A 445,726-nucleotide genomic window follows, 5' to 3' on the forward strand; every position below is an offset into this window, starting at 1 on the left:
TCCCTGATAGCTCAGTCGGTAGAGCGACGGACTGTTAATCCGCAGGTCCCTGGTTCGAGTCCAGGTCGGGGAGCCAGAATTCAAAAAACGGCCTTGTGAGCAATCACCAGGCCGTTTTTCTTTTTACATCGGAAAGAGCCGCCCACATGGAAAACCACGACCAACGCTACCTGGTTCAGCAAAACAAAATCAGCGACGGCGACAAGAAACCGCCCGTCTTTGCCAAGGTCATGCGCAGCAAAGAGGGCGTGTTTGAAGGCGTTTCCTTCATCAAGAACAAGGAAAAAGCCACGATCATGACCATCGCGCAAGCGGAAGAGGCGATTGCCTGGGCCAAGAAAAAGAAAGCCGGCGCCAACGAATACGAAACCAGGATCATCTGCGTCGGCCAGTAAATCACCCAAACGCATAGTCCCCCGCCATTTTTCCATCCAGCAATTGCGGCGTCCGGCCGCTGTCCCGGCTGGTGCGGCTTGCGCGGGCCGGGGCTGCAACGGGGGCATTCTGTGGCGCACGCTGCTGCAGATCCTCTTCGGTCCGGAATACGCTGACCATCCGCACCAGGTGTTCGGCCTGGTCTTGCAGTGAACCGGCCGCCGTCGCGGCTTCTTCGACCAGCGCCGCGTTTTGCTGGGTCACCTGGTCCATTTGCACCACCGCCTGGTTGATCTGGTCGATGCCGGCGGTTTGCTCTTTGTTGGCGGCACTGATTTCACCCATGATGTCGGTCACGCTGTTGATGCTGGCCACGATGGCTTGCATGGTCGTGCCGGCTTCGTCCACCAGCCTGGCACCGTCTTCCACTTTGGCCATGGAGTCGCCGATCAAGCCTTTGATTTCCTTGGCGGCGGCGGCGCTGCGCTGCGCCAGGGTGCGCACTTCAGTCGACACCACGGCAAAGCCGCGCCCCTGTTCACCGGCGCGGGCCGCTTCCACTGCCGCGTTCAGGGCCAGGATATTGGTCTGGAAGGCGATGCCATCGATCACGCCGATGATTTCCGCCACTTTGCGCGACGACACGTTGATCGATTCCATGGTGGTGACGACTTGCGCCACCACGGCGCCGCCCTTGCGCGCCACCTCGGACGCCGAGATTGCCAGCTGGTTGGCTTGCCGTGCGTTGTCGGCGTTTTGCCGCACCACCGACGTCATTTCCTCCATCGACGACGCGGTTTCTTCCAGCGAACCGGCCTGCTGCTCGGTGCGGGCGGACAAATCCAGGTTGCCGGCCGCGATCTGGCTGGTCGCGCTGGCAATGCTGGTGGCGCCGCCGCGTACCTGGCTGACAATGCCGGCCAGGCTGTCGCGCATTTCTTTCATGAAGAACAGCAGGCTCTGGCTGTCTTTGGCCCGGGTGGCGATCGGCACGGTCAGGTCGCCTTCGGCAATGCGGCGCACGATTTGCGCGGCGTAGGCCGGGTCGCCGCCCAGCTGTGCCAGCACGATGCGCATCAGGACCGCGACGATGGCCACGCTCAGCACCACCATGCCGCACAGGGCCATGATGATCCACTGACGTGAGTGGGCATACAGTTCGTTCCCGAGATCGCCCGCCAGCTTGCCGCCGTCAATGTTCATCTGCACCAGGCGCTGCAAGTCATTGCTGCTCTTATTGAACAAGACAGAGGCTTCGCCGCGGATCAGCGCCTTGGCTTCGTCGTGGGCGTCCTTGTGCGACAGGTCCAGCACTTTGCGGTACATGCCCAGGTAATCGCGCCAGTTGCCTAGGAACGAATCATAGATTTCCCGTTCCTGTGGCGAGCTGATCAGTGCAGCGTAATCGTTACGGTCTTTTTCGATGCGCGCCAGGATCGCCGCTTGCTGGCCTTCAAATTGCGCGCGTTCCTGGTCGGTGCGGGACAGCACGTGCTGCAGCGCGGTGATGCGCAGGTCGGAAAGGCTGGTGCGGATGGCCGACGTCAGGCGCACGCTGGGCATCCAGTTTTGTTCCAGCTCGGTGGCGGTGGCGTTAACGCGCGCCAGTTGCACGATGGAGAATCCGCCCAGCAGCACGCCCAGCAGCAGCACGGAGAGGAACGAAACGATGAGTTTCGTCGACAGTTGCAAGTTAGTGAACCATTTCATTTTCTCATCCCCTGATCGTTATCGTTGAGGACCTTGTGCTTTGCAAGCCGCCGTCCTTGGATAAAGAGTAGGAGAGGGGAGATGAAGCGGAAGTCAGGAAATCCTGATATTGCTGTCAGGATAGACTCCGCCCGCGAGGGGCGGTGCGGCTAGCGGTTCTTGTACGTGCCCAGCATTTCCACCACCTTGAACTGTTCGCACACGAGTTTCATGGCCGACGTAAACCCGCCATTGCGGGCAAAGTGGCGCGAGTGCGAGATGCGCCAGGCGTCGAGCGACGGTTCACCCTCGGCGCGGGCAAATTCTTCCGTCACTTCATCGAAGCGGCAGGTGGTGACCGCCACGGTTTCCACGGTGCAGGCCGGCACGCCGTCGCCGTCGAGCACCACGTCGCGCTTGCCGGGTTCGGGGATGGGGGTCCCGGCCGCCGTCAATTTCGCCAGCGGCATACAGGTTGCGGTTTTTTTGCCGGCCAGGACTTGCAGCAGCAGGTCTTCAGCCAGCATGGCCGCGGCGCGGTCAGACGAGGTATTCGGCATGGTGAAACCTCTTTTAGGGGGATGTTCTATTGTAGCGTTACTTAAGTAAAAGGCAATCTTTTAACAGTGCTCAATATGGGGAGCCTGGCATTGTGGCAGGCCCATGACCAGATGGTATGCGCAATTTCAACTAATTGCTATAGGGAAATTTAAATTTCCATGTGGAAATTTAGATGCTATTATGGCGATAGTTAGATCAGATTATCATCAAAATCCGCCGAGGTCGCCACAATGTCCGCCCTGAATGCACTCCCAGTCAACAAACATTACCTTGGCAAGGTAATGGACGTGGCCGAGACCATGGCGGTGGAAGTCATCGTCGACATCCTCGACGTGCGCGGCATGAAACTGGTGGCCAAGGGTGTCCGCGTCACGCGCGCGTTGCAGGAAAAACTGATCATGCACAAGCTCAAGCGCCCGTTTGAAAGCTGCGTGCGAGTCCGCGATGGCGTGGACGCCAATACCATCGTGGCGATTGCCGCGCGCCTGATTGAAACCAGCCCGCCGGTCGCCCATATCCTGCGCGCCACCAGCACTGGCGGCTCGTCCGCGCTGGCGCATTTGTCGCGCATGGAATTCGGCAATGCCCTGTCGCTGATGCTGACGGTGTCGCAGCGCAATGGCGCCAATGCGCTGGAACATGCGGTGCTGGTCAGCCTGCTGTCGATTTGCATGGCAAAAAAACTGGGCCTCAGCGAAGGCGATGTCACCATCGCCGGCCTGGCCGGCCTGCTGCACGACATCGGCGAACTGTATATCGACCCGGCTTACCTGGCGCGCGGCAAGCGCCTGTTGCCGCACGAGTGGTCGCACATTGTCGTGCATCCGCGCATCGGCCAGATGCTGATCGATGAACTGGGCGATTATCCCGCCGCGGTGGGCCGCGCGGTGGCGGAGCACCATGAACGATTTGACGGCACCGGTTATCCGCGCCAGATTTCCGGCAACCAGATCAGCGCCCCGGGACAGGCGGTCTCGGTGGCGGAAATGATCGCCGGTGTGCTGCTGAAAGACCATCCGCTGCAGCGCGCCGAGCTGGCGCTGAAAATCATTCCGGGTGAACACTCGCACGAATTGCTGTCGGCGATTTCCGGTGCGCTGCGCATTGCAGGCCCGGAGCAGGGCGGCGATGTGCGCGCCCAGGGCGGAGAGAGCGTGGAACGCCTGTTCTGGCGCATTTCAACCATCCTGGAAATCGGCAAGAACTTGCTGGACGGCCCGGCCGCGAAATCCCCCACCACGCGCCAGTTGCTCGATACCACGGTAACTCGCGTACGGCACATCCAGCGCGCCTTTATCAGTACCGGGCTCGACGTGTATGTGCGCCAGCAGCCGGGCTTCAACGGCGGCTGCGACGAATTGCAGTTCGAGCGTGAAGTGGCGTGCCGCGAATTGCAATGGCGGCTGCGCGACATCGCGCGCGACGTGGCGCTGCACACGTCCACGCCGGACGAAAAAGTCGTGCTGGCGCCGCTGGTGCGTATGCTCGACGATGACCGCTCGATGGCGGCGCTGGCGCCGGCCGCCCCTGCACAGACCAAATTGTTTGTGCCACCGGCCGCCGTCGCCAGCGTGCGCCGCTACGGCACCTGAAGCGGCCTGGCGTTCCGCCCGCATCCGGCGCACGCCGGCGCCGGGTGGCGCACTTTCACGGCGCCGAAGGCCACCTTCGCTCCGCCGTGCAACGGTTTCGTCGCATTCGGGTTGCCTTCGCGCCAACGGCACGCGAGAATGCGGCATCCTTCCCTCCGTGCGCCGTCATGACTGCCCTGAAGTTCTCCACGTTCCCGTTCCGCCGCATGGCGCGCGATTTTTGCTACACCATGGTGTTCAATGTCGCCTGTGCGCTGGTGGTGACCTTTGTCTTGCGCGGGTCCGGCAGTTTTATTTCCAGCCTGATCATTTCCACCTGCATCGGCACCACGGCGTTCCTGTTGATCGATGGCATCCGCCTGGCGGTCTGGGGCGAGGACGGACGTCCGACATGGCTGGTGTTCACACTGCTGGTCTTTGCCTGCGCGCCATTCGCGCAAATGGGCGGCGGCTGGCTGGCCGGGAAAATCCTCGGCTATGAATTAAAAGGCTTGTTTACCTTCACCAGTCCCAGCGCCATCAGCAGCCTGGTCCTCACTTTGATTGCCGCCGGCTGCGCCACGGTATTTTTTGCCCACCGCGAAAAAGTGGTACGCGCGGAAGCCGAACTGGCGCAGGAAAAAGCCCGCACGGAAACCGTGGCGCGCCAGGCGCTGCAAGCGCAATTGCAATCGCTGCAGGCGCAGATCGAACCGCATATGCTGTTCAACACGCTGGCGAACCTGCAAGGCTTGATCGCCATCGATCCGCCACGCGCGCAGCAAATGCTGGATTTGCTGATCCAGTACCTGCGCGCCACCCTGACCTCGTCGCGCGCCGGCAGCAATACCCTGGAACAGGAATTCGCGCAAATGGAAGCGTATCTCGGCCTGATGCAAATCCGCATGGGCGAGCGCCTCAGTTATTCCTTTGACTTGCCGCCCGCGCTGCGGGCCCACGAAGTGCCGCCGATGCTGTTGCAGCCGCTGGTGGAAAACGCGATTGCCCATGGACTGGAACCGAAGATCGAAGGCGGCCATGTCACCGTTGGCGCCGCGCTGCACGAGGGCGCGCTGGCCTTGACCGTGCAGGACACCGGCCTTGGACCGGCCGCCGGTCCCGGCAAGAAAGGCACCAATGTCGGCCTGGCCAATACGCGCGAACGCTTGCGCGCGCTGTATGGCGATAACGCCAGCCTGACCCTGGAACCGGCGCAGCCTGAAGGCGCGCTGGCCCGCATCACCTTACCCGCTTGATTTCCGCTTCACGCCACCTGTAAACATCATGACCCTGCAAGCCATTATTGCCGAAGACGAACCGATCCTCGCCGCCACCCTGGCCCATGCGTTGAAGCGCCTGTGGCCGGAACTGGCGATTGCCGCCACCTGCCCGAATGGCGTGGCGGCGCTGGAACAGACGCTGGCGCTGCGCCCCGATGTCCTGTTCCTCGATATCAAAATGCCCGGCAAAACCGGGCTGGAAGCAGCCGAAGAATTGGCGGAGGCGTGGGAAGGGGATAAACCGTTTCCGCAAATCGTATTCGTCACGGCATACGATGAATATGCGGTCGATGCCTTTGAGCGCGAAGCGGCGGACTATGTGCTGAAACCCGTCACGGATGCGCGCCTGGCGCGCACGGTGGAGCGGTTGAAATCGCGCCTGGCCGCGAAAGCGCCCGGTGGCGGCCTGGAAGACTTGCTGGGCCAGATGCGGGCGTTGATGCCGACGCTGGCGGGAACGGCTGCCGTGGCGCCGATGCCGGAACGCCTGACGGTGGTGCGCGCCGCGGTCGGCAACCAGGTGAAAATGATTCCGATTGGCGACGTGGTGTATTTCGAAGCGCTCGATAAATATGTCAACGTGGTGACGCAGGACGGCGAAGCACTGATCCGCACCAGCCTGAAGGAACTGCTGCCGCAACTGGACGACAAGGTGTTCTGGCAGGTGCACCGGGGCACCATCGTCAACGCCACCTGTGTGCTGTCGGCGCTGAAGGATGAGGGCGGGAAGCTGACCTTGTCGCTGCGGGGCCGCAGCGACAAGGTGCGGGTCAGCCCGTTATACGCGCACCTGTTCCGCCAGATGTAATGCGCAAGGCCGGACACTTATTTGCATCCGCAACGTAAAATCGGTAGGGCGGTTTCCGCGTAGCGGAAGCCGCCATTGCATGCGCCGCGTTGACGCACGCACGGCGGGTTTGTAAAACCCGCCCTACTAAAACGCATACTGCACCGTCGCGACAGCGACATTGCGCGCAGCCACTGTCGCCGCGCCACTGAAATGCCGCAAGCTGGCGCTCACCAGCCACGGCGACGCCTTCCAGCTCGCCGCCAGCGACGCGATGCGGCTGCCAGGAACAATCCCCTGTCCCACCTGCCACAACACATCACCCGCCATTTCCCAATCCCCCTCGGTCTGCGATGCCCGCAACAGCACATTGCGCTGCCGTCCCGCAGCCGCCGTGCGGTCCAGCCACGCCTCGCCCAGCACGGAAAATTTGCTTTCCGTGGTCCAGGTGAATCCCGCCAGCGCCTTGCCGCCGCCTTCGCGCTGCTGCCACCGTGGCGGCATCCGAGGGCCGTACAGCCACGCATCATGCCGCTGTTGCAGTAGCACGGAGCCGTGCAATTCCAGCGCTTCGCTGGCCACATGGGAAAACGATACGCCGCCCTCCAGCCCATTGCGGGCCGAGGCGCGCAGCACCGCATACTGGTCGGTGGAACCCTGCTGGCGGTACAGCCGCACGGCCAGTGCGCCGTCGTCTTGCGGCTGGCCGCGCTTGCCATGGCCCGGGTTGGTCCAGACCACGGTGATGGCGCGGCTTTCGTCAAACGCTTCCCACGCCAGCATCGGGACGCCTTCCAGTGTCACGGGATTCAAGGCGCGGCGGTCTTCCTGCTGCACCACGTCCAGCGGCCGGAACGCGTAGCCGACATCCCAGCTCATGACTTTCTTGCCGACCGTGGCAAAGCCGCCGGCCAGCGGCCGTTCCAGCGACAGTTCATTGATACGCAGCACAGCGCCATCGCGGCTGTCCTGCCGCGCGGTGACGACGCCGCGCAGCATGTCCTTCTGCCAGCGCAGCTCCCCGAAGGCGAAGCTGCGGCTGGACTGCCCGGTCGCGGTCTCCACCGATTCGGTCTGCGCCCGCAGGGTCAGCGCCGCGCTGTCATCGGCCAGCGCGGCGTTGCAGCAGGCCAGCAGCGCACAGGTCATCAAATGTTTCATTGCACGTTGTTTTCGTTACGGCTCAAGTACATCGGATTGAACAATTCATCACCGAACTGGCGTGGCTTGCGGCTCACGGTTTCCACCAGGGTCACGCGGTTCGCTTGCACTTCATCGACCAGTTTCATCACGGTGACCGCCTGGCGGCCGTCGCGCGCCTCGACCTTGAAGTGCGCCTGTTTCAGCTTGCGGTCGGACGCCGCATACAAATCCGCATGCACCGGGCGGTAATCGCTTTTCGCCACTTGCAGCACGATGCGCTGGTAGCTGAGCGACTTGCGCAGCGCGGCCAGGTCCAGTTCCAGGCAAGGCACGCCGTCGACGTCCACTTCACGCACCACCGTCCCCTGGTAATCGCCCGCCCACGTCATGTTGGCGATATCGCCGGTGGACGCTTCTCCGAGCAGCTTTTGCATCGGCGTGATGCGCATTGGCCGGGCGCTGCCGGGCGCCAGCAGCCAGAAGTCATCGCCCGACATCAGCACCTTCAATCCCACTTCGCCCGGCGTGCGCGCCAGCACCAGCGACTTGCCGCCCGGTTTCACCAGCACCTGGTAGCGTTTTTCCTTGTCCGGCTTGTCGCCTTTGAAGGTGCGCACCACGGTTTCCACTTGCGACGACGCGTCGGGCAAGCGGTACATATCGGCTTTCTTCAGGATGGTTTCCGCATCCGGCGCGGCGGCGAAGGCAAACGGCGCCGCCAATACCAGGGCGGCCAGGGTCGATAACTTAAACATGGGACAGTGCCTCCACGACGGATTGATGGGCAGCCCGGCGGCTGATGAACCACGATGCGCACGCGGACAGCAGCGTGACGACGAATACCGCGCCCACATACATGGGCACTGAAACCGCGACGGCCAGCGGATAGCCATCGGTGCGGCCCGGCGGCGGCGGCATTTGCACGCCCGCCACCAGCAGGAACAGCGCAACGCCACCGGCCAGCGCCATGCCGGCCAGCGCACCACCGCTGCCCAACGCCATCCCTTCCAAGGTAAAGACGCGCATGACTTCGCCCGGCGTGGCGCCCATGGCGCGCAGGGTGCCGATTTCACGGGTGCGTTCCAGCACCGCCATTGCCAGTGTATTGGTCACCGAGAACAGCACGATCACCAGCACGATCACGCCGAGGAAACCAAAGATGCGGTCATACAGGCTTTTCACGCTCTTGTAGAAAACCGCCTGTTCCAGCCAGGTGCGCACTTCCAGCCGGGCGCCGTGCTGCGCGCGCAGTTGCGCCGCCGTGCCATCGGCCAGTTCAAGGTCTTTCAGGTAGACGCTGAGGGTGCTGACCTTTTTGGTTTGCAGCAGCGTTTGCGCGGTGCTCAAGTCCACCATGGCCAGGCGCTTGTCGATATCGGCAATGCCGGTGCTGACCACGCCCGTCACCGTCACGTCGGCTGCGGTCAGTGCGCCATTGACGGTGGTCGACATCAGGGTCAGTGCGCTGCCCGGCTGGACATTGAGGATTTTCGCCAGGCCCTTGCCGATGACGATGCCGGGCGCGGTTTTGGTATCGCCGGGCGTCTGCGCATCCAGCAATTCGCCCGCTTCGCGCTTCATGAATGGTCCTTTGACGACGAATTCCTGGGTCGCATCGACACCGGTGCCAAGAAAGATTTCACTCTTGTCGCCATTGCTGATCAAGCCGGAAAACTGCAGCCGTGGCAGCACGCGCTTGACATCGGGGCGCGCCAGCAATTGCCGCGCCACCGCTTCCGGCTGTTCCAGTCCATGTTCCAGCGGCAGGTTGTCGATGCCGTCAAACTGGCCCGGCGCCGCCACCACCAGGTGGCCGGTATCGCGCGCACTGGCCTGGGCCAGCGATTGATAGGTGTACAGCGCAAAGCCGCCGCCCAGCAGCGCGGCGGCGGTGCCGGTGGCGGTGATGGCCACGGTCACCAGCGAGCGCCGGCGGTTGCGCATGGCGTTTTTCAGCGCCATCGACAGCCATTTGAATTTAGTGAACATGGCATTCTCCTTCTTCCAACACACCGTCAGCCAGGCGCAGCGCGCGGTCGCAATGGCGCATCATGCGCTCGTCATGGGTCGCGACCAAGAACGTGGTGCCATGTTCATGCGCCAGTTCGCGCATCAGGCTCACGATCTGGGCCGCCGTGACGGCGTCGAGATTGGCGGTGGGTTCGTCGGCAATCACCAGTTGCGGGTGCTTGACGATGGCGCGGGCAATCGCCACGCGCTGGCGCTGGCCGCCCGACAACTGGTCGGGCCGGTGCCGGTCCTTGCCCTCCAGGCCGACCCGCCGCAGCGCGTCGTGCACCCTGCGGCGCCGTTCCGCCGCATCGACACCGAGCAGGTACAGCGGGAATTCCACGTTGTCATAGGCATTCATGACGGGCACCAGGTTAAAGCTCTGGAACACGAAGCCGATGGTCTGGCGCCGCAATTGCGTGCGGCGCACGTCGTCGGCAGCGGGCAGCGGCTCGCCGCCATACAGCAATTCGCCCTGGTCGGCGGTATCGAGCAGGCCGCACAGGTTGAGCAAGGTGCTTTTGCCGCTGCCGGAGGGCCCGGTCACGGCGGCGATTTCACCGCGCACCACGGCCAGTTCCACATTGCGCAGGGCGTGGATGGTGTTGTCGCCGAGCGTGAAGGACTTGCTGACGCCGCGCAGCGACATCAGTGGGGGGGCGGCGCGGTTCACAGGCCCAGCTCCTTCAGGCGGTTGGCCGCGCGTTGGCCTTCCGGTCCCTGCGGCGCCAGTTGCACCAGCTGTTTCAGGTAAGCCGCTTCGTCGGGCGTGCGCTTGTCGGCGGCGGCGGTCCGGGCGGCCAACACATACAGGCGGGCGCGCACCGGCGCCGGCGCCTGCTCGAACACGGGCGACTTCAGCGCGGCGTCGAGCGCGCGCTTGCCGGCTGCGCGGCGGTTCATGAAGTCCGGCAGCGCGAGCAGGGTGGAGGCCGCTACCATGCGGGTTTCCACGCTTTCCGGCGAGCCCTGGAACAGCGCTTCATCGTGCGCCGGCGTCAACTGCGCCAGCGCTTTTTCAATCGCATCGGCGCCGTCTTCCGAATACTTCATCTTATTCCAGGGCATCATCGCATCGCGTCCGGCCAGCGACGTCGCGGACCCGGCATACGCGGCCAGCAGTGGATGGCCGGGATGGGCGGCGGCCAGTTGCGTAAAGGTCGTGATGGCGGCGTCGCGTGCCTTGCCGTCACCGGCCACGCCGGCCAGGAATTGCTGGCGCGCTTCGAGGTAGCCTTGCGGCGCGACTTCCTGCGGCGCGGCAGTGGCCAGCGCGCAGGCGAAAGCGGCGGCGCTGCCGAAGATCAGGGCGAGGATGGTTGGTTTCATTGCGGTCTCCATGGTTGGTTGATGGAGACAGCTTAGGGAGGGGCGGGCAGGGCGGCCACCGGCGTGCGACGAAACCGGGTTTCTCTGGAACGAAACCGGGATGGCATGGATCGGGAAAAAAATCGGCCCGGCTCTTGTGCGAATCCAAAACGGGCCGCTATAATGCGGCCTCAATTCCCTGATAGCTCAGTCGGTAGAGCGACGGACTGTTAATCCGCAGGTCCCTGGTTCGAGTCCAGGTCGGGGAGCCAAGATATAGAAAAGCCCAGCCTTCACCGGTTGGGCTTTTTGCATGGTGCGCAAAGTTATACGACCACGGGGAGTCCATTGGGGACACGGACTTGGCTCGTCGAAAATAATCTAGAGGCGGAACGCGTTGAAAGTTGGATCAAATTTGAATCCGGCCACGGCATCGCCACGGCGTCCGTTTAGCACTGCGTTAAAAAACTCTTTAGCTATCGGATTCTTGACTTCCCCCCAAAGCTGATGCTTATTCCCAACTCCTTTACCCGCTGTGAAATCAAAATACTGGGCTGACTTGGATGTCAGGTTCGCCAGCGTCTTCCCAAGTCTCGGCGGGTTTTGTGTTTCGGACCAGCTCAGAATCTTGTCGTTCTCGTTGATCGTTGCGTACACACGCTGCCCAACGGCGATCTGATCAACCCACTTGATGTGGTTGATGCTGTTGACGTCAGCTTGACTCAGCACGACATTGGTGAAGAGCCGCGTTTCTGCTTGGTATGCTTGGCTCAGGACATAGTGCTCCAAAAGATAATTTCCAAGGCTGTGCGCCATTATATTGTTCGTGCTTTTGCAAGCGAGCAGGGCGGCTTCATCCATCGGTGAGAGCCATTCCTTCAGAAACTTTGCATATTTCTCAAGTAGGGAGTCCAAAGCGCCAAATGAGGCTTGCGCAATGCGACGAGCATGTCGATATTCGATTGGCGGCAGTCCTCCCGTGTTGGAGGGCCATGAGAAGAGTGCGACTTCCACTTCATAACGTTCCTGTATCAGCCATGCTTGCTGCAGCGTCTCCGCAAACGGCTTGTTATATCCATGGATATAGACGACGCAGCTCTTTTTCCCTGCGACACATCGCTTGGCCAAGCGCTCAAATTGCTGGCGTGATGGAAGATTATTGGCATCCAGTGGCGGTGGCGGCTCGTCCACCAGCTCGACGCGCCATTTATTGTTCTTGAATGCCGCATTCGCAAACCTTAATTCAGAAGGGCCTTTTTCGCTGACTTCCTCTCCGAAACTGTGTTCGTCGCCGACTTTGTTCGAGTCAAGGTTGTCCCAGTTTATATTTCTGTTCGTTGCGACCAGCATGGCTCTCTCCTGACGATGTTTAGTTTGCGGAAATTAACTTACTGCCGGGGTAAATAGTAGGATAGATCCTAATGTGCGTAGGAAACTAACCAATTGTCACGGTGCCGAAAATGGCAACAGTACTGATTTGCAAGGTTGGGAGTATGGCTCCGCTCCAGCACAGCGGTGCTGTATATAATTGCAGCCGCAAGTCCCTGAAAGTTCGGTCGAGAGTGCGATTGTTCATTTGCGGCGCCGGTTTCGAATCAGGTCGGGTAGCCCGAACTAGAGATCAAACGCAAGCCCAGTCATCACAACAGGTTGGACTTTTTGTTTTGGACATTCGAGATCCCAGGAGATATCGATGGAACGTTATGGCTTGTCAATTTCCGGCATATTGGCGCCAACAGCCGGGCGAAATCACGAGCGGGGGCGATCAATCTACCTTGGATGCCAACTTTTACATTGATGGTTGATGCCGAAGGCTGGGCGGTCGGAGGTAACCAAAGCCGGTTTGGTGGATAAACTGAAATCTGCGTAAGCCACCTTGGAGAAGTCCTTAGCCATCGAGTTAATCCAAAATGAGTATCCGTATAGATCCGCCAAGCCTTGCGGTCAATTGGACTGCCTCCACACTGCGCGTTCTGGCAGTCAGTTATCTTGGGAATTAGGTGCCCCGATGCATGCTCTCGGGATAATCATCGCAGTCGTTGGCGCGCTACTGCTGGTCGCGCTGAACATTTCGAACGCTCGCCATTATGGGCCATTTGGGTATGCAGATTATTTCTCTAGTCGGAGGTATGCCGACCTTGCCGACCCTGAGCTTTCGAAGCTCGGGGATCAAATGCTCGGAAAGCGCAAGCTGATGTACATTTTTCTCTTTATTTTTGTCGCAGGCATCAGTATTGCCACTGGAGATTTCGTGTGATCTCGACGGGCTTATTACTGCCGAAAAAGATTTCGCCCAACATCACGCTCCAGCGGACGCGCTACATCGGACGTTGCCCGCGTCTGCACGCCGCTGAGCAAGCACGGTGGCGGCATGAATCGACCTAAACTCAAAAAACTTGCAAACGTCTTGCTTGCAACGGCCGTGGTAGCAGCGTTTGCGGCCATGGGAATCTGGGTGGCAAATTTCATCGCCATCGATCGCTGCCTCGACAACGGTGGCCGCTGGAGCTATGAAACTGGCACATGCGAGAAATGACTACTTCGCGCCGGGGCCAATGGCTATTCATCGGCTTTTTGCATCCCCGGGCCATTCTCAGCCAGGAAAGGGACAGCCGGGCAAGCGCCGGCTGCGAGCCTGAGCCTACAGGCCTTTCACCTGCAGGGTTTGATCCGGCGTTTTAATGGCGAACAGGCGGTCAATGTTGGGGTGCTTCCCTGGATTGGCGCGGGCATCCTGTGTGTGTTCGGCATAAATCTTCAGGCCAAGTTCCGCCGCTTCCGGGGTAATCGCGCCCAGCGTCTCGGCAAGCCAGCAATACACTCGCAGCGATCCCGCCTGGCCTGGTTTATTTTCGATTTTTGCCACCGGAGCGCCTGACTGGTCGATCAGTTCGATGACGGCAACCGTATCCATGACGGGAAGCAGGGACAAGTTGGCTGAGAATTGATCGCTAAAGTTGGGTAGTTGCATAGGTACTCTTACTCGGTTCATTGGGTTAAAACGGCATTTTGTCACATGTGGCGTTTTGTCGGCGGTGGCGGTGGCGGATGTGGACTGCGGAATGGGATATAAGAAGCCGCAGACTGGGGACGTGGCCGACCAGCCCCAGGCGAAGTACTCTATCAAGGCGCTTGACCTGCCGGTGGCGAGCGCGCCCAAGCTGGGCGCGGAAGTGGACGTGCCGGGCCAGTTGATGGCCGCCGTGGGCGAAGTGATCTACGCGGTGGACCAGCGCGCAGCGCCCCCTTGGCCCGCACCGGGGCCATCCGCCTGCCGCCGCAATCAAAGGGCGTCGATTTAAAAATCCTTACTGGTGCCCGTGGTGATTGTGAAATAGATTGCGCGACTGGTTTTTTGGGCAGAGCTGCGTCCTCTCCTCAGCGGGTAAACGGCGTGTTATTGATCCCCGTTTCCGGTTTGTCGAAGCTGGGCGCCTGCCCCTGCAGATAGTGACGCGCCTTTTCAATCCCGGCGCCGCGGATGACTGCCTGCATCACGCTGTCGCTGGCGATCGTCCATTCCCTGAACGTGGCGCCGTGCGCCGGCAGGCGGCGCAATTCGGCCAGCAGTTCGTCGCCGTCGACCCCTGCCACCAGGCGCGCCTGCCATTCGGTGGCCCAGGCGGCCATGGCGGGATCGCGCCGGTTGTGGGCCAGCACGCTGAGGGCCAGGCGCGACTTGGCGCTGTTGCCGGCGTAAGCGTGCATGAGGGCGGCGGCGCGGGTGTAGTCGTTGACTTCGCGCCCATTGTTCCAGGCCAGTTGCGCGGCCGTCATGGCTGTTTCAGTCAGCGCCTCGCCGGAATCGAGCTCGGTGCGGAGCAGGGCGTAAGCCGCTTCGGCCGATGCCGGGTCGGCATTGGCGGCGCCGGCCAGATGGCGGCGGGCCGCTTCCAGTGAGGCGGCTCTGGCGGCGCCCTGCTGCTGGCCGGCGGTACGCAAGTGCGCGAGGCCCAGCAGATACTGGGCTTCGGCATTGCCTTTGCCGCCGCCAACGAGCGTGCTCAAATAGGGGATGGCGTCCTGCGGATTGCCCCAGTCGATCTGGGCACGGCTGAGGGCGGCGCGCGCCAGCGGGTGGTTGGGGATGCCGCCGGGATTGGTGCTCATCTTGCGCAGCAGGGCTTCGCCGGTGGCGCGGCCGGGGCAGGATTTCAGCTTGGCGTCCATCAGCACATAGTCGGTCACCGCTTTGGGCAGGCCGGTAAATGCAATCTGGGCGGCGGGCAGGGTGGGCACTTCCACCTGCATCACCTTGACGGAGGTACGGCGATAGCGCCACAGCAGCTCGCCCAGCTGGTCCGTCTTGATGCCGTAAGCGGTTTCGAAGGCCCGGGCGGCGGATGTCTCGCGGTTGGCCAGGGCGAGATAGCGCGCCAGCTTGCCGCGGTTCTCTTCCGTGGACAGCATGAAGTGGGTCAGCAGCCACGAACGGGCCGCGAATTCCAGTTTGATGCCCGCTTCGCCGGCGTAATTCTCGCCCTTGCTGTCGTTATCGTCGAGCACATCGGCATAGGTCAGGCTGTAGCGGTGGCCATCTTCAACAAAGTTCAGGTAGCGCGCGACGTTGAGGGGCGTTTTGCCGACCACCAGTTGATTGTCGGAGAAGCGCACATCGGCAAAATACTGCGCGAAGCCCTCGATGAACGAGAGCGGCGCGCGGACGTCCGTGTGGCGATACAGGAAGTGGCGGGCATAGCCTTCGAACAGGAAGGACAGGGTTTCGTTGGTGGGGGCGGTGGTCAACCGCGCATTCTCGATCGGGATAATCGGGTCCAGCTTCACCCCGGCGGCCTGCACGCCCGCGCTGCAACTGGTGTACAGGCCGATGGCGTCGGCCGGCGCCTTGCCCGTGTCCCCGGCCAGGGCGCCGGCCTTGTCGTGGTAATACAGGGTGAGCTTGGACTCGTGCGGCCGGGCTTTGAAGTAGGGCTTGGTGTACACGCGCAGCAGGAAGTCCAGGCGCTCCATGTTGTGCAAGAGGTCTGTGACGCCCTGCCGGGAAGCGTCAGAGTAGACCACGAAGTGCTGGCTCTCCGCCTTGAACCACGCGGACGGGTTTTTCTGGCCCTGGATCGTGATGCTTTGCTCCGCTGGCGCGGCGCCGGCCTGCTGGGCGCTGGCGGCGGGTGCGTACAACAGGATCAGCGCGGCCAGCGCGCAGCCGGCAAGGGGCGATGCGATGGCGCGGCCGCGCAAGGCGTCGGTCACGTCACATCGGGCGGGCGCGGTATGGGTCTTCATTGGCGACGGTTTTTCCTTCCCGGAGCATCCGGATTGAACCCGCCGATGCTAAACGACAGGCGCGCGGCGGCAAAGCCCGGTACGACGGCGTGCAAAAAAATATAACCGGTGATGGCGGTTTTCGTTACGGCGAAGGACTGCCCCAGGGAGGGAAATGCGGCCACGCTTGCAACCTTGAATCATTGCGCTCATGGCCGGATTACCGGCATCGGTGCCGTTCGCGGGGAATATAACGACGAAAAACTTTGATTTTCTGGCAATGACAAGATATCATGTTGCCCCTCGGAAAATCAGTTGTTATTACTTATGAAAAAAATCGTATTTGCCGCAGCCATCGCCGCTGCTTCCATCGGCGCCGCGCAGGCGCAAGTTGCCGCGCCGGTGAAACCGCTGCGTTGGGTGGCCGGCATCGGCATCACCGCCGGCGGCGCCAAGCTGGCAACGGCGGATTACACCAACGGCACCAGCGCCAACATCAAGGCCGGTTCCGGTCTGGCGCTGCTGGCCGGCGCGGAATACCGCGTGAGTCCTGAATTCTCGGTGCAAGGCACTGTGGGTTACCACATTCACTTCACGCCGGAAGCCAGCAACGGCGACGCCAGTTTCTCGCGGGTGCCGGCCGAACTGCTGGCGTACTTCCACCCGAACCAGCAATGGCGCGTGGGCGGCGGCCTGCGTCGCACCATGGCGGTCAAGCTGAACGGCAAGGGCGCAGCCTGGTATATGGACCGTGACTATGAAGGCGCGACCGGGGCCGTGGTGGAAGTGGAATACTTCACCAGCCCGAACCTGGGTATCAAGGCGCGCGTGGTCAATGAAAAGTTCAAGCAGCAATACAGCAGCCGCGAAGTCAGCGGCAACCACTTCGGGCTGCTGCTGAACGCATATTTCTGAAGTACTGCTGAACGCATATTTCTGAAGTACTGCTGAGCAGCGCTGGTCAAATGCCAAGGGGCTGTACATAACTGCGGCCCCATTCCCGGATAGCTCAGTCGGTAGAACGACGGACTGTTAATCCGCAGGTCCCTGGTTCGAGTTTTGGTCGGGGAGCCAGAATACGCAGCAAACCTAAAACCCAGCCCTTACCCGGTTGGGTTTTTTGCTTTCCAGGGTCTGATTATTGGGCCGCTGGGAGGCCGTTGGGGCAGTTGCATCCCCGAGGGCATGGCAGGGCGTCTGCGTGGCACCTTGGGTCACTATGCTTGCCGTGCTCAAATAGGAGGCAGTTGCTCAGGTGAAATTGTTGGCGTTCGCACCTGACGATTGGCCGCTTCCGAAACGCGCCCATCTTATCCTGCTGGAGTGTACTGAAGATGACCGGCGATCAAGGGACCAGCATCGGTGGGTCTATCTGAGGGATGACTACCGCCTTCATTTACCGGAACTATTTCAAAGTCAAAAGGACTAAGGCCAGTTAAGCATGCAACATTGACTCCGTACTGATTTGGATTGGAGCGGCGTTGATGATGTGTATAGATGCCGCACTTTGAACAGAAATAATGCTTCGCCTGCATGGTGTTGAATTGATACAGTGCCAAGGCATCCTGACCGGCGGTGAGATGAATGTCAGAGAGGTTCGCTGAAACCGCAACTGCCCCTCGCATACTGCAATATGAACAATTACAGCGCCTAGCGGTGTTCAACCCGTCCGTGAGCCTCACATGAAACTTCACTGTGCCGCAATGGCATGCGCCATCAATTTCTTTGATATTTTCATCCATATATCTCGATTGGTTGAGCGTCTGCTGTTGGCAGTTGCGTACAAGATTACATTACGTGAATGTCGTCGAGCAAGATTGTCAAACCATGCTCATCGGTACGGATGTCGAAAGTAGCAGTTAAATCTGTGACGACGTGGTCAATGTTAAGATCATAGGAGACATACCCAATACAGCCTAAGCTATTTTCGGCATGCCGGTAAATCTCTTTTCGCTGCTGGATATCAGTCTCACATCCTTCCAGAGTTACACGTTGCGTTAAACAGCATTCGTTGTAGGATTTTACGATCTGCCGCATTGTCACCGGCGTCCAACCCATATGCGGTGATTGCGCCGTGTAGGCATGGGCAGCTATATAGTCTTCCGCCTCCATCAGACGAACCCATTGATCGATGAAATGGATTATCTCGGTGTCGGTAGCATCGTGATGCAAGTGGGCCATCGAATTCGATATAGATTGGGAAAATTCGAATATAGCATGAGCGTCAGCTGTTGGCCGATTGGAGAACAGCCCAGATTTTAATGGAACTGTTGCCGATATGCTCGCACATGCGCTGGGAACAGTGCTTCATAAAGCGCAGCTTCGACACCAATCAAATTTACCTGTATTTCTGGGTCGTCTACCATCGTTGTGTAGTCAAGCACACTTACGCCGATGGCAGGAATTGTATCCCCCGCTTCAGTTGCGACTGAAAGCTGTAGCTCACTTTGGTCACTGTGGTTTTGCTGACATAAGTTCCTTACACGGGCGTATCCGTCCGAAGGGATAAATAGGCCGAATGCCACACCCATAGGTGCATCGCCACCTTCCAAAGCTGTATGTCCGATTAAATCCAAACCGGCGTAGACGCTGTACATTCATTCCTCATTTCTATCGAGCCTCGCAATACGGCAACGACTGCTCCTGGCCGCTTCCGATCGATTACCAAGAACGGCGCCAATCTGCCGGGACCGAAAAGTACAAATCATAATGCTGCCTTGCTATTGAACCGAGGCTGTCTCTAAAGCGAGCAGCGTTCATGCAAATTTCTTCACCTTTCCCCATACGCCAATACATATCTGACACTTCGATATCGGGAGCATGAACCCAAGGCGGTGCAACAAAACTTGAATCCGTGTCGGACAACTCGGCTCGAACCTGCTGCAACAAAATCCCCAACATATTCTTACCTGTTCCGTCTCCGCCATCGCCCCAATATCGGTCATTCTTGGTGTGCTCCACCAGAATTGCTCCTTGAGTGGATATCAATACCTCGCGTAGCTCCGCGTGCTGATTGAATTTTGCGCGGAGCGCACTCAGCATGATGCTGTCACGAACATCATTCCAATCCGCTCGGAACGAGCGCTGGCGTTCGCGACCAATCTGCGCAGCCACGAAAGGCGTAGCCGCTTCATGCACAGCTCTTGCGTCAGCCTGCTCTGAGAATTTCTGAGCCTGGAAGTAGTGCTCTGACGTCGGCCAAGTGATGCCATCAATGCTTATAGCGTGACGAGAGAAATTTGAAAAACAGCCATATGCTTTGTCTGTCTCGTAAAAAAATATTTTTATCATTTCCGTTAATAATTCAACCTTGAGCTTCCGGCGGCCACTCATGGCCGAAGACTGCCAACAACTTGGTTACCGAAGCATCTTCAACAGGGCCGTCAATCGCCCATGGCGAAGATCAGCTTATTGGTGGATTGAGCTTCAGCGATCACTACCAATAATTGTGAAATCATTTGAGCAAGCTCTTCCAATTTAACTGTTTTCCAATCTTCGGACTCCAATGAGCGTTTTTCGTCCAGCCAGCCTGTGAGTATACGAACCTCGCCGCTCCTCCCGGAAAGGTCAAGCTTAGCTATTTCAAGTTCTGTTTTAAGGCGGTGCAGTTGATAGCCTTGTATTTCGGTGTCTTCGTATAGGTTTAGAAAATAATAATCACCAGGGCTCAAATCTGCTTGCATGAAGTATCTGTGTAGAAACCAGTAAGCTTCACCTCCTAGAGAAAACCGCGGTTTTAATTTATCTTTAGCTATGTCCTGAACGCTATTTACTATGTAGAAGTCGAGCATTTGGAATCAGGTATGTTTTGGTGATTCTGAGTGATACTGACATTTTCGTTAGTAATGTCATGAGTTCTAAGGCGATTCACTACGAGAAAATGTGACTCTACCTCCCAAAAGTGTTAGCAGCACTGTCTGCTCATGGCCGATACCGGCAATGCTCACTTCCCAAGAAGATAGGTAAAGCGGTCAGCCAACATTTTCCATTGGTTCTGATTGCCATCAGCAGATTGCGAATTGATTATGCAACGATCTACTAAATCCCGACAGCGATTTTTTGACAATGTAATGTTGCCAGTTGCCATGAAAACATCCATCCCGCACTTGGTACGCATCAAGATACTCAATGCCACCTCGCTCAAGTAACTCCTGAGCAAGGCTGGAGACAATCCTGTTGACTCCCCAAGCTTCTTTCGCAAAAAGGGTTTCAGCTTTGTAAAGCGCTGCAATCAGGGGCAATGAGAACCCGTCTTTCTTATCCTCAAAATAGCTGCATACGGCTTGGCGAAATTGCATGTTCGAATCGATGAACTCATTTGCATATTTCCCGTTCCAGGCGAAAGCAATCTGTGACTCAGCGTGATGCGTGTAAGTTCGGATAAAATCCTTCACTGCGTCCATAGATTTATCATTTCAAGTTGTTTATTGCTGACCAGGGGCTACTGACCGGTTTTAGAATAGATATCGGTGAGGAGCAGGTAGCCTTGTTTGATAGCCTGGTTTTAAAATATTTCCGTCAAATCGAACGTGCCAATCCACGTCAAATTCTCTATTAGCAAAAATTTGAAGCCCATCCTTGACATAGGCCACCGTTATCGGAAGAAGTCCATGGCTTTTTCTTGCCAAAAGTTCGATAGCTTGGCCCGGCGATAAAAATATTTCTTCGCAGGTCATTTCCAAGAAGATGCGCATGTCGGCAGTTGTGTCGTTAGAAAAATTTCCTACAACGACGTAATCATCAAGATTCATATTATGTTTCTTGCCACTCATTGAGAGGCTGCTGTTGGCCGATCACAGCCCTTGAGAGAATAGCATGTTGCTCAAACGAAAAAATCACAAATTGTCACACGCGCGTGTCTAAAGCAGGGAGGGCGGCTGGGCGTTGCCGTGAGCATGCCGCGCTCCAGGATGGGACGGCGGCTACCGTCGGTTCATTGGGTCGCTGCGAGGACGCTGGGGACTTGCTAATCCATGAAATCGGGTCCCACTGCACTGTTCCTGGGTCACCGAACTGTTAATCCGCAGGTCCCTGGTTCGAGTCCAGGTGGGGGAGCCAGAATACAAGCGGCGCCGCGAGCAATCGCGGGGCCGTTTTTGTTTGTGGATGTGTTGATCATGATCGAAAAGGCATTCAGAAAAGTTGTGAGAAAGTAACGGCTCAGGTAACTGATATTGCAGTTCGTCGCAAGATGCGGAGAGTGTATTCGGGTCGCCGGTAGACTTCTTTCCATTGGCATAAGCCCAACTTAATGGAGAGAACATGCGATTTCGTTTATTCACTGCCGCTGCGGCGCTGATCCTGAGCACCGCGATCCCCGCCAGTGCCGCGGAAAAGCTCGATGCCGTCCTGGCCAGTGCCATGGCCGGCTCCAAGGTTCCCGCCGCCGGCGTGCTGGTGATGCGCAACGGGCAAGTCGAAGACCGGGCAGTCGCTGGCGTGCGCCGCAATGATGGCAAGGATGCCGTCACGCAGGATGACGTGTGGGTGATCGGTTCTACTGGCAAAGTGATGACGGTGGCCATGATAGCGCGGCTGGTCGAACGGGGCGTCCTGTCTTGGGATGCATCACTGGAGCAAATGCTGCCCGATGTGGCCAAGGCCATGCGCCCTGAATATCGCGAGGTCACATTGATCGATCTGTTGTCGCACCAGGCAGGTCTGCCGCGTGATCTGCGCAATACCAAGGCTCTCAACACCTACTTTGGCGACACCCGCGCGCAGACGCAGCAGCGGTTGGCCTACATCACTTCCGCACTCAAGGAAAAACCAGCCGGGAAACCGCGTTCGGCCTTTAGTTACAGCAATACGGGATTCCTGATCGCGGCAGCCATTGCCGAACGCGCCACAGGAAAAACGTACGATGAGCTGATGCAGGCTGAAGTCTTCGGCCCGCTTGGCATGGCCACAGCCGGTAGCGGTGCGACCCATGATGGCCAAATCCGTGGCCACAGCAAAGGCAAGCCGAAACTGGTTGTCAAACGAGAAGCCGATGGCGTGCCGGCCGTGTATGCGCCAGCCGGATTCTTGCATATGAGCCTCGCTGACTGGGCACGTTTCAATCTCGATCAATTGGCTGGCGCCAAAGGAAACGGCAAGCTGTTGCTGCCCGTCAGTTACAAGCTGATGCAAACGGCCCAGCCGGGTAGTGGTGCCGGTCTCGACTGGGGCGTGCAAGGGGCGATCGCCGGGCGCAAGGGGCCGGTATTGGTGCATCAGGGTTCGGATGGCAACTGGCTGGCGGTGGTCGTGTTATTCCCCGAGCAGGACAGCGGCGTACTCGCGGTGGCCAATGCATTCGAAGACATGGGGGCCGATGCGGTCATTACCGGGATGCTGGGCGCCTTGTTTCCGACGCTGGCACCGGCTAAATAAACCTGTGGGGTGATTCCTGATTTGCAGCAAGCCAGCACTGGATCATTAAACATTCTCCGGACGTGCGACGCTGGTAGCAGGAATCCCCTCTCTTTAGGGAAGGAACTCAAGAGAGGAGTTCCCCATGGCGGGACAGGCCGTTCGATTTGGAATTCAAGGCTTTTGGCCATACTGAAAAAGCATGCTGCCGAATTCCTGTTCATTGTCGGGCAATTCCTCGCACTCGGTTCCGCCACGCTTCACCTTGCCGTCGTCGCTCAGTAATTGCAAGGTGTTGCCATCGGCATCAAACAATGCCTCGGGATTCATGTGTGAAAGGTCCGGTGTTGACACCGCCCGGGGGCGCTCTTTGGCCTTGCCGCTCCATTCATAGACCGAGAAGGAGCCGGTTTTGCCGACGGGACCCGCCACGATATAGAACTTGCCGCCAACCCGCTCGATGCTGCGTATGCCCCTGTCGTCCAGATCGAGCTGAATTGGCGCGCCGAATTGCGCTTCCTCTCCATCGATCACTTCATTCGGATTCATCATGGGAACGATCAGTGCTTTTTTATTGATAAGCGGACTACGAAAGCCAATTAATAAGGTGCCTGCCTTGGTTGCAGCCAAGCCTTCGATATTCAAACCGCCTTTTTTTGCCTCGATTTCGGATGCCGCTTCCAAGCCGAGGGCTGTCAGCGAAGATTTCTTAAGCATCGCTTTCAGTAATGTTTCATAGGGTGGCCGAACCAATTCAAGTGTTGGAACAGTACCTTTTCCCTGGCTCTTGATGTCGGTAGCGAAGAATTTTCTCCGGGCAGGATCAACGTCTCCGTCCGAGTTGGTCCCATGCGAAGTTATCCAGAAAATCCTGTTTTTAATTCTGGCGGCGCCTTCGATATCCAGCTCCTTTTGTTCTCCTGGCTTTTTCTTTTTCGCTGGTATCGACATGTGATCTTTCAAGTCCATGCGACCCACAGCGTTGGGGCTATCCTGCCTGTAGACGCGAAGAACGTTGGTTTCGTCATCGGCCACGACAAAATGCTGCTTGTCCAATGCCACGGCTGCGGAGGCGTTGCATGGTCCTCGATAGGAGGAAAGCGGGGCGGCCATGGCGGACGATGTCGCAATGGTAGTTGCAAGTAGTGCAATATTTTTGTAGTACATGTGTTCCTCCACTGTGTCAGAACTTGATCTCTGCCCGGGCGCCAGCCGGATTATCTTCCGAGTGCAGGCTCACGCTGACGCTTTCCCCCACGGTCAACATCCCAAAATTGAGCTCGGCGCCACCCAGGCCACGCCGTGCGGCGCCGGACGCGGTGACTTCGAAGATGTTCTTGCTGTGCTTCACCGGCAGCACGATCTTATGGATGTCGCCGCTCAGGACGATCAATTTGCCCACTTTTTGCTTGAGCAGCCAGGCATAGTCGAGATACTGGTCCCAGCTTTCGCCAGAGCCCGACATGACACTGCCGGAACAGACGATATTCATGCCGTCCCATTCCGCCAGCAGCCGGCTCAGCCACTCGCGCTGCTCATAACCCAACATGGTGGCGTCGGGCGTGATGTTCGGGTCTTCGCGGAAGCTTCGTCCATCAAGCATGATGAAACGTACCTTATCTTGGTCGAAGGTGGATTGAATGCCGCGCTCGGCCTGCTTCAGGAGCACTGCCACACCGGGCATGGCGGGGTACTCCGAGGCAAGAGGGAGTGTACATGCGGCCCTGAACTGTTCAAACATACCTTGGGCGATCAGCCGCTTATCTCTCGGCACGGCAAAACGCTTTTCAGTGCCCGCACCGCGTGCATTGTTCCAAGCGAAATCATGGTCGTCCCAGACCATGCCCAGTTTGACGCCCGATTGCAGTAATTTTTGGAATGATTGCACTTCCCATTGCCTGCGGTAGCGGTCGTACATCGCGTTGGCAAACACCTCGTTGGAGACCTTGCGTGGCCAGCCGAGCGGCCTGTCACTGCCCAATATCGCCAGGCCATAATCCATGTAGGCCACGTCGCCAAGCAGCAGCAATATATCCGGTTGCAAGTCTTGAATACGCTGCCAGACCGGCTGTGCAGGATCGCTGATTGCATCGATACAGGAAGTAAAGGCAATTTTCATGGTTCCTCCGAATGCGTACGGTTGACTGTCTTCACGGTGCTGCCAAGGTTATCCAAGTGACGCGGTTCTCAGAGACCGGCGCGGTTTTTTAAGAGGCAGATAATATTCTGGCCCGGCTTGAGAAAACCAGCGTCGTCAAGGTGGTACTCGTTCAAATCGCCACTGAGGGTAACCGTATCTGAAACATTCCCGCCAATGACCCTGGCCACGTCCTGTGTCACCTCGACCACCACATCGGAGTGGCTGGCATAACGCGCATGATTTTCCGCGTACGAATAAGACAAGTTTTGGCCACTCCGGTTTTTTTGGATAATGTCGCCCAATTCGGGACGCTCTTCTGTAATCCTGTATCCCCAGAAAGGTTTATTCAGCTGGTTGACCACCCTGGCGTGAATTGCGTCATTCACGAATTCAGAATGCCGCGAGGCGAACTTGAAGTTGGCGTAGGCGGGGCCAGCTTTGCGTACTACCCAGGAGATGAAAGCTGCAGACCAGGGAATATCCTCGCCATGCTGGTCGCGGCTCCTGCCATCGTAAGGTTCGCCAATGACCGCCCACATTTCCCGTATGTACCTATAATATGGATCGGATTTTTCGTTGGCTTGTCCTTTTTCAAACCGTAACCACTCATCTATTGTCATGCGAAGCAATTGTTCGATTTCTGCGCGTTTTGGAGACCGCAAGTATTTGGAGAAGACGTAACCTTCCTGCGTCGTCGTCATTATTTTGCTCCACCCGTTTTGATCTGGTTGCTCAGAAGCAATGACAGGGTCGCCGATCGTCAGTTCGCGAATGATGGGTCCGCCAGGGGATTGCCTTAGACGCAGGCCTTCAGTAGTAACAATTTTATTGGCACCAAGTAAGGTATTGGAAAGCCCGACCTGCGGGCCGCTTCCAATGGTTCCGTCTTTTTCCTCATCCCAAGCTGAAAATCCATTGCCCGCCGCATCAATCTGGAATGCGCCCAATTGCTCAAGAGGGATGGCAATGATATTTTTGTCAAAGCCAATATTGGATTCAGGGTGGATTGATCCGGGTGGGAGTTGGCGCAGAGCCCATAGTTTCTTGTAAAAGAAATTCTCGGTTCCTTTGAATAGCCTGGACATGGACAGCCAGGGAATGGAGATAAGGCCCTCAGCCAGCAATTTCGATAACGTGGCGCCGCTGCCATATGCGCCGATTTTGAAAGATCCGTGCAGCGCATCGTTGATCGCTTTGAAATATTGAACGATATTGTTATCAATTATCCCGGTTGACAGATCCTGATCCACGGCGAATATAATCGTACTGCCCTCCGGCTGGTGCAGCAGCTTTGCGAACTCCATGGCGCTGGCAGCATTTTCTTTTCCTTTATCATAGCTGAAGTCCTCTTCTTTGCGGTTCCTGTCCTGAAATACTGGAAGAATGGAGAAGCCCTCTGCTGAAAGGAGTTTTGCTTCCTCCACGGTAATTGTTTTTGGGCGCTGAGAACTTGCATAATAGCGAATTATCGTGCCAACGCCCTGAGTGCGCAGATACGATAGGAATCGTTTTCCGGCTGATGTATTCAATCGAACACTGACATCGACAGCTGACCAGCCATCGTCGCGTGAAAAATCTTCCTTGTATCCCATGGCATGGCCTTTCAATGATTGATTGACGATTAACCAGTGCGCGGATTGCCAGTGATTGGCTGGACGTTCATCAGACTTTCTGACTTGCATGGAAAGTTGAAGATTGCGGAAATGCGTCCACAAGCCACTCTTCAAGTGCCGTGAATTAATTCGCGCTTTTGAGGAATTAAAAGATCGCACGAATTTTGATCTTGGTCAAAGGAATTGTTTTATGTGAAAAAGTGGCAACACTACTTAATTGGTAGTAAATGGGGATGTGAATTTGTTTCCAATGCTGGCGGCGCGCGGTGCCGGCCGAACTGCTGGCGTACTTCCATCCGAACCAGCAGTGGCGCGTGGGCGGCGGCCTGCGCCGCACCATGGTGGTCAAGCTGAACGGCGAGGGCGCTGCCTGGTCAATGAAAAGTTCAAGCAGCAATACAGCAGCCGCGAAGTCGGCGGCAACCACTTCGGTGCAGAACGCGTATTTTCGAAGCACTGCCGAGCAGCTCTGGTAAAATGCAGGGAGGCTGTATATAATTGCGGCCTCAATTCCCTGATAGCTCAGTCGGTAGAGCGACGGACTGTTAATCCGCAGGTCCCTGGTTCGAGTCCAGGTCGGGGAGCCAGAATACAAGCGGCCCCGCGAGCAATCGCGGGGCCGCTTTCGTTTGATTCCTGCTCTAAGACTCCCCACTCGGGGAATATTGCACGGGCAGGTGAGTTCCCATTGGTGGAAACACGGTCTTTTGCCCGGCTGCCGTCTCCGCCTGTCTGATCGCGTCCTTCGATATGGTCATCCTCGGCCGCCGCCCACGCCGGTCAAGGTGGGGCGCAAACTGTACAGATTTTAGACAATTGAACGACAGATTCAGGCAACGTTTTTCTCGATAATAAGGGAGCCATGATAGCTCGACCGTGAGCGCTTGCTTCGTCATGACAAAAACCTATAAGGAAGATGCCATGAAACGCTTGTCTCACTGGTTATCAAGGCCCCTGCAATACAGCCTTGCCGTTTGTCTCGGCCTGGCGCTGACCGCCTGTGGCGGTGGTTCGAGCGGCCCGATTGCCCAGCCGGAGCAGCCGCTGAGCGGCCGTACCAGCTTTGTGTCCGCCGACGGCATGGGCGCGCTGTCGACCGAAGGAATGGCCAAGACCGGAAATTTCTACACGACCGCGACCACGGCCGTCACGCCGGCCAATGTTGATACTTCCCAGCCGCGTTCGGTGCAGGAAGGCGACATCTACCGCGTCCTCGAGAGCGGCAAGTCGATCCTGAACCTGAACCTGTACCGCGGCCTGCAGATCATCGATATCAGCAACCCCGCCAGTCCGAAAATCGTCGGGCGCGCGGCAATCAGCGGCGACCCGGTCGAAATGTACCATTCGGGCGACAAGGTCTACATTTTGCTCAATAACTGGTCGGAGTTCCGCCGCACCAGCAAGGGTGGCAAGGAGTCGGTCGAGCAATTCCATGGCGGCGCCGTCATCACGGTCGATGTCGCCAACCGCGCCGCGCCCGTTGTCGTCGGTTCGACCCGTGTGCCCGGCTACATCCAGACCTCGCGCCTGACCAGCGGCGCCGGCAAGAACGCCTTGTTTGTGACATCGAGTGAATTCGCCATGGCCACGCCGGTGGCCATCACCGCGACCGATTTCGTGTCCGTCTATGCCGGCCAAACCAATGTGCTGAGCTACGCCATCAATGCGCAAGGGATGCTTGAAAGTAAATCGACATTGGCGCTGGGCGGCTATGTGCAGGCGATGCAGGCCACCGGCAACCGCTTGATGGTGGCGCGCGCCGTCGAGGGCGGCGGCAAGCATGGCTCGCGCGTTTCCGTGGTCGACATTTCAAGCCCGGACGGCGCGATGGTGCAAGGCGCCGATGTGCTTATTCGCGGGGTGGTACAAAAGAAAACCAATATGCACATCCATGGCGACGTGCTGCGTGTGGTTTCCGGCAATTGGTGGAATACCGGCTCGAACGTGAACCACGTCGAAACGTTCAATATCGCCGACATCGCCAATCCGAAGGCGATTGACCACGACACCTTCGGTGAAGGCCAGCAATTGTTCGGCACGTCTTTCTCCGCTGACAAAGCGTTCTTCGTCACCTACCTGCGCAAGGATCCGTTCCACGCCTTCTCGATCACCCCGGAAGGAACCATGAAGGAAGAGAACGAGTTTATCGTGTCCGGCTGGAATGATTTCTTCGTGCCGGTGCACGACGAGACACGCTTGATCGGGGTCGGCCACAATGACGAAAACAACCGGCGCAGCCTGGCGATCAGCCTGTACGACACCAGCAACCTGAAAAACACCCGTCCGCTGCTGATGCGCGCGGAAGTCGATTTGTCGAACAGCTGGTCGGAAGCGAACTGGGACGACCGCGCTTTCTCCGTGCTGGAAAACGCGACCAGGGCGATAGCCGCCGATGGCAAGACGGTGGAAACGGGTTTGGTGCTGCTGCCGTTCTCCGGCTATGACAGCGCCACCGGGCAAGGTGTCGGCGGCGTGCAGATCTTCACGTTCTCGGCCACGACGCTGACCCGGCGCGGCACCATGAAGCAGGACATGGCCGTGCGCCGCAGCTTCATGGGCGACGCCGCCAACAGCATCGCGGCCAACTTGTCCGACAGCGGTTTGTCCTTGTTCAGCATCCTGAATCCGGATGCGCCGCAGGAAAAGGGCAACGTGCGGCTGGCGCCGAACTACAGCCAGTTCATCGCGTTCAAGCAGGTCGGCGCGCGCTATCACAGCATCGATCAGGCGTGGGGCGCGAGCGGCACGGCGCGCCGCATGGACCAGGTCGAGCTGGTGCCGCTGGCGGAAGCCGATGGCCCAACCATCCTGTCGCATGTCGAAGTGCCGGCCGGATCGAAAATCTACAACGTGGGCGAAAAGCTGGTCGTCGTGTCGAGCGACGCGACCTCAACCGGCGTCAATACGACGATCGCCACGTATGACGTGAGCGTTAGCGCCAAGCCGTTAAAAATGGGTTCCCTGACAACCGATGCGCTGGTCCAGAGTGGTGGCGGTATCTACTACGCTGACGATAAGCGCATCTGTGCGTTGTCCGGGCGACCATGTCCGGACGGCTTTTTCGCGCCAGAGCCGACCGTGGTGGGCAATGCGCTGGTCTTTGCCGGGCAAACGAACCATGCGTCGACCGGCGGCGCGCTGATGGACCGTTACTGGTCCAGCTATACCTTGCAGGTGCTCGACCTGAGCAATCCGGCAAAACCGGCGCTGCTGGCGAAAATCAGCATGCCGGAAGGCGAGGAGTCGGTTGGCCTGATCAAGGACGGCGCCACCTTGTGGATCAACTATAAGAAGCCGCAGCCCGCGGTCGTGGCCGGCCAGCCCCAGGCGAAGTACTACATCAAGGCGCTCGACCTGTCGGTGGCGAGCACGCCCAAGCTGGGCGCGGAAGTGAATGTGCCGGGCCAGTTGATGGCCGCTGTGGGCGAAGCGATCTATACGGTGGACCACGACTGGAAAGAAAAGTCGACCAGCGCCTCGCTGAATATGCTGATCGTGCGCGACAATCTGGCCTACCTGCAGGCAACACATCCAATGCCGGCCCAGGTGCTGACTGGCCTGCTGGTCGATGGCAAGAACGTGATCGTCTCGCATTACGACAACAGCAGCTATCAGCAAGCGCTGTCGCACTTGGAGATCGGCGCCAGGCAGTTCACGGCCAAATCGGAAACCGTGCTGCCGTATAACCCGACGCTGCGCGCGGCGCGCGGCGGCAAGGTGCTGGTGCAGGCGGGATATGGTTTCCTGCTGTACGACTTTAGCCAGGCACAGGGGCCGTTTGCCCAGGCGTATTTCCCGGCGATCACATGGGGCGGCAATGTCACGATCGTGGGCGATGCGGTGTATGTGCCGTCGAGTTACTACGGCATCCACCAGTTCACACTCGATACGGTCAATTTGCAAAAGCCTTAAGCTCACAAAGGGTTGAAGTAAGCATCGAACTTGATGGCCACGCCGATCAGCCCGGCGGCCGCTTCCACGTGTTCGCTGCTTTCCGCAAACAGGCGCAACAATTCCGCAGGTTTGATGTGCTGCTGGTCCAGGGTGTCAACCCAGTAAGCATAGCCGGCGTCATCCGGCGCCCGATGCAGGACGGATTGGTATAACTGCTTGACGAACGCGGCATTGCCGCCGCTTGGGTTGTACACGCTGTTGAATTCAGCGGTTTGCGTAAATTGCTGCGCGATGTCATCGATACTGAGGCCCTTGTCGGCCCGTTCCAGCCAATACGCAAAACCGGCATCGTCCGGTTTGCGGTTGTACGCGGCCAGATACAGCCGATACAGCTGCCCCGCATTTCCATCAAGGTCGAAGGCCAGTGTCTGCATCCCCTCGATGCTCATTAACACCAGCCGCTCCACGCCGTGCAGGAGATTGACTCCGGGGCGTCCTTGCACATCTTCCACGCGGTACTGGCCATCGGCGTAGGTCACACGGGTTTGACTATAGGCCATGTCCAGGAACGCATAATCAAGGCCATTGCCGCCAATGAACACGTTGTCGCTGGCGCCATCGAACACCGGAGACTTACTGGAGCCGGAGCCGCCGAACAACATATCGTTGCCGGCGCCGCCGCTCAGAAAGTCGTTGCCAAGGCCGCCTTCCAGCATGTCGTTACCGTCGCCGCCTTCCAGCACATCATTGCCGGTATCACCTTGCAGGAGGTCCGCGTCGGCGCCCCCGTCCAGGAAATCGTTGCCAGACCCTCCCAGCAGGATGTCATAGCCAGCATCGCCATTCAGCCGGTCCGCACCGCCGCCGCCGGCCATGAAGTCATGGCCGGCGGCGCCATCCATCTGGTCGTTGTTCATGGAGCCGGAAAAACTGTCGCGGCCGTCGCCGCCTTGCAGGCGCAAGCCCGCCGTATTGCCGTCCGGCGACATCGACAGGAAATCCGCCGCGCCCAGGCTGGTCAGCGCCACGTTCTTGAGCAGGATGAACGGCTGCCATCCGGCCTGTTTCCCTTCCGCGCCATCTTCATCCTGCAGTATCAGCGTGTCGCTGCCTTGCTGTTCCGCCCGCAGGTAGCCTGCCGGGCCAAAAGGATTGCTGTCCGGATTGGCGAACGCTGCATAGCTGAGCTCAATCGTATCGATGCCCGGCTGGAAGTCAGCAATGACGTGCGGCGCATCTGGCGTGCCGCCTCGGAACTCATAGGTGTTGGTCCCCGATCCTCCGTCGAGCATCACGTGAACGCCACGGTACGTCCCCATGTCGACGATCAGCTTGTCATCGCCGGCGCCGCCGGACAGGGTGACGATGCCATTGCCGGCGTGAGCGCCGATATTGGCCAAAAGGTAGTCGTTATCGTTGCCACCTATTAAGGTATTGTTCGGGCCATTGCTTTCAAGGTAATCAAGGCCGTCATCGCCATAGGCTGTCGACTTGCCAGTGCCGTTGCCCGCGTATAGCGTCAGGTTGTCGCCGCCCTCCGCGCCATGCAATACATTATTGCCATTGTCGTCGGACAGGTGGTCGTTGCCGAGGCCGCCGTCGAGGCTGTCGTCGCCATCGCCGCCGTCCAGGACGTCGTCACCGACACCACCCTGGAGCACATCATTGCCGCCAAATCCCTGGATACGGTCGTTGCCGCCATCACCGGCGATCACATCATTGCTGTTACTGCCGAGAAGCCTGTCCTGCTCAGGCGTGCCCGTCAGGTTGCGCGGTCCAGCAGGTGGTTCGGTCTGGAAGGTGGACTGTTCAGGATTTTTCAGCGTGGACCCGTCGACGCCGTAAATCAGTCCGGGCGGGATGAAGACCTGGTATGTAAAGCCCAGCTGGAAATCGGCTGGCAGGTCCAAGGTCAGGGTGTTGCCACTGATCTTGACCTGGCTGCTGTTGATGTCAACGAGCAAATAACGGGAGGAACCGTTATTGGAAATGCTGATTTCACCGCTGCCCGCCAGGATCATCGTATTGAAAGTCAGCACGATGTTGCTGCCAACGGGAACATTGCGGGCGCCGTCGGCAGGTGTGGTCGAAGTCAGTGTCAGGTCAGCCATGAGCCAGTCCCAGGTTGTTATGGCATCAAGTCTAACGACGATGCAATGACCTTGCTCAAATCCCATGAAAGCCTGATGCCAGCAGGGTTGGTGGCGTAGCGTCACGCAAGCAACCGCAGGCGCTCAGCTGCGATTGGAGGGCTGTGCTACAGCAGGCATTCGCGCACCGCCCCGCAGCACAAGTCCGCCAGTTGCTCCTGGCGCGCGATGGACAAGTCATGGCCGTGATCGAGCTGAACACTCCATGCCGTGGCGGAGCGTGCCACGTCGAGCAGGCGCAAGTGGGTGCGGACGATGATGCCGTCCGTGCGCACGCTCCCTTCGAGCATGAACTGAGGTGAAACGTTCGATTGCCAGGCGCCGCGCTGCGCCACGTGCAGCAAGCCGCTGCCGAACTGCAGGTAGAGCCGGTGCCGCAGTTCGTCGTTCAGCCCGTCCGTAAAAGCATTCAAATGCGCGGCCTCTCCATGGGCTACGGGCACCAGCGCCAGCGCCACCGGTTGCGCCACTGTCCTGCGCTCGGCCTTGGGAGTATAGGAACCCAAAGGGATGGAGATATGAACTGGATCGGACCGCCCGCTATCAGCATAGTAGGCGTCGAGCCGGGTGCGCAGCCGGCCCATTTCGACGCGGACGATCGGGTCTTCCCCGGTGCTGTAGTCGGCGGCATTGCGCTGGAATACCTCCATGCCGATCGCATATTCATTGAGCCGGCGTATCGACGTTGACTCCGCTTCGCCAGCCAGGTAACGCAGCAGCGCGCTGCTGCGTTTGGCCTTTGCGAAGAAACTGCTGCTCAAAATACGCTGTACTTGCGCCTGCAATTCGGCCGGCGGCACGTTGCCGCTGGCCGCCGGCGCGGCGTTTCCGTGGCCGACGGGGAGGATCCTATCTGTTGGCAATAAATTCATGTTAGTCTCCGGTCCATACTAAAAACAACATCTTTCGCAATTGACAATTCAGTCTACGAAAGGTGCGCCAATGCCGCCTTCCCAAAACCTTACGGATTCCTAACTTTTTGATTTTTAAAGAAAAAATATGAGGGGTGTTGGGCTGCGGGGCAATGCGCCCGGTTTCCATTTCGGCGATTGGCGGATCGAGCCAGCCAGCAATTCCATCCATCGTGATGGCTTGCGCAGGCAGCTGGAGCCACTGGCAATGGATGTGCTCAGTTTCCTGTGCGCCCATCCGCTCCAGGTGCAGAGTGCAGAATCCATCCTGGAAGCTTGCTGGGGCAGCACCTTGCTTGGGGATAATCCCTTGCACAAGACACTGGCCCAGTTGCGCCGCGCGCTCGATGATTCAGCGGCCGCGCCGCGCTACATTGAAACGATCCGCAAGCGCGGCTACCGCGCGATTGCCGAGGTGCGCCATGATCCGCCGGCCGGCCAGGGCGTGTGGCTGGCCGGTTCGCCATTTCGCGGACTGGAAGCCTTCCAGTATGCGCACGCGGCGATTTTCTTTGGGCGGGATCGTGCAACCGGGCATCTGTTGCGTACGACGCGGGACCAGATCAGCTTGGGTTGCGCCATGGTCCTGGTGCTTGGCCCGTCCGGTTCGGGCAAGAGTTCGCTGGTGCAGGCAGGCCTGCTGCCGCGCCTGACGGATGGCGCGGCGCCGGTCTGCATGGCCGGCGCGGTGACCCTCGATTGCGCCGATGTCGGTGGCGCCGGCCTGTTCAGCGCCCTGGGCAGCGTACTGCTCGACAGCGAATTCGACGGCAGGCCGGTGTTCGAGGGCGACAGTGCGATGACGCTCGGCCAGCGCCTGGAACGCGCGTTGCCGGAGGTGCTCGATCGGCTGGAATCCGTCCCGGGGACGGCGCGCCTGTTCCTGTTTATCGATCGGATCGAGGCCATCTTTCGGCTTGCAAACCTGAACCAGGCGATGCGCGATGCCTTCCTGCTCGCCCTGGAGCAGCTGGCCAGTTCGGGACGGGTACTGGTGGTGCTGGCTTGCCGGAATGACTTTTATCCGCATGTGATGGAAAACCCCACGCTGGAAGCATTGAAATTGCGCGGCGGTCACTTTGACCTTGGCGCCCCCGACGCCGCTGAAATTGCGCAAATCGTCCGCTTGCCCGCCGCTGCGGCGAACCTGCGTTTCGAGGCCGATCCGCTCGGGGGCGCGCGGCTCGATGACGTCCTGTGCGCGGCTGCCAGGGCCAGCGCCGAAGTATTGCCGCTTCTTCAATACTGCCTGCATGAGCTTTACCGCCGCCGTGGCGAAGATGGCTTGCTCAGTTTTGCTGTTTTCCATGAGTTGGGCGGGATCGAGGGCGCCATTGGCGCACGCGCCGAGCAAGCCATCACGGCGCTCGGACCCGGCGAGATCGCCGCGTTGCCGCGTCTGTTATCGCGCCTGGTCAATGTGGCCGACGGCGAAGTGGCCGTCACGTCGCGCCACGTGCCGTGGGCCACGCTGGCGCCGGGGCCCGAACTGGAGCTGGCCCGGGCCCTGGTGGAGGCGCGCCTGTTCGTCAGTGACCTGGTGGGGGGCGTGGCAGCCTTTGGCATTGCCCATGAAGCGCTGTTGCGGCGCTGGACACGCGCGGCCGCCTGGATCGACAGCCATCGCCAGGCGCTGCAATTGCTGGCCAGGGTCAGTGCGCAAGCCATACGCTGGCACGACGGCGGCCGCCGCGCCGATTTGTTGCTGCCAGCAGGCATACAGGTCCGCCACGCCGGCGCCTTGCTGGAGATCGCCGAGTTTTCATTACAGGAGACCGAACGCGACTTTATTCTTGCTTCGCTGCGCAAGGCCCGGCGCGGTGAGCGGCAGCGGCTGATGGTGGTGGGCCTGTTGCTGCTGCTGGTACTGCTGGCTGGCGGCCTGGGACTGGCAACCCATGCGGAAAAACAGCGCGCCGACCTGCATCGCGGCGAAGCCGAGGGCCTGATGGCGTTCATGCTTGGCGAGTTCATCGACAAGCTGCGCCCGCTGGGCCGGCTCGATCTGCTCGACCGTGTCAGTGCGCGCGCGCTCGGCTACCTGGCCGACACGGCGCGCCCGGCCAGCGGAGCGACCGAACGGATTCAGCGTGCCAAAGCCCTGCAATTGATTGCGGAAGTGAAGATCGCGCGCGGCGATCCGGCCGCGGCCGGGCAGGCGCTGAGCGCGGCGCGCGCGCTGCTGGGCGGCGACCAGCCTACCCAGCCGGACGACCGGGCGGTATTGGAAAACCTGGGTGTCAGCGCATTTTGGCTGGGCCAGATGCATTTCGATCAAAACGACTGGCAGCGGGCCGAAACCTATTTTGGCGAGTACCTGCGCTACAGCGACCGGGTGGCCGCGCTCGCGCCGAACGACCCGGATGCCTGGCGCGAACAATCCTATGCACATAACAGCCTGGGCAGTCTGGCGCAAAAGCGCGGAGCGCTCGCGGTGGCGGCGCGCGAGTTCGCCATCTCGGTGGCGCTGAAGCGGCAAGTGCTGGCGCGCCGGCCCGGCGACGAGACGGTGCTGGCGGACCTGGCCGACAGCTTGTCTTGGCTGGCGGGCGTCAGGGAACAACTTGGCGAGCTCGATGCCGCCAGGCAGCTGTATGAGAGCGAGAGTGCGCTGCTATTGCCGTTGCACCGAGCCCGGCCGGCTGACGGCTTGTGGAGTTACCGCTATGCTTTTGCGCTGTGGCATCAGGCGGAGTTGCTGCAGGCGCTGGGCCGCAATGGCGAGGCCGTCGCAGCGCTGACGCAGGCGGCCGGGCTGCTGAATGCCCTGACCAGGCAAGATCCGAGTAACCGCGACTGGCAAATGGATGCCGCCAATGCCCAGCTCAAGCTGATCGAGCTTGATCCTGGCGCCGGGCCCGAACTGTTGGCGCGGCTCGATCTGCTGGCGCGGGAATTCGCTGCCCTGAGTGCCCTGGAACCCAAGAAGGTCGGCCTGCGCCGCTTGGCCGCATCGACCGGTGTCAGCCGCGCCACCGTCTATTTGCGGCGTGGCCAGGCGCAGCAGGCTGGCGTCACGCTGGCGCCGGCACTGGATGCACTCGCAAACCTGCATGCCAGCACCGCCACCGATCCGAAACTGCGCGACGCGCTGGTCATGGCGCTGCTGTTGCAAGGCCGGATCGATCAGGCCAGCGGCGCGGGCGCCGGCCCCGCTTGCCGCCGCGTGGTGGAACTGCTTGGCCCGCATATCGCCGGCAGTGCGGATCATCACCTGCTGGCGCCGTGGGTCCAGGCCCAGCATTGCCTCGGCGCCCCATCCGTGGCGCTGCCGCAGCAGCAATTGCTGGAAAAAATTGGCTACCGCAGGCTCATTTTGGCGCAAACGAATTCACTTTTCCCCCAACAGAAAGGCAGCAAACCATGAATGCTATTCCAACTCGCACGATCCAATTCGTGCCGGTGAACGTGACCGTGACGTATGACCCGAAAAATAATTCCTTGCAAATCACGTGTGACAAGCCGACGGTGACCATCAGCAGTGACACCGTGATCCTCTATCAGCTGGTGTCGGCGCCGGATGGTGTGCTGTTCTGGGGCCTGGACATTTCACCCAGCCAGCAGAACCAGTTCCCCCCACCGGTTGTGGGGGCGGGCGGGCTGCTCATGACGCTGCAAGACTTCGATTCCACGGCCTCGACGGAATATTTCGAGATCACCTTGCTCGTCACCAACCCGTTCGGCGCCACGGTTGAATTTGACCCGCAAGTGATCAACCGTCCTGGCGCCTGACACGCTGAAAGTTCAATTACTTGACGTTGATCGCGGTAATGGCGCCGCCCCGGGAGATGTACAGGATCCCGTTGGCTGACAGCGCCAGCAGCCCGCTTTGCTGAACGCGCCATACTTCCCGCTGGCTGCGCAAGTCGATCGCGTGGGTTGCCATATTGGTTGAGACGAACACCAGGTTCTCGGTCAACAAGACATCGCTGACGAAGGCGCTTCCCTGCGCCAGCGGGGGATGCCAGCGCCAGCGCAGGCTGCCGTCCGCCTCGTCCCGCGCCTCCAGCGCTGGAGGAGCTTGTGCCAGGGCGTACACGGTGCCGTGCGCATTGGCGGGATTGCCCGCATAGCGGCCGTCAATGGCCCATGCCACCCTGCCAGCCGCCAGGGAAAAGTTAAACAACGTGTTGTTGTCGCGGCCTGCATTGAGGGCGAACACGGAACCGTTCGCCCCCAGCACCGGCGCGCTATGCATGGCCGTGTCGGTGGTCTTGAAGGGGGCGCCGGCGATCGATTGCACTTCGCGGCCGCTGTCCGCCGCGGCCACTTGCAGGGCGCCGGTAAAGCTGTAGACCATACCCTTGGCGGCGGCCGGCGTCCACGCCGCCGTCTGCGGCCGCTGGGCAAACCACCGTACGCTGCCACTGATGGCGTCGAAGGCATACAAGCCGCCGTAGATGCCGCCGTTGGTGTAGACCATGGCGTCGTCCACTGTCGGCGCCAGGTAGTGTTCCCACTGCGAATGCATGGGTGTTTTAAATACGACAGCGCCGGTTGCCGCGTTCAAACCAAACATGAAGGTTGAGCTGGACTGGCCCGCGACGATGTAGACCATGCCGTAGGCGGTCGCCGGGGGATTGGTGGACGGATGGGGCAAATCGCCGAAGTCATGGTCCCACACGGCCTCGCCATCGGATTCGCGGCGCGCGTAGAGCCGGTTGCCGATGGCTGCATAGACCAGGCCGTCGGCGATCGCCAGCGTGCCCGGCTCGGCCGCGTTGGCCGCCGATGGCGGCGCGGTCCTGCGCCAGCGCAAGCTGAACCGGGTCGGATCGAGTGTCACCGGCACATAGCCGGTATGGGCCGCGTTGCCCTGGTAACCCTGCCAGTCGCCGATGTCCGCCCAGCGCACCAGCGGCGGGCGGGTGCCGGTGTGGCTCATATCCAGTTCGGACGGCAGGGCAACGGGCGTACCCGGCAGCCCGGCGGCGCAGCCGCCATCGCGGCACAGGGCAGGCGGCTGTGCCGGCACGCCGCTTGGTGCGGAGCCGCCGCCGCATCCGGCCAGCAGGCAAAGCGCGATCCACAGACAGATTTTCATGATGAATTTCACCGGTATGCCGGCGTGCGCCCGCGGCACCGTTCGCGCGGGCGCGGCGGCCAGGCTATTGGACAAGCACCACCGGGTTGGTGGCCCCTTGCATTGCCGTGCACGCGGCCCAGAAGCAGCGCAGGGTTTTACCTGGCTGTACGAAAGGCTGTGCCCTGGCCCATAAATCCTGCAGCGGCGTGTCGCTCTCGACGCCGAGGACGTGCGGGCCGCCCGGTTTGATGACGATACCGCGTGGCGCTTGCAGCACATAGTTCGGTGCCGCCTGGCCGGCGCGGTAGACAATCAGCTGGTTGTTCACCAGGACGTCGCTGTTGGGGTTCTTGATGCCAACCATGGTCACGGTGGCCATGTTTTCCAGCGCTTGTCCGCTGCTGTCGGCGATGGCGGCGCCTGGCGGCGCCAGCACCCACAGTTCCATGCCCGCCGGGACGGTGGTGTTACCCGTGCCGGCAACCTTGCCGTGTCCGCTGAAGATGACATCGCTGCCGGTCGTGGTCAGCGGCGTTGCCAGTTTTGTCACCTTGCTCCAGTCTAAAGCCATGATGTTTCCTTTCACAGTGGGACGGGAATGCCGGTGGCGCAAGTGCGCACCGGCATGGGGCCGGACTCAGGAGTACTGCACCGAGTAAGAGCCATCGGCGGCTTGCACCACGGTCGCCGTGGTATGCGATTTCCCGGTGAAGTCAATGGTTGCCGGCGTGGTGGAGAAGGCTTTGACGTCGATGATTTCACCTGCGGTGTAGCTGCCGTCGGCCAGGTAAAACTTCACGACCGGAATCACTTCAAACGTATCGTTTGGCATCGCCAGGAAAGTCGCGACCGGCGACGGGATGGGCGTGTCGGTCGGTTTGGCGAGGCCGAACACATAATCGTCGTCGGCGGTGAAATCCGAATGCGCCGTGATCTGGAAGGCGCCGGTGTTGGCCACGCCGGACTGGACATTGCCGAATCCGACCGCGCCGCTGGCGTTCGAGAAAGTGACGCCGTCGCTGTTGGAGGTGACGACCCCGGCGAAGCCGCCTTGTTTCACCATGACCGAGGGCGACAGTTGCGACGGAATGGTGCCCCAGTAGGCATCGGTGATTTCGTTGACGCTGATCTGGTCAAAACCATTATTGGCGATGCCGCTGAAGGTGACCCATGCGTTGGTGAAAACCGTTACCGCGCCGCCGGAAGAGTTGACGGCTGGCGGTTCGGAAAACACCACGTAATTTTTGTTGAAGCCGGATTGGTTCAGTACCTGGATGGTGTAAGTGGTCATGATCGTTTCCTTTTAAAAGTATTGAATGTCGAGGAAAGGCGTTCGCGCTGTGGCGAGGCCTGGCCTGTTGCCTGTGTGGGCCGGACGCTTTGGCGTTGGCTTCATCACGGAATTCAGGATGGCAGAGGCGTCGCGATGGGATAAGTAGCGTTACCGTAACAAGGCGCTTGTTACGGCTGTTCTGCGACGCGCAGTTGGGCGCCGGCCTTTACAGGTAAAAAGATAAAATCAAATTGCTCAATTGCAATATTTCGAGAGGCCGGGGTATGATGGGGTTTTTGCTTTTATGCAAGTATTTGCCCCATGCCTATCGTCAGTGATACCAAGTTATCCGGGGATGCCCGTATTGATGGGCTGCTAAGCGGCTATGGCCAATGGGCGGGCGGCCCCATCACGTATAGCGTCGCGACAGCGCAGTCGGTCTGGAATGACTATCCGGCCAGCAATAGCTTCCCAACCAGGCCAGAGTACGCTGTGCCGGACGCGAGGCAGGCGGAAAACATCCGTGCCGCGGTTGCCTCATGGGCGGCCGTGATGGCCACGCCAATGGAGGAAGTGGCCGATAACGCAGCCATGTCAGGACAGATACGCGTTGCTTTCAGCCTGGATCCGTTGCGCCCCACGGCCAGCCTTGGTACCTATCCAGGCGCCGGCGCCGGCGGGGATGTCTGGCTGGGCAATAATCCCGTGTTCGAGAAGTCCAGCTATGACAGCGGCAGCGGCTACTACTCCGCGCTGCTGCATGAGATCGGGCATGCATTGGGACTCAAGCATTCATTCGAACATACGCCAGCCAACGACAGCGTGGTCGATGTTCGCCATGGCACCAAACTGTATACCGTGATGGCCTATGAAAATGTGGTCGGGAAACCGCTTTACAGCACGACGCTGTTCCCGACGTCACCGATGGTGCTCGATGTGCTGGCGATCCAATATTTGTACGGGAAGAGTACGACCCTGAACGCGAACGACACCACGTATCGCTTTTCGGAGTCGGGGACCTATTACCAGACTATTTACGATGCCGGCGGCATTGATACGTTCTCCTATGCCGGCACACAGCCGGCCAGTATCGACCTGAATGCCGGGGAGGGCAGCTTTATAGGGCGGGAAAACTGGATTCAGGATAACGCGACCGGGCAAAAGATACAGCGCATTCCCAACGTCTGGATCGCCTATGACACGCTGATCCGCAACGCGATCGGAGGGGGCGGCGCGGATACCCTGAAAGGGAATGGCGCCGGCAATTTCCTCGATGGCGGCGCCGGCAACGATATCCTGACCGGCGGCGCCGGCGATGACCGCCTGGATGGCGGCATGGGGATGGACACCGGCGTTTACCTGGGCAAGTTTGCCGATCATGCAGTCAGCATTGGCGCTGCCGGGGTCATGGTCAGCGGGACGGCGGCAGGCAGCGGCAACGACATGTTGGCCAACGTCGAGCGGCTGCGATTTGATGATACAGCCGTGGCGCTGGACCTGGCTGGCAATGGCGGACAAGCCTACCGCATTTACCAGGCGGCGTTCAACCGCGCACCGGATAGTGCCGGCTTGGGCTACTGGATCGCGGCCATGGACCAAGGCGCCTCGCTGCGCGAGGTGGCGCAGGGGTTTGTCGCCTCGGACGAATTTACCGCGCAATATGGCGCCAACCCGGCGAATGCGGATTTACTGAGTCGATACTATTTCAATGTGCTGCACCGCCAGCCGGATCCGGCAGGCTTTGCCTACTGGCTCGACATCCTCGAGCGCAAAGCAGCCACGTCTGCGGAAGTGCTGGCCAGTTTCAGCGAAAGTACGGAAAACCAGGCCGCGCTGGTCGGCGTGATGTCCCACGGCGTGGTTTACACGCCCTATGGCTGAGGAGCGGCGCCAGGGCGCACTGCACCAATCAACTTTCCTCGGCGCCCCGCCAGGTCGCCAAACTGGGCCAGCCCTCGCGGATCCGGGCGGGCGAGCAAAAGGCCGGCGGTTTTGAGGGGTTTGACATGACGGTCATGGTGAGTAAGGCAGACTAGATAGCTTGTCGTAAACAATAAGCGTTTCCCGCATTGCGGGAATGAAGGCTGGCGCATACGATCTTTACACGGGGCAATTCGCTCATCGATAATTGCATTTTTGAGATTACTTATGCGCACGCGGGTTTGCATTACGATTGACATGGAGTTCAGCATCGGAGGGGCATTCCGGGATGCCGCTTTCGAGCCGGTCTCTGAACCTGCGGTGTGGTGCAATTCCGGCGGACGCTCGGAAGGCCTGGGCTATATGCTCGACACGTTCCGCAAATACAACATCCCCACCACGTTTTTTGCGGAAACGCTCCAGCGCACCTATTTCAAGCACGACCCCATGCGCGAGATCGTACGTCGTGTACATGGCGACGGCCATGAAGTGCAATTGCATACCCATCCGTGCTGGACGGTTTTCCGCGACGGCAACTGGCGCAGCCGGATCCCGATTCCCGATGGCTGCGATGATTTCAACGGCATGGCGGTGGACGAGTCGGCCAGCCTGCTGGAACAGGGCCTGGAAGCGTTCAGCGACTGGAATCTTCCCCGCCCGACCGCTTTCCGCAGCGGCAATCTGCAACATGATGACAACCTGTACCAGGCGCTGGCCCGGGTCGGGATACCGTACGCCTCCAATGTGGGCCTGGCCATTTATGACTCCGGCAATCCCAACTACAAGCTATACAGCGGTCGCCATGAACGGCATGGCGTACAGGAATACCCCGTCCTGACATTTTCTGACTGGAATATGGGCGGCTTGCAGCACTTGAAATCGCTGACCATTGCCGGCACCAGTTTTCAGGAAACAGCCACGCTGCTGGACGAGGCAAACCGGATGCAAATCCCGCTGGTGGTGATCCTGACCCACCCGTTTGAATTCGTGCACAAGCGCGACCTGGGCTTCAAGCACCTGAGCCGGCACCACCTGACCCAGCGCCGCCTGTTGCAGCTATGTCAATTCCTGGCGTTACACAACGACCGCTTCGAAGCTTCCGGTTTTGCCGCCGCGGCGGAAGCATGCCAAGACATGCCATCGCATAATGTATTACTAGAAAGTAACTTCGGGCAAAGTTTGATGCGCATGGTGTCACAAGTCACCCACGATAATCTGGGCCGCCTGCGGTTGATGGCGGCCTGATCAGTCAGGACGTTCCTGTTTCGGCGCGCCGTGCAGGGACCTGACAGTGCACGTTCCGGGGCGCAATCAGGCTTGCTTTACTCCAGCACGCGCTGCGCATCCACGATATCCACCCCCTGGGTCAACCCCAGCACCCGCTCCAGCCACGGTTTATGGGTGGCCCCGACAATCACCAGCACCCGTGCCCCTGGCCGTTCGCGGAAGGAGGCCAGGATGTTGGCCGCCATGCGCAGGTTGCGGGTTTCCCAGCCCATCACGTACATGCGCCCATATTGTTGCGGCGAGTTGTCTTTCAGTGCCGCGCCGAAGTCGACGCTGCTGTAGACCTGCTGGACGTCGTGGCGGTTGATGTGGCGATACAGGGGCAGGAAGTCGGCACCGGCCAGCAATCCATCTTCCTGCTTGCGGAACGGCTCGGCCTGCGGGGCGGCGGCGTGCCACGCCTGTTCGACCGCCTTGCCGAACGCTTTTTCATCGGCCACGTCAACGTCATCGCCGGTGTGATCATCCATCGCCACCACGCGCGCCAGGCCGAGGCGGGCGGCCAGCGCCGCACCGATGACGAAGTCTTCATTGTGTTTGACGGCCAGTTGCTGCAGCATCGCGGCCAGGGGCGGGGCCAATTCTTCCGCGGCGCGGCGTTCACCTTGCGGCAGTTGCAGCCATTGCGTCACGGCGGACGCGCGTTCGTTGGCGGCCAGGAAAACCGCGGCGAGGCGGCGGCGCTGCGCCGGCGACGGTTGCGCGGGCAAGGAGGCCAGCAGCTTGTTCATTTCCGCGATGGCGGCCGGGACGTCCAGGCCGGTGGCGTCGCGCGCGGCGGCGGTATCGCGGCAATAGCCGGTGACGGAGTCCGCGTAAATTGACGGGTGGCGCAAGCCGAGGTCGCAGCCTTCGCCGGAAATCGCTTCGATCGCGATGATCTCCGGCTTGAACGCGGCCAGCTTGTCGAGCAGCGGCGCCAGCGCTTCGCGTTTGAGCTCCTTTGGGCGCTGCGACAGGTGGACGGTGCCCAGCACCAGGACCTGGCTGCGCTGGCCGGGCATGTCCCTGGCGAATCGGGTGAAATCGACCTGGGCCAGTGCCGGGGCGGACAGCAAGGTTGCGAGTAACAGCCAGCTCTTGTGCATGTGTACCTCCTCGTAGTTGGGGCATCCATTTTAGGAAGGGCGGAGGCGTCCCGCGCCCGTCATGCGACAGGCTGCGCGATCGGATGACTGGATTGTAAAAATGACAGCATGGCGCCGGGTGGCGAGAGTGACGAACCGGGCCGCCACAGGGGCGAATGCCGGCGGCGCGCGGCGAGGGCGCTGCTATACTGCGCCGCCATGAAGCCCTCGATTTCCATCCCGGCCTGGCTGCGCGCGCTGGCCGTCAACTTCGCACTGTGGGCCGTGCTGTGCGCACTGGCCGGCATCACCACCTATGGCGACGCCCAGCAGCATGGCGATACGCGCAGCTACTGGCAAATGTCGCTGGGCTGGTGGCGCGGCTATGTGGTGATGATGGTGCAAAGCTATGCGCTGTACATGGTGTGCCGCCGCTATCCCGCGCTGCTGGCCACGCCGCGCCGCATGGCGGCCAGCTACCTCGCCTATGTGGTGCTGGGCTGGCCGGCCGCCATGCTGGGGCTGGGCGCGTGGCGCACCGTGAAACTGCACCACGCGCTCACGCTCGAGAACGCCTGGGGCTACGTGGCGTCCATGTACAAGTTTGAATGGTTCGTCGGCTTTGTCCTGTTGACGATGGCGTTTGGCGCGGTGGCGGCGCTGCTGCTGTGGCGCCAGCGCCGCCAGCAAGACCATGAACTGGCGCAGGCGCGGCTGTCGCTGGAGCGCCAGCGGCTGGCGGCGCTGCGGGGCCAGCTGGAGCCGCACTTCATGTTCAATACCCTGTCCGCCATCAGCGCGCTGGTGCGCGTCGGGGACAAGCCGCTGGCGCTCGATGGCCTGGCGCGCCTGGGCGACTTGCTGCAATACGCGTTGACCACCAGCGAGCAGGACTGGATCACGCTGGAGCAGGAACTGCGATTCGTGCAGGATTACCTGGACTTGCAGCGGCTGCGCTTCGGCCCGCGCCTGCGGGTGCGCATCGATGGCGCCCAGGTGCTCGATGGCGCCATGGAGTGCCCGCCGATGCTGCTGCAGCCGCTGGTGGAAAACGCGCTGCGGCATGACCTCGAATGCCATGACGGCGACAGCGATATCGTGGTGGCGTTCGCGCTGGAGGGGCAACGGCTGCTGGTGCGGGTCAGTAATCCGGTGCCGGAGGTTGCGCGCGGGCCGGACTGGCGCGGTTCGCCGCCCCGTGCACCCGGGGCGGGCCTCGGCATCGGCTTGCGCGGCACGCGCGCCCGCTTGCAGCTGGCGTATGGCGATGCCGCGTCGCTCGAGACGCGCCACGCCGAAGGCCGCTTCGTGGCCGAGTTGCGCATTCCACGGATGGCGGCATGAGTACCGCGTTGAATGTCTTGATCGTCGACGACGAAGCCCATGCGCGCACCAATTTGCGATTGATGCTGCGGGAATTGCCAGGCTGGCAGGTGGCCGGCGAGTGCGCCGGCGCGGCGGCGGCGCGCCAGCGGCTGGCGCAGGGGGGCGTCGATGTCGTGCTGCTGGACGTGCAAATGCCACAGGAAGACGGGCTGCAACTGGCGCGCGAATGGAGCCGGCATGAGACGCCGCCGCTGGTGGTGTTTGTCACGGCGCACCGTGGCCACGCGCTGGAAGCGTTTGATGTCCATGCGCTCGACTACCTCGTCAAACCCGTCGATGAACGCCGCCTGCGGCAGGCGCTGGAGCGGGCGGCCGCCTTGCTGGACCAGCGCGCCGCGTACACGCGGGCGCTGCGCCAGTTTGCCGATCCCGCCCCGGGCTACTGGCAGGAACTGGCGGTGCGTTCGGTGGGACGCATCGACCGGGTGGCGCTGGCCGATGTGTTGTGGCTGGACAGTGCGGGCAATTACGTGGAACTGCACCTGCCAGGGCGCTCGCTGTTGCACCGCAGTCCCCTGACGGAACTGGAGCGCTACCTGGATCCGGCGGTGTTCCTGCGGATTCACCGGCGCACGCTGGTGCGGCGTGCGCAAATGCAATCCTTGCGGCAGATGCCGGAGGGCGGCTATGTCTTGGGGTTGTGCTGCGGAGCAGAGCTGTCGGTCAGCGAGCGATACGTCCCGGACGTGAAGGCGGCGCTGAATGCGCCACCCTGCAAGTTTGGCTCCGCCTAATCGTCCAGGCCCTTGCCTTCCATGATCTTCGGTATGCATTTCTCCACCCGCGACTCCCGCGTTTTCGCCTGCTTCGCGCTGGAAAAATGCAGCAGGTAGCCGCGCTGGCGGCCTGGCGTCAGCGCTTCGAACGCGGTTTTCAATTCCGGCAGCTCATCGAGCTGGACCTGGAATTCCAGCGGCATGGAAAACTCTTCGGTCTTCTTGAATTCCACTTCCTGGCCGGATTTTTCCACTTCGATGGCATCGGTCACGTACGCCTTCAGCACATGCCGCAATTCTTCCACCTGTGCCGCGCTGGTAAAGCGGATTTGCCGCCCCGATTGCACGTTGGCGGTCTGCTGCACCAGGATGGCATTGAAGTCCTTCATCAGCACCCCCTTGAAGAACAGCAGCGCGCAGTACTCCTTGAAGCCGTGGATCAGCACCACGTTCTGGCCATCCAATGTGTAGCAAGGCACGCCCCATTTCAGTTCTTCCGTCAAATCACAGTCCAGCAAGACCGTTCGCAACTTGCCATAGGCTTGCTGCCATTGCGTATCTTTGTTGAAAAACCAGTCGACTTCAGGATTCTGTCCTGTCATGGCGCACCTTTCAGGGTTGGAGTGTTAGTCGTGCGGCTTGCGTCCCGGCTTCGTTTTTGCCAGTGTCTTGGCCACCCACGTCGTCAGCGCCGCATCATCGGCCATGTTGCCCCGGTAGGCAAGGTCCGGTACGAATGGTTCGCGCGTCGCCTGCGGGGAAGCGTACAGCGCCGACGCGATATACAGCGCGCCGTTGCCGCTGGGGAGGTCGAAGCCGGCGATTTCACCATAGGGCGAATAGCCCCACGTCGGCTCGCCCAGCACCACGGTGTCGCCTATCGCGCGTACTTGCTGCAGGAAGGCCATGCACGAACTGAAGCAGTTGCGGTCGATAACGGCGGCCAGGCGCGGGCCGCCCGGGCGCTGGCGCACCTTGGCGCCCAACGCCAGGTTGTCCGCTTCGGTGGAGTCTTGCACCACGGCCAGCCGTTCGCCTTGTTGCACGGCCGTTTCCAGGCGGTGCGCGGTTTTCAAATATCTGTCGCGGGAGGCGGCATTTTCCGGCGCATCGGCAAATTGGCGGAACAGCGCGATCGAGGCCGGGGCGGCGACCAGGCGCTTGCCATACGCGGGCATCTCGCTTAGCTGCTCGCCGTAGGCGTCGCCATACAAGGCCTGCAGCGCGCGCGTGCCCCAGGTTGAATTGCCGCCGCCATTGCCCCGCAAGTCAAACACGATCCACTGTGCGGCGCGCAGTTTGGCCAGGTCCGCGTACACCTTTTCGTATGCGGCGCCGGATTTGGCGCCATCGAAATTCGGCATGCCGACCAGGTGCATGCCCTTGGCCAGCGGGTACAGCCCGGGCGCGCGGGCCTGGGCCTGGTATGTCTTGCGCACGGCGCGGATGCGCTCCATGCCGATCTCCGCCACCGGACGCAATGGCAAATCATAGCTGCGCGCACTGCCGTCGGGCAGCGTGAAGGTGCAGCGCTTTGGCGTGTGGCCCAGGCCCTGTTCGAACATCATCGATTGCGCGTGGGTGCTGGCCGCCGCGGCATACTCGGTGCTGAATTTTGAATACGGCGCGACGCTGGTTTTGATATAGGTGCCGGTCCAGACGCCGTCGCAGCTTTGCGCCACGGCGTTCACCGGCGGCAGCGCGTGCGGCCAGTCCGGTTCCGACCAGATCACGCGGTACTGGCCATCGCGCTGGTCCAGCACCACGCCGGTCCAGGCCTCGATTTTCAGGTTCAGGTTGATGCCGGTATGCGGATCGCCGAACGAGGCGATGAAGCGCATCATGGCGCGCCGGTAGTCGCGCTCCGTTTGCACCTGTTCCGCTTCGATCATGGCGCTGCGCGCGCCGATGTCCAGTGGCGCTGACGCATCGAGCTTGCCGCCGGCAACCCCGGCATGGCTGTTGCGCAAGGTGTCGATGGCGAATTGCATGTCCTGGCGGGCGGCGGCGTTCCAGCTGGTGGCGGGCGCGTTGGACGGGGTGGCGGCATGGCTGGCGGTGGCGGCCACGGATAACAGCAGGCACGGTAGTGCCGACAGGCGGACTGGCATGGTATGCAGGCTCCTCGGTTGATGGGCGGACGCGGTAGTGTTGTTGATATGCTATCGCGGCCCGCCATTGTCACCGAAGAATGTCTTATTGGCAATTATTTGCGTGCCAGCCCGATCCGCTCCGCGAAGGCCAGGATGCTGCCGGCAATCGCATCATTGTCTTCTTCCAGCGCGAAGTGGCCGGTGTCGAGCAACTGGATTTCCGCGTGGGGCAAATCGCGCTGGAAGGCCTGCGCGCCCGCTGGCGTGAACAGCGGATCGTTTTTACCCCACACCACCAGCGCTGGCGGCTGTGCCGTGCGGAAGTAGTGCTGCCATGCGCCGTATTGCGCGACATTGCTGTGGTAATCCACCAGCAAGCCTTTTTGCACGGCCTTGGCCGAAGGCTGGCCCAGCACGGCGCTGTCCAGTGTCCACGTGCCCGCATCCAGGCGTTCCGGCTGGCGCGTGCCGTGGCGGTACATGAATTGCACGCTGCCCGGGCTCAGGATTTTTTCCAGCGCCGCATCGGTCTCGGGATTAAGGCCGGCTTTCAGGGTGCGGATATTGGTGGCCAGTTTGTCCGACAAGCCTTCGTCATAGGCGTTGGCGTTCTGGATCACCAGGGCGCTGACCCGTTCCGGGTGGCGCGCCGCGATGCGGAAGCCGACCGGGCCGCCGAAGTCCTGCAGGTACAAGGCGTAGCGCTGCACGCCTTTCCTGGCCAGGAAGTGTTCCATCACGACGCTCAGCTGTTCAAAGGTGGGCGTATAGCCTGCCGGCGCCACGCTGTCGCCGCTGCCGGGATAATCCGGCGCGAGCACATGGAAGCGCTGCGCCAGTTGCGGGATCAGGTTGCGGTACATGTGCGACGACGACGGGAAACCGTGCAGCAGCACGATGGTGGGCAGCGACGGGTCGCCCGCTTCGCGGTAGGCGATCGGCAGGCCGTCCACTTCGATCATGTGGCGGCCGGCTTGCACGGTGGTTGCGGTTTGCGCGGGGGTGGCGTGGGGGGCGGTCGGCTGCGCCGCATTGACAGCGCCGGTTGCGTGGGCGGAACCAGCCAGCAGGGCGGTTGCGGCGGCGATGGCGGCGATGGCGGAAGCAAGACGGGTGGGTTTCATGCTGGGCTCCTTGTCAGGTTCAGTTCAGGTTTCGTGCTGCGATGGAGACAAGATACGCCCTGGCATTATGTTTGATAAGATAGATAATCTTATAAACACTGTGCGTCAGGAGTGGACAATGGAAGCGCTGGCCGATTTCAACCTGAACCGGTTGCTGATTTTCGTCACGGTGGTCGATGCCGGTTCGCTGACGGCGGCCGCCGCGCGGCTGGGCCTGACGAAAACCGTGGTCAGTGCGCATATCCGCAAACTGGAACAGGAAACCAGGGCGTCGCTGCTATTGCGCACCACGCGCAGCCTGAGCCTGACCGATGCGGGAGAAGTGTTTTATGAAGCCAGCAAACGCATCGTGCACGACGCGGCGCAAGCGGTGGCGCAGGCGGGACAGGCCAGCGTGGAGCCGCGCGGTTTGCTGCGCGTGACGGCGCCGATCGATTATTGCGGTCCCGTGGTGGCGGTGGCGGCGCAATTGCGGCAGCGCTATCCGGCGCTGGAAATTGAATTGCTGTCGGGCGATGGGCAGTCGGACCTGGTCAAGGAGGGGATCGACGTGGCGGTGCGCATTGGCCGCTTGCGCGATTCAGCGCTGCAGGCGGCCCGGCTGGCCGATTTCGAGGAATGGGTGGTGGCGGCGCCGTCGTTGGCGTCGTCATTGGTGCAGGGATGGCCGCGGCAGCCGGGGGAATTGGAGGCGCTGCCGTTCATCGGCCTGTCCGTGCTGCCGAAACCGTGGTCATGGACGTTTACGCGCGAAGGCGCGCACGAGCCGGTGCGGCTGCGGCAGGGCTTTACGTGCAATACCGCGCTGGCGGTGCTGGGCGCTGTGCTGCATGGCGCGGGATTTGCCATCCTGCCGCACCACGCGGTGCAAGCCCACGTGCAGGCCGGTGTGCTGGTGCGGTTGCTGCCGGATTGGACCTTGCCGGGCGGCGGCGTGCACGCGGTGTTTCCCGCCACCCGCTACCGCCCGCAAAAGACGCGCGTGTTTGTCGATGCGCTGCGCGAACTGCTCAGGTAGCCAATCAGGCCGCCAGCAAGTCATTCAAAATGACTTTTCCTTGCGCGCTCAAGTGCCCATAGGCCGTGCGGATATTGACCGGGTCGAGGCGCTGCTGGACATCGTCGAGCCAGAACACGGTCCGCACCATGCCGCCGCCGACTTGCGTGGCTTGCACTTCCACGGTTTTCACGTCCCGGTACAGGCTGTTCTGGGCATCGTAGGGCGCGGCGTCCGGCGCCAGCACGATATGAATGCGGGGGAATTCCGAGCTGGGGTAATAAAAGACCCCGTTGCGTGCGGCTTCCCAGCCGCGCTGCACCAGCACGCGGGACACCGACGGTGCGGGTTCCACTTCGGGCACCACCGGGGCATTGACGGCTGGTGGCAGGGCGGCGGGGTTGACGACGGGGGCATTGGCTGCGCCTGGGGCTGCTGGCATGGGGAACTCCTGGTTGGTGTTGGCTTGTCCCCGAAGATAGGATATTAATGTGGAGCAATTATGGAGCGGCGCCCTCCGGCGTCCAGCGCGCATAGCGCGCCAGGATGCGGTCGACCGTGCCATCGGCGCGCATCTCGGCCAGGACCTGGCTCAGTTTGCGTACGACGTCGTCCGGCGTTTCGCGGTGGCAGCCCAGGTACAAGTCGGAGTGGCCAAAGGTCAGCACCGGTACGATGCGCCCGGTCAGCCCGGCCTCGGCCGTCATGGTGGCGCCGCGCTGGCGCGACACGGCCCAGTAATCGAAGCGGCCGGCCATCAGTTTGGCCGGGTTGAGCTGGTCGGTGGAGGTCTGGTCGACGCGGAATTTGCCCGCCACCAGCCATTGCGTGATGACGTCCGATGCCGAGCCGCCGATCAGCGCCTCGCGCACCTGTTCCAGTGACGCCGGCGCGCGCTTGTCGTCGTGGCGGGCATACAGCACCCAGTCCATGCGCGCGACGGGACCGATCCAGCGGAATTTCTCTTCGCGCTCCTGCGAACGCGCCATGGAAAAGGCGCAATGTCCCGGCAACTCGAGCGCCGACTGGTAAGCGCGCGGCCACGGCGCCTGGCGCAACACGTAGGGCAGCGCGGCGCGGCGCAGCATTTCTTCGATCTGTTCGGTGGAGACGCCGACGATACGGCCATTGGCCAGCATGTTGTGCGGCGGGTCATAGGGGGCGGCCAGCAAGGTCAGCGGCGGCGCTTGCGCCCGGGCCGGCAAGGACATGCCTAGTAAAAGCAGCAATGGCAGGATGAGACGACGCATGTTCGACCCTGGTCGGCGATGGGACGCGGTCAGCCGATTATAGACTTCCCGGCTTGCGATTGAAGAGTAAGCAAGAAACTTGCAACTTCGACTGGACAGGCGGCGACCCGCTGTCTATAATGTGGCCTCTTTTCCCTGATAGCTCAGTCGGTAGAGCGACGGACTGTTAATCCGCAGGTCCCTGGTTCGAGTCCAGGTCGGGGAGCCAGAATACAAGCGGCCCCGCGAGAAATCGCGGGGCCGCTTTCGTTTGGTTATTACCCGAATATTACCCAGTTGGGGAATATTTCCCCTCGTTTCAAGTCAGCTGTCGGCGCATGAAGAAGCTTGACGACATTAGGGATGTTTCGACTTTCCAAGTCGTTCTCCTTTGTACGATGCGCAAGCCGTCTATTGCACGGATAGTCGTCGAGAAATCCTACTGACTACTTAGCCTCGCATTCAAGGGCTAACTGCCCCACACTGTCGGACAAGCTCATCAGGATTTTTGAATAGACGACCCGGTCTATGTTGGGATTCTTGAATAAGACAGTAGTTGTGATTTGCATGAGCGATATAGCCGTCATGTGCAGCGGATCCGTGAGGCCGGAGTTGCTGCGTCCAACCAGCATGAGGTGCTGCTTGGCTTCGCATGCTCCAAGAAGCTTGTTACTTGGCCTGTGGCCGCTGTGGACGTGTTGAGAAGCCCACTTATATCGTGGCCTCCAATGGTCCAATTCGACCTTTTCCTCCAAGTCTGCAAAGGTTGGCCTGAGCTTCTTGAAAGCAGGTGCTGCCCAGCCCCAGTCGCCTTCGATTTCTCCGCCAACGGCACTAACCGCGAGCGTGTACCTGGTGTCAATGTCCGCGAGTTCTTCGGCAGAGAATGGGCTCAGGTTTGCGCGTTGCGCATATTGGTTGTATTGCCTGGCCGCGCGTTTCGCTTGGAAGTCAAAATTTGCCAAGTATCGCAACGCGATAGCATCGTCGTTCTGGCTAATGAACATCCCGGTTACTGTCAACTCGTGCAGCGAGCGCCAGCGGCTTAGCGCAGCATCGGGGAATCCGCCTTTGAGTAGGTGAATGATCTCGCGTGTAATGAGAAGGGCGCGCGGGAACAACTGGCTCAAGGCCTCGAAGCGGTAATCGTTTTCGGACTGAGCTAAGGCGCGCCCCTCCTTATCGCAAGCTTCTCCGACTTCTCCAGCAATTTCCGCCATGGTTTCGAGCGCGTCGAACGCCTTTTCCCATCGCCTGAAGTTCCGCTCCTCAAAGCCTTGTTCGTTTTTTCTCAGCTCTTGCAGCATGGCAGGGGCGTTCGCCAGCAAGCCTTTAAGAACTTGTTTTGGCAGCAAGTCTAGCATGGTAGGTTCTATGGACTCTGTAATTGCGGCTTCTATTTGGGCAGGGTCTTTCAGTCCTTTCTCGATTTCGTCACGTGCGACACCAAGCAGGGTTTCAGCAAATGACTTCTCCAGCATGGAAAGCAGGGGGCTTTGATTATTAATGTCGGGCTTTCGCTTGCTCATCTGATGGGCCTGAATTTAGTGTCGAAAGTGGGTGCTGAATGCCCCTGAAGCCGAAGTCGGAGTGCCAATGCCCTACTGCTTGAGCGATCTGTTCCATTCAGCCATGGCGATTGCCATCGAGCTTTCCAGCCATTCTGCAAAGCGCTTGCTGATGGTATCGAAGGACTCCGCGTAGTTGAATTGGAACAGATCGGCGGACGCCGGATGGAGGTTGACCATTTCGACCCCAGTCTCCGTAGGAACCTTTAAGAACGTAAAGGCCGAGGCGGCGAGGATTCCCGAGTCGCTTCCGCCGTATCCATGAATCGACACGACGAAATCAAATTCCTTGTCTGTATTGATTGTCAGGCGCACCCATGAACGGTAATTGTCGAAGCTCGCGAAATAGTCGAAATGATTTGCGATCTCTACTATCTGCTTGTAAAAATAATGCCGCTGCTGAGTCGAGTCATTGTTTGCCAGCGCTACGCGGGTATAGTACCTAGCCCTATTCGGAGGCGTAAGCGCTGGGAGTTCGAGATTCAAATTGGCACTGATGCTCTTCAGTTCGCTCTCCACGTGCTCAAACAGTTTGGCCGCATGATCGTAGACAACCGAAATCTTCTGCTTTTCGTTGTTGAATTTGGATCTCAGAACCTCGAGTGCTGACTTTATGATTTGCGTAGCGTATTGGCTTTGCTGGACTTGCTGTTCCAAGCCGAGTGCCTTGAGAATCGCATCCCGCTGCCTCCGTGCGAAGAACGACACCAGCGGCTCCAGGTTGCCACCATCCGCAGCCTCTAGCGCGCCTATATATTCCTGCCTATCTGATTCCCGTACTACAAGTGGGAAAAGGCCTTCCCTCAAGAAGACGAGCGACGCGAGCGCTCTCGCTACGCGTCCGTTCCCGTCCTGAAACGGGTGAATTTGAGTGAACCGGTGATGGAGCCATGCCGCTTTCAGCTCAGGAGCGAAGACATCCTCTGATTCCCGATACATCGAAATCAGATTGCTCATTTCCTCTTGGGCCAACGCGGGTGGGCAGTAGCAGTGCACGTCTCCGTTCGGCCTTTTCGGGTTGTTCGGCTGTGATTTGTACTCACCCTTCTGCAGCGAAACCCGGATTCTCAGTCCTGTCTCGGTAATGGCGTCGGTGTAATCTTGGTGTCTAGTGAACTGGGCTTGTAGCCCTCTGATGAAGTACTCGGACAGCGGCTCATCGCCCTTGATGTAGCCGAAAAGTCCTTCTACGATGTCAAGGTGGTCATTGATCAGTGCCTGGATGTGTTCGGCGTCCTCCTTGGTGACTCCGCCCTGATGGGAAATGATCGATGCCTCAATCCCCTGTTCAATGAGGACTTCAGTTACACCTCGATCCCAAGTGTACAGCCTTTCGATTATTCCCGTTTCGATTGCCCACTCGCGCTGCAACTTCTTGATGAATTCTTTGTAAGCGCCGTCATTTTCGAGGATACCCTTCCTTTCCCTCCATACATCTGAGAGGGCCCGAAGTTCCGGGAACGGAAATGAACCCGGGCTCGGGAATGGTTGAATTCTTTCGTATTGCATGGTAAAAGGCCTTGGAAACGAGATGTTATGGGAACGCGCCATTTTGCTGTTTCGTGTGAGCTCATTTCTTCACGTAACTATTGGTAATTTAGCAGCAAGTGCCAAATTTTCCAATTTCATTTATTTTCCTTGGAACCGATCACGGCTTGGAGCGCAGCGCAAGCATGATGCATACATGGCCTTGGGAGGGGGCGATGTGATAATGGAACAGGAAATCCCGCCAATCGAGCCTTGGCCAGCGAAGGCTCATGACGCCGCGTCCAGGACGCTGTGGCTAGCCGACGCCTACGCGGAGGGTGCGCAGGTCCTTTGCGACGCCATGGCGAATGACGACTACTATCCGCAGTACACGAACACCAGGGTCATACTGCACCTCTGCCGCCACGCGACCGAGCTTTTCTTCAAGGGAGCCGTGTCGAGCAAGACCAAGGCCTCGTTCCCTAGGACCCACCGCCTGGACAAGCTCTACGCCCAATACCGCCAGCACTACCCCGACGAGAAGCACCAGCTTGACCTGCCGCTCCCGAGGGAGGTGCTGAATCCGGAGGAGGGATTGTTCCCCGGCTCGCTGGACGAGTACTCGAAGACGCACGACCAGCGTTTCCGCTATCCTATGGACGCGGATGGAAAGCCGTTCGAGGACTTCGAGCGGTTCGACGTCGCCGCGTATCGGGAGGCCATAGGCCGCTTCCGCAGGAGCCTCAATCTCATGGTCGGCAGGATAGACTTCGGGCTGAAGGCCTGACCCGGTGCAGGGGGAAGCCGGACGGGTACCATTTCGTTCAGTGGTTCGCCTCAATCGCTGGACGCTGTCGTCGGCATGGAAGCTTTCCCGCCGGGGATTTCACGCATGTTCGGCATAGCCACGTCCGGCAGCCTCGCCTTGATGTAGATCTCCGTCGTCGTTACGCTGTCGTGCCCGAGAAGGTGCTGGATGCGCTCGATAGGTACCCCAGCGCGGTACATGTCGGTCGCGCCCTTGCCCTTGATGTCGTACATGCCGAAGTCGGAAAGGCCCGCCTTGAGGACGTAGCGCCGGAACATCGCGGCCACTCCCGAGTAGGTGTACTTTTTCCCTGCCCGCGTGTGGACGAAGGTCTGCCATACCGTCTTCGACGCGAGGTGCTCGTCAACGAGCTTCTCCAGGTCGCCCGCGAGCAGGATGTCCACGGTCTTTCCCGTCTTGCCCTGCCTGATCCGCAGCACCCGTACTTCCCGGCCCTCGTGCTCGACCTTCTTGATGTTCGAGATCCCGGCGCCGAGGAGGTCTTCTGGACGCTGGCAGGTACGGTAGATCAGCGTCATCAGGCGCTTTACCGAAGGCTCCGCGAGCTCGAAGGCCTTATGGTACTCGTGGTCCTCGATCATCCGCTCCCGCGCCTTCTCGCTGTTCCTGCGCACTCCACGGCACGGGTTGAAGTCCACCATCCCCTTTTCCATGGCCTTGGTGTAGACGTGTGAGAGGAGGGACTTCTCGCGGTTCGCGCGGACGGGCGCGTCCTGCCCCCGGACGTCGCGGTAGGTGGCGACGTGGTGCGGCTTCAGCTGCGAGTACGGGATGTGTCCCAGTCCTTTCTTTAGGTGCTCCGCCTCCTTCAGGTTGTCCCGGTAGGTGCGCGGGGCCTTGTCCGGCGCGACGTTGACTAGATACCAGTCGATCAGCGACGCGACGGTGCCGACTTCGGTCGCGGGCTTCACGATGGATGCCCACTTGCGCATCGCCTCGCCGTAGTCGCGGCCCAAGCCGATCGGCTTGCCTTCTCGCGGCACGTACCGGAAGGCCCCGTGGTGCATGTAGACGCGGGGAGGGAGGTCGTGCCTGGTATGGATGGTTCGTTTGCGGCCCATGTTCGGAAAATTATCTGTACGTGTTTCGACGTATCGCTGCTTCGTTGACCTGCCATCCGCCGTCGCCGGCCTGCTCCGGCAGCCCTTCGCTGTCGCCGACCACCATCCGCCTTTCAAAGTACGCGGCGGCCACCTTGGGAAGTCAGTCCGCGCCGATTTCGAAGATCCATTTGCGGTCGCGCAGCCAGCGGATCTGGGCAGCTGGCTGAGTTAAAGCTGTCAGGGTTTGCAAGTCATCTTTTTGAAGAAAAATCATAAATATCACTATTTAGTGATGCAAATATACTTTGATTCGCGTGTAATGTCAAAAATTATCACTAATTAGTGATAATTTTCTTGCGATAAGATCGGCATTGCCATAATTAGCGGACCGCTATAATTGATGCCATGGACTACGAAGAATTTCAGACCCGAATCGCCAATGCCGGGCTCGACCTGGATGCGCTGGCCGGCTTGCTCCGCATGAACCGTGTTTCGCTGTACAACTACGGCAAGAAAGACCGCATGTCTTCGAACCTGGCGGTTATTGCAGTGCTCTTGGAGGAAATGCATAGGCATGGCGTGGATTTCAGGCGGCCGTTGGAAGCGCTCGATATCCCCCTCAAGAAGCCGCGAGGGGTCAATTTTGGAATCGGAAAGAGGCTCCCGCCAGAAAGCCAAGTTGCCCACCAAGACGCGAAGCAAGAGGACGCATGAGCAAGCCAGTTTTAGAGGATGTTGTCGATTTCATAAAAACGGAGCACGGCGACAAAGCCTGGACTACCGTATATAAAAAAGTCCGCTCGGAGGATCGGAGCGAAGAGGGCGGTTTCTATTGCGCGCTCGTCGATTCGGGGCACACTCCGAATATGAAGGAGTCCCGCTGGGACTTGATGCTTGGTTCCGGCGGCCCCAGTTTTATTTCTGAGTATTCCACTGGAAGAGAAGTCACGACCTACCACGAAAGGTCTGATGACAGCTATCGCCGCTTGGTGCTCTGGCGCGATTTTCACGGACGCAAGCCTAACCACTTGGAAATTGCGGAAGAGTTTCGCCTATTCCTGGGTCTTTATCACGATGTGAAAGGGGCGAGGTATCTCGATTTCGATGAGCAGGGTGATGAGGTAGAAGTTATCAGGATGGGCGAGTCCGAAGTGCAAGTAAGGACAAGCTACCTTCGCTCCTTCATGGCTGCCACCCAGCGGAACTTGCTTTTGTTTTTCGAGGTAACGCGCCATTCCCGGGACGGTATCGGGTATTCCGACGAGCATCGCTCGGACACTTTGTCTTTCAGTCGATTCTCCGGGGCTTCATATATCAAAGGCTACAGTATATTTACTCGTCTGATGGGGAAAAAGCTTATTCTCTGTGGGCCTATTGAAAGCTGCGGCATTGCGCCATTTGAGAAGCCTAAGGCATTTGAGGATTTCATCATCGGCGGCGAAATCGACTTGCCAGTGTCTTTCTCATGCAATCCGCAGCATCTTTCTGACTACTTCGGCGGTAACCCAGGAGCGCCGCATTACCTCACTCCGGTATTCTTCCGGCGCGAGGTAATGCAGAAGTACTATGGCGCTCTCTCGGAGTACGAAATCGATGACGGATACCTTTCCAAAAGCGGCGCTTGGTGCTTGCGCATCGATAACAACGCGGTTGACCATGTATGCGTATTTCTCGGGGATCTCGGTCGGGAACTGCCAAACGCAGAGCAGAAGTATTGGAGAAGCTTTAATATCCTGCCAGATGGGCACGAACTGAGCGAAGCAACTTATCAGCGTAGCATGGAGGGGAATTTTTTTGACCCGAGCAGCCCAGATCTGAAATTTAAGGATGCGTTCCGTTCGCTTCAACATGCTTGGTTCGGCAAGCATGGGTGGAATTTGATGTTGCCGCTTGCCGAAAAAGACAAGCATTTCTTTAATTCAATTCGTTCGATGTTGACGGGCGGCCAAGCGGAGTTCGACTCCATGATTTTGGCAGTGGTAAAAGTCACTATTGATTCGCTCGACTTGGCTAATCTTCGGAAGTTGCTCCAATGTGCCGATCCGGATCGTAAGCCGCTGGAACTCATGGGCGATCTCTTTGAACTGCTCGGTTTGGCTGACCCAACGGGCAGTAAGACATTCCTGCAAGGTATTCAGGGAATACGCTCGACCGGAGTGGCACACCGAAAAGGATCGAACTACGAAAGGACCGTTTCGCGACTTGGAATTGACGAGGAGAATTATCGAGCCGAATTCGACGGTATGCTGAATCGTCTTTCGGAACTCTTTGTCGAAATAATGACGAAGCTGAACTAGCATATCCGCACATCATCCCGCCATAACGTAAGCTTGTCTTTGCGGAGCAGATTGCTGCGCCATCAATAGCTTCATGGCCAAGGCAGACGCGGACTACACAGGCAAACCCGCCAAGGCTAGACAAGGCAAATCAGCTCCAGCCAAGACGGGGCCTGGCAACTCAAATGATCAATCCTACTTGGCGGCACATGGGGGGCGCGCCTAGAGGCCAACGTCCGGAACGGTAGTACGGGCGCCAGAGGAGGTAGCCAACGCCCCATCCCTGCAAATTACGGTTCTTGTTGCTGGTGCGAGTAATCCAATTGGAAATTTTCTTGTTGCGGAAGAATGGCCGAACAGGCATGTACTCATAGCTCGTAAGGGAAATCGTCATCACGGTACTCGTCATAGTAGTCCGTAAAGACTCTCCCTCCTTTTACCGTTAGGGATATTTCTTCGTTCTTGTAATCTATGTCCTTGGTCTTGAAAAGGCGGATGCTTCCTTCTACGTATTCGACTGGGAAGCAGTTTTCAAATTCGTCCTGGAGGAGCTCCCCCCGTCCGTATTGCGAGAAGATGACGATGTTTTTTCCGTCCGAGTCTTGCACGGAGTTGAAAATGATGCCGTCAAGTGGCGGCTGCTGCATATGCGCCAGGTATTCGGCGATCGATTGCGTTATAAGGTATTCCGACGCCTCGGTGCCCGGCTGAATTGGCCGAGCGATCAGCCCGTGGATCTTCCTCAGGATGTAATTCGCTTCCTGCTTGCTAGTGTAGTCGGGATCGAAGTAGCTCTCTTTCGTCATCGGTCCGGATTGGGCTAAGGCGGAAAAATCGAGTACCCGAAGGCGATGCGTAGTCTTGAAGGTGCCTACGACCACGAGGCCAGCGAGAGTCGGCCGCATCTCAGCGATGCACGTATCGGGGGTGAAAGCGCCATAGAACACAGGAACGCCGCTGGCGTTCATCCTCCCGGGGCTCGCTAAGTTGCGGGGAGGTGCGCCCAATTCCGTGTTCGCCGCTAGGCAGATCCTCTCGAGCGAGGCGCTGTCCCGAAGGGTTCTGGCACGAAGGATTTCGGTTCCGGGAGGGTATTCGATGACGACAGGCTGGCTCCATCCATCGCGAAACTCGCCGATCCGTTGGAATAGCTTCCCAAAATAGGACAGAGAGGCTTGGCTGAAGAACCGCTGCCGGTGCTTCAGTTCTTCTTCTACTTGCCCCCATTCGTGAAATATCTTGCGATGGTCCGCCGGTTTGCGCGTGTAGAACTCGCTCCCGTCGAAAAACGGGGGCTCGCCGTGCTTGATCCGTCCCACGTCGGAGGTTATGAGGATGTGTGCGGTCTCGTCGAGGACGGACGGATGGCTTCCGAAAACCTCTTCGAGGACTTCTTGAAGAGAATTCCCGACATGTCTGCTTCTCGGCTGGAGCGCGGGCTCGAAAAATTCGCGGACGATGGGGGCGACGACGTCCGCCAGCGCTTCGGCGGAAAGGGCATTCTCGTTGGTCCCGGCGCACGAACAGCATTGCGAAGGAGTCCCCTTTGCCATAATTATCTGACGAAAGAACGGATCCTCCGCGCAATTTGCACACAATGCACCCATATCTCCTCCGGGAAAATCAGGCCAGCTCTTTCAGCGCAGGCAGGGCCTTGACGATCCGCGCTGTTTCGACGCTCACCCTTACGATCTTCTTCAGGTGCTCGACGATGTAGCGTGGGTCGTCGGACCAATCGTTTGGATCGTTTCCGATGCCGCTGTCCTTGTCGACCGCCACCTGGTAGCGTTCCATGACCCATTCGACGGCCGACTTCCCGTTGACTACGTACTCATAGGCCTCCAGAGGGATGCCGCGCAGCGTGAGGTGGGAATTGTAAACGACGGCTGTGCGGTCTGCCTTGCCGTCCTTCTTTCCGAAAGCCATTTTGGTCACGCGGTAGTCCTCGTTTTCCATGACGAGCCGCTTGCATTCTTCCTCAAGCGGGAACGGGGCGACCGTCTCGTAACCGAGGTGCAGACTTCCCAGTTTGCGTCCCGCGTCCCGGAACGCTCCGAAATCCTCGGCGAAAGGGATTCGTGGCAGCATCTTCTTCAGGTCTGCGGCGAACCTTTGCTTGTATTCGGAAGAGTGCAGGATCCCGTAGACGTACCAGAACAGGTCCTCCTTGCGAATGGCGTCGTCGCCGTAACGTTTGCGGAAGGCTTCGAGCGCCCAGTCCGTGATGGCGTCGCGGCGGACGTATCCGTGCTCGTCTGCGGCTTCTCGTTCGGCGAACATCTCGCCTTGTGGTGCCGCGCCGGTTTCGGCCTTCTCGTACCAATAGAGCGGGAAACACTGCCCGGTATCCGTCAGGTGCATGTTGGGCACGCGGTCGGCGACGAGCGCGGAGTAGCCTTTCCGGTCTGCTACTCCGGTGCTCGAGATCACGACATTCGCGTGGTGTTCGGTCGGGAACAGCTTTGGGATTTGGTAGACCATCTCGTTGCAGCGGCGGTTGAAGTACATCCATTGCTTCGAGAACGGCCGGTACATGGCTACCCTCAGGGAGGACGGCTCGAAGTCCATCGGCTTGTCGCGTTTCGCGTCGGCTTTTAGGGCCCTTGTCCAGCTTATCCTCTTGTCGTTGGCGTCGATCACGCTCTCCAGCTCTGGTACTTGGCCCTTCGGGCTGCTTGCCTTTACGGCGGCATACCTTTTCCGCTCCGCGTTGTAAATGGCGATAAACTGCTCCATCCTCGTCGCCAACTTGTCCCGGCTCATGCTGTAGGTCCAAGGGTCGCGGTTCGTGACGACGCCCAGGGAATACACGCTGAAGATCGAGCCCGCATCCGGCCTGTCCTTGTCTCCGATCTGGACGAACTGCTCGAATGAGGGATCCCGCTGGTTGGCCCAGTCGCCTTGCTCGTTAGGCTGCAGCGACCGCCATGGGACTGAGTCAATGCTTCCGAACCCTTCCACGATGTCGAGTTTTTCCTTCTGCGTGAGATAGTCCCCTATGTCGTGGTAGCGCAGCTCGCAAGGCCCGTCGTGGGCAGGGTCCTTTACCATGATCGTGACGGCGACTGGAGTTCGGGAACCCTCGTCGAATACGCCTCCGCCCTCGCGGGTGCGTTCGTCGCCCTGTTTGCGGGCATCCCCTCGGAGGTTCAGCACGTAAAGGTGGCTATACTCCTCAGTCAGGCACTTGCGCAGCCCGTCCATGTTGTTCGCGTCGAGGAACGAGCCGTTGGTAACGAACGCGACGACGCCTCTGTCCTGGACTCGGTCCGATGCCCAGCGGATCGCGCGGATATAGGAGTCGTAAAGGTTCTTGGCCAGCTTTCCGCTCGCTCTTTCCGCATACGTTGTGCGAATGCGCTGGTCGAGCGTCGGGTAGCTGAGGTTCTTGTTGTCGTCGCTTTCGCTGTCCTGCTGGGCGGAGTACGGAGGGTTGCCCACGATGACGCGGATGGGCTGGGCGAGCTGCCGTTCGGCACGCTCGTTGTTCTCAGGCAGCACGACCGTGTCGACGAGGTCGTTTTCCTCGGTCATCTGGAACGTATCGACCAGGATCATCCCGTCGAACGGCCGATATTCCCCGGTAGCCGCATGGAATGCGGTTTCGATGTTGACGGTGGCGATGTAATAGGCGAGCAGCACGAGCTCGTTCGCGTGGAGCTCGTGGGCAAACTTGTGCCGCAGGCTCGCGGGCTCGATCAGGCCGGATTGGATCAGGCGGACCGGGAAGGTGCCGGTTCCGGCGAAAGGGTCGAGGATCTGCACGCCGGGGCTCGAGAGGGATTCGCCGAAATGGCGGCGCAAGGCTGCGTCAGCGCTCCTCAGGATGAAGTCCACCACCTTCACGGGAGTGTATACGATGCCCAGCCGCTCGGCCATTCGCGGGAAGGCGTTATGGAAGAACGTGTCGTACAGGTTGCGGATGACGTCCTGCTTGGACTTGTCGCTCTTCGCGAGGCCGATCCGTTCGCGCACGTTTTCGTAGAATTTCTCCAGGCCTTCCGTCTCCGTTGCGATAGCCGACTCGCCGAGCCTGTCGGCTATCTGTTGCAGCGCCTTGCCGACGACGTTGTGCTGCGGGAAATTGGAAGACGCGAAGAGGGCCTGGAACACGGGCAGCGTCAGGATGTGCTGGGCCAGCATCTCGACGGCCTCGTCCCTGGTCACTGCCGGGTTCAGGGTGTCCTGGAGTCCCTTCACGAAGACCTCGAAGGCTTTTGCGAGTTTCGCGTCGTTTGCGAGCAGGGCGTCGATTCGCGCGATGAGCCTCTCGGCTACGAGGCCGATGCTCTTCGCCCATTCCCCCCAGTACTCCCGGTCTCCCAGTTTCTTGGGGATCGCGGCGTACACCGCTTCGTTGATCGCGTCGATAGGGAGCATCGGAAACTCGAGCGGAAGGGCTCCCTGCTCTTGCTGGCGGTCGTCCCCCTTCTTGCGGTCGGTGTCCGCAATGACCCTGATCTTGCGGCGGAACTCCGCTTCGTCAACGAGGCTCTCGTCGTGCGCGCGCAGCGCCTTGATGACTTTCCAAATGCCTTTGAATTGCGGATCGCTGTCGATGTAGGCATTGTAGTCCTTCACCTTTTCGGACGGGATGCAGACCGGAAGGATGATGTAGCCGTACTTCTTTTCCGCAGCTTTTCTCATTACGCGGCCGACGGACTGAACGATGTCCACGATCGACTCGCGGGTGTCGAAAAATACCACCGCGTCGAGCGCCGGCACGTCGATGCCCTCCGAAAGGCACCTGGCGTTCGACAGGATGCGGCACTGCCCCGGAGCTGTCTCCGACTTGAGCCAGTCAAGCGCTCCCTGGCGCTTCAGGGCATTCATGGTTCCGTCCACGTGCCCGAGCTGGCATTCCACCATGCCGGCAAAGGCGTCTTCGTCGCCCTCGTGCGATTCGCGGTAGAGGCTTACGAGCTTCGTGAAGATGTCCGTGGTCTGGGTGGAGTCCTTGATGGATTTCGAGAAGGCCACGGCTCTGCGCATCGGCGCCGTATCCTCGGAAAGCTCCTCCTGCTCGCCGTCCTCGCCGATCTGGACTAGGCCGCGCTTGGAAAGCCCCTTCCAGCTTCCGACGATCTTGGTCGCGAAGCGGATGTCGATGGCCTTTTTCTCGTCTATCTTGAAAGCGTTGTTGAAGTTGTTCGCGAGCTTTGCCATCTCGCCCTCCTTCACCGCCACGATGAGCACCTTGTATTCGGAGAGCAGGTCCTTCTGCACCGCTTTCCCGAATCCCAGGCGGTGGAACTCCTTGCCGAAGGTCGGTTCGTCGTCCATTGAGAACAGCGTCGCGTCCGCCTGGGTCGCCTTGGTTTTCGAGGCTTCCCCGAAAACGCGGGGAGTCGCGGTCATGTACAGGCGCTTCCTCGCGCGGACGACTTCGTTGTCGTGGACCTTCACGAATTCCGAATCGCTCTCGCCAGCCAAGGTCAGGCCCGTGGTCCGGTGAGCCTCGTCGCAGATGATGAGGTCGAACTCCCCGAGACCCTGCTTCTGCGCGTCCGCCACCACCTGTATCGATTGGTAGGTGGAAAACACGACCGTCCGCCGGTCTTTCGAGAGGATGCCGGCCACCGTCGACAGCCGGCGCGCGTCGGTAGTGGCGGGATATGCCAAGTCGTGGGTGCTGACGTCTTCCGCGTCGCGCCCGACCTTGCTGTCGGAGCAGATCACGAACGCGTGGAAAGGCTCCAGGCTTTCAGCGGTCCATTCCCTCTGCGATTGCGCGACGAGCGAGATCGACGGCGCGAGGAAGAGCACCTTGCCCCCGGCGGGGACCACGCTTTCCATCAGGCGGAGCGCGGTAAACGTCTTGCCCGTGCCGCAGGCCATGATGAGCTTGCCTCGGTCGTGGGATCCGAAGCCCTCGAGGACCGCCCCTATGGCCTCGCTTTGGTGGGGGCGGGCTTCCTTCTTCTTCCTGAGGCGGATGCTCTTGATGTTCTCGAGGCTGAACTCGTTCCAGTCGACCGGGCTGTCGGCCAGGTCCTTGAACCAGAGGCGGGATACGCTGATCGTCTGGTTTACGAGAGCGTCCTCTGCGTGCTTGCTCCACTTGTCCGTGGTCGAGACGACGACCCTGTGAGAGAAGCTGCGCTCGCCGTCCGTGGTCGCGAACCGCTTGCCGGACGCGGTGAAGAAGGAGTCGATGTCCGCCTTTTGCAGATAGTGGTCCGGCTCGTAGAACTTGCACTGGATCGCCCAGTATTCGCCGGTGCTGCGCTCCCGGGCGACCAGGTCGATGCCCACGTCGACCGCCCAGCGGTCAGGCCACTCCGACCAGAGCCAGACTTCGGCCAGCCTGTCTGCGTATTGCGGATCCGTCAGCAGGTAGTTGGCGATCAGTTTCTCGAATTGCGTCCCTTTGTCATGGTTGGTGCGGGAGGCGGCGGTCAGCTCGTCTAGTAGTTCTTGGAAAGTCATCAATTTCTCCTGAGAACAGAACCATATAACAAACTCTCGTCTCTCGGTAGGGGCAGATGCGCAATTCGGGCGTAAGCGTTGGAGCCTGCGGCGCGGCGGGACGCGTCGGACGCAACCCAGTGCGCAACCTCTGGCTGCTGATGCTCTGCGCGTCGGGCCTCTTCCGCTCAGGAGGCACAGGCCGGGTCGGCCTGGAGGACAGCCTTGACGACCTGCCGGACTTGGCAGCGGCGCCGGCGGACATCCGATCGCAGCTGCTGCGGCTATGCGACTGAGTTCAGTCGGGCACTGGCCGATTTTCGCTTACGATCGGCGAGCCTTTCGCCGTGCGTCAGGGCGAGGCTGTCGGGACCGTCTGTGTATCCGGGGAGGCGGAATCTTGGCAACAACGTGCCGTTCCGCATCGGCCAAGTCAGGTACTTAAAGGATGATGCTTGCATACGCCAGCGTCCTGGGTACGTAGGATTTCCAGGGGTTCGGTGGAGGAAATGGTCCTTCCGGACTCCATGAAGAAAGCCAGGTCGGCGTACCACAGCACCTGCCTGGCAAGCACCCATCGGTAGTGGGAGTAGATGGAGCTGGAACGTATCAGCCCGTAGGTCTGGACGGTGTTCTCTTCGGTCGCACCGAGATGGTGGCGGTCGAACGCTCTGAGTATTTCGTAGCTCGTGGAAAGCAAGTGAATTCTCGGATCCGGCCCGCTCGGGGCATCCGCGCGTGGAGACGGGTTGAAAATCCACGCTGCGTGAACGCGCCCCATCGTCTCCGGGTTCTTCGTTACGTGAGCGGCAAGTGCGCCCCCGAGCGAAAAGCCGGTGACGACGATCCTCCTGTTCTTGGCCGCTGGATGCGCTGCTATCTTTTTCAGATAATTAAGTGCGTTTCCAAACTGGACGGGAAACGGCGAGAGATTTTGCAGCACGTAATCCCTCACTTGGTTCGAACCGGCGAAAGATATTACGATCTCCGGCTCCGCCTCGGGATCCGCGCCGCGCAGAATATAGGTCGCCGCCTCGAATCCGTTGCCGGACCTCTCGTAAAGGTCCGTGAGCTCTTCCAGCCGCTTTGGAACCGAAAAATGGAAAGCTGTCTCGCCGTTGTGCTTTTGCAGTACGAGGACCGCCGCCACTGCGTACATGTACCCCTGCTTAGACTGGGCAAGCTTCCGCTCGAACTCGCTTCCGGGGCGGGCCTTGCCGGCATATACCGTGTCCAGGTAGCGCTCGCCACACCAAGCTTTCCCTTCCAGCTTGCCCCAGTTTGTCGGAAGGACGGAGCATCCGGAGAGGAGACCTGCGGCGAAGAGGGTGGAAGCCAAGGTGCCCAGCCATTTTTTCTTGAGCGGCATGATGAAGTCTTCCCTGGTGAAGTTGTGTGGAGGCCCTGTCTGGTAATTTATTCGCAAAGCCATCAATTAGCCTTAGGGAGCCCTTAAGCGTCCTGCCTATCCGCCAGGGCGGGGCTCGGCAGGCGGGGCGCCGGGCCGCGCGACGCCAGCGTGGGCAGCTCACCCGTTGCGGGAAAAGCGCTGGCAGTATGCTCCGTCTGAGTTCCGGCTAGCGATTGACGTCAGGTGGTATGCGCGTCCATTAAGGCCCGATCGTTCCCAGCACCTCTCCGAGCGCATCCGGATCGTCCAGGAACGGCCCGAAGCCCCGGGACCATACCGCAGCGCGGTTGCGCCTGTCGACGCTCCAGCCCCCTGGGCGGAAATACCTGGACGTGGCATGGCTCCGCAGGTCTATCCGAAGGTCGTGGACGATCGAAATCACCCGGTCGTTCACCTCGAAATTCACGTCGGCATAGAATTCCTCGTCGCTTGGCCAATGTCCGACGTAGAGGAGCGGCGTATGTGGGTGTTCCAGGCGGGCGGCCCTGATCGGGGCGTTGATGTGGAGGTCGGCCAGGCCGCTTCCCAGGACGAAAATGACGTCCGCCTCGGCCGCTTCGCGGCTAAGTCCCGCGTAATAGCTTGAGAAGGGCGCCTGCTGGATCCTGCCCAGCTTGTCCAGTCCGGTGAGTATAGGGCTCCTGTTGATGGTCGTTCCGTCCATGCGCGCGATTCCGGTGCCTCCGAAGCCGCTGTGCCTGAGCGCGTCGCCGCGCGAGTCGAACCAGGCGAGGTCGCCTATGCCGGTTTCCTCGCTGCGCGGGAACCCCATGTGGATCGAGCCGTGCATGTGGAAGAGGCCCGGCTTGTCCCATGCGGTCCAGAAGTCCCGTGGGCTGAACAGGCGGAAACCCTCCCTTTCGCGGGTAAACCCGGTGAAGAGGTCCGGCGCCGCCTGGCTGAAGAAGTCGTCGTAGTTCGTGGAATAGACGCGGGGGACGAACGATTCGCCCAAGGTCCGCAGGAAGGCGGACAGCGGCCCGATCTCGCAGCGCGGCGAGTCCGAGCGCGCCGAGACGATCTTGTAGATCGCGGCCAGCATCCCTTGGGATGCGGCCCTCAGGCTCTGTGGCTGCTCCGGAGCCTTCCCCAGGAACGGGTGCATTACGGGCTTGTATTTCGGGACAGCCCCTTCTGTTACGTGCATCGCCTCGAGTTCATGGAGAACGTGGTAGACCCTCTCGAAGTGCGCCTGGCCTGGCATCTGGTAATAGTAGGCTTCCAGGGCGGCCTTTATCCGCGAATACGCGGCCGTCCCGCCCGCCCTCTCGCAGTATTCGTCAGCCAGCAGCTCTGCTTCGATCAGCTTGTCGAAGCCGGCCGTCACTGGTATCCCGTACTCCACCGACGCGCCGGCGCCAACGATCACCAACGCGCGTTTCTTTTTCTGCTGCGGCACGGGACTGCTCCCCATATAAGCGAATTGCACGCAGGATACACGATCTGCCTTGCCCCCGCGCACGGGCATCGGTACCCGACTGCAATCCGTCTCCTTCCGGCCAGCCGCGCTCCGCCGGGACGAGAGACCGGCGAGAATGGCGTCATGCTAATTTGATAAAGATTTCCGTGCGGCATGATATATTGTTGCCTGCCCGCATGAGCGGATCCCCGGGGGAAAGCACCGACCAGGGAAACGCTCGGTTACGTCCTGACTTGGATAGGGCGGCGCCTGCGGCAATCTTCTGAAACGACGCGATACATGGAAAAAGAACTCTTCTCTCATAGCCTCTATCACAGCTACGAACTGCCATTCCCGAAAAGGATGGCAGCCGAACTCGTCGGATGGGTCTTGTCCAAGCTCTCGGCCCGGCACGCGCCCTCCTGGAATGAAGCGTTCGCGCTAGGCGAGAAGCGCGGGTACCGGAAAGGCGAGGAGGCGGGGAGGGAAGGGGGGTACCAGGCAGGCTACGATGAGGGCTTCGCGGCCGGACGCCTTGTGCTGGAGATCCGCGATGCCCGCGACAGGGGCTGCGCCACCCCGGGAGTTGATTGCTTCCTTTTCGACGACTGGGAGCTGCCCATCACTGCCGAGACCGAGCGCGCCATGCGCGCCGACGTGCATGCGCTCCTTCCCGAGCACAAGTGGCCTACCGACGAACAGTGGAAGATGATCCTGAGCCGGACGCCTTCGACCTACGTCATCGCGGGAGCCGGCTCGGGAAAGTCGACCACGCTGATCCTGCGCATCATCCTGCTCCACCGCTACCTGAAGTTCGAGTTGGACTCCATGACGGTGGTGACCTTCACGAAGAAGTCCCAGATAGACTTCGTGGGGAAGCTGCGGGAGACTGCGGAAAAGTGGGGATTCACGATATCGGAAGATACGGCCAACGCGGTCGTCTGCACCTTCCACTCGAAGATACTCAAGTTCATCCGCGCGCTGATGGGCGAGCACGTGGTCCCGTTCGAATTCTACGGGGACAAGTCGAAGGAGGATCCTGCGGCCGCGACGCCCGACAGCCCCTTCGACACGCGCATCAACGAGCACCAGCGTGCGTTGCTAAACGGATGCTACACCGAGCTCTACTATGCGGACGAGCGGTTCCGGAAATTGATCGGAGACCTCTACTACCATTCGCTGACCATCGACGCGCGGAACCTGGACAACGAGGTTGTGCAGCGGCAGGCGAAGGCCATAAAGTACGTGGCGGAACGGGATCCCGAGTCGATGGACGTGGTGGAGGCCGCATGGAAGGCCGCCGGCCAGTGGCCGATAGCCTGCGTCACGGCGCGGCGCGAGACCATCCAGGTACAGCGGCACCGGTTCCAAATCCACGGGAGGGTCAGGGGCATGGAGGAAATCGCGGTGGTCCTCCGTCCATCCGAGTTTCCGGGAGAGGACGCCAAGCGCCCCGGATCGGACCACACCCTCGTAAGCGAGATGTCGGTGAAGAAGACGATCTGCGACGCGTTCTCGAAAGAGAAGATCGTATGGCTCGACACCGCCGCCGAGATCGAGACGTTCGTCAATTGGAGCGCGGACAGGGCAGCCATCGCCCCGGGCTTCAGCTACCAGGTAAGCGGCGAGCTCGCAAGCGTCCCGCTTCTCGACTGCTTCGTGGGCGCCGCGGCCTTCATCGAGAACCTCGGCCTGAACGTGGCCGCTGCGGTGGCAGGCATGAAGTTCGCCCCCGATGACCCCGACAGGATCTTCTTCGAGGCGCTCGCGACGTTCTGGCCGAAGTTCTCCGAGCACCTGGGAAAGCAGGTTCCCCGGGTGATGACCTTCAACCAGATCTTCTCGCTGTTCGGCGAGGGCTGCGGGGATACCCTGAAGCTCCTCCCGGACAGCCTGCTGCGATCGATGTCGCAACTCATGATCGACGAGTTCCAGGACATCTCCCCGCAGATAGTCTCCTGGGTGCGCGCCGTCCTGAGGGAGGTCCGTCGCAGAGGACGCGACCTTGGCGCCGGCCGTAACGCGCGGCACAGTTCGCTGCTCTGCGTGGGAGACGATTGGCAGTCCATCTACGGGTGGAGGGGCAGCTCGCCGAAGTATTTCATCGAGTTCGGGCAGGAGTTCCCTTCGCCTGCTACCACTCCGATCATGCTGAGGGAAAATTTTCGAAGCCACCAGCACGTCATCGACGCAGCCGAGCACGTCGTTGCGCCCGCTCCGTCTATCCCGGGAAAGAGGGCCAGGTCGGGCGGGCGCGCGGCCAAAGGGGCCGTTCCCGTGCACGTCCTCGACCAGGGCGACGCCGAGCTCGCCAGGCTTGCCGCCGCCCACTACGACGCGGGGGAAACGGTAATGGTCCTTTACCGGGAAGGGGGAACGAGGGAGCGGGACAGGATACGGACGGCTCTGGGGCGCATCTGGAAGGCGGACAGGAAACTGCCGGAGGAAACGAGGCGCCTTGACGTCATGACGTTCCACAAATCGAAGGGGCTTGAGGCCGAAACGGTGTTCCTGCTGGGCGACTGCAGGTACAAGACCAGCTCCCCTTTCAAGAACCAGGCCTACCGGCTCGCGAAGCTTGGCGGCGCGAAGGATCCCTGCCCGTACGATACGGCCCAGGAGGAGGAGCTGCTGAGGCTCGCGTACGTGGGCATCACTAGGGCGGCGAAGCACTGCTACTGGATGCTTGGCCCCGAGAAACACCCGTCGTCGAAGCCCAAGGCGTCCGACAGGCTCGCAAGCGCCGGGCCGTGCTTCAAGGACCTGCGTACGCTGCGGTAAGCGAGCCACGAGGGCGCGAAAAATGCCCGTCGGCGTACCACGGGCTGTCTGAACGTCGCGCGATTGTGCGATTGGGAGTGCGGCCGGAAAATTTAGCGGTACAGATAGCAATGAGGCCTCGAATACGGCCGTATTTGCGCTCGACAGAATAGGAGTGGGAATGACTGACGAAGAAATTCAAGATGCGCTGAGCAGCGAGAGGCTCAATATCCGCATGGACGTTGACCCCGACAACCCGCAGCACGAGTGGTTCAAGGTTGGCCTTGCCCAGGGGCGGCAGCTTTGCGCCAAGTCCGGCCTGCCGCTAGACTTCACGTTCAACTGCGACCCTGGCATCCAAGCCTACGCGCTCTACAGGCACAACCTGGTAGTCGTGTCGGCGGGATGCTTCGACTTCATTTGCCGCCTGGCGGACAGGATCGTTTCGAAGGGCGTGTTTCCGGAAGTCGGCATGGCGCCGCCTCCCGGCTGGGCGCCGTCGCCGGAGAATACCGCACGGACCATCCGCGACCTGATTCGGGAAGAACCGTTCCCGTTCGTCGGCGCCGAGTGGGCTCACGACCCGGAAAGGCGGGACCTGTTCGCCTTCCTTATGATTACGCTTTTCCGCCTGGTAGTCCTGCATGAAATAGGCCACTTTTACCACCAGCATGGGAAGAGGCTCAACGGAGAACACGGCAATCTCGACGCGGACAGCGCTCAGCCAAGGCTCCTTCCCGAGGCGGAAGCCTTGGACTCCCAGGCTCGCGAGCTCGTCGCCGATAAGTTCGCGTGCGACCTTCTCGACCGAATTCTCGAAGACGAAATCGGGGATCTTTGCCGCCTCCCTACTATCCGATCGTTTGCCAGCCAATTTCTCGCGACAAGGGTTCAGCGGGTCCGTTTCATTTTGCTGATCGCCTATATCTATTTCGCGGCGACGGACCGCCTCCCGGACGCGGATCCAGCGATCTCGACCAGAATGAGCCATCCTCCTGCCCCGTTCAGGCTGACCACGCTAGTCTCGACGGCAATGACCGGCGTCGACGAGGAAAGCGAGAGAAAGCAGCTCGGCGAATTCGTTATCGTCGCCAACGCGATAATGGCGGTAACCCTTGACAGGCTTCCGGATGGGAAATGGCTTGCCCAGCTGGATCAACCGGCCTTCTCCGAACATTACGAGAACCTTTTTAACCGGGTGGATTCCTGGGCAGTAAGCCCCCAGAAAGCCCCGGCTTAGGCCCAGGCATGCAAGGACGTTTTTTGCGCAACAGCCTTAAGCCGAGTAGCAAGACGCGCGCGGCTTGGATAAGCCGCGATTCCGGCCGAGTGATTACAAAGGAGACTGCCCATGCTGAGCCGAGGCTACTTTATCGGAGAAATCGTCGATGACTTGGCCGCGTTAGGCGCCCAGGTCAGGATGCGAAACGCGATCCACATGTTCGACTTGACCGTAGCGACCGAGAACTTTTTCAGGGACGTTTTGAACATCCTGCTGGATGCCAGCTTAAAGAACCTGAACGCAAGCAGATCAAACGAGCCCGGGCTTGATCTAGGAGACGAGAGCAGGAAAATCGGCGTACAAGTGACCTCTTCGGCGACTACCGACAAGGTTAACCACACCTTGGGGAAAATCACCGTCGATCAGAAGACGAGGTATAAGAAAATTATCGTGCTCGGCATGAATAGCCGTCAGCGGGTATATTCCATCGATGCGAAGCTCGCTGAAAAGTACGATTTCGGGACCGACGACATCTGGGATCTCGATACGCTCGCCCGCAAAGCGTTCGACCTGCCGCTCGATAGGCTGCAAGACCTCTACAACTTCGTGCGTTCCAGTTCGGCCAGGCTGAAGGTTGAGCTCGAACTGCCTGACGAAAACGGGAAATTCGCCACTTCCGGCTACGATTTGTGGGAACAGCGGGTCAAGCCAAAAATCGGCAACGGAACCGCGTTTTGTGCGTTCGCTGGAAAGGGCAGCCGCGATGCTCCAGATGCCGATGCAGTTAAAAAAGCGCTCCGAAAGCTCGGGACGGACCTTTCTCGCTTACCCAGGCTAACTCGCGAATTCTTGGCAATGCTGTATGAAAGGCGCGAAAGAGGCAACTCGCGCCGATTCAACGACGGGGAGGCACATCTGTTGCTGACGAAAGTGGCGCGGGAATATCGCGGCGACGATTTGAAAGGAGAGCTGGACATCCTGCGCCATGCCAACTTCCTGCACATCAGCGACGAAGACGAGTATGAGCTCGGTGCCGCAGAGATAGGCATATCCATTCCTACCAAGTCGGACGAGCTCCGGCTCGAGTTCGTGGCATTCGTAGAAGAGAATAAACTCGGATTCAGGAACGTAGTCGGCTCCGTCGACCTTTCGGCGTTCTAAAGGTTCGCACAATCCACGAGAGAATTCTGTATTGATACCCTTCCGCAAGACAAGACGGTGGTGGTTCCCCATGAGACCGGCTCTCCTAACTGAGGGGGCCTTGGCTTCCGTCCAGAAGGATCAGCTCCGCGAAACAAGCTTTCTATCGAGCGGAGGCTAGTCTTGCAATGCGGAGCTGATGATGAAGTGCCTCAGCACTTGGCAGTTATCGCTGTCCTCCTTGGAGAGATGGCGGACAACGGGTTGGATTGCAGGGCAGCTCTGTCGAAGGTTGAAATGACCGCCAAGAAGCCGCGCGGGGCACCGGGGGGGAAGTTCGGCAGGGAAGCGTCGGATAGCTAGGAGCCATTAGCTAAGCGAACAACCAGCGGTGTCGTTAAGGCCTCATTCTAAATTGAAGTTTCGAGCTCTTTGGAGTATCGTGATCTTTCCAAATGACACTAAACTCAGACTAGGATCATATGCTTGACAAGAAAGACATCGAGTCGAAGGCTGAGGTGGAAGAGGTTGCTAAGTCTCGTGCGAGACTCGCAAAACAGTCTTTGCTCTCATTGGTGTCGACCAACAAGGTTGGGCTCGTCTCCTTTAACCAAATCGTCAATTGCCTTTGCCTGCTAGTCCAAGAGCCACTATTGGTTTTTCTTTATCGAAAGAAAACCAAGGAGTCCCAATACAGACGCTGCGACTTTTTTGATGTCTCATACTCATTAAGGAGTCGCGATAAGGGAACTCTAGTGCAAAGCAACTTTCGGTCGGAGCCAACCTCCGAGCCGGAACGGATGCTCCCGTTGTCAAGCGAGCTGTTGCGGGTTTTCTCTACAGATTACTACATCCGCGTATTTTGGTTAAATCCCCAATCAAATGACAAGTTCTTTTCAGAGATCGGTCCTAAAGAGCTTCTTGAGGATTCCGCAGACGAAGTAGGGTTCGAACACCGTGTCAGGTATTTCATCTCCCTTTGTGCTCAGCACCTTTTCGAGTTCACTGAGAATGAAGAGAAGTATTTGGGGGAATTCTATATCGATACCATATCCAACGATATTGGAAGGATAATCGAGAAATCTATTGGTGGAGAATATTCAAGCGGGTGGGAGAAGCTAGTTAGAGATGCTCCGATCGATGCTGCCATAAACGAAAAATTATACGGTGAGCTCGAGCCAATTCAGTCCCAATTCCTCGGTTCGCTCGCCGAGCCTGGTGGCTATTTCGATAGGGTTTATCAAAAAACAGCCAGGACGCTGAACTCCCTTGGAGATATAATTACGCTGTCCTCAAGCTGCAGAAAGGCTGCTATACCGAATGTTTTCTATATGTTCCGCTCGTATGACAGGCGACACATGCGCTACCGGCACGATTATGGCGGAGGCTCATCACCGGAGAAACAGTGGCGCGGCTATCCGTATAATGTCCGTTTCGTATTTCCTGATGCGCAGAGGGGAGATCTTAGGGAATATTTTGCGGGCTTGATAGAGTTGCATGATGGAGCCGAAGGCAACCAGATCCGTAGGTTCGGTTCCTGGATCGCAGAAAGCGGTATTTCTCGGACAAATCTTCAAGCTCTAATCAGAGAACTTGACGAGCATTTTTGGCATATCCTTCGGAACGAAGGTCCGGATCGGGCAATCGAGATACTCGAGGCTCCGGTAGGTAGCAACGCGACCTCGATCGGCGATCCGCTGTTCTACGGCGGGCTCGTGCACTTTAGGTTTCCATTCCGAAAGATGGCAGGATTGGGGCGGATAGACGGAATTTCGAGTGGAGAGGATGATGAATCGGACATAGATCCCTTAGACGTTAACAATTTGAAGGAGCGTGGGTCTATTGATGACTGCTTGCAAGCGGTTGCATTCTACTATCTGAGCCTGGGCATGCTGCCGGGCTACAATGAGGAAGTATGCAAGGCCGGGCGCACGAAAGTGGTGCTGTACCCCATCGAGATCTGCGGCGATGTCGTTGGGCTGATGGGAAGCTTTGTACTTACGCCGGTCAAGAGAAAATCCGTCATTGGATTTCGAGAATGGAATTTCATCTTCAGAGCCTATGCTGACGCTTACATTGTTGCGGTGAGGGACATTCGGAGAATATTCAGAGACTCACAAATCGACTTAGTTGCAAAGTGGCTAAAAACCGGCGTGATAAATGCACTCGTAGAGTCGGGGGCGGACGAGCCCGTCGATGCCGATACAATGGACTACTACTTTTTGCGCCATTACATATTAACTTATGCCCTCAGTCGATATAACCCATATCCCCAAATAGAGCTTTCCTGGAAGGATGGCAATCCCAATGCGGAATGCTTGCCCGATGGGAAACCTTATCTTTTTGGTGTGAATTTCGAGATTGCAAGCAACAAATTCTTTAATCGTTTTGGCGGGAAGGACGTCGGGGAAAGCTTGGGGGCGATCGATGAAAAGGCAATCGAATTCAAATTCGAAAGGGCAATTCATGAAGCTTTGCACGTGGCGACCGAGCAGATTAAAGATGACCAGTAAATATATGGAGGACTAGCATGCCGCTTAAAAGAAAAGTCATTCCTGCGCCTGATGACTCCCCTGCCGTTAATGAGGCAGTTGCTGGAAAAGTTGACAAGAGGAAAAAAACAGATAAAAGGAAGGCAATCCCTGCCGCTTTGCCGCCTAGTAGAAGCATTCAGTTCGACGGGCCGTCGCGGCTCTCCATGCACATCAAACTGTTAAAAGGGGGAGAGGTTCAGTTTCCTAAGAAATTAATTATGCCGGAAGAAGTTTTTCTTGAACCGGAGAGGGGCATTGCAGAAGTGCCGCCGATTGAAAATGAGGGCGCAGCTTCTCAACGCCTTATTCTTAGTGAAATGGAAATGGTACGCCTCCGAACCGAGCGAGTACTGCGGGGGAAGCGCGTAGGCGATATGGTAATCGACATCAGGGTGGCATGCATTGACGAGGAAGAGCAACTCAAGAAGAAAGTCATTGAGCTGAAGCAGTTGGCCGAGGAGATGAAGAATAACCCGGAGTTGACGCTTATCGAACTCTACAAAGGACGCAAGCCCACTCCTTCTGGCAAACTTGAAAATGCGGAGGAGTTTATCAGGCGAGTATATAAAAACTTCCTGCGCCCGGGCGGCGGAAGGCAGTTCCCTTTGAGGTGCATATTCCAGAAGGACCTTAGGCAGATCGACGAAGACTTGCTTGAAGCGGTTTCAAATTTCGCAAAGAAGCGTAAGAAGAAATGCGCGGATTTTATTGAGCCTGGCACTGCTTGGCACGACGTTATCCAAAAGACATCATTTGTCGAGGCGGAGAATGCGTCAATGCTCCAAGCCCGCCTGATTCGCCACCGGTAGTTTTTTTTGCACGAGGGAACTTATTTTTCTTGTACCTGGGTTCCTAGGGTGCTATCTTGTACTCACTGGCAACAAAAATTGCCAGCTCCGCAGCGACCCGCCAACCTCGTGCCCTAAGGAGATGCAAATGAAAGCGATGGATTATCGATCAGTGTTGGTCGACATACTGCTGAGGCTTGCCATAGACTTTGCATCAGACTTGATACGGTTTGCTGCAGAAAAATGGCGCAAGGTGGAAATGTGGATGATGCAGCTCAAGGCAGAGGGGGAGTTTTGCGCGGCAGACCTGAATAACCTGGAGCTTCCACCGGACGAGCTTTTCGCGTAACCCCAGCATGGTCGGAGTGATGCTCCGACCATGCCGTAGGGGGCCTCGAAAGACCATCTCGGCCATGGCATGATGTCAACGCATCAAACTTGACGATCTCATCATGATGAAACCTAATCTTTTTGCGGCCCAGGAGCGCGAAGCCAAGCTGATGAAGCTGGGTGACGCGTTGCAAGTGCTGGGGCTGCATGTCGACTTTGCGGCGTTGGCCGACGCTGTCGACAAAGCGGCACCCCGACCTGGCCGTGAACGTGGCGGATGGCCGCCGTTTCCCACCGAAGTGATGGTGCGCATTCTGCTGATCCAGCAATTGTTCAATCTGTCCGACGAACAGATGGAGTTCCAGTTGCTGGACCGCTTGAGCTTTCAGCTCTTTGCCCGCTTGCGGGACTTCAGCCAGATTCCTGATCACACCACGATTTGGACTTTTAATGAGCGCCTGATCAAAGCCGGCGCTAGCGAAAGCGTATGTGATGTCGGCAACCGGCGACTGCCCCGCCATGGCTACATTTCCCACAGCGGCCAGATGAACGATGCCTCTATCGTTCCAAAGCAATCGCTGAATAAGCTCGAAAATAGCGTCGCCATTGAAGACAATGCGATGCCCAGGCACTGGTCGCCAGCGAAGCGACGCCAGAAGGACCTTGACGCTCGCCGGATCAATAAGCATGGCAAATCCTACTTCGGCTGCAAGCTGTCGGCGAACGTGGACAAGCGCTGCAAGCTGATCCGCAAAATCAAAATCAGTACCGCCAGCGAACACGACACCCTGCACTTTGGGGGCTTGTCGGGCCCGGCCAATACCAGCCGGGATATCTATGCCGACAAGGGCTACGGCAATTATGAACGCGAAGGACGGCTGGCCGGTGAAGGCTGGCGCATGCACATCCAGCGTAAAGGCAGCAAAGATAAACCGCTGTCTGAAGCGCAGCAGCGCTACTACCGGCGCATCCCAGCCCACGCGCCCGCGTCGAGCATGTCTTCGCGGGCATGGCGCAGTTGGGTGGCAAGATGCTGCATTCGATCGGCCTGGCACGTGCCACGCTGCATTTGGAACTGGAAGGCCGCCGCCCGCAATTTGCTGCGTCTTTGCTACCTCAAGGAAGCAAAGATTTCGGCGTTTTGACGCCCGTAGTTCGTCCGAACAACCGAAAACGGCGGATTCGGATAGCAAAACAGCCATGGAAATGGTTTGGATCATAAAGTCCCCACTTGTTATGCGGCTATTTTTTTCAGCATCGGTGCTCAGATCGCCAGTAAATCGAGGTTCCCCGCAATCTTTTGAAGGATAGAGGATGAGCATTCCAATCAATGCATCCGGCTCCTATGTCTTCCCGCCATTGAGCTCGAAAGCATTTTCTGTGGTTGAAGAAGCGCACAGACGCTTGAGAGTCTTAAACGAGAAGACTTTTAAATTAGTCCTTCTTCAGGAAAAAATCACTGGGGCGTTCATGGTGACTGCATCAATCACCCTAGCGCTCGGCCTTTTCTTTGCGCATGCCCGTTTGGGCTACTATTTGATGATAGGGCTGACCGGGTTTGGACAGTACCCGAGAGCCCTTCCTCCAATATGGGTAATTGCAATCACGGTGGTAATAATTGCTTACATTCGCTCAATCGCCATGCCCTATCCTTTAATCGTCAAGCGGGTTTGCCCTTCCCATCGAGTTTTAAAATGGACGATTCTTGCCACAGGGCTGCTGTGCATGGCTTGCATGGTGTTCGGCCAGCAATTGCTCGAGCCTCTTGGGATTTTTCATGATTCCCAAGCGTCTTTGCATCGGGCGAGAAATGGCCAGGAGATCACGGTGGCGACCTATTGGATAATCCCATCCTTCATTGCCGGATTCGGGACTATATGGCTCGGGAAGGAATGGATCGATATAGAATATCAGCTTTTCACTATTCGGAGCTCTGCTAGCCGCTACGCTGCCATCGTGAAACGCTACGATAAATACGAACTTTCGAGAATGGAGTTCCTTCTTGCCGCCGAAGAGGGTAATAGGCTGAGAAACGTGATTCTGAGTCACAAAGGTGGGGAGTTATCTATTTGTTTGGATGACCTGGGCGCAGGTGGCAGTGGTGAGCAGAAAGGGCAAGGCGGATTTTCCAACGTGGAATTGTCACTCGGAAAAAACCAGGACGCCCCTTTTTTTTACGATACTTTCACGTCGGCTCATTATCGAATTGCTCAAAGGGTTTCATCGATGTTTTTCAGAGAGGCTGATCCGTGGGATATGACTCACTACTGTCTATGAGTTTTTGTTCGATTTTTTGCCAGATTCTTTTGTCACTGATTTCTAATTGGGGGTGATATGGCGTCAAAAACGTGTTTCGTTGTAATGGCTATTGGAACGCAGATGGCCGGCGATAAAATAATCATTACGGAGAAAGAGCTCAGGAATAAGTACGACAACCTAATCAAGGAGGCAATACTGAAGGCTAGGCCGGACCTCGAGGTGATGCGGGCGGATGAGGTGTCGGAGCCTGGCACGATCACGACAGACATTATCGATAGAATTATGTTTTCTGATTACGTTATAGCTGACGTTTCGTTTCCTAATCCCAATGTATATTACGAGCTGGGTCTCCGTCATGCGTGCAAGGCAAGCGGCACCGTAATCATAAAGGACAAGGATACGGTTGCGCCGTTCGATATAGGTGCGCAAAGGCAAATTTTGTATGACGACAGCGTGGCAGGACTGAAGGAGCTGTCAGTTAAGCTAAAGTCATTTCTTGATAAGATGGATGTCAGCCCATCAAAGCCATGCAGCCAATTTCAGGAGCAGGCGAAGCTCATGAAATATGCATTTCCAGACTATCAAGTGCCCAAGACCTCCTTGGAAGGAGAGGTCATCAAGGAGCTGATTGGAAATCAAGATCTGTTGAACCTGGTCCAGACCCGAGCACAAGGTGGCGATATCGATAAGAATGACGCATTGAAGGTGCTCAACGCCAGCCCAAGAGTGTTGTCGCTGTTTTTGCAGGAATGGATGCGGAGCGATGGACGGCTTTTCAAAGCTGGCGGTGATACCGAATGACGTCTTTAGAGGAGGACGGCAGTGGTGCAATGTATTGCTGGAACTGTAGCTCCCAGCCTTTTGGGTGCGAATGCGCGCAAGCTGCCGTCCCCTTTTTTGCGTAGTGTGATTGCCGCCGTAATCGCTCATCGGTGGCCGCTGTGTACGCAGTCCGGAAGCTAGTCCCGTTCCATTTTGGCGAAGCTCGCCAGGACGTTGAAGAAGAGCCGCCTGGCGCCGTACCGGTATCGAACGCGTCGGATACGCATTTGCCGATGCGCTCCGCTCCACGCGCTTTCAATTCTCAGCCAAGCCTAACATCCCGCCGAGCGTACGACTCAAACGACCGAGTTTCCATACGACCAGCGTATCCCGCTCCCTTAGGTAGGCGAGTGCTTCTGCAAGCACAGGGCGGCCCATCGACAACCCGCTCGTCGCCTCCTAGTAGACCCTTGCATCCAGCTTTCTGAAGGGCATCAAGCTAGAACTCGAGGTTCTGGTCATGCGTGGAAACGCGGACGTAACCGATTCAGAGTGACGGTGGGGTTAGTGTTCCGAACTCGTCTCCGGTATATAGAGTCGCGATGAAAAACAATAGGCGGGATTTCGGAACACCTTTTTATGGGATCTTGCCCTTATCGGAACGCCCCGAATGAAACGTTATTGTGCTTTTATTCCGTAGCGACGCTCGGCCTTCACCGAGAGCTTGGTCCCATGGAAGTAATTTGGTCGACATCTTTTTCGCATGGACCGCGATTCTCACATGGTCGTTTAGGTCATGCGCCAAGCCGGAATAGCCGGTGGGGCATGTGTGACAAATCGCGTATTTCTTGGCCGAAATGCAGCGTGCAGTCATTCCGCTTGCGCTGCTGCCGCCAGTGCGTCCGCCATCAGGATGACGTTGTCACTTGCTGGGTAACTCATTTAAAGCAAGGATGCCGGAAGGGTTTCCTAATTTTATTTCAGAAGCTTCGGCTGCGGCATTGATAGGGCACTTACGCTCACACGGCATTTCTAGAGCAACTGCAAGGGCAACTGCGCTGGAGGCACGTCGCAAGGCAGGAGAGTATAGGCTGGCAATGGCGCTTTGCGAGTTTCGGTCCTGTACGGTGGTGCCTTCAGGCCAACGCTTCCCCATCAAGTTAACTCCAAATCTGTTTCAATTTCGCAAATGTGACAAAGGGTGAGTTTTTAGCTCATCAAATGGGTTATGTTGTAGAGACCGCTGCACCCAAGCGACCCTCGTGCAAAGGGCGCTATCACAACAAGACAATGCGGGATGGTCCATGAAAGTCACGAAAAATCAGCTGGTTTCAGGCCGCGCTGGAACGGTCAAATTTCAACGCAAGAATAACCAGTCGGCCTCAATATATCCGATGTACTTGGTGGTGCACTACACAGGTGGCTTCGCCGTTCGCGGAGTGGCCCGATCGGCAGTGCTCGGCCGGACCTAACTTCGTTCACCTACTTTACAAGCATCGCAACTTAGCCGCCCCATCTCTGGGGCGGCTCTTTAAGACACAGGAGATGTCATGAGAGCGTTCATGCTGAACGGCTACCGCGTCCTTGGCCAACTGATTCTTCTCTCCGTCCTTTATGTCGTGACAGCGCCGGCTTGGTCCGCCGAAGTCTGCAACATACTGGGGAAAATTCCCCAGCCTTCCAAGAAGACGGCTTCCCCCAATAAGCTTTCCGTTTTCGACCACCAATTCGTACTTTCCTGGTCGCCCCATCATTGCGAGTTTCTCAGTCAACAGAAGAAACCAAAAAACGGGAAGAAGCCCAAGGTGCAGGCGTGGGATGAGAAATTCCAATGCTCCTCGAACTCCTTTGCCTTCGTTGTGCACGGCCTTTGGCCACAGGCAGAGGGCGGCGTGGGGAAGGACGACAATCCAAGAGACTGCAAGCAAGCAGAGGCTCTTGACGTACAGCTAATCAAGGAGCATGTCTGCACGGTTCCGGGCGCGGGCCTGATGCAAAACGAATGGCAGGCGCACGGTACCTGCCATTGGCAGTCGCCGAGCACCTACTTCCAGGAGATCGAAAGGCTCGCTGACAAGTTCAAGATGCCTTCGCTGGCCGGACTTCAGGATTCAGAAGTACGAGTGCGGGACATCGTCGACGCGCTCGTCACCGCCAACCCTGGATTGCTGAACTCTGAACACATTGGCGTGAGGGCCCGGAAGCTGCCAAAGGATTCGATGCGCAGCCTCCAGGAAGTGTTCATCTGTACGGACATAGATTTCAATCCCAAGAAGTGCCCTGCGCCGGGCATCGACCGTAATGCATTGGTCTACGTTCATCCGGTCGTTCAGCAGCCAGGAGCATTGCCGACCGACGGCGCCAATGCGGTGGCCCATTCTGTCCCCTCTCCGCAGCCAGCAGAGCAACCGGTACTGGCGACGCCGGCAGACATTCCTTGTCCTGAGCCGCAGACCAAGTTCTCCGGCTATAGCAAGGAAGCGCGTTCGGCGCTCTGGGGAATCTATTCGCAGGGTGGAAGCACCATCTACTGCTCCGCTCCATTCGACGGCAGCGCGCACGAAACCAATGTGAGCAAGCTGCCAGTCAACATCGAGCATGTTGTTCCGCAGGCTCTTATGAAGGGTATCCCTCGAGCTGGAGGCGACCTGCATAACCTGTGGCCGGCAATCGAGAAGGTCAACTCCGCTCGGCAGCACTGGCGTCTCGTTGCAGACATCCCAGGTGAGAAGCGTTTCTTCGCCGGACGCAAGGAGCCAGAACTCGCATCGTGCGACTTCGAACTGCAGAGAATTGGCGGCACCTCCATCGTCGAACCGACGGAAGCGTCACGCGGCCCGCTCGCCCGTTCGCTCCTGTATATGCGCCTGGCCTACCCTGCCATCCGCATAGATCAGCAAGACGTCTCGCAGTACCTCGCTTGGCACAAGATGCATCCCGTGACTGCCGAGGAAAGACGACGCAACGATGAAATTGAGGAAATCATTGGAACGCGCAATCCGCTTATCGACTTCCCGCAATGGGGAGAGTCGATTGTCCAGGCCTGCTTGCGGTAGGCGAGCACCCCTTAGCCAGCAATTTGTGGGAGGGTTTCATGTTTTCCAAAGATGACTTGGTGAATTTCCTGACCGAGTGGAGAGTCACGATCTACTGGGCGATCGCGGTCATTATTGTGATAGTGGGCGCCGTTGTCATTGCGCCGTTGCTCTTAGGCTGGCTAAGCACACCAACCGGCCAAAACAGCTTCGCCGTCGCCGTAACAATGCTCTTTGTTGCAGCGGCGTTCGTCCTAATTCTCACCTTCTTTCTCGTCTTCAAGGGGGTAAAAGCGGACGAGGAGAAACTCAATAAGATCATCATTTACTGCTACGCGTTCATTGTCTTTGCGCTGTCATCATCTGTGATTCCTTTTGTCGTATTCCCCTATGTCCCTGGCATTGCGGAAGTAATGGCCGGTAGCCCTATCGGAATTCTCAAGGGGTGTAGTATGTCTCCGGACGAATCGCAGGACCACTTCGTCCCGCAAGAGCTTCGATGCGGCAAGAAGACAAATCAATGGGTGGTAAATCTTGGCGGCGTACCGTTTTCGCCAACCGAGGCTGATGGTGCAACCGGACAGCCAGTGGAAGCTACTCCGTCAACTCATGCCCCAGTCAAACACTCCATCAGCCATATTCAAGGCGGGCTGGTCGTTCCACTGTACGTGATAGTGCTGTCCTTGATGGGCGCGTCCGTCAGCATGACTAGAAGGGTGCCCGAGTTCCAGCGCCGCCTGTCTCCCGGTGACCCCGAATACGTTACATTCGACCAGGCCAGGGAGGCCATGGTTTTCCAAATTATGCAGGTGGCCTCGGCACCGCTTATCGCAATGACCGTCTACTACGTGATAAGCCCCGGAGAACGATCAAGCACAATTGTCTTGGCGTTCGCGTCTGGCTTCAGTTCGGAAACGATACTGCTGTCAATTCGCGCCCTGCTCGAAAAGCTGAAACCTGAGCAAAAAAGTGCAGTCATAAATCCAACTCCGTCTCACGTGAAGGTCGTACCGTTGCGCCTGGATTTCGGCGATGTCGCAGTCAACAAGAGCTCGACAAAAAAGGTGGTCATAGAAAATCCAAGCTCCTTGGAGCTGCAGGTCACGGGAGTAGTTCCATCAGGCGAATTCATAGTCAATCAGAAAACTCCGCAGATCGTTAGGCCAGGCGAAAGCTTGACAGTGGACGTAACCTTCAATCCGCAGTCCACTGGCTCGAAGCTGGGCGGGCTAACGGTAACCGACAATGCGCCAGGAAGTCCTCGCACGGTGATCCTTACGGGAACTGGGTTGCCGCCGGACTCCCATCCTGCCAACGATGGAAGCCCTGGAGAGCCCAAATGAGCCTGAAGCACTTAATGGCTACGTTCATCGCCTTCGTCTTGTCGTGCACCGCGTCGGCGCAAACCATGCGCGTCCATTCCATCGATGTCGGTCAAGGAGCCGCCGCGCTAATTGAGTTCCCTTGCGCAGCCATGCTAATCGACACTGGGGGCGAATCGAATGCCCAGTTCAAGAGCACCGATGCGCTTATCGAGTACCTGGACGAGTTCTTCTCAGGCCGACCGGACCTCAGGAAAACGCTGCACTCCCTGGTTCTCACGCATCCGCATATCGACCACACGCGCGGGGTGAAGGCAGTGCTTGGGAGATATCGGGTGCTAAATGCCGTGACCAATGGGATGGAGTCTGGTTCCGGCCGCATGGGGCAGATAGCGCTTCACCAAAAGGTAGAGGCGATGGAGGAGTCCCCGGGCAACGAGGATGACATCGGCCTCGCCGCCATCTGGCAGAAGGACATCCCGGCTGGCTCGGGATTAACCAACGCAGTCATAGACCCGATCGCTTGTGACTCGGTAGACCCGGTGATAACTGCACTCTGGGGCCGCGTCGAGAACGTCTTTCACTGGGATGTCAAAGCGTTCGGCAACGCGAACAATCATTCCGTCGCTATTCGCATCGATTTCGGGAAATCGTCCTTACTGATCACGGGAGACATCGAGGAGCATGGAATCCGAGCGATGCTTGAGCATTACCGAAACTCGCGCATGCTGGACGTTGACGTCATCCAGGTAAGCCATCACGGCTCCCACAATGGGACCACCGTAGGCCTATTGCGTGCAACCTCACCGAAGTACGCCATCATCGGCATGGGCAGCGAAGAACGGCAACTGCCTTGGTCGGCCTGGAAGTATGGGCATCCCCGGAAGAAGGTCGTGGACGACCTGATTCGGCACGTAAGTGCATCTCGGCCTAGCTCGGATGTCATGGTCTCGACCGGAGCGAAGGTATTTCAGCCCATGACGCTGACGAAGGCAATCTACGGAACGGGCTGGGATGGCACAGTGGTGTTAGAGGCCGATACCCAGGGAAACTGGTTGCCTTACGATCGCGCATCTAAATCACGGCTCATTGATCTCAATACGGCCTCGGTGGAAGAGCTTACAAAGCTTCCGATGATAGGCCATGCGCGGGCACATTCCATATTAAGGTATCGCTCGGAGGGCGGCCCAATCCAACGAGTGGAAGACCTGCTCAATATTCCAGGAATTAAAGCCGGTACAGTTGGGGCAATTAGGCATCTTGTAACGCCGTAGCCTCATTGTTCCGTCTACCTCCCAGAGCAAACCTCCGAGCGCGAAAAGTACTCCTCTGTCTTTGTATGGCGTCCTGATCAGAGGCGGCAAGCGCTTGGGAGTGGCTCGGATTCCATGCCTGCGTCCTACGCAAATGGCAGAGGAGGCCGAAACTTGTTCACGGGCCATGTACCGAGACTCCTGCTCGGGCACTGCGTACGCGCGATTTGCCCATGCTCGCTTCGGACTGCCAGAAGGCTTCGCGACCCCGGCACCTGCCTACTTCGTAGCAGAGGTTTCTTTCAAGAATTGCCTGATCAGCTTTTGCGCGTCCTCGGTCGTCCTGCAGAATTCGGCAGCCAACGCGTACCTGGCCGGGATCAGTTCCAACAGGCACTGGTCGCGAGCGAGCCTCCAAGCCTTGTTTAGCAAGGGGATGAGCGCCGCAATGCTGGCTATCGAAACGATGCCGGCGTAAGGCGAGACTTGGATTAACGTGCCGCCGACGATGGCAAGCCCTATGGCGAGTATGATCCCAGTGAGTACCGCCCATATCACCCGCTTCATTGCTGCGAGCGTGACGAGGAACTCCTCTTTGGCGACTCCGATCGCTGCCCGCAGTCGTTCGCGATCGCCGTCGGTCAGGAGGGTTTCCTTCGCGGCGGCGGCGCCGCGCATGGTTGGAACGGCGCTCCCCAACGCGTCGCTGAGCTTTTTCGCGTTGAGGAGCTTGTGCGCCGCTGTCGACAGCGTTAAAGAATCGCCATAGCCAAGCGAATCGGGACTACCCATGTTTTCCCCTCATTTCCAAATGCAGCGTAGGATCGCCAAACAGGACAAACGAGTTTATTGCGGAATCCACCATTCCGCCTTGCTGGCTGGCGAGTCTATCATGCAGCGCATCAAAGCGCTTGCGCGTCTCCTCGACCGCGCGGCGTATCGCCGTGGCGAGCTCGACCCCGTGCGCCCGGCGCGTTGGGAGCAGCGCGCCGTACATTTCCTCGAAGAAGGCCCTGCAAATGTGGTCGGGCACCTTGTGCTGGGCTGCGATCACGTTCACGCCGGCGCGAACGAACGCCCAGAGGAGCGCGGACGGCTTTTCGATGTCGGCGACTTCGCAGGCGCTAAGCACCAGGAACCTGCACCGGCAGGCCGCGAGCACGTTCGAATCCAGGTCCACGGCGGTAACCGCGCGGTCGGAAAATAGGAGCCGCTCGAACGTGGCGTGCGACGCTATATGTATTACGTCGTTCGACGAGAGCGCCCGCAGGAAGTCTTCGGCCGTGGCGGGACTGTCCGACGCTGTTGCGTCCGCGCCCCACTTCCGGAATACCTCGGCTAGCGCCTTCGCTTCCGCCTGGGAGAATGGCAGCTGCCCGTTTTCGCCGTCGTCCTGGCCGCAATGCAGGGCAGTAAATGCCAGGCGCCTTATGCCGCCCTGGCTGGCATGGGCTGTCGGAGGGGCGAGGCAAATTTGCCCCGCTACGTTTCCCTGGTCATCCGCCCATCCTCCCGCTATCGCCAGGCTCCACGGCTGGGAGAAGCTGCCTAGGTCGACTTCGAGCCGTACCCGCTCGCCGAGGCCGATTTGCTGCTGGATTGGGGCCATGGCGCCGACATCGGGCGGCCAGTGGTCGTAGGTGATGCTGAAGTCGCTCACTGCCGATCTGGCCTGGTCCCTGCTGACCAGTACCCGCCTCAGGTTATGGGTCGTGAGGATACGGACGACCGCATCGCATGAGTTGACCGCGAAATACCATCGCCGTCCCATGAGCAAAAGCAGATGCTGCCTAAGCCTCCAGCTCGCGGCTATGAACGCCAGCAGCGCGATTATGGGCGCGAGCACGGCTACTGCGCCGATTGCCATACGGTATTGCGCGTCGCGCTCCGCCGACGAGGAAAGGCGTTCCAGCGGCGCCATCACTTCGCTGCGGAACGCGTCGGAACTTGGCTCGAGCTTCGCGATTTCCAGCGCTCGCGCCAATTCCCGCCTCCAACGCCGGACGATGTCCCGGCTGTCGTCAGGATGGGCCAGCGCGAAGCTTGCGAGGCTTGCCAGGGCTTCGAGAAATTTGCGCCGTTCCTCGGCGGGATGCGTATTCGCGGCCTGAGCCAAATCTGGGATAGCCTCAAGCCCGGGAAGGCCCAGCTCCGAGAGCGCATCCGCTGCCGCGCTTCGCTCCTCCGCGATCTGCGAGCGGAGCAGGGCCTTAAGCGCGGCCACCACCTCGGGATCGCCTGTCCCAATTCGCGCGAGGATCGCGGTGCCGGCAATTCGCGCGTCGGAACTTTTCGACTGCCGGATAATTCCCAGGATCGGCCCGATGGAAAGCGGGCCGAAACGTACGAGCGCTTCGTTGATTTCGTTATCCGCGATATGGTCCCTACGTTCCAGCCAGCCCGCGACTGCCGCCGCGAGTTGCTCGTCCTTCGGGAATAGCGCCGCTGCCGCCTTGACGGCCGTAGCGATAACCAGCGTGTCCGTGGATGGGTTGCCAATCCGTTCGATCAATACTTGCCTGACCGCTGGGCTGGCGACGTGCGACCTTTCGACGGCTTCGAACGCCTTCCAGGCCACATCTGGGTGGGGGGCTCGCGCCGCGACGAGGATGGCTGCGATAACTTCGTTGCTCGCGGGCTTGTCGTCTGTCGACAGCTGGTAGTAGCCGAGAACTTCGACCAGGGCTTTCTTCAGTCCCCAGCTTTCAGCCGAGCGAAGGTTCTCCAGTACCCAAGGTTGAGTAGTGCTGCCCTTGTAGTCTCCAATAAAACGGAGGGTCATAATTGCTTCGTCCTTCAGCGAGTCTGGCTGTTCCCCGCGCTCGATCAGGATTTTGCGGATGCGAGCGAAGACGCGAGGGTCGGTCGACTTCATGTAGCGAAAGACGCGAAGGAGCCCGACCAGTACCGCCTCGTTCTTCTCGGTCTCGAAAGCGGCCACCAGCGGCTCGGGAACGTCCTTCGCTATTGCCGATAGCGCGGACGCGGCCTGTTGGCGGATCGAGTCGTCCTCTTGGTCTGGAGCCTTGAGGGCGTTTATCAGCGAGGGAACCGCAGCTTGTGCTGGAGGGCCTAGCCGCATTAGTGCTGATGCCGCAAGAGTCTGCAGCGTATAGTCTCGGCGCTGCTCAAGAGCTGCGATAAGGGCGGGAACTACGGTAATGTCTTTTTCAGTGAGCTCGCTGCTTTTCGCCGAGATCTTTAACGCAGCATTTCTTTGCTCGAGAAAGCCTCCGTGGCGTAGCCGTTCCGCCCAGTATGCCAAAGTTTTCCCTTCTTCCGCCTCCTCTTGGGCCGCCGGAGCGTTGCCTGTCGCGAGCATCGGTCCGACGCCGAAAAATAGAATTGCCGACAGTGGAAGTTTGGCAAAGGATGGACGCATTTTTTAGATGGCCTTCGAAGCGAAGGCCTGCCGTCAATAGTTTCCCGGCCGCTTCTGGATGGCTATGCTCCTGCCCTGAAACTCGGGAGCATTGGTCAAAAGGCTGCGGCCGTTGCGAATTTCCTGATGGAAGGTAAGGCCGAACGAATGCTCGTCCATATGGGCGAAAAAGACGCTCGTTTCCCGGTATTCCTCGTCGGACTTAAGGACGTCGAGGACCGCCTCTTTGGTTTTCTCGCTGGCCCGGCAGCCGAAGGTGACGGATTTCACTGAGCCCTTCCTGAATTTGAAGAGGTGAATCGGCGATCCTTCAGCAGAGGTTGTCACGTGACTTGCGTCCTCAAGCGGCCTGAATAGCCTCCACTCGTTCTCATACTTCCATTCTGTGCTTTTGTGAAGGTGGGCGTGGTTGCTCCCTTCGTCGATGTCCTCGAAAGTCGCAATTGGCCTATCTTCGGAGTAGCTGACCTCCTCGGGGGCGCCGTCGAAGAAGTCTTTCAGGAACTCGATGACGAATCCGGAATGGTTGGCGCCGTAGTGGGCCCACATGAGCAGGTTGTTTCTGGGATCCCGGGGGCTGACCACGAAAACGGCAGGGTTTACGCTCGTTTCGTGGGAAGCGCTCAGAGACAGGACGCCGATTTCCCTAGTCCTGTTTGCCAGCTTAACTTCGTAGGCATCGAGATTGGCGTGGCGTTCGCTGGAAAAGGAGTAGTCGGCATCGTCCAACCCGGCGCAGTCGGGGCCGCCCTTCATCGCGTGCTCGATCCAGCATCGCGTCAGGTGCGTGACGCATGGGCGCAGCTCGAAAGGATCGTTGAAGTCTGCGGAAGGGGTGAACCTGATCATGCCCCCCTTAAGCACGTCGGCCCGGTCGGCCGCGACGAATTTGAAAAATGAGGCAGGTTGTTCCATCTGCAGTGCTCCAGGTCGGTTTATGGTTCCGCTCCGCCCAACGTCCTAACGGCGGGAAGTCAGAATGCGCATGACGCCAGCCAGCGTCCCGGCGCTTGGACGGTCTGGGGGCGTGACAGCGATACATTACCTTACGCGGTGGAAAAAAGCATGTGTGGCGGCAGGACTTGAATGCTAGGAGGCCGGGGGCAGCGCGCATCCGCGTGCGCGGACAAGTTTGTTGGCCCGAATGGCTCGAGCTTGGGAAGAGGCTTCCTCTGGGCGCCGAAATAGCCGCATGCCCTGTAAAAGTCCTCGGTTAGTTCGGACAGCTCCGCGAAAAGGAAATAGCGCTCGAAGTATGGCCACGCGTCCTTGTCCTCTTTCAGCGTGTCGATCACGTGCCGCATCGCGGCCACGTTCTCTGCCGCGTAAACCGACAATACGAAGTATGGGTTCCCCGATCCGAAGTGCGGGGCAAACGCGCCGGAACGGAGCGCGTCGACGTGCCGGAGCAACTGCGACGCGATCTTCTTCCGGTCGCTGTGTCGGTGGAGCTCGATGACGAACGAGTACCTGTGGTGCCCTGGCCTAGGCGATCCTACCTGTACGATCCCGTCGGGCCGGTACCTCCTGCCCCGGAGCTCGTACGTAGGCACCCCCAGCCTGCTGTCGTAGTAGTGCCGGTAGTTCTGGACCTGGTAGCCGGTGCGCTCCAGGTACTTCTCGAGCGAGAGCAGGACCGACACGTATGCTTCCTTGTGGGGGAAGTCCGCACGGGCGAGGTCCTCGCCCGGCCCGCCGTCGGCAGCCTTGGCAACGCCGCCCCGGAGCGGTACGTACCTGAGGCCGCGAAGGTCTGTCCCGTCCGCTTCGGCGACCAGTTCCGCGCCTTTCCTGGTCAGGTAGTACATGGCCCGCTTCCCGATCCCGTAGGGAGACACGACCGTTATCCTGCCGATGAGCAAAGCGTCGAGCATGGGCCTGAAGAAGGCTGACTGGCTGTATCGCGTCGCGTTTGCGACGAGGCCCGATTCCGAAAGGTGCCGCGTGGAGGCGAAGCCCGTGCGGGTCAGGAGCCTTAGGAATTCTATGCGCTTGGGCGTGAGCTGGTTGCTTGGCATGTTGCGTTAGTTGAGCAAGTAATCGATGTCGGCTTGGAGGAGCGAGTCGCGGGAGGATGGGGCTGGGAGCGCGAGATCGGCGGGCCGCTCGGTGTCCGGACGGGCACGGCCGTCGGGATGCCGGTAGTACGTGAGCTCCTGGCCGGCAAGCAGCATACTCCATTCGGCCGTGCCCATGGACGCGCGGTTTCCGAGCGTGTGGCGGGGAATCCGAACGATTTCGGCTTCCTTGCCGATCGCGCGCTGTCGGACTATGAACTGGCCCGGCCTCAGCGACATGACGGTAGCCGCCTCCGCGCCCGTTTCCCTGGCCATCACCTCCGCTGATCGGCCGCTGTTCATTCCGGCTACCTTGGTTGCGGTATTGGAGAGCACGCACTCCAGGAGCGCCGGGTCCATGCGCGCGCCGACCGACTGCTGCGCGAGGGTAAGGAACACCTTGAACTTTCGTGCCTCTTCCAGGATGTCGCGGATGCTTCCGGTGACGAACTTCTGGCACTCGTCTATGAACACGCGGCAGGGAATCCTCGCACGCTCGGGGATCCTGGCCTGGTTGAGCGCGAAAATCTTCAGCGTGATGACGACGAGTTTCCCGACGACGCCGGCCTGCTTCAGCCCGCTGAGGTTGAACACCACCAGCTTGCGGTCCCTGATGAGGTCCTCCAGGCGCACGGTACGGGGCCCCCTGAACAGGCCCTGCATCACGGTGGTCCCGAAGACCCCGGTCAGGCGGGTGGTAAGGCTGTTTCGCGTCGTGACGTAGCCCGAGTCCCCGTCGAACTGCGTGGCGAGGAAATCCAGCGTGACCCTGTTGTCGATGTTGGCGCGCGCGAAGTCGATATACCGAAGTGCCCGGTATTCGCCTTGGCCGGCCGCTTCGTCGTCGGCGCCGTGCCGGGTGCTTGGGCGAGGGCGGAGGAAGTCGATCAGGTCGTAGACGGACGAGCCCGGCATTTTCACCAGCACGGGGATCGTATGCCTGAGCACGGTCTCCATCTGGTCCGTAAGGCTCCCGTCGAGAATCTCCCTGAATGCCGATACGAACTCGTCTGCATAGTCTTCGGCCTCCTTGTCCGAAAGCCGCTCCTTGGCTTCGATGTCGAACGGGTTCAGGCCGGGAAAAACCTCGTCGCTATGGGAGGGCTTTACGTAGGCAAGCCTCCCGCTGCGCGCGTTCTGCTTGAACTTGGCGACCTGTTCCGCCGCGTCGTTGTGCGGATCCACGTAGACGATCGCGCACTCCCGGTCCTCGCTGAGGCAGCTCCATATGTCGGACTTGATGTATTCGGTTTTCCCGCTTCAGCTCTCCCCAACCACGTAGGTGTGGCGGTTGCGGCTGCTCCTGTGGAGGCGGGGATGCCTCCTGCGCGAGACCAGGGCGAAGGCGCGGAGGAGGACTGCCAGGAGCAGGCGCTCCATGGCAAGCCATGCGCGGGGAGTGTAGGTTCAGTAATTCGGCGCGCGCTTGCATGCCTTCATGGTTTGCGTGGGTAATTGATAGATCGGATAGTCTGCGTCTCGAATGGGCGCCAAGAAAGAGGGCTCTGCCCATCGCGGGCTTCTTGGCAGGCAGCGCTTTAAATACCGCATCGCGGACTTTTGCTGCATCGGTGCTCGTTTGGTTGCGCGTATGGGAGTGCTTCGCGATTTCCGGAGGGCCTTTGCCTTAGCCAAGGCCGCAGGATTTCCTGGCAACCTTCACCGCTTTACAAGCGTGAAGCTGCGGACTCGCTCCCATGCGTGCGTGACAGGCGTCGGACTTATCCCGGCCGGTATCCTCAATTTCTTTTGGTATTTTTATTTGGAAGGAGCGGTTGTTTTGAACTTTGCTTGCATTGAGCGACGCATGCCGCGACGGGGTTGCCCCGGGGGGCGCGGATTCTGAGGCGGATGCGTGGTTCTCCAGCGATTCCGAACTAGGCCGGTGGGAGCGAAAGCGCTGCATTTAATGGGCGTTAGGGGTTGTTTGGGGCGAGTTGCCGGATGAATTTGGACGGCAGGGTTCAGGAGCGGGGCTGAGTATTCGCGCGATTACCCGAATCGGGCATCCGTGGATCAAGAGGAACTGGGCTGCCGCATGCCGGGAGGATTGCTCTGCCATTTCCATGGCTTCGTTGACCCGCGCGGCCAGGTCACGGTCAGGACGGTCAGTGCTCATTCTGTTCTCCTTGTTATTGAACCGATCTTCTCCCAACGCGCGGCTGGGGCATTGGGCAATCGCAACGAGGGAGCCCGTTCGTCTCAAGACGGGGGCTGGGTATGTGATAGCGCGAGGCCGACGTAAGCTTTCCATCGCCATTAGCCCGGCGGTTAACGGTAGAATTGGCTGCCCCCTCTGGGGGGTGTTTTACTTCTTTATGTTTACGCATATGGACAAATTTACCCGTGTGCCCGATGGCGAGATGTCGATAGAGGACAGGGCTAGGCTCACTAAAGCTTTGCTTTCTGACCTGCTCACCCTCTGCGATCTAGTCAGTTTGTGTACTGGAGAAATGAAGAAGTTGCTACCGAAGAAGTAAGGCCCCGCAACGGGTTGGAGGAGGGCGGCAGAGCACTGCCGCCCTTTTTTCGCTGCCTATGGCAGGTGTTTTCTGGCTTGATTTCTCCATTTTTTGTTTACTTTGAGCGACGTATACCGATAATGCCTTCGCCGACCGGGGAACGGTCGCGGCGAAACTCGGTTTTTATTGGTTTTCAGGTGACGTTCTTCTCTACTCGAAGCGCTTATTCCGCGTAAGCCCCCCATTGTGAGTACATGGTAAGGGAGTGCTCTGCGCGGGGATCGTTCCGATCCCGCCTAGCATGCCGGCCTACCTATAGCGGACGGGAAAAAAATCCCGTTTCCACGCTCCCGAACGATAGCGTTCCAGCCGTTTTCCGCGATTGCGCGTAACCGCGAGGAATGCCTACGCAAAGGGAATAATCATGCCGGTGTGGCTCAGTGGTAGAGCGATTCCATGGTAAGGAATAGGCCGCGAGTTCGATTCTCGTCACCGGCTCCATGTTAAAAAAAACGGTCCCAAATCCTAATCGGATTTGCGAACCGACGACCACTCCCTAGCAGGGATGGCTCTTAAATCGGTGTTTTGCGGCGTCCGTCCGAGGTTGGTTTATAGAACTAACCTTTTTTCGTATGTCAGAAATGGAAGAGCTGCTCGAGCAGTGCCTGATCCATGGTGCCCACATCAGGAACATATCGCCGTTCTACGTCGACGGGATCCGGCGTACCTACGGCCGGTTCCTCGCCCGGACGGGCATAACCATGCTGGCGGAGTGCACCCGCTTCCGGATCGAGCAGTACCTGTTGGACGGCCGGGCGAAGCGGGGTTGGAAGGTGTGGACCTTCAGGACCGAGCATAGGAACCTTTGATACCTCTTCCGCTACCTGGTCAAGCGGGGCATGCTGGCCGAGGATCCGACGGCCGGGATCGAGCTGCCCAGGCTGCCCCAGGCGCTTCCCAAGGCGCTATCGGCGGAGCAGGCCGAAAGGCTCATCGACGCCGCGAGGCGGCAGCGCTACGCCACCGACTTCGAATCCGTGCGCAATTCGGCTCTCGTGGCGCTCATGCTGTTCACGTGACTGCGCAAGAACGAAGTTGCCTGCCTGAGGCTGGAGGACGTGGACGTGGGCGAGGTGGGGCGGGAAGGATGAAAGCCGTGGGATTACGGCGGCATGGTAGTACGCGTAGTGCACGGGAAGTGGGGGAAGGACCGCGTGGTTCCCGTATCGACGAGGTTGGCGGTATTCCTGCGCGAGTACCTGGCTGCGCGCGCCCAGCGCCACCGCCGGTGCGGGGCCTTTTTTGTAGGCGCCGTGAAGGACGTGCCGATGACTTGAAACGCTATAAGGCTGGTGCTTGGAAGATTGAGGAAAGTCGTCGGTTTCCCCTTCTCTCCCCATACCCTCAGGCATACCTTCGCGACGCTCATGCTCGAAGGCGGCTGCGACGTCCACACGCTCTGCAAGCTGATGGGGCACTCCAGGATCACGACCACGACGATCTACCTGTCGAGCTCGGCCCAGCTGATGGCGTCTTCGATCGAGCGCCACCCGCTCAACTAGCGCGCCTTTCAGGACAGGAGCACCTCGAGCGCTGCGACGCCCCTGCGGGTAAGCTCGTGATGGCCCTGTACGTAGCGGAACGTGGTGCTCGAGCGGATGTGGCCAAGATGGTGCTGGATATCCTGGATCGGCAGGCTCTGCTCGAAAAGGTGCGACGCTACCATCCGGCGCAGCATATAAGGCGTCAAATTGAAGCCGAGCTTCGCGCCGATCAACCGGCAGACCTGGCGGATTCATGCGTAGGTCCACGCTTCGCCCTTGCGGTTCGACAGGAACAAGGCCCTGTCCAGCTCCTTGGCGCGGCCGGCGAACGCGCACTCGCGGACGTAGTCGGACGCCGCAGCCTGTATGTCGGGGCCGAGCCGAAACGACCGGCTCTTCCCCCTGCCCTTGGCTCATACCACCCTGAGCACGGAATAGCCGTCGGAGAACGAGGCCAGGGTAAGGCTGAGCAGCTCCACCGGACGCGCGCCGGTGTAGCACGACAGGAGGAAGAAGAGTCTGTTCCTGCGGAACAGGAGGTGCGGCATGCCTTTCGGGCGACGGCCAAGGCATTCGAGAAGCGGGGCGACCTGTTCCTTTGCGAGCCTGGGCTGGTCGCGTACGGGCTCGGCGCACTTGCGGATCCTGCGGACGGGGTTGGACGGCACGAAGCCTGCGTCCGCGAGGGCCTGGAAATACGAGAGGAGGGATTTCCTGTAGGAGTTGTAAGTGACGGCGGACCAGCGGCGGTCACGCTTCAGGCGGAGCATCGCTTCCTGCGCCAGGGATCAGGCCATCCAGCGCTCGATCGAATGGAGCGGGGTGTTCAGCATGAAGAACCTGACCGCGCATCCGACCCCCCGTATAGTCTCGGGGCTCCTTCCGGTGCCGGTCATCAGCTCCTGATAGTACCTCCAGTGCTCGTCGAGGGGAGTATGCCGGGAGTCCATGCCCGCAAGGAGGCGGCGGCGCTGGGCAGGCGGCACGACGTGGCGCTTCGTAGTGTCTCTCATGTGGCTCGTTGGGTTAGGAAGCGGAGGATTCGGAACTCGACGGGCCAGAGGAGGGGGCGCGCGCATGCTACCGCATATTCGTCGAGATTCAAGGTGCATCTCTCCCGGTGCGCGCCGACGCGACGTCGCCGGCTTGCGATTGGCCGGCGGCTGAGTATACTGGCACCGCTAACTGCCGAGGCGCCGATAGCGCGCGCATGCTACTCGGGTCCTGCTTCCAATGGTGGGGGCAGGATACGAGGAGAATGAAGTGGCAGAAGTGCTTTTCGCCTTGGGGCGATGCGTAATCACACCCGGAGCTCATGACGCGTTGCAGGTCGCGGGGATTTCCCCGCAGGGCCTGCTGGCGCGGCACGCCGAAGGTGACTGGGATGAGATGAGCCGGCAGGATGCAGCGGCGAACCGCGATGCGGTCAAGAGCGGCTCGCGCGTGTTTTCCGCCTATTCGGTTGCGGAGGGAAAGGTCCGCGTCTGGATCATAACCGAAGCTGACAGGTCGTCCACTGCGATCCTGCTGCCGAGCGAGTACTGACTTGGAGCCGTCCCGGCAGGGGCGGCTTTTTCATCGCGGAAATGACGCGTCAATACACGCGGAAATCCCTGAGCACAGAGAGGAACCAGAGCATTTTCTCCTGGGTCTCGCCGACCAGCCCGTGGATAGATAGCGGGGGGCCGGCGAGCCCCACGCCGTTGTAATGCCCAATCCATAGGTTGAGGAACATGCCTTCCGAGATCGAATACAGGCGGGGGACGTCCGGCGTTCTCAGATGGACGGTATCCTTGTCGGCATCCACTTCCCAAAGGTCGTCGAACCGTAGGGCCGGCGTGTCGAACAGGTATTCCCAAAGCGCCCTTAATGCGGCAGCCTTCGTATAGCTCCCGTACTGTGCTTCTATGGCCTGCTCGCACGTCTCGCACAGTTCGTCCAGTGTCTCCAGCGAAGACGCGAAATACGATGCGCTTATGGCGAGTCGCTCCCCCGGGGAAGCGGACCTCGCCTTGGGCCCGGCCTTTGCGAGGTAAACCGAGTTCGTCTTCAGGTCGCTGTGCACGAGCAGGTTCCTAGACTCCTTGATTTCCCTCAGCGTATCGCCGTTTCGCGAGCGATACCCGGAAAGATCCAGCCCGTGCTCCGTGCCGAATAGGTCGAGCAGTTCGTCCAGCCTCTTATAGCCGAGAGCCATAAGGTGCAGCTCAATCTGCTCCTCGATCAGGCCAAGTCCGCCCGCGTCCCTTACGTCCTTGCTGACGGAGTAGCTTTTCTCGGGAAGCTTCAGGGGAAAACGGCGATAAAGCTCTCCGAGGATATCGAGCAGCATGACTTCGATGGTCGAGACGGCCAGAACGAACATCCCTTCGCGCAGCAGATTGGCACTCTCCCCCTGCAGTATCGTTTCCCGCATCGCGGCGAGCTTGTCACGGGCAGCCTTGACGGGATCAAGAAGCCGTCCTTTTACCAGCAGATTGGGGCGATTGGCCATGGCTAACCCTCCGTTGCGCCGCATTCGGCGGGGATGCCGTCCATTTTCTCCCAAGCGAACTTCGTGCGCAATCCGGCGCCCGGGCAGCGACGCTATGGGGCATCTGTAGCTGTCCATTCCCTGACGAACCGCAGCAGCGCGGCGCGCTTCGCGGGCGAGAGATCTGCGATGGCCGCGTCCAGCTCGTCGGCCTCGCCGCGTCCGCAGCCCTCGCCATCCAGCGCCTCAGCCAGGCGGAATATCTCCGAAACCCGCATGCCGAAGGCCTTTCCGAGGCTCGAAAGTATGACGGGGCTGAATCCCTGCGCGTTGCGCTCGAGGTTCGATATGTTGGGTTTCGACGTGTTCGCGCGCTCGGCAAGCTCCTCTTGGGTGAGGCTCCTTTCCAGGCGCAGTTTCTTGATTGCTGCTCCGATATCCATCCCAGCATTAGCGCCGATTTCGATGCTATCAGAGTATTGTTATGCAAACCACTGGTATTGCAATACAATACTTCGCGATACGAATAGCCCGTGCCGCCTACCCGGCGGCCTTCCGACATGACAAAACCGACCGCTAACCACCTCCATTTCCCCATCTCCAAGGCGGTGCTGGTTGCCGTCCTGATCCTTCCTTCAGCAACTCCCCATGCTGGCGGTAACGGCCAGCCCGGCGGAGGGGCTCCGGCGACCGCCGCGAGCAATCCGGGCCTTTCGCCGCAAGGATTCCTTTCCGACCTCGGACGGCTGCTGCAAGTCCTTACGGACGCGCACGTAGCGTCAGGAGCCGCAGCGGAAGGCCTGCTCAGGGAATTCCGCGCCTTCGACGCGCGCAATCGGGAAACCCTCAGGCAGCCGGGGTTCGAGTACTCGATCCCGTCGGTCAGGCCGCTGCCGCCCGACGGGATCGATAGCGCGCAGCCAGACGCGGCTCCCACCCGTCCGGCGCACGAGATACTGGGCACCCGGACGGTCGCGGAAGCCGACCTGCCGGAAACGTACCGGCGCATGTTCGCGCCGACGAAGGAGGACGGCGTCCATTTCGAGATGTTCGTGAAGGAGGCGTACCTGGCGCTCGTCCAACGGGGGCGGTTCCTCAATCCGGACGGGGCCGTCGACGGCAAGGCGGTATCCGAGAGCCTGGAGCGCGACAGGGCGACGTACCGCATCATTGCCACGAGCCTTGAGGGAATGCGCCGGGACGGTAGCGGCAAGCGCCTCGCGTCCGCCGTCACGAGCATGCTGGCCTACGCCGAGAGAAAGGGGCTCGCGTTCGAGCCCGTGAAGCTGCGCGCCGCGCTGGTGCGCATGCAGACGTGCCTCGCCGCGAAGCCCGGCACGGACCCGAGGCTCTACGCTCCGAGCTGCGGCACCTTGATGTCCTGGACGGGGGAGCGCGGGCAGGCCGGCGCAGTTGAGGTACAGATCTACAACCCGGAGACGGGGCGGGCTGGCCCGAGGTACGCGCTGGCCCCCTGGGATGCCACGTACGCCCGGGAGGTCTACGGGCCAGTCTTCACATCGACGCAGTCCGAAAGCAACGACGCCTTCTGGAAGGAGCATTTCAGCCTGTACGCAGAGACCGCGCTCACGAACGAGACGACGCTTCAGGCCAGGGACTCAAGAGCGGTCCTCGGGCTGGAAAGGGCAGTGGGTCGCGCGCTGAAGCTCCTGCTCAGCCTAGCGCAGGGTGCGCCGTTCGAAGGCAAAAAGGTATCCCAGTCCGACGTGCAGTCCGCGTTGGACGAGGCAAGGCGGCTGAAGGCATCCGTCGAGGCGACCGCGAGCCCGGCCACCAAGGCTTGGGACGGATACCGGGACACCATGCGGGGATTCGAGCAGCTCCGCACGCGGGCCCAGTCAGCAGGCATGAGGTAGCGCGACGGGCGGAATTCGTCAGTGGAGTTTTTTGTCTTAGGAAGAAACATACGGTAAGCTGGACGGAAGTATCCCGTATCCCCAGCCACATGCCAGAAATCCCGTCCGGCGCTCCGGAACGCCCGAAAGACGCAGCAGCCCTCCTCGAAGCCATATCCCTGGCTGCGGAAGCAAGGAATTCCCCAGAGGCCAAGGCCGCGCGGGACGAAACTGCCCTGCGGCACCTCCTGCCGGGGCTGCCCGCGTCGGACCTTTCCTCGGTCCTCGGCTCTCTCCGCGACACCGGCACCCTCGACCGCCTCCTGGCGCTCACGTCCGATCCGGAAAAGTGAGCCGGTGCCCGAGACGCGCTCCTCGCGAACGTCATGGATGCGGCAAGGCACCGGACCGGCGACGCGCCGCTGAGCGTGGAGGACTGGATCGAGACGTTCGTCGCGACTCGTGCGAGGAAGGAGGACGTATCGTCCCTGAGATCGTCCGAAAAGTGACAGATCGCCAGCGATAGGGACGACCGCGCCCGGGAGGCTGCCGAACGCAGGCGGACCGTCGATGCCTTCGACGCCCTCCTCCGTAGGCATCCCGAAATCCACGGCACGCTCAAGGCGCGCGGAATCGACCTGGATGCCGAGAAGGCGAACGAGGCCGCGAAGCTGATGGCATCGGATCCCGGCCTGAACCGCGAGGAGGCCGTCGCGCGCTCGGCAATCGCGGTGTACCTCCGGCACGCGGACGCGATCCGCAGCGCCGCGCCCGACGAATCCGCACGCAGGGAGCTCGATACCGGCTTCGCCCTCCTGCGGCCCCATGCCCGCGAGCTCGGCATCCCCTACCTGGAAAGCATCCGCACGGCGGCAGGCGTCCTTCCGTCGGACAGGGCGGCGATCGCCGCCGCGACCAACTGAGCGGGATTCGACACCAGGGCGACCCGGGCATGAGCAGAGATCAGGTTCGAGTCAAAAAACGACCGCGTCGCACAGGTTTGGACGGTGCAGCCGGGCGAGCGCCCCGAGAAGTTCGTCGAGATCCCGAAGGGCCCCCGCATCAGGATCGCCGCAACTCCCGAACCCGACGCCGCGCTCGCCCGCCAGCGAGAACGGGCCGTGGGCGAGATAGAGAAACTGACGGGATGGGAAGGCGTCCGCAGGCCAGAGGGGCTCGAAGCCGCCAGGGCCCGGTTCCCGAACGCGATGGAGGCGTCCCTACGCGACGCCTCGGACGCGCCAAATGCTTGGCGCGCTTTCGCCCTGTCCTACGCCGGAACGGGCCCTGAGCAGGGGAAGCGGCTCGCGTCCGCGATGGAGGCCAGCGTCATGAAGGTTTCCGATCCCGAGCTCAGGAAACGGATGCTGGAGGCTCTCGACGCCATGGAAGACAACAAGGGCAGGCTGGGCGACATGCGCGCGGAGCTGCTCGGGGAAATCGGCAGGAAGCACATGGGCGAGATCGGCAGCGCAGCCGACGCGCTAAAGGCAAAGACCGAAAAGAAGCAGAAGGCGTTCGCCGACGCCGAACGCAGGATCGACGACGCGGAGGCCCGGGAGGATGGGGCCATTCGCGGGTTCAAAGAGCAGGTCGCGAGGAAGGAAGCCGTCGCCCGCGACAACCTCGCATATTTCGAGGAGAATGGCTACCTCGCGCTCTGAGAGCATTTCGACTCGTTCCTCGAGGCGCTCAACCGTAACCGGGACTCGGTCTATCCGCAGGCCGACGCGGACATCGAGCTGCCGAAAGCGCTGACCGAGAAGGACCGGGCGCTGATGGCGCACGGCCTCGCGAAGGCTGCGGGAGCGACGGTGGTCGAGGAGTATTTCGAAGTGCCGGGATACAGGCTCAGGCGATTCGACGCCAACGGCGAAGACATGCGGACAAAGGTGCGCGAAGGCCTCGAGGCTGCCGGTGTACTCGGGGATGCCGGATTCAGCTCGGAGGCGCTCGAGCCCAGGCTCAAGCGAGCGGTGCAGAAGGCTTAGGAAGACGCGCATTCCCAGACGCATCCTCAGGCCAGGTTCTGCAACGCGGCCCGTTTTGGACGGTATTAACTTCGCTCCCAGATCCAAGCATCGCCGCCGGCAAGCGTGCGTTAGCCAACCCGGACTACTTCGACGAAGGCGTCGCCAACCCGGCGGGTCTCGCTGCGCACGGACACTTCCTTCCGGATTTCGGCTAGCCCGTCGGCGTCCGTGATCAAGATTACGTATGGCACTTGCGATAACAGGGCGCGAAGCGCCGGAAGCAGTAGGGTGGAACCGGAGAGGCTCACCTTGGCGAGGGCGTCATCGAGATCCTGGATCGCGCAGGCATGGCGGATCTCGGTATCGACAAGCGCGACCCTGGCTTCAGCTCCTCCAACGAGCGACCGCGCCAATGAGGCAAGTTCGGGGGACCGGATCGACGGTGACATCGAGCTGGATACGTCGATAAGGACCGTCGAGGCTGGCGAAGCGGGCAATCCAAGCTCCGCCAATAGCGGCAGGCCGACGTAAGCGCGGATGAACTCGCGGAATTCCTCGCGACGCTTCAGGTTGCTTGCCGTCAGATCCCCGTAGGAGTGGCAGCGGCGTGCGACGTCGGAATCGAGCCCGTAAGCTTCCTTTGCTGGTCCGTGGTTTACCAAGGCGACCTGGGCGTCTCGGTGGGCCCTGGCATAGTCCGTGAGGACTTTTTTGAAGCTGCTGGGAGCGTCTTTCTTGTAGTGCTTGACCTCCGCGACGAGTCCGCATTTCTCTGCGGGTCCTGTTCCGCGCCACAAGGTATAGTCGGGCTGGACGTTGGCACTGCGGCCTGCGCCGACCGGATCCGCGAGCGGGCTCCGCCGCTCGGCGTAGAGGATGACTTTCGGAAAAGTCGATCGGACCGTTGCGACGCGGGTTTGCCGAAAGGCGAACGTGATCGCGTCGTTCTCGCTGTGCAGCTCGACTTCGTGGTCGTCCAGCGCGTTCACGATCTCGGTCGCTATCCAAACGGCATAGAGCTCGTGGCGCTTCTTCCATACCGGCAGCGACAGGAACCGCTCGATGGACGGCCAATCCGCTCGCACGTCAAGCTTGCAGCGGGGATACCGGGCGTACTCAATGCTCAGGCGGGACAGGAACTCGTCGCGGCGGGACTCCCCTGCGTTCAGGTAGCGCGCTATGCGCTTCAGTTCGCTTCGCAGCCAGAAGTCGGTTTCCCTCTGCGCGACGATTGCGATGTCGAAGCCGTCGCTTCTGTCGCGGGGATATTCTGACTTCTGAAAGAACCGATGGTACGTGTCCATCATCGCCGCCCGATCCCCCCACTGCCGACGGACAATCTCGTTGGTTGCAAACGCGATTGCGGCGGCATCGTTCAGCGGCGGCGGCAGCCTTCCGTGGAAGAGCGAGCGGGGAAACGGCGGGTACTGGTCCTTGTCATACGACTCGATCCATTTGTCAACATCTGCAATGCCGGTCGGAAGGTCTCTTGCGCTCAAAGTGCCATCGCCCGGCTCCGGAATTCCCAGCTCTTGTTCAGCCTCATACATGGACCATGCGCCTTTCTCGTCAATCGCGGGGACATCGAGGCTGCCCTCAAACGTCTCCCAGCTTTCAAGAAAAGCTTGGAAATGCTGCAGGTCCAGGTGAAGCTCGTCGACTTGGATGTTCCACTGTGCCTTTCCCTGCCGCACGCGCGCTGCCTCGAAGAAGTCCAGGATGGCTCGAAACATCTGGACGAAGGGCTGGGCCAGCCGGAAAAATTCGCGCACCAAGTCATCCGTGGAGCTGGTGCTCAGGGCTTCTTCGAGCGAGGCTGCCGACGGGTCCAGCGCGCGCCTTAGCTTCTCGACGAGCTCCAGGTCCCGGCCTCTCGGCTCAAGCCCGCCAGTCGCGCAAAGGGATTTCCACGCCTCAGTGCTGTCGCGCGCGATACTCGTATTCATCGGGATTCCCTATAGCTAGAATTTAAGAATTGCCGAAAGCGCTGTCACACCCTTGGCTCCCAAGGGTAATTTACGCTAAAGGTTGAGCCAGCGGCTTTTAAGTCAGCCGCTTTTTGAATCCGTCGATCCATGCCGCGAGCGCGATAACGTCCTTCTTGATCTCCTCGAAATCAGGGAGCTCCGCAGGCAGCTCGTCCGGCTGCGAATGTTCGAAGCTGGAATACCGTGTCATCAGCGTGTCGATTAGTTGGCAGTCGTCCGGGACTATCTTGGCAAGCGCCCCTATCTTGTTCTTCGTCTCGACCGACCTCCGGAAACGCGTGACGACGTCGTTCATCAGGATCTTCTCAACGCAGCGCTCGACCAGTATCCGGAAGTCGCTGCATACGCTTTTCGCGCGCTCCTCGTAAGCTTCGGCATCCCCCGCCGCGTGCAGCTTGGCCAACTGGGGTACGTACTCGTCCCTCAGGCGATTCGCGGCGCTCTGCGGATTCGCGTCGCGTATGGTAATGAGCGGATTCGCTAGTCCGGCCACCTTTCCCATTCGGCGGAGCGATTGGATGTGGAGCGTCACAGGTGCTTCCTTTCCCTCCATCTTGGCTTGCCCCTTCAGGCGGTCGATGGTGCTTTCGATAAGGGTGAGGAGCGACAGACGATGGGTGAACACTACGACCTGCCGATTCTTTGATAGCTCTACTAGCCGGCTGACCACGCGCTCCTCGAAGGATTGGTCTAGCGACGAGATCGGATCGTCGAAGATGAACGGATTGGGATCCGACGATCCGCACATGTCCGCGAGGAAGGCTGCCAACGTAACGATCCTCGTTTCGCCCTCGCTCAGCACGCGTGTGGCGTCTGCGCTTTTTTTCGAGTCCTTGACCGCAAGCCCGAAGCTGATCTTTCCCTTTCCTTCCTTCTTGCTTTCCGGCGCTATCGGGATGCGCGTTCCGCCAAGCTCCTTGAGCTCGGCGGCGAAGCGCGTCCGGTACTCGGCGCTGAGCTCATTCTCGCCGAGCTCGTTCTTCTTGGCGGTCAGGGCGTTTGTTTTCGCGAGCGCAACGGCCTTATCTATCCGCTTGACAGCGGCCAAGCGGGCAATCTCGGCGGCAATGGCATCCTTGTTCTGACTTAGCCATTGTGACGTCCGGAGATCTAATACCCGCGCCGCGAGCAGCTTGCGCTTGCCATCCTGCTGCAAGTCGGTAAGCGTTTTCTGCTCTGTCGCGTAACCCGAAGACAGCGCATTGATCTGCTCGTCGAACGGAGCCCAGTCAAATTCGGGGACTGCGGCAAGCTCAGTGGCGGCACTGACGCCGTCCCATCTTGCTTTCAGCGCGAGGAAGGTTGCGGCCGCCATCTCGTCGCTGATCTTAAGCACGCCGCATTGCAGCGTCCACGCTTCCCGCGTAGGCATTCCGGGAATTGCGGCGCTCGCGTCCTTAAGCGCTTTCTCCGCAACGGCCGCCTCCGCTTCCAGACCGCTCCTCACGAATGCCTCGAACGAGTTCAGGCGCTGCTTGGCTCGATCGTCGAGCTCCTGCTGGCAGAGCACGCAGCGCCCCTGGTCTGAGGTAACGGGGAACGCTGCCTGGGGATAGGCGAGCGATTCGGAATACTTCCGTGCCTGCTTCCAGAGCGCAAGCCATGACTCTTGTCCCACGCCGTCAAGCGGGGCCTGGGCAAAGACCTTTTTCGCGTCCTCCGACGCGGCCCTCCGCTTCGACAGCGCGTCTTTGCGCGCGGCTATCAGCGGTGAGACTTTCGCCGCGCTGAAAGCGAGCTTGAGCGCGTCGATGCCTGACTTCAGTGTTTGCAGCGTCGCGACGCTTTTCGCAACCAGCGCGAGCTTGCCGGGGATGTCCTTTTCGTTGAGCGCCTGCTCGCCCGCGATCCGCTCGTCCTCGTGCTCCTTCCCGTAGGCGCAGCGCTTCTCGACGTCCGCAGCCGTGGTGGTGGCGGTAAGGCCGCTGGCCCATGCGGCCCCTGCCGTTGCCGCATGCTCGGGCGGGATTGAGGGCATCCTCCTGACCAGCGCTCCCTTTTCCGCCTCCAAAGAATTGGCGACGCCGTCGCAGACGGCAATCAGCGACGAGAGGAAGCGCATCTTGCGCGGCTCGTACCTGGCTTCGTTTTTCGGCCCCATGTAAATCTGCGCCGATTTCGAATCGAATACGTGGACGTCGCGTAAGTGCCGATGCGTCGGGGCATCGATTGCCCATTCGATCGGCGGCTGTATTTCGCCAGCTCTCGCTATGCAGATCTTCGCTTTGGCCGAAGGCGCGTCAGCTTCGAAAACGTTCGACAGGATGTCCTCTTTGGCCCGCGATCCGCAGGCGTGTTTAAGCAGCCGCGCGAACCCCGTCTTCCCGGATCCGTTCTGCCCATAGACGACCGTGATATTGGCAGTACCGAAGTCGATGCCAGTCCCTTCCTTTAGAGCGTTCACCCCGCTGACTTCGGACACTTGGAGAATACGGACCGGGGGATTGCCCGGTGCCGCCGCGAGTCCACCCGCCTGTATTCCGACAAACGGCGCGTCCTTTTTTCCCGATGCCTCGTCCTTGCAAAGCGAGGCAAGCGATGCCAGTTCGTCGCTGTCGGGCAGGCGGCGGTGCTCGATCATCCAGGCCGCTGCTGTTTGCAGCCAGCGAGGCCGCTCTGCCAGCCACGTTTCAAACGGGTCGGCGGCGACTGCCGCAATAATCGAATCTGGCATGCTCATGTGCTCCTGAAATCGCGAAGTAACGGGGCTGGCGGACCTGTCGTTTTCACGCGAACTGGTCTCGCCAATCGGCGGACAAGATACTCATATTTCCCTGAAACGCATGCGAAATGAACTCCTTTCCGTTAGGCAGGAGACAATGCATATTGGACAGTTTTCAGAAGATGCGGCGACTGGTCAAGGAATGGCACGATAGTGACAATTAGTGGTCTTGTTTTCGCAACAACAACTCCACTTGCTCGCCAGAAGGCGACGGATTGGGCTCATGCTCCGCAAACGTTTGGTAGCGGGCCACTTCAAGATGCCCGGACACGGATACCGGTTGAAATGGGACCAGCGTTTCGAGACCCATTCAGGGAGCAGGAATCCGCGAGGCACTGGCGGACCGGATTTTTGCCGACGGCGGCGGGATAAGGATGTTGGCCCCAGACAGCGTCTTGCAAGGGAGGCCGGAATAGGCGAGTAGCCTTTGACCGAGTTGGGGATGCCGCGTGTACGGATCTCCGCAAGCATGGGGGTATGGGTTCCCTAACCCGCGCAGCCGCGCTCAGGCTTGGCCGGGCCAAGGCGCACCCCGTTGCCGTCTCGGATCGCGAAACGTGAATATTGGTGAGATTGTCAGCTTGGAAACTGGCGGAAAATTGGAAGGCGGCAAGGCCGCCGGCCGGGCTTGCCCGGTTCCACACAGTTCCGTTCAAAAGATAGGGGGGCATCATGGCTTTTCAGCTGATACGCGGCACGTTTCACGTCGTGGGGTATTCGCCCGACGGCGACTCGATCAGGTTCCGGGCCGACGACCCGAGCCGATGGGGCCTGCTGGACGGCCCGCGCCCGAGGATAAACGGCAACGGGCACGCGCAGTTGCGCCTCGAAGCGATAGATACGCTCGAGACCCACTTCAACAGCGTCCACCAGCCGCTGGTGCTGGCGGAACGCGCGATGGCCCACCTGCTGGAGCTGGTCAGCATCCGGGATGTCGTCTGGGACGCGAACCACCTGCGCGTCACGTCCGCCGTGGACGGCACCCCCGGCTATATCGTGACCCGCGAGGTGGAGAAGAATGGCAGGCCAGTATCGTTCGCGTTCGCCGACGGAGCGCCCGTGCAGGACGGCGAGGTGTACCTTGACGCCGCGCTTGTCTCGCGGAGCGTCAACGCCCAGATGCTTGCCTCAGGCCTGGCGTATCCTACCTATTACAAGGGGCTGTTCGCGGACCTGCGCAACGCGCTCACGCAGGCGGTAACGTCCGCGAGGGCTGCGGGAGCCGGCGTCTGGGCGAGCGACGCGACGAACTCCGGCTTCGCAGTTACCTCGCTGGCTACCATCACCGACGAGGTCGTGATGCTTCCGAAGCTTTTCCGCCGCCTCGCGGAATACCTGGAAGGCGGCGGCACTGTCGGCGGATTCAGCGAGTTCCTCGCCGCACGGCCGGAGGAAGTGCTGGTGATTTCTTCGGTGCACCAAACCCACCTGGACAACCTCGTCGAAGAGCACGGCAACCGCATCAGGCTCACGGAGCCGCCGGAGAACCTCCTGTTCGCAGGGTGACCCGCAGTCCAAGCGGCGCGTTTCGTACCACCGTGCACGGTCTCGCGAGCGCGTTCCAGATGCCTGCCCGGTGCGGAAAGCGCTGCCGAGGCGTAGAATAAAGACGCCCCCGAAAGGGGGACGTCTTTACTTCTTTACGATAACCGTTATGGATCGTTATGGACCGTTATGACCGTGACCTCGCCTTGCAGAGGAAAGCGAGGCAAGCAAGGGACGAAGCCGTTGCACATCTGGTGGTCGACTCGCTCGTGCTGCTCGCGTTGCTCTGATGGCTGGCTTGGCAGATCTTCTAGCGATATTTCGTGCGAAGTAAGGCCCCGCAAAGGGTTGGATGAGGGGGGATGTTCGCGCATTCCACCCCCTTACCTTATCTCGAGGCCCCAATTCGTCAAGCCATGCAGATCGCAGCGACGCGGGCCTACTTTCAAATTCGTCAGCAACGCATAGAATGCGGAGGATATTTGCCTTATCCGCCGTATGCTCCTAGCGTTCCTCGACGAAAGCTGAAACCACAACCTCGATATCGCGAAGCTCGACAACCTGTACAACGTGTTCGTCCTCGGGGCAGTCTGCTTCGCCGAGGATAAGTACGAAGCGTTCGACCGCAGCTTCAGGGAGCTCAAGCGCCGGCATTTCTGATCGGAGGACTACGTGCTCCATACCGTGGAGATAACCCGCCCGAGCAAGGCAAGGGACCCGAGGACTGCCCTGTTCAACGACGCGGGCTTCAGGGCGGCCTTCTATTCCGATCTGAACGCGCTGCTCGCCGCAACCGAGTGCTCGGTCGTCGCGTGCGCGATCGAGAAGGAGAGGCTCATGCAGCAGTACGTCGATCCGGAGGACCCGTACCATTTTTCCTTCGAGAACGTTCTCAACAGGATCTTCAGGAAAGCCTCGGGCGACAGAGTGCGCCTGTTTCCCGAGAACAGGGATAACGCCGAGGACCGCAGGCTCGAGCTCCGCCTGCTGGAAATGAAGGTATCTGGAACGCGCTTCTATCGGGGAGCCGACGTGGCACGGAAGATCGACGAGTTCCGATTCGTGCGGAAGGGGGAGAACCAGAGCGGATCGCAGCTCGCGGACCTGGTCGTCACGCCCATCGGGCGGCACCTGCTTGGGAAAGCTCCACGGCCGGGGCACGAGGTGTCCTACGAAGCCGTGAAGAGGAAGTTCGCGCGCCGCGACGACTTCACGATATTCCCTTAGAACGCAGAAAAGGTCCGCCGCTCCGCAGAAGACCTTTTACAAGGACAATCGTATCGAAAATCGCCCAAAGGCAAATCGAAAAACGAAAGGGCGCGAGTACGCGTAGCCGAAGCGGCCACGCCGAGGCGTTCCGCTCCCGGATGCCGTAACCGCTGGGCTACGATTCAAGCGAGGCCCACGGCCAAGGCGAGCCTATGTCGCGTAGCTCCGCCTTGACCGAAACGTGCATGTGGTGCGTATGCCCGTTCTTCCCGCCGTACGGACGCCAGCCTCTCGCGGCCATGTCGGCATTGTAGATCTGGCGGTTCCAGATGACGTAGCTCACCCTGAAGTCGAGGAGCGCGAGCTTCGAGAACAGGTTGCAGTCGACGCCGTTGTCCGGGTCGTGCGTCAGGTCGAACGCGTTGCCGTCGTTGTGGTCGCTCTTCCGCTTCTGATGGGCGGCATCCCCCATAAGGCCGTCGGCCTCGCGGTTCCGGTTCGGGCAGAGCGCTGTCGCGTCGGCGAGCGCGCGCTTGCATGCGGCTGATGGCTGTGCCATACGTCATCCTTTCGTCAGTGGTTTCCCATCCGAGCCGCCCGGCAGGCACGCCATATGCCCGTCTGCGGCGATTTTCCTGGCCTGCTCGTTCGCGTCCGGTGCGCGGGCGTCAACGGCCCGGACGACGCAGGCCGCGTCTCGGGCTACCCTGGCGACGGCCAGGAGCGGGACGCGCCTCGGACGTGCCGGGTCGCTCTGGTCCACAGCGTTGACGCGGATTATCAGCGCGACCGGCACGGCCTTGCCGCCAGCTTTTGCGACGCGCCATTCGGCCTTGGCACCCAGGGTCAAGAACCCGCGCGTCACTACGTCCCAGTAGTTCAGAGCAAATATCCGCCCGTCCGGAGCCACGACGCTGACCGAGCTGCGTTCGTCGTCCTCCAGGACCTGCAGCCGGAAGCCGTAGACGCCGGGGCATTCCGTCGTCCGCGCTCCAGTGGATGCATCGTCCGCGCGGCTGATGCATGCCTTGCCGGCGATGTCGGTATACACGCTGCTGATCGCGCTTTCCTGCGCAATTGTGCTGCCACACGATGCAAGCGCGGCAGAGGAGGCGAGGCAGTTCAAGTAGCGGCGCATCCGGCTCTCCTTGGTGGGTTCAGCCGATCATACCGAGGAGGCTTCCATCTTCGTTGACTTGCGTCACCGGTTCGCGGACTGATCCGGCAGCGGCCTGAGCTCCGGCAATATGTCCCGTTCCTTTCCGGCTGAGAATCGCGCTTGCAGTTCCGGATCTATGAAGCTTCTTAACTTTGGGGGAAACATGGCTATCGACGTCTATCTGCAAATCGACGGCATCACGGGGGAGTCGGCGGACGAGCGGCACAGGGGCTGGATCGAATGTACTTCCGCCGTCTGGAGCGTAACGCAGCCAAAATCCGCGACCGCGTCCACTGGCGGCGGGCATACCGCCGAGCGCTGCGAGCACGGCGACATAGTGGTATCGAAGCTGGCAGACCTAGCGTCGCCCGTACTGCTCCAGACGTGCTCGGCGGGACGGACGATCCCGAAGGCGAAATTCGAGTTCATGCGTGCGGACGGGCAGGGCGAGCGCGTCAAGTACTTCGAGATCGAGCTCGAAAACGTCCTAATCGGGGCCGTGGTCCCCAACGTCTTGGGCGGCAACGTCCTCTCGGAACATGTCAGCCTGAAGTACTCGAAAGTAAGGTGGAAGTACACCCAGCAGAAGATCTGCGGCGGCGCGGGAGGCTGCACTGCGGGAGGCTGGGATCTGGCCGCTAGCAGGGTTTGCTGAACCAAACCTTGGCTAGGGGCTGTCTGGCTGATTTCACAGGAGCCAGAGCATAATACTCGCCAATATCACCCGGCCAGCAAGGTATGGCCGGGTTTGTCGTAGCGAGTGGCGACGGCGCGGAAATCCTTCCGCCGGTTGATGGCCCGCTAAACGACGTTATAGCCTTTACGGCTTACACATTGAAACGGGGAGGCGTCTGCCACACCGCCCTTGTTTAGGCAATTTTCCTCGCGTCCTCACGCTCAAAGCAAATGCAATCGATGCCCGCCGGTGAATGGCCCCGCATGCTGTTTAGCTAGCACCGTCGACTGTAATCCGAATGAGCCGTTTGCCTGGGCATCCAGCCCCTGTTCTTGGTACTGAAATGACACTGATAATTAGCCCGATTTGTGACGCATCGGGGCATAAGCGGCCTAATTTGTCGCTATTGCTGCTCATGCTACACAGTGTTGTGAGGAACTCACAGGCGACAACTGCGACTTTATTTGCAATCGCGACGGCATGAATTATATGAGCTATAGGTTCCTTTAAAGAAAACATCGGTGACAGGCAGGGCGTCATAGCTAATTAAGCTTAAAGCGCAATGCGAGGACAGTTCGATTCGCACTGAATGTGTTATTTAAAGGGTTCGTCCCAATTTCCCGAATTAAGCCGATTATTGGCGTAAACAGCGTATCCTTAGTCGGGTCATAGAGATAAAAGTCAAAGCCGAACGAGTAGAAATTCACATGTCGCTTATCCAATTTCGCCGATGTGCTGGTATCAATGAAGCGTTGGGCTTGTGCGTTTATCTGGGTTCGGGGAAGAAAGTTAGGCCACACTGCTAAGCCTACGCCTGTATAGACAGACATATAGTGCCCGGGTGTTTTTGTGCTCTCAACCTTACGCAAGTCTTCATAGCTTATCCCAAACTTAGGGACAAGTTGGAATGACGTTTTTATCGGATCCCATGGCACTCCGGTAACAAGCTTCTTAACCACCACAGCATTGTCGAAGAGGGCTTGAACTGACTCGGTATGCGCTTCTGAATCTTTCTTACTAGATAACTTGAGTGTGGAATCGAGCGCGTAGCCAGTGCTTGCATAGTCGAATATTGTTCCTCTTGTGCCAGCCCCAAAGGATTTAGTGTTGGCTCGTTTTGGTTTCGGCGCAGATAAATCCTGATTGATATCAAATGACAGGAAGGGGTACCAGCCCGAACCGGAATTAGAGAATGGAACTCTGGTTGCGATTATCGACGCCTTAAGTAGTGGGTCGTCACGATGGTTTTCGTGTTTAAATCCAATGGTGGCTGGGTCGGCTATCGGTAGGGTTTTCGGTAGCCCCTGATCCCTTACTTGGATTACCCATTTGCCCGTATTCTCAGCCTTGGTGGGGGATGGATTCTTATCGGGCTCCGGGGCCTTGTACGCAGCATCGAAGCAGCTCAGACGCTCCGCACTATCGGATAAGGCGGTACATTTACTAGCTTCCGAACTGTCCTTCGGTGGACTAAACACACCATTTTCTTTGTCGAAGCAGGCTAACTGTATTGCCTCTATTTTGAGCGGTAAGCATTTTTCGATGCCGGGATTTTTTTTTGTATCCATGTGGTCGAGGTAGCACCCCAGGCGAAATATGCCGTCTTTCACTAAGGTGCATTGCTCTTGAGCCAACGAACTGAGAGAAACGGCGAACATCGAGCCGAAAACTAAGATCCGTTTCATAATGGCTCGCCTCCCGGCACTTGTTCTTGGGCTTTCTTTGCGACGAGCTTAATGAAGTCACCAATAGTTTTGCACTTAGTAGTGTCTACCGGACTGATTCCAATCCACGAACTGTCGTAAGCTTTAGAGAAGACCTTGTTGACCCTTGGCGACATAACAGAACGCACGGGTGCGGTAATCTGGATATTGTCAAGTAAAGTCTTGGCGTTATAGGTGTCGCCATAATGCGCAACGATGTCTAAGTCAGTGAAGTCATCGATAGCGTCGACAGCCAATTTCTTCAGCTTTATGTATGTCATCATTGCTCCTATTATCGTTAGATTGACCTCGTACCATAAGTGTAATCTTGGCTTATATCTTATGGTTTATTTATGGTGGGAATACTATCCAATTGTCACAACTCAATCTTTTACCTCGTCAACGCACTCTGTGCGCGTGGCAATTTGCAACAAAAGTGACTATTTGCGATAGGAGCTATCACGGTGGGCGATACGAAGACCATGTGAGCTCATTGAACGATTGAGCATTGCCCGGTCAGGCAAGATTGCAGCGCGTTCGCCTGGACTGGCCCATTTTCCGTTGCAGCAGAATGACACCAAATGGGAGGTCAGTGATTTTTTACTCCCCGCTGTACGGCTATGGCGCAAACGGGCTTAGAAGCGGTCGATGCGTTAATAGGGGCGTATCTGATGCTGGCTGCGCTATATCAGCACTGTAACGACTGCAGAGGCCCTGTCGGTGCGTTTCGAGCTCGACTGGTCGGCGCCAACATACGAGGTTATTAAAGGTAAATTCTCAAGAAGGGATGATTTCACAATTTTCCCTTAAACGCAGAAAAGGTCCGCCGCTCCGCAGAAGACCTTTTACGCTCCAATTTTACTGAACCCGGCAAAAAATCAATGCCGGAATTCCTTTTCGTTGTCGCAACCAGCCAACGCGGCGTTCCCCAGCCTCCCGCCTGATTTGAGGCGGAGAATGCTGGCCGGTGCGAATAGGCGAGTTTCCTCTGCGCGCCTTGCCCAATGCAGTGCTTAACGCTCCCTAGGCGGTGTCGCGGTTGGGGCAAGTATGCAGTTGCGAGGATCGAGCACGCCATGGACGTTCGCATTGTCGTGGACGCTTGGCGAATACCGAGCACGCCGTGTTCCAGCTCTACAGCATCGCAATCTTGTCTATTCACCGTGCTGCCCAGCGCAGCGCCTTTTCATGCGCATGGCCAGCGGCCCGAGACACCGTCCTTGAACGCATCGGCTGGGCTTATTTTCAAAAGCGCAACACTGCCAAGATGGAAGTTACGATTGGTTTCTTTTTATTTTTGTCTCATGGTACTGTTGTTAATAGGCTATTGGCCTTTCGTGGAGCCATTTTTATTTCCGGAGGAGAAATGTTTCTCAACATCATATTGCTGCCTATCCTCATTCCCATCTGGGCTGTTACTCTGCTCTTTTCGTTCGCCGTCCTTCCGATAACGATCCTCATGAAGATCTGCGGCGCGGACGTGAACCTCTTTCCCCGCTTCCGGCTGCCTTTCCCGACCGGTTCAGGCAGCGGTGGCAATGCTGCGGAGGCCCCTAAGCGTCCGATGACCAGCGCGGAGTTCGGCGCCGGCTTCCGGCGGGACTAGGAGGCACCATGGCAATTCCGATGCACGTCTTCTCGGCGCCGTTCTATACTTTCAGCGTTCCCATGCTCGAGATCGCGGAAGAGTATGACAGGCGCACGACAGGGGACAGCCCCTGGTACCTTTACCGGGATTTCGACGTCACGGGCAGGTTCGTCTTCGTCACGTCGTTCGAGCCCGGCACGTTCACGCCGAAGGGCTTGGACGGCATGCATGCCAGCTTCTCGTCTAGGTTCAATGCCGACTATTTCTCACGGCAGTCTGCCGGCAAATTGCCATCGCCTTTCAGGGTATCCACGGCGTCAGGCGACTTCGACTACTCGTTCCCGAAGGAAGCGGTGTCCATTGCCGAGAATACGTACATTTACCTGAAGCCCTGCGTCGAAAAGAAGGGGTTCTTCTCGGCCTTCTCGGGATACGGGCGACTGCAGAAGCTTGGCAACGTGCGGAGCGTCTCGTTCGGCGAGCCCCTGCTCATAATCTTTTCCGGCAAGTGCTCGTCGCCCGGCGACACGGGGCGCCTGTGCGATATCCTGGTGGAAACTGCGGAGCGATACACGCGTGCGGCGTACGAAAGCTACCTGCAAGCCGAGCGTCGCGCGGCAGCTGACGGCCAGGAGCATGACGCGATGCTTGCCAAGCTGCGCGCGATCCTGGAGATGCAGGACGAGTACAAGGCGAAGGAGACTCTGAGGGGAATGGACTTCCTCAACTACCAGGAGTCCCTTGCCAAGCTCAGCATGGAGGAAATGACGAGGCTTTTCGCGATGAAGTGAGGTGAGGGAATGGCAGGACAAGGCGAGTTCTTCTCGGGCTTCCTGAGCCCAGCGCAGGCGGCTCAGATGCAGCTGCTCGAAAGCAGGTTCGTCGGCATGGCCGCGCTGCAGCGGCAGAACCACTGGCATGCTCTGGAGCGGATCTACGAGCAGGCGAAGATCGCGGCCGCCAACCGGGATCGGGAGCACGGCTACGATGTGGATATGGAGGCGCTTCGCCATCGGAACAGGGTTAGCGAAGCGAGGGATGCGGTCCTGAACGGCGCGTTCTCGCAGGCGGTAAGCTCGGTGTTCTCCGACCGGTCGAAGGCAACAGACCTCCACAACGACATAGTGCGCCGGGGCCACGAGACCTTGTCGCGCATCCGCGAACGCAGGTTCGATGCCTATGCGGCAGTCTTTCAGGCGAGAGCTATAGCGGGCATCGAAGAGTCCAGGGCCGAAAGCGACCACCGGAGGCACCTCGAGGCACAGCACGCGGCGCACGCTCAGCGCTTGGCGGAGCAGGCATCGCAGGCGCGCTTGGACGATTGCCGCGCCGAGCGCGACCACCAGCGGGGGCTTGAACGGGGAGACGCGGACCACGCGCGCGGAATCGAGCGCGACGACCACCAAGCGTACCTTGGGGAGACAAGGGCCGACAGCGACCATCGCAGGAACCTCGAATCGCAGCGGGACGGGCACGGGCAGCGGCTGCGCGAGCAGGAAGCGAAGGCCGGGCTGGACGAGCATGGCGCCGAGCGTGACCACCGGCGCGGCATCGAGCGCGACGCATTTGGCGCGGGCATGGCGGAGGGCCGGGCCCAAAGCGACCACCGCAGGAATCTCGAATCGCAGCACGAGGGCCACGTGCAGCGGCTGCGGGAGGGGATTTCCAAAACCCGCCTGGACGAGTTCCGCGCGCGATCGGACCATTGGCGCAAGCAGGAAGCCGACGACGCGGAGCATGCGCGAGGGACCGAGCGCGACGACTCCCAGTCCGCGCTTCGCCGCGTCGAGACGTTCTTCACGAAGTACTGCGAGCACGTTTTCGAGCTCCTGAGGCGGGAGGAGGACGAGCAGGCCCGACGGGCAGGGGATGAGCTCGAAAGGATGTGGCGCGAAGAAGGGATGAGGATTATCCACGGGGAGCTTTTTGCCCGATTCGGTGCCGATCAAGCGTAGCCGCGTGCACGCTACAGCCTCCCCCCTGTGACGAAGGAAATGCAAAAGCCCGGCGAGGACGTAACTTGAATTCAGGAACGATAGGTATGCCATTGTTTCCAAAAGGGATTTCACGGATAGGGGGAAACGTGCAAATGAACGACCAAAGGCACGCTCCCGGCATGTGGCCAAGCCGGGAGCGGGGGCGATGAAGGCGAGGCCGGAGAAGGGCTTTTTCGTCGACCAGCCGATAGAGAAAGTTATATTGAAGGGCGTTGCCGGCCTCAGGCGTTCGGGCCGGAAATTTCCGCTGACCCCGAGGGAGCTGAAGAGGCTCTTCGCGTTCGGATACGTAGCCGAGGAGCCCTCAGAAGACCTGCCGCACACGTACGAGGCGTTCGATCCGACCCTGGGCAGGACGAAGGACCAGCTGCGCCAGCTATACCCCGGCCTTTCGCCGCTGAGGGTGAGGGAGCGCGCCAGGAAGGCCGCGCTCTACTTGGCACGGCAGGCGCACGTCCTGAAAAGCAACCACGAGCGAGCCGCCCTTTCCAAGTTTCCCGCGCTGAACGGCTCCTCGTACCTTGGCCTCGCGGACTACACGAGGTACCTCTGCGCGTTCCACGAACGGGACCTCGCGCAGTTCTTCCAGCCCTGGGTCCTTCCGCTGTCCGAGTCCGACCTCCGGTCCCACTGCTACATCGCGGCTGAGAGCGGGCACGGCAAGACGGAAGCCATTAAGCTGCTGCTGTACTGCCACCTGAAGTCGCGGCACGCGACGATCGTGCTCGATCCGCACGGCGACCTCGCCGAGCAGGTGGTGAGGTGGCCCGAATTCGCGGCGGAGCCCGAAAGGCTGGTCTATTTCGACCCGTACCTAGCGGGAGTCCCGGGAACGGCCGAAGCGCTGATGCCGGTGATCAACGCGATGGACGTGCTCAGGGATTCTGCCCTTATCGACAGCGGTATAGAGATCTTCCTCGAGGTGCTCGAAAGCTCCCTCGGGGAAGGGGACGCCGAGTTCAGCGGGCGGATGCGGACGCTCGTGAGCCCCATACTCTACCTCATGGCGCAAGAGCCGAATCCCAACCTGCACAGGCTGCTTGAGCTGCTGGAGAATCAGGCGGAGGCGACGGAACTGTATTCGCGCCACGGAAGCGGCATGAACGAATCCAGGAAGAGCATGTTCGCGAAAGTGTTCGACTCCGGTTACCGGAACTCGAAGAACTCGGTGCTCGACCGGTTCCGAGGGCTCATCGCCCCGGACGTCCTCGACAGATGCCTCGTCGGCGAGAGCAGCATCCGCATTTCCGAAGCCATGGACGCGGGAAAGTTCGTCGTGTTCAACCTGCGCGGGCAGCACAGCGCGGTCGTGCTCGGCCGCTTCGTGCTCTCTACCGTGCTGCATGCCGCGCTGGCACGCCAGCACATGCCGCGAAAGGCGCGGCGGCCGGTCTTCCTCTGCATCGACGAGGCCGACCGGCTGGTATCCGAGAGCCTCGACCGTATCGCGAAGGAGACCCGGAAGTTCGAGCTGTACGTCACGCTCGCGCAGCAGATGACCGGATCCAGGATGACCGGAGCCTCCTGGCGCGCTATCGAGGGGAACACCCGCGTACGGATCGCGGGCGGCAGCCGCGAGGGAGAGACGGTCAACACGCTGGCGGGCATGGTCGGGGTCGACCCCGACGCAATACGCAAACTTCCCGCGCAGAGCTTCTATTTCCAGGCCCTGTCGCGGCCGCCGTTCCTGGTCGACCTCTGGGACGGGATCGCCGACGACAGGCACCGGATGAGCGACGGGGAGTGGGACCGGGTCAGGTCCATCCAGCTCCGTGACCATTACCGCGCGCAGAAGCGTGGCACGGCGAACGCGTCCAGGCCGGCGTTCATTTCGGAAAGCGGGAAGATCGCGTTCGACATCGAGAAGCCCGATGAGACCGTTTAGGACGAATTTCCTTCCCGCCCACTTCGCCTGCATCCTGACGCTCGCCCGCATGGGGAACGGCACCAACAGCGCGATCCACCTCGCCACCGGAATCGGGAAGGCGGACGGGAAGTACGTCGGGCGCTACATGGGGGACCTCGTCGCGATGGGGCTCGTCGAGAGGAGGATCCTGTCCGCCGCGACGAGGCGCTCGTCCGGCGCCAACAAGGGAGTGAGAGTCGGAAGCCTGTACGCCCTGACCGAGCGCGGGGCGTCGTTTTGCGCTGAAACGCTCGGGGTCGCCCTGGCCGACGTCTATTTTCCCGCCGGCGGGATCCAGGCTGAAAGCGAGTTCCTGTTCCGGCACAGGAAGGCGATGCTCGAATTCTTCGGAGCGCTGCTACGCCTCGAGCGGCTCGATCCAGAGCGATTCGCCGTCGACGAGATAGTTCCGGACTTCAGGGGCACGGGATCGAACAGGCTCGGGCAGGGCGGGCGAATGGTAAGCGTCTCGCTGCCAAGCGAGGGGGGCGTAGTCAAGCCGGACGCGGTCATACGCTTCGGGGCGGGCGGCAAGGCGAGGCTGGCGGTTCTGGAGATCCACCGCCAGACATCGAGCAAAGACATCGTCAAGCAGCTGCGGCGGCACGCGCTCGCGCTGCGGCTCGGGCTGTTCAGCGACCGCTTCGGCGTCGCGTCGGCGAACTTCGTCCTTTCGGTGCACGAGGACGCTGCCAAGATGCGCAACGTCGTTGAGCGCATACGGGCCGGTGCCGATTTCCCGGAATTCTCCGAAATGGACTGCATCAAGGGATACCATTTCGCCTCGCTGGGCGACGTCCTGGAGAAGGGCGTCGAGCATGCCTTCTTCCACCTGGACGGTGCGGCTTCGCAGCTCTTTCCCAAGCCCGCAGGTACCCAGGCACTGCAGTCGGTAGGCCATGGAAATTGATTTGACGGGGCGAGGCCGCTGATTAAGATAAAGGGGTGGGATGCGTCAACACCCCACCCCCTCCTCCTACCCTAACGACGGGGCCTTACTTCCGCTCGAATGTCGTTACACCTAGCGTGAGCTCATCAGGCAGATAAGGAGGCACAGCACCAGGGACCAGCGTATCAGAGATACTTCTGCTTCCTTCGTTGCATTATGCAACCAGACCTTGCGGGCATGCTCCCGTTCAGATGCGTTCATCGGACAAATAGAAAAGAAATAAAGCGCCTCCCTTGCGGGGGCTTTTTGATTGTACAACGGGAATAAGGCGAACTTCCATGAGTTTGAGGTGCGTGAATCGTTTCGCTAGGCCGTTTACTTTTTGTCTCGTCGGGCTATGATTGTAGGAAATTTCCGCAGCCCTAAGGCAATTCCGAGATGAAGATAACCGCATTCCTGTTCACCGTTTCGCTTGCCGTTGCGGCATTTCCCACCTCAGCGGCAGACATTAAGCCGGCAGCGATGTCTGACCAGCAGGTCAAGACGCAGATCATCGCGGAATCGACAGCCGCATATCCGGGGCGGTGTCCGTGCCCGTACAACACGACGAGGAACGGCAGCGCTTGCGGAGGCAGGAGCGCATGGAGCAAGAAGGGCGGCTACGCTCCGATCTGCTACGAGAAGGAGGTCACGAAGGAAATGATTCAGCGATGGCGGAGCGCAAATGAGCCGCTGAATGCATCCCGCAAACCATAGGGCATCTCGGATTGCCGTCCGCACGAGCCCCCCAAAGTGCAGCTGCCAATGAAGCTAGCAAAACGAACCGAGAATTCCAGCTATGCGCCGTTCGACCCTTCCGTGGACGGGCAACTGCGCGCGCATCCCAGGCGCAAGCAGGATCAGCCAGCCGCGAACGAATGGCTGGCAGTAGATAACCCGGAAATCAAAGAAGTGATGTGTACTGAAACCGGTCAGCACCGAGCTGTCCGAGAGGTGCTAGGGCACGACATCACGGACCTGATGGACCTACGCATGCGCGTCAGCACGCTGCTGCAGACAGCCCCTCTGTACAGGTGCTCGCTCTGCGGCGTCGCTGTGCATATCTGCTCGACTCCAAGCAAGCGGCGTTTCTTCTTCAAGCACAGGGAGCAGGACGGAAGCTGCCCGGCCAATACCTCGTGCGGCCTGAGCCAGGACGAGATCGACGCCCGGAAGTACAACGGCGCGAAGGAAAGCCGGCTGCATGCGAGGATGAAGGACTGGATCACGCAGTGCCTAACCATTGATGGGCGCTTCGGCTCCGTCCGGCAGGAGGAACGCTGGAAAGGCGCTTTGCCTTCCCAGTGGCGGAGACCGGACATTACGGCGCAATACGGCGGGGTGCGGATTGCCTTCGAGATCCAGCTTTCGACGACGCCGCTCTCGGTGATAGCCGCCAGGCGGATCTTCTACCAAGCGGAAGGCGCCCTCCTGATCTGGATCTTTGCCGAATTCGAGCAGGAGTACCGCCGCCTGACCGAGGACGACATCTTTTTCAGCAACAACCTGAATGCCTTCGTCGTAAACCATAAGACCGTCGAGGCTTCCGTCGAAGCGGGGGAGTTCCGCATCGAGTGCGCCTGGGTTCAGCCTATTGGCAATGGGGACCTTTCCGGTATCCACCGCAGGCTGCTGCCTTTCCATGCGCTTACCCTGCAACCAGAAGCGCAGCGAGCGTTCTGGTTCGACTTCAATGCCGCAAGGAACGCGCTGCAGCGACGCCTCCCCGAAGAAGAGCTTCGCGCGGAAATCGAGCACTGGTGGCTGAACGAGGGGCCTATTGGCGAAAACGACAAGGTAGAGGCCGAATGGAAGGCCTTCCAAAAGCGCCTGCAAGGCTTGGGCGTTGACGCGAGCACCTATTTTTGGGATTACTTCACTACCCTGAAAGTCCTTTACTGCGCGAAGCATGGCAGGGCGGTCTGCGACCGGCGCGGGACGCTAATCGCCGTCGCCCACGGCGTCATAAGCAGCCACAAGCGGGACCTGGCGTGGTTCATGCGTGCTGCAAAAGTATTCGGAAGCTCGGAGCTGATCGAGCGGCAGGATACGAATTCCAAGTTCGCGAACAAACTTGCCGCCGCGCGCGAGGACTACGTGAAGGATCCTGCTGCGTTCGCGCCGCACGAAAGGTGTGCCGCGCTCGTGCCGTTCCTGTTTCCCGAGCTTGCCCCATTGCCTTCGTGAGCCGTGGAGACCTCTCGCAGCAAGGGAGGCCCGAAGCTTGAACGAAGGATGCATGTCCCTATACTCAGCCATCGGGGATGCCGGGCGCGAAGCGCCGTTGCCGATTCCGAAACCTAATAGGCCAATATGAAAATCATAGAAAAGATCCGCCTGTCCAATTTCAGGAAATTCACCGACCTCCAGGTGGACTTCGATCCGGACATGAACATCCTGATCGGAGACAACGAGGCGGGCAAAAGCTCCGTGCTCGCGGCATTGGACCTCGCGCTGAGCGGAAGCAAATCGAAGATCGATACGGTAGGCATCGAGAACCTGCTGAACGTGGACTGCGTTTCGGCTTTCATGGCAAGCGCACGAAACCTCGGCGACCTGCCCGCCATGTACGTCGAGATCTACCTGAACGAGCAGGGAAATCCGGACCTTTGCGGAGAAAACAACTCGCTCAAGCGGAATTGCGACGGACTCAGGATGCTTTGCGCCCCCATGGACGAGTTCAGCAAGGAGATACGGCACATCCTTGATCAGGAGGGCGACAATTTCCCGTTCGAATACTACGCCGTCGGATTCCGCACCTTCGGCGACCAGCCTTATTCGGGCTATATAAAGCACCTCCGGCACCTGCTCATCGACAGCTCGCAGATCAATCACGATTACGCCACTCGGGAATACACGAAGTCGATGTACGGCGCGCACGCGAGCATGCCGCAGCGGTACAAATTCCAGAACGAGTACCGAAAGCACAAGACCAAGTTCAGGACCGATATCCTTGCCGAGCTGAACGATTCCCTAAGCGAGTACAAATTCTCGGTACGGAACAACGCGAAGTCGAACCTGGAGACCGACCTGGTGATTACCGAGGACGACATTCCCATCGAGAACAAGGGCAAGGGCAAGCAATGCCTGGTAAAGACCGAGTTCGCGCTGAGGAAGCGCGCGGGAGGGGCCGCAACGCTCGATGCCATCCTTCTGGAGGAGCCGGAGAACCATCTCAGCCACCTGAACACCAAGAAGCTGATACGGACCATTCAGGAGTCGGAGACCAAGCAGGTTTTCGTGGCGACCCACAGCAGCCTCGTCTGCACTCGGCTGGACCTGCGGAAAATCGTCATGCTGAACAGCAGCTCAGCCGTTCCCCTCCTGCTAAGCGGCCTCACCCCGGAAACGGCGGACTTCTTCATGAAGGCCCCGGACAACAACGTGCTCGAGTTCATACTTTCCAAGAAAGTCGTGCTCGTGGAAGGAGACGCCGAATTCATCCTGATGGAGGCGTTCTACAAGAAGGCGGCGGGAGGCAGGCTGCCCGACCAGGACGACGTCCACGTCATCTCTGTCGGCGGCACGAGCTTCAAGCGCTACCTGGAGCTCGCCTCGCTCCTGGGAATCAAGACTGCGGTCGTACGCGACAACGACGGGGACTACAGGAGGAACTGCGTGGACAGCTATTCATCGTTCACGACCGGTGCCAGCACCATCAGGGTGTTCGCGGACGCGGACGATTCCCGGAATACGTTCGAAGTCTGCATGTACGCGGACAACACCGCGATTTGCGACGGCTTGTTCGGACCTGGCCGGAAAACGCTGCCGGTCGGAGAGTACATGCTCAAGAACAAGGCTGATGCCGCCTTCGAGCTGCTTAAGGAAAAGGAAGACGACCTGGTTGTCCCTGCGTACATCCAAGAGGCGGTCGCATGGGTAAGAGCGTAGTCTTCGCGGTCGCGGGCTCCGGAAAGACCACCCGCATCATCGAAAGCCTCACGGCGGACCGGCGATATCTTATCCTGACGTTTACCGACAACAACCTCGCTCACCTCCGTCGGAAAATAGTTGAGAAGTTCGGCTACATGCCCAGGACCATAGGGCTCTTTTCGTATTTCTCTTTCCTCCATTCGTTCTGCTATCGCCCCTTCTTCGCCATGCAAATGAAGACGAAGGGGTTCCAGTGGAAACCCCCACCGGCGTCGACGCTAAGGCTTCCTCGCAGCAGCGAGAAGTACTATTTGGACGGAACCCGCAGGATCTACTATGGCCGACTGGCGCTGTTCCTGGAGAAGCGGGGCGTCATGGCGGGCGTCATAGCGCGAATCGAGAAATACTATGACGCGCTGCTGGTGGACGAGGTGCAGGACTTCGCCGGCAATGACTTTAACTTCCTCAGTTCGGTCGTGAAAAGCTCTGCGCTGGACGTTCAGCTCGTTGGCGATTTCTACCAGCACACGTTCGATACGAGCAGGGACGGCAATACAAACGGGACGCTCCATGAGGACTACGGAAAGTACCGTCAGCGCTTTCTCCAGATGGGAGCCGTGATCGACGACGTTTCCCTGATCAAGAGCCGCCGGTGCCCGCCCGCCGTTTGCGACTTCGTCCGCACGAGCCTCGGAATAGAAATCCACGCGCACGATAATGCGCAGGCGTTTGTGGAGCTCGTCACTGGGCAAGCAAAGGCCGACGAGATTTTTGCGAGCCCGACCGTAAAGCTGTTCTACCAGGAGCATAGCAAGTATCAGTGCAATTCAAACAACTGGGGAAGCTCTAAGGGGCTGGACCACTACGAAGACGTCTGCGTCGTTCTGAGCGCGCCGCTGCTGAAGGCGTATAAGAACAACGACTTTTCCAAGCTGCCAGCCCGGACCCGTAACAAGTTTTACGTCGCCTGTACCAGGGCCCGCAGGAACCTTTACCTAGTGCCCGAAGCTTTGCTCAAGAAGCACAAGCTCGAGGGGTAGGACGCATGGCAAGGAATTCATACGTCGTGGCCGCTAGATACCCAATCACGAAAATAACGTCGGTTGGTTGCACTGCGAGGCTGCGTGCAAGGAGGCAGTTGAGGACGACAGCGAGCAGGAAAGTATCCTGTAGCGGGTGCTCGAAGCCATGCGCAGACTTGTGGGCGCTGAAGGCTGCCCTATTTTTAGCGAAGGAGAAAGTCGGAAATGCTTAACGAACAGGATTCTTCGTCGGTTCTCGACCGGATACGCCATAAGATGGCCGATTCCGGATTCGAAGTTTTCGACGAACACGCTTTTCAGCTCATGAGGTCGGAGCTAGGGCAGGACGGACGGCGGATCGATGCCGGCGCCGCACTCAGGAAATACGTCGAAATCGTCCAGAGCCTCCTGAGGTCTGTGGGGGCCGACAGGGTCGCAAGGGCGAAACGGAAGCTGAGTGACCTCCTCTGCGAGGGAGAGGAAATAGAGATAGTTCTGGATACGCGCTCCTTGGGATACGCAGTCCGTAGGGAGGGCGATACCTGGGAGGAGGCTCTGAACGGATTCGCCGAAGCCGACAAGTTAGCGGACGGGCTCGACGAAATACTCGTAAGGGTGGAGCGTTTCGACTATTCGGATCCAGACCCTGAGCCGAGCGGCGGAGGGCCGTCGCCATGATAGACGCAATTGTCGCGCTCATCGACCAGAACTTCCAGAATGCCACGGGAAAAAGCGCCGACCTCAAAGCGTCAGCGGGCTCGGGACCCAAAAGCCTCAAGCGCCTGAAGGTCGAAAAGCTCTTTGAGATCGTAGCGTTGTCCGAGTTGCTGGCAAGGATGAGCAATACGGGGAGCTGTAGATTCTCCCTCATGAACGAAGGCGTTCCCGGAAAAAAAATGGTCCTGCAAAGCGCTCCTGGACTCGCGGACATTAATCGGTCGTATATCCAGGTCATCAAAGACGGAGCGATCGTGGCCACTGTATGGACAAACGTGGAGGTTCGGGGGATGAGTGCGGGGCAGGTCCACGGCGCGTCGGAAACAGGAAGCTACCACGAGGCAGACGTGCTAGTGCTTAGCCCGGAAGCACATGACATGGAGGACGCCTGTCGCCCAGCACATTCACATGCCTATCTGATCATCGAATGCAAGTACCTTGACATGTTGCCGAAGGCGGTACTACGCAATATGCTCGGATTGCGCCGAGAACTCAGCCTCCTTCGGCAATCAGCGGATTCATCGCTTTCTCTCGCGATTGGCGCGCATACGCCTGATCTAAGTCCCGCTTTGCCTGCATCCCCGGCATCCCATCTCGTCTTCTGCTATCCAGACCACTACGGGTTCGATCCGAAGTACGAGTGGAAAGCGCCTGGCGAGTTGTTTGGAATAGAGTTCTGGCCGCTGTAGCGGCCCTCAAGGCGAAGACATGGAAGGCAGAAAACATCTATCGAGAGGTACTCCTGTGGCGGGACAAGACTCGCGTAAAGCAGGGATCGAATAGTCCGCAGGTGGGGAATATTTTGTGACTGAGGCGAGTTTCCCCGGGCACAGATTCGGAAGATTTGTCGAAAATATTACCCACGAGATCATTGGAAAGCCTTATAATTACAGCCTTAGCACCCCAATGGCATGACGGACTGTTAATCCGCAGGTCCCTGGTTCGAGTCCAGGTCGGGGAGCCACAGAACATGCAGCAAGCCTAGAACCCAGCCCTAACCCGGTTGGGTTTTTTGCTTTCTAGGGCCGGTTTATTGGGTTGCTGTGAGGCGGTCGGGGCAGGGCTACCCCGAGGGCATGGTAAGCGCCTGAGTGGCACCGTGGGGTGCTATGCAGTTCCGTGCGGAAATAGAATCCTTCGAAAGTTCGCATGATATATTCCTAATAAGCCGCTCCGTACATGGACGTAATGGAAGTTACATTGAAATAGCGGCCTTTTCATAAGATGAGGTGCATCGTGGCTGAACTGCCAACCAACTTAGAGTTTCTTAAGGATGCAAGTCTTGATTCCGATATTAAGAAGGCCTTATTGGATAAGATATTTGAAGAGAAGCGCCTGATACTGGAGCGCGAGAAGGATGATGCGGCGCGGCAAGCTGAAAAGAATCGATTCTGGCATAACACGCCCATTATGATTGCATTAACTGGAATAATTACTATCGCAGCCAATGCGATGAGTAGCGCCATCCTGGGTCGGGAGGGGGCGCAATATAAGGAATCGCTTACTCGAATTGAGGCTACTTTGGCTGAGCAGGGAAAAGGTGCGGATGCTAATCGCCAAGCGAGCAATGAAGAAAGGCAATTTGCGTTCCGTGTTATAGAGAAAGAGCTGGCTAAAAGCAACGATATGAAAGAGAGGGCCGGAGTGCTCTTGTTTCTTGTCCGTTCAGGAATCCTTAATGGACTAAATCGCCAGGAACTGGAGAAAATGGCCCTGAATGACTTGAAAAAGAGCGGTTCAGACTCTGGAAGCGTCGGAATTCCAGCAACTCTCGGTTCGCTCAACTATCAACTGAAGGTACCTGCCAGTCCTTCTGGGCAAACTGAGGCAGCAATAATGTTGCTGAAAATAGCAACGCGGGAAATTAATAGAAATATTGAGGAGACAACACACCTGTCGGATTTGAAGAAATATTGGGGTGCTGTGCCGGGATTTGGACGTGAGATCACGTCAGAACTACCTTGGAGTGCGGCATTCATTTCTTGGGTGATTGCACAGGCTGGAAATCCGGATGACATACAGCTTTCAGCGACCAGTTACAATATATGGAACAGTGCGGTAAAGAAGGGGGCTACATTCGGTCGCTCAACGAGAGCTCTCCCTGGTGATTTGATTTTTATTGCGAGAACAAAGGAAGAAGCGAATCGAGTGCTTTCTGGAACGGCTATGCCAATGCACCCGGGAGTTGTATATTCCGTAGACAAAGGGAAAAGTCTGAGGTATATCAGCGGCAATATGGAGAATGCTGTGAGATTGCGCGATATTATGCTAGGTGACGAAAAGATCGTCGGGTTTGTAAGGATTGGCTTTAAGGAAAATAGTTCGAGCAAGGGCACTGTCCAACAAAAGATTCCAATTGGCGACTCCGCCTCCGGGGCTTCAGCTCTTCCGGCAAGTGGCGGCTGAACCTGCAAGCGAGGTTTTTTTCTGTATATTCATCTACCTGATTATGTTTTTATTTCAGGCTGCCCCAAAATTCGTCGTTTAGAACACGGCCGTGTGCTGACGACAGCTGCCGCCATGTGCGGCACCATTGCCGGCATGTCGGCCCTGTGGTTGAATCGGTATTGCACCTCGGCCAGATAACGACGCGCATATTTTGCGAATTTAAACGCGTGATGAGTTCCCGGCAAAGCGGTTTTCAGATTCCCTGGCAGGATGTTGAGCCAAGGGAGCGGTTCAATTTCGGCCCCGGCTTTGCCACGCGGCGCGAGCACGGTTTTGTGCACATATCCCAGTTTCCTTGGCACTTCGAAGCCCAGCAGCCCGTCGGAGGTGACGCAAACTGCCCGGCACAATCGCACTGGAGGCCCAGTGCGTCAGTGCCGCAAACGAAAAGCCGTTGAGCGGATCGAAGCGTACGCGTTGCGGACGTCCGTCGCGCATTTCGACCGCGGCTACGAATGCCACCTTGTTCGAGGAGCTGCGCCCCGGGCCGCCGCACGTACGTTCGCCGCCCAGGTAAGCGTCGTCAACGCGCACATCGCCTTCCAATGGTTAGCGCGCTTCGCGTTGGACCGTCACTTCCATCAGCTTGTGCTTGAGCAGGCAAGCCGCCTTCCACGAGATGCCGAGTTGCCGCATCAATGCCAGCGCCGCGATATTGGTCTTCGATTGCGTCATCAGGTAAATCGCCAGATACCAGGTCGTCAGCGGCAGACGGCCATGTTCCATGATGGATCCAGAACTGTATGGTCGCTTCGCTGGCGACCCGTCCCTCGGCGTCGCATTCTCTTTAACGACGATACTCTTTTCTTCCTTATTCAGTGAGTGCCTGGGAGCCTGAGCGATTGAGGCCTCGATTATCTGGTCGTTACGGGCAGCGTAGCCATGCAGGGCCAGTTGGCGGTTGGCGGTTGGCGGCGTCGAATGCGCTTTCGCTGGCACCCGTACATTAGGCAGGCGCTCCTTAAAAGTCCAAATGGTGGTGCGGTCAGGGATCAGGCTCGAATCGCGCAGCCTTGCAAAACGCTGAGAGCTTAGGCGGTCCAGCAACTGGAATTCCATTTGTTCATTGGAGAGATTGAACGATTGCTGGATCGAAGGATGCGTACGATGGCTTCGCTCGGAAACGGGCGGCCGTCCGCTGCGTTCACGGTTAAGTCGAGGTGCCACTTGATCTCCCGCGTGCGCGTGCGCCGCGAAATCAACATGCCGCTACAGCACCTGCAGCGCGTCGCCCAGCTTCGTCATCTTGGCTTCGCGTTCCTGGGCGGCGCGACATCGTGAATAACCGTGCCATGCAAGTTGCACACCGTGCCGCCGTATATAGATGCTTCTATGTTCGGGCCGCGACGGTGCTGGGCGAGCCTTGGCCTATTTACTTTGATCTATCCAGCTTCTGGAGCTCAGTCTGAATCGAATTGATTAGCGGGATCATCGTGTCAATAATATATGCGTCTGACAGCGTTCCTTCGGACAAACGATTTTTTTTCAGATAGTCCATCGCGTAATTCCAGAAATATAACTCGCGTCCTTTCCACAAGTGGGATTTATTCAGCCTGTCGTATCTGGCCCGCAGCGCTTGTGCAACGATGACCAATGCCGGGAGTTCCAGTGTGTCGATGATGGTGGCAAATTCGGTTGGTGACGCATCGGCAAAGATTGCATACTCCGCGTAGTGCCCGTCGCCGCCGCGTCCGGGTGCGATGCGGCTGGCCCATTGCCTCGCATTGCCCTTCAGTTCTTCCATCCATGCTTTGGCCACGCTTTGCATGGTGGCAGTCCGTGCATCGTCCAGGCAAGATTGGTAATGCGCGGCGAGCGCCTTGAATTCATGTTGGTCACGGGAAGCGAAAGCGAGACCGTAGGCGCTACGAGTATCGAGCTTGATATCGTGTCCTGTCGTTTTTCCTTCCTCGACCAACCTGCCAATGGCTTTCTTACCTGTATCCAGAATGTCGCCAGCACTTTGGCCTGTCAGCAATCCGCGTCGGGCGAAAGCGATCAGCAAGCCTGCCGCATGCAAGAATTCGCCTGGCTCCGGATAGTCGGCTTGTTGAAAGCGCGTTAGAACACGGTCAATCAGCGTAGCGAAGTCCTTGTCCGACAGCTGGTAGTGGTACCACAGCCGTTGCCAGTCAATGTGCTGCACATCGTTGAAGAATGGGCCTCGCATGACGCCATTTAACGCTTCCGTAGGCGACAGATAGCCGCGCTCAAAAAAGCGGGCGTAGCAGCGTGCCAGCATGGCGGCCATGGATGCGTCGCTGAGGCCAATCTTCCGTATAGTTTCACAGGTTGTGCTGCGCAACGCACTGCTGTCCAACGGTGCCGCCAGATCCAGGTCTTCAATGCTGTCGATATCCTGCGGCGTGATATGGCCTGATCGGAATTCCATGCTGAGCGACAAGACGTCTTTGACCAACCTGTCCAGGAAGTCACTGTTTTTCTTCAATTGCACCCAATGGCCTTCCAGGCACGCCCACAAATCCGAGAAATCCAGCATGGCTTGGCGCAGATGGCGCAGGTTTTGGTATCCATGGTTTTCAAAGGCTGCAAGGGCAATCTCTTTGCGCTTCCCAAGAACAGTGTGGGCGTCATCGTTTGTCAGTGCTTCCAAAAATGGGAACCACGCGGCATCCGCTTGTGGAACGATGCGTAGCGTGCGGCCGATGACTTTTTCCTTGCCTGTTGCTGCCGAAGTCAGCCCACCATCCGATTTATTCAGCTCATTGGTGTTGGCGACAATGATTACCTTGTATCCGTCATGTTCGACATACTGGTTGATATAACCGAGTACTTCCGTCAGCGGGGCATTGGACCGCTCCAGATCGTCGAACACGAGAATAGTGTGCGAGGCATCCCATTTTTGCAACTCGGGCAACGCGATTTGTAATGTATCGCCGGTTTCGAGTTTCAGCGTGGTTTTCAGCCCGCTGCGCACTGCATTCCAAAGAAATTTCGACGGTTTGCTGGTCAGAATGGGATGCATCTTTTCAAAGATGCGGTCTGAAATTTCCTGGACGCTGTTGATCCCGTACAGACTGACATACAGCGGCTCCTTCGCCAGGCCCGCACAAAAATCGTTGATCAGCTTGGTTTTTCCGCTACCCCACGGGCCGTCGATCAGTACGGCGTAATACGGTGGGACGCTTTGCGTGCAATACCGGTTCAGGAAATGGCGGACGCCATCGTTGCCGTCTTTCGTTGTCATGAGGTATTCAATGGTTATAGGGAAATGCATCTTACTATCATTCAACGTCCCAAGCCTGGTACGACCCGATTCGGGTAATCCATCAGGACTTTGATCAGCTGGTCGTCCAGTTCTTCCTTGCATTGATCGATGGCAGCGAAGAGGGCGGATATTGAGTAGCCGTTGCAAAGTCGTCACTTGGCAGGGTGGCGCTTGCAACCAGGAAGTTTGGATCAATGGGGATAGCCTTGCCAGAGTATACTAAGGGGCCGGTGAGCGATCCCCGGCCCCTTCACATTGTGCGCCGCCAGAGGCGCTAAAGCGGCATTAAGAGGCATCAACATGGCAAAAAAGAAAGAAGAGCTGGACCCGGAAACCCTGGAGCTGATCCAGTGGTGTATCGAAGTGGAGGGCTGGCTGGTGAAGGGCGGCGCCACGGTGGAGCAGGCCCAGGACCATATCGAAGAGCAGGTCGAGTGGTTTACGGACTTGTTTTATGACGGATTGACCCCGGAGCAGGCGGCGAAGGAAGCACTGGCCTGAGTCCCCGGACGCGCGGGATGTTAAAATCTTGCTTTTTAACATTTCCGCTGCAGCATTTCCACGGAATCCGCGATTACGGTGGACGAGACTGGGGCGCTTCAGTATTCTCATGGAATTAACCAAGGGCAAGCGGCATTTGCTCTAGGGCAAGACCAAAAACAGGGGGCAGCATGGCAGTGGAAGTAGACGATAAGAAGATTGTGTACGGTACAGAAGATTTATTAACCAGTTTGTGCAATTCGGTGATCCGCGTGCTGGGCATCGCCACGCAAAGCAAGGTCAACTATTCCGCCATGGTGCAGCGCATCACCAAGGTCGGCCTGAAACCCGATATCGGATGCTTCGTCCTGTTTGATGGCGGTTTTACCGGCTTGGTCGTGTTGAATTTCTCGGCCGATACGGCCATGGAAATCTATGAGCGCTACATGCTGCACATGGGCATGCCGAAGTCGGAACTGGCCAGCTCGCACACGTCCGACGAAGTGTCGAACATCATGGGCGAACTGATGAACCAGATCGTCGGTGACTTCACCGGCAAGGTGCGCCGCGAACTGCAAACCAACATCACGCAAAACCAGCCGAAAATGCTGGTGCTGACCAAGCAGGTGATGCTGAACGTGGATACGCCGCTGGACCGCCCGGAAATGCGCCGCGTCTCGTTCTATACGGAAAAGAACAACGTGTTCTACCTGGAACTGGCGATCGACCGCACGGAATTCATCCGCCTGTACGATTTCGATCCGCTCGACGCGCCGGACCCGGACCAACTGCTGCACGACGAGCAGGCCGGCAACAACGCGCCGGCAGGCGAGTCGCAGCAATTGTCGTCGGACGACAGCGACGAATTGCTGAAATCGCTGGGCATGTAAGTACGGCGATTGCTTCGAAAAAAACCTTGCGGGTGGCAGCGCAAGGTTTTTTTTCGCCCATTCAATTTTAGTATGCGTTAGCGTGATCCCGTGCCGTCCCGTGGTGGGTAGCAGGCATTAGCGAATCCGCGTTTTTAGGCAATCCTCCATACCCACGTCCAAGGATGCTTGCGCTATCATAAAATATTGATATCGGTTAAGAGGAATTTCTTTGCGCTACGTTGATCGCCAGGAATTGGCAACGCCGGAGTATTTTTTTAGTAACGTGGCCGTTGCAGCGCGCCAAGGGGTCGCGGATTTTTTTGCGATGCCTGAAGCGCAACAGGCGCAGACACGGTTCCCGGCTCCATTAGTGAATTCGGCCGATGTACTCCCGTACTTGAAGAGCCTGTTCCGCAATAAGTGCGCATTTTGTGAAAGCGCCACCGAATGCGGTTTGTACCGTTTTCGTCCGCCGGCCAACGCACAACCAGCCGGTCAAGGCAGGCTGGATCATTTGTATTATGGCTGGCTGGGCGATGCCTGGAATAACCTGTATCCGATATGCGCCCATTGCCGCCCGCCTAATGCTGAATACTTCCCCGTCAGTGGCCAACGATGCCCGCTGCCGACGCGTGGTTCGGTCAATGATTTTATTTTGCGCACGGGAGGTAGCTGGATCGCGCATCTTGATGAAAAGCCGCTGTTGCTGGATCCCTGTGCGGAGAGTGACATGGGGCGGCATTTTGTACTGGATGCGCAGGGTATGCTGGCTCCCATCACATCGCAAGCGGCGGAGACAATAGCGCACTTTTCGTTGAACCGCCCGGCACTCGTGCTTCGTCGTGCCCATGCAATTCAACAATATTTTCAAGACTTGCTGCACCTGGAGTTGTCCCATCAGTTACCGGACGATAAATGCAGCGAAATGCAATTCAGCCTGGAGCGCCAAGCGTACGGTGGACTGTGGTTCCTGCTGTTGAAGCGGGCATGCGCAGCCTTCCCGCACACCAAGGGCGTCAAGCGGATCACCACCAAGAATATCTACCTAAGCATTGCGCGCATACTGTCCGATAAGAATAACCGGGTGAAGTTTCGGATGTTGGTCAACGCCGACATTGAAGACGCATTTGAACGCGCGCTGGACAGCGAGCGCATCGATGATGGTCTGCGGCACATTCGAATCAGGAACTTTAAATCCATCGAGCATCTGGATCTGGATTTTCCAACGCGAGACAGCGATACCACGGCTGGACATCCCTACCAGGAACCGGCATTGCTGGTTCTGGGTGAAAATGCCGTTGGCAAAAGCTCGCTGCTGGAAGGGATCGCCTTGGCGTTGGCCAGCCACAATGCCCGGAAAAAGTTGGGCCTGGATGCCAGGGATTTCGAAACGCGGCCGGAATTCATGGGCGGGCACGAAAACATGCCGAAACGCGATCTGTTGGTGGAGCTCAAGTTTGGTAATGGCGGCGTCAAAGACCTCGGCGTTGGATTGGACGGTGAATTTGTTGACAATATGATGCAATCGATACCGGTGTTCGCATATGGTGCATTTCGCCAGTATCTGCAAAAAACAAATCGTTTCAGTGCAGGGAATACGATTATTTCCTTGTTCCGTACGGATACCCTTTTGTCCAACCCGGAAAAATGGTTGTTGGGTTTATCCGACAATCGGTTCAATGCAGTGGTACGGGCGTTGCGCGACATTTTTAATATTGGTGGCAGCTTCGATGTGATCGAGCGCGAGAACGGCCATTGCGTGGTTATCACCTCTACCGGTGATGGTAGTCGCGCGTGCCGCATCCGGACGCCACTGAATATCGCGTCGTCCGGTTTCCGATCCGTATTGGCAATGGCGTGCGACATCATGCGGGGCTTGATGGATAGCCGCATCAATCCACACTTTACGTCGTTGGAAAACGCGAAAGCCGTCGTGCTGATCGACGAGATCGAAGCGCATTTACATCCGCTATGGAAAATTGGCATCATGCGGGGCTTACGCCGGGCTCTGCCGCGCGTAACTTTCATCGCCACCACCCATGACCCGTTGTGCCTGCGGGGCATGTGCGAAGGCGAGGTGGCTGTGTTGCGCCGGATCGTGAATAGCGGGCAGGCGATGGACAATGCCTCCAATGGACAGGCAGCGGTGTTGCCGGTGAAAATAGAAGCGTTGCAGCAATTGCCGGACTTTAGCAAGCTGGGTGTTGAACAATTGCTTACATCGGATCTGTTTGCGCTGGCATCGACAGACGATCCAGTGACCGAGATAGGTCTCGCAGAAATGAGTGATTTGCTGGCCAAACGGAACAATGGGCACAGGCTGACCGATGCCGAGCAAGCCGCGTTACACCGTTTCGACCAAGATCTGGAATTCTCGCTGCCGATCGGCACCAGTGAGGCACAACGGCTGGTGCAAGAGGCGGTTGCAGAATTCCTGATGCTGCGACAGCAAGCGGCGGCGGAACAATTGGTGCAGCTACGCGAAGTCTCCCGGCAGAATATCATTGCGGCGTTGGGAGGAGTGTAAGTTGAGGGCCGTTCACCGTGGCAAAAAGCCGGCGCCCGCAGCCTTGTCGAAGCGCGATCAACACGGCAAAACAGAGCTGGACCGCGCACGTGACCATTACGCCAAGGCAGGTAATGGCAGTTATCCATTTGACCGGTACAGCAAGCAGGAAATCAAGGACAGGCTGCATGAACTGTTCCATGGTAAATGCGCGTATTGCGAATGCTTTTTCAGTTCGGGCGCACCTGTCGACGTCGAACATTATCGCCCCAAGGGAGCGGTGGCGGAAGATGGGGCGCACCGGGGGTATTGGTGGCTGGCGGCGGCCTGGGACAATTTATTGCCCAGCTGTCTGGACTGCAATCGGCGGCGTAAGCAAATGGTGCCAAAGGGGTTTGCCAACTTGGTCACGCTGCTGGAATCCCAGATTTCATTGAGTGGATACCGGGTGATAAACCAGGGCAAGGGGGACAGTTTTCCTGTTGTGGGTCCACGTGCCGCCACGGAAAATTGTTCGTTGCAGGATGAGGCTCCCCTGCTGCTGAATCCGTGCAACGACAACCCCCGCAAACATTTGCAGTTTTATGTCGATCCTGGCAATTTGATCAGTCTGGTACTACCCAAGACATCCGGCCCTGAACAAAAGTTAGCTTTGCCGCTTGTCGATGGAGATCCCGATGCAGCCGCCGTCGCCGCCCATGCGGCGGGCAACGGTGTTTGCATACGCGGCGCGGTGTCGATCCATACCTACGGCTTGAATCGCCTTAGGCTGGTGCAAGACCGCACACGCCTGCTGCGCAGGCTTCAATTCCTGGAATTCGCAGTGATAGAACTGGCGGCGCTGATGGAGGAAATAGAGGAGTCAACCGCAACTGACAAGGATATCGCGGCGCGCGATAAGCGGGTGCTTAAGCGCCTGCGGTTTTTACATGACCGTATGCTCAAAGAAATGCGTGATGCCGCTGCGCCGGCTGCACCATTTTCCGAATTGGCGGCGGCGTGGCTGGCGGATTTCAAGCGGCGCTTGGCTGCCTAAAAGCTAGCGGTACTTCTGCAAGATCTTATCCAGCGCCCCCGCTTGCAGCAGCCGTTCCTGCGCGCCAGCCAACTCCTGCAGCGACACTCCGCTGTACTTGGTGCGCGCGCAATACATGGGGAAGCGGCTGACCACCAGCGGCGACAGCGCCAGCGCGGCCATGCGCGTGTCATTGCGGCGCAGGTACTGGAAATCCAGCGTGCGCATCATCGAATAGTCCGTGCGCCCCGCCAGTTGCTTGAGCAGCAGCGCGGTTTCGCCCGGCGCATCTTCGCGCCGCGCTTTGCCTGAGGCGAACAGCGCATCGAGCTTGCGGTAAGTGTAGCCATGCACGCCGCCGATGGTTTTCCCTTCCAGGTCGCGCATCGATTGCGCCGGCGGCTTGTCGGCCGGGCCGATCACCCGTTCTTCGACTTCCATGAAGGGCGCGGGCCAGTCATATTCGGCAATGATGTCCGGCGTCAGCCATTCCGGGCTGACGAAACAGCGCAAATCAACCTTGTGGCCTTCCACCGCCCAGTCCTGGCGCTTGCGCGGCAACACCAGGTGCACCGGGCGGCGTCCCAGTTCATGGGCCAGCGCATCTTGCCAATCCTTGATCAAGCCCTCGGCCAGCTCCGGCCCGTGCGGCGTGCTGCGCACCAGCCCCATCGGCAGCGAGCGGCCGTCGACCACCAGGAAACGCACCGGTTCCTGCGCTCCGGCGGCCGCGCCGCCAGCGCACGCCGCCAGCGCCAATATGACTTTCAAGGTGGTATGCATAATGTGACCATCTTATGACAACGAATCCGCCAGCCCATATCACTGTTAAATGTGTGTGGTTATTTCGTTTGCACTCTTGCGCATTTCGCCGTCATGGGCTTGCATGTACACTTGAGCAACAAACTGGAGGGCGTCGCATGCAAATCCATCGTCTACTGAACGCCACCGTGCTGCTGGCAACCGGCATCAACGCCATGGCGCCGGCCGCCGCTGCCTCCACGGAGCCGCAGCAGCCATTTATTTGCCGCACCCAGGAATCCGGCCTGGGCCAGCCGCTGATCGACAACCAGGATGGCATTGGCCACCCCGTGCTCGATGCCGCCACCGGCAAGGTCGTCGGCTACAGCCGCCAGTGCCATATCGCGCCCCGCACGGAATATTTTTATTTCAACGGCAGCGCCTTTAAACCATTCGATCCCGCCAGTGGCTATGCGCAGCCGCCGGCCGACCTGAAATCGATTCCGTATGATGGTGTACAGGCGCCGTTTGTGATCCGGGTCGAGGGCGGCGTCATCAACCGCTTCATGTACACCATTGCCATGCTGGCGCCGCGGCCGCCGTCGGCGGACGCGCCGGCCACCGGCAAGTCGCCGTCGCTGGCGTGGAACGGCAAGCTGATTTACTGGCTGCGCGGCGGCGTCGGCATCGGCCACCAGCAGGGCATGGCCATGTGGTTCAACGGCCAGCTCGGGTCGTCGGAGCGGGCGCTGATGCCGCACTTGCTGGGCAAGGGCTATGCGGTGGTGACCTCGTCCGGCAATGAAACCGGGGTGCATTACAACATGCGCCTGGCGGAGCAGACCGCGCGCATGACCAAGGACTATTTTGTATCCGCCTATGGCAAGCCGGTGTTCACGCTCGGCGTCGGCGGTTCCGGCGGCGCGGTCCAGCAATACCTGTTTGCGCAAAACGCGCCGGGCCTGATCGATGGCGGGGTGCCGATTTATTCTTATCCGGACATGGTGACGCAAACCATCCCGGTTTCCGATTGCCCGCTGCTGGGCCAGTACTTTGCCGATGCGGTGGCGCGCGATCCGCAATCGCCGTGGGCCAAATGGAGCAGCCATGCGCTGGTGCAGGGCATGAATGCCAGCGATACCGCGCGCAATGCGCTGACCGGCGGCACCGGATCGACCGAGTGCATCAATGGCTGGAAGTTCGCCATGCCGACCGTGATCAATCCGCGCTACCGCGATCCCCGCTTCGACAAGGGCGCCAAGGCGTACGGCTATCCCGACGGTGCGCTGGACAAGGTCAAGTGGACCCACTGGAATGATCTGGCGGAGATCTATGGCGCCGACAGCCAGGGGTATGCGCCTATTCCGGTGGACAACGTGGGCGTGCAATATGGCCTGGCCGCGCTGGCCAACGGCAAGCTGGCGCCGGACGAATTCCTGCGCATCAATGCCTGTGTCGGCAGCTGGAAGGAGCAGCCGGACTTCGTGCAATGGGACGCCAAGGGCGATCCGTACGACAGCCGCAACATGCGCCGCAGCGCCACTTGCCGCGAGCCGGAGGGTGTGCCGGCGCCGCGCCGCGCCGGCAGCCTGGACGCCATGCGCAAGGCGTATTCCTCCGGCCACGTGTACACCGGCGCGAAACTGGGTATCCCGGTGATTGATTTGCGGCCATACCTGGAGCCGGAACTGAACATGCACAATGCGCGCCAGTCGTTTGCCGTACGCGCCCGCCTGCGGCACGCCAATCCCGCCGAAGAAAAAAACCAGGTGGTGTGGTTCGTACAGTCCGACCCGGACCTGGTGCGCGTTGTGGTGAGGGCAGTCGATGTGATGGACCGCTACCTGGCCGCCAAGGCAGCCCCGGCCGAATTTACCGATACCTGTTTCGGCGCGCAGGTCGCCGTGCTGGCGTCCGGGCCCGGGGTGTGGGACGGCATCCTTGACAGCAAGGCGCCGGGCGCCTGCACCCGCGCTTATCCGCTCCACAGCAGCCCGCGCATGGTGGCGGGCGACGGCATCCGGGGCGATTTGTTCAAGTGCGCGCTGAAACCCGTGGCGGCGGCGCTGGCGGACGGCAGTTATGGCAACGTGTCATTCAATGCGGCGCAGCAGGCGTGGCTGGCGCGGATTTTCCCCGATGGCGTTTGCGACTACCGCCAGGGCGACGTTGGTAGACCTTCGCTGAACAATTAATAAAATAGTAGCAATAAGCATGCCACTATCCGCTATGGCCCAAAAACCACAGATACTTCTCCTGGGAAAGTAGTAGAATCGGCAATTGGTCATGCATGGGATGCATGAGTGCTGATAAAGGAGACGGACGGTATGGTGGAACTGTTTGGCGTGGACCTGGTGTATTTGCCGCAGGATGGCGGCAGTGGCGAGGCGATCAGCGAAGATGCACTGCTGTCGCTGTATTCCGTTCCCAATGTGCCGGGTGAAGCCCAGACCCTGGCCCAGGCCGTCGAACACTGGTTCGGCAAGACCCTGGAACATGACCGCTTTGCCCACAGCCACGGGCTCGATCCGCAACTGGTGCGCGTCACGGCCCATCCCGCAACACCGTGGCGCATCGTGGTGCAATACAGCGGCAGCCCGGCGCCCGAGGCCGGCCACTGCGCGGAATATGGGCGCCATTGCCAGATTGGCCTGTCCAGCCTGCTGACCCATGGCGCGGCCGCTTTCTTCGGCACCATCCCCCAATTGCGTGAACTGGGCATGTGGGACCCGCTGCCCCGCGCGCAGAATGCGACGCCGTGGCGTCCGTTCCTCGGCATCGGCCTGCCGCTGGTGAACCAGAAATCCGTGCAATTTTTCCACTATCCGCCGATCCGCCTGTTGCAAGGCACGCAGAATTACCTGGCCGACCCGGTGCCGACCCGCTGGGAACATTTGCTGTGGGTGAATGGCGTCGACCGCGCCGATGTGTCGCTGTACGAATCCGTCATCGATTGCGCGCCGATTGCCGCCGATGACGACCAGGGCAGTGGCCCGTTTGCGCACATTCCGCCTACCGTGCCGTATTTTTCGCAATACCAGGCCGACCAGCTGCGCGCCTTGCTCGAACGCGGCCGCAATGATTTCGGCGTGACGCCGCCGGTGGTGGCCTATGGCGGCAAGGCCGTCCCGCAATTCAATAAACTGTTCGGCACCAGCCTGACCACGGCGCAAAGCGCAGCCGTCACCGGCAACGTGATTCCCGGCCGCCGCACAGCGGTGTTGGGCACCGGCCACCCGTACAATTTTTATTACCAGGCGCAGCAGGCGCGCCACGACGACGATCCGGCGCATTACTACGTTGGCAATGGCCACCTGACGCCGGAAGTCGCCGAGCGCGGTTCGGCCGCGCGTGAAAAAGTCGTGCGTATCGCGGTCGATGACATGGTGGCGGCGCGCTGGCAAATCCGCATGGCGGCCCGGCCCGATGCCGACCCGGCCGAGGTGCTGGACGCGTGCCGCACCGAATGCGGGCTTGAACGTGCGGGCGGCCAGGGCGGCGCGTGGACCCTGCAGGCGGCCGGCCCGCTGCGCGACCTGGCGGAATACCTGACCGATTACCACGGCTCCTTGCTGTATCCTGACTATGGCAGCGACGACCCGCAAGCGGCGCTGCGTTATCAGTACAGCACCGAATGGCCTGTCATGCGCCATCCGTCGCCGGCGGTTTAATTCCCCGTCATACCGATCAAATATCAAATTAATGGAGTGCAGCGTGAACACTGGCGCGATCAACCTCGAAAGCCTGATGAGCAGGGCGAATATTTTCTTTACCAGCGGCTACCGCCTGCGCGGTGACCTGCACATCGGCTGGCTGCAGCAGAGTGTTGAACAGGTGGTGGCGGCGGTGCCCAAATTCGGCCAGGCGCTGTCATACGAAGCGCAAAACCGCTATCAATGGGTTGCCGCCGGCCCGATGGCGCCATGCTTCCATGTGACCGAGTGCGACGATTTGCAGGCCGGGTTTGAAGCGCTGTGCCGCGACAGCCTGGCGTTCCACGGTGATGGCCGCCATTGCCCGATGACCGTCACCGTGCTGCGCCAGCGCGGCAATCCCCATGAATTCATCATCGCGCAAACCTGCGAACACACCTATGTCGACGCGCGCGGCGCCGAAGTGGTGTTCAACCTGGTGGCCGACCATTACAACGCGCTGTGCGCGGGCGACGCCAAGGCGCAGGCCGCCGCGCTGGACGCCGCGAGCCGGATCGAAACCCTGTCCGGCAAGGACATGGGCGCGCTGCTGGGCGCCGCCGGCCATGACCGCGACGCCAACTTGGCGGTGCTGGGCGCGTATCCTCTGGCTGACGCCGGGCGCTTCGTGATCCAGTTGAATGAATTGCCGCCGCTGCTGGAGCAATACAGCAGCGAGCGCCACGCGCCGCTGGTGGGCTTCCACGACATCGTCGCGCGCCTGGACGAGTGCCGCGCGCTGTATCCGGAAGTCACGCAAAACAGCGTGATTTGCGCGGTGATGGCCAAGGCGTGCCATGACATGGGCGTGCAGCGCCGCCAGGTGCAGCCCGGCCACACGGTCAGCTTCAAGATGCTGTCGGACTTGCTGGAGCCGTCGTTGCGCGCGCGTTATGCCGGCAATTACATCGCTTTCGTGCCGGTCAGCGTCAATGGCAGCCTCCCGTTGCCGGAAATGGCGAAGGCCGTGCATGACCGCATCCGCGACTTCAAGGAAACGCGCCAGGACGTGACGATTTTCCAGTTGACGGAAGAAGCGGTGGACGCCGGCATCGTCGGCCAGGAAACCGATCCGCTGTCCTTCGTGGTCACCAACTGGAACAATTACCGTTACCTCGGCACGCAGGAATACCTGCACGGCTGCCAGAACGTGCGGCACCAGAGTGGTGTCAATATCGCACCGCGTGATACGCTGGGCGCCGGCCTGGTGAACCGTCCGGTGATGGTGGTGAACATGTCGGCGCCGGGCGAAGCGTGCATTTCGTTCTTCCCGTCGCTGCGCGCGCAGCATGAAAACCGCGAACTGGCCGGCCACATCGAAGCCCTGTTCGGCGACGAGGGATACAGGGCGGCACGCGCCGCGTAACGGAGTAGCCGGACTATCCGGCCTATCCGGTGATTCCGGTGATTCCGGTGACATAGGTGTTGACGCTTTATGCAGATTAATTCGCAGTTCACGCTGTTTGAAGAATTGTACAGTTCCGCCAGTACGCGGATCTGGCGCGCCGCCGCCGTCGCCGACGGCCGGCCGGTGGTGTTGAAAATCCTGTCCGAGGACGAGGCCCAGCACCAGCCGCACTATGCGCAATTCCAGCGTGAATTCCAGATCATGCGCACCTTGCAGGAGGTGGAAGGCGTGAACCGCGCGTATGCGCTGGAAAACGTCAACGATGCGCTGATGATCGTCAGTGAAGACATCGGCGGGCGCTCGCTGGCGCAAGTGCTCGAAGGCGGGCCGCTGGCGCCGGCCGCCGGGCTGCCGCTGGCGGTGCGGCTGGCCGACATGCTGGCCGGCGTGCATGCGCAAGGCGTGATCCATAAAGACCTGACACCGGCCAATATCGTCTGGAACCGCGCCACCGGCGCGCTGCGCCTGATCGATTTCGGCATCGCGTCGCAATTGAACCAGGAGCGCAGCGGGTTCCAGAGCGTGCATGAACTGGAAGGCACGCTGCACTACGTGTCGCCGGAACAGACCGGCCGCGTCAACCGCGGCATGGACAGCCGCTCCGACCTGTACACGCTGGGCGTGACCCTGTACCACCTGTTCACCGGCGTGCTGCCGTTTGCCGGACGCCATGGCATCGAACTGGTACACGCACACATCGCGCTGGCGCCGAAGCCGCCGCACCTGTGCAACCCGGCCGTGCCGCCGCTGCTGTCGGACATCATCATGCGCCTGATGGCGAAGAACGCGGACGACCGTTACCAGAGCGCGGCCGGCCTGGCCCATGATTTGCGGCTGTGCGCCGACGCGGTGCTGGACAACGGTGGCTCGGCGGCCGGCGCGGTGGGCTTTACCCTGGGCGCGCACGATGCGCTGGGTAATTTCCGCATCCCCGGCAAGCTGTATGGCCGCGAACGTGAAATCGAAGCCATCGTGGCGGCGTTTGAACGCGCCGCCAGCGGACCGGCCGAACTGCTGCTGGTGGGCGGCTTTGCCGGCAGCGGCAAGACCGCGCTGGTGCATGAAGTGCACCAGCCGCTGACGCAGCGCCACGGCGGCTATATCGAAGGCAAATTCGACCAGTACCAGCGCGACGTGCCGTTTTACGCGTGGCGCATGGCGTTCGAAGGCTTTTGCCAGCTGTTGCTGAAGGAGGATGAGGCGTCGCTGGCGCGCTGGCGCGAGCGCATCCTGGGCGCGGTGGACGGGCAGGGCAAGGTGCTGGCCGAAGTGATTCCATCGATCGAACTGGTGATCGGCCCGCAGCCCGCCGTGATGGCGCTGTCCGGCAGCCAGGCGCTCAATCGCCTGCACTATGTGTTTGGCGCCTTCCTGCAGGCGGTGTGCAGCGTGAAGCATCCGCTGGCGGTGTTTATCGATGACTGGCAGTGGGCCGACGCCGGCTCGCTGTCGCTGCTGGAAGCGGTGATGGCGCAGCCGCGCCTGCAGTCGCTGCTGCTGATCTGCGCCTTCCGCGACAACGAGACGCCGCCGGCGCACCCGTTCGCGCAGGCGCTGGCGCGGCTGCGCGCGGCGCAAGCGCCGCTCGATTCGATCGAGGTGCAGGCGCTGACGCTGGACGACGTGCAGCAGATGGTGTCCGATACCCTGGCCGGTTCGTCCGGCTCATCCGCCGTCGAGGCGCTGGGGCGCCTGCTGTTTGGCCGCACCCACGGCAATGCGTTTTTCCTGCGCCAGTTGCTGGCCGAGCTGCATGGCAGCGGCGCGCTGCGGTATGACCTGGCGCAGCGCCAGTGGCACTGGCGCGACGAAGACATCGCGGCGCTGGCGATCGCCGACAACGTGGTCAGCCTGATGAGCGCGAAAATCGCGCGCCTGCCCGGGCCGGTGCGCCAGGCGCTGCTGTACGCGTCCTGTATCGGCGACCGCTTCGAACTGGCGACCCTGGCCGCGCTGCTGGGACAGCCGCCGCACGAAGTCGCGGCCGAACTGGAGCTGGCGCTGCAAGCCAGCATCGTGGCGCCGGTCGGCATGAATTACCGCACCGCGCGCCAGCAGGGCCACACCGATGGCGTGCATTACCGCTTCATCCATGACCGTGTGCGCCAGGCCGCCTACGGCATGCTGGGCGAAGACACGCGGGCGCGCCTGCACCACCTGATTGCGCGCCAGTGGATCGACGGCTGGGATGACAACCAGCGCCGCCAGCGCATCTTTGACATCGCCAACCAGTTCAACGCGGGCCGCGCGCTGGTCCAGGATGCCGGCCAGCGCAGCGAGCTGGCGGAAATCAACCTGGAAGCGGGCAAACGGGCGCGCGCCGCCGCCGCGTATTCGTCGGCACAGGCGTATTTCCAGCTGGCGATCGAATCCGGTCCGACCGCGATCTGGGAACAGCAGCCCGCGCTGGCCATGGAACTGTACCTGGCCGCCGCGGAGACCGCGTTCCTGGCCAAGGACTACCCGGCCATGGACCAGTGGGCCAAGGAGTTCCTGGCGCGCCGCACGGCGCCGGTGGAACGGGTGCAAGCCCTGAAAATCCAGGTCCAGGCTTGCGTGGCGCAAAACCGCCTGTCCGATGCGGTCGACGTCGCACTGCACGCGCTGGAATTGCTGGGCGTGCCATTGCAGCGCACCCCGCATCCGCTGCGCGTGATGGGACAGGTGATGGCCACCAAGCTGGCGCTGCGCAACCGGCCGATCAGCCAGCTGCAACAGTTGCCGGCCATGGAAGACCCGGCCATGCTGGCCGTGATGGATTTGCTGGGCCTGATTTTGCCGCCGGCCTACTGGATTTCCGAAGGCTTGCTGGCGCTGGTGGTGTGCAAGATGGTGTCGGTCTCGCTGGCGCATGGCTATTCACCGAACGCCGGCTATGGTTTTTCGTGGTGGGGCATCACGGAATGCGCGATGCTGGGCAATATCGAAACCGGCGTGGCCTATGGCGAATTCGCCAACGACCTGGCGCGCCGTCATAACCTGAACCTGCAGCAGCCGCTGTTCTTCGCCGCGTGGATCGTCCACAAGTTCCGCCACCCGCTGCGCACCACGATCCCGATGTTCGAGGAAACCTATGCGCTGTCGCTGCAGAAGGGTGACTTCGAATACGCCTCGTATGCGCGCAACAACCATATGCAGACGCTGTTCCACACCGCGTGCCCGCTGCCGGAGCTGCTGGACCGGATGGAACAGGCCCATGCCGACCTGCAGCGCTTCCAGGTCGGCTCGTCGCTATACTGGCACGCGATCTGGTGGCAGGCCGCGCGCAACTTCGCCGCGCCATGCGATGCGCCGACGGTGCTCAACGGCGACGCCTACCGCGAATCGGAATTGCTGCCGCAGCACCAGAAAGCCAACGACGCCAGTTCGCTGTTCCTGCTGTACAGCGCCAAGCTGATGCTGGCGATTCATTTCAATGACGGTGCGCATGCGCTGTCCTATGCGCGCAGCGCGCGCCAGTACCTGAAGGCCGGTGTCGGCATGCACGCCTTCGTGCTGTTCCATTTCCACGAATCGCTGGCGCTGTTGTTGCACAGCGAAGCGCGCGGCTGGGCCGCGAAGCGCCGCGTCTTGCGCGTGGTCGATGGCAACCAGGCTAAACTGAAACTGTGGGCGCAGCATGCGCCCGACAATTACCGCTACCACTGGCTGCTGTGCGAAGCGCTGCGGCTGCGCCTGCAAGGGCGCATGGAACAGGCCTGGCCTTTGCTCGATGAAGCGATCGATTGCGCGCGCGCGCAGGGCCAGTTGCACGAAGAAGCGCTGGCCAGCGAATTGGCGGCCAGGATCTTCCTGGCGCAGCAGCGCGAGCGCCTGGCCGGGCATTACCTGCGCCAGGCGCTGCTGATGTATGAACGCTGGGGCGCGGAAGCCAAGCTGCTGCAACTGTCGGGCGAATTCGCCGGGCTGCTGGCCACCTCGACTTTGCATGGCGACCATACCTTGCCGGCCGGCGGGCGCACCGTCACCTTGCGCACCACGCGCACGCTGGGCACGGGCGCCATGGCTCAGCATGCGTTCGACATGCAGGCGGTGACCTCGGCGTCGCAGGCGATTTCCAAGGAAATCCGGATTGCCGACATGGTGCGCACCCTGTTGACCATCGTGGTCGAGCATTCGGGCGCGCAACGGGCGCTGCTGATGCTGCGCCAGGGCGAGTCGTGGCGCGTGGTGGCGAGCGCCGATGCCGGCGCGTCAAACGGCATCGAAGTCGGCACCTGCGATGTGCAGCTCGACACCGATGCGCAAGGCTTGCTGCCGGTGTCGCTGGCGCAGTACGTGCGCCGCACCATGCGCCCGCAAGTGCTGCAGGATGCGCGCCAGCAATCGATCTTTTCCGGCGACCCGTATTTGCAGCGGGCCCGCCCCCGGTCCGTGCTGTGCGAACCGATTGCGCACCAGGGCAGCCTGCTCGGCATCCTGTACCTGGAAAACACCCTGACGGTGGGCGCCTTCCCGGAAGAACGGCTGGAACTGTTGCGGGTGCTGGCCGCGCAGGCCGCGATTTCGCTGGAAAACGCGCGCCTGTACGCGGACATGGAAGCCCGCGTGCGGGCCCGTACCCGCGAACTGGCTGAATCGCTGGAAACCGTGCGCGTCACCGGCGAGCAGGTCGCCGCGCTGCTCGACAACGCCGGCCAGGGCTTCCTGTCGTTCGGCGCCGACATGGCGGTGGCGCCGCAATACAGCCGCGCCTGCGAAAGCATGCTGGGGCAGGCGCCGGCCGGCCGCCATGCGGGTGTGCTGCTGTTCCCGGCCGACCCGCACAACGCCGACTTGCTGGCCGACGCCACCAAGCGCGTGCTGGGCACCGACGATCCTGACCGGCGCGAAGTGATGCTGTCGCTGCTGCCGTCGGAATGGACCCGGGCCGGCCGCCAGTTGTCGGCCACTTATGCGGTGCTCAATACCGGCCGCCTGATGGTGACCCTGACCGACGTCACCGAAGAGCGGCGTCTGGCCGAGCAGGTGGCGGCGGAACATGGCCGCCTGAAGATGGTGCATGCGGCGGTGGCGGAAAGTACTGAATTCCTCGACAGCGTGGCGGCGTTCCGCCAGTTCGTGCGCGACGAATTGCCGCAAATGCTGGTGGCAATGCAGCCGCCACAAGCAGTGCTGGAACGGGTCTACCGCGAAGTGCACACCTACAAGGGCGTGCTGGGGCAGTTCTGCTTCCAGCATGCGCCGCAGGCGCTGCACGTGGCGGAAAGCGGCCTGGAAGACTTGAAAGACCTGGGTGACGCGCTGACCTTGCAGCGCTTGTCGGATTATCTGGCCTCGCTGGGGCTGGAGCAGGCGATCGCCGGCGACCTGGCCGCGCTGGAAAGCGTGCTGGGCCCGGCCTTCCTGGCCGGCGGCAAGCGCCTGTCCGTGACGGACCAGCAGGCGCGCCAGATGGAAACGCTGGTGATGCGGCTGCTGCGTGGCGAGCCGGTCGAGATGGCGGAAGCGGGCAAGCGCGAGCTCCTGTTGATCGGCAACCTGCACAAGATCGCGGTGCGCGATGCCTTGTCCGGCCATGACCGCACCATGGCGGCGGTGGCCACGCGCCTGCGCAAGCTGCTGGCGCCGGTGCGGTTCATCGACAGCGAAACCGTCTGGCTCGATCCGGCCGCGTGCCGGCCGTTCCTGCGCTCGCTGGCGCACGTGTTCCGCAACGCGGTCGCGCACGGGATTGAAGCGCCGCAGCAGCGCCGCGCCGCCGGCAAGCCGGACGCGGGGCAGATCACTTGCACCATCGTGCGCAGCGACGGCTGGCTGACCCTCGATATTGCCGATGATGGCGGCGGCATCGATACCGCCGCGCTGCGGCGCAAGGCCCGCGAGCGCGGTTTGCATGGCGACGCCGAACTCGATGCGATGGGCGAGGCGGGCTTGCAGGAACTGGTGTTTGCCGATGGCCTCAGCACGGCGGCGCGCGCCGACCAGTTCTCCGGGCGCGGCGTCGGACTGGCCGCGGTGCGGGCGGAAACGCTCAAGCTGGGCGGGTCCGTCTCGGTGCGCAGCACCTTCGGACAGGGGACGCGCTTCACGTTCCGTTTGCCGCTGACCGCGCTGGCGGCCACGGTGGAAAGCGAGGTGCTGTGATGGACGCGGAAATGATGGGACGCATGATGGCGTCCGCGCGGCAGCGCACCAAGCGCTTCCTCAGCGACGAAATGCAGCTGGAAGTGACCGGACATAGCCAGTCGAAGGGCAATGTCGATATCCTGGCGCTGCGTGACACCACGGTGGTGGTGGGCATTGGCGGCGCCGTCAACGTGCTGATCGCGTTCGGCTTCCAGCCCGAACTGCTCGATGTGTTGTTTTCCCGCTTCACGGCCGATATCACCGTGCCGCCGGCGCAACAGGAACGCTACCGCATGGCGTCGGCCACGGAAATCGCCAACATCATCGCCGGGCACTGTACCGACGACTTGCCGCAGATCGGCGCGGCCTTGCCGTTGTCGGCGCCGGTGGTGCTGGCCGAAGTCCGTGATATCCTGCGCCCCCGCGCGGCGCAATTTGCCAGCATGTCGCTGGACACGCGCGCCGGCAGCATGGAAATCAGCTTTATCGGCCCGGCGGAATTGTTTGACCAACAATTGAACTACGTAGATTAAAATAAGCAAGTGAGATTCTAGGACGAAATATGGCAGCACTGAACGCATTGGTTGTAGACGATTCGATTATTACCACCGACAAACTGGTCAATATGCTGACCGAGTTGGGCCACAATGTGCTGCAGGTGGCCGGTACCGGCAAGGAAGCGCTGACGGCGTATCGCCAGCTGCAGCCGGATTTCGTCACCATGGACATCACCATGCCTGATATGGATGGGGTGCAGGCGACGCGCCTGATCGTTGAAGAATTCCCGCACGCGAATATCATTATGGCAACTTCGCATGGCCAGGAAAAAATGGTGCTGGCGGCGATTGACGCTGGCGCGCGTGGTTATATCCTGAAGCCGATCCGCAAGGAAAAGCTGCAGGAATCCATTGCCAAAGTAATGCGTCCGCGCGCCTGAATGCTGCCCCGTAATGTCCACTCCGCCAATTTTCACGAATCCCTCCATGCCTGACTACTGGGCCAGCGCCTTCGACGTGGTGCCATTCCCCATTTATGTGGTGGACATGGCGACCCTGGAGCTCATCAATGTCAACCGGACCATGCGCAAGCGCACCGGCGAACTCGATGGCCGCAAATGCTATGAAGCGATTTATGGCGGCGCCAAGCCCTGCGCATTTTGCGCGATTCCCGGCATGCAAAGCGGCGACATGGGACAGACCATCATTTTCGAGCATTTCAACGAAGCCGATGACCGCTGGTACCAATTGCAGGAAACCCGGATCGCCTGGTTTGACGGCCGTCCCGCCAAGTATTCCATCGCGGTCGACGTCACCCAGCTGAAAGGCGCGCAAAACGCGCTGGCGGAAGCGCACGCCGACCTCGCCATCAAGAACCGCGAGCTGGAGCGCCTGACCGTCACCGACAGCCTGACCGGCATCAGCAACCGCCGCCATCTGACGGCGGTACTGGACCATGAAGTGGCCAGCGCACGCCGCAGCGGCTTGCCGCTGTCGGTGCTGCTGATCGACGTCGACCGCTTCAAGCAAGTCAACGATACGTTTGGCCATCAGGCCGGTGACGCGGTGCTGGCGCAGGTGGCCGGCATCGTGGTGCGCAATGTGCGCGGCACCGATGCGGCGGGACGCTGGGGCGGCGAGGAATTCGTGGTCACCTGTCCCGGCACGACGGCGCAGGCCGGCGCCGCCGTGGCGGAAAAACTGCGCGCCGCGATCGATGCCCATACCTTCCCCGTGGTGGGCAAGGTCAGCTGCTCGATCGGCGTGGCGGAATGGCTGGAAGGCGAGTCGGTTGGCCTGTTGCTGGCGCGGGCCGACGCCGCGCTATACCGCGCCAAGTCCGAAGGCCGCAATTGCACGGCGGTGGCGGGGCCGTTGCCGTCCCCGGCCGGCGCACCGGCGGCCTGACACGCCGCCTTCCGGGTTGACACCCCGGACCTTACTGCCGCAGCGTAAGCCGCACCGGCATGCTGGACGGCCGCATCGTGAACGCGGATTCCTCCCTGATCTGTGCCGGGTCGCCGGCGAACTCCACCGTAAAATGCCGCGCCAGCATGGACAGCACCAGCCGCTGTTCGACGCTGGCCAGATGGCGCCCGGGGCAGACCCGGGGACCGGCGCCGAATTGCAGGAAGCCGTGCGCGTCATGCGGCTGCACATGCTCGTGTCCGGCTGCCCAGCGTTCTGGTAGGAAAGCCTCCGGCTGGCCGAAGCGGTGCGGGTCTTCCATCGCCGGGCGCAGCACAAAGAACAGCGGCGTGCCGGCCGGCAGCGCCACGCCACCGAGCACCACATCCTTCACCGGTTCGAAGAACAGCAATGGAATGATGGGTTTCAGGCGCATCGCTTCATGCGCCACGCCATCGAAATAATCGAGCTTGCGCACGTCGTCAAACGCGGGGCACAGCGGCGCGGCGCCAAATGCCTGCAGCGCCGCGTCGTGCATGCGCTCCTGCACGTGGGGATGCCGGCACAGGCAATACATGGCCCACGCCAGTGAAAACGCGGTGGTGTCTTCGCCGGCCATCAGCACCGTGATGGTGTTGGCGAAGATGGCGTCATCACTCATCGGCGTCCCGGTTTCCTCGCCGGCCGCCAGCATCGCTTCCAGCAGGTTGTGCGGCGCCTCGCCCGGATGGGCGGCGCGCCGTTCGCGGGCGCGGGTAATCAGGCCGGACGCATAGTGCTGCACTTCGCGCAGCGCATGGTCGAACTGGCGGTCGCGCGGCAGCTTGAAGTAGCGCCACCACGGGAAGGGCGCATTCACGCGCGACAGGATCATCGGGAAGATGTGCGCCATATGGTCCTGGATCGCGCCGCCGCTCTGTTCCAGCGTATTCGGATCGACCCCGAAGGCCAGGGTGGTGGTGGTGTCGACGGTATAGCGCGTCAGGTCGCGGCACATATCGACCGTGTCGCCGTTGCGTGCGGCGCGCAGCCACTGCTCCAGCAGGCGCTGCGTAATGGCTTGCATGGAGGGGAAGAAGGCGCGGAAGTGGTTTGCGCCCAGCGCATGCATGATCAGTTTGCGCTGCGGCAGCCAGGCATCGCCCTCGGCGGAAAACACGCCATTGGCGCCCATTTCCGACAGCACGGATTCAATCGGGGAAAAGCGCCGGTAGCGTTCGGGCCGTTCATGCAGCACGGTATTCAACAGGCTCATGTCCGAACTGACGAAGACCTGTTTCGGCCCCAGTTTCATGGTCAGGGCGGGGCCGTATTGCCGGATCCAGTCTTCCAGGATCAGGTGGATACGGACCGGGTCCAGTTGCAGGGCATTGCCCAGCAGCGGTATGCCTTTGGGGCCGGGCAATTCCGCCAGGGTGCGGATGCCGGGTTCAATGGTATCAGGCGCCATGTACACCTCCCGAGTGCCTTGCACCATGGGTGCCGGGTGGCGCCGCATGGGCAGGAACTTGGGATTATAGCCACGCGGGAAACGGGGCGTGGCACGGTACGTTGCGGAGTCACATCAACCCCGCATCAACCCCGCATCAACCCCGCATCAACCCCGCATCAATCCCGCGTCAATCCAGCTCGTAGGCGCTCAACTGGGCGCGTCCGCCATTGCCGGGGGCGGGCGATTCCACCATCAGCAGGCGGTTGGCGGGCGACCAAGCCGCATCGGACGCTTTTTCCACTGGAATGCGCGCCAGGCGGCGGCGCTGGGCGGCGTCGTAGACCGACAGGGCATCGGCTTCCATGACGGCGCCGACCGCGCCGCCCAGGCCCTGCACCGTGCCCGGCTTGCGCAACGGCGCGTCGCCCGGCTGGGCTTCCAGCCCGGACCACATCACGGTACCCAGCCCGGCGCGGGTGGCGCGCACACTGTCGAAATAACCGGGCAGCCAGCGGTAGCCGCCTTTCGGCGCGGCGGCGGCGGCCGCCGCTTCCGGCGCGAACACGGAACCGCCATCCTGTTCGGCGGCAAACACCGGGCGGCTATTGGCGACCCGGCCTTGCACCTGGCGCAGCGGTTTGCCATCGGCGGAATACACGATCGCGATCGCGCTGCCCATGCCACCGCGCTGGATCGGCGTGGTGGCGGTCGGTCCGCGCGGGACGGTTGGCGCGGAGATGGGGGCGGCGATGGGCGCATCCGGCGTCGCCACCGGTGCGGCGGCGGCCGCCGGCGCAGGCTGGGCCGGCTGGGTGCCCTGTACCGCCTGCGCGGCCTGGGCGGCCAGCGCCGCCAGCGCTGCTTGCGCGCCTTGTGCCGCCTGCGCCGCCGCGGATGGCTGAGCTGCCGCTGCTGCTGGCGCCGCGGCGGTGGCGGCCCCCGGCGTGGCGCCAGGTGCGCTGCCTGCTGCAGCCGGTGCGCCAGCCCCGGTGGGCGGCGGCGCCGGACGCACCGGCGCCACGGGTGTGAGCACGATACTGGCCGGTGGCTGCGCTTTCACCCAGCGGACGCCGAACTTGTCGCCCAGCCGCACCACGCTGTCGGCAAACCAGCCTTCCTTGTTGACCAGCATGGTCGATGCCGCGCCGGTAAAGCCGCGCAGACTGACGGAGTCGCCTTGCCAGACCAGGAATTGCTGGGCGTCGTACAGGGGAATGCTGCACACCTTGTCACTGCGCGGCGTGGTAATGCGTCCGGCGGCCTGGCCGGTATCCTTGTCCAGCCGTTCCAGCTGGTTGACGCGGTCGAGCCACACCCGGCCATCGGGTGTCACGCCCCACTGGCGGATCCGTTCACTGGCGATGCCCGGCTGCCACCATTCGTCGCCATGGCAGGCGCGGCCCGTGATGTCGGGCGCATCGGCCGGCAAGGTCACCGTGTAGGTTGCTTCCGGCGGCTGCAAATCCTGGGCAATCTCGCGCGCCTGCGGCGCCTCGTCTTCAATCGGGCAGCGCCGCGCGCCCCATGGCGCATCCGGTTGCTGCGACGCCGCGCCGAGGTCGGCCGCCAGGTCGAACGCCAGCAACTGGCCGCCGTCCGGCTGGGCAAAGCCGGCGCTGAGGCCGGCGCGCTGCACCCCGTCGGCGGCCGGTGCGCCCAGTACGCCATACAGCATGTTGCCATTGGCGGACGGCGCCAGCGTTTGCAAGTCGCCCTCGACCAGCCGTTCCGTCACCACCCGCCCGCTGCGGGTATCTTGCACGGTCAGGCGGGACCGGTTGCGGCGGCCCGCCTCATCGGCATCGCGCGTGACCGTGGCCAGCCAGCGGCCGCGCGGATCGGCGGTGGACGCCAGCCAGCCGCCATCGGCAGGCCGCAGCACGGCCGCGCCGCGCTGGCGGCCGCATTGCTTGACATTGACGGCCAGCGGCGTCACCAGCTGCGCCGGCGCGGCTTTGGTCTTCTTGCCGCGCGCCGTGGCCAGGCTCAGGGCGGTGGCCGCGCCGGCCGGCGGCACCAGCCACAGGTCGCCGGTGGCTTCGGCAAAATGCCAGGCATAGCTCGACGCCGGCCCGGCAGGTGCGGCGGCGCGCTGGTAGCTGAACAATTCACGGCGGCCGGTATCCCAGATGGCAAACCGCAATTCGCCATTGGCGGCGCGCTGCGCCACCAGCAGCTTGCGGCCATCGTCGACAAAGCGCAGGTCCAGCACGGTATCGCCACCGGTCGGGATTGTCAGCGTATTGCGCATGCCGGGCAACTCCAGCACCCGCACCTGGGCCCCGCCCAGCGCAATGCGTTTGCCGTCGCCGGACAGCGCCATCGGCATCGCGGCCGCCGCCGGGCTGGCCGGTGTGGCGCAGGCCGGGCCGGCCACGGCGCCATCGAGCCGCAGCCAGCTGGTCTTGCCGTTGCCGCCATGGCTGCGGCCATCGCCAAATGTGGCGATGCCGATACAGCCCGGCGCGTAGCGGCTGGTGTAGGCCACGGTGCGGCCATCCGCGCTGGCCGACAGGACGTGTGCCGGCACCGGCAGCGCGGCCGTGGCATCGGTGGTGGCGCCGCCCGCCGCGCTGCGGTGCAACTGGTTGCGCGCATCGGTGCGGAACACCCACAGGCCGTCGCCCGAGGTGGCGATCGGGAAGCCCGCCGCCCAGGTGGACGCAACTGGCGCCGCGGACAGCGCCGCCAGCAAGGTAATCAGGATGCGTGGCGTGCATGCCATCGTCAAAGTGGCCAATTCGGGCTCCGGAAACAGTTGCGGGGACAGCGCCAAGGGGACGGCGGTAAGGGAACGGCGGCGCCGGCCCTGTACAATGGTAGTGTATTGCCATCAACCAACACAAGAAGAACATGAAGTCCAAAAAACTGCGGATTGCCGCCATCACGGCCGGCGCCACCGCTGCCCTGGTGGCCGCCTATGCCGGCCTGGGATTTTTCGCGGTTCCCGCGATTGTCGCATCGCAGGCGGAAAAGATGGCGCAGCAACAGTTCAAGCGCCAATTGACCATCGGGCAAGTCACATTCAACCCGTTCACGTTGACCGCCGCGCTGCGCGACGTGAAGCTGCTGGAGCCCGATGGCTCGGCAGTATTCGTCTCGTTCGAGGCGCTTGACGCCGACCTGTCGTGGCAATCGCTGCGGCGCCTGGCGCCCGTGGTGGAAAAAGTGCGCCTGCAGGCGCCATATGTCCACCTGGTGCGTGCCGGTAACGGCAAATACAGCATCGATGACATCCTGCAATGGCTGGCCGCGCAGCCGTCCTCGCCGGAACCGGCGCTGTTTTCCGTCAATAACATTGAACTGGCCAATGGCCGCATCGCGTTTGACGACCAGCCGGCGCGCGCGCAGCACCGCGTGGAAGGCTTGCAACTGGGCTTGCCGTTCATTTCATCGATGCCGGCGGACATCGATGTTTTTGTCGAACCGTTGCTGTCGGCCACCATCGATGGCGCACCGCTGCATATCCAGGGCAAGGCCAGGCCATATGCCGCCCAGCGCGAATTCGCGGCGGAACTGCGGCTCGACAAGCTGGAGCTGCCGCAACTGCTGGGTTACCTGCCATTCAAGCCCGGCTTCAAACTGCCGTCCGCCCGCCTCGATGCGCGCCTGACGGCCAATTTCGTGCAGCCGAAGGCCGGCGGCTCGTCACTGGCGCTGGGCGGTGAAGCGGCGCTGTCGAATGTGGACTTGCGTGATGCCGGCGGCGCGCCGGTGCTGAAGTTTGCCCGCCTGTCGGCCCAGCTCGATAAGTTGGACTTGTTCGCGGGCCGCTATGCGATCGCCAAAGTCGGCCTGGAGGGGCTCGATGCGGTGGTGCAGCGCGACGCGGGCGGCCAGTTGAACCTGGACCGTCTGCTGCCGCCGGCGGCGCCCGTCAAAGGGAACAAGCCGGAAGCGGCGACACTGGTGGCCGTGAAGGAAGTGGCGATCCGCAACGCGGCGCTGCGCTATGGCGACGCCACGCCGCACACGGCGCTGCAAGCCGCGGTGCAGCGCTTCGACCTCGATGTGCGCGGGATTGCCGTCGATACCGGCAAGCGCACCGTGGACGTGGCGGAAGCGGTTTCCGGCAGCGCCGCGCTGACCTATGCGCAAGGCGCGCGCACGGCGCCGCCGCCTGCGCCATCGGCGCCGCAGGCCGATGGCGGCCAGCCGTACCAGGTGCAGGTCGGCGCCATGGACGTCAAGGGGTGGAGCATCAACGTCGATGACAAGAGCCGAAGCCAGCCGCTGGCGCTGGCCTTGTCGCCACTGCAACTGACGGTGAAAGGCTGGTCCAATGCGCCGGCGTCGCGCAGCGAGATCAACCTGGCCGCCACCATCAACCGCAGCGGCAAGCTGGGTGTGGCCGGCAGCCTGGTTGCCGCGCCGTTCGATGCGGACTTGGCGCTGGAACTGAAAAACCTCGATTTGCAGCCGCTGCAAACGCTGATCGCCGAACATGTGAACTTGCGCGTGGCGCAGGCGGCCGTGTCGGCCAAGGGACGCTTGAAACTCGCCGATGAAGGCGGGGTGATGAAAGGCGGCTACAAAGGCGACGCCAGCATCGACCGCCTGACCACGGTGGACCGCTTGAATGACGCGGATTTCCTCAGCTGGAAATCGCTGGCGTTTGGCGGCATGGATGTGCAACTGGCGCCGTTGGCGGTGAACATCGACAAGGTGGCGCTGTCCGACTTTTTTGCGCGCGTGATTATCGACCCGAACGGCCGCATCAACGTGCAGGACGTGATGCGGACCGCCGCCAATGAAGACCGCAGCCTGACCGATGCGACAAACCGTGCGCAGGATGCGAGGAAGCAGGCCGCCGCGCCCACGGCGGCGCGGGGCAAGACCGCGCCTGGCAAAGCCGCGCAGGACAAGGTGGCGCAGGACAAGCTTGCCCAAGGTAAGCCGGCGCGGGAGCCGGCGTCCGGCAAGGCTGCCGCGACGGCCGCCGCGCCGATGCCGCCCATCCGTATTGGCCAGCTGCACCTGTCGGGCGGGCGCGTGCGCTTCACCGATAACTTCATCAAGCCGAACTACACGGCCAACCTGAAAGACCTGGGCGGTGTGGTGGCCGGGCTGACGTCGGACCCGTCGGTGCTGGCCAATGTGGACATCAAAGGCAATGTCAACAGTGCGCCATTGTCGATCGCCGGCAAGGTGCATCCGCTGCGCAAGGATTTGTATCTGGACTTGAAAGCCGACGTGCGCGGCATGGAACTGGCGGCCTTGTCGGCGTATGCGGACAAGTATGTCGGCTATGGCATCGAGAAGGGCAAGCTGTCGTTTGAAGTGGGCTACAAGCTGGAAGAGCGCAAACTGTCGGCGGAAAACCGGCTGATCCTCGACCAGCTGACCTTTGGCAATGAAAGCACGAATCCGGAGGCGACCAAATTGCCGGTGCAACTGGCGGTGGCGCTGCTGTCCGACCGCAACGGCGTCATCGACATCAACGTGCCGATCGGCGGTTCGCTCGACGATCCGCAGTTCTCGCTGGGCGGCATCATCATGCAGGTGATCGGCAATGCCGTGATGAAAACCGTGACGGCCCCGTTTACCCTGATCGCCTCGCTGTTTGGCGGCAGTGGCGAAGACATGGCGGCGCTGGTGTTTGACGCCGGCCAGACTGCCGTGCCGGCGGCGCGCGAAGAAAAACTGGCGCCGCTGGCCAGGGCGCTGCATGAACGGCCGGGACTGAGGCTCGATATCGGCGGCCGCTATGATCCGGCCACCGATACCGGCGCGCTGCGCCACCTGGCGCTGGAGCGCAAGCTGCGCCAGGTGAAAGTGCGCGACCTGCAGGCGCGCAACCAGGCGGCGCCGGAAGGCGGCGTGACGGTGACGCCGGAAGAACGCCCGGCGCTGCTGGCGCGCGCCTATGCGGCGGACCCGCTGCCGAAGCCGCGCAACGCGCTGGGGCTGCAGAAGACGGTGCCGCCGGCGGAGATGGAGCAGGCCATGCTGGCCGCCATCACCATCGATGACGATGATTTGACCGCGCTGGCGCACAAGCGCGCGCAGGCCGCCAAGGAATGGTTGCTCAAGCATGGTGTGCCGGCCGAGCGCATGTTCCTGACCGCGGCGAAAGCAGGCGCCTGCAAGGCGGAATTCACGCTGCGCTGATCCCGGCGCGGCGGTTGTGCGGCAACAACGCCTGTACCAAAGTACAGGTGGCGCGCCGCCCGCGCACCGCTATCGTTACCCTCCTGCAAATGTAGCTATTGGAGGGGTGGGATGAAACGGACGCGGTCACTGTCGTTGAAGCAAACTATTTGCCTGTTCGTCGTGCTGGTGGCGGCGCTGGCGTGCCTGACCCTTTGGGGGCTGCTGCAAATCACCAGCGCGCAGGACCGCGTCAGCGCCGCCCACGCGGCGCGCTACCAGTCGTACCTGCTGGCCGATGAACTGCGCCAGAGCTCCGATGATTTGACGCGGCTGGCCCGCACCTTCGTCGTGACGGGCGATGCCGCGTTCGAGCGCCAGTACTTCGACATCCTTGATATCCGCCAGGGCAAAAAGCCGCGGCCGCAAAACTATGAGCGGATTTACTGGGACTTCGTGGCAGCCGGCGAAACGCCGTCCAACGCGGGCGGCGCGTCCGCGCCCTTGCTGGAATTGATGAAGCGGGCCGGCTTTACGCAGCAGGAACTGGCCAAGCTGCAGGAAGCGGCCGCGCAATCGGATGGCCTGGTGCAGGCGGAAACCGTGGCGATGAATGCCGTCAAGGGGCTGTTCCGGGATGACCAGGGCGGCTACTCGAAGAAGGGCGCGCCGGACGCCGAGATGGCGCGCAAGCTGACCCATGATGCCGCCTATCACCGCAACAAGGCAAAGATCATGAAGCCGGTGAACGAATTCCTGCAAATGCTCGATGAGCGCACCGGCCGCGCTGTCAAGGAAGCCGAAGCGGCGGCGGGCGCTGCGTATCAGCGTACCCTGGGATTGCTGGGCTTTTCCGTGGCAGTATCGGCGCTGGCCATGTTCTGGCTTTACCGCAGCCTGATGCGCCAGCTGGGCGGCGAACCGGCCTATGCGGCCGATATCGTGCGCCATATCGCGGAAGGCAACCTGGCGGTGGAATTGCAGTTGCGTGAAGGCGATACGGGCAGCCTGCTGTACGCCATGAAGCAGATGACCAATAAGCTGTCGGCGGTGGTGCTGGATGTGGCGTGCGGCGCGCGCGCGCTGGCGCGGGCATCGGAAGAAATCAGCTCGACCTCGCAATCGCTGTCGCAAGCCACCAACCAGCAGGCAGCCAGCGTGGAGCAGACCAGCGCCTCGGTGGAGCAGATGACGGCGTCGGTCTCGCAAAACACGGAAAACGCGAAAGTCACCGACGCCATCGCGTCGCGCGCGGCCGCCGAAGCGAAGGAGGGTGGCCAGGCCGTGGAGTCCACGGCGGAAGCGATGCAGCAGATCGCCCGCAAGATCCTCATCATCGACGACATCGCCTACCAGACCAACTTGCTGGCGCTGAACGCGGCGATTGAAGCGGCGCGGGCGGGCGAGCATGGCAAGGGTTTTGCCGTGGTGGCGCAGGAAGTACGCAAACTGGCTGAACGCAGCCAGGTGGCGGCGCAGGAAATCGGCCAGGTGGCCGGCAGCAGCGTGCAGCTGTCGGAGCGGGCCGGCAAGCTGCTCGCTGAAATGGTGCCGAACATTAAACGCACCTCGGACCTGGTGCAGGAAATCACGGCGGCGTCGGAAGAGCAGAACGTGGGGCTGCAACAGATCAATGTGGCGGTCAGCCAGCTCAGCGAAACCACGTCGCACAATGCGGCCGGGGCCGAGCAGCTGGCGGCCACCGCCGAGGAAATGAGTGTGCGGGCGGAGGAATTGCAGGCGGCGATTTCGTATTTCAGGACGGCCGCGCAGGGTAGCCATGAAGAACCGCCGCGCCGTCGCGGCGGTGCGCGCCAGGAAAGAGAGTTGCTGGCTGCTTAAGCTGTCAACGGACCGGCGCAGGCATCAAGGCCTGCGCCATGCCACCATCACAGCGCCCTTAAGAACGCGCTCAGATCCGCCACTTCCTGCTGCGTCAGCCCGATCTGGAACCGGCGGTCATAGAACCGCACGACGCCCGCCAGGTCGGCTTGCGAACCATTGTGGAAGAATGGCGCGCGGGCTGACAGGCCGCGCAAGGTCGGCACCTTCATGCGGCCGATATCGCGCCAGCGGCCGGTCTGCATCGCCAGGCCCGGGTCGGTGGTGTCGACGGTTTCACCGGTCACGTTGTTGCGCAGGGTGTACAGCGGCATGTCCGGCGTGCGCACGCGGGCATCGGCCACGCCGATATCGACCAGCAGCGGCGTCGAATGGCTGCCCGCGTTGGGCGCGCTGTGGCAGCTCGAGCAGGTGACGCGGTTCGCCACGCGCAACTGGTCCGTGAAGCCCGCCACGCGGTTGATCGTGAAGGGCCGGTTGTTGAACAATTGCTCGCCGCGCGCAATCGACGCGCGCGCCGCGTTTTGCGCGTTGGCTGGCGCGGGCTGCGCAGGCGGGCGCTGGCCCGGCGTGGGCCGGGCCGGGGCATCGAGATTGCGCCACGCGCCAAACAGGGTCATGGCGTTGCGGTTGAAGGTGGCGCGGGTACGGTAGTCGCCGGCTTCCAGGTCATTGATGCCGAAATAAAAGGCTTGCGACGCCAGCGCGGCCGGGCCGCCGCTCGCGCCGGCCTCCGCCAAGTTGCCGGCCGCGCCGCTGGTCAGCTGCGCCGTGACCAGGCTGGCCTCGAAATCGACGATGGCGCGCTGTTGCGCCGCCGTCAGGTCGCGCGCCGCTTCGGCGTGGCCGCGCACGGCGTCATTCGCCTGTGTCAGCAAGCCGCTGTCGACGCCGGCATAGCACAGCGCAGGGTTGGCATTGAGGATGCAGTTGGCGTCGGCGGTGCCCGCCGTCACGGTGCGGTTTTCCCGCGCATCCCACATGATGGTGCTGATGAATTTCAGGTTGGCCGATGGCAGCGGGCGGCGGAACAGCGACAGTTCCCTGGCGCTGGCGTAGCCGTAAGGATCATCGGCGCGCACCAGGGTGAATTCCGCATTGGCCGGGATGGCCTGGCCGACCCGGATCAAGCCTTTGGTCAGCAGCATGCTGTACGCAACGCGTTTCTGGTCCAGGGTGGCGGCCGGCGCAACCGGGCTGTTGGCGGCGTCGACTACGCGGAACACCGGGTCCGCGCCGGCGCTGGCGGCGAAGCGCAGGCGCAAATGATTGGGGGTGACGCTCCAGCCGCTGTTTTCCGCGTGGCAGCTGGCGCAACTGCGGCCATTGCCCATCGGGGTGAAGAAGGGATTGGCGGTGTCGATAAAGCCGGCCGCCGTGGACGTCAACGCCGTGCCGTCGGCATTGGCTTGCGGCGTTGGTGGCACGGGCGCACCCTGCGCGGTACGGCGGACCGCCACGGTGGTGGCCGATGCTGTTGCGGCGCCGCTGCCGGCTTCGGCGGCGGCGGGATCGGCCGCGGTGTCCGCAGTGGCCGCCGTGATGGTGGCAGAGGCGGTGTCCGTGGAGGTGGCGGCGCCAGCCGGGACGTCCTCCGTGGCCGGTGCCGTGGCGGCGCCGCCCTGGCGGACGCCGGCCACGCTGGCCTGGTCGGTCGAGCCGCCACAAGCGGACAGCAATCCGGCCAGCAGCGCCATCGGCAGTGCGGCGGGCAACCAGCGGGTGTGGTGCGGGCGGGGGCGTAAGCGTTGGGTGGGGCGCATGGAAGTCTCCTTGTTAGGTTCTCGCAGGAAACATCGTGGACCCGGAATATGGAGCAAAAATGGAGGGGAGCCTCGTGGGGAAATTGCGCCACGCCTGCACAATTACTGCACATTCGGCAGGTATGATGGCGGCATGAGCCCTCTCCAGCCACCGGTCATCCGCCTCACCATCGCGCGCAAGATTGCGCTGGCGGTGGCGCTGATCGTCCTCCTGTGCATCGGCACCATGGCGTGGCTGACCAACGCCAATTTGCAGCGCGGCTTTATCGCTTACCTGAACGAGATGCAGGAGCAAGACCTGGACCAGGTCAGCCGGCTGCTGGCGGAGCGCTACCGCCGGGAAGGCGATTTCGAATGGCTGCGCCACCGGCCCCGCGCCATGCGCGATGTGCTGGACCAGATGTCGCCGCAATTAAAGATGGAAGCCGATGCGCCGGGCAACCGGCGCGGCAGGGACGGCGATGGCCGGCCCGAGCGTGAACGCGACCGTGACCGTGACCGTGGCGGCTATGGCCCGCCGGACCGCCAGGGGCAGCGCGAAGGGTTGCGTGACGGCCCGCCGGACGACCCGGAGGGCCGGGGGCCGCCGCGCGGCGAAGAGCGCGGCGCCTATGGCCCGCCGCGCCGCGCCGAGGCGCAGCGTCCGCCCCGTCCGCGTGAAATCCAGGATCCGATGGCGTTTGCCGCGCGTCTGACGGTCAAGGATGAATATGGCGCCTCGCTGGTGGGGCCGCCGGATCCGCCGCCCGGCATCGTACGTCCGATCATGGTCGACGGCCGCAAGGTTGGCACCGTACAATTGCTGCTGTTGCGCCAGTCCGCCGGGCAAAGCACGACAGCGGCCAATTTCCTGCGCACGCAAACGCGCGACATCCTGCTGCTGTCCGGCGCGCTATTGCTGGCGGCGCTGGCGCTGGCAGCGGCGCTGGCGCGCCATATGCTGCGGCCGGTGGCCGCGCTGCACGGCGTCACGGCGCGGCTGGCGCGCGGCGAACTGGCGGCGCGCGCGCCGGTACTGAGCCGCGATGAATTGGGGGAGCTGGCATTGCATGTCAACGCCATGGCGCATGAACTGGAGCGCAATGAAACCCAGCGCCGCCAGATGCTGGCCGATGTGTCGCATGAATTGCGCACGCCGCTGACCGTGATCCGGGGCGAAATCGAAGCGCTGATCGACGGCGTGCGCAAGGCCGACCAGCCGGCGCTGGAGTCGTTGCATGGGGAAGTGCTGCGCCTGGCCAAGCTGGTGGACGATTTGCACCAGCTGGCGCTGGCCGATACCGGCGACCTGCATTTCGAGATGCAGGCGCTGGACTTGCAGCCGGTGCTGTTGCCGCTGGCGGAACGCTACCAGGCGCGCGCCGCCGCCGCGGGGCTGGCGCTGCGCTGGGAATTGCCGCCGCAGCCGGTGATGGTGCAGGGCGATGCGCGCCGGCTGGCACAGGTGGTGGTCAACCTGCTGGAAAACAGTATCCGCTATACCGACCGTGGCGGGGTGATCGTGCTGGCGCTGCGGGTGCGCCACGATGGCCGCCAGGACCAGGCGGAAGTCACGCTCGACGACAGCGCGCCCGGGGTGCCGGCCGGCGCCCATGCGCGGCTGTTCGAGCGGCTGTACCGGGTGGACCAGGCCCGCACGCGCGAACGGGGCGGCAGCGGGCTGGGACTGGCCATCTGCAAGGCGCTGGTGGAAGCGCATGGCGGCGTCATCGCGGCGCTGCCGTCGGAGCATGGCGGCATCCGGGTCCGCATCACGCTGCCGGTTTTGCAGGATTAAATCGATAAGGAATGGAATGGATTTTGTGGCACACATCGTCATCGTTGAAGACGACGCGAAAATCTCGGCGCTGCTGGGCGATTACATGGAAGCCGCGGGCTACCGCGCGACCCGCATCATGAATGGCGCCCAGGCCGTGGAGGCGCTGCGCGCCGATGGCGCCGACGTGGTGCTGCTGGACTTGAACTTGCCGGGCCTGGACGGACTGGAAGTGTGCCGCGCCGTGCGCGCGTTTTCCCAGGCCCCCATCATCATGCTGACCGCGCGGGTGGATGAGGTGGACCGCCTGCTGGGACTCGACGCGGGCGCCGACGATTACGTCTGCAAGCCGTTCAGCCCGCGCGAAGTGGTGGCGCGGGTGCGTGCGCAATTGCGCCGCGCAACGGTAAACAGCGTGGCCAACAGCGGTGCGCCGGCCCAGCAGGCAAGCGCGCCGCTGCTGGCGGTGGACCGCGAGCGCATGCGCATCCTGCTGTCCGGCGCCGCGCTGTCGCTGACGCCGGTGGAATTCCGCATCCTGGCCGAATTGATCGACCATCCGGACCGCGTGTATTCGCGCCAGCAATTGCTCGATGTGGCCCACGAAGACCAGCGCGACATCAGTGACCGCACGGTCGATTCGCACATCAAGAACATCCGCCGCAAGCTGGCGGTCAAGCCGGTGGCGGCGGAGAGCCTGCAGTCAGTGTATGGCGTCGGCTACAGATTCGAATTGCCACTCTGCTAAAATCCCCCGCTGGACCAACATTTACCAACGGGCAGGGACGTCATGAAACGAGTGATTTTTAACCAGAAGGGTGGCGTCGGCAAGTCCACCATTGCGGTCAACCTGGCCGCGATCGCGGCAAACCGCGGCAAGAAAACGCTGCTGATCGACCTTGACCCGCAGTGCAATTCCAGCCGCTACCTGCTGGGCGACCACGCCAAGGACATCACCCCGACGATCGCGGGCTATTTCGAGCAAACCCTGAATTTCATGGTGTTTTCGCTGTCGGCGCGCGGCTATGCGCATGAAACCGGTTTTGAGAACCTGTCGCTGGTGCCGTCGCATCCGGAAATCGGCGAACTGCAATCGAAGCTGGAATCGCGCCACAAGATCTACAAGCTGCGCGACGCGTTGAACGAGCTGGAAAAGGAGTACGAGGAAATTTTCATCGATACCCCGCCGGCCTATAACTTCTTCACGCAATCGGCGCTGATCGCGGCCGATACCTGCCTGATTCCGTTCGACTGCGACGATTTTTCGCGCCAGGCGCTGTACACCTTGATGAACAATGTCGCTGAAATCAAGGCGGACCATAACCAGGCGCTGGAAATCGAAGGCATCATCGTCAACCAGTTCCAGCCGCGCGCCAACCTGCCGCAGCGCATGGTCGACGAATTGCTGGCGGAAGGCTTGCCGGTGCTGGGCAGCAAACTGTCGAGTTCCGTCAAGGTGCGCGAGTCGCACGAGCGCCGCCTGCCGATGATCCACATGGATGCGCGCCACAAGCTGTCGCAGGAATTCGAAGCGCTGTATGACGAGCTGGAAGCGGCGCAAAGCAGCACCGCGAAGAAGCGCAAGCGCGGTTAAGCGCCGTCAGCCCGGGTTGAACTCCCCGACATAGCGCGCTCTGGGCCGTATCATGCGGCCATCGGCGCGCTGTTCCAGCGCATGGGCGATCCAGCCCGCCGTGCGCGCCATTGCCAGCAGCGCCAGCGCGGCGCCGTCCGGCAATCCCAGCACCAGTTCCATCGCCGCCAGGGCGAAATCCGAATTCGGCTGCGCGCCCGGCGTGGCACGGGCCCGTGCCGCCAGCGCCGTATATGGCGCGCATGCCGCCGCATCGTATTCCTGCAATTTCTCCATCAGGTACGTGGCGCGGATATCGCCGTCCGGATACAGCGGGTGGCCGAAGCCCGGTGTCATGGCGCCGATCGCGGCCATGCCGGGACGCGCCGCCTCTTGCCGCAGCCGCGTTTTCGCCACCACGTAATGGCCGCCATGCTCGGTGCCGGACAATGCCGCCAGCCCCGCGCACAGCACCAGCGGCATGGCCGCGCCGCTCGACGCCGCGCAGCGCACGGTGAAGGCGGAATTGTTCAGTTCGTGGTCGGCCAGCAGCACCATGGCGGCGCGCAGCAGCTCGGCCGCCCTGGCATCGCGTTGCCATGCGTTTGCCGCTTGCAGGTGCAGCGCGGTGCCGCTCGCAGCCGTGCCCAGCAGCAGCCCGCCCACCAGGCGCAGCAGCGCCATCGGATCGTCATCGGGCGTGGGGATTACCGGCAGCAGCGCCATGGCGCGCGGCAGGGGCGCCAGTTCCGCGCTTGCCGCCAGCAGCGCGGCATTCGCAAGAACAGGGGATGCGGCCGCTGCCTGATGCGGCGTGGTGGTGCAGGCCCCCCGCACATCGTCCAGCCATGGCTGCCACAGCAGTGCCGCAACCTGTTCCAGGGGCGCATCCCGCGCCAGTGCGCACGCGTCGGTTCCCCGGTAAGTCAGGCGGCCGTCATCAATTTGCGCAATGCGGGTCTCCAGCACCGGCACGCCCCAGCTCATGGCCGCCGCCACCGCATGGCCGGCGCGCTTGCCGTCGCCGCGCCGCGCGGCCAGGCGCAGCACGTCGTCGTGCGCATAGCGCTTGGCGCGGGCGCCGCTGTCGCTGCTCGACGTCAGCAAGCCCCGGCTGACGTACGAATACAGGGTGGCGGGGCTGACGCCAAGGATGGCCGCCGCTTCGCGCGCCGTGATGGTTTTGCTCATAAAATTATTTATATTGATTTCGCGGATCAAGATTGACCCTGCAACGCCGCATCGCCAGACTGGCCGCACTTGTTCGTACCTGTTCGCACCTGTTTTGGAGGCCATTCTATGCAAAAAATCCCCATGCTGCAGCCGTTGCGGCACAGCCGTTTTCGCCAGCTGTGGCTGGCCAACCTGGTGTCGAACCTCGGCACGTGGACGCAGACGTTCGCCGCGGCGTGGCTGGTGGCGTCGGGCGATGCGTCGCCGCAGATGACGGCGCTGGTGCAGGCGGCGGCCAGCGCGCCGATGCTGCTGTTTGGCTTGCTGGCCGGGGTGGTGGCCGATGCCGTGCCCCGGGCGCGGCTGCTGTTGCTGGTCAATGCCTGCCGGGCGCTGGCCGCGTCATTGATGGCGGCGCTGGCGGCCAGCGGCCAGGCGTCCGCGTGGGCCGTGCTGGCGCTGGTGTTCCTGATGGGCACAGCGCAGGCATTTATGTGGCCCGCATGGCATGCGGTGACGTCGCTGCTGGTGGAGGCCGATGAAGTGGAAGCCGCCGCCACCTTGAATAACCTCAGCTACAACGCCGCCGCCACGGCAGGCCCGGCATTGGGCGGCGCGCTGTTTGCGTGGTGCGGCGCCGCGCCGCTGTTTGCGTTTACCGCGCTGTCGATGACGGGGCTGCTGGCCGTGTATTACGCCTGGCACCGCAGCCCGGATGCGCCGCGCGCCGGAGTATCCATCAGCATGGCGGCCTTCCGCAGCGGCATGGGCACGGCGTTCGGCGCGCCGGACTACCGCCGTTTGCTGCGCCATACGGCCTGCGCGCTGTTCGGGGCGGTGGCGTTCATGGCGCTGTTGCCGCTGTACGTGCGCGATGTGCTGCGGCAGGAAGCGGGCATGTATGGCGGCTTGATGGCCCTGCTCAGCGCGGGCGCGATTGCCGCGCCTTTCATCCTGCCTGCATTGCGGGCGCGCTATCCGCGCCATGTGCTGCTGGCGGCGTCGCTGGCGCTGTTTGGCGCGATGCTGGCGGCGCTGCCGCTGGTGCGCCATCCGGCCGTGCTGGCGCCGCTGGTGATGGCGGGCGGCATGGCATGGGCCACGATGGTGTCGACCCTGAATGGCGCTGCGCAATCGGCCTTTCCTTCCGCCGTCAGGGCGCGCACCTTGTCGGTGTACCTGCTGGCGATGGCGCTGGGCCAGACCGTGGGCAGCGCCGCATGGGGCGCGGTGGCCGAATCCACGGGCGTGGCCCCGGCGCTGGCGCTGGCGGGCGCGGTGCTGTTGGCGTATGCCGCGATCGGACTGCGCCGCGCGATTCCGCCGGCTATGGCACAGTAGCGGGATGATCAACGCGGAGCCGGTATCATGGTGGAATTGCAGGGGTATGGACGGTTGCATGAGGAGTGGATCGACGGTCCCCAACAGCGGCCTGTGCTGGTGTTTTTGCACGAAGGGCTGGGCTGCGTGGCGATGTGGAAGGATTTTCCGCAGCGCCTGTGTGCGCTGGCAGGGTGCCCGGGCCTGGTGTATGACCGGCTCGGTTATGGCTTGTCGGACCCGCTGACGAAGCCGCGCAGCGTCCACTACCTGCACGAAACCACGCTGATTGAATTGCCGGCCATGCTGGCGCGCTTGCTGCCAGGGCGGCCATATATCGTGATCGGCCATTCCGATGGCGGCAGTATCGCGCTGCTGCATGGCGCCGCGCAGCCGGACGCTCTGCTCGGCGTGATCACCGAAGCGGCGCATGTGTTCGTGGAAGACGTCACCTTGGCCGGTATCCGCACCGCGCTGGAAGCGTGGCAAGCGGGCAAGCTGCGCGGGCTGGAACGCTACCACGGCAGTAAAACCGGCACGATATTCCACGCCTGGGCCGATACCTGGCTGGCCCCGGGCTTCGCGCAATGGAATATCGAAGGCGTGCTGGCGTCCATCGCGTGCCCGGTGCTGGCGTTGCAGGGCGAAGGCGACCAGTACGGCACGCAAGCGCAGCTGGCGTCCATCGCGGCCCGCGCGCCCAATGCGCGCCAGCGCATGCTGCCCGATTGCGGCCATACCCCGCACCTGGAAAACCCGGACGCCACGCTGGCCGCGATGGCGGCGTTTATTGGCGAATTGACCTCTTCGCCGCCAGCCTGATTTCGCCGTGAAGCAGGCCCCGGCCACACTCCTTGCGGCGTCGCGTTGATGGCGCCATGTATTTCCCTGCAGCATGCTTGATCTGCGCCGGGGTGCGCTCCCCGCGCCGCGCATACGATGCGGCGAGGGAGGTGCGCGATGGTCCTGTATTCTCTGTTGTTGTTCCTGTCCGCCGGTATGGCGGGCGCCTTGCTGGCGTTTCCCGCCGCGCGCGACATGGTGTCGCACGCGGCGCGGGCGATCGGCGCTCGGCTGCATGTGCGCCGCGCGGCGGCGGCGCTGGCGGCGGCCGCGCTGCTGGGCGCCTTGCCGCTGGCGGCCCTGCTGGCATCCGGTGCACAGCACCATGGGGGGGATGGCGGGATCGCGCCTGGCGCCGGATACCGTCCGGTGAACCTGCAAGTGGCGCAACTGCTGGAAGGCGAACACCTGGCGCCGCCGCTGCCGTTGCCACCGCTGGCCTTTACCACGGCCGAAGTCACGCTGGTGCGGCCGATGCTGGCCGGGGCCAGCCGCGACTGGGCGCTGCTGCAGGATGGCTTCAGCCAGCGCCTGCTGCGGGTGTTCCACATCATGCGCGAACAGCACGGCTATGACATGGCGCTATTGGAAGGCTACCGTTCGCCGCAGCGCCAGGACCAGCTGGCGGCGGCCGGACCACACGTGACCAGTGCCCGCGCCTACCAGAGCCACCACCAGTTTGGCCGGGCCGCCGATTGCGCCTTTGTCCGCGATGGCAAGCTGGTGATTTCCGAACGGGACCCGTGGGCCATGCGCGGCTACCGCCTGTATGGCGAAACCGCCGAAGCGGTTGGACTGAAATGGGGAGGGCGGTGGGCCATGATGGATTTCGGTCACGTTGAATTGCATTCCACTGGGAATTAATTGCGCTGACGCAAGTAGCTCGAACATAACCGCTGGCAACATTGGACCCTCGCCGGTACGGCGCTTCCCTGCGGGCTTGCCATGTTGCGACGACTGTGGAACTTCCTGGCGGACAGCCGCCACCTCGCCATCCTGTGTTTTGCCGTCCTGGCCGCCCTGGCGGTGTTCGGTGCGGATTCCGTGCGGGCCGCCGCGTTATGGGGCGGCGTGCTGGCCGCGCTGGCTTTGCTGGCGTGGGGCGCCTGGCGCTTCGCCGGCTGGCTGCGGCGCCGGTGGGCCGCCGGCGCGCCGGCAGGGGCAACCTTGTCAAACGGGCTGGCCACTGCCGCAGCGGCGGGGGCGGGCGGCGATGCCGGCGCGGCAGTCCACACAGCCGCCAGCGCGGACGCCAATGCGGACGCCGGCGCGGGCGGTGGCGCACCATTCGACAGCGCGGCCGTGCAAGCCTTGCGCAACAGCGTGCAGGATGCCGTCGCCATGTTGCGCGGGTCGCGCATGGGCAAACTGGCCGGCGCCCGCGCGCTGTATGAATTGCCGTGGTGCCTGGTCATCGGCACTCCGGGCGCGGGCAAAAGCTGCGCCATCCGCCATTCCGGCCTGCAATTCCCCTACGAAGCCGGACATATGGCGCCGGCGCCGGGCGGCACCACGCAACTCGACTGGTACTTTGCCCGCGAAGGCATCATGCTCGACACGGCAGGCCGCTACGCTATTGAGGATGGCAGCCGCGATGAATGGCGCGGCTTGCTGGATTTGCTGAAGAAGCACCGGCCCCGCGCGCCCGTCAATGGCGTGGTGGTGACCGTCAGTGTCGATGTCTTGCGCGGCGACCCGGATGCGGCGCTGCAGCTGGCGCGCGGCCTGCGCCTGCGCATGCAGGACATGGTGGAACGGCTGGAAGTGTTTACGCCCGTGTATGTGCTGTTCACCAAGGCCGACCATATTGCCGGCTTCAGCGAATTCTTTGCGCAAGCCGACCATGGCGAGCGTGAGCGGGCCTGGGGCGCCACCATGCCGTATAAACGGCGCGCCGCCGTGCGCGAAGTGCTGGCGTTTTTCGACCATGCCTACGATGGCCTGGTGGAGGGCATCAAGGAAATGGGCGTGGCCATCCTGGCGCAGCCGCGCAGTGGCGCGCCGGAACCGGGCGTGCTGGCGTTCCCGCTGGAATTCACGGCGCTGCGGGCCGCGGCACGGACCTTCATCGCCGCCTTGTTTGAAGAAAACCCGTTCCAGGACGGCCTGGTGTTCCGAGGCTTTTATTTTGCCAGCGCGCTGCGCGACGGCGTACCGGCCAGCGCCCAGTCGCGCCGGATTGCCGAACGCTTTGCGCTGGCCTGGCAGGAGCCGCCACCGGGCGCGCCGCCGGAAACCGATGCCGGGGCGAAGCGCGGCTACTTCCTGTTGCAATTGTTCCGCGACGTGATCTTCGCCGACCGTGCGCTGGTCACGCACTATGCGAGCCGCAACGCCATGCGGCTGCGCTATGCCGCCTTTGCCGTGGCCTTGCTGGCCCTGGGCGCGCTGCTGGCCGGCTGGACCTGGTCGTACCAGGCCAACCTGCGGCTGGTCGGGCAGGTGCAGGCGGACCTCGACCAGGCGCAGCGGCTGCAGGCGGGCCGCCACGATTTGCAGTCGCGCCTCGAAGCGCTGGAGCTGCTGGAAAGCCGCATCACGCAATTGGAACAGTTGCGCCGCGAGCGGCCATGGGAAACCGGGCTGGGGCTGTACCAGGGCGATGCGCTGGAGCGCAAGCTGCGGGTGGAGTATTTCAACGGTGCGCGCGACGTGATGCTGTTGCCGGTGGCGGTTAGCCTGGAAGCGCAGTTGTCCGCACTGGGCACAGCGGCCGGCGGGGACGCCGCCGCTCACAAGAACGCCGCCGACAGCAGCGCCGATGAAGGCTACAACGCCCTGAAGGCCTACCTGATGCTGGCCGACCCGGCCCGGGTGGAAAGCGCGCACCTGAACGACCAGCTGGCGCGGCACTGGCGCGCCTGGCTGGAATCGCGCCAGGGCGCCATGCCCCGCGAGCACCTGATCCGCAGCGCGGAGCGCCTGCTGGCCTTTTATACCGCGCACGCGGGGGACCCGGCGTGGCCCCGCATTGCGCCCCGGCTGGCGCTGGTGGAACAGGCCCGCCTTGCGCTGCGCGGCGCGGTGCGCGGCATGCCGGCGCGCGACCGGGTGTATGCGGCGATCCGGGCCCGCGCCGGCACCCGCTATCCCTCCGTGACGGTGGCCCATCTCGTCGGCGCCGAAGACCAGGCGCTGGTGGCAGGCAGCTATGCCGTGCCCGGCGCGTACACGCGCGACGCGTGGCGCCAGTATGTCGACGCGGCGATCCGCGATGCGGCCAATGGCGAACTGCAAAGCCGCGACTGGGTGCTGAAGGCGGACAGCCGCGATGACCTGAGCCAGGAAGGCAGTCCCGAGCAGGTTCGCAAGGCGCTGGTGGAGCGCTACAAGGCCGACTACATCGAGCATTGGCGCAAGTTCCTGCAAGGCGTGTCGGTGGCGCCGCTGCAGGGCGTCGCCGGGGCGGCGGCGGCCATGCAGCGGCTTGGCGACCCACAACTGTCGCCGCTGCTGAAAGTGCTGGCCGCCGCGCACGAGCAGACGGCATGGGATGTCCCGGCGCCCGCCGCCGGCGACAGCGGCTGGTCCGGCTGGCTGGTGGGCGAGGCGCGGCGGCGCGCGGCGGCGTTGAGCGGCTCGCCGCCACTGCCATCCGCTGCCACGGCCGGGGACGGGGCGGTGGCGCCGGGCGTGATTGCGCGTGAATTGTCGCTGCTGGCGCGCCAGTTTGCCGCGCAAGGCGACGGCGCGCCACCGGTGCAAGGCTATATGGCGGCGTTGTCCAAGCTGCGGGCGCGGCTGATCCTGATGAAAAACCAGGGCGATGCGGGGCCTGCCGCGCATCTGCTGATGCGCCAGACGCTCGAGGGGGGCGGCTCCGAACTGGCCGATGCCTTGCGCCATATCGATGAACAAATGCTGGCGGGCGCCTCGCCCGCGCAGCAGCAGCTGTTGCGGCCCCTGCTGGTGCGCCCGCTGATGCAAGTCTTTGCCGCGCTGGTCGGCCCCGCCGAAGCGGAAATCAACCAGACCTGGCAAGTGCAGGTGGCGCAACCGTTCAACCGTTCGCTGGCCGGCAAATATCCGTTTGCGCCGGCTGCGCGGGTGGAAGCGGCCAGCGCTGAAATCGCGGAATTCTTTGGGCCGTCCGGCGTCATCGCGAAATTCGTCACGTCCACCATCGGACCGCTGGCGGTACGGCGCGGCGACGTGCTGGCGCCCCGCACCTGGGCCGACATGGGCATCACCCTGACGCCGCAGGCGGTGGCGCAACTGCCGGCATGGATCGCGCCGCCCGGCGCGGGTGGCATGGGGCAAGGCGCGGCCCAGACCGTGTTCCAGCTGATGCCGCACGCTTCCCCGGACGCGGCGGAATACACGGTGGAAATCGATGGCCAGCAATTGCGGCACAAGATGCCGGCTGCCGCCGCAGCCACGGCCGCGCCGCAGTGGTATGGCATGGTGCACCCGGGGCCGGGCGGCGGCGTGCCGGGGGCGCGCATCACGGCGCTGGCCAGGGATGGGCGCACCGTCGAGCTGTTCAATGAAGCCGGGCAGTTCGGCTTGAAACGCATGATCGATGCGGCGCAGCGCCAGCGCAAGGAGGGCGGCGTGCATACCCTGCAGTGGAGCGCCGCCGGCGTGACGGTGGCGCTGGATTTGAAGGTGGTCAGCAGTCCGGAGGCGGGGAGCGACGGCAACCGGCAAGGTTTGTATGGATTGAAGTTGCCGGAAGCGGTGGTGGGGCGTGAGCCGGGGACGGCGGTGGCGCAGGCGGCCAACCCATGATCGAATGGAGGAACTATGAAGCATTCTCTGTTGCTGTCGGTATTACTGTGCGGGCCGTTTTTGGGGCTCGCATACGGCCAGGTGGCGGTGTCCGGCACCGTGCCCGATGACGCCACCCGCAGCGCCATTGTGCAGCGCCTGCGGACGCTGTACGGGGCTGGCGCCGTCACGGACCGGCTGGTGGTGGGACCGGTGCTGGCGCCGCCCGGCTGGCCGGCGCAAGTGCAACGGCTGCTGGGCCCCGGCCTGCAGGCGGTCGGCAAGGGGGAATTGAAAGTCGAGGGGGCGGCGGTGGCGGTGCGGGGCGAAGTGGCGTCCGACGCGGCGCGCGCGCAGGCGGGCAAGGAGTTGTCCGCCGCCATGGCGCCCGGCTATACCTTGCGCACCGAATTGCGCGTGGCGCCGGGCCAGCGCATGCTCGATGCGGTGCTGGCGCAGCGCATCATTGAATTCGACAGCGGACAGGCGACCTTGCGGCCGTCGGGAATGGCGATCCTCGACGAGATGGCGGCGGTGATCCTGCAACTGAAGGGCGCGAAGATCGAAGTGTCCGGCCATACCGATAACGTGGGGCAGCGCGGCGCCAATATCGCGTTAAGCCAGGCGCGCGCGCAGGCGGTGCGGGCCTATCTTGCGTTGAAGGGCGTGAATCCGGACACGGTGGCGGTGTCGGGGTCGGGACCGGACCGGCCGGTGGCGGACAACGGGACGGCGGAGGGGCGGGCCCGTAACCGGCGGATCGAGTTTAATGTGGCGGGTTGAGTGCGCGGCATCCGCGGGCGCACGGGCTGCGCAGGCATGGCGGCTCGCAAGCGAACCGCCCTACGGAATGGTGCCAGTGGCATGGTGAAGCGCTGCGGCCGGCTCAGGGCAGGGTAATGGTGAGCGTGGCTGGCTGCGGCGGCAATTTCACGACATGGTCATACGGCGCCATGCGCTGCCGGCTTTCGCGCGCCAGCGATTGCTGCATGCCGCCATAGGCGCCGCCCGCCGTCGCCAGCAACAGCACCGCCAGCAGCCATGCCGGCACATCGCGGCGCAACTGGTGGACCACCTGGTCGGGACGCGGCGCTTGCGGCGCAAAGCCCCGGCCACGGCCCTTGATGTGGGCGATTTCATCGCCCAGCCGCGCGGTGACCCAGGACAGGCGGTCGCGCTCATCCATCGCATAGCGTCCCTTGAAGCCCATCAGCAGGCACATATGGAACACTTGCAGCGCCTGCAGCCGCACGGCGCCTTTGCCGCGCAGCGCTTCGAGCCGCTCGAAAAAGTGTTTGCCGGCCAACTGGTCGCCAAACACCGTCAATTGCAGTGGCGTGCGCTCCCACGCGCCGCGCAGGCTGAACTCCGATGACAGCACGATTTCATCGAGCGCCGCGCAGTAGGCGTACTTGGCGGCGTCGATATCGTCACCGTGGGCGTGCAGGCGGCGTGCTTCCCGTTCGAAATCGTCCAGCATGCGCACGATGCGCTGCTGGAAGTCTTCCAGGGTGCCCGGTGCATGGCGCTGCTTCAGCAAGTGCAGCAGGTAAAACCCCTCATGCAGCAAATCCGCCAGCGACAGCAGGCGCGCTTCCCGCTGCGCGCTGCGCCGTTCGATCCGTGTGCTCATGATGGCTCCCCTTGTGTGTGCGTGGAAGCCCCATTACAGCGGCGCGGCGGCGGCCCGGACTTGCGGCCGCGCAACTAAGAAATTGCGCGATCGCAATTGTTTCCAAGTGACACGCCTGCATGATGGCTTCCACCCCGTGAAAGGAGCCCATCATGACCACCAAACCGCTGATCACCGGCCTGGCCGGCGGCGCCTGTGCGCTGTTGCTGTCGGCCTGCGCCGCCGACGATCCCGTGGTGCGAACGCCACCCCCTCCTGCGCTGGAATCGCTGCACGCGGACGCGCAGCGCGCCGCCGCCGCCGGCCATGCCGAACAGGCGCTGGCCATCTGGAAAAACGCCGCCGCCGCTTACCCCGCCGACAAGGCGCCCTGGCTGGCCATGGCGCAGTTCCGGTACGAGCGCAGCCAGTATGCGGAAGCGATCAGCCACGCGCAGGAAGCCTTGCGTCGCGATCCGCTTGATGGCCAGGCAGGCCGCCTGCTGGCCGCCAGCGGCCTGCGGCTGTCGGTGGCGGCGTATGCGGATTTGCAGGCGCAAAACAGCTTGCAGGGCGCCACGCGCAGCGAGGCGCAAGACCTGGCCCGCCAGTTGCGCGCCAGCGTCGGCGAAGACGTGCCGCCGCCGGTCGTGCCGGTGAAGAAAGCCGTCCCCGTGAAACGCGCCGCGCCTGGCAAACCGGCGGCGCAAACAGGCACCTCCGATCCCTTCGGCACCCTCAAGTAAATCAGGAGAACGATGATGACCAACAGCGACAGTATCCAGAAGCGGCTCGGCAAGGTGCGCGCGCCGCGCGTGCAAATGAACTATGACGTGGAAATCGGCGAAGCGATGGAAAGCAAGGAATTGCCGTTCGTGGTCGGCGTGATCGGCGACTTTGGCGGCAATCCCGAACAACCCGCCAAGCGCCTCAAGGAGCGCCGCTTCATCGGCGTCGACGCGGACAATTTTGACGAAGTGCTGGCTGGCGTGGCGCCGCGGGTGCGCTTCGCGGCGCCCAACCGGCTGGGGGGCGAAGGCGATATTCCCGTCGAACTGGATTTCCGCGCCATGAGCGACTTCCGTCCGGAAGCCGTGGTGCGGCAAGTGGAACCGCTGCGGCAATTGCTGGAAGCGCGCGGCAAGCTGGCGGACTTGCGCAACAAGCTGGCCGGCAACGACAAGCTGGAAGACTTGCTGGCGCAGGTGCTGGCCGATACGGAGCAACTGCGCGAACAATGGCGCGGCCGCCCGCATGCGCAAGGTCCTGAGAACAAGGAGGCGTGACATGTCGGCCCAATTGCAGGCGCTCGATGCGCCACTGGAAAACCTGAACACGCTGGAATCGCTGGAACAGCAGGGCGGCCTGCTGGACCGCATCGTGGAAGAAAGCCGCGTCGCCAAATCGCCGCAGGAACATGAACGGGCGCGCGACATCATCGCCGAGCTGGTGCAGCAGGTCCTGGCCGGCGCCGTCACGGTCTCGCCCAACCTGTGCGCCACCATCGATGCGCGGGTGGCGGAACTGGACCGGCTGATTTCATCGCAGCTGTCGGCCATCATGCACGCGCCGGAATTCCAGAAGCTGGAACAAAGCTGGACCGGCCTGCATTACCTGGTGCGCCATTCGGCCAGCGGCGAGAACGTGCGCATCCGCATGCTCAATGCGAACAAGCGCGAACTGGTCAAGGATTTCCAGAGCGCGCTCGAGTTCGACCAGAGCGCCATTTTCAAGAAAGTCTATGAAGAGGAATTTGGCACCTTTGGCGGCGCCCCGTATGGCGCGCTGGTGGGGGATTTCGAAATCTCGCGCCAGCCGGAAGACATGTATTTCATCGAGCAGATGTCGCACGTGGCGGCGGCCGCGCACGCGCCCTTTGTGGCGTCGGCTTCGCCCGAATTGTTTGGCCTCGAGAGCTACGGCGACCTGGGCAAGCCGCGCGACCTGTCCAAAGTGTTCGATACGGTGGAATATGCGAAGTGGAAGGCGTTCCGGGCCTCGGAAGATGCGCGCTACGTGGGGCTGGCGCTGCCGCGCTACCTGGGGCGGCTGCCATTCAATCCGGTCGACGGCACCACGGTGGAAGGCTTCCACTTTGTCGAGGAAGTCGATGGCACCGACCACCATAAATACCTGTGGTGCAACGCGGCCTATGCCTTTGGCGCGCGGCTGGCGCAGGCCTTCGACGACTATGGCTGGTGCGCGGCGATCCGTGGCGTGGAAGGGGGCGGTTTGGTGGACGACTTGCCGACTCATACCTTCAAGACGGGCGAAGGGGAAGTGGCGCTGAAATGCCCGACCGAAGTGGCGATCACGGACCGCCGCGAAAAGGAACTCAGCGACCTGGGCTTCATCTCTCTGGTGCATTGCAAGAACACGTCGTATGCGGCATTCTTTGGCGCGCAGTCGGCGCAAAAGGCGCGCCGCTACAGCACCGAGGCGGCCAACGCCAACGCGGTGCTGTCGTCGCAGCTGCAATACATCTTTGCCGTGTCGCGCATTGCGCACTACATGAAAGCCATGATGCGCGACAAGGTCGGCAGCTTTTCCGCCGCGTCCAGCGTGGAAGACTTTCTGAACCGGTGGCTGATGCGCTATGTGCTGCTGGACGATAACGCCAGCCAGGAACAAAAGGCCCGCTATCCGTTGCGGGAAGCGTCGGTGCAGGTCAGCGAAGTGCCGGGACGGCCCGGCGTGTACCGCGCCGTGTCGTTCCTGCGGCCCCATTTCCAGCTTGATGAATTATCCGTTTCCCTCCGACTGGTCGCGGAGTTGCCGCAATCGACCAACCGCTAATTTCACTTCAACCTGAGCACCCAAGGAGCATGCTATGGCTATAGACGTCTACCTGCACATCGATGGCATCAAGGGCGAATCCACTGATGAGCGCCACAAGGAATGGATCGAATGCAAATCCGTGAACTGGAGCGTGGAACAGCCCAAGTCCGCCACGGCGTCCACCGGCGGCGGCCACACGGCCGAACGCTGCGAACACCGTGACATTGTGATTTCCAAGCTGGCCGACCTGGCGTCGCCGATCCTGCTGCAAACCTGCGCCGCCGGGCGCACCATCCCGAAAGCCAAGATCGAGTTCATGCGCGCGGATGGCCAGGGCGAGCGCATCAAGTACTTTGAAATTGAAATTGAAAATGTGCTGATCGGCGCGGTGTCGCCTTCGGTGGCGGAAGGCGACATCCTGATGGAAGACGTGGGTTTCAAGTTTTCCAAGGTGCGCTGGAAATACACGCAGCAGAAAATCACCGGTGGCGCCGGCGGCAACACGTCGGGCGGCTGGGACCTGGCCGCCAACCGGATCGCGTAAGCGGCTGGTATAGGAAGGAGTAGCCATGGCCCCGCAACCGCCCCCCCGGCTGTCCGCCACACCGGCCGGCCTGCTGGACCGCCTGCTGCATGGCGGCAGCCTGGCGCAAACGCCGGCGCAACTGAAGGAATCCGTCGCGCGCAGCCTGGAAGACATGCTCAACACGCGCGCGGCGCTGCCGGCCGGGCTGCTGCGGGGCCATCCCAATTGTGCGGCCTCGGTCGCCAATTACGGCGTGGCCGATTTTGCCGGCTGCTGTCTCGGCAGCGCGGCCGACCGCGCCTGGATAGGCGTTTGCATCCGCACCGCCATTGAACGGCACGAACCCCGGCTGCGGCGGGTCGAGGTCCAGGTGGCGCCCGAAGCGGGCGCGGTCAACCGCATCCGCATCACCATTGCCGGCGTCCTTGCCGGCGCCCTGGCAAACCAGCGCGGCACGGTCGCCTTTGACGCCGTGCTGCAGCCATCCACCTTGCGCTATTCGATCAACCGGCGGGGAACCCCATGACACTGAACCTGAAAACCCTGATCGCAAAACTCAATGACACCTCGCGCGTGGCGGCCACGCGGGCGGCCAGTATCTGCGTCAGCCTCGGACAATATGAAGTGGACCTGGAACACCTGTTCCTGGCCCTGCTTGAACAGGAACGCAGCGACTTCGTGGTGATCGCGCGCCGCTGTGGCATCGCGGTCGACATGCTGGAAGCGGACCTGCGGCGCGAAGTGGGCCGGTTCAAGGCCGGCAGCACGCGCACGCCGGTGTTTTCACCGCATTTGCCGGTGCTGCTGGAACAGGCGTGGCTGATCGCGTCGCTGGCGCTGCCGCAGCCGGACCTGGTGCGCAGCGGCCACTTGCTGCTGGCGCTGCTGACGGAACCGGGCCTGGCGCAACTGGCGCAGCGCGGTTCGGCGCTGTTCGCGCGCTTCCCGGTCGATGAACTGAAACACAACCTGGAAAAATATGCGCGCGGCTCGCAGGAGGAATGGCCCGCTGCGCCGGCGCAACCGCACCCCGGCGGCGAGGCGGCGCCGGATCCCGTGACGCAATTGCAGTCACAGCAGCCCGCACTGGCGCGCTACACCAGCAACCTGACGCAACTGGCGCGCGACGGCAAACTCGACCCGGTGATTGGCCGCGACAGTGAAATCCGCCAAACCATGGACATCCTGATGCGGCGCCGCCAGAACAATCCGATCCTGACCGGGGAAGCGGGTGTCGGCAAGACCGCCGTGGTGGAGGGACTGGCGCAGCGCATTGCCGCCGGCGACGTGCCTGAAGCCTTGCAGGGCGTGGCGATCCACGCGCTGGACCTGGGCTTGCTGCAGGCCGGCGCCGGGGTGCGCGGCGAATTCGAAGCGCGCCTGACCGGCGTGATCGACGACGTGCGCAACAGCGCGCATCCGGTGGTGCTGTTCATCGATGAAGCGCATACCTTGATCGGGGCGGGTGGCCAGGCTGGCCAGGGCGATGCGGCCAACCTGCTGAAACCCGCGCTGGCGCGCGGTGAATTGCGCACGATCGCCGCCACCACCTGGAGCGAATACAAACGGCACGTCGAAAAGGATGCGGCGCTGGCGCGGCGCTTCCAGGTGGTAAAGGTGGAAGAGCCGGATGAGGACACGGCGTGCGCCATGCTGCGCGCCATGGCGCCGCTGATGGAACGCCATTTCGGCGTGGCGGTGCGCGATGACGCGGTGACGGCCGCCGTCCGGCTGTCGCACCGCTATGTCAGCGGGCGGCAATTGCCGGACAAGGCGGTCGGCCTGCTCGATACGGCCTGCGCCCGCGTGGCGCTGGCGCGCAGCGCGGCGCCCGACAGTATCGAACGGCTGCAGGCGCGCATGGGGCAGGTGGCGCTGGAAATCCGTGCGCTGGGCAAGGAGCGCGAACTCGGCGGCGGCGCCTTTGGCGATGCCCATGCTCACGAAACCCGGCTGGCGGACCTGTCCGGGGAACACCAGCGCTTGCGCGAGGCGCATGATGCGTCCAGCATGCGCTGGGAGCAGGAAAAGGCGCTGGGCGCGGCGATTGCGCTGCAGCGCGAAGGCGAGCAGGCCGGCGCGATACCGCTGGCGTCCCTGCACAGCCAACTGGCGGCGCTGCAGGGCGGCGAGCCGCTGGCGCCGCTCGATGTCGATGCGCTGGCGGTGGCCGAAGTGGTGTCGGCCTGGACCGGCATTCCGCTGGGCCGCATGGCGACCGACGAATGGCGCGCGGTGCGCGCGCTGCAGGATACCTTGCTGGCCCGTATCCTGGGCCAGCCGCATGCGATGGCCGCCGTGGCGCAGCGCCTGAAAAGCGGCGCGGCCGGACTGGCCGATCCTGGTAAGCCGCGCGCGGTGTTCTTGTTTGCCGGTCCGTCCGGCACCGGCAAGACGGAAACCGCGCTGGCACTGGCTGAAGCGTTGTATGGCGGCGAGCGCAAGGTGGTGGCGATCCACATGAATGAATACCAGGAAGCGCACAGCGTGTCGGGCCTGAAAGGTTCGCCGCCGGGCTATGTGGGGTTTGGCGAGGGCGGCGTGCTGACCGAAGCGGTGCGCCGCAATCCATATTGCGTGCTGCTGCTCGATGAATTCGAAAAGGCCCATGCCGACGTGGCGGAACTGTTTTTCCAGGTGTTCGACAAGGGCACCCTGGACGATGCGGAAGGGCGTTCGGTGGACTTCCGCAATACCGTCATCATCGCCACCTCGAACGCGGGCGGCGCCGCCATCGCGCAGGCGTGCGCGGGCCTGCAGGGGCTGGACCTGCCATCGCCGGAAGACCTGGAAGCGCTGGCCCGTTCGGCGCTGCTGCAGTACTTCAAGGCCGCGCTGCTGGGCCGCATGCATGTGGTGCCGTTTTATCCGATTGCCGACGACGTGCTGCGGCGCATTATCGGCCTGCGGCTGGAACGGGTGGCGCGGCGTGCGCAGGCGGTGCACGCGGCATCGTTCACCTGGGACCCCGCGGTGGTGGACCTGCTGCTGGCGCGCTGCGCGCAGCTCGATGCCGGTGTGCGCCATATCGACCGCGTCATCGATGGTGTGCTGTTGCCAGGGCTGGCCGATGCGCTGCTGGCGCGCATGGCCGATGGGGTTGCCGTGGCCTCGATCAGGGTCGCCGGTGGCGGCGATGGGAAGTTTGACTATGTGATTGCCTGAGGAGAATCGCCATGTTGAGTATTGCGCAATTGCTGGTGCCGGTCAGCGTACAGGAAGCCTGCGGTGTTGATTTGTCCTTCAGCGCCGAAGTGGACGACATCGTGCAGGCGCGGGCGCACGATGACCCGTCGCTGGCGCAGGGGGAGTGGGTGGCGGCGCTGAAGGAGGCGGACTGGGACTTCGTCGCGGCGCGCTGCGCTGAACTGATTGAATCGCGCAGCAAGGATTTGCGGCTGGCCGTGTGGCTGGCCGAGGCGCATGCCCGGTTGCGCGGTTTCCGGGGGCTGGGCGATGGCTTTGCCCTGCTGGCCGGCCTGTGCGAACGGTATTGGGATGGCATGTTCCCGCTGCCGGATGAGGACGACGGCCACGGGCGGCGCTGCGGCAATCTCGCCTGGCTGCTGGAGGGCACCCGGCAACTGGTGCGCAATATGCCGGTCAGCGAAGACGGCACGGTGGCGATGGCCGATTTTGACATGGCGCGCCAGCGCATGAACAGCGCCGCGCAGGGGAGTGCCGATCCGTGGGGCGCGCAGGGGAGCCAGGACGCGGCGGTGGGGCCGGGACTCGCGGAACTCGATGCGGTGCGGCGGCGCAACTCGGCGCTGTTCAATCAGCGCTTGCTGGATGATGCGCGCTATTGCCTGGCTTCGCTGGCGCAGTTGCAAACGGTGGCCGATGCGAAACTGGGCGCGGACGGCCCCGGCTTCGGCGCCGCCCGCGATGCGCTGTTGGATGCGATTGATTTCATTGAGCCCTTGACGCCGGGCGGTATGGTGGACGCAGCGGCAGGCGGCGGGGCGCCGGTGGCAAACAAGGAAACAGCAACAGCGCCGCGCGGCGTGCAAGGCCGTCACCAGGCGCTGGCGCAATTGCGCGACGTGGCCGAATTCTTCCGCCGCACCGAGCCGCACAGTCCGGTCGCTTACCTGGCTGACAAGGCGGCGTACTGGGGAGAAATGCCGTTGCACGTCTGGCTGCGCAGCGTGCTGAAAGACCCGGGGGCGCTGGCGCATCTCGAAGAAATGCTGGGAACGGTGACGCAACAAGACTAACGGACTGTTGCGCACAGTTAACAGTTGCGTGGCAGCGCGGATCGGCTCAGACTTGCTGAAAGAAAAAGCAGGGGGGCCGCCATGAAGAACCTCAAGATCGGCATGCGTCTGGGCATTGCCTTTGCCGTGGTGCTGTTGTTGCTGGCGCTGCTCACCGCGATCGGCATTGCTCGCATGCAATCGGCCAGTGAAAAAACCAATATCCTGGTGTCGGACCATGTGCGCATCGAGCGCATGATTGCCGAATGGCAAAAGGTGGTCGAAGTCAACGCCGCCCGTACCTCGGCTGCCTGGAAAGTGCAGGACAATGCCGATCAGAAATACTTTGAAAAAATGATGACCGCATCATCCGCCCGCGCCACGGAAATCCAGGATGCCATGGCGGCGCTGTTGCCGGATCCGCAGGGCAAAGCCCTGTATGACGCCATCCTGGCCAGCCGCAAAGCCTATGTGGAGGCGCGCAAGGCGGTCTTCAAAGCCAAGGCGGACGGGGACATGGAGTTGGGCAAGCGCCTGTTTGAATCGGATATGGAAGGCAAGCGCATCGTCTACCTGGCGGCGCTGCAAAAACTGTCCGACGAACAGAAAAGGCGGCTCGATGCGATGGCGGACGAGATCCAGCGCAGTTATCAAAGCGGGCGCAACATGCTGCTGTTGCTGGGCTTTGCCGCCGTGGCGCTGGGCGTGGGCTTCGCGTGGTATATCACGCGCACCATCACGCAGCCGATCAGCGACGCGGTGCGGGTGGCGGAATCGGTCTCATCGGGCGACCTGACCAGCGATATCGTGGTGCGGACGCGCGATGAGGCGGGCCAGTTGATGCACGCGCTGAAAAGCATGAACAGCAACCTGGTGGACATCGTGGGCCAGGTGCGCGGCGGCGCCGACAGCATGGCGGACGCCACCCAGGAAATCGCGGCCGGCAACCTGGATTTGTCAAACCGCACGGAACGGCAGGCCAGTTCGCTGCAGGAAACCGCGTCATCGATGGAACATTTGACGTCGATCGTGCGCACCAATGCCGACAACGCGCGCCAGGCCAGCGCGCTGGCCGATGCGGCATCGCACACCGCCAGCAAGGGCGGGGCGGTGGTGGCGGACATGGTGCAAACCATGGAAGCGATCAATGCGTCGTCGCGCCGCATCGTCGACATCATTGCCGTGATTGACGGGATCGCGTTCCAGACCAATATCCTGGCGCTCAATGCGGCGGTGGAAGCGGCGCGCGCGGGTGAACAGGGCCGGGGCTTTGCGGTGGTCGCCTCCGAAGTGCGGGGGCTGGCGCAGCGCTCGGCCGGCGCGGCCAGGGAAATCAAGGAATTGATTGCCGATTCGGTGGACAAGGTCGCGGCGGGCGCGCAACTGACCAGCAAGGCCGGCGGCACCATGGATGACATCGTGGCGGCCATCGCGCGGGTGACGGCCATCATGACGGAAATCGCCGACGCCAGCGAGGCGCAGCGGTCCGGGATGGAACAGGTCAACAGCGCCATCACGCACATGGACCAGACCACGCAGCAAAATGCCGCGCTGGTCGAGCAGGCCGCCTCCGCGGCGGCGGCCATCCAGGAACAGTCGGAGCAGCTGGCGCAGTCGGTGGCCGTGTTCAAGCTGACGGCGCAGCAAATTGCGGCGATGCGTGCCACCATGCGCGCTGGCAGCCATGCCGGCAAAGCAACGGAGCGGCACGGCGCCGGCCGGCTGGCGCCGCCGCGTACGGCCATCGCTTAGGCGGCCGTGCGGGCCTGGACGCCGCGCTTTGCCATCGCATGGCGGCCCGTGGCCGCCCGTGCCGGTTCATCGCGGCGCATGCTGGCCGCAGCCGGCGCCTGCCGTTACAATCGCGGCATGAAGCCTGACCTGTCTCCCGCCGGCGCGCGCCGCGCCATGTGCGCAGCCTGCCTGCGCCCGCAAGCCACCTGCATCTGCCACTGGGCGGCGCCGGTCGCCAGCCATACCGGTGTCTTGATCCTGCAGCATCCGATGGAAGTCCGCAACGCCAAGAACAGCGCGCGGCTGCTGCACCTGTGCCTGCCCGGCAGCGTTATCGCGGTGGGGGAAACGTTTGGCGAAGAGGGACTGGCGGCGCTGCTGGCGGGACCCCGCCGCCCGGTATTGCTGTACCCGGACACGCCCGGCGACGCCGCGCTGGGCATTGCACCGCCGCCGCCGTTTGATGCCGCATGGATGCGCTCGCCGCCGCAACTGCTGTTGGTGGCGCTGGACGCCACCTGGCGTAAAAGCCGCAAGATGCTTTACCTGAACCCGGCCCTGCAGCGCTTGCCCCGCCTGCCGCTGCGCGGCATGCCCGCGTCCCATTACCGCATCCGCAAAGCCCACGCGCCCGACCAGCTGTCGACATTGGAAGCGGTCGCGCATGCACTGGGACAGATTGAACACGACGAAGGGAAATACGCCCCGCTGATGTCCGCGTTCGATCGCTTTGTCGACCAGCAGGCCGGCTATGCTGCCGGTCCCGTGTCGGATTGACCGGATGATTAACTAATCAGCTTCAGCCCCGGCGGCAGCGCATCGCCCAGCATGCGTTTTTCCACCGCCTGGTCCAGCTCCACCACTTGCGCCACCATCGCGCTCCAGCTGGCGGGGGCGTGCGCGGAAGCCAGCTTGCGCAGCACCTGTTCGCGCAGGGCCGGTTCGATGTCGCGGGTGCGGTCGCCCGTCATGCGCGCCAGGTGGGCGGCGGCAAAGCCGGCCGGTTCCAGTTTTTTCCAGTCCAGCCCAAGGATTGCGGCCAGCCACGTGCCGACAGTGTCCACCGGCGCCACGTCATGCGCGCTGCCATGGAAGGGCTGCCGCGCCCCCACGCGCGACAATGCCCACAGGTAGCGGCCCTGCATGGCGTCGGCTTTCGGGTCCTTGCTGTCCACGCCAATCAGCTGGTCCAGCAGCCATTGGCCGATTTCCGCCTTGTAGGCGGAAGGAATGCGTTCCAGCGAGGCGCCCAGGCGCAACATGTCTTCTTCGCTGCCATTGACCAGTGTCACCGGGCGCTTGCCCCGTTCCTGCGCGTCGGCCTGCAAGTTGAACGCGAAATCATCGAGCAGCCGCAATTGCGCATCGACCGGCAGGCCGCCCGCCACGCGGCGCCACAGGGTCCACCATTCGGAACAGGCCTGGCTGTCTTTGTGGTGCTGCACGCCGGTGTCGAACAGCGCCCACAATTGCTCGATGCGCCAGCCATCGAGGGCGTCGCCAAAACCGGGGCGCAGGCAATAGCCGGCCAGGTTCAGCCACGCGCGTTCGTGTTCGGCGGAGCGGCGGCGCCCCTTGGCGCGCGCCAGCAACGCATCGAACAGGTGGCGCAGCACCGGCAGCGTCCAGCCTTCGCGGCTGCCCAGCAAGTGTTCGAGCTGGCGGCCCAGCTGGCGCACTTCCTTGCTGTCCACTTGTTGCGACTTCGCGCCAAAGATCCGTTCAATCGCGGCCAGCGCATCGCTGGCGCGCGGCGGCAGCACGGCTTCGTCAGTCTGGTCTTCGCCATCCTGCGAACCGCGTAGCTGGAATTCCAGTTGCCAGCGCTGCGGGGCGCCGGCGCCGTTGGCATCGGCCGCAACACAGTGGATTTCCAGGGTGCCGACCTCGGACAAGGTGGCGCCCAGCTGCACCGGAATTTCCTTGCGCGCCCGCGTATCGCCGCTGTCGCGCAGCACGGTGGCGATCGGCGGCAGCCGCACGCAATCGGCCGGGTCCAGTTCCACCAGGTCGCCCGCCTGCGTTGCTTGGCCTGGGCCGCTGCCGCCGGTGGTGGACACCAGGTGGAAGCGCACAGGGCGGCCCAGCCGCAAGGCAAAGGTACGGTCCGTCAGCCGCACTTCCGCGCCGGATTCAAACCCACGCGGCAGCAGGCACACGGCGCGGCTGCCCTGGTGCTTGCCGTCGTCCAGCAACAGGAAATACGAGCGCGCCGAACCGCCGCCAATGGTGGGCGCATGGCCTTGCTTGCCCAGTCCATAGGCGACGCCGCCGCGCGCCACGGCCACGTCCGGGTTGTCGTTGTGCAGCACGGTCAATGGCGCGCCGCGCCATCCGGCCAGCGCGGCTTCCAGCCGTTTGACCAGGGCGTCGGCGCGGAACACGCCGCCATTCATCAGCAGGGTATCGGGAACCGGCAGGGACGGGTCGTCGGCCGGCAGCCCCAGTGCTTCGCGCGCGGCCGCCGCATGCTGGGCCAGGAAGCCCGCCAGGTGGCGGGTAATGGCGGGGTCCGACGCATAGGGCAGGCCGAATTCCACGATGCCACCGCGCGCACGGGTGGCCGGTTCGGCGCCGGCATTGAGCGGGAAGAACCCGTCGACCACCAGTTGCTCGACTTCGGCCCGCTGCAACTCCACGGTGCGGGTGCCGCCGATCAGTTTCGAGCCGCTGCCCAGCAGGGTGACGGGCACACTGTCCGGCGCATCGGCCGCCAGCAATTGTTCCTTGGCGGCGCGGCAGCGTTCCACCAGTTGCGCCATGCGCGTGGCGGACAGGCGCTGGCCTTCCGCGCCGCCGCCTCCATTGAGGCGCTGCTCGGCCAGCCGCGCCAGCGCCAGGTCCATATTGTCGCCGCCGAGGATCAGGTGGTTGCCCACGCCGATCCGGGTCAGCACGGGGGCGGCCTCCCGGACGTCGACCCGGATCAGGCTGAAGTCCGTGGTGCCGCCGCCGACGTCGCACACCAACACCAGCTTTGACTGCGCCAAATCCTGCGCCAGCGTTTGCCGATGGCGGTACAGCCAGTCGTAAAACGCCGCCTGCGGCTCTTCCAGCAAGCGCAGCGACGGTAAACCCGCCAGCTTCGCCGCTTCCAGGGTCAGCGCGCGGGCGCCTTCATCGAACGAGGCGGGGATGGTCAGCACCACTTGCTGCTGATGCAGCGGGTGCTTGGGGAAGCGCGTATTCCATGCGGCCTTCAAGTGCGCCAGGTACGACGCGCTGGCCGCCACCGGCGACACCCTGGGCACGCCTTCCTCGGCGCCCCATGGCAGGATCGGCGCCATCCGGTCGACATTCGGGTGCGACAGCCAGCTTTTGGCGGACGCCACCAGCCGCCCCGGCACTTGCGCCCCCAGTTTGCGGGCCAGGCGGCCGACGCCCACTTGCGCCACGCCGGCCACATCGTCCTGCCGCCACGGCAATTGCAACTCACCCGCCGCCAGTTCACCCTCGGCCGCGTGGTAGCGCAGCGAAGGCAGCAGCGGCGCCGCGCCGATTTCGCCGGGCGCCGTCAACTGGTCGATATCGAACAAGCGGACTTCTTCCGCGCCCGGTTCAGCGTAGGCCAGCACCGTGTTGGTGGTGCCCAGGTCGATGGCGACGATGAATTGCTTCATGGCCTCTGCCGGTTATTCCGCCGAGGTGGCGCGGACGTCGAACTCGACTTTCCAGCGCTGGCCATTGTCATCGGCCACCGCCAGCAATTCCAGCGTACCGGCTTCGGTGGCCAGCGCGTGCAGTTTGACTTGCACCACGTCGCCCGCCTGGCGGCCTTCCGGCGACAGGGTCATCTGGATTTCATTGAGTTCCGTCAATTCATCCGGGGCCCAGAAGTCCAGCAATTCGCCAATCGCGTCCTGGCGGCGGGTCGACGATTCAAAGAAGCGGAAGTTGACGGGTTCGCCCACCACCAGGCCGAATTGCTGGCCCGGCAGTTCGATTTCGCCGCCTTCTTCCATGCCGAACGGCGCCACGCACAGGGCCTGGATCGGCGGTTCCATGCCGGGGATGGCCGGCATCGACGATTCCACCGCCACGTAGTACGAACGGGCCGTGCCGCCACGGATGCGGACCCCGGCGCCACGGCGCACGTAGCTGTAATACGCCGCGCCACGCGCCACGGCCAGGTCCAGGTCGGCGCCATCGAGCATGCGGGCCGGTTCCGATCCTTCCAGGTACAGCCAGTCGTTGATGGTGTCCATCACGCGCTGGGCCAGCAGGCCGGACTTGAACACGCCGCCGTTGAACAGGACGGCGGTCGGGTGCAGGAAGGTGGCCTCAAGCGGCTGGCGCCCGGCATAGCCTTCCAGCGCTTCGGTGGCGCCCAGCTGACGGCCCAGGAAGGCGGCCAGGTGTTTGGTGACGGCGGCATCCTGCGCGTATGGCAAGCCCAGTTGCGTCAGGCCGGCGCGGGTCCGCACGGCGGGACGGCTGGACGCTTCGGCTTTCGGGAAGAAGCCTTCGACGATGAAGTTCACCACTTCATCGCGCGTCAGTTCGGTGCGGATCGACCCGCCAATGAGTTTCGAGCCACGGCTTGGCACCACGATCGGCCAGGTCTGGACCGAGGCGTCGGCCAGCAGCGCTTCCTTGCCGCCGCGGCAGCCATAGGTCAGCGCGCGCAATTGCCAGGCGTCGAGCTGGGTGCCATTGGCGGCCAGCTTGCGCGCCACCATGTGCGCCAGCGCCAGGTCCATGTTGTCGCCGCCCAGCAAGATGTGGTCGCCCACGGCCACGCGGTGCGGTTCCATCACGCCGTCGCGCTCCAGGATGGCGATCAGCGAAAAGTCGCTGGTGCCGCCGCCCACGTCCACCACCAGGATGATGTCGCCCGGCTTGACGGCCTTGCGCCATTTGCCTTCGCTGCCCTGGATCCAGCTGTACAGCGCGGCCTGCGGCTCTTCCAGCAGGGTCAGGCCTTCATAGCCCGCCGCGCGGGCCGCGTCCGCCGTCAGTTCACGGGCGGCCGGGTCGAACGACGCGGGGATCGTCACGGTCACGGCCTGCTGCGCGAAGGGCGCGTCCGGGTGCGCCGCGTCCCACGCCTGGCGCAGGTGCGCCAGGTAGCGGGTCGACGCTTCCAGCGGCGATACGCGGCTGATTTCTTCCGGTGCATCGTTCGGCAAGATGGCCGCGCGGCGGTCCACGCCGGGGTGGCACAGCCAGCTCTTGGCCGACGACACCAGGCGGATCGGCGTGGTGGCGCCACGGCTGCGGGCCATTTCACCGGCCACGGGGCCGTCGCCCGACGCTTGCCATGGCAGTGCCAGTTCGCCGGCCGCCATTTCATCGGGGTGCGGCAGGTACAGGAACGAGGGCAGCAGCGGCAAATCTTCCACCGTGCCGGGCGCCGTCAACTGAGGAATGCCCAGCACGGTCTGCGCGGTTTTTTCACCATCGCTGGCGGCCAGGTCGACATACGACAGCGCCGAGTGCGTGGTACCCAGGTCGATACCGATTGCATACTTGGGATCGCTCACAGTTCCACCTCCGCCGGGGCCAGTACTTTCGCATCATGGGCTTCCGCCAGTTTCGGCAGGCGCACCGAGGTGGCGCGCCAGCCGCGGTGCGACAGGCTGCCCTTGAACGGCGCCTGGCCGACCACGTTGCCGGTCAGGCGGACGGACGCGGCGTCAAAGCCGGCTTCCAGGGTGACCCGGGCGCCCTCAAGCTCCGCGCGCACCGGTTCAATCGTGAAGTGTTCGCGCAAGACCTTGGCGCAGCCTTCGTGCACCACGCGGGCGGCGGCGCCGATGTCGGCGTCCGCGTAGCCGGTCAGGTTTTCCTGGGTGAAGTCGATCAGGCGGGCTTCGCGTTGCAGCAGGCTCAGCAACTGCAGCGCGGCGTCCGGCGTGGCTTCGCGCAAGATCACCGGGGCGGCGGTCGGGGCCGGGGTTGGGGCGGCCGTTGGCGCGGCGGTAGGCGCTTGGGTCGGCGCAGCAACCGGCTCATCCAGGCGCTGGATGCGGGCCGCATATTCGGCATTGCCGAGGGTGCGGAAAAATGCGCTGATCGCGAGCGCAATGCGCGTGCCGAAAGACGGCAGCTGGGTCGTATTATTCATCGTTGTCTCTGGTTTGGCCGGCGGGCCGCTGCCTGATACGGCTGAGGAGGGCGCTACACCGGCGGTTGGAAGCCTGGGGCTGGCGCTTGTGCAGCGCCGCAATTCATTCGCATGATACCAGCTGGCGCGGGAATGCTGAAATTCCGGCAACGGGGAGATGGGGATTTAGTGTGATTTTGCCAATGCATTGCCGGGCGGCAGTGACACGGAAGTGTTGGGCTGGCATCTCAAGGTGCCAGCCCAGCGCCTCTAATTCAGGGCCGTGGCAGATCAACCATCTCGGGTGCTGTGCCACCCAGGGATGCAAGCCGTTTCGCTGCTTGTACCCTGATAAACGTCTTGAGAGCTTCCCTGAACAGATCCGCCTTATCCATTGCAGGATCAGCAACGTCCAGGGCTTGCTCGTACAACTCATCATCAATGATCACAGTGGTTCTCATAGCGGTGTCCGGTCATCAATACTGATCCCATTATGGCATCCAGCAATCCTGGCGACCGCCACTGCCACAACAACCTGCCGTCGTCAAAACCGCGCGAAATTGGATTCGTCCGGTTCCGCATCGGCTTCCGGGTCCAGCTTGCGCGTCTCGGCCCGTTTGCGGATCGGCGCCCGTGGGGCGATGCCTTTGCGCGGCGCGGTAAAGCCGACTTCCCTTGCCTGGCTGGCAATCTTGAAGAAGCTCATGGTCTGCTGCAACTGTTCCGCCTGGCCGCTCATTTCCTCGGCGGTGGCGGCCAGTTCTTCCGAGCTGGCGGCATTTTGCTGGGTGGTCTGGGACAATTGCTGCACCGCCGAATTGATTTGCGCGACGCCCGATGACTGTTCTTCCGACGCCGCCGAGATTTCCTGCACCAGGTCCGAGGTGCGCTTGATGTTCGGCACCATCTGGCCCAGCAACTGGCCGGCGCGTTCCGCCAGTTGCACGCTGCCGGACGCCACTTCGGAAATCTCTTGCGCCGCCACTTGCGACCGTTCCGCCAGCTTGCGCACCTCGGCCGCCACCACGGCAAACCCCTTGCCATGCTCGCCGGCGCGGGCCGCCTCGATCGCCGCGTTCAAGGCCAGTAAATTGGTTTGATACGCGATGTCATCGATGATGCCGATCTTGGTGGCGATCTGCTTCATGGCCGATACCGTCGCATTGACGGCGTCGCCGCCTTCCATGGCTTCCTGCGACGCGCGGGCCGCCATGCCATCGGTGGCTTTGGCGTTGTCCGTGTTTTGCGAAATCGACGCCGTCATCTGTTCCAGCGAGGCGCTGGTTTCTTCGACGCTGGCGGCCTGTTCGCTGGCCGATTGCGACAGCGATTGCGCGGTGGCCGACACTTCTTCCGACGCGCTGGCCAGCGACTGGGCGCCATTGTTTACTTCCGTCACCACCTTCAGCAGCCGGGCCACGGTATTGTTGGCGTACGATTTCAATTCGCCAAAACTGCCTTCGTATTGTTTGTCGATGGTCTGGTTCAAATCCCCTTCGGCCAGCGCGCCCATTACGCGCACCACGTCGTCGATCGAGGCGCCGGTGGTCACCATCAGGCGGTTCAAGCCATCTCCCAGGTCTTTCTGGAAACCCAGCATGCCGGCCAGGTCGATGCGGGCCTGGAAGTCGCCACGGTTGGCGGCATCCACCACATCCTTCTGGCCGTCAATCACCAGGTTCAGCTTGGCGACGGTATTGTTGGCATAGCGTTTTAATTCATCGAAGGCGCCTTCATAGTCCTTGGTGATGGTCTTCGACAAATCGCCTTGCGACAGCGCCCCCATGACCCGCACCACGTCCGCCACGCTGGCGCCGGTGGTGGCCATCAACTGGTTCATGCCGTCGGCCAGCTCCTTCTGGAAACCTTGCAAGCCGCCCAGTTCGACCCGCGTATTGAAATTGCCCCGGTTGGCCGCTTCAATGGCATTTTTCTGGCCGCTGATCACCTGGTTCAACTTGCCCACGGTATTGTTGGCATAGCGCTTCAATTCGTCGAAGGCGCCCTGGTATTCCTTGGTAATGGTTTTCGACAAGTCGCCTTCGGACAGCGCGCCCATCACGCGCACCACGTCCGACAGGCTGGCCCCGGTGGTGGCCATCAACTGGTTCAAGCCTTCCGCCAATTCCTTCTGGAATCCATGCAAGCCGTTCAAGTCCACGCGGGCATTGAAGTCGCCCCGGTTGGCCGCTTCGATCGCCTGTTTTTGCCCGCCGATCACCTGGTTCAGCTTGGCCACCATATTGCGCATGGCATTGAGCAACTGGCCGGTCTCGTCTTTGGCACTGCTGTCGATATGGATCGACAAGTCACCCGCTTCCAGTCTCTCCGCCACTTGCACGGCGGTTTTCAGCGGCCGCACGATGCCCATCGTGATCAGATAGGCCACCAGCATGGCCAGCAGCACGGCGCCGGCCGCCAGCCCAAGCACGGTGGTGCGCGTGGATTCGTAACTGCTCGCGACCTCGTCGCCCGACTTGTCCATCTGTTCCGCCTGGTAAGACGCGAACGCTTCCAGCGCGTGCCAGAACGCTTCATTGGTGGGGGCGAAGTCGTTTTTCAGGTATTCCGTGGCGATCTTGCGGTCGGAGCGGGACAGCGTATAAAACTGCTCATATTTGGGTTCCAGCACCGCGCGCTTGTCCTGGATCTCCTTGAGCATGGCCTTGCCCTTGTCCGACACCACCACCTTTTGCAGCTTGTTCAAGTCTTCCACGATTTCACTGCGGTTGGTGTCGGCACTGCGGCGGAACCGTTCACTCTCCGCATCGTTGGAGGCCAGCAGGATGTTACGCAACTGCCGTCCATTGTCCATCGCGTTTTTCAACGCATCTTCCAGCAGCAGGAATTTCGCATAGCGGTCTTCCAGGATCAGCCGCGTCAATTCGTTGCTGGCGGCAAGGCGCGAAATACTGATCGACGACACCAGCAACAGCAGCAGGACAACACAACCGAAACCCAGGCCCAGGCGGGCGGAAATCTTGAGATTCTTGAGCATGGAAGTTCCTTGCAAAAGGTTATACAGCGGTTGATATTCCTCAATATAGCCAAGGCATTATGCGCTCCGTTCCAATGTGAGAATCTATCGAAAATTCACCTTTCATGGCGCTTGCTTCCGCGTGGAACGCGGCATAGAATACTGGTTATATATACAGTATTTCGAGGTTGTCGTGGACGAATGGGAAAATGTGGCGCCGGCTTATCCGCTCCGCCCCCTGCAGGCGCAGAAGGGGCGGGGCGCGGTCAGTAATGTGCAGGGGCGTCATGAGGTGCATGGACGCGAACAGTTCGACGATGGCTGGGATCACGGCGACGACGACGAACCGCGCATGTTCAGGACCCACATCACGGACGAAACAGCGAAATCCATCCTGACCCGCAACAGTTCGCCGGACATTCCGTTCAATGTGTCGCTGAACCCGTACCGGGGTTGCGAACACGGCTGCATTTACTGCTTTGCCCGGCCCTCGCACAGTTACCTCGGCTTGTCGCCGGGGCTCGATTTTGAAACCCGCATCGTGGCCAAGGTCAACGCGGCCGACTTGCTGCGCCAGGAATTGGCCAAGCCCTCGTATGTGCCGGAAGCCATCGCGCTCGGTGTCAATACCGATGCCTACCAGCCGTGCGAGCGCAGCCTGAAGATCACGCGTGGCGTGCTGGAAGTGCTGCATGAATGCGAGCACCCGGTGGGGTTGATCACCAAGTCATCGCTGATCGAGCGCGATATCGATTTGCTGTCGGACATGGCTTCGAAACGGCTGGTGTCGGCCGCCATCACCATCACTACCCTCGACAGCGACATTGCGCGCACCCTGGAGCCGCGAGCGGCGGCGCCCGCGCGGCGCCTGCGCACGATCCGCACCTTGACCGACGCGGGCATTCCCGTCGGCGTCAGCATCGCACCGATCATTCCATTCGTGACCGAACCCGATATCGAGCGCGTCATCGAAGCGGCGTGTGAGGCGGGGGCGTTGCATGTGAATTACATCGTGCTGCGCTTGCCGTGGGAAGTGAGTCCGCTGTTCCAGCAATGGCTGGAAGCGCATTTCCCCGACCGGGCGCAGCGCGTGATGAACCGCATCCGCGATTTGCGGGGCGGCAAGGAGTACCAGGCGGAATTCGGCACCCGCATGCGCGGCGAGGGCGTGTGGGCGGATCTCATAAAACAGCGGGTGGAGAAAACCGTGCGCAAGCTGGGACTGGAAAAACGCATGATCCGGTTCAGGCAGCTCGATGCCGGGCGGTTCCGACGGCCGCTGTCGGTGCCGGCGGTGATGAAGCGGGGCGGCGGCCAGCTGGACTTGTTTTAATCGGGCGCGCCGCGGCTGGCCATCAACTCCAGCAAATACTGTTCGATCGCGAACACGTGCGCATCGTCGCGCCCCAGTTCGCGCAGCGCGACCGCCAGCTGGGTCAGGTAATCGCTGTTGGGGCCACTGGGACCGATGGAAGCGGCAATTTGCCGTGCGATGGCTTCTTCGCTGGCCGGGCCGAGAAAGGAACCGTTATCTTCGCGGGCGATATACACCACGCCTTCAGCCATGTCGCCGGAACCGTCTTCGAACGTGATGTCGGTCACGCGGCGCAGGTAACCGTTTTTTTCACGGTAATCGAGGTGGGAAAAAACGTCCGGCGACACCAGGTACGCCATGCCGTGGCACACGGCGCCGGCGTCGGGAATCAGGGTCACCACCCGGCCGGGCGCCGTGGGCGTACCACGGTGGTCATGCGACCCTTGCCAAAAGCGGCGCGACCAGCCCATGATGCTGGCGGCGCGCCGCTGCATGAAGGGAAAATCGGCTTTGTAGATCAGGGAACCGTAACCGAACACCCAGACACTGTGGTGGCCATCAAAATGGTCCATTTGCTGGTTGAGGGCGATGGTATTGGAAGACATGGGGGCAACAGGAACGGCACAAAACCCTATTGTAACGGGGTTGCCGGCCCGGGTGGGGTCACGCCGCCAGCAGCGCGGCCTGCTGCAACGCCGCCTCGATGGCCTGTTCGCGCGCGGCCGAGCCCTGCGCCAGGCCGTCCGCTTCCAGCACGCGCACGTCGGTGATGCCGACCATGGCAAACACGGCCTTCAGGTAACCGGTATGGTAGTCACTCATGCCGGCCAGGGTCGGCCCGCCCCGGGTGGACGCGACGATCGCCCGCTTGGCCGCCGCCAGGCCGGTGGTGCGGCCGTTGGGCGCCACGGTATACGTCCGGCCTTCCAACACGATACGGTCCAGCCAGGCTTTGAGCGTGGATGGTATCGACAGGGTCAGCACGGGGGCGCCCAGCACGATGATGTCGGCCACCATGAATTCCGCCAGCAACAGTTCCGTCAGCATCACGTCGCCCTGCAATGCTTCATTGAGGGGAATGGCGCTGTTCCACTGGCCCCGCAGTACTTGCAGCAACGGGCCCGTCACATGCGGCAAATGGCTGGCGCCGAGGTCGCGGTACGCGACATTCGCATCCCAGTGCCGTACCCGCAGCGCATCGACTATTCCCGCGCTCAACAGGCGCGACGCGGAATTGTCGCCGAGGCAGGCCGAATCAATGTGCAGGATATTCATAGCTACCAGTTTGCAAGGTTGATCGGGCAGATTACACTGTTCGCGACACTTGAAAAAAGCCTAAAAATGGAAAGCAGAATTCCATTATTGGGACAATGATAACGGTTCCAGCATAGCAGGGCGGGCCCGGTTCCACTCGTGATCCACCATGAATTGCAACAAAAAAGCCACAAAACTTGCGGCGGCCGGGGACAGCGAACGCGTGCTCTTGGTGTACACAAAAAAGCGCCGCGTCAGTTCGGGTTCTTCCAGCAGGCGCATCTGCAAGCCATACAGTTTCGCCATCGGCGCGGCATACGGAATGCAGGCGGCCACGCCGAGGCCGGCGTTGACCATGGCCAGCGCGGTGGTCATGAATGTCACTTCATTGTAGGGATGCAGCGGCACGTCGCGCAGCAGGCGCTCCGTGAACTGGCCTTGCAGCGCAATCAGCGGGTAGCGTTCGACGTCGGCCCAGGTGACCTTGTCCTGGGCTTGTAGCGGGTGGGCAGAGGGAAAGACCAGCACGAACGGCATATCGAACAGCAACTGGGCCGCGATTTCCGCCGCCGGGTCGCGCTCCGGGCCGATGCCAAAATCGACTTCGCCGGAAAACACCCGGCCCGACACATTTTCGACCGGGCAATCGACCAGCTTGACCTGCACTTCCGGATGCGTGGCGCGGTAGGCGGCGATGGCTTCCGGCAGCAGAGTGCACGCCATCATTTGCGGCGCCGCCACCCGCACCAGCCCCTTCTTGAGGGCCTTGCGGCTGGCGATGTCGGCCATGGCGCCATCGAGGTCTTGCAGCATCTGGTCGAACAGCGGGTACAGTTCTCGCCCGACTTCGGACAGCTGGGCGCGCCGGGTATTGCGCTCGACCACCTTGACGCCCAGTACCTGCTCGAGTTCCTTGATTTGGCCGCTGAGCGCGGACTGGGTCACATGCAATTGTTCGGCGGCCAGGGTAAAACTGCCGGTGCGGGCGACGGCGACCAGCGCGCGCATTTGGCGTAAGGTGGGATTCATTAGAAAATCCGATAAATCGATTAAAAAATACTGTTTGTATGATATCTGAAACCACGGTTTAATGGCTGCATACCAAGGAGCCCCACCATGAAAATCAAGCAAATCCACCACGTGGCATACCGCTGCAAGGATGCCAAGGAAACCGTCGAGTGGTACGTCAAGCACCTGAACATGAACTTTGTGCTGGCCATTGCCGAAGATGAAGTGCCGTCGACCAAGGCGCCGGATCCGTACATGCACGTGTTCCTGGACGCCGGGCAGGGCAATATCCTGGCCTTCTTTGAATTGCCGACGCAGCCGGACATGGGCCGCGACACCAATACCCCGGCCTGGGTCCAGCACCTGGCGCTGGAAGTGGGCAGCATGGACGAATTGCTGGCCGCGAAAGAACGCCTGGTGGCGGGCGGCATCGACGTGCTCGGTCCCGTCAACCACACCATCTTCAAGTCGATTTACTTCTTCGATCCGAACGGCCACCGCCTGGAACTGGCGGCCAACACGGGCACGCCGGAAATGCTGCAAAAGCTCGACGACGTCAAATGGGACATGCTCAACGAGTGGGCCCAAACCAAGCGCGCCCCCAAGCACGCGGCCTGGATGCATGCCCCCGCCGAAGGCGCCGAATCAGGCGCCGTACAAGGCTCCGCCACAGATCACGCATAAGGAAACGCACAATGAAACTCGCCACCCTGAAAAACGGCCGCCGCGACGGCGCCCTCGTCATCGTCAGCCGCGACCTGTCGCGCTACGTGTCCGCCGCCGCCATTGCCCCGACCCTGCAGGCCGCGCTGGACAACTGGGATGCCGTGGCGCCGCAACTGGCCGCGCTGTATGAGCAACTGAACGCCGGCACGGCAGCGGATGCGCAGCCGTTCGACCAGGCCGCCGCGCATTCGCCGCTGCCGCGCGCCTACCAGTGGGCCGACGGTTCGGCCTACATCAATCACGTGGAACTGGTGCGCCGCGCCCGCAACGCGGAAGTGCCGGCCTCGTTCTACACCGACCCGCTGATGTACCAGGGCGGTTCCGACAGTTTCGTCGGCCCGCGCGACCAGATTTACGCGCTGACCGAAGACTGGGGCATCGACCTGGAAGCCGAAGTGGCGGTGGTGACCGGCGACGTGAAAATGGGCGCGACCCCGGACGAAGCGGCCGCCGCGATCCGCCTGGTCATGCTGGTCAACGACGTCTCGCTGCGCAACCTGATCCCGAATGAACTGGCCAAGGGCTTCGGCTTCTTCAATTCCAAGCCGGCCAGCGCGTTTTCGCCGGTCGCGGTCACGCCCGACGAACTGGGCGCGGCCTGGGCCGGCAACAAGCTGCACCTGCCATTGCTGGTGCAATTGAATGGCCAGCCGTTCGGCCAGCCCAATGCCGGCGAAGACATGACATTCAGCTTTGCCCAGCTGGTGGCGCATGCGGCGCAAACGCGCGAACTGGGCGCGGGCACCATCATTGGTTCCGGCACCGTGTCGAACAAGCAGGGCAGCCTGCACGGTTCGTCGATCGCCAATGGCGGTGTGGGCTACTGCTGCCTGGCCGAAGTGCGCATGTATGAAACCATTGAAAGCGGCAAGCCGCAAACCGGCTTCCTGAAGTTCGGCGATACGGTGCGGATTGAAATGAACGACGCGGCCGGCGCCTCCATCTTCGGCGCGATCGACCAGACCGTGGCGCATTACCGCGAGCGGGGCTGACATGAAACTGTATACGTACTTTCGCAGTTCGGCCGCCTACCGCGTCCGCATTGCGCTGGGCCTGAAGGGACTGCCGTATGAGGCGGTTCCCGTGCACCTGCTGAAAAACGGCGGCGAGCAGCTGGGCCAGCCGTACCGTGGCGTCAACCCTGCCGCCCTGGTGCCGGCCTTGCAGGATGGCGACACCACCATCACGCAATCGATGGCCATCATCGAGTACCTGGACGAAGTGCATCCGCAAGCGCCGCTGCTGCCGGCCGATGCGGCGGGCCGCGCCCGGGTGCGGGCGCTGGCGCAAACCATCGCGTGCGATACCCACCCGTTGTCGAACCTGCGCGTGCTGAAGTACCTGACCGGTACCCTGGCGATTTCGGAAGAAGCCAAGACGGAATGGATGCACCAGTGGATGAAGCTGGGGCTGGCGGCGTTTGAAGCGCTGCTGGCCGATGGCAAGGCGGGCCGCTACTGCCATGGCGATACGCCATCGCTGGCCGATTGCTGCCTGTTGCCGCAAGTGTTCAATGCGCAGCGCTTCGGTGTGGACTTGTCGCCGTATCCCGAGATTGCGCGGATCGCTGCCAATTGCGCCGAGTTGGCCGCATTCCAGGCGGCCCACCCGTCGCAGCAGGCGGACGCGGAGTAAAATGCGTAGGGCGGGTTTTACAAACCCGCCTGCTTGCGCCGCCGGGCTGCACGCATGGCGGCTTCCGCCGCGCGGAAACCGCCCTACGCAGTCGCAGCCACACCGGGCGTGCGGGCACGGGGCGTCACGCTTCCAATACCACCCGGTCCCGTCCCGCTTCCTTGGCCTGGTACAAGGCCTTGTCGGCCCGCACCAGCAGTGACGACGCGGTGTCCGGCGCATGCTGCGGACGCGCCGCCGCCACGCCGATGCTGATGGTCAGCGCGATGGTCAAGCCGCCGTCGACTTCCACCACCAGTTGCGACGCCGCTTCGCGCAAGCGTTCCGCCGCCACGGCGGCGGTATCGAGGTCGGTCTCGGGCATCAGCAGCACGAATTCCTCGCCGCCAAAGCGCGCCACGGTGTCAATCGCGCGCAGGCTGCCCGTCAGCATGGTGGCCACGGCCACGATGGCGCGGTCGCCCGCTTCATGGCCGTAGGTGTCGTTGATGCGCTTGAAGTAATCGATATCGACCATCATCAGCGCCAGCGGGTGGCGCAGGCGGCGCACCCGTTCCAGTTCCTTGCCGATCTGCTCCGTCATCCTGCGGCGGTTGGCGATATTGGTCAGCGGGTCGGTGGTGGCCAACTGGTCCAGCCTGGTATTGGCCATCAACAGTTCCAGCGTGCGTTGCAGCACCCGGTCTTCCAGGTTGTTGCGTTCATCACCCAGCGCCGTCATGGCGCGCCGGCGCGCGCGCAGCGCCAGCACCAGCGCCGTGATCAGCACGCCCTGCACCACGACCAGCCCCACGCCCAGCAGGATTTGCCAGCGGTACAGCTCCCACACCCCGTGCGGCCGGTTCAGCACCACGGCGCCCTGCGGCAGGTGCATCAGCCCATAGCGCTCGGCGGTCTGGTAGTCGAACACATAGCGCTGCACGTTGCTCATGTCGGCCGGCTGGCCTTGAATTACCTGGGCCACGGCGTGGCCGATGGCTTCGCCGCTCAGCACGTAGCCGCCGGCGATGCCCGGCACGATCAGCGATTCCACGTGGGTAAAGATCGGCACTTGCGTCACGCCGGCCAGCTTGCGCGCGACGTCGGACGGCAGCGCGGCGCCGCCCGTGCTGTCGGTGTACGTCGCGAACATCAGGATCGCTGTGCCGCCCTTCAGCAGGGAGGCGCGGCGGTACAGTTCATCGAAACTCTGGTTGTCCCAGTATTCCATTTGCAGCCGCTCGCCATAGGAACGCGCCGCTTCGCGGGCGCCGGCGATCCATTCCTGCACGCGCGGCGTCTTGTCGCCGACCACGATGACCCGTTTAGTCGAGGGCGCCACGCGCGTGATCACGCCCAGCATGCGGCCATAGTCGTGCGACACTTCCAGCGCTTCGCCGTCGCGCGGGCGCCAGCCCTTGCGGCCATGGTTGACGTAATAGCGCGGCACGCCGGGGAACAGTTCGGGGTGGCTGTTGAGGAAGGTGGCGGCCAGGTGGTTTTCCGTCACCACCGCGTCAAATTTGACTTGCGCATACTTGGTGCGCAGGTACGGCGCCATGCTGTCCAGCGAAGCTTGCCGGCCGACCCGCGCCGCGTCGAAGCGCTCTTCGAAGATCATCGGCACATCACCCCAGGCTTTCTTGCCCAGTTCATCGTACAAGCCCTTGTGCACCATGGCTTGCCAGGCCGAGATGTTTTCCGCACCGAGCGAATACAGCACCAGCACCTTGCGCTCGTCGCTGGCCGCCAGCGCGCAGTGGATGGAGATGAACCAGGCCATGCAGGCAACAGCGACCGCGCGCGACAGCGTGCGCGTGGAACGCAGCGTGGCAGGGCGGGGCAAGGTCAGTTGCATGGGGTCGGAAGCTTGGGCAGGGCGGAAAGTGTAGCATGGACTGCCGCCCCGCGGCGCGCAGCGTCGCGATGGCGCGGTGCGTCAACGGCGCAGCGCGTCGATGATGTTCATGCGTGCCGCCCGCACCGCCGGCAGGAAGCCGCCGATCACCCCCATCGCCAGCGCAAACAGCAGGGTTTTCACGGCGATCAGCGGCGTCAGGCGGAAGCCGAACGCCAGTTCGGCAAACGACTGGAAATTGGTGGTGGAAAACGACAGCATCTGCATCAGCGAGGCGCACGCCAGTCCCGCCACGCCGCCCGCCAGCGCCAGCAGCATGGCTTCCACCAGGAAGGCCGCCAGGATATGGCGGCGCTGGTAGCCCAGCGCGCGCAAGGTGCCGATTTCCGCCGTGCGGCTGGCCACCGACGCATACATGGTGATGGTGGCGCCGATCATGGCGCCGATGGAAAAAATCACGGACAGGGCCAGGCCCAGGATACGGATGAAATTCGACAGCGTGCGCGACTGGTCGGCATAAAACGTTTGTTCGCGCCGCGCTTCCAGGGTCAGGCGCGGATCGTTTTCCAGCTCCCGCTTCAACTGTTCGAAGTGATGGGTGTCGGACAGGCGCAGCACCATCGACGACCACGCCAGGCGCCGGAACGCTTGCACCAGCTGGTCCGCGTCGCCCCAGATTTCCGAATCGAAGCCGCTGTTGCCGGCGTCGAACAGGCCTACCACGGTCCATTCGCGCTGGCCAAAGCGCAGCCGGTCGCCGACCGCCACGCCGGCAAAGCGGCGCGCAATGCCGCCGCCGACGATGACTTCCGAAGCGCCGGGCCGGAACAGCCGTCCTTCGGTCACGCGCACTTGCGGCCGCAAAACGAATCCCTGCGGACTGGCGCCCCGGATCACGACATTGGACGCCTTGCCGCTGCCCTTGCGCGGCAGCGAAATCAGCACCACGGTTTCTTTCGACAGCAGCGGCATGCCGTGCGCATCGCGTGCAATGGCGGGGTGACTGGCCGCGATATTGGCCATGTTGCGGTCGATCCCGCTTTGCACTTCGGTTTCCGCCGAGCGGCGCGTGATGATGACGTTGTCGTACTCGCCGGTGGTGACCAGCGTGGTGCGCAAGCCTTCATCGAGCATCAGCACCGTGGCGAACACGAGCACCACCAGCGCCAGCCCGCCCGCCGTCAGCGCCGTGGTCAGGCGGCGCGCCCATAAATTGCGGGCGATGTAGGGCAGGGGGATGCGCATCAGCCGATGCTCCGCAAACCGTCGAGGATGCGCATGCGCGCGGCCCGGATCGCCGGCACCGCGCCGGACACCAGGCCCACCAGCAGCGCCGCGCCAACCTGCATGGCCAGGGTGGCGGGCGCCACATGGAAGACCGGGAACATGGTGCCGAGATTGGCCGCAATCACGTCCACAGCCGGAAACAGCAGCGCGATGCCGCCCGCCGCGCCCACCAGCGCCAGCAACAGCGCTTCGCCGGCGATCAGCGCGGCCAGGTAGCCGGGACCGAAGCCCAGCACTTTCAGGGTCGCATATTCGGCCAGCCGTTCACGCGCGCTCATGGCCATGGTATTGGCCATCACGGCCATGATGATGACAATGACGACGAACGACACCACCCGGATGGCGGCCACGATGGCTTCCGACATGGCGACGAAGCCCAGCTGGAATGCTTTTTCGGTTTCCGTCAGGGTTTCCGCCAGCGAGTTGGCAAATTGCGCATCGATGGCCTGCGACACGCCGGCCGCGTCTTCGGCTCGGGCGATCCGCACCACGTACACCCCGACCTGGTTGGCGCGGCGCGGATACACTTTCTTCAGCCCCTCGTTGACGTAATCCCAGTGGAAAAACATGGTGGCGGTATTGGTCGAAGGTTGGCGGCCATCGTAAATGCCCCGAATCGTAAAGCTCCACTGGCCGGGATAAATCGTGCCCCGGACCGGCACCGTATCGCCCACCTTGAATCCATACTGGTTGGCCAGCTTGCGTCCGACGATGGCGCCCTTGCGGTCGCGCAGGAAGGCAATCCGTTCGCTGTCCGGCAGCAGGTAGTCCGGGTAAATGTCGAGGTAGCTCTGGCCAGAGACCGCAAATTGCGCAAAGAAGTTTTTCGGATCCTTATAGACGCCGCCAAACCAGTTGGCGTACCCGACGCCGGTCACCCCGTCGATACCCCGGATCCGGGCCTGGTACGCCAGCGGCAAGGGAAAGACCAGCGAAGTCGCATTGCGCGTCACCAGCGTGGTGCTGGAGGCGCCTTCCGCCCCGGCATACCATGCGCCAATCACGGTTTGCAGCAGACCAAAGGACAGCGTGGCCACCACCAGCCCCAGCACGGTCAGTGCGGTGCGCAGCCGGTGGCGCAGGGCGTTGCGGCGGATCAGGCGCAGCAGATACATGGCGTCAGCCCGGCGCGGGTGTTGCGGTTGCGGCGATCAATTCCCCTTTTTCCAGGTGCACCACGGTGCGCGCCTGGGCCGCCGCATGGGCATCGTGCGTGACCATGATGATGGTCTTGCCCAGTTCTTCGTTCAACTGGCGCAGCAGCGCCAGCACACCGGCGGCGGACTGGCGGTCCAGGTCCCCGGTCGGCTCGTCGGCCACGATCAGCACCGGATCGGTGACGATGGCGCGCGCGATCGCCACGCGCTGTTGCTGGCCGCCCGACAATTCACTGGGCGTATGGTCCATGCGGTCGGCCAGGCCCACCATGTCCAAGGTCATTTCCACCCGCTCGCGCCGTTCGCGCCGCGACAGGCCGGTCAGCAGCAGCGGCAATTCCACGTTTTCATACGCATTCAGCACCGGCATCAGGTTATAGAACTGGAAGATGAAGCCGACATTGGCGGCGCGCCAGTGCGCCAGCGCGGATTCCGGCATGGCGGCGATCTCCATGCCATTGACTTGCAGCAGGCCGGAATCCGGCTTGTCGATCCCGGCGATCAAATTGAGCAGGGTGCTTTTGCCGGAGCCGGAGGGGCCCATCAGCGCGGTGAAGGCGCCGGCCGCGATATCGAGCGTGATGCCGGCCAGTACCGGCACCACCTGGCCGCCGCGCCGGTACGATTTCACCAGCTGTTCGATGCGCACCAGCGGCGCTTCGGCAGGGTGGACGGCACTCATGGCTTGCCGGCCAGCCGCACTGGCTGCCCATCGCGCAAGTCCGGCGCGGGCTTCAGCACGGCCCGGTCGCCGGGCTTGATGCCGGCGCCGGCCGCCGCCGGCGGTCCCTGCGGCGCAGGTGTTCCATGCGGTCCGTGCGCCGCCGATGCCGCCGATGGCGTCACTGGCGATGGTTCCACTGGCGTCACCTGCACCAGTTCCCCCACCTTGCGGCCCGCCGTCACCGGCACTTGCCGCACCTTGCCATCGGCAATGATAAACAGCACGGTTTTGCCGTCACGCGTGGCCAGGGCGCCCGGCTGGACCGCCATCACGGCGGCACGGTCGGCCGGCGGCACCGGCTGCGACAGGAACGCGACCTTGGCGCTCATGTCGGGCAGCACGCGCGCATGCGGCGGATCAACGCGGTCGCCGACGCGGTCGCCGATGCGTTCGTCAAACCGCACCTTGACCAGCAAGGTCGCCTTGCTGCGGTCAACGGTCGGCACCATGCGTGCGACGGCGCCCGCAAGGCGCAGGTCGGGGAAGGCGTCGAGCTGGATTTCCGCCGGCTGCCCGGTGCGGATTTTCGACAGCGACGATTCCGACACATCGGCTTCGACTTCCAGTGTCGCCATGTCGGCGATGGTGATCACCGCCCCTTTGCTGTCGGCGGCGGAGGAAAACGGGGTAATGTTGTCGCCCACATTGGCGTTCCGGGTCAGGACGATGCCGTCGAACGGGGCGCGGATGCGGGTTTGTTCCAGCGCCACCTGTGCCGCCCTTGCGCCGGCCTGCGCCATCGTGATGGCGGCTTTCTGTGCGGCGACGGCGGCGCCGGCCTTGTTGTGGCGCGCCTGGGCGGCATCGGCGGTGGCGGCGGCAATAAAGCGCTGCGCCAGCAATTCCGTGGCGCGCCGGTTCGCTTGCTGCGCATCGGCCAGTTCGGCGCGGGCCTGTTCGAGATTGGCTTGCGCCACCTGGATGCCGGCCTGCGCCTGCGCCAGCGCCGCTTCCTGGTCGCGGCTCTCCAGCCGCGCCACCACTTCGCCAGCGCTGACTTTCGACCCTTCCAGCACGCCCAGCCATTCCAGCCGTCCTGTGGCTTTCGAAGACAGGGCCGCCTTGCGCTGCGCCACCACATAGCCGGTGGCGTTCAGCAAGGTCAGGTTTTGCGATGGCCAGGCCAGGGAAACCGTGACGGCCTCCACCTCGGGCTGGCGGCCGGTGTGCGCGCTGATGGCCACGCCGATGGCGGCCACGGCAAGCACGGCGGCGCTGATGGCCAGCCAGCGGCGTCCACCGCGGCGGGGAGCGGCGGCGCTGCGGTCGATCTTGAGTTTGGCAAGCTGCGGCGGTTCGGACATGCCGGTCTCCGGGCGGTGGGCTGGTCTGACCGATGGTGCTGCAAATCGGCGCCAGCCGCAAGGCCGCCGGCGCCACATACGCCGGCTGCGTTATTCCCGTAGGGCGGTAATCCGAAGGGTTGCCGCCATGCGTGCGGTGCGGCGCCGGTGCGCGCTGCCGGTGCGCATACATGGTGGTTCGGCGCTCCAGTGGTAATGGAGCGTGTGGCCAGCTTCACACCGGCGCCTCGATCAGCGCCGCCAGTTGCTCGGCATTGACCGGTTTCACCAGGTGCGCGCTGAACCCGGCCGCCGCCGAGCGGCGCTGGTCGGCCGCCTGTCCATAACCGGTCAGCGCCACCAGCCGCAACCCCGCCAGCAACGGGCGGCGGCGCAATTCGGCGGCGAGTTCATAGCCATCCATGCCGGGCAGGCCGATGTCGAGGATGGCCAGGTCGGGCCGCAAGTGTTCGGCCTCCTTCAGCGCACTGGCGGGATCGGACAGCGCATGCACTTCGTGGCCCTGCAGCACCAGCAATTCGCTGAGCGCCTCGAGCATGTCGGTATTGTCGTCCACCAGCATGATGCGGCGGCGCTGTGCGGCGGGCAATGCCGGGGCGGCGGTGCGGGGCAGGGCGGTGGGCGGCAGGGTGGCGGCGGCGCCGCCCGCCAGTGGCACTCTGACCTCGAACACGCTGCCCTGGCCCGGGCCCGGACTATAGGCCGATACCACGCCGCCATGCAGCGACACCAGGCTGCGCACGATGGCCAGCCCCAGTCCCAGCCCGCCATGGGCCCGGTCCAGCGCCTGTGGTTCCTGCACAAAGAGGTCGAACAGGCGGGGCAGCATGTTGGGTTCGATGCCGATGCCATTGTCGGCCACCCGCACGATGCAATCGTCTCCCTCTTGCCGGGCGCGCAGCGCGATGATGCCGTTGCGGTTGGTGTACTTGGCGGCATTGGTCAGCAAATTCGACAGCACTTGTGTAAAGCGCACCGGGTCCGCATCGAGCGCCAGGCCCTGTGCCGGCACGTCCACTGTCAGCTGGTGGCCGCGCTCTTCCAGCAGCGAACTGACGGTTTCCACCGCTTGCGTCACCAGCGGCGCCAGTTCCACCCGCTCGCGCCGCAGCACCACCTTGCCTTGCGCGATACGGGCCACGTCCAGCAAATCATCGACCAGCCGCACCAGGTGGCGGGCTTGCCGCTCGATCACCGCGTGTTCGCGCAGGATGTGGCCGGCGCCCTTGAGTTTCATCAGTTCCAGCGCCACCAGGATCGGCGACAGCGGATTGCGCAATTCGTGGCCCAGCATGGCGAGGAATTCATCCTTGGCCCGGTTCGCCACTTCGGCCGCGCGCCGCGCGCGCACCAGTTCCGTGACTTCATACGCCACCACGGCGACCCGGTCGACCAGTCCGGCCGCATTGCGCACCGGCTGGTGCACATAATCAAAGTGGCATTCTTCGAGCTCGCCCTGCGGCCCGCGCGCCAGCCAGACCCGGCGCGTATTGACCACTTGCGCATGGCCGCTGGCATAGGCCTGCTCCAGTTCCTCGAGCAGGCCCTGGCCCTGCAACTCCGGGAACGCCAGCCGCACCGGCTGGCCGGTGGCGTCGCGGCCATTGACCAGCTCCAGGAAGCGGTCGTTCATCAATTCCACCACCAGGCCTGCGCCGCGCAGGATGGCGATCGCCATCGGCGCTTGCTGGAATACGCTGGCCATGCGGTGCGACTGGGCTTTTTCCACCTGGCGCAAGCGGTTGCGGACCAGTTGCGCTTCGGTGCGGGACAGCAGTTCGCGCGCCGAGAAAGGCTTGACCAGGTAATCGTCGGCGCCGGCATGGATGCCTTCGAGACGCGCCTCTTCGCCGGCGCGCGCCGACAGCAGCAGCACCGGCGTGTCTTGCAGGCGGCGGTCGGCGCGCAGCGCGCTGATCAGACCAAAACCATCGAGGTCCGGCATCATGACGTCCGAGATCACCAGGCTGGGCGGATCGGCGCGCGCGCAGTCCAGCGCCGCGCGGCCGTTGGCGACCAGGGTCACGCGCCAGCGTTCGGACAGCAGGCGGTGCAGATACAGGCGCATGTCGGCATTGTCGTCCGCCACGATGATATGGTCGGCATCGGCCAGCGCGGCCGCCTTGGCCAGTACCATGGCGGTGACGGCGGTGGCGTCCGCCATCACGGCCGGCGCCATGGTGTGCTGGGACATGGCGATTGGCTGCGGCGGCGCCAGGGGCGGATAGCCGTGGTCCGGCAGGCAGCGCTCGGCCTCGGCGGTAAAGCTGCGCACCGCGGCGCCGGAAGGGACCGCCGATGACGGACCGATCTGGTCGTCGCGCAAGTGGGCGCGGCCGGCCGGCACGGTCACCGTAAAGCAGGTGCCCCGTCCCGGCGCGCTATCGACCGTGATGGCGCCGTGATGCAGTTCCACCAGGTCGCGCACCAGCGCCAGCCCGATGCCGCTGCCTTCGTGCGAGCGCGACCGGGCGCCTTCGATGCGCCGGAAGCGCTCGAACAGGTGCGGCAACTGGTCAGGCGCGATGCCGACGCCGCTGTCGGCCACCCGCAGCACGGCCTGGCCGCCGCTGAGTTCCAGCGCCACGCTGATCCGGCCGTCAAAGGTGAACTTGAAGGCGTTCGACATCAGGTTCAGGACGATTTTTTCCCACAGCGCGGGATCGACGTACACCGGCGCCGCCAGCGGCGCGCAATGCACCTCGAGCGCCAGCCCGGCGTTTTCGACGATGGAGCGGAACCCGCTGGCCAGGTCGCAGGTCAATGTGGCCAGGTCGGTCGGCGCGAAGGCGGCATGCATGCGGCCGGCCTGGACCCGGGAAAAATCGAGCAGCGTATTGACCAGCCGCTGCAGGCGCAGGGCATTGCGGTGCGCCAGTTGCAGCCGGCCTTGCTGTTGCGGCGTCAGGCTGGCGGTGTCGGCCAGCGCATCTTCCAGCGGGCCCAGCATCAATGTCAGCGGTGTGCGGAATTCATGGCTGACGTTGGAAAAGAAGGTGGTCTTGGCACGGTCCAGTTCGGCCAGCATGTCGGCGCGCTGGCGCTGGGCCTGGGCGGCCATGGCGTTTTGCATGGCGGCCGCCACCTGGCCCGCCACCAGTTCCAGGAAGGTGCGGTATTCGGCGTCCAGCTGGCAAGCCGGGCTGACGCCCATGATCAGCACCCCGGCCGGCCGGGGCTGGCCGGGCATGACCAGCGGCAGCGCCAGCGCCTGCGTTACGCGCTGGTTGGCCAGGCCCAGCGGCAGCGCATCGAGGTCACCCACCGGCAACAGTTCCGCCGCGCCGTCTTGCCACAGGCGCTGCAGCGGCCAGCGGCACGCGGCGCCGCTGGCGCCACTGGCGCTGGCCGGCGCGGCCCCGGGCGGCGGGGCGCCCGCCAGCGGCACGGCGGGCGGGGCAATGCCGGGCGCATCGTCATCGGCGGGAACGTGCGCCGCTTGCTGCAAGTGCGCCACGCCCTCGTCAAAGGTGTACAGCAAGGCAAACGGGATGTCTTGCGGGTTGGCGGCAATGGCCCGCATGGCTTTTTCACAGGCGCCCGCCACGCAATCGACGCGCAGCGCTTCGGCCGACAGCGCTGTCAGCGACGCCAGCCGGCGCGTGTTCTGGCTGGTCGACGTGGTGTTGGTGGAGGGGCAGAACAGGCCGCCCACGCCGCCCGTTTCATCCACCACCGGGCTGTAGGAAAACGAATACCAGGTTTCTTCGATCCAGTTGCCCCGGTTCATGAACAGTTGCACGTGTTCGTACGAAGACTCGCCCAGCCGGAACACCTTGTCCACCAGCGGCGCGCAATAGTCCCAGATTTCCGCCCACACCTGTTGCGCGGGGCGGCCCAGCGCCAGCGGATGCTTGGCGTGGCTGAGCACGTCGATATAGGCGTCGTTGTACAGGAACGTGGCTTCGGGGCCCCAGCCGATCCACATCGGGTGGCTGGAATTGAGCATCAGGCTGACCACGGTGCGCAAGCTTTGCGGCCAGGCGTGCAAGGCGCCCAGCGGCGTGTCGGTCCAGTCATAGGCGGCAATGCGCCCGCCCATCTCGCCCGGCGCGGCCAGGAAGCTGAGGCGGTGTTGCCGGCCGTCGCGGACCGGCGGCAGGCAGGCGGGAAGGGACTGGTTCAACATGGTTGCGCTTTGCGGGTGGCGATCTGTGCCATCTTGACACGATGGCTCGGCACGTGACGCACGAACCTGCTATCGGCGGCTAGGGCGCTGCGGCGGCGGGCGGCCGCAGGATATGCCGGCCCGCCGCCAGCACGGCGGCGCTGAGCCGCTCCAGCTTGGGCGATTGCACGCGCCAGCTGTGCCAGTACAGGGCCACGTCGCTATGGCGGCCCGGCGCCATGTCGATCACCAGGTGTTTTTCCAGCCGGTCGCCGACCTGTTGTTCCGGCACCATGCCGTAACCGAGTCCCAGTTCGATGGCTTGCACAAAAGCCGGACTGGACGGGATGTAATGGCAAGGATAGCTGCCAGGGACCACGCCGAATTCGCGCTGCATGAAGTTCGCTTGCAGCATGTCCTTGCGGTCGAACACCAGCATCGGCGCGTGCCGCGCGGGACCGCGCGCCAGGCCGTCGGGAAACCAGCGCCGGGCAAATGCCGGCGACGCCAGCATGTTGTAGCGCATCACGCCCAGCGGCGCCACCACGCAGCCGCGCATCGGTTGCGGCTCGGCCGACACCGCCGCCAGCGCCAGGCCGCGTTCCAGCAGGGTGTAGGTGTGGTCCTGGTCGTCCAGCGCGATATCGAGCATCAGGTTTTCTTCGCGCAGGAACGGCGCCAGTTCCGGCAACAGCCAGTTGGCCAGGGTGTCGTGGTTGACCGCCAGCGGCACCGACAGCGGGCTGGCGGCGCCTTCCTGCGACTCCGCGAGGAATTCCTGTTCCAGCAGCTTGCTGCGGCGCAGGTATTGCGCCAGCCGCTGGCCGGCGCGGGTGGCGCGGCACGGCCGGCTGCGGATCACCAGCGGCGCGCCCTGCGCCGCTTCCAGCGCGCCGATGCGTTGCGACACTGCGGACGCCGTGATGTGCAGCAGGGCGGCGGCCTGTTCAAAGCTGCCGGTGTCGAGGATGGCCAGCAGGGTGTCGGCCTGGCGGGGATCGGGCAGCATAGGGACCTTTCATTAGACATTCTTAACTTACCTCATAAATATTAATGCAGCTTCATTTTGTCGGGCAAGCAAGACAAACTGGCCCGGTCAACAAAAAGCTAACGGAGGTTGCAATGCTGGTACCGGCAGTGTTTTTCAACGGGTTGGGGATGGGCGCCAGCCTGATCATGGCGATCGGTGCGCAAAATGCGCATGTGTTGCGCATGGGCGTGGAACGGCGCCATGTCGGCGTCACGGTGGCGGCCTGCATTGCCGTCGATATCGTGCTGATCGTGGCCGGTGTGGCGGGCATGGGCGCGCTGATCCAGGCGTCGCCCTTGCTGCTGGGCGCGGCGCGCTGGGGCGGGGCCGCCTTCCTGGCGTGGTATGGCTTGCGCAGCTGGGCCGCGCTGTGGCGCACCCATACCCTGCAGGCACCGGACGGGGCGGCGCAGGGCGACCGGCGGCGCGCGCTGGTGACGGTACTGGCGCTTTCCCTGCTGAACCCGCATGTTTATATCGACACCCTGGTATTGCTGGGTTCGCTGGGGGGGCAGTATGCGCAAGCCGAGCGCCCCAGCTTTGCGCTGGGCGCGATCGCCGCGTCGCTGCTGTGGTTCACCGCGCTGGGCTATGGCGCCAGCAAGTTATCGGCCTGGCTGCGCAAGCCGCTGGTGTGGAAAGCCATCGAAGCGTTGACCGGCGCCATCATGCTGGTGTTGGCGGCCGGGCTGGTACGGTTGGAACTGTAGTGTAAAGAAAATCGACTCAGGGAAACACGTAGGCTTGAAAAAGCCGCCGGACCCGGGCGGGCACTGCGGCGTGGTTATGGCTTGGCCCCGGGCGCGGTTCAGGCGCGGCGGTATTTCACCGCCTCGGCGGCCAGCAGGGCGCCGATCCCCAGTGCCAGCAGCAGCAGGGAGCCCGGTTCCGGGACGCGGGTTTCGCCGACGTCGCACGTGCTGCAAATCCACAATTGCTCGGCGCCGGATTCATTGCCGATGTAACGCACATCGATTGACAGCAGGTAATTGGCGTTGGCGGCGTTTTTCGCGGCGTTGCTCAGCGATTGCGAATAAGCGGCATATTCCGCCGTGCTGGTGCCGACGTTATTGTCGACAAAGATGCTGCCGGCCGGGCAATCGGCCTGGTTGGTCGCGCCGATGGTGTTGTAGCTGCCATCGCTGGCCACGCACAGGCTGCTCAGCACCGGCAGGTAGCCGCCGCCCACGCAGCCGGCGTTGGCGCCCGCCAGGCTGATTTCATAGCATTGGCCGGCCACGGTGGCGCCGGCGGCATCGATGATGCGCATTTGAGCCCAGATCGAGATGTTGCCGCCGCCGCGGGCGCTGCCCTGGTTATTGTCGAACAGGAAAACCAGGTCGTGCATCCCCAGGTACGACTGCAGCAATCCGAGGTTGATTTCCCATGTAAAAGCCTGATCGCCGGTGAATTGGTTGGCGGCGTCATTGCCGAAGGTCGGCAGATTCGGGTAGGTCGCCGACTGGTTGCCGGTCGGCGACAGGAACACGTCATCGACCGCGCTGCCAGCGGCAAAGGGCGAGGTGAAGTTGCTCATGCCGTTCGCCGTGGTCAGCACGACGGCCTGGTCGGCAATCTGGCCGGGGGAGGAGGCCACCGGCACGCCGGCCTGCGGCTGGCAGCGGGGATCGGATGTGCATTTGGACAGCAAGTCCAGCGAATACACATTGAAGTTGTTGAACAACTGGCCTTGATAGGTGTTAGGCGTGGGTAAGGTCAACACGGTGGCGCTTGCGGCGCTGCAGACCAGCAGCAGGCACAGCGCGGTGATCTTTCGAACGATGGCTGGCAGTTTCATGGCGACGTCCCCTGGTAAAGATGGTCATGGGTGAATCACCATTAGCTCAAGCATAAGATGTACCTTCAATTAAACTAGTCGCGGAAACAATGACTTATTGTCGACCTTAATTTATTGACATGCGGTCACTGTAAAGAATGCCGACACATTCCATGTGGACAGTTATCGAAAGTAAATATTGCGACGGCCGGTTACAATCGTGCCGCCGGCGCACTGCGCCGGTCAGGGACGGCGCCGGGCCTTGATGACCGCGTCGAAGACCAGCACGGCGACCAGCCCCAGTCCCAGCAGCAGCATGGTGGCGGGATCCCGCAGATACCGCAGCGCCCGCAGCAGCAGGCCGGGCTCCGATCCGCCGGCCTGGACGGCGTCGCAATCGCTGCAACGCCGGTATTGCCTGGCGCTCGCTTCATTGCGGGGGGAACGCTCATCGACGGTATGCAGGTAGTAGCGGTTGGCGGTGTCTTTCGCAAAGTTTCTCAGCGATTGCGCGTAAGCGGCATATTCCGCCGTGCCGGCGCCGCGCTTATTGCTGACATACACGCTGCCGGCGGGGCAGGCGGCCTGATTGGCCGCGCCGATGGAATTGTAGCTGCCGTCGCTGGCCACGCACAGGCTGCTCATGACCGGGGCGAATCCGCCGGTGCCGCATCCGGCATTGGCGCCGCCTTTGCCGCCATCAAGGCACGGGCCGGACACGATGCTGTCGACATCGAGGGCGCTGGCCTGGTAATTGTCGGGCAGGGAAACCAGGGCATGGACGCTGGCGTAGGTCTGCCGCAGGCCCAGGCTGAATTTCCTCATCAAAGCATCGTCGTCGATCTCTTCGCCAGTGGTTTCCTTGCGCTCGGCGGGCGCGTTCGCGTGCGCCGTTGACTGGTTGCCGGTCAGGGACACGAACACCTGGTCCGACTTGCCGTCGGTGGCAAAGGGGGAGGTGAATTGACGTAAGTCGTTGGCCGGGGCCGGCCCACTCGCCTGGTCCGCAGCCTGGGCGGGCGCCGCCAGCGCGGCCTTGGGCTGGCACAAGGGATCGGACGCGCAGGTGGACTGCCCATCCTGCGAGGCGTGGAGGTTGTTGAATACCTGGCGCTCCGGGGCATTTGGCGTCGGTAACGTCAAAACGGCGGCGCTCGCGGTGGTGCTGGCCAAGAGCAGGCTCAGCGCGGCAATCTTTCGAACGATGGCTGGCTGTTTCATCACGACATCCCTATTACGACATCCCTATTGTGCCCGTCTTGTGCGCGCGGACTGGTCTTTATTTGGCGCAAGCATAAGATGTGCCCATCATAAATCACTAAGCAAATCAATTACTTGCATCGGGTTTTTGTGCTGATAGGAAATTACTGTAAAGAAATCCGACATGTTGCATATAGGCTGTCGCTATTGCCTCGTAGGAATCATGCGGGGCTCTGCTAAAATCGCCCCTTTTTTCCCACCTCCGCCCATGCCGATTCCCTCCCACCTCCTCGCGGCGCTGGACCGCGCCGATGCTTCCTGGCGTCCCGTGCTGTTGGCGGGCTTGCACGCCATGCAGGCCGCCACGCCGGATTACTTCGATACCCTGGGCGACTTTCTGCCGACCGAGGGGCGCCTGTTTGCCGCCTTTGCCCAGCCGATGGACCAGGTGCGCTATGTGCTGATCGGCGAAGGCCCGTATCCGCGTGCGGAAAGCGCCACCGGGGTGTGCTTCATGGATGGCGCCGTCAAGGGGTTGTGGTCGGACGAGGCGGGCGGCGGCCTGTCGAAAGCCGTCAACAAGGCGACTTCCTTGCGCAACTTCATGAAAATGCTGCTGGTGGCCGATGGCCGCCTGGCGCCCGACGATACCGGCACCCTGGCGCTGGCGAAAATCGCGGCGGCCTCGCGCGGCGCGCCAGGCGTGGTGCAATCGCTCAGTGAAATCCAGCAAAAGTTCTTCGATGCGGGGTTCCTGCTGTTGAACGCCACCCTGGTGTTCCGTGAAACCGTTGCGCCTGTGAAAGATGCGAAAGCGTGGATGCCGTTCCTGCAAACCGTGCTGGCCGCGCTGCGGGAGCGGCGGCCGACGTTGGTGCTGTGGGGGAAAATCGCCGAGCAACTGAATAAATTGCCGGAAGCGCAGGTCTTGCCGCAAATTGCCGCGGAGCACCCTTATAACTTGACGTTTATTACCAATAGCAATATGCACGCGCTGTTCAAGCCGATGCAATTGTTACGCTGCTGAAATGCTCTGGAAACGCGCGCACAGCCTCTACCGGGCGGCGCCAGGGGCGTCGCCTGACAAGAGTAGTCAAATAAGGTATACTTGACTAAATCGTTCAACTAATCCGTCTTTGAGATTGGTTAAACAAGGAAGTATTTTAACTCAACCGAGGTTGTGATGCGTCTGACCACCAAAGGCCGTTTTGCAGTGACTGCGATGATCGACCTGGCTTTGCGCCAAGGCAAAGGCCCGGTCACGCTGTCTGGCATTTCGCAACGCCAGGCGATTTCGCTGTCTTACCTGGAACAATTGTTCGGCAAGCTGCGCCGCCACGAAATCGTCGAATCGATCCGTGGTCCCGGCGGCGGCTACAGCCTGGCGCGCCGGGCCGACAAGGTCACGGTGGCCGACATCATCATCGCGGTCGATGAACCGCTGGACGCCACCCAATGCGGCGGCAAGGAAAACTGCCATGGCGCCGATGCCGCCACCGGCGCCCGCTGCATGACCCACGAACTGTGGGCCACCCTGAATGAAAAAATGGTCGATTACCTGGACTCCGTTTCCTTGCAGGATCTGGTCGATCAACAAAAACAGAAGCATGCCGAGCAAAACGTCGTTGTCATGCACCGCAACGCCGCTTTAGGCTAAACCAGCTGCAAATATTTGGAGTAATAGATGAACGCCCCTGAAAAAACTGTCGCCCAGGTCGCTCCCGTGGAATTCCACACCGCCCCGCATTTTCCGATCTACATGGACTACTCGGCCACCACGCCGATCGACCCGCGTGTGGCCGACCAGATGATCCCGTACCTGCGCGAACAGTTCGGCAATCCCGCTTCCCGCAGCCACATGTATGGCTGGACCGCCGAAAAGGCGGTGGAAGAGGCGCGCGGCCACGTGGCGGCGCTGGTGAATGCCGACCCGCGTGAAATCATCTGGACCTCCGGCGCGACCGAATCGAACAACCTGGCGCTGAAAGGCGCGGCGAACTTCTATAAAACCAAGGGCAAGCACATCATCACCGTGAAAACCGAGCACAAATCCGTGCTCGACACCGTGCGTGAACTGGAGCGCCAGGGTTTTGAAGCGACCTACCTGGAGCCGCAGGACAATGGCCTGATCTCGATCGAACAGCTGACCGCGGCGATCCGTCCGGACACCATCGTGATTTCCGTGATGCTGGTGAATAACGAAATCGGCGTGATCCAGCCAATCGCGGAAATCGGCGAACTGTGCCGCTCGAAAGGCATCATCTTCCACTGCGACGCGGCGCAAGCCACCGGCAAGGTCGTGATCGACCTGCAAAAGACCAAGGTCGACCTGATGACCTTCACCGCGCACAAGACTTACGGCCCGAAAGGCGTGGGCGCGCTGTACGTGTGCCGCAAACCGCGCGTGCGCATCGAAGCGCAAATGCACGGCGGCGGCCACGAGCGCGGCCTGCGTTCGGGCACCTTGCCGACCCACCAGATCGTTGGCATGGGCGAAGCGTTCCGCCTGGCCAAGGTCGAGATGGACAGTGAAATCGGCCGCATCAAATCGCTGCGCGACCGCCTGGCCAAGGGCTTGCAGGAAATCGAAGAAGTCTACGTCAACGGCGACATGGATGCGCGCGTGCCGCACAACCTGAACGTGTCGTTCAACTACGTGGAAGGCGAATCGCTGATCATGGCCGTGAAAGACCTGGCGGTGTCGTCCGGTTCGGCCTGCACCTCGGCGTCGCTGGAACCGTCGTATGTGTTGCGCGCCCTGGGCCGCAGCGACGAACTGGCGCACAGCTCGATCCGCTTTACCATCGGCCGTTTCACGACCGAAAAAGACATCGACTTCGCAGTGGACTTGATGAAGTCCAAGGTGGGCAAGCTGCGCGAATTGTCGCCGCTGTGGGAAATGTACAAGGATGGCGTGGACATCAGTTCCATCCAGTGGGCCGCGCACTAAGCCGCAGCGTCTGAACAGATTATTTGAGATATTAGGAGCAATAAAATGGCTTACTCGGAAAAAGTGTTGGACCACTACGAAAACCCGCGCAACGTCGGTTCCTTTGAAAAGGGCGACGAGTCGGTGGGTACCGGCATGGTGGGCGCGCCCGCGTGCGGCGACGTGATGAAGCTGCAAATCAAGGTGGGCGCTGACGGCCTGATCGAAGACGCGAAGTTCAAGACCTATGGCTGCGGTTCCGCGATCGCATCGTCGTCGCTGGTCACCGAATGGGTGAAAGGCAAGTCGCTGGACGAAGCGCTGGCGATCAAGAACACGGCGATTGCGGAAGAACTGGCGCTGCCGCCAGTGAAGATCCACTGCTCGATCCTGGCGGAAGACGCGATCAAGGCGGCGGTCAACGATTACAAGGCAAAGCATTCTGCCTAACACATAGATACATGGGCGCCGGGCCTTCAGGCCGGGCGTCCACATCTCAGTAGCACTGGAGGACAGTATGGCGATTACCCTGACCGAAAAAGCGGCCAAGCACATCAATCGGTACATCGAACGCCGCGGCAAGGGCGTCGGCCTGCGCTTTGGCGTGCGGACCACTGGCTGCTCCGGTCTGGCCTACAAGCTGGAATACGTGGACGAAGCGGATGTGGAAGACAGCGTGTTCGAATCGCACGGCGTGAAAGTGTTCGTCGATCCGAAAAGCTTGCCGTACATCGATGGCACCGAACTTGATTTCGCGCGGGAAGGCTTGAACGAAGGCTTCAAGTTCAACAACCCGAACGAGAAAGATGCGTGCGGCTGCGGCGAAAGCTTCCGCATTTAATCGCATTTACTTTTAATTGCCGGGATGCCGGACCACCAGGCCGGGCATTCACATACGTTAGCCGTGCAAAACCACTTCGAACTCTTCAACCTGCCACAGCAATTCGCCGTCGACGCGGAGGCGCTCAACAGCGCCTTCCGCGACGTGCAAAGCCGCGTCCACCCGGACCGCTTCGTCAACGCCACCGATGCGGAAAAGCGCGTCGCCATGCAATGGGCGACCCGCGCCAACGAGGCGTACCAGACCCTGAAAAATCCCCAGCTGCGCGCGCGCTACCTGTGCGAATTGCATGGCGTGGATTTGCAGACGGAATCCAATACCGCGATGCCGGCGGCCTTCCTGATGCAGCAAATGGAATGGCGCGAAGCGCTGGAAGATGCCCGTGCACAAAAGGATATCGGCGAACTGGAGCAGCTCGACGGCCAGTTGCGCGGCGCGCGCAAGGCGCAATTGAACACCATTGAAAACCAGTTGAATGCCGGCGACTACATTGCCGCCGCGCAGGGCGTGCGCGCCCTGATGTTCCTGGAAAAATTCGGCGACGAAGTCCGCTTCGCCTTCGACGCGATTGAATAAGAAAACCTATGGCACTTCTGCAAATTTCCGAACCAGGCATGTCGACCGCACCGCACCAGCATCGGCTGGCGGTGGGGATCGACCTGGGCACCACCAACTCGCTGGTCGCAACGGTCCGCAACAGCATTCCCGAAGTGCTGAACGATGAAGACGGCCATGCGCTGCTGCCGTCGGTGGTGCGCTACCTGCCCAATGGCCATGCCAACATCGGCTACAAGGCGCAGGCGGCGCAAACCACCGACCCGAAAAACACCATCGTGTCGGTCAAGCGCTTCATGGGCCGCGGCCTGAAAGACATCGCTTACGCGGAAAACCTGCCTTACGATTTCGTCGATGCGCCCGGCATGGTGCAGCTGAAAACCGTGGCCGGCGTGAAGTCGCCGGTGGAAACCTCGGCCCAGATCCTGGCCACCCTGCGCCAGCGCGCGGAAGATTCGCTGGGCGACGACCTGGTCGGCGCGGTCATCACGGTGCCGGCGTACTTTGACGATGCGCAGCGCCAGGCCACCAAGGATGCCGCGCAACTGGCCGGCATCAACGTGCTGCGCCTGCTGTCGGAACCGACGGCGGCCGCGATTGCCTACGGTCTCGACAACGGCTCGGAAGGGCTGTTTGCGGTCTATGACCTGGGCGGCGGCACGTTCGACATCTCGGTCTTGAAACTGTCGAAAGGCGTGTTTGAAGTGCTGGCGACCGGCGGCGATTCCGCGCTGGGCGGCGACGATTTCGATCATCGCCTGTTCTGCTGGATCCACGAACAGGAAAAACTGGCGCCGCTGTCCGACGAAGACACGGCGGTGCTGATGGTGAAAGCGCGCGAAGCCAAGGAATTGCTGTCGACGAAATCCGAAGTCACGGTCGACGCCATCCTCGGTTCGGGCGAAGAAGTGCATTTGAAGGTCACGGCGGAAAAGTTCGCGGAAATCACCAAGCACCTGGTCGGCAAGACCATGAACGCCGTGAAAAAAGCGCTGCGCGACGCCAATGTCGATGCCGACGATATCGATGGCGTGGTGATGGTGGGCGGCGCGACGCGCATGCCGCACGTGCAGCGCGCCGTGGGCGAGCATTTCCATACGATTCCGCACGCGAACATCGATCCGGACAAAGTAGTGGCGCTGGGCGCCGCGATCCAGGCCAACTTGTTGGCCGGGAACCGCGCGCCGGGCGACGACTGGCTGTTGCTGGACGTGACGCCGCTGTCGCTGGGCATCGAGACCATGGGCGGGCTGGTGGAAAAAATCATTCCGCGCAATTCGACCATTCCGTGCGCCCGCGCGCAGGAATTCACCACCTTCAAGGATGGGCAAACCGCGCTGGCCGTGCACGTGCTGCAAGGCGAGCGGGAACTGGTCAATGATTGCCGTTCGCTGGCGCGCTTTGAATTGCGCGGCATTCCGCCGATGGCGGCCGGCGCGGCCCGCATCCGCATCACGTACCAGGTCGATGCCGACGGTTTGCTGTCCGCGTCGGCGCGCGAACTGCGCTCCGGCGTGGAAGCGTCGATCACCGTCAAGCCATCGTATGGGCTGGGCGACGACGACGTGGCGCGCATGCTGCAGGATTCCTACAAGTCCGCCGAGGTGGACATGAAGGCGCGCGCGCTGCGCGAAGAACAGGTGGAAGCGGAACGCATCCTGCTGGCCACGCAGGCGGCGCTCGACGAAGACGCGGCGCTGCTGTCGGATGACGAGCGGGCCGAGGTGGCCGCGCTGGTGGAACGCACCCGCGCCACGCTGGCGCAATCGGTGGACGGCACGGCCGATCACCAGGCCGTGAAACTGGCGGTGGAAGAACTGGCGCGCGGCACCGAAGAATTCGCGTCGCGCCGCATGGACCGTTCCGTGCGCAGCGCCCTGGCGGGTAAATCGCTCGACGACGTCAGCGCTTAAAGAACTGCATCCCCGCCTCGGTGGGGATTTATATTGATTCCCCAAAGAGGTCAAGAAGTGCCCCAAATCGTATTCCTCCCCCACGCCAAACTGTGCCCGGATGGCGCTGTCGTTGAAGCTCCTGCCGGCAAGACCCTGTGCGACGTGATGCTGGACAATGACATCCACATCGAGCACGCGTGCGAAAAATCGTGCGCCTGCACCACCTGCCACGTGCTGGTGCGCGAAGGGTTTAATTCGCTCAGTGAAGCGACGGAAACCGAAGAAGACTTGCTGGACAAGGCGTGGGGCCTGGAAGCCGTGTCGCGCCTGTCGTGCCAGGCCGTGGTGGCGGACCAGGACCTCGTCGTTGAAATTCCGAAGTACACGATCAACCACGCCAGCGAGGGAGGCCACTGATGAAATGGTCGGACATTACCGCGATTGCCGAAGCGCTGTATGACAAGTTCCCGGACGTCGATCCGGTGACGGTGCGCTTTGTCGACCTGCACAACTGGGTGGTGGACCTGGACGGGTTCGACGACGACCACGCGCGCGGCGGCGAGCGCGTGCTGGAAGCGATTCAGCAGGCGTGGATCGATGAAGCGCAATAAGAACGCCGGCGGGGCGCCGGCGGTTGCCGGCGGTTTGCCACAGGGATTGCCACCTGAAGTGCGTCCCGGCCAGTCGGTCGAACTGCTGCAGGAATTGCACATCCTGACGCGCGACGGCAAGTTGAACCAGGACAGCCGCCGCAAGCTCAAGCAGGTGTACCACTTGTACCAGTTCATCGAGCCGCTGCTCAAGGAAGTGCGCGAGCAAAGCGGCGAGCAGGGCGTGTCGCTGGTGGACCATGGCGCGGGCAAATCGTATCTCGGCTTTATTTTGTATGACCTGTTCTTCAAGGGCTTGAACGACGGCTCGCACATCTACGGCATCGAGACGCGCGCCGAACTGGTGGAAAAATCGCAGCAGCTGGCCACGAAATTCAATTTCCCCGGCATGTCGTTCCTGCCGCTGTCGGTGGCGGAATCGACGTCGTCGGAACAGTTGCCGCCGCGGATCGACATCGTCACCGCGCTGCACGCGTGTAACACCGCGACCGATGACGCGATCGATTTCGCCCTGAAGAAGAAAGCGAAGCACATGGTGCTGGTGCCGTGCTGCCAGGCCGAAGTGGCGTCCGTGCTGCGCAAGAACAAAGGCCAGTCGCTGGGCAAGAGCGCGCTGACGGAAATTTGGCGCCACCCGATCCACACGAGGGAATTCGGCAGCCAGGTCACCAACGTGCTGCGCTGCCTGCAGCTCGAAGCCCATGGCTACCAGGTCAATGTGACGGAACTGGTGGGCTGGGAACATTCGATGAAAAATGAATTGATCATCGCGACCTATAAGAACCTGCCGCGCCGCCGCCCCAGCGAGCGGTTGCAGGAAGTGCTGGAAACCCTGGGGTTGCAGGAAATGGGACAGCGCTTTTATGCGGCGCACGTGGCGGAGTGAGGTTGTGACGTCATGTGCAGGATATGCCGGCGGATCTTCGGGTCCGCCGTTTTGTTTTTTACCAGGAGCCCCCATGACTGATTTTTGGATCGACCTGCGCAGCGACACCGTCACCAAACCATCCGCCGCCATGCGCGACATGATGCAATCGGCGCCCGTGGGCGATGACGTCTATGGCGACGACCCCACCGTCAACCTGTTGCAGGACACGGCGGCCAACCTGTTCGGTTACGAAGCCGCGCTGTTCGCGCCGTCCGGTACGCAAACCAATTTGATCGCCTTGCTGGCGCATTGCGGCCGGGGCGATGAATACCTGGTGGGCCAGGAGGCGCATACCTACCGCTATGAAGGGGGCGGCGCGGCCGTGCTGGGGAGCATCCAGCCGCAGCCGATCGCCAATCAGCCCGATGGCAGCCTGGCGCTGGCCGATATCGCGGCGCAAATCAAGCCGGACGATTTCCACTTTGCCCGCAGCCGTTTGCTGGCGCTGGAAAACACCATCGGCGGCCGGGTGCTGCCGCGCGAGTATGTGGCGCAGGCCACCGGCTACGCGCATGAACGGGGTCTGGCCACCCACCTCGATGGCGCCCGCGTCTGCAACGCGGCGGTCAAGCAAGGCGTCAGCCTGCGCGAAGCGGTGGCCGGATTCGACAGCGTGTCGGTCTGCCTGTCGAAGGGGCTGGGGGCGCCGGTCGGCTCGCTGCTGTGCGGCTCGCGCGCGCTGATCGGCGAGGGCAAGCGCTGGCGCAAGATGCTGGGCGGCGGCATGCGCCAGGCCGGCATGCTGGCGGCGGCGGGTTTGTATGCCTTGCGCCATAACGTGCAGCGGCTGGGGGACGACCACGATAACGCGGCCTTCCTGGCCGCCGAACTGGCGCGGATTCCGGGCTTGGTGGTCAGCACGCCGCAGACCAATATCGTGTACGTGGATGTGCCACGGGAGGCGATGGCGGGGCTGGGCGACGCCCTGGCGGCGGAACATATCCGCGTGTCGATGGCGCCCCGGCTGCGGCTGGTGACGCACCTGGATGTGAGCCGCGCCGACCTGGCCATGACAGCGCAAGTGTTTGCGCATTATTTTAAAGATTAAGAAAAAATGGAACACGACAATACAATCCGCCTCGCCAAGCGCGTGGCCGACCAGGTGCCATGCTCGCGCCGTGAAGCCGAGCTGTATATCGAAGGCGGCTATGTGCTGGTCGATGGCGTGACGGTGGAAGAGCCGGGCGCGCGGGTCGAGCCGCAGCAGACCGTGGTGCTGGCGCCCGACGCGTCGCTGCTGGAAATCACGCCGGTCACCATCATCGTCAACAAGCCGGAAGGTGTGAACGCGGGCATCGGCAGCGAGGGCAAGCCCATACTGAGTTGCCTGCGCGACGACACGCGCGTGGAAACGATGCGGGGCGAACGCTTTTTGAAGTGCCACCTGAAAAACCTGACCATGGAACCGTGGCTGGACACCCAAGCGACGGGACTGGTGGTGCTGACGCAGGAATTCGGCGTATCGCGCCGCCTGCAGGAAGGGCTGGAGCAGGAATTCATCGTCGAAGTCAAAGGCAATATCATCGACAACGGCCTGGCGCTGCTGAACCACGGCTTGCCGTTCAATGGCAAGCCGCTGCCGCCGCTGAAGGCCAGCTGGCAAAATGAACACCGCCTGCGCTTTGCCGTGAAGGCGCCGAAGCCGGGGCAACTCGTCCACATGTGCCGCCTGGTGGGACTGGAAGTGGTGAGCATGAAGCGCATCCGCATCGGCCGCATCGCCATGTCGTCGCTGCCGGCCGGACAGTGGCGCTTCCTGAAACCAAGTGAGCGGTTCTGATTCGGCTTATAATCATTATGGAATAAATAATATTGCAGGGAGTTGTGATGTCGGTACTGGTTGCGGCGGTGTCGTTGGTGGCTGCGGTACAAAGCAAGGCCATCGTGCCGCAGTATGATTACCGCCAGCCGATGGCCGATGGTGTGGCGCTGGTGGGGATGGATTGCCAGCGCAAGCAGCGCAAGCTGGAACTGGGTTTCTTTTATCCGGACAAGCCGCCGCGCCGCCAGATGGATTTGTGGCGCACTGCCGACCTGGTGAAATTCGACCAGGTCACGTGGTTCCTCACCGATGTCTATGAAGTCGAGCGCCGCTGCGTGCTGGGCAAGGATAAATACATTGTGCGCTTCCGTGGCGTGCCGGGCGCCAGCAACGCGCAGTGGCAGTGCGGCGCGACGAGCGGCGCACATGCCACCGTGTGGAAAAACGGCCGCCTCGTGTTCGATGACGAAATGGCCGTGTGCCAGGACGACAGCTATATCCGCAAAATCGTGTTCTCACCCGGCACCGACATGCCGGTGATTACCCACGCGCACTGAGGCCCGCACTGGGGGCCGCACCGAGGCCATTAAGAAACGGGCACAGCACTGGCGCCGTCGCGGGATGCGACAGCGCATTTTCGTGGCCCGCGCCCGGCGCCAGCACGAATTGCTTGCGCGCCGCCGGCAGCGCCTCGAACACTTTCATGGCCAGCGCGGGCGGTGTGTCCTTGTCCTGGTCGCCGGTCAGCATCAGGGTCGGGGCGCGCACGCGCGACACCGCGTCGGTGTTGTCGATGGCTGCCAGCGACGGCGCCAGGTGCACCCGGATGAACGGCTTGGCATACCAGGGGATGCTGCCGTTGACCATGTCGCGCGCATTGGTGGTGGTCCCTTCCAGCACCAGCGCCGCCACGTCGCGCTGGCGCGCCACTTGCGCCGCCACGAAGCTACCCAGCGACATGCCGTACACCGCCACGGTACCCGGATAGCGCTGGTTCAGGTGGTCATACGCGGCCAGCGCGTCGTCCATCATGTTGGCCGTGGTGGGCACGCCGCTGCTGCGGCCATAGCCACGGTAATCCATCATCGCCAGATTGACGCCGCAGGGCGCGAGGGCGGCGGCGACTTTGTCGCCGCTATTGTCGAGGTGGAACATATTGCCGCCGAAGTACAGCACGGTCAGTGGCGCGCCCGGCCTTTCCAGCAAGATGCCTTTCAACAGTGCGCCGTCCGGACGCGCCAGTTCCAGCTCAGCCGCGCCGGCCAGTTGCAATGTCTGCTTCGGCGCCTTGCCGCTGAGCGCGTCGGGACGGATCAGATGGCGTTCTTCGACCGTGATGGTTTTGCAGCCGGCCAGCAGGGCCAGCGCGGCGAACAGCGGGGTGGTGCGCATAGGGGTTCCTTTGACGTATACTGATTAAACTACAATTAAAATTTATCGTTTAACGATAAAAATTTATCATAAAACAATAAATAAATCATGTCGATTAAAACTTTTCGCGTCTGCCTGTTGCTGTTCGTCTTGCTGCAGGGAACTTACTACGGTTTATCGTGGTTTTACCCGCATCCGATTCCGATGCCGGGCTTCCAGATGGCGTTCTGGCCGGATGGCTTGACGATGGAACAGGCCCGTGGCTTGCCGCCGGCGCAGCGCTGGAGCGGCGCGCTGCTGTCGCTGCCGGTGCTGGCGCTGCTGGTGTATGCGTCTTGGCGGCTCGATGGCTTGCTGCGCGCCTTCCAGGCGCGTGATTTGTTTTCCGCCGCCGCCATCGGGCACGTGCGGGCGTTTGCCGGCGGCGCGCTGGGCGCGCTGGTGCTGGCCATCGCGGAACCGGCGTTGCGCGGCCTGCTGTGGCGGCATCTGCTGGGTGACAGCCATGCCGCCGTCAGCGTGGGGGTATCGTCGGAAGCGCTGTTGATGATGGTGGCATGCGGCCTGTTTTACGTGTTTGGCGGCGTGCTGCGGGAAGGGCGCCGCCTGGCCGAGGAAAACGAGGGCTTCGTCTGATGGCCATCGTGCTGCACCTGGACGTGATGCTGGCCAAGCGGAAAATCAAGTCGCGCGAACTGGCGCAGCATGTCGGCATCACGGAGCAGAACCTCAGCCTGCTCAAGTCGGGCAAGGTGAAGGGGATCCGTTTCGGCACGCTGGAACGGATCTGTGAAAAGCTGCAGTGCCAGCCGGGCGACATCATGGAATGGGTGCCGGGCGACGACGGTGCTGGCGATGAGGGAGGGGATGTGTGATGACGCCGGTTCGACTCGCCAGTCCGGACGCGCCGGGCTGGCTGACATTGCGCATGGCGCTGTGGCCCGCCGGCCGGGACGAGCACCTGGCCGATATGGAAGCGTTTGTGCGCGACCCGCGCCAGGCGGCGTTCCTGTTGCACGATGATGCCGGTTTGGCCGTTGGCCTGGTGGAAGCGTCGGTGCGCCACGAGTATGTGAACGGCACGGCGTCGTCGCCGGTCGGCTATCTGGAAGGCATCTACGTGGCGCCGCATTGCCGTCGGCATGGTCTCGCGCGCGTGTTGGTGGATCATGCGATGCAATGGGCGGCGGGGCAGGGCTGTTCGGAATTCGCGTCCGATGTCGCTATCGACAATGCGGACAGCCTGGCCATGCACCGGGCGCTGGGCTTTGCGGAAACCGAGTCGGTTGTGTACTTAGTCAAACCCATCCCGGCGGCGCCAATCCTTGCGCACAATGCGGCAGGCCTGGCGATACGCGCGGCGCAGCCGGCCGAGGCGACGCTGCTTGCGGACTTGATCCGCGAGCTGGCTGTGGTGGAACAGTTTCCCGATCCCGTCACCGTCACGCCGGACGATTTATTGGCGAACCTGTTTGGCCCGCAACCGGCGGCGCACGCATTGATTGCCGAGGCGGACGGTGAGGTGGCCGGCTTTGCCGTGTATTATGCGACCTTTGCCACCACGACCGGCAAGCGGGGGCTGCATCTCGACGACTTGTTCATCCGTCCCGCGTTCCAGGGACGGGGGTATGGCAAGGCCTTGCTGGCGCACGTGGCGGATATTGCGCAGCAGCGCGGCTGCGCGCGCTTTGAGTGGTGGGCGCTCAATACCAATGAACCGGCGCTGCGGTTTTATCAGGCGATGGGCGCGCGGCGCATGGAGGAATTGGTGGTGCACCGGGTGCAGGGGGGCCGGATTGCAACGCTGGCGGACGGCGAACGTGGTCCGGAACCGTGCGATATAGCGGTAAATTGCAACAAGCAGGACAATTGACTTTCCTGATTGCATATAATTGTCCCATCTCATGCCCTGCTGAAAGCGGTTCGCCGCGCCGGCATGCCTCGGCTTTCCCACCCGTTGCCTCCAGTGGTGCGCTATGCAGGTCGTCAGGAATATCAAGATATGGGTGTGGCGTGCACTGGTCGTGTTGTTGGCGGCGGGGCTGGTGGGTGGGGGCATCTGGTGGGCCGGCGTAGCCGCAGGCAACCAGGCGGCCGGCGAAGCCGCCGCCAGGATGGCATCGCGCAGTGAAAGCAATAGCGACATGCTGCGGCGGCAATTACAGCAGTTGCACCATGAAGCCCTGTTTTTGTCGAATGTCCCGGCGGTCACCGGCATTATCAGTGCACGCAGTAGCGCGGGTTTTGACGCGCACGCACAGGCCTCTAGCGCCTTGTGGGAATCGCGGCTCGCCGCCATTTTCAGCGCGTTTGCCGCGGAGCGGCCGGAAATCGTCCAGGTCCGCCTGATTGGCGTGGCCGACAATGGCCGGGAGCTGGTGCGTATTGACCAGCGCAATCGCAGTGCGGTGCGCACCAGCGCGGACCGGTTGCAGCAAAAAGGCGACACCGACTACATGCGTGCCGTCGTCCAACTGGCGGCGGGACGAACTTACCTGTCCGACTTCAATCTGAACCGGGAGCACGGCCGTGTGGAAATCCCACACTGGGCCACGGTGCGCGCGGCGACGCCGGTCTACGATGGGGATGGCCGGGTGTTCGGGGCCATTGTCATCAATTATCGGGCGGATTCGCTGCTGGCGCCGCTGACCGCCAACTTGCCAACCGATCTGCGCGCCTACCTGGTGAATGGGGCAGGGGCATTCCTGCTGCACCGCGACCCGGCACGCACCTATGGCTTCGATACGGGTCGGGTATGGCGATGGCAGGATGAATTCCGTTCGCTAGGCCATCCCTATCCCGATGCCCGCTTGCACTTGGCGGCGGATGTGGCCGGCCAGCGATTCTTGTTTGTCGCGGCAAAAGTCGTGCCGGACCCGGCACGTCCCGGGAGCGAATTGCACTACTGGCTGGGCATCCCGGAGTCGCGGGTGACGTCCGCCGTCACGAGCATGCGCACCACCATTGCGGGCGCCATGCTGGTGGGGGCGGTCCTGGTCCTCCTGGCGAGCTATTTCTACCGGGTGCAACGGCGGAAGTTGCGGGTATACCAGGAACAAATGTCGGCCATCGTGGAGCATACGCGAGATGCGGTTATCGGCGTCACCCTGGATGGAGGCATCACCGCATGGAACAGTGGTGCGCAAGCCATGTTCGGATACTCGGGCACGGAAGCGCAAGGGCGCGGCTTCGCCGATCTGATCGTGCCGCCACGGCTGATGGGCGAAGCCATGACCAACCTGCGGCGCGTCGCCGCCGGTGAAGACATTATTGAATTGGCGACGCGGCGAAAAACGTCCAGCGGGACGGAACTGGACGTCATGATTACGTCGTCACCCATACGGGATCACCAGGGCAAGGTGATCGGCATCGCCAAGATCGTGCGGGACGTGACCGAGCAGGCCGCCGCCAATCGCCGCATCCAGGAATTGAATGTATCGCTGGAGGCTCAGGTTGAAGAGCGTACCCGGCAAATCGCGTCCGTCATGGTGCTGCAGCACGCGATACTGGCGCACGCGTCGCATGCGATCGTCGCGACCGACCGGAATGGGGTCATTCAGCTGTTCAATCCCGCCGCCGAGCGCATGCTGGGTTACCGTTCCTCCGAGCTGGTCGGGATCATGACACCCGCCATTCTGCATGACGCGGGGGAAGTGGCGGCGCGGGCTCAAGCGCTGACGTTGGAGCTGGGGGAGCCGGTCGAACCGGGATTCGATGCGTTCGTGGCCAAGTCCAGGCGCTGCATGTCGGATGAAAACGAGTGGACCTATATCCGGCGCGATGGCAGCCGTTTTCCTGTCCTGCTGTCGGTCAGCGCGCTTCGCAGCGACAGCGGAGAAATCAACGGTTACCTTGGCATAGCGTCCGACATCTCGGCCGCCAAGCGTGACCGGCGCAATCTCGAAGTCGCGCGCGATCAGTTGCTCAATGCGGCGGAGGTGGCTGAACTGGGTATTTTCAGTTGGGAGCTGGCGTCCGGCCAGATCGAGTGGAACCCGCGCATGTACACGGTCTACGATGTTTTACCGGATGACGCCGGTGACGGACTGACGATCGAGCATTGGCGTAAGCGCATCCATCCGGAAGATGCGGAGCGCGTTACGGCGCAGTTGCAGGGCGCTATCGACGGCCTGTGCAAGTACGACCCGGTCTTCAGGATCGTGCGGCGCGACGGCAGTGTCCGCTATATCCAGGCCGCCGCGTCGGTTGATTGCGATGGCAGCGGCGTCCCGGTGCGGGTCTTGGGTATCAACCGCGATATTACTGCCCAGTATGAAGCGGAAGACCAGTTGCGGGCGGCGAAGCAGGCGGCCGATGACGCCAGCCGTGCCAAGTCCGCATTCCTCGCGAACATGAGCCATGAAATCCGCACACCCATGAATGCGGTGCTGGGCATGCTCGCGTTGCTCAAACGGACTTCGCTGGCGCCGCGCCAGTTTGACTATGCCGACAAGGCTGACAAGGCGGGACGCGCGCTGCTCGGAATTCTCAACGACATCCTGGATTTTTCGCGGGTGGAAGCGGGCAAGCTCGACTTGGATCCCCAGCCATTCAGCGTGGACCAGTTGCTGCGCGAAGCCGGTGTGATCCTGGCGGCCAACCTGTCGGGCAAACCGATTGAAATCCTGTTCAACATCGACCCACAGGTGCCGGACCGCTTGGTGGGCGATGCGATGCGGTTGCAGCAAATCCTGATCAATATTGGAGGGAATGCCATCAAATTCACGGACGGCGGCGAAGTGGCCCTGACACTGCGGCGGCTGGCGCCGTTACCGGAGGATGACGGCAGCGTGGTCAGGCTGGAATTCGCGGTGAGGGATACCGGCATCGGCATTTCCCCGGATCAGTTGAACACGATATTCGAAGGTTTCAGCCAGGCCGAGGCATCAACCGCGCGCCGCTATGGCGGTTCCGGCCTGGGATTGGCCATCTGCCGGCGCCTGGTGGCGTTGATGGACGGTGACTTGTCGGCGGTGAGCGAACCGGGACGTGGCAGCACCTTCCGGTTCAGTGCCAGGCTGGCGTTGACCGGCGCCGAGGACCGGCCGCGCCCGGCTGTGCCGCCACTGCGCTGCCTGCTGATATGCGGGCATCCCGGCATGGCCGCCTGCGTGCAGGCGCAAGCGGCATTGCTGGGGTGGGAATGCGATACCGTTGGCTGTGCCGCGGACGTGGCGGCCGCGGCCGTCCGCCGCAAACCCGATATCGTATTCATCAACTGCCAGGGGGATGAGGCGGACGCGCGCGAAGCCGTGGGGCGTGTGCGGCATGTGCACGCCGGCGTCCGTGTCATCATGATGGTGGCGCATGCGAGCGCACTGCCGGAGCACACGCCGAGGCCGCTGGACGACGGCGCGGACGGCTATCTGCTCAAGCCCGTCACGCCGGCCATGCTGGAGGAGGCGGCGGGCCGGGCCGGGCCGGCCACCGGCCAGCCGATGGCGGTAATGCCGCTTTCCCGGCTCGATGGGGTGTATATCCTGCTGGCGGAAGACAATCCGCTGAACCAGCAAGTGGCTTCCGAGTTGCTGGAACTGGCGGGCGCGCGCGTGACGCTGGCCGACGATGGCCATGCCGCCATCGAGAAAATGCGGGAGGCGGCGGGCCGGTTTGATTGCGTCCTGATGGATGTGCAAATGCCCGGCATGGATGGGCACTCCGCAACCCGGGTATTGCGCGCGTTATACGGCGACCAGTGCCCACCCATCATTGCCATGACGGCCAATGCCATGGCCAGTGACAGGGCCGAAGCGTTAGAGGCCGGCATGGTGGACTATGTCGGCAAACCTTTTGACGCGCAACAACTGGCGGCCGTGGTGTTGCGGCATACGGCAAGGCCGGGAATGGAGCCGCCGCCGACGCCACTGCCACTGCCGTCCGACGGGGGATGGCAGGCGCCGGCCGGCTTTGACAGCGCGGGCGCCCTGGCGCGCTTTGCCGGCAATGACAGGCTGTACCGCAGCGTGCTGGCGGGCTTTGTCGAGCAGATGGCATTGCTGGAAAGCCGTCTCCCAGCCACCGCCCCCGCCGACTGGGCGGCGTTGAAAGGTGTGCTGCACACCATCAAGGGTCTGGCGGGGACGGTCGGCGCCGGCGAATTGGCGGAGGCGGTACGCTTGTACGAGCAGGGCCCTGCGGCCAGCGGATCCGATTGGAGTGCGCAGCGCCAGCATTTGGCGCGCCTGATGGCGCGCGATGCGGCGCATGCCGCGGCCCTGGCGGCGCACATGCAGACCGGGCTCGACGCAGCCGCCGGTGCGGTTGGCGGGCGCGATGGCGACGCGGCAGCGTTGCCATCGGAATTGCATACACTGAGGGTGATGCTGGGGCAATCGAATATGGCTGCTATCATGCACTTCGATCAGTTGCGGCACCGTTTCGGTCCGCAACTGGCGGACGCCGCCATACCGCTGGGCCAGGCGCTGGACCGGTGCGACTTCCCCAGCGCATTGCGCGCATGTGAACGATTGCTGGATCAACTGGAGCAGAATTGACATGCACCCGCTTGCAGACACCATGGCGTTACGCGAACCAGGCAAGCGCCGTGGCCGCCTTCTGGTCGCGGACGACCAGCCAGCCAACTTGCTGTTGCTTTACCAGCTGTTGTCGAGTGAGTATGAGCTGTTGGCGGCAACCAGCGGCGAGCAGGCGCTGGCGCTGTGCCGGCAGGCGTTGCCCGACCTGGTCTTGCTCGATGTCGTCATGCCCGGTGTCGACGGCCTGGAAGTCTGCCGCCGTCTGAAGCAGGATGGCGACCTGGCCGCCATTCCCGTGATTTTCGTTACGGCTGGCACATCGGACGACGAGGAAAACGCCTGCTGGGAAGCTGGTGGCGCGGACTTCGTCCACAAGCCGGTGAACCCCAATACGTTGCGCCGCCGGATACGCGCGCATTTGCAGCTGAAATGGCAATTCGATGCATTGCAGGCGCTTGCCTTCAAGGATGGGTTGACCGGTCTGGCCAATCGCCGCCATGTTGACGAGCGGATCGCCCTGGAATGGCGGCGCTGCGGGCGGGCGTCAATGCCGTTGGCCGTCTTGATGATCGATGTGGACTATTTCAAGCGGTACAACGACCATTATGGCCACCAGGCCGGCGACGCTTGCCTGATTGCTCTGGCCGGCGCCTTATCCGGGGCCATCAACCGGCCTGGCGACCTGGTGGGCCGTTTCGGCGGCGAGGAGTTTATCTGTGTGTTGCCGGATACCGATGCCGCCGGCGTGCTCTTGATTGGCGAACGGGTGGCGGCGGCGGTGGCGGCATTGGGGATTCCTCATGCGGCATCCGGCGTGGCGCCGACCGTCACGGTCAGTATCGGAGGGGCGTCCCTGACACCGGCCGAGGGCGACGCGACCGCGCTGGTGCAGCGGGCGGATGCGGCGCTCTACGCGGCGAAATCAAAGGGCCGGGCGCAGGTGGTGGTGGCGGACGAATTGCGCGGCACGGCGGAGGTTGCCCCCCGGGAGCTTCGGTCAAGCTGACAACACCCGCTTTTCAGGCTTCGGCAACTGCACCAGGCGCGTGCCGGCCAGGCGGTCATGCAGGAACTGGCGGTCTTTATCAAACAGCGCCAGCAAGGCCCACACACCCATGCTGGCAAACAGGGCATACAGCGCCTGCCAGCGTGACAGTTGCAATGCCATCGACGCCAGGATGCCAGGCATGACCCAGCCCCACGCCAGCAGGTAGCGCAGCGCGGCGATTTTCAAGGGCACATGGCTGTAGCCGGGGAACACCAGCTTGATGCGCCAGGTGCGCATCGCCAGGGTCTGGCCTTCGCGCGACCACTGGTGGATGAAATACGCGCCCAGCACCAGGAATGCCAGCGCCTGGCGCAAGTGTTCGGCGAGCGAGGTATGGGCGGCCTGCAACGCGATTTCCAGCACCAGGAACGGCAGGAACAGCACGGCAAACGCCAGCAGCATTTCATACACGATGGCGATCAGGCGCCGCTTGATGGCGGGCGCCGGGTCTTGCGCTTGCGCGGTGTTATTTGACATTGGAGGCGGGCGGCGTGCTGGTGGCGGGAGCGGTGACGGCCGGGGCTGGCGCCGAGGCGCCGGATGCGGCAGGCGCCGTTGCAGGTGGTATGGCCGAGGCCGGGGCGCTGGCGGAACCAGGCGCCGCGCCGGGGACGGTCGCCGCAGGCGCGGAGCCCGGCACCGCGCGCTTGACCGGCTGCACCGTCTGGATCTTGCTTTGTGTCGGCGTGGGCGGATTGACGACCTGTTTTTTCGGCGCCTTGTCAGCCAATTGTTTCTTTTGTTCTTCCGGCAATTGCTGGTATTGCTCCCACTGCACGGATTTCTGGCCAGGGCTCGGAGCGACTTTTTGTGAACGGGCAAAGTTCTCGCGCACCATGCGGCGCTGGTCCGGCGTCAGGCGCACCCAGTCGCGCATGCGCTCTTGCACGCGCATCTGTTCGTCCGGCTTCATGCCGTTGTAGCGGTTGGCGATTTCCAGCCACTTTTGCTTGCGCAAGCCTTCCAGCTTGTCCCATTCACCCTTCAGCGGATCCAGCGCGCGCTGTTGTGCGGCTGATAAATCTTTCCACAAGGGTTTTTCCATGGCGATCGGCGCCACCACGGGTTTAGCGGGCGCCGATGCGGACGCGGCTGGTTTGCCGGCCGCTGTGCCGGGCGTGGCAGCCGGCGTGATGGCGGTGACCGGCGCAACCGCAGCTTGCTGGGCAGGGGCGGGCGCTATGGCGGCTGGCTGGGCCGGCGGCGTGGACGTGGCGGGCGCCTGCGCCAACGCGCCGGCGGCGATCAGGACGGAGGTGAGCAGTCCGGCCCGGGTAGTGGTTTTAACGCTGATACGCGCCATCCTTATTGCTCGCGACTTTCTTCCAGATAAGTATTAAAACCATGGTCCAGGTAAGCGGACAATGGCAATTCGTCCGACAGCACGGCGGCGTCGAGTTCAGCCAGTTCATTGATGCGCTGCTGCTGTTCGTATTGGTACAAGCCCACCATGCCGGCCACCAGCACCAGCAGCGGCAGCGCCACGCTCATGCGGCCCAGCCAGCCGAACGGATGCGAGAAAAAGCCGCCGGCGCCGGCCGTGGCCAGCTCCGATTGCGTCACGCGCACCGGTACGTGGGGTTTTTTGCGCGCCATGGCGGCTTTGCGGGCGGCGGCCAGGCGGTCGGTGGTCGAAGCCGGCAGCTCTTCCAGCTTTTCATTGAGCGCGTGGCGCACCTTGTAAGCGAAATTGAGGTCTTCGGTGTTCATAATTTAATTCCCTGGGCTTTCAATGCTTCAGCTAACGTATGAGTTGCGCGGGAGCAATGTGTTTTTACGCTCCCTTCGGAACATCCCATCGCCACAGCGGTTTCGGCCACATCCAGATCATGCAAGTAACGCATGAGGAAGGCTTCCCGTTGACGTGTAGGCAGTTTTTGTACTTCGGCGTCGATGGCGCTGAGCACCTGCATGCGTTCCACCTTGTCGGCGGACGATTCGGACGCTTCGGAACCTTGCTCAGCCTCGTATGTTTCCAGGATGTCAAAGTCTTCGTGCTCATCGTTGGATGACGACATGCCAGAAAACAGGCTGACCCAGGTGTTGCGAACTTTTTCTCTTCGGAAATAATCGAGGATGGTGGTTTGCACGATGCGCTGGAACAGCATCGGCAATTCCGCGGCAGGCTTGTCGCCATACTTTTCCGCCAGCTTGATCATGGCGTCCTGCACGATATCCAGGGCGCTTTCTTCCTTGCGCACAGCGTAGAGGGCTTGTTTAAAGGCGCGCCGCTCGACGTTTTCGAGGAAATCCGATAATTCTTTGTCTGTTGCCATGCGTTGGGGGAGCGTGCTGCGGGGGAGGCGTGCATCTTAGCAAAAAATGCATCCGGAGGACATAACTTCAGTGCGAACCCGTACGGGTTTGCACCATATTCGCTTCCCAATGAGCGATATATCAAATATTCCTTGACCAAAATCATGTGTCTTGATACCTTGCTGAAAGCTTTGCACACCACGAAGCCCTTGGTTTTATCCGGCGAACCACAAAGTCGCCACCGGTAAATCCCGCTTTCATTTGTCAGCAGTTTGCTCTAACCCGTGCCACAAGCGCGAGAAGTATGCAATACCGCGGCAGACACTCAGGCCAAACGAGTTGCGTTTGCGTCGTTCTGAACCTTGCCTCTCCATGGGCATGGGAATTTGCGCCGTGACCGCAGAAAGAAGGGAAGCCTAAGGGGTCCGCCACGTGTTCAGCATGCTTCGCCAGGCAAGAGCATCCGATCAATCTCCCGTATGGACCTTGAAAGGAATGTATCATGAACACCGAAGCCAACGCACCCATCACGGGCGCGGAAATTGTCGTACGTTGCCTCGCTGAAGAAGGTGTAGAACACGTCTTTGGCTACCCCGGCGGCGCTGTGCTGTACATCTACGACGCCATCTTCAAACAGGACAAGTTCCAGCACATTCTGGTGCGCCACGAGCAGGCCGCGATCCACGCTGCCGACGCCTATTCGCGTTGCTCGCAAAAAACCGGCGTCGCCCTCGTGACTTCCGGCCCGGGCGTGACCAATGCCGTGACCGGCCTGTCCACCGCCTACATGGACTCGATCCCCATGGTCGTGATTTCGGGCCAGGTGCCCAGCCACGCCATCGGCCAGGACGCTTTCCAGGAATGCGACACCGTCGGGATCACCCGTCCGGTCGTCAAGCACAACTTCCTGGTGAAGGATGTCAAAGACCTGGCAGAGACCATCAAGAAAGCTTTCTTTATTGCTAAGACCGGCCGCCCTGGTCCGGTGCTGGTTGATATTCCTAAAGACATCAGCATGCAAAAGGCGGTTTACCACTATCCGAAGGAAGTGGAAATGCGCTCGTACCGTCCGGTGGACAAAGGCCATTCGGGCCAGATCCGCAAGGCCGTGCAAATGCTGCTTGCCGCCGAACGTCCGATGATTTACACCGGCGGCGGCGTGATCCTGGCGAACGCCACCAACGAGCTGACCAAGCTGTGCGACCGCCTCGGCTTCCCCATCACGAATACGCTGATGGGCCTGGGTTCCTACCCGGCCACCAACGACAAGTTCGTTGGCATGCCAGGCATGCACGGCACGTATGAAGCCAATATGGCGATGCAGAATTGCGACGTGCTTATTGCCATTGGCGCCCGCTTTGACGACCGCGTGATCGGCAACCCGAAGCACTTCGCCAGCAATCCGCGCAAGATCATCCATATCGACATCGATCCGTCGTCGATTTCCAAGCGCGTGAAAGTCGACATTCCGATCGTCGGCAACGTCAAGGACGTGCTGATCGAGTTCCTGGCACAACTGGATGCCGCCGAACAAAAGCCGAATCCAGCCGCCCTGTCGGGCTGGTGGAAACAGATCAACGAATGGCGCGGCCGCGAATGCCTGAAGTACGCGACGTCCGACCTGGTCATCAAGCCGCAGCAAGTGGTGGAATCGCTGTGGGATATCACCAAAGGCGACGCCTTCGTGACGTCCGACGTGGGCCAGCACCAGATGTGGGCCGCCCAGTACTACAAATTCGACAAGCCGCGCCGCTGGCTGAACTCCGGCGGCCTGGGCACCATGGGTGTCGGCCTGCCGTATGCGATGGGCGTACAAATGGCGAATCCCGACGCGACCGTGGCATGTATCACGGGCGAAGGGTCGATCCAGATGAACATCCAGGAACTCGCGACCTGCAAACAGTATCACCTGACCCCCAAAATCATCCTGCTGAACAACCGTTTCCTCGGCATGGTGCGCCAGTGGCAGCAAATCGATTACGGTTCTCGCTACTCGGAGTCCTACATGGACTCGCTGCCCGACTTTGAAAAACTGGCCGAAGCGTATGGCCACGTGGGCATGCGCATCGAAAAACCGGGTGACGTCGAAGGCGCGCTGAAAGAAGCGTTTGCGATGAAGGATCGTCTGGTGTTCATGAACTTCCTGACCGATCCAAGTGAAAATGTGTGGCCGATGGTGAAGGCTGGCAAAGGCCTCTCCGAAATGCTGCTGGGTTCGGAGGATCTGTAATGCGACATATTATTTCTGTACTGCTGGAAAACGAAGCCGGCGCCTTGTCCCGTGTGGTTGGCCTGTTCTCGGCCCGCGGCTATAACATCGAAACCCTGACGGTGGCGCCGACCGAAGATCCGACGCTGTCGCGCATGACCATCGTCACTTCGGGTTCCGACGACATCATTGAACAGATCACCAAGCACCTGAACCGCCTGATCGAAGTGGTAAAAGTGGTGGACTTGACCGAAGGCCAGCATATCGAGCGCGAGCTGATGCTGATCAAGGTCCGGGCCGTGGGCAAGGAGCGCGAAGAAATGAAGCGCACCGCCGACATCTTCCGTGGCCGCATCATCGATGTGACCGAGAAGACCTACACCATCGAACTGACCGGCGCGAAGAGCAAGCTCGATGCCTTCATCGATGCGATTGACCGCACCTCGATCCTGGAAACCGTCCGTACGGGCGGTTCCGGCATCGGCCGCGGCGAGCGCATCCTGAAAGTCTAATGATATGTGGGTGCCCGGCCTGAAGGCCCGGCACCCAATAAAGAATATTTGAATTTTTACCAAGGAAAAACCATGAAAGTTTTCTACGACAAAGACGCTGACCTCTCCCTGATCAAGGGCAAAAACGTTGCCATCATCGGCTACGGTTCGCAAGGCCACGCTCACGCACAAAATCTGAGCGAATCCGGCGTCAACGTGACCGTTGGTCTGCGTAAAGGCGGCGCGTCGTGGCAGAAAGTTGAAGCGGCCGGCCTGAAAGTCGCTGAAGTCAACGAAGCCGTTGCAGCTGCCGACGTCATCATGATCCTGCTGCCGGACGAAAACATCGCCCAGGTGTACAACGAAAACGTGGCGCCAAACGCCAAGCAAGGTGCAACCCTGGCCTTCGCCCACGGCTTCAACGTGCACTACGGTCAAGTCGTGCCACGCGCCGACCTGGACGTGATCATGGTTGCTCCGAAAGCTCCGGGCCACACCGTGCGCGCCACGTACCGCCAGGGTGGCGGCGTGCCGCACCTGATCGCCGTGTACCAGGACAAGTCCGGCAACGCCCGTGACATCGCCCTGTCGTACGCATCGGCCAACGGTGGCGGCAAGGCCGGCATCATTGAAACCAACTTCCGTGAAGAAACCGAAACCGACCTGTTCGGCGAACAGGCTGTTCTGTGCGGTGGCGCGGTTGAACTGATCAAAGCTGGTTTCGAAACCCTGACCGAAGCTGGCTATGCTCCGGAAATGGCGTACTTCGAGTGCCTGCACGAACTGAAACTGATCGTTGACCTGATCTATGAAGGCGGCATCGCCAACATGAACTACTCGATCTCGAACAACGCCGAATATGGCGAGTACGTGACCGGCCCGAAAGTGGTGACGTCCGCCACCAAGGAAGCCATGCGCCAGTGCCTGAAAGACATTCAGACCGGTGAATACGCGAAATCGTTCATCCTGGAAAACAAGGCCGGCGCACCGACCCTGATTTCCCGCCGCCGCATCAACGCCGAGCACCAGATCGAAACCGTTGGCGCCCAGCTGCGCGCGATGATGCCTTGGATCGCCAAGAACAAGATGGTTGACCAGTCCAAGAACTAATCAGCACCTTGCGGAGGAATGGCGCTCTGCCATTCCTCAACAAAAGCCCGGCTTGCCTTGCAGCCGGGCTTTTTTATTGCCACGTGTCAAGTTGATAAACAATTTCCACGCAGATATTTCCATTGTGCTAGGCTCGTTGTTCGCTTCGACAACTTTTCTGGAGGCAATATGTGGCGTGACTGGAGTGTGGCGACCAAAGTGTCCACGGCGGCGTTTGCCATCGTCAGCGCAGTGTTCCTCGTGTTCGTACTGATGGTGGGCTTTGGCGTGTCGCGCCTGGCGGAACAGGAAGCCATGCGGGAAGTGGCCGACAAAACCCGCTTGCTGGGCGATACCGTGGAAATTGTCGACGCGGACTTGCGCAAGCAAGTCGCCACCTATGCGCGGGTATTTGCCAGCGGTTTCCCGCAGGGACTGGAAATCGACCCGGCCAATACTGTCACAGTGGGCGCGGAAACCGTGCCCACCCTCAGCACCGGCGGTAAAGTCTTGAACCTGGATTTTTCCGTGCCGGACAATTTCACCAAGCTGACGGGCGTGTATGCCACCGTGTTTGTGCGGCGCGGCGATGATTTCGTGCGCGTGACCACCTCGCACAAGAAGGAAAACGGCGAGCGCGCGATTGGCACCAAACTGGCGGCGGACCACCCCGGCTACCGCAAGGTGCTCGACGGGCAGGTGTATGCGGGCCCGGCCAACCTGTTTGGCAATATGTACATGACCAGTTATGAACCGGTCAAGGATGCGGCCGGCAAGGTCATTGGCATCCTGTATGTCGGTGTCAGTTTTGAAGATTCGCTGCGTTCGCTGAAAGACAAGGTCAAGGCCATGAAACTGGGCGCGTCGGGCCAGTTTTATGCCCTGGAAGCGCGCAACAACAAGGATCTCGGCAAGCTGCTGATCCACCGCACAGAGGAGGGCGGCAATGTGCTGGCCGCCAGGGATGACGCCGGCGCCGAGTATGTGAAGACCATGCTGGAACAAAAGACCGGCACCCTGCGCTACGACATCAAGGGCAGCGAGCGCCTGGTGGCGTTCCAGCATGTGCCCAGCTGGAATATGGTGGTGGTCGGTGAAGCGCTGGCGGCCGAAGTCACGCAATCGGCGCTGGCGCTGAGCAGGCGCTTTGCCCTGATCGGCCTGGCGCTGGTGGCGCTGGTGGCGGGCTTGCTGCATCCGCTGGTGGTGCGGCTGGTGAAGCGGCCATTGGAATATGCGCTGAAAGTGGTGCGCACGGTGGCTGAAGGCAACCTGGGCAGCCGGATCGATGCGCACGGCAACGATGAACCGGGGCATTTGCTGGACGCCATGAAGCACATGAATGCCAGCCTTGCCGAGATTGTCGGCAATGTCCGCCATGGCGCCATGACGATGGAAGCCACGGCGACCCAGCTGGCCGAAGGCAACCGCGACCTGGCCAGCCGCACCGAATCGCAAGCCTCCTCGATCGAGCAGACCGTGGCGTCGATGGCGCACCTGACGCAAGCCGTGCAGCGCAACAGCGCCAGCGCGCACCAGGCCAACCAGCTGGCGCAATCGGCGTCGGACGTGGCGCGCAAGGGCGGCGCCGTGGTGTCGCAGGTGGTCCATACCATGCAATCGATCAAAGCCTCCGCGCAAAAGATTGCCGACATCAACAGCGTGATCGATGGCATTGCTTTCCAGACCAATATCCTGGCGCTGAACGCGGCCGTGGAAGCCGCCCGTGCCGGCGAGCAGGGCCGGGGCTTTGCGGTGGTGGCGACCGAAGTGCGCACCCTGGCGCAGCGTTCCGCCAGCGCGGCCAGGGAAATCAAGCAGTTGATCGGCGCGTCGGTGGAACAGGTGGACGCGGGCGACCGGCTGGTGGCCGACGCGGGCGCCACCATGCAAGACATCGTGGCCAGCGTCACGCGCGTGACGGACATCATGCGGGAAATGCAGGCGGCCGGCGACGAGCAATCGGCCGGGATCGCCCAGGTCGGCGCGGCGATTGCCCACATGGATGAAGCGGTGCAAAGCAATAGCGCGCTGGTGGAGCAGGCCGCCGCGTCGGCCAGCACGCTGGAGCAGGAAGCGGCGGAATTGACGCGGACCGTGCAATTCTTCACGCTGGCCGAGCATGGTCCGGCAACGCTGCACGCCGTGCCCCCGGTCCCGGCCCAGGCGCTGCGCGCCCCCGGTTCAGCGGCGGCGCGGCGCCTGGCGGCTTAGCCGGCCGGTCAGCCCGGTTGCCGGCGCCGCCGCGCCGCCATGCCCAGTACCCCCAGGCCGCCCAGCAGCATGCCGTAGGTGGCCGGTTCCGGCACCGGCGACAGCAGGGCCAGTTGGCAACCGCCAGTGGCCATGCAAACTTTCGCGGCGACCTGGTCATGGTCATTGATGTTGAAGACTTCGCTCACGCGCCATGTTGGATCGGTAACGAGGTCGCTAAACAGTGTCATCTCGCCATTGGCATACAGGTAGGAATTGCCGTACCAATTGCCGATGAACTTTCCCGCGGAATTAATATCGAGCGCCAGGGCGTCTCCGGCGCCGGGGCCATCCTGGAGGATGTTTAATGTTCCCTGGTTGTACATGAAGGGGCGCAGCACGGCGTCAGGATTCATGCCGGCAAAACCGACCATGGCGCCGGAGGCGTTAATGGCGGTGATTTGTTGAAAGGCCGAGCCAGGTATTTCCAGCTGGGTGATCGTGCCATTGCGATACACGAACGCGCCGCCAAACAGCGCCGTGCCGACCGCCGTGCCATCGTCGTTGATATCGGAAATCCAGCTCGATGCATGCGGCTTGTATTGCGCGCCCAGATCAATGATATTGCTTCCGTTGATTACGACCGCATGGGCGCTGCCGTTGACCCACATGGAGCCGCCAATCGCCCCGTGGTTGTTGATCGCGTGGATCTCGCCTATCCATTGGCCGCTGGGCAGGTTCAGGTAAGTGATCTGCCCGTTTTTGTATGTCAGGCCAACGGGCAAGTTGTTGACCATGGCGGTGCCTGCGATAACGCCATGGTTGTTGATGGCGGATGAGGTCCCCCAAAACGGCAAGTCCGTGGTGCCCGTTGCGACGCTGGCGGTGAAGCTGACGGTGGTGTTATCCACTGCGCCATCCCGGTATCCCACCACGACGCCGTGGTCGTTGAGGCCGGTAATATTCGCGCCAGTGACCATGCCGGTGCCGAGCAAGTCGACCCGGTAATGAGGTTGGGCGCTGGCCGCTGGTGGCAGCAGGAACAAGGCGGATAGTAGTGCAAATCGATTCATGGATTTTCCTTTCAAAGAGCGCCTGAATGCAGGCGGCTCTATGCTAAGGGGCAGTCAGGCGCGCACGATTGCAATAATATAAATATGTTTGTTTTTGCAACTTCATGGCATCGTGTGAACCGTGCATGAAGTTGTCTGTGGCTGTTGTTACAAACACTCACCACCTGGTGCGTGCCGGCCATTTGATTTCGGTTAAAGTGCGTTCACTCAGCGTAATTTGGAGAATAACAACATGATCATCCGCACCACCCTGGCAGCCGCCACACTATTCCTGGCGACGCATGCGTATGCACAAACCACCCCCTCTGCCGGTACTGAAGTGATCGTTGCCGCCAATGGCGAAGTCACGGCGCCAAACGACCAGGCCATCGTCACCTTGGCGATCGAAGAGCAGGACAAGGACAAGGCGGCCGCCGCGTCGCGCGTCAACCAGAAAATGAAGCAGGGCATGGAGCTCTTGCGCAAGGAAGATCCGGCGGCCAGCCTGAAAACCCAGGGGTATTACACTTACCCGGTGTATCCGGAAGACCGCCCGCTGGCGCCCGGCGCCACACCGAAAGTGCGCCAGCCGGCCGCCTGGCGGGTCGGCCAGTACTTGCAGGTGACCACCACCAGCCTCGACAAGTTGCCGAAAACCGTGGCCACCACGCAAAAAGTGCTGACCCTGAACGGCATCCACTTTGGCCTGTCCCGTCCCGCCCTGAAGAAGCTCGATGAACAGCGCATTGCCGCGTCATACCAGAACCTGAAAGACCGCATTGCCGCCATTGCGCGCGCCATGGGCCGCAATCCGTCCGACGCGATCCTGGAAACCGTGGACTTCGAAGGGTCGGGCAATTACGCCGGTGGCGGCAGCGCCCGTGGCGGCAGGGTGGAAATGATGGCGATGAAAGCCGCCGCGCCACCGCCGCAAATGGATGTGGCGGAACCCAGCTTTGAACCGGGTGAAACCACGCTGGATATGAACCTGGTCGGAAAAGTCCGGTTTAAATAAGACTTAACCGAAGGAAATGTCGGGATGCATTTCTTTTGCTGCAAGGTCGTCTCTCTATATAATAGATCGTAGACAGCATAGAAATGGATCCACATGGCAACTTTCCCCCGTCGTAAAATCAAGAATGGCGCCACCGCGCCCAAACCCAAGAATTCGCGCTTTGCCAAGTTCGCGCGCCGGGTGCGGGGACAGGATGAACTGCCGCGTTCGCGCGGCATTTACCTGTTGCCGAACGCCTTTACGACGGGCGCGCTGTTTTGCGGCTTCTTTGCCATCGTCATGGCCATGAACCAGCGTTTTGAACATGCCGCCTGGGCCATCTTTGTCGCCATGATCCTCGATGGCCTCGATGGCCGGATTGCCCGCCTGACCAATACCCAAAGCGAATTCGGCGCCCAGTACGACAGCCTGGCGGACATGGTGTCGTTTGGCGCCGCGCCGGCGCTGGTGATTTATGAATGGTCGCTGCGCGGCATGGGCAAGCTGGGCTGGATTGCCGCGTTTGTCTATTGCGCCGGCGCCGCGTTGCGCCTGGCCCGCTTCAACACCAATATCGAAGTGGTGGATAAGCGCTTCTTCCAGGGCATGCCCAGTCCGGCCGCGGCGGCCATGGTGGTGGGGTTTGTCTTGCTGATGAATGACCTGGAAGTGCCGGGCTTGCAGCTGTCGTGGACTTCGTTTGCCATCGCCCTGTTTGCGGGCCTGACCATGGTGACCAACGTGCCGTTCTACAGCTTCAAGGAATTGAATTTCCGTAAGTCGGTGCCGTTCATTTTCGTGTTTGTCATCGCGCTGGTGTTTGCGTTGGTGTCGATCGACCCGCCCAAGGTCATGTTCCCGCTGTTCCTGATTTACGGCCTGTCCGGTTATGCGGTGTTTTTCTGGCGCATGGCCAAGGGCAAACCGGTATCGATTATCCAGACTGAACACGAGCCTGTAGACGAAAGCGAACGCCGCTGACCCGACGGGGCGGTGTAACCAAGGAGCCAATATGAGCAACAGTGACCGCCTCATCATTTTTGACACCACCTTGCGCGACGGCGAGCAATCGCCGGGCGCCTCGATGACGCGCGAAGAAAAGCTGCGCATCGCCAAACAGCTGGAACGGCTGCGGGTGGATGTGATCGAGGCGGGCTTTGCCGCGGCGTCGCAGGGCGATTTCGAATCGATCCGCGCGATTGCCGCCGCCGTGAAGGAGTCCACCGTCTGTTCCCTGTCGCGCGCCAATGACCGCGATATCAGCCGCGCGGCCGAAGCGTTGCAGCCGGCCGCCCGTAAGCGCATCCACACCTTTATCGCCACCTCGCCGCTGCACATGCAGATGAAGTTGAGGATGGCTCCAGAACAAGTCCTGGAGCAGGCCAAACTCGCGGTGCGCTTCGCCCGCAACCATACCGACGATATTGAATTTTCCCCGGAAGACGGCAGCCGCTCGGAAGAGGATTTCCTGTGCCGTGTGCTGGAAGGCGTGATTGCCGAAGGCGCGACCACGATCAACTTCCCCGACACGGTTGGCTATGCGGTGCCGGAATTGTTTGGCGAGACGATCCGCCGCCTGCGTGAACGCATTCCGAATTCCGACAAGGCTGTGTGGTCGGTGCACTGCCACAACGACCTGGGCCTGGCTGTCGCCAATTCGCTGGCCGGCGTCATGATCGGCGGGGCGCGCCAGATCGAATGCACCATCAACGGCTTGGGTGAGCGGGCCGGCAATACCGCGCTGGAAGAAGTCGTGATGGCGCTGCGCACGCGCGGCGCCTACTACAACCTCACCACCAATATCGATACCACGCAAATCGTGGCGGCCTCGAAAATGGTGTCGCAAATTACCGGCTTTGCCGTGCAGCCGAACAAGGCCGTGGTGGGCGCCAATGCGTTTGCCCACGCGTCCGGCATCCACCAGGACGGCATCCTGAAGGCGCGCGAAACCTATGAAATCATGCGCGCCGAAGACGTCGGCTGGACCGCCAACAAGATCGTGCTGGGCAAGCTGTCCGGCCGCAATGCGTTCAAGCAGCGCCTGCAGGAACTCGGCATCGAGATGGAATCCGAGGCGGAAGTCAATGCCGCCTTTACCCGCTTCAAGGAACTGGCCGACCGCAAGGCGGAAATTTTTGACGAAGACATCGTGGCGCTGGTGACGGACGAAGAGCATGCGCACGAAAACGAGCACTACCGCTTCGTGTCGCTGGCGCAGCGCTCGGAAACCGGTGAAACGCCCCAGGCGCGCGTGGTGTTTTCCATCGGCGGCAAGGAGCATGCGTGTGAAGGCACCGGCGACGGCCCGGTCGATGCGATGGTGAGCGCGATTGAAAGCGCGGCGAAGAGCGGCGCGGAGCTGGTGCTGTTTTCGATTAACGCGATCAGCACCGGCACCCAGTCGCAGGGCGAGGTGACCATGCGCCTGTCGAGCGCGGGGCGGATCGTCAACGGGGTGGGGGCGGACCCGGATATCGTGGTGGCGTCCGCCAAGGCGTATCTGTCCGGCTTGAACAAGCTGTACTCGAAGATCGAGCGGCTTAATCCGCAGACGGAGTAACTGGTCAGTTATCAATTTTTCATGCAGAATCATGCCCTTGTGCAACCTGAGGCCGGCAGGCCGCATCAGGCTGCGCATGGGCATGTTGCCCGCGCCGCGCCCACCGGTATGGGCATTGATCACTGGAATAACTGGAGTCCACCATGCGCCTGCTTCTTGCAATTTTCCTTCCCTGGCTGTCCTTCTTCACGATCGGCCGCCCCATGGCCGGCGTGATTTGCCTGATCCTGCAATTGACCTTGCTGGGCTGGCTGCCGGCGGCGATCTGGGCCGTCTACTCGCTGAGCCAGTACAACACCGACAAGAAGATCGAGCAGGCCCTGCAGCAGCGTTCGTGACCCGCGGTCAGAGCGGGCGCCGGTCTTCGTAATCGGGATCCGGGCCGGACATCAGTTCGCGCAGCACGCCATGGCGGTCGAAATGGATGTGCATCAGCGAATACCAGATGCCGGCCTGTTTGTATTTGTACGACCAGACCTGCATATCGCGCAGCCCCAGATACATGGTGTCATACGGCCGTCCCAGTTTTTGCGCGACCGTCGCCTGCGTATCAAGGCCCGGCTTCAGCGCCGCAAACGTGGCATCCGTGGCTTCCGGATAAGCGGGACCGGACAGGCCGGCACAGCCGGCTAGCATCGCCAGCAAGAAAAAATTTGCCAGGAATTTAAGCTTTTTCATGCATATTTCCCTCCTTGCTGGCCATTCTAGGCATAAACAAGGTGGCAGCGGCGCGAAATTCCGCTATACTTCCGGGTCTTGGCCTTTATTGGCCAGGTATTCTTATTAACGTAATTCACGGTGAATGGGGTGCCAACTCCGACCACCGCATGTGAAAGGTATCAAAATGACCGTAGAAAACATCAACAAGGCCGCCATCATCGCGGACAACGCACGTGGCCAAAACGACACCGGCTCGCCAGAAGTTCAAGTTGCACTGCTGACCGCACGCATCAACGAACTGAACGGCCACTTCAAAGCCCACTCGAAAGATCACCACTCCCGCCGTGGTCTGATCATGATGGTTAACCGTCGTAAGAGCCTGCTGTCCTACCTGAAAAACAAAGATGCAACCCGTTACCGCGACCTGATCGCCAAACTGGGCCTGCGTAAGTAATCTTTGTACGTCCCGGCTTAATCGAGATGCCTGCGTCAGTTCGCTGCCGCAGGCATTTTGTCATTTGTATGCCGGGAAAAGCTTGCCTCACGGCATGCTAAAGGGAAATCCGGCAGTCGATGTATGCAGTAAAGGCGGCGGCAAGCACAGGCCGCTGCCTGTGGTGAGGTGAACGACAGCTCCTGAAAATCTGTCGGCAAATAGAAAGGGATTACCCATGTTTAACAAAGTTACGAAAACCTTCCAATACGGCCAACATACCGTGACCCTGGAAACCGGCGAGATCGCTCGCCAGGCTTCCGGTGCTGTCCTGGTTTCGGTGGACGATACCGTCGTGCTGGCGACCGTGGTGGCGCGTAAAGACGCGAAACCAGGCCAGGACTTCTTCCCACTGACCGTTGATTACCTGGAAAAAACCTACGCGGCAGGTAAAATCCCCGGTGGTTTCTTCAAGCGCGAAGGCCGTCCTTCCGAAAAAGAAACGCTGACCTCCCGCCTGATCGATCGTCCAATCCGCCCTCTGTTCCCGGAAGGCTACATGAACGAAGTGCAAGTGATCATTCACGTGCTGTCGGTCAACCCTGAAATCGATCCGGACATCGCCTCCATGATCGGCGCTTCCGCCGCCCTGTGCGTGGCCGGTGTGCCGTTCAACGGCCCGATCGGCGCAGCCCGCGTGGGCTACGCCAATGGCCAGTACATCCTGAACCCGACCACCACCCAGCTGAAAACCTCGCAGATGGACCTGGTTGTGGCCGGTACCGAAACCGCCGTGCTGATGGTGGAATCGGAAGCGCAGCAGCTGTCCGAAGAAATCATGCTGGGCGCCGTGGTCTTTGGCCACACTGAAATGAAAGCTGTCATCGACGCGATCCACGAACTGGTGCGCGACGGCGGCAAACCTGAGCAGGTATGGACCGCGCCGGCGAAAAACGAAGCGCTGATCGCCAAGGTCGCGCAATTCGCCGAAGCGAAAATCCGCACCGCTTACCAGACCAAAGACAAGCAGGCCCGTACCGACAAGCTGCGCGCGATGTCGTCGGAAGTGCTGGCTGACCTGGCTGCCGATGCCGCCGCCAACGGCGTGGATGCACCGGACAGCGTCGAAGTGGGCAACATCCTGTTCGACATGGAAGCCAAGGTTGTGCGTTCGCAGATCCTGGAAGGCGAGCCACGTATCGACGGCCGCGACACCCGCACCGTGCGTCCGATCGAGATCCGTTCGTCCGTGCTGCCGCGTACCCACGGTTCGGCCTTGTTCACCCGTGGTGAAACCCAGGCCCTGGTCGTCGCGACCCTGGGCACCGCGCGCGATTCGCAAAAAATCGACGCACTGATGGGCGAATATACCGACGGCTTCATGCTGCACTACAACATGCCTCCGTTCGCCACCGGCGAAACCGGCCGCGTCGGTACGCCGAAGCGCCGCGAAGTGGGCCACGGCCGCCTGGCCAAGCGCGCACTGATCGCCGCACTGCCGGCACCGGAAGATTTCTCCTACTCGGTGCGCCTGGTATCGGAAATCACCGAATCGAACGGTTCGTCGTCGATGGCTTCGGTCTGCGGCGGCTGCCTGGCGCTGATGGATGCGGGCGTGCCGATGAAAGCCCACGTGGCTGGTATCGCCATGGGCCTGATCAAGGAAGGCGGCCGCTTCGCCGTGCTGTCCGACATCCTGGGTGATGAAGACCACCTGGGCGACATGGACTTCAAAGTAGCCGGTACCGCCAATGGTATTACCGCGTTGCAGATGGACATCAAGATCCAGGGCATCACCAAGGAAATCATGCAAGTGGCGCTGGCGCAAGCCAAAGAAGGCCGCGACCATATCCTGGGTGAAATGCAAAAAGCCATGCCGCATGTGAAGACCGAACTGTCGGACTTCGCACCGCGCCTGATCACCATCAAGATCAATCCTGAAAAGATCCGTGACGTGATCGGCAAGGGCGGCGCCGTGATCCGCGCGCTGACCGAAGAAACCGGCACCCAGATCGACATCAGCGACGACGGCATCGTGACCATCGCCTCGGTGGACGCCGCTGCCGGCCAGGAAGCCAAGCGCCGCATCGAAGAGCTGACCGCGTCGGTTGAAGTGGGCAAGACTTACGACGGCACCGTCCTGAAACTGCTGGACTTCGGCGCCATTGTGCAAGTGATGCCAGGCAAAGACGGCCTGCTGCACATTTCGCAGATCGCCAACGAGCGTGTCAACGCCGTGGCCGACTACCTGAAAGAAGGCCAGCAAGTGCGCGTGAAGGTCCTGGAGACCGACGAGCGCGGTCGCCTGAAACTGTCGATGAAGGCTGTGGCTGAGGAAGCTTCCCAGGCCGCCGCGCAGTAATCTGCCGCAAGACGCTTGAATGAAAACCGCCGGTGCGCAAGCCCGGCGGTTTTTTATTACGTGCGCGTTTCCAGTGTGGTTTGCATGACTTGCTGGACTGGATGATAATCAGTGCAATTATTTGAGTTAAAACATACTTATGCCGAATCCGCCTGCCTATACGCCTGATGAGTTGTCTGCATTTATCAAGGCCGTCCAGGATACCAAGCCGCTGAACATTGCCGATCCTGCGGATGAAGCGCGCTACGTCCGGCACTTGCAAGGGCCGAAGAATGCACTGGGACGGCTGAAAAGTGAAATTACGCACCAGGAAGGCGATGGCGTGTATTTGTTCACGGGCCAGATCGGCAGTGGGAAAAGCACGGAATTATTGCGGTTGAAAAAAGAGTTGGAAAGCTCGCAATGCAAAGTGTATTACTGCGACCTGGGTGACTGGCTGAACCTGAGCGCTCCGATCGACCTGGTTAGCATGCTGCTGGGCTTGGTTGCGTCGTGGATAGAAGCAGTCGGCGTTGCCGGACGCGCCAAGCGCACGCCGATCGAGCGCCTGAGGGATTTTCTGACGCGTACCAATATCAACCTCGATAACATTAAGTTGGAAGGTAATATGGCGGCCGCCAAAGCCCAGATCCAGCTGGCCTTGAAAACCGATGAGACTTTCCGGGCCAGGCTGGAGCAGACGTTAAAAAATAACGTCACCGGTTTCGTCAGCCAGGCGCGCAACTTTGTTTCAGAACTGGTGGCCGACATCTGCGCGCACGGCGAAAAATGCGTGGTGATTGCCGATTCGCTGGAAAAGATCCGTGGTTACGGTGAGGAGTCTGAAAAGGTTTATCAAAGCGTGGAACGCTTGTTCCTCAGCGAAGGCGATGCCTTGCGCCTGCCCACCGTGCATGTCGTCTATTCGGTATCGCCTTTCTTGCTGGCGCAGAACCCTCATTTGCCGGGCATCTTGGGACAGGGCGTGGTCGTGAATATGCCATCCGTACATATCTTCAAAAAACGCAGCACGGAACTGGATCCGGATGGTGTCAAGCAAATGACGAGCCTGTTGGAATTGCGTTATCCCGGCTGGGAAAAATTCTTCAGCACGGATTTCCTGCAGCGGCTGATTCATGACGGTGGTGGCGACCTGCGCGACTACCTGCGCGCCATTAAAGTCGTGCTGCTGGAAATGGAAGCGGAGCCGGAAGCGACGGAAGATGATCTGCTGAGTGCCGCGCGAAGCCAGATCAGTCCGCCGAGGCTGATTCCGACCAACGACATCGCCTGGATGGCGCGGCTGGAGCGCAGCCACGATCCCGAGCTCGATGAAAAGGTCAACAGCGTGGCATTCCAGCGCTATCTGGCCACCAAGCATATCCTGGCGTATTTGAATGGCGATGCGTGGTATGCGATCCATCCGTTGCTGCGCGAATGGGTGATGGCAAGGCCGGAAGCGCAGACGCAGGGCGCGCCGGCCGGCACATAACGGGACTGTATCAACCATCCCCGCCGATGAATCCGAACGCTGAACACCGCTCGCTGCTGCGCCGTTTGCGCCAGCAGATACGTCATCATGGCGGCGCAGGGATCGTCTATCTCTTCAGCGATTATCCGCTTGCCAATCAATGGCTCAGGGCGGAACTCGATGCCTACTTGCGCACCAAGGCAAGGTGCCTGCAATACCTGGCCCCCGCCGGTCCCGATGTTCCGCCTGCCGATCTGCTGGCGCCATTGTTTGCGCCGACTGGCGACTTGCCTTGTTTGCCGTGCTGGCTGGTGCTCGGCGATCCCGCCGAGGAGTGGGATGCCTTGCGCGACCAGGTATTGGCCAGGCTGAACGAGAATCGGGCCGTGCTGGAGCGTGAAGAAATATTTGCCCTGCTGGTCTTGCCGACCCGATATGAAGCACGTGCCGCAGCGATCGCGCCGGACCTGTGGTCCGTGCGCAGCGCCAGCTACGTGGTGGCGCCATGGCGTCCCGATGCCGGGGAGGAGACGGCGGCCTACAAACTGGCGGAATCAGCGGATGAGCCTGTTAGGACGGACCTGCTTCCCAGTGAAGGGTTGTTGCGGCGCTGGGACGGGCAATGGCAGGCTTGGCAAGCTGGATCTGAGCCTGCATTGTCCCCGGTGCTGGCCTGGCAATTGGCAGATCAGTTTCATGAATTGGGGATGCCGGAAAAAGCCCGGCTGTATGCTGAACAAGCGCTGACCCTTTGCCGAGAGGTCGTGAAGCGGACTGGCGAGTCGCCGCAGGCGCTGGATAACCTGAGTGTGTCGCTGGACAAGGCCGGCGACGCGGCATACGAACTCGAACAACTAGACACTGCACGTGCCATGTACGAGGAAAGCCTGCACATTAGTCGACGTCTCGCTGCCGATGAGCGCGCGTCGTTGCAAAGTTTGCGCAGCCTGAGTGTAGCATTGGGTAAAGTCGGCAATATCTCCGCTCGGCTCGGCCGCCTGGAAGATGCACAATCCTTATACCAGGAGAGCCTGATGATCCGCCGCCGCATCCTTGAGCAGGAAGGTGCATCGGAAGAGCGCCTGCGTGATCTGTCAGTTGCACTTAACAAGGTGGGAAACATTGCGTATGAACTGGCGCAATTTGATTTGGCACACACTGCATATCAAGAAAGTTTGGAGATTCGCCGCAGCATCATTGAGCAGTGGGGCGATTCGCCAAACAACTTACGGGATCTGAGCGCGGTGCTCGATAAAGTGGGAAGCGTTGCATGGAAAATGGGACAACTCGATGCCGCGCGTACCGCTTATCTCGAAGGACTGGATGTATGCCGCCTGATTATCGAGCGTTGGGGCGCATCCCCCCAACGCATGCGGGCTTTGACAATTTCATTGAACATGGCAGGGCATATTGCCAGGAAGCTTGGATTGTTGGATGAGGCGCACGCACGTCATCAAGAGAGTTTGGACATTCGCCGCCGTCTGTTGCAACAACTGGGGGAGTCCCCGCAGGGATTGAGGGATTTAAGTATTTCGCTGGACGCGGTCGGTAATGTGGAGCGAGACCTTGGGCGATTGGACAGTGCACGCCACCTGTATGATGAAGGCTTGATGCTTCGGCGTCGCCTGCTTGCGCAGCTGGGCGAGTCGCCACAAAGCTTGCGGGATTTAAGTATTGCTCTGGACAGTGCGGGACAGCTCGCAACGGATCTTAGCCAGTGGGACACTGGGCTTTCCCTGTATCAGGAAAGTCTGGCCATCAGTCAACGCAACTTGGCATTGGCGGGCGAATCGCCCCAACGGCTAAGAGACTTGATCGTATCGTTGGACAATGTCGGGGACGCCCAGTCTAAACTCGGCCGAACAGAAGACGCATGCGTCGCATATAGGCAAAGCATCGACCTGTGCCGGCGCATTAACGCGCAAGTTGGGGAGTCGGTACAAAGCCTGCAAGACCTGAGCATTTCACTGGTAAAAGCCGGGGATCTCGCTGCCCGGGATGGTCAATACGATGAGGCGCGTGTCGTCTTTGCTGAAAGCCTTGCCATAAGCCGCCACATCGTCGAGAAGCTGGAAGCCTCTCCGGAGAGCATGTCGCACCTGAGCCAGATTCTGAAGCGCATCGGCCACCTAGCGCAACAGCAAGGCAACCACCAAGCCGCAACCGAAGCACTACAGGAACACGAAGCAATCGAGCAGCGCCTGGCGCTGCTGCGCCATTGACGATACGGTCAGCGGAACTCGTCCGCCGCCAACCCGTATTTCTGCATCTTGTGATACAGCGTTTGCTTCGGCACCGACAGCGCGGTACAGGCATCGGCCACGCTGCCACCGGCATTGCGCAATTCCAGTTCGATCAGCGCCCGTTCAAACGCCGCCACCTGGTCCGCCAGCGGCAGGGCGGCGGCAATCTCGCCGGAGGGGCCGGCGCCCATGCCCAGCGCAAAGCGGTCCGCCGCGTTGCGCAGTTCACGCACGTTGCCGGGCCAGTTGTGCGCCATCAGCGCCTGCATGTGCGCGGCCGGCACCATCGGCATGTCGCGGTTGTAGCGGCTGCACGCATCCATCAGGAAGTGTTCGAACAGCAGCGGGATATCTTCGCGCCGCTCGCGCAGCGGCGGGATGCGCAGCACGATCAGGTTCAGGCGGTAATACAGGTCGCTGCGGAATTTGCCCTGGTCGGAAAACGCTTTCAAGTCCACCTTGGAAGCGGCTACCACGCGCACATTGACGGGCACCGGGGAGTTGGACCCGAGCCGCTCGATATAGCGCTCCTGCAGCACGCGCAACAGTTTTACCTGTAACGTCAGCGGCAGGCTTTCAATTTCGTCGAGGAACAGGGTGCCGCCATCGGCGTGTTCGATCTTGCCCACCTGGCGCTTGGCGGCGCCGGTGAACGAGCCGGCCTCGTGGCCGAACAATTCACTTTCAAAAATCGTTTCCGGCACCGCGCCGCAGTTGATCGCCACGTAATGGCTGGCGGCGCGCTGGCTGAACTGGTGCAGGCAACGCGCCACCAGTTCCTTGCCGGTCCCGGTTTCACCATAAATCAGCACGTCGGCCGGCTGGCACGCGACGCTGTCGATCAGGCGGCGCAATTCCACCATGGACGGCGCATTGCCCAGCAGGGTGGCGGCAATGCCCTGGTTGTTGGCCAGGCGCTGGCGCAGGCTGTGCACTTCGAGCTGCAGCGCGCGCTTGTCGGCGGCGCGCCGCACCACGTCGGCCAACTGTTCCGACGAATACGGTTTTTCAATGAAGTCGTAGGCGCCATCGTGCATCGCCTGCACCGCCATCGCGATATCGCCATGGCCGGTCACCACGATGACAGGCAGGTTGGGATCGATCCTGCGCGCCGCCTGCAGCAGTTCCAGGCCGCTCATGCCGGGCAGGCGCACGTCGGTGACCAGCACGAACGGGCAGTGCGCTTCGAGCTGCGCCAGCGCCTTTTCCGCTTCCACGAATTCGCGCACGTTGAAGCCGGCCAGGTCCAGCGCCTGCGCGCTGCCGGCGCGCACGGTCGGATCGTCTTCGACCAGCAGGATTTCAATATCGTAAATGCTGTCCATCATGGTTTATGTCTCCTGCGGCGCTTTTTTTAATTGGATGACGAAACATGCGCCGGTGCTGGTTTGTTCCGCGTTGAGGGTGCCGCCGAAGTCCGCGATGATTTGCCCGGAAATCGGCAATCCCAGCCCCAGGCCCTGGCCCTGTGGTTTGGTAGTGTAGAACGGTTCGAATAAACGGGCGCGCGCTTCTTCCGACAGGCCGGGGCCGGTGTCGGCCACGCGCAGTTCGACCCAATCGCCGCCGGCGTCGGTGCTGAGGCAGGCGCTCAGGCTCAGCACCTTTTCGCTGCTGGCGGCCATCGAATCGAGCGCATTGGTCACCAAATTCAACAGTACCTGCTCGAGCCGGTTGCTGTCGCACAGCGCGTACAAGTCCGGCTCCGCGATGCGCAGCTGGAACGTGACTCTTTCCAGGGTCATGCGGCGTTCCACCAGCACCAGCAGGTTGGCGATCGCGGTATCGATCGACACTGCCGCCAGCGCGTCATTGGACTTGCGCGCAAACGTCTTCAGCTTGCCGGTGATGGTGCCCATGCGGGCCACGATCTGGGAAATGTTTTTCAGGTTGTTGCGGGCGTCGTCCATCCGTCCGCGCTCGAACAGCAGAACGGCATTGTCGGACATGGTGCGCAGCGCCGTCAGCGGCTGGTTCAGTTCATGGGTGATGCTGGCCGACATTTGGCCCAGCACCGCCATTTTCCCGGCCTGGAACAATTCGCTTTGCGTGCGGTGCAATTGCTGTTCCGCCTGGCGCCGCACTTCGATTTCCTCCGACAGGCTTTGCGTGATTTTTTCCAGCCGCGAAGTGCGCTCGGCCACCATCGCTTCCAGGCTGTTATAGGCCGATAGCAAGTCTTCGCGCGCCTGCAGCCGCTGGCGCAACGCGCGCCGGCGCTGGCGGAAGAACAGGAACAGCAGCACCAGGAAGCCATAGGCCAGGATCGCGAACACCATGCCGATGCGCGAATTGGCGCGCACCGTGGACAGGTCGGACAGGTAAATGAAGGTCCACTGGCGCGGCGCCAGCGCGCGGGTTTGCGCCAGCATCGGCAGCGGGCGCATGTGGTCCGGCGCGCCGGGATCGCGGATCGCCACCACGCGCGTGCCATCGGCGCGGGGCACGTCGGCATCGAAGCGCAGCGGTGGCAGCGCTTCCTGGTGGTACTGGCGGGTCTGTTCCAGGTGCGCGCGCACGTTGGCCGGCAGGGGATTCAAGGTGCGGTAGCGCCACGCCGGGGCGGAACTGAGGAAGATCACGCCATTGCTGTCGGCCAGCATGACCTTGTCCAGGGTGCCGGTGTTCCAGCTTTTTTCCAGTTCGCTGATATTGACCTTAACGGTCGCCACGCCCAGCATCTTGCCGTCGCGGTAAATGCCCTGGGCGAAGAAATAGCCCGCTTCGCGGTTGGTGGTGCCGACCCCGTAAAAGCGGCCGGAGCGGCCGCGCAGGGCGTCTTGCAGGTAAGGGCGGAACGCGACATAGTCGCCGACGAAACTGTCCTTGTGGCGCCAGTTGCTGGCGGCTTGGGTGTGGCCCTGCAAATTGACGATATAAATCGTGCTGGTGCCGGCCTGGCGGTTCAGGCGTTCCAGGTATTCGTTGACGCTATGGCGCAGGGCTGGATCGTCCTGGCGCTGCAGCAGCGACACCACGTCCTTGTCCAGTTCCAGCATGCGCGGCAGGAATTCATACTTGTCGAGCAGGTTTTCCAGGCTGGCCGCGTAGGTTTCCAGCCGGCGCGCCCCGGCCGAGCGCACCCGCTCGGTATTGAGTTCTTCCAGCCACCAGTAGGCCAGCCACGCCAGCACGCCGCCCACCAGCGCGACCACGCACCACGCCAGCGCATCGCGCCAGCGCCGGCGCGGCCGGGGCGGGCGCGCTGGCGGCAGCCGCGGCGTCAGCGCCGCGGGAATGGTGGTGGTGTCGTGCAAAGGTGGCATCGAAGGACTATAGCAAAGTTGGCCGGGGCGGCCACTCCGTAATTTCCGCAGGCGCCTCAGAACAGGTGGCGCATGCCGAGATTGAACGCGGTCGGGGTGTGGCCGTCATCGGTGGCATTGCCGACCACGAAACCTGCGCCATTCTTGTTGTTGATATGGCCATACGCGGTGTACAGGTCGGTGCGCTTGGACAGCGCATACATGTAGGCCACGCCGAACTGGCGCGCATCCCGGTTGGCTTTGCTGCGGTCCTGGTGTTCCAGCACGGAACCGAGCACGCGGTGCGGGCCGAATTCGGCCGACATGCCCAGCAACAAGTCGCGGCTGTCGGCGCCGCCCACGGCGCGGTTTTGCGCATAGGCCAGGTGGCCGGTGTAGGCGCCCAGCGTATAGCGCACGGTGGCCAGCGTATTGCGCGTGTGGTCGGCCAGCACGGCTTCTTCGCGGTGGTGGTGCGCCAGCACGACCGCCAGCGGGCCTTGCACATAGTTGGCCGCTACGCTCAGCGAACGCTTGCGGGTGCTGTCGATCGCCACTTCACCGGCGCCATAGGTGGCGTCCAGCGCCCAGCCGGCATAGCGGTACGACGAGAAGCTGACGGAATTGTCGACGCGGCGCGGCGCGGCCATGATGTTCGGCGCCTGGCCTGCCAGGCCATCCTCGAACGGATCGGCCACGTCGCGCAAGGCTTTGTAATACGCGGAATACTGGCGGCCGACGCTGACCGTGCCCCAGCCGCCCGACAGGCCGACAAACGACTGGCGGCCGAAGGTCAGGCCACCCTGGCCGGACGCGCCGGTATCGATGCCGACGCCGCCCTCGATGACGAACAGGGCCTTCATGCCGTTGCCCAGGTCTTCAGTACCTTTGAAACCGATGCGCGAGCCGGAATTCAAGCCGCTGCTGACATAGGTGTTGGTCCCGCCCGGGCCGCCGCGCTCGACAACGATGCCGGCGTCGGCGACGCCATACACTTTAATGCTCGATTGTGCCTGGACGGCGCCGCAGCCCAGCGACAGGAAAACGGCGAGGGCGGTTGCGGTGTGTTTCATGGTGACTCCTTTGGTCTTGGTATAGGTGGTGTTCTGTGTTGCTGTGTGCTTGCTGTGTACTTCGGTGTGCCGCGGGCCCGGCGCTATGCCGGGCCATGGCGGCGTCAGGCCGCGTGCGGGTACGTGCGTTGATCGGCTTCCTTTTCCTGCTCGCCAAGCGCGCCTTCCCATTTCGCGACCACCGCGGTGGCGATCGCGTTGCCGACGGCGTTGGTGGCGGAGCGGCCCATGTCGAGGAATTGGTCGACGCCCATCAGCAACAGCAGGCCCGCTTCAGGAATGTTGAACTGGGTGAGCGTGGCGGCAATCACCACCAGCGAGGCGCGCGGCACGCCGGCAATCCCTTTCGAGGTCAGCATCAACAGCAGCAGCATGGTGATTTGCGTGCCGATCGACAGGTCGATGCCGTACGCCTGGGCAATGAACAGCACGGCAAAGGTGCAGTACATCATCGAGCCGTCGAGGTTGAACGAATACCCCATCGGCATGACAAAGCTGGAAATGCGGCGCTGCACGCCGAACTTGTCGAGTGCGATCAACAGTTTTGGATAAGCGGCTTCCGAGCTGGCGGTGGAGAAAGCCAGCAGGAACGGTTCGCGGATCAGGCCCAGCAGCTTGAAGACGCGCGGACCGATGACGGCGAAACCGGCGGCGATCAGCAGCACCCACAGGCAGGCCAATGCGAAGTAGAAACCGCCCATGAATTTGGCGAAGGTGGCCAGGATGCCCAGGCCATTGGTGGTCACCACCGAGGCGGTGGCGGCAAACACGGCCAGTGGCGCCATGTTCATGATCGCGCCGGTGATGTTGAGCATCACGTGCGACAGTTCATCGATCACGGCCAGCAGGCGCTTGCCGTGCTCGCCCAGCGCGCCCAGCGCGGAACCGAAGAAGATCGAGAACACCAGCACTTGCAGGATCTCATTGTTGGCCATCGCTTCGATCGGCGACTTCGGCACCACGTGCGAGATGAAGTCTTTCAAGGTGAAGGCGGCGGTTTTCAGGCCAGTCGAGGCCGTCACGTCCGGCAGCGGCAAGCCCAGGTTGGTGCCCAGCTGGAACAGGTTCGACAGCACCATGCCCAGCGTCAGCGACACCAGCGATGCGCCCATGAACCAGGCCATGGCCTTGATGCCGATGCGGCCGGCGGCCTTGCCGTCCGACAGGTTGGCGATGCCGACCGTCAGGGTCGAGAACACCAGCAGCGCGATGATCATCTTGATCAGGCGCAGGAAGATGTCGGTGATGAGGGAAATGTGGCCGGAAATCGTGGCAGCGATTTTCTTGTCAGGGAAGATCGTGTGGCAGGCATAGCCGACCGCGATACCGAGCAGCATCGCGAACAGGATATATACAGTTATTGGGCGCTTTTTTTGCATAGCAGTCTCCGTTGTTGTCAGGATCCGCAGCGGGTAAGCCGCGGGGTTGTCCCTTATTAGCAATCGCCGTGCCTGCTTGAAAAGATTCGTTACACTTCTGCAAGTGACTGTTTTGTAAGGTGGTTTTGTTGGCGGGTAGCCGGTTCCGGGCCGGTCGCGTATGACGGGTTGGACAGGGTGCGCGCGGCGTGTCCGAATCTTTGGACTGCGGCGAACGGGCTGTCTTAAAATGGCGCCTTTGTTATTGCATTGACATTCCCATGACGGCACCGATCGAGCAGTTTGGCGTTCCCTTTGACGGCTTTACCTTGCGCGGCGACCACTATCCGGGGGAGCGCAGCAACCATACGGTGCTGCTGCACGGGGCAGGCGCGAGTACGCGCCACATACACCATTTGCTGCGCAACGCGTTGCAGCAGCGCGGTGTCGGCACCACCTGTTTTGAATGCGTGGGCCACGGCGACACGGGCGGCGAGCTGGCGCAATCGTCGGTGGCCAGCCGCACCCGGCAGGCGCAAGCCGTGATTGCCGCCCGGGCGGTGGAACAGCCGTTGGCGCTGATCGGCATCAGCATGGGGGCGTACAACGCGATCCGCCTGACGCAAACCCACGCGGTCGATGCGCTGGTGCTGATGGTGCCGGGCGTATACACGCCGGCGGCGTATGAAGTGCCGTTCGGTCCGGCATTTTCCGCCGTGATCCGGCGCGAGCGCAGCTGGGCCGAGACCGATGCGTGGGATATCCTGGCGCGGTTTGAAGGGGCGCTGCTGGTGGTGGCGGCCGAGCACGATGCCGTGATTCCGCGCGAGATTTGCGAACGGCTGGTGGCGTCGGCGGTGCGGGCGCGCCAGCGGGGATTGATGGTGGTGGAGGGCGGGCAGCACAACCGCGTGTGGGCGCTGCTGGCGGAGCAGCCGGAACGCTTTGACGCGGCATTGGGGCGGGTGGCCGGCACGCTGCAGGGGGCAGGTTGATGCAGCGGGCCGTCCTGGCGTTGTTGCTGGCCGCGTCCAGTGTGGCAATGGCGGGGCCGCAGGGCGGCGTTGCCGCGCCGTCCGCGCCGGTTGGCAATGTCGACGCGGGCCGGGCCGAGTTTGCCCGCTGCCAGTGGTGCCATCAGGCGGGCCCGTCGGCACGCAGTGGCTTTGGCCCGCAATTGACCGGCATTGTGGGCCGGCGCGCGGGCGCGGCGGCCGACTATCGCTATTCGGCGGCGATGAAGAATTCCGGCGTGGTGTGGACCGAGCCGATGCTGGCGGCGTTTGTGAAGGCGCCGCAAAAAGTCGTCCCCGACAACAAGATGCGGTTCTGGGGCATCAGCGATGAGCAGCGCATTGCGCATTTGCTGGCGTACCTGCGGACCTTGTAACGGTTGTGTTCCTTTTAGATGTGGCCCAGTCCTACATGGTCAGTGTGAGCACGCCTACAGCATTGGGACTCGGCGCGGCATAGCATGACGACTCCGTTAGCGCATCGCACCGGCAGACAGGGTGCGGGCGCGAAGGGCAACCCAACCATGCAGGAGGATGTGATGGCAAACCAAGGCAACCAGGGCCGCGGCAAAGATGACGATGACGACATCGGCAACCGTGGCGGTAACCAGGACAGCAAGCAGGGCAGCAATCAGGGTAGCAAGCAGAGCGGCAGCCAGGATAGCAAACAGGACAGCAAGCAGGGCGGCAACCAGGGCGGCAGCAAGCAGTCGGGCGACACCAGCAACCGGGGTTTCGCGTCGATGGACCCGCAACGGCAGCGTGAAATCGCGGCCGAAGGCGGCCGTGCCGCGCATGCTTCCGGCAATGCGCATGAGTTCACGTCGGAAGAAGCGCGCGAAGCCGGCGCACAAAGCCACAAGAACGATGGCAACCGCCAGTCGGGCTCGAGCGGTTCGTCCGGTTCGTCGGGCAGTGGTTCATCCGGCGGCACCACCAGTGGTACTTCGGGTGGAACGTCGGGCGGAACCCGGGGCGGCACGCCTGAACAGCATGCTGAAGCGGGCCGTCAAAGCCACAAGAACGACCGCAAATAAACGGTCAAGCTGAGCGCCGGCGGTCACGCCGGCAGGGCGGACGTGACGTCCGCCCTGCACCGCGCCGCGCACTTGCGCGGCGCTTTCTTATTTTTGGTATGTCACGCGGTAGACCTTGCCCGCGTAATCGTCGGAAATCAGCAGCGAACCGTCCGCCAGGACCGCCACGTCCACCGGACGGCCTGTGACTTTGTCATCGCGCTGCAGGAAGCCGTCGATGAAGGTGGTCTTGCTGACGGCCTTGTTGCCATGCAAGGTGACCAGGCTGATCTGGTAGCCGATCTTGTTTTCCCGGTTCCACGAGCCGTGTTCCGCGATGAACACTTGGTTGCGGTAAGCCTGCGGGAATTGCGTGCCGGTGTAGAACGTCAGGCCCAGCGGCGCCACGTGGGGGCCCAGTTGCGCGACCGGCGCGACGTATTGCTCACAGCTGTTGGCCTTGCCGAATTTCGGGTCGGGGAAAACGCCGCCGTGGCAATACGGGAAACCAAAATGCAGGCCTGCTTTGGGCGCGACGTTGAGTTCGCACGATGGGGTGTTGTCGCCCATTTCATCGGGGCCGTTATCGGTGAACCACAGGTCTTTGGTTTGCGGATGCCAGGTAAAGCCGACGGTGTTGCGGATGCCGCGCGCATATTCTTCCCAGCCGCTGCCATCCGGGTTCATGCGCCACAGTTTCGAGTAAATCTCGCCTTCCTTGTCGCAGGTATTGCACGGCGCGCCGACCGGCACATAAATCTTGCCATCCGGGCCGGCCTTGATGAATTTCTCGCCGTGCCAGGCGTCCTTTGGCAAATCGTCCTTGACCACCTTGTACGCGGGCTTGGCGGCATAGGTTTTGTCGATGCCGTCAAAGCGGATGATGCGGGAAATTTCCGCCACATACAGTGCGCCGTTGAGCACCGTGACGCCGATCGGATTTTGCAAGCCCTCCGCCACGGTGACGACCTTGTCGGCCACGCCATCCTTGTTGTCATCGACCAGCGCATACACTTTGCCGGCCTTGCGCGAGCCGACGTAGACGATGCCGCTGTCCGAGACCGTCATCGAGCGGGCGGTATCGACATTGTCGGCGTAGACCGCGATGCGGAAACCCTTCGGCAATTTCAGGCCGGCCAGGTTGTCGGCGCCAGGCTTGGCGCCGGAGGCCGCCACGGTTTTCGGGGCAGTCCCGATATAGTCCGCCAACTGGCCAATCTGCGCCGCGCTCAACACCTGCGACCAGGCTGGCATGCCTTTGGTGGCGACGCCCTTGCCGATGATGTTGACGAGGTTGGACTTGGTCGGCGCGCCGTGGATCCACGTCTGGTCGATCAAACTGGGCCCCTCGGCGCCTTCCAACTTCGCCCCATGGCACGACGCGCAATAAGTCTGGTACAGCTTTTCACCGGCACTGACGGAAGGACCGGCCGCCACCGCCGCCAGCGGCAAAGCCATACAAAGCAGCGCGGCGCCGCGCAAGAAGTCGAATTGGGGCATGAAGTGAACAATGTAGTTGAAAGATAGCGATATCTTACCCTACCCCCGGTGGGGTCAGGCGTGCGTTCGTGCACTAAACCTGCGGGGTCAGGCGTGCGTTCGTGCGTTTTGCAACGGCCTCGCTTGCCACTGCGCCTGTAACGGCGGGCGATGCGGGAAACGATGCGGTCCGGCTGGCGCCAGGTCCGCTGGTTTTGTGGCGGAGCGTGCGCCGGGGAACGCGGTTTGCTGCCAATGCCGGATGTGGCAATTGCCGCCGTTGCCGGGCCGGCGCCAGGCGGCACCGGCTTTTCAGCGAAAAGAAGTGCACGATTGCACGCCTGACCCCACCCGGGATGTGCACGAATGCACGCCTGACCCCCAAAAAAAGCCGGCCGAAAGAGGGGTGGGGTGGGAGGGAATCGGGTTATAAGCGGAACACGGCGGCGGCGCCGGCCAGGGACTGGGCTTGCTCGCGCAGGCTGAGGGCGGCGGCGGCGGCTTGTTCCACCAGGGCGGCGTTTTGCTGGGTGACGGTGTCCATGTGCGCGATCACCTGGCCGACCTGGGCAATGCCGTCGCTTTGCCGCTGGCTCGCTTCGACGATGTCGCGCATGTAGTGTTCGACTTGCCGCACGGTCGCTTCAATGCGCGGCATGGTGGCGCCGGCGGTGTCGACCAGTGCGCCGCCGGTGTCGATGCGGGCCACCGCGCCGCCGATCAGGGTCTTGATTTCACGGGCCGCGCCGGCGCTGCGCTGCGCCAGCGAACGCACTTCACTGGCCACCACGGCGAAGCCGCGCCCCTGTTCACCGGCGCGCGCCGCTTCCACCGCGGCATTGAGCGCGAGGATATTGGTCTGGAACGCGATGCCGTCGATGACGCCGATGATGTCCATGATGCGGTGCGCATCGGCGCGGATGTCTTGCATGGTGGCGACCGCGCCCGCCATCGCCGTGCTGCCCTGCGCGGCAATCTGCGATGCCGATACCGCCAGTTGCGACGCCTGTTGCGCATGGCCGGCATTGGCGCGCACGGTGGCGGTCAGCGCTTCCATCGAACTGGCCGCCTGCTGCAGCGCGCCGGCCTGCGATTCCGTGCGGACCGACAAGTCGGCGTTGCCGCCGGCGATTTCATTGGATGCCACGCTGACCGTGTCGGCGCCGCTGCGCACGGTGCGAACGGTGTGCGCCAGGCTGGCGCGCATGGCGTGCAGCGCGGCCAGCAACTGGCCTGTTTCGTCGTGCCTGCCGCGCAAAGTGCCGCTCGAAGCGCTGCTTAAAGTGCTGCTCAATGCCCCGCTGAAACCGCCGCTTGACGTACCACGCAGTGCCGCTTCCGGCTGCGCGCACAAGTCGCCCGCCGCCACGCGCTGCGCCAGCGCCAGCGCCTGTGCCAGCGGTCCGGTGATGCCGCGCGCCAGGCGCCATGCGGTCAGTATCGCGCAGGCCATCGCGGCCACGCACACCAGCGCCATCGACAGCATGGCGCGCCGGCCCTGTTCGTCGAATGCCGCCAGGCTGCGGCTGATATCGTGGTTTTGCAGGACGGCCAGCTGGTCCAGCGCGGCCAGCCATTGTTCCTGCAACGGCGCCACGTCCGTGGTCAGGATGCGCAGCGCCTGGCCGGCATTGAATTCCGCCACGAACGCTTGCGCCTGTGACACCAGCGGCGCACTGGCCCGGGCATAGGCGCGCATGCCGGCAAGAATGGCGGCGGCGTCGGCACCACCGTCCGCAGCCGCACCGGCACGGCCAACCGGATCTGCAGCCTTATCGTCAACCGCACCATCAACTGCACCATCATTACCCATCAACGCCAGCAGCCTGGCTTCCGCCTCCGCATACCGCCCTCGCTCGGCCACGATGCGCGCCATGTCCGCCTGCATCTTCTGCAAATCATGTGTCGCGCCAAGATTGCGCGCCGCCTGTCCCTGGCGGTACAACGCTTGCCGCATGGCTGCCAGTTCCACCGAGCGCGAAGTGTTCCGCTCGACGGCGCTTGCCAGCCGCTGCTGCGCGGTTCGCGCGGACAGTGCGCCGATGGCGGCCACCACCGCCATCAATACCAGCATCAGCCCAAACCCCAGCGCCAGCCGGTGGGCGATTTTTAAAATGCTCAGTTTCACGACCGTCTCCGCTGCGCCGGTCATGGCCGGCGCCTATCGTTATCGAGTGGGGGCTGCCGTTACTGCGGCGCCGCGCCGATCCGCAATTCGCTGGCCGGATCGAAGAACACCGCCTTCGACAAATCAAACGCCAGCCGCACATCGCCGCCCGGCAGCGCGCCGGCGCGCGGATGCGTGCGGCAGGTGGCGCGGATGCCGTTGAACCACGCGAACACCAGCGTGTCCGGCCCGGTCGGTTCCGTCATCTCGACCGTGCAATCGACTTCGGTCGGGTGGTAGCCTTCCGCCGTGGCGGCGCGGCGCGCGGACTCGGCATCCGTCACGTGCTCCGGGCGGATACCGAGGGTGACTTCCTTGCCCGCATAGGGCAGCAACGCGTTGGAGGCGTCCGGCACCGGCAGCAAGGTGGTGGTCCCCGCATGCTCCAGCGCGAAGGCCAGCCCGTCGCCCTGGGCGGTCAGGCGGCCGCGCAGGAAGTTCATCGACGGCGAACCGATAAACCCCGCCACATACAGGTTGTTCGGCAAGTCATAGATCTCTTGCGGGCTGCCAAACTGTTGCACCACGCCGTCGCGCATGACAGCAATGCGGTCGCCCAGGGTCATCGCTTCGATCTGGTCGTGCGTGACGTAGACGATGGTGGCGCCCAGGCGCTGGTGCAGCAGCTTGATTTCCGCCCGCATTTCCACGCGCAGCTTGGCGTCCAGGTTCGACAGCGGTTCGTCAAACAGGAACAGCGAAGGATCGCGCGCAATCGCGCGGCCCATGGCCACGCGCTGGCGCTGGCCGCCGGACAATTGCGCCGGCTTGCGGTCCAGCAGATGGCCCATTTGTAACGTGTCCGCCACGCGCGCCACGATCTTTTCCTGCTCCTGCCGCGGCACCTTGCGGATGCCCAGGCCGAACGAAATGTTTTCGCGCACCGTCATGGTCGGATACAGCGCATACGACTGGAACACCATCGCAATGTCGCGCTCTTTCGGCGGCACTTTGTTGACGACGCGCTCGCCGATGGCGATTTCTCCCTCACTGACGGATTCCAGGCCCGCGATCATGTTCAGCAAGGTGGACTTGCCGCAGCCGGAACCGCCGACCAGGATCAGGAACTGGCCATCCTCGATATCGAGGTCGATGCCCTTGAGGATTTCCGCACCGTTTGGATAGACCTTGCGTACATTACGGATCGATAAACTTGCCATGTCAGTCTCCTTAACCTTTGACGGCGCCGGCCGTCAGGCCGCGCACGAAATATTTGCCTGCGACCAGATAGATCACCAGGGTCGGCAGTGCGGCGATGATGGCCGCCGCCATGTTGACGTTGTATTCAGTCACACCGGTCGAGGTGTTGACCAGGTTGTTCAGCGCCACCGTGACTGGTTGCGCATCGGCGCCGCCAAACACCACGCCAAACAGGAAGTCGTTCCAGATTTGCGTGAATTGCCAGATGAAGCACACCATGAAGATTGGCAGCGACAGCGGGAAGATGATGCGGCGGTAAATCATGAAAAAGCCCGCGCCATCGATGCGCGCCGCATTCACCAGTTCTTCCGGCACCGTCACGTAGTAATTGCGGAAAAACAGCGTGGTGAACGCGATGCCGTAAATGATGTGCACCACCACCAGCCCCGACGTCGTGTTGGCCAGGTCGGCCATGCCCAGCAGGCGCGCCATCGGCAAGATCACCACCTGGAACGGAATGAAGCAACCCACCATCAGCGCCGTGAACACCACGTTGTGGCCGGTGAAGCGCCAGTGCGCAAGCACGTAGCCATTGAGGGAGCCGATCAGGCTGGAAATGAGCACGGCGGGAATCACCATTTGCATGGAATTCCAGAAGTAGGGCGCCAGGCCTTCGCAGCGCACGCCGGTGCACGCTTGCGACCATGCCTTGCTCCATGCGGCGGTGGTTGGCGCCAGCGGGAAGTCCAGCAAGTTACCGTCGCGGATCTGGTCCAGGGTTTTCACGGACGTGGTCAGCATCACGTACAACGGCGCCAGGTAATACAGGGCCACCAGCACCAGCAAGGTATAGATGGCGATACGGCCGATGGTGATGCGTTCACCATCGAGCGATTGCATGTCAGCGGCCATGGCGGGCTCCTTTTGTTTCCAGGTACATCAATGGCACCAGCACGGCCAGCACGGTGGCCAGCATCATCATGGCGGAGGCGGCGCCCAGGCCCAGCTGGCCGCGCGTGAATGAGAACTGGTACATGAAGATGGCGGGGACGTCGGACGAGGTGCCGGGACCTCCGGCCGTCAAGGCCATCACCAGGTCGAAGCTCTTGATGGCAATGTGCGCCAGCACCAGCAAGACGGAAAAGAACACAGGACGCAGCGACGGAATCACGATGCGGCGGTAAATCGTCGGCAGGCTGGCGCCGTCGACCATGGCGGCCTTGATGATGGAATCATCGACACTGCGCAAACCGGCCAGGAACAGCGCCATCACGAAGCCGGACGATTGCCACACGCCGGCGATCACCACCGTGTAGATCGCCATGTCGGAATCGACCAGCCAGTCGAACGTGAAGTGGGTGAAACCCCAGTCGTGCATCATTTTTTCCAGGCCCAGGCCGGGATTCAAGATCCACTTCCAGGCTGCCCCCGTGACGATGAACGACAACGCCATCGGATACAGGTAAATCGCGCGCAGCGCGCCTTCGTGGCGGATGCGCTGGTCCAGCAACACCGCCATCATCAAGCCGATCGCCAGGCACACCAGGATGAACAGGCCGCCGAAAATGCCGAGGTTGGAGGCGGAAGTCCACCAGCGTTCAATGCCGAACAGGCGTTCATACTGCACCAGGCCGGCGAATTCAAAATTGGGCATCATGCGCGATTCGGTCAGCGACAGGTACGCGGTCAGGGCAATGAAGCCGTAGACAAAGACCAGCGACGCGATGATGGTGGGGGACAGCACGAGGCGGGGCAGCCAGGCGTCGGCCAGCGCGCCGAAGCGGCTGGTGTTGGCCTGTTGCGGCGGCAGGCAGCTGTCGTTGGCGGCGTTGCGCGGGGGCGGCGCCTTGGCGGGCGGCGGCATAGGCCGCACGGCGGATGCGAGGGGTGTTGCGGACATCGTCAATCTCCTTGGAACTGGGGTGTGACACGCGGCGTGTCACTCGTAGGGCGGTTTGGCCGGAAGGCCAAGCCGCCATGCATGCGTCATCGGCGGCGCCTGGCGGCTAAGCCTTACGGCTTAACCGCCCTACGGTACGTGGCCTGCCCGCATTGACACCGTGGACAGACCACCGGGCATTACATGGTCTTGGCTGCCTTCGCCAGCGCCTGCACGGCCGCCTGCGGCGTCATGCTGGTGCTCATGAACTTGGCGATCACGTCCTGGATCGCGCCGGCCTTGGCGGTGTCCACCGCCATGCCGTGCGCCAGCGATGGCACCAGGCCGCCGCCTTTGCTGGTGGACGCCATGTCATCCATCGACTTGGTGGCGCAGCTGTCAAACCTGGTGCGGGCCACACCGGCGCGCACCGGGATCGAGCCCTTGTTCAGGTTGAACACTTCCTGGAACTCCGGGCTCATCACCGCGCCGGCCAGCGCCAGTTGCGCCTTCTGGTCGTCGGTCCCCTTCATCTTGAACATGGCCAGCGAATCGATGTTGAAGGTGAAGGATTTATCGGTGCCCGGCGCCGCCATGCACAGGTAATCCTTGCCCGGGACCTTGCCGGCCGCCGTGAATTCACCCTTGGCCCAGTCGCCCATGAATTGCATGCCGGCCTTGCCGTTGATGACCATCGCGGTCGCCAGGTTCCAGTCGCGGCCCGCCGCATCCTTGTCGATATAGGTCTTGATGCGGGCCAGGGTTTCAAAGCTCTTCAGCATGGTCGCGCTGGTCAGGCTGCCCTGGTCCAGCTGCACCAGCGCTTTCTTGTAAAAGTCCGCGCCGCCGGTGCCCAGCACCACCGATTCAAACAGGGTGGCGTCCTGCCATGGCTGGCCGCCGTGCGCCACCGCCACCATGCCGGCTTTCTTGATCTTGTCGGCCGCGTCGAAGAATTCATCGAAGTTGGCGGGCGCCTTGGCGCCGGCCTTGGCCAGCACGGCCGGGTTGACCCACAGCCAGTTCACGCGGTGCACATTGACCGGCACCGCCACGTAATGGCCCTTGTATTTCATGACATTGGTCACGACCGGCGGCAGGTTGGCGTCCCATTTGCCATCGGCGGCGGCCTGGTCGATATTGGCCAGCACGCCTTCCTGCCCCCATTCCTGGATCGACGGGCCCTTGATTTGCGCGGCGGTCGGCGCGCTGCCGGCCATCACGCGGGCTTTCAGCGCGGTCGCCGCGTTTTCGCCGCCGCCGCCGGCCACGGCGAAGTCCTTCCACGCCACGCCCTTGGTTTCCATCATTTTTTTCAGTTCCGCGGCGGATTTCGCTTCGCCGCCGGAGGTCCAGTAGTGCAGCACTTCCACTTGCGGCGCGGCTTGCGCCGAACCTGTTGCCGAACCGATGGCCAGCATTGATGCCACTGCGAGGGTATGTAATTTCATCATCGTCTCCTTGATTAGTTGTAGGTCTTACCACCAGGCTTCCATGTGCACGCCATACGACACGCCGCTGGTGTCGCTGCCATATACCGGACCGGAATTGTTGGATGCGTTGACGGACTTCGACGCCGCGTCATTCCACTTGCCATAGCTGACAAAGAAGCGCAGTTCCGGACGCGACCAGTAGTCGCGGCCCAGCGACAGGGTCGGCGCGATGGTCAGCTTGGTCAGGCGCTGCGTGCCCGGCGTGGTGTCGGTCTTCAGGTTCGTGACACCCAGTTCGGCCTGCAGCTTGAAGTTGTCCGACAGCGCATACACGGGACGGGCGCCCACTGTGGTCCAGGTGGAATCGGCGGCTTTCGGGTTCTTGTCGCGCTGGTACAGCGCCACGAATTCCATGGAAAAATCGCGGGTCGGCTGGATCCATAGCGAGTCGAATACGCGCAGGCGGGTCACGTCCGAATCGAGCAGGGTGCTGCCCGATGGGCCCATCCGCGCGCAGCACGGGCCATTGATGCCAGTGCCAGGGCCGACGCCGTATTGCACGCCGATCTTGTTGTCGCCGCCCAGCACCTTGTTCTGGCGGTGCAGCACGGTCAATTGCCAGCCGCCGTGCGTGCTGTTGTCCTTGCCTTCGGCGGAAATGATGGAAGCGGCGAAGTCCAGCGTGCCATCGGCATTGACCGGCAAGCCCTCATAGAGGAAGTTCTGGCGCAGCGCCGAGGTCGAATCGGTGACCTTGCCGGTGACCGGGTCTTTGGTATTGAAGTCGCTGTCCTTGAACATGGCGTAGCTGACCTTGCCCGGGCCGACCGGATAGCGGTCGATACCGCCGCCGGTGCCGTTCATGTTGATGTATTGCAGGTCCAGCATGTGGATGTCGGGACGGTAGTAGTAGCGCTTGCCGATCCACGCCACGCCACCCTTGAGTTCCGGTACGTTGCGTGCTTCGATGTAGGCCTTGGCCAGGCCCAGCTTGGCGTCGCCGAAGTCGGAACTGTTCTTGTACGCGTCGGCCCACACGGTGGCGACAAAGCTGGCGCCGTTGGCGGACTTGGCGATTTCCTTGGTGTAGCCCAGTTCGGTGTAGCTGTCGCATTCATTGCCGAGGCGGTACCCCATGGTGATGCCACCGAGGCCGTAGCAGCTTTGCGTGCCGCCATGGTTGCTGCTGCCGGCGCCGGCACGCAGGTAGCCGTGGAAGCCTTCGTTATCGTGGTCGCCGGCCTGGGCGGCGCCGCACGAAACAGCGAGGGCGATGGCGGCGGGCAGGGCTTTAATGAGGGTCTTGCGGTTCATCTGTGTGGGTCTCCGGTTTGTTGTTTTGAGTGCTGCTGGAACGGACAGTAACAGTGGAAAAAATGTGATTCCAGCAAGGCCCGGAGTGGCCGTCATGAACATGTTAAGTTGATGATTTTTAAGAAGAAAGTACTTTCCGGAGAGGGCGGGGCGCTAACATATCCTTACAATGCCTCCCGTGCGGGGCGCGGCGGCGGCTGCAACATTTCGCAATAATTCCTTGCGCTTCTTAGCAAATTGCTTCGCATCCTTACCAACGTTTCGGTCTATCTTTCAGTTATAGTCTGACCCGCACCACAGCCACCACAACGACAAACACCGGACAACGAGCCGGCACGGAGCACATGAAGGAGACGAACCGCCCACCAAGCAAGGCCCTGGTCCTTGCCATGGCCGCCTGTCTGGCGACAGGCGGCGTGCCGGCACACGCCGATGCCTTGCAGGTGCTGCACTGGTGGAAGTCCGCCAGCGAACGCAAGGCGGTGGACTTGATCGCGGCGCGGCTGGCGGAACAGGACATCGGCTGGCGCGACGGCATGGTGCCCAGCGGGTCCGGCGCGGCGGCCGCCATCGTGCTGCGTTCGCGCATGCTGGCCAAGGATGCGCCGGAAGTCGCGCAAGTGAACGGGATCGTGATCCGCGACTGGGCCCGGCTCGACTTGCTGCAAAACCTCGATGCGGTGGCGCAGGCGGGCAAGTGGGACAAGCTGCTGTTGCCCACCGTGGTGTCGGCCATCCAGTCCGATGGCCACGTGTATGCGGCGCCGGTCGGCATCCACCGCATGAATAACCTGTACTACAACCGCAAGCTGTTTGCGCGCGCCGGAGTGGCCGCGCCGAATACCTGGGAAGAGTTCGAGCGCGTGGCGGCCCGCTTGCTGCAACTGGGCGTGACGCCGTTGGCGCAAAGCAGCGAATCATGGCAGGTGGCGGGGTTGTTTGAAATCCTGGTGCTGTCCGAAGGGGCGCCGTTTTACCGCAGCCTGTTCCTGCAGCGCGACCCGGCCGCCTATACCGATCCGCGCCTGGCGTCCGCCTTGAACCGCTTGCGCAGCCTGAAAAAATGGATGGGCGCGCCGATCGCGGAACGCACCTGGGACAGCGGTATTCGTGAACTGGCGGAAGGCCGCGCCGCCATGATGGTGATGGGCGACTGGGCCAAGGGTGAGCTGATGGCGCGCGGGCTGACTGTCGATGAGGGCTTTGGCTGCGCCACGGTGCCGGGCACGGAGCGCTGGCACCTGTACAACATCGATACCTTGTCAATGCTGGCGGCGCGCGAGGCGCACCGGGGGGACCAGGAAAAGCTGGCGGCGCTGATCGTCACGCCGTCGCTGCAAAATGATTACAACCAGATCAAGGGCTCGATCCCGGTCTTGCGCAATACGCCGGTGGCAAAAATGGATGCCTGCGCGCGTGCCTCATGGAAGCTGTTCAACAGCGGCATCGAGGCGCAGGTGCCCAGCCTGGTGCACCGCATGGCGACGGACGAAACCGTGCGCGACGCCATCGTGGCCGAAGTGCACCGCTACTTCCTGGACGACAGCCTCAGTACCGCCGATGCGCAGCGCAAGCTGGGCGCAATTGGCCGTACCTACACCCCGCACAAAATTATTAAGTAATAGACCGAGCCGCACCATGCGTAAAATCCTTATCGTCGACGACGACCAGAAAACGCGGACCCTGTTGAAGACGTACCTGGAAAAGAACCAGTACGAAGTCTACCTGTCCCACAACGGCGAATCGTTCCTCGCTGAATTCCACCGCCATGCCGATGAACTGTCGCTGGTGATCCTCGACGTGATGTTGCCGGACACGGATGGCTTTGTGCTGTGCAAAACCGTGCGGCACCGCTCGAACGTGCCGATCATCATGCTGACCGCGTCGTCCGATGAAACCGACCGCGTGGTCGGGCTGGAACTGGGGGCGGACGATTATGTGTCGAAGCCCTACAGCCCGCGCGAACTGCTGGCCCGCATCAAGGCCATTCACCGCCGCACCGGCATGGACAGCGCCAGCGCGCCGCGCTATTTCCGCTTTGTCGGCTTCACGCTGGACACGGTGGCGCGCACGGTGACGGACGCCAACGGCGCGCTGGTGCCGCTGACGGGACTGGACTTCCAGCTGCTGAAGTATTTCGTCGAACATGCGGGCGATATCCTGGACCGCAGCGCGCTGTGCGAAGGCACGCGCGGCCGCGATTCCGGTCCGCTCGACCGCTTCCTCGATGTGCAGATTTCGCGCCTGCGGCTGCGCCTCAATGACGGCGGCAAGAATCCGCTGCTGATCAAGACGGTGCGCGGGGCCGGCTATGTGTTTTCCGCGGATGTGACTGCGTCCAATGCATAATGCACACCACCGCGAACACCATCGCGGCCCCGGGCCGGCGCCGGTTGCCGAGGCGGCGCGCAGCCTGTCGCGCTGGCAGCGCTGGCTGAACCGCTGGTTGCCGCAGTCGCTGCTGGGCCGGCTGACCCTGGTGATGGTGATCGGGGTGCTGTTGACGCAACTGGCGGGCAACTTTATCTGGGCCGCGCAGCGCCGCGCGGAAGCGTTGTCGGAGGTGGCGACGGCGTCGCAGCACGTGGGCCGCAGCGCGGCCAGCGCCGTGCGGTTTTTCCTCAGCTTGCCGCCGAATTACCGGCCTTTGATCATCCAGCAATTCCGTGAAATGGGCGGCACGCGCTTTTTTGCCACCATCAACCGCAAGCCGCTGGACGTGCACGCCATCACCGGGCAGGAACTGGCCGATGCGGCGTTAAAACAGTTGCGCGCCACCTTGCAGGAAGGCTTGCCGAATACGCCGAACCTGCGCATGGTGTTTGTCATGCCGGACCGGTTGCCGGTCGACGACGATGGCGCGCTGCTGGCGGACTTGCCGGAAGCGTGGACCCAGCAAGTGCTGCTGACGCGGCCCGCGCCGGTGCTGCTGATCCAGGCGGAAATGGACCCGGGCCACTGGCTGTACCTGGCCGCGCTGATGCCGAACCCGTATTTCCTGGAAACGGGCAATCCGCTGACGCACGACCGCCTGCTGTTGCAGGCGCTGTCGCTGGCGGCCGTGCTGCTGCTGTCGATCCTGGTGGTACGCTGGATCACGCGGCCGCTGGCGGCGCTGTCGGACGCGGCCACCGCGTTCGGCCAGGGCGAAAAGCCGCCGGCGCTGCCGGAAACGGGATCGCGTGAATTCATCAACACGGCGCGCGCGTTCGATGCGATGCGCCAGCGTATCGGGCGCTATATCGACGACCGTGAAAAGCTGTTCGTGTCGATCTCGCACGATTTGCGCACGCCCATCATGCGGCTGAAACTGCGCACGGAATTGCTGGACGATGAAGCCATGCAGGCGGAATTTCATGACGACCTCGATGAACTGGACATGATGGTCAAAGGCGCGCTGCAAACCGTCAAGGACAGCGATATCCATGAAAACCCGACCGAAGTGCGGCTCGACGCGCTGCTCGAACGCATGGTGCGCGATGCGCAGCTGGCGGGGCATGAAGTCATCTTCGCGGCCTCCGGCCTGACGGTGACGGCGAAACCGCTGGCGCTGAAACGCGCGATCGGCAATTTGCTGAACAACGCGCTGCATTACGGCGTGCAGGTGGAACTGGCGGTGCGCGAGCACAACGGCAATATTGAAATCACGGTACGCGACCACGGTCCCGGTGTGCCGGACGAGGCGCTGGCCGAGCTGTGCGAACCGTATGTGCGGCTGGAACACGGCCGCAGCCAGAATGCCGGTGGCATGGGGCTGGGTCTGGGCATTGCGCGCGGCATCGTGCAGGCGCATGGCGGGGAGCTGGCGCTGGCCAATGCGCCCGGCGGCGGTTTTATGGCCACCATCAGTTTGCCGGGCGGGGCATTCAATCCTGAGCGCGGCGCATAAACTGTAGGGCGGTTTCCGCATCGCGGAAGCCGCCATTGCGTGCGCCGCCATAATCGCCGGTGTTCGTGGCGGTGCATGCATGGTGGCTTTGCTGCGCAAATCCCCCCTACGGAATGACACCGGTAATTTCTGCCCGCGTTGAGGCCTGTCATTGTATTATCATGCAGATAACTTTCTGCGGAGATACCTCATGAGCAAAGCCCTGCGCCTGTCAGAAAAATGGTTCCAGCGCGGCCTGTGGCTGGTCGCGTTCGCGTTTGCCGGGTTTTTGATCGGGCTGGGCGGCCAGATCGTCGATAACCTGGGCACGGTCGAGCAGGCGCTGGTGCTGGAACAATTCATGGACCCGCAGCGCACGCCGGTGGTACGGGCCGCGCTGAAGCAGGAGGAAGCCAAGCAGTCCGCCGCCAGCAAGGCGCTGGAACAGGCGCGGCAGCAGCACCAGGTGGCGCAAGCCAATACCCAGTCGGCCCGCGAAACCTTCGACAACTGGCTGGCCACGCGCCATGCGACAGCCAAGCCGGAACAGGATCCGGAACTCATCAAACGCACCCGGGAGCTCGATGCGCTGAAGGCGGAAGAGCGCAAGGCGCTGTCCGTGGTGGAGGCGCAGGAGCAGGCTTACCTCGATGCCTCGCAAGGCAAGGACCGCGCCCAGCACGAATGGGATGCGCTGGCCGAGTCGGCGCAGGGCGCCTACCAGTCCGCGCTGCGGGCGCAAGAGTTGCGCGTATTCGGCTACCGCCTGTTGTTGACCTTGCCGCTGCTGGTGGCGGCGATCTGGCTGTTCAGGAAACACCGCAAGAGCCAGTACTGGCCCTTCGTGTGGGGCTTTATTTACTTTGCCGCGTTTGCGTTCTTTGTCGAGCTGGTGCCGTACCTGCCCAGCTATGGCGGCTATGTCCGTTATATCGTTGGCATTTTGCTGACGGTGCTGGTGGGGCGCCAGGCCATCGTTTCCCTGCAACGCTACCTGGAAAAACAAAAGGCGGCCGAAGCGCTGCCGGACAGCCAGCGCCGCCAGACCCTGTCCTATGACGTGGCGCTGGCGCGGCTGGATAAAGGGGTTTGTCCCGGCTGCGAACGTCCAGCCGACCTGAAGGACCCGTCGCGCGATTTTTGTCCCCATTGCGGTATCGGGCTGTTCAACCACTGCGGGGCGTGCCAGGCCCGCAAGAGTGCGTTCAGCCGGTTCTGCCATGCTTGCGGCACGCAGGCCAGCCCTGAAAACAGCGAAATCCGCTAAAAATTGACGTCTGGTCCCTGTTTTTTGCAGTTCATCGCAATCCTGATCTGGATCAAGGGGCGTTTCGGTATAGTTCAACCATACCGAAACGCTTCAGCTTTCGCCCAATTGACCAATCAGGGGAGAATAAAAATGAACATCGCTAAAAACATGGAAATCATCTTCGTGGCCGCCACCCTGGTGCTGGGCCTGTCGTCGGAAGCGCTGGCGCGCAGCACGCCGCGTCCTGCGCCAACCCTGGAGCAGCCGGCGTACACCTCGGCCACCGTCATTGCCGGCAAGACGCCGGTGGTGATCGTGTCGGCCAAGCGCCTGACGGCGGCGGAAAAGGCAGCGATCGCGGGTTAAACTGGCGGCAATTAAAAGGACCCCGACATGATGATGAAATCCTTCCGCTTCGGCGCGCTGCTGGCAGTCTTTGGCTTTTTCGCCGGATCCAGCGTCGCCGCCGATGACACCATCACGGAAACCCGTGTCATCGATGCGCGCGTGGTGCGCGTCAAGCTCGACGGCGTGATCGACCTGAAGCTGCGGCGTGGCGATACACCATCGCTGACCGTGACCGGCGACAAACGCAATGTTGCCAAGATTTCGACGGTGCAGGCCGGCGATACCTTGCACCTGGATACGGAATCGCATGGCTACAAATTTGGCCGCAACACCATCAAGGCGGAACTGGTATTGCCTTCGCTGCGTGAACTGGTGTCGGAAGGCGTGGGCACGACGGAAGTGTCCGGATTTTCCGGCGACGAAATCCAGTTGACCCTCGATGGCGCGGGCAGCATGAAGGTGTCGTGCGACTACCGCAACATCCGCGCCAATCTGGGCGGCGTGGGCAGCATGCATATCTGGGCGTCGGACAACGACAGTATCGAACTGGATTTGCAGGGGGCGGGTTATGTGACCCTGGGTGGGCGCAGCAAGACCCTGAAAGCCAGCCTGGGCGGACTGGGCGGACTCAATGCGCAGCAATTCCAGGCCGACAGCGTGAACATCGATTTGAGTGGACTCGGGAACGCCACTGTGACGGCGAAGCAAAACGCCACCCTGAGCCTGTCCGGGCTGGGTTCCGTCACCGTGTACGGGCAGCCTCAGAACCGCAGTGTCAGCGTGGATGGCCTGGGCAAGGTGCGCTGGAAATAAAAATAGATTAGCCGGAAGAGACAACCGACTGAAAAAATGAAAAGACTATTTCGTATCATCGCCGTGGCCGGCGTGGCATGGGGGGCGTTGGGAAGCCCCGCCTATGCCGGCTTTGCGGAAGGGGCGACAGCCTACAACAACCGCAATTACACGGTTGCGTACAAGGAAATCGAACCGCTGGCCCGCGCCGGCAATACGGATGCCGAGCATTTGCTCGGCTTGATGTATTACATGGGCCGCGGCGTGCAGCAGGACTACAAGCAAGCGATGAGCTGGCACCGCAAGGCGGCGTTAAAGGGCAAGGCCGATGCGCAATACGTGGTGGGCGCCATGTATTACACCGGCAATGCCGTGATCCAGGATCACAAGCAAGCCATCACCTGGTTCCGCAAGGCGGCGGAGCAGGGGCATGCGGAAGCGCAGCAGGTGCTGGGGCTGATGTACCGGTATCACATCGGCGGCATGCCGCAGGATAACGTGCTGGCCTACATGCTGTGGAACCTGTCGGCGGCGGCGGGCAATGCCAACGCGATCGAGCAGCGCGCCGCCATTGCCAAGAAGATGACGGCGGAACAGATCGAGGAAGGCCAGGCGCTGTCGGCCAACTGGAAGCTCAACACGCCGCTGCCGCGCAGTTCGAGAACGGGAGGAGGCTAAGTCGCTCAGGCCCGCGACGCAAACTCCGTAGGGCGGCTTGGTTTCATCAAGCCGCCATGCGCAGTGACGGTGCGGAATCCGGACACGTGGCGAGCCATCCAGCACCGTCAATTCAGCTATCGTACAATCGCCCTTTCTTTCGAAAGGGCCCCCCATGCGTGCTATCGAAATCACCCAGCCCGGCGCACCCGATGTGCTGCGGCTGTGCGACCGTCCCATCCCCGAGCCGAAAGCCGGTGAAGTCTTGATCAAGGTGCGGGCCGCCGGCATCAACCGTCCCGATGTGTTCCAGCGCCTGGGCAGCTATGCGCCGCCACCGGGCGCGTCCGACATTCCCGGCCTCGAAGTGGCGGGGGAAATCGTTGGCGGCGATTTGACCGGTACTCCATTCAAACAAGGCGATTTGGTGTGCGCGCTGGCGCAGGGCGGCGGTTATGCCGAGTACTGCACGGCCCCTGTGCAGCAAGTGCTGCCGGTCCCGCAAGGTCTCAGCGCACTGGAAGCGGCGTCGTTGCCGGAAACCTTTTTCACCGTGTGGAGCAATGTGTTCGACCGCGCGCAACTGGCGGCCGGTGAAACGCTGCTGGTGCAAGGCGGCACGTCCGGCATCGGCGTCACGGCGATCCAGCTGGCGGTGGCGCTGGGCCACCGTGTCTTCGCCACCGCCGGCAGCGACGACAAGGCGCGCGAGTGCGAACGGCTGGGGGCGGAGCGCGGCATCAATTACAAGACCGAGGACTTCTCGGCCGTGACCAAGGAGCTGACGGGCGGGAAGGGTGTGGACGTGATCCTCGACATGGTGGGCGGCGATTACCTGCCGCGTGAAATCAGCTGCCTGGCCGACGATGGCCGGATTGCCATCATTGCCCTGCTGGGCGGCGCCAAGGGCACCCTGGACATGGGCCAGGTACTGCGCCGCCGCCTGACGGTCACGGGGTCCACGCTGCGTCCCCGTTCGGCGGAATTCAAGGGCCGCATCGCCGCGCAATTGCAGGCCAAAGTCTGGCCGCTGCTGGCCCAGGGGACGATCAAGCCCGTGATTTTCCAGACCTTCCCGCTGGAGCAGGCGGCCCAGGCCCATGCACTGATGGAAAGCAGCACCCACATCGGCAAGATCATGTTGCAGGTAAGTTAAGTAATCTCACCCTAGGCAACGGTAAACTGCGGTATTCTTTGACCCCGATTAACGCCTCGCGCTAAAATAACGGGTTATTGAATTTTAGGCTACTATGCGACGCAAACTTGTAATCGGCAATTGGAAGATGAATGGCAGCCGCGACAGCATCAACACGCTGTTGTCAGGCATTACTGCCGGCTTGGCCGCGAAATCGGCCCAACAAGCGGATACTGCGGTTTGCGCCCCGGCGCCTTACCTGGCCCAGTGCCAGCAAGTGCTGGCCGGTTCGCCGGTAGCCTGGGGTTCGCAAGATGTGTCGGCCTACGCGGCTGGCGCTTACACCGGCGAAGTGGCGGCCTCGATGTTGAACGACTTCGGCTGCCGCTACGCCATCGTCGGTCACTCGGAGCGCCGCGCGTATCACGGCGAATCGAATGAGCTGGTGGCGCAAAAGGCGCTGGCGGCAGTCAATGCCGGCCTGACCCCGGTGGTGTGTGTTGGTGAAACGCTGGAGCAGCGCGAAGCCGGCCAGACCAATGTCATCGTGTGCGCGCAATTGCAAGCGGTGATGGACGTGCTGGATGCGGCGTCGCTGGCGAAAATCGTGCTGGCGTACGAGCCGGTATGGGCCATCGGCACCGGCAAGACCGCCACGCCGGCCATGGCGCAGGAAGTGCACGCGGAACTGCGCAAGCAACTGGCCGGCCGCAGTGCCGAGATCGCGCAAGGCATGCAAATCCTGTACGGCGGCAGCATGAAACCGGACAACGCCAAGGAATTGATGGCGCAGCCGGATATTGATGGCGGCCTGATTGGCGGCGCGGCACTGAAGTCGGCGGACTTCCTTGGCATTATTTACGCGGCAGATTAATTCAACTGGAATAGAAATAAATGAACGCTTTTTATAACGTGATCGTCATTGTGCAGGTTTTGTCGGCGCTGGCCATTATTGGCCTGGTGTTGCTGCAGCATGGTAAAGGCGCCGACATGGGCGCGGCTTTTGGTTCCGGTGCATCGGGCAGCCTGTTTGGCGCCAGCGGTTCGTCGAACTTCATGTCCAAATCCACCGCCTTTGCCGCCGCGATTTTCTTCGGCGCGACCCTGGCGCTGGCATCGATGGCAACGCACCGCTCCAGCAGCACCGGTGGCGGCGTGTTGGAGAACTACAAGGCAGCGCCGGCCGCACCGGCGCCAGTGAAGGGCGCTGACGCGATTCCTGGCGCGGCGCCTGCCGCTCCTGTGGATGGTGCACCGGCCGCTGCTGGTGTTCCTGCCGCTGCCGCGCCTGCTGCTGCACCGGCCGCGTCCGCTCCAGCTGCGCCTGCTTCGGCGCCGGCCCAGCAGAAGTAATCCGAGTACTAGATAATTTTAGTCAAGTTTGTTCGATTTTCTTCTTGTTTAAGCGCAATACGCATTAACAAAGGCGCTGAATTCGATTAGAATAGCGGCCTTAATGCCGACGTGGTGAAATTGGTAGACACGCTATCTTGAGGGGGTAGTGGCGCAAGCTGTACGAGTTCGAGTCTCGTCGTCGGCACCATAATTAGAAAAAGCCAGCAAGGAGGCCTGGGTTGTAAGCCCTGACCAACCGCTGGTTTTTTTACGAGGATGTTTAGCTCTGGCCCAGCTTAACGCTGGCTGGGAGGGGGCGGCAGAGCTTGTTTCATACTGAACGTAGTCAGGCGTGGCAACGAAGCCAGTGCGCTGCACGGTGAGAGGCCGCAACGACGCTGTGTTCCGTATGGGGCAGGCGCTCACGCCGCGGTGTGACCGCGGTGTCATCTCAACCGAACGTTCAACATTAAGCTCAACCACCGTGAACCTCGAAAATTACTTCCCCGTCCTCCTGTTCCTTCTCGTCGGCATTGGTGTCGGCGTAGTTCCGCAGGTCCTGGGCCGTCTGCTCGGCCCGCACAAGCCTGATACGGCAAAACTGTCCCCCTACGAGTGCGGCTTCGAAGCGTTCGAAGATGCGCGCATGAAATTCGACGTGCGTTACTACCTCGTCGCGATCCTGTTTATTCTGTTCGACCTGGAAACGGCATTCTTCTTCCCATGGGGCGTCTCGATGCGCGAACTGGGCTGGCAAGGTTTCGTCACGATGATGGTGTTCATCGCTGAATTCGTGGTCGGTTTTTGGTATATCTGGAAGAAAGGTGCCCTTGATTGGGAATAAGCCATGGCTATTGAAGGCGTATTAAACGAAGGTTTCATCACCACCACAGCCGACAAGCTGATCAACTGGGCGCGTACCGGGTCGATGTTCCCGATGACGTTCGGCCTGGCCTGCTGCGCGGTTGAAATGATGCATGCGGGCGCGGCCCGTTACGACCTGGACCGCTTTGGCGTGGTGTTCCGCCCATCGCCGCGCCAGTCCGACGTGATGATCGTTGCCGGCACGCTGTGCAACAAGATGGCGCCGGCCCTGCGCAAGGTGTACGACCAGATGTCGGAGCCACGCTGGGTCATCTCCATGGGTTCGTGCGCGAACGGCGGCGGCTACTACCACTATTCGTATTCGGTGGTGCGCGGCTGCGACCGCGTGGTGCCGGTCGACGTCTACGTGCCGGGCTGCCCGCCGACCGCGGAAGCGCTGCTGTACGGCATCCTGCAACTGCAGAACAAGATCAAGCGTACCAACACGATCGCACGCTAATCGGGGCGCTTAAAAAATATGAGTACACAACTGGAAGTATTGCAATCCGCCCTGGCCGCCGCGCTGGGCGAGCGTGTTACCACGACGGTCGCGCTGGGCGAAGTCACCCTGGTGGTGAAGGCTGCCGATTACTACAACGTTATGCAGACGCTGCGTGACAACGCCGCACTCGGTTTCGATCAGCTGATCGACCTGTGCGGCGTCGACTATTCGACCTACGGCGAAGGCGCGTGGGACGGCCTGCGTTTCGCGGCCGTGTCGCACCTGCTGTCGGTCAAGCACAACTGGCGCGTGCGCGTGCGCGTGTTCGCCGAAGACGACGAGCTGCCGGTGGTGGCGTCGGTGACGCCACTGTGGCGCGTGTCGAACTGGTTCGAGCGTGAAGCGTTCGACATGTACGGCATCATCTTCGAAGGCCACAACGACTTGCGCCGCATCCTGACCGACTACGGTTTCATGGGCCACCCATTCCGCAAGGACTTCCCGGTATCGGGCTATGTGGAAATGCGCTACGACGAAGCTCAGAAGCGCGTCATCTACCAGCCTGTGACCATCGATCCGCGCGAAAACGTGCCGCGCGTGATCCGCGAAGAAAACTACGGGAAGTAAATAATGGCTGAGATTAAGAATTACACCCTGAACTTTGGTCCGCAGCACCCGGCCGCGCACGGCGTGCTGCGCCTGGTGCTGGAACTGGACGGCGAGGTGATCCAGCGTGCCGACCCGCATATCGGCCTGCTGCACCGCGCCACGGAAAAGCTGGCGGAACAGAAAACGTACCTGCAGTCCGTGCCTTACATGGACCGCCTCGACTACGTGTCGATGATGTGCAACGAGCACGCGTACGTGATGGCCATCGAAAAGCTGCTGGGCCTGGAAGTGCCGCTGCGCGCACAGTACATCCGCGTGATGTTCGATGAAATCACCCGTATCCTGAACCACCTGATGTGGCTGGGCGCCCACGCGCTGGACGTTGGCGCCATGGGCCCGTTCCTGTACGCGTTCCGCGACCGCGAAGATTTGTTCGACTGCTACGAAGCCGTGTCTGGCGCCCGTATGCACGCCGCGTACTACCGCCCGGGCGGCGTGTATCGCGACTTGCCGGACGCGATGCCGCAGCACAAGCAATCGCCAATCAAGTCCGCCAAGACCATCAAGGAACTCAACGAAAACCGCCAGGGTTCGCTGCTGGACTTCATCGAAGACTTCACGCGCCGTTTCCCGACCTATGTCGATGAATACGAAACCCTGCTGACCGATAACCGTATCTGGAAGCAGCGTACCGTCGGCATCGGTGTCGTCAGCCCGGAAGATGCGCTGGCGATGGGCTTCAGTGGCGCGATGCTGCGCGGTTCGGGCATTGCCTGGGATTTGCGCAAGAAGCAGCCGTATGAAGTGTACGACTTGATGGACTTCGACATTCCGATCGGCACCAACGGCGACTGCTATGACCGTTACCTGGTGCGTATCGAAGAATTGCGCCAGTCGAACCGCATCATCAAGCAGTGCGTCGAATGGCTACGCAATAATCCAGGCCCGGTGATCACGGACAACCGCAAGGTGGCGCCGCCGTCGCGTCTGGACATGAAAACCAACATGGAATCGCTGATCCACCACTTCAAGCTCTTCACCGAGGGCTTCCATGTACCACCAGGCGAAGCATACAGTGCGGTCGAACATCCGAAGGGCGAATTCGGCGTCTACCTGATATCGGACGGCGCGAATAAGCCGTACCGCATGAAGCTGCGCGCACCCGACTACGCCCACCTGGCGTCGCTGGATGAAATGGCGCGAGGCCACATGATTGCCGATGCCGTGACCATCATTGGTACACAAGACATCGTGTTCGGCTCTATCGATCGCTAAGTCCGAGAGGCAAAAAGAATGTTGTTATCTGAGCAGTGCTATAAAAAAATCGACCGCGAGTTGGCCAAGTATCCGGCCGACCAGCGCCAGTCGGCCGTGATGGCCTCGCTGGCTCATGCCCAGGTTGAACTGGGCTGGGTTTCCCCTGAAGTCATGAAGGAACTGGCCGACTATATCGGCATGCCGGCCATCGCCGTGCAGGAAGTCGCCACCTTCTACAACATGTACAACCTGAAGCCGGTCGGCAAACACAAGATCACCGTGTGCACCAACCTGCCATGCGCGTTGTCCGGCGGCGAACGCGCCGCGCATCACCTGAAACAGAAACTGGGTATCGACTACCGCGACACCACTGCCGACGGCGAATTCACGCTGATGGAAGGCGAGTGCATGGGCGCGTGCGGCGACGCACCGGTGATGCTGGTGAATAACCACCGCATGTGCTCGTTCATGAGCAACGACAAGATCGACGCCCTGGTGGAGGAATTGAAGAAATGACCTGTCTGCACGACCGTCACATCCAGCCGCTGATCCTGAAGGATTTGACCGGCGATAACTGGCACCTGGCCGACTACGTGAAACGTGGCGGCTATTCGGCGCTGCGCCGCATCATCGAAGAAAAAATCACGCCGGAAGCCATCATCGCCGACCTGAAAACGTCGGGCCTGCGCGGCCGCGGCGGCGCTGGTTTCCCTACCGGATTGAAGTGGAGCTTCATGCCGCGTCAGTTCCCTGGTCAAAAGTACCTCGTCTGCAATACAGATGAGGGCGAGCCGGGCACTTTCAAGGACCGCGACATCATCCGCTACAACCCGCACGCACTGATCGAAGGCATGGCCATCGGCGCGTACGCGATGGGCATCACCGTGGGCTACAACTACATCCACGGCGAAATCTTCCAGGAATACCTGCGCTTTGAAGAAGCGCTGGAAGAAGCGCGCGCGGCGGGCTTCCTGGGCGACAAGATCATGGGCAGCGACTTCAGCTTCCAGCTGCATGCGCACCATGGCTACGGCGCTTACATCTGCGGTGAAGAAACCGCGCTGCTGGAATCGCTGGAAGGCAAAAAAGGCCAGCCGCGCTTCAAGCCGCCATTCCCGGCCTCGTTCGGCCTGTATGGCAAGCCGACCACCATCAACAACACGGAAACGTTTGCCGCTGTCCCGTTCATCTTGAACATGGGCGCGGAAAACTACCTGGCGATGGGCAAGCCGAACAACGGCGGCACCAAGATCTTCTCGATCTCGGGCGACGTCGAGCGTCCAGGCAACTACGAAGTTCCACTGGGCACGCCATTCGCGAAGTTCCTGGAACTGGCCGGCGGCATGCGCGGCGGTAAAAAGATCAAGGCCGTGATTCCCGGCGGTTCGTCGGCGCCGGTGGTGCGTGGCGAACTGATGATGAACACCGACCTGGACTACGATTCGATCGCCAAGTCCGGTTCGATGCTGGGTTCGGGCGCGATCATCGTCATGGACGAGACCCGCTGCATGGTCAAGGCGCTGGAACGCCTGGCGTACTTCTACTTTGAAGAGTCGTGCGGCCAGTGCACCCCGTGCCGTGAAGGTACCGGCTGGATGTACCGCATGGTCCACCGCATCGAGCACGGCCAGGGCCGTCCGTCGGATCTGGACATGCTGAACTCCATCGCCGACAACATCCAGGGCCGCACGATCTGCGCGCTGGGCGACGCTGCCGCTATGCCGGTGCGCGCCTTCGTCAAGCAGTTCCGCGAAGAATTTGAATATCACGTCGAGCACAAGCATTGCTTGGTGCCTACTTACCTCTAAGCCTGCGTAACTCACCATGGTTGAAATCGAAATAGACGGCAAGAAAGTCGAAGTCCCTGCTGGTAGCATGGTGATGGACGCTGCCAACAAACTGGGTACCTACATTCCGCACTTCTGCTATCACAAGAAATTGTCGATCGCAGCGAACTGCCGCATGTGCCTGGTCGAAGTGGAAAAGGCGCCGAAGCCTTTGCCCGCTTGCGCCACGCCCGTGTCGGCCGGTATGGTTGTGCGCTCCGCCAGCGAAAAAGCGGTGCACGCACAGAAGTCCGTCATGGAATTCCTGTTGATTAACCACCCGCTGGATTGCCCAATCTGCGACCAGGGCGGCGAATGCCAGCTGCAAGACCTGGCCGTCGGTTACGGCAAGAACTCCTCGCGCTACGAAGAAGAAAAGCGCGTGGTGACGCCGAAGCAGGCCGGCCCGCTGGTATCGATGGAAGAAATGTCGCGCTGCATCCAGTGCACCCGTTGCGTACGCTTTGGCCAGGAAGTGGCCGGCGTGATGGAACTGGGCATGATCGGCCGCGGCGAACACTCGGAAATCACGACCTTTGTCGGTGAAGCCGTGTCGTCGGAAATGTCCGGCAACATGATCGACCTGTGCCCGGTTGGCGCGCTGACGTCGAAGCCATTCCGCTACAGCGCCCGTTCGTGGGAACTGTCGCGCCGCAAATCCGTGTCGCCGCACGACTCGCTGGGTTCCAACCTGATCGTCCAGGTCAAGAACGGCAAGGTCATGCGCGTGCTGCCGCTGGAAAACGAAGCGGTCAACGAATGCTGGATTTCCGACAAGGACCGCTTCTCGTACGAAGCGCTGGACAGCGCCGAGCGTCTGACGCAGCCAATGCTGAAGCAGGGCGGCGAGTGGAAAGAAGTCGACTGGCAGACCGCGCTGGAATACGTGGCGCACGGCCTGAAGAACATTAAGCACGAACACGGCGCAGATAGCATCGCCTCGTATGCGACCGCGCATTCGACCGTCGAAGAACTGCACCTGCTGCAAAAGCTGACCCGCGCGGTCGGTTCGAAAAACGTGGACTTCCGTCTGCGCCAGACCGACTTCGCACTCGACGGTCAGGTGAAACCTTGGCTGGGCATGCCGATCAATGACGTGACCTCGCTGCAACGCGTGTTCGTCATTGGTTCCTTCCTGCGCAAGGACCACCCGCTGCTGGCAACCCGCATCCGCGCCGCCGTCAAATCCGGCGCGAAGCTGTCGGTGCTGCATGGCGCGGACGAAGAAAACCTGATCACCACCGCGAATAAACTGATCGCCGCGCCATCCGAATGGCTGGCCGCGCTGTCGCAAGTGGTGGTGGCCGTGGCCGCCGCGAAAGAAGTGGCAGCCCCTGCCGGCTTCGACGGGATCGAAGCGTCCGATGCGGCCAAGGCGATTGCAGCGAGCCTGCTGGGTGGCGAGCGCAAAGCCGTGTTCCTGGGTAACGCCGCCGCGGCGCACCCACAGGCATCGCAATTGCACGCTGCCGCGCAGTGGATCGCCGACCAGACCGGCGCCAAGCTGGGCTACCTGGTGGAAGCGGCCAACACGGTTGGCGGCTACCTGGTCGGTGCGAACGCCAAACAAGCTGCACCGGCGTTCTCGGCGCCAAAGAAAGCCTACGTGCTGTTGAACGTGGAACCGGAACTCGATGCGGCCAACCCGCAGCAAGCCATCGCCGCCGTCAAAGGCGCCGAGATGGTGGTGGTGATGTCGGCCTTCAAGCATGGCGCTGATTTCGCCGACGTGCTGTTGCCGATCGCGCCATTCGCTGAGACCTCCGGCACCTTCGTCAACGCCGAAGGCCGCGCGCAATCGTTCAATGGCACCGTGAAACCGGCTGCGAACGCACGCCCGGCCTGGAAAGTGCTGCGCGTACTGGGCAACATCCTGGGCCTGTCGGGCTTCGACTACGATACCTCGGAAGCCATCCGCGACGAGCTGTTCGGCGCCGGCGTGACCGACCTGTCGGCCAAGCTGAACAACGTGGCGAAAGCCGCGCCCGTGGCCGCCAAGTTTGGTTCCGGTGAGCAGTTGCTGGAACGCCTGGCCGATGTGCCGATCCACTTCGCCGATGCCCTGGCGCGCCGTTCCGGCCCGCTGCTGGCCACGCCGGATGGCGCCGCGCCATCGGTGCGCGTGTCGAAGGCACTGGCGGACAAGCTGGGCATCGTTGCCGGCGACAAGGTGAAAGTTTCACAGGGTAATGGCGCAGCTGTCTTGCCAGCCCTGATCGAAGCCGGCCTGCCAGCCAACGTGGTACGCGTTGCCGCCGCCCACGCATCGACCGCCGCTCTGGGCGCGATGTTTGGTCCAGTCACCATCGCCAAGGAGGCCAAGTAATGGCGTTGCCTGAGTTCGTAACAACTATTCAAACCCAGGGCTCCGCATTGCTGGGTCCGGTCTGGCCGCTGGCCTGGAACATGATCAAGCTGCTGTGCGTCATGATGCCGCTGCTGGGCCTGGTTGCTTACCTGACCCTGTGGGAACGTAAGCTGATCGGCTGGATCCAGATCCGTATCGGCCCGAACCGCGTCGGTCCCGCCGGCCTGCTGCAACCGATCGCTGACGCGCTCAAGCTGCTGCTGAAGGAAATCGTGGTGCCGTCCAAGGCCGCCAAGGGCTTGTTCGTGATCGGTCCGATCATGACCATCATGCCGGCGCTGGCCGCCTGGTCGGTGGTGCCGTTCGGTCCGGAAGCGATCCTGGCCAACGTCAACGCCGGCATGCTGGTGCTGCTGGCGATTACCTCGATGGAGGTGTACGGCATCATCATCGCCGGCTGGTCGTCGAACTCGAAGTACTCCTTCCTGGGCGCGATGCGCGCATCGGCGCAGATGATTTCGTATGAAATCCCGCTGGGCTTCGTGCTGGTGGTGATCCTGATGGTGTCCGGTTCGCTGAACTTCATCGACATCGTGGTCAGCCAACAGAAAGGCCAGATGGCCGAGATGGGCTTGAACTTCCTGTCGTGGAACTGGCTGCCGCTGCTGCCGCTGTTCGTGATTTACCTGACCTCCGGCCTGGCCGAGACCAACCGCCACCCGTTCGACGTGGTGGAAGGCGAGTCGGAAATCGTGGCCGGCCACATGGTGGAATACTCGGGCATGTCGTACGCGATGTTCATGCTGGCCGAATACGCCAACATGATCCTGATCGGCGTGCTGGCATCGATCATGTTCCTGGGCGGCTGGTCCGCACCGGTGGCATTTCTGGATATCGGCGGTGGTTTCGGCGGCTTCTTCTGGCTGTTCGTGAAGACCTTCTGCATCGTGTCCATCTTCATCTGGGTGCGCGGTACCTTCCCACGCTACCGTTATGACCAGATCATGCGTCTGGGCTGGAAGGTGTTCATCCCTCTGACCCTGGTATGGCTGGTGCTGGTCGCCGGCGTCATGCAGACGTCCTGGAATATTTGGAAGTAAGGAAGCGGATTATGGAAAAAGTTAAAGATTTCTTCGGCAGCCTGATGCTGTCGGAACTGATCAAAGGCATGGCCCTGACGGGCAAGTACATGTTCGCGCGCAAGATCACCGTGCAGTACCCGGAAGAGAAGACGCCGATTTCGCCGCGTTTCCGCGGCCTGCACGCGCTGCGCCGCTATCCGAATGGCGAAGAGCGCTGCATCGCCTGCAAACTGTGCGAAGCGGTGTGCCCGGCCATGGCGATCACGATCGAGTCGGAGCAGCGTGACGACGGTTCGCGCCGTACCACGCGCTATGACATCGACCTGACCAAATGCATCTTCTGCGGCTTCTGCGAAGAATCGTGCCCAGTGGACTCCATTGTGGAAACCCACGTGCTGGAATACCACGGCGAGAAGCGCGGCGACCTGTATTACACCAAAGAGATGCTGCTGGCCGTGGGTGACCGCTATGAAGCGGAAATCGCCGCCAACCGTGAAACGGATGCAGCGTACCGCTGATCGCAACCGGGAATCGATAAGAAGATATGGACTTTACTAGCGTTTTATTCTACGTGTTCGCGACCATCCTGGTGTTGTCGTCGCTGCGCGTTATCACCGCCCCCAACCCGGTACAGGCTGCCCTGTTCCTGGTGCTGGCGTTCTTCCAGGCTGGCGGCATCTGGATGCTGCTGAAAGCTGAATTCCTGTCCATCGTGCTGATCCTCGTGTACGTGGGCGCCGTGATGGTGCTGTTCCTGTTCGTCGTCATGATGCTGGACATTAACAACGCCAAGTTGCGCGAAGGCTTCTGGGGTTACCTGCCGATGGCCGGCCTGGTGGGCGGCGTGATCGTGCTGGAAATGGCGTCCGTGCTGTGGCGTTCGTTCGGCATCAACGGCGTGACCGCGCCGGAAGCTGCCAGCATGATCGGCACCACCAAGGCGCTGGGCCTGCTGATTTACACCAAGTACATCTACGCGTTTGAAATCGCGGCGGCTGTGCTGCTGGTGGCGATCATCGCCGCCGTGGCTCTGACCCTGCGCAAGCGCAAGGACATCAAGTACTTCGATCCGGCCGACGCGGTGCGCGTGAAACGTAACGACCGCCTGCGCATCGTGAAGATGGATGCAGTCAATAACCGTCCGGCAGAAACCAAGGAGGCCCCATGACCTTATCGCTGGCTCACTACCTGGTCCTGGGCGCGATCCTGTTCGCAATCTCGATCGTCGGTATTTTCCTGAACCGCAAAAACATCATCGTCCTGCTGATGGCCATCGAACTGATGCTGCTGGCAGTGAACATGAACTTCGTCGCCTTCTCGCATTACCTGGGCGACGCGGCCGGTCAGATCTTTGTCTTCTTCATCCTGACCGTGGCCGCCGCTGAATCGGCGATCGGCCTTGCGATCCTGGTGGTGATGTTCCGTAACCTGGACACCATCAATGTGGAAGACCTGGACAGCCTCAAAGGCTGACCGGGATCGAAAATTTCGAATAATAAACATTAAGGTTCAACATGGCGGGGCTTAACCCTAACATCCTTCTAACCGTCGCACTGGCGCCGCTGGCAGGTTCCGCGGTCGCCGGTCTGTTCGGTACCCGGTTTTTCGGGAATCTGGTCGGCCGCAAGGTGTCGCATTCCGCGACCATCCTGGGCGTGCTGATTTCGTTCGTGCTGTCGGCCCTGACGCTCAAGGACGTCCTTGGCGGCGCGACTTTTAACGAGACCATCTATACGTGGATGACGGTCGCCGGCATGAAACTGGAAGTCGGCTTCCAGATCGATTCGCTGTCGGCCATGATGATGTGCGTGGTGACATTCGTGTCGCTGATGGTGCACATCTATACGATTGGCTACATGCAGGAAGACGAAGGCTACAACCGCTTCTTCTCCTACATCTCGCTGTTTACGTTCTCGATGCTGATGCTGGTCATGTCCAACAACTTCCTGCAGCTGTTCTTCGGCTGGGAAGCAGTGGGCCTGGTGTCGTACCTGCTGATCGGCTTCTGGTACACCCGTCCGACCGCGATCGTCGCCAACATGAAGGCGTTCCTGGTCAACCGCGTGGGTGACTTCGGCTTCATCCTTGGCATCGGCCTGCTGGTGGCGCACACCGGCACCATGAAGTACTCGGAAGTGTTCGCACTGAAAGACGTGCTGGCAACGGAACACCTGGCGTGGTTCGACTGGAGCCTGCTGAGCGTCGCCTGTATCTGCCTGTTTATCGGCGCGATGGGTAAATCCGCACAATTCCCGCTGCACGTGTGGCTGCCGGATTCGATGGAAGGCCCGACCCCGATTTCCGCACTGATTCACGCGGCTACGATGGTTACGGCGGGCATCTTTATGGTGTCGCGCATGTCGCCGCTGTTCGAACTGTCCGATACCGCGCTGTCGTTCGTGCTGGTGATCGGTTCGATTACCGCGCTGTTCATGGGCTTCCTGGGCATCATCCAGAACGACATCAAGCGCGTGGTCGCTTACTCGACCCTGTCGCAGCTGGGCTACATGACCGTGGCGCTGGGCGCTTCGGCCTACTCGGTAGCGGTATTCCACCTGATGACCCACGCGTTCTTCAAGGCACTGCTGTTCCTGGGCGCCGGTTCCGTGATCATTGGCATGCACCACGACCAGGACATCCGCAACATGGGCGGCCTGCGCAAGTACATGCCGATCACGTGGATCACCTCGCTGCTGGGCTCGCTGGCCCTGATCGGTACGCCACTGTTCTCCGGCTTCTACTCGAAAGATTCGATCATCGAAGCCGTGCACGAAACCCATATCGCCGGCGCCGGCTTTGCCAACTTCGCCGTGCTGGCCGGTGTGTTCGTGACCGCGTTCTACTCGTTCCGCATGTACTTCCTGGTGTTCCACGGTGAAGAGCGCTTCGGCAAGGCCCACGCCCATGATGACCATGCGCATGACAAGCATGCCGCCCCGGCGCATGATTCGGACGCGCACCATGACGAGGAAGACGACCACGGCCACCATGGCCTGGGCCCTGGCGAAAAACCGCATGAATCGCCATTCGTGGTCTGGTTCCCGCTGGTGATGCTGGCGATCCCGTCGGTGCTGATCGGCTACTTCGCGATCGAACCGATGCTGCATGGCTCGTTCTTCGATGGCGTGATCTTCGTCGATGCGAAGCACGAAGCGATGGCCAAGCTGTCCGAGATGTTCCACCACCATGGTGGCGCGATGGGCATGGTGACGCACTCGGTGTTTACGCTGCCGCTGTGGCTGGCTGTTGCCGGCGTGGCAACGGCGTACTACTGCTACATGATCAATCCAAAAGTACCGGCCTGGTTCTATGCCAAGTTCAAAGCGATCCATACGCTGCTGGACAACAAGTACTACATGGACAAGTTCAATGAAGTGGTGTTCGCCGGCGGCGCGCGCCTGCTGGGCAACGGCCTGTGGAATGTCGGCGACCGTACCCTGATCGACGGCCTGGTGGTCAATGGTTCCGCCAAAGTGGTGGGCTGGTTCTCGTCGCTGACCCGCTTGGCGCAGACCGGTTACATCTACCACTACGCGTTCGTCATGATCCTGGGTATCGTCGGTTTCCTGGTCTACTTCCTGCCGTTTTGGCAAGCTTAACCGCTGACACGCAAAGAGAATAAGATGCAGTCAACAACATTATTAAGTGCTACTCCTTACCTGAGCCTGTCGATCTGGCTGCCGGTACTGTTCGGCCTGATCATCCTGGCGATCGGCCGGGATTCGCGCGCCGGCATGGTGCGTGTCCTGGCGTTGCTCGGTTCCATCGTATCGCTGCTGCCGACGCTGCCGCTGATCACCCGTTTCGACAATGCCCACCACGGCATCCAGTTCGCTGAAAAGTCGGCCTGGATCGAACGCTTCAACATCTGGTACTCGCTGGGCGTGGACGGCCTGTCGCTGTGGTTCATTCCACTGACGGCCTTCATCACCATCATCGTGGTGATTTCCGCCTGGGAAGTGATCCAGGAACGCGTGGCCCAGTACATGGGCGCCTTCCTGATCCTGTCGGGCCTGATGATCGGCGTGTTCGCGTCGCTGGACGGCTTGCTGTTCTACTTCTTCTTTGAAGCGACCCTGATCCCGATGTACATCATCATCGGTGTCTGGGGCGGTGCGAACCGCGTGTACGCGGCGTTCAAGTTCTTCTTGTACACGTTCTTCGGCTCGCTGCTGACCCTGGTTGCGATCATTTACCTGTACAACAAGTCGGGTTCGTTCGATGTGCTGGCATGGCATCAGTTGAAACTGTCGATGACGGAGCAGACTTTGATCTTCTTCGCCTTCTTCATGGCGTTTGCCGTCAAGGTGCCGATGTTCCCGGTCCACACCTGGTTGCCGGACGTCCACGTGGAAGCGCCAACCGGCGGTTCCGCCGTGCTGGCCGCGATCATGCTGAAACTGGGCGCCTACGGCTTCCTGCGTTTCTCGCTGCCGATCGTGCCGGACGCGTCGCGTGATCTGGCCTGGTTCGTCATCGGCCTGTCGCTGATCGCCGTGATCTACATCGGCCTGGTGGCCCTGGTGCAGAAAGACATGAAGAAACTGGTGGCGTATTCGTCGATCGCCCACATGGGTTTTGTCACCCTGGGCTTCTTCATGTTCAACGACATGGCAGTGCAGGGCGCCATCGTGCAGATGGTGTCGCACGGTTTCATTTCCGGCGCGATGTTCCTGTGCATCGGCGTGCTGTATGACCGCGCCCACTCGCGCAACATTGCCGACTACGGTGGCGTTGTGAACAAGATGCCGCGTTTCGCAGCGTTCTTCATCCTGTTCTCGATGGCGAACTGCGGCCTGCCGGCCACCTCGGGTTTCGTGGGTGAATTCATGGTGATCATTGGCGCCGTGCAATTCAACTTCATGACCGGTATCGCCGCCGCGACCGCCGTGATCTTTGGCGCCGCCTATTCGCTGTGGATGGCCAAGCGCGTGATCTTCGGCAAAGTGGCGAACCACCATGTGGCGGAACTGACCGACATCAACAACCGCGAATTCCTGATGCTGGGCATCCTGGCAATCGCGGTGCTGGCGATGGGCCTGTATCCAGCGCCGTTCACCGACACGATGCAAACCTCGGTGGCCGACCTGCTGAAGCACGTCGCAATCAGCAAGCTGCCTTAAATAAACAGGGATTTTTGTAATGATGACACCTGATACGACCCAGCAAGCGGCCAATCTGGCGCCGCTGTACGCTGAAGTCTTCCTGCTGGTCGCCGCATCGGCGATCTTGCTGATCGATATGTTCTTGTCTGAAAGCAAGCGTTCGATCACTTACGTCCTGTCGCTGCTGACCCTGGGCGTCTGCGCCTTCTTCAGCCTGGCGGACTACAACACCGGCGCCACGGTCTACACGTTCAGCAACATGTTCGTGTCCGATCCGATGGGCAACCTGCTGAAACTGGCGTCGTATGGCGCCGTGGCGGTCACCCTGATCTACTCGCGCCAGTACGCGCACCAGCGCGGCATGCTGGGCGACACCCTGGGCGGCGAGTTCTACGTCCTGGCGCTGTTCGCACTGCTGGGCCAGATGGTCATGATCTCCGGCAACAACTTCCTGTCCATTTACCTGGGCCTGGAACTGATGTCGCTGTCGCTGTACGCCCTGGTGGCGCTGCGCCGCGATCACGCGATCTCGACCGAAGCCGCGATGAAATATTTCATCCTGGGTGCACTGGCTTCCGGCTTCCTGCTGTATGGCATCTCGATGCTGTACGGTGCGACCGGTTCGCTGGACGTGACGGAAGTGGCCCTGAAAGCCGCCAGCGGCACCATCAAGCCGACCATCCTGGTGTTTGGCCTGGTGTTCGTGGTGGCTGGCCTGGCGTTCAAACTGGGCGCGGTGCCATTCCACATGTGGGTGCCGGACGTCTATCAAGGTTCGCCTACCCCGGTCACCTTGCTGCTGGGCGCGGCCCCGAAACTGGCCACGTTCGCGATCTGCGTCCGCCTGCTGGTGGAAGGCATGTTGCCGCTGGCGAAAGACTGGCAGCAAATGCTGATGATCCTGGCGGTGATGTCGCTGGCCGTGGGTAACCTGACGGCGATCGCGCAAACCAACCTGAAGCGTATGCTGGCGTACTCGACCATCGCGCAAATGGGCTTCGTGCTGCTGGGCCTGATGGCTGGCGTGGTCGGCGTGGATAAGTCCAACGCCGCTGCCGCCTACAGCTCGGCGCTGTACTACTCGGTGGTGTATGTGTTCACCACCCTGGGTACCTTCGGCCTGATCATGGTGCTGTCGCGTAAAGGCTTCGAAGCGGAAGAGCTGGATGACTTCAAGGGCCTGTCCAAGCGTTCGCCTGGTTATGCACTGATCATGTCGCTGCTGATGTTCTCGCTGGCCGGCGTGCCGCCGATGGTGGGCTTCGCCGCCAAGTTCTCCGTGCTGCAAGCCGTACTGAGCACCGGCGCGACGTGGCTGACCGTGCTGGCCGTGATGTTCTCGCTGATCGGTGCGTTCTACTACCTGCGCGTCGTGAAAGTCATGTGGTTTGACGAGCCGACCGATACCGCGCCGATCTCCGTGTTCGCCGACACCAAACTGGTGCTGGGCCTGAATGCGGTGGCCGTGGTTGGCTTCGGTATCATCCCTGGCCCGCTGCTGAAGGCGTGCCTGGACGCGATGACCAAGACCCTGGCTTCGTGATGGACATCGGTGCCTCCAGCTGGCTGGTGATCCTGCTCGCCATTGCGGGCGCCAACCTGCCTTTCTTTAATGACAAGGTATTCGCCGTGTTTGCGCTGAAAGGCGCTTCCACGGCGGGGGCGGACCAGCCGTGGCACAAGCCGCTGCTGGCCCGCCTCGGTGAAATGGTGGTGCTGTACGTTCTGGTGGGCGGCGTCGCCGTCGCACTGGAAAACCGCATCGGCGGCGTGTTCCCGCAAACGTGGGAGTTTTACGCCATCACCGCCTGTTTCTTCCTCGTGCTGGCCTTCCCGGGCTTCACGGTGCGCTACCTGCACAAACACCGTCACTAAGCTGTACACTGCGGGTTTCGAACTCAGCCGAGGAGGGCGCATGGATGCGCACTTGAAAGAAACCCGCGTCAGTGGCGGCGTTGCCTACGACGGCAGCTTCCTGAAAGTCCACCGCGACATGATTCGCTTGCCAGATGGCAAGGAAGTCAGCCGCGAATACATCAAACATCCCGGTGCTGTCGTGATCTTGCCTGTGCTCGATAACGGCGACGTGCTGCTGGAACGCCAGTTCCGCTATCCCAACGACCGCGTGTTTATCGAACTGCCTGCCGGCAAGCTCGAAGCCGGCGAAGACCACCTGGAATGCGCCCAGCGCGAACTGGTGGAAGAAACCGGCTACACGGCGTCGCAATGGGATTTCGTTTGCACCATCCATAACGCCATCGCGTACTCCGATGAATTCCTCGACATCTACCTGGCGCGCGGCCTGGTGGCGGGGGAGAGCCGGCTCGATGACGGCGAATTCATTGAAACCATTTCCATGCCGCTGGCCGCGATGCTGGACGCCGTGCGCACCGGCGCCATTACCGATGTGAAAACCATCATTGGCGCGTTTTGGCTGGAAAAAATCCAGGCTGGGACCTGGCAGCCGGGCTGATCGTCATGCCGACCTTGGCGCGTCTTTTGCAATGCCTGGCTGTCCTGGTGGCGCTGGCCCTGCCGGGCCATGCCATGGCGGCGCCCGCGCGCACCGCCTTCCAGGCCCGTTGCGAAGACACGCTGGATAAAACCATTTCGATATTGACGGCGCAGCAAAATGGCTATTCCGTCAATACGCAATTGTCGTACAAGGCGCTGACCGCCATGGGCGGCCGTGGCGCGGGCCACGAGTTTGTGCTGGGCCTGACCAAGGCGGAATCGTGGATCCAGCTGAACCCGGTCAAGTTGCGCATCTTGCCCGATGCGCTGAGCGGCTATGAATGCATCGCGCCGCAACTGTCGTTCAGCATCAGCTTTAAACCCTTTGTGATTTACGTCGGCAGCGAATTTGCCCCGGGCACCTGCGCCTACAAGGAAATCCTGGCCCATGAATTCCGCCATATGCAGGCTTACCTGGATCACTTGCCCAAGGTTGACCAGACCGTGCGCGAAGCACTGGCCAAACGCTTTGCCGGTAAACCGTTTTATGCGCCGCAAGGCACCGCCGTCTCGGCGCTGAACCATGAAGTGTCCGCTTCCTGGATCCCGTTTATCCGCAACGAAGTCGCGAAAGCGGAGCTGGCGCAAGTCGCGATCGATGCGCCTGAAGAATACCAGCGCATCAGCAACGCCTGCGACGGCGAAATCCAACGCATCCTCAAACAGGGACGCCGCCAGCGCTGAGACCCGGCGGTACCCGTAAAAACATGACAGAACAATTACACAATTCACGGCGCTGCATTGCGCTGATTCCCGCCGCCGGTGTCGGTGCGCGCATGGCGGCAGGCAGTCCGAAGCAATATTTGGCCATTGCCGGCAAGCCCATGCTGCGCCATACCGCCGATGCATTCCTGGCCAGCACGCTGATTTCCCACACCTATATTGTGGTCAGCGAGGGCGACGGCTATATCGACAGCGTGATTTCGCCGCGCGAGTCCGGGGTTTCGGTACTGCGCTGTGGCGGGCCGACGCGCATGGATTCCATCCTCAATGGCTTGCGCGCGGTGCGCGAAACGGTGGCCGATGGCGACCTGGTGCTGGTGCATGACGCGGCCCGGCCCGGCCTGACCCCTGGCCTGATCCGCAAATTGATTGAGGGGGCGGGCGACGCGGAAGGGGGCGGATTGTTGGCCCTGCCGGTGGTCGATACCGTCAAAAGCACGCGCGGCGGCGCGCTGGCGACGGTCCCGCGCGATGGTTTGTGGCTGGCGCAAACGCCGCAGATGTTTAGCTACAGCTTGCTGCTGCGCGCTTTGAGCGAAGCGCCCGATCCCCACGCGATTACCGATGACGCCAGCGCGGTGGAAATGCTGGGTTATTCGCCGCGGCTGATTGAAGGCCATCCCCGTAATTTAAAAGTCACGCTGCCAACCGATATCCGCATTGCGGAAATGTATATGGCCCAACCAGAACAGGAATCACCATGAGTGCTTTATTACCATTTCGTATCGGCCAGGGCTATGATTGCCACCAATTGGTCGAAGGCCGTAAATTAATACTCGGCGGTGTGGATATTCCACATGTCAAAGGTTTATTGGGGCATTCCGATGCGGATGCTTTATTGCATGCGATTACCGATGCAATACTCGGCGCGGCCGCGCTGGGGGATATTGGTAAACATTTTCCGGATACGGATCTGGCATTTAAAGGCGCGGATTCACGTGTGTTATTGCGGGAAGCCGCCAAACGCGTGAAAGCGACCGGCTACGATATCGGCAATATCGATTGCACGATTATCGCGCAGCGCCCAAAAATGGCGCCGCATATTCCTGTGATGGCCGCCAATATCGCGGAAGACCTGGGGGTTACTGTTGGCCAGGTGAATGTCAAAGCCAAGACCAATGAACGCATGGGTTATCTGGGACGGGAAGAGGGGATTAATGCGGAAGCGGTGGCATTGCTGATACGGCGCGATTCCTAAGATTTGAAGGACGATTGAAAGCCGGGCGGCAGCGATGTCGCCCGGCTTTTTTGCGCCTGAACTGGTCGTATGCTGGACTTTAATGCCATAAACTAGCGCGATCAAGCCAAGATTTGGCATAAACTGGCAAAGTTGGCGCCAAATCCGTAGGGCGGTTTGGCGCGGCGGCGCCAAGCCGCCAATACGTGCAGGCAAGCGGCGGCGAATAACGCCAATGATTCGACGGGGAATGGCATGGCGGCCTCCGCCAACGCGGAAACCGCCCCACATAAAACGCACGACGGCTCGATTAAAAGAATGGACTGGAATTTAAATCGGGAATATCAGGCACGTCGTCGTCGCATGCGCATAAATCTTCCCATTCGCATCGATAATCCGCCCCTCCGCCACCGCCACCTGTCCGCCCAAGGTAATGACTTTCCCTTCCGCCCGCACCGGCCCGGTTTTATCGCTCATGCCACGCATATAGTTGACCTTCAATTCCAATGTGGTAAATCCTTTGCCGGCAGGCAGCATGGAATGCACGGCACAGCCCACTGCGCTATCGAGCATGGTAGCAGCATAACCGCCATGCACCATGCCGCTGGGGTTGTAATGCTGCGGTCCCGGTGTGCCCTGGAAAACCACCACGCCATTATCCGCACTGATCAGCACAAATCCCATTAATTCCGCGATCGGTGGCGGCGGGGTTTTTCCGTTATTAATGCCATTCAAAAATTCATTACCGCTGTGTTCGCGCAGATACTCGCGGCTGGCGACGCCAAATGGCGCAACCTGGGCGCGGATATTTGTTTCTTCGGCCAGCCATGCATCTGACATTGTTGTTTCCATGGTCATCTTTCCGTGAAGTGGTGGGGGAATCTGTGTGCATACACTATAATGGTTTTCTGACAGCTATGTGTAGCTACACCTATGATGCTTGATCCCGCCTTGCTGGCCATCCCCAAGGCTTGTACTTTTTTCCAGTTGCGCAAACTCACGCGTACCGTCTCGCGCTTGTATGACCGCCACTTGTCCGCAGCCGGTTTGAAGACCACGCAATTTTCCGTGCTGGTGCACGTCAGCGTGCAGGCATTGCCAATGATGCAACTGGCGGCATTATTGGGCGCCGAGCGCACCACCCTGACCCGTAACCTGAAGCCGCTGACGGAAGCCGGCTGGTTGACCGTGGCGCCGGGCAGCGATCCGCGCCAGCGGATTGTCACCATTACGGAGGCCGGGCGCACTAAAGTCCGCCATGCGCGCCAGGCATGGCAGGCGGCGCAGGATGAAATGGCTTCCATGCTGGGAGCGGAGGCGTTGCAGGCCTTGCATGGGGACCTGGCGACGGCGCAAAGCAAGCTTGATTGGCTCGAGCGGGGCAGTAACGACGAAGAGGAAAATGATGGCGCGTGATATTTATGCGTACCGCGACGTGGCGGTGGAATCTTGCATCCGGGACAACGAAGTGCGGATCTGTCCCGTGCCGGGGCAGGCGTATTCGCCGGCGCTGATCGCGTATTGTCCCAAGGTCATGACGGACCTTGAAGCACACCCGCTGGGGACGTTTTTCCTGGTATCCGCCAAGTTGACAGACAGGCAAGGCGGTACGCCTTACCTGTACGTCTACCATGGCGACCCGGTCAAGGTATTGACCCCGGAACAAACAAGGAAATTCCTTGCCGAATTCAAACGTGGCCGCATATAGTTGAAACAACAACTTTGTCGGAGGTGCCATGATCAAACTGCGCGAGATCGACCATATTGTGTTGCGAGTCGTTGACCTGGACAAAATGATCACCTTTTATACGCAAGTGCTGGGGTGCTCGATTGAAAAACGCCAGGAAGCAATCGGCCTGATCCAGTTGCGCGCGGGCGCGTCACTGGTGGACCTGGTGCCGGTCGATGGCAAGCTGGGCAAGATGGGCGGCGCGGCGCCGGGCAAGGAAGGGCGCAATGTCGATCACTTTTGTTTCCGTGTCGACGGATTTGACGAAGCCGGTATCCTGGCCTGGCTGGCGTCGCACGGCGTCGAGGCGGGACCGGCAGAATCGCGCTATGGCGCGGAAGGCGAGGGGCCGTCGATTTATGTGAACGACCCCGAGGGCAACACGGTCGAGCTCAAGGGGCCGGCGTGGCAGTGATAGCCGCAAGCCTGCAACGGAGCGCATCGAAGGGGATGTCTCGCTAAAGCGCGGGTTGGCTAAGGACTGCTACCCGCTAATAAGTTGTACGTTTTCGTACTATCGCATACTAAAAACCTGGCCCGGCGTGCCGCCGGCCTGATTGGCTTTGCAACTAAAACGATCGGAACTTCATGAAATCAGCCCTGCTCATCATCGACGTCCAGCAAGCCCTGTCGCACGGCGAATACGCCGCCTGGGACAGTCCCCGCATTCTTGGCAACATCAATTCCGTCAGCGCCAAGGCGCGCGAGGCCGGTGCTCCCGTGTTCCTGATCCAGCATGATGAACCGGGCGGACCGCTGCAGGCGGAGAGTGAAGGTTGGCAACTGGCGGAGGGCTTGAATACCGCCGCCAGCGACCTGCGCGTGCGCAAGCAGGCCTCCGATTCCTTCCACAACACGGAATTACACGCGCAACTGCAGCAGCGCGGCGTCACGGACCTGGTGATTTGCGGCCTGCAAAGCGATTTTTGCGTCGACACGACCACGCGGCGCGCGATGGCGCTCGGTTATCCGGTGCAACTGGTGGCGGACGGGCACTCGACCCTGGACAATGAAGTGCTGACGGCGCAGCAAATTGCCGCCCATCACAATGCGACCTTGTCGAACCTGACCAGCTTCGGCGCCTGCACCAAAGCCGTGCCGGCTTCCCAGGTCGAGTTTTCCTGAATGCCGGCGCCAGCCTTCGGCAACCTGCACACGGACGCCACGCCGCCGGAACAGGGCGAGCGCTTCGATGTGCTGCTGTCCCACCAGGGACTCGTCATCGAGCGCATCGTCAGCACGTCAAAAATCGCTTCCCGGGAATATGTGCAGGAACAGGATGAATGGGTGGTGCTGCTGAAAGGCAGCGCCACGCTCGACGTGGCGGGCGAAGCCGTTGCGCTCCATGACGGCGATTACCTGTTCCTGCCGGCGCGCACCCCGCATACCGTCTTGACGGTGTCGGACGGGGCCATGTGGCTGGCCGTGCATTTGCATCCGGCGCCAGTGCAATAAAAACAGCCGGGAAGGAGTGCTCCCTCCCGGCCTGTCTCCCTTCTACGCCTGATCCCTCCGGTTGCAACTGTCAACTCTGACAGTTGCGTCGCTTTCACATGTCAGGTATTGTTTACACGTGAATGAAAAATTAAACCCTGATGACGGCGACCAGTTGCTGGCGGTGCTGAACGCGCTGGCCAATCCGCACCGGCTGCGCATCATTGCGGCATTGCAGGGCGGCGGGCGCAATTACGTGAGCCAGTTGGCGCGGGAAATCGGCATCAGCCGGCCGCTGCTGCACCTGCACCTGCAAAAACTGGAAGCGGCCGGATTGGTCAGCAGCAAGCTGGAATTGTCCGCCGACGGCAAGGCGCTCAATTATTTTGACGTGACCCCGTTTCATGTGCCGCTGACCCCGGAGGCCATCGCCAACGCGGCGACCACCCTGTCCACCAACCCTGAATCGTAGAGATTGCCATGTCTGAAAATGCCTATTTCGCGGCGTTCTTTTTCCCGGCCGCCGCCGCCGTCGTGATTTTCTTTTGGAAGTACCTGTCCGCCGTGATGCAGGCAAAAGTGCGGCTGGCGCAGGACGAAGCGTACCGCGACATCGCCGCCAGGGCTGTGGCGGCGCAAGCGGACACCGCGCAGGCACTGGCGGTGGCCAACGCGGCGCTGGCCGATCTCCAGGCGCGCATGGCATCGCTGGAAAAAATATTGAAGGAAGTCGAGTAGTCCAACGTCACCACCGGGAGGAACTGGCCATGAACGAAGTACCGCTGTACCGTTTGTATATGCTGCGCGCCATGTATTTGCTGGTGGCCGTTGCGCTGGGTGGCCAGATCTGGCCCGACATTTTATTGAACGCCGGATCCTGGAGCCGCAACGAAGGCGTGATCAAATCCATGCTGGGCGCCTTCTCGCTGCTGTGCGTGCTGGGCTTGCGCTATCCGCTGCAACTGCTGCCGGTTCTGCTGTGGGAAGCCGCGTGGAAAACCATCTGGCTGGCGTTCGTGCCGTTGCCGCAATGGTGGGCCCATGGGCAGATCGACGCGGCCATCAGTTCCACCGTGTTTGATTGCGCGTTTGTCGTGCTGGTCTATATCGCTGTTCCATGGGGGCACGTGTACCGCCGCTATGTGAAGCAGCAGGGCGAGCGCTGGGGCACGCCAGTGGCGCACGCGGCGGCGCGCTGAGATGGCGGTATCGGACACGATGCCGGCTGCCGCGCCGGCGGCTTCCCTGGCGGCGCATTTGCCGCCGGTGTGGCAGATCCGGCTGGCCGGCCTGCTGTACCTGGCGCTGATCGTGCTCGGTGGCGTTGATGAAATGGCGATACGCGGCGCGCTGGTGGTGTCCGGCGATGCGGCCGCCACGGCCCGCAATATCATGGCGTCCGAGGGCTTATGGCGTGCCGGTATTGCCGGCGACCTGCTGATGCACGTGCTGGACTTGCCGGTCATTGTCGTGCTGTACCTGCTGCTGCGGCCTGTTCATGCGGGCATGGCGCTGTTTGCCACGCTGATCAACCTGGTGCAGACCGCCGTGCTGGCACTAAATAAACTGAACTTGCTGCTGCCGTTGTTCCTGCTGGGTGACGGGGCTTATTTGAAAGCCTTCCCGCCGGAGCAGTTGCAGGCGCTGGCTTACCTCGCCATTAAAGTCCACGGTTATGGTTTCGGCATCGGCTTGATTTTCTTTGGCGTCGCGTGCGTGGCGCGCGGCTGGCTGATCGTCAAGTCCGGCTATGTGCCAAAGTTCCTGGGCATCCTGATGGGGCTGGCCGGCGCCAGTTACCTGCTCAATAGCTTTGCGCTGCTGTTGGCGCCTGCCGTGGCGGACAAGCTGTTCCCGTTCATTATGCTGCCGCCGCTGGTCGGGGAGACGGCGTTTGCCTTGTGGCTGCTGGCGGGGCGGCACAAGTATTAATTTGCCCGGTCGAGTCTGAACATCTACGATAATCCCCGTCCGCGCCATGCTGTCAAGGTTGCGTCATGACCTCCAGTGGTGCGAGCTGAGCGAGAATGACCAAATGCTCGACAGCCTTGACCTTTTGCAAGTGCTTCAGGTCCGAAGGGCTTCCTAGCGCCAGAGCGGGGACGAAGCCGTACATTTCATCGTGCGCCAGTGGCCCAAGCTTCTTCAGTGCTGGAGCAAACATATCTTCGAAGTCATTCTCTGAGCGCTTCCGCTTGCCGAAGAAACAGCGCATTCCAAACTCCAACTCGTCTGCTGCAAAAATAGATTCACGGGGAAAGCAGTATGCGCCGGGCGCGAATACCTTCAAAGAATCGCCAGTGCGCTCTCCCCAGAAATACAGTTCACCAAAGGCGCTGCGCGCAATGATGTGATATGCATCTTTTTCCATGAAAGGTGTATCGCCTATCCACGCCTCCAATACCGGCTCATATTCTTGCGGATTGACAGTCCAGAACAAGCCGTCAGCGTAGCCGCACCAGCCGTATTCCTCCCAATATTGCAGCAGTTGGTCTGGGAGCTTTCCACGGTAATGTTCCAAGGATGATGAGGGGACATGACGTTTGTGTATGGCCGGCCCCAATTTCTCCAAAAAATACTCAAAGTCCTCATCCATAACTACTCCTTACTTGCAACGTTCTAATTTGGCGTTCATTTTTGCACTGGCGCGCAGGGCTGTCGGCACATTGGTTGCTGCTTGATCCAGCGTGCCGAGCAGCGATTTCAGTCCCAGTGCCGCCATGACCCAGCTGCCGACCTGTGCGCCCGCAGTGGCGCCGGCCGCGGCGCCCGGTATCGCGCCGACGCCGCCGAAAAAGGCTCCGCCAGCAGCGCCGACCGCCGCGCCAGCCACCACCGAACCGCCATAGTAGAGTGCGATGTCTTCGCAGGTGGCAATCAGGATAGGCCAGATGGCATCAAGGGAGATGCCGCTTAAGCGGCTGGCGATCAGGTGGCGGGCGATTTCTCCCGAGTCGGCAATGGCCCGCCGCACGCGTTCGACTCTCGGCACCTGGCTGGCCAGGTCGTGCAAGCCGAATCCGGGTGCGGGGCTTCAATTGTGCGCGGGACAGCGAAGGCCTATTAATCCCCATCCTCATCATCAAGCTCCGCCTTGACCGTCTTAGCCTTGGCCGCGTCCGCCTGCTGCTTCAGCTTGGCCGCTTGGGCCATGAAGTCATCCACCGAATGGTCCGCGCTATGCCGCACCACCGGCGGCAGCAGCACCGACATATACAGCTCGTTCGACAGCCGTCCCGTGCTCTGGTAATTGTTCATCAACAGCAGCCCGGAACCGGCCGCCATCAGCATGCCGGACATCACGGCCAGGCGGCGCGGATGGCGCGGCAGGATGGTCATCAAGTGGAAGAACACCATGCCGCAACCGAGTCCCAACGTCACCAGGTTGCCATAGCGGGTAAAGATTTCCGCCGACCACGCATAGGCCAGCACGCTGCTGACGGTTTTCCAGGCGCCGATCGCAATCAGGCCGCTGCCCAGGATGAACAGGTGGCGGCCAAAGCGCGCGTGGCCCCCGAACAGGCGGTTGGCCAGCGCCCAGACGCCGCACCACACCATGCCGGCGCCGAGGCCGGAGGCGATCACCAGCAGGTAACGGATCGCATTGAACGATTCCGCGTCCGACAGCGCCACGTCCACGCCGGTAAACAAGGCGATCAGCGCCAGCCCCGCCAGCGCGGGCACGCCGCCTTCCCATGCGTGCATGGTGGTGTCGGCGATTTCCGGTGGCACCGGGAACTCCGCATTGCGCACGCGCAGCCGGGTATGCCCGAGCCGTACCACGGTGGTGCCGGACAGCGGCACCTGCGCCTGTTTTTTGCCCAGATGAACCACGCCATTCTGGCTGCCCAGGTCGCGCATCACGATGTGACCGTCGGCATCGAGCTCGATCACCGCATGGCGCTCCGCCGTATGCGCATCGTCGAGGATGAATTCGTTGTGATAACCACGGCCGATATGGACCGGCAACTGTTCAAAGCGCTGGCGCGTTAACACATCGCCGTTGCGCGACAAGACTTCAACGTAGTAGGGCGCCGTCATGGAGCCGTCCCGCGCGACAGCGCTTCCAGGAAAGCGCGCGCGGTACGCATGCCATTTTCATACGAGACGCCGCGTGCATCGAGGCGGCTCTGTAAGTTCATCAATCCTTCATCGGTGCTGGCGGTCAGCAGCGCGAAATCATAAAGGCCCTGGAATTTGCGGTAGGCGCGCACGCACAGCACGGCGCGCAGCGGCACGCTGTTCGGGCTTTGCGCCTTGACGAATTGCTCGGTGCATTGCGGGCCGGTCAGGCGGCTGTCCTTGTGGCTGCCAAAGCCTTCGTTCTTGAACGAGGCGCTCGACAGTTGCGCGAAGCGCACGGGGTCGAGGCCGGTGCTGCGCATGAACTGGTGACGGATGCCGATCGCGCCGGTTTGCAAGGTGCCGGACACAAAGATGGCCGACTCCATGGCGCAGTTGGTGATATCGACCGTAAACGGTTTATCCGCTTTCACATTCGAGCGGCCCCAGCAGCGCATCTGTTCCGATTCGCGCACCGGCACTTTATAGGGGCCCATGGCTTTCATGGTCAGCGGCGTGGCCAGCAACTGGTCCACCATGGATTTCTGGTGCGCCAGCAATTGCTGCGCCACGACATCGGTGAAATTCTTGGGCGGCGCGCTTTTCGGCGTCACGGTTTTCAGCAATTCCTGTGCGTAGCGGGCCGGCACCAAAAAACTCACCAGCTCGCCATCGAGGCGCTTCGAGACATTGACCCCGGCGATGTCGCCATTGACCGTCACGCTGGGACCACCGCTCATGCCGGAATTGATCGGCCCCGTGAACATCAGCTGGTCATAAAAGCTGCGCGCGATCACGCCGTTGTAGGCGCCTTCGGAAATCGCAAAACCGAGGTCGAGCGGATTGCCCAGCGAGTACAGGTACTGGCCCTGCGACAGGCGCGCCAGCTGTTCCGGCATGTTGAACACGCCGGTGCCGTTGCGGTTGACGCGCACCACGGCCAGGTCGTGCAGCACATCGACCGCCATCAATTCCACGTTGCCGCGCTGGCCGCCGGTATCGACCCATTCGCCGGCGTAGGTGTCCGGCTCCAGGGCGAATTCCGACACCACGTGGTAATTGGTTACCACCAGGTTGCTGTTGCCAATCAAAAAACCGGAACCGACCGACGATTGCGTACGGCCGCTTTTCAGCAGCGAGCGCACTTGCAGCAAGTCGGCCTTGGCGCTGGAATACAGCTTTTGCGCGGAACTCGATGGCTGCGGCAGGGCGGCGGCGTCAGCGGCGGCGGCCTGGGCGCGTTGCTGGTCGGGCGGCGGCGGGGCCGTGGCGGGCCCCGCCGCGTTGGCCGGCGCGCCCAGTGCCGTGGCGCTGCCGCATGCCATCAGCAAGGCGGCGGCCAGCCCGCGCAATAGCGGCGGACGTCGTTTGGCGGTAGTGGCGGCGGTGGCGGCAGCGCCTGCGCTGCCCGTGAACATCATCATTGGTACCAATCGGTGGTGTGATCTCATGCAGGGCAGGCGGCGGCAGGAGGGATTACAGTTCGCCGTCTTCGGCGGCGGCTGGCGGCGGGGTCATCATGTGGCCCAGCTTGGCGGCTTTGGTGTTCAGGTAGTGCTGGTTGAACTTGTTGCGGTTGACCAGCAGCGGCACGCGCTCGGCGACGGTGACGCCCAGCGCTTCCATGGCCGCGATCTTGCGCGGGTTGTTGGTCATCAGGCGCAGGCTGCTGATATTGAATTGCTTGAGCATCGGTTCCACCAGCGCGTAATTGCGCTGGTCCGCCTTGAAGCCCAGTTGTTCATTGGCCTGCACGGTATCGAAGCCCGCTTCCTGCAGGCGGTAGGCGCGCATCTTGTTGATCAGGCCAATGCCACGGCCTTCCTGGCGCAAATACAGCACCACGCCACGGCCTTCCTCGGCCACGCGTTTCAAGGCGCCTTCCAGCTGCGCGCCGCAATCGCAGCGCTGCGAATACAGCACGTCGCCCGTCAGGCACTCGGAATGCACGCGCGCCAGCACCGGCTGGCCGTCGGTGATGTCGCCCAGGACCATGGCCAGATGTTCCTTGCCCGTCGCATGCTCGACAAACGCGTGCAGCGTGAATTGCGCCCAAGGGGTCGGCAACAGGCACGAGGTGACGTAATCGAGTTCTTCTTTGACGGCTGGTTCTGCGGCGGGCTGCATGGCGTTCTTTCAAATGCTTCAAATAGTCAGGCATGCGTCCCGTTGAGGAAACGCATGCCTGCATCATAGCAAAATTTGCGGAATGTCTATGCGGCCTATATTAGGTAGCATATTCACTTTTTCAATATGGCAAGTCGAACACCAGCAATTCCGCCGCTTCCGCGCCGTCGACCACCACGCTGTCTTCCGCAATGACTTTCAGCGCGTCGCCCGCTGTCAATGCCACGCCATTGACGGTGGCGGCGCCCCGGATCAGGTGCACATAGGCGGCCCGGCCTTCGCCCACGGCATGTTCAACCCGGTCGCCGCCATTCAGAATGGTGGCGTAGATCGCCGCATCCTGGTGGATCAGCACGGAACCGTCGCGGCCATCGCTGGAGGCGATCAAACGCAATTGTCCCTGTTTGCTCTCCGGATTGAAGTGTTTTTCTTCATACCCGGGTTCAATGCCGGTCTGCGAAGGCTGGATCCAGATTTGCAGGAAATGCACGCCCTCGGTTTTCGAGTGGTTGAACTCGCTGTGCCGCACGCCGGTGCCGGCCGTCATGCGCTGCACATCGCCATAGTGCAGCACCGAACCGTTGCCCATGCTGTCCTGGTGCGCCAGCGCGCCGTCCAGCACGTAGGAAATGATTTCCATGTCGCGGTGGCCGTGGGCGCCGAAGCCCTGGCCCGCCGCCACGCGGTCTTCATTGATCACCAGCAGCGGGCCAAAGCCCATGTGCAGGGGATCGTGGTAGTGGCCAAATGAAAAGGTGTGGTGCGAATTGAGCCAGCCGTGGTTGGCGTGGCCCCGGTCTTCACTTTTACGTACTTGCAGCATTTTTGGCTCCCTGGTCAGGTTGTTCGATGGGTTGTGCGATAAATTCGAACGTGGTTTCTTGCATACTTTCTTGCATTCGCCGCTTCGATAGATCACAGTATAGGCTGACCCGTTTGTTTCAAAAAACGGAAAATTTCCCGTCTCATTATCGAAAAAATCGAATGCTCAGATTAAGCCTGGATGCCTTGCAAATAGTCGATGCGATCGACCGCCGCGGCTCATTTTCCGCCGCCGGCAAGGAATTGCACCGCGTGCCCTCGACGATTTCCTACACGGTGGCCAAACTGGAAGAAGACCTGGGTGTGCAAGTGTTCGAGCGCAACGGTCCCCGGGTGGAGTTGACCCGCGCCGGGCACGAATTGCTGAAAGAGGGGCGCTACCTGCTGAAAGCCGCGCAAGACCTGGAAGACCGGGTGCGGCGCGTGGCGTCCGGCTGGGAGACGGAACTGGCGGTTGGCATCGATTCCATGTTTTCGCCGCTGGCGCTGGAACCGGATGTGGCCGCCTTTTACGCGGTGGCGCGGCAGACCCGGCTGCGCATCGTGCAGGAAGCGTTGTCGGGGACGTGGGAAGCGTTATTGGACCGCCGGGTGGATCTGCTGGTGGGGGCGCCCGGCGACGGCCCGCCCGGCGGCGGTTATGTGTCGCACGCGATCGGCGCCGTGCGCTTTGTGTTTGCCGTGGCGCCCGGTCACCCGTTGGCCGATGTCCAGGGCAAACTGGGGCGCGGCGCCTTGCAGCACCACCGCGCCATTGCCGTGGCCGATACGGCGCGCCGGATTGCCCCGCGCACTGTGGGGCTGGTGCTGGGGCAGGACACCTTGACGGTGCCGACCTTGCACAGCAAATACGATTACCAGGTGGCGGGGCTGGGTTTCGGATTTTTGCCGGAACCCAGCGCGCGGCTGGCCATTGCCGCCGGGCTGCTGGTGGAAAAGCAGGTGGAAGAGCCGAAGCCGGATGAGCGCTTTTATGTGGCGTGGCGGGCCGGGGAGCAGGGCGCCGCGCTGGAATGGTGGAGCCAGCGCATGCGCCAGCCTCATGTATTTGAACAACTCTGCCGTTACCTGCCTGGTACGGGTAGCAAGTCACATGTGTAAACACCACGGCACACTGCAGGGTAGTTGACCATCGCCAACAGTTTTCGGAGTACCATAATGAAACTATAACCGCACCACCTGGCACCATGACTGCATTCGGCACCACCCCACCTGTATCCCTTGAACACCTTGCCGACCGTAACGGCAAGCTGGCCGGCTTGTTGCTGGCCGCCGCTGCGCCATCGGCGCAGCCGGATGATGACCTGACCACCCTGGCCGGCGAATTCCCCTGCTTTATTCCCGATGGCCTGGACGATCCACAGGCGTGGCTGGATGCAGGCTGGAAAGTGCTGCCGGCGGAGCAATTGCAGCGTCTCGATGGCGCGTTCGACAAGAACGCGCTGGCGCCGAATGCCGCCTGGCTGGCGGGCGACTGGCCGCTGGCGCCGCCCGCCAAGGCGGTTGGTGCGCAAGCCGCCTCGCGCGCGCTGGCGCTGCAGCTGGTGCAATCGGTGTCGAACGATGCCGATACCCATGAAATCGAAGCGCTGCTGCGCCGCGATCCCACCCTGTCGTACCACTTGCTGAAAGTCGTGAATTCGCTGTCGATGGGTTCGGGCCGCAAAGTCGGCAGCTTTGCCCAGGCGATCCTGATCCTGGGCCGCCAGCAATTGCGCCGCTGGCTGAACCTGATGCTGTTCTCGGCACGCGAAGGCGACGTGCGTTCGCCGATGCTGCTGGCGCGCGTGGCGGTGCGGGCGCACGCGCTGGAAATGCTGGCGCGCGAAACCGGCATGGGCAAGCCGCAACAGGAACAGGCGTTCATGGTTGGCATGTTTTCGCTGCTGGGGGTACTGTTCGGCATGCCGCTGCCGGAAGTGCTGGCGCCATTGACCGTCAGCGATGCGGTGGAGCACGCGCTGCTGGACAAGGAGGGAGAACTGGGCGCCTTGCTGGCGCTGGTCGAAGCGGCCGAACGGCGTGATTTCGCGGCGCTGGCGGCGCAGTTGCCGGCACTGCCCTTGGCGCCCGAGGATTTCAACCGCATCATCGGCGAATCGCACAGCTGGATGCTGGGGGTGGCGACAGAAAAGGGATCGGCCCATGGTTGACAAGGCGATCGAGCGCTGCCTGGCACTAAGCCTCGCCGCCCGAACGCAACAGGGCGATGCCCTGGCGGCCACGCTTGCCGAACTCGATGCGGCGCTGGCCCAGGTGCAAGCCCAGTCCGGGCTTGCCACCGCAGTGGCGAAAGCGCCGCCCGCTTCGCCCGAAGCCATCGTGACCTTGGACCTGGCCGGGTACCTGACCTCCTGGAATGCCGCGGCGGAAACGCTGTTTGGCTACGCGGCCACGGATGTGCTGGGACAAAACATCCTGTTCCTGCATGCGGACGACGATGAAGATGACCACATCGCCGACCTGTTCATGGCCGAAGGGGACAATCCCAACAACACGGTGACGGCGGAAGTGCGCCGCCGCCGCAAGACCGGCGAGGTGATCTGGGTCAAGCTGGCCATGCAGCTGCTCAAGGATGAAGGCGGCGAGCCGGTCGGCATGCACGCCGCGATGACACAGGTGCATGAACCGCTGTCGGAAGTGGACAAGGTCAGCCTGCATGCCCGCATCATTGAAGACAGCGACCAGGGTGTGCTGATCACGGATTCCAGCGAGCGTATCGTCTCGATCAACAGCGCCTTTACCCGCATCACCGGCTATACGCCGGGCGAATCGCTGGGCCGCACGCCGGACTTGCTGCGCTCCGGGGTGCACGACGCGGATTTCCGCGCCAAGGTGCGCGCCGCCATGACGGGGGCCGGGCCATGGCGCGGCGAGATTGTCGGGCGGCGCAAGAATGGCGAACTGTTCCCCCAATCCGTGACCATCAGCGCCGTGCGCGATGACGCAGGCAACATCAGCCACACGTTTTCCCTATTTTCCGACATCAGCGTGCACAAGGATGCCGAAGCGCGCATGCAGCGCATGGCCAACTATGACACCCTGACCGGCTTGCCGAACCAGTGCCTGCTGTCCCAGCTGATGGGGCAGGCGCTGACGGAGGCGCGCCGCAGCCATGAGCACGGCGCGCTGCTGGTGGTGGAAATCGGCCGCCTGGGCGCCATCAGCGACACCCTCGGGCATGACGTCGGCAATGAATTGCTGCAAGCGGTCGGCAAGCAATTCCGCGGCGTCCTGCGCGAAGCGGACGTGCTGGCGCGGCTGGACGGCAACCGCTTCGCGATTGCGCTGCTGCACATCGAAAAACGCGAACACGCGGCCATCGTGGCGCAAAAGCTGGCTCAATCGGTCGCCGCGCCGATCGAACTGGCGCAGCACACCTTGCAGGTGCGCGTGCATACCGGGATTGCCGTCTATCCGGAAGACGGCACCGACACCTCGGACCTGATCCGCCATGCGGACGTGGCGACGTCGAAAGCGGTGCATGCCGAAGCGGAATTCCTGTTCTACAGCGAGGAAATGAACCAGCGCGCCAAGGAGCATTTGCGGATCGAAAGCGAATTGCGCCACGCGCTGGGGAACCAGGAATTGCAGCTGTATTACCAGCCCAAGGTCAGCTTGCGCAGCGGCCGCATTGTCGGCGCGGAAGCGCTGCTGCGCTGGAAACATCCGGTGCGCGGCATGGTGTCGCCCGGCGTGTTCATCCCGATCGCGGAAGAAACCGGCCTGATTCTCGAGCTGGGCAACTGGGTGCTGGAAGAAGCCTGCCGCCAGGTGCGCGCGTGGCAAGACGATAACCTGATCATGACGCCGATCGCCGTCAACCTGTCGGCGCGCCAGTTCGATGCGCGCCTGCCCGAGCGCATGGCCGACGTGATGCAGCGCCATGGCGTGCTGCCCGAGCAGTTGATGCTGGAAATTACGGAAAGCTTGCTGGTGGGCGGCGCCGACAACGTCATCAGCATCATGAATGAACTGGTGGCCATGGGCCTGGCGCTGGCGCTGGACGATTTCGGCACCGGTTATTCCAGCCTTGCGTACCTGAAGAAATTCCCGATCAGCACCTTAAAAATCGACCGTTCCTTCGTCATCGGCTTGCCGTACGAAGAAAACGATTGCGCGATTGCGCGGGCGATTGTCACGATGGCGCAGCAATTGCGGCAGGAAATCGTGGCGGAAGGGGTGGAAACCGCGGAGCAGATGAGTTTCCTGAGGGAGCTGGGTTGCGACCAGTTGCAGGGCTATTTGTTCAGTCCGCCGGTGCCGGCGGATGACTTTGCCCAAATGCTGCGGGAAGGAAAGCGGCTGGCTTTCAATTCCCGCTGACAGTCGTCACTGGCGCTTATTGCACCTTGCTGTCCGGCAGGCGGCTGGCCGTGATTGGTGCATCATATTCCGCCTTCACCATCTTGCTTGGCGTATCGAGGGTCTGCGCCTGGGCTTGGGCAGTTTCCGGCTGGGTGGCGCAGCCCGTCAGGGCGAAGCTTGCAAACGCAAGCAGGGCGAGCGTAGTTTTCATGGGTGTTTCCTTCCGCGGCGGTTTGGTCGGGACGTCCGAAGTTGTCACATTACCGGCCTTTAGTGACATGACACGATTTTAACGTGGCATTGTGGAAATATTGTCTCAAAAATGCCATCATCTTCCTAATTAAGTATCGGAAAGCACCCACATGAGTCGACCTGTCCTCGAAGAATCCCGCATCCATCCCGCCATCCGCGCGAAAATCAGCGGCAACCACGCCGATATCGTGCAGGAAGTGCAGGCGGCCATCGCCGCCAATAAAGTCGTGGTGGTGGGCATGGCCATGAACCCGTTCCCGCGCAAGGCGCGCGGCATGCTGGACCGGCAGGGCGCGCCGTACGCTTACCTGGAATATGGCAGTTACCTGAGCCAGTGGCGCCGCCGCTCGGCGCTGAAAATGTGGACCGGCTGGCCGACCTTGCCGATGGTGTTCATCAATGGCACCCTGATTGGCGGGGCGCAGGATTTGCAGCGGCTGATCGATAGCGGTGAATTCACGGCGCTGGTGGCGCCGAAGATCGGCGCGTAAGCATGGCGCCGCCGCAGCCATTGCCGGTGCGCCTGGCGCCCGGCGAGGATTTGCGCGGAGCCATCGAACGGGCCGTGGCCGACGCGGGCGCCCAGGCGGCGTTTGTCCTGCAAGGGATCGGCAGCCTGGCCGGCGCGCAATTGCGCTACGCCGGCGTGCCGCAGCCCACGGCATTGGCTGGCGACCTGGAAATCCTCACCCTGGCGGGTTCGGTCGCGCCCGATGGCGCGCATTTGCACATGGCGGTGTCCGATGCGCAGGGCAGGGTGTTTGGCGGCCACGTGGCGGCCGGCTGCACGGTGCGCACCACGGCGGAAATCCTGCTGATGCTGCTGCCGGGCCATGTGTTCAGCCGCGAACACGATCCGCGCACCGGCTATGCCGAGCTTAGTGTGCGTCCGGCAACAGGGCCTGCAACACCGTCTTGACGGGTTCGACTCCCGTCCCCGCCTTTAGAACTTTCAAGGTTTGCGGCCGTGGGTGGCGCCTACTGGCCGTTGGCATCTCTGTTGCGCCAGGCATACAACCGCAGGTACTTCCGTTATTCATACTTTAAGTCCTTGCGCATTTTTTTCTGAAAAAATGCGGCTTCGCGACAATTGGTGAGAATCCGCGCTTGTCCTACCGGGTACAGTATTTTTAGTTTCCATGTGGGAATATTGCTAATCCCGGAGTCCCCATGCTGAGTGCCCACGTCAGGCCATACCTGTCCATCTTCGCACTGCTCATTTTTCTACTGCAGTCGCTGGTGGCGGACGCCGCGACGACATACCGGCCGCCTATTGGCGGCTACCGCTTTGGCCCATCCATTTATCCGGATGCCAACCTGTTGGCCACCAAAGGTTGTATAGGATCGTGGTTCGTTCATCACTTGGACTTTACGCCCAAAGCCAACGCCAGTGGACCTGATGTGACCATTTATTGCGGGCTGAACCAGCCAGACGGCACGGTCGCCGTTAATCGCTGGGCGGGTTTTAGCTGGACGCTGGATTGCGCGGTGGGGATGATGGGCGTAGTCAATGGACAGACCCAATGCATCATTCCCGGTGTAGTGAAAGAAAAACCTTGCCAGCAGTGTCCTTCGCCAAAACTGGGCAACCCTATCAATTTGTTGAAAAAAGAAAAGTTGCAGGCGGAACACGACTATGCCTCCAGCCTGGACCTGCAATTTACCCGCCTGTACAGCAGCCTCTGGCAAACTCAGGCCATCGAAGGCATGGCGCCGGGGTGGCGTCACAACTATTCGCTGCGCATTGTCACCAACCTGGGGACGACGCCCTTCTATGTTGGTGAATACAAGCAGCAGTCGAGTGGCGATTATGCTTACCTGCCTGTCGAGCCACCAACGCCAGCAACACCTTTTGCCAAGGTGATGCGTGCTGACGGATATTCGCAGCATTTCCAGTCGAGCGATCAAGGCGTGAATTGGTCCTCCGATGCGGACGTCAATATGAAACTGGAGGCCACTCGCAACGAGCAGGGAAAAGTGATTGCGTGGAAGTTGACGACCGCCGCCAATGATGTTGAGTTGTATGGCGAAACCGGTCAATTAACCGGCATTAAATATGCGAACGGCAGATCGTTGTCCTTTGCCTACAGCGATGGCGCCACACCCCCCACGATTGCCAGCGCCCCCAATCTGCTGATTAGCGTGAACGACGACTTTGGCCGGTCGTTGCGCCTGAGCTATGACGATAAAAATCGCATCGTCACCATGACGACGCCGTCGGAAAAAGTCCACCTGTACGCCTACGATGCATCAGGCAATCTGGCCAGCGTCACTTATCCGGATGGCTTGAAGAAAATCTACCACTACAATGAGCCCGCGTATCAGTTGAAAACCGGCACGGGCAACGACGGCCTGCTGACGGGCTTGTCCTTCGAAACGAGCCCCGGCGTCATTTCCCGCTATGCGATTTTCCGCTACAACACCAGCGGCTTGCCGGTGTCGACCGAGCACGCGGGCGGCGCGGATAAAGTCACCATCAGTTATTCTCCCAGGTCGCACACCAATGCGCTGGGCGCCACGGTGAGTCCAGGCTATACGACGCTCAACGGCATGGAACTGCAGACATCCGAAAGCAAGCCAAACGGCGCCGGCGGCTTGGTTTATAGCTTTATTACCTACGATACGAATGGCAATTTCGCCACGCGCACGCACTACAACGGTAGCGTGACCACCTACAGCTATCACCTGGCGCGCAACCTGGAGGCCAGCCGCGTCGAGGGCAGCGGAACGGCGGCCGCGCGCACGATCACGACCGAATGGCACCCGGCCTTGCGCCTGCCGGCGCGGATCGCCGAGCCGCGCCGCATCACGACGTTCAGCTACGACACGAATGGCCTGTTGCTGAGTCGTTCCGTGCAGGCCACCGGCGATGCCAACGGCACGCAGGGCTTGACGGCGGCGCCAGTGGGCAGTCCCCGTGTTTGGCAATACACCTATAACAGCTACGGCCAGTTGTTGACGGCGAAAGGTCCGCGCACCGACGTCAACGACCTGACCACCTATGGCTATGACACCAGCGGCAACCTGGCCAGCGTCACCAATGCGCTGGGCCATCAAACCACCTTCACCGGCTATGACGCCGATGGCAGGGTGGGCGCCATCACCGACCCGAACGGCAAGGTGACGACGCTGACGTACACCTTGCGCGGGCAGATCGCCTCGCACAGCGTGGGCGGCGACGTCACCAGCTATACCTACGATGGCGCCAATTGCCTGACGCAAGCCGTGTTGCCGAACGGCGCCACGATCACGTACAGCTATGACGCGGCGCTGCGGCTGACCGGTATCTCGGACAACCTCGGCAACAGTATTGCCTACACCCTTGACGCCATGGGCAACCGCCTGACCGAGCAAGTCAAGGATCCGGCCGGAACCCTGGCCCGCCAGACCACGCGCGTCTTCGACACGCTGGGCCAACTGAAACAGCAGACCGGAGGTGTGCAATGAAGCGCCATATGGCACGCGCTTTCGCCGGCGCACTGATGGTTGCCGTGGTCGGCAGCGCCTGGGCGCAGACTGGACAGAACACGACCAGCAATTACCTGTATGACCCGATGGGGAACCTGACCCAGCGTACCGATCCGCTGGGGAATGTCACCAATCTCAGCTATGACCCGTTGGGACGGTTGAAGCAGCAGATCCAGCCGGTGCCGGCGGCCGGCGTGGCCCGGCCCACCACCAACCTGACTTACGACGGCATCGATCAGTTGAGCACGGTGGCCGACCCGCGCAACCTGACGACGACCTACACCAACGATGGCCTGGGTAACCAGCCCGGGCTGGCCAGTCCCGATACCGGGAGCACGGCACGCACTTTTGACCTCGCCGGCAACGTGCTGACCAGTACCGATGCGCGCGGCAAGGTGACCACTTATACCTACGACGCGCTGCACCGGGTCACCAGCATCAGTTACGGCGGCGGCACCCCGACTATCCTGGAATATGACGGCGGACCATCCGGCGCGCCCAATGCGATTGGCCGCCTGACGAAAATGACGGACGAATCCGGCCAGACCGCCTACGCGTATGACCAGGCGGGGCGGCTGCTGAGCAAAGTGCAAACCGTCACGCATGCGCAAGGGACGGTCTACCGCACGGTCAGCTATGCCTATGACAGCCATGACCGGCTTGCCAGCCTGACGTATCCAAGCGGCAACCGTGTCGACTATGGCTACGATGCGAATGGAAGAGTCAACAAGCTCACATTGCACCCGTCCGATGCGAATGGCGGCACGGATGTGGCGACGTCCATCGTGTTGCTGGATCAGATTACGTATGCGCCGTTCGGCGGCGTGCAAAGCTGGGCATGGGGTAACAGCACGGAGGCCGCGCCCAACCTGTATGCGCGGACGTTTGACCTGGATGGGCGGTTGGTCACTTACCCGTTGGGGACCGTGATGCGAACGGTCGCCTACGATGCGGCCAGCAGGATCACGGCGCTGACCCATACGGGGGCCGGCAACGCGGCCAACTACAACCAGGCCTTCACCTACGATGGCTTGGGCCGGTTGCTGACTTACACCGGCAACACCGGTACGCAAAGCTATGCCTATGACGCCACCGGGAATCGCACCCAGCTCAAAATCGGCGCCAGCACCTACAGCAACACCATCGCTTCCACCAGCAATCGCTTGGCCAGCACCAGCGGACCGGTGCCAGCCAAAAGCAACACGTTCGATGCGGCCGGCAACATCACCGGCGATGGCACGGTCATCTACACCTACGGTGAACGCGGCCGGATGAAGACCAGCACGAACGCCGGGGTGACCACCAGCTATCTGTATAACGGCATCGGCCAACGTACCAGCAAGACCGGGTCGACGACTCCGACCGGGGCCACTGGCTACGTGTATGACGAGCAGGGCCGTCTGCTTGGCGAGTACGATGCCAGTGGGGCGGTGTTGCAGGAAACGGTGTTCCTGGAGGACTTGCCGGTTGCTGTGTTGAAGCAGGCCGTCAGTGGTACACCGGCGGTGGTGACGACGTCGGTGGGTTACATTTATTCCGATCACATCAACACGCCGCGGGTGGTGACGGATGCAAGTACCAACAGCGTGGTCTGGACTTGGATCGAGGCTGATCCGTTTGGCATGGCGCAGCCGGTTGAAAACGCTGGGGGAGCGGTTTTTACGTACAACGTGCGCTTCCCCGGGCAGTTGTATGACAAGGAGACGAATCTTCACTACAACTACTATCGGGATTATGATCCGCAGGCAGGGCGGTATGTGCAGAGCGATCCGATTGGCCTGCAGGCAGGCCTCAATACCTATGCCTACGTCTATGCGAATCCCATAAGGTACGTTGATCCCAAAGGCTTGGATATTTGGATCGAAGGCCCGTCGAAAAACGAGCCTAGCTTCCATCAAAGCGTGAACGTTGGAAATCCCAACGGAAACTATAGTTCGTACAGCTTTGGGATGAATGGGCGCGGACTTGAAGGGCAGGTATATCGCGATGTCGATCTTGGTGGTCCGATTGAGGCGTACAAGAAAACATCTTCAGCACAGGATGCAGCGTTCAAGGCGGCTATGGAGCGCAATCTTGGTCAAAAGGGCACATATGGCTACGACGACATATGCCGTAGCTGGAGCCAACGCCAATACAACAATGCACCCGGGATTCAAAGCGCACCGCCGCCACGGATTGCATCTCCTCATATCGATGTGAGCCCATCAAGTTCACGTTCAACGACAGGAACTAGTAGCACAACCGGTACGAGTACATCCCGATGAGAGGCATCAGTATGTGGATTGTTAGCATCTTCGTTGTTGGATTTGCGTTCGTTGCGAACTTTATCAGCGCTCCTGAATATGGATTTGTATTTCTGGGAGTTGTCGCTTGCGATCTAATTGCCGTCTTCATGTTGATCCGAATTGTCCGACAGGGGAAGTTCTCACGGATTGGCGTAGCCGTACTTGGGTTGGTTGTCGTCTTTACACTGCTTGATGTGAGTTTAAGAAGTTTTGCGGGCATTCGGGTTCTTGACGCGATCTCCTGACACAAACAGAGGGAACCATCCACCTCGTTTCCGAGGTGGATGGGGTGGTCAAGATTAGGAGAATATTTAATGTTTTGTACTCTTCATATCCATTCGCATACACAGTCAACCTTGCCCGCTAATTTCCTCGCATCTAACAAGTGCGGCAATATTGTTTTTGTTGATTGCGAATCGCCGGCAATAAAAAATCGCAGAGATAGAGTTAGAGCGAAGCTAAATTTGGGGAGGGTGCAAATTGCACGTTATCAATGGAAATTGACATCGGATGGAATGGTTGAAAATGATGATATTCACAACCATCTACAATCGATATTCGAAAATTTTGAAAATGGCACGCCGATTTCCAAAGTGTTGGGTCCGGAGTATGCTTGCTGGGTATCGGTCTTCTGGTCAGGCAGCGGGACAGGCGGTGGGCCATTGTTGGAAACCAAAGCAATGGAAATTCTTCTGTTTCATCAGATTGATTTAGGTGTGGCTTTTTACTTGGAGGATTGAGAATTTAATATTCTGCCAATGAGGGGGAGCGTCTTTTCTTTGCTCATTTGGTAAGCGGGTTGTGTAACGTACAATTGCCGGAATTCCTGGTGGAGGAGCATCCATGGCTTGTAATCTTCATTGCAACTTGGGATTGCCCGAATCGTCATCCGGCGTGACGAAACCGAGGGCGCGCTTTTTCGGTAAGCCCCCAGCCTGCAAAAGATATGGCTAATTGCAAGGCTGAGTCGACGCTTACGAATTGCTTGTGCTCGATTATTTTTGCAAATCTATTCATCAAGCTGCCTCAAATGCATTGGCTGAGTCAGTGAGAATACGGCAGTAACTGCTCCGCAACCGTCTAGGTCAGCAGCGGCGAACTCAGTGCGCATCCGGCAGCAGCGCCAGCAAATCCGTCACCCCGATATCCACGCCGGCCTGCGTCAGCAGGGCCGATGCCTGGCCCCGGTGGTGGGTCTGGTGGTTAAAGAAGTGCATCAGCACGCCGAACAGAGGCCGCGCAAACGGCGTGCCTTTGGTGTTGGTGTAGTGCAAGGTGGAGGCCAGGCCGGTCTCCGTGACGGTATCGGCAAAGGCCGTGATGACGCCGTCGAGCCAGACGCGGTGCACGGTCATGGCCGCCAGGTCCGTGAACAGGATCGTATCGAGCCGCTCCGGCAGCGGCAGCGCACGCACGGGTTCCAGCACGGCGAAGGGCGCCGGGTGCGCGGCAAAGCGTTTGAGCCAGATGGTGTCGGCCACCACGAGGTGATTCAACGTGCCGAGGATGGAGCCAAAGAACGCGCCGCGCTCTTGCGCCAGTTCCGCCGGGGACAGCTTGCCGGCGGCCTCATAGACCTTTGCATTCATCCACGCGTTGTATTCCGCCATCTTGCGCACGTAGCCGGTGCCGTTCATTGCATCTCCCCGTCGGTAAAGAATGCCGCCATTGTAGCGGCGTCAGCGCCGCGGCGCGCGCAGCGGGTCCAGCAGCCCGCGCAGGTTGTTGTGGTCCAGTTCGTACATCAGCGCCAGCAGGCTGCCTAATTGCCCCTTGGGAAAACCTTCGCGGGCCATCCAGCCGAGGTAGTGGCCGGGCAGGTCGGCCAGCACCCGGTCTTTGTATTTGCCGTAGGGCATTTTGTAGGTCAGCAATTGCGCCAACGCTTCCGCATTCATTATTGTTGACTCCAAATCAAATATATTCTGCCTGTTGACGTATTTTTCGCAAAGACGTTCAGCCCGATACTGCCAGGCATTCAACCTGACCTGGAGTAACCATTATGCCTATTGCCTTGCTGGCGCTGACCATCAGCGCGTTTGCCATCGGGACCACCGAATTTGTCATTGTCGGCCTGCTGCCCACCATCGCCGCCGACCTGGGCGTGAACTTGCCATCCGCCGGGCTGCTGGTCAGCCTGTATGCGCTCGGTGTCGCGGTTGGCGCGCCCGTGCTGACGGCGCTGACCGGGCGCGTGCCGCGCAAGCAATTGCTGCTGGGGCTGATGGTGCTGTTCACGGCCGGTAACTTGCTGGCATGGCTGGCGCCCGGTTATGGCTCGCTGGTGGCCGCGCGCATTTTAACGGGGCTGGCGCATGGCGTGTTCTTTTCCATCGGCTCCACCATCGCCACTTCGCTGGTGCCCAAGGAAAAGGCCGCCAGTGCGATTGCCATCATGTTTACCGGGCTGACGGTGGCGCTGGTGACCGGGGTGCCGCTGGGCACATTCATCGGCCAGCACCTGGGCTGGCGCGCGACCTTCCTCGCGGTCGCCGCGCTGGGCGTGGTGGCGTTTATCGGCAGCCTGCTGTACGTGCCGTCCAACATCAAGCACAGCCAGCCGGCCTCTCTGCTGCAGCAAGTAAAAGTGCTGGGCCAGCCGCGCCTGCTGCTGGTGTATGCGATGACGGCACTCGGTTATGGCGGCTCGTTCACGGCCTTTACGTATTTGGCGCCGATCCTGCAAAAGGTGGCGGGTTTTGAAGAGAGCGCGGTCGGTGTCGTGATGCTGGTGTATGGCGTATCGGTTGCGGTCGGCAATATCTGGGGCGGCAAGCTGGCGGACCGGCGCGGCCCGATCGGCGCGCTGAAAATCATCTTCGCGGGACTGGCGGCCGTGCTGCTGGTGCTGTCGTTCACGGCGCCGCATCCGGTGCTGGTGGTGGCGACCGTGTTGCTGTGGGGGGCGGTGGCGTTTGGTAATGTCGCCGGGCTGCAAGTATACGTGGTGCAGCAGGCCGAGCATTACACGCCGCGCGCGGTCGATGTGGCGTCGGGGCTGAATATCGCCGCGTTCAACCTGGGCATTGCCGGCGGCGCCTGGGGCGGCGGGGTGATAGTCGAACAGCTGGGGCTGATCCACACGGGCTGGATCGGGGCGCTGGTGGTGGTCGGGGCGTATGCGTTGACGGCCTTCAGCGGGCGGCTTGATCAGCGCGATGGCGTGATCGCCGTCGAGCCGCGCCGGGTGGCGGGCGGGCATTGATCCCATTGTGGCGAAGCACGCATGGCGGCTTTCGCTGGCGTGAAAACCGCACTACGGAGTGAGGGCGCGGGCCGGATTTTGAATGACGGGCCGGGGTCAGTAGATCGCCTCAAGGCTGCGCGGCCCGAAATACTTTTCATACTCCTGCGCAGCCGACGTATCCATCATCCCCGCGATGTAATCGACCACCAGCCGCTCCTGGCTATCCTTCAGGCAGCGCAATTCCGGCGGCAGCAGGATGTTGCCGCGGTTGTAGTGGCGGTCGGTCAGCACTTCAAACAAGCCGCGAATGATCTTTTCGCCGCGTTTTTCATACAGTTGTACATCCTTCTTGCGCAAGATGGCTTTCCACAGCAGGCTTTTCAAGCCTTTGGCCAGCAGCAGCTTGGAACGGTAGCCGAGCTGCCCGTCGACCACCGCGATGTCGCGGCACAGTTCATAGACGATTTGCGACGTCAATTCCTTGCGCAGCACGATCGAATATTCTTCCGACGACGCGTGCTGTTCGCACTTCAGCGCTTCATTGTGGGCGAAGTCCGCGATGCACGAAAACATGGCGTAAGCGCCGCTGTATTCCGGGCTGATCTTGAATTCATGGACAATTTCGCCGACCGTGATAATGCCGAACGACAGCGCGTCTTCCACGTCATGCGCGGCGTACGCGATTTCATCGGACAAATCCATGATTTGCGCATCGATGCTTTTCGTGACGGTGACGCCATGCTTCTCCAGTTCGCCCGACAGGAACGCGTAATCGTCGTCGTACAGGAATTTCTTCGGGTTGTCCGCCCGCGTATGAAAATACTTGGTGATGCCAAACAGTGTGCGCACCGTCAGGTTCAGGCCCGGGTAGCCATAGTGGCGCTTTTCCAGGGTGCGCAAGATGCGGAACGCTTGCGCATTGCCTTCGAAGCCGCCAACGCCGGGGCACAGGCTGTCGAGGATTTTTTCGCCGTAGTGGCCGAACGGCGGGTTGCCGATGTCGTGCGCCAGTGAGCAGGTTTCCGTCACCACGCTGCGTTCCAGCCCCAGTTCGGCGGCAATCGAACGGGCGATTTGCGCCACTTCCAGGCTGTGCGTCAGACGGTTGCGGTTGAAACGGTTGGCGTCCACGCCCAGCAACTGCATCTTGCCCTGCAGGCGGCGGAACGAGGAAGCGTACAGCACGCGGGCGTAATCGCGCATGCCGTCTTCGCGGGCTTCGCTGCGGCCGTCGTGCTGGGCGTGCACACGGTATTCGAGGGGGCGGATCAGGGTTTCCTGCTGCCGCGCATAGGCAATGGTGTCGTCGGAGTACATGGCGCCATTGTAAGCGAGCGGCGGGGAGGGGCGGGTGCACCGGTGTGCGTGTCAGTGATATATTGCGGCCCAAAGTTTTTGTATCGGATTGCCATGTCTCCCGTCTTCCTGTTCGCCGCCGTGCTGGCGTATTTCGCCTTGTTGCTGGGCGTGGCCTGGCGTACCTCGCGCAACGCCACCAACGACAGTTTTTTTATCGGTAACAAGAACAGCAACTGGCTGCTGGTGGCCTTCGGCATGGTTGGCACCACCCTGTCCGGCGTAACCTTCATCAGCGTGCCCGGCGCGGTCGGGCGCGATGGTTTCACTTATCTGCAAATCATGCTGGGCTATGTGCTCGGCTATGTCACGGTGGCGTTCGTGCTGCTGCCGCTGTATTACCGCCTGAAACTCACGTCGATTTACCACTACCTCGACGTGCGGCTGGGTCGCCGTTCCTACCAGAGCGGCGCCGCCTTCTTTATCCTGTCGCGCACCCTGGGCGCCAGCGCGCGGCTGTACCTGGTGGTCAATATCCTGCAGGCGACCTTGCTGGACAGCCTCGGCGTGCCGTTCTGGGCCACGGCGCTGGTGATCTTGCTGATGATCCTGCTGTATACCTATGAAGGCGGCGTGAAAACCATCGTCTGGACCGACACCCTGCAAACCGCGGGCATGCTATCCGGGCTGGTGGCGTGCACGGTGTTCCTGCTGCAGGCGCTCGAGCTCGACGTGGCCGGCGCGCTGGCGCGGATGGACGCGCAGGGCTTGTCGCGCGTGTTCACGCTGGATGTCAACAGCCCGGCGTATTTCTGGAAGCAGGTGGTGGCCGGCATGTTCATCACGATCGCCATGACCGGCATGGACCAGGAAATGATGCAAAAAAATATCTCGGTGCGCACCCTGGGCGACGCGCAAAAGAACATGCTGCTGCTGACGGTGATCCTGACCGCCGTGCTGGCGCTATTTCTCTTCCTCGGCGGCTTGCTGTACCTGTATGCGCCGCTGGCGGGTGTCACGGCGCGCGGCGACCAGATTTTCCCGGCGGTCGTCATGGGCCACATGCCGGCGCTGTTGCAGCTGGTGTTTTTCATCGCGCTGGTGTCGGCCCTGTTTCCCAGCGCGGATGGCGCGATCACCGCGCTGACGTCGTCGTTCTGTATCGACTTGCTGGGCATTGCGCGGCGCGGTGATTTATCCGAGGCGCAGCGGGTGCGCTTGCGCCACCGCGTGCACCTGGGCTTTTGCGCCTTATTCCTGGTGCTGGTGATGGTGTTTAAATGGATCGCCAGTGCCAGCATGATCGGGGTCATCCTCAAATTAGCCGGGTATACCTATGGGCCGCTGCTGGGCCTGTTTGCGTTTGGAATATTGACGCAGCGCAAGGTCAATGACCGCTGGGTGCCGCTGGTGGCACTGGCCGGGCCCGCGCTGTGCTGGGGCATGGAACGGTGGCAGGGCGCGCTGTTCGGACCCTACCGGATCGGCCTGGAACTGTTGCTGGTCAATGGCGCGCTGGTGATGGGCGGCCTGTTCCTGATTTCCCGCCGCAGTGGCCAAGACGCGCCGTATCCGTTACAGTGTTGCCAGAAATAACATCTTCAACAAGGAGTCATGATGTCACGATCCATCTTTTCTTATGTACGCCAGGGCTTCGGCTTTGCCTGGCGCGCGCTGGATTTTGGCCGCAGGGCCATCTTCAATTTGCTGTTCCTGATCGTGCTGCTGGCGCTGGCGTGGGCCGTCATCTTTGGCGGCGTCAAGCCGCTGGCTGAGAAAACCACGCTGGTGCTGGATTTGAAAGGCGACCTGGTGGAACAATCGGCCAGTGGCGTGCGCGATGCCGTCAAGGCCAACCTGACCGGCGGCGAAGCGCGCCGCACTGTCGTGCTGCGCGACGTGATCAGCGTGCTCGATGGCGCGGCCAAGGATCCGAACGTCGGCGGCGCATTGCTGTTGCTGGACGAGATGAGCGGCGGCGGCCAGGCCAGCTTGCGCGAAGTGGCGCGCGCGGTCGAACGCTTCAAGGCTTCCGGCAAGAAGGTTGTCGCCTGGGGCAACAGCTTTGACCAGAAACAATACCTGGTGGCGGCGCACGCCAATGAAGTCTATGTGCACCCGATGGGTGGCGTGTTCCTGGAAGGCTTTGGCCGCCACCGCAATTACTACCGCGATGCGCTGGACAAGCTTGGCGTCACCGTCAACCTGGTGAAAGTCGGCACCTACAAGAGCTTTGCCGAGCCGTATATCGCCAATGGCCCGTCGCCTGCCGCGCTGGAGGCCGATGCCTACCTGTACAACGCGCTGTGGGCCAGCTACACCGATGAAGTGGAAAAATCCCGCAAACTGCCGCAAGGCCAGGTCATGAAAATCATCGATGACTTGCCGGCGCTGTTTGACAAAGCCGGCGGCAACCTCGGCAAATTTTCGCTGGAATCCAAATTTGTCGATGGCCTGAAAACCCGCGATGAAGTCCGCCAGATGATGATCGATCGTGGCGCCCGCGATGCGCAGGGCAAATCGTTCCGCCAGGTGGCGTTTGAGGAATACCTGACCCGCGTGCGTCCGAAACTCATGGGCGATGCGGTGGGCGTGGTGATGGCGGTTGGTGAAATCAGCGACGGCACGGCGCCTCCCGGCCAGATCGGCGGCATTTCCACCTCGAACCTGATCCGCGCCGCGCGTGAAGACAAGAACATCAAGGCGGTCGTGCTGCGCGTCGATTCGCCCGGCGGCAGCGCGTTCGCTTCGGAACTGATCCGGCGCGAACTGGAACTGACCCGCGCCGCCGGCAAGCCGGTGATTGTCTCGATGGGCAACGTGGCGGCCTCCGGCGGCTACTGGATTTCCATGGCGGCCGATGAAGTGATTGCCGAACCGAATACCGTCACCGGTTCGATCGGCGTGTTCTCCATCATCCCGACCGCGGAAAAAGTCATCGACAAGCTGGGCATCCATACCGGCGGCGTGACCACCACCTGGCTGGCCGGCGCGGACAACCTGCTGCGCCCGATGGACCCGCGCTTCCGCCAGGTGCTGCAATCGAGCGTCAACTACATCTATACCGACTTCACGACCCGCGCCGCGGCGGCCCGCAAGACCACGCCGGAAAAGATCGATGAAGTGGCGCAGGGCCGTGTCTGGACCGGTGTGCAAGCCAAGGAGCGTGGCCTGGTGGACCGTTTGGGCACGTATGAGGACGCGCTGAAAACCGCCGCCGCAAAAGCGAAGCTGGGTCCGGATCACCGCGTGGTCTACATCGAGCGTGAAGTGTCGAAGTTCGACAAGCTGCTGGAAATGTTTGGCGGCTCGGTGGCGCATACCGTGACGGACGCGCTGGCGCCGTATGTGAAAGCATCGGTGGCCCCGACCGGCATGCCGCTGGGCGCCGCGGCCGAAACCGTGCAGGAACTGGGCTGGCTGAACGAAGTGGCGACGCGGCGCAAACCGTTCGCGGCGGTCACGCACTGCCTGTGCGGGTCGCCCTGATCGCCATCAGCAAGTCCTTCATCCACAAGTGGGCGGAGGTCCGGCTATGCCGGACGTGCCCATACACCTTCACCGTGTAGCGGGGAATCGCAAACGGCGCGGCCATGATGTTGATGGCCGCCGCCTCCCGCAGCGCCAGCGCCGCCTGGCGCGGCATGGTCATCACCAGTTCCGATCCCCCGATCACGAACGGCGCCGCCAGCACCGATGGCAGGTGCAGCGCGACATCGCGCTGGTGCCCCATCTTTTCCAGCACCTTGTCGATATAGCCCGACGATTCATTCCACGGCGTGACCACCGCGTGGCGCGCGGCCAGGTACTGGTCCAAGGTGATGGTTTCCCGGATGGCGGCATGGCTGCGCGCGGCAATCACCACGTAGTCGTCGCCGAGCCAGTCAAAACTTTCAATCCCGGGCGCGGGGGTGATCGGATCTTCTTCATAGCCGATGCCGAAATCGATCCGGCCCGCCGCCAGTTCGTCGCTGGAGGCGCGCCCGCTTGAATACACCACCTTGCAGCGTACGCGGGGCGCGGCCTGCTGCAATCGCCGCATCAGCGGCGGCAGCACGGCAAACGCCGTGTAATCGGTGGCGGCCAGCACAAAGGTGCGTTCGCTGGTGGCGGGATCGAAACCGCGCGCTTCGCCCAAACCCCGCGTCAGCGCTTCGAGCGCGGCGGTGACCGGCGCGGCCAGCGCTTCGGCATAGGCGGTGGGCTGCATGGCGTTGCCGATGCGGACAAACAATTCATCGGCCAGCGCCTCGCGCAGACGCGACAACGCGTGGCTCAGCGCGGAAGGGCTCATGGCCAGTTCGCTGGCGGCCGCCGTGACGGAGCGGTGGCGCAGCAGCGCGTCAAACACGGGCAGCAGGTTTAAATCCAGCCGGCGCAGGATGGAATGCATAATGTTCAATTCCTCGTGAAATAAATGCACTTCATGCATTGTACTGGCTGGCGTAGCATGGCGTTTTTCCCTTGTTGAGATAGCCCATGACCCTGCATATCCGTCCCGCCACCATCGCCGATTCCGAGCTGATCCTGCGTTTCATTACCGAACTGGCGGTGTATGAAAAAGCCGGCGACCAGGTGGCCGCCACCGTGGACACCATCGGCGCCAGCCTGTTCGGCCCCGGTACGCCGGCGCGCGCACTGATTTGCGAAGCCGATGGCGTACCGGTGGGCTTTGCCGTGTACTTCTTCAATTACTCGACGTGGCAGGCGAAGAAGGGCTTGTACCTGGAGGACTTGTACGTGTCGCCGTCGAGCCGGGGGCAGGGCGCGGGCAAGGCCTTGCTGCGCCACCTGGCGGCGATTGCCGTGGAACAGGGCTGCGGGCGCTTCGAGTGGAGTGTGCTGGACTGGAACCAGCCGGCGATCGACTTTTATTTGTCGATCGGCGCGCTGCCGCAGGATGAGTGGGTACGCTACCGCATGCACGGCGCGGCGCTGCGGGATTTTGCGGCGGGGTGATGGCGGGCCACGGGATCAGCTTCGCAGGGCAATCGCAGGTTTCAGTCTCACCGCCCGCACCGCATGGCGCCCGCCGGCGAGCGCGGTGGTGGCCACCCCCAGCAGCAATGCCAACACCAGCGGCCACCACCCGATCGGCGCCCGTTCCACGTACGCCGACAGGTAGCGCTCTATCGCCACCGCCGCCACCGGCAACCCGAACAAGGCGGGCAGCGCCACCAGCATCGCCAGTTCGCGCGCCACCAGCATGCCGATATCCCTGCGCCGCGCGCCATGCAACTTGCGCAGCGCGATTTCCCTGGTGCGGCGGCGGATCGCATCGGCGGCCAGCACATAGGCGCCGCTGGCTGCCAGCATCAGCGCAATGGCCGTCGTCACCGCCAGCAAGCCCGCCAGTCTCAGATCGTCCGCATAGCCGGATGCATGGATGTCTTGCGCGCTGCGCACGTCCAGTGGCGTATTGGGGTAATAGCGCTGCCATGCGCCGCGGATCGCCTGTTCCGCCGCGCCGGGCGCGCCAGCGGCGCGCACCGTCAATACCGACGCCGCCGTCCGCAATGCATAAGCGGTCGGCCGGGGCGCGGTTTTCATCGAATGAAAACGCACTTCCGGCGCCACGCCGACGATGCGTTTGCCAACCCACTGCCCGCCATCGCGCAATTGCACGGTTTGGCCGACGGCCAGGTCCGCATGGGCGAAGCCCAGCTGGCGCGCGGCCAGCGAGTTGACCACCAGCGGCTGCGCATCGTCTTCGCGGTCTGTCGTGGATGAAAACAGCCGGCCCGCGACGGGCGCGATGCCATACACCTTAAAGAAATCAGCGCTGACGGACTTGATGTCCGTGACGATGTCCGCGCCACCGCCCGTGCGCAACGCTGAGCGCCACGGGTTGCGGGCCGCGCCGACCGGGTCGTTCGAGACCGCCACGCCGGCAATGGCCGCATCGCGTGCCAGCGCCTGCATCAAGCCGCGCGCCGTGGCGCTGCTGTGCGGCGTGTCCGGTTCCGGCAAGTCAAACACCAGCAGCGGCCGGGGATCGAAGCCCGGTGAGGTATCGATCGCATGGCGTGTTTGCCAGCCGACCGCGATCGCATAACTGGCCAGCGCCATGGCCGCCGCCACTTGCAGCATCGCCAGCGCCTTGCGCAGCCGTGCGCCGCCCGGCGCTTCCGCATCGGGGTGCCCGGCCAACGCCTGCGCGGGCCGTACGCGCAATGCCGTCCATGCCGGATACGCGGCCGTCAATAAACCCAGCGCCACGCCGCCCAGCAGCGCGGCCGCCACGTTGTGCACCGACAGGATCGGTGACAAGTCCCGGTTCATGGCGGCGCCAAACAGGGGCAGGGCCAGCCACGCCATCAGCAAACCGGAAAACGTTGCCAGCAGCGACACCGCCATGGCTTCCGCCGTGAATTGCAGCGCCAGCCGTCCCAGTCCCGCGCCCAGCACTTTGCGCAAGCCGATTTCGCGGCGGCGCCGGATCACGCGGATGGTGGCGAGATTCGCGTAATTGACGGCGGCCAGCGCCATTACCAGTACCGCCACCGCCGCCAGTCCGCCCACCACGGCCTGGTCGCCCCGGTCGACGCGCATGGACAGGAAGTTGACGGACACGCTCTGATCGAAATACGCGTCCGTCAGCGGCGCCAGTTGCACTTCCATGGTTTTCTTCGCCGGCGTGAATGCCGCACGGTCCAGCATCTGCTGCAAGCCCGCCGCCACCACCGCAGGCGATGCGTCCGGCGCCAGCTTGACCAGCACATAACCCCACCAGCCATCGGCCCCTGTTTGCACTTCGCCCCGCACGTCGGGCGGCAAGATGACCGATGCCACGCCATGCAATGCTTCAAACGGAATGGTGCTGTTGGCGGGCGGCGTGCGCACCACGGCGCCGATGCGCAACACCGCCTTGTGGCCGTTGACGGTGGCGGCGGGGACCACGCGGTTCAGCACGTCGGTTGTGCCAAACAGCCGCAGCGCCGCCGCCTCTGTCACGATCAAGCCATCGGGGCGGGCCAGGGTGGCGGTCGCATCGCCGCTGACGGCCCGCAGGCCCAGCATGCGTTCAAAGCCCGGCGTCACGGCCAGTCCGGCCACCTTGACGGCGTGGCCATGGTCCAGGATGGCCAGCGGCGCCCACGTCAGGTAAGCCGTGGCTTGTTCAATACCGGCAATGCGGGGGGCGGCGCCGTGCAGCATTGCCGGGACCTGGTCGTACGACGGCGCGCCGGGATCGGCATGGTTGCGGTGCTTGACGATATACACGCGCGACGCATCCGGCACGTGCGCATTGTATTGCCACGAATAGCGCACGAAGCCCAGCAGCAGCAGGCTCGCGGCCAGGCCGACGGCCAGTCCCGCCACGGCGGTCAGCGCATAGGCGGGGTCGCGCGCCAGCAGGCGCAGGCCGACGCGGAATTCCTGGACCAGGTTGAACAAAATGTGTGTCATGGCGGGTGGTGGTGGTCAACGATGCCGATGTCATCGCAAGACCCATGCCACGTGAAAAAACCGCGGTTTCGGGACGCGCAAGGGACTATTGCCGCCCGTTGTGCGGCCATGGTGTCCGCTGCCGCACGGTGGGCCGCCGCCAACTGTCCGGAAGCGGACAACCGCTGGCGGAACATTATCGCGTCAGCCGGTACAGCAGCAGCGCGGCGCGGATGGTCGACTGTTCGATCGAGGCGATATCCAGGTCTTCGTCCGGCGAATGCGCACCTTTGCCGGACGCGCCGAGACCGTCGAGACTGTCGATATACGGCGCGACGAACTGGATGTCGCCCGCACCGCGCAGGCCCGGCGGGAAGGCCGCCACCGGACCCAGTCCGGCGTCATCGCTGGCTTGCGAGTACGCCGCCAGCAATTGCCGGTTGCCGGCCGTCGGCGCCATCGGCGGATACGAATCCTGGAAGGCAATGGTGGCGCTGGCGCCGGGCAGGCTTTGCGCGACGATGCCCCGCATTTTCGCGCGGGCGCGGTCGCGCTGTTCATAGGTGAGGTAGCGCATGTCGCCCGTCACGGTGGCCGTGCTGGCAATCACATTGTTCTTGCCCTGCGTCGTGGCGCGCGCGTTGGCGTCGTCATGCGCCACCTGCGTGCCGCCCGCGATCAGGCCGGGGCTGAAGGTCAGGTCCGGTTCGATGACGTCGCGGCGGAACGCGTCGACGATGCGCGCCGCTTCGTAAATCGCGCCATAGCCCGCGTCCTGGCTGAAGATGCCGGACGAGTGGCCTTGCTTGCCATTGACTTGCACGGTCCACGACGAGGAAGAGCGGCGCCCGATGGTGCCGGTCGCGCGGCCATCCTTGCCGATCACGGTGGCCTCAAATGACAGCGCGACGTCGCTGCGTTTCGCGGCCGCCACCATATCGCCCCGCGACAGCTCTTTCGGTTCCCCTGCGTTTTCCTCGTCCCCCGTGAACAGCACGGTGATGGTGGCGCCATCGAGCGCGCCAGCGGCATGCAGCGCGCGCAGCGCTTCGATGATGATGACGTCGCCGCCTTTCATGTCATTGACGCCCTGGCCCCGTACCCGGTCGCCGTTGCGCTGCCACGCCTGCACCGGACTGTCTTTTTCAAACACCGTGTCCAGGTGGCCCAGCAGCAGGATGCGCTTGCCGCGCGTGCCACGGCGTTCCGCCAGCAAGTGGCCGGCGCGCCGCATGGACGGCGGCATGTCGATCCATTGGGTACGGAACCCCAGCGCGTCGAATTCTGCGCGGAACAATTTGCCGACATCGCGCACGCCGTCGTGGTTCATGGTGCCGCTGTTGATGTTGACGGAACGTTCCAGCAGCGCCAATGCGGGTTCCTTGCGGGCTTTCACCGCCGCGACGATGGCTTGTTCGGTGGTGTCCAGCGGGGCGGCGGTGGCGTTGAGCAAGGCGGTGCAGGCGAGAGCGGCGGCAAGGGCTGGCAGGGCAGGTTTCATGGCGCATGCGGAATGTGGAAGGGATTAGCAGCATAGCAGCCACAGGCTTTACGGCGAAGGCCGTAGGGGGGATTTCGCGTCGCGAAAGCCACCGTGCCAGCGTTGCCGCCAGCATGGAGAGCATCGCTACGCACGCATGGCGGAAACCGCCCTACGGAATCCAGCCGGTGGCAATAGGATGCCGGGTGCCCGGTCAACCGAGCGGCAGCGTCACCACAAACCGGCTGGTCCCGCCGCGCACCGGCTCGCACCGCACGTCGCCGCCGTGGCGGCGCGCGATTTGCCGCACCAGCGCCAGGCCCAGTCCGGTGCCGGTGCTGTCGCGCACATTGCCGCTGCGGTAAAACGGTTCGAAGATGCGGTCCTGGTCGGCGGGCGGCACGCCGGGGCCGTCGTCCTGCACGGTGATTTCAGCTTGCGCGCCGGCGCGGCGCACCTGCATGCGGGTCGGCGGCGCACCGTGGCGGCGCGCGTTTTCCAGCAGGTTGCGCAGCAGCCGGCGCAGCAGGCGCGCTTCGCCCTGGATGGCGGCGGATTCGCCTTCCAGTTCCGCTTCGTCATAGCGTGCGCATTCCTCGGCCGCCAGCGCCAACAAGTCCAGTGGCTCGACTTCCGAACGGGCGCCGCCACGGCCGGGCGCGACATCGGCCATGTCGAGCCGGCTGGCCAGCAGGATTTCATCGATCAGCTGGTCCAGTTCCGCAATGTCCTGTTCCAGCCCGGTGCGGCGCTTGTCTTCGATCTGCTCTTTCGACAGTTCCAGCGCGAGACGGATGCGGGCCAGCGGCGTGCGCAATTCGTGCGAGGCGTTGGCCAGCAGCGACTTGTGGGCGCCAAGCAGCGCTTCGATCTGGTCCGCAGAGCGGTTGAAACTGGCCGCCAGGCGCGCCACTTCATCATTACCCTCCACCTTGACGCGGGCCGACAGTTGCCCCGCGCCCAGCGATTCCACGCCGTGCTGCAAGCGTTCCAGCCGGCGCGTCAGGCGCCGCACCACGGGATAGGCGCCAATCGCAATGATGACGGCCAGCGCAATCAACATGTAATGCAGGCGGTAGCGAGGCGGCATCGGCCGCAGCGGCGTGGACGACACCACCAGGCGGCCATCGTCGAGCCGCATGAAGAAGCGCCGCGCCCGCAGGTTGCCATCGTCGTCGCGCTCGACATAGCGCGCCATCATGCGTTCGTGTTCGGCAACGGCGGACGCCGCACCGTGCCCGCGCTCGGCCGGGGCGTGCTCGATCATCACGCGCCGTTCGCGCCACGCACCACGCGCCGGCCGGGGCAGCGGTTCGCCGACATAGGCGAGGCGTTCGCCGTCGGGACTGTACAGCGTGATGTCGGCCTTGATGTCCTTGGTCAGCCGTGACAGCGCGGCCTGCTGTTCGGCCGCAGGCGTGCCGGCAGGGGGCAGCGCATTGCGCAGCAGCACGCCCAGTGCGCGGTCCGATGGCTCAAATGGTCCGGCGTAGTGCCACAGCAGCGCGGCGGCGGCGGTAAACAGCGCCAGACTGGCCAGCAGCGCAACATAGAATCTGAAATACAGCCGTGGCATGCGCAACTCCCGCCCAGTCAATCCTGGTCCTTGGCAAACACATAGCCCGCGCCACGCACCGTGATGATGCGGCGCGGGTGCTTCGGATCGTCTTCGATGGCGGCGCGCAGGCGCGACATGTGCACGTCGATGGAACGGTCGAATACTTCGCTCTGGCTGCCGGAAGTGGCATCCATCAGCGCTTCGCGCGACATCACGCGTCCCGCATTGCGCGCCAGCAACAGCAGCAAGTCGAACTGGCATGCCGTCAAGTCGCACTGTTTGCCGTCCAGCCGCGCCGCATAGGCGATCGGTTCGACTTCCAGGCGGCCAAAGCGCAACACTTCCTTCGAGACGCGTTGTGTTTCACCGCCACGGCGCAGGATGGCGCGCAGCCGCGCCAGCAATTCGCGTGGTTCGAACGGTTTCGGCAGGTAATCGTCGGCGCCCAGTTCCAGGCCGATGATGCGGTCGATGGCGTCGCCGCGCGCCGTCAGCATCAGGACCGGCACGCTGGACTTGGCGCGCAGCTGGCGGCAGATTTCCAGGCCGTCCATGTCGGGCAGCATCAGGTCGAGGATGACGGCGTCCACGCGATTGTCCGCCAGCCAGGCCAGGGCCGGCTTGCCGCGCATGTGGGTGGTGACGGTGTAGCCGGACTTGGTCAGGTATTCCGACAGCATGTCGCACAGCCGCGGGTCGTCTTCAATGATCAGGATATGTTCGCTCATGTCGGTGATTGTACGGGCCGAGGGTGTCCGCCTTATAGGGATTTGTAGCGCCTTTGTATCAAACTGTGAAGGGCGGTAACGAATCCCGCCGCGCCGCCGCAGCGGGCCTCAAGCCTTGATGAAGCGGGCTGAAGGTTCGTTCTATCGTGCTCCCGGCGTCCGATTGTTTCCACCAGACGCATAGGAAAAATAGTGCTGTGCTAGTGTCCATGCAAGAACCATTCGTTCCAATTGAACATCAGGGAATGACCATGCCAGCGCCGACCACACCACCCGCCACACCGACTCCACCGTCTCCCCAGCCCCGGCGCAGCCGGCGTTCCGCCATGATCGGGGCCATCCTTGCCGTGGCCGCGATGATCGGGCTGGGCTGGCTGGCCTGGCACTTGACCCATCCGGCGGAAGCGGATAAACCCGCCGCCAGCGCGTCCGGCGGCCCGGGAGGCGGGGGCGGCGGCCGGCGGGGCGGCGGCGCAACCACGGTCGGTGTTGCCACAGCGGAACTTGCAGACCTCCCCGTGGTGCTCGACGCGCTGGGGACGGTGACGGCGGCGGCCACCACCACGGTGCGCCCGCAAGTGTCCGGCATCCTGCAAAAAGTGCTGTTCAAGGAAGGACAGATGGTGAAAGCCGGCCAGGTGCTGGCGCAAATCGATCCGCGCCAGTTTGAAATGGCGCTGATGCAGGCATCCGGCCAGCGCCAGCGCGATGAAGCCCAGCTGGAAAACGCCCGCCTGACACTGGAGCGCTACCGCACCTTGCTGGCGCAGGATTCCATCGCGCGCCAGGACGTCGACACCCAGGCCGCGCTGGTGAAACAGCTGGAAGGCACGGTCATGACGGACAAGGCCAATGAAGGCAGTGCGCGCCTGAACCTCGGCTATACCAAGGTGGTGGCGCCGATCAGCGGCCGGGTGGGCTTGCGCGTGGTCGATGTCGGCAACCTGGTCGGCACGGGCGACGCGGCCGGGATTGCCGTCATCACGCAGCTGGCGCCGATCGACGTGGAATTCGCGATCCCGCAAGACCGCGCGGCCGATGTGATGGCCGGCGCCGGCAGCGGCGACAAACTGGTGGCGGTGGCCTTTGACCGCACCCGCACCCTGGAACTGGAACAGGGCGCCTTCGCCGCGCTGGATAACCAGGTCGATACCCAGACCGGCACCATCAAGGCCAAGGCGCGTTTCGCCAATGCGAAAAACACCTTGTTCCCCAGCCAGTTCGTCAATGTGCGGCTGGAATTAAGAACAGTGAAAGATGCCGTGATGGTGCCGGTGACGGCGCTGCGCCATGGCGCCGGCGGCGATTACGTGTATGTGCTGAGGCCGGACCGCACGGTGTCGCAGCGCGCCGTGACGCGCGGGCAGGCCACCACCGACAAGGTGCAGATGGCCACCGGCCTGCAAGCGGGCGAACAAGTCATCACGGAAGGCGCGGACCGCCTCAAGGATGGCGCCAAAGTCATGCTGCCGGGAGATAAGCCGCAGCAGGGGGGCGAAGGCCGCCGCGGCCGCCGGGGACAGGATGGCGCCGGACGCGAGAGGGGCGGCGAAGGCCGTCCTGCCCAGGATGGCGCGCAGCGCGGCGCGGCAGGGGCGGGCGCCGGTGGCCCGCCCGCCGCCACGGACGGCGCTGAAGGACAGCGCGGCGATGCCGGCAGGCGCCAGGACAGCGCTCCGCCTGGCGAGCGGCGGCGCGAAGGGGGCGGCGAACACCGCCGTCACCGCGACCAGGCCAGCGCGCCAGCGGGATCAACGCCATGAGTCCGTCCCGCCCCTTTATCCAGCGCCCGGTCGCCACCTCGCTGCTGATGCTGGCCATTGTGCTGGCGGGACTGGTCGGCTTTAAATTCCTGCCGCTGTCGGCGCTGCCGCAGGTGGATTTCCCCACGATTCAAGTGCAAACGCTGTATCCCGGCGCCAGCCCGGAAGTCATGGGCCAGACCGTGACGGCGCCGCTGGAGCGCCAGTTCGGCCAGATGGCGGGCTTGCAGCGCATGAGTTCCACCAGCGCGGCGGGGGTGTCCATGATCACCCTGCAATTCGCACTGGGCCAGACGCTCGACGTGGCGGAACAGGAAGTGCAGGCCGCCATCAATGCCGGCGGTTCGCTGCTGCCGACCGATTTGCCGGCGCCGCCCGTGTACGCGAAAGTCAATCCGGCCGATGCGCCGGTGCTGACCCTGGCCATCACATCGGACCAGTTGCCGCTGACGGAAGTGCAAAATATCGTCAACACGCGGCTGGCGCTGAAGATGTCCCAGGTGTCCGGCGTCGGCCAGGTGACGCTGAGCGGCGGCCAGCGTCCCGCCGTGCGGATCCAGGCCGATACCCAGGCGCTGGCGTCCTATGGCCTGGGCCTGGACACCTTGCGCACCGCCATCACGTCGGCCAACGCCAACAGCGCCAAAGGCAGCTTTGACGGCCCCACGCGCTCGTTCACCATCAATGCCAATGACCAGTTGCTGGCGGCAAACGATTACCGGCAATTGATCGTCGCGTGGCGCAACGAAGCGCCGGTGCGCCTGCAGGATGTGGCGCGGGTCGTGGACAGCGCGGAAAACGTGCGGCTGGGCGCATGGGCCGGCATCAACGGCAAGCTGGTCCCGGCCATCATCCTGGAAGTGCGGCGCCAGCCGGGCGCCAATGTGATCGCCACGGTCGATGCGATCCGCGAGCGCTTGCCGGAATTGCAGGCCGGCTTGCCGGGCGCGCTGAAGGTCGAGGTGCTGAGCGACCGCACCAACGGTATCCGGGCCTCGGTGGAACACGTGGAAATGGAACTGGTGCTGGCCGTGATGCTGGTGGTGCTGGTGATCTTTGCCTTCCTGCACAGCCTGCGCGCCACCGTGATTGCCAGCCTGGCCGTGCCGATTTCCCTGATCGGCGCCTTTGGCGTGATGTACTTGCTGGGCTACAGCCTGAACAACCTGAGCCTGATGGCGCTGACGATCGCCACCGGCTTCGTGGTCGATGACGCCATCGTCATGATCGAAAACATCGCGCGCTATATCGAGGAAGGCGAGCCGCCGATGGACGCCGCCCTGAAAGGCGCCACCCAGATCGGTTTTACCATTATTTCGCTGACGGTGTCGCTGATCGCCGTGCTGATCCCATTGCTGTTCATGGGCGACGTGGTGGGGCGGCTGTTCCGCGAATTCGCCGTGACCCTGGCCATCACGATCTTGATTTCCGCCGTGGTGTCGCTGACCCTGGTGCCGATGATGGCGGGCCGCTGGCTGACCAGCCACGCGCATGGCGACACCGGTTCCAGAATGGGGGACGCGATCCAGCGCTTCTTCGACAAGGTGATCGCGCGCTACGACACGTCGCTGCAATGGGTGCTGGAACGCCAGGGCGCCACCTTGCTGGTGGCGCTGGCGACCCTGGTGCTGACCGTGGTGCTGTACCTGTTTATCCCGAAGGGCCTGTTCCCGACCCAGGACACGGGCCAGCTGCAAGTGCGGATCGAAGCCGCGCAAGCCGTGTCCTATGAGCGCATGGCGCAATTGCAGCAAGCCGCCGCGCAAGCGATCCTGCAAGACCCGGACGTGGTCAGCCTCAGTTCGGTGGCCGGCGTCGACGCGGCCAACAACACGATGCTGCACACCGGCCGCGTGCTGGTCAACCTGAAGCACGATCACGGCGACCAGCACGCCATCATGGAACGCCTGAAACGCCGGGTGGCGGAGGTGGCCGGTGTCACGGCGTACCTGCAGCCGACCCAGGATTTGACCATCGATGCGGAGTCCGGCCCCACGCAATACCGCGTGTCGCTGGAGGGGGCGGACAACGCCACCGTCACAATGTGGGCCAACAAGCTGGCGGAACGGATGCGGCGCAAGGAGCAGTTGCGCAACGTGGTGTCCGATGCGGGCGCCATGGGTGTGGCGGCGCATGTGGCGATTGACCGCGACACCGCGTCGCGCCTGCAAATCACGGCGGCGGCCATCGACGACGCGCTGTATTCCGCCTTTGGCCAGCGCATCGTCTCGACCATTTTCACGGAAACCAACCAGTACCGCGTGATCCTGGAAGCGCAGCCGGGCGGGCTGTCGACCCCGGAATCGCTGGGCAACCTGCCGCTGCGCACCGGCTCCGGCAAGCCGGCGCCCTTGTCGGCGGTGGCCACCGTGACGGAAAAACCGGCGCCGCTGCAAATCACGCATGTGGCGCAGTATCCCGCCACGACACTCGGCTTTGATACCGCGCCGGATATCTCGCTGGGCCGCGCGGTGCAAGCCGTGAAGGAAGCGGCGCAAGAGATCCGGCTGCCGCCATCGGTCACCCTGACCTTCCTTGGCGCCTCCGGCGCGTACCAGGCTTCGCTGACCAACCAGCTGTGGCTGATCCTGGCCGCCGTGCTGTGCGTCTACATCGTGCTGGGCGTGCTGTACGAAAGCTATATCCATCCGCTGACGATCTTGTCGACCTTGCCGTCGGCTGGTGTCGGCGCGCTGCTGGCGCTGCTGGTGACGGGGCAGGACCTCGGCGTGATCGGGATTATCGGCATCATCCTCTTGATCGGCATCGTCAAGAAAAACGCCATCATGATGATCGACTTTGCCATCGAGGCCGAGCGCGATGAACAAAAGGCGCCGCGCGAGGCGATCCACCAGGCGGCGCTGCTGCGTTTCCGGCCGATCCTCATGACGACCCTGGCCGCCCTGTTTGCCGCCGTGCCGCTGATGCTGGGCTGGGGCGAGGGGGCGGAATTGCGCCGCCCGCTGGGCCTGGCCATCTTCGGCGGCCTGATCGTCAGCCAGGTGCTGACCTTGTACACCACGCCCGTGATTTACCTGGCGTTTGACCGGCTGGGGCGGCGCTGGCGCGGGCGCCACAGCGAGGTGGCGGCATGAACCTGTCGGAACCCTTTGTCCGGCGGCCGATCGCCACCATCCTGCTGACCATCGGGCTGGCATTGGCCGGCATTGCCGCCTTCTTTGTGCTGCCCGTGTCGCCGCTGCCGCAAGTGGATTACCCGTCGATTTCCGTCAGCGCCAACCTGCCCGGGGCCAGCCCGGACACCATGGCGTCCAGCGTGGCCACGCCGCTGGAACGGCGGCTGGGCGTGATTGCCGGCGTCAATGAAATGACGTCGAATTCCGGCAATGGCTCGACCCGCATCAGCCTGCAGTTTGACCTGAACCGCAAGATCGACGCCGCCGCGCGCGAAGTGCAGGCCGCCATCAACGCGTCGCGCGCCGACCTGCCCGCGACGTTGCGCAGCAACCCCACCTACCGCAAGGCCAATCCCTCCGATGCGCCGGTCATCATCCTGGCGCTGACCTCGCCGACCCGGTCGCCGGGGCAGGTGTATGAAGCGGTGGCCAACGTGGTGCAGCAAAAGCTGGCGCAGGTCAAAGGGGTGGGCGACGTGGAAATCGGCGGCGGCTCGCTGCCGGCCGTGCGGGTGGAAATGCTGCCGTATGCGCTGAACCGCTATGGCCTGGCGATGGAAGATGTGCGCGCCGCGATCCAGGCCGCCAACGCCAACCGGCCCAAGGGCGCACTGGAAAATGACGGGCGCAAGCTGCAAATCTATACCCATGCCGGGCCGGTCAAAGGCGATGGCAAAGGCGAGGGCCAGCGTGCAACGGCGGCCGATTACCGCGACCTGGTGGTGGCGTGGCGCGGCGATGGCGGGAACAATACCGCGATCCGCCTGCGCGATGTGGCCACAGTGGCCGACGGCCAGGAAAACCGCAATACGCTGGGCTTGTTCAATGGCAGCCCGGCCGTGATCGTGCTGGTGACACGCCAGCCGGGCGCCAATGTGATTGAAACCGTGGATGGCGTGCGCGCCCTGATCCCGCAATTGCAGGCGCAATTGCCGTCCGATGTGACATTGCAGGTGGCGTCCGATTCCACCAATTCGATCCGTTCGTCGCTGCATGAAATTGAAGTGACCCTCTTGATTTCCATCGTACTGGTGGTGCTGGTGGTCAGCGCCTTCCTGCGCAGCGTGCGCGCCACGGTGATCCCCGCCGTGGCCACCGTGGTGTCGCTGCTGGGCACCTTTGGCGCGATGTACCTGCTGGGATTTTCGCTCAATAACCTGAGCCTGATGGCGCTGACGGTGGCGACCGGTTTCGTGGTCGATGACGCCATCGTGGTGCTGGAAAACACCGCGCGCCACGTGGAAGCGGGCATGGACCGTTTTAAAGCCGCGTTGCTGGGGGCGCGCGAGGTGGGGTTTACCGTGTTGTCGATCAGCCTGTCACTGGTGGCGGTATTCATTCCGCTGTTGTTCATGGGCGGGCAGGTGGGGCGGCTGTTCCGGGAATTTGCCGTGACCCTGTCGGCCGCCGTGCTGATCTCGCTGGTGATCTCGCTGACCACCACCCCGATGATGTGCGCATGGTTGTTAAAACCGGGTATGCACGGCAAGCAGGGGCGGGTGGCGCGCTGGTTTGAACAGGCGTTCGGCGTGGTGCTGCGCGGCTATGAGCATTCGCTGGACTGGGCGCTGTCGATGCGGGCGCTGGTGATGGTGATCCTGGTGTTCGTGGTGGGCTTGAATGTGTACCTGTTTTCCGCCGCGCCGAAAGGCTTTTTCCCGCAACAGGACACGGGCCAGATCAATGGCGGCCTGCGTGCGGACCAGAGCATTTCATTCCAGGCCATGCAATTAAAGCTCAAGCAGCTGGTCGACATCATCCGCGACGATCCGGCGGTCGCCACCGTGGTGGGCTTTACGGGCGGCGGCAGGGCCGGCGGCGGCTTCATGTTCATCAACCTGAAACCGGCCTCGGAGCGCAGCGATTCCGGCCAGGCCGTGATTGCGCGCCTGCGCCCGCAACTGGCGAAGGTGACGGGCGTGTCGCTGTTCCTGAACCCGGTGCAGGATTTGCGCATGGGCGGGCGTTCCAGCAATTCCACTTACCAGTACACCTTGAAAAGCGATAACCGCGCCGACTTGAAAGCGTGGGCGTCGAAACTGGCCGATGAAATGAAACAGCGCCCGCAATTCACTGACGTCGACACCGACCAGGCGGAAAATGGCGTGGAAACCTTCGTGCAAATCGACAAGGACTCCATGACACGCATGGGTATCGGCGTGCGCGATGTCGACAATGCGCTGTATAACGCGTTCGGCCAGCGCCAGGTCGCGACGATTTACGATGAACTGAACCAGTACAAGGTGGTGATGGAAGCGGCGCCGATGTATGCGCAAAGCCCGGAAGCGCTGAAGGACGTCCACGTGCCGGTGAAAAACGCCACCGGCGGCGGCGCGAATGGCGGCGCCAATAGTACCGCCAACAATGTGGCGGCGGCGCGCGACCTGTCGTCCGGCGCGGCGCTGAGCACCAGTGTCCGGGCCATGGCGCCGCTGACGGCGATGGCGACGTTCAGCGAGCGTTCGACGCCGGCGTCGGTCAACCACCAGGATGGCGAACTGGCGACCACCGTGTCGTTCAATTTGCCGGAGGGCGTGAGCCTCGGCACGGCGCAGCAAGCGGTCAGGGAGGCGGAAAATGCGATCGGCATGCCGAACAATGTGCGCGGCAGTTTCCAGGGCACGGCGCGCAGCGCGCAGGAATCGAACCAGGAACAGCCGCTGCTGATCCTGGCCGCGATTGTCGTGATTTATATCGTGCTGGGCATGCTGTATGAAAGCCTGGTGCATCCCGTGACCGTGCTGTCGACCCTGCCGTCGGCCGGCGTGGGCGCGGTGCTGGCGCTGCTGTTGTTCAAGATGGAGTTTTCCATCATCGCGCTGATCGGGGTGTTCCTGCTGATCGGGATCGTCAAGAAAAACGCGATCCTGATCATCGATTTCGCGCTGGATGCGGAACGGGCGCGCGGCCTGACGCCGCTGGAAGCGGTGCGCGAAGCGTGCCTGTTGCGTTTCCGGCCGATCCTGATGACGACCCTGGCGGCCGTCCTGGGGGCGTTGCCGCTGGCGATCGGCTTTGGCGAAGGGTCCGAGTTGCGCCGGCCGCTCGGTGTTGCGATTATCGGCGGCCTGATTGCCAGCCAGTTGCTGACGTTGCTGACCACGCCGGTGGTCTATGTCTTGATGGACCGGCTGCGCCGGCGCGGCCAGTCTGAATCCCATTTGAGCCGCCATGTCGAGGTTGCATGATGATCGAGGTTGCATGATGAACACGAATAACGTCCATTTCCCGCGCGCGGTTGCCACCGCCGCGCTGACGCTGGCAATGCTGGCGGCATTGTCAACGCTGGCCGGCTGCGCCGCCACGCCGCCCTATCAAGCGCCCGCCGTGGCGCAGCCGGCCGCCTTCAAGGAAGCGCAAGGCTGGGCGCCCGCCGCGCCGGCGGACTTGCTCGACAAAGGCCGGTGGTGGACGCTGTTCAGCGACCCGGTGCTCGATGGCCTGATGGCGCAGGTCAGCATCTCGAACCAGAATGTGGCGGCGGCCAGCGCCGCGTATGCGCAATCGCGCGCACTGGTGGCCGAGCAGCGCGCGCAATGGTTCCCGCAACTGGACCTGGGCGCCAATGCCGCGCGCAGCGGGGGCGGCGGCGCCACCCGCACTGCGGGGCAGTACCGCGTCAACCTCGGCGGCAGCTGGGAACCGGATATCTGGGGCCGGATCGGCGCGGCCGTCTCCGGCGCGCAGGCCGGCGCGCAAGCGTCGGCGGCGGAACTGGCCGCCGCCACCCTGTCGGCACAGGGCGAACTGGCGGCCAGTTATTTCGCCCTGCGCGCGCTGGACGCCCAGGGCGCGCTGCTCGACGCCACCGTGGCCGGTTATGACCAGGCGCTGCGCATTGCCGGCAACCGTTTCAAGGCCGGCATTGCCGCGCACTCGGATGTGTTGCAGGCGCAAACGCAACTCGACAACGCCCGCATCGACCAGCTGTCCGTCACGCGCCAGCGCGCCCAGCTGGAACACGCGATCGCCATCTTGCAGGGCAAGGCGCCGGCGGACTTTGCGCTGGCGCCGCTGCCGGCGGCAACACCAGAACTTGCCCCGGCAACTGGCATGCCGGGGCAGGGCGGCAACTCGTTGCAGGCCGATGCCGCACCTGGCTTGCCGTCGAGACCTGCTGCGGCAACTGCCTCCGCCTCCGCATCCGCCTATGCCCCGGGACCGGCCACCGGTCCGCTGCCCGCGATTGCCGTACCGCGCTTGCCGCCCGCGCCCACGATTCCCGTGGGCGTGCCGTCCGAACTGTTACAGCGCCGCCCCGATATCGCGGCCGCCGAACGCCGGGTGGCGGCCGCCAATGCCCAGGTGGGCGTGGCGCGGACCGCGTATTTCCCCAGCCTGACCTTGAGCGCATCGTATGGTTTTGGCGCCAGCCAGGTGGCGGGACTGTTCAGCGCATCGAACAGCCTGTGGTCGCTGGGACTGGCCGCCGCGCAAACCCTGTTCGACGGCGGCGCCATCAAGGCCCGCGTGGCCGGGGCGGAAGCGGCGCGCGAGGAAGCCGTGGCGCGCTACCGCCAGACGGTGCTGGCCGCGTTCGGCGAGGTGGAAGACCAGCTGGCGGCCGGCCGCGTGCTGGAGCAGCAGCAGGCGCTGCGCCAGAGCGCATCGCAGGCGGCCGACTTGGCGGAACAGCAAATGGGCAACCGCTACCGTGCCGGCCAGGTCGGCTATACCGAGGTGGTGCAGGCGCAGGCGGCGGCGCTCGGTGCGCGGCGCGCGCTGCTGCAGGTGCAAGCCGACCGCCAGACCGTGGCGGTGGCGCTGATCCAGGCGCTGGGCGGCGGCTGGCGCGCCGCCAACTGAAGCGCCGGCGCTGGCGCTGGCGGCGCGGCGCGCCACACGTCGGCGGTTTTCCCCGCGTGCGGGGGCATAGCCTTGTATAATCGGCAAACACACGCATTTCCCACGCGCCCCCTGGCGCTGAGACCGCAATTTGATGAGTGACCTGAACGACGTCCCAGCGGTCCCGCCACCCGCCCAGGCAGTATTCCCCGCACCACCTGCCGCTGACATCCATCCGCCGCCGACGCTGATCCCGGTGGTCGGCATCGGCGCGTCGGCCGGCGGGCTGGAGCCGCTGTGCCAGTTCCTGGCGGCGGTGCCGACCGACAGCGGCATGGCGTATATCGTGGTCCAGCATTTGTCGCCGGAGCACAATGGCGCCTTGCCCCAGCTGTTGCAGCGGGCCACGGCGATGCCGGTGCAGGAAGCCAGCAACGGCATGTGTATCGAACCGGACTGCGTGTATGTGATTCCCCCGAACGCCGAGTTGACCCTGTCGCAGCACGTGCTGGTGGTGGCGGAGCCGTCGCAAAAATACGGATCGCGCCTGCCGATCGATATCTTGTTTACGGCGCTGGCGCTGGAATATGGCGAGCTGGCCACCGGAGTGGTGCTGTCCGGCATGGGCATGGACGGTACGCGCGGCTTGCGGGCGATCCAGGACGCGGGCGGCCTGGCGATGGCGCAGTTGCCCGAATCGGCCCAGTTCGACCCGATGCCGCAACATGCGATCGAGGCGGGCGCGGCCGATATTGTCGATGTGCCGGAGCAGATGCCGCGCCAGATCCTCGACTGGGCCAATGGCTACCGTCCACCGCAATTGCTGCGTGAACCCAGCCTGGCGCGGCGTGGCGCGCTGGGTGAGTTGCTGGCCATGTTGTACGAGCAGACCGGCAACGATTTTTCCGACTACAAGATGAACACCATCATGCGGCGCATCGAGCGGCGCATCCACTTGCATGGCGCGAAAACCCTGGTGCAGTACGTGAAGCTCTTGCGCACCAATCCGCTGGAAGTCGAGTTGCTGTTCAAGGAAATGCTGATCGGCGTCACCAGCCTGTTCCGCGACCAGCGCGTGTGGGATGACTTGAAAGGGATTGTCTTGCCCAAGTTGTTGGCGGACCATCCGGATGGCGCGGATTTCAAGGCCTGGGTGCCGGCCTGCTCGACTGGCGAAGAAGCCTACTCGCTGGCCATGATCTTCAATGAAGTGCTGGCGGAACGGAGCCCGGGCGCCCGCTACACGCTGCAAATCTTTGCCACCGACCTCGATCCGGACGCCATCGACCGGGCGCGCCACGGCTTGTTTCCGCGCGGCGTGGCATCCATGATGCCCGCGGAGCGCCTGCAGCGCTGCTTTTCCGAGGAAGACCACGGCTACCGCATCCGCAAGGATGTGCGCAACATGATTATTTTTGCGCAGCAAAATGTGATTTCCGATCCGCCGTTTACCAAGCTGGATCTGCTCAGCTGCCGCAACCTGCTGATTTACTTCAGCGCCAAACTGCAACAGCAATTGATTCCGCTGTTCCACTATGCCTTGAAGCCGAACGGCCACCTGATCCTGGGGAATGCCGATACACCGGGTCAATTCTCCGAACTGTTTGCCGTGCTGTCGTCCGGAAGCCGGATATTCAAACGGCTGGAGACGGATAATCAACGCAGGTTAATGTACTTCCCCAGCCGGGTGGCGCTTGCGGCGCCCGTCATTCCGTATGAAACGAGATCCGCGACGATGAACAGCAACCTGCAAATGCAAGTGGAGCAGCAATTGCTCAAGAACCATTCCCCGGCCTCGGTGCTGATCAGCAAAGAGGGGGACATCCTGTATATCCATGGACGCACCGGCGCTTTCCTGGAGCCGGCGGCGGGCAAGGCCAACTGGAATATCCATGCCATGGCGCGCGAACCGCTGCGCTATGAACTCGATGATTTGCTGCGCCGCGCCGCACAGGGCGATGGCCAGACATTGCAGCGGGCCGTGCTGGTCCTCGATGGGGGCGGGCAGGCGCGGCAACTGGAGATGACAGCGGAGCCGCTGCGCGCGGAAGACGGTTCGCAAGAGACGCTGTTGCTGACGTTTACCACCTCGGCGCTGCCGGATGGCAGCCTGCGCGACCATCCCGTCACCCCGGGCGTGGCGGAACTGGAGCAGCAACTGATGCAGGCGCGCCTGGAAATCCGGACCGTGCGGGAAGAAATGCAGACCTCGCGCGAAGAACTGCGCTCGGCCAATGAAGAACTGCAATCGACCAACGAAGAACTGCAGTCGACCAACGAAGAGCTGACCACGTCCAAGGAAGAAATGCAGTCGCTGAACGAAGAACTGTATACACTGAATGCGGAATTGCAGGCCAAGGTGGATGATTTGTCGCAGGTGAACAGCGACATGAAGAACCTGTTGAACAGTACCGACATCGCCACCATCTTCCTGGACAATGCGCTGCACATCCGCCGCTTCACCACGCCGGCCACGCAGCTCTACAAGCTGATTGCCAGCGACGTGCAACGGCCGCTGTCGGACATAGTCAACGATCTCGAGTATCCTGAGCTGGAACACGATGCGCTGGAAGTGCTGCGCACACTGATGTTCAGTGAAAAGCAAGTGGCCGCACGTGATGGCCGCTGGTTTACCGTGCGCATCATGCCGTACCGGACCACGGATAACGTGATTGACGGCGTGGTGCTCACCTTCATCAACATCACGGAAGCAAAGCGCCTGGAGGCACAACTCCAGGCATTACAGGGCGGGAAGTGATATGCAGATGGAATTGGCGCGGTTGAGGGAGCAGGCCGAGTGCAGGGTGGGGCCTGCGCCGGACAGGCATGAAAGTACCGATGTGCTGCGCCAGCGGCACGAACTGGAAGTCACGCAGATCGAACTGGAAATCCAATGCGAAGCGCTGTCCGAATTGCACGGGCGCCATGTGCTGATGCAGCAGGAACTGGAACGCGACCAGCGCCTGATGGGCCACCTGTTGCGCGAACGCGAACAGGAGCGCCAGCGGCTGGCGCGGGAAATCCATGACGACCTGGCGCAAAACCTGCTGGCGCTGCGCATCGACGTGGTGATGTTCGGTTCCCGCACGGCCGGCACCCATGGCCGGCTGCATGAACGCGCGGAACAGGTGCTGGGCCATGTCGACGTGGCGATCCGCAATGCGCGCGGCATGATCAACGAATTGCACCCGCCGGTGCTGGAACTGGGCCTGGCGGCCGCCATCGAATGGCTGACCGCGCGCTTTCGCAGGGAAACGCTGCTGGGCTGTACGTTGCAGATGCCGGACGACGCCGCCTGCGCGTTGCTGGCGCCCGCCGTGGAAGTGGCGTTGTACCGCATGCTGCGCGAAGCGCTGGCCAATGTGCGCCGCCACGCGCACGCCACCTTGGCGGACGTGGCGCTGCATATCGATCATGGCTGGGTGGCATTGATTGTTTCGGACAATGGCATCGGCATCGCGCCGGGCGCGCAGGGCAAACCGGGCGCCTATGGCTTGCAGGTGATCGCTGAATGCCTGGCTGAAATGGGCGGTGATCTGGTATTGGACGAGTATGCGCCGGGGCAGGGCTGCCGTCTCGTGATGCGCATACCGCTGGCGCCCCCGGTAGCGCCGCTGGCGCCGTAAGGGAAGCCGCCGGATTCGCCGGCCGCCGGCCTGGAATGGTCTATACTGCCGGGGCTTCACTACCCGGAGACCCGAATTGTATAAATTGCTAGTCCTCCCGGCCGCTCTGCTGGCCGTGTCGGGCGCTACCCGCGCCGACGAAGGGCAATGGCAGCCGCACCAGCTGCTGCAGCTCAAAGCCGAACTCAAAAAAACCGGCATCGCCATCCCCGCTGAAAAGCTGGCCGACCTGTCGAAACACCCGATGAGCGCCATCGTGTCGACCGATGGCTGTTCCGCCTCGTTCGTGTCGCCCGACGGCCTGGTGGTGACCAACCACCATTGCGCCTATGACGCGATCCAGCGCAATTCCACGCCGGAACACAATTACATCGCCAACGGTTTCCTGGCCAAGACCCGCGCCGCCGAGCTGCCGGGCGGCCCCAACCTGCGCGTCTATGTGACCGACAAGGTGGAAGACGTCAGCGCCCGCGTGCTGAAAGGCCTCGACGCGATGTCGGGCCGCCAGCGCCACGAGGAAGCGCAAAAGCGCATCAAGGCGCTGATCGCCGAATGTGAGACCGACAAGATGTACCGCTGTTCCGTGCCCAGCTTCCACCGGGGCGCCGAGTATTATCGCATCCGCCAGATGATGATCCGCGACGTGCGCCTGGTGTACGCGCCGTCCGACAAGATCGGCAATTACGGCGGCGATATCGACAACTATGAATGGCCGCGCCACACCGGCGACTATTCGTTCCTGCGCGCCTATGTCGGCAAGGATGGCCGCCCGGCTGATCCGTCGCCGGACAACGTGCCGTACAAGTCGAAGGACTTCCTGGTGGTGTCGGCCGAAGGCTTGAAGGCGGGCGACGCGATCTTGCTGGCCGGTTACCCGGGCCGCACCAGCCGCTACAAGCTGCCGGTGGAAATCCGCTATGCGCGCGACCATGCGTACCCGCTGCAAGTGGCGGAATACCAGGCCGACCTGGACACCATCGCCGCCGCCACCAAAGGCGACAATGCCGCCGACGTGCGCTACGCCAGCGTGGTCAAGGGCATCAACAACAAGATGAAGAAAACCCAGGGCTTGCTGGACGGCTTTGCCCGCAAGGACCTGGCCGCCATCAAGGATGGCCAGGATGCGGACTTCCGCGCCTGGTATGCGAAGCAGCCGGCTAAATCCGGCGCGATGCTGGCCGAACTCGATGCCGCGATCGCCGCCGACATGGCGCTGTCGAACGAGGAATTCGCCTACATGGTCGCCACCAACAGCGACTTGTTCAAGAGCGCGCGCACCCTGTACCGCCTGGCGCTGGAAAAGCAAAAGCCGGATGCGCAGCGCAAGGGCGGCTACCAGCAGCGCGACCTGTCGTTCATCAAGGCCCGCCTGACGCGCCTGGAACAGTCGTATGACGCGAAAGTCGACCAGGCGCGCTATGCGGCCGGGCTGGCGCGCTACGCGAAACTGGCGGCCGGCACGCATCCGCAAGGGCTCGACGCGCTGCTGCCGTCCGCGCAGGACGTGGCCGCGCTGTACCAGCAGTCGACGCTGGGCGATACCGCGCGGCGCGTGGCGCTGATGGAGCAGGACGCCGCCGCGTTTGCCGCTTCCAGTGACGCCTTCGTCAAGCTGGCCGTGAAGCTGCATGCGCTGGGCATGGCGCTGGAAGAGCGCCGCATGGAAGTCGACGGCAACCTGGAACGCATCGTGCCGCAATACATGGCGGCCGTGATTGCATGGAAGAAGTCGCAGGGCAAGCCGGTCTACCCGGACGCCAATTCCACCTTGCGCGTGACTTACGGCACCGTGGCGCCGTATTCGCCGAAAGACGGCGTGACCAAGGGCCCGTTCACCACCGTGGAAGGCATCGTGGAAAAGCACACCGGCAAGGATCCGTTCGTGGCGCCGCAAGCATTGATCGACGCGGTCAAGGCCAGGAGTTACGGCCAGTTCAGGGACCCGGTGCTGGGCACCGTGCCGGTCAACTTCCTGTCCAGCGCGGACACCACCGGCGGCAATTCCGGTTCGGCCGTGATGAACAAGAATGGCGAATTGATCGGCCTGAATTTCGATTCCACTTATGAATCGATCACCAAGGACTGGTATTTCGACACCGCCATCACGCGTGCGATCCACCTCGATATTCGTTATATGCTGTGGGTGATGAAGGAAGTCGACCACGCCGATAACGTGCTCAAGGAAATGACCATCAAGTATCCGAAGCGCTGATACGCCATAGCGTGCGGTGATAGGCGGTAAACGTCAAGCGGCGGCCCTTGTGGCCGCCGTTTTCCTTATAATTGCAGCTTACTATGAACGAATCCATCTCCCTGCTCGGCCTGCTGACCACCACGCCGCTCGAAACGCTGTGCTTTGTGCTGTCGGTGATGACAGTGCTATTGAACATCCGCCAAAACCACTGGGCCTGGCTGTTTGCCATCCTGTCATCGGCCGCCTACGGTTTCGTGTTCGCGGGCGCCAAACTGTATGGCGACATGGCGCTGCAACTGGTGTTCATCAGCGTCTCGTTCTGGGGCTGGTACCAGTGGCTGCACGGCAGCGCCGCGCACGACAAGTTGCCGGTCACGGAACTGGACCGGCGCGGCGTCATGTGGTCCGCCGTGGGCTGGCTGGCCGGCTTTGTCGCGCTGGCCTGGTTCCTCAAGCGCTTTACCGATACCGATGTGCCGCACATGGATGGCTTCCTGACGGCGGGCAGCTTGGTGGGGCAAGTGCTGTTGTCGCGCAAGAAGGTCGAAAACTGGATCGTCTGGATTATTGTCGACATCATTTATGTCGCGCTGTACGTGCACAAGCACTTGATCCTGACGGCCGTGCTGTATGGTTTGTTCGTGCTGATGGCGGTGGCCGGGCTGGTGGCGTGGAAACGCGCGGCGGAAGGGGTGGGCGACGCGGCCGACGCGGTGGTGCTGAAATGATCCGGCGCGTGGCCATCGTGGGCGCGGCATCGGCCGGCAAGTCCACCCTGGCCGCGCGCCTGGCGGCGCATTATGGCACCGTGTGGGTGCCGGAATACCTGCGGGAATTCGTCGAGACGCTGGGCCGCATGCCCGTTGCGGACGACCAGATTGTGATAGCCCGCACCCAGGCCGAACGCGAACAGGCGGCGCTGGCGCACGCCACCGGCTACCTGTTTTGCGACACCACTCCGCTGATGACAGCCGTCTACAGCCGCCATTATTTCGGCGGCATCGACGGCGAACTGGAACAGCTGGTGCGGCGCAGCCATTACGACATCACGCTGGTGTGCGCCTCCGATATCCCGTGGGAACCGGACGGCATGCGCGAAACGCTGGACGAATGCGCCGTCATTGCCGGCTTGCTGTTCGATGAACTGGACAAACGCAACATCCCCTATACCCTGGTGGCGGGCGACGCCACACAGCGCTTGCAGAAAGCCGAGCACGTGCTTGGCAAGCCTGCTACATTTAGGAAATGACTAGAAAATTCTTCGCAGCAATCACGCTCGTTGGCAGCCTGCCGTGCGCGCAGGCGGCGACTGGTTATTATCTGGTGTCCGTGTATGACGTCGAGGGCCAGCATGGCATCGACTACAAATACTGGAACGCGGATTACAGCAACGGGCCCAGCCGGTCGTCGCCGGAAATCGGCTACAGCATCGGCGTCACGCCGCGCTGGTACACGGAACTCAATGCCGTGTGGTTCCGCCAGCATGGCCGCGATGGCAACGCGCTGTCCGCCATCAACTGGCAAAACGATGTGCTGCTGACCCAGGGCCAGTACGCGGCCGATGTGGCGCTGCATACCGAGATCGGGCGCAGCCACGACAAGCCCCATGTCTACAGCCTGGAAATCGGCCCGGTATTGCAGACCGAGTATTACCGCACCCAGTTCAACGCCAACCTGTTCCTGCAGCGCAATTGGCAGCGCAATCCGCGGGGCGGGGCGGGGGAGGAGACGCAACTGGTCTACCAGTGGCAAATCAAGCAGCGCTGGAAAAGCTGGCTGCAGCCCGGTGTGCAGGGCTTTGGCGAGGTTGGGAAGTGGAATGACTGGTTGCCGCGCCACCGGCAATCACACCGGGCGGGGCCTGCCGTGTTTGGCAGCGTGGACGTCGGGCCGGGCCAGGAAATCAAGTATGAAGCGGCCTGGCTGGTCGGTAAAAACTCTGCGCGCAGTGCGCAGAGTTTCACCATGCGGGTGCAATACCTGTTCAGGTAAGCTTAGAAGTCGATCTGCGCCGACAGTTTATAGGCGCGGTCGCCGCCCGGGAACAGGTAGCCGCCCAGGTCCGGCGTCACGTCGCGCCAGTAGAACTTGTTGGTGGCATTGCGCACCGTTGCGCGCAGCACGGTGTGCACGTCCCCCACCTTCACCGCATACGACGCACCCAGGTTCAGCACGCTGTAACCCGGCACGAATACCGTGTTGATTTCATCGAAGGCCTTGCGGCTGGCATATTGCCAGTTCGCGTTCAGCTTCAGGCCGGCGATCTGCGGCAGCGCATATTCCGCCCACAGCGAAGTCTTGAACTTCGGCACGTTGGTCACGCGCTTGCCATCCATGGCGGGGTTGCCGGTGCCGCTTTGTTCCGTGTCCAGCGCCATGGCGGTGAACCACAGCTGCACATCGCGCGTGACCTGGCCGTTGGCGCGCAATTCCAGGCCACGGTGCTGGCGCTCGCCGCCGCGCACGAAGGTGTTGGCGGCATTGATGAAGTCCAGGCCCTTGCGGATCTGGAACACCGCCATGGCCAGGCTGACGTCTTCGCCGATGTCGGCCTTCACGCCCAGTTCAATCTGTTTCGACACCGATGGCGCCAAGGCATGGCCGGCATTGGTGGTTTCCATCGGCGCCACGTCGCCATATTCCAGGCCCTTGGCCCAGCTGGCGTACGCGGTGGCGTTGGCTTTTGGCGCGTAGACCAGCGACACGTTCGGCAGCAGGAACGATTCATCGACGGCCGCCACATCCACTTCATTGCGCTTGAGTTGCGCGCCGCGCACACCGGCATGCAATTTCAGTTTGTCGGTCAAGCCCACGACGTCCTGTACAAACACGGCTTGCTCGCGGTCCGCGCGGCGTTCCGACACCGGGCCGCTGGAACCAACCGCCGGCTTGACAATCACGGGCGCGGTCAGGTTGCTGGTGCCGGCATAGTCGTACAGGTAGTCGCCCCATTGTTCACTGTTCTTGAACCACGACCAGCCCACGGTCACCGCATGGCGCATGGCGCCGGTGGTGAATTTCCCCTGCAGCATGGCTTGCGCCGCCTGCGGCGACTTGCGTTCGCCCAGGCTCTGGTAATCGTAGACATCGAAGTCGCCGTTGCCGCAGAAGCCCGGGTACAGGTCCTGCGCACCGCAGCCATACGGGAAGGCGGCGTAGTCGTCGCGCTTGAACGCGTGGCGGTTGGCCGAGACGGTGGCGCTCCAGTCCTGGTTCAGTTGCAGCAGCAGGCGCGCGCCGATATTGCTGCTCTCGGTGGTGACCGGCTTGCTCCATGGCTGGGCATTGAGTTGCATATCGGCCGGCACGTTCGGGAACGTGGCGTTGTTGATCAGCTGGAAGCCGGGCGCCGTCACTTGCGCTTTCTTCTGGTAATCGCCATCGATTTGCAGCAGCGCGTCGGGCGTGATTTGCCAGTCGAACGCGCCGGACACGAAGTTGCGGTGGCCGTCCGAACCCTTGATGTAGGAACGCAGGCGCTCGCCCGCGACGTTGATGCGGTAGCCGAAGCGGGAGTCCTCGAAGCGGCCGCCCAAGTCCACATGGCCCAGCAGGGTGCCGCGCTCGCTGGCTTCCAGGGTGACGCTGCGCAGCGTCTTGCTGGTCGGGCGCTTGGTCACATAATTGACCACGCCGCCCGGCGCCGCCACGCCGGCCTGCATGCCGGCCAGGCCTTTCAACACTTCGATGGCTTCCTTGTTTTCCAGCGGAATTTGTGTATCGCCGGAAATCGCCAAGCCATCCTTGCGGTAGCTGTTGGCGTTATTGAGCTTGAAGCCACGGATCGAGAATTGTTCGGCATAGCCGACCGCGTTGTACGCATCGCTGATGCTGGCGTCGAATTTCGCGGCATCGGTGGTGGTGCGGATATTCAATTCCTGCATTTTTTCGCGGTCAAGGACATTGACCGACGCTGGTGTCAGCAACAGCGGGATGTCGGCAAAACCGCCGACGGAAGCGTGGGTGCCGGCCGGCTTGCTGCCGGTGATGACCACTTCGGCCATGGTCTTTTCCTGAGCCAGGGCGGGGGCGGCAAAGGCTTGGGCAACCGCCAGTGCGGCGGCGGTGACTGCGAATTCTCGTTTGAACATAGTGGCTCTTAAAACTTGGGAGCCAGCGGAGGAGTGAAAACGGCGGGAGGAGATCGGCGCGACGCTTTCCTTCGCTGGCATTATCCAGATCAGGTACGGAGGGTATCTCTCACCCGGACATGTTGTGGACGTCCAGGACCCCTAGCGAAGCTGCAAGTTTAACATAAGGCGCCGCACGGCGCCTTACATGGCGGCCATAGCGCGTATTACAAACTCAGTTGCAGGGCCGCGCGGCTGGCATCGGCATCGATGTCGCGGTGCTCGCCCAGCTTGACCATGCGGTGTTCGACCAGCCGCGCCACCACGGCGTCGATCGCGTCCTGACCCAGGCCATAGCCGGACAGGCGGGTCGGCACGCCCATTTGCTCGAAGAAGCCACGTGTGCGCTCGATCGCGGCGGTAATGCGGGCGTCCTCGTCGCCCTCGGTGATGTTCCACACACGCGCCGCGTATTGCAGCAGCTTGGCGCGCTTGGCGTCCTTGCGCACGGTGAGAATGCCGGGCAAGACCACCGCCAGCGTTTGCGCATGGTCGAGCCCATACAGGGCCGTCAATTCATGGCCGATCATGTGGGTGGCCCAGTCTTGCGGCACGCCCACGCCGATCACGCCGTTCAGCGCCATGGTCGCGCACCACATGATATTGGCGCGCACTTTGATATTGTCCGGTTCGGCCAGGGTGCGCGGACCTTGTTCGATCAATGTTTGCAGGATGCCTTCGGCCCAGCGGTCTTGCAGCGGAGCATCGACCGGATAGGTCATGTACTGTTCCATCGTGTGCACGAAGGCGTCGACCACGCCGTTGCCGACCTGGCGCAGCGGCAGGGTAAAGGTTTTCGACGGGTCCAGCACGGAGAATTTCGGGAACACGGCGCGGTGCATGAAGGCACGCTTTTGCTGTGTGCTGGCGCGCGTGACGACGCTGGCCGCATTCATTTCCGAGCCGGTTGCCGGCAAGGTCAGCACGGCGCCGAATGGCATGGCGGCCGTGATGGTCTTGCCGCCTTTTTCCAGGATCAGCCACGGATCGCCGTCATGCAGGGCCGCCGCCGCGACAAACTTGGTGCCGTCGATGACGGAGCCGCCGCCGACCGCCAGCAGGAAATCAATCTGTTCCGCCTTGACGATCTCGACCGCCTTCATCAAGGTTTCAAAATGCGGGTTCGGTTCGATGCCGGCAAACTCGATGACGGTATGGCCGGACAGCGCGGCCTTGACTTCGTCATAGACGCCGTTGCGCTTGATGCTGCCGCCGCCATACAGCATCAGCACGCGCGCGCCGGCCGGCACCAGCGGCGTGATGGCCGCGATCTGGCCCTGGCCGAACAGGATCTGGGTGGGATTGTAAAAATCGAAGTTGAACAAGGCTGGCTCCCAAGTTGTATCACATTGAAGGCCGCCATTATCGCGCAGGCGCGGAAAATGTGCGCGCTATCAGTTTTTAAGGCACTCCGACAGGAGTGACGGTCGTACGATGGGGCCCCCAGGGCGGATTGGCCGGCCTTGGCCGGCTAATCCGCCAGCGACGCCACGTTCATCGGGTGGACTTTGTGCACCACGCACGCATCGAGTTGCAATGCCAGTCCGTGCACGAAGGCCACGGTTTCACCGTCGATGCCGGGGATGTACAGGTGGCGCGCCGTCCATTGCACCGGTACCGCCTGTCCCGAACTGTGGCCCAGCCAGACCAGGACGCCGGCGCCATCGAGTTCGACGTCGCCAACGTAGACGTGGCAATCGAGGCTGAGGTCGGGCCGCTGGAAATCGCTGCGCTGGCGGACCAGCGCTTCCCATTGCGCAGGTGTCACCGGCGGTGTGCGGACGATATACAGGTCATCAAAGTAGTGCATGCCGCCATCATAGCGGGTTATTGGCGCCGGATGGCAGGGCGGGGCCGCAGGCGGCGGCGCGCGCCAGCAACAGGTCGCGCTCGCGCTGGTTTTGCGCCAGTTCCGCGGCCCGTTCGAATTCAGCGCGGGCTTCCGCGATGCGGCCCAGCTTGAACAGGAAGTCGCCCCGTACGCTGGGCAACAGATGGTAATTTTTTAATGCCGGCTCATCAAGCAAGGCATCGGCCACTTCCAGTCCGGTTTCCGGGCCGAACGCCATCGACAGCGCGACGGACCGGTTCAGTTCCACCACGGGCGACGGCGCCAGCTGGGCCAGGCCGTCATACAGGGCGGCAATCCGGCCCCAGTCGGTGTCGCCGGCGCGCCGGGCGCGTGCGTGGCAGGCGGCAATCGCCGCTTGCAGCGCATATGGACCCAGGCCGCGCTGCTGGCGTGCGCACAGGCCTTGCGCCCGGGCCAAAGCGGCCAGGCCGCGGCGGATCAGCAACTGGTCCCAGCGGGAACGGTCCTGTTCCAGCAACAGCACCGGGTTGCCCTGCGGATCGAGCCGGGCCCGCAAGCGGGACGACTGGATTTCCATCAGCGCCGCCAAGCCATGCACTTCCGGTTCGCCAGGCGCCAGCCCGGCCAGCACGCGGCCCAGCCGCAGCGCTTCTTCGCACAGCGCCGGGCGGATCCAGTCATTGCCCGCACTGGCCGCATAGCCTTCGTTATAGATCAGGTAAATCACTTGCAGCACGGCGGCCAGCCGTTCGCCCAGCTCCGGGCCGCGCGGCACCTCGAACGGCACTTGCGCCTCGGCCAGGGTGCGCTTGGCGCGCACGATGCGCTGCGCCACGGTGGGTTCCGGCACAAAGAATGCGCGCGCGATTTCATCGGTGGTGAGGCCGCCCAGCAGGCGCAGGGTCAGCGCCACCCGCGCTTCCATCGACAACACCGGGTGGCAGGCGATAAAGACCAGGCGCAGCAAATCGTCGCCGATGTTGTCGTCCAGCGCCTGTTCGACGGAGAGCGCGACATCGGGGATGGTATCTGCCAGCTGGCCTTCGATTTCATAGGTGAGTTCGAATTCCTTGTCCTGCCGCAGCTGGCGGTGGCGCAGCAAGTCCAGGGCGCGGTTTTTCGCCACCGTCATCAGCCAGGCGGCGGGATTGTCCGGCGTGCCGGTTTCCGGCCATTTTTCCATGGCCGCCACCAGCGCATCCTGGGCGATTTCCTCGGCTTCGCCGACGCCGCGCAGCATGCGCGCCACCACCGCGATGATGCGGGCCGATTCGATGCGCCAGACCGCTTCGATGGTGCGGCGGATATCGCGTTGGCCAGCCTGTGGCGATGGCACCGGTTGCACGGTTATGGGCGGGCAGGGATGTGCACGGTGCGCAGTTCAACTTCCAGCACATCCGGGTGGGGAAATGGATAGTGGCGGACCCAGTCCATGGCAAGTTCCAGCGTGTCGGCCTGGATCAGCCAGTAGCCGGCAATGAGTTCCTTCACTTCGGCAAACGGCCCGTCGATGAAGGCCGGCTTGCCGCCGTTAAATTTCACGCGGCCGCCACGGGCCGTGGACTTCAAGCCTTCGCCGGCCAGCGCGATGCCGGCCGCGACGCCAGCCCGGTTGGCGCGGTTCATGGTGTCGATGACGGACGGCGGCGGCTCCAGGTCGGCCTCGCTGCCCGCGTCGGAACGCAGCAGCACGGCATAGGCCCGGGTGCGGGGTTCTTCGCCGGTATCAAACCCCACGCAGCCGCCCGGGCAGCCCGCTTCGCGTACTTCCAGCACCGCGTTGCCTTCGCCATCCGCGCTTGGCCAGCTTGCCGCCCAGGCCAGCGCCTGTTCGCGGCTGTCCGCTTCGATCACGGTAAAACCGGCCACCAGCTCGGTGGCCGGCGCGAATGGCGCTTCGGTCACGCGCCAGGTTCCCCCGGCGCGCCGCATGCGCACGCCGGACGCGGAAGGATGCAGCCATTTCGCGGAAGGCACGGCCTGCACCAGTTGCGGCGGCGGAAAGCCTTCCGCTTCGGTGGTCTGGTCGGCCCTGCGCAAAATCATGTATTGCATTGCATCCTCCTAAGGTGGTGCCTGTGGTGACAGTGGCAGCGGCGCCGGTCAGGTTGCGTTGGCGCTCGCCTTGGCCATGATGCGCGCTTCCTGCTCCCGCAATTCCGGCGTGAATTCGGCGCCGAAATCTTCCGGCTCGAACACTTGCCGGATCTCGATGTCGGAATCGCTTTCCATCGGGTTGGGGCAGCGCTTGACCCATTCAATGGCTTCGTCCAGCGACTTTACCTGAATCAGCCAAAAGCCGGCGATCAATTCCTTGGTTTCCGAAAACGGTCCATCGGTGACAATGCGCTTGCCGCCGGAAAAGTGCACGCGCGCGCCCCGCGAACTGGGGTGCAAGCCTTCGCCGGCCAGCATCACACCGGCGTTGGCCAATTCCTCATTGTATTTGCCCATGGCGGTCAGCAATGCTTCGCTGGGCATTTTGCCGGCTTCGGATTCCGGGCTGGCTTTAACGATGATCATGAAACGCATGGCATCCTCCTTACTGGCCGCAACCCGGGGTTTGTTTCATCATTTCTTCCTGCATCTGTTCCGGGGTCAGGTCGCGCTGGTGGGTGGCGATCGACCAGGTGTGGCCGAACGGGTCCGTCACCTGGCCATAGCGGTCGCCCCAGAACATGTCGGCCGGCGGCATTTTTGCCGTGGCGCCGGCGTCCACCGCGCGCTGGAACCAGGCATCGGTATCTTCGACATACAGGTGCATGACGACCGGGGAGCCTTTCAGCGCTTTCGGGCCGAAGCTGCCCCAGTCGGGGAAATCGTCGACCAGCATCACGTAGGCATTGCCGATCTGGATCATTGCGTGCATTAACTTGCCATCGGGGCCGGGCATGCGGCCCATTTCCACCGCGCCAAAGGCTTTTTTATAGAACTCGATGGCGTCGGCCGCGCCTTCGCATACGATGTGCGGGGTCACGGTGGAAAAACCGGCTGGAATCGGGGCAACTTGGGTCATGGCACTCTCCTTGAACGTTGGTGGATGAAACGCAGGGCGCGTGGTGATAAAGACAAGTTCGGGCGCCCATACTCACACGACGGATGGCCAAATGCCAGATCGACACGGTAGAAAAAAATATTTGTGGTTTTCTTGCGGCTGATGCGTTTAGGTTGTACGATGACATACAACTTAGCATATTGCTGAAGCATCCCCGTTGGAGACCGGGGAATTCGCCCACCAACACCATAAGAGTGAACGACCATGAACCTGAGCGAGCCCCCTGTTAGCCAGCAAGTCCTCGGTAAATACCGCTGGACCATCTGCGCGCTGCTGTTTTTTGCCACCACCGTCAATTACCTGGACCGCCAGGTCTTGAGCTTGCTGGCGCCGGACTTGTCGAAGGAATTCGGCTGGTCCAATTCCGATTACGCCAACATCACGGCGGTTTTCCAGTTCGTGTATGCGATCTCCATGCTGTTCGCGGGCCGCGTGGTGGACCGCATGGGCACCAAGAAAGCATACATCCTGGCCATTGTCGTCTGGTCGCTGGGCGCGGTCATGCACGCGTATTCCGTGCCGATGGGCGAGGGGGTGGCCGCCATGCTGGGCGCCTTTGGGATGGCGGCGGTGCCGGTCTCGATTGCCGGCTTCATGCTGTCGCGCGCCGTACTGGCCGTGGGCGAGGCGGGCAACTTCCCGGCGGCCATCAAAGCCACGGCGGAATACTTCCCCAAGAAAGAGCGCTCGTTTGCCACCGGGATCTTTAATTCCGGCGCCAACGTGGGCGCCATCCTGGCGCCGCTGACGGTGCCGTGGATCGCCCTGAACTGGGGCTGGCAAGCCGCCTTCATCGTGATCGGCGTGGTGGGTTTTGTGTGGATGGGGTTCTGGCAAGTGATGTTCGACACCCCGGAAAAGAAACTGGGCGCGGCGGAGCTGGCCTATGTGCGCAGCGATGCCTCGTCGCAGCCGGTCGCCACGCCAGGCGCGAAAGTGCCATGGACGCGCCTGTTCGGCTACCGCCAGACCTGGGCCTTCGTGGCCGGTAAATTCCTGACCGACGGCGTGTGGTGGTTCTTCCTGTTCTGGCTGCCAAAATACCTGTCGGTGCAATATGGCATGGGCAAGGCCGACATCGTGGTGCCACTGGCGGTGCTGTACAGCATGACCATGATCGGCAGTATCGGCGGCGGCTGGTTCCCGGCCTACTTCATGAACAAGGGCATGGCGCCGTATGACGGCCGCATGCGCGCCATGCTGGTGATTGCCCTGTTCCCGCTGGTGGTGCTGCTGGCGCAGCCGCTCGGGTATATCAGCTTCTGGGTGCCGGTATTGCTGATCGGGATCGGCGCCTCGGCCCACCAGGCTTGGTCGGCCAATATCTTCACCACCGTGTCGGACATGTTCCCGCAAAAATCCGTGGCGTCGGTGGTGGGTATCGGCGGCATGGCGGGCGGCCTGGGCGGCGTGCTGTTGTCGAAGCTGGGCGGCTGGCTGTTTGACTATTACGGCGCGCAAAACGAGATCGCCACCGGCTACATGATCATGTTCTCGATCTGCGCGGTGGCGTACCTGATCGCGTGGGGCATCATGAAAATCCTGGTGCCGCACCACAAGGAAATCACCGACCTGTAACCGCGGGCCGCGGTTCGCGCAGGGAAGTCCGGCTGCCGCCGCGTTCCTTGCGCTCCTTGTAGGCAAGGACCAGCTCGTCGGCCATCGCGCGCGCCGCCGCCAACTGGCCCTTGTCCAGTGTTTTTGGCGGCTGCAACAGGGTTTCGTCAAAAGGGTTGAAGCCGGGCAGCTCGTTTGCGGTGGCCGTCATGATGCGCATCACGGCGATCCCGGCCGCATGCTGCAGCAGCGGCGAAATGCCCGGTATGCCGGATGCGCTGTCGTAAGTGTGGAGGTACATCAGGGCGGTCATGTCGCCGCTGTGCGCCCCTTCCACCAGGTGGCCGCTGGCTTGCTTTTTCCATTCCTGCACCAGCGGATCATCGGGCCGCGTGACCAGGGCGCCTGGATCGCCGAACGGCCCGGCGCTGATGAACGCGATGGCCGCGCCCATCGCGCCGCCTTTCAACGCCTGCTCCAGATAGACCAGCCGGTCGCGTTTCATGGTTTCCGTCATGTGCGCGCAATAGTCGGCTTTCTCGCGGCGCTCCGCATCGCTCAGCGGGCGCGTCTTGCCGGTTTTTTCATCGACATGGCGCGATTCGTTGCGCTGGAAGTCGACGCAGCTTTCAATCATCTGAAAAGCGGTCAGCGCCATGATGGGATTGTCGATCCGCGCAAAGATCGCCAGGTGGTGTTCCAGCCGCGAGGCGCCGGCCCCGGCGGCAGCGGAGGCCGGGGCCGGCGCCGGCGCGGCCGTGGCTGATGCGCCCGGCGGCTTGGCGGGGGCCGCGGTCGAGACGGGCAACGAGGATGGCGCATCCACGGCCGTGCCGCCCGGGCGGCAGGCATACCAGATGGCGCCCGCGCCCACGGTGGCGATGATCAGGATGTGGCTGAAACGCATGTGCTGCCTGAAATGAAATGCAAGGGGCTGCAGCGTAGCAAATTATTCGCGCAAGAAATGCGCGGATTGTCACCGCGCGCAGCCAGCTCCTCAGGCCAGCGCCTTCATGGTGATCTGGAATTGCAGTCCGCCGCCATCGCGGTTGCTCACCAGCAGTTCGGCGCCATGGCGCTGCAGCACGCGGTCGACGATGGCCAGGCCCAGCCCGGCGCCGTTGGCCTGGCCGCGCGCCGCGTCCAGCCGCGTGAAGGGTTTCAGCAATTGGGCAATCTGGTCGTCCGGCACGCCGCTGCCGTGGTCCGCCACCTCGATGATGACGCGGCGGAAGGCGCCCATGCCTTTGACGGTGCAGCGGATATCGATTTCCGTCACCTCCTGGTCCGGCGTCTTGCCATAGCGCCGCGCATTTTCCACCAGGTTATTGAACACCCGTTTCAAGTCGGTGGCATTGCCCAGTACATGGGCGCGTTCGGCAATGTCGGTGGTGAGTTTGACGTCCGGCAGGCGGGCCGCGTCGCCGGCCACTTCGTGCAGCAGCGCGCTGAGATCCACGTTGATGAACGTCGCCGCCTCGGTCGGCTTGGCGTAATCGAGGAACTGGCCAATGATGGCGTCCATTTGCGCGATATCGGACTGGATGCCGTCGCGCGCTTCCCGTGACAGGTTCGCCATTTCCACTTCCAGCCCCATGCGCGCCAGCGGCGTGCGCAAGTCATGGGAAATGCCGGCCAGGATCACGGCGCGGTCCGACTCGACCTGCGCCAGGTCTTCCACCATCTGGTTGAAGCTGCGGTTGGCCTGGGCGATTTCAGCCGGGCCTTTTTCCGGCAGGGGATCCGGGCGGCGGCCCTCCGCCACGTCGCGCGTGGCGGTGGTCAGCCGCGCCAGCGGACGGTTGATCAGGCTGGAAATCAGGGCCGCGCCCAGCAGCGACAGCACCGACACCACGCCGGCCCAGCCCAGCCACTGGATCCCGGTCAGGCCCTGCAGGCGTTCGCGTTCAAGCATCAGCCAGTAACTGTCATCGCCGATATTGAAACTGACCCAAAAACCGGGCATCCCATTGACGCTGGAGGAAAAGCGCGTATGCGGTCCCAGCTTGGCTTTGACCAGCGCTTCGATTTCCGGCATCAGCGCATTGTCGGGCGGCGGCTCGGCTTCGTCGTCGTCTTCCAGCGTGAAAATGCGGATGCCTTCATTCGACACCAGTTCAAACAGCAATTCGCGCCGCAATTCGGGCGCGGAGTGGGTCAGGGCGGCGTGCGTGATGGTGACGACGGAAATCACCTGGGCGGAAATCTGCTGGACTTGCGGTTCGCGCTGCACCACGCTGATCATGTAGACCCAGGCCGACATGGACAGCGTCGTGAGCACGCCCAGCAACAGGAAGGTGCGCCAGAACAGGCCGCTTTTCAGGGCGGCCAGGGAAAAGAAGCGGGAAATGTAAGACAAGGCGGCAGCGGGGCGCATCATGGCCACGAGGTCAGCGCGGCTGGCCCTCCGGGATGAACACGTAGCCCAGGCCCCACACGGTCTGGATGTACAGCGGGCTGGACGGATCCGGTTCAATCAGTTTGCGCAGGCGTGAAATCTGCACGTCGAGCGAGCGGTCGAACACTTCATACTCGCGGCCACGCGCCAGTTCCATCAGTTTTTCGCGCGACAGCGGCTGGCGCGCGTGGCGCGCAAACACTTTCAGCACCGAGAATTCACCGGTGGTCAGCGGCACGGTTTCGCCGTTTTTCTTCAGGGTACGGGTGCCCAAGTCCAGCACGAACTGGCCGAATTCAAAGGTTTGCGGGGTTTCCGATGGCGCGCCCGGAATTTCATCGGGCTGCTTGCGGCGCAGCACGGCGCCGATGCGGGCCACCAGTTCACGCGGGTTGAATGGCTTCGGCAGGTAATCGTCCGCGCCCATTTCCAGGCCGACGATACGGTCCACGTCTTCGCCCTTGGCGGTCAGCATGATGATCGGGGTCTGGTCGCCGGCGCCGCGCAGGCGGCGGCAAATCGACAGGCCGTCTTCGCCCGGCAGCATCAAGTCCAGCACCAGCAAGTCATAGCGTTCACGCAGCCACAGTTTGTTCATGGCGGTGGCGTTTTCCGCCGTGAACACATTGAAGCCTTGTTCGGTCAGGTAGCGGCGCAGCAGATCGCGCAGGCGGACGTCGTCATCGACCACCATGATTTTGGCCTGGTGGCCCGGGGTGGTGTTGCCTGGTTCGTTCGAATTCGTCATCATGGTCTGGAATTGTGTAAAACGCACTTGCTATGGTAACGTCATATTGGCCTGGAGCAAACGTTCGTGCCAACCCATTACAAACTGTTACAAACTTTACCCTATAGGCATTACCCTGTGCGGCAATTGCCCATACACTGCGAACTATGGCAAGTAAGAGGAAACCAACGAGGCACACCATGAGCAAGCAAACCGACAAATCGAACGAGGCACGGCAGGCACCTGCGCAAGTGGCCACGGGTTTGTCCGCGCGTTTGCCTGCGCATTGGTCTGCGCATTGGCCTGGACTCGGCGGCCTGTCGGTCGGGGCGTGGCTGGTCTCGTCCGTGTTTTCAGGCGCCTTGCTGGCCGCCGCGCCGGCCCACGCGTTCGGCCCCGGCGACCGCGAACCGCCGCGCCGCGAAGAGCGCGACAATCGCGATAACCGCAGCGACACCCGCGAGCGCGACACCCGCGCCTTCGAGCGCGCGGAAGAGCGCCGCCGTACCATGCAGGAATCCGGTAATGCCGACATGTCGCGCCGGGTCGACCGCATGACGCCGGACGAACGCCGCGATCTGCGGCGCCAGATCAATGAAGCGGGCCAGGAAATTTACGTCCGTCCGCAACGCCGATAAGTTTGTTTTACCCGTTCGCCTTACACCGTTATCCCCTCCGCCCGCTTCCCCAGCCTGGCACAAACGTTCTCCTGAATGGCGGCTCAGCCGCCATCGGCGTAGCATTGCAGCATCACTTTCATGATTTCCCCAACGGCTTGACGGACCTGTAATATTTATTCCTTGCAAGAATGTTGCTTGCCATGGATGATATTGGCGCCGGTACTGGCCTGTCAGGAGAATAATTGTGGTAGACAAAGCAGCTGAAGCCGCCGCTACAGCCTTGCCCAATGGCGTGTCCTTGCGCCAGGATGGCGTTTACCTTGACGTTTCGCTGCCGCCGTCCCAACTGGCGGCGTCCATGTCGCAAATTTTTGCCACGGGCGTCTATCTCGAAGGCATCGACTACCCGGTGTTTATCCGCGCGCTGTTCCAGGTCGGGCCGGCATTGCCGCCGGGTCTGCCGGGCGATACGCATAGCCGGATCGCCGCCGCGCTGCAGAAATTCGATCCGCGCCGCCAGGCTTTGTACCGGGGCTTGAAAATGGGCCGGGGCCAGGCGGAATATGTGTTCGAGCCACTGTTCTACGACGAGCAGGAATTACCCGATGGCACCGTGATTCCTGAAACGCCGGTCAAACTCGACTTCGATGAATTCGTGGCCGACATGTGGGTCAAGGGCGTGCGCTACGGCATCGATGAAGCGGCGGTGCGCCATGGCATCAATTCACCGCGCGGCGACCGCGTGACCGTGGCGCACCGCCTCGATCCGGAACCGTCGGTCGATGCGCACGTGGTGGAAGTGTCGGAAGATTTGCACCGCAGCGATGCGCCCCGCACCCGCGCCGATGGCCGCATCGACATGAACAGCTTCCAGAACCGCTTCCCGCAAATCCGCCAGGGCATGCGCCTGCTGCGCAAGATGCCGGGCGTGCAGGGCGCGCGCGGGCTGGAAGTCACCGGCACGGTGCTGTTGGCGGCGCCGCCGGCGGACCTGGATTTCCGCCGCTGGATCGGCGAAGGCACCAGCATCGACCGCGGCGAACAGGGCGAATTCCTGGTGGCCGACAAGGATGGCTTCCTTGACGTGGACGCCAAGGCCGGCACCATTTCCGTGCGAGACAAGATCGTCAGCCGCGAGGGCGTCAGCGGCCGCACCACCGGCAGCCTGGAGTTGGCCGGCGCGTTCGAGGAATTCGGCGACGTGCAGGAAATGCGCGACGTCAATGGCAGCGACATCACCATCCGTGGCAATGTGTTTGGCAATATCCATTCCAGCGGTGGTGAGATTTTGCTGGGCGGGAATATCGTCGGCGGCAGCGCCATTAACGCCAAAGGTGACATCAAGGTCAAAGGCGTCGCGTCCGGCGCCACCCTGCATACGAAAGACGGTGAAATCGTGCTGAAGGGCAGGGCCGACAATTGCGTCATCATCGGCACCAAGGTCACGCTGGAAGAAGCGTCCAACTGCGACATCGTGGCCGATGAAGTGCATATCGTGCTGGCCGAAGGCTGCGCGGTGGCGGCGCGCAGCATTGATATCGACAGCGCGGGACCACGGCGCCAGACTGAAATGCTGGCGCTGGTCCATATCCCGGACACCAGCACACTCGATGCGCAACTGGCCGAACTGGAAGGCAAGACCGGGGCGCTGGAGGGTTACCGCGCGCAATTCCAGCGCGAAGCGGAACAGATTACCGCCGTGCCCCAGGTGCGCGCGTACATGAGCCTGACGGCCCGCTTGCGCAAGGGCGAGGCCACCTTGACGCCGGAGCAGGCGCCACAACTGAAGAAAATGGCGGCGCTGGTGGAGCCGCAATTGAAGCAGGTCGGGCAACTGCTGCAGAAAATGAAAGCCGCGGAATCCCAGGTCGCCGTGCGCCGGGCCCAGCTGGCCGAGGTCCGCAAGCAAAAGGACGATCTGGTGTCGCAGGCGCACTGTACAATCAAACTGGTGTCGGGCGACGTCATCGTGCGCAGCCTGGCGCTGGCGCCGGGTGTCCCGTCCGCCGCATCGCTTGCGCCCAGGGAGGTGCGCACCTACCTGCGCGGCGCTTTGCCGGCGGCATCGGTGGTGTTTTCCGGCAGCAGCGGCGCGGTGGCCTGGGTTGGCCGTGGCGCCCAGGCGGATGCTCCGCCGGAGCAGCCGGACCAGCCGGACCAGGCGGAAGGGGAGTAAGCGGTGGCTGAACATGTGAAGGCGGTCGTGATGCCCACCGACGGCGAATTGCCGTCGTCGCTGGTGCAGCGCGACGATGGCATTTATTTCCGCGCCGATGCTGCGGCCGCGGCGTGCCAGGCCGCCATCAACCAGGTCTTTCTTTCCAACGGTTATTTTTCCGGACTTGATTACGCGGTTTTCATCCGCGTCCTGTACGACGCCGGCGCGGAATTGCCGGCATCGCTCAAAGGCAAGGACCTGGTGCGCTTCGCCGACAATATCCTGCCATTCCACGCGCAGCGGCGCGAGCTGTACAAATCCGTCCGCATCATCAATGGCGAAGCGGAATATTACTTCGAGCCGGTGTTCTTCACGGTCCCGGACATGCCGCCGACGCCGGCGCGCCTGAACTTCGATGAATTCGTGGCCGACATGTGGGTCAAGGGGATCCGCTTCGGCATCGACGCGCCGGCCGTGAAAGCCACCATCGCCGCCGGCCGTGTCACGCGGCTGATCGCGGCGCGGCGCCTGAACGCGATGCCGGGACGCGACGCCGCCATCGTGGAAGTGGCGCAAAACATCCACCGCAGCAATGCGCCGCGTGAAATGGCGAACGGCCGCTTTGACTTGCACACATTCCAGAACCGGTTCCCGCAAATGCCGCCGCATGTGCGGCTGCTGCGCAAGGTGCCCCGGGTGCCGGGCATCCGCGGCTATGAATTGTCCGGTATCCCACTGGAAGCGCCGCAGCCGCGCGATATCGATCTGCCGGCCATGGCGGGCCCCGGCACGGCCGTCGAAGAAGTCAATGGCGTGCAATTCCTGGTCTCGACCACGGAAGGTTTCTTATCGATTGACGGCAGCAAGCGCATTTCCATCGGCCCCAAGATCATCAGCCGCGAAGGCGTCAGTGCGCGCACCACCGGGAATTTGCAGCTGACCGGCGAGTACGAGGAATTCGGCGAAGTGCAGGAACAGCGCAGCGTCGATGGCGGCAGCATCACGATCCATGGCGACGTGTTTGGCAATATCAATTCGCGCGGCGGCACGATCAGCCTGCGCCGCAACCTGATGGGTGGCGCGGCCATGAATGCCGATGGCGATATCGAAGTCAAAGGCGTGGCGTCGGCCTCCGTGGTGCAAACCAAAAAAGGCGTGGTGACCCTGGGGCGCGCCGAAAGCTGCGTCATCACCGGCACCCGGGTCGTGATCGGCGAAGCGTCGAATTGCGAAATCATGGCCGATGAAGTGGAAATCAAGGTGGCCGAAGGGTGCGCGGTGGCCGCGCAGCGGATTGCCATCGGCAGCGCCGGGCCGCGCAGGCAAATTGAAATGCTGTTGTTCCCGCTGGTGCCCGATACGTCGAAGTACGACAAGACCATCGTGGAACTGGAAGAAAAGGGCGCGCGCCATGCCGCCGTGGCGGCGCGCGTCAAGGGGGAAATCGACGCCATCACCAACGAGCCGGACGTGCGCAATTACCTGACCCTGGCGACCCGCGTGCGCAAGCAGGAAGTGATGTTGACTCCGGAGCAGCTGGCGCTGTTCCAGAAAATGGCGGTGCAGGTGGGACCGGCGCTGCGCACGGTCGGCAAGCTGTCGCTGGGCGTGAAGGAAGCGCTGGCCGAGCAGGCCAAGGTGCAGGAGATGGTGGCGCAGGTGCGCCAGCGCAAGCAGGACATGGCGGGGCGGGGCGCCTGCAAGGTCGCCATGGTGAACGGCGATACCGTGGTGCGCACCATGGATTTCAGCCCGGACCATGGCGCGCCGTACGATCAGCCGGCCAAGGATGTCAAGGCCCGGCTGCGCGCATCGGCGCCGCGCACCGCGCCGGTCTTTTCCGGCAGCGGCGGCACGGTGGACTGGACTTCCGCCGCTGGCCTTGCGCCCTGAGTCAGCGCCGGTTACTGGTATCCGGACGAGGTCTTCACGATTTCCGCATAACACGCTTGCACGCCGGTCGGCAGGCCGTCGAACAAGCCTTCTTCCTGCGCCGACACTTTCCCCTGTTCCGCCAGCATCTTCACCTTGCACAGGTATTCCACCTGCGCCAGCAGGCGGCCCATCGCCGACATCGGCGCGCCTTTGCGGACCGCGACCTGTTCCGTCAGCGCCAGACTGACGCTGTCCGGGAAACGCCACTCTTTGGCGATGCCCGACGCGACCAGGCGCGCCGCCGGCATCAGGCGGGCCGTGAATGCCGCGCTGCCCAGGCGCTGGCCATCCTGGAGCTGGCGGTCCATCATGCCCAGCGCCACCATCAGGCCCGCATTGAGCACCAGTCCGGCCAGGAAAGCGTCCAGCGGTTCGATGCCGAAGGCCGGCGCCAGCTTGCGGCAGGCGTGGGCGCAGCGCTCGGAATGGTCCCAGATGCGCGGCGCGATGCGCCGGGTATGCGGTCCCGCGTTGAAGTCGATGATGGGCCGGAAGGCGACGGACGTCACCAGTTGCCGCAAGCCTTCCTGGCCGATCACCAGGACCGCGTTGTGTACGCTGGTCACGGGTTGGCCGGACGCCAGCGCCGAACTGTTGGCAAGGCGGATCACTTCCGCCACCATCACCACGTCGCTGGAAATCTTGCGCGCGATGTCCGCGCCGGAAAATGTTTCGCTGCGCAAGCTTTGCAGCAATTGCGGCACCACGCCCGGCATGCGGCGCATCAGGTCGGCGCCGGAATGCTGGGAGCGGGCGATGGCATTGAGGGATTCCAGCACGCGCGCCTCGACGGCGGCCGTAGCGGGGGTATCGTCGCGCCACCCGCCAAACAGCCAGTCCGCATAGGCGGTATCGATGCGTTCTTTTTGCTGGTAGGACGGCGCCGCTGCGGGTTCGGGCGGCTCGGCGCTTGCCGCAGTCCCGGGGGAGGCGGCGGCGGCGGCGGGTGCCGGTGCGGGTGCGGGTGGGAGCGGCGCGGGCGGAACGGTGGCGGCGCCGGACGCTTCAGGCGGGCTGGCGCCGAGGATCATGCGCTTGAGCCACTGGTACATGAAAGCCTTTCAGTCATCGTGCGCGGGCATGGCAATCCATTGTACCGGCTCTTTGCTCGAATGCAATCGTCGCACAGTCACGGGCGCTTTGTTGCGCGCAATCAACTTGTTGCAGCTAGGCACGGTTAGCATGGTTCCACGCGTGACTCACTGCGAAAGGAACATGATGCACACCTCGATGATGCCTGGCGCCGCCAGGGCCGTGCTGCGGCAATACCTGAGTTTCCGCCTGGGCGGACTGGAATATGCGCTGGATTACCGCAATGTGCGCGAACTGCGGCCATTGTGCACCATGGACCGTTTTGCCGAGGATGGCGCCGTGCTGGGCAGCGTGGCCATGTCGCGCGGCGTGATCATGCCGATCGTCGACATGCGCATCGCCTTCGGCCCCCGCCCGCCGCAACATGACCCGCGCACGGATGTCATTGTTTTGCAATTAACGAACTGCGTGATGGGAATGGTCACCGATGGCGTGACCGATGTGGTGCTGCTCGATGAAGCGCAAATCCAGCCGATGCCGGGACTGGCGCGGGAGGTGGAATACTTGCTGGGGATTGGCGAGACGGTGGCGGGGCGCAAGCTGATCGTGGTGGACATCGACAAGCTGATGGCGATCCGGCGCGGCAGGGAATTGCATGCCGCGTGAGGGTGTTAAAACGACACCGCAACGTCCCAGTGGTGCCAGCGTGACAGCGTAGGGCGGCTTTTACAAAGCCGCCGATGCGCCGTCGGGGACGCATGCATGGCGGCTTCCGCGTTGCGGAAACCGCCCTACACAGTCAGGCCTGCGGCATCAGGAGGCGATGCCGGGTGGGCGCGGACCGCAATCCGTCAGGCCGCCAGCGCTTCCAGCTGTTCCTGCAATTCCAGCCACTCGCCTTCGAGCTGTTCCAGGTCCTTGGTATAGAAGGCCTGGTCTGTCAGCAGGGTTTTCAGCTTGGCCTTGTTGGCCGCGTCGTAAATGGTGCTTTCACCCAGCTGTCCGTCGATCTCGGCCTTTTGCGCATTGCGCTTGGCGATCTGCTCTTCGAGCCGCTTGATCTTGTTTTCAATCGGCTTGCGTTGCGCGGACAGGCGCTGGCGCTGTTCGGCATCCAGCCGTTTCTGGTCGCGCTTGTCGGCGGCGGCGGGCGCCGGAGCCACGGGCGACGCGACCGGGTAATCGGTCTTGTTGGCCTTGCCGGCGGCCGGCAGCACATCGGTGCCTTTGCCCAGCTTGGTCTGGAACAGCCAGTCCTTGTAGTCGTCCAGGTCGCCGTCGAATGGTTGCAGCTTGCCGTCGGCCACGATGATGAACTGGTCGGTGGTCGCGCGCAGCAGGTGGCGATCGTGCGATACCACCACCAGCGTGCCTTCGAACTGCGCCAGCGCTTCAGTCAGCGCTTCGCGCGTTTCCAGGTCCAGGTGGTTGGTCGGTTCATCGAGCAGCAGCAAATTCGGACGCTGCCAGACGATCAGCGCCAGCGCCAGGCGGGCCTTTTCGCCGCCGGAGAAGGGGCGGATCGGGCTGGTCACCATGGTGCCGGGGAAGTTGAAGCCGCCCAGGAAATTACGCAATTCCTGCTCACGCACGGTCGGCGCGATTTTCGCCAGGTGCCACAGCGGCGATTCGTCGTGGCGCAGCATTTCAACCTGGTGCTGGGCGAAGTAACCGATGGTCAAGCCCTTGCCGATGGTCGCGTCGCCGGTCAGCGGCGTCAGTTCGCCGGCGATGGTCTTGATCAGCGTGGATTTACCGGCGCCGTTGACACCCAGCAGGCCGATGCGCTGGCCGATCTGCAGCGAGAAATTGACGCGGTTGACGATGGCTTTTTCCGTCACGTTGCCGGTCTTCTCGTCTTCAATGCGGTAGCCGCAATTGACGTCTTCCATCACCATCAGCGGATTTGGCGCGTTGAGCGGTTCGCGGAATTCAAACGAGAATTCCGCCGCCGCGCGCAGCGGCGCCAGTTCTTCCATCTTGGCCAGCGCCTTCATGCGGCTTTGCGCCTGCTTGGCCTTGGACGCCTTGGCCTTGAAGCGGTCGATGAACGATTCCAGGTGGGCGCGCTTGCGCTGCTGCTTTTCCAGCGCGCCCGCGGCCAGGATCATTTGCGCCGCGCGCTGGCGTTCAAACGAAGAATAGTTGCCCGAGTAGCGCTTCAGCTTGCGCTCGTCGATGTGTACCACCACGTTCACGATTTCGTCGAGGAAGTCGCGATCGTGGGAAATGATGATCAGGGTGCCGGCGTAGCGTTTCAGCCAGTCTTCCAGCCAGATGATCGCGTCCAGGTCCAGGTGGTTGGTCGGTTCATCGAGCAGCAGCAGGTCGGAAGGGCACATCAGCGCCTGCGCCAGGTTCAGGCGCATGCGCCAGCCGCCGGAGAAGCTGGCGACCGGTTGCTGCATCTGGTCCAGCGAAAAGCCCAGGCCGAGCAGCAACTGTTCGCCGCGCGACTGCACGGTGTAGGCGTCGGCGTCGGCCAGCGCGCTATAGACTTCGCCCATGGCGATGCCGTTTTCCGTCGATTCCGGTTCGCTTTGCAGGCGTTCCAGTTCGGCTTCGAGGCGGCGCAAGGTCACGTCGCCATCGATCGCGTAGTCGAGCGCGGCGCGCTCGAGTGGCGGCGTTTCCTGCGCCACATAGGCCATGCGCCACTTGGCGGGGAAATCGATATCGCCCTGGTCGGGATGCAGCTCGTTGCGCAGCATGGCGAACAGGCTCGATTTGCCAGCGCCGTTGGCGCCAATCAGGCCGATCTTGTCGCCAGGATTCAGGGTAAGGTCGACCTGCTCGAGCAGCGGCTTAATGCCGCGCATCAGGCTGACTTGGTTCAGACGGATCATAAGTAGGTTTTAAAGTTTCAACTGGTCGGCGGTCAGCAGGAAGACCATGTCGTCGCCGGCGCTGGTGGTCAGCCAGGTCAGGCCGAGGTCGCCGAACGCCTGTTCCGCGAATTCGCGTTCATTGCCGATTTCCACGATCAGCAAGCCATCGTCGGTCAGCAGCTCGGCCGCGCCGGACACGATGCGGCGCACCAGGTCCATGCCGTCGACGCCGCCGGCCAGCGCCAGTTGCGGTTCGGCCAGGTATTCCGGCGGCAGCTTGGCCATCGACGCGGAATTCACATATGGCGGATTGGTGACGATGATGTCGTATTTTTTCTTCGGCACGTTCTGGTACAGGTCCGACTCGATCAGGGTGACGCGGTCGGCCAGTTCATAGGTGTCGACATTGCGGCGCGCCACGTCGAGCGCGTCGCGCGAGATATCGACCGCATCGACGTGCGCGTTCGGGAACGCGTCGGCCATCATGATGGCCAGGCAACCGGAGCCGGTGCACAGTTCCAGCACGTTGGTGACGTCGTCCGGGTCCGTCACCCACGGCGAGAAGTATTGCGGGATCAGTTCCGCGATGAACGAACGCGGCACCAGCGCGCGTTCGTCGACGTAGAAGGCATAGGTGCCCAGCCACGCTTCCTTAGTGATGTAGGCGGCCGGCACGCGCTGCACGGCGCGGCGTTCGATCACGTCCAGCACCGATTGCACTTCTTCCGGCAGCAGGCGCGCATCGAGGAACGGATCGAGCTTGTCCAGCGGCAGCTTCAGGGTGTGCAAGATCAGGTAAGCCGCTTCATCGATGGCTTCCACGCTGCCATGGCCGAAGAACAGCTGGGCGGTGTTAAAGCGGGTAACGGCGTAGCGCAGCAAGTCGCGCGGTGTGGTGAACAGGGTATTTGGCATGGTGGTTTCCTGGCCTTTCAAGTGATCAGGTCAACAGGTTAAAACAGGTTAAAGCGGTTTAAGTCAGCAATAACCGCAGTGTACGGCGGTAGATATTCTTCAGCGGATCAATGTATCGCAGCTCGATGTGCTCATCGATCTTGTGGATGCTGGCGTTGGGAGGGCCGAATTCTATCACCTGGGGGCAGATCTGCGCGATGAAGCGCCCATCCGAGGTGCCGCCGGTGGTCGACAGTTCCGTCTCGACGCCGGTTTCCTCTTTGATGGCGTCGGCCATGGCGCTGCTCAGGGCGCCGGGCGGTGTCAGGAAGGGCAGGCCGGACAGCGTCCATTGCAGGTCATATTCCAGGCCGTGTTTATCGAGGATCGCATGCACGCGGCGTTTTAAATCGTCATGCGTGCTGGCGGTGGAAAAACGGAAATTGAAGTCGATCACGACGTCGCCGGGAATCACGTTGTTGGCGCCGGTGCCGCCCTTGATGTTCGACATTTGCCACGACGTCGGCAAATAGTACTCATTGCCGTGGTCCCAGACTTCGGCCACCAGGTCGGCCAGCGCCGGCGCGGCCTGGTGGATCGGGTTGCGCGCCAGTTGCGGATAGGCGATGTGGCCCTGGATGCCCTTGATGGTGAGCTTGCCGGACAGGGAGCCGCGGCGGCCATTCTTGATGGTGTCGCCCAGCACCTTGTCGGACGTGGGTTCGCCGACGATGCAGTAATCGAGCTGTTCGCCGCGCGCCTTCAGCATGTCGCAGACCACCACGGTGCCATCGGTGGCGGGACCTTCTTCATCGCTGGTGATCAGGAAGGCGATCGAGCCCTTGTGGTCCGGATGCGCCGCGATGAATTCTTCGCACGCCACCACCATCGCGGCAATCGAGGTTTTCATGTCGGCCGCGCCACGGCCATACAGTTTACCGTCGCGCTGGGTCGGATAAAACGGTTCCGACGACCATTGTTCGACCGGACCGGTCGGCACCACGTCGGTATGGCCGGCAAACACCAGCACCGGCCCCTCCGTGCCACGGCGCGCCCACAGGTTCGTCACTTCGCCCGACTGGATGGTTTCGCATCGGAAGCCCAACGGTTGCAGCAAGTGGATCAACTGGTCCTGGCAACCTTTGTCTTCCGGCGTGACGGACGAACGGCCGATGAGTTTTTCAGTCAGCGCGAGGGTACGGGAGGTGGTCATCATTATGCGCTAAAGATCTGGCCGTACTGGGCGGCGGAAAAGCCGACATGGCAAGCCGTGCCCGCGCCTTGCAGCACCGGGCGCTTGATCACGGACGGGAATTCCAGCATCAGGGCGCGGGCGCTGGCCGCGTCAACGATGGCGGCCTTGCGTTCATCGGGCAAACCACGCCAGGTGGTGCCTTTCTTGTTGACCAGCACTTCCCAGTCGAGGCTGGCCAGCCAGCCGTTGACGGTGTCGGCGCTCAAGCCTTGTTTTTTGAAGTCGTGGAACGTGAAGTCATGCTGCTGGTCCGCCAGCCACACGCGGGCTTTTTTCACGGTGTCGCAGTTCGGGATGCCGTAGAGAGTAATCATGGGTAAATTGGAAGTGCATCGCCGCCGGACGGCGGCGTCAATGCGCATTATAGCGGGTGGGGAACCCGGCGTCCGGCGCGGCGCCGTGGGAAGGCGCCGCGCCGGCAACGGTGGCGGCTAGCCGAGTTTGAATTCCGTGAACGACGTTTCAGGCGACGCCGAAGCCGCCGCCTGTTCCGGTTCGTCCTTCTTGGCTTCGGGCCCGTTATTGAGCAGCCACAGCAGGTTGGTCGCGGAATCCGCATTGGCCAGCGCTTCTTCCTGGCTGATCTTGCCTTCCTGGACCAGCTTGAACAGGGCCATTTCGAACGACTGGGAGCCGCCCGTCAGGCTTTTCTCCATGGCTTCCTTGATCTGGCTGATCTCGCCTTTTTCAATCAGTTCCGAGATGTAGCGCGTATTGACCATGACTTCCACCGCGGCGGTGCGGCTGCCGCCGCTGGCGGACTTGATCAGGCGCTGCGACACGATGGCCTTGACGGTGGCCGACATGTCCTGGAACAGCGCCGCGCGGTTTTCAATCGGATAAAAACTGATGATGCGGTTCAGCGCGTTGTAGCTGTTGTTGGCGTGCAGGGTCGCCAGCACCAGGTGGCCCGATTGCGCGTAGGCGAGGGCGGCCGCCATGGTTTCCTTGTCGCGGATTTCACCGATCAGGATGCAGTCCGGCGCCTGGCGCATGGAATTGCGCAGCGCGGTATAGAAATCCTTAGCGTCGGCGCCGATTTCGCGCTGGTTGACGATGGATTTCTTGTTCTTGAACAGGTACTCGATCGGGTCTTCCAAGGTCAGGATGTGACCCGGCTTCAATTCATTGCGGTGGTCCAGCATGGCCGCGATGGTGGTGGATTTGCCGGAACCGGTGGACCCCACCAGCAGCAGCAAGCCGCGTTTTTCCATGATCAGTTCGGCCAGCACCGGCGGCAAGCCGAGGTCGCCCAGCGCGGGGATGGTGGCGGGCACGAAGCGGAACACGGCGGAAATGCTGCCGCGCTGGCGGAACGCCGACAGGCGGAAGCGGCCCAGGTTGGGGACCGAATAACCGGAATTGAGTTCGTTGGTGCGCTCCAGTTCGTCCATCTGTTCGGGAGAGCAGATTTCCGACAGCAGCGCGTGGATGTTTTCCGGCTCCAGCTTTTGCTGGTTGATGGGAATCAGGGTGCCGTTGATCTTGATATGGACGGGGGAGTTCACCGCGAAAAACATGTCCGATGCGGCTTTTTCCTTCATCAACTGGAACAGGCGGTCCATGGCCATGATTGCCTCCTCAAGATCAAACAAGTCGACTCGAAATACGTAGGGCGGCTTTTACAAAGCCGCCGTGCCGTCGCCGGTGCGCATGCATGGCGGGTTTGTAAAACCCGCCCTACGGGAATTACACGCCGCGCAGCAGTTCGTTGATGCTGGTCTTGGAACGGGTCTGCGCATCGACGCGCTTGACGATCACCGCGCAGTACAGGCTGTACTTGCCGTCGGCCGAAGGCAGGTTGCCCGAGACCACGACCGAACCGGCCGGCACGCGGCCATAGGTCACTTCGCCGGTGGCGCGGTCGTAGATCTTGGTCGACTGGCCGATGTACACGCCCATGGAAATCACGGAATTTTCTTCCACGATCACGCCTTCGACGATTTCCGAACGGGCGCCGATGAAGCAGTTGTCTTCGATGATGGTCGGGTTGGCTTGCATTGGTTCCAGCACGCCGCCGATGCCGACGCCGCCGGACAAGTGCACGTTCTTGCCGATCTGTGCGCACGAACCCACCGTGGCCCAGGTGTCGACCATCGCGCCTTCATCGACGTAGGCGCCGATGTTGACGTAGGACGGCATCAGCACCACGTTTTTCGCGATGAACGAACCACGGCGGGCCACCGCCGGCGGCACCACGCGGAAGCCGCCTTGCTGGAAGTCGGCTTCGGTGTAGTTGGCGAACTTGGTCGGCACCTTGTCGTAGAACTGCATGGTGCCGTCCGATGGCAGCACCACGTTGTTTTCCAGGCGGAACGACAGCAGCACGGCTTTCTTGATCCACTGGTTCACCACCCAGGTGCCGGTGTCTTTTTGCGCCACGCGCAGCGAACCGTTATCCAGGCCGGCCAGCACGTGCGACACGGCGTCGCGCAGTTCGGCGGTACCGTTGCCCGGGTTGATCTCGGCACGGTTGTCCCACGCTTGTTCGATGATTTGTTGCAGTTGTTGGGTCATGATGATCTTCTTTATTGAATGGATGGAGCTAAGTTTTTGCAGAACTGGACGATGCGCTGCGCAGCTTCCAGTCCTTCCTCGGTTTCGGCGACCAGCGCCATGCGGATACGGTTGCGGCCCGGGTTGATGCCGTGCGCGTCACGCGCGAGGTAGCTTCCGGGCAATACAGTGACATTATATTCGGCGTACAGGCGCTGTGCGAACTCGGTGTCCGACAGGCCGGTGCGGGTGACATCGGCCCACAGGTAAAAACCGGCGTCCGGCAGCGCCACGTCCATCACTTCCCGCATCAGCGGTGTGATGGCGGCAAATTTGGCGCGGTATTGTGCGCGGTTGTCTTCGACGTGGGTTTCGTCGTTCCAGGCCGCGATCGACGCAGCCTGCACGGGAGGGCTCATGGCGCCGCCGTGGTAGGTGCGGTACAGCAGGAATTTTTTCAGCACTTCGGCATCGCCGGCGACAAAGCCGGACCGCATGCCCGGCACATTCGAGCGTTTCGACAGGCTGGAAAACACAACCAGGCGCGCATACGGACGCTCGATGGTGGCCAGGCCCAGCATGTGGGCCGCCTGCATCGCGCCCAGCGGCGGCTCGTCGAAGTAAATCTCGGAGTAGCACTCGTCGGCGGCAATTACGAAGTTGTAGCGCTCGGACAGGGCAAACAAATGTTCCCATTCCGTCAGCGACAGCACCGCGCCGGTCGGGTTGCCCGGCGAGCAGACGAACAGCAATTGCGTGCGCTGCCAGACGTCTTCGGGAATGCTGTCGTAATCGCAGCCGAAATTGCGGGCCGGGTCGGAGTTCACGAAATACGGTTCGGCGCCGGCCAGGTAGGCCGCGCCTTCATAGATCTGGTAAAACGGATTCGGCGACACCACGATGGCGCGCTCGCCATCCTTCCGGGTCGGATCGACCACGGTTTGCGCCAGCGCGAACAAGGCTTCGCGCGAACCGTTGATCGGCAACACTTGCGTGGCCGGGTTCAGCGCCGGCAGTCCATAGCGGCGCTCGAGCCAGCCGCAAATGGCCTTGCGCAGCGGTTCGTTGCCGATGGTGAGCGGGTAGCTGGCCAGGCCGTCCAGGTTATCGGCCAGCGCTTGCTGGATGAATGGCGGCGTCGGATGCTTGGGCTCGCCCATGCCCAGGCTGATATGGTTGTACGCGGCGTTCGGCGTGACTTGCGCGAACAATTGCCGGAGTTTTTCGAACGGATACGATTGCAGCTTGTCGAGATGTGGATTCACGGGCGGACCAGAGGCAGGTTACAGGGTACAGAGCGAGATCGGAACCAGTGATTATAGCGTCAGCCGGCAATCGGCGCGCAGGGGCGGGGCTATGAGGGGTATTTAATATGGCCGATGGGGCTCTTCGGCGTTAAAAAGTGGGGGGCGCGTGAGGCGCCAATGGCGCAACACCTTATTGCATTGTAAGAAATATATCTGTAAAGTAACTATTCGGCAAAGTTGCCCTGATACTACTACTTGCTTTCAATCTGAAACTAAATGAACACTCCGATCACGGCACTTGATAATGAGAAACTTTTCTTTCCCATTAATCAGGCGGATACCTCCCGGCAGCCAAATGCGAATAATTTACTGGCGCGGGAAATCTACGCGGCACTGGAGCGGTTCATTAGTGAGCGGGTCGAAGGCCTGTCATGTAGTAAAGCAGCGCTCAACGAAGGCCGCCAGCATGACGCCATCCTGATTGATGGACCACGTGGCTCTGGCAAGAGTTCGGTATTGGTCAACTTGAGGACCTACCTGGAAGAGAAAAATCCAGCGCTGTTGAAACGGGTTCATATTTTCGCGCCGGTAGATCCGACCTTGCTGGAAGAGCATGATGATTTGTTTTTAAATATCGTGGTGGCCGCAGTATTGTCCAGCAGCGATGTCAAGGCGGCACTCAATGTGGACTCCTCTGCTCGCACCCAGTTGCATAAACAACTGCAGCGTTTGGGACACGCGCTGCATAACATGCAATCGCAGCGGGACCGCAAGGGCATGGACAAGGTTCGCGCCTTTATTGGTAACCAAGAGTTGATTGAAGAGGTTCATCGCTTCTTTGACGATGTACGCAAGCTACTGGGCAAGGATTTACTGATACTGCCAATCGACGATGTCGATACATCACTCAACCGTGCCTTCGAAAATATGGAAGTGGTCCGCCGTTATTTGACGACACCATTGGTGCTGCCTGTGATTAGTGGCGACGCCAGCTTGTACCAAGACGTAACTTGGCGCGACATTCATCGGCGGTTGACGAAAGACAGCAGCTATGACAGAAAGGGCGCCTATGAACGTGCCCTGACACTGGCGGACGAGTATCAGCGCAAGGTGTTTCCGCTGCAGTACCGGCTGGCGATGCCGCCGGTCAGCCTCTACTTCGAACGCAAGGCGATCACGCTGGGAGTGGATCCGAGCGACAAGCTGACGCTGCCGGTTTTTTACGAGTGGCTAAAGGTGTTGCTGAATGATCGCACCAACGGCCTGGAAAACAGTGAATTGCCTGTGCCAGTCCATACGGTGCGCGCATTGGCGCAATTGGCCAACCGTTTGCGGTACCTTATCCCTTCACTGGAGAAAGCGGTACGGGCCAACGGCAAATTAGCCGATTCCTTACGCCACTATGCGCTGATGCCGGACGTCACGCCGGATGCTATCAAAGCGTTTGCGAAGCGTTATCAGGGCACTGACCTGACCTCGCCGGAAGCCGATCGGCGCAAGGCGCGCGACGATGCCTATACCAGTTTCGACCCCTTGCACAGCGATGCCGGCGTATCGGTCACGGGGGCCCCCGGATGGATGCATGAATTGAATCTGCCCGCATGGGTCGATACATTGTGCGAGCACATCCGATATGACCCGGAAGGCGGCGCGGCATATCTGGTGTTGCTGGCTACGCAAGCGTGGCGGCAAGACACTGTGCTGGATACCCGCTGGCGCAGTGCCTTTGACACGCCCCTGTTTCAGCCGCTCAGGCAGGCGCAAGACACGCTCTTTGCACATTTCCACCGAAGCGGGGTACTCGATGACTGGCGCAACCGCCTGACCGGAAGGGCGCCGGAAGTGTGGCTGGCACAGCTTCCTGGCAAAACCATATTGCCGTACCCGGTGCCGGAAATCGGCCCTTTGGTATCGAATGACGACAAAAAGCTGATTGCACTGGTACAACCTGAGGCACATGCACGGTTGCTGTTCGAGCTGGTCATGCACCGCAATTTCTATCGCGTCAATAAAACTGGTGCGGTGGTTTGCATAGGCCGCATCTTTGAACTTATTGTGACCAGCCTGCTGCGTAATGTGAGCGAGGCGGATATTCAAATCATTCTTCACCGCGCGCCATTCCTTTCCTTTAGCGATGTGGCCGGGACCAAGACCTTGTCGACGCCGGAAGATGATGCGGGCGATGAGTTTGAAGAATATGCATCGGCCACCGAAGAACTCGGCGATGCCGTGCGTGATTTGGCCAGCGCTATCAATGGCTGGCGTAGCCTGCATCGTTTGAGTGAATTGCGACTATCGCCATGGCTGGTCTATAACGTGATGAACAAAGTTTATAACCAGGCGTGGTATTTCAATTCGCCCCAGCAAGCAGCCAAGAGTTTCAAACAGCCGTTTGACGGCGTCGTCTGGGTGGCGCGTAAAGCCTTTAACAGTATCTGGGCGGCCTTTGGCAGTTTCGAAAAAGGACGGTTGTATGGATTGCCTGAAATTACCGCCACGGTAAACGTAGGAGAGGGCAAGGACTTTCAACGCAGCGAATTATATCGTCAAAACATTACACCATTCGTTGGGGAATCGTCGGGCGCTTCGAAGTTTGGCAGTGCGACTCGCGCCATCAGCTATTTTTTGAACGACCACCCGCTGAAAGCGTGGACTGATGCATTGAACTTCCCTGAACGGGGCGAAAAAGCCAGCGCCAAACAGGGGTCTTCAGGAACCGCGAGGAGCGAACTGCGGTCGAAGTGGCTGCAGGATAATCTTGGTAGTGGTGAGCTTAGGGCCACTGCAAAACGGAAGTTGAAGGCTATAGGCAACGAGAGAGCATTGGCCTTACTTGCCGAATATGAGAAATCATTCCCCCGCGATAGCAGCCTACGGCGCACGATCTCGAAAATTTACCCTATGAACCAGTAACGCACCATGTTGCAACGATCCTTGACAGAATTGGCCGTCGAAGCGCTTTTTTCCAGCGAGGAGCTTGCCAATGAATTGAAAGCGGCATTGGTGACGCCGGATGTGGCATTTGATGACGACAGCTTTGCGCTGCGGTGCAGGCAAGCGTTGGTACGTGATTTGGACCGCAACCACGCACGCCGGTTTCGTTTGACCGATCTGGAGCGTGCATTTCAAACTTGGTGGCCCGTGCGCTTCTTTAGCGCCGGGAAATTACCCCTGCTCGACAACATCTTCGATCAGGTGATGATGCGTAACGGCGATTTTCTGCAATACCGTGCCGAACAAGTCCAGGCATATGCACGGCTTGCAGCCGGTGTTGAGCCTACGCTGCTGGCAGGCTGGCATTTGGCAGGCTGGATGCACAACGAGGATTTGGTGGCACCGCATAATGTTGCGCGCATAGTGAAAAACCAATTGCCGTTCTTTGCTCCACCTCCCTTGGCTGGGAAACCCTATGCGGAAGGTCATGTACACCTTGGCGGTGTGCATTTTGATGGATTGATCCTACTGGGGAAGTTGACAAGCGAACCGCAATCAGGAAAGCCGGACCGGTTTGATCAGCTCAGTGCATTGTGTGCCGCATTGATGGAGTGCGCCACTCTGCCCGATGGTGGCATAGACCAAGTCCTGTTCCGGAAAAGATGCCATGGCATCCTGGCGCCCGGTGCTTCTGCGGAACTGGCCGCCTTGCCGGATTGGGCGCTTTTGTTCGAGGCACATAAGTTCGCCAACGAGATTGGCAAGTCATGGCTGCTGGCGCAGTTGGCGCAAGCGATGATGGATGGCGATCTTGGCTTGGCTTGGCGCTGGGTGGTTGTCTGGCTGTGGTATAGCTATCAGCATCCTGCAACGTGCGAATATGTTCGCCTGGCAATTTACTACTTGTTTGCGAATTTGATGCAGGTACGCCGTGCCACCATTATGGACGGCTTGGGGCTGAGCCGTTTCACACGGGATTATTACAGGAATCCGTTGCGTAAGGGGGAACCAAGTGCTGCACTCAATGACAGCGTACGGCGGCTTTTTGTGGGAAAGCTCGATCTGGTTGAAATTAAGGTGGAGCCCGACGCATTTACGCCGGATGGTGTCGCTAAGCTTGCCGGTACGCTCGCGAAGCATAGCGGGGCCGGTGACGCCGATAGTGGATTGCCATTGTCTGACGTGGCATCGGCAGCGTATATCGGGCAGATGGAGCGATGGCATTTCTGTGCCCACTTTCTGCGGCGCAAAGATTTCATCATTAATCGCGAAGACTTATGGGGCAAGGCAGATCAGTTTGTGGAGAGTCTTCAGCTGGAGGCCGGCTGGAATCTCCCTGAATTTTTGAATGGGCACTTGAATCAGGCGTACCGTTTCCACCCCGCTCGCTGGCTGCGCGGGCTTGACATCGCTGGCGATGAAAACGCGGTTCGTAGTGAAGTGTTTGCTCCTGTGCTGCGTTGGCTGCGGCGCGGCTTTCTGCAGCGGCCGTTCGGTGAATCAGCCTCCGCAGGTTTTCATTTGAGCATACATGCTGGAGAAGATTACGCCCATCCGTTGTCCGGCATGCGTCACGTGGATGAAACGGTCCGTTTTTGCGGCATGCGCTCTGGCGACCGGATTGGCCATGGGCTGGCGTTGGGAATCGACCCGGCAGAGTGGGTGCAGCGGCAGGGGGATATGATCCTGCCGGTCGATGAACATCTCGACAATCTGGTGTGGGCATGGCATTACGCCTGCAAATTGAGTGCAACTCTGCCGCTGGCCAGCCAGCTGGTGCCATCGCTTGAACGGCGCATTGCCAAGTTTGTCTATTCGGTATCGTGGCTCAAGGTTTCGGGCTTTGCTGCGCAGGCAGCGCAAACGCCGGACATTTTGCTGCGTGCGTGGAAGCTGCGGCGCAACTGCCATACCCAGTTCGGCATGAATCCGGCATCGGATTATGATGATCCCAAGTTGAAGGAGGCTGTGCCGGATTTCATCCGATTGCAGCGGGCATGTGATAACAAAAGCAATGCGTGGGGGGCGGAGCGGGCGTATTTCTTGCGGGAGTCTGAGGTGGCTACAAGGAAGCCTGCAGATACTGTGGAAACGTGCGTGTTGATACGCCAGCCTGGCAGCAGTATGCATGGTTCCTCATCCGGGCCGGACGGGATGCTTGTGGATGTGGAGACGCCAGAAAATCTGGCGTTTATGCATGCAGTTCAGGATTATTTGTTGGACAAATATGACCGTGATGGCCTGATCATAGAAGCCAACCCCAGTTCAAATATCTATATCGGCCGTTTTGAATCCCATAGGGAACATCCGATCTTCCGCTGGTATCCACCAGATGAATCGTGTTTGCGGGAAGGGCAGCCATGGAACAGGTATGGCTTGCGTAGGGGACCGATCAAGGTTCTCGTCAACACGGATGATCCAGGCATTATGCCCACCACCTTGCGCACCGAGTTCGCGCTGCTAGGCGAAGCAGCGATTGAACTTGGCTATTCGCGTACCAATGTTGACGCCTGGCTGGAACGCCTGCGGCAATTTGGATTGGACGAGTTTGGTCGCAACCATTTACCTATTTTTGAAAGGCAGTAACGATGGCTGATCCATTACAGCAGCGTATAGTTAAATTTGAGGCCGAACTAGATCAGGGTGTGGCCAATTATCGCCACTTCTCTTACTTTGCCAGAAGGCTGGTTGTGATCGGCGGTGTTTACTCAGCACTGTTTGTACCGATGCTCTTGCTGTTGAAATACTTTAAAGGTGATGACAAAAGCACGGAACTGAAGACGCTCGGCGACTACTTTGATCCCGCCTTATTAGAAATGGCATTATCTTGGCAAGCGCAATGCACTATTGCCGTGGTGATCTTGCTGATCGGCTTTGGTTGGGAGCGTAAGGGCGCATGGGCAAAGATTTTTTGCAATGCGATGATCTTGCTCGCGACAGTCCCTGTTTTTGTATACCTGGCCCCGGACAGCGCCACAGTGCTGATACGTGCCTGTCACGGATTGCTGTTACTTGTGGCTGCATTATTGATGGATCGTACTTTTGGCTTCACCAAAGCATGGGCGCGCAATCGTTTTTACCGCGAGCGTTTGCGTGCTTTGAAGGCACGAGATTATTCAGGCTATCCACCGAATAGCCGGGAGCAGGATTTCGACAAGCTGGAGGAAGGCTGTAGCGTGGATGCCTATCGCGATGTGGTCGGCGATACCTTTTTTATGTTCGATAAGATGCTGGGTAAACTCAAAGTCGAATAACGTTCATATGGAGGCGGTTTGAGGTTTATTCGCTGGCCGCAGCGGGCAGGTCTCCATATCTTGCCCTAACCGCCTGAGAAGTTCACTCCGCAAGGCGCTCAGTCCCGCCATGCGCCGGTCGATTTCCGCCACCTTGGCCTGCAGCACCGCCCGCAGCCGCGCCGCCGAGGCCTCGGGCGCGGCCAGCAGCGGCAAGTCCGCCTCGATTTCCTTCAGCGTGAAACCCAATTGCTGCGCCGTGCGGATATAGCGCAGCCAGTCCACCGCTTCCGGCGGATAGTCGCGGTAACCGTTGCCGCCGCGGCGCGCCGTCAATAGCCCCCGTTTTTCATAAAAACGCAGCGTGTCGCGGCTGAAGCCGGTGGCGGCGGCGATTTCTCCGATTTGCATGGCGGTCTCCAAATATAGCTTGACCTTGGAGTTTACTCCAGGGTTTAGCATGGGGCCATCTTTTTACAGGAGACAGATATGGTCGACCACCCGGCTTTCCGCCGCATTGTCCGCGCCAGCGCGCTGTACGATTTGCTGGTGACCTTGCCGTTTGCCACACCGTGGACCTTCGTTGCCGCCCACGCGTTGCTGTCGGAAGCCAACGTCGCGCTGGGCGGCACGGCGCTGCCCGCGTTTGAACCGTTCCATATATTGATGGCGTGCCTGATGGGCAGCGTGGTCATGGTCTGGTCGGTATTGCGGCTGCGCGACCCGCAAGCACTGTATGGCCGCTATGACGCGGTGGCACGGCTGCTGTTTTCCACCTGGATGGGCTGGACCTGGCTGCAGACGGGGACACCGCTGCTATGGCTGTTCATGGTGCCGGAATTCGCCTGGTTCGTGGCGCAGTCGCTGCCCGTGCGCGCCGTTGGCGCGGTGCGCGGTAAGATGGACCGCGTTGCCGCCTGAATGATTTTCCCGCTGGTCGATTTCCTGCCGTGTCGAACGTCGTTCCGGCAGGCGGGCGGCGCCCGTCCTTCAATCCACACATCAACCAGAAAGGTAATGCCATGGCGACTATTCAAAGCATCATTCCCTGCCTGTGGTTCGACTCGCAGGCGGAAGAAGCGGCAAAGTACTACACCGGTATTTTTGACGGCGGGCGCATCACCCAAGTCAGTTACTACACGGAAGTCGGCCAGGAACAGCATGGCCAGAAGCCTGGCACCGTGCTGACCGTGGATTTTGAAATCAATGGCCAGAAGTTCACGGCATTGAACGGCGGCCCCATCTTCAAATTCAGTGAAGCGGTGTCATTCCAGGTCATGTGCGAGAGCCAGCAGGAAATCGACCGCTACTGGACCCAGTTGGGCGAGGGCGGCGATCCGGCGGCCCGGCAATGCGGCTGGCTGAAGGATAAATATGGCCTGTCGTGGCAAATCGTGCCGCGCGTGCTGGTGGAGATGCTGAAGGATTCCGTGTCCCCGCCCGCGCAGCGGGCCATGGCGGCCCTGATGCAAATGAAAAAGCTCGATATCGCGGAATTGCAACGCGCCTATGCCGGCTGAGCGGCGTCTCAGCGGCCGATTAATCGGCGTATCATGACCATTCCCATCCTGCCAGGAGACTTGCCATGCAAGCGCAACCCCTTATTGCAGTTTCGGACGTGCCGGCCAGCAGCCGCTGGTATCAAACCTTGCTGGCGGCCCGCAGCGGCCACGGCGGCCGCGAATATGAACAACTCCTGCACGGCGAGCGCTTGATCCTGCAATTGCACCGCTGGGATGCGCACGGCCACCGCCACCTGGGCGACCCGGAATCGAGGCCATACGGCAACGGTGTGCTGCTGTGGTTCTGGACCGAGGATTTCGACGATGCCGTCGAGCGCGTGGCGGCGCTGTCCGCCACGGTGCTGGAAGGGCCGAAGGAAAACACCAATGCGTCGCACCGGGAAATCTGGATCCGGGATCCGGACGGCTATGTCGTGGTGCTGGCGGGGCCATACGGCGACGTTGGGATGTAGGCCGGGCCGGCACGTCAAACGGCGCCTGTAGCGCGGTTCCGTGGGGCGGATTCAAGGGGGGGCGCCCAGCCAACCCGCCATGCGTGCGTCAACGCGCAGGCATGGCGGCATTGTAAATGCCGCCCTACGTTGGCCAGGTTTCAGTGGCCACCCGCAGCATATTGCCGCCCATGACTTGCGCCGCCTCGGCCTCCGACATGCCCACCTTGCGCAGTTCGGCCGCCAGTTCGCGCCACATCTCCGGCGCGACGAACGTGGGCGGTTTTTCGCGGCTGTACCCCGCTGACGCGGGCCACCAGTACGACGGATCGAACCCACCCGGCGGGGTGTCGTCCAGTTCCGGTTCGGAAAAACAGATATCGGTGCCGATCCCCACGTGCTCCACGCCCGCCACCTCGGCCAGGTAAGCGGCATGGCGCGCCACGTCGGCCGCCGCCGGCGCCGTGCTGCCGAGGAACCACGACAGGCCCGAGACGCAGACCACGCCGCCGGTGGCGGCGCAGGCGCGGATTTGTTCATCGGTGATGTTGCGGCCATGTTGGGCCAGCGCATAAGGATTGGCATGGCTGAACACCACCGGCTTGCTGGACACCTCCATGATTTCCAGCGACGACTGGCGCCCGGTGTGCGAGCAATCCATGATGATGCCGGCGTCATTGACGGCTTGCACCATGCGGCGGCCCAGCGGCGTCAGGCCGCGCGGTGTGTCATGGCAGCCGCCCGCCACGCTGTTGTTGCGGTTGTAGACAAAGTGGATTTGCCGCACCCCCAGCTGCGCATACAGCGCCACCATCTCCGGCCGGTCCAGCAGCGGCATCGACCCTTCCAGGTCGAACGTCAGCGCCATCTTGCCCGCCATGGCCGCGCGCCGCACGTCGTCCACGCTGGCCGCCAGCACGTAGCGTTCCGGCTGCGCGGCAATGGTGGCGCGGTAGCCGGCGATCACCGCCATCACTTGCGACAGCGGGTTCATGTCGGCCCCCACATTGAGCGAGGTGTAATGCACGCCGGCCGCATGCAGCCGCGCGACCGGCTCGAACGAGGCATCAGGGTGCTGCGGCAGGCAAACGTGGGCGTCCCAGTGGATCATCTTGTTAATTCCTTAATGATGGGCGGCCATATTCCCATGGAATGCCGCCGAACGGCAAGGGCGTGCCGGTCTCCTTGCCGGTTTCCTCGCCTTTATCCCTTATACTGGCGGGTTCTTCGAGGGATTCCAAATGACTTTTTCCACGCTGGGCCTCGCGCCCCCGTTACTGAACGCCGTGGCCGCAGTGGGCTATACCGAACCGACCGCGATCCAGGCTGCCGCCATTCCCGCCGCCTTGCGCGGCGACGATGTGCTGGGCGCCGCGCAGACGGGGTCCGGCAAGACCGCCGCGTTTGTGTTGCCGCTGCTGCAGGCGCTGCTGGCGCGCCGCCATGCGGGCAACGGCCCGCGCCCGCTGCATGGCCTGGTGCTGGCGCCGACGCGCGAACTGGCGGCGCAGGTGGGCGAGGCGATCCGCACCCTGGCCGAACATTTGCCTGCGCCGGTGAAAGTCGTGACGGCGTTTGGCGGCGTCTCGATCAACCCGCAAATGATGGCGCTGCGCGGCGGCGCGGACATCGTGGTGGCAACGCCGGGCCGCTTGCTGGACCTGGTGGAGCACAACGCGCTCAAGCTGGACAAGGTTGCCACCCTGGTGCTCGATGAAGCGGACCGCTTGCTGGACATGGGCTTTGCCGACGAGGTCAACCGCATCCTGGCGCTGCTGCCGACCGCGCGCCAGAGCCTGTTCTTTTCCGCCACTTTCCCGCCTGCGGTACAGGCGCTGGCGCACGGCATGCTGCGCAACCCGGTGCGCGCGGAAGTGGCCAGCACGCCGGAAACCGCGCCCGATATCGCGCAGCGCGCGATCCTGGTCGATGAACCGCGCCGCGTGCAATTGCTGCGCCACCTGATCCTGGAAAACGGCTGGGAACGGGTGATGGTGTTTGTCGCCACCAAGTATGCGGCGGACCACGTGGCCGATAAATTGCGCCGCAACGGCATCCATGCGGAAGCGTTCCACGCCGACCAGAGCCAGGGCGCGCGCACCGCCATGCTGGCCGACTTCAAGGTGTCGCACATCCGCGTGCTGGTGGCGACCGACGTGGCCGCGCGCGGCATCGATATCGCGCAATTGCCGGTGGTGGTGAATTTTGATTTGCCCCGCTCTGCGGCGGACTATACGCACCGTATCGGCCGCACCGGCCGCGCCGGCGCCAGCGGGCTGGCGGTGAGTTTTGTCAGCGCCGCGACGGAAGCGCATTTTCGCCTGATCGAAAGCCGGCAAAAGGTCCGCGTGCCGCGCGAACAGCTGGCCGGGTTTGAACCGGTGCAAACCGCCGCGCCGGCCGTGCATGCCGCCACCGATACCGTCAACGGCGGCGTCAAGGGCAAGCGCAAGAGCAAGAAAGACAAGTTGCGCGAAGCGGCGGCGGCCGCCGCCACCGACGCTTGAACGTGTAGGGCGGCTTTTACAAAGCCGCCATGCGTGCATGCAGGTACTGCCGGTGCTGGTGGCGACGCAAGCACGGCGGCTTTCGCTTGCGCGAAAACCGCCCTACCGGATTAGCGGCTCGTACTGCTCTCGGTCACCAGCGCCATGCGCCGCCGCACCTGCTCGGCCGCCTGCGTGTCGCCCGCCTTTTCCGCCCGCATCGCTTGCGCTTGCAGCCACGCCAGCAGCGGCTTGCGCCAGCCCTGGTCGGACGCGGTTTCCACCGCCACCGTCAGCACGGCGGGGGCGGCGTGGCCCGCGCGCAGCACCGCGCCCGCCGCGACCAGCCGCGATAAGGGATCGGCGATCGCCGCCACCGCCGCCGAGGCGGCAAGGTCATTCCCAGCCGCCAGCGCGTTGGCCACGGCGCGGTGCTGCTCCGGCAGCAGCGCCGCCTCCGCCGGCTGGCCGGACAAGTAGAGCAGGTAAGCCAGGTCCGCCGCCGTGGCATCGGCCCGCAGCCGTTCAATGCCGGGGCATGTTTCAAACACCAGCGCCGCCACTTGCGCCGCGCAGGCCGCCAGTTCAATCCGGATCGCCAGCGCCATCTTGCCGGTGCTGCCGACCTCCAGCCTTGCGCGCGCCAGTTCCGCCTGCGCCACCCGGTCCTTGCCGGACAGGTAAGCGGAAATCGACCGTTCCTGCGCGCTGTGCGCATTCATTTGCCAGTCCGGCACCGGCGGGCCGCCGCTGCAGGCCGATAAGAGGGACATGGCGGCCAGCAGGCAAGAAAGGGCAGGGCGGCTCATGGCAGTTTGATCTCCGCATCACGTTTAAATGGCCACTTGCGGTTGATTTCATTGATCAACTGTTCGATGCGCCGCAAGTTGCTGTCGACATCGGCGCGCAGCGCGCCCAGGTCTTGCGTGGCGACGCGGGCATTGGCGCCCACCGCCTGCGCCTCGGCCAGCACGGCATCCATCTTCTTCAGGCTGGAACGCGCATCGACCAGCAAGCCTTTCAATTCCACCACGGCAGCCTGCGTATCCGTCATCACGCCCTGCTTGCCAAACACTTGCTTGTCCGCGTTGCCGACCAGGCTGTCGGCTTTGAGGATCAGCGCATTGGCGTTGCGCAGCAATTGCTGCGCCTTCTGGTCTTCGCCGGCAATCAAGCCCATGGCGCCGCCGGGACCATTGAGGCGGCCCGTGACGCCCTGCACATTCTTCAAGCTCACATCGAGCGCGGAATCGGTGGCGGTCAGGTTGTTCAGGTTGGCCAGCAAGTCGCGCGCGGCCGACAGCAATTGCGGCACCTGGCCCGCCATGTCGCCAACCAGCAATTCGCGGGTGGCGCCGTCGGGCAGCGGCGGGTCGGCGGGGATGCCGGAATAAGCGCGCAGCTTGGCGCCGCCGACCAGCCCCCGCTCCAGGGTAAACACACTGGAGGTGCGCAGCCAGTGCGCATCTTTTTGCGTGACATCGACCAGGATGCGAGCCTTGCCGTCCGGCCCCAGTTCGATGCGCTGCACGCGGCCGATGGGGAAACCGGCAAACGTGACATCCATGCCGACGCCGACCCCGTCCGAATCATCGGCGCTCAGCACCAGCCGCTGGGTGGCGTCGAACGCGCCGCGCGCATACATCAGGTACACGGCCAGCCCGGCCACCATGACCAGCATCAGCCCGAGCAGCAGCGCCGCTTTCAGCTCGGCGTTGCGCAGCGAAGGAGGGACCGCGGGTTCGTCCATTCAACATTCCTCAGTAATAATTGCCCATCAGCGAAGCCGCCTCGATCAGCAGCAGCACGGAAAACATGCGCACCATGTCGGACAAGCCGTGTACATGGCGCAGCCGCGCGCTGGCGCCAAAGTACGCCGATGCCAGCGGGATCATGCCGACCGCGAAACTAAAAAACACGATCTTCAGCATCAGGATCATCGACACGGCGGGATTGAAAACCTGGCCCACCACGCGGGTATAGCCTTGCAGCGCATAGGGCGTAAAACCGTAAATCGACAGGTACGCCAGCACCAGGGTCAGCACGCAGCTGACGGCGCCCAGCAGCCAGACGGCAAACATGCCCGCCATCGCGCGCGGGAAAAATTCGCGCTGCAGACCGCTGATGCCGCGCAGTTCCGCATCGCGGTTTGCCGCGGCGGCCAGTTTGGCTGGCGCTGCCGCGGCGGCCGCTTCGGCGGTTTCGCCCAATGTCGGCCCCGGGGCGCCGGTGTCCGTCGCCGGCGCGTGGCTGCCGGTCGCGCTGGCGGTATCGGCGGCCGGTTCGCCGGCGTGGCGGACCACTTCCGGCAGCCGCGCGCCATGCGCGACCGGAAAGCCGCCGCTGTTGCCGCGCACCTCGGCCAGCGCCTGGGCAAATGCGACCCCGGCCGGCAAGGTATTGCGCAGCGCGACAAACAGCGCCACCGTCAGCGGGATCAGTTCCAGCACCAGCACCCGCACCACCATTTCCAGCGCGTAGCGCGACAAGCCATAGCTGCTGGATGTCACCACCACGATGCGGATGATGACCAGGCTGATAAAGGTCGTCATCAGCGAAAACCACAGCAAATGCGGCGCCGTGCCGAGCACGATTTCGCGCGCCAGCACGGGACGGGCGCGCCGGTTGTAGCTCGATGGGGAAAATGCCAGCGTGGCCACCAGCACGGTGAAATGCAGTAATTGCCACCAGCTGACGAGCCAGTCCAGCGCCCAGCGCTGCAACTCGCGCAGTGGCGCGAACAGGGCGAGCGGCGGGCGGGAGGGCGGGGTATGCATGGGCGCCATGTTAGCACCGGCCATCACTGGCCGGAGAACGATTCAAGGATGGCGTCGGCCGCCGCCCGCACCCGCGCCGTGCGGTTCAAATCCGTGTGCATGACGAGGTAGACGTCGTAGTGCTGTTCCCGCTCCGGCCAGATGCGCACCAGTTCCGGCATCTGGTCCGCCATGTGGGTGGCCAGTTCGCCGATGCCCAGGCCGGCCTTGACGGCTTCATGCAGCATCAGGCCGGTGTTGACTTCCATGACCACCCGCGCATTGGCCACCGGTTCACCGCACAGCTTGTCGCCATGGCGCGGCGCCACGCTGGCTTGGTAAATCACGATATCGTGGCCTTGCAAGGCATTACCCGGCACCGGCATGCCATGCCGTTCCAGGTACCCGCGCGCCGCGTACAGGCCCAGGGTGCGCCGCACCAGGCGGCGCGAGACCAGGTCCGGGTCGGTGGGACGCACCGTGCGGATCGCCAGGTCCGCTTCGCGCCGCGTCAGGCTTGACAACTGCGTCGACGCCGACAGCACGATGCGGATATCCGGGTGCCGCAGGTGCAAGCGCTGCATGGCCTCGATGACAAAGTGCGCCGCCATGGTGTCGGACGTCGCCACCCGGATAGTCCCGGACAGCCGGTGATCGATGCCCTGCATTTCCCGCTGCAAGCGGTTGGCGGCGGCTTCCATTTGCTCGGCCGCGCCCACCGCCAGTTCGCCGGCCGGGGTGGCGGAATAGCCGCCCGGCGTGCGCAGGAACAGCCGGGCGTTGAGCGCCTTTTCCATGGCGGCCAGGCGGCGGCCCACGGTGGCCTGGTCGATCTCCAGGGTGGCGGCGGCGCCGCGCAGCGTGCCGGCGCGGTAAATCGCGAGAAAAATGCGGGCGTTATCCCAATCCATGGATGGCGGCTATGTGCTCGATCGTGATGCAAATTTGCATCGGAGTGCTGATGATATGCGTGTTTACTGCATCATTCAAGCGGCCTAGCATGCCAATATGAATCGCTTGCAGCATGGCGCGGCTGAATGCGTAGGGCGGTTCGCTGGCGAGCCGCCATGCGTGCGCGGCGGCATTGGCAAGCGTCGCCGGGCTGCATGCATGGCGGCTTCCGCTATGCGGAAACCGCCCTACGGATTTAACGGAACAGGAGAAATCATGCGACACCACCAGCAAGAGATACAGGCGGTCGGCACGGCGGCTGAACGGCAAGCCGGCGCGCTGACCCTGCTGACCCTCGCCGCCGGCTTTGTCATGGCGATGATCGACGTCACCGCCGTCAACACCGCGCTGTCCGACATCGCCACGGATTTGCATGTGCCGTTGTCCGGCCTGATCTGGGTGGTGGATGGCTATACGCTGACGTTTGCCTCGCTGCTGCTGGCCGGCGGGGCGCTGGGCGACCGTTATGGCGCAAAAAACGCTTATTTGGCCGGGCTCGGCGTTTTCCTGCTGGGCTCGGTGCTGTGCGCGCTGGCGCCGGGTGGCCTCAGCCTGACGGCGGCCCGCTTGCTGCAAGGGGCGGGCGCGGCGCTGTTCCTGCCCAGTTCACTGAGCTTGCTGACCCATGCCTTTGACGACGACAAGGTGCGCGCCCGCATGGTGGGCACCTGGTCGGCCATGGTGGCGACGGCGTCGGCGGCCGGGCCGCTGGTGGGCGGCATCCTGGTGCATGAATTCGGCTGGCGCAGCGTGTTCTGGGTCAACCTGCCGATCGGGTTGCTGGGCATCGTGCTGGCGCGGCGCCTGATCCGACCGGCGCCGCCGCAAGCGCGGCCGCTGTCGTTCGCCAGCCATGCGCTGGGCATGCTGGCGCTGGCCGGCCTGAGTTTCGTGCTGATCGAAGGTCCCGTGCTGGGCTGGCGCTCGGCGCCGGTGCTGGGCGCGCTGGCCGCCACGATCGCCGTGGCCATCACGCTGGTGCGGCGCGAGCGGCGCGCGGCCCACCCGTTGTTGCCGCGCGCCCTGTTTGCCACGCCCGCTTTTGCCGCCGTCAACGGGATCGGCTTCTTCATCAACCTCGGCGTGTTTGGCCAGTTATTCCTGCTCAGCCTGTATTTGCAGCAACGGGGCGCCGATGCGCTGCGGACGGGCTTGTCGCTGTTGCCGATGATGGCGGCCTTTATTGCCGGCAATTTCTCGGCTGGCCGGATCACGTCCCGGATCGGCATGCGCCTGCCCTTGCTGGCGGGCCTGGCCATCGGCGCGGCCATGGGACTGGTGTTGCTGGCATTGGCGTGGACCATGCCGGGCGCGCCCTTTGGCGTCATCCTGGCGGCGATCGTCGTGATGAACGTGGCGGTCGGCATCGCGATACCCGCCATGACGGCCAGTGTCATGCAGGTGGCCGGCAAGGCCCACGCCAACAGCGCGGCCGCCGCGCTCAATGCAAACCGGCAAATCGGCGCGCTGGTGGGCGTGGCGCTGATGGGGTCGCTATTACATGTGTTGCCGGACTGGCCGCTGCGGCTGCCGGCCGGCTTTGCCGTGGTGGCGCTGACGTTCGCGTGCGGGGCGACCCTGGCGTACCGCCATGTACATTTGCGCGCCTAAATTGGATTTTCCCGCTGTACACTGGCGTAGCGCTACCAAATGGTGTAGTGTGGAAACTTTCTTATTTTGCAAGATCGTCAAATGACCTCCGTTCCACTGCGACTCATTGCCGCCGCCGCCATGCTGGCGTGCACCCTGACCGGGCAAGCCGCCATCAACATGAACGACAAGGTGCCACCCGCGCCCGACGTCAAGACCGGTAAACTGGCCAATGGCCTGACCTATTACATCAAGCAAAACGGCAAGCCGGAAAAGCGGCTGGAACTGCGCCTGGTGGTGCGCGCCGGCTCCGTGCTGGAAGACGACGACCAGCAAGGCCTGGCGCACTTCGTGGAACACATGGCGTTCAACGGCACCACGCATTTCAAGCGCAACGAACTGATATCCTACCTGCAGTCGATCGGCGTGAAATTCGGCGCGGACCTCAATGCCTACACGGCGTTCGATGAAACCGTGTACATGCTGCCGATCCCGACCGACAAGAAGGAAAACGTGGAAACCGGCTTCCAGGTGCTGGAAGACTGGGCCCACGGCGTGAAATTCGAAGACGACGCCATCGATGGCGAACGCAATATTGTGCTGGAAGAATTGCGCGCCCGGGGCGGCGTTGAAAAGCGCATGCTGCAGGCGATCTTGCCGAAGATGCTGAACGGGTCGCGCTATGCGGAGCGCCTGCCGATCGGCAAGGAAGACGTGCTGAAACACTTCAAATACGATGCCGCCAAGCGCTTTTACCGCGACTGGTACCGCCCGGACCTGATGGCGGTGGTGGCGGTCGGCGACATCGATCCGGCCGAAGCGGAAAAGCTGATCCAGCGCCACTTCGCGCACTTGAAAAATCCCGCCCAGCCGCGTCCCCGCATGGTGACGGACATCCCGCCGCGCGCGCAGTCGGAATCGCTGGTGGTGACGGACAAGGAAGCCGCCTCCAATGCGGTGGCGATCCGCTACACGATCCGCAAGGACCGCAGCCGCGCCACCTTTGCCGACTACCGTGAAGACTTGTACGAAGCCATGGTCGGCTTCATGCTGGCGCAGCGCGTCAATGAATTGACGCAGCTGGCCGAGCCGCCGTTCATTGGCGGCCAGGCCGGCATGTCGCCCGTGATGACGGGTTACCGCACCTTCACGGCCATGGCGGTCCTGGGCAAGGGCGGCAGCAAGCCGGCCATCGATGCGCTGGTGCAGGAAGTCGAGCGGGCGCGCCGCTTCGGCTTCAGTGCGCAAGAACTGGAACGCACGAAAAAGACTTTCATGCGCTTCGTCGAGCGCGCCTACCAGGAGCGCGACAAGACCGATTCCGGCAACCACGTCAACAGCCTGATGGCCAGTTTCCTGACCGGGCGCGCGATCGATCCCGGCATCGTCAACGGCTATGCCTATGCCCAGGAACTGTTGCCGGCCGCGACCCTGGAAGACATCAACGCGCTGACCGCGAAATTATTGCCCTCGCATGAACAAATGCTGGTGATTTACCAGGGCAACGACAAGGCCGAACCGCCGGCGCCCAAGGACACGGAATTGCTGGCGCTGGCCGAAGCGGCGGAAAACCGCACGGTGAGCAAGCGCGAAGAAAAAGTGCTGGCCTCGAAATTGATGGAACCGCCGGCGAAGCCCGGCAAAATCGTCACGGAAGTGGTGGACAAGCCGCTCGGCACCACCGAACTGCGCCTGTCGAACGGCGTCCGGGTGGTGCTGAAGCCGACCGATTTCAAGAATGACCAGGTGCTGATGGCGGGCTTCCGTCCGGGCGGCCAGTCGCTGTATGGCGGCGATGACATGTTCAATGCCCGCTATGCCAGCAACATCGTGTCGAGCATGGGCGTGAAATTCGCGCCGGTCGACTTGCAGAAAATGCTGGCCGGGAAATCCGTGTCGGCCTCGTCGTGGGTTGGCGCGCTGGGCGAAGGCTTGCGCGGCGGTTCCGGCAGCGCCGACGTGGAAGCCATGCTGCAACTGGCGCACCTGGCGTTCACCCAGCCGCGCCGCGATGAAGACTTGTACCGCTCCTTCATCGGCAAGCAGCGCGACTTGGCGCGCACCTCGCTGTCGAACCCGGACGTGGTGTTCAACGACATGTCGATCGCGACCCTGTACAACAACGATCCGCGCGTGGCCCGTCCGGCCCGGGTGGAAGACTTCGACCATATCCAGCTGGACCGTGCGATGGAGATTTACCGCGAGCGCTTTGCCAGCGCGCGCGACTTCACGTTCGTGCTGGTCGGCAGCTTCGACCTGGCCGCCATGAAGCAGCTGGCGGCCACTTACCTCGGCAGCCTGCCGGTGACCGATGTGCCGGTCGCGTACAAGGATATCGGCGTGCGTCCGGTCAAGGGCGTGGTGAAAAAAGACGTGTTCAAGGGCGCGGAAAACAAGAGCCTGGTGACCCTGACCTTCACGGGCGAGGCGCCGTACTCGGAAGCGGCGTCGCTGAGCCAGACCGCGCTGACGGAAATCCTCAACATCAAGGTCACGGAAGTCTTGCGTGAAAAGCTGGGCCTGATTTACAGCGGCCACGTGGGGGCCTCGCTCAACAAGATGCCGTATGGCCACTACTCGGTGTCGGTGAGCTTGCCATGCGCGCCGGAAAACACCGGCAAGGTGGCTGACGCCATGCTGGGCCTGATCAAGACCATCCAGCAGCAGGGACCGGAAGCGGCGGACCTGGCCAAGGTCAAGGAAAACTGGTCGGTCAACCGCCGCCGCGCGCTGCGTGAAAACAGCTACTGGCTGAACCACCTGGACGGTTCCTATGCGAACGGACTGGACCCGGCCAAGATCCTGGACTTCGAGCAGCGCGCCGCGGCGCTGACGCCGGCCGACGTGCAGGCGGCCGCGAAGCGCTACTTTGACTTCGACAACTACGTGCAGATGACGCTGTACCCGGAAGCGAAGCAGGCCGCCAACTAAGCGCCCGCTGTAGCATCCAACCCGTAGGGCGGTAAGCCAACGGCTTGCCGCCATGCCGGCGTGACCGGCGCCACCGGCAGTACTGGCCTGCACGCAGGGCGGCTTTGTGAAAGCCGCCCTACGGAGTGATGCCCCGTCCCATCAGGCTGGCCGTCGGCCTGTCACTGTTCCGCCGCGTGGCACACCACGCACAGTTTATTTCCATCCGGATCGCGGAAGTACGCCCCGTAGTAATGGGCATGGTATTCGGGCCGCAGGCCCGGTACCCCCTCGCTGCTGCCGCCATGCGCCAGGGCGGCGGCGTAAGCCGCATCGACCGCCGAACGCGATGGCGCCTGCAGCGCCACCATCTGGCCATTCCCGCAAGCCGCTTCCCCCGCATAGGGTTTGCCCACGATGAACAGCGGGCGGGGCGCGTCGGCCGGCATCCACGCGGCCCACGGCCGCCCATCATCCTTGAACTTCTGCGGCAAGCCCAGGCACGCCAGCAAGGGCGCATAAAAAGCATAAGCCCGTTCGAAATCCCCGACCCCGACATAGACGTGCGACAGCATGGTTGTTTCCTTTTCAAAAAGGTGGCGTAAAATTCAATAAATATAACAAACGATAGACGGAGATCAGTATGCCCGAGGACAAGATGGCGGAGCCGGCCGCGCACGCGCCGCTGCGCACCATAGCGGAATTGCCGGGCCCGAAAGGCATTCCCATCCTGGGCAATGCGCGCCAGATCGAACCGAAGCAATTCCACCGCACGCTGGAAAAATGGGCGCGGTTGTATAACGGTACCTATAAATTCCGCGTCGCCAAGCGCCAGTTCATTGTCGTGTCCGACCTCGATGTGATTGCCGATATTCTGCGCGACCGTCCGGTGGCGTTCCGCCGCTCGTCGCGCACCGCGCGCATGCTGGAGGAAGCCGGCACCAAGGGGATGTTTACGGCGGAAGGCGAAGAATGGCGCCGCCAGCGCAAGCTGGGCATGCGCGCGCTGACGCCGGAAGTGGTGCACCGCTATTTCCCCAACCTCATCATGATGACGGAGCGCTTGCTGGCCCGCTGGAACACGGCGCTGGCGGCGGGACGCGAAGTCGATGTGCTGCGCGACCTGAAGGCGTACACGCTCGATGTGACGATCGGGCTGGCGATGGGGCAGGACATCAATACGCTGGAACACGAAGACAACCCGCTGCAGCGCGATATCGAATTCCTGTTCAGCATGGTGGCGCGCCGCTTGACGTCGCCGTTTGCCTACTGGCGCCTGTTCAAGCTGAAGGTCGACCGCGACGCCGATGCCGCGCACCAGCGCATCCATGGCGCCGTCACGGGTTTTATCGCGCAAACCCGGGCGCGCCTGGAGCAGGATCCCTCGCTGCGCACCCGCCCGTCGAACATGCTGGAAGCGCTGGTGGCCGCGCGCGACGAGCCGGACTCCGGCTTTACCGACGTGGAAGTGATCGGCAACGCCATCACGATGGTGTTCGCCGGAGAAGACACCACCTCCAACACGATAGCCTGGCTGTTGCACCTGCTGTCGCAAAACCCGTCAACCGCGCAGGTGGCGGGCGACGAAGCGGCCCGGCTGATGGGATGTGATACGGTGGTGCGCGACTACCGCCTGCTTGACAGTTTTGCCTATACCGATGCCGCCACGCGCGAAGCCATGCGCCTGAAACCCGTGGCGCCGTTCATGGCGGCGGAACCGAATGCCGATACCGTGGTCGATGGCGTCGCCACTCCGGCCGGCACGATTATTTTCCTGATGCTGCGCCATGCGGCGGACCGCGCCAGCGACTTCGACCACCCGGAACAGTTCGATCCGGCACGCTGGCTCACGGACAGCGGGCTGGAAGCGGCCAGCGATCCCGGCCGTAAATCCTTCCCGTTTGGCGGCGGCCCCCGTTTCTGCCCCGGACGCTACCTCGCGATGGCGGAAATCAAGATGGTGATGGCGATGATCTTGCGGAATTTCACCTTGTCGGTGAAACCGGGCGCGCCAGCGGTGGAAGAACGCTTCACGTTTACCATGACACCCAGCGCCTTGCCGCTGCTGCTGCATCCCCGCCCAGGACAATAGCCTGGCGCGTAAGTTTTATGCAACACCAGCGGTATTTTGCCGCTGGTAAATGATCGCGCGGCAATAAAAAACTGCTAGCCTTGCGCATTCGGCAAGCGCCGATCCTTATCATAAAATTCGCAGGGGACTTTTGCATGTTGAAGAAAATCGCCATCGGCATCGTTGCCGTCGTTGTCATCATCCTGGGCCTGGCGCTGACCCAGCCGAATTCCTATGCCGTCTCGCGCAGCATCGTCATCAAGGCGCCGGCAGAGAAAATCTATCCGCTGATCAGCGACTTCCACCAGTGGGGCGCCTGGTCGCCGTGGGAAAACCTGGACCCGAACATGAAGCGTACCTTCACGGGCGCCGCCAGTGGCGCGGGCGCGGTCTACAGCTGGGACGGCAATGACGCGGTGGGCGCGGGCCGCATGGAAATCACGGGCGCGCAGCCGCCGGCGAAAATCGATATCAAGCTGGACTTCCTGAAACCGATCGCCTCGCAAAACAGCACCGTGTTCGCGCTGCAGCCGCAGGCCGACGGCACCCAGGTGGTATGGACCATGTCCGGCCCCAGCTCGTTCATGACCAAGCTGATGGGCGTATTCGTGTCGATGGATAAGATGATCGGCCCGGATTTTGAAAAAGGCCTGGCCAGCATGAAAGCGGCGGCGGAAAAGTAAGCCAGCGCACAGACTTTGCGCAAAGTGCGTGCGATATTGCGGACAGGATTATACTGACCGCAAGTGCACGCACGGGGAGGCCCGCCATGAACGTTGTTACACGTATCGCGCTGACATGCGCCCTGGCTGCGACTGCCGCTGTCACCACCACCGGTTCGGCGGCCGCCCCGGTCCGCTCGGACCACCCGATTGTCGGCACCTGGCGCTTCGTGCTGCCGGACGGTTCCTGCCACGAAGTCTACCGCATGCGCGCCGACGGCACCGCGCTGATCACCAGCGCGGCGGAAGTGGTGGAAACCGAATTCGATATCGACGACCAGCCCGATGAAAACGGCTTTTACAAGGCGCTCGACAAGATCATCAAGGACAATGGCAAGCACGATTGCACGGGACAGATTTCCGAAGTCGGCCATTCCGTCTCGAGCTTCATCCTGTTCCACCCGTCCGGCAACATGTTCCTGATGTGTTTGCAGCGCAGCATGGAAGCGTGCCTGGGCCCATTCATCCGCGTCAAAGGCAGTGAAACCTGAGGTCAGCGCGCGTTTGCGTCGCGCCACGCGCCCGGGTTCATGCCGGCCCAGTCGCGGAACGCATGATTGAACGCGCTCTGTTCCTGGTAGCCCAGTAAAAACGCGATATCGACCAGCGACAACCCGGCCTGGCGCAAGTAATCCTGCGCCAGCGCATAGCGGGTCTGGTCCAGCACTTGCTGGAAATTGATGCCGGCGTCGGCCAGCTTGCGCTGCAAGGTGCGCGGCGACAGGCCCAGTTCTTCCGCCACCGGCGCCAGCCGCGCCTGGCCCTGCGCCAGCCCGCGCACAATCGCCGCCCGCACTTGCCCCGCAATGCCGGCGTCAAGCTGCGCGCGCTGTTTCAGCAATTGTTCGGCATGCTGTTGCAGCACGGGATACAGCAGCGGGTCGGCATTGGGCACCGGCCAAGACAGCAATTGCGCATCGAACGCCGCCACATTGGCGGGCGCGTTGAAATGGGGCAGGGCGCCGAACACCCGCACATATTCCCCGTGCAGCGCGGGATCGCCGCCATCGTGCATCAGCGCCAGGTCGGCCGCGGGCAGCGGCATGCCGGCCAGCCAGTTGCCGAACACGCGGATGCCGGCAAACACGCTGTCGGCCAGGTGGCGCGCCTCCCTGGGATAGCGGCTGTGCCAGGTGTAGCGGGCCATCGCGCCATCGACTTCCAGCGCGGAGCGGCCCAGGTCGTGCGCCAGCTGTTCATAACGCTGGGTCTGTTCCAGCGCATGGCCGAAATCGCGGCAACTGAGCAGCACCAGCCCGTACACGCTGTAGGTGCCCAGTTTCACCCGTTCCCCCACGTGCAGGCCGAAGTGATGGTCGTCGGTCAGGGTGGCGGCGATATCGAGCAGGCGCACGTAATCGTTGGCGGGCAGGATTTCCGGCAGCGGGTCCAGGCTGCCCGGCGCCAGGCCGGCCGCCAGTTCCAGCTCGCGCGCCGCCACGCCACGGGCGGCAGCCGCTTCCAGCAGTGGAAGCAGATAGGCGCCGGCCACGCGGCCTGCGCTGGCATAATCGAACAAGGCGGTTGTCATGAATGCGCAATACCCACGAAGCGAATGATTTTAATCTAGCCGTACTGACTGGCCAGGAGCGCCAGTATAGCAACTGGAGAATAAACAATGCGACGTTGGAATGGCTGGGGTGACGATACGATCAGTTTTGCGCTGGCGCCGGATGCGCTGGCTTTCCTGGCGCAACGCATCGGCGACGGACAGGGCGTCACCGACGCCAGCTTTGCCCAGGCCTGCGCCGGTGTCACCGCATCGCGGCTGCCGCCGCACCGCCTGGTCGATACCGGCGCGGAAGTGCGGGTGCGCCACGCGTTGGGCCAGAGCCTGCCGGACTGGCTGAAATTGCGCTATGGCCGCGTCGGCACGGTGCCGGACGGCGTGGCGTTCCCCGAAAGCGCGGAAGACGTGCGCGATTTGCTGCACTATGCGCAGCGCTACCGCGTCGCGCTGATCCCGCACGGCGGCGGTACCAGCGTGGCCGGCCACCTGACGGCGCCGGAGGGGACGCAGCCGGTGCTGACCGTCAGCACCACCCGCATGTGCCGTTTGCAGCACCTGGACCGCGAATCGCAGCTGGCGACGTTTGGCGCCGGCGTGTTCGGTCCCGACCTGGAAGCGCAATTGCGGGCCCATGGCTTTACGCTGGGCCACTTCCCGCAATCGTTTGAATATTCGACCCTGGGCGGCTGGATCGTGACCCGCTCGTCGGGCCAGCAATCGTTGCGTTATGGCCGCATCGAACAGCTGTTCGCCGGCGGCGCGGTTGAAACCCCGGCCGGCCGGCTGGACATCCCGACTTTCCCGGCCTCGGCGGCCGGCACCGACTTGCGTGAAATCGTGCTGGGTTCCGAAGGCCGCATGGGCATCCTGACCGAAGCCACGGTGCGCGTCACGCCGGCGCCGGAATATGAAGCATTCCACGCGGTGTTCTTCTCCGACTGGCAGCACGCCGAGCGGGCCGTGCGCGAACTGGCGCAGGCCAAACTGGGCCTGTCGATGCTGCGCCTGTCGAATGGCGTGGAAACCCAGACCATGCTGGCGCTGGCCGGCCACAAGAAACTGATCGGACTGCTCGAAGGGTACCTGTCGCTGCGCGGCTGCAGTGACGGAAAATGCATGCTGATGATCGGCGCCAGCGGCGCCAAGGCGGTGGCGCGCGGCGCGATGGCGCAAGCCTTGCGCCTGGCCCGCCAGCGCGGCGGCGTGCATATCGGCCGCAAGATGGGCGATAAATGGAAGCAAAACCGCTTCCGCAATGTCTATCTGCGCAACGCGGCATGGGAACACGGCTATGTGATCGACACGGTGGAAACCGCGGTGGACTGGCCGCGCGTGGAAACGACCATGCTGGCGGTGGAAGCGGCGGCCAAACAGGCGCTGGCGCAGCACGGCGAAATGGTGCACACCTACACCCACCTGTCGCACCTGTATGCGCAGGGCGCCAGCGTCTACACCACCTTCGTGTACCGGCTGGCCGGCGATTTCGAGGAAGACATGGCGCGCTGGCGCACCCTGAAAGGCGCTGTCAGCCGGGCCATCGTCGACTGCGGCGGCACCATCAGCCACCAGCACGGCGTGGGCAGCGACCATGCGCCTTACCTGCAGGCGGAAAAGGGCGCGGCGGGCATCGCCGCCATGGCGGCCATCTTCCGCCATTTCGACCCGCAGGGTGTCATGAACCCGGGCAAGCTGTTGCCGGAGACGTCGCCGCCGCAGGCGCAGGCGCCATCGCAAGGGATGGCCGCGTGAACTGGCATTCGTCGTTTGGCGCGGCGGCAAGCGTGCCCGAATCGCCGCATGGCGCCGCGCAGGCGCTGTGGCAGCCGGGCGGCCGTGCCGCGCTGGCCGAAGTGCTGGGACGGGACTGGGACGTGCTGGTCGTCGGCGGCGGCATCACGGGCGCCGGCATCTTGCTGGAAGCGGCGCGGCGCGGGCTGTCCGCCCTGCTGGTGGAACAGCGCGACTTTGCCTGGGGCACGTCGAGCCGTTCGTCGAAACTGGTCCATGGCGGCTTGCGCTACCTGAAGGAGGGGAAATTCGCCCTGACCCGCGAATCGGTGCATGAGCGCGAAGCGCTGCTGCGCGACGCGGCCGGCCTGGTGGTGCCGCAAGCGTTCGCGTTCGGCGACTACCCGGGCCGCAAGCCGGGCCGCACGGCGTTCTTGATCGGGCTGGCGCTGTATGACTTGATGGCCGGTAAGCGTTTGCGGCAGCGGCACTATGTGGGCCGCGAGGAATTCCTCGGGCTGGCGCCGAACATCGACCGCGAAGGGCTGCAGGGCGGCATGTGCTATGCCGACGCCAAGACCGACGATGCGCGCCTGGTGATGCGCGTGCTGCAGGAAGCGCAGGCGCTGGGCGGCGCGGCGATCAATTATGTCGCGGTGCAAAGCCTGCTGCGCACGGGCGGGCAGGGGCACGGCCAAGTGTGCGGCGCCCAGGTGCGGGATGAATTGAGCGGCGCCCAATACACGGTGCGGGCCAAGGTCGTGATCAGCGCCACCGGCGCCTGGGCCGACCGGCTGCGCGCCCCCACGGAACACGGCAATCCGCCGCGTGATGCTGTTGCCGCGCCGGGCCACAAGCCCGGCGCAGCCAACGGCCAACGCCTGCGGCCATTGCGGGGCAGCCACCTGGTGCTGCCACACTGGCGCCTGCCGCTGGCGCAGGCGGTCAGCCTGATGCATCCGGCGGACGGGCGCCCGGTGTTTGCCTTCCCGTGGGAAGGCGTCACCCTGGTCGGCACCACCGATGTCGACCACCGCGACGACATGGCCTTCGAAGCGGCCATCACGCGCGCCGAACTCGATTACCTGCTGGCCGCGCTGCGCAGCCAGTTTCCGCAACTGGAGCTGGGCGAAGCCGACATCGTCGCCACCTATGCCGGTGTGCGTCCCGTGATCGACAGCGGCCAGGCCGATCCGTCCAAGGAAACCCGCGAACACGCGCTGTGGCTGGAAGACGGCTTGCTGACCGTTACCGGCGGCAAGCTGACCACGTTCCGCGTGATCGCGCTCGATGCGCTGCGCAAGGCCGCGCCGCTGTTGCCGCTGTGGCGCGCCAGCCTCGATCCGCGCCCGGTGTTCAGCGTCCCGGCGCGCCTGCCGCACGTGAAAGGCTTGCCGGCGGGGCAGGGCGAACGCTTGCCGGGCCGCTATGGCGCATTGGCGGCCGACGTGATTGCCTGCGCCGAAGAGGGCGAACTGGCGGAAATTCCCGGCACCGCCAGCATCTGGGCGCAATTGCGCTGGGCGGCGCGGCACGAATCGGTGCAGCGGCTCGACGACTTGCTGCTGCGCCGTTTGCGCATCGGCTTGCAGCTGCGCGGCGGCGGCGACGCGATCCTGCCGCAGGTGCGCGCCATTTGCCAGCCGGAGCTGGGCTGGAACGACGCCCGCTGGGACGCCGAGCAGGCCGCGTACCTGGCGCTGTGGCGCAAGCATTACAGCGTGCCGCAACCATGACGCTGCGCGCGGCCGCGGCCGCGGCCGCGGCCGTGGTCGCGACATCGGCCGCGTACGCACATCCCCCTTATTCGCCGTATCATCACTGAAACCACCAACGAGACTTCGCATGTCCGGTCCCTACCTCCTTTCCATCGACAATGGCACCCAGAGCGTGCGCGCGCTGCTGTTTGACCTGGCCGGCAACCTGGTCGCCAAGACGCAGGTGCATTTGCAGGCCTATTACTCCGACCATCCCGGCTGGGCCGAGCATGACGCGGAAGGTTACTGGCGTGCGGTCGGCGTGGCGTGCCAGCGCTTGTGGGCGGAGCATCCGGACACCCGCGCCCATGTCAAGGGCGTGGCGGTCACCACCCAGCGCGGCACCGTCATCAATGTCGACAAGGACGGCAAACCGCTGCGGCCCGCCATCACGTGGCTGGACCAGCGCCGCACCGACGACGTGCCGCCGATCGGCCCGCTGTGGAAAGCCGCGTTCAAGTTGGCCGGGGTGGAGGGCACCATCAATTACTTCCGCCGCGAAGCGGAAATGAACTGGATCAAGTCGCACCAGCCGTCGATCTGGGACGCCACGCATAAAGTGCTGCTGCTGTCGGGCTACCTGAATTACAAGCTGTCCGGCCGCATGGCCGATTCCACCGGCTCGCAAGTGGCGTACATGCCGTTCGATTACAAGCGCCACCAGTGGGCGGGAAGCCGCGACTGGAAATGGCAGGCGCTGGCGGTGCGTCCCGAAATGCTGCCGGAATTGCTGGCGCCGGGCACCGTGATGGGCGCCGTGACGGCGGAAGCGGCGCGCGCGACCGGCATCCCGGAAGGCACGCCGCTGGTGGCGGCCGCCGCCGACAAGGCGTGCGAAGTGATCGGCGCCGGCTGCCTGGAGCCGCACATCGGCTGCCTCAGTTACGGCACCACGGCCACCATCAACACCACCAACACCAAATACCTCGAAGTCACGCCGTTCATCCCGCCGTATCCGGCGGCCATCCCCGGCGCCTACAGCACGGAAGTGCAGATCTTCCGTGGCTTCTGGATGGTCAACTGGTTCAAGGAACAGTTTGGCGACCGCGAACAGGCGGTGGCGATGGAAACCGGCGAAGCGCCGGAAGCACTGTTCGACCGCCTGGTCAACGCGGTGCCGCCCGGTTCGATGGGCCTGATGCTGCAACCGTACTGGAGCCCGGGCATCAAGGTGCCGGGGCCGGAAGCGAAGGGCGCGATGATCGGTTTTGGCGACGTGCATACGCGGGCGCACATGTACCGCGCGATCCTCGAAGGCCTGGCCTATGCGCTGCGCGAGGGGAAAGAACGGATAGAAAAGCGCGGCGGCGTGCCGATCACGGAATTGCGCATTGCCGGCGGCGGCTCGCAAAGCGACGCGGCCATGCAATTGTCGGCCGATATCTTCGGCCTGCCGGCGGCGCGCGCGCACGTGTATGAAACCTCGGGACTGGGCGCCGCGATCGCCGTGGCGGCCGGCCTGGGCCTGCATGCGGATTTCGCCACCGCGATCCGCGCCATGACGCGTCCGGGCCGGGTGTTCCAGCCCAACCTTGACGCGACCCGCATCTATGAACAGTTGTACCAGCGCGTGTACCTGAAGATGTACAAGCGCTTGCAGCCGATGTATGCGGAAATCGCCGATATCACCGGGTATCCGGAGCGCTGCTGAGGCCGCTGCTGATAAATTAGTCAGGAAAACTTTATTGTTTAAAAACAGTGACTTAGCGTGTGGAGTGCAGGCTTCTTAACAACCTTGTCCACAGAAACTGTTAACAATTCTTAAGGTTGACAGGGGATGACGGAAAGCGCCCGCTGTGCATAAGTCCAACTGATTAAAATTCAATCAGCATAAGTTTTTCTTTTAAATACAATGACTTGGGTGTTTTGGGAGGGGCTTGTTAACATACTTGTCCACAGAATTTGTTAACAAGCCTGGCTCAGTGGCTGGCCAGCGCCGAGATGTCCACCGTGCCCATGGCGGCCGGGCTGGCGCGGCTTGAGCGTACCTGGTTGCGGCCGTTTTCCTTGGCCACGTACATGGCGCGGTCGGCGGCAATGAACAGCGCTTCCACGTTTTCCATCTGGTGCGGGTGGACGGTGGACACGCCCACGCTGACTGTGATCCAGGGCGAGGTGATGGAGCGGGGGTGCGGCAATTGCAGCGCTTCGACGTGGTTGCGGATCGACTCGGCCAGGGCAAAGCCGGCATCGGCATCGGTTTCCGCAAACAGCAGCACGAATTCTTCCCCGCCATAGCGGGCCGCCAGGTCGGTGGCGCGCAGCGCGTGGGCATTGATGGCTTGCGCCACCTGCTGCAGGCAAATGTCGCCCGCCGCGTGGCCCAGGCTGTCGTTGTACAGCTTGAAGTGATCGACGTCGAGCACCACCAGCGACAGCGGCGAACCGCTGCGGATGGCGCGCTGCCATTCCTTTTCCAGGAAGGTGTCGAAGTGGCGGCGGTTGGCGATCTTGGTCAGCGGATCCACCATGGCGGCGCGGTGCAGCGCATCTTCGGACATCTTGTGGTGCGTGATGTCGTGCAGCAGGCCGATGAACAGCGGCTGGCGCGAATACATTGGCGTCAGGGTCAGGTCCATGCAGACCGACGTGCCCTGGCGGTGCCGGATGATGACTTCGCGGGTGCCATGGCTGTGGGCGGTTTCCGGATTGGCCGCGTAGCGGGCAAAGTAATCGAGGTATTCCTGCGCCACCAGCGGGTTGAGCAAATCGTCCAGCGTCTTGCCGGCCAGTTCGCCTTCCTTGTAGCCCAGGAACTGGTCGCAGGCGGGATTGGTGAATTGCACGCGGCCGCTGGGTTCAATGATCAGCAAGCCCTCGGCCATGCTGTTGACGATGGTGCGCAACCGTTCCGCCTGCTCTTGCTGGGTTTCCGTGCGGTTGCGGATTTGCAGTTGCGCGCGCACGCGGGCGCATACTTCGGCCATGCGCAGCGGCTTGCCGATGTAATCGACCGCGCCCGTATCAAAGCCCGCCACCACGTCTTCCGTCTCGGTGCGGGCGCTCATGAAGATGATCGGGATATGCTGTGTCAGCGCATGCGCTTTCAGCTGGCGGCACGTTTCCAGTCCATCGATGCCGGGCATCACCACATCGAGCAGGATGAGGTCGGGATGGACCCGTTTTGCAATTTGTACGGCCCGTTCACCCGATGTGGCGACATAGGTTTGATAACCCTGTTCCACCATCAGCTTGCGCAAGACACTGAGACTGGCCGGCGCGTCGTCGACAATCAGGATTGCGGCTTCACGCCGCGGCACGTAGCTGGCACCGCCTGTAATCATTGCGTCTCACTGGGGTCGAAGTGACTGTCTGTCCAAATCATACCGCCTGCCAAACGCAATTTGTAAAAAAACATTCCTGATAGCATCGCGATAACACGCGAATTTCGCAGATGTGTCGAACGAATGCGAAGTTACTGCTAAAAACACTGTAATCGTTGGTAGTTGTGCTAAATGGCAAAACTACAGTCGTTGCAAATTGGCAACGAGATTGTATGCAATGGGGGATTAAAGTTGTTCAGGACAGACAAGCCGTGCCGGCCCGTCTGTCCGCGAGCCGATTACAGTTTGGATGCGATCAGCTTGCCGAGGATTTCAATGCCGGCGCGGATGCGTTCCGGCGGCACGGTCACGAACGACAGGCGCAGGGTGTGGGTTTCCGGCGCGTTGGCATAGAACGGCGAACCCGGCACGAAAGCCACCTTGTTCTTGATGGCTTCGTCCAGCAGAGCCATCGCGTCGATGTGTTTCGGCAGGGTGACCCAGATGAACATGCCGCCTTCCGGACGGGTCCACGTCACCTGTTTCGGGAAATGCTGGTCCATCGCGTCGAGCATCACCTGGCACTGGTCGCCGTACAGCTGGCGGATCGTCGGAATGTGTTGATCCAGGAAGCCTTCCTTGACGACATGGTGCACCACCATTTGCGTCAGCTGCGAAGTGTGCAGGTCGGACGCCTGTTTCGCCAGTTCCAGGCGGCGGATCAGGCCCAGCGGCGCCACCACGTAGCCGAGGCGGATGCCCGGCGTCAGCACTTTCGAGAACGACCCCATGTAGATCACGCCGTCCGGGTTCATGGCCACCATCTTCGGCAGCGGTGCTCCGTTGTAGCTCAGCGCGCCATACGGATCATCTTCGATCAGCGGCAGGCCCAGGCGGGCGCAGGTTTCCACCAGCTGGTGGCGGCGCTCCAGCGACAGGGTGCGGCCGGTCGGGTTCTGGAAATTCGGCAAGGCGTACAGCAGGCGGGCGCCTTGCGCCACGCGGTCCAGCGATTCCGGCACCAGGCCGTGCTCGTCGGTGTCCACGGACACGAAGTCCGGACGGTACACCGAGAACGCTTGCAGCGCGCCCAGGTAGGACGGGGTTTCCACCAGCACTTTGCTGCCTTCATCGATCAGCACCTTGCCCAGCAAGTCCAGCGCCTGCTGCGAACCCGACACCATCAGCACCTGTTCCGGCACAATCTTCGCGCCGCCTTCGGACAGGCGGTCGGCGATCCACTGGCGCAGCGGCAGGTAGCCGTCGGTCGGGCCATATTGCAGCGCGACTTTGCCGGAATCGGTCAGCACCTTGTCGAAGGCTTCCTTCATCACGTCCACCGGGAAGGTGGCGGGCGATGGCAGGCCGCCGGCAAACGAAATGATTTCCGGTTGCTGGGTGATCTTCAGGATCTCGCGGATAAACGAGCTCTGCAGCTGGGCCGCGCGTTCGGAAAAGCGCCACTGGATGGGGTTCGGGTTCTCGATTTTCATGTTGGTCTCTTCTATTAACTAGGCACGCTTGTGGCGGCCGATGTGGTCGGTGCTGGATAAGCGCCGCCGTGTCTGTTGTAGGGCGGTTTTGCGACAGCAAAGCCGCCATGCCAGCATTTCGATGCTCCCGGCGCTGGCGGTTACGCACGCATGGCGGCTTCCGCTACGCGGAAACCGCCCTACGGTATCAGGCGATCTCTGCAATCATTTCAATTTCAACGCACGCGCCCAGCGGAACTTGCGCCACGCCGAAGGCGGCGCGGGCATGTTTGCCCGCATCGCCGAAGACTTCGCCGATCAGTTCCGACGCGCCATTGGTCACCAGGTGATGGTCGGTGTAGTCCGCGGTCGAGTTGACCAGGCTGGTCAGCTTGACGATGCGCTTGACGCGGGTCAGGTCGCCTTCGCAGGCGGCCTGCAGGGTGCCGATCATGGCAATGGCCACGCCGCGCGCCGCTTGCGCGCCTTCTTCGGTGCTGATGTTCTTGCCCAGCTGGCCGGCCCAGACCGTGCCGTCCGGCTTCTTGGCGATATGGCCGGACAGGTACACCAGGTTGCCGGTCTGTACGTACATGACGTAGGCGGCGACAGGGGCGGCAGGGGCGGTCAAGGTGATATCCAGCGCTTTGAGTTTTTCGTATACAGACATGGTCATTCCTGTGAAGTGTTAAATCCGGGAAGCCGATATTGTACGTCTTTCTATGCCTGTATCCGCGTCCGCCGGCCCGTAGCAACTACGGAAATTACCGCCAAAGCAAACAGAATATTGCTCAAACTGATGGTTTCACTTAAAAGTAATGCCGCGCCGGCCATGCTGAGGAACGGTTGCAACAACTGCACCTGGCCCACCCGCGCCACGCCGCCCAGCGCCATGCCGCGGTACCAGAAAAAGAAGCCGATATACATGGAAAACACGGAGATGTAGGCAAACCCGGCCCACGGTTTCCAGCCGGCGGTGGCAATCGCCGCGCCATCCACCCACACCAGCCAGGCCACCATCGGCGCCACCAGCGGCAGCGACAGCAGCAGCGCCCAGCTGATCACTTGTTCGCCGCCCAGGGTTTTCGCCAGCTTGCCGCCTTCGGCATAACCCGCCGCGCCCAGCAGCACGGCGGCAAACACGGCGATATCGGCCAGGTGGAACGCGCCGCCCGATTGCAGCAGGGCAAAGCCCGCCACCAGCGCGGTGCCGGTGGCCGCCATCAGCCAGAACGCGGGCGACGGTTTTTCATGGCCGCGCAGCGCCGCGTAGGCGGCGGTGGCCAGCGGCAGCATGCCGACCAGCACCGCGCCATGCGAGGCCGGCAGCGAGCGCATCGCCCATGACGTCAGCCACGGAAAGCCCACCACGCAGCCAAGCGCAACCCAGGCCAGCGGCCGCCATGCGGTGCGCGGCGGCCATGGCGCCTTGTTCCACGCCAGCCACGCGCCGGCCAGCACGGCGGCGGCCAGGGCCCGGCCCAGCGCGACGAACGCGGGATCGAAGCCAGCCACCGCCATGCGGGTGAACGGCAACGTCAGGCTGAAAATCACGACCCCGGCCAGGCCCAGCAGCATGCCGGTGGTTTCATCCCTGAGGCGGGGAGCGCGGTGCGCGGTGGTGGCGATCGTCGGGTGCATGGTCTGCTTTCTGTGGAACGGGAATGGGCCTATACTAGAAGAAATAACCAATACAGTGCCAATACACTTGTGCACTTAACTTCTAGAACTGTATGGGTGCCATGACCAATACAATGCCGCTGATCGCCTTGCTGTCGCGTGAATCGGGCGAACCGCTGGCGGACCAGATCGTGCGCTCGGTGGCGGCCCGCATCGACGACAAGGTGTTGCGCAGCGGCGCCCGCATGCCGTCGATCCGCGCTTTTGCGCAGGCGCACGGCGTGTCGCCGTTCACCGTGGTGGCCAGTTATGACCGGCTGGTGGCGCGCGGCTACCTGGAATCGCGCCGGGGCGCGGGGTTTTATGTGCGCGAGCGCGCCGCGCCGGTGGCGCGGGCCGCACCGCCGGAAGCGGCGCGCGACAGCGCCAGCGCGCCCATGGATGTCACCTGGCTGGTGCGCAACATGTTCCGCCAGGCGCCGTACCAGCAAATGCCGGGCACCGGGGTGCTGCCGTCGGAATGGCTCGACGGCGCCGGCATCGCCAACGCGCTGCGCGCCATCAGCCGCCAGCATCCGGGCACCCTGGTCAACTATGGCGTACCGCAAGGTTTCCTGCCGCTGCGCCAGCAATTGCAGGAAAAACTGGCGGCGCTGGAAATCGGCGCCGCGCCGGAACAGATCGTCACCACGGCCGGCGTGACGCAGGCGCTCGACATGGTGGCGCGCGAATTCACGCGGCCGGGCGACACCATCTTTGTCGACGACCCGGCGTGGTTCCTGATGTTCGGTTCCTTTGCCGCGCTCGGCGCGCGCGTGGTCGGCATTCCGCGCCTGGCCGACGGGCCGGACTTGCAGGTGCTGGCGCAGCTGGCCGCGCTCCACAAACCCAAGCTGTACGTGATCAATTCCGTGCTGCACAACCCCAGTTCGACGTCGCTGTCGGCCGCCAAGGCGTTCCAGGTGCTGCGCCTGGCCGAAGAGCACGATTTCCTGGTGGTGGAAGACGATATTTATTGCGATTTACACCCGGGGCCGGCGGTGCAACCGGCCACCAGGCTGGCGGCGCTCGACCAGTTGCGGCGCGTGATTTACCTGGGCGGCTTTTCCAAGACCCTGGCGGCGAATTTGCGGGTCGGCTACATCGCCACCTCGCACGAGCGGGCCCAGCGGCTGGCCGACCGCAAGATGCTGCAGACGCTGACCACCAGTGAAATCGGCGAGCGGGTGGTCTATAAAGTGCTGTCGGAAGGCACGTTGCGCAAACACACGGACCGCATTTGCAGCCGCCTCGATGAATTGCGCAGCAGGACGGTGCGGCAGATGGAACGGGTCGGGCTGAAGGTGGACGTGGCGCCGGCGGCCGGCATGTTCGTGTGGGTCGATGCCGGGTGCGACACCAACGTGCTGGCGGCGCAGGCGATGGCGCAGGATTTGCTGCTGGCGCCGGGCAGTTTGTTTTCACCGAGCCAGTTGCCGTCCCGGTATATGCGTTTGAATATCGCGGCCATGCAGGAGCCGGCCGTGTGGCGGTTTTTGGGAAAAGTGTTGAAAAACTAGTAGTAGAATAGCGTGTTTCCTCACGTCACTACTTTCACTTCCCCGGATGGAACCTGCAACCGTTTACCTGCTCGGCGCGCTGATGATGATGGCCAATGGCGGTGTCCTGGGCCTGATGCACCGGGATTTTCCGCCCAGCCTGCGACCCAGCGCCGTGACCTGGCGCATCGGCACCTTGCTGCACGCGTGCGGCTGCGCCATGTTCATGGTGCAGGATTCGCTGCCGCACAGTGTCGTGCTGCCGCTGGCCAATGGGCTGGTGATGGGCGGCTTTACCTGTTACTGGTACGCGCTGCGCCAGTTTTACGGCATGCCGCGCAGCTGGCTGCAACTGGCGCCGGTCACGGCGGGCGTGCTGGGCGTGTATTGGTTTACCGGTGTGGCGCCCGACCCGATGGGACGCATGGTGGTGGTCTCGCTGGTGTGGGCCGTGCTGCTGGCGCTGTGCATCCGCAAATTGCTGGCGCAGAGCCGGCGCGACCGCGCGTGGAGCCGGCAAGTGATGGCCGGCACCTTCGTCGTCTTGCTGGTGACGGTGGTGTTCCGCCTCGGCTGGTTCCTGACGGTGGGCATGAAGCCGGACTACTCCGGCCTCGATGGCAGCTTGTGGATCAACATGGCGTCGCCGGTGGTGGTGTCCATCATGCCGGTGATCGGCACCACGGCGTTTTTGCTGATGTGTTCCGAGCGCATCCGCCGCCAGTGGGAGCGCGCCGCCTCGACCGATTACCTGACCGGCCTGGCCAACCGCCGCACCCTGGCCGAGGCGGGCGCGCAGCGCTTCGAGCAGGCGCGCGGGAACGGCCGGGGGTTCGGGCTTGGCGTGATCGATATCGACCATTTCAAATCCATCAATGACCGCTTTGGCCATGACGTCGGCGACGCCGCGCTGAAGCACGTGGCGGCGCGGCTGGAAATGGCGTGCCGCGAAGCGGAATTGCCGGCGCGGCAGGGCGGTGAGGAATTCGTTGTCTTGTTCGACGACGTGTCGGCCGATACCGTGCAGGCGGCAGGCGAGCGCCTGCGCCGGGCCGTGGCGGACGCGCCATTCATGTCCGGCGGGCTGGCGCTGTCGCTGACGGTATCGATCGGCGTGGCGGTGCGCGTGCCCGGCGACGGCGAATTCGACTGCGTGCTGCGGCGCGCCGACACCGCGTTGTATGCGGCCAAACAAGGCGGGCGCAATCGGGTCGAGTGCGCGGTGGCGGATGCCCGTATGCCAGTCCTGGAACCATCCGCCGTGCTGGCGCCCGGCACGGCAGTTTAGCTGGCCAACAGCGGCGCCGTGGTGTTTCTTAAGCCAGGCTGAAATTAATTGCCTGCAAGCTCTTGAAATCGCTGGCGCCAGCCTTATCTGCCGGGGGCTCACGCAACAATTAGCAACACCCCCGACAGATTGATAAGACTATTGAGGTAAAAATGGCTGACACCAAGCAAACCATGGGATTCCAGGCAGAAGTTAAACAACTGCTGCAACTGATGATCCACTCCTTGTACTCGAACAAGGAAATCTTCCTGCGCGAACTGATTTCGAACGCCTCCGACGCGTCCGATAAACTGCGCTTTGAAGCCATCAACAATGACGCATTGTATGGCAATGATTCCGAACTGAAGATCAAGGTCAGCTTCGACAAGGCGGCCAAGACCATCACGATTTCCGACAATGGCATCGGCATGAGCCGCGAAGAAGCCATTGCGCACCTGGGCACGATCGCCAAGTCCGGCACCAAGGAATTCTTCGGCAAGCTGTCCGGCGACCAGCAGGCGGACGCCGCCCTGATCGGCCAGTTCGGCGTGGGCTTCTATTCCGGTTTCATCGTGGCCGACAAGATCACGGTGGAAACCCGCCGTGCCGGCGCGGATGCCGCCGACGGCGTGCGCTGGGAATCCGGCGGCGAGGGTGATTTCACCGTCGAACAAATCGACAAGCCGAACCGTGGCACCGACATCATCCTGCACCTGCGCGAAGGGGAAGAGGAACTGCTGTCGTCGTGGAAGTTGAAATCCATCATCCGCAAGTACTCCGACCACATCTCGCTGCCGATCGTGATGAACAAGGAAGAGTGGGACGCGGAGAAAAGCGAAACCGTGGTCAAGGACGAGCTGGAAACCGTCAACCAGGCCAGCGCGCTGTGGGCGCGCAGCAAGTCCGACATCACGCCGGAGCAGTACCAGGAATTCTACAAGCACGTCTCGCATGACTTCAGCGCGCCGCTGACCTACACCCACAACCGCGTGGAAGGCCGCAGCGAATACACGCAACTGCTGTACATCCCGGCCAAGGCGCCATTCGACCTGTGGGACCGCAACAAGCGTGGCGGCATCAAGCTGTACGTCAAGCGCGTGTTCATCATGGACGACGCCGAGCAACTGATGCCGACCTACCTGCGCTTCGTCAAAGGCGTGATTGATTCGGCCGACCTGCCGCTGAACGTATCGCGGGAAATCCTGCAAGAGTCGCGCGACGTGAAAGCCATCCGCGAAGGCTCGACCAAGCGCGTGCTGGGCATGCTGGAAGACCTGGCGAATGCGGAAGAGCAGGATAAAAAGGATAAATACGCGACGTTCTGGACCGAATTCGGCCAGGTGCTGAAGGAAGGCATGGGCGAGGACGAGGCCAACAAGGAGCGCCTGGCCAAGCTGCTGCGCTTTGCGTCCACCCACAACGACACCGAAGAGCAGACCGTGGCGCTGGCTGATTACGTGGCGCGCCAGAAGGAAGGCCAGGACAAGATTTATTACGTCACCGCCGATTCCTTCAAGGCCGCGAAAAACAGCCCGCACCTGGAGATCTTCCGCAAGAAGGGCGTGGAAGTGCTGCTGCTGACCGACCGCGTCGATGAATGGATGCTGTCGTTCCTGACGGAGTTCGACGGCAAGGAACTGGTGTCGGTCGCCAAGGGCGGCCTGGACCTGGGCCAGCTGGAAGACGAAGCCGAGAAAAAGGAACACGAGGAAACCGAAACCTCGTACAAGGAACTGGTTGAAAAGATGAAGGGCGCGCTGGCCGACAAAGCCAAGGACGTGCGCGTCACGTTCCGCCTGACCGATTCGCCAGCCTGCCTGGTGGCCGACGAGCACGAACTGTCGGGCAACTTGCTGCGCATGCTGAAAGCGGCGGGCCAGGCCGCGCCGGAATCGAAGCCGATCCTGGAAATCAACCCGAACCACCCGCTGGTCACGCGCCTGAAGTATGAAAACGCGGACAGCGCCCAGTTTGGCGCCTGGTCGCACATCCTGTTCGACCAGGCGCTGCTGGCGGAAGGCGGTGCGCTGAGCGATCCGGCTGCGTTTGTGAAGCGGATTAACGAGATGTTGCTGGGTAAATAAGCTGCCCAGCATGGCGCGGCCGCTGCCGCGCTTCGTAAAAGCCGGACCTTCGCGAGAAGTGCCGGCTTTTTTACTTGAATGTTATTGATGATGACCGAATACGACCAGCCACAACATGCCATCGACAGCCCGCCCCAGCGACAGATCCGGGCGGTTTATGACGATACGACCATTCGTGTCTACCAGGCCTATTCCGATGCCATTGCGGATAGCGCACTGGCCAATGGCACCTTTGTCTCGCCGCCGTTCAAAATGGAGCGCATGACCTGGATTAAGCCATCATTTCTCTGGATGATGTACCGGGCAGGCTGGGGATTCAAGGATGCAGGGCAAAACCGCATCCTGGCAATCGACATATCCCGGGACGGATTGGAATGGGCGCTGGCCCACAGTTGCCTGAGTCATGCCGATCCGTCGATGAGCAAGGAGGAATGGGAGCGGGCGAAGGACAAGGCACCCGTGCGCATTCAGTGGGACCCCGAGCGCGACCTGCATTTGCAGCCGTTACCGCACCGTGCTATTCAAATTGGCTTGAGCGGACAGGCGGTTGAACTGTATGTCAACCAATGGATCCAGCGCGTCACGGATGTGACACCGCTGGCGCACCGCATCCATGGACTGTTGGAAGAGGGGAGCGCGGCAGAGGCGCGGCGGTTGTTGCCGCAAGAATTGCCGTATGCGCCGGATACGTACCGCCTGTGACACTTGGGCAGGAATCTGCTGATAAGGCGTATATAAACCCAGATGCACCTGACTACTGTAAAAATTGACCAGGTATTCAGCGCCGAGCGTCGTCGCGGGCAGTATGGACGATTTACGGAATTTGGCTTCGCTGCCGGCGCCAGTAAGCATTATTCGCTATGCGTCCCGGGCTGGCCGGCCATTGAGCCCGGCATGGAAATTACCGCCCTCCTTGAGCGGCCAGGCGACTGGACGTCGCTGCAAGGCTGGATCAATCATGCCTCTGGCGAGGTGGCGTCGCCTGCCCGTGGCATTTGGATGTTCCAGCTGATCGCGGGTTTCTCCATGACCGCCTTTGTGGCGGCCGAATGGGGCCAAGCTGCCCCGTTTCTGCTGTATCTGCTCTATGCCTTGCCGTGCGCATATATGTATCGCAGGGCGAGCCGGGTGCGGGCCGCGTTGACGGCCCTGGCCTCCGCCTAGTCCCGCCGCCGCCGCGCCAGCGCCAGCACTGCCGGCAAGCCCAGCAACAACATGCCCCATTGCCCCGGTTCCGGCACCGCCGTGATCAGGAAGCCGCGGATTTCACCGGCCGGATAGGCGCTGGAATGGATGTTCAGGTAAGCGGACCCCGCGTTCAGCCCCGCGCTGAAGGCCGCTTCGGCGCCCGCCGTGGTGCCGCCGTTGGCGGCAATGAACGCGGGATTCCAGCTGGCGGCCAGCGACGTGTCGTACATCATTGAATAAATGCCGCCGGACACGCCGGTCGGGAAACTGCCGAACGACGGGGTTTCCGTCGCCACGCCGGCCAGGCCGGCCAGGGGCGAGGCGGTGCAGCAGTGGATGTGCGCGGCGGTGCTGAGGCCGGCCAGGCTGAGGAAGGACACATCGACGCTCAGCAGGTGCGCGGTCAGGTCGAAGGTGACGACGGTGCCGCCGATGCCGGGCGAGGCGTTGGGCGTGTCTTCGGCCGCGCCGGACAGGGTGGCGTAGTAGCTGGTGGATGCCGCCGCGGCGTTGCCGGCGGCCAGCAGCGCACACAGCGATGCCGCAGCCAGGGTGGGGAACGAGGTTTTCATTGAGAGGAGACCTTTCAAGGATGGGAACCAGTCCATTCACTATAGACAGCACAAGAAAGAATGCAAATATTGAAATATTGCATTGTGTGCCATCAATACCTGATGGGGTGAGCGTGATCTCAACGGCGTCGGAGTTTCCTGAGAGCATGTTGTGTAATATGCTATTATGTTGCAATGAAGACACTTGCCTCGATGATGCTGCTGTTATGCGGCCTGTTGTTATCCGGGCCTGGCGCCCGTGCCCAGGATGCCCCACCCACGGCCAGCCAGTTGGCCGAACGGGCGTTCAGCCGCGGACAGCCGGCGCCGGCCTGGGTGCGCCCGCTCGGCGAGTTGCCGCCGGCGGCCGCCAGCGGCCCGCTCAGCATGCGGCTCGGCGATACCCAGATTCGCCTCGATGAACGCAGCGCCGTCTATGTGCATAAGGCGTTTACGGCGCATGAAGCGTCCAGCTTGGGCGTGCTGGGCCAAGTGGAAATCGAGTTTCAGCCGGAATTCCAGCAAGTGCAGCTGCACCTGTTGCGCATCGTGCGTGATGGCAAGACCATCGACAAGCTGGGGGCGGCGGATATCCGCTTCTTGCAACGTGAGCGCGAACTGGACAATGGCATTTATTCCGGCACCGTCACGGCCGCCATCGTCAATGCCGATGTGCGGGTCGGCGATACCCTGGAAATGGCGTACACGATATCGGGGGATAACCCTGTCTTCGCCAACAAGTTCTTTTATGCGACGGCGTGGGAGTCCAGCGTACCGGTTGGCTTGCGGCGGGTGATCCTGGATGCACCGGAGCGCCGCGTCATTCATTACCGCTTCATCGGCCCGCAAGGTGGCGCCAGCGCCAGCCAGGCCGAGCGCCACGTCGATGGCCGCCGCATCCTGACCCTGGAAGCGCGTGGCATGCCTGCCGTTCTCGGGGAATCCGATGTGCCGCGCGATGTGCATCCGTTCCGTTGGCTGCAGTTCTCTGAATTTTCCAGCTGGCAGGAAGTCAATACCTGGGCGCTGGGGCTGTTTTCCTACCAGGCCGACCCGGGCATCCGCGCGGCATTGATCCAGGCGCGCGCGGCCGGCAATGGCGAGGCGGCCGTGGCGCAAGTGCTGGAATTCGTACAAAGCGACATCCGCTACCTGTCGATCGCACTGGGGCAGAATTCGCACCGCCCGTTCCCGCCACAGCGGGTGCTGGAGCGGCGCTATGGCGACTGCAAGGACAAGTCCCTGTTGATGGTGGCCATGCTGCGTGAACTGGGCATCGCCGCCGAGCCGGTGCTGGTATCGACCACCCTGCGCAAGGGCCTGGACCAGATGCTGCCCAGCCCCGCGCTGTTCGACCACGCCATTGTCCGCGTACGCCTGCAGGGGCGTGAGTACTATGTTGATCCGACGCGCCAGGGCCAGCATGGCGAGCTGGCGCGGATGGGCCAGGTGCACGCGGGTAACCAGGTGTTGCCGGTAACAGCCGGCAGCGCGGGGTTGGCGGTGGTGCCCGCGCCCGATGCGGCGGCGGCAGGCCGTTATCTCCGCAGTGAACGGATCGCGGTGGACGCCATGGACCAGCCGGCAACGATGGTGGTCACGACCGGCATGGAAGGGGTGGACGCGGAACATGCGCGTGTCAGCCTGCTGCGGATGACGAAGGAACAGTTGCGCAAGGCTTACGAGGGCATGCTGGTCAAGCGCTATCCGGATGCGGAGTTGCTGGGCGAGCCGGTGGTGCAGGATGACCGCCGGCGCAACCTGCTGCGCATCGAGGCGCGCTACCGCTTGGGTAAGCTATTTACGCCGAATGCCGAGGGCTGGAGCATGAATTATGTGCCGTCCAACTTGCTCGATATGGTACCCACGCCGGCCAGTGCCAAACGTGCGTTCCCGTTTGCCTTGTCGGCTTTCCCGGGGGACGCGGAATATGAACTGGAACTGGTGTTGCCTGCCGCCTTTGCGATGCCGGAGAGCGAGTACAAGAGTCCCATCAGCAATCCCGCGTTTTCCTCCGAGCGCAGCGTGGTGTCAGGCGGGCGCACCTTGCGCGTGAAGTTCGGATTGAAACTGGCGGCGGACCGCGTGCCACCGGAGCAATTGCAGGCATACCTGGCCGACGCGCAGAAACTCGGCGACATGCTGGGTGGTGGCTTGCGCGTCTTTAAGGAGCACATGGGCGCCGCGCCGGTGGCGCCGCTGTCGGTCGAAGCCAAACTGAACGAAGCGCTGGCCGCCATCAACCGCGGGCTGGCCGATGCGGAACTGGCGGGCGCCGACACTGGCATCGCCTTGTGCGAGCGGGCCATGGTGCTGGCTTACCTGGGACGCTCCGGCGAGGCGCTGAAGGATGCCAACCTGGCGGTGCAGCGGCAGCCGCAGGCTGCCGACATGTTGCGCTGCCGGGCCGACGTGCTGCTGCAGGCCGGGAAGTTCCGGGAAGGCGAGGGCGATTATGCCAGGGCCATCGCGCGCGGCAGTGACGAGGTGGCCGCGTTCAGCGGCAAAGGCATGGCGGCGCTGTACCAGGACAAGGCGGCGGCGGCGCGTGCGGAATTTGCGCGGGCCATGACGAAGGCAAGCGAGGGCGAGGAGCGGCAGCGCATGGCGATCTGGCATGCGATCGCCCAGTTGCAGGAGCAGGGCGCCGCCGCCAGCGCCGGCGCCGCTGCGCCGGACCTTGCCGCCGACGGCGCGCCTTGGCTGGCCGCCGTGCAAGACATGTTTTCGGGCCGGGGCACGCCGGAACGCATGCTGGCGGCGGCGGGCCGTGGCGCTTCCGGGCGGCTGCTGGAAGCGCGCCTGACCGAAGCTTATTTTTATGCCGGCAAGTATTACGCGTTGAAACGCGACAGCATGCGCGCCAGGGTGTATTTCCAGAACGCGCTGGATAAAAAGGTCTTGAACAGCAATTATCACGGCGCCGCGCGCCATGAACTGGCGCGCCTGGCCAAGCCGTGAACCGATATTATTTTTGGGAGTAATGAATGAAACATCTGCGTCTGGCCGTCATCGCCGCCTTGCTTTCCGTGGCCTTGCCGCACAGTGCACTGGCGGCCGAAACGCCGGCGGTGGCGTCATCGACGCCAGCCGCCGCGCCGGTCCTGACCCGCGCCCATACCGCGGCGCTGCGGGAAATCTTTGCGATCCTGGAAGTGCCGGCGCTGATGCGCGCGGGCATACGCGCGGCAAACTTGCCTGCCGGGCCAGCCAAAGAGCTGGGTGATGTGTTCATGGCGCAGCTCACCGACGACGATATCAATCGCCGCTACATGCCCATTTACGGGCGCCACCTGGATGAGCCGACCGCGATCGAACTCGCGCGCATTTTCCGCACCAGCGGCGCGCGCAAGATGCTGGCGTCGGCGACCGCCCGCCACTTGGGCAGGCCGCAGCCACCGCTGCAATTCACGCCGGAAGAGCGCCGGCAGTTGACGATGGCGGAAAATGCGCCGGCCATGCGCAAGTTGAAGCAGGTGCAGGCCGCCATCAATGAAGACTTGCGGGTCGATGGCAAAGCCTGGATGAATGAATTCGTCGATCAGCTGGAAACCCGTACCTTGAGCAATCTGGTCAAGGGTGTGCTGGAACTGAAGAATAGCCCTCCCGGCCAGCCGGTGCCGGACATCCGGCCAGAGCGGGTGGGGCTCTCGTTCATGGATGGCATGGTGGATGTGGTGCTGCGCAGTTGCCGCCGGTGGCGCGTTGCCAGCCTGACCCTGCAGTCCGAACTGGACAAGGCCGGCATCGAACACGTGCTGGAACCGCGCAGCCTGGTGAGCCGGGAGGGCATTGCCCGCAGCCGGGCGTCGGTCGACCGCAGTGAAGTCGTGGTGGAGCAGTTTTTGGCGGAAATAAACGAAGGGTTGCGCGACCGCGAAGAGGGGATGCGGCGCCTTGACTTCCCCGCCAAGGAGCGCTTCCTGGGCAGCATGCACGTGCCACTGAGCCGGATCTATAACTATTTCGTCAAATTCGGTGAATCGCAGCGCCACATGCTGGACGCCTACCGCCGCATATTGGCGCTGACGGAATCGCGTCTGGGGCAGTTGGAAGAAAAGGATGGCGTGCTGCTGTTCGCGTCGGATGCGGACTTGAAACTGTACCGCGCCATGCTCGAAGAAGTGGTGCAGGCCCAGAAAGAGCTGGACGCGGCGGGTGAGACGGTGGAGCAGGCGGAACGCAGCACGCTGCGGCGCCTCGGTGTGTCGCCCGACACCGGCAAGGCGCTGGGCGGCAAATAAGGCGCGGCCCCGCCCGCTGTGAGCGGGGCTGCGCGGTTACAGCGCCGTGCGCAACGCAAACAGTTCCGGGAACAGCACCACGTCGAGCATCTTGCGCAGGTACGACACGCCGGCGGTGCCGCCGGTGCCGGTCTTGAAGCCGATGATGCGTTCCACGGTGGTGACGTGGCGGAAGCGCCAGAAGCGGAATGCGGTCTCCATGTCCACCAGCTTTTCCGCCAGTTCATACAGCGCCCAGTGCTTTTGCGGGTCGCGGTAGACTTCCAGCCAGGCTTCCTTGACGGATTCGTCGGCGACGGTCGGCTGCGACCAGTCGCGGTTCAGCCGTTCCGGCGCAATGTGCAGGCCATGGCGCGCCAGCAGGCGGATCGCTTCATCGTAAATCGACGGCGACCGCAGCGCATTTTGCAGCCGGGCGTGGTTCTCGTTCGCGGTTTCATGCACGGCCAGCATGTTCGGGTTCTTGTTACCGAGGATGAACTCGATCTCGCGGTACTGGAACGACTGGAAGCCGGAGGATGCGCCCAGGTAGGGGCGGATCGCCGTGTATTCAGGCGGCGTCATGGTGGCCAGCACATCCCAGGCGTGCACCAGCTGGTCCATGATGCGGGCCACGCGCGCCAGCATCTTGAAGGCGGGCGGCAAATTGTCGGCCTGGATGTTGGCGACCACCGCGTGCATTTCATGCAGCATCAGCTTCATCCACAATTCACTGGTCTGGTGCTGGACGATGAACAGCATTTCATTGTGTTCCGGCGACAGCGGGTGCTGCGCCGTCAAAATACGGTCCAGCCCCAGGTAATCGCCATAGCTCATGGATTTGCTGAAATCCATTTGCGCGCCGTGCCACTGGGCGTCGCCGGCGGCTGTGGCGTTGCCGGCGGCGGCCGGGGCGGGACTGTGGAACGGGCAGCCGCCGCCGCTGTTGGCGCCATTATCGTTGGTGTTGTCGGTCATCACTGCATTCCTCAAGTCACGGCGCCACGTTCGGCGGCCACATCGTATTCCCCGTTGTCGAGGATCTGTTTCAGGATGTCCACCGCATCCCACACGTCGGCGTAGCTGGTATAGAGCGGCGTGAAGCCGAAGCGCATGATCTGCGGTTCGCGGTAGTCGCCGATCACGCCGCGGGCAATCAGCGCCGCCATGACCGCATAGCCATGCGGGTGCGTCAAGCTGACCTGGCTGCCACGGCGCGCATGTTCGCGCGGCGTCACCAGGCCCAGCGGGTGGCCGCCGCAGCGCTGTTCCACCAGTTCAATGAACAAATCCGTCAGCGCCAGCGATTTGGCGCGGATGGCTTCCATGCTGGTTTGCTCGAACACTTCCAGTCCGCATTCGACCAGCGCCAGCGATGTCACCGGTTGCGTGCCGCACAGCGCGCGGCCGATGCCTTCGGTGGGCGCGAAGTCCGGCGCCATCGCGAACGGCGCGGCATGGCCCCACCAGCCGGACAGCGGTTGCGTAAAGGCGGCCTGGTGGCGCCGTGGCACCCAGATGAAGGCCGGCGAGCCGGGGCCGCCGTTCAGGTATTTATAAGTGCAGCCCACCGCCAGGTCGGCGCCCGCCGCATGCAGGTCGAGCGGCACCGCGCCCACCGAGTGGCACAAGTCCCACACCACCAGCGCGCCGGCATCCTGCGCCAGGCGGGTGAGGGTGGCCATGTCGTGCTGGTAACCGGTGCGGTAATTCACGTGCGTCAGCATCAGCACCGCCGTGTCGCCATCGAGGGCGGCGGGGATCTCGTCCGCGCTGTCGACCAGTTTCACGGTGTAGCCCCGGTCCAGCCAGCTGGACAGGCCCTGCGCCATGTAGATGTCGGTCGGGAAGTTGGTGCGCTCGGTGACGATCACGCGGCGCCCGCCGCGTTCGGGATGCTGCGCCTGCATGTGGATGGCGGCCGCCAGGGCCTTGAACAGGTTCAGCGACGTGGTATCCGTGACCACCACTTCACCGTCGCGCGCGCCGATCAGCGGCGCCAGGCGGTTGCCGAGGCGCTTGGGCAGGTCGAACCAGCCGGCCGTGTTCCAGCTGCGGATCAAATCCTTGCCCCATTCGTGGCCGATCACGTGCTGGGCGCGGGCCAGCGACGCTGTCGGACGGGCGCCCAGCGAATTGCCATCCAAATAGATGACGCCGGCCGGCAAGTCGAACTGGTCGCGCAAGGCCGCGAGCGGATCTTGCGCGTCGCGGGTAAGGCAGTCGTTACGGGTAGTCATGACGGGAGATAGTTTAGGTTTAATCTAATTGGAAGCTGAAGTTTAGCAATTTTTAGCGGAGAGCGGAAATGATCGGTGAAATATACTAGATTTATCGATTAGTGCCGTCATAGATTTTGAGTTTATGCGAAATTGCAGAATTTTTGATGTTCTTCGAAATTTTTTTAAATTCACCCTAAAGTTCCTTCAACCCGCGCCGTTACCAATTTTAGATACGCGGAAAAGCGCGTATGGAACCGGTGTGGGAATCGAAAAATTTTTAAATTTTTTTGATGAAAACCCTAAAGTTCCTGAAAACCCTGCCGTTACCGGGTTAGATGTCGTTAAAAAGAGTCAGTTTTCCATCGCTGTTTACGACTTTAAAAACAGGTTTCAGATTGCTGTCCGACACCCCGCAAACCCGCGCCAATACTGGCGTTGCACCCTAATCGCCCTGCCTTTGTCAGACAAAGGCTGACAGGGCGTGTCCGCCGTTGCCGGACGCAAAATACAGAAGTCGTCCACTTCTCCCTACCAGTCCGCTCCAGCAGAATGTATCTCAACGGAAACGCAATTGCGTTGAAACCTACCGAGGAGATGGAAAATGACTGCAAATGACATGATGGCTGAGATCCGCGACGCAAACCTGAGCTACCTGATGCTGGCGCAGCAAATGATCCGCGCGGACAAGGTGACCGCCATCTTCCGCCTCGGCATCTCGGCGGATATCGCCGACCTGATCGAAAGCATGAGCAATGCGCAAATCTTGAAGTTAGCAGGCGGTAACATGATGCTGGCCCGCTTCCGCTTCGATGACGGCGCCATCCTGGGCATGCTGACCAATTACAATAAGGACCGTTCGCTGGCCCAATCGCATGCCGCCATCCTGATGGCCGGCCAGCCAGTCGAAGAAATCGCCTAAGCTTGGGGAATATTATGAGCAAGAAAAGCGTCGTCACCGAAGCGCAGGAAATCCAGCTGGCCATCGAGCTGATCAACCTGGGCGCGCGCCTGCAGTTGCTGGAATCGGAAGTGTCGCTGTCGCGTGAACGCTTGCTCAAGCTGTACAAGGAATTGAAGGGGGTGTCGCCGCCGAAAGGCATGCTGCCTTTCTCGACCGACTGGTTCCTGACCTGGCAACCGAATATCCACTCGTCGCTGTTTATTAATATCCACCACTTCCTGGTGACCCATGCGGGCGCCACCGGCATTCATGCCGTGATGAAGGCTTACCAGCTGTACCTCGAGCAAATGCCGCCGGCGCCGGGCGAAGAGCCGGTGTTGTCGCTGACCCGGGCCTGGACCCTGGTGCGCTTCTTTAACAGCGACATGCTGAAGCTGGAGCCATGCAACAAGTGCCAGGGCAAGTTCGTGGTCGATGCGATGGACTTGAATGGCGGCTACGTGTGCGGCCTGTGCCATATGCCATCGCGGGCGGGCAAGACCAAGAAAGCCAAGGAAGCGGAGTCGCAGGCGGCGTGATCCTGCATTTATCTTCCATGACACCGGCGTTGGCTCCTCGGCTGCACCGGTGTTTGTGTTTGTTCGTGGCGCGCCCGGCGGCTTGGCGTTTCGCCAAACCGCCCTACCGAGTTCGGTTCGGAGTGCTCGCTTGAGCTGGGGGCGTTTCTTTTCCATTCCGGCGGTGCGGGCGGCGCTGATTCAGCTCGCCGCCTTGCCGACCACTTACTTTTTGCTCAGTGTGCTCGGCGCCGCCCGCATCCCGGTAACCTTTGCCAGCTTTGCCGTGGTGCAGGGTTTTGTTGCGCTGGTGTTTACGTGGAAGCTGGGGCTGGCGCCCTGGTGGCGCGTGATCCAGTTCGTGTTTCCGATTGCCGTGCTGCTGGCGCTGGCGCTGGCCTTGCCGCCGCTGTTCTACTTGCTCGTGTTCCTGCTGTTGCTGGGGGTGTACTGGTCGACCTACCGCACCCAGGTGCCGCTGTATAACTCGGGCGCGGCCGTGTGGCAGGCGGTGGAGCGGGAATTGCCGCGCCGGCCGGGCTTGAACCTGATCGATATTGGCAGCGGCCTGGGCGGCATGGCGCTGCACCTGGCGCGTTCGCGCCCCGATGCGCTGGTGACCGGGATTGAACTGGCGCCGGTGCCATGGCTGCTGTCGCGGCTGCGCGCGAAGATCAGCGGCAGCGCCGCCCGGTTCATCCGGGGCGATTACGAAACGCTTGATTTCAGCACCTACGACCTGGTGTTTGCCTACCTGTCGCCCGCCGCCATGCCGGGTTTGTGGGCCAAGGCGTCGCGGGAAATGCGGCCCGGAAGCTTGCTCATCAGTTATGAGTTTGAAATTGCCGATTGCCCGCCCGACAAGACCATAGTTACCACAGAGCACGGTCCGGCACTCTATGTTTGGCGCTTTTGAGGCGCTTTCGCTTGCCCGTACCCCCTGTCTCACGCTATTGTAGTTCCACGTGTAAATTTACCCATATTTCACTCTGCGGAGCTCGGTCACTTGTTCGTCATTATTGGTTATCTCGTCGTTTTAGGTTGTGTGTTTGGCGGCTTCGCTGCGGCAGGTGGTCACCTGGCGTCGTTGTTCCAGCCAATCGAATTATTGCAAATTGGCGGTGCGGCCATCGGCGCCTTCCTGGTTGGCAATAACATGAAGGCGATCAAGGCAACCGTCGCGGCCATCCCGAAATTGTTCAGCGGTTCCCGCTACACCAAAGAGTTGTACATGGAACTGATGTCGCTGCTGTTCGACGTCCTGTCGAAGGTGCGCAAGGAAGGCTTGATGTCGATCGAGGGCGATATCGATTCACCCAATGAAAGCCCGCTGTTTTCCAAATACCCGATGGTGTTGGAAGACCACCATATCGTCGAGTTCATGAGCGATTACCTGCGCCTGATGGTGTCCGGGAACATGGATGCGTTCCAGATCGAAAACCTGATGGACAACGAGATTGAAACCCACCACCACGAAGGCATGGTGCCGGCCGGCGCGCTGGCCAAGCTGGGCGACGGCATGCCGGCGTTCGGTATCGTCGCGTGCGTGATGGGGGTGGTGCACACCATGGAATCGGTGGGGATCCCGCCGTCCGAACTGGGTTTGCTGATCGCCAAGGCGCTGGTCGGCACCTTCCTCGGTATCTTGCTGGCATACGGCTTCGTCGGCCCGCTGGCCACCCTGCACGAGCAAAAGCTCGAAGAATCCACCAAGATGTTCCAGTGCGTGAAAGTCACCCTGCTGGCCAGCCTGAATGGCTATGCGCCCGCGCTGGCGGTGGAATTCGGCCGGAAAGTCCTGTATTCAACCGAGCGCCCGACCTTCTCCGAACTAGAAGAACATATCAAGAAATCGAAGACCAAGTAAGCCGGCGCTTCGCGTATCATTACACTATGGCAATTTTAAGGAACCGGTATGGCTGACGAAGGGATGCGGCCTATCATCGTCAAACGCATTAAAAAGGGTGGCCACGGACATCACGGCGGCGCCTGGAAAATTGCGTATGCTGACTTCGTTACTGCCATGATGGCGTTCTTCCTGTTGATGTGGCTGCTGGGTTCCACCACCAAGGGCGACTTGAACGGCATTTCCGAGTACTTCAAAACGCCGCTGAAAGTGGCGATGCAGGGCGGCTCGGGTTCCGGCGACAGTTCGTCCGTGATTCCCGGCGGCGGCAAGGACCTGACGCGCAAGGAAGGCCAGGTCAAGATGGCCGACGACCCCGCCACCAAGAAGAGCTTCAACCTGACGGCCGCCAAGGCGGAAATGGAACGCCAGGAAAACCTGCGCCTGCAGCAGTTGAAAGAAAAGATCGAAGAAAAGATTGAAAACAATCCGATGCTGAAGAAATACAAGGACCAGTTGTTGCTGGACTTTACGTCGGAAGGCTTGCGGATCCAGATTGTCGATGAACAAAACCGGCCGATGTTTGCGCTGGCCTCGTCTTCGCTGCAGCCGTACACCAAGGATATCCTGCACGAGATCGGCGTGGTGCTGAACGACGTGCCGAACCGCATCGGCCTGTCCGGCCATACCGATTCGACCCCGTATTTCACGGATGTGGGTTACAGCAACTGGGAATTGTCCGCCGACCGCGCCAACGCGTCGCGCCGCGCGCTGATTGCCGGCGGCATGCAGGAAAACAAGATCATGCGCGTGGTGGGCCTGGGTTCGGCCGTGCACCTCGACCGCCAGGATCCGTTCAATCCGATCAACCGCCGTATCAGCATCATCGTGATGAACAAGAAGACCGAAGAGGGCTTGCTGAAAGAAGGTTCGCAGAAAATAGAGGTGGGTGCCGCGGCCGAGGCGAGCAGGGCAGCCGCCGAAGCGGGCGCCGCGGCACCGAAGAAGTAACGCAGGCAGCACTGCAGGCTTTGAAACGAGACTGATATGACGAGAAAAAAAATCCTTGGCTCCCATGTGAAACGCTTGCTGTCCGGCGTCTCCGACCATGGGCGCCGGCATTTGACGGAAGTGGAGACGGATTTAATCCAGACCAACCTCCTGCTGGAAGAAGCGATTGAAAAACTGTCGCGCAACTTCATGGCCATCCACGAGACGGTCAGCGCCCAGCAAACGGCCATCGATGCCTTGCTGGCCGGCGCCACGCCCAGCGCCGAGCAAAAGGAACAGCTGTCCGCCTTGTCCGACCAGGTCGGCATGTACGTCAACGCGGCGGTCACCAGCATGCAATTCCAGGACATGACGAGCCAGTTGATCGATCGTACCCTGAAGCGGGTGACGGGCTTGCGCGAATTCCTCGGCACACTGGGCGCCCATGGCGCCGAGATGGTGCCGGAAAGCGATAACGATGAGATCGTTGAATTGCTGGGCAAGGTCAGTATGGCGCTGGCGATCCAGAGCCTGGAGTTGCGCAGCGTGCTGCGCAAGGCGGTCAGCCAGAAACACCTGGAGAGCGGCGATATCGAACTGTTTTAAGTGTTCGACCCGCGATACCGATAACGATGTAATCCCGGGGGCTGGCCGCCCCCGCTTAAGCAACATGGGTGCCGGGCCTTCAGGCCGGGAATCCCCTGATTAAAGTGAGATAAAACAAAATGGCGAAAACGATACTTGCAGTTGACGATTCCAGCTCGCTGCGACAGATGGTGGCCTTCAGCCTGAAGGCCGCCGGTTACCAGGTGGTGGAAGCGGTTGACGGCCAGGACGGACTGGAAAAAGCCAAAGGCCAGACGGTGGACCTGGTGCTGACCGACCAGAACATGCCGCGCATGGATGGCCTGCAACTGATCAAGCACCTGCGCGAACTGCAGAGCTACCAAAAAGTGCCTATTTTGATGCTGACCACGGAATCGTCCGACGAGATGAAGGCCAAGGGCCGGGCGGCCGGCGCCAATGGCTGGCTGGTCAAGCCATTTGATCCGCAGCGTCTGATCGAGGTAGTCAAGAAAGTCATCGGCTGAGGACTTCCCATGTATCCAGTACCTGATGGAGTCGCGCCATGACCATCGACATTAGCCAGTTCTACCAGGTCTTCTTCGATGAAGCCGAGGAGCTGCTGGCTGAAATGGAGCGCTTGCTGCTGGGCGTCGATCTCGCCGCGCCCACGGAAGAAGACTTGAATGCGATTTTCCGTACCGCCCACTCCGTCAAAGGGGGCGCGGGCACGTTCGGCCTGAACGACATGACGGAAATCACGCACGTGCTGGAAACCCTGCTGGACCGCATCCGCAAGGGCGAGATGGCGTTGACGGGCGAACACGTGGATGCGTTCCTGGCCGCCAAGGACATCTTGAAAATGCAGCTGGACGGCCACCGTTCCGGCGCCACGGTGGACCAGGACGCGGTCGGCAATGTGCGCATGATGCTGCAATCGCTGGCGCAGGACGTGGTGGTGGCGGACTTGACGCACATCGCGCCGGCCTTCAACAGCGCGGCGGACGACGACAAGGTGGACCACAGCGATGGCCGCCGCTACCGGCTGGAATTGCCGCCGATGAACCAGCGCGAAGTGGCGGCGCTGGCGGCCGAAGTGGGCTTGCTGGGCCTGGTGTCGAACACGCCGCTCGATGGCGGCCGCACCGCGCTGGTGGTGACCACCCATGAGAGCCTGGACGACATCATTTCGATTTGCTCGTTCATCCTGAATCCGGATGACATGACCATCACGGAATTGCCGGCGCTGACGCCGACCCAGCAAGCCCGTGAACATGCCGAGCGCAACCGCATCGAAGCGGCGCAAGGCTATGGTTTCTTCGACCCGGTGGAACCGTCCGCCGCGCCGGCCCAGCCGGCGCAGGGCGGTGATCCGGGCTATGGTTTCTTCCAGCCGCTGGAGCAAATCCGCGCCGATGCGGCCGAAGCCGTCGAAGGCAACAAGGGGTATGGTTTCTTCGAACCGCTGGAAGCCATCCGCGCGCGCGCCGGCATCAAGGAAGAACCGACTGCCGCGCCAACGGCGGAGCCGGAAAAGAAAGCAGTCGCGAAAAAAGACGACAAGCCGGCCGCCGGCGGTGGTGAATCGTCATCGATCCGGGTCTCGATTGAAAAGGTGGATCAACTGATCAACCTGGTGGGCGAGCTGGTGATCACGCAAGCCATGATCGAACAACGGGTCGATACGCTGGACCCGATGGTGCATGAACGCCTGCTGTCGTCGGTGAGCCAGCTCACACGCAATACGCGCGACTTGCAGGAAGCCGTGATGTCGATCCGCATGATGCCGATGGACTTCGTGTTTTCCCGTTTCCCGCGCATGGTGCGCGACCTGGCGGCCAAGCTGGGCAAGAAAGTCGATTTCATCACCAATGGCGCCGCCACGGAACTGGACAAGGGCCTGATCGAGCGCATCGTCGATCCGCTGACGCACCTGGTGCGCAACAGTATCGACCATGGCGTGGAAATGCCGGACGTGCGGCGCGCGGCCGGCAAGAGCGATGCCGGGCGCCTGCTGCTGTCGGCCAGCCACCAGGGCGGCAACATCATCATTGAAGTGGCGGACGATGGCGGTGGCCTGAACCGCGAGAAAATCCTGGCCAAGGCGCGCCAGAGCGGCTTGCCGGTGTCCGAGCACATGGCCGATGCCGATGTGTGGCAACTGATTTTCGCGCCGGGCTTTTCGACCGCCGAAACCGTGACCGACGTGTCCGGCCGCGGGGTCGGCATGGATGTGGTCAAGCGCAACATCACCGCCATGGGCGGTTCGGTCGATATCCGTTCCGCCAAGGGTTTTGGCACCACGATTTCGATTTCGCTGCCGCTGACCCTGGCGATCCTCGATGGCATGACAATCCGCGTCGGCGAGGAAATTTATATCCTGCCGCTGGGCTTTGTCATCGAATCGCTGCAGCCGGTGCCGGACGACGTCAAGGAAATCACGGGCAAGGGCAAGGTCATCAAGGTGCGCGGCGAATACCTGCCGCTGATCCCGCTGTACCAGATGTTCGACATCACGCCGCGCTTCACCGATCCGTGCGAAGGCATCATCGTGATCCTGGAAACCGATGGCCGCAAGGCGGCGCTGTTCATCGACGACCTGGTGGGCCAGCAGCAGGTGGTGGTCAAGAACCTCGAATCGAATTACCGTAAAGTGGCCGGCATTTCCGGCGCCACCATCCTGGGCGATGGCGGTGTCTCGCTGATCCTCGATGTCGCCGCATTGATCCGCTCGTCCCGCCAGTTGGCGGACGAAACCATTTTTTCACAATAAACGCTAGAGGGTAACCATATGGCAGACGCAAACCAGGCAGCAGGCGCTGAAGATATCGCCGGTCGCGAATTCCTGGCGTTCAAGCTGGGCAAGGAAGAATACGGCATCGATATCCTGAAAGTGCAGGAAATCCGCGGCTATGAAGCGGTGACCCGCATTGCCAGCGCGCCGGAATTCATCAAGGGGGTGATCAACCTGCGCGGCATCATCATCCCGGTGGTGGACATGCGCATCAAGTTCCAGCTGGGCGAGGTGGTGTACGACCAGTTCACCGTGGTGATCATCCTGAACATCAATGGCCGCGTGGTCGGCATGGTGGTCGACTCGGTGTCGGACGTCACCACCCTGACCCAGGACCAGGTCAAACCGTCGCCGGAAATGGGGACGGCGTTCTCCACCGAATACATTATCGGCCTCGGCACCATCGATGAGCGTATGCTGATCCTGGTGGACATCGACCGCCTGATGTCGAGCCCGGATATGGGCTTGAATGACCAGCTGGCGGCTTGATCAAATAAAACTAAAAGAATGCGCGCAGGAACCCGGACGGCGCCGGGCCTGCTCCCACAGGGATGGCGCGGCCGGAAAGACAGCAGAGAAGGGAGACGATGATGAATTTACGCGACTTTAAAATCGGCACCAGGTTGAGTATGGGGTTTGGCATTATTTTGCTGATCCTCGCCGCAATGGTCTTGCTGACCAACGTGCTGAACTACCGCAATAAAGCCGAACTGCGCACGGGCCTGGAAACGGCCACGGCGAAGAACTTGCAAGCGTCGGCCATGAAGAGCGCGATGCTGGAAACCGGGATTGCCATGCGCAATATCGGCCTGCAATCGGACGTCAGCCTGATGCAGAAGGAAGAGGGCAAGGTCAAGGAGCAGCGCAAGCGCTACGACAGCGCGCGCGACAAGCTGCAAAGCCTGGGCCTGAACGACGCGGAAAAGAAAGTACTGGGCGAGATCGCGGCGCTGGACAAGGATGTCGATGCCGCGTTCAAGGAAGCCATTGGCCAGGTGCTGGCGTTTAACTCGGAAGGCGCGGCCAAGGTCATCGCCAGCCGAATCGATCCGCTGAACCAGCAAACCCTGGCGGCGCTGAATACGCTGGTCGACATGCAGCAAAAGGCCGCGAACGCTGTGCTGGAAGGGTCGATCTCGGCAGACAGCCGCCTGATGATGATCCTGTTCGGCCTCGGCGCCATCGCCATTGCACTGGGCGTGGTGGCGGCGCTGATCATCACCCGTTCCATCACCGGCCCATTGTCCGGCGCGGTCGAAGTGGCCAAGCGGGTGGCAGGTGGCGAACTGACGTCGCAAGTGACGGTGGAAGGCCAGGACGAAACCAGTGAATTGCTGCAGGCGCTGCGGGAAATGAACGACAGCCTGGTGCGCACCGTCAGCGAAGTGCGTTCGTCGACGGAAACCATCACGGTGGCGTCGCAGGAAATCGCTTCCGGCAATGCCGACCTGTCGTCGCGCACCGAATCGCAAGCCAGCTCGCTGGAAGAAACCGCCAGCTCGATGGAGCAGCTGACGTCCACTGTGAAACAGAATGCCGACAATGCCCGCCAGGCCAACCAGCTGGCGGTGTCGGCCTCGTCGGTGGCGGAAAAGGGCGGCACGGTGGTGTCGCAAGTGGTGGAAACCATGGGCTCGATCAAGGCGTCGTCGTCCAAGGTGGTCGACATCATTGGCGTGATCGACGGCATCGCGTTCCAGACCAATATCCTGGCGCTGAACGCGGCCGTGGAAGCGGCCCGTGCCGGCGAGCAGGGCCGCGGCTTTGCCGTGGTGGCGTCCGAAGTGCGCTCGCTGGCGCAGCGTTCGGCCGCGGCGGCCAAGGAAATCAAGGAATTGATCGGCGATTCGGTGGAGCGGGTGGATGCCGGTTCGCGCCTGGTCGATGAAGCGGGCCAGACCATGGGCCTGATCGTCACGTCGATCAAGCAGGTGGCCGACATCATGGGCGAGATCACCGCCGCGACCCAGGAACAAAGCACCGGCATCGAGGAAGTCAACCAGGCCATCACGCAGATGGACGAAATGACGCAGCAAAATGCCGCGCTGGTGGAAGAAGCGGCCGCGGCGGCGGAAAGCATGCAGGAACAGGCGCAGAAACTGGCGGCCGCGGTCGCCATCTTCAAGCTGGCCGGCGATGCGTACAGCGCGCAACGCGCGCAAGCGCCGGGGGCGGCGCAGAAGAGCGTCGCGCGGCCGGTTGCGCGCACCGCGGTGGCAACGCGCCCGGCGGCGCCCGCCACGCCGAAAGGACCGCCAAAGAAACTGGCCGCCACCAATACGCCGGATGGCGAGTGGGAAGAGTTTTAATGCGCTGACCACGGTCCTGGACCAGGCGGCGCAAGCGTTGCGCGCGGAAGCGAATCGTTCGCGCGCAACGCACTTGCAACACGTTTTAAGAAGGCCGATACATGCCGCAATCCAAAGACACCGTCAAAGAGTTTGATTTCAATGCGCGCGATTTTGAGCGGGTGCGCGCACTGATTTACAAAAAGGCCGGCATCTCGCTGGCCGACAGCAAGCAAGAGATGGTGTACAGCCGCCTGGCGCGCCGTTTGCGCGCCTGTGGCATCAATTCCTTCGTCAAGTACCTCGATGACCTGGAAGCGGGCCGCCTGGGCGATGAGTGGGAATCGTTCACCAACGCCCTCACCACGAACCTGACGTCGTTCTTCCGCGAAGCGCACCACTTCCCGTTACTGGCCGAGCACGTCAAGAACAAGCGCGACATCCGGATCTGGTGTTCCGCCGCCTCCACCGGCGAAGAACCCTATTCGATCGCCATGACCCTGTGCGAAGCGTTCAACACCCTGACCCCGCCAGCGACCATCGTGGCCACCGACATCGACACCAATGTGCTGGCGCATGGCGCCAACGGCGTCTATACGCTGGACCGCCTCGACAAGATGGCGCCGGAGCGCCAGCGCCGCTTTTTCCTGAAAGGGAAGGGCGACAAGGAAGGCTATGTCCGCGTGCGCCCCGAACTGCGCAACCTGATCTCGTTCAATCAATTGAACCTGCTGGGCGATCAGTGGCCGGTCCAGGGACCGTTCGACGTGATTTTCTGCCGCAATGTGATGATTTATTTCGACAAGGCGACTCAGCGTAAAATACTGTCGCGCTTTGTCCCATTGATGAAGCCGGACGCACTGCTGTTTGCCGGCCATTCGGAGAATTTCCTGTATGTGTCCGATCAATTGAAATTACGCGGCAAGACCGTGTACGAGCTGGACGATCGCCGCGGCGCAAGCCTCAAAGTGTCGTCATAAACGGAAGGCGGGAACACCATGGACTTGGAACAATTTGCCACGAATGTCTACTACGACCGGACGTTCGACTGCCAAGCAGCAAAGATCCTGCCCGGTGAGTATTACTTCACCAATAAAGACATGTTGATCGTCACGGTACTGGGATCGTGCGTCTCGGCCTGTATCCGCGACCGCGTAACGGGCCTGGGCGGCATGAACCATTTCATGCTGCCCGATGGCGGCGACAACAGCCCGGTGTCGGCCTCGGCCCGCTATGGCACCTATGCGATGGAAATCCTCATCAATGACTTGCTGAAGGCCGGCGCCAAGCGGGACAATATGGAAGCCAAGGTGTTTGGCGGCGGGGCGGTATTAAAAGGGTTTACCGCGATTAACGTGGGGGAACGCAATGCCGCCTTTGTCCAGACTTTCCTGAAAAATGAACGCATCCGCATCGTGGCGGAAGATTTGAACGATATTTATCCCCGTAAAGTGTATTTCTTCCCCCGTACCGGTAAAGTGCTGGTGAAGAAATTGATGCAAACCCATAACGACACGCTGGCCAAACGCGAAAACGAATATGCGAGCCGGCTCAAGAAACAGCCAGTGGCGGGTGAGGTCGAGCTGTTCTGACCCCGCAACACCGGTGCATTCAATTGATATGTGGAAGCCCGGCCTGAAGGCCCGGCACCCATGTTATCTAAAAGAGACATAACATCATGAAGATCAAAGTCCTGATCGTCGACGACTCCGCACTGATCCGCAGCGTCATGACGGAAATTATCAACAGCCAGCCCGACATGGAAGTGGTGGGTGCGGCGCCCGACCCGCTGGTCGCGCGCGAAATGATCAAGCAAACCAATCCGGACGTGCTGACCCTGGACGTCGAGATGCCGAAAATGGATGGCCTCGATTTCCTGGAAAAGCTGATGCGCCTGCGGCCGATGCCGGTCGTGATGGTGTCGTCGCTGACGGAACGCGGTTCGGAAATCACCATGCGTGCACTGGAACTGGGCGCGGTGGACTTCGTCACCAAACCGAAAATCTCGATCCAGGCCGGCATGCGCGAATACGCTGAACTGATTACTGAAAAAATCCGCGCCGCGTCGCGCGCCCGGGTGCGCGCACGCACCTTGCCGCAGGCGGGCGCGCCGGGCTCGGCGCCGCTGCCGCAATTGCGCAACCCGTTGATGTCGTCGGAAAAACTGATCATCATCGGCGCCTCCACCGGCGGCACCGAAGCGATCCGCGAATTCCTGATGCAAATGCCGTCCGACTGCCCGGGTATCTTGATTACGCAGCACATGCCGGAAGGCTTCACGCGCTCGTTTGCCAAGCGCCTCGATTCGCTGTGCAAGATCGCCGTGATGGAATCGCAGGGCAATGAGCGGGTACTGCCTGGCCACGCGTATATCGCACCGGGCCATTCGCACCTGACCTTGACCCGGTCCGGCGCCAATTACATGACCAAGATCGACCAGGGCGAACCGGTGAACCGCCACCGTCCGTCGGTGGACGTGCTGTTCCGCTCCGCCGCGCAATTCGCCGGCAAGAACGCGGTTGGCGTGATCCTGACTGGCATGGGCAAGGATGGCGCGGCCGGCATGCTGGAAATGAAGAATGCCGGCGCCTATAATTTTGCGCAAGATGAAGCCAGCTGCGTGGTGTTCGGCATGCCGCGCGAAGCGATTGCCGTGGGCGGCACGCACGAGGTCGGCGCGTTGCAGGATTTGCCGGGCATGGTGCTGGGCCACTTGGCCAAACACGGTTCGCGCGCACTGCGCGTTTAAGAAATGCCGCATGCGGTATGCTGCTTGTTGTACCGGGCTGCCGTTGCTGACGTTTTACCACCACTTTGTTCGCCTTAACGCAATGAAAATGCTATCCTACAAAGAGGTGGTGCTTATAAACACTATTAACAACCGCGTAAGAGAATCAACGGAGTAATTCATGGCTGATCCAAAGATGAAATTTTTAGTTGTTGACGATTTTTCGACGATGCGCCGCATCGTCCGGAATCTGTTGAAAGAACTGGGTTATGCCAATGTGGACGAAGCCGAAGACGGTGTCATGGCGCTGGCCAAGCTGCGCGCGGAACCGTTCGATTTCGTCGTGTCGGACTGGAACATGCCGAACATGGACGGCCTGACCATGCTGCAAAATATTCGTGCCGATCCCGCACTGGCCAAGCTGCCGGTGCTGATGGTGACGGCGGAAGCCAAGAAGGAAAACATCATCGCGGCGGCCCAGGCCGGCGCCAATGGTTATGTGGTCAAGCCGTTCACGGCGGCGACCCTGGATGAAAAGCTGAACAAGATTTTCGAAAAGCTGGGCGCCTGACCGGGTCCTGGCGGCGCCGCGGCGGTGGCGCAGTGCGCCTGGGCGGAAACGCGGCGCACCAGGCGCACCACCCCAGAGGTTGCTGGCGCCATGGCGCGCCCAGCCTGCGCCCCAGAATTACCCGGGCCGGCCTTGTGCCGGCCTTTGTTTTATCCAAGTTTTCCCAAGTGCCTGATACCCTGGTATCAGGTACTTCATCACGGCGGCTACACTATGCATCAAACCAATTTTCTCGTTCGTGAGCCATTGCTGGACCCGAAGCAGAAAGTGGTCGGCTACGAGCTGACGTGGCAACAGCAGGACAGCACGGCGCCGACCCGCGCCCAGCTGGAAGACCTGGTGGGCTTCGTTGCCGGCCAGGTCAATCACGATGAGCAGGGCTGGCTGCTGCGGGACAAGACCCTGTTCCTGCAAGCCGTGCCGGAAATGCTGTCGACCGACGCGCTGTACAACATGCCGCCCGAACACACGGTATTGTCGATCCGGGCGCCGATGCTGGCCAATCCCGACACCCTGGCCGCCGTGCAAGGCTTGCGCGCCGGCGGCGTCGGCATCCTGTTGCGCGATGCCGACCTGGCGCGGGTCGGCAGCCGCCTGGGCACCATCGCCTCCTTTGTTGAAGTCAAGTTCACTGGCGCCGACGTGGCGTCGCAGGCGCGTTCCTATGCGGCGCTGAAAGCGTCGAGCCTGCGCATGGTGGGCCGTCCGGTGGCGACCTGGAATGATTTCGATGCCTGCGCCGCGCTGGGCCTCGATGCCTTTGTCGGCAAGCTGCATTTGACGCCGCGTCCCGGCACGGCGGTGACCGGCATGAATCCCGCGCAAACGCTGATCATGCAATTGATGCAGATGGTCAGCGCCAATGCCGACGTCAAGAACCTGGAAGATGTGCTGCGGCGCGATGCCGCGCTGTCGTACCAGCTGATGCGCTACATTAATTCAGCCGGCTTCGGGGCGGGACGCGAAATCACATCGGTGCGCCAGGCCATCACCATGCTGGGCTATGAACCGCTATACCGCTGGCTGACCCTGCTGCTGGCGACGGCCAGCACCAACGCTTATTCGCCGGTGCTGCTGGAAACCGCCGTGATCCGCGGCCGCCTGGCCGAATTGCTGGGGCTGAAGGCACTGGGCAAGGCGGACGCGGAAAATATCTTCGTGGCCGGCATGTTCTCGCTGCTGGACCGTTTGCTGGGTATGCCGATGCAGGAAGTGCTGGCGGGGATCCAGCTGTCGGACGACGTGGTGGCGGCGCTGATGACGCGTTCCGGCAAATATGGACCCTACCTGGCGCTGGCCGAAGCGTGCGAACTGAACAGCAGTCTGGTGGCGTCGCTGGCGTCGACCCTGAACCTGAGTCCGGCGGAAGTCAACAAGGCGCACCTGGAAGCGCTGGCGTGGACCCAGTCGGTGACGGCGTCGTAATCGAACAAGGCGGCCCGCAGGCCGCCTTGTCAGGTTTGGAGGATCAGATTTCCAGGTTATCGATCAAGCGCGTGGAACCCAGCTTGGCCGCCGCCAGCACGACCAACGGCGTACCTTGCGCCAAGTCGCCGGCCGACGGCACCTGCAGGTCGCCGCGCTTGCGGATGGAAATGTAATCCGGTTTCCAGCCGCGCTGCGCCAGGTCATCCATGGCCTTGTGTTCGAGCTGGAAGATATCCAGGTGGCCTGCGCGCATCTCTTCGGCAACGAAATTCAGGGTCTGGTACAGCGCCGGCGCTTCCGCCCGTTCGGTCCCGGACAGGTACATATTGCGCGACGACAGGGCCAGGCCATCGTCGGCGCGGTAGGTCTCGGCGGCCACGATATTGGTCGGCATGCCCATCTGGCGCGCCATGTTGCGCACGATCATCAGCTGCTGGTAATCCTTCTTGCCGAACACGGCGACCTTTGGCTGCACGCAGTTGAACAGCTTGGCGACAACGGTGCACACGCCGGTGAAGAAGCCGGGGCGGAATTCGCCTTCCAGCGCATTGCCCAGGCCGTCCGGCGGCGTCACGCGGTATTCCTGCGGTTCCGGGTACATATCCTTTTCAGTCGGCGCGAACAGCACGTACACGCCTTCTTTTTCCAGTTTTTCCACGTCGGCCTGGAAGGTGCGCGGATACTTGTCGAAGTCTTCGTTCGGACCGAATTGCAGGCGGTTCACGAAGATCGACGCCACCACCGGGTCGCCATGCTTGCGCGCCAGGCGCATCAGCGACAGGTGGCCTTCGTGCAGGTTACCCATGGTCGGCACGAAGGCCGTGCGCAACTGGCCGCTGAGCTGGTCGCGCAATTCATCGATGGAGGAAATGATTTTCATAAATGGCTCTCGAGGTCAGGCTGGCGAATAGGCCAGCCGTACATAAATAGGCGCAAACGGCTCTGCCTGGGTAATTTCAATCAGCGTTTCTTTTGCCAGTTCCAGCATGGCGACGAAATTCACGACGACCACGGGCGGTCCGCCCGCGACATCGAACAAATCGGCGAATTCCACAAAGCGGGCCGACTGCAGCTTGCGCAAGATGATGGTCATGTGCTCGCGCACCGACAATTCCTCGCGGCTGATCTTGTGGTGCTGGACCAGCCGCGCCTTGCGCATCAGGCCGGCCCAGGCGGCTTGCAGGTCGGCGGGCGACACGTCCGGGAATACCGGCTGCAAGCTTTGCTCGATGAATACCTGGGTGCGGACAAAATCGCGCCCGACCTGTGGCAGCGCATTGATATCCCAGGCCGCCAGCTTGATTTGTTCATATTCCAGCAAGCGCCGCACCAGTTCCGCGCGCGGGTCTTCCAGGTCGGCTTCCAGCTCCGGCGCCCGCTGCGGCAACAGCATGCGCGACTTAATTTCAATCAGCATGGCCGCCATCAACAGGTATTCCGCCGCCAACTCCAGGTTCGACAGGCGGATTTGCTCGACATACTGCAGGTATTGCAGCGTGACTTGCGCCATCGGGATGTCGAGAATGTTGAAGTTTTGCTTGCGGATCAGGTACAGCAGCAAATCCAGCGGGCCTTCGAAGGCTTCCAGGAAGATTTCCAGCGCATCGGGCGGGATATATAAATCCGTCGGCAGTTTCAGCAACGGCTCGCCGTACAGGCGCGCGTGGCCAACAACGGCGGCCGCCACGGCGCTGTCGGCGCCATCGGCCGCCGTGGCCGCGACGGCCGCGTTGGCATCCTGTCCCTGGGCGCCTTCGGCAACGGCGGCGCCGTGGTCCGCCTGGCCGTGCTGCGACATGCCTGGGTCCTGCTTACAGCTTGTTCTGGTAAACGTAAGCCTGCTGCTTGACCGTCGATGCCTTGACGCGGTCTTGCTCGGACAGCGGGGTCGGTTCCTTGTCCCACAGCAGGGAACGGCCCTGGCGCTGGCGCTCTTCCAGGCCTGGCGTTTGCTGGCGCAGCGAGTTGATGAACTGGGTGTGGTCCGACTCGTACATGCTGAACTGTTTGGAGAATTTCATATCGTGAGAGTGCAAGTAAATGAGCAACAGCTATTTTACCGCGCCGCAGCAAGCAAGGGTATGGGGGATGCGATCTAAAGATGGATGGCCACGGTTTTGCGGCCATCCCGGGGAGCGAACTTAGAACTTGTGGCGGATGCCGGTGGCCAGCGTGGTGCCGCTGGTCGAGGTGCTGATCTTGTCGTACACGCCCATCGCGTACACGTCGGTGCGCACCGACAGGTTGTAGTCATAGCCGGCGCTGATGGTGTCGCGGTGGTACGGCGCGCGCACATTGGTGCGCTCGTTGGCGCGGGCCCAGCCCAGCATCCACTTGCCGGCGCCCTGTGGCACGGCGACCCCGGCGTGCACCATGCGGGTACGGCGGCCCGTCAGCTGGGTCTTGCTGTGGTCATAGGTGGCAAATACCTTGGCCACCTTGAAATCATAGGAGCCGCCGGCGAAATACGTGCGCTGGCTGGGCGCGATGACGGACTGGTTCAAGCCGTTTTTGACTTCCTGCGCTGCGACGGCCAGCATCAGTGGTTCGGACTGGTAGCGCAGCACGGCGGTGGAATTGTTGCCGGTCGAGGTGCCCGCGCGTTCGCCCAGGTTGACCTGGCCCACCACGCTGAAGCCGCCGCCAAAGGTCGGCGACGTATAGTGCAGCGCATTGTTCCAGCCGGAATCCCCCATGATCGCCACGCCATAGCCGGCAATCCACATTTGCGTCATCAGCGGGGAAAAGCGGGTGGAAAAGCCGAACGGGTTCAAGTTGCCGGTCAACTGGAACAGCGGCGTCGGCAGGCGGCCGATCTTGACCTGGCCCATGTGGCCGTTCAAGCCGGCATACGCGGCGCGGGTAAATTGCGCTTCGCCCGGGGTGCGGCCCGCTTCGCCGGTGTCGGCGCGCAGGAAGCCTTCAATGGCAAACACGGCCGAGGTGCCGCCGCCCAGGTTTTCCGTCCCGCCCAGGCCCCAGAACGAGGTCGTCATGCCGCCGCTGTTGGCGACGGTGGTGGTGGGCGTGCCGCTCATTTGCGAGCGGGCCACGTACATATCGACCAGGCCGTAGATTTGCACGTTGGTCGCTTGCGCCAGTGCCGTGGAGCCGAGGGAGGACAGAATGGCGGCCAGCGCCAGGGTACGAACAGTTCGCTGCATGAGGTGATCCCTTTTCAATGTTTGAATTGTATACAGGACAAGGTTTCGGTTCATTGTACCCCCGGTGTTTCTTTATGCAAGGTAACGGAACCGATCCGCCGGTCATGCCGTTGTCACAAATCCACATCCGCCCCTGAGCTATCGCGTGGACTAGCACAGCTATACGCGCAGGCTGATCATTCCGCCCGTGCGGTCCTTTATTCTTTGTCTCGGTCGCGGGTATCGGAAAGATCGCTTGAGCAATGCTGGTGGTGCGGCGTGCAAAAAGCCCTTTCATTGATACGCAATGACTTTCTCCAAGGACGGGAATCTTCAGCCTGTCTTTCTTGGGCGCCTCCATTGGAGGCGCCATTTTTTTCCCTTATTATCCAAGGGGCCGGGTCTTCCGGCCGGGCATCCTCATGCAAGAATGGAGCGAAGTGCGTAAAATCGTTGCGCATGAATCCCGCCACCCATCCCACCACGATATTCCTGTTAACCCTGGCGCCATTACTGTGGGCTGGTAATGCCATTGTCGGGCGCATGGTCCATGACATGGTGCCGCCGATTACCCTGAATTTCCTGCGCTGGGCCATTGCCCTGGTGATTTTATTGCCGCTGGCTGGGCCGATTTTTAAACGGGACAGCGGTTTATGGCACCACTGGCGCCGCTTTGCCTTGCTCGGGTTATTGGGCATTGGCATGTATAACGCGCTGCAATACCTGGCATTGCAGAGTTCTTCACCGATTAATGTCACCCTGGTGGCGGCGGGTATGCCGGTCTGGATGATGTTGACGGGCTGGATGTTTTTTGGTGCGGTAATTTCGCGCCGGCAAATTCTCGGCGCACTATTATCGATCAGCGGTGTTTTATTGGTGCTGGCGCGTGGCGAATTCAACCATTTGCTGGAATTGCGGCTGGTGGCGGGCGATCTGTTCATGATATTGGCCACGATCGCCTGGTCTTTATATAGCTGGTTATTGACGCGCACTTCCGAACCGAAAGAATTGCGCACCAACTGGGCCAGCTTTTTATTGGCGCAAGTGGCTTTTGGCGCCGCGTGGTCGGGTGTCTTTGCCGGCGGCGAATGGCTGCTGGCACCGCGGGAAATCAGCTGGGGCTGGCCATTAATCGCGGCTTTATTGTATGTGGCGATCGGCCCGGCCGTGATTGCGTTTCGTTGCTGGGGCGCCGGCGTGGAACGGGCCGGGCCCAGCGTGGCGGCGTTTTTCAGTAATTTGACGCCGTTGTTTGCCGCCTTGTTATCGTCCGCATTTCTCGGGGAATTACCCCATCTTTATCACGGCGCGGCATTCTTGCTGATCGTCGGCGGTATTGTCGTGTCGTCGCGGCGCGGTTGATTTCCCGGTTTTTTCCTTCTACGGGGGTGTTTTTCCGCCTTTTTATGCCATAAATTGGCTTGATTAAGCCAGAATATGGCATAAAAGGCGCGAAAAACTGCCGCCAGCCGTGCGCTGCGATGATGCCGGGTTTGTTATGCTGGGGCAGCTGTGAAGGAGAATGCCATGCGCCGATTCATGATTGCGCTGGCCGCCATGGCGGTATTGGCGGCGGGCTGCCAAGATAAACCGATCGATCCCATGAAACCGAAGGTCGCCGTGATGGCGATGCTGTAAGAGGCGGGTGAGAGGCGGTACCGTTAATAACGGAGCAGGCGCCGCATGACAAACGGCGCGGGTTCCAATGGATTGGCGTGCGTATATTCCAGCGCCGCGTCCAGTTCAAATTCAAATGCCGTATAAAACCCGATCAATGCCGGCTGGTCGCTGCGCACCGCCAGGCGCAATTCACTGATGCCGGTTTCCAGGCCGTGGTGAATGACCGCTTCAATTAAATGCTGCGAGATATTCGTGCCCCGGTGCGAGGGTAATACGCCCATGCGCAGGATTTCCCACACATCGGTTTCACTTTCCAATGGCAGCCAGCGGATCGAGCCGACCGGAATATTATCGATCAATAAAACAAAACCGCCGCCGTCCCGCAAATGCTGCGAAACGAGAACGGCGGTTTCCCGGTGACCACTGGATGTGACGCTGACTTTGCCGGCCCACGCGGCGCGCGTGAGCTCGGCAATTAATTTCGCATCGCTATCCGCAGCTTGCCGAACGACGAGATTCATCGCATCTCTGGTGATTAGCGGATACGCATACCTGGTTCAGCACCCGGCCAAGGGTTCAGGATATAAATGCCCGGGTTTTTACTTTCATCGGCGCTGGAAGCGGCCATGACCATGCCTTCGGAAATGCCGAATTTCATTTTACGCGGCGCCAGGTTGGCCACCAGGACCGTCAGTTTGCCAATCAAATCTTCCGGCTGGTACATGGATTTAATCCCGGAGAAAACATTGCGATGGCGGTTTTCGCCCGCATCCAGGGTTAAACGCAGCAATTTATCGGAACCTTCCACGTGTTCGCAATTGACGATTTTTGCGATCCGCAAATCGACTTTCATAAAATCGTCGATTTTGATTTCCGCATCCAATGGCTCGATGCCGTCATTCGGCGCCAGTGGCGCCAATGGCGCCGGCTTTTCCGCTTTGGCCGGTTTTTCCGCCTTGGCCGCCGGGGCGGCGCCGGCGGCGGCAATCTGGTTTGGCGCGTCGAATAAATCTTCGATCATCTTGGCGTCCACACGCGTCATCAGGTGCGTGTACGCGCCGATGGTGCGGCCCAGCATCGACTGGTACACGGCGCCGGTCGACAGTTCCGTATCGGCCCAGGTGTAGCCGTCGTCGTTGAGGAATTTCGCCACGTTGGCCGCCACGCCCGGCAATACCGGCGACAGCAGCACGGTCAGCTGGCGGAACAGGATCAGCGCGGTGGTGCACACTTCGTGCAGTTCGGCGGCCTTGGACTCGTCCTTGGCCAGGATCCACGGTTTGTTTTCATCGACGTACTGGTTGATGATGTCCGCCACTTCCATGATTTCGCGCAGCGCCTTGCCGAATTCGCGCTGGTCGAAATTGGCGCCGATATTGGCCTGGCGTTCTGCGCCGCTGTCCGCCGTCAGGGCGCGCTTGATCCAGCCCATGGCGCTGTCGGACAGGGTGGCGGCCAGTTTGCCGTCGAATTTCTTCGCGATGAAGCCGGCGCAGCGGCTGGCAATGTTGACGTATTTGCCAATCAGGTCGGAATTCACGCGGGCCACGAAGTCTTCGCCGGTGAAGTCCAGGTCTTCCACGCGCGAGTTCAGTTTAAACGCGATGTAGTAGCGCAGCCATTCCGGGTTCATGCCCAGGTTCAGGTAGCGCAGCGGCGAAATACCGGTGCCGCGCGATTTCGACATCTTTTCATTGTTGACGGTCAGGTGGCCGTGCACCGCCACGCGCATGCGCTCGATGGTCGGATGGTCGGCAAATTGCAGCATGGCCGGCCAGAACAGCAGGTGGAAGGACACGATGTCCTTGCCGATGAAGTGGATTTGTTCGGTGCCCGGGTCGGCCAGCAGCGCGTCGTAATCGATGCCTTGCTTGCCGCAATAGTTTTTCAGGCTGGCCAGGTAGCCGACCGGCGCGTCCAGCCAGACATAGAAGTATTTGCCTGGCGCGTCGGGAATCGGGATGCCGAAGTAGGGCGCGTCGCGGGAAATATCCCAGTCGGCCAGCTTTTCACCGGCTTCGCCCAGCCATTCCGACACTTTATTGACCATTTCAGGCTGCAAACGGCCCGGCGTGTTCAGCCAGTCGCGCAGGAAGGTGTAGCAACGCGGGTCGGACAGCTTGAAGAAATACTGTTCCGATGGCTTCAGCACGGGCGTGGCGTTGGTGAACACGGAGAACGGGTTCACCAGTTCGGTCGGCTGGTAGGCGGCGCCGCACACTTCGCAGTTGTCGCCATACTGGTCTTTCGCGCCGCATTTCGGGCACTCGCCCTTGATGTTGCGGTCGGCCAGGAACATGCCTTTGACCGGATCATAGAAGCGGTCCACGGTTTTCGTCTGGATCAGGCCGGCATCGCGCAGTTTGCGGTAGATGCCTTGCGACAATTCGACGTTTTCCGGCGAATCGGTCGAATACCAGTTATCGAAGGCGATATGGAAACCGTCCAGGTATTGCGCGCGGCCGGCGGCGATCTTCGCCACGAATTCCTGCGGCGTGATGCCTTCTTTTTCCGCAGCGATCATGATCGGCGTGCCGTGGGTGTCATCGGCGCCCACAAAGTGCACTTCGCGCAAGCCGTTGCCTTCGCGCTGCATTCGCTGGAAACGGACCCAGATGTCAGCCTGGATGTATTCCATCATATGGCCGATGTGGAAGGCAGCGTTTGCGTAGGGCAGGGCAGTAGTGACGAACAGCTTGCGGGTCATAGTAATGCGCTTTATTGGTGGAAAAACGGCCATTTTACCAGTGCTGGCGGCGGATGCGCACCATGGCGGGTATTCATGGCTGCATCGCAGGGACATACAGCGGCTATTTTGCGCTAGACTTCCGCATCACTTCCGGAGAACTTATGAGCATTACAACTGACGACGTCAAAGCCGCCCTGTCCCACGTGGTGGACCCGAATACCGGCAAGGATTTTTGCGCATCGAAAACCGTGCGCAACCTGAAAGTCGAGGGGGCAGACGTTTCTTTCGATATCGAGCTGGGTTATCCGGCAAAAAGCCAGATCGACACCATCCGCGCGCTGGTTACGGACGCGGTGCGGGCGCTGCCGGGTGTTGGCGCGGTATCCGCTAATGTATACAGCAAGATCATTTCGCACTCGGTGCAGCGCGGCCTGAAGCTGATGCCGAACGTGAAAAACATCATTGCCGTGGCGTCCGGCAAGGGCGGCGTGGGGAAATCCACCACGGCGGTCAACCTGGCGCTGGCGCTGGCGGCCGAAGGCGCCTCGGTCGGCATTCTCGACGCGGATATTTATGGCCCGTCGCAGCCGATGATGCTGGGCGTGTCCGGCCGTCCGGAAACCAAGGACGGCAAAACCATGGAGCCGCTGGAAAATTACGGCGTGCAAGTGTCGTCGATCGGCTTCCTGATCGACCCGGACGAGCCGATGGTGTGGCGTGGGCCAATGGTCACGCAAGCGCTGCAGCAATTGCTGGAGCAAACCAACTGGCGCGACCTCGATTACCTGATTGTCGACATGCCGCCGGGCACCGGCGACATTCAGCTGACCCTGTCGCAAAAAGTACCGGTCACGGGCGCGGTGATCGTCACCACGCCACAAGACATTGCCCTGCTCGACGCCCGCAAAGGCTTGAAAATGTTTGAAAAAGTCGGGATCCCGATCCTCGGCGTGGTGGAAAACATGAGCCTGCATATTTGCAGTAATTGCGGCCACCAGGAACATATCTTTGGCCAGGGCGGCGGCGCGAAAATGTGCGGCGACTTCGGTGTCGATTATCTGGGTGCGCTGCCGCTGCAACTGGCGATCCGCGAACAGACCGATTCCGGCAAGCCGACCGTGGTGGCCGAGCCCGACGGCGCGACGGCGGGCATCTATAAAGAGATTGCCCGCAAGGTTGCCATCAAGGTGGCTGAAAAAGCCAAGGACATGACCAGCAAGTTCCCGTCGATCGTGATCAAGAACGATTGAGTCCCCCGTCACGATTGAATCGTGCGCCCCGCGGCCCGGGGCATAATGCTGCAGTTTTGCTAACCAATCAGGAGAAACAGCACATGAAAACCCCGTTTGCCGCAGCCCTTGTTTTAGCCTCCGCACTGGCTTCGTCCGGCGCCGCAGCCCAATCGGTTGCGTTCGCGGAACCGGCCGATGGCGCCACCGTGGCGAGCCCGTTCAAGGTCAAGTTCGCCGTTGCCGGCATGGAAGTGAAGCCGGCCGGCGACATGACGGCCAACACCGGCCACCATCACCTGATCATCAATGGCGACAGCCTGAAAGCCGGCGAATCGATCCCGTTCGATGAAAAGCACCTGCATTTCGGCAAGGGCCAGACGGAAACCGACGTGACCCTGCCACCGGGCAAATACAAGCTGACCATGCAATTTGCCAACGGCGCCCACCAGTCGTATGGCGCGCCGCTCAGCAAGACCATCACTGTCACCGTCAAGTAATCCCGCCGCACTGTTGTATTTGGCGCGGGACGGTGGCCGTACGCGAGGCCGTCGTTGCCCGCCGCTGGCGGCAATGGCAAGCTGGGTCACGATCAACTCCATGCGAGGCCCTATGACGCGGCACCGTTCCCCCTGGCGGATCATGCTGTTGCTGGCAATGGCGGTTTCCGGTTGCGAAACCATGACGCCCAATGAATGCAAAACCGCCAACTGGCGCGATGTCGGATTGCGCGACGGCCTGAAGGGCGAAACCATGGCGGTGCTGGAAGAGCGCGGCGCCGACTGCGCCAAGGCCGGCGTGCGCGCCGATACGGCGCAATACCTGGCGGGGCGCGAACAGGGCTTGCAGCAATACTGCCGGCTCGACAATGCGGTGCCGCTGGGCCTGAGCGGCGGCGCTTATTCCGGTGTCTGTTCGCCGATGATCGACGTGGAATTCCGCCGCCGGCACCAAGCGGCCCGTGCCGTCTACGATGGGCGCAGCCGCGTCAACGATCTCGCGGGACGCGGCGAACGGGCCCAGCGCCGCCTGCGCGATGCCGACCGCGACGAAGACAAGCAGCTGAAAGCGGCCGACAAGGAAGACGACCGCAAACGCATCCGCAAGGAATTCGAGGAGCGCCGCCACCAGCTGCGCCAGGAATTGCGCGATATTGACCGCAGCACGCGCCAGGCGCGCGACGACTTGCGCTCGGCAGAATACGCGCTGGATCACTTGCGCTGACACCGCCGGCGCCGCCGTATCGCCCGGCGCATGCCACGCGCCCGGCGACATCGCCTAAAATAACGCCTTTACTTTACCGCACAGAATAATTCCATGACCACCGCAACCCCTGTCCGCACCCGTTTTGCGCCCAGCCCGACCGGCTTCCTGCACCTGGGCGGCGCCCGCACCGCCCTGTATTCGTGGGCTTATGCACGCCATTTTGGCGGCACCTTCGTGCTGCGTATCGAGGACACGGACCTGGAGCGCTCGACGCCGGAAGCCGTGCAGGCGATCCTGGACGGCATGAAGTGGCTGGGCCTGGAGCATGACGAAGGCCCGTTCTACCAGATGCAGCGCATGGACCGCTACCGCGAAGTCGTGGCGCAAATGCTGCAGGACGGCACCGCCTACCACTGCTATTCGTCGCCGGACGAAGTGCAGGCGATGCGCGACCGCGCCACCGAAGCCGGTGAAAAACCCCGTTATGACGGCACCTGGCGTCCGGAAGCGGGCAAAACGCTGCCGCCGGTACCAGCCGACCGCAAGCCGGTGGTGCGCTTCAAGAATCCGCTCGATGGCGAAGTCACCTGGAACGACGTGGTCAAAGGCCCGATCACCATTGGCAACAAGGAGCTGGATGACCTGGTGATTGCCCGTCCGGACGGCACCCCGACCTATAACTTCTGCGTCGCGGTCGATGACTGGGACATGAAGATCACCCACGTGCTGCGCGGCGACGACCACGTCAACAACACGCCGCGCCAGATCAACATCCTGCGCGCGATCGGTGCGCCGTTGCCGGAGTACGGCCACCTGCCGATGATCCTGGGTTCGGACGGCGCCAAGCTGTCCAAGCGCCGCGATGCGGTCAGCGTGATCGATTACGCCGACAAGGGCTACCTGCCGGAAGCCATGCTGAACTACCTGGCCCGACTGGGCTGGTCGCACGGCGACGACGAAATCTTCTCGATGGCGCAATTGTGCGAGTGGTTCAACCTGGAAAGCCTGACCGCGTCGCCAGCCCAGTTCAACATGGAAAAGCTGGCCTGGCTGAACAACCACTGGATCAAGCAGGCCGACAATGACCGTCTGGCCGGCCTGGTCCAGCCGCGCCTGCAGGCGGCCGGCGCCGACTTCAACGGCGCGCCGGCATTGCCGCCGGTGCTGGCGCTGCTGAAAGACCGCGCCAATACGCTCAATGAACTGGCCGACGCCGCCATGCTGTTCTACCGCGCGCCGCAACCGGACGCGGCACTGCTGGCCCAGCACGTCACCGACGCCGTGAAACCGGCGCTGGCCGCGTTTGCCGAACGCATCGCCACCGTGGAATGGACCAAGGAAGCGATTGCCGCCATGATCAAGGAAGTGCTGGCGGCGCATGGCCTGAAGATGCCGCAACTGGCGATGCCGCTGCGCCTGTTTGTGTGCGGCCAGTTGCAGACGCCGGCCATCGATGCGGTGCTGCAATTGTTCGGGCGCGACACCGTGGCGGCCCGCATCGCTAAATTCCTGTAATTTTTTCCCAAGATTGCACTCAGGTATTTGCATTCTCCGGATCGTCTGCTATACTCCTGTCTTCTTCGCAAACGGGGGTATAGCTCAGCTGGGAGAGCGCTTGCATGGCATGCAAGAGGTCAGCGGTTCGATCCCGCTTACCTCCACCAGTTTGAGAAGAAAGCAGTAGTAGTTGTAGTACTTTGTAGTCGGTAATCGTTGTTCCAGGGTCCCCATCGTCTAGAGGCCTAGGACATCACCCTTTCACGGTGAGTACCGGGGTTCGAATCCCCGTGGGGACGCC

General features: G+C 62.0%; 387 protein-coding genes, 8 tRNA genes, 4 pseudogenes and 1 riboswitch. Of the genes and pseudogenes, 240 read left to right on the forward strand and 159 right to left on the reverse strand.

Annotation, left to right across the window (positions count from 1 at the left end):
- Together AC1RRC_RS20165 and AC1RRC_RS20170 are read left to right on the forward strand one after the other, a co-directional pair.
- Positions 1-76: transfer RNA gene (locus AC1RRC_RS20165), tRNA-Asn, on the forward strand.
- Positions 77-146: 70 nt separating this feature from the next.
- Positions 147-395, forward strand: coding sequence for a hypothetical protein (locus AC1RRC_RS20170; RefSeq protein ID WP_493057321.1), 249 nt, complete (start codon positions 147-149; stop codon positions 393-395).
- 1 nt (position 396) lies between these two features.
- On the opposite strand, the gene AC1RRC_RS20175 is transcribed toward AC1RRC_RS20170, so the two are convergent.
- Entirely contained in the window at positions 397-2,085 is a 1,689-nt protein-coding gene (locus AC1RRC_RS20175) for a methyl-accepting chemotaxis protein (RefSeq protein WP_493057322.1), read from the reverse strand.
- Positions 2,086-2,234: 149 nt separating this feature from the next.
- Positions 2,235-2,624 carry an ASCH domain-containing protein gene (locus AC1RRC_RS20180; protein ID WP_493057323.1) on the reverse strand — a complete coding sequence of 130 codons (390 nt, stop codon included), beginning with the start codon at positions 2,622-2,624 and terminating at the stop codon, positions 2,235-2,237.
- Positions 2,625-2,855: 231 nt separating this feature from the next.
- Between AC1RRC_RS20180 and AC1RRC_RS20185 the strand changes: the two genes are divergently transcribed.
- The 3 genes from AC1RRC_RS20185 to AC1RRC_RS20195 all read left to right on the forward strand — a co-directional run bounded on the left by AC1RRC_RS20185 (position 2,856) and on the right by AC1RRC_RS20195 (position 6,284).
- Positions 2,856-4,217: an HD-GYP domain-containing protein gene (locus AC1RRC_RS20185; RefSeq protein ID WP_493057324.1), complete on the forward strand. Its 1,362-nt coding sequence runs from the start codon at positions 2,856-2,858 to the stop codon at positions 4,215-4,217.
- Between the two features lie 167 nt (positions 4,218-4,384).
- Entirely contained in the window at positions 4,385-5,452 is a 1,068-nt protein-coding gene (locus tag AC1RRC_RS20190) for a sensor histidine kinase (protein ID WP_493057325.1), read from the forward strand.
- 28 nt (positions 5,453-5,480) lie between these two features.
- The gene (locus AC1RRC_RS20195; RefSeq protein ID WP_493057326.1) at positions 5,481-6,284 is read left to right on the forward strand and encodes a LytR/AlgR family response regulator transcription factor; all 804 of its coding nucleotides are present in this window, start codon (positions 5,481-5,483) and stop codon (positions 6,282-6,284) included.
- 126 nt (positions 6,285-6,410) lie between these two features.
- On the opposite strand, the gene AC1RRC_RS20200 is transcribed toward AC1RRC_RS20195, so the two are convergent.
- From AC1RRC_RS20200 to AC1RRC_RS20220, 5 genes are read right to left on the reverse strand one after another with little or no spacing between them, the layout of a single operon-like run.
- Positions 6,411-7,424 (reverse strand): hypothetical protein, encoded by a 1,014-nt coding sequence (locus AC1RRC_RS20200; protein WP_493057327.1) that lies wholly within the window; start codon positions 7,422-7,424, stop codon positions 6,411-6,413.
- On the reverse strand, positions 7,421-8,161 hold the full coding sequence (locus AC1RRC_RS20205; protein ID WP_493057328.1) for an outer membrane lipoprotein-sorting protein: 741 nt from the start codon (positions 8,159-8,161) through the stop codon (positions 7,421-7,423). The genes AC1RRC_RS20200 and AC1RRC_RS20205 overlap by 4 nt, the downstream gene beginning before the upstream one ends.
- Positions 8,154-9,395 (reverse strand): ABC transporter permease, encoded by a 1,242-nt coding sequence (locus AC1RRC_RS20210; RefSeq protein ID WP_493057329.1) that lies wholly within the window; start codon positions 9,393-9,395, stop codon positions 8,154-8,156. The genes AC1RRC_RS20205 and AC1RRC_RS20210 overlap by 8 nt, the downstream gene beginning before the upstream one ends.
- Positions 9,385-10,089: an ABC transporter ATP-binding protein gene (locus tag AC1RRC_RS20215; protein ID WP_493057330.1), complete on the reverse strand. Its 705-nt coding sequence runs from the start codon at positions 10,087-10,089 to the stop codon at positions 9,385-9,387. The genes AC1RRC_RS20210 and AC1RRC_RS20215 overlap by 11 nt, the downstream gene beginning before the upstream one ends.
- Positions 10,086-10,745, reverse strand: a complete 660-nt coding sequence (locus AC1RRC_RS20220; RefSeq protein WP_493057331.1) for a hypothetical protein — start codon at positions 10,743-10,745, stop codon at positions 10,086-10,088. Before AC1RRC_RS20220 ends, AC1RRC_RS20215 begins: the two co-directional genes overlap by 4 nt.
- 175 nt (positions 10,746-10,920) lie before the next feature.
- Between AC1RRC_RS20220 and AC1RRC_RS20225 the strand changes: the two genes are divergently transcribed.
- A tRNA-Asn gene (locus AC1RRC_RS20225) sits at positions 10,921-10,996 on the forward strand.
- A gap of 109 nt (positions 10,997-11,105) precedes the next feature.
- Here the strand turns inward: AC1RRC_RS20225 and AC1RRC_RS20230 are convergent.
- Positions 11,106-12,074 (reverse strand): alpha/beta hydrolase, encoded by a 969-nt coding sequence (locus AC1RRC_RS20230; RefSeq protein WP_493057332.1) that lies wholly within the window; start codon positions 12,072-12,074, stop codon positions 11,106-11,108.
- A 658-nt stretch (positions 12,075-12,732) separates the two neighbouring features.
- Between AC1RRC_RS20230 and AC1RRC_RS20235 the strand changes: the two genes are divergently transcribed.
- Entirely contained in the window at positions 12,733-12,981 is a 249-nt protein-coding gene (locus tag AC1RRC_RS20235; RefSeq protein WP_493057333.1) for a hypothetical protein, read from the forward strand.
- Between the two features lie 114 nt (positions 12,982-13,095).
- A complete protein-coding gene (locus AC1RRC_RS20240; RefSeq protein ID WP_493057334.1) occupies positions 13,096-13,260 on the forward strand; it encodes a hypothetical protein in 165 nt (54 codons plus the stop codon).
- 105 nt (positions 13,261-13,365) lie between these two features.
- On the opposite strand, the gene AC1RRC_RS20245 is transcribed toward AC1RRC_RS20240, so the two are convergent.
- Positions 13,366-13,695: a DUF2322 family protein gene (locus AC1RRC_RS20245; RefSeq protein WP_493057335.1), complete on the reverse strand. Its 330-nt coding sequence runs from the start codon at positions 13,693-13,695 to the stop codon at positions 13,366-13,368.
- A gap of 91 nt (positions 13,696-13,786) precedes the next feature.
- Between AC1RRC_RS20245 and AC1RRC_RS20250 the strand changes: the two genes are divergently transcribed.
- The gene (locus AC1RRC_RS20250; RefSeq protein WP_493057336.1) at positions 13,787-14,026 is read left to right on the forward strand and encodes a hypothetical protein; all 240 of its coding nucleotides are present in this window, start codon (positions 13,787-13,789) and stop codon (positions 14,024-14,026) included.
- 76 nt (positions 14,027-14,102) lie between these two features.
- Here the strand turns inward: AC1RRC_RS20250 and AC1RRC_RS20255 are convergent, their stop codons facing one another.
- Both AC1RRC_RS20255 and AC1RRC_RS20260 read right to left on the reverse strand, forming a co-directional pair.
- Positions 14,103-15,968, reverse strand: coding sequence for a hypothetical protein (locus AC1RRC_RS20255; RefSeq protein WP_493057337.1), 1,866 nt, complete (start codon positions 15,966-15,968; stop codon positions 14,103-14,105).
- Positions 15,965-16,132 (reverse strand): hypothetical protein, encoded by a 168-nt coding sequence (locus AC1RRC_RS20260; protein ID WP_493057338.1) that lies wholly within the window; start codon positions 16,130-16,132, stop codon positions 15,965-15,967. Before AC1RRC_RS20260 ends, AC1RRC_RS20255 begins: the two co-directional genes overlap by 4 nt.
- A gap of 142 nt (positions 16,133-16,274) precedes the next feature.
- Here AC1RRC_RS20260 and AC1RRC_RS20265 point away from each other — a divergent pair, with 142 nt between their 5' ends.
- Positions 16,275-16,862, forward strand: coding sequence for an outer membrane beta-barrel protein (locus AC1RRC_RS20265; RefSeq protein ID WP_493057339.1), 588 nt, complete (start codon positions 16,275-16,277; stop codon positions 16,860-16,862).
- Positions 16,863-17,257: 395 nt separating this feature from the next.
- Here AC1RRC_RS20265 and AC1RRC_RS20270 read toward each other — a convergent pair whose 3' ends face one another.
- From AC1RRC_RS20270 to AC1RRC_RS20300, 7 genes are all read right to left on the reverse strand, one after another.
- Positions 17,258-17,689 (reverse strand): GFA family protein, encoded by a 432-nt coding sequence (locus AC1RRC_RS20270; protein WP_493057340.1) that lies wholly within the window; start codon positions 17,687-17,689, stop codon positions 17,258-17,260.
- Positions 17,690-17,735: 46 nt separating this feature from the next.
- On the reverse strand, positions 17,736-18,128 hold the full coding sequence (locus tag AC1RRC_RS20275) for a hypothetical protein (protein ID WP_493057341.1): 393 nt from the start codon (positions 18,126-18,128) through the stop codon (positions 17,736-17,738).
- A gap of 77 nt (positions 18,129-18,205) precedes the next feature.
- Positions 18,206-18,544, reverse strand: a complete 339-nt coding sequence (locus AC1RRC_RS20280; protein WP_493057342.1) for a hypothetical protein — start codon at positions 18,542-18,544, stop codon at positions 18,206-18,208.
- Positions 18,545-18,608: 64 nt separating this feature from the next.
- Positions 18,609-19,280 carry a riboflavin biosynthesis intermediates N-glycosidase gene (gene ybiA / locus AC1RRC_RS20285; protein WP_493057343.1) on the reverse strand — a complete coding sequence of 224 codons (672 nt, stop codon included), beginning with the start codon at positions 19,278-19,280 and terminating at the stop codon, positions 18,609-18,611.
- A 50-nt stretch (positions 19,281-19,330) separates the two neighbouring features.
- Complete coding sequence (locus AC1RRC_RS20290) at positions 19,331-19,738, reverse strand: hypothetical protein (RefSeq protein WP_493057344.1); 408 nt, start codon at positions 19,736-19,738, stop codon at positions 19,331-19,333.
- Positions 19,739-19,951: 213 nt separating this feature from the next.
- On the reverse strand, positions 19,952-20,350 hold the full coding sequence (locus AC1RRC_RS20295) for a hypothetical protein (protein WP_493057345.1): 399 nt from the start codon (positions 20,348-20,350) through the stop codon (positions 19,952-19,954).
- Positions 20,351-20,401: 51 nt separating this feature from the next.
- Positions 20,402-20,719, reverse strand: coding sequence for a hypothetical protein (locus AC1RRC_RS20300; protein ID WP_493057346.1), 318 nt, complete (start codon positions 20,717-20,719; stop codon positions 20,402-20,404).
- Positions 20,720-21,209: 490 nt separating this feature from the next.
- Between AC1RRC_RS20300 and AC1RRC_RS20305 the strand changes: the two genes are divergently transcribed.
- Positions 21,210-22,322 (forward strand): serine hydrolase domain-containing protein, encoded by a 1,113-nt coding sequence (locus AC1RRC_RS20305; protein WP_493057347.1) that lies wholly within the window; start codon positions 21,210-21,212, stop codon positions 22,320-22,322.
- Positions 22,323-22,475: 153 nt separating this feature from the next.
- Here AC1RRC_RS20305 and AC1RRC_RS20310 read toward each other — a convergent pair whose 3' ends face one another.
- The 3 genes from AC1RRC_RS20310 to AC1RRC_RS20320 all read right to left on the reverse strand — a co-directional run bounded on the left by AC1RRC_RS20310 (position 22,476) and on the right by AC1RRC_RS20320 (position 26,156).
- On the reverse strand, positions 22,476-23,468 hold the full coding sequence (locus AC1RRC_RS20310) for a DUF3616 domain-containing protein (protein WP_493057348.1): 993 nt from the start codon (positions 23,466-23,468) through the stop codon (positions 22,476-22,478).
- A 16-nt stretch (positions 23,469-23,484) separates the two neighbouring features.
- Positions 23,485-24,420, reverse strand: a complete 936-nt coding sequence (locus AC1RRC_RS20315) for an alkaline phosphatase D family protein (protein ID WP_493057350.1) — start codon at positions 24,418-24,420, stop codon at positions 23,485-23,487.
- Positions 24,421-24,488: 68 nt separating this feature from the next.
- Complete coding sequence (locus AC1RRC_RS20320) at positions 24,489-26,156, reverse strand: DUF2272 domain-containing protein (protein WP_493057351.1); 1,668 nt, start codon at positions 26,154-26,156, stop codon at positions 24,489-24,491.
- A gap of 164 nt (positions 26,157-26,320) precedes the next feature.
- Here AC1RRC_RS20320 and AC1RRC_RS20325 point away from each other — a divergent pair, with 164 nt between their 5' ends.
- The 3 genes from AC1RRC_RS20325 (at position 26,321) to AC1RRC_RS20335 (ending at position 29,966) form a co-directional block, all read left to right on the forward strand.
- A complete protein-coding gene (locus tag AC1RRC_RS20325; RefSeq protein ID WP_493057352.1) occupies positions 26,321-26,530 on the forward strand; it encodes a hypothetical protein in 210 nt (69 codons plus the stop codon).
- Positions 26,531-26,565: 35 nt separating this feature from the next.
- Positions 26,566-26,641, forward strand: a tRNA-Asn gene (locus AC1RRC_RS20330).
- A gap of 334 nt (positions 26,642-26,975) precedes the next feature.
- The gene (locus AC1RRC_RS20335) at positions 26,976-29,966 is read left to right on the forward strand and encodes a beta-propeller domain-containing protein (protein ID WP_493057353.1); all 2,991 of its coding nucleotides are present in this window, start codon (positions 26,976-26,978) and stop codon (positions 29,964-29,966) included.
- Positions 29,967-29,968: 2 nt separating this feature from the next.
- On the opposite strand, the gene AC1RRC_RS20340 is transcribed toward AC1RRC_RS20335, so the two are convergent.
- From AC1RRC_RS20340 to AC1RRC_RS20350, 3 genes are all read right to left on the reverse strand, one after another.
- Complete coding sequence (locus AC1RRC_RS20340; RefSeq protein ID WP_493057354.1) at positions 29,969-32,125, reverse strand: DUF4214 domain-containing protein; 2,157 nt, start codon at positions 32,123-32,125, stop codon at positions 29,969-29,971.
- Positions 32,126-32,205: 80 nt separating this feature from the next.
- A complete protein-coding gene (locus AC1RRC_RS20345; protein WP_493057355.1) occupies positions 32,206-32,970 on the reverse strand; it encodes a hypothetical protein in 765 nt (254 codons plus the stop codon).
- 1 nt (position 32,971) lies between these two features.
- Complete coding sequence (locus AC1RRC_RS20350) at positions 32,972-33,247, reverse strand: hypothetical protein (RefSeq protein ID WP_493057700.1); 276 nt, start codon at positions 33,245-33,247, stop codon at positions 32,972-32,974.
- Between AC1RRC_RS20350 and AC1RRC_RS20355 the strand changes: the two genes are divergently transcribed.
- Entirely contained in the window at positions 33,176-36,376 is a 3,201-nt protein-coding gene (locus AC1RRC_RS20355) for an nSTAND1 domain-containing NTPase (protein WP_493057685.1), read from the forward strand. The two genes, AC1RRC_RS20350 and AC1RRC_RS20355, sit on opposite strands and share 72 nt — an antisense overlap.
- Positions 36,373-36,741 (forward strand): DP-EP family protein, encoded by a 369-nt coding sequence (locus AC1RRC_RS20360; protein WP_493057356.1) that lies wholly within the window; start codon positions 36,373-36,375, stop codon positions 36,739-36,741. Before AC1RRC_RS20355 ends, AC1RRC_RS20360 begins: the two co-directional genes overlap by 4 nt.
- A gap of 16 nt (positions 36,742-36,757) precedes the next feature.
- On the opposite strand, the gene AC1RRC_RS20365 is transcribed toward AC1RRC_RS20360, so the two are convergent.
- The 3 genes from AC1RRC_RS20365 to AC1RRC_RS20375 form a co-directional block, all read right to left on the reverse strand.
- Positions 36,758-38,053, reverse strand: coding sequence for an outer membrane protein assembly factor BamB family protein (locus tag AC1RRC_RS20365; protein ID WP_493057357.1), 1,296 nt, complete (start codon positions 38,051-38,053; stop codon positions 36,758-36,760).
- A gap of 64 nt (positions 38,054-38,117) precedes the next feature.
- Entirely contained in the window at positions 38,118-38,606 is a 489-nt protein-coding gene (locus AC1RRC_RS20370; RefSeq protein ID WP_493057358.1) for a putative adhesin, read from the reverse strand.
- Positions 38,607-38,672: 66 nt separating this feature from the next.
- Positions 38,673-39,326 (reverse strand): hypothetical protein, encoded by a 654-nt coding sequence (locus AC1RRC_RS20375; RefSeq protein WP_493057359.1) that lies wholly within the window; start codon positions 39,324-39,326, stop codon positions 38,673-38,675.
- 303 nt (positions 39,327-39,629) lie between these two features.
- Here AC1RRC_RS20375 and AC1RRC_RS20380 point away from each other — a divergent pair, with 303 nt between their 5' ends.
- Together AC1RRC_RS20380 and AC1RRC_RS20385 are read left to right on the forward strand one after the other, a co-directional pair.
- Complete coding sequence (locus AC1RRC_RS20380) at positions 39,630-41,189, forward strand: DUF4214 domain-containing protein (protein WP_493057360.1); 1,560 nt, start codon at positions 39,630-39,632, stop codon at positions 41,187-41,189.
- A 360-nt stretch (positions 41,190-41,549) separates the two neighbouring features.
- Positions 41,550-42,473, forward strand: a complete 924-nt coding sequence (locus tag AC1RRC_RS20385; protein WP_493057361.1) for a polysaccharide deacetylase family protein — start codon at positions 41,550-41,552, stop codon at positions 42,471-42,473.
- 77 nt (positions 42,474-42,550) lie between these two features.
- Here AC1RRC_RS20385 and AC1RRC_RS20390 read toward each other — a convergent pair whose 3' ends face one another.
- Complete coding sequence (locus AC1RRC_RS20390) at positions 42,551-43,603, reverse strand: DUF5694 domain-containing protein (RefSeq protein ID WP_493057362.1); 1,053 nt, start codon at positions 43,601-43,603, stop codon at positions 42,551-42,553.
- 198 nt (positions 43,604-43,801) lie between these two features.
- On the opposite strand from AC1RRC_RS20390, the gene AC1RRC_RS20395 reads away from it, so the two are divergent.
- Complete coding sequence (locus tag AC1RRC_RS20395) at positions 43,802-44,926, forward strand: sensor histidine kinase (protein WP_493057363.1); 1,125 nt, start codon at positions 43,802-43,804, stop codon at positions 44,924-44,926.
- Positions 44,923-45,702, forward strand: coding sequence for a LytR/AlgR family response regulator transcription factor (locus AC1RRC_RS20400; protein WP_493057364.1), 780 nt, complete (start codon positions 44,923-44,925; stop codon positions 45,700-45,702). The genes AC1RRC_RS20395 and AC1RRC_RS20400 overlap by 4 nt, the downstream gene beginning before the upstream one ends.
- On the opposite strand, the gene AC1RRC_RS20405 is transcribed toward AC1RRC_RS20400, so the two are convergent.
- From AC1RRC_RS20405 to AC1RRC_RS20415, 3 genes are all read right to left on the reverse strand, one after another.
- A complete protein-coding gene (locus tag AC1RRC_RS20405; protein WP_493057365.1) occupies positions 45,699-46,286 on the reverse strand; it encodes a YdeI/OmpD-associated family protein in 588 nt (195 codons plus the stop codon). The two genes, AC1RRC_RS20400 and AC1RRC_RS20405, sit on opposite strands and share 4 nt — an antisense overlap.
- 24 nt (positions 46,287-46,310) lie before the next feature.
- Positions 46,311-47,795 (reverse strand): S41 family peptidase, encoded by a 1,485-nt coding sequence (locus AC1RRC_RS20410; RefSeq protein WP_493057366.1) that lies wholly within the window; start codon positions 47,793-47,795, stop codon positions 46,311-46,313.
- Positions 47,796-47,890: 95 nt separating this feature from the next.
- Entirely contained in the window at positions 47,891-48,901 is a 1,011-nt protein-coding gene (locus tag AC1RRC_RS20415; RefSeq protein ID WP_493057367.1) for an alpha/beta fold hydrolase, read from the reverse strand.
- A 118-nt stretch (positions 48,902-49,019) separates the two neighbouring features.
- Between AC1RRC_RS20415 and AC1RRC_RS20420 the strand changes: the two genes are divergently transcribed.
- On the forward strand, positions 49,020-49,919 hold the full coding sequence (locus AC1RRC_RS20420) for a LysR family transcriptional regulator (protein WP_493057368.1): 900 nt from the start codon (positions 49,020-49,022) through the stop codon (positions 49,917-49,919).
- 4 nt (positions 49,920-49,923) lie between these two features.
- Here AC1RRC_RS20420 and AC1RRC_RS20425 read toward each other — a convergent pair whose 3' ends face one another.
- Positions 49,924-50,340 carry a hypothetical protein gene (locus AC1RRC_RS20425; RefSeq protein ID WP_493057369.1) on the reverse strand — a complete coding sequence of 139 codons (417 nt, stop codon included), beginning with the start codon at positions 50,338-50,340 and terminating at the stop codon, positions 49,924-49,926.
- A gap of 58 nt (positions 50,341-50,398) precedes the next feature.
- Entirely contained in the window at positions 50,399-51,148 is a 750-nt protein-coding gene (locus AC1RRC_RS20430; protein WP_493057370.1) for a substrate-binding periplasmic protein, read from the reverse strand.
- A gap of 132 nt (positions 51,149-51,280) precedes the next feature.
- On the opposite strand from AC1RRC_RS20430, the gene AC1RRC_RS20435 reads away from it, so the two are divergent.
- Positions 51,281-51,356 (forward strand) — tRNA-Asn (locus AC1RRC_RS20435).
- A 217-nt stretch (positions 51,357-51,573) separates the two neighbouring features.
- Here AC1RRC_RS20435 and AC1RRC_RS20440 read toward each other — a convergent pair.
- Positions 51,574-52,656, reverse strand: a complete 1,083-nt coding sequence (locus tag AC1RRC_RS20440; protein ID WP_493057371.1) for a DUF5677 domain-containing protein — start codon at positions 52,654-52,656, stop codon at positions 51,574-51,576.
- A 72-nt stretch (positions 52,657-52,728) separates the two neighbouring features.
- Positions 52,729-54,204 carry a Fic family protein gene (locus tag AC1RRC_RS20445; protein WP_493057372.1) on the reverse strand — a complete coding sequence of 492 codons (1,476 nt, stop codon included), beginning with the start codon at positions 54,202-54,204 and terminating at the stop codon, positions 52,729-52,731.
- Positions 54,205-54,406: 202 nt separating this feature from the next.
- Between AC1RRC_RS20445 and AC1RRC_RS20450 the strand changes: the two genes are divergently transcribed.
- A complete protein-coding gene (locus tag AC1RRC_RS20450; RefSeq protein ID WP_493057373.1) occupies positions 54,407-54,949 on the forward strand; it encodes a hypothetical protein in 543 nt (180 codons plus the stop codon).
- A gap of 50 nt (positions 54,950-54,999) precedes the next feature.
- Here AC1RRC_RS20450 and AC1RRC_RS20455 read toward each other — a convergent pair whose 3' ends face one another.
- Both AC1RRC_RS20455 and AC1RRC_RS20460 read right to left on the reverse strand, forming a co-directional pair.
- Positions 55,000-56,052: a tyrosine-type recombinase/integrase gene (locus AC1RRC_RS20455; protein WP_493057374.1), complete on the reverse strand. Its 1,053-nt coding sequence runs from the start codon at positions 56,050-56,052 to the stop codon at positions 55,000-55,002.
- A 142-nt stretch (positions 56,053-56,194) separates the two neighbouring features.
- On the reverse strand, positions 56,195-56,308 hold the full coding sequence (locus tag AC1RRC_RS20460; RefSeq protein ID WP_493057375.1) for a DUF4224 domain-containing protein: 114 nt from the start codon (positions 56,306-56,308) through the stop codon (positions 56,195-56,197).
- A 131-nt stretch (positions 56,309-56,439) separates the two neighbouring features.
- Here AC1RRC_RS20460 and AC1RRC_RS20465 point away from each other — a divergent pair, with 131 nt between their 5' ends.
- Complete coding sequence (locus tag AC1RRC_RS20465; protein ID WP_493057376.1) at positions 56,440-56,748, forward strand: XRE family transcriptional regulator; 309 nt, start codon at positions 56,440-56,442, stop codon at positions 56,746-56,748.
- Positions 56,745-58,331 (forward strand): hypothetical protein, encoded by a 1,587-nt coding sequence (locus AC1RRC_RS20470; RefSeq protein WP_493057377.1) that lies wholly within the window; start codon positions 56,745-56,747, stop codon positions 58,329-58,331. The genes AC1RRC_RS20465 and AC1RRC_RS20470 overlap by 4 nt, the downstream gene beginning before the upstream one ends.
- A 347-nt stretch (positions 58,332-58,678) precedes the next feature.
- Here AC1RRC_RS20470 and AC1RRC_RS20475 read toward each other — a convergent pair whose 3' ends face one another.
- The 4 genes from AC1RRC_RS20475 to AC1RRC_RS20490 all read right to left on the reverse strand — a co-directional run bounded on the left by AC1RRC_RS20475 (position 58,679) and on the right by AC1RRC_RS20490 (position 67,528).
- Positions 58,679-59,917 carry an RES family NAD+ phosphorylase gene (locus tag AC1RRC_RS20475; protein WP_493057378.1) on the reverse strand — a complete coding sequence of 413 codons (1,239 nt, stop codon included), beginning with the start codon at positions 59,915-59,917 and terminating at the stop codon, positions 58,679-58,681.
- Between the two features lie 16 nt (positions 59,918-59,933).
- Positions 59,934-64,739 carry a DEAD/DEAH box helicase gene (locus AC1RRC_RS20480; protein ID WP_493057379.1) on the reverse strand — a complete coding sequence of 1,602 codons (4,806 nt, stop codon included), beginning with the start codon at positions 64,737-64,739 and terminating at the stop codon, positions 59,934-59,936.
- A 412-nt stretch (positions 64,740-65,151) separates the two neighbouring features.
- Positions 65,152-66,087, reverse strand: coding sequence for a Tle-like phospholipase domain-containing protein (locus AC1RRC_RS20485; RefSeq protein WP_493057380.1), 936 nt, complete (start codon positions 66,085-66,087; stop codon positions 65,152-65,154).
- Between the two features lie 241 nt (positions 66,088-66,328).
- On the reverse strand, positions 66,329-67,528 hold the full coding sequence (locus AC1RRC_RS20490; protein WP_493057381.1) for an SIR2 family protein: 1,200 nt from the start codon (positions 67,526-67,528) through the stop codon (positions 66,329-66,331).
- Positions 67,529-67,828: 300 nt separating this feature from the next.
- On the opposite strand from AC1RRC_RS20490, the gene AC1RRC_RS20495 reads away from it, so the two are divergent.
- From AC1RRC_RS20495 to AC1RRC_RS20535, 9 genes and pseudogenes are all read left to right on the forward strand, one after another.
- Positions 67,829-70,309, forward strand: coding sequence for a UvrD-helicase domain-containing protein (locus AC1RRC_RS20495; protein ID WP_493057382.1), 2,481 nt, complete (start codon positions 67,829-67,831; stop codon positions 70,307-70,309).
- Between the two features lie 160 nt (positions 70,310-70,469).
- Entirely contained in the window at positions 70,470-71,528 is a 1,059-nt protein-coding gene (locus AC1RRC_RS20500; RefSeq protein ID WP_493057383.1) for a hypothetical protein, read from the forward strand.
- Positions 71,529-71,639: 111 nt separating this feature from the next.
- On the forward strand, positions 71,640-72,671 hold the full coding sequence (locus AC1RRC_RS20505) for an SMEK domain-containing protein (protein WP_493057384.1): 1,032 nt from the start codon (positions 71,640-71,642) through the stop codon (positions 72,669-72,671).
- Between the two features lie 788 nt (positions 72,672-73,459).
- A complete protein-coding gene (locus AC1RRC_RS20510; protein WP_493057385.1) occupies positions 73,460-75,163 on the forward strand; it encodes a hypothetical protein in 1,704 nt (567 codons plus the stop codon).
- Between the two features lie 17 nt (positions 75,164-75,180).
- Positions 75,181-75,993: a hypothetical protein gene (locus tag AC1RRC_RS20515; protein ID WP_493057386.1), complete on the forward strand. Its 813-nt coding sequence runs from the start codon at positions 75,181-75,183 to the stop codon at positions 75,991-75,993.
- Between the two features lie 127 nt (positions 75,994-76,120).
- Positions 76,121-76,321 (forward strand): hypothetical protein, encoded by a 201-nt coding sequence (locus tag AC1RRC_RS20520; RefSeq protein WP_493057387.1) that lies wholly within the window; start codon positions 76,121-76,123, stop codon positions 76,319-76,321.
- Between the two features lie 103 nt (positions 76,322-76,424).
- Positions 76,425-77,447: pseudogene (locus AC1RRC_RS20525) on the forward strand (IS5 family transposase).
- 169 nt (positions 77,448-77,616) lie between these two features.
- Entirely contained in the window at positions 77,617-78,579 is a 963-nt protein-coding gene (locus tag AC1RRC_RS20530; protein ID WP_493057388.1) for a hypothetical protein, read from the forward strand.
- 102 nt (positions 78,580-78,681) lie between these two features.
- On the forward strand, positions 78,682-79,362 hold the full coding sequence (locus tag AC1RRC_RS20535) for a hypothetical protein (protein WP_493057389.1): 681 nt from the start codon (positions 78,682-78,684) through the stop codon (positions 79,360-79,362).
- A gap of 276 nt (positions 79,363-79,638) precedes the next feature.
- Here AC1RRC_RS20535 and AC1RRC_RS20540 read toward each other — a convergent pair whose 3' ends face one another.
- The gene (locus AC1RRC_RS20540; protein WP_493057390.1) at positions 79,639-79,767 is read right to left on the reverse strand and encodes a recombinase family protein; all 129 of its coding nucleotides are present in this window, start codon (positions 79,765-79,767) and stop codon (positions 79,639-79,641) included.
- Positions 79,768-80,873: 1,106 nt separating this feature from the next.
- On the opposite strand from AC1RRC_RS20540, the gene AC1RRC_RS20545 reads away from it, so the two are divergent.
- Genes AC1RRC_RS20545 through AC1RRC_RS20555 form a run of 3 tightly spaced genes read left to right on the forward strand, consistent with a single transcriptional unit; the run spans position 80,874 to position 84,954 of the window.
- A complete protein-coding gene (locus AC1RRC_RS20545; RefSeq protein WP_493057391.1) occupies positions 80,874-82,379 on the forward strand; it encodes a ribonuclease T2 family protein in 1,506 nt (501 codons plus the stop codon).
- 38 nt (positions 82,380-82,417) lie between these two features.
- A complete protein-coding gene (locus AC1RRC_RS20550; protein WP_493057392.1) occupies positions 82,418-83,701 on the forward strand; it encodes an ASH domain-containing protein in 1,284 nt (427 codons plus the stop codon).
- Complete coding sequence (locus AC1RRC_RS20555; protein ID WP_493057393.1) at positions 83,698-84,954, forward strand: helix-hairpin-helix domain-containing protein; 1,257 nt, start codon at positions 83,698-83,700, stop codon at positions 84,952-84,954. Before AC1RRC_RS20550 ends, AC1RRC_RS20555 begins: the two co-directional genes overlap by 4 nt.
- Positions 84,955-85,212: 258 nt before the next feature.
- Here the strand turns inward: AC1RRC_RS20555 and AC1RRC_RS20560 are convergent, their stop codons facing one another.
- The 5 genes from AC1RRC_RS20560 to AC1RRC_RS20580 form a co-directional block, all read right to left on the reverse strand.
- Positions 85,213-85,725, reverse strand: a complete 513-nt coding sequence (locus AC1RRC_RS20560; protein WP_493057394.1) for a hypothetical protein — start codon at positions 85,723-85,725, stop codon at positions 85,213-85,215.
- Complete coding sequence (locus tag AC1RRC_RS20565) at positions 85,718-88,315, reverse strand: HEAT repeat domain-containing protein (protein WP_493057395.1); 2,598 nt, start codon at positions 88,313-88,315, stop codon at positions 85,718-85,720. The genes AC1RRC_RS20560 and AC1RRC_RS20565 overlap by 8 nt, the downstream gene beginning before the upstream one ends.
- Before the next feature lie 33 nt (positions 88,316-88,348).
- On the reverse strand, positions 88,349-89,230 hold the full coding sequence (locus tag AC1RRC_RS20570; protein ID WP_493057396.1) for a DUF2971 domain-containing protein: 882 nt from the start codon (positions 89,228-89,230) through the stop codon (positions 88,349-88,351).
- Between the two features lie 131 nt (positions 89,231-89,361).
- Entirely contained in the window at positions 89,362-90,333 is a 972-nt protein-coding gene (locus AC1RRC_RS20575) for a hypothetical protein (RefSeq protein ID WP_493057397.1), read from the reverse strand.
- 6 nt (positions 90,334-90,339) lie between these two features.
- Positions 90,340-91,557, reverse strand: coding sequence for a type IV secretory system conjugative DNA transfer family protein (locus tag AC1RRC_RS20580; RefSeq protein WP_493057398.1), 1,218 nt, complete (start codon positions 91,555-91,557; stop codon positions 90,340-90,342).
- A 1,703-nt stretch (positions 91,558-93,260) separates the two neighbouring features.
- Between AC1RRC_RS20580 and AC1RRC_RS20585 the strand changes: the two genes are divergently transcribed.
- The 4 genes from AC1RRC_RS20585 (at position 93,261) to AC1RRC_RS20600 (ending at position 94,396) form a co-directional block, all read left to right on the forward strand.
- A tRNA-Thr gene (locus AC1RRC_RS20585) sits at positions 93,261-93,335 on the forward strand.
- Positions 93,336-93,475: 140 nt separating this feature from the next.
- Positions 93,476-93,703, forward strand: coding sequence for a hypothetical protein (locus AC1RRC_RS20590; protein ID WP_493057399.1), 228 nt, complete (start codon positions 93,476-93,478; stop codon positions 93,701-93,703).
- Positions 93,704-93,733: 30 nt separating this feature from the next.
- Positions 93,734-93,913, forward strand: coding sequence for a hypothetical protein (locus tag AC1RRC_RS20595; RefSeq protein WP_493057400.1), 180 nt, complete (start codon positions 93,734-93,736; stop codon positions 93,911-93,913).
- Between the two features lie 273 nt (positions 93,914-94,186).
- Positions 94,187-94,396: a tyrosine-type recombinase/integrase gene (locus AC1RRC_RS20600; RefSeq protein ID WP_493057401.1), complete on the forward strand. Its 210-nt coding sequence runs from the start codon at positions 94,187-94,189 to the stop codon at positions 94,394-94,396.
- Positions 94,397-94,404: 8 nt separating this feature from the next.
- Here the strand turns inward: AC1RRC_RS20600 and AC1RRC_RS20605 are convergent, their stop codons facing one another.
- Entirely contained in the window at positions 94,405-94,611 is a 207-nt protein-coding gene (locus tag AC1RRC_RS20605) for a tyrosine-type recombinase/integrase (RefSeq protein ID WP_493057402.1), read from the reverse strand.
- 180 nt (positions 94,612-94,791) lie between these two features.
- Positions 94,792-95,148 (reverse strand): site-specific integrase, encoded by a 357-nt coding sequence (locus AC1RRC_RS20610; RefSeq protein ID WP_493057403.1) that lies wholly within the window; start codon positions 95,146-95,148, stop codon positions 94,792-94,794.
- A gap of 493 nt (positions 95,149-95,641) precedes the next feature.
- Here AC1RRC_RS20610 and AC1RRC_RS20615 point away from each other — a divergent pair, with 493 nt between their 5' ends.
- Entirely contained in the window at positions 95,642-95,923 is a 282-nt protein-coding gene (locus AC1RRC_RS20615) for a hypothetical protein (RefSeq protein ID WP_493057404.1), read from the forward strand.
- 49 nt (positions 95,924-95,972) lie between these two features.
- Here AC1RRC_RS20615 and AC1RRC_RS20620 read toward each other — a convergent pair whose 3' ends face one another.
- Complete coding sequence (locus tag AC1RRC_RS20620; protein ID WP_493057405.1) at positions 95,973-96,872, reverse strand: hypothetical protein; 900 nt, start codon at positions 96,870-96,872, stop codon at positions 95,973-95,975.
- A 92-nt stretch (positions 96,873-96,964) separates the two neighbouring features.
- Positions 96,965-97,294 (reverse strand): helix-turn-helix transcriptional regulator, encoded by a 330-nt coding sequence (locus AC1RRC_RS20625; protein ID WP_493057406.1) that lies wholly within the window; start codon positions 97,292-97,294, stop codon positions 96,965-96,967.
- A 117-nt stretch (positions 97,295-97,411) separates the two neighbouring features.
- Here AC1RRC_RS20625 and AC1RRC_RS20630 point away from each other — a divergent pair, with 117 nt between their 5' ends.
- From AC1RRC_RS20630 to AC1RRC_RS20645, 4 genes are all read left to right on the forward strand, one after another.
- On the forward strand, positions 97,412-98,728 hold the full coding sequence (locus AC1RRC_RS20630) for a hypothetical protein (protein WP_493057407.1): 1,317 nt from the start codon (positions 97,412-97,414) through the stop codon (positions 98,726-98,728).
- Between the two features lie 653 nt (positions 98,729-99,381).
- Positions 99,382-99,630 (forward strand): hypothetical protein, encoded by a 249-nt coding sequence (locus tag AC1RRC_RS20635; protein ID WP_493057408.1) that lies wholly within the window; start codon positions 99,382-99,384, stop codon positions 99,628-99,630.
- An 84-nt stretch (positions 99,631-99,714) separates the two neighbouring features.
- Entirely contained in the window at positions 99,715-100,371 is a 657-nt protein-coding gene (locus tag AC1RRC_RS20640; RefSeq protein WP_493057409.1) for a hypothetical protein, read from the forward strand.
- A gap of 114 nt (positions 100,372-100,485) precedes the next feature.
- The gene (locus AC1RRC_RS20645; protein ID WP_493057410.1) at positions 100,486-100,698 is read left to right on the forward strand and encodes a hypothetical protein; all 213 of its coding nucleotides are present in this window, start codon (positions 100,486-100,488) and stop codon (positions 100,696-100,698) included.
- Positions 100,699-100,808: 110 nt separating this feature from the next.
- Here AC1RRC_RS20645 and AC1RRC_RS20650 read toward each other — a convergent pair whose 3' ends face one another.
- A complete protein-coding gene (locus tag AC1RRC_RS20650; protein ID WP_493057411.1) occupies positions 100,809-102,626 on the reverse strand; it encodes a hypothetical protein in 1,818 nt (605 codons plus the stop codon).
- 97 nt (positions 102,627-102,723) lie between these two features.
- Positions 102,724-105,348, reverse strand: coding sequence for an AAA family ATPase (locus AC1RRC_RS20655; RefSeq protein ID WP_493057412.1), 2,625 nt, complete (start codon positions 105,346-105,348; stop codon positions 102,724-102,726).
- Positions 105,349-106,062: 714 nt separating this feature from the next.
- On the opposite strand from AC1RRC_RS20655, the gene AC1RRC_RS20660 reads away from it, so the two are divergent.
- Positions 106,063-106,896 carry a thermonuclease family protein gene (locus AC1RRC_RS20660; protein WP_493057413.1) on the forward strand — a complete coding sequence of 278 codons (834 nt, stop codon included), beginning with the start codon at positions 106,063-106,065 and terminating at the stop codon, positions 106,894-106,896.
- A 651-nt stretch (positions 106,897-107,547) separates the two neighbouring features.
- Positions 107,548-108,102, forward strand: coding sequence for a hypothetical protein (locus AC1RRC_RS20665; protein WP_493057414.1), 555 nt, complete (start codon positions 107,548-107,550; stop codon positions 108,100-108,102).
- Between the two features lie 157 nt (positions 108,103-108,259).
- Here the strand turns inward: AC1RRC_RS20665 and AC1RRC_RS20670 are convergent, their stop codons facing one another.
- Positions 108,260-108,643, reverse strand: a complete 384-nt coding sequence (locus tag AC1RRC_RS20670) for a VldE C-terminal domain-containing protein (RefSeq protein WP_493057415.1) — start codon at positions 108,641-108,643, stop codon at positions 108,260-108,262.
- Positions 108,644-108,646: 3 nt separating this feature from the next.
- Complete coding sequence (locus AC1RRC_RS20675; protein WP_493057416.1) at positions 108,647-109,222, reverse strand: hypothetical protein; 576 nt, start codon at positions 109,220-109,222, stop codon at positions 108,647-108,649.
- A 184-nt stretch (positions 109,223-109,406) separates the two neighbouring features.
- On the opposite strand from AC1RRC_RS20675, the gene AC1RRC_RS20680 reads away from it, so the two are divergent.
- Complete coding sequence (locus AC1RRC_RS20680; RefSeq protein WP_493057417.1) at positions 109,407-109,898, forward strand: Hcp family type VI secretion system effector; 492 nt, start codon at positions 109,407-109,409, stop codon at positions 109,896-109,898.
- Between the two features lie 563 nt (positions 109,899-110,461).
- Here AC1RRC_RS20680 and AC1RRC_RS20685 read toward each other — a convergent pair.
- Positions 110,462-111,604 carry a hypothetical protein gene (locus AC1RRC_RS20685; protein WP_493057418.1) on the reverse strand — a complete coding sequence of 381 codons (1,143 nt, stop codon included), beginning with the start codon at positions 111,602-111,604 and terminating at the stop codon, positions 110,462-110,464.
- Complete coding sequence (locus AC1RRC_RS20690; protein WP_493057419.1) at positions 111,601-111,906, reverse strand: hypothetical protein; 306 nt, start codon at positions 111,904-111,906, stop codon at positions 111,601-111,603. Before AC1RRC_RS20690 ends, AC1RRC_RS20685 begins: the two co-directional genes overlap by 4 nt.
- Positions 111,907-112,745: 839 nt before the next feature.
- On the opposite strand from AC1RRC_RS20690, the gene AC1RRC_RS20695 reads away from it, so the two are divergent.
- From AC1RRC_RS20695 to AC1RRC_RS20745, 11 genes are all read left to right on the forward strand, one after another.
- Complete coding sequence (locus tag AC1RRC_RS20695) at positions 112,746-113,228, forward strand: hypothetical protein (RefSeq protein WP_493057420.1); 483 nt, start codon at positions 112,746-112,748, stop codon at positions 113,226-113,228.
- Between the two features lie 8 nt (positions 113,229-113,236).
- The gene (locus tag AC1RRC_RS20700) at positions 113,237-114,001 is read left to right on the forward strand and encodes a hypothetical protein (RefSeq protein ID WP_493057421.1); all 765 of its coding nucleotides are present in this window, start codon (positions 113,237-113,239) and stop codon (positions 113,999-114,001) included.
- 9 nt (positions 114,002-114,010) lie between these two features.
- Positions 114,011-115,165 carry a hypothetical protein gene (locus AC1RRC_RS20705; protein ID WP_493057422.1) on the forward strand — a complete coding sequence of 385 codons (1,155 nt, stop codon included), beginning with the start codon at positions 114,011-114,013 and terminating at the stop codon, positions 115,163-115,165.
- Between the two features lie 187 nt (positions 115,166-115,352).
- Positions 115,353-117,092 (forward strand): type IV secretory system conjugative DNA transfer family protein, encoded by a 1,740-nt coding sequence (locus AC1RRC_RS20710; protein WP_493057423.1) that lies wholly within the window; start codon positions 115,353-115,355, stop codon positions 117,090-117,092.
- A complete protein-coding gene (locus AC1RRC_RS20715) occupies positions 117,079-118,023 on the forward strand; it encodes a hypothetical protein (protein ID WP_493057424.1) in 945 nt (314 codons plus the stop codon). The genes AC1RRC_RS20710 and AC1RRC_RS20715 overlap by 14 nt, the downstream gene beginning before the upstream one ends.
- Before the next feature lie 783 nt (positions 118,024-118,806).
- A complete protein-coding gene (locus AC1RRC_RS20720) occupies positions 118,807-120,228 on the forward strand; it encodes a DUF6035 family protein (RefSeq protein WP_493057425.1) in 1,422 nt (473 codons plus the stop codon).
- Positions 120,229-120,354: 126 nt separating this feature from the next.
- Positions 120,355-121,932: an ATP-dependent nuclease gene (locus AC1RRC_RS20725; protein ID WP_493057426.1), complete on the forward strand. Its 1,578-nt coding sequence runs from the start codon at positions 120,355-120,357 to the stop codon at positions 121,930-121,932.
- Positions 121,917-122,954, forward strand: a complete 1,038-nt coding sequence (locus tag AC1RRC_RS20730) for a DEAD/DEAH box helicase (RefSeq protein WP_493057427.1) — start codon at positions 121,917-121,919, stop codon at positions 122,952-122,954. The genes AC1RRC_RS20725 and AC1RRC_RS20730 overlap by 16 nt, the downstream gene beginning before the upstream one ends.
- 207 nt (positions 122,955-123,161) lie before the next feature.
- Positions 123,162-123,614, forward strand: coding sequence for a hypothetical protein (locus AC1RRC_RS20735; RefSeq protein WP_493057428.1), 453 nt, complete (start codon positions 123,162-123,164; stop codon positions 123,612-123,614).
- The gene (locus tag AC1RRC_RS20740) at positions 123,611-124,342 is read left to right on the forward strand and encodes a hypothetical protein (RefSeq protein WP_493057429.1); all 732 of its coding nucleotides are present in this window, start codon (positions 123,611-123,613) and stop codon (positions 124,340-124,342) included. The genes AC1RRC_RS20735 and AC1RRC_RS20740 overlap by 4 nt, the downstream gene beginning before the upstream one ends.
- Positions 124,343-124,889: 547 nt before the next feature.
- Entirely contained in the window at positions 124,890-126,059 is a 1,170-nt protein-coding gene (locus tag AC1RRC_RS20745) for a DUF2272 domain-containing protein (RefSeq protein WP_493057430.1), read from the forward strand.
- 41 nt (positions 126,060-126,100) lie between these two features.
- On the opposite strand, the gene AC1RRC_RS20750 is transcribed toward AC1RRC_RS20745, so the two are convergent.
- From AC1RRC_RS20750 to AC1RRC_RS20770, 5 genes and pseudogenes are all read right to left on the reverse strand, one after another.
- Positions 126,101-126,451: a transposase gene (locus AC1RRC_RS20750; RefSeq protein ID WP_493057431.1), complete on the reverse strand. Its 351-nt coding sequence runs from the start codon at positions 126,449-126,451 to the stop codon at positions 126,101-126,103.
- Positions 126,333-126,635: a transposase gene (locus AC1RRC_RS20755; protein WP_493057432.1), complete on the reverse strand. Its 303-nt coding sequence runs from the start codon at positions 126,633-126,635 to the stop codon at positions 126,333-126,335. The genes AC1RRC_RS20750 and AC1RRC_RS20755 overlap by 119 nt, the downstream gene beginning before the upstream one ends.
- A gap of 15 nt (positions 126,636-126,650) precedes the next feature.
- Positions 126,651-126,827: a hypothetical protein gene (locus tag AC1RRC_RS20760; RefSeq protein WP_493057701.1), complete on the reverse strand. Its 177-nt coding sequence runs from the start codon at positions 126,825-126,827 to the stop codon at positions 126,651-126,653.
- Positions 126,828-127,115: 288 nt separating this feature from the next.
- Positions 127,116-127,268: pseudogene (locus AC1RRC_RS20765) on the reverse strand (IS5/IS1182 family transposase); the annotation flags it as partial.
- A gap of 205 nt (positions 127,269-127,473) precedes the next feature.
- Positions 127,474-129,309, reverse strand: a complete 1,836-nt coding sequence (locus AC1RRC_RS20770; RefSeq protein WP_493057433.1) for a P-loop NTPase fold protein — start codon at positions 129,307-129,309, stop codon at positions 127,474-127,476.
- Positions 129,310-129,630: 321 nt separating this feature from the next.
- Here AC1RRC_RS20770 and AC1RRC_RS20775 point away from each other — a divergent pair, with 321 nt between their 5' ends.
- From AC1RRC_RS20775 to AC1RRC_RS20790, 4 genes are all read left to right on the forward strand, one after another.
- A complete protein-coding gene (locus AC1RRC_RS20775) occupies positions 129,631-129,831 on the forward strand; it encodes a hypothetical protein (RefSeq protein ID WP_493057434.1) in 201 nt (66 codons plus the stop codon).
- A 170-nt stretch (positions 129,832-130,001) separates the two neighbouring features.
- Positions 130,002-130,700: a DUF3334 family protein gene (locus AC1RRC_RS20780; protein ID WP_493057435.1), complete on the forward strand. Its 699-nt coding sequence runs from the start codon at positions 130,002-130,004 to the stop codon at positions 130,698-130,700.
- Positions 130,701-130,911: 211 nt separating this feature from the next.
- Positions 130,912-133,209: an AAA family ATPase gene (locus AC1RRC_RS20785; protein WP_493057436.1), complete on the forward strand. Its 2,298-nt coding sequence runs from the start codon at positions 130,912-130,914 to the stop codon at positions 133,207-133,209.
- Between the two features lies 1 nt (position 133,210).
- Positions 133,211-134,224 carry an HNH endonuclease family protein gene (locus AC1RRC_RS20790; RefSeq protein WP_493057437.1) on the forward strand — a complete coding sequence of 338 codons (1,014 nt, stop codon included), beginning with the start codon at positions 133,211-133,213 and terminating at the stop codon, positions 134,222-134,224.
- 3 nt (positions 134,225-134,227) lie between these two features.
- Here the strand turns inward: AC1RRC_RS20790 and AC1RRC_RS20795 are convergent, their stop codons facing one another.
- Positions 134,228-134,986, reverse strand: a complete 759-nt coding sequence (locus AC1RRC_RS20795; RefSeq protein WP_493057438.1) for a substrate-binding periplasmic protein — start codon at positions 134,984-134,986, stop codon at positions 134,228-134,230.
- Between the two features lie 137 nt (positions 134,987-135,123).
- Here AC1RRC_RS20795 and AC1RRC_RS20800 point away from each other — a divergent pair, with 137 nt between their 5' ends.
- From AC1RRC_RS20800 to AC1RRC_RS20830, 7 genes are all read left to right on the forward strand, one after another.
- The gene (locus AC1RRC_RS20800) at positions 135,124-137,139 is read left to right on the forward strand and encodes a DUF6351 family protein (RefSeq protein ID WP_493057439.1); all 2,016 of its coding nucleotides are present in this window, start codon (positions 135,124-135,126) and stop codon (positions 137,137-137,139) included.
- 132 nt (positions 137,140-137,271) lie between these two features.
- Positions 137,272-138,615 (forward strand): hypothetical protein, encoded by a 1,344-nt coding sequence (locus tag AC1RRC_RS20805; RefSeq protein WP_493057440.1) that lies wholly within the window; start codon positions 137,272-137,274, stop codon positions 138,613-138,615.
- Between the two features lie 43 nt (positions 138,616-138,658).
- Complete coding sequence (locus tag AC1RRC_RS20810) at positions 138,659-140,002, forward strand: hypothetical protein (protein ID WP_493057441.1); 1,344 nt, start codon at positions 138,659-138,661, stop codon at positions 140,000-140,002.
- 69 nt (positions 140,003-140,071) lie between these two features.
- Positions 140,072-146,131, forward strand: coding sequence for an AAA family ATPase (locus AC1RRC_RS20815; RefSeq protein WP_493057442.1), 6,060 nt, complete (start codon positions 140,072-140,074; stop codon positions 146,129-146,131).
- Complete coding sequence (locus tag AC1RRC_RS20820; RefSeq protein ID WP_493057443.1) at positions 146,131-146,646, forward strand: hypothetical protein; 516 nt, start codon at positions 146,131-146,133, stop codon at positions 146,644-146,646. Before AC1RRC_RS20815 ends, AC1RRC_RS20820 begins: the two co-directional genes overlap by 1 nt.
- 29 nt (positions 146,647-146,675) lie before the next feature.
- Positions 146,676-147,050, forward strand: a complete 375-nt coding sequence (locus AC1RRC_RS20825; protein ID WP_493057444.1) for a response regulator — start codon at positions 146,676-146,678, stop codon at positions 147,048-147,050.
- Between the two features lie 46 nt (positions 147,051-147,096).
- Positions 147,097-148,017: a GGDEF domain-containing protein gene (locus tag AC1RRC_RS20830; RefSeq protein WP_493057445.1), complete on the forward strand. Its 921-nt coding sequence runs from the start codon at positions 147,097-147,099 to the stop codon at positions 148,015-148,017.
- 31 nt (positions 148,018-148,048) lie between these two features.
- On the opposite strand, the gene AC1RRC_RS20835 is transcribed toward AC1RRC_RS20830, so the two are convergent.
- Both AC1RRC_RS20835 and AC1RRC_RS20840 read right to left on the reverse strand, forming a co-directional pair.
- Positions 148,049-149,467: a cytochrome P450 gene (locus tag AC1RRC_RS20835; protein WP_493057446.1), complete on the reverse strand. Its 1,419-nt coding sequence runs from the start codon at positions 149,465-149,467 to the stop codon at positions 148,049-148,051.
- A gap of 169 nt (positions 149,468-149,636) precedes the next feature.
- A complete protein-coding gene (locus tag AC1RRC_RS20840; protein ID WP_493057447.1) occupies positions 149,637-152,189 on the reverse strand; it encodes a hypothetical protein in 2,553 nt (850 codons plus the stop codon).
- Positions 152,190-152,302: 113 nt separating this feature from the next.
- On the opposite strand from AC1RRC_RS20840, the gene AC1RRC_RS20845 reads away from it, so the two are divergent.
- Together AC1RRC_RS20845 and AC1RRC_RS20850 are read left to right on the forward strand one after the other, a co-directional pair.
- Positions 152,303-155,560 carry a DUF748 domain-containing protein gene (locus AC1RRC_RS20845; RefSeq protein ID WP_493057448.1) on the forward strand — a complete coding sequence of 1,086 codons (3,258 nt, stop codon included), beginning with the start codon at positions 152,303-152,305 and terminating at the stop codon, positions 155,558-155,560.
- 111 nt (positions 155,561-155,671) lie between these two features.
- Positions 155,672-157,381 carry a methyl-accepting chemotaxis protein gene (locus AC1RRC_RS20850; protein WP_493057449.1) on the forward strand — a complete coding sequence of 570 codons (1,710 nt, stop codon included), beginning with the start codon at positions 155,672-155,674 and terminating at the stop codon, positions 157,379-157,381.
- Between the two features lie 47 nt (positions 157,382-157,428).
- On the opposite strand, the gene AC1RRC_RS20855 is transcribed toward AC1RRC_RS20850, so the two are convergent.
- Entirely contained in the window at positions 157,429-159,144 is a 1,716-nt protein-coding gene (locus AC1RRC_RS20855) for a cytochrome C (protein WP_493057450.1), read from the reverse strand.
- A gap of 133 nt (positions 159,145-159,277) precedes the next feature.
- Here AC1RRC_RS20855 and AC1RRC_RS20860 point away from each other — a divergent pair, with 133 nt between their 5' ends.
- Genes AC1RRC_RS20860 through AC1RRC_RS20870 form a run of 3 tightly spaced genes read left to right on the forward strand, consistent with a single transcriptional unit; the run spans position 159,278 to position 162,494 of the window.
- Complete coding sequence (locus AC1RRC_RS20860) at positions 159,278-160,921, forward strand: ATP-binding protein (RefSeq protein WP_493057451.1); 1,644 nt, start codon at positions 159,278-159,280, stop codon at positions 160,919-160,921.
- A gap of 16 nt (positions 160,922-160,937) precedes the next feature.
- On the forward strand, positions 160,938-161,648 hold the full coding sequence (locus tag AC1RRC_RS20865; protein ID WP_493057452.1) for a response regulator: 711 nt from the start codon (positions 160,938-160,940) through the stop codon (positions 161,646-161,648).
- 42 nt (positions 161,649-161,690) lie between these two features.
- Positions 161,691-162,494, forward strand: a complete 804-nt coding sequence (locus tag AC1RRC_RS20870; protein ID WP_493057453.1) for a ParA family protein — start codon at positions 161,691-161,693, stop codon at positions 162,492-162,494.
- A 6-nt stretch (positions 162,495-162,500) separates the two neighbouring features.
- Here the strand turns inward: AC1RRC_RS20870 and AC1RRC_RS20875 are convergent, their stop codons facing one another.
- Entirely contained in the window at positions 162,501-163,664 is a 1,164-nt protein-coding gene (locus AC1RRC_RS20875) for a citrate synthase family protein (protein ID WP_493057454.1), read from the reverse strand.
- A gap of 108 nt (positions 163,665-163,772) precedes the next feature.
- Here AC1RRC_RS20875 and AC1RRC_RS20880 point away from each other — a divergent pair, with 108 nt between their 5' ends.
- The 5 genes from AC1RRC_RS20880 (at position 163,773) to AC1RRC_RS20900 (ending at position 171,302) form a co-directional block, all read left to right on the forward strand.
- Positions 163,773-164,987 (forward strand): MFS transporter, encoded by a 1,215-nt coding sequence (locus AC1RRC_RS20880; protein WP_493057455.1) that lies wholly within the window; start codon positions 163,773-163,775, stop codon positions 164,985-164,987.
- 27 nt (positions 164,988-165,014) lie between these two features.
- Positions 165,015-165,788, forward strand: coding sequence for an alpha/beta fold hydrolase (locus AC1RRC_RS20885; protein ID WP_493057456.1), 774 nt, complete (start codon positions 165,015-165,017; stop codon positions 165,786-165,788).
- Between the two features lie 138 nt (positions 165,789-165,926).
- Complete coding sequence (locus AC1RRC_RS20890; protein WP_493057457.1) at positions 165,927-166,673, forward strand: M15 family metallopeptidase; 747 nt, start codon at positions 165,927-165,929, stop codon at positions 166,671-166,673.
- An 81-nt stretch (positions 166,674-166,754) separates the two neighbouring features.
- Positions 166,755-170,540: a type VI secretion system membrane subunit TssM gene (gene tssM / locus AC1RRC_RS20895; RefSeq protein WP_493057458.1), complete on the forward strand. Its 3,786-nt coding sequence runs from the start codon at positions 166,755-166,757 to the stop codon at positions 170,538-170,540.
- 15 nt (positions 170,541-170,555) lie between these two features.
- A complete protein-coding gene (locus tag AC1RRC_RS20900) occupies positions 170,556-171,302 on the forward strand; it encodes an OmpA family protein (protein WP_493057459.1) in 747 nt (248 codons plus the stop codon).
- Positions 171,303-171,405: 103 nt separating this feature from the next.
- Here the strand turns inward: AC1RRC_RS20900 and icmH are convergent, their stop codons facing one another.
- Complete coding sequence (gene icmH, locus AC1RRC_RS20905; protein WP_493057460.1) at positions 171,406-172,152, reverse strand: type IVB secretion system protein IcmH/DotU; 747 nt, start codon at positions 172,150-172,152, stop codon at positions 171,406-171,408.
- Between the two features lie 152 nt (positions 172,153-172,304).
- Between icmH and AC1RRC_RS20910 the strand changes: the two genes are divergently transcribed.
- The 9 genes from AC1RRC_RS20910 (at position 172,305) to AC1RRC_RS20950 (ending at position 182,145) form a co-directional block, all read left to right on the forward strand.
- Positions 172,305-172,877 carry a hypothetical protein gene (locus tag AC1RRC_RS20910; protein WP_493057461.1) on the forward strand — a complete coding sequence of 191 codons (573 nt, stop codon included), beginning with the start codon at positions 172,305-172,307 and terminating at the stop codon, positions 172,875-172,877.
- 15 nt (positions 172,878-172,892) lie between these two features.
- The gene (tssB, locus tag AC1RRC_RS20915; protein WP_493057686.1) at positions 172,893-173,417 is read left to right on the forward strand and encodes a type VI secretion system contractile sheath small subunit; all 525 of its coding nucleotides are present in this window, start codon (positions 172,893-172,895) and stop codon (positions 173,415-173,417) included.
- A gap of 1 nt (position 173,418) precedes the next feature.
- A complete protein-coding gene (tssC, locus tag AC1RRC_RS20920; RefSeq protein WP_493057462.1) occupies positions 173,419-174,927 on the forward strand; it encodes a type VI secretion system contractile sheath large subunit in 1,509 nt (502 codons plus the stop codon).
- Positions 174,928-174,961: 34 nt separating this feature from the next.
- Positions 174,962-175,453 (forward strand): Hcp family type VI secretion system effector, encoded by a 492-nt coding sequence (locus AC1RRC_RS20925; RefSeq protein WP_493057463.1) that lies wholly within the window; start codon positions 174,962-174,964, stop codon positions 175,451-175,453.
- A 25-nt stretch (positions 175,454-175,478) separates the two neighbouring features.
- Positions 175,479-175,961: a type VI secretion system baseplate subunit TssE gene (tssE, locus tag AC1RRC_RS20930; RefSeq protein ID WP_493057464.1), complete on the forward strand. Its 483-nt coding sequence runs from the start codon at positions 175,479-175,481 to the stop codon at positions 175,959-175,961.
- Positions 175,958-178,600, forward strand: a complete 2,643-nt coding sequence (gene tssH, locus AC1RRC_RS20935) for a type VI secretion system ATPase TssH (RefSeq protein WP_493057465.1) — start codon at positions 175,958-175,960, stop codon at positions 178,598-178,600. Before tssE ends, tssH begins: the two co-directional genes overlap by 4 nt.
- An 11-nt stretch (positions 178,601-178,611) precedes the next feature.
- The gene (gene tssA, locus AC1RRC_RS20940) at positions 178,612-179,655 is read left to right on the forward strand and encodes a type VI secretion system protein TssA (RefSeq protein WP_493057466.1); all 1,044 of its coding nucleotides are present in this window, start codon (positions 178,612-178,614) and stop codon (positions 179,653-179,655) included.
- A gap of 81 nt (positions 179,656-179,736) precedes the next feature.
- Positions 179,737-181,386 (forward strand): methyl-accepting chemotaxis protein, encoded by a 1,650-nt coding sequence (locus tag AC1RRC_RS20945; protein WP_493057467.1) that lies wholly within the window; start codon positions 179,737-179,739, stop codon positions 181,384-181,386.
- A 117-nt stretch (positions 181,387-181,503) separates the two neighbouring features.
- Positions 181,504-182,145 (forward strand): tRNA-uridine aminocarboxypropyltransferase, encoded by a 642-nt coding sequence (locus tag AC1RRC_RS20950; protein ID WP_493057468.1) that lies wholly within the window; start codon positions 181,504-181,506, stop codon positions 182,143-182,145.
- An 8-nt stretch (positions 182,146-182,153) separates the two neighbouring features.
- On the opposite strand, the gene AC1RRC_RS20955 is transcribed toward AC1RRC_RS20950, so the two are convergent.
- From AC1RRC_RS20955 to AC1RRC_RS20980, 6 genes and pseudogenes are all read right to left on the reverse strand, one after another.
- Entirely contained in the window at positions 182,154-184,988 is a 2,835-nt protein-coding gene (locus tag AC1RRC_RS20955; protein WP_493057469.1) for an Hsp70 family protein, read from the reverse strand.
- A gap of 12 nt (positions 184,989-185,000) precedes the next feature.
- Complete coding sequence (locus AC1RRC_RS20960; protein ID WP_493057470.1) at positions 185,001-186,851, reverse strand: Hsp70 family protein; 1,851 nt, start codon at positions 186,849-186,851, stop codon at positions 185,001-185,003.
- Entirely contained in the window at positions 186,848-187,435 is a 588-nt protein-coding gene (locus AC1RRC_RS20965) for a DUF2760 domain-containing protein (RefSeq protein ID WP_493057471.1), read from the reverse strand. Before AC1RRC_RS20965 ends, AC1RRC_RS20960 begins: the two co-directional genes overlap by 4 nt.
- A gap of 254 nt (positions 187,436-187,689) precedes the next feature.
- Positions 187,690-187,875, reverse strand: a complete 186-nt coding sequence (locus AC1RRC_RS20970) for a type II toxin-antitoxin system VapB family antitoxin (RefSeq protein WP_493057472.1) — start codon at positions 187,873-187,875, stop codon at positions 187,690-187,692.
- 83 nt (positions 187,876-187,958) lie between these two features.
- The gene (locus AC1RRC_RS20975; RefSeq protein ID WP_493057687.1) at positions 187,959-189,380 is read right to left on the reverse strand and encodes a methyl-accepting chemotaxis protein; all 1,422 of its coding nucleotides are present in this window, start codon (positions 189,378-189,380) and stop codon (positions 187,959-187,961) included.
- Positions 189,378-190,412, reverse strand: a pseudogene (locus tag AC1RRC_RS20980) (MCP four helix bundle domain-containing protein); the annotation flags it as partial. The gene AC1RRC_RS20975 and the pseudogene AC1RRC_RS20980, both read right to left, overlap by 3 nt.
- 172 nt (positions 190,413-190,584) lie before the next feature.
- Between AC1RRC_RS20980 and AC1RRC_RS20985 the strand changes: the two are divergent.
- Positions 190,585-191,724: a PA0069 family radical SAM protein gene (locus AC1RRC_RS20985; RefSeq protein WP_493057473.1), complete on the forward strand. Its 1,140-nt coding sequence runs from the start codon at positions 190,585-190,587 to the stop codon at positions 191,722-191,724.
- On the opposite strand, the gene AC1RRC_RS20990 is transcribed toward AC1RRC_RS20985, so the two are convergent.
- From AC1RRC_RS20990 to AC1RRC_RS21000, 3 genes are all read right to left on the reverse strand, one after another.
- The gene (locus AC1RRC_RS20990; RefSeq protein WP_493057474.1) at positions 191,721-192,311 is read right to left on the reverse strand and encodes a gamma-glutamylcyclotransferase; all 591 of its coding nucleotides are present in this window, start codon (positions 192,309-192,311) and stop codon (positions 191,721-191,723) included. The genes AC1RRC_RS20985 and AC1RRC_RS20990 overlap by 4 nt on opposite strands.
- Positions 192,312-192,369: 58 nt before the next feature.
- Complete coding sequence (locus AC1RRC_RS20995; RefSeq protein ID WP_493057475.1) at positions 192,370-192,981, reverse strand: FMN-dependent NADH-azoreductase; 612 nt, start codon at positions 192,979-192,981, stop codon at positions 192,370-192,372.
- A gap of 84 nt (positions 192,982-193,065) precedes the next feature.
- On the reverse strand, positions 193,066-193,989 hold the full coding sequence (locus AC1RRC_RS21000; RefSeq protein ID WP_493057476.1) for a LysR family transcriptional regulator: 924 nt from the start codon (positions 193,987-193,989) through the stop codon (positions 193,066-193,068).
- Between the two features lie 87 nt (positions 193,990-194,076).
- Here AC1RRC_RS21000 and AC1RRC_RS21005 point away from each other — a divergent pair, with 87 nt between their 5' ends.
- From AC1RRC_RS21005 to maiA, 3 genes are read left to right on the forward strand one after another with little or no spacing between them, the layout of a single operon-like run.
- Positions 194,077-194,652: a VOC family protein gene (locus AC1RRC_RS21005; protein WP_493057477.1), complete on the forward strand. Its 576-nt coding sequence runs from the start codon at positions 194,077-194,079 to the stop codon at positions 194,650-194,652.
- Positions 194,653-194,663: 11 nt separating this feature from the next.
- The gene (locus AC1RRC_RS21010; protein ID WP_493057478.1) at positions 194,664-195,686 is read left to right on the forward strand and encodes a fumarylacetoacetate hydrolase family protein; all 1,023 of its coding nucleotides are present in this window, start codon (positions 194,664-194,666) and stop codon (positions 195,684-195,686) included.
- Between the two features lies 1 nt (position 195,687).
- A complete protein-coding gene (maiA, locus tag AC1RRC_RS21015) occupies positions 195,688-196,329 on the forward strand; it encodes a maleylacetoacetate isomerase (protein WP_493057479.1) in 642 nt (213 codons plus the stop codon).
- 124 nt (positions 196,330-196,453) lie between these two features.
- Here maiA and AC1RRC_RS21020 read toward each other — a convergent pair whose 3' ends face one another.
- The 7 genes from AC1RRC_RS21020 to AC1RRC_RS21050 form a co-directional block, all read right to left on the reverse strand.
- Complete coding sequence (locus tag AC1RRC_RS21020) at positions 196,454-198,166, reverse strand: diguanylate cyclase (protein WP_493057480.1); 1,713 nt, start codon at positions 198,164-198,166, stop codon at positions 196,454-196,456.
- 81 nt (positions 198,167-198,247) lie between these two features.
- Entirely contained in the window at positions 198,248-199,411 is a 1,164-nt protein-coding gene (locus AC1RRC_RS21025; RefSeq protein ID WP_493057481.1) for an ABC transporter permease, read from the reverse strand.
- Complete coding sequence (locus AC1RRC_RS21030) at positions 199,411-200,568, reverse strand: ABC transporter permease (protein WP_493057482.1); 1,158 nt, start codon at positions 200,566-200,568, stop codon at positions 199,411-199,413. Before AC1RRC_RS21030 ends, AC1RRC_RS21025 begins: the two co-directional genes overlap by 1 nt.
- A 4-nt stretch (positions 200,569-200,572) precedes the next feature.
- On the reverse strand, positions 200,573-201,292 hold the full coding sequence (locus AC1RRC_RS21035; RefSeq protein WP_493057483.1) for an ABC transporter ATP-binding protein: 720 nt from the start codon (positions 201,290-201,292) through the stop codon (positions 200,573-200,575).
- Positions 201,289-202,638, reverse strand: coding sequence for an efflux RND transporter periplasmic adaptor subunit (locus AC1RRC_RS21040; protein ID WP_493057484.1), 1,350 nt, complete (start codon positions 202,636-202,638; stop codon positions 201,289-201,291). Before AC1RRC_RS21040 ends, AC1RRC_RS21035 begins: the two co-directional genes overlap by 4 nt.
- Positions 202,639-202,852: 214 nt before the next feature.
- Positions 202,853-206,767 carry an ATP-binding protein gene (locus AC1RRC_RS21045; protein ID WP_493057485.1) on the reverse strand — a complete coding sequence of 1,305 codons (3,915 nt, stop codon included), beginning with the start codon at positions 206,765-206,767 and terminating at the stop codon, positions 202,853-202,855.
- 79 nt (positions 206,768-206,846) lie between these two features.
- On the reverse strand, positions 206,847-207,755 hold the full coding sequence (locus AC1RRC_RS21050; RefSeq protein WP_493057486.1) for a LysR family transcriptional regulator ArgP: 909 nt from the start codon (positions 207,753-207,755) through the stop codon (positions 206,847-206,849).
- A gap of 113 nt (positions 207,756-207,868) precedes the next feature.
- Here AC1RRC_RS21050 and AC1RRC_RS21055 point away from each other — a divergent pair, with 113 nt between their 5' ends.
- The gene (locus tag AC1RRC_RS21055; RefSeq protein WP_493057487.1) at positions 207,869-208,486 is read left to right on the forward strand and encodes a LysE/ArgO family amino acid transporter; all 618 of its coding nucleotides are present in this window, start codon (positions 207,869-207,871) and stop codon (positions 208,484-208,486) included.
- A 98-nt stretch (positions 208,487-208,584) separates the two neighbouring features.
- Here the strand turns inward: AC1RRC_RS21055 and AC1RRC_RS21060 are convergent, their stop codons facing one another.
- Positions 208,585-209,574: a PEP-CTERM sorting domain-containing protein gene (locus AC1RRC_RS21060; RefSeq protein ID WP_493057488.1), complete on the reverse strand. Its 990-nt coding sequence runs from the start codon at positions 209,572-209,574 to the stop codon at positions 208,585-208,587.
- Between the two features lie 222 nt (positions 209,575-209,796).
- On the reverse strand, positions 209,797-210,774 hold the full coding sequence (locus tag AC1RRC_RS21065; RefSeq protein ID WP_493057489.1) for a hypothetical protein: 978 nt from the start codon (positions 210,772-210,774) through the stop codon (positions 209,797-209,799).
- Positions 210,775-211,021: 247 nt separating this feature from the next.
- On the opposite strand from AC1RRC_RS21065, the gene AC1RRC_RS21070 reads away from it, so the two are divergent.
- The 13 genes from AC1RRC_RS21070 (at position 211,022) to AC1RRC_RS21130 (ending at position 220,831) form a co-directional block, all read left to right on the forward strand.
- On the forward strand, positions 211,022-211,780 hold the full coding sequence (locus AC1RRC_RS21070) for a uracil-DNA glycosylase family protein (protein WP_493057490.1): 759 nt from the start codon (positions 211,022-211,024) through the stop codon (positions 211,778-211,780).
- 156 nt (positions 211,781-211,936) lie between these two features.
- A complete protein-coding gene (gene iscR, locus AC1RRC_RS21075) occupies positions 211,937-212,410 on the forward strand; it encodes a Fe-S cluster assembly transcriptional regulator IscR (protein ID WP_154380371.1) in 474 nt (157 codons plus the stop codon).
- A gap of 27 nt (positions 212,411-212,437) precedes the next feature.
- Positions 212,438-213,703 (forward strand): IscS subfamily cysteine desulfurase, encoded by a 1,266-nt coding sequence (locus AC1RRC_RS21080; protein WP_493057491.1) that lies wholly within the window; start codon positions 212,438-212,440, stop codon positions 213,701-213,703.
- Positions 213,704-213,748: 45 nt separating this feature from the next.
- A complete protein-coding gene (gene iscU, locus AC1RRC_RS21085; protein WP_154380375.1) occupies positions 213,749-214,132 on the forward strand; it encodes a Fe-S cluster assembly scaffold IscU in 384 nt (127 codons plus the stop codon).
- 67 nt (positions 214,133-214,199) lie between these two features.
- Entirely contained in the window at positions 214,200-214,523 is a 324-nt protein-coding gene (gene iscA, locus AC1RRC_RS21090; RefSeq protein WP_493057492.1) for an iron-sulfur cluster assembly protein IscA, read from the forward strand.
- Positions 214,524-214,586: 63 nt separating this feature from the next.
- Positions 214,587-215,099 (forward strand): Fe-S protein assembly co-chaperone HscB, encoded by a 513-nt coding sequence (gene hscB, locus AC1RRC_RS21095; protein WP_493057493.1) that lies wholly within the window; start codon positions 214,587-214,589, stop codon positions 215,097-215,099.
- 8 nt (positions 215,100-215,107) lie between these two features.
- Positions 215,108-216,991 carry a Fe-S protein assembly chaperone HscA gene (hscA, locus tag AC1RRC_RS21100; RefSeq protein ID WP_493057494.1) on the forward strand — a complete coding sequence of 628 codons (1,884 nt, stop codon included), beginning with the start codon at positions 215,108-215,110 and terminating at the stop codon, positions 216,989-216,991.
- Between the two features lie 57 nt (positions 216,992-217,048).
- Positions 217,049-217,390 carry an ISC system 2Fe-2S type ferredoxin gene (fdx, locus tag AC1RRC_RS21105; RefSeq protein WP_493057495.1) on the forward strand — a complete coding sequence of 114 codons (342 nt, stop codon included), beginning with the start codon at positions 217,049-217,051 and terminating at the stop codon, positions 217,388-217,390.
- Positions 217,390-217,584 carry a Fe-S cluster assembly protein IscX gene (gene iscX, locus AC1RRC_RS21110; protein ID WP_493057496.1) on the forward strand — a complete coding sequence of 65 codons (195 nt, stop codon included), beginning with the start codon at positions 217,390-217,392 and terminating at the stop codon, positions 217,582-217,584. Before fdx ends, iscX begins: the two co-directional genes overlap by 1 nt.
- Positions 217,571-218,470, forward strand: coding sequence for a class I SAM-dependent methyltransferase (locus tag AC1RRC_RS21115; RefSeq protein WP_493057497.1), 900 nt, complete (start codon positions 217,571-217,573; stop codon positions 218,468-218,470). Before iscX ends, AC1RRC_RS21115 begins: the two co-directional genes overlap by 14 nt.
- A 73-nt stretch (positions 218,471-218,543) precedes the next feature.
- Positions 218,544-219,560, forward strand: a complete 1,017-nt coding sequence (ltaE, locus tag AC1RRC_RS21120; RefSeq protein WP_493057498.1) for a low-specificity L-threonine aldolase — start codon at positions 218,544-218,546, stop codon at positions 219,558-219,560.
- Between the two features lie 6 nt (positions 219,561-219,566).
- Complete coding sequence (locus AC1RRC_RS21125) at positions 219,567-220,292, forward strand: RNA pseudouridine synthase (protein ID WP_493057499.1); 726 nt, start codon at positions 219,567-219,569, stop codon at positions 220,290-220,292.
- A 47-nt stretch (positions 220,293-220,339) separates the two neighbouring features.
- Positions 220,340-220,831 (forward strand): hypothetical protein, encoded by a 492-nt coding sequence (locus AC1RRC_RS21130; protein ID WP_493057500.1) that lies wholly within the window; start codon positions 220,340-220,342, stop codon positions 220,829-220,831.
- Here the strand turns inward: AC1RRC_RS21130 and AC1RRC_RS21135 are convergent.
- Entirely contained in the window at positions 220,815-221,666 is an 852-nt protein-coding gene (locus tag AC1RRC_RS21135) for an alpha/beta hydrolase family protein (RefSeq protein ID WP_493057501.1), read from the reverse strand. The two genes, AC1RRC_RS21130 and AC1RRC_RS21135, sit on opposite strands and share 17 nt — an antisense overlap.
- An 87-nt stretch (positions 221,667-221,753) precedes the next feature.
- Here AC1RRC_RS21135 and AC1RRC_RS21140 point away from each other — a divergent pair, with 87 nt between their 5' ends.
- The 6 genes and pseudogenes from AC1RRC_RS21140 to AC1RRC_RS21165 all read left to right on the forward strand — a co-directional run bounded on the left by AC1RRC_RS21140 (position 221,754) and on the right by AC1RRC_RS21165 (position 229,127).
- The gene (locus AC1RRC_RS21140) at positions 221,754-222,281 is read left to right on the forward strand and encodes a DUF2975 domain-containing protein (RefSeq protein WP_493057502.1); all 528 of its coding nucleotides are present in this window, start codon (positions 221,754-221,756) and stop codon (positions 222,279-222,281) included.
- Positions 222,281-222,520, forward strand: a complete 240-nt coding sequence (locus AC1RRC_RS21145; RefSeq protein ID WP_493057503.1) for a helix-turn-helix domain-containing protein — start codon at positions 222,281-222,283, stop codon at positions 222,518-222,520. The genes AC1RRC_RS21140 and AC1RRC_RS21145 overlap by 1 nt, the downstream gene beginning before the upstream one ends.
- Positions 222,520-222,954, forward strand: a pseudogene (aac(6'), locus tag AC1RRC_RS21150) (aminoglycoside 6'-N-acetyltransferase); the annotation flags it as partial. The gene AC1RRC_RS21145 and the pseudogene aac(6'), both read left to right, overlap by 1 nt.
- Positions 222,955-223,059: 105 nt before the next feature.
- On the forward strand, positions 223,060-223,518 hold the full coding sequence (locus tag AC1RRC_RS21155; protein ID WP_493057688.1) for a GNAT family N-acetyltransferase: 459 nt from the start codon (positions 223,060-223,062) through the stop codon (positions 223,516-223,518).
- Between the two features lie 103 nt (positions 223,519-223,621).
- Positions 223,622-228,139: a PAS domain-containing hybrid sensor histidine kinase/response regulator gene (locus tag AC1RRC_RS21160; RefSeq protein WP_493057504.1), complete on the forward strand. Its 4,518-nt coding sequence runs from the start codon at positions 223,622-223,624 to the stop codon at positions 228,137-228,139.
- Between the two features lies 1 nt (position 228,140).
- Entirely contained in the window at positions 228,141-229,127 is a 987-nt protein-coding gene (locus AC1RRC_RS21165; protein WP_493057505.1) for a diguanylate cyclase, read from the forward strand.
- Here the strand turns inward: AC1RRC_RS21165 and AC1RRC_RS21170 are convergent.
- Genes AC1RRC_RS21170 through AC1RRC_RS21185 form a run of 4 tightly spaced genes read right to left on the reverse strand, consistent with a single transcriptional unit; the run spans position 229,119 to position 231,445 of the window.
- The gene (locus AC1RRC_RS21170; RefSeq protein WP_493057506.1) at positions 229,119-229,646 is read right to left on the reverse strand and encodes an RDD family protein; all 528 of its coding nucleotides are present in this window, start codon (positions 229,644-229,646) and stop codon (positions 229,119-229,121) included. The two genes, AC1RRC_RS21165 and AC1RRC_RS21170, sit on opposite strands and share 9 nt — an antisense overlap.
- Positions 229,636-230,472, reverse strand: coding sequence for a DUF3106 domain-containing protein (locus AC1RRC_RS21175; RefSeq protein ID WP_493057507.1), 837 nt, complete (start codon positions 230,470-230,472; stop codon positions 229,636-229,638). Before AC1RRC_RS21175 ends, AC1RRC_RS21170 begins: the two co-directional genes overlap by 11 nt.
- Before the next feature lie 2 nt (positions 230,473-230,474).
- The gene (locus AC1RRC_RS21180; RefSeq protein WP_154380403.1) at positions 230,475-230,879 is read right to left on the reverse strand and encodes a DUF3619 family protein; all 405 of its coding nucleotides are present in this window, start codon (positions 230,877-230,879) and stop codon (positions 230,475-230,477) included.
- A complete protein-coding gene (locus AC1RRC_RS21185) occupies positions 230,876-231,445 on the reverse strand; it encodes an RNA polymerase sigma factor (RefSeq protein WP_493057508.1) in 570 nt (189 codons plus the stop codon). The genes AC1RRC_RS21180 and AC1RRC_RS21185 overlap by 4 nt, the downstream gene beginning before the upstream one ends.
- A 482-nt stretch (positions 231,446-231,927) precedes the next feature.
- On the opposite strand from AC1RRC_RS21185, the gene AC1RRC_RS21190 reads away from it, so the two are divergent.
- From AC1RRC_RS21190 to AC1RRC_RS21205, 4 genes are all read left to right on the forward strand, one after another.
- Positions 231,928-233,655: an acetolactate synthase 3 catalytic subunit gene (locus AC1RRC_RS21190; RefSeq protein WP_493057509.1), complete on the forward strand. Its 1,728-nt coding sequence runs from the start codon at positions 231,928-231,930 to the stop codon at positions 233,653-233,655.
- Positions 233,655-234,146 (forward strand): acetolactate synthase small subunit, encoded by a 492-nt coding sequence (ilvN, locus tag AC1RRC_RS21195; RefSeq protein WP_154380409.1) that lies wholly within the window; start codon positions 233,655-233,657, stop codon positions 234,144-234,146. The genes AC1RRC_RS21190 and ilvN overlap by 1 nt, the downstream gene beginning before the upstream one ends.
- 72 nt (positions 234,147-234,218) lie before the next feature.
- Entirely contained in the window at positions 234,219-235,235 is a 1,017-nt protein-coding gene (ilvC, locus tag AC1RRC_RS21200) for a ketol-acid reductoisomerase (protein ID WP_493057510.1), read from the forward strand.
- Between the two features lie 168 nt (positions 235,236-235,403).
- Positions 235,404-237,428 (forward strand): methyl-accepting chemotaxis protein, encoded by a 2,025-nt coding sequence (locus AC1RRC_RS21205; RefSeq protein WP_493057511.1) that lies wholly within the window; start codon positions 235,404-235,406, stop codon positions 237,426-237,428.
- Between the two features lie 8 nt (positions 237,429-237,436).
- On the opposite strand, the gene AC1RRC_RS21210 is transcribed toward AC1RRC_RS21205, so the two are convergent.
- Positions 237,437-238,402: a PEP-CTERM sorting domain-containing protein gene (locus tag AC1RRC_RS21210; protein ID WP_493057512.1), complete on the reverse strand. Its 966-nt coding sequence runs from the start codon at positions 238,400-238,402 to the stop codon at positions 237,437-237,439.
- 310 nt (positions 238,403-238,712) lie between these two features.
- Here AC1RRC_RS21210 and AC1RRC_RS21215 point away from each other — a divergent pair, with 310 nt between their 5' ends.
- The 4 genes from AC1RRC_RS21215 (at position 238,713) to AC1RRC_RS21230 (ending at position 242,351) form a co-directional block, all read left to right on the forward strand.
- Positions 238,713-239,474 carry an SIMPL domain-containing protein gene (locus tag AC1RRC_RS21215; protein WP_493057513.1) on the forward strand — a complete coding sequence of 254 codons (762 nt, stop codon included), beginning with the start codon at positions 238,713-238,715 and terminating at the stop codon, positions 239,472-239,474.
- Between the two features lie 93 nt (positions 239,475-239,567).
- Positions 239,568-240,434 carry a CDP-diacylglycerol--serine O-phosphatidyltransferase gene (gene pssA / locus AC1RRC_RS21220; RefSeq protein WP_493057514.1) on the forward strand — a complete coding sequence of 289 codons (867 nt, stop codon included), beginning with the start codon at positions 239,568-239,570 and terminating at the stop codon, positions 240,432-240,434.
- Positions 240,435-240,465: 31 nt separating this feature from the next.
- On the forward strand, positions 240,466-242,013 hold the full coding sequence (locus AC1RRC_RS21225) for a 2-isopropylmalate synthase (RefSeq protein ID WP_493057515.1): 1,548 nt from the start codon (positions 240,466-240,468) through the stop codon (positions 242,011-242,013).
- A gap of 143 nt (positions 242,014-242,156) precedes the next feature.
- A complete protein-coding gene (locus AC1RRC_RS21230) occupies positions 242,157-242,351 on the forward strand; it encodes a YqaE/Pmp3 family membrane protein (RefSeq protein WP_493057516.1) in 195 nt (64 codons plus the stop codon).
- A 7-nt stretch (positions 242,352-242,358) separates the two neighbouring features.
- Here AC1RRC_RS21230 and AC1RRC_RS21235 read toward each other — a convergent pair whose 3' ends face one another.
- Positions 242,359-242,691 carry a hypothetical protein gene (locus AC1RRC_RS21235; protein ID WP_493057517.1) on the reverse strand — a complete coding sequence of 111 codons (333 nt, stop codon included), beginning with the start codon at positions 242,689-242,691 and terminating at the stop codon, positions 242,359-242,361.
- 166 nt (positions 242,692-242,857) lie between these two features.
- Between AC1RRC_RS21235 and rpsO the strand changes: the two genes are divergently transcribed.
- The 4 genes from rpsO (at position 242,858) to AC1RRC_RS21255 (ending at position 249,140) form a co-directional block, all read left to right on the forward strand.
- A complete protein-coding gene (rpsO, locus tag AC1RRC_RS21240; protein WP_056405183.1) occupies positions 242,858-243,127 on the forward strand; it encodes a 30S ribosomal protein S15 in 270 nt (89 codons plus the stop codon).
- Between the two features lie 217 nt (positions 243,128-243,344).
- Positions 243,345-245,468: a polyribonucleotide nucleotidyltransferase gene (gene pnp / locus AC1RRC_RS21245; protein ID WP_493057518.1), complete on the forward strand. Its 2,124-nt coding sequence runs from the start codon at positions 243,345-243,347 to the stop codon at positions 245,466-245,468.
- 370 nt (positions 245,469-245,838) lie between these two features.
- The gene (locus tag AC1RRC_RS21250; RefSeq protein ID WP_493057519.1) at positions 245,839-246,939 is read left to right on the forward strand and encodes a hypothetical protein; all 1,101 of its coding nucleotides are present in this window, start codon (positions 245,839-245,841) and stop codon (positions 246,937-246,939) included.
- A 26-nt stretch (positions 246,940-246,965) separates the two neighbouring features.
- A complete protein-coding gene (locus tag AC1RRC_RS21255; protein WP_493057520.1) occupies positions 246,966-249,140 on the forward strand; it encodes a tetratricopeptide repeat protein in 2,175 nt (724 codons plus the stop codon).
- Between the two features lie 8 nt (positions 249,141-249,148).
- Here the strand turns inward: AC1RRC_RS21255 and AC1RRC_RS21260 are convergent, their stop codons facing one another.
- From AC1RRC_RS21260 to AC1RRC_RS21275, 4 genes are all read right to left on the reverse strand, one after another.
- A complete protein-coding gene (locus AC1RRC_RS21260; protein WP_493057521.1) occupies positions 249,149-250,489 on the reverse strand; it encodes a sigma-54-dependent transcriptional regulator in 1,341 nt (446 codons plus the stop codon).
- 3 nt (positions 250,490-250,492) lie between these two features.
- Positions 250,493-252,427 (reverse strand): sensor histidine kinase, encoded by a 1,935-nt coding sequence (locus AC1RRC_RS21265; RefSeq protein ID WP_493057522.1) that lies wholly within the window; start codon positions 252,425-252,427, stop codon positions 250,493-250,495.
- A 56-nt stretch (positions 252,428-252,483) separates the two neighbouring features.
- On the reverse strand, positions 252,484-253,479 hold the full coding sequence (locus AC1RRC_RS21270; protein WP_493057523.1) for a porin: 996 nt from the start codon (positions 253,477-253,479) through the stop codon (positions 252,484-252,486).
- Positions 253,480-253,583: 104 nt separating this feature from the next.
- Positions 253,584-254,858, reverse strand: a complete 1,275-nt coding sequence (locus AC1RRC_RS21275) for a dicarboxylate/amino acid:cation symporter (protein WP_493057524.1) — start codon at positions 254,856-254,858, stop codon at positions 253,584-253,586.
- 260 nt (positions 254,859-255,118) lie between these two features.
- Between AC1RRC_RS21275 and AC1RRC_RS21280 the strand changes: the two genes are divergently transcribed.
- From AC1RRC_RS21280 to AC1RRC_RS21290, 3 genes are all read left to right on the forward strand, one after another.
- Complete coding sequence (locus AC1RRC_RS21280; RefSeq protein WP_493057525.1) at positions 255,119-255,832, forward strand: alpha/beta hydrolase; 714 nt, start codon at positions 255,119-255,121, stop codon at positions 255,830-255,832.
- 47 nt (positions 255,833-255,879) lie between these two features.
- Entirely contained in the window at positions 255,880-256,227 is a 348-nt protein-coding gene (locus tag AC1RRC_RS21285) for a c-type cytochrome (RefSeq protein WP_493057689.1), read from the forward strand.
- Positions 256,228-256,389: 162 nt separating this feature from the next.
- The gene (locus AC1RRC_RS21290) at positions 256,390-256,887 is read left to right on the forward strand and encodes a KGG domain-containing protein (RefSeq protein WP_493057526.1); all 498 of its coding nucleotides are present in this window, start codon (positions 256,390-256,392) and stop codon (positions 256,885-256,887) included.
- An 87-nt stretch (positions 256,888-256,974) separates the two neighbouring features.
- On the opposite strand, the gene AC1RRC_RS21295 is transcribed toward AC1RRC_RS21290, so the two are convergent.
- The 7 genes from AC1RRC_RS21295 to AC1RRC_RS21325 all read right to left on the reverse strand — a co-directional run bounded on the left by AC1RRC_RS21295 (position 256,975) and on the right by AC1RRC_RS21325 (position 266,278).
- Positions 256,975-258,366 (reverse strand): c-type cytochrome, encoded by a 1,392-nt coding sequence (locus AC1RRC_RS21295; RefSeq protein WP_493057527.1) that lies wholly within the window; start codon positions 258,364-258,366, stop codon positions 256,975-256,977.
- A 406-nt stretch (positions 258,367-258,772) separates the two neighbouring features.
- Entirely contained in the window at positions 258,773-260,473 is a 1,701-nt protein-coding gene (locus AC1RRC_RS21300) for a methyl-accepting chemotaxis protein (protein ID WP_493057528.1), read from the reverse strand.
- A gap of 59 nt (positions 260,474-260,532) precedes the next feature.
- Positions 260,533-261,672 carry an ABC transporter ATP-binding protein gene (locus tag AC1RRC_RS21305; RefSeq protein ID WP_493057529.1) on the reverse strand — a complete coding sequence of 380 codons (1,140 nt, stop codon included), beginning with the start codon at positions 261,670-261,672 and terminating at the stop codon, positions 260,533-260,535.
- 10 nt (positions 261,673-261,682) lie between these two features.
- Positions 261,683-262,564, reverse strand: coding sequence for a carbohydrate ABC transporter permease (locus AC1RRC_RS21310; RefSeq protein WP_493057530.1), 882 nt, complete (start codon positions 262,562-262,564; stop codon positions 261,683-261,685).
- Positions 262,554-263,552: a carbohydrate ABC transporter permease gene (locus AC1RRC_RS21315; RefSeq protein WP_493057531.1), complete on the reverse strand. Its 999-nt coding sequence runs from the start codon at positions 263,550-263,552 to the stop codon at positions 262,554-262,556. The genes AC1RRC_RS21310 and AC1RRC_RS21315 overlap by 11 nt, the downstream gene beginning before the upstream one ends.
- Positions 263,553-263,731: 179 nt before the next feature.
- Positions 263,732-264,982 carry an ABC transporter substrate-binding protein gene (locus AC1RRC_RS21320; RefSeq protein WP_493057690.1) on the reverse strand — a complete coding sequence of 417 codons (1,251 nt, stop codon included), beginning with the start codon at positions 264,980-264,982 and terminating at the stop codon, positions 263,732-263,734.
- 27 nt (positions 264,983-265,009) lie between these two features.
- Positions 265,010-266,278, reverse strand: coding sequence for a maltoporin (locus AC1RRC_RS21325; RefSeq protein ID WP_493057532.1), 1,269 nt, complete (start codon positions 266,276-266,278; stop codon positions 265,010-265,012).
- 344 nt (positions 266,279-266,622) lie between these two features.
- Here AC1RRC_RS21325 and AC1RRC_RS21330 point away from each other — a divergent pair, with 344 nt between their 5' ends.
- The 30 genes from AC1RRC_RS21330 to ispF all read left to right on the forward strand — a co-directional run bounded on the left by AC1RRC_RS21330 (position 266,623) and on the right by ispF (position 293,590).
- The gene (locus AC1RRC_RS21330; protein ID WP_493057533.1) at positions 266,623-267,900 is read left to right on the forward strand and encodes an ABC transporter substrate-binding protein; all 1,278 of its coding nucleotides are present in this window, start codon (positions 266,623-266,625) and stop codon (positions 267,898-267,900) included.
- A gap of 16 nt (positions 267,901-267,916) precedes the next feature.
- Positions 267,917-268,627, forward strand: coding sequence for a response regulator (locus AC1RRC_RS21335; RefSeq protein ID WP_493057534.1), 711 nt, complete (start codon positions 267,917-267,919; stop codon positions 268,625-268,627).
- Positions 268,620-270,167 (forward strand): ATP-binding protein, encoded by a 1,548-nt coding sequence (locus AC1RRC_RS21340; protein WP_493057536.1) that lies wholly within the window; start codon positions 268,620-268,622, stop codon positions 270,165-270,167. Before AC1RRC_RS21335 ends, AC1RRC_RS21340 begins: the two co-directional genes overlap by 8 nt.
- A gap of 190 nt (positions 270,168-270,357) precedes the next feature.
- Complete coding sequence (locus tag AC1RRC_RS21345; protein WP_493057537.1) at positions 270,358-271,413, forward strand: serine endopeptidase; 1,056 nt, start codon at positions 270,358-270,360, stop codon at positions 271,411-271,413.
- Between the two features lie 132 nt (positions 271,414-271,545).
- The gene (locus AC1RRC_RS21350) at positions 271,546-271,761 is read left to right on the forward strand and encodes a hypothetical protein (protein ID WP_493057538.1); all 216 of its coding nucleotides are present in this window, start codon (positions 271,546-271,548) and stop codon (positions 271,759-271,761) included.
- 27 nt (positions 271,762-271,788) lie between these two features.
- Positions 271,789-272,556, forward strand: a complete 768-nt coding sequence (locus AC1RRC_RS21355) for a GIN domain-containing protein (RefSeq protein WP_493057539.1) — start codon at positions 271,789-271,791, stop codon at positions 272,554-272,556.
- 36 nt (positions 272,557-272,592) lie between these two features.
- Entirely contained in the window at positions 272,593-273,213 is a 621-nt protein-coding gene (locus AC1RRC_RS21360) for a tetratricopeptide repeat protein (RefSeq protein ID WP_493057540.1), read from the forward strand.
- Between the two features lie 154 nt (positions 273,214-273,367).
- Complete coding sequence (locus tag AC1RRC_RS21365) at positions 273,368-274,348, forward strand: NAD(P)H-quinone oxidoreductase (RefSeq protein ID WP_493057541.1); 981 nt, start codon at positions 273,368-273,370, stop codon at positions 274,346-274,348.
- A 94-nt stretch (positions 274,349-274,442) separates the two neighbouring features.
- On the forward strand, positions 274,443-275,201 hold the full coding sequence (gene tpiA, locus AC1RRC_RS21370; RefSeq protein WP_493057542.1) for a triose-phosphate isomerase: 759 nt from the start codon (positions 274,443-274,445) through the stop codon (positions 275,199-275,201).
- A gap of 20 nt (positions 275,202-275,221) precedes the next feature.
- Positions 275,222-275,680 (forward strand): preprotein translocase subunit SecG, encoded by a 459-nt coding sequence (gene secG, locus AC1RRC_RS21375; RefSeq protein ID WP_493057543.1) that lies wholly within the window; start codon positions 275,222-275,224, stop codon positions 275,678-275,680.
- Positions 275,681-275,785: 105 nt separating this feature from the next.
- A tRNA-Leu gene (locus AC1RRC_RS21380) sits at positions 275,786-275,870 on the forward strand.
- Between the two features lie 276 nt (positions 275,871-276,146).
- Positions 276,147-276,506, forward strand: a complete 360-nt coding sequence (locus AC1RRC_RS21385) for an NADH-quinone oxidoreductase subunit A (protein WP_493057691.1) — start codon at positions 276,147-276,149, stop codon at positions 276,504-276,506.
- A 3-nt stretch (positions 276,507-276,509) separates the two neighbouring features.
- The gene (locus tag AC1RRC_RS21390) at positions 276,510-276,986 is read left to right on the forward strand and encodes a NuoB/complex I 20 kDa subunit family protein (RefSeq protein WP_155438590.1); all 477 of its coding nucleotides are present in this window, start codon (positions 276,510-276,512) and stop codon (positions 276,984-276,986) included.
- Between the two features lie 18 nt (positions 276,987-277,004).
- Positions 277,005-277,595 (forward strand): NADH-quinone oxidoreductase subunit C, encoded by a 591-nt coding sequence (locus AC1RRC_RS21395; protein WP_493057544.1) that lies wholly within the window; start codon positions 277,005-277,007, stop codon positions 277,593-277,595.
- Positions 277,596-277,598: 3 nt separating this feature from the next.
- A complete protein-coding gene (locus AC1RRC_RS21400) occupies positions 277,599-278,852 on the forward strand; it encodes an NADH-quinone oxidoreductase subunit D (RefSeq protein WP_493057545.1) in 1,254 nt (417 codons plus the stop codon).
- An 18-nt stretch (positions 278,853-278,870) separates the two neighbouring features.
- Positions 278,871-279,350, forward strand: coding sequence for an NADH-quinone oxidoreductase subunit NuoE (gene nuoE / locus AC1RRC_RS21405; RefSeq protein WP_493057546.1), 480 nt, complete (start codon positions 278,871-278,873; stop codon positions 279,348-279,350).
- Positions 279,347-280,642, forward strand: a complete 1,296-nt coding sequence (gene nuoF / locus AC1RRC_RS21410) for an NADH-quinone oxidoreductase subunit NuoF (RefSeq protein WP_493057547.1) — start codon at positions 279,347-279,349, stop codon at positions 280,640-280,642. The genes nuoE and nuoF overlap by 4 nt, the downstream gene beginning before the upstream one ends.
- A 16-nt stretch (positions 280,643-280,658) precedes the next feature.
- Positions 280,659-282,986 (forward strand): NADH-quinone oxidoreductase subunit NuoG, encoded by a 2,328-nt coding sequence (gene nuoG / locus AC1RRC_RS21415; protein ID WP_493057548.1) that lies wholly within the window; start codon positions 280,659-280,661, stop codon positions 282,984-282,986.
- The gene (gene nuoH, locus AC1RRC_RS21420; protein WP_493057549.1) at positions 282,986-284,068 is read left to right on the forward strand and encodes an NADH-quinone oxidoreductase subunit NuoH; all 1,083 of its coding nucleotides are present in this window, start codon (positions 282,986-282,988) and stop codon (positions 284,066-284,068) included. The genes nuoG and nuoH overlap by 1 nt, the downstream gene beginning before the upstream one ends.
- A gap of 11 nt (positions 284,069-284,079) precedes the next feature.
- Positions 284,080-284,568, forward strand: a complete 489-nt coding sequence (gene nuoI, locus AC1RRC_RS21425; protein WP_155438597.1) for an NADH-quinone oxidoreductase subunit NuoI — start codon at positions 284,080-284,082, stop codon at positions 284,566-284,568.
- A gap of 26 nt (positions 284,569-284,594) precedes the next feature.
- Entirely contained in the window at positions 284,595-285,218 is a 624-nt protein-coding gene (locus AC1RRC_RS21430) for an NADH-quinone oxidoreductase subunit J (protein ID WP_493057551.1), read from the forward strand.
- Positions 285,215-285,523 (forward strand): NADH-quinone oxidoreductase subunit NuoK, encoded by a 309-nt coding sequence (gene nuoK / locus AC1RRC_RS21435; protein ID WP_154380960.1) that lies wholly within the window; start codon positions 285,215-285,217, stop codon positions 285,521-285,523. Before AC1RRC_RS21430 ends, nuoK begins: the two co-directional genes overlap by 4 nt.
- Before the next feature lie 41 nt (positions 285,524-285,564).
- Positions 285,565-287,649: an NADH-quinone oxidoreductase subunit L gene (nuoL, locus tag AC1RRC_RS21440; protein WP_493057552.1), complete on the forward strand. Its 2,085-nt coding sequence runs from the start codon at positions 285,565-285,567 to the stop codon at positions 287,647-287,649.
- A 24-nt stretch (positions 287,650-287,673) separates the two neighbouring features.
- Positions 287,674-289,173, forward strand: coding sequence for an NADH-quinone oxidoreductase subunit M (locus AC1RRC_RS21445; protein ID WP_493057553.1), 1,500 nt, complete (start codon positions 287,674-287,676; stop codon positions 289,171-289,173).
- Positions 289,174-289,192: 19 nt separating this feature from the next.
- Entirely contained in the window at positions 289,193-290,698 is a 1,506-nt protein-coding gene (gene nuoN, locus AC1RRC_RS21450; protein ID WP_493057554.1) for an NADH-quinone oxidoreductase subunit NuoN, read from the forward strand.
- Positions 290,698-291,030 carry a DUF2818 family protein gene (locus AC1RRC_RS21455; RefSeq protein WP_493057555.1) on the forward strand — a complete coding sequence of 111 codons (333 nt, stop codon included), beginning with the start codon at positions 290,698-290,700 and terminating at the stop codon, positions 291,028-291,030. The genes nuoN and AC1RRC_RS21455 overlap by 1 nt, the downstream gene beginning before the upstream one ends.
- A 40-nt stretch (positions 291,031-291,070) precedes the next feature.
- On the forward strand, positions 291,071-291,628 hold the full coding sequence (locus AC1RRC_RS21460; RefSeq protein ID WP_493057556.1) for an NUDIX domain-containing protein: 558 nt from the start codon (positions 291,071-291,073) through the stop codon (positions 291,626-291,628).
- Positions 291,586-292,353, forward strand: a complete 768-nt coding sequence (locus AC1RRC_RS21465) for a hypothetical protein (RefSeq protein WP_493057557.1) — start codon at positions 291,586-291,588, stop codon at positions 292,351-292,353. Before AC1RRC_RS21460 ends, AC1RRC_RS21465 begins: the two co-directional genes overlap by 43 nt.
- Before the next feature lie 23 nt (positions 292,354-292,376).
- Positions 292,377-293,096 (forward strand): 2-C-methyl-D-erythritol 4-phosphate cytidylyltransferase, encoded by a 720-nt coding sequence (gene ispD, locus AC1RRC_RS21470; protein ID WP_493057558.1) that lies wholly within the window; start codon positions 292,377-292,379, stop codon positions 293,094-293,096.
- Positions 293,093-293,590: a 2-C-methyl-D-erythritol 2,4-cyclodiphosphate synthase gene (gene ispF, locus AC1RRC_RS21475; protein ID WP_493057559.1), complete on the forward strand. Its 498-nt coding sequence runs from the start codon at positions 293,093-293,095 to the stop codon at positions 293,588-293,590. Before ispD ends, ispF begins: the two co-directional genes overlap by 4 nt.
- Before the next feature lie 309 nt (positions 293,591-293,899).
- On the opposite strand, the gene AC1RRC_RS21480 is transcribed toward ispF, so the two are convergent.
- A complete protein-coding gene (locus AC1RRC_RS21480) occupies positions 293,900-294,421 on the reverse strand; it encodes a PaaI family thioesterase (RefSeq protein WP_493057560.1) in 522 nt (173 codons plus the stop codon).
- Positions 294,422-294,502: 81 nt separating this feature from the next.
- On the opposite strand from AC1RRC_RS21480, the gene AC1RRC_RS21485 reads away from it, so the two are divergent.
- The 9 genes from AC1RRC_RS21485 to AC1RRC_RS21525 all read left to right on the forward strand — a co-directional run bounded on the left by AC1RRC_RS21485 (position 294,503) and on the right by AC1RRC_RS21525 (position 298,664).
- A complete protein-coding gene (locus AC1RRC_RS21485; RefSeq protein ID WP_493057561.1) occupies positions 294,503-294,985 on the forward strand; it encodes a MarR family winged helix-turn-helix transcriptional regulator in 483 nt (160 codons plus the stop codon).
- The gene (locus tag AC1RRC_RS21490; protein ID WP_493057562.1) at positions 294,972-295,277 is read left to right on the forward strand and encodes a hypothetical protein; all 306 of its coding nucleotides are present in this window, start codon (positions 294,972-294,974) and stop codon (positions 295,275-295,277) included. Before AC1RRC_RS21485 ends, AC1RRC_RS21490 begins: the two co-directional genes overlap by 14 nt.
- Positions 295,278-295,305: 28 nt before the next feature.
- The gene (locus AC1RRC_RS21495) at positions 295,306-295,713 is read left to right on the forward strand and encodes a VOC family protein (protein WP_493057563.1); all 408 of its coding nucleotides are present in this window, start codon (positions 295,306-295,308) and stop codon (positions 295,711-295,713) included.
- Positions 295,714-295,886: 173 nt separating this feature from the next.
- Entirely contained in the window at positions 295,887-296,423 is a 537-nt protein-coding gene (locus AC1RRC_RS21500; RefSeq protein ID WP_493057564.1) for a cysteine hydrolase family protein, read from the forward strand.
- Positions 296,424-296,753 carry a cupin domain-containing protein gene (locus AC1RRC_RS21505; RefSeq protein ID WP_493057565.1) on the forward strand — a complete coding sequence of 110 codons (330 nt, stop codon included), beginning with the start codon at positions 296,424-296,426 and terminating at the stop codon, positions 296,751-296,753.
- A gap of 118 nt (positions 296,754-296,871) precedes the next feature.
- The gene (locus AC1RRC_RS21510) at positions 296,872-297,204 is read left to right on the forward strand and encodes an ArsR/SmtB family transcription factor (protein ID WP_493057566.1); all 333 of its coding nucleotides are present in this window, start codon (positions 296,872-296,874) and stop codon (positions 297,202-297,204) included.
- An 8-nt stretch (positions 297,205-297,212) separates the two neighbouring features.
- Positions 297,213-297,470: a hypothetical protein gene (locus tag AC1RRC_RS21515; protein ID WP_493057567.1), complete on the forward strand. Its 258-nt coding sequence runs from the start codon at positions 297,213-297,215 to the stop codon at positions 297,468-297,470.
- Between the two features lie 29 nt (positions 297,471-297,499).
- Complete coding sequence (locus AC1RRC_RS21520) at positions 297,500-297,931, forward strand: hypothetical protein (protein WP_493057568.1); 432 nt, start codon at positions 297,500-297,502, stop codon at positions 297,929-297,931.
- A 1-nt stretch (position 297,932) separates the two neighbouring features.
- The gene (locus AC1RRC_RS21525) at positions 297,933-298,664 is read left to right on the forward strand and encodes a DUF4386 domain-containing protein (protein WP_493057569.1); all 732 of its coding nucleotides are present in this window, start codon (positions 297,933-297,935) and stop codon (positions 298,662-298,664) included.
- Positions 298,665-298,716: 52 nt separating this feature from the next.
- Here AC1RRC_RS21525 and AC1RRC_RS21530 read toward each other — a convergent pair whose 3' ends face one another.
- From AC1RRC_RS21530 to AC1RRC_RS21555, 6 genes are all read right to left on the reverse strand, one after another.
- A complete protein-coding gene (locus AC1RRC_RS21530; RefSeq protein WP_493057570.1) occupies positions 298,717-299,328 on the reverse strand; it encodes a GAD-like domain-containing protein in 612 nt (203 codons plus the stop codon).
- Positions 299,329-299,337: 9 nt separating this feature from the next.
- Positions 299,338-299,745 (reverse strand): DUF6861 domain-containing protein, encoded by a 408-nt coding sequence (locus AC1RRC_RS21535; protein WP_493057571.1) that lies wholly within the window; start codon positions 299,743-299,745, stop codon positions 299,338-299,340.
- A 50-nt stretch (positions 299,746-299,795) separates the two neighbouring features.
- Entirely contained in the window at positions 299,796-300,773 is a 978-nt protein-coding gene (locus AC1RRC_RS21540; RefSeq protein ID WP_493057572.1) for an FHA domain-containing protein, read from the reverse strand.
- Complete coding sequence (locus AC1RRC_RS21545; RefSeq protein ID WP_493057692.1) at positions 300,770-302,119, reverse strand: S1 family peptidase; 1,350 nt, start codon at positions 302,117-302,119, stop codon at positions 300,770-300,772. The genes AC1RRC_RS21540 and AC1RRC_RS21545 overlap by 4 nt, the downstream gene beginning before the upstream one ends.
- A 151-nt stretch (positions 302,120-302,270) precedes the next feature.
- Positions 302,271-302,921, reverse strand: a complete 651-nt coding sequence (gene ribA, locus AC1RRC_RS21550) for a GTP cyclohydrolase II (protein WP_493057573.1) — start codon at positions 302,919-302,921, stop codon at positions 302,271-302,273.
- A 121-nt stretch (positions 302,922-303,042) separates the two neighbouring features.
- On the reverse strand, positions 303,043-303,744 hold the full coding sequence (locus AC1RRC_RS21555; RefSeq protein WP_493057574.1) for a pirin family protein: 702 nt from the start codon (positions 303,742-303,744) through the stop codon (positions 303,043-303,045).
- 161 nt (positions 303,745-303,905) lie between these two features.
- Here AC1RRC_RS21555 and AC1RRC_RS21560 point away from each other — a divergent pair, with 161 nt between their 5' ends.
- From AC1RRC_RS21560 to AC1RRC_RS21570, 3 genes are all read left to right on the forward strand, one after another.
- Positions 303,906-304,844 (forward strand): LysR substrate-binding domain-containing protein, encoded by a 939-nt coding sequence (locus AC1RRC_RS21560; RefSeq protein WP_493057575.1) that lies wholly within the window; start codon positions 303,906-303,908, stop codon positions 304,842-304,844.
- A gap of 86 nt (positions 304,845-304,930) precedes the next feature.
- Entirely contained in the window at positions 304,931-305,896 is a 966-nt protein-coding gene (locus tag AC1RRC_RS21565) for an EAL and HDOD domain-containing protein (protein WP_493057576.1), read from the forward strand.
- On the forward strand, positions 305,889-308,069 hold the full coding sequence (locus AC1RRC_RS21570) for a putative bifunctional diguanylate cyclase/phosphodiesterase (protein WP_493057577.1): 2,181 nt from the start codon (positions 305,889-305,891) through the stop codon (positions 308,067-308,069). The genes AC1RRC_RS21565 and AC1RRC_RS21570 overlap by 8 nt, the downstream gene beginning before the upstream one ends.
- Before the next feature lie 16 nt (positions 308,070-308,085).
- Here the strand turns inward: AC1RRC_RS21570 and AC1RRC_RS21575 are convergent, their stop codons facing one another.
- Entirely contained in the window at positions 308,086-308,262 is a 177-nt protein-coding gene (locus AC1RRC_RS21575; protein ID WP_493057578.1) for a hypothetical protein, read from the reverse strand.
- Between the two features lie 151 nt (positions 308,263-308,413).
- Here AC1RRC_RS21575 and AC1RRC_RS21580 point away from each other — a divergent pair, with 151 nt between their 5' ends.
- The 5 genes from AC1RRC_RS21580 to AC1RRC_RS21600 all read left to right on the forward strand — a co-directional run bounded on the left by AC1RRC_RS21580 (position 308,414) and on the right by AC1RRC_RS21600 (position 314,796).
- Positions 308,414-308,794 carry a glutaredoxin gene (locus tag AC1RRC_RS21580; protein ID WP_493057579.1) on the forward strand — a complete coding sequence of 127 codons (381 nt, stop codon included), beginning with the start codon at positions 308,414-308,416 and terminating at the stop codon, positions 308,792-308,794.
- A 2-nt stretch (positions 308,795-308,796) separates the two neighbouring features.
- Complete coding sequence (locus AC1RRC_RS21585; RefSeq protein WP_493057580.1) at positions 308,797-309,222, forward strand: PPC domain-containing DNA-binding protein; 426 nt, start codon at positions 308,797-308,799, stop codon at positions 309,220-309,222.
- Between the two features lie 251 nt (positions 309,223-309,473).
- Positions 309,474-311,750 (forward strand): DUF6531 domain-containing protein, encoded by a 2,277-nt coding sequence (locus AC1RRC_RS21590; protein ID WP_493057581.1) that lies wholly within the window; start codon positions 309,474-309,476, stop codon positions 311,748-311,750.
- Positions 311,747-314,035, forward strand: coding sequence for an RHS repeat-associated core domain-containing protein (locus tag AC1RRC_RS21595; RefSeq protein ID WP_493057582.1), 2,289 nt, complete (start codon positions 311,747-311,749; stop codon positions 314,033-314,035). The genes AC1RRC_RS21590 and AC1RRC_RS21595 overlap by 4 nt, the downstream gene beginning before the upstream one ends.
- 335 nt (positions 314,036-314,370) lie before the next feature.
- Entirely contained in the window at positions 314,371-314,796 is a 426-nt protein-coding gene (locus AC1RRC_RS21600; protein WP_493057583.1) for a hypothetical protein, read from the forward strand.
- 360 nt (positions 314,797-315,156) lie between these two features.
- On the opposite strand, the gene AC1RRC_RS21605 is transcribed toward AC1RRC_RS21600, so the two are convergent.
- Both AC1RRC_RS21605 and AC1RRC_RS21610 read right to left on the reverse strand, forming a co-directional pair.
- Positions 315,157-315,693, reverse strand: a complete 537-nt coding sequence (locus AC1RRC_RS21605; protein ID WP_493057584.1) for a DinB family protein — start codon at positions 315,691-315,693, stop codon at positions 315,157-315,159.
- 42 nt (positions 315,694-315,735) lie between these two features.
- A complete protein-coding gene (locus tag AC1RRC_RS21610; RefSeq protein ID WP_493057585.1) occupies positions 315,736-315,954 on the reverse strand; it encodes a DUF3820 family protein in 219 nt (72 codons plus the stop codon).
- Between the two features lie 104 nt (positions 315,955-316,058).
- Here AC1RRC_RS21610 and AC1RRC_RS21615 point away from each other — a divergent pair, with 104 nt between their 5' ends.
- Complete coding sequence (locus AC1RRC_RS21615) at positions 316,059-317,261, forward strand: MFS transporter (protein ID WP_493057586.1); 1,203 nt, start codon at positions 316,059-316,061, stop codon at positions 317,259-317,261.
- A 96-nt stretch (positions 317,262-317,357) separates the two neighbouring features.
- Here the strand turns inward: AC1RRC_RS21615 and dgt are convergent, their stop codons facing one another.
- A complete protein-coding gene (gene dgt, locus AC1RRC_RS21620) occupies positions 317,358-318,560 on the reverse strand; it encodes a dGTP triphosphohydrolase (RefSeq protein WP_493057587.1) in 1,203 nt (400 codons plus the stop codon).
- Between the two features lie 93 nt (positions 318,561-318,653).
- Between dgt and AC1RRC_RS21625 the strand changes: the two genes are divergently transcribed.
- Complete coding sequence (locus AC1RRC_RS21625; RefSeq protein ID WP_493057588.1) at positions 318,654-320,135, forward strand: sodium:solute symporter; 1,482 nt, start codon at positions 318,654-318,656, stop codon at positions 320,133-320,135.
- Between the two features lie 21 nt (positions 320,136-320,156).
- Positions 320,157-322,028: a signal peptide peptidase SppA gene (sppA, locus tag AC1RRC_RS21630; RefSeq protein ID WP_493057693.1), complete on the forward strand. Its 1,872-nt coding sequence runs from the start codon at positions 320,157-320,159 to the stop codon at positions 322,026-322,028.
- On the opposite strand, the gene AC1RRC_RS21635 is transcribed toward sppA, so the two are convergent.
- A complete protein-coding gene (locus tag AC1RRC_RS21635) occupies positions 322,000-322,971 on the reverse strand; it encodes a LysR family transcriptional regulator (RefSeq protein WP_493057589.1) in 972 nt (323 codons plus the stop codon). The two genes, sppA and AC1RRC_RS21635, sit on opposite strands and share 29 nt — an antisense overlap.
- 47 nt (positions 322,972-323,018) lie before the next feature.
- Between AC1RRC_RS21635 and AC1RRC_RS21640 the strand changes: the two genes are divergently transcribed.
- The gene (locus AC1RRC_RS21640) at positions 323,019-323,498 is read left to right on the forward strand and encodes a GNAT family N-acetyltransferase (RefSeq protein WP_493057590.1); all 480 of its coding nucleotides are present in this window, start codon (positions 323,019-323,021) and stop codon (positions 323,496-323,498) included.
- A gap of 15 nt (positions 323,499-323,513) precedes the next feature.
- On the opposite strand, the gene AC1RRC_RS21645 is transcribed toward AC1RRC_RS21640, so the two are convergent.
- The 4 genes from AC1RRC_RS21645 to AC1RRC_RS21660 form a co-directional block, all read right to left on the reverse strand.
- On the reverse strand, positions 323,514-325,949 hold the full coding sequence (locus AC1RRC_RS21645) for an FtsX-like permease family protein (RefSeq protein WP_493057591.1): 2,436 nt from the start codon (positions 325,947-325,949) through the stop codon (positions 323,514-323,516).
- A gap of 175 nt (positions 325,950-326,124) precedes the next feature.
- Positions 326,125-327,429, reverse strand: a complete 1,305-nt coding sequence (locus tag AC1RRC_RS21650; RefSeq protein ID WP_493057592.1) for a M20/M25/M40 family metallo-hydrolase — start codon at positions 327,427-327,429, stop codon at positions 326,125-326,127.
- Positions 327,430-327,622: 193 nt separating this feature from the next.
- On the reverse strand, positions 327,623-328,984 hold the full coding sequence (locus AC1RRC_RS21655; protein ID WP_493057593.1) for a HAMP domain-containing sensor histidine kinase: 1,362 nt from the start codon (positions 328,982-328,984) through the stop codon (positions 327,623-327,625).
- 17 nt (positions 328,985-329,001) lie between these two features.
- Complete coding sequence (locus tag AC1RRC_RS21660; protein WP_493057594.1) at positions 329,002-329,694, reverse strand: response regulator; 693 nt, start codon at positions 329,692-329,694, stop codon at positions 329,002-329,004.
- A gap of 251 nt (positions 329,695-329,945) precedes the next feature.
- On the opposite strand from AC1RRC_RS21660, the gene AC1RRC_RS21665 reads away from it, so the two are divergent.
- The 10 genes from AC1RRC_RS21665 to AC1RRC_RS21710 all read left to right on the forward strand — a co-directional run bounded on the left by AC1RRC_RS21665 (position 329,946) and on the right by AC1RRC_RS21710 (position 347,191).
- Entirely contained in the window at positions 329,946-331,457 is a 1,512-nt protein-coding gene (locus AC1RRC_RS21665; protein WP_493057595.1) for an efflux RND transporter periplasmic adaptor subunit, read from the forward strand.
- A complete protein-coding gene (locus AC1RRC_RS21670; RefSeq protein WP_493057596.1) occupies positions 331,454-334,552 on the forward strand; it encodes an efflux RND transporter permease subunit in 3,099 nt (1,032 codons plus the stop codon). The genes AC1RRC_RS21665 and AC1RRC_RS21670 overlap by 4 nt, the downstream gene beginning before the upstream one ends.
- A complete protein-coding gene (locus AC1RRC_RS21675) occupies positions 334,549-337,782 on the forward strand; it encodes an efflux RND transporter permease subunit (protein ID WP_493057597.1) in 3,234 nt (1,077 codons plus the stop codon). The genes AC1RRC_RS21670 and AC1RRC_RS21675 overlap by 4 nt, the downstream gene beginning before the upstream one ends.
- 16 nt (positions 337,783-337,798) lie before the next feature.
- The gene (locus AC1RRC_RS21680; protein WP_493057694.1) at positions 337,799-339,400 is read left to right on the forward strand and encodes a TolC family protein; all 1,602 of its coding nucleotides are present in this window, start codon (positions 337,799-337,801) and stop codon (positions 339,398-339,400) included.
- Between the two features lie 133 nt (positions 339,401-339,533).
- The gene (locus AC1RRC_RS21685; protein WP_493057598.1) at positions 339,534-342,137 is read left to right on the forward strand and encodes a chemotaxis protein CheB; all 2,604 of its coding nucleotides are present in this window, start codon (positions 339,534-339,536) and stop codon (positions 342,135-342,137) included.
- 1 nt (position 342,138) lies between these two features.
- Positions 342,139-343,005: a sensor histidine kinase gene (locus AC1RRC_RS21690; protein ID WP_493057599.1), complete on the forward strand. Its 867-nt coding sequence runs from the start codon at positions 342,139-342,141 to the stop codon at positions 343,003-343,005.
- Positions 343,006-343,081: 76 nt separating this feature from the next.
- On the forward strand, positions 343,082-345,217 hold the full coding sequence (locus AC1RRC_RS21695; protein WP_493057600.1) for a S46 family peptidase: 2,136 nt from the start codon (positions 343,082-343,084) through the stop codon (positions 345,215-345,217).
- An 83-nt stretch (positions 345,218-345,300) separates the two neighbouring features.
- Positions 345,301-345,927, forward strand: coding sequence for a nicotinamide riboside transporter PnuC (gene pnuC, locus AC1RRC_RS21700; protein WP_493057601.1), 627 nt, complete (start codon positions 345,301-345,303; stop codon positions 345,925-345,927).
- The gene (locus AC1RRC_RS21705; RefSeq protein WP_493057602.1) at positions 345,924-346,448 is read left to right on the forward strand and encodes an AAA family ATPase; all 525 of its coding nucleotides are present in this window, start codon (positions 345,924-345,926) and stop codon (positions 346,446-346,448) included. The genes pnuC and AC1RRC_RS21705 overlap by 4 nt, the downstream gene beginning before the upstream one ends.
- On the forward strand, positions 346,445-347,191 hold the full coding sequence (locus AC1RRC_RS21710; RefSeq protein WP_493057603.1) for a hypothetical protein: 747 nt from the start codon (positions 346,445-346,447) through the stop codon (positions 347,189-347,191). The genes AC1RRC_RS21705 and AC1RRC_RS21710 overlap by 4 nt, the downstream gene beginning before the upstream one ends.
- Before the next feature lie 2 nt (positions 347,192-347,193).
- Here AC1RRC_RS21710 and AC1RRC_RS21715 read toward each other — a convergent pair whose 3' ends face one another.
- From AC1RRC_RS21715 to AC1RRC_RS21745, 7 genes are all read right to left on the reverse strand, one after another.
- Entirely contained in the window at positions 347,194-349,290 is a 2,097-nt protein-coding gene (locus AC1RRC_RS21715) for a TonB-dependent siderophore receptor (protein WP_493057604.1), read from the reverse strand.
- A gap of 49 nt (positions 349,291-349,339) precedes the next feature.
- A riboswitch (TPP riboswitch) is annotated at positions 349,340-349,443 on the reverse strand.
- Positions 349,444-349,496: 53 nt separating this feature from the next.
- Positions 349,497-350,654 (reverse strand): iron-containing alcohol dehydrogenase, encoded by a 1,158-nt coding sequence (locus AC1RRC_RS21720; RefSeq protein WP_493057605.1) that lies wholly within the window; start codon positions 350,652-350,654, stop codon positions 349,497-349,499.
- A gap of 146 nt (positions 350,655-350,800) precedes the next feature.
- Positions 350,801-351,139: a hypothetical protein gene (locus tag AC1RRC_RS21725; RefSeq protein WP_493057606.1), complete on the reverse strand. Its 339-nt coding sequence runs from the start codon at positions 351,137-351,139 to the stop codon at positions 350,801-350,803.
- Positions 351,140-351,146: 7 nt separating this feature from the next.
- On the reverse strand, positions 351,147-352,478 hold the full coding sequence (locus AC1RRC_RS21730) for an RNA polymerase sigma factor (RefSeq protein WP_493057695.1): 1,332 nt from the start codon (positions 352,476-352,478) through the stop codon (positions 351,147-351,149).
- 11 nt (positions 352,479-352,489) lie between these two features.
- A complete protein-coding gene (locus AC1RRC_RS21735) occupies positions 352,490-353,197 on the reverse strand; it encodes a YciI family protein (protein ID WP_493057607.1) in 708 nt (235 codons plus the stop codon).
- A 48-nt stretch (positions 353,198-353,245) separates the two neighbouring features.
- Positions 353,246-353,674 carry a YciI family protein gene (locus AC1RRC_RS21740; RefSeq protein WP_493057608.1) on the reverse strand — a complete coding sequence of 143 codons (429 nt, stop codon included), beginning with the start codon at positions 353,672-353,674 and terminating at the stop codon, positions 353,246-353,248.
- Between the two features lie 10 nt (positions 353,675-353,684).
- Entirely contained in the window at positions 353,685-354,158 is a 474-nt protein-coding gene (locus AC1RRC_RS21745; RefSeq protein ID WP_493057609.1) for a VOC family protein, read from the reverse strand.
- A gap of 243 nt (positions 354,159-354,401) precedes the next feature.
- Between AC1RRC_RS21745 and AC1RRC_RS21750 the strand changes: the two genes are divergently transcribed.
- Positions 354,402-355,775: an MFS transporter gene (locus AC1RRC_RS21750; RefSeq protein WP_493057610.1), complete on the forward strand. Its 1,374-nt coding sequence runs from the start codon at positions 354,402-354,404 to the stop codon at positions 355,773-355,775.
- Here AC1RRC_RS21750 and AC1RRC_RS21755 read toward each other — a convergent pair.
- From AC1RRC_RS21755 to ompR, 3 genes are all read right to left on the reverse strand, one after another.
- Positions 355,762-356,661 (reverse strand): hypothetical protein, encoded by a 900-nt coding sequence (locus AC1RRC_RS21755; RefSeq protein ID WP_493057611.1) that lies wholly within the window; start codon positions 356,659-356,661, stop codon positions 355,762-355,764. The two genes, AC1RRC_RS21750 and AC1RRC_RS21755, sit on opposite strands and share 14 nt — an antisense overlap.
- A 90-nt stretch (positions 356,662-356,751) precedes the next feature.
- On the reverse strand, positions 356,752-358,134 hold the full coding sequence (locus AC1RRC_RS21760; protein ID WP_493057612.1) for an ATP-binding protein: 1,383 nt from the start codon (positions 358,132-358,134) through the stop codon (positions 356,752-356,754).
- A 10-nt stretch (positions 358,135-358,144) separates the two neighbouring features.
- Positions 358,145-358,903 (reverse strand): osmolarity response regulator transcription factor OmpR, encoded by a 759-nt coding sequence (gene ompR, locus AC1RRC_RS21765; RefSeq protein ID WP_493057613.1) that lies wholly within the window; start codon positions 358,901-358,903, stop codon positions 358,145-358,147.
- A 176-nt stretch (positions 358,904-359,079) separates the two neighbouring features.
- Here ompR and AC1RRC_RS21770 point away from each other — a divergent pair, with 176 nt between their 5' ends.
- The 3 genes from AC1RRC_RS21770 to AC1RRC_RS21780 all read left to right on the forward strand — a co-directional run bounded on the left by AC1RRC_RS21770 (position 359,080) and on the right by AC1RRC_RS21780 (position 363,550).
- The gene (locus tag AC1RRC_RS21770) at positions 359,080-359,517 is read left to right on the forward strand and encodes a hypothetical protein (protein ID WP_493057614.1); all 438 of its coding nucleotides are present in this window, start codon (positions 359,080-359,082) and stop codon (positions 359,515-359,517) included.
- 226 nt (positions 359,518-359,743) lie between these two features.
- A complete protein-coding gene (locus AC1RRC_RS21775; RefSeq protein ID WP_493057615.1) occupies positions 359,744-361,675 on the forward strand; it encodes a flagellar assembly protein A in 1,932 nt (643 codons plus the stop codon).
- A 3-nt stretch (positions 361,676-361,678) separates the two neighbouring features.
- The gene (locus AC1RRC_RS21780; RefSeq protein WP_493057616.1) at positions 361,679-363,550 is read left to right on the forward strand and encodes a flagellar assembly protein A; all 1,872 of its coding nucleotides are present in this window, start codon (positions 361,679-361,681) and stop codon (positions 363,548-363,550) included.
- An 11-nt stretch (positions 363,551-363,561) separates the two neighbouring features.
- Here AC1RRC_RS21780 and AC1RRC_RS21785 read toward each other — a convergent pair whose 3' ends face one another.
- Positions 363,562-364,644, reverse strand: coding sequence for an HDOD domain-containing protein (locus AC1RRC_RS21785; protein WP_493057617.1), 1,083 nt, complete (start codon positions 364,642-364,644; stop codon positions 363,562-363,564).
- Between the two features lie 163 nt (positions 364,645-364,807).
- Here AC1RRC_RS21785 and AC1RRC_RS21790 point away from each other — a divergent pair, with 163 nt between their 5' ends.
- On the forward strand, positions 364,808-365,290 hold the full coding sequence (locus tag AC1RRC_RS21790; protein WP_493057618.1) for a chemotaxis protein CheW: 483 nt from the start codon (positions 364,808-364,810) through the stop codon (positions 365,288-365,290).
- A gap of 185 nt (positions 365,291-365,475) precedes the next feature.
- Here AC1RRC_RS21790 and AC1RRC_RS21795 read toward each other — a convergent pair whose 3' ends face one another.
- From AC1RRC_RS21795 to dapC, 7 genes are all read right to left on the reverse strand, one after another.
- On the reverse strand, positions 365,476-367,470 hold the full coding sequence (locus tag AC1RRC_RS21795; RefSeq protein ID WP_493057619.1) for an ATP-binding cassette domain-containing protein: 1,995 nt from the start codon (positions 367,468-367,470) through the stop codon (positions 365,476-365,478).
- A 9-nt stretch (positions 367,471-367,479) separates the two neighbouring features.
- On the reverse strand, positions 367,480-368,367 hold the full coding sequence (gene prmB / locus AC1RRC_RS21800; protein WP_493057620.1) for a 50S ribosomal protein L3 N(5)-glutamine methyltransferase: 888 nt from the start codon (positions 368,365-368,367) through the stop codon (positions 367,480-367,482).
- A gap of 58 nt (positions 368,368-368,425) precedes the next feature.
- On the reverse strand, positions 368,426-369,559 hold the full coding sequence (dapE, locus tag AC1RRC_RS21805) for a succinyl-diaminopimelate desuccinylase (RefSeq protein WP_493057696.1): 1,134 nt from the start codon (positions 369,557-369,559) through the stop codon (positions 368,426-368,428).
- A 2-nt stretch (positions 369,560-369,561) separates the two neighbouring features.
- Entirely contained in the window at positions 369,562-369,915 is a 354-nt protein-coding gene (locus tag AC1RRC_RS21810; protein WP_493057621.1) for an ArsC family reductase, read from the reverse strand.
- Positions 369,916-370,032: 117 nt separating this feature from the next.
- On the reverse strand, positions 370,033-371,172 hold the full coding sequence (locus AC1RRC_RS21815; protein ID WP_493057622.1) for a PilT/PilU family type 4a pilus ATPase: 1,140 nt from the start codon (positions 371,170-371,172) through the stop codon (positions 370,033-370,035).
- Positions 371,173-371,290: 118 nt separating this feature from the next.
- Positions 371,291-372,118 carry a 2,3,4,5-tetrahydropyridine-2,6-dicarboxylate N-succinyltransferase gene (gene dapD / locus AC1RRC_RS21820; RefSeq protein WP_493057623.1) on the reverse strand — a complete coding sequence of 276 codons (828 nt, stop codon included), beginning with the start codon at positions 372,116-372,118 and terminating at the stop codon, positions 371,291-371,293.
- An 11-nt stretch (positions 372,119-372,129) separates the two neighbouring features.
- Positions 372,130-373,362 carry a succinyldiaminopimelate transaminase gene (gene dapC, locus AC1RRC_RS21825; RefSeq protein WP_493057624.1) on the reverse strand — a complete coding sequence of 411 codons (1,233 nt, stop codon included), beginning with the start codon at positions 373,360-373,362 and terminating at the stop codon, positions 372,130-372,132.
- A gap of 258 nt (positions 373,363-373,620) precedes the next feature.
- Here dapC and rdrA point away from each other — a divergent pair, with 258 nt between their 5' ends.
- The 3 genes from rdrA to AC1RRC_RS21840 are packed head-to-tail and all read left to right on the forward strand — an operon-like array spanning position 373,621 to position 379,532.
- Positions 373,621-376,257 (forward strand): antiviral RADAR system adenosine triphosphatase RdrA, encoded by a 2,637-nt coding sequence (rdrA, locus tag AC1RRC_RS21830; RefSeq protein ID WP_493057625.1) that lies wholly within the window; start codon positions 373,621-373,623, stop codon positions 376,255-376,257.
- Between the two features lie 6 nt (positions 376,258-376,263).
- Positions 376,264-378,864 carry an antiviral RADAR system adenosine deaminase RdrB gene (gene rdrB / locus AC1RRC_RS21835; RefSeq protein ID WP_493057626.1) on the forward strand — a complete coding sequence of 867 codons (2,601 nt, stop codon included), beginning with the start codon at positions 376,264-376,266 and terminating at the stop codon, positions 378,862-378,864.
- Positions 378,865-378,866: 2 nt separating this feature from the next.
- Positions 378,867-379,532, forward strand: a complete 666-nt coding sequence (locus AC1RRC_RS21840) for a hypothetical protein (RefSeq protein ID WP_493057627.1) — start codon at positions 378,867-378,869, stop codon at positions 379,530-379,532.
- Between the two features lie 3 nt (positions 379,533-379,535).
- On the opposite strand, the gene AC1RRC_RS21845 is transcribed toward AC1RRC_RS21840, so the two are convergent.
- Positions 379,536-379,922, reverse strand: coding sequence for a MerR family transcriptional regulator (locus AC1RRC_RS21845; protein ID WP_493057628.1), 387 nt, complete (start codon positions 379,920-379,922; stop codon positions 379,536-379,538).
- 78 nt (positions 379,923-380,000) lie between these two features.
- Here AC1RRC_RS21845 and AC1RRC_RS21850 point away from each other — a divergent pair, with 78 nt between their 5' ends.
- The 3 genes from AC1RRC_RS21850 (at position 380,001) to AC1RRC_RS21860 (ending at position 381,486) form a co-directional block, all read left to right on the forward strand.
- A complete protein-coding gene (locus tag AC1RRC_RS21850; protein ID WP_493057629.1) occupies positions 380,001-380,432 on the forward strand; it encodes a hypothetical protein in 432 nt (143 codons plus the stop codon).
- 101 nt (positions 380,433-380,533) lie between these two features.
- Complete coding sequence (locus AC1RRC_RS21855; RefSeq protein WP_493057630.1) at positions 380,534-381,031, forward strand: VOC family protein; 498 nt, start codon at positions 380,534-380,536, stop codon at positions 381,029-381,031.
- 65 nt (positions 381,032-381,096) lie between these two features.
- Positions 381,097-381,486 carry a VOC family protein gene (locus AC1RRC_RS21860; RefSeq protein WP_493057631.1) on the forward strand — a complete coding sequence of 130 codons (390 nt, stop codon included), beginning with the start codon at positions 381,097-381,099 and terminating at the stop codon, positions 381,484-381,486.
- Between the two features lie 124 nt (positions 381,487-381,610).
- Here AC1RRC_RS21860 and AC1RRC_RS21865 read toward each other — a convergent pair whose 3' ends face one another.
- On the reverse strand, positions 381,611-382,576 hold the full coding sequence (locus tag AC1RRC_RS21865) for a dipeptidase (RefSeq protein WP_493057632.1): 966 nt from the start codon (positions 382,574-382,576) through the stop codon (positions 381,611-381,613).
- A gap of 130 nt (positions 382,577-382,706) precedes the next feature.
- Here AC1RRC_RS21865 and AC1RRC_RS21870 point away from each other — a divergent pair, with 130 nt between their 5' ends.
- Positions 382,707-383,972: a DEAD/DEAH box helicase gene (locus AC1RRC_RS21870; RefSeq protein ID WP_493057633.1), complete on the forward strand. Its 1,266-nt coding sequence runs from the start codon at positions 382,707-382,709 to the stop codon at positions 383,970-383,972.
- A 110-nt stretch (positions 383,973-384,082) separates the two neighbouring features.
- On the opposite strand, the gene AC1RRC_RS21875 is transcribed toward AC1RRC_RS21870, so the two are convergent.
- Genes AC1RRC_RS21875 through AC1RRC_RS21890 form a run of 4 tightly spaced genes read right to left on the reverse strand, consistent with a single transcriptional unit; the run spans position 384,083 to position 387,618 of the window.
- Entirely contained in the window at positions 384,083-384,760 is a 678-nt protein-coding gene (locus AC1RRC_RS21875) for a hypothetical protein (RefSeq protein ID WP_493057634.1), read from the reverse strand.
- Positions 384,757-385,701 (reverse strand): MlaD family protein, encoded by a 945-nt coding sequence (locus tag AC1RRC_RS21880; RefSeq protein WP_493057635.1) that lies wholly within the window; start codon positions 385,699-385,701, stop codon positions 384,757-384,759. The genes AC1RRC_RS21875 and AC1RRC_RS21880 overlap by 4 nt, the downstream gene beginning before the upstream one ends.
- Positions 385,702-385,711: 10 nt before the next feature.
- Positions 385,712-386,728, reverse strand: a complete 1,017-nt coding sequence (locus tag AC1RRC_RS21885) for an MlaE family ABC transporter permease (protein ID WP_493057636.1) — start codon at positions 386,726-386,728, stop codon at positions 385,712-385,714.
- A gap of 23 nt (positions 386,729-386,751) precedes the next feature.
- Positions 386,752-387,618 carry a LysR family transcriptional regulator gene (locus AC1RRC_RS21890; protein ID WP_493057637.1) on the reverse strand — a complete coding sequence of 289 codons (867 nt, stop codon included), beginning with the start codon at positions 387,616-387,618 and terminating at the stop codon, positions 386,752-386,754.
- 256 nt (positions 387,619-387,874) lie between these two features.
- Here AC1RRC_RS21890 and AC1RRC_RS21895 point away from each other — a divergent pair, with 256 nt between their 5' ends.
- The gene (locus tag AC1RRC_RS21895; RefSeq protein ID WP_493057638.1) at positions 387,875-389,269 is read left to right on the forward strand and encodes an MFS transporter; all 1,395 of its coding nucleotides are present in this window, start codon (positions 387,875-387,877) and stop codon (positions 389,267-389,269) included.
- 81 nt (positions 389,270-389,350) lie between these two features.
- Positions 389,351-392,179, forward strand: coding sequence for a M16 family metallopeptidase (locus tag AC1RRC_RS21900; protein WP_493057639.1), 2,829 nt, complete (start codon positions 389,351-389,353; stop codon positions 392,177-392,179).
- A gap of 161 nt (positions 392,180-392,340) precedes the next feature.
- On the opposite strand, the gene AC1RRC_RS21905 is transcribed toward AC1RRC_RS21900, so the two are convergent.
- Entirely contained in the window at positions 392,341-392,733 is a 393-nt protein-coding gene (locus AC1RRC_RS21905) for a VOC family protein (RefSeq protein ID WP_493057640.1), read from the reverse strand.
- A gap of 68 nt (positions 392,734-392,801) precedes the next feature.
- Here AC1RRC_RS21905 and AC1RRC_RS21910 point away from each other — a divergent pair, with 68 nt between their 5' ends.
- The 3 genes from AC1RRC_RS21910 to AC1RRC_RS21920 all read left to right on the forward strand — a co-directional run bounded on the left by AC1RRC_RS21910 (position 392,802) and on the right by AC1RRC_RS21920 (position 395,442).
- Positions 392,802-394,250, forward strand: coding sequence for a cytochrome P450 (locus AC1RRC_RS21910; RefSeq protein WP_493057641.1), 1,449 nt, complete (start codon positions 392,802-392,804; stop codon positions 394,248-394,250).
- 134 nt (positions 394,251-394,384) lie between these two features.
- Complete coding sequence (locus AC1RRC_RS21915; RefSeq protein ID WP_493057642.1) at positions 394,385-394,912, forward strand: SRPBCC family protein; 528 nt, start codon at positions 394,385-394,387, stop codon at positions 394,910-394,912.
- 86 nt (positions 394,913-394,998) lie between these two features.
- Positions 394,999-395,442, forward strand: coding sequence for a hypothetical protein (locus AC1RRC_RS21920; RefSeq protein WP_493057643.1), 444 nt, complete (start codon positions 394,999-395,001; stop codon positions 395,440-395,442).
- A 2-nt stretch (positions 395,443-395,444) separates the two neighbouring features.
- Here AC1RRC_RS21920 and AC1RRC_RS21925 read toward each other — a convergent pair whose 3' ends face one another.
- Positions 395,445-396,482: an AraC family transcriptional regulator gene (locus AC1RRC_RS21925; RefSeq protein ID WP_493057644.1), complete on the reverse strand. Its 1,038-nt coding sequence runs from the start codon at positions 396,480-396,482 to the stop codon at positions 395,445-395,447.
- Between the two features lie 87 nt (positions 396,483-396,569).
- Between AC1RRC_RS21925 and AC1RRC_RS21930 the strand changes: the two genes are divergently transcribed.
- From AC1RRC_RS21930 to AC1RRC_RS21940, 3 genes are all read left to right on the forward strand, one after another.
- Complete coding sequence (locus AC1RRC_RS21930) at positions 396,570-398,210, forward strand: FAD-binding oxidoreductase (protein WP_493057645.1); 1,641 nt, start codon at positions 396,570-396,572, stop codon at positions 398,208-398,210.
- Between the two features lie 65 nt (positions 398,211-398,275).
- Entirely contained in the window at positions 398,276-399,925 is a 1,650-nt protein-coding gene (locus tag AC1RRC_RS21935; RefSeq protein WP_493057697.1) for a glycerol-3-phosphate dehydrogenase/oxidase, read from the forward strand.
- 109 nt (positions 399,926-400,034) lie between these two features.
- Positions 400,035-401,597 carry an FGGY-family carbohydrate kinase gene (locus AC1RRC_RS21940; protein WP_493057646.1) on the forward strand — a complete coding sequence of 521 codons (1,563 nt, stop codon included), beginning with the start codon at positions 400,035-400,037 and terminating at the stop codon, positions 401,595-401,597.
- A gap of 268 nt (positions 401,598-401,865) precedes the next feature.
- Here the strand turns inward: AC1RRC_RS21940 and AC1RRC_RS21945 are convergent, their stop codons facing one another.
- The 4 genes from AC1RRC_RS21945 to AC1RRC_RS21960 form a co-directional block, all read right to left on the reverse strand.
- Positions 401,866-403,230 (reverse strand): diguanylate cyclase, encoded by a 1,365-nt coding sequence (locus AC1RRC_RS21945; protein ID WP_493057647.1) that lies wholly within the window; start codon positions 403,228-403,230, stop codon positions 401,866-401,868.
- A gap of 278 nt (positions 403,231-403,508) precedes the next feature.
- Positions 403,509-404,702, reverse strand: coding sequence for an aminotransferase-like domain-containing protein (locus AC1RRC_RS21950; protein WP_493057648.1), 1,194 nt, complete (start codon positions 404,700-404,702; stop codon positions 403,509-403,511).
- Positions 404,703-404,889: 187 nt separating this feature from the next.
- On the reverse strand, positions 404,890-405,351 hold the full coding sequence (locus AC1RRC_RS21955) for a RidA family protein (protein WP_493057649.1): 462 nt from the start codon (positions 405,349-405,351) through the stop codon (positions 404,890-404,892).
- A 50-nt stretch (positions 405,352-405,401) separates the two neighbouring features.
- The gene (locus AC1RRC_RS21960; RefSeq protein ID WP_493057650.1) at positions 405,402-406,322 is read right to left on the reverse strand and encodes a DMT family transporter; all 921 of its coding nucleotides are present in this window, start codon (positions 406,320-406,322) and stop codon (positions 405,402-405,404) included.
- 101 nt (positions 406,323-406,423) lie between these two features.
- Between AC1RRC_RS21960 and AC1RRC_RS21965 the strand changes: the two genes are divergently transcribed.
- The 5 genes from AC1RRC_RS21965 to AC1RRC_RS21985 all read left to right on the forward strand — a co-directional run bounded on the left by AC1RRC_RS21965 (position 406,424) and on the right by AC1RRC_RS21985 (position 412,354).
- Positions 406,424-407,860: an aminotransferase-like domain-containing protein gene (locus AC1RRC_RS21965; RefSeq protein ID WP_493057651.1), complete on the forward strand. Its 1,437-nt coding sequence runs from the start codon at positions 406,424-406,426 to the stop codon at positions 407,858-407,860.
- 46 nt (positions 407,861-407,906) lie between these two features.
- The gene (locus AC1RRC_RS21970; protein ID WP_493057652.1) at positions 407,907-409,127 is read left to right on the forward strand and encodes a GGDEF domain-containing protein; all 1,221 of its coding nucleotides are present in this window, start codon (positions 407,907-407,909) and stop codon (positions 409,125-409,127) included.
- A 152-nt stretch (positions 409,128-409,279) separates the two neighbouring features.
- The gene (gene htpG / locus AC1RRC_RS21975; protein ID WP_493057653.1) at positions 409,280-411,190 is read left to right on the forward strand and encodes a molecular chaperone HtpG; all 1,911 of its coding nucleotides are present in this window, start codon (positions 409,280-409,282) and stop codon (positions 411,188-411,190) included.
- An 87-nt stretch (positions 411,191-411,277) separates the two neighbouring features.
- Entirely contained in the window at positions 411,278-411,892 is a 615-nt protein-coding gene (locus AC1RRC_RS21980) for a DUF4291 domain-containing protein (RefSeq protein WP_493057654.1), read from the forward strand.
- A gap of 42 nt (positions 411,893-411,934) precedes the next feature.
- Positions 411,935-412,354, forward strand: coding sequence for a hypothetical protein (locus AC1RRC_RS21985; RefSeq protein ID WP_493057655.1), 420 nt, complete (start codon positions 411,935-411,937; stop codon positions 412,352-412,354).
- Here AC1RRC_RS21985 and AC1RRC_RS21990 read toward each other — a convergent pair.
- Positions 412,351-412,950 carry a CHRD domain-containing protein gene (locus tag AC1RRC_RS21990; RefSeq protein WP_493057656.1) on the reverse strand — a complete coding sequence of 200 codons (600 nt, stop codon included), beginning with the start codon at positions 412,948-412,950 and terminating at the stop codon, positions 412,351-412,353. The two genes, AC1RRC_RS21985 and AC1RRC_RS21990, sit on opposite strands and share 4 nt — an antisense overlap.
- Positions 412,951-413,124: 174 nt before the next feature.
- Between AC1RRC_RS21990 and AC1RRC_RS21995 the strand changes: the two genes are divergently transcribed.
- Both AC1RRC_RS21995 and AC1RRC_RS22000 read left to right on the forward strand, forming a co-directional pair.
- Entirely contained in the window at positions 413,125-415,890 is a 2,766-nt protein-coding gene (locus AC1RRC_RS21995) for a DUF3857 domain-containing protein (protein WP_493057657.1), read from the forward strand.
- A 26-nt stretch (positions 415,891-415,916) separates the two neighbouring features.
- Positions 415,917-417,173: a hypothetical protein gene (locus AC1RRC_RS22000; RefSeq protein ID WP_493057658.1), complete on the forward strand. Its 1,257-nt coding sequence runs from the start codon at positions 415,917-415,919 to the stop codon at positions 417,171-417,173.
- A 36-nt stretch (positions 417,174-417,209) separates the two neighbouring features.
- On the opposite strand, the gene kynA is transcribed toward AC1RRC_RS22000, so the two are convergent.
- Both kynA and kynU read right to left on the reverse strand, forming a co-directional pair.
- A complete protein-coding gene (gene kynA / locus AC1RRC_RS22005; RefSeq protein ID WP_493057659.1) occupies positions 417,210-418,130 on the reverse strand; it encodes a tryptophan 2,3-dioxygenase in 921 nt (306 codons plus the stop codon).
- A gap of 11 nt (positions 418,131-418,141) precedes the next feature.
- Positions 418,142-419,392: a kynureninase gene (gene kynU / locus AC1RRC_RS22010; RefSeq protein ID WP_493057660.1), complete on the reverse strand. Its 1,251-nt coding sequence runs from the start codon at positions 419,390-419,392 to the stop codon at positions 418,142-418,144.
- A 241-nt stretch (positions 419,393-419,633) separates the two neighbouring features.
- Between kynU and AC1RRC_RS22015 the strand changes: the two genes are divergently transcribed.
- The 16 genes from AC1RRC_RS22015 to AC1RRC_RS22090 all read left to right on the forward strand — a co-directional run bounded on the left by AC1RRC_RS22015 (position 419,634) and on the right by AC1RRC_RS22090 (position 434,038).
- The gene (locus tag AC1RRC_RS22015; protein WP_493057661.1) at positions 419,634-419,849 is read left to right on the forward strand and encodes a hypothetical protein; all 216 of its coding nucleotides are present in this window, start codon (positions 419,634-419,636) and stop codon (positions 419,847-419,849) included.
- A 126-nt stretch (positions 419,850-419,975) separates the two neighbouring features.
- Entirely contained in the window at positions 419,976-420,293 is a 318-nt protein-coding gene (gene flhD / locus AC1RRC_RS22020; RefSeq protein ID WP_493057662.1) for a flagellar transcriptional regulator FlhD, read from the forward strand.
- A 14-nt stretch (positions 420,294-420,307) separates the two neighbouring features.
- Positions 420,308-420,853, forward strand: a complete 546-nt coding sequence (gene flhC, locus AC1RRC_RS22025) for a flagellar transcriptional regulator FlhC (protein ID WP_493057663.1) — start codon at positions 420,308-420,310, stop codon at positions 420,851-420,853.
- A gap of 130 nt (positions 420,854-420,983) precedes the next feature.
- The gene (locus AC1RRC_RS22030) at positions 420,984-421,748 is read left to right on the forward strand and encodes an SAM-dependent methyltransferase (RefSeq protein ID WP_493057664.1); all 765 of its coding nucleotides are present in this window, start codon (positions 420,984-420,986) and stop codon (positions 421,746-421,748) included.
- A 90-nt stretch (positions 421,749-421,838) separates the two neighbouring features.
- Positions 421,839-422,699: a flagellar motor stator protein MotA gene (gene motA, locus AC1RRC_RS22035; RefSeq protein WP_493057665.1), complete on the forward strand. Its 861-nt coding sequence runs from the start codon at positions 421,839-421,841 to the stop codon at positions 422,697-422,699.
- A 48-nt stretch (positions 422,700-422,747) separates the two neighbouring features.
- Positions 422,748-423,689: a flagellar motor protein MotB gene (gene motB / locus AC1RRC_RS22040; protein WP_493057666.1), complete on the forward strand. Its 942-nt coding sequence runs from the start codon at positions 422,748-422,750 to the stop codon at positions 423,687-423,689.
- 36 nt (positions 423,690-423,725) lie between these two features.
- Positions 423,726-424,274, forward strand: coding sequence for a chemotaxis protein (locus AC1RRC_RS22045; protein WP_493057667.1), 549 nt, complete (start codon positions 423,726-423,728; stop codon positions 424,272-424,274).
- 119 nt (positions 424,275-424,393) lie between these two features.
- Positions 424,394-424,759, forward strand: a complete 366-nt coding sequence (locus tag AC1RRC_RS22050) for a response regulator (protein ID WP_154372853.1) — start codon at positions 424,394-424,396, stop codon at positions 424,757-424,759.
- Between the two features lie 38 nt (positions 424,760-424,797).
- A complete protein-coding gene (gene cheA, locus AC1RRC_RS22055) occupies positions 424,798-427,005 on the forward strand; it encodes a chemotaxis protein CheA (protein ID WP_493057668.1) in 2,208 nt (735 codons plus the stop codon).
- An 18-nt stretch (positions 427,006-427,023) separates the two neighbouring features.
- Positions 427,024-427,515, forward strand: a complete 492-nt coding sequence (locus AC1RRC_RS22060) for a chemotaxis protein CheW (protein ID WP_493057669.1) — start codon at positions 427,024-427,026, stop codon at positions 427,513-427,515.
- Between the two features lie 101 nt (positions 427,516-427,616).
- Positions 427,617-429,335: a methyl-accepting chemotaxis protein gene (locus AC1RRC_RS22065; RefSeq protein ID WP_493057698.1), complete on the forward strand. Its 1,719-nt coding sequence runs from the start codon at positions 427,617-427,619 to the stop codon at positions 429,333-429,335.
- A 101-nt stretch (positions 429,336-429,436) separates the two neighbouring features.
- Entirely contained in the window at positions 429,437-430,294 is an 858-nt protein-coding gene (locus AC1RRC_RS22070) for a CheR family methyltransferase (protein WP_493057670.1), read from the forward strand.
- A gap of 18 nt (positions 430,295-430,312) precedes the next feature.
- Positions 430,313-430,906 (forward strand): chemoreceptor glutamine deamidase CheD, encoded by a 594-nt coding sequence (gene cheD / locus AC1RRC_RS22075; RefSeq protein ID WP_493057671.1) that lies wholly within the window; start codon positions 430,313-430,315, stop codon positions 430,904-430,906.
- An 86-nt stretch (positions 430,907-430,992) separates the two neighbouring features.
- Complete coding sequence (locus AC1RRC_RS22080) at positions 430,993-432,063, forward strand: protein-glutamate methylesterase/protein-glutamine glutaminase (protein WP_493057672.1); 1,071 nt, start codon at positions 430,993-430,995, stop codon at positions 432,061-432,063.
- 160 nt (positions 432,064-432,223) lie between these two features.
- Positions 432,224-432,613 (forward strand): chemotaxis response regulator CheY, encoded by a 390-nt coding sequence (cheY, locus tag AC1RRC_RS22085; RefSeq protein WP_154372866.1) that lies wholly within the window; start codon positions 432,224-432,226, stop codon positions 432,611-432,613.
- A gap of 213 nt (positions 432,614-432,826) precedes the next feature.
- Complete coding sequence (locus AC1RRC_RS22090) at positions 432,827-434,038, forward strand: EAL and HDOD domain-containing protein (RefSeq protein ID WP_493057673.1); 1,212 nt, start codon at positions 432,827-432,829, stop codon at positions 434,036-434,038.
- 43 nt (positions 434,039-434,081) lie between these two features.
- On the opposite strand, the gene panC is transcribed toward AC1RRC_RS22090, so the two are convergent.
- The 4 genes from panC to AC1RRC_RS22110 form a co-directional block, all read right to left on the reverse strand.
- A complete protein-coding gene (gene panC / locus AC1RRC_RS22095) occupies positions 434,082-434,921 on the reverse strand; it encodes a pantoate--beta-alanine ligase (RefSeq protein ID WP_493057674.1) in 840 nt (279 codons plus the stop codon).
- Between the two features lie 15 nt (positions 434,922-434,936).
- The gene (locus AC1RRC_RS22100; RefSeq protein ID WP_493057675.1) at positions 434,937-435,839 is read right to left on the reverse strand and encodes a segregation and condensation protein A; all 903 of its coding nucleotides are present in this window, start codon (positions 435,837-435,839) and stop codon (positions 434,937-434,939) included.
- Between the two features lie 13 nt (positions 435,840-435,852).
- Positions 435,853-436,062 (reverse strand): DUF3460 family protein, encoded by a 210-nt coding sequence (locus AC1RRC_RS22105; RefSeq protein WP_493057676.1) that lies wholly within the window; start codon positions 436,060-436,062, stop codon positions 435,853-435,855.
- Positions 436,063-436,182: 120 nt separating this feature from the next.
- Complete coding sequence (locus AC1RRC_RS22110; RefSeq protein ID WP_493057677.1) at positions 436,183-437,205, reverse strand: porin; 1,023 nt, start codon at positions 437,203-437,205, stop codon at positions 436,183-436,185.
- 438 nt (positions 437,206-437,643) lie between these two features.
- On the opposite strand from AC1RRC_RS22110, the gene AC1RRC_RS22115 reads away from it, so the two are divergent.
- On the forward strand, positions 437,644-438,546 hold the full coding sequence (locus AC1RRC_RS22115) for a DMT family transporter (protein ID WP_493057699.1): 903 nt from the start codon (positions 437,644-437,646) through the stop codon (positions 438,544-438,546).
- Positions 438,547-438,845: 299 nt separating this feature from the next.
- On the opposite strand, the gene AC1RRC_RS22120 is transcribed toward AC1RRC_RS22115, so the two are convergent.
- Positions 438,846-439,325: a GNAT family N-acetyltransferase gene (locus AC1RRC_RS22120; RefSeq protein ID WP_493057678.1), complete on the reverse strand. Its 480-nt coding sequence runs from the start codon at positions 439,323-439,325 to the stop codon at positions 438,846-438,848.
- A 14-nt stretch (positions 439,326-439,339) separates the two neighbouring features.
- Positions 439,340-441,511, reverse strand: coding sequence for a methionine--tRNA ligase (metG, locus tag AC1RRC_RS22125; RefSeq protein WP_493057679.1), 2,172 nt, complete (start codon positions 441,509-441,511; stop codon positions 439,340-439,342).
- 143 nt (positions 441,512-441,654) lie between these two features.
- Here metG and apbC point away from each other — a divergent pair, with 143 nt between their 5' ends.
- From apbC to AC1RRC_RS22155, 6 genes are all read left to right on the forward strand, one after another.
- Positions 441,655-442,743 (forward strand): iron-sulfur cluster carrier protein ApbC, encoded by a 1,089-nt coding sequence (gene apbC / locus AC1RRC_RS22130; RefSeq protein WP_493057680.1) that lies wholly within the window; start codon positions 441,655-441,657, stop codon positions 442,741-442,743.
- An 83-nt stretch (positions 442,744-442,826) separates the two neighbouring features.
- The gene (locus AC1RRC_RS22135; protein WP_493057681.1) at positions 442,827-443,222 is read left to right on the forward strand and encodes a DUF4399 domain-containing protein; all 396 of its coding nucleotides are present in this window, start codon (positions 442,827-442,829) and stop codon (positions 443,220-443,222) included.
- Positions 443,223-443,334: 112 nt separating this feature from the next.
- Complete coding sequence (locus AC1RRC_RS22140) at positions 443,335-443,946, forward strand: DUF2799 domain-containing protein (protein ID WP_493057683.1); 612 nt, start codon at positions 443,335-443,337, stop codon at positions 443,944-443,946.
- A 93-nt stretch (positions 443,947-444,039) separates the two neighbouring features.
- Positions 444,040-445,443: a glutamate--tRNA ligase gene (gltX, locus tag AC1RRC_RS22145; RefSeq protein ID WP_493057684.1), complete on the forward strand. Its 1,404-nt coding sequence runs from the start codon at positions 444,040-444,042 to the stop codon at positions 445,441-445,443.
- Between the two features lie 73 nt (positions 445,444-445,516).
- Positions 445,517-445,592 (forward strand) — tRNA-Ala (locus AC1RRC_RS22150).
- Positions 445,593-445,651: 59 nt separating this feature from the next.
- Positions 445,652-445,724: transfer RNA gene (locus AC1RRC_RS22155), tRNA-Glu, on the forward strand.
- Positions 445,725-445,726: the final 2 nt, after the last annotated feature.

This window comes from Pseudoduganella sp. GW821-FHT12E03 (genome assembly GCF_058807115.1).

Bases quoted from the DNA above. Each gene is read 5' to 3' on its own strand.
- AC1RRC_RS21745 (WP_493057609.1), bottom strand. From the start codon at position 354,158: ATGACCCAAGTTGCCCCGATTCCAGCCGGTTTTTCCACCGTGACCCCG.
- AC1RRC_RS20620 (WP_493057405.1), bottom strand. From the start codon at position 96,872: ATGGCCAATCGCCCCAATCTGCTGGTAAAAGGACGGCTTCTTGATCCC.
- AC1RRC_RS21000 (WP_493057476.1), bottom strand. From the start codon at position 193,989: ATGAATCCCACCTTACGCCAAATGCGCGCGCTGGTCGCCGTCGCCCGC.
- AC1RRC_RS21595 (WP_493057582.1), top strand. From the start codon at position 311,747: ATGAAGCGCCATATGGCACGCGCTTTCGCCGGCGCACTGATGGTTGCC.
- tssC (WP_493057462.1), top strand. From the start codon at position 173,419: ATGTCGGCCCAATTGCAGGCGCTCGATGCGCCACTGGAAAACCTGAAC.
- cheA (WP_493057668.1), top strand. From the start codon at position 424,798: ATGACCATCGACATTAGCCAGTTCTACCAGGTCTTCTTCGATGAAGCC.
- AC1RRC_RS20460 (WP_493057375.1), bottom strand. From the start codon at position 56,308: ATGATTTTTCTTCAAAAAGATGACTTGCAAACCCTGACAGCTTTAACT.
- AC1RRC_RS20235 (WP_493057333.1), top strand. From the start codon at position 12,733: ATGCATGCTCTCGGGATAATCATCGCAGTCGTTGGCGCGCTACTGCTG.
- kynA (WP_493057659.1), bottom strand. From the start codon at position 418,130: ATGACCGACAACACCAACGATAATGGCGCCAACAGCGGCGGCGGCTGC.
- rdrB (WP_493057626.1), top strand. From the start codon at position 376,264: ATGTTGCAACGATCCTTGACAGAATTGGCCGTCGAAGCGCTTTTTTCC.
- AC1RRC_RS21910 (WP_493057641.1), top strand. From the start codon at position 392,802: ATGCCCGAGGACAAGATGGCGGAGCCGGCCGCGCACGCGCCGCTGCGC.
- cheY (WP_154372866.1), top strand. From the start codon at position 432,224: ATGGCTGATCCAAAGATGAAATTTTTAGTTGTTGACGATTTTTCGACG.
- AC1RRC_RS21760 (WP_493057612.1), bottom strand. From the start codon at position 358,134: ATGATGCGCCCCGCTGCCGCCTTGTCTTACATTTCCCGCTTCTTTTCC.
- AC1RRC_RS21225 (WP_493057515.1), top strand. From the start codon at position 240,466: ATGAGCAACAGTGACCGCCTCATCATTTTTGACACCACCTTGCGCGAC.
- AC1RRC_RS22090 (WP_493057673.1), top strand. From the start codon at position 432,827: ATGCATCAAACCAATTTTCTCGTTCGTGAGCCATTGCTGGACCCGAAG.
- AC1RRC_RS21485 (WP_493057561.1), top strand. From the start codon at position 294,503: ATGATGCTTGATCCCGCCTTGCTGGCCATCCCCAAGGCTTGTACTTTT.
- AC1RRC_RS20530 (WP_493057388.1), top strand. From the start codon at position 77,617: ATGAGCATTCCAATCAATGCATCCGGCTCCTATGTCTTCCCGCCATTG.
- AC1RRC_RS20430 (WP_493057370.1), bottom strand. From the start codon at position 51,148: ATGCGTCGTCTCATCCTGCCATTGCTGCTTTTACTAGGCATGTCCTTG.
- AC1RRC_RS21750 (WP_493057610.1), top strand. From the start codon at position 354,402: ATGAACCTGAGCGAGCCCCCTGTTAGCCAGCAAGTCCTCGGTAAATAC.
- AC1RRC_RS21030 (WP_493057482.1), bottom strand. From the start codon at position 200,568: ATGTATCTGCTGCGCCTGATCCGCCGCAACGCCCTGCGCCACCGGCTG.
- AC1RRC_RS21920 (WP_493057643.1), top strand. From the start codon at position 394,999: ATGAACGTTGTTACACGTATCGCGCTGACATGCGCCCTGGCTGCGACT.
- AC1RRC_RS20470 (WP_493057377.1), top strand. From the start codon at position 56,745: ATGAGCAAGCCAGTTTTAGAGGATGTTGTCGATTTCATAAAAACGGAG.
- AC1RRC_RS20240 (WP_493057334.1), top strand. From the start codon at position 13,096: ATGAATCGACCTAAACTCAAAAAACTTGCAAACGTCTTGCTTGCAACG.
- AC1RRC_RS21235 (WP_493057517.1), bottom strand. From the start codon at position 242,691: ATGAAAAAGCTTAAATTCCTGGCAAATTTTTTCTTGCTGGCGATGCTA.
- AC1RRC_RS20205 (WP_493057328.1), bottom strand. From the start codon at position 8,161: ATGTTTAAGTTATCGACCCTGGCCGCCCTGGTATTGGCGGCGCCGTTT.
- AC1RRC_RS20865 (WP_493057452.1), top strand. From the start codon at position 160,938: ATGGATTTTGTGGCACACATCGTCATCGTTGAAGACGACGCGAAAATC.
- AC1RRC_RS20170 (WP_493057321.1), top strand. From the start codon at position 147: ATGGAAAACCACGACCAACGCTACCTGGTTCAGCAAAACAAAATCAGC.
- iscA (WP_493057492.1), top strand. From the start codon at position 214,200: ATGGCGATTACCCTGACCGAAAAAGCGGCCAAGCACATCAATCGGTAC.
- AC1RRC_RS20380 (WP_493057360.1), top strand. From the start codon at position 39,630: ATGCCTATCGTCAGTGATACCAAGTTATCCGGGGATGCCCGTATTGAT.
- nuoF (WP_493057547.1), top strand. From the start codon at position 279,347: ATGACCTGTCTGCACGACCGTCACATCCAGCCGCTGATCCTGAAGGAT.
- hscA (WP_493057494.1), top strand. From the start codon at position 215,108: ATGGCACTTCTGCAAATTTCCGAACCAGGCATGTCGACCGCACCGCAC.
- AC1RRC_RS21035 (WP_493057483.1), bottom strand. From the start codon at position 201,292: ATGAGTGCCGTCCACCCTGCCGAAGCGCCGCTGGTGCGCATCGAACAG.
- AC1RRC_RS20630 (WP_493057407.1), top strand. From the start codon at position 97,412: ATGACAAAACCGACCGCTAACCACCTCCATTTCCCCATCTCCAAGGCG.
- AC1RRC_RS20795 (WP_493057438.1), bottom strand. From the start codon at position 134,986: ATGCATACCACCTTGAAAGTCATATTGGCGCTGGCGGCGTGCGCTGGC.
- AC1RRC_RS21985 (WP_493057655.1), top strand. From the start codon at position 411,935: ATGCACCTGACTACTGTAAAAATTGACCAGGTATTCAGCGCCGAGCGT.
- AC1RRC_RS20505 (WP_493057384.1), top strand. From the start codon at position 71,640: ATGCTGAGCCGAGGCTACTTTATCGGAGAAATCGTCGATGACTTGGCC.
- nuoH (WP_493057549.1), top strand. From the start codon at position 282,986: ATGGCGTTGCCTGAGTTCGTAACAACTATTCAAACCCAGGGCTCCGCA.
- AC1RRC_RS20860 (WP_493057451.1), top strand. From the start codon at position 159,278: ATGAGCCCTCTCCAGCCACCGGTCATCCGCCTCACCATCGCGCGCAAG.
- AC1RRC_RS21970 (WP_493057652.1), top strand. From the start codon at position 407,907: ATGGAACCTGCAACCGTTTACCTGCTCGGCGCGCTGATGATGATGGCC.
- flhD (WP_493057662.1), top strand. From the start codon at position 419,976: ATGACTGCAAATGACATGATGGCTGAGATCCGCGACGCAAACCTGAGC.
- AC1RRC_RS21735 (WP_493057607.1), bottom strand. From the start codon at position 353,197: ATGCAATACATGATTTTGCGCAGGGCCGACCAGACCACCGAAGCGGAA.
- pssA (WP_493057514.1), top strand. From the start codon at position 239,568: ATGGCAACTTTCCCCCGTCGTAAAATCAAGAATGGCGCCACCGCGCCC.
- AC1RRC_RS20335 (WP_493057353.1), top strand. From the start codon at position 26,976: ATGAAACGCTTGTCTCACTGGTTATCAAGGCCCCTGCAATACAGCCTT.
- AC1RRC_RS21505 (WP_493057565.1), top strand. From the start codon at position 296,424: ATGCCGGCGCCAGCCTTCGGCAACCTGCACACGGACGCCACGCCGCCG.
- AC1RRC_RS20190 (WP_493057325.1), top strand. From the start codon at position 4,385: ATGACTGCCCTGAAGTTCTCCACGTTCCCGTTCCGCCGCATGGCGCGC.
- AC1RRC_RS21400 (WP_493057545.1), top strand. From the start codon at position 277,599: ATGGCTGAGATTAAGAATTACACCCTGAACTTTGGTCCGCAGCACCCG.
- secG (WP_493057543.1), top strand. From the start codon at position 275,222: ATGAACGCTTTTTATAACGTGATCGTCATTGTGCAGGTTTTGTCGGCG.
- AC1RRC_RS22140 (WP_493057683.1), top strand. From the start codon at position 443,335: ATGACGCGGCACCGTTCCCCCTGGCGGATCATGCTGTTGCTGGCAATG.
- AC1RRC_RS21670 (WP_493057596.1), top strand. From the start codon at position 331,454: ATGAGTCCGTCCCGCCCCTTTATCCAGCGCCCGGTCGCCACCTCGCTG.
- AC1RRC_RS20575 (WP_493057397.1), bottom strand. From the start codon at position 90,333: ATGCCAAGCAACCAGCTCACGCCCAAGCGCATAGAATTCCTAAGGCTC.
- AC1RRC_RS21850 (WP_493057629.1), top strand. From the start codon at position 380,001: ATGGTCGACCACCCGGCTTTCCGCCGCATTGTCCGCGCCAGCGCGCTG.
- AC1RRC_RS21895 (WP_493057638.1), top strand. From the start codon at position 387,875: ATGCGACACCACCAGCAAGAGATACAGGCGGTCGGCACGGCGGCTGAA.
- AC1RRC_RS21565 (WP_493057576.1), top strand. From the start codon at position 304,931: ATGACTGCATTCGGCACCACCCCACCTGTATCCCTTGAACACCTTGCC.
- AC1RRC_RS20275 (WP_493057341.1), bottom strand. From the start codon at position 18,128: ATGGCCCACTTGCATCACGATGCTACCGACACCGAGATAATCCATTTC.
- AC1RRC_RS21990 (WP_493057656.1), bottom strand. From the start codon at position 412,950: ATGAAAACCTCGTTCCCCACCCTGGCTGCGGCATCGCTGTGTGCGCTG.
- pnuC (WP_493057601.1), top strand. From the start codon at position 345,301: ATGAACGAATCCATCTCCCTGCTCGGCCTGCTGACCACCACGCCGCTC.
- AC1RRC_RS20315 (WP_493057350.1), bottom strand. From the start codon at position 24,420: ATGAAAATTGCCTTTACTTCCTGTATCGATGCAATCAGCGATCCTGCA.
- AC1RRC_RS21725 (WP_493057606.1), bottom strand. From the start codon at position 351,139: ATGCACTACTTTGATGACCTGTATATCGTCCGCACACCGCCGGTGACA.
- AC1RRC_RS21740 (WP_493057608.1), bottom strand. From the start codon at position 353,674: ATGCGTTTCATGATCATCGTTAAAGCCAGCCCGGAATCCGAAGCCGGC.
- AC1RRC_RS21940 (WP_493057646.1), top strand. From the start codon at position 400,035: ATGTCCGGTCCCTACCTCCTTTCCATCGACAATGGCACCCAGAGCGTG.
- AC1RRC_RS21580 (WP_493057579.1), top strand. From the start codon at position 308,414: ATGAGTCGACCTGTCCTCGAAGAATCCCGCATCCATCCCGCCATCCGC.
- AC1RRC_RS21950 (WP_493057648.1), bottom strand. From the start codon at position 404,702: ATGAAAATCGAGAACCCGAACCCCATCCAGTGGCGCTTTTCCGAACGC.
- AC1RRC_RS21130 (WP_493057500.1), top strand. From the start codon at position 220,340: ATGTCGGTACTGGTTGCGGCGGTGTCGTTGGTGGCTGCGGTACAAAGC.
- AC1RRC_RS21870 (WP_493057633.1), top strand. From the start codon at position 382,707: ATGACTTTTTCCACGCTGGGCCTCGCGCCCCCGTTACTGAACGCCGTG.
- kynU (WP_493057660.1), bottom strand. From the start codon at position 419,392: ATGACTACCCGTAACGACTGCCTTACCCGCGACGCGCAAGATCCGCTC.
- AC1RRC_RS20395 (WP_493057363.1), top strand. From the start codon at position 43,802: ATGAAGCCCTCGATTTCCATCCCGGCCTGGCTGCGCGCGCTGGCCGTC.
- maiA (WP_493057479.1), top strand. From the start codon at position 195,688: ATGAAACTGTATACGTACTTTCGCAGTTCGGCCGCCTACCGCGTCCGC.
- iscU (WP_154380375.1), top strand. From the start codon at position 213,749: ATGGCTTACTCGGAAAAAGTGTTGGACCACTACGAAAACCCGCGCAAC.
- apbC (WP_493057680.1), top strand. From the start codon at position 441,655: ATGAGCATTACAACTGACGACGTCAAAGCCGCCCTGTCCCACGTGGTG.
- AC1RRC_RS21665 (WP_493057595.1), top strand. From the start codon at position 329,946: ATGCCAGCGCCGACCACACCACCCGCCACACCGACTCCACCGTCTCCC.
- AC1RRC_RS22045 (WP_493057667.1), top strand. From the start codon at position 423,726: ATGACGAGAAAAAAAATCCTTGGCTCCCATGTGAAACGCTTGCTGTCC.
- AC1RRC_RS20845 (WP_493057448.1), top strand. From the start codon at position 152,303: ATGAAGTCCAAAAAACTGCGGATTGCCGCCATCACGGCCGGCGCCACC.
- AC1RRC_RS20880 (WP_493057455.1), top strand. From the start codon at position 163,773: ATGCAAAAAATCCCCATGCTGCAGCCGTTGCGGCACAGCCGTTTTCGC.
- AC1RRC_RS21585 (WP_493057580.1), top strand. From the start codon at position 308,797: ATGGCGCCGCCGCAGCCATTGCCGGTGCGCCTGGCGCCCGGCGAGGAT.
- AC1RRC_RS20995 (WP_493057475.1), bottom strand. From the start codon at position 192,981: ATGAATATCCTGCACATTGATTCGGCCTGCCTCGGCGACAATTCCGCG.
- AC1RRC_RS22105 (WP_493057676.1), bottom strand. From the start codon at position 436,062: ATGAAATTCTCCAAACAGTTCAGCATGTACGAGTCGGACCACACCCAG.
- AC1RRC_RS21280 (WP_493057525.1), top strand. From the start codon at position 255,119: ATGACGGCACCGATCGAGCAGTTTGGCGTTCCCTTTGACGGCTTTACC.
- AC1RRC_RS20340 (WP_493057354.1), bottom strand. From the start codon at position 32,125: ATGGGATTTGAGCAAGGTCATTGCATCGTCGTTAGACTTGATGCCATA.
- AC1RRC_RS20855 (WP_493057450.1), bottom strand. From the start codon at position 159,144: ATGCGCCCCACCCAACGCTTACGCCCCCGCCCGCACCACACCCGCTGG.
- AC1RRC_RS21260 (WP_493057521.1), bottom strand. From the start codon at position 250,489: ATGATGGACAGCATTTACGATATTGAAATCCTGCTGGTCGAAGACGAT.
- AC1RRC_RS20965 (WP_493057471.1), bottom strand. From the start codon at position 187,435: ATGAATAATACGACCCAGCTGCCGTCTTTCGGCACGCGCATTGCGCTC.
- AC1RRC_RS21325 (WP_493057532.1), bottom strand. From the start codon at position 266,278: ATGAACCGCAAGACCCTCATTAAAGCCCTGCCCGCCGCCATCGCCCTC.
- AC1RRC_RS21660 (WP_493057594.1), bottom strand. From the start codon at position 329,694: ATGAGCGAACATATCCTGATCATTGAAGACGACCCGCGGCTGTGCGAC.
- motB (WP_493057666.1), top strand. From the start codon at position 422,748: ATGGCTGACGAAGGGATGCGGCCTATCATCGTCAAACGCATTAAAAAG.
- AC1RRC_RS20720 (WP_493057425.1), top strand. From the start codon at position 118,807: ATGAAGCTAGCAAAACGAACCGAGAATTCCAGCTATGCGCCGTTCGAC.
- AC1RRC_RS20970 (WP_493057472.1), bottom strand. From the start codon at position 187,875: ATGAGAACCACTGTGATCATTGATGATGAGTTGTACGAGCAAGCCCTG.
- nuoN (WP_493057554.1), top strand. From the start codon at position 289,193: ATGATGACACCTGATACGACCCAGCAAGCGGCCAATCTGGCGCCGCTG.
- AC1RRC_RS21690 (WP_493057599.1), top strand. From the start codon at position 342,139: ATGCAGATGGAATTGGCGCGGTTGAGGGAGCAGGCCGAGTGCAGGGTG.
- AC1RRC_RS21540 (WP_493057572.1), bottom strand. From the start codon at position 300,773: ATGACGGCGCCCTACTACGTTGAAGTCTTGTCGCGCAACGGCGATGTG.
- AC1RRC_RS21445 (WP_493057553.1), top strand. From the start codon at position 287,674: ATGCAGTCAACAACATTATTAAGTGCTACTCCTTACCTGAGCCTGTCG.
- AC1RRC_RS21980 (WP_493057654.1), top strand. From the start codon at position 411,278: ATGATGACCGAATACGACCAGCCACAACATGCCATCGACAGCCCGCCC.
- nuoK (WP_154380960.1), top strand. From the start codon at position 285,215: ATGACCTTATCGCTGGCTCACTACCTGGTCCTGGGCGCGATCCTGTTC.
- AC1RRC_RS20290 (WP_493057344.1), bottom strand. From the start codon at position 19,738: ATGCTCGACTTCTACATAGTAAATAGCGTTCAGGACATAGCTAAAGAT.
- AC1RRC_RS20955 (WP_493057469.1), bottom strand. From the start codon at position 184,988: ATGAAGCAATTCATCGTCGCCATCGACCTGGGCACCACCAACACGGTG.
- AC1RRC_RS21575 (WP_493057578.1), bottom strand. From the start codon at position 308,262: ATGAAAACTACGCTCGCCCTGCTTGCGTTTGCAAGCTTCGCCCTGACG.
- AC1RRC_RS21430 (WP_493057551.1), top strand. From the start codon at position 284,595: ATGGACTTTACTAGCGTTTTATTCTACGTGTTCGCGACCATCCTGGTG.
- AC1RRC_RS21890 (WP_493057637.1), bottom strand. From the start codon at position 387,618: ATGGATTGGGATAACGCCCGCATTTTTCTCGCGATTTACCGCGCCGGC.
- AC1RRC_RS20875 (WP_493057454.1), bottom strand. From the start codon at position 163,664: ATGAGCAAAACCATCACGGCGCGCGAAGCGGCGGCCATCCTTGGCGTC.
- AC1RRC_RS21900 (WP_493057639.1), top strand. From the start codon at position 389,351: ATGACCTCCGTTCCACTGCGACTCATTGCCGCCGCCGCCATGCTGGCG.
- AC1RRC_RS21845 (WP_493057628.1), bottom strand. From the start codon at position 379,922: ATGCAAATCGGAGAAATCGCCGCCGCCACCGGCTTCAGCCGCGACACG.
- icmH (WP_493057460.1), bottom strand. From the start codon at position 172,152: ATGAGCACACGGATCGAACGGCGCAGCGCGCAGCGGGAAGCGCGCCTG.
- AC1RRC_RS20680 (WP_493057417.1), top strand. From the start codon at position 109,407: ATGGCTATCGACGTCTATCTGCAAATCGACGGCATCACGGGGGAGTCG.
- AC1RRC_RS20450 (WP_493057373.1), top strand. From the start codon at position 54,407: ATGGAACAGGAAATCCCGCCAATCGAGCCTTGGCCAGCGAAGGCTCAT.
- pnp (WP_493057518.1), top strand. From the start codon at position 243,345: ATGTTTAACAAAGTTACGAAAACCTTCCAATACGGCCAACATACCGTG.
- AC1RRC_RS21355 (WP_493057539.1), top strand. From the start codon at position 271,789: ATGATGATGAAATCCTTCCGCTTCGGCGCGCTGCTGGCAGTCTTTGGC.
- dapE (WP_493057696.1), bottom strand. From the start codon at position 369,559: ATGACCACCTCCCGTACCCTCGCGCTGACTGAAAAACTCATCGGCCGT.
- AC1RRC_RS20950 (WP_493057468.1), top strand. From the start codon at position 181,504: ATGAAGCCTGACCTGTCTCCCGCCGGCGCGCGCCGCGCCATGTGCGCA.
- AC1RRC_RS21005 (WP_493057477.1), top strand. From the start codon at position 194,077: ATGAAAATCAAGCAAATCCACCACGTGGCATACCGCTGCAAGGATGCC.
- AC1RRC_RS21175 (WP_493057507.1), bottom strand. From the start codon at position 230,472: ATGGCGCGTATCAGCGTTAAAACCACTACCCGGGCCGGACTGCTCACC.
- AC1RRC_RS20375 (WP_493057359.1), bottom strand. From the start codon at position 39,326: ATGACCACTTACACCATCCAGGTACTGAACCAATCCGGCTTCAACAAA.
- AC1RRC_RS20250 (WP_493057336.1), top strand. From the start codon at position 13,787: ATGGGATATAAGAAGCCGCAGACTGGGGACGTGGCCGACCAGCCCCAG.
- AC1RRC_RS20305 (WP_493057347.1), top strand. From the start codon at position 21,210: ATGCGATTTCGTTTATTCACTGCCGCTGCGGCGCTGATCCTGAGCACC.
- AC1RRC_RS21860 (WP_493057631.1), top strand. From the start codon at position 381,097: ATGCAAGCGCAACCCCTTATTGCAGTTTCGGACGTGCCGGCCAGCAGC.
- AC1RRC_RS21285 (WP_493057689.1), top strand. From the start codon at position 255,880: ATGGCGGGGCCGCAGGGCGGCGTTGCCGCGCCGTCCGCGCCGGTTGGC.
- AC1RRC_RS22050 (WP_154372853.1), top strand. From the start codon at position 424,394: ATGGCGAAAACGATACTTGCAGTTGACGATTCCAGCTCGCTGCGACAG.
- AC1RRC_RS21390 (WP_155438590.1), top strand. From the start codon at position 276,510: ATGGCTATTGAAGGCGTATTAAACGAAGGTTTCATCACCACCACAGCC.
- AC1RRC_RS21165 (WP_493057505.1), top strand. From the start codon at position 228,141: ATGCACCCGCTTGCAGACACCATGGCGTTACGCGAACCAGGCAAGCGC.
- dapD (WP_493057623.1), bottom strand. From the start codon at position 372,118: ATGACCCAACAACTGCAACAAATCATCGAACAAGCGTGGGACAACCGT.
- AC1RRC_RS21915 (WP_493057642.1), top strand. From the start codon at position 394,385: ATGTTGAAGAAAATCGCCATCGGCATCGTTGCCGTCGTTGTCATCATC.
- AC1RRC_RS21590 (WP_493057581.1), top strand. From the start codon at position 309,474: ATGCTGAGTGCCCACGTCAGGCCATACCTGTCCATCTTCGCACTGCTC.
- rdrA (WP_493057625.1), top strand. From the start codon at position 373,621: ATGAACACTCCGATCACGGCACTTGATAATGAGAAACTTTTCTTTCCC.
- AC1RRC_RS21995 (WP_493057657.1), top strand. From the start codon at position 413,125: ATGAAGACACTTGCCTCGATGATGCTGCTGTTATGCGGCCTGTTGTTA.
- iscR (WP_154380371.1), top strand. From the start codon at position 211,937: ATGCGTCTGACCACCAAAGGCCGTTTTGCAGTGACTGCGATGATCGAC.
- AC1RRC_RS21480 (WP_493057560.1), bottom strand. From the start codon at position 294,421: ATGGAAACAACAATGTCAGATGCATGGCTGGCCGAAGAAACAAATATC.
- AC1RRC_RS20675 (WP_493057416.1), bottom strand. From the start codon at position 109,222: ATGCGCCGCTACTTGAACTGCCTCGCCTCCTCTGCCGCGCTTGCATCG.
- AC1RRC_RS21495 (WP_493057563.1), top strand. From the start codon at position 295,306: ATGATCAAACTGCGCGAGATCGACCATATTGTGTTGCGAGTCGTTGAC.
- AC1RRC_RS20890 (WP_493057457.1), top strand. From the start codon at position 165,927: ATGGTCCTGTATTCTCTGTTGTTGTTCCTGTCCGCCGGTATGGCGGGC.
- AC1RRC_RS20635 (WP_493057408.1), top strand. From the start codon at position 99,382: ATGGCATCGGATCCCGGCCTGAACCGCGAGGAGGCCGTCGCGCGCTCG.
- AC1RRC_RS21395 (WP_493057544.1), top strand. From the start codon at position 277,005: ATGAGTACACAACTGGAAGTATTGCAATCCGCCCTGGCCGCCGCGCTG.
- prmB (WP_493057620.1), bottom strand. From the start codon at position 368,367: ATGCCAAATACCCTGTTCACCACACCGCGCGACTTGCTGCGCTACGCC.
- AC1RRC_RS20270 (WP_493057340.1), bottom strand. From the start codon at position 17,689: ATGGATGAAAATATCAAAGAAATTGATGGCGCATGCCATTGCGGCACA.
- AC1RRC_RS20555 (WP_493057393.1), top strand. From the start codon at position 83,698: ATGAGCCTGAAGCACTTAATGGCTACGTTCATCGCCTTCGTCTTGTCG.
- AC1RRC_RS20770 (WP_493057433.1), bottom strand. From the start codon at position 129,309: ATGACAACGAAAGACGGCAACGATGGCGTCCGCCATTTCCTGAACCGG.
- AC1RRC_RS21345 (WP_493057537.1), top strand. From the start codon at position 270,358: ATGAGCAAAGCCCTGCGCCTGTCAGAAAAATGGTTCCAGCGCGGCCTG.
- tssE (WP_493057464.1), top strand. From the start codon at position 175,479: ATGGCCCCGCAACCGCCCCCCCGGCTGTCCGCCACACCGGCCGGCCTG.
- ilvN (WP_154380409.1), top strand. From the start codon at position 233,655: ATGCGACATATTATTTCTGTACTGCTGGAAAACGAAGCCGGCGCCTTG.
- AC1RRC_RS21180 (WP_154380403.1), bottom strand. From the start codon at position 230,879: ATGAACACCGAAGACCTCAATTTCGCTTACAAGGTGCGCCACGCGCTC.
- AC1RRC_RS21270 (WP_493057523.1), bottom strand. From the start codon at position 253,479: ATGAAACACACCGCAACCGCCCTCGCCGTTTTCCTGTCGCTGGGCTGC.
- AC1RRC_RS22135 (WP_493057681.1), top strand. From the start codon at position 442,827: ATGAAAACCCCGTTTGCCGCAGCCCTTGTTTTAGCCTCCGCACTGGCT.
- AC1RRC_RS21790 (WP_493057618.1), top strand. From the start codon at position 364,808: ATGATGCACACCTCGATGATGCCTGGCGCCGCCAGGGCCGTGCTGCGG.
- AC1RRC_RS22065 (WP_493057698.1), top strand. From the start codon at position 427,617: ATGAATTTACGCGACTTTAAAATCGGCACCAGGTTGAGTATGGGGTTT.
- ribA (WP_493057573.1), bottom strand. From the start codon at position 302,921: ATGCAGCCCGCCGCAGAACCAGCCGTCAAAGAAGAACTCGATTACGTC.
- AC1RRC_RS20610 (WP_493057403.1), bottom strand. From the start codon at position 95,148: ATGCTCCGCCTGAAGCGTGACCGCCGCTGGTCCGCCGTCACTTACAAC.
- AC1RRC_RS20710 (WP_493057423.1), top strand. From the start codon at position 115,353: ATGAAGGCGAGGCCGGAGAAGGGCTTTTTCGTCGACCAGCCGATAGAG.
- AC1RRC_RS20445 (WP_493057372.1), bottom strand. From the start codon at position 54,204: ATGCAATACGAAAGAATTCAACCATTCCCGAGCCCGGGTTCATTTCCG.
- AC1RRC_RS21795 (WP_493057619.1), bottom strand. From the start codon at position 367,470: ATGATCCGTCTGAACCAAGTCAGCCTGATGCGCGGCATTAAGCCGCTG.
- AC1RRC_RS20350 (WP_493057700.1), bottom strand. From the start codon at position 33,247: ATGGGCGCACAGGAAACTGAGCACATCCATTGCCAGTGGCTCCAGCTG.
- AC1RRC_RS21755 (WP_493057611.1), bottom strand. From the start codon at position 356,661: ATGCGTTTCAGCCACATCCTGATCATCGCCACCGTGGGCGCGGGCGCC.
- tpiA (WP_493057542.1), top strand. From the start codon at position 274,443: ATGCGACGCAAACTTGTAATCGGCAATTGGAAGATGAATGGCAGCCGC.
- AC1RRC_RS20425 (WP_493057369.1), bottom strand. From the start codon at position 50,340: ATGCCAGCAGCCCCAGGCGCAGCCAATGCCCCCGTCGTCAACCCCGCC.
- AC1RRC_RS21315 (WP_493057531.1), bottom strand. From the start codon at position 263,552: ATGTCCGCAACACCCCTCGCATCCGCCGTGCGGCCTATGCCGCCGCCC.
- AC1RRC_RS21065 (WP_493057489.1), bottom strand. From the start codon at position 210,774: ATGAAACAGCCAGCCATCGTTCGAAAGATTGCCGCGCTGAGCCTGCTC.
- tssM (WP_493057458.1), top strand. From the start codon at position 166,755: ATGTTGCGACGACTGTGGAACTTCCTGGCGGACAGCCGCCACCTCGCC.
- AC1RRC_RS20185 (WP_493057324.1), top strand. From the start codon at position 2,856: ATGTCCGCCCTGAATGCACTCCCAGTCAACAAACATTACCTTGGCAAG.
- AC1RRC_RS22120 (WP_493057678.1), bottom strand. From the start codon at position 439,325: ATGAATCTCGTCGTTCGGCAAGCTGCGGATAGCGATGCGAAATTAATT.
- AC1RRC_RS20405 (WP_493057365.1), bottom strand. From the start codon at position 46,286: ATGACAGGACAGAATCCTGAAGTCGACTGGTTTTTCAACAAAGATACG.
- AC1RRC_RS21840 (WP_493057627.1), top strand. From the start codon at position 378,867: ATGGCTGATCCATTACAGCAGCGTATAGTTAAATTTGAGGCCGAACTA.
- tssA (WP_493057466.1), top strand. From the start codon at position 178,612: ATGTTGAGTATTGCGCAATTGCTGGTGCCGGTCAGCGTACAGGAAGCC.
- AC1RRC_RS21880 (WP_493057635.1), bottom strand. From the start codon at position 385,701: ATGGACGAACCCGCGGTCCCTCCTTCGCTGCGCAACGCCGAGCTGAAA.
- AC1RRC_RS20570 (WP_493057396.1), bottom strand. From the start codon at position 89,230: ATGGAACAACCTGCCTCATTTTTCAAATTCGTCGCGGCCGACCGGGCC.
- AC1RRC_RS21350 (WP_493057538.1), top strand. From the start codon at position 271,546: ATGAACATCGCTAAAAACATGGAAATCATCTTCGTGGCCGCCACCCTG.
- AC1RRC_RS20545 (WP_493057391.1), top strand. From the start codon at position 80,874: ATGAGAGCGTTCATGCTGAACGGCTACCGCGTCCTTGGCCAACTGATT.
- ilvC (WP_493057510.1), top strand. From the start codon at position 234,219: ATGAAAGTTTTCTACGACAAAGACGCTGACCTCTCCCTGATCAAGGGC.
- AC1RRC_RS21185 (WP_493057508.1), bottom strand. From the start codon at position 231,445: ATGGCAACAGACAAAGAATTATCGGATTTCCTCGAAAACGTCGAGCGG.
- AC1RRC_RS20775 (WP_493057434.1), top strand. From the start codon at position 129,631: ATGGCAAAAAAGAAAGAAGAGCTGGACCCGGAAACCCTGGAGCTGATC.
- AC1RRC_RS20220 (WP_493057331.1), bottom strand. From the start codon at position 10,745: ATGAAACCAACCATCCTCGCCCTGATCTTCGGCAGCGCCGCCGCTTTC.
- AC1RRC_RS21500 (WP_493057564.1), top strand. From the start codon at position 295,887: ATGAAATCAGCCCTGCTCATCATCGACGTCCAGCAAGCCCTGTCGCAC.
- AC1RRC_RS20200 (WP_493057327.1), bottom strand. From the start codon at position 7,424: ATGAAACATTTGATGACCTGTGCGCTGCTGGCCTGCTGCAACGCCGCG.
- AC1RRC_RS20455 (WP_493057374.1), bottom strand. From the start codon at position 56,052: ATGGGCCGCAAACGAACCATCCATACCAGGCACGACCTCCCTCCCCGC.
- AC1RRC_RS21040 (WP_493057484.1), bottom strand. From the start codon at position 202,638: ATGTCCGAACCGCCGCAGCTTGCCAAACTCAAGATCGACCGCAGCGCC.
- AC1RRC_RS20730 (WP_493057427.1), top strand. From the start codon at position 121,917: ATGGGTAAGAGCGTAGTCTTCGCGGTCGCGGGCTCCGGAAAGACCACC.
- AC1RRC_RS21320 (WP_493057690.1), bottom strand. From the start codon at position 264,982: ATGAAATTACATACCCTCGCAGTGGCATCAATGCTGGCCATCGGTTCG.
- AC1RRC_RS20550 (WP_493057392.1), top strand. From the start codon at position 82,418: ATGTTTTCCAAAGATGACTTGGTGAATTTCCTGACCGAGTGGAGAGTC.
- AC1RRC_RS22080 (WP_493057672.1), top strand. From the start codon at position 430,993: ATGAAGATCAAAGTCCTGATCGTCGACGACTCCGCACTGATCCGCAGC.
- AC1RRC_RS21215 (WP_493057513.1), top strand. From the start codon at position 238,713: ATGATCATCCGCACCACCCTGGCAGCCGCCACACTATTCCTGGCGACG.
- AC1RRC_RS21160 (WP_493057504.1), top strand. From the start codon at position 223,622: ATGCAGGTCGTCAGGAATATCAAGATATGGGTGTGGCGTGCACTGGTC.
- AC1RRC_RS21680 (WP_493057694.1), top strand. From the start codon at position 337,799: ATGAACACGAATAACGTCCATTTCCCGCGCGCGGTTGCCACCGCCGCG.
- AC1RRC_RS21555 (WP_493057574.1), bottom strand. From the start codon at position 303,744: ATGCTGCAAGTACGTAAAAGTGAAGACCGGGGCCACGCCAACCACGGC.
- AC1RRC_RS21025 (WP_493057481.1), bottom strand. From the start codon at position 199,411: ATGCGCATCCCCCTGCCCTACATCGCCCGCAATTTATGGGCGCGCCGC.
- AC1RRC_RS21365 (WP_493057541.1), top strand. From the start codon at position 273,368: ATGCGTGCTATCGAAATCACCCAGCCCGGCGCACCCGATGTGCTGCGG.
- AC1RRC_RS20715 (WP_493057424.1), top strand. From the start codon at position 117,079: ATGAGACCGTTTAGGACGAATTTCCTTCCCGCCCACTTCGCCTGCATC.
- AC1RRC_RS20420 (WP_493057368.1), top strand. From the start codon at position 49,020: ATGGAAGCGCTGGCCGATTTCAACCTGAACCGGTTGCTGATTTTCGTC.
- nuoG (WP_493057548.1), top strand. From the start codon at position 280,659: ATGGTTGAAATCGAAATAGACGGCAAGAAAGTCGAAGTCCCTGCTGGT.
- AC1RRC_RS20520 (WP_493057387.1), top strand. From the start codon at position 76,121: ATGAAAGCGATGGATTATCGATCAGTGTTGGTCGACATACTGCTGAGG.
- AC1RRC_RS20245 (WP_493057335.1), bottom strand. From the start codon at position 13,695: ATGCAACTACCCAACTTTAGCGATCAATTCTCAGCCAACTTGTCCCTG.
- AC1RRC_RS22115 (WP_493057699.1), top strand. From the start codon at position 437,644: ATGAATCCCGCCACCCATCCCACCACGATATTCCTGTTAACCCTGGCG.
- AC1RRC_RS20300 (WP_493057346.1), bottom strand. From the start codon at position 20,719: ATGAGTGGCAAGAAACATAATATGAATCTTGATGATTACGTCGTTGTA.
- AC1RRC_RS21945 (WP_493057647.1), bottom strand. From the start codon at position 403,230: ATGATTACAGGCGGTGCCAGCTACGTGCCGCGGCGTGAAGCCGCAATC.
- AC1RRC_RS20945 (WP_493057467.1), top strand. From the start codon at position 179,737: ATGAAGAACCTCAAGATCGGCATGCGTCTGGGCATTGCCTTTGCCGTG.
- AC1RRC_RS20295 (WP_493057345.1), bottom strand. From the start codon at position 20,350: ATGGACGCAGTGAAGGATTTTATCCGAACTTACACGCATCACGCTGAG.
- AC1RRC_RS20390 (WP_493057362.1), bottom strand. From the start codon at position 43,603: ATGCACAAGAGCTGGCTGTTACTCGCAACCTTGCTGTCCGCCCCGGCA.
- AC1RRC_RS21710 (WP_493057603.1), top strand. From the start codon at position 346,445: ATGACTAGAAAATTCTTCGCAGCAATCACGCTCGTTGGCAGCCTGCCG.
- ltaE (WP_493057498.1), top strand. From the start codon at position 218,544: ATGACTGATTTTTGGATCGACCTGCGCAGCGACACCGTCACCAAACCA.
- AC1RRC_RS21570 (WP_493057577.1), top strand. From the start codon at position 305,889: ATGGTTGACAAGGCGATCGAGCGCTGCCTGGCACTAAGCCTCGCCGCC.
- AC1RRC_RS21275 (WP_493057524.1), bottom strand. From the start codon at position 254,858: ATGCAAAAAAAGCGCCCAATAACTGTATATATCCTGTTCGCGATGCTG.
- AC1RRC_RS21305 (WP_493057529.1), bottom strand. From the start codon at position 261,672: ATGGCAAGTTTATCGATCCGTAATGTACGCAAGGTCTATCCAAACGGT.
- AC1RRC_RS20210 (WP_493057329.1), bottom strand. From the start codon at position 9,395: ATGTTCACTAAATTCAAATGGCTGTCGATGGCGCTGAAAAACGCCATG.
- nuoE (WP_493057546.1), top strand. From the start codon at position 278,871: ATGTTGTTATCTGAGCAGTGCTATAAAAAAATCGACCGCGAGTTGGCC.
- AC1RRC_RS20280 (WP_493057342.1), bottom strand. From the start codon at position 18,544: ATGTACAGCGTCTACGCCGGTTTGGATTTAATCGGACATACAGCTTTG.
- AC1RRC_RS20850 (WP_493057449.1), top strand. From the start codon at position 155,672: ATGAAACGGACGCGGTCACTGTCGTTGAAGCAAACTATTTGCCTGTTC.
- AC1RRC_RS20835 (WP_493057446.1), bottom strand. From the start codon at position 149,467: ATGGCGCCTGATACCATTGAACCCGGCATCCGCACCCTGGCGGAATTG.
- AC1RRC_RS21650 (WP_493057592.1), bottom strand. From the start codon at position 327,429: ATGAAACCTGCCCTGCCAGCCCTTGCCGCCGCTCTCGCCTGCACCGCC.
- tssB (WP_493057686.1), top strand. From the start codon at position 172,893: ATGACCAACAGCGACAGTATCCAGAAGCGGCTCGGCAAGGTGCGCGCG.
- AC1RRC_RS20345 (WP_493057355.1), bottom strand. From the start codon at position 32,970: ATGAATTTATTGCCAACAGATAGGATCCTCCCCGTCGGCCACGGAAAC.
- AC1RRC_RS21125 (WP_493057499.1), top strand. From the start codon at position 219,567: ATGGAACACGACAATACAATCCGCCTCGCCAAGCGCGTGGCCGACCAG.
- AC1RRC_RS21520 (WP_493057568.1), top strand. From the start codon at position 297,500: ATGAACGAAGTACCGCTGTACCGTTTGTATATGCTGCGCGCCATGTAT.
- AC1RRC_RS20535 (WP_493057389.1), top strand. From the start codon at position 78,682: ATGGCCGGCGATAAAATAATCATTACGGAGAAAGAGCTCAGGAATAAG.
- AC1RRC_RS21965 (WP_493057651.1), top strand. From the start codon at position 406,424: ATGACCAATACAATGCCGCTGATCGCCTTGCTGTCGCGTGAATCGGGC.
- AC1RRC_RS21635 (WP_493057589.1), bottom strand. From the start codon at position 322,971: ATGCATGAAGTGCATTTATTTCACGAGGAATTGAACATTATGCATTCC.
- AC1RRC_RS21460 (WP_493057556.1), top strand. From the start codon at position 291,071: ATGGATGCGCACTTGAAAGAAACCCGCGTCAGTGGCGGCGTTGCCTAC.
- AC1RRC_RS21490 (WP_493057562.1), top strand. From the start codon at position 294,972: ATGATGGCGCGTGATATTTATGCGTACCGCGACGTGGCGGTGGAATCT.
- AC1RRC_RS22070 (WP_493057670.1), top strand. From the start codon at position 429,437: ATGCCGCAATCCAAAGACACCGTCAAAGAGTTTGATTTCAATGCGCGC.
- cheD (WP_493057671.1), top strand. From the start codon at position 430,313: ATGGACTTGGAACAATTTGCCACGAATGTCTACTACGACCGGACGTTC.
- AC1RRC_RS20175 (WP_493057322.1), bottom strand. From the start codon at position 2,085: ATGAAATGGTTCACTAACTTGCAACTGTCGACGAAACTCATCGTTTCG.
- AC1RRC_RS21655 (WP_493057593.1), bottom strand. From the start codon at position 328,984: ATGCCACGGCTGTATTTCAGATTCTATGTTGCGCTGCTGGCCAGTCTG.
- AC1RRC_RS20670 (WP_493057415.1), bottom strand. From the start codon at position 108,643: ATGGCACAGCCATCAGCCGCATGCAAGCGCGCGCTCGCCGACGCGACA.
- metG (WP_493057679.1), bottom strand. From the start codon at position 441,511: ATGACCCGCAAGCTGTTCGTCACTACTGCCCTGCCCTACGCAAACGCT.
- AC1RRC_RS21020 (WP_493057480.1), bottom strand. From the start codon at position 198,166: ATGCAACTGACCTTGCCCCGCCCTGCCACGCTGCGTTCCACGCGCACG.
- AC1RRC_RS20740 (WP_493057429.1), top strand. From the start codon at position 123,611: ATGATAGACGCAATTGTCGCGCTCATCGACCAGAACTTCCAGAATGCC.
- AC1RRC_RS20700 (WP_493057421.1), top strand. From the start codon at position 113,237: ATGGCAATTCCGATGCACGTCTTCTCGGCGCCGTTCTATACTTTCAGC.
- AC1RRC_RS20820 (WP_493057443.1), top strand. From the start codon at position 146,131: ATGGACGCGGAAATGATGGGACGCATGATGGCGTCCGCGCGGCAGCGC.
- nuoI (WP_155438597.1), top strand. From the start codon at position 284,080: ATGGAAAAAGTTAAAGATTTCTTCGGCAGCCTGATGCTGTCGGAACTG.
- AC1RRC_RS20780 (WP_493057435.1), top strand. From the start codon at position 130,002: ATGGCAGTGGAAGTAGACGATAAGAAGATTGTGTACGGTACAGAAGAT.
- AC1RRC_RS20990 (WP_493057474.1), bottom strand. From the start codon at position 192,311: ATGTCTTCCAATACCATCGCCCTCAACCAGCAAATGGACCATTTTGAT.
- AC1RRC_RS21145 (WP_493057503.1), top strand. From the start codon at position 222,281: ATGGCCATCGTGCTGCACCTGGACGTGATGCTGGCCAAGCGGAAAATC.
- AC1RRC_RS21810 (WP_493057621.1), bottom strand. From the start codon at position 369,915: ATGATTACTCTCTACGGCATCCCGAACTGCGACACCGTGAAAAAAGCC.
- dgt (WP_493057587.1), bottom strand. From the start codon at position 318,560: ATGTACTCCGACGACACCATTGCCTATGCGCGGCAGCAGGAAACCCTG.
- AC1RRC_RS21115 (WP_493057497.1), top strand. From the start codon at position 217,571: ATGAAGCGCAATAAGAACGCCGGCGGGGCGCCGGCGGTTGCCGGCGGT.
- AC1RRC_RS21010 (WP_493057478.1), top strand. From the start codon at position 194,664: ATGAAACTCGCCACCCTGAAAAACGGCCGCCGCGACGGCGCCCTCGTC.
- AC1RRC_RS21770 (WP_493057614.1), top strand. From the start codon at position 359,080: ATGAGCAAGCAAACCGACAAATCGAACGAGGCACGGCAGGCACCTGCG.
- AC1RRC_RS21190 (WP_493057509.1), top strand. From the start codon at position 231,928: ATGAACACCGAAGCCAACGCACCCATCACGGGCGCGGAAATTGTCGTA.
- AC1RRC_RS20870 (WP_493057453.1), top strand. From the start codon at position 161,691: ATGAAACGAGTGATTTTTAACCAGAAGGGTGGCGTCGGCAAGTCCACC.
- AC1RRC_RS21170 (WP_493057506.1), bottom strand. From the start codon at position 229,646: ATGTCAAATAACACCGCGCAAGCGCAAGACCCGGCGCCCGCCATCAAG.
- gltX (WP_493057684.1), top strand. From the start codon at position 444,040: ATGACCACCGCAACCCCTGTCCGCACCCGTTTTGCGCCCAGCCCGACC.
- AC1RRC_RS20265 (WP_493057339.1), top strand. From the start codon at position 16,275: ATGAAAAAAATCGTATTTGCCGCAGCCATCGCCGCTGCTTCCATCGGC.
- AC1RRC_RS22000 (WP_493057658.1), top strand. From the start codon at position 415,917: ATGAAACATCTGCGTCTGGCCGTCATCGCCGCCTTGCTTTCCGTGGCC.
- AC1RRC_RS20410 (WP_493057366.1), bottom strand. From the start codon at position 47,795: ATGCCAGTCCGCCTGTCGGCACTACCGTGCCTGCTGTTATCCGTGGCC.
- AC1RRC_RS21955 (WP_493057649.1), bottom strand. From the start codon at position 405,351: ATGTCTGTATACGAAAAACTCAAAGCGCTGGATATCACCTTGACCGCC.
- AC1RRC_RS21855 (WP_493057630.1), top strand. From the start codon at position 380,534: ATGGCGACTATTCAAAGCATCATTCCCTGCCTGTGGTTCGACTCGCAG.
- AC1RRC_RS20595 (WP_493057400.1), top strand. From the start codon at position 93,734: ATGCTGGCCGAGGATCCGACGGCCGGGATCGAGCTGCCCAGGCTGCCC.
- AC1RRC_RS21080 (WP_493057491.1), top strand. From the start codon at position 212,438: ATGAACGCCCCTGAAAAAACTGTCGCCCAGGTCGCTCCCGTGGAATTC.
- AC1RRC_RS21615 (WP_493057586.1), top strand. From the start codon at position 316,059: ATGCCTATTGCCTTGCTGGCGCTGACCATCAGCGCGTTTGCCATCGGG.
- AC1RRC_RS20655 (WP_493057412.1), bottom strand. From the start codon at position 105,348: ATGAGCATGCCAGATTCGATTATTGCGGCAGTCGCCGCCGACCCGTTT.
- AC1RRC_RS20645 (WP_493057410.1), top strand. From the start codon at position 100,486: ATGGCGCACGGCCTCGCGAAGGCTGCGGGAGCGACGGTGGTCGAGGAG.
- flhC (WP_493057663.1), top strand. From the start codon at position 420,308: ATGAGCAAGAAAAGCGTCGTCACCGAAGCGCAGGAAATCCAGCTGGCC.
- AC1RRC_RS21645 (WP_493057591.1), bottom strand. From the start codon at position 325,949: ATGACACACATTTTGTTCAACCTGGTCCAGGAATTCCGCGTCGGCCTG.
- AC1RRC_RS21640 (WP_493057590.1), top strand. From the start codon at position 323,019: ATGACCCTGCATATCCGTCCCGCCACCATCGCCGATTCCGAGCTGATC.
- AC1RRC_RS20815 (WP_493057442.1), top strand. From the start codon at position 140,072: ATGCAGATTAATTCGCAGTTCACGCTGTTTGAAGAATTGTACAGTTCC.
- AC1RRC_RS20910 (WP_493057461.1), top strand. From the start codon at position 172,305: ATGACCACCAAACCGCTGATCACCGGCCTGGCCGGCGGCGCCTGTGCG.
- AC1RRC_RS20760 (WP_493057701.1), bottom strand. From the start codon at position 126,827: ATGGAACATGGCCGTCTGCCGCTGACGACCTGGTATCTGGCGATTTAC.
- AC1RRC_RS20885 (WP_493057456.1), top strand. From the start codon at position 165,015: ATGGTGGAATTGCAGGGGTATGGACGGTTGCATGAGGAGTGGATCGAC.
- AC1RRC_RS20625 (WP_493057406.1), bottom strand. From the start codon at position 97,294: ATGGATATCGGAGCAGCAATCAAGAAACTGCGCCTGGAAAGGAGCCTC.
- AC1RRC_RS20195 (WP_493057326.1), top strand. From the start codon at position 5,481: ATGACCCTGCAAGCCATTATTGCCGAAGACGAACCGATCCTCGCCGCC.
- ispD (WP_493057558.1), top strand. From the start codon at position 292,377: ATGACAGAACAATTACACAATTCACGGCGCTGCATTGCGCTGATTCCC.
- AC1RRC_RS20360 (WP_493057356.1), top strand. From the start codon at position 36,373: ATGAATGCTATTCCAACTCGCACGATCCAATTCGTGCCGGTGAACGTG.
- AC1RRC_RS20485 (WP_493057380.1), bottom strand. From the start codon at position 66,087: ATGCCGCTCAAGAAAAAATGGCTGGGCACCTTGGCTTCCACCCTCTTC.
- AC1RRC_RS21960 (WP_493057650.1), bottom strand. From the start codon at position 406,322: ATGCACCCGACGATCGCCACCACCGCGCACCGCGCTCCCCGCCTCAGG.
- AC1RRC_RS21055 (WP_493057487.1), top strand. From the start codon at position 207,869: ATGCTGGTACCGGCAGTGTTTTTCAACGGGTTGGGGATGGGCGCCAGC.
- ispF (WP_493057559.1), top strand. From the start codon at position 293,093: ATGAGTGCTTTATTACCATTTCGTATCGGCCAGGGCTATGATTGCCAC.
- AC1RRC_RS20685 (WP_493057418.1), bottom strand. From the start codon at position 111,604: ATGAAACGGATCTTAGTTTTCGGCTCGATGTTCGCCGTTTCTCTCAGT.
- AC1RRC_RS21135 (WP_493057501.1), bottom strand. From the start codon at position 221,666: ATGCGCACCACCCCGCTGTTCGCCGCGCTGGCCCTGCTGGCCGGCTGC.
- AC1RRC_RS20590 (WP_493057399.1), top strand. From the start codon at position 93,476: ATGGAAGAGCTGCTCGAGCAGTGCCTGATCCATGGTGCCCACATCAGG.
- htpG (WP_493057653.1), top strand. From the start codon at position 409,280: ATGGCTGACACCAAGCAAACCATGGGATTCCAGGCAGAAGTTAAACAA.
- AC1RRC_RS20310 (WP_493057348.1), bottom strand. From the start codon at position 23,468: ATGTACTACAAAAATATTGCACTACTTGCAACTACCATTGCGACATCG.
- AC1RRC_RS20440 (WP_493057371.1), bottom strand. From the start codon at position 52,656: ATGAGCAAGCGAAAGCCCGACATTAATAATCAAAGCCCCCTGCTTTCC.
- AC1RRC_RS20830 (WP_493057445.1), top strand. From the start codon at position 147,097: ATGCCTGACTACTGGGCCAGCGCCTTCGACGTGGTGCCATTCCCCATT.
- sppA (WP_493057693.1), top strand. From the start codon at position 320,157: ATGTCACGATCCATCTTTTCTTATGTACGCCAGGGCTTCGGCTTTGCC.
- AC1RRC_RS20255 (WP_493057337.1), bottom strand. From the start codon at position 15,968: ATGAAGACCCATACCGCGCCCGCCCGATGTGACGTGACCGACGCCTTG.
- AC1RRC_RS21230 (WP_493057516.1), top strand. From the start codon at position 242,157: ATGCGCCTGCTTCTTGCAATTTTCCTTCCCTGGCTGTCCTTCTTCACG.
- AC1RRC_RS20495 (WP_493057382.1), top strand. From the start codon at position 67,829: ATGGAAAAAGAACTCTTCTCTCATAGCCTCTATCACAGCTACGAACTG.
- AC1RRC_RS21605 (WP_493057584.1), bottom strand. From the start codon at position 315,693: ATGAACGGCACCGGCTACGTGCGCAAGATGGCGGAATACAACGCGTGG.
- AC1RRC_RS22060 (WP_493057669.1), top strand. From the start codon at position 427,024: ATGGCAGACGCAAACCAGGCAGCAGGCGCTGAAGATATCGCCGGTCGC.
- tssH (WP_493057465.1), top strand. From the start codon at position 175,958: ATGACACTGAACCTGAAAACCCTGATCGCAAAACTCAATGACACCTCG.
- AC1RRC_RS21455 (WP_493057555.1), top strand. From the start codon at position 290,698: ATGGACATCGGTGCCTCCAGCTGGCTGGTGATCCTGCTCGCCATTGCG.
- nuoL (WP_493057552.1), top strand. From the start codon at position 285,565: ATGGCGGGGCTTAACCCTAACATCCTTCTAACCGTCGCACTGGCGCCG.
- AC1RRC_RS21600 (WP_493057583.1), top strand. From the start codon at position 314,371: ATGTTTTGTACTCTTCATATCCATTCGCATACACAGTCAACCTTGCCC.
- AC1RRC_RS20805 (WP_493057440.1), top strand. From the start codon at position 137,272: ATGGTGGAACTGTTTGGCGTGGACCTGGTGTATTTGCCGCAGGATGGC.
- AC1RRC_RS21335 (WP_493057534.1), top strand. From the start codon at position 267,917: ATGCGTAAAATCCTTATCGTCGACGACGACCAGAAAACGCGGACCCTG.
- AC1RRC_RS21930 (WP_493057645.1), top strand. From the start codon at position 396,570: ATGCGACGTTGGAATGGCTGGGGTGACGATACGATCAGTTTTGCGCTG.
- AC1RRC_RS20230 (WP_493057332.1), bottom strand. From the start codon at position 12,074: ATGCTGGTCGCAACGAACAGAAATATAAACTGGGACAACCTTGACTCG.
- AC1RRC_RS20705 (WP_493057422.1), top strand. From the start codon at position 114,011: ATGGCAGGACAAGGCGAGTTCTTCTCGGGCTTCCTGAGCCCAGCGCAG.
- AC1RRC_RS20735 (WP_493057428.1), top strand. From the start codon at position 123,162: ATGCTTAACGAACAGGATTCTTCGTCGGTTCTCGACCGGATACGCCAT.
- AC1RRC_RS20180 (WP_493057323.1), bottom strand. From the start codon at position 2,624: ATGCCGAATACCTCGTCTGACCGCGCCGCGGCCATGCTGGCTGAAGAC.
- AC1RRC_RS21625 (WP_493057588.1), top strand. From the start codon at position 318,654: ATGTCTCCCGTCTTCCTGTTCGCCGCCGTGCTGGCGTATTTCGCCTTG.
- AC1RRC_RS22100 (WP_493057675.1), bottom strand. From the start codon at position 435,839: ATGTCGCAGCACGGCCAGGCGGACCACGGCGCCGCCGTTGCCGAAGGC.
- AC1RRC_RS21785 (WP_493057617.1), bottom strand. From the start codon at position 364,644: ATGTACCAGTGGCTCAAGCGCATGATCCTCGGCGCCAGCCCGCCTGAA.
- ompR (WP_493057613.1), bottom strand. From the start codon at position 358,903: ATGATGACGAATTCGAACGAACCAGGCAACACCACCCCGGGCCACCAG.
- rpsO (WP_056405183.1), top strand. From the start codon at position 242,858: ATGACCGTAGAAAACATCAACAAGGCCGCCATCATCGCGGACAACGCA.
- AC1RRC_RS20475 (WP_493057378.1), bottom strand. From the start codon at position 59,917: ATGGGTGCATTGTGTGCAAATTGCGCGGAGGATCCGTTCTTTCGTCAG.
- AC1RRC_RS21360 (WP_493057540.1), top strand. From the start codon at position 272,593: ATGAAAAGACTATTTCGTATCATCGCCGTGGCCGGCGTGGCATGGGGG.
- AC1RRC_RS21905 (WP_493057640.1), bottom strand. From the start codon at position 392,733: ATGCTGTCGCACGTCTATGTCGGGGTCGGGGATTTCGAACGGGCTTAT.
- AC1RRC_RS21295 (WP_493057527.1), bottom strand. From the start codon at position 258,366: ATGCCCCAATTCGACTTCTTGCGCGGCGCCGCGCTGCTTTGTATGGCT.
- AC1RRC_RS20565 (WP_493057395.1), bottom strand. From the start codon at position 88,315: ATGCGTCCATCCTTTGCCAAACTTCCACTGTCGGCAATTCTATTTTTC.
- iscX (WP_493057496.1), top strand. From the start codon at position 217,390: ATGAAATGGTCGGACATTACCGCGATTGCCGAAGCGCTGTATGACAAG.
- ybiA (WP_493057343.1), bottom strand. From the start codon at position 19,280: ATGAGTGGCCGCCGGAAGCTCAAGGTTGAATTATTAACGGAAATGATA.
- AC1RRC_RS21070 (WP_493057490.1), top strand. From the start codon at position 211,022: ATGCCGATTCCCTCCCACCTCCTCGCGGCGCTGGACCGCGCCGATGCT.
- AC1RRC_RS21875 (WP_493057634.1), bottom strand. From the start codon at position 384,760: ATGAGCCGCCCTGCCCTTTCTTGCCTGCTGGCCGCCATGTCCCTCTTA.
- AC1RRC_RS20560 (WP_493057394.1), bottom strand. From the start codon at position 85,725: ATGGGTAGTCCCGATTCGCTTGGCTATGGCGATTCTTTAACGCTGTCG.
- AC1RRC_RS20515 (WP_493057386.1), top strand. From the start codon at position 75,181: ATGCCGCTTAAAAGAAAAGTCATTCCTGCGCCTGATGACTCCCCTGCC.
- AC1RRC_RS21815 (WP_493057622.1), bottom strand. From the start codon at position 371,172: ATGGCCATGGACCGCCTGTTCCAGTTGATGAAGGAAAAAGCCGCATCG.
- AC1RRC_RS21865 (WP_493057632.1), bottom strand. From the start codon at position 382,576: ATGATCCACTGGGACGCCCACGTTTGCCTGCCGCAGCACCCTGATGCC.
- AC1RRC_RS21045 (WP_493057485.1), bottom strand. From the start codon at position 206,767: ATGTTGAACCAGTCCCTTCCCGCCTGCCTGCCGCCGGTCCGCGACGGC.
- AC1RRC_RS20925 (WP_493057463.1), top strand. From the start codon at position 174,962: ATGGCTATAGACGTCTACCTGCACATCGATGGCATCAAGGGCGAATCC.
- AC1RRC_RS21050 (WP_493057486.1), bottom strand. From the start codon at position 207,755: ATGCTGCCCGATCCCCGCCAGGCCGACACCCTGCTGGCCATCCTCGAC.
- AC1RRC_RS21530 (WP_493057570.1), bottom strand. From the start codon at position 299,328: ATGGATGAGGACTTTGAGTATTTTTTGGAGAAATTGGGGCCGGCCATA.
- AC1RRC_RS20660 (WP_493057413.1), top strand. From the start codon at position 106,063: ATGGCTTTTCAGCTGATACGCGGCACGTTTCACGTCGTGGGGTATTCG.
- AC1RRC_RS21925 (WP_493057644.1), bottom strand. From the start codon at position 396,482: ATGACAACCGCCTTGTTCGATTATGCCAGCGCAGGCCGCGTGGCCGGC.
- AC1RRC_RS21675 (WP_493057597.1), top strand. From the start codon at position 334,549: ATGAACCTGTCGGAACCCTTTGTCCGGCGGCCGATCGCCACCATCCTG.
- AC1RRC_RS20900 (WP_493057459.1), top strand. From the start codon at position 170,556: ATGAAGCATTCTCTGTTGCTGTCGGTATTACTGTGCGGGCCGTTTTTG.
- AC1RRC_RS20800 (WP_493057439.1), top strand. From the start codon at position 135,124: ATGCAAATCCATCGTCTACTGAACGCCACCGTGCTGCTGGCAACCGGC.
- AC1RRC_RS21885 (WP_493057636.1), bottom strand. From the start codon at position 386,728: ATGCATACCCCGCCCTCCCGCCCGCCGCTCGCCCTGTTCGCGCCACTG.
- AC1RRC_RS21560 (WP_493057575.1), top strand. From the start codon at position 303,906: ATGCTCAGATTAAGCCTGGATGCCTTGCAAATAGTCGATGCGATCGAC.
- AC1RRC_RS21545 (WP_493057692.1), bottom strand. From the start codon at position 302,119: ATGGCATGCGGCAGCGCCACGGCACTGGGCGCGCCGGCCAACGCGGCG.
- AC1RRC_RS20415 (WP_493057367.1), bottom strand. From the start codon at position 48,901: ATGAAACCCACCCGTCTTGCTTCCGCCATCGCCGCCATCGCCGCCGCA.
- AC1RRC_RS21140 (WP_493057502.1), top strand. From the start codon at position 221,754: ATGTCGATTAAAACTTTTCGCGTCTGCCTGTTGCTGTTCGTCTTGCTG.
- panC (WP_493057674.1), bottom strand. From the start codon at position 434,921: ATGAAAATCATTTCCTCCATCGATGAATTGCGCGACCAGCTCAGCGGC.
- AC1RRC_RS20480 (WP_493057379.1), bottom strand. From the start codon at position 64,739: ATGACTTTCCAAGAACTACTAGACGAGCTGACCGCCGCCTCCCGCACC.
- AC1RRC_RS21265 (WP_493057522.1), bottom strand. From the start codon at position 252,427: ATGCCACCTTTGCACGACACCACCACCATTCCCGCGGCGCTGACGCCG.
- AC1RRC_RS21330 (WP_493057533.1), top strand. From the start codon at position 266,623: ATGAAGGAGACGAACCGCCCACCAAGCAAGGCCCTGGTCCTTGCCATG.
- AC1RRC_RS21060 (WP_493057488.1), bottom strand. From the start codon at position 209,574: ATGAAACTGCCAGCCATCGTTCGAAAGATCACCGCGCTGTGCCTGCTG.
- AC1RRC_RS22110 (WP_493057677.1), bottom strand. From the start codon at position 437,205: ATGCAGCGAACTGTTCGTACCCTGGCGCTGGCCGCCATTCTGTCCTCC.
- AC1RRC_RS21515 (WP_493057567.1), top strand. From the start codon at position 297,213: ATGTCTGAAAATGCCTATTTCGCGGCGTTCTTTTTCCCGGCCGCCGCC.
- AC1RRC_RS21340 (WP_493057536.1), top strand. From the start codon at position 268,620: ATGCATAATGCACACCACCGCGAACACCATCGCGGCCCCGGGCCGGCG.
- AC1RRC_RS21685 (WP_493057598.1), top strand. From the start codon at position 339,534: ATGAGTGACCTGAACGACGTCCCAGCGGTCCCGCCACCCGCCCAGGCA.
- AC1RRC_RS21715 (WP_493057604.1), bottom strand. From the start codon at position 349,290: ATGTTCAAACGAGAATTCGCAGTCACCGCCGCCGCACTGGCGGTTGCC.
- AC1RRC_RS20650 (WP_493057411.1), bottom strand. From the start codon at position 102,626: ATGAATACGAGTATCGCGCGCGACAGCACTGAGGCGTGGAAATCCCTT.
- AC1RRC_RS21205 (WP_493057511.1), top strand. From the start codon at position 235,404: ATGTGGCGTGACTGGAGTGTGGCGACCAAAGTGTCCACGGCGGCGTTT.
- AC1RRC_RS20825 (WP_493057444.1), top strand. From the start codon at position 146,676: ATGGCAGCACTGAACGCATTGGTTGTAGACGATTCGATTATTACCACC.
- AC1RRC_RS20500 (WP_493057383.1), top strand. From the start codon at position 70,470: ATGACTGACGAAGAAATTCAAGATGCGCTGAGCAGCGAGAGGCTCAAT.
- AC1RRC_RS20400 (WP_493057364.1), top strand. From the start codon at position 44,923: ATGAGTACCGCGTTGAATGTCTTGATCGTCGACGACGAAGCCCATGCG.
- AC1RRC_RS20725 (WP_493057426.1), top strand. From the start codon at position 120,355: ATGAAAATCATAGAAAAGATCCGCCTGTCCAATTTCAGGAAATTCACC.
- AC1RRC_RS20690 (WP_493057419.1), bottom strand. From the start codon at position 111,906: ATGATGACATACATAAAGCTGAAGAAATTGGCTGTCGACGCTATCGAT.
- AC1RRC_RS21255 (WP_493057520.1), top strand. From the start codon at position 246,966: ATGAATCCGAACGCTGAACACCGCTCGCTGCTGCGCCGTTTGCGCCAG.
- AC1RRC_RS21290 (WP_493057526.1), top strand. From the start codon at position 256,390: ATGGCAAACCAAGGCAACCAGGGCCGCGGCAAAGATGACGATGACGAC.
- AC1RRC_RS21610 (WP_493057585.1), bottom strand. From the start codon at position 315,954: ATGAATGCGGAAGCGTTGGCGCAATTGCTGACCTACAAAATGCCCTAC.
- AC1RRC_RS21525 (WP_493057569.1), top strand. From the start codon at position 297,933: ATGGCGGTATCGGACACGATGCCGGCTGCCGCGCCGGCGGCTTCCCTG.
- AC1RRC_RS20465 (WP_493057376.1), top strand. From the start codon at position 56,440: ATGGACTACGAAGAATTTCAGACCCGAATCGCCAATGCCGGGCTCGAC.
- AC1RRC_RS20365 (WP_493057357.1), bottom strand. From the start codon at position 38,053: ATGAAAATCTGTCTGTGGATCGCGCTTTGCCTGCTGGCCGGATGCGGC.
- AC1RRC_RS21705 (WP_493057602.1), top strand. From the start codon at position 345,924: ATGATCCGGCGCGTGGCCATCGTGGGCGCGGCATCGGCCGGCAAGTCC.
- AC1RRC_RS21310 (WP_493057530.1), bottom strand. From the start codon at position 262,564: ATGGCCGCTGACATGCAATCGCTCGATGGTGAACGCATCACCATCGGC.
- AC1RRC_RS20370 (WP_493057358.1), bottom strand. From the start codon at position 38,606: ATGGCTTTAGACTGGAGCAAGGTGACAAAACTGGCAACGCCGCTGACC.